A 457,504-nucleotide genomic window follows, 5' to 3' on the forward strand; every position below is an offset into this window, starting at 1 on the left:
ATGGGCCGCGACCATCTCGGCATATTCAGCTTGCCCTGCGAATGCGGCCTGCGACGACACCAGTCCGGCCGCAGCGAGAACGGCAATGCGCAAAATCTTCATTGAAATATTCCTCGGCAGAACTGAGCTGCCCCCGTGCGCGTTAGGCCGTGGGAACACGGCGATGATGTGGCGAAACGCCGCCGCCGGCGATTTTCGCCAAGCCGTCGCTTTTACGACTCAAACATGGGTTAACGTTAAAGCTGGCGGAGTGCCTTACGCGACAGCAGGTCTGTCCATTCGTGCATTCGCCCAAAAGTCGCACAACCAGCATTCGGGAGGACGTCCATGACCCGAGCAGACATCAGCGACATCCCCACGCAGAATCCGTGTGCACAATGCGGGACACCGATCCCGTTCCCGGACTGGATTGAGCCGGGCGAGGGACGCGTCTCCTATCTCTGGAAGTGCCAGGCTTGTGGCTATCACTTCGAGGCAATCGCGATCTTCGACGAGGTCGCGGTCGAGCATCCGCCGCTCGCAGCCTGAGGCGAAGGCCTCAGGCCGCCAGCTTCGGCTGCTGCCACACCGGCAGCTGCATCCGAACGATCAGCCCGTGCGGCTGGCGGTCGTGCAACGACAGCTCGCCGCCATGCGCGATCGCGATCGCGCGCGCGATCGACAGGCCAAGGCCAAAGCCGGTGGAATCGTCCATGGTGCGCGCGTCGTCGCCGCGCACGAACGGCTCCAGCATGTCCTGCTTGCGCGCATCCGAAATGCCGGGGCCGTCGTCCTCGACGTCGATGACGAGCTTGGTGCCTGAGACATCGAGGCGGATCGTCACCTCGGCGCCGAAGCGCACCGCGTTCTCGACGAGGTTGGTGACGCCGCGATGCAAATCGTCGGGACGTGCCGCGGCGGTTGCAGAGAGCGGGCCGTCGTAATGCACGACATGGCCCATGTCGCCGAACTGGTCGGCGATGAGCTGCAGCGTACTGGCGATGTCGACCAGCGTCACCGCCTCGATCTTGCGGTCGTTGCGCAAGAGCGACAGCACGCTTTCCAGCATCGAGCGCATCTGGTCGAGGTCGATCAGCATGCGCTTGCGGTTGCCCTCGTCCTCGATGAATTCGGCGCGCAGGCGCAGCCGCGTGATCGGGGTGCGCAGGTCGTGGCTGATCGCCGCCAGCATCTTGGTGCGATCCGACATCAGCCGCGCGATCCGCTCATGCATGCGATTGAGCGCCCGGGCCACCGAGCGGATCTCCTCGGGGCCGCGCTCGGGCAGCGGCTCTGCCTCGCCATCCAGGCTGAAATTCTCGGCGGCCTTGGCAAAGGAGGACAGCGGCGCCGCCAGCGCGCGCGCCGCCCACAGGCCGAGCACGGTGATGCAGATGAAGGCGGTCATCAGCGCCACCAGCCACGGTGCGCCCCAGAACCACGGCCGCGGGCCGCTCTCGACATGGCCCGTGATCATGGTGCCGTCAGGTAATTGCACGCCGATGCGATGGAGGCCGTCTTTTGGTGCGAGCTGCAGCACCTTGTAGCCGCGGCCGAGATGGCGGCGGACCCCGTGCAAATGCTGGCTCTCGTCGTCCTCGACCACATCAGCCGTGCCGGGCGCTGATATCTCGATGTTGAGCTTGGGGAAGGCGCGCGCGAGATCTGCGATCAGGCGCGGCCGGTCATCGGGCCTCGCCGAGCCGAGCAGCAGCGCCGCATCGGTCAGTTGATGGGCGCCGTCCGGCGGCGTCTCCGGACGGTCGGGCCTGCCCATCAGGAAGGCGGTGGTGACGACGAGATGCAGCGCGATCGTCGAGGCCAGCACCAGTGCGGCGATCTGCCCGCCGATGCCCTTCAGGTGGAAGAACCCGAACGGTCTCATCGTCCAAAAGCCCCCTCAATTGCTCAGGGGCGTCGTAACCGCTTCCGTTCTGGGCGTAAACAGGTAACCGCCGGAGCGGACCGTCTTGATGATGGTGGGATCGGCCGGATTGGGTTCGATCTTGCGGCGGATGCGGCTGACGAGCACGTCGATGGAGCGCTCGAACGAGCCGGTGTTGCGCCCCTGCGTGAGGTCGAGCAGGCTGTCGCGCGACAGCACGCGGCCGGGACGCTCGCAGAACGTCCTGAGCAGGTCAAACTCGGCGCTGGTGACCGCGACGCGCGCGCCTTCCGGATTGCGCAGCTCGCGCAGCCGCAGGTCGATGCGCCAGCCTTCGAAGGCGAGGGTGGAAGCGCCCTCGGTCGAGCTCGCGGCCTGGGCCGAGGCCTGGCGCCGCAGCACCGCGTTGATGCGGGCAAGCAGCTCGCGCGGGTTGAACGGTTTCGGCAGATAATCGTCCGCGCCCATCTCGAGGCCGACGATACGGTCGACGTCCTCGCCGCGCGCGGTCAGCATGATGATCGGCGTCTGCGCCTCGGAGCGCACCTTGCGGCACAGGCTGAGGCCGTCCTCGCCCGGCAGCATGACGTCGAGGATGATGAGATCAACGCGGTGGTCGGCCATGGCACGCGACATCTCGCGGCCGTCGCTCACGGCGGTGACGTTGCAGGAGTTGCTGCGCAAATATTTCGCAATCAACGTCCGCGTTTCGCGGTCGTCCTCAACGACCAGAATGTTGGGAGAGGGAATGGCCATGAGCTTTGTTTGTCCAAGATTCGGGCCAAAAGGCGAAGTTTTTTGTTTCAATTTGTTTCCGAGCGTATTTTCGCAACACAGGGCAACGACTGCGTCGCGGTCCGGCAAGGTCTCGTTAAGCGCGCAAACCATAGCGTGGCGCAGTTGCGTACGAAACCCCCGCAAAAAACCACGGTGCCATTCATGACCTCGATTTCGGCGGCCTCGGCCGGCCAATACCAGTCGCCGCTCCAGCGGCTGCAGCAGGAGCTGCAATCGGAAGTTTCCGACGGCACGATCTCGTCGTCGGACCAGTCTGCGCTCACGACTGCTCTGCAGGACATCGACACCGCGCTCCAGCAGAGCCGCTCCAGCGACCAGTCCAGCGGCAGCAGGCCGTCCAGGGATGGACTGAAATCCAAGATCGACGATCTCATTTCAGGCGAGGTCTCGAACGGGACGCTGACGTCGGATCAGGCCGACGAACTGAAGGGCGTGTTTCAGTCCGCTTTCGCCAAGGGTCCCGGCGGTCCCGGCGGTGCGGGCGGTCCGCCTCCTGGTCCGCCGCCCTCCGATGACGGCTCTTCGGATTCATCGTCGACGGATCCGACGAATGACAGCTCGACGGGGTCCAGCACCGCCAAGCTCCTCGAGCAGTTTCTCCAGGCGCTGCAGCAATCGCAGTCCTCGAGTTCGTCCTACGGTGCCAATGGTGCGACGAGCTCATCGAGCAATTCGGATTTTTCTGCGCTCTTGATCGACTACAAGAGCTGACCTGAAGCGACGCAGGTCGGCGCGTTCCTCGCCGCGATCGTGCTTCATCCCAGGGCGCATGATCGTCGGTGGGGAACCGCACCCCGTTCCTGCGTGCCGCAGGAACCCTTCCGTGCAATGCAGCGCGATCGCGCGACGAAATTGCCGCAGCACAGGAACTGCTGCTGTTCGTCGCTGTTTTCTCCGCACGAGTTTTCTGCTGAAGGAGAGGACACGATGTTGATGAAATCGATCGCGGCCGGCTTGGCCGGCACCGCTTTGCTTGCGACCGTTGCGTTTGCGCAAAATCCGACCACTACCACCGACAAGTCGCCCACCGCGGCCACCGCGACGACGACAACCACGAGTGCGTCGGGTGAATGGCGCGCCTCGAAGATGGCGGGCGTGAAGGTGTACAACGATGCCAATGAGAATATCGGCTCGATCAACGATCTGCTGATGGACAAGAGCGGCGCCGTCAAGATCGCCGTGATCGGCGTCGGTGGCTTCCTCGGCATGGGCGAGCATCTCGTTGCCATTCCGTACGAGAAGCTGAAATTCGTCAATGAGGCCGTGGCCTATACCGGCACCGGCACGAACCCGGCAAATCCGAACGCCAAGCCGGCGGCAACCACGACGACGGGCGCTGCGACCGGCACCGACAAGACCGCGACGACCACCACATCGTCCAGCTCGAAGTGGTATCCGGACCATGCCGTGTTCAATGCCAGCAAGGATGAGCTGAAGAACATGCCCGAGTTCAAGTATTCGGAGTAATGCGGATCGCGTGAGTGCCTATAAGCGAAGCGCGCCCGGTTTTCACCGGGCGCGCTGTCGTGCCGTTTCACCTCTCCCGGCGAGCGGGGAGAGCGAGAGAATGCTCAATTCCCCTTCACCAGCGGGCAACCGCCCTTGTCGAGCGGACGGAAGGCGTCGTCGCCGGACACTGTGGCGATCAGCTTGTAGAGGTCCCACTCGCCCTTGGACTCCTCGGGCTTCTTGACCTCGAACAGATTCATGTCGTGGACCATGCGGCCGTCGATGCGGATCTTGCCATTCTTGGCGAAGAAGTCGTTGATCGGCGTCTTGCGCATCTGCTCCATCACCTTAGGCGCCTCGTCAGTCTTGATGGCCTCGATCGCCTTCAGATAATGCATGGTCGCCGAATAGAGGCCGGCCTGGATCATGGTCGGCATGTGGCCGACCTTGTCGTTGAAGCGCTTGGAGAAGGCGCGCGTCTCGTCATTCGTGTCCCAGTAGAACGCATCGGTGATGATCAGTCCTTGTGTCGCCTTGATGCCGAGCGAGTGAACGTCGGTGATCTCCATCAAGAGGGCGATCATCTTCTGGCCGCCTTGCGTGATGCCGAACTCGGCCGCCTGCTTCAGCGCATTGGTGGTGTCGCCGCCGGCGTTCGCCAGCGCGACCACCTTGGCCTTGGAGGCCTGGGCCTGGAGCAGGAAGGAGGAGAAGTCCGACGAGTTGAGCGGATGGCGGACGTCGCCGAGCACCTTGCCGCCGCTCTCCTTGACGACATTGGCAGCGTCGCGCTCGAGCGCCATGCCGAAGGCGTAGTCGGCGGTGACGAAGAACCAGGTGTCCTCGCCGCGCTTGACCATCGCCTTGCCGGCGACGTTCGACAGCGCGTAGGTGTCGTAAGTCCAGTGCACCGTGTTGGGCGAGCAGGCGACGCCCGTGATGTCGGAGGAGCCGCCGCCCGAATTGATGTTGATCTTGTTCTTCTCGCGCGTAAGCGCCGAGATCGGCAGCGCGACCGAGGAGGTCGGCACGTCCATGATCGCATCGACCTTGTCGTTGTCATACCAGTTGCGGGCGATATTGACGCCGACGTCGGGCTTGTTCTGGTGGTCGGCGGACACGACCTGGATCGGCACCCCTGCGACCTTGCCGCCGTAATCGGCGACGGCCATCTCGACCGCGGCGAGCGAGCCCTTGCCGGTCGCGTCGGCATAGAGGCTCGACATGTCCGTGAGCACGCCGAGCTTGACGACATTGTCGGAAATCTGCGCCTGCGCCGTGCCGCAGCTTGCAGCGACGGCGAAGCTGGCCGCGACGGCGGCGATGAGTTTATGCATGGAGTTTCTCCCTCAGCGTTGTTGTTTGGGGCATTGTTGCGGGGACTGTTGTAGCGACAAACCGTCGCGGGGGCAAAGGCGGGGAGGCATGCGGCTGGCTGGGAAATAATTAGGGGGCGACGGTGTTTTTCCTTCTCCCACAACAAGGGGAGAAGGAAAAAGGGCGACGCCAATTACGTGACGCCGCCCTTGAGCCGTTCGTTGCGCCGGCGCAAACCTTCCAGTGTTGCAAGCAGGATCACCGAGACCGTGGTCAGGATCACCGCCGCTGCCGTGATAGTCGGGCTGATGTTCTCGCGGATGCCGCTGAACATTTCGCGCGGAAGGGTACGCTGCTCCGGCCCTGCCATGAACAGCACGATCACCACCTCGTCGAAGCTGGTCGCGAAGGCGAACAGCGCGCCTGAGGCGAGACCAGGCAGGATCAGCGGCAGGATCACGCGGCGGAACGCTTCAAGCGGCGAGGCGCCGAGCGAGGCGGCAGCGCGGGCCAAATTGGTGTCGAAGCTTTGCAGAGTCGCGCCGACCGTGATGACCACGAACGGCGTTGCCAGCGCGGTGTGAGCTAGGATCAGGCCGAGATAGCTGCCGGTGAGGCCGATCGGCGCGAAGAAGAAATAAAGACCCACTGCGGTGATGACGCCGGGCACGACGACCGGCGACAGCACGAAAGCCAGCACCAGCGGCTTGAACCGGCTCTTCCACTGCGCCAGCCCCAGCGCTGCCAGCGTGCCGAGCACCATCGACAGCAGCGTCGAGGCGACGCCGATGATCATGCTGTTCTTCAGCGAATTCATCCAGCGCGGCGAATTGATGAAGTCGTCGTACCAGCGCAAGGAGAAGCCCGGCAGCGGATAGGTGAGGTAGGAGCCGGAGCTGAAGGACAGCGGCATGATCGCGAGAATCGGCGCGATCAGGAAGATGAACACCAGCGTGGAGACGAGGATGGTCGCGGCCCAGGCGATGCGCTGGCTCGACGTGCGGATGGAAGGCGCGTCGCTCAATTCTTCATCCCTCCCGTGACCTGCTGGCCCTGCACCAGCTTGCCGTAGACGAGCGCGAGCAGAACGGTTGCGAGCAGCAGCACCGCTCCGAGCGCGGAAGCAAGGCCCCAATTGGCAGTTTCGGTGGTGTAGAGCGCGATGAAGTAGCTGATCATCTGGTCGGCGGCGCCGCCGACCAGCGCGGGCGTGATGTAGTAGCCGAGCGCCAGGATGAAGACGAGCAGGCTTCCCGCGCCGATGCCGGGCAGCGTCTGCGGCAAATAGATGCGCAGAAAGGCGGTGAGGGGCGGCGCGCCGAGCGAGGCGGCGGCCCGCATATAGGCCGGCGAGATCGCCTTCATGCTGCTGTACAGCGGCAGGATCATGAACGGCAGCAGCACGTGGGTCATGGCGACGCAAACGCCGAAGCGGTTGTAGATCAGGCGCAGCGGCTCGTCGATGATGCCGAGCCAGTGCAGGCTGTCGTTGACGACGCCCTTGCTCTGCAACAGCACGATCCAGGCGCAGGTGCGGACCAGCAGCGAGGTCCAGAACGGCAGCAGCACGAAGATCATCAGGAGGTTCGACCGGCCCGCCGGGAGCGTCGCCAGCAAATAGGCGACAGGAAAGCCAAGCATCAGGCACAGGGCCGTGACACCGAGGCTGATGAGGAAGGTGCGGGCGAAAACCTCGCGGTAGATGGCCTGATCCGGCGGCGCCGCGACGATCGCACCGTCCGCGTTCCTGACGAGGTCGAGCGCTCCCAGCAGGTAGAAGCTGGTGATCGGACCACTGGCGCCCTTGATCGTCGTCCAGGTGCTGCGCTCGCGCCAGGCCGGGTTGATCTTGCCCAGCGTTTCCTTTGCCGTGCCTGCTTCCGGCGCTGCCTTCAGATTGCGTGCGGTGCTGAAGAGGATCGTGCGAAAGCCGTTTTGGGCGTAATTGAGCCGCTTGGCGGCGATGGCGATGGTGCCGGCGGCGCGTGCTGCCTGGAGATCGCTTGCCAGCGCCGCGTAGGCCTTCTCGTCCGGCAGGTCCTTGCCGTCCCAACCAGCGAGGGCCGCGACGGTTTGCGGCAGAACCTGGCGCACCTCGCGGTCATCGACCGCGTGCCACAGCATGCCGGCGATGGGCCCGGCGAAGGTGAAGAGGAGGAACAGCAGCAGCGGCCCGACAAGCGCAAACGCCTTGAGCTGGCGCGCGCGCTCTGCCCGCTTCAGGCGGCGCTTGAGCGGCACGTTCGTCGTGGCATCCGCGCCGGTCAGGGACGCTGTTGTCATCGGGAGGGCCTTTTGGAGCGGTCTGAGCGCACGCCTCGTCCTTCGAGACGACCGCTTCGCGGTCTTCTCAGGATGAGGCTCATCGACAGCCGGGCTCGTGAAATAGCCGCCACGCACTCCGCCCTCATCCTGAGGAGCCCGCCAAAGGCGGGCGTCTCGAAGGATGGCCGCAACGGAATTGCTCTCAATGCGCGCCGCACTTCGGCGCGCGCTATTTTGCGGCCCATTTGTTGAAGCGCTCGGTCAGCTTGTCGATGTTCTCGAGCCAGAACGCCACGTTGATCTCGATCGCGTTCTTGATGTTGTCAGGCGCGGTTGGCAGATCCTTCAGCACGGCGGGCTGTAACAGGCCGGCGGCGTCCTTGTTCGAGGTGCCGTAGGCGATGTTCTCCGACAGTTTCGACTGGTTTTCCGCCTTGCCGGCGAAGTCGAGGAATTTGTAGGCGGCGTCCTTGTTCGGGCTGCCCTTCAGGATGACCCAGCTGTCGAGTGTGAACAGCGCGCCGTCCCACACCATGCCGAAATTCTTCTTCTCGTTCTTGTTCGCGGTGTCGATGCGGCCATTGTAGACCGAGGTCATCACCACCTCGCCGGAGGCGAGCAGTTGCGGCGGCTGGGCGCCCGCCTTCCACCAGACGAGGTCGCCCTTGATGGTGTCGAGCTTCTTGAAGGCGCGCTCGACGCCTTCGTCGGTCGCCAGCACCTTGTAGACGTCCTTCGGCGGCACGCCGTCGGCCATCAGCGCGATCTCGAGCGTGGTCTTCGGGCCCTGACGCAGCGCGCGCTTGCCCGGGATCTTCTTGGTGTCGAAGAAGTCGGCCCAGCCTTTCGGTGCGTCCTTCAGCTTGTCCTTGTCGTAGCCGAGCACGAAATCGTAGAGGATGGCGCCGACGCCGCAAGGGTTGACGGACGGCTTGATGTAGGCGGCCTCGCCGCCGATCTTGGTATAGTCCATCTTCTCGAACAGGCCTTCGTCACAGCCGACGGCGAGCTCGTCGCTCTCGACCTGGACGACGTCCCAGGTGGCGGCGCCCCCCTGCACCTTGGCGCGCAACACGCCGATGCCGCCGTCCCAGGACTCGTCGTTCATGGCAACGCCGGATGCCTTCTTGAACGGCTCGAAATAGACCTTCTTCTGGGCATCCTGATACGCGCCGCCCCACGACACGACAGTGAGGTCACGCGCCTGCGCGACCGTCGCCAGCGCAGCGCTGGCGGTGAACGCCGCGGCGAAACCCAGAGCAATGTTGCGTTTCATCATGGTCCTTGTTCCTTCTTCGTGTGCATTGGGTTGAAGTCGATAGCTGGATCAAACCGGATCGAGGGCGAGGCAGTCCTCGGGGCGGAAGCTGATGAACACCCTCTCGCCGTGTTTCAGGCCGTCATGCGCTCCCGGCTGAAGCTTGACCATGAATTCGGCATTTCCTGCGACATCGAGCACGGCGAGTGCGTGGTCGCCGAGATAGATGGTGCTCTGCACCTTGGCCGGCAGAAGGTTCGGTCCGTCGCTGGAGGTGCCGTCCGGGATGATGGCGATCCGCTCGGGCCTGACCGACAGCGACGTCGCTGCGCCCGCGCCTGACACATTGATCGCCCGTGCGGTCACGGCGCCGCCGGCCGCCAGCGCGACGCGGCAAGTGTCCTTGTCGATCGTCTCGACCGTGCCCGAGAGCACGTTGTTCTCGCCGACGAAGTTGGCAACGAAGCTGTTGACGGGGCGCTCGTAGAGCGCATCGGGCCTGTCGATCTGCTGCACGATGCCGTCGTTGAACACGGCGATGCGGTCCGACATGGTGAGCGCTTCGCTCTGGTCATGGGTGACGTAGACGATGGTGATGCCCATGGTCTCGTGCAGCTGCTTGATCTCCAGTTGCATCTGCTCGCGCAGGCGCTTGTCCAGCGCACCGAGCGGCTCGTCCATCAGCACGAGCTGCGGATTGAAGACCAGCGCGCGGGCCAGCGCCACGCGCTGCTGCTGCCCGCCGGAGAGTTGCCCGGGCCGTCGCTGCGCCATTGTCTCCATCTTGATCATGCGCAGCGCTGCCTTGACGCGCGCCTGGGTTTCCGCCTTGCTCGTCTTGCGGACGGAGAGCGGGAAGGCGACGTTCTCCTCGATCGTCAGGTGCGGAAACAGCGCATAGTTCTGGAATACCATGCCGATGTCGCGCTTGTGCGGGGGCATGTTTTTGATGGGACGGTCCGCGAGGTAGATCTCGCCCTGGGTCGGAACCTCGAAGCCGGCCAGCATCATCAGCGTCGTTGTCTTGCCCGAGCCCGACGGGCCGAGCAGCGTGATGAACTCGCCCTTCCTGATGTCGAGGTCGAGGTTCTTCACCACGAGATGCTCGCCATCATAGGTCTTCTGAATGCCGGAAAAGCGCACCAATGCCGGCGCAGGCGTGACCATGCCGGCTTCCATGTTGTCCTCGCGTTGTCCCCTAAAGGTGCTGTCAGCACCTCGTTCGAGCTTCCGAGCAGCAGCTTAGCATCCCCGGGCGAGAATGCCAGCGGCGCGGGAGGACATGATGAGCGCGCTACATCCCCGACAGTCTGGTCACGGACACGTTCAATGAGCCGCCGGCTTCCGCGACCACGCGCAGCGTCTTGGAATCGAAGGCGATGTCGGCGAGGGTGAGACTGCTGATGACGGCCTCGACCTTGAGGCCATCCTCGTTCTTCTGATAGTCGGCGATTGCGGCTGCGATCTTCTCGCGCGCGTTGGCGGCGATCGGCTTCAGATCGAGCGTCGCCTTTTGCACCAGAGCCTGCTGCAGGTGCGGCACCACCGTGCGGGCGGCCGCGCCGAGCAGGCCGAAGGCCGCCTCGGATTCCACCGCGAGCTGGATGTCGGCGAGCCGCAACGTCTGCTGTTCCTGGTCCAGCATCGGCCGGCCCCAGATGTGCACGGTCGCCTCGGCGCCCAAGCCGAGCCAGCTCTTCTTCTCCTTGGCGCGGACCAGCAGCGAGATCAGGAGCCGCTCGCCCGAGGGGACGACGTTGACGTTCTTTACCGTGACCTCGACCGGACCGGAGCCGTCCTCGGGATAGGTGTGGCCGACCATCTGGCTCGCGATCAGCTTGTTGATCTCGGTGAAGGGCACGTCGATGGGAACGCCGATATTCACGCCGGTACCGGTCGGCGGCACGATCGAGATCTTGTCCGGGAATGGGCAGTCCGGTTTGGTCTGCGTCGTGGTCACGCGCGTCTCGGCCTCCAGGCCAAGCAGCAGCGTCACGGCCTGCGCATCGACGCGCGGCTGCGCGGCGATGGCGCGGGTCGGCTTCATCTCCAGCCAGAGCGGCGGCAGTGATGCCGAGGAACCGCTGCCTTGCAGGGGGATCGAGCGGCAGGCCTTGGCCCATTGCACCTTCGCGTTCTCGCGCAGGCTGGGGTCGTTGCGGATGCGCTCGGCGACGACGTTGAGCTGATCGCCGACCGTCTTGTCGATCAGCGGCTTGACCTGCGCCGGCACGTTGACCTTGGCACCGGCGACGTTGAGGTTGGTATCGCCGAGATTGACCTGCGCGCCGAGATTGGGTTCGAGATGCCAGGCGGCGGCGAGCTTCGGGCGTGAGGTGACGACCACATTGCCCTTGATCTCCGCGCTGGCGTTCAAATTCTTGATGTTGACCGCGCCGATCCGCTTCGCCGCATCGCCGCCGAGCACGCTGCCCAAGGCATCGCCGAGCGCGCCGGTGGCCTTCGCCGACAGCGATCCTGTGACGTTCAGCTTGCCGGTGATCGGCGTCGACAGCGTCAGCACGTCCTTGTCGCCGGTCGCCGACATCGGCCCGCGGGCGGCGGTCCAGCCGATATCGGCGTTTTCCAGGATCTGCGAGATCGGGTTGTCGGCCTTGCCGGCGAAGTTGCGCGGCGAGGCCTTCTCGGCCTGGTCGCGGATCGCCGACAGCGCGATCGCGACCGGCGCTACCACGATCGAACTGCGCGAGGTCGGCGGCAGCGGCGGCAGTTGTGCGACCGGCGGCGCCGAATTGGTCGCGCTCGGCGCGAGCCAGTCCATCGCCTTCAGGCTGATGAAGAACGACGCCGCGAGCACCGCGACGCCGATCAGGATCGTCTTCAAGTTCAACGTCAGTCGCATCAATCCCCCAAGCCGCGCCCCAAGGAGGATTTTACAGGGCGGGCGAGGAGGGCGCTAGAGCGCACCGATGGGGTGGAATTGGGGCGAACGGGTTAACGGAAGCGCTCCAAAGCGCGATGAGATTAGGGTGAACCGTCATCGCGCTTTAGGTTATTGTTTGAGCATGATCTTTTCGGAAAACCGCTTCGCACTTTTCCGGATCATGCTTTAGCCACGCTTCGGACGCCGAATCGCTCTCACCTTGCCGGAGGCGCCGCCGCCGCAGAACAGGCGATCGCCGCCGTCGGATTCCAGCCCCGAGACCATTGTCCCCTCGGGCATATCGAGCTGCTCGAGCACCTTGCCCGTGTCAGGGTCGATCCGCCTGACGTCGCTGTCCTCGCCCTCCCAGGTGCCGTGCCAGAGCTCGCCATCGACCCAGGTGACGCCGGTCACGAAGCGATTGCTTTCGATGGTGCGAACGACCGTCCCCGTATCGGGGTCGACCTGATGGATTTTCCGCTCGCGATATTGCCCGACCCAGAGCGAGCCCTCGGCCCAGGCCAATCCGGAATCGCCGCCGCCACCGGGCGCGGGAATCGTGGTGAGCACCTGGCCGGTCGCGGCGTCGATCTTCTGGATGCGGTCTTCCGCGATCTGGAACAGGTGCCGTCCGTCGAACGCCGTTCCCGCATGCGCGGCGACATCGATGGAGCGCGCGATCTTGCCGCTATCGGGATCGAGCTCATTCAATTTGTCGCCGGACGCGAACCAGACATGGGCGCCATCATAGGAGACGCCATGCACGGCTTCGACGCCCGGAAAGGGCCCGTACTCCCTGACGATCTCGGCGGTTGAACGTTTCATGTGCTTCATCCCTGTGAGGTGATCGACTTTACGTCTTCAGGGGCAATCCGGGGAGTAACAAGCCTGTCGGGAAACCGGGGACTGGCGGGGTCATCCAGCGCCGCGCGCGGCCGTGCCCGAACGATTGCACCTTGTTCGATCGCGCCAGCTCGTCGAGCGCCCGTTGCACCGTGCGCGGGCTCGTTCCCAGCGCCAGCGCAAGCGCCGAGCTCGACCACGGCTCGCCATCGGACAGGAAGGCGAGGACAGTGGCGTGCTTCTCCTCGACCGGCCGCGCCAGCACGAGGACATCGCGCGTCTTCCGCGGCGCCAGCACGAAACCCTGCTTCGTCGCGCTGATGTCGGCGAGCGGCTTGAGGTGGGTGCGGAGCCGCCCGATCTCGACCCGCAGCCGCGCGCGGTGCGATTCATCGGCGTGCTTCGCGCGGAACGCGCCGGCGATCAAGATCTCTCGCGACACATCCGCAGGCCAGGCTTGCGCCAGAGTGCGGGCGAGCGCGAACAGCACCGGCCGCGTTCCCAGCGATACGGCCGTGCCCTGCCTGCGCACGACGTGATGAAAGGTGTCGACGACGAGTGCCGTCGAGGTCGCGAGGCGCTCGACCTCGCCGAGCAACAAGGGGTGCTCGTCGCCGCGCACGATCAGGCGCGCGGCCGGCGTGTTCAGAATGAGGTTCGCGCTGTCGACCTCGGCGAGGAGCGTCGGGATTTTCGCCAGCCGGGCTGCCTTCGCCGCGCGCGCGAGCGCGTCGCGCGCATCCTTCGTTCTGACCCGCCTGATGGCGATGCCGGCGACGATGAGTTCGCGGACGACCTGTGAAGCAGGCGGAAGCGGGCTGGCGGCAAGCTCGGCCAATGTGCGTTCGGCCTCGTCGATGCGGCCGAGGAGGAGAAGGCGCCGCGCCTCGATGTGACCCGCATGGGCGGCATTGGCGAGATCGCCGTGCTTCTCGAGCGTCGCGCGCGCCGCCGCGAGCGCCTTCACGGGCCAGTTCAGATCGCGCAAGACCAGCGCGATCTCGGCCTCGGCCACCACGCACCTTGCGCGCGCGACGGCTTCCCTCGGACCGAAGGCGCGGGCGGCGCTTCGCAGCAGTGCCTTGGCCTTGGCGAGATCGCCGAGCTGCGCCATCGCGATGCCGCGTAGCGCCAGCGACGGCGCATCGTTGCGCAGCGCGACGCGGTTCAGGGCGCCGAGCGGATCGCCGGCTTCGAGCGCGCGGGCGGCGGCCGTGATCAGCGACTCCATGGAAATCCCGCCACACTTGTTACTCCCACTGCGCAACCGTCTGGTGCCAGAAATCGTGGACGGCCGACGATGTGCGGCGAGGGGCGAGCGGTTCCGCGAGAGGCGGGATGGCTGCCCGAGCGAGACGTCACGCAAGAGGTTTGGAGAGCTATCATGACATCAGCAGGCAAAGCAGCGACTAACGGACAGACCGCCATGCAGACACCGCCGGTCGTGTCGCCGCAGGAGTGGGAGGCAGCCCGACAGCAACTGCTGGTGAAGGAGAAGGCACACACCCGCGCCCGCGACGCACTCGCCGCCGAACGCCGGCGCATGCCGTGGATGGAGGTGACCAAAGCCTACGCATTCGAGACGCCCTCAGGCAAGGCCAGTCTGCTCGATCTGTTCCAGGGCCGGCACCAGCTGATCCTGTATCGGGCCTTCTTCGAGCCGGGCGTGTTCGGCTGGCCCGACCATGCCTGCCGCGGCTGCTCCATGGTGGCTGACCAGGTCGCCCATGTCTCCCACCTGAACGCCCGTGACACCACGCTGGTGTTCGCCTCGCGCGCCCCGCAGGCCGACATCGCAAGGCTGAAGGCGCGGATGGGCTGGAACATCCCCTGGGTCACCATCACCGACAGCTTTGATGCCGATTTCGGCGTCGACGAGTGGCACGGCACCAACGTGTTCTTCCGCGACGGGACGCGCATCTTCCGCACCTATCTGATCAAGAGCCGCGGCGACGAGCAGATGGGCGGCACCTGGAACTATCTCGACATCACCCCGCTCGGCCGGCAAGAAGTCTGGGAGGATTCGCCGAAAGGTTATCCGCAGACGCCGACCTACAAATGGTGGAACTGGCACGACAGCTACGAGGCGGGTGCGGAGCCCGACAAGAAGTGGGTCGAGATCACGGACGCTGGTGAGATCGCGCTCCGTGCTCCGGGCGCGCAATGAGCGACGTCCATTGCGCCAGCGCCAGACGTGACGGCAGCGAGGCCGCATCCCAGCTTGCCCGATGGCTGGGTCTTGCGGCCACGCCGACCTTCGCGGTCATGGCCGTACTGACGGCCGTGCTCGGCGGCTCGGCGGACATGTGCTCCGCAGGCCACGGCCTGTCGCTGGGCGGGATGGTACCGATGTATCTCCTGATGAGTGCGTTTCATTCGGCGGCCTGGCTGCGGCTGCTGTCGGGACGGCGAGCATAAGCCGATCATCGGCGTAAAATCGCAGACGGCCCCGGTCTCACCAGGGCCGTCTTTGTCATTGACCGCTTCCGTCGACGAACAATTCCATCAGCACTTCATCAAAATACCGGCCATTCTGCTTGAAGGCCTTCACCTCGCGGCTGTATTCGACGAAGCCGGCGGCCCTGTAAAGGCGCAGCGCCGCCTCATTCTTGCTCATCACGCTCAGCTGGAGCTTTTCGACGTGCTTTGCGGCATGAGCAACGATCGTGTCGACGAGGCGCCGGCCGACGCCGGCTCGCCCTGCCTGATGTCGCACATACATGCCCCAGAGATCGGCCTTGTGCAGGGTCTGAGGACCATCCTGCCGGCGGAAGCCGGCCACGCCAACGATCTCGCCGTCGATGAACGCGCCGAACACGTCCGAGGTGGTGAGGCGCTCCTCGAACCAGGCGAGGGGCTTATCCTGCTCGCGCGCGAAGGTGCTGGCGAAAGCCTCGGGATGCGCCGACAGCGCTTCCAGCCTGATCGCACGATAGAGCGCGGCATCTGCGGGTGTGAGCAGTCTGATCATCCGGGGCACGATATCCTACGACGGACCATGTGGCCCCAACAAAAACGGCCCCGACATCGCCGGGGCCGTTCGCATTTCGAAGTCTTCCGCGCGCCGCGTTACCGAAGCTCGGCGCGCCGCTCCGTCATCGGCAGCACGACCACCTTGGTGCCGACGCTGACGCGGGAGTAGAGGTCGGTGACGTCGTCATTGGTCAGGCGAATGCAGCCGGAGGAGACGTGCTTGCCGATGGTTTCGGGGGCGTTGGTGCCGTGGATGCGGTAGACGGTGCCGCCGAGATACATGGCGCGGGCCCCTAACGGGTTGCCGGGGCCGCCGGCCATGTGGCGCGGCAGATAGGGCTGGCGCTGGATCATTTCCGGCGGCGGGGTCCAGTCCGGCCACTCGGCCTTCTTGGTCACCGACTGGGTGCCGGACCAGGTGAAGCCGTCGCGGCCGACGCCGATGCCGTAGCGGATCGCCTGGCCGTTACCGAGCACGTAGTAGAGATAAGTGTTGGGCGTATCGATGATGATCGTGCCTGGCGCTTCGCGCGTGGCATAGGAAACGGTCTGGCGGCGGAAGCGGGCCGGCGTCTCGACGGCATCCTGATCCTCGGACGGAGCGGTCTGATAGGTCGGCGCAGAATAGGGCTGGTACGGCTGAAGCGGCTGCGGCGCGGTCATCGCAGGCAGTGGCTGGAAGAACGGGAAGAGCTGCACGGGTGCGGCTTTGGCCGGGCCGGCGAACGCGATTGCGGTAACGGCCACTGCACTGCAAGCAACGGCGCGCGAATACGTCTTGAACGTGTCCAGATTGAACATTGGTCGCCCCTGTTTGTGCGGGTTTTCTTGGTCACCCCGGCACCGTTGCGGTGCTCCGTTGCCTAAATCACTAACGGAAAGAAGTTTCGGGACGTTTGCGCGAAAAACCGAAAACGGTTTCATCGCGGCAAGGATTGTTTCATGACAGTTTCGTGGCCGGGCGGCGCCGTTAACGAACAAAACAACGCGCCGACACTTATGTGACGTCACACGCCTGAAATATCCTTCGTTGATGGTCGATGCCTGAGAATCATCAAACTCTCGGGATTTTCCCATGCGGGTATTAATCGCGACCGACGCCTGGCATCCGCAGGTCAACGGTGTGGTCCGGACCCTGACCTCGCTGGCCGCCGCCGCCAAGGCCCTCGATGTCGAGATCGACTTCCTGACGCCTGACGGCTTCAGGTCGTGGCCGCTGCCGACCTATCCGGGCATTCGCATTGCGCTGCCTTCGGCTAAGGAGATCGCACGGCGGATCGAGAAGGCCGCCCCCGAAGCCCTGCATATCGCCACCGAAGGCCCGATCGGCTGGGCGGCGCGGGCCTATTGCCGCCGCAACCGCCTGGCCTTCACCACCTCCTATACGACGCGCTTCCCGGAATACGTCTCGGTACGAACAGGCATCCCCGATGCCGTCGGCTATGCGGTGCTGCGCCACTTCCACGAAGCCGCCGCCATGACCATGGTGGCGACGCCGTCGCTAAGGCAGGAGCTGTCGGCGCGCGGCTTCAAGCGGCTCGGCTTCTGGGGGCGCGGTGTCAACACCGAGCTGTTCCACCCAGATTCCCCCGCCGAACTGGATCTTCCGCGGCCGATCTTCATGACCATGGGCCGCGTCGCGGTGGAGAAGAATCTCGAGGCGTTCCTGTCGCTCGATCTGCCCGGCACCAAGGTCGTCGTCGGCGATGGTCCGCAGAAGGCGGCGCTCGAGAAGAAATATCCTGATGTCGCCTTCCTCGGCGAGAAGAAGGGCGCGGATCTTACCGCTCATCTCGCCGCCGCCGACGTCTTCGTGTTTCCGAGCCTCACCGATACGTTCGGCGTCGTGCAACTCGAAGCGCTCGCCTGCGGCACGCCGGTTGCGGCGTTTCCGGTGACGGGCCCGAAGGACGTCATCGCTGATCATCCGATCGGCGCGATCGACGATGATCTGCGCGCCGCCTGCCTGCGCGCGCTCACCATGTCGCGCGAGACCTGCCGCAACTTCGCGCTGGAGCGCTCCTGGGAGAACAGCGCGCGCCAGTTCGTCGGAAACCTCACGTCACTTCAGCCCAGCCGCATCCTTCGCGCTTCGCCTCGCATGGCGCGGTGGCCGGTGCGCGGTTGATTCATACTTTGACCCACAGCGAGAACCTCATCGATGGCTAAGATCATGAACCTTGACGGCACCCAGCAGCTCGACCTCACCCGTGGCTCGGTCGAGCAGGCCTATGACCGCTGGGCGCCGGTCTACGATCTCGTGTTCGGCGGTGTGTTTGCCAAGGGCCGTCAGGCCGCGATCGCAGCCACCAACAAGATCGGTGGTCGCGTGCTCGAGGTTGGTGTCGGCACCGGCATCTCGCTGCCGCTCTATGCTCCGCATCTGCGCATCTTCGGCACCGACATTTCGGACGCGATGCTCGACAAGGCCCGCCGCCGCGTTCGCGAAGGCAACCTCAAGAACGTCGAGGGCCTCGCAGTGATGGATGCCGAGAAGCTCGAATTCCCCGACAATTCTTTCGACGTCGTGATGGCGCAATATGTCGTCACCGCTGTGCCAAACCCGGAGAAGGCGCTGGACGAATTCGCCCGCGTGCTGCGTCCGGGCGGCGAGCTGATCATCCTCACCCGCGTCAGCGCCGACACCGGCATGCGCCGCTTCATCGAGCAGAAGCTCCAGCCGGTGGTGCGTCCGCTCGGCTTCCGTACTGCCGAATTCGCCTGGTCGCGCTACGCCAAATGGCTCGCCGGCGCCAAGGGCATGGAGCTCGCCGAACGCCGCCTGATTCCGCCGCTTGGTCATTTCTCGCTGGTGCGCTTCCGCAAGGTCGACATCGCCAAGGCGGCGTAACGGCTGCTCCTCATGGTGAGGAGGCGCGCGAGCGCCGTCTCGAACCATGCAGGCCCGGCTGATGCAGAACGGGCCTCGCCCTTCGAGACGCATGCTTCGCAAGCTTCTCAAGGTGAGGGGAGAGAGTAACCCGTGCGTCACCGCGTCGCTGCACATCGTCATATGACAAATTGATGATGTCACACGCCGTACATCGAATCTCTGTAAATCCTGAACCCGAAAGCATTTTGGGGGAGAGCATGATCAAGAACTACCTCGAGCAGCTGCGGATCCAGCGCTGGGACGACCATCGCTACTATCACCACAGCCGCATCAATCAGAGCCTGCACTTCGTCAGCGCGCTGAGCTTCCTCTTTGCTTATGTCTGGCTGTTCGTCGATCCCATGATCTCGGCGCTGGTCGGCTGGCTGGTCTCGATGACCTCGCGCCAGGCCGGTCACTTCTTCTTCGAGCCGCATGATTACGACCACATCAACCAGGCGACGCACGAGTACAAGGAAGAGATCAAGGTCGGCTACAACCTTCAGCGCAAGGTGGTGCTGATGGCGATCTGGGCGCTCTCGCCGCTGGTGCTGGTCGTCGATCCGACGCTGTTCGGCCTGTTCACGCCCTGGGCGAATGCGACCGACTTCGTGCGGCAGGTTGCCAAGATCTGGCTCGCGGTCGGCGGCGGCGGCCTTCTGTTCCGCACCGTGCACCTGTTCTTCATCCGCGACGTCGAGACCGGCCTCGTCTGGATGACCAAGATCCTGACCGACCCCTTCCATGACCTGATGCTGTATCGCAGCGCTCCGCTCGCTTTGATGCGCGGCGAGCTGATGGATCCCGGCCTGCACCTCAATCCCGAGCACACGCTGGGCCTTATCTCCGAGCCCGCGCTCGAAGAGCAGCACGCCTGATACGGCCGTCGTCTAGATCGCGAATGTCTATGGTTTACGTCATGCCCGGGCTTGTCCCGGGCATCCACGTCTCGGGAAGGTCCTCGCCTCGGCCCGCTTGCGGCAGCGCCATCGCATTTGCACTCCGTCATTGCGAGCGCAGCGAAGCAATCCAGACCGCCTCCATGGAAGCATTCTGGATTGCTTCGTCGCAAGGGCTCCTCGCAATGACGATGCGGGTGGAGCGAGGACTCGCCACAAGCGCCGCCATTTCGGGGCGATGCGAAGCATCGAACCCGGAATCTGGAGATTCCGGGTTCGGTCCTGCGGACCGCCCCGGAATGACAGTGGTTGTGTGGAAAGAGCCGGCCTCAGCGCCCAAAACGCTTGGCCAGCATCTCTTTCAGGATCTGCCGCTTGATCTGCTTGTTGGTGAGCACGCCGTCGTGCCACCAGAAGCCGTCGGCCTTCATCTTCTCGGCGGCGCGGACGAAGCGGTCGGCGATCTCCGCGAAGTCGGCGTCGGTGTAGTTGAGGCTAAAGATCAGCCGGCCGGTGCCGACCCAGCTCAGCGCCAGGCCCTCGGCGCGAAGGTAGTATTGCAGCATCCAATTGTAGCGGGACGGGATGGTGTATTTCACCGTCCAGATCGACGAGAAGTTGGCGAACTGCACGGGCAGCTTGGCGTCGGTCATCATCTTGTTGAGCTTCTCGACGCGGCCGTTCCAGGTCGTATCCAGCCCGTCATAGATGGCGCGGAAGTTCGGGCTGGCGAGCCGGCTCAGGAACTCGTCCATCGCCGTCATGACGTAGGGGTGCGAGTTGAAGGTGCCGCGGGCGAAACAGATGTCGGCGGGACGATCGTCGCGGAAGCGGCGCATCAAGTCGCGCTTGCCGCAGACGACACCAATCGGCAGGCCGCCGGCGAGACTCTTGCCGTAGGTGACCATGTCGGCCTTGACGCCGAAATATTCCTGGGCGCCGCCGGCGGCGAGGCGGAAGCCGACGAAGACTTCGTCGAAGATCAGCACGATGCCGCGCTCGGTGCATATCTCGCGCAGCTTCTTCAGCCATTCGGTGTAGGCGACACGATCGAAGTTACCGCCGCGCGAGGAATCGACCAACGAGGAATCGCCGGGCGCGTTGACGTTCGGATGCAGGCCCTGCAGCGGATTGACCAGCACGCAGGCGATGTCCTTGCGCGTCCTCAGCACGTGCAGCGTCTTCTCGGATATCTCGGACAGGGTGTAGGTCTCGTGCGCGGCGATCGGGTTGCCGACGCCGGGCTGCACGTCGCCCCACCAGCCGTGATAGGCGCCGGCGAAACGAACCAGATGCGTGCGCTTGGTGTGGTAGCGCGCAAGGCGCACCGCCTGCATCACGGCTTCGGTGCCGGACATGTGGAACGAGACTTCGTCGAGGCCCGAGATCTGGCAAAGCCGCTGCACGTTCTCGAGGATGACGGGGTGGTAGGGACCGAGCACCGGGCCGAGTGCGTGCGCGCGCTTCTCGGAGCCCTCGATGCATTCCTTGTAGAAGTCGTTGCCGAAGATGTTGACGCCGTAGGAGCCGGTGAGATCGTACGACGTATTGCCGTCGACATCAGTGACAGTGACGCCGCTCGAGGACTCCATGAAGGTCGAGGTGCCCAGATGCTCGCGGACGAGACGCGAGAACTGGAACGGCACGCGGTAGCTTTCGGTGAAGTTGAGGTCGGAGATCGTCTCCGCCGCCTCCTTCGTCATCGCGCGACCCCGGGGGTAGCGATCGGCGTAGAGGCGCGCCAGACGAAAGAAGGCGTCCTTGCGCTGCATCACCACATTGGCTGGCGCGCCGTCGCAGCCGAAATATTTGTCACCCTCGAACTCGTAGAACGGCAGCAGCTTTGCCACCCGGCGCGACATCTTGGAGTGGCCGGCGAGCGAGCGGTGCTTGGCGCGGGACAATTCGACCCGCGCCTTGATCTTCGGGAGGACGGCGGCAGCGGAGGCTGCGGCGGCCACGGACATCGAGAGAATCGGGAGTGTCGTTTCCATGACAACAAGCGCTAATACTGTGAGCTGACAGATTCATGACAGTCAAAGCCCTCATCGCCTCTTTCACCCAGCAGGAAGACCTCAACTTCCTGTTGACCAACCGCATCCCCCGCGCGGCCCTGACCCGCTTCATGGGCTGGTTCTCCAAGATCGAAAATCCGCTGGTGCGGGACTTTTCCATCGCGCTGTGGAAGCTGTTCTCCGACCTCGATTTGTCGGAGGCGCGCAAGACCCATTTCACCAGCCTGCACGATTGCTTTACGCGTGAGTTGAAGCCGGGCCTGCGTCCGTTTGATCCCGATCCTTCCGTCGTCGCCAGTCCCTCCGACGGCATCGCCGGCGCGCATGGCCGGATCGCCGACACCGAGCTGTTCCAGGTCAAGGGCGCGCCCTATTCGCTGCTCGACCTGCTCGGCGATCCCGCGCTGGTCGAGCAGCACCGCAACGGCAGCTTCGTCACGCTGCGACTGACGTCGAGCATGTATCACCGCTTCCATGCGCCGTTTGACGCGCATATCGAGCGCGTGACGCTGATCCATGGCGATGTCTGGAACGTCAACCCGATCGCGCTGAAGCGGGTCGAGCGGCTGTTCTGCAAGAACGAGCGCGCGGTAATCCGCACGCATCTGTCGACCGGTGAGGCAGTGACGCTGGTGCCGGTGGCGGCGATCCTGGTTGCCAGCATCCGGCTGCACTTCCTCGACATGGTGCTGAACGCGCAGAGCAGGGGACCGGTCAATTTCCCCTGCGACGTCAACGTCACCAAGGGCGAGGAGCTCGGCTGGTTCGAGCACGGCTCGACCATCATCATCCTCGCGCCCGGTGACTTTTCGTTCTGCGACGGCATTACCGACGGGACGCGCATTCGTGCCGGTCAAGCGTTACTTCGCCGGAACTAGTCTTCATTCCGCCGTGTCCTGCCTCTATATCGTTCATGGGGACGTATAGACGACACGACAGGATTGGTGATGGCGCGGGCGCCGGTGATGGCGGCGGGTGGGATTGTGCTGCGGCGTGGCGATGCGCCGCTGATCGCCATCGTGCGCCAGCGCAAACGCAATGAATGGGTTCTGCCCAAGGGTAAACTCGATGACGGCGAGACGCCGAAAGAGGCCGCGCACCGCGAGGTGCTGGAGGAGACCGGCCACGACGTCGCGATGCACGAATTCCTCGGCACGCTCGTGTACCAGTCGGGTGGGCGCTCGAAGGTGGTGCATTTCTGGCGGATGGAGGCCGACGGCGGTCCTGTCCGCAAGCTGATGAACGACATCAAGGCCGTCGACTGGCTGACTTTGGACGACGCGCTCGCGCGCCTGTCGCGTGAATATGAGCGCGCGTTCCTCACCCAGGTCGGTCCGATCGCGATCGCCGCCGCCGGGCTCATGCCTGTGGCTGCGACAGAGCCGACACCAACGCTGGCGGCCGATGATATCGATGCCGCCTTGCAGACGCTGACACCGGCCGAGGCTGCCACCGTCGACGAATTGCGGCATGGCCTTTTGCAAAAGGTGCGCGCCTGGCTGCGCGGCGAGGCGTGAGTTTGCTCTTTCACCTCTCCCCGCCCTTCTGCGGGGAGAGGTCGGATCGCGCGAGCGATCCGGGTGAGGGGCATGGCGCTCGGTTGCAAGAGTGGAAGTCCATCCGACTCGTACGATAAGTGCGGGGTTGTCCTTCGATCCACAATCCAGATCGAATTCGCGGTGGGAGCCCCTCACCGCAACCCTCTCCCCGCAAGCGCGGAGCGAGGGAGCGCACCGAGCACTTCGGCGCACGCTAGACCCTACCGCTTCTCTAGACTCTACCGCTTCTTCTTGTCCTTCTCCTTCGGTGCCGGCGCGAGCGCAGGCCTGCGCGGCGCGGCGGGGCGTTGCGCGCCGGGCAGGCGCTGCTGCAAGCCGGGCTGGCGCTGCACGCCGCCTTGTTGCGGCGGGAGGGCCGGCTGCGTGCCGGGCTGACCGGGCTGCAATCCGGTGCGCGGCGATTGCGGCTGCGGTGTCGAGCCGGGCTGAGGCGTGAGCGCTCCTGGCGCTTGCGGAGATTGTCCGCTGCGCCGTGGCTGGGTTTGCGGCGCGGCGCCGGGCTGCGTGCCTTGTCCGGTACGCGGCTGGGCAGCCGGCTGTCCCTGACCCTGCTGGCCCGGCCGCTGCGGACCACTCTGCTTTGGACCTTGGCCCGCACGCGGCGTGCCCGGTTGAGTGCCGCCGCCCTGGCCTTGCCGTTGCGGCGTCTGCGCGCCCGGCGGCTGCTGACCCGGACGGTTGTTCTGACCCGGCTGACCGTTCGGCCGCTGCGGCTGCTGCTGGTTCGGCGCCGGATTCGGACGCAATTGCTGTTGCTGCGGCACCTGAGTCGGCCGCGGAATGCGGCTGACCGCAGTCGGATTGGCGCGGCGGAAGTCACGCTGCTCGGTGACGATCTGGCGGCCGGCGGTCTGCGCCGCATGCACCTGGCTGACGAAGCCGCGGTCGCGCGCGATCTGCTGCGGCGGGATCGTGATCGGCACCGCGGCAAAGCGCATGCCGCCAGCGCCGCCCGCACCCGGCCGGATCGCAAAGCCGCTCGCGGCTTGCGTGAGTGAACCGAGCCGCGTTCCGCTGGTGCGGTCGTTGACGTCGATATGGCCGACCCTTCCGTCGGCGTCGGGGTAGAGCTTGATGTTCACGTTGTTGGCGCTGGTTGCAGCCGCGTTCTCGGGCACGTCGACCACGCCGGTGGTACCGCGAATGCCGAGCGTTGCCGTCGGAGTTGCAATCTTCATGTCGCCGGTCTTCGCCACGGCTGCGGCAACGAAGGCGACCGTGCCCTTGCCGATATCGAAGATCGCCGAATTCTGCTGGCCGCCGTCCTCATAGACGTAGTTGTCGATGGTGATCTTGGAGCTGGCGGAGAGATTGAACGTGGTGGCATCGTTGAAGGTGATGCCGAGCGAGGAGTTCGATGACGTCTGCACGACGTCGTTGAGATAGATGTCGTCACGCACCTTCAGCGGATACGAGTTCCTGTCGCGGATCACTGTCGCGATTCCCGTGACGGTCGCAACGTTGCCGATCGGCTCCACTGTGGTCGCTTGCGCATCGGCAGCCGGTGCGGGCGAGGCTGATGGCGCGGGGGACGCCGACGGCGTGGCAGAGGGGGCGGGCGTCGGCTGCGTTTGCGGCTGCGCCTGTGTTTGGGCTTGCGCGAGTTCGATTGCGTCGGATGCGCGTGCATGGTCCGCGCCGGCCAGCGGCAGCGCCAGCAGCGGTAAAGCGAACGCGAAGCGGCGCCAAGCCACCATCAATGCCACGAATGAGGTCCCGGTGAGAATGCGAGGCGAGATCGGCCGATATCAGCCGGAGATTGCTGAATGGCGGATGAACGTCTGTCACACGGAACGGGCGAACGTTGAAAAGGTGGTGTTAGCTTCGGGCTAAACCTATCCACATCGTCATGGCCGGGCTTGTCCCGGCCATCCACGTCTTGCTTTGTTGCACCAAGAACGTGGATGCCCGGGACAAGCCCGGGCATGACGAAGAGGTGTGTATGCCGTTGCGACCGCGGCGATGTCAGCTGACACGCTTCCAGGTCTGTCCGCCGCAGAACAAGCCGCCGAAGGCACAGCCCTGCACGCGCATCGCATTGGGACCCTTCATCGCGATCGTCGAGTCGTAGTTGCGACCGGAGTTGGGATCGTGGATGCGGCCGCTCCATTTGGCGCCGTCGGGCTTCATGTTGATCAGGATCCGCTCATTGGTCTTCTCGGCATAGCCGCACAGATTGGTGCCGCATTGTTCGACGCGAACATTGCCCTTGTTCTCTTCGGTCGCCCACACGCCGATCGGCGTGTTCGCGGCCTGCACGGGCGCAGGAGCGGGAGCTGGCGCCGGCGGTGGCGTATAAGTGGGAGCTGCGGCGACCGGCGCGGGCGCTGTAACCGGGGGAGCGACTGCAACCGGCGCGGCCGGCGTGGTCGTGTCGACGGACGACACGGCGGCAACGGGCGCCGGCGCGGCGGGGGCGGCAACCGTCGGGGCGGCCGGAGCGGGCGGAGGCACAGGTGCCTGCGCGACTGGCTGCTGCTGCACCGGAGCCGGCGCGGGCTGTGCGGTCGTCGCCGGCGGCGTGGTGTCGTCGTTCTTGGAGCCGCCAAGGCCGTTGAGATTGATGTCGTTCAGCCTGATCGGCTTGTTCGATAGGCCCGGCGCCACAATGGTGACGCAATCGAGCGAGGCGCAGTTGCGCGGCGTCTCGATGCGGATGCGCTGGCCTTCGATCTGGAACGACAGCGAATTGCCGGCATGCGCGGCGGCGGTCGAAGCCAGCAAGAGGGCGATGGCGGCGATGGTGAGCTTGTTCATGACAACCTCCGAAACGGCGTGGGTCCCAAGATGGACTGAAGTCGGTCGTGGACCGGATGTGGTTCGACCCTATGCCGACGCCGAGCAGCCTTCTGTGATGGACCTCACAACGGCTGGCTGGGTGAGCCAGCGCACATTCAGCCGGTCTTGCCCCGCGTAACATTCTCGCGACTGGGAGGGAGACGTCGATGAAGCGGCTTGCGATTTCGCTCGGTACATTGATCGCATGGACAGCGATCGCGCCCGCGGCGCAGGCCGGTTCCTACGCCTTCACGATCGGCGGCCATCGTTTTCATGTCGAAGCCGCGCGCAACTGCCGATCCACCGCGTGCATTTCGATTTCCACCGATCGCAGCCTCCGGCCGAGCGAGGACGTTGCCATCGCACCGCCGCCGCCAGCGGTGACCCAGGCGCCGCAGCCGGTCGCTTCCATCGCCCCGACCAGTCCGCCGCAAGTGATGGTGGTCGCGCCGCCGCCGGCGCCGACGGTCCCGGTTCTCGCCGCGACGAGTTCGCAGGTCGTTGTGTTGCCGCCCGCGCCAAGGCCTGCGCCACCAAGGTTCGAGGCTCCGAGCCCCAACCCGCCGCGCGACGAGCCGGTCCTCGCCGCGCGGCCGGAGATCAAGCAGGCGGCAAACCTCGCGCCGCGCAGCGACGACGAGGCGGCCTATATGCCGCTCGGCGAATGGGAGAGCGACGGCGCCAAGGGCACGGTCCGCATCGAACGCTGCGGACCCGCGCTGTGCGGTTTCGCGTTGACCGAGGCATCGACCCGGGGCGAAAGCGTGCTCGTCAACATGAAGCCGAAAGCGCACGACGTCTGGACCGGCAGTATCTACAGCCGCTCCAGCGGCAACACCTATTATGCGACGATGACGCTGAAGGGCCCCGGCAGGCTCTACGTCGAAGCCTGCGCGCTCGGCCGCTTCTGGTGCTCCGGCAATGACTGGAGGCGGATCGAGGCGCGGCCGGAGCCGCTGATCACGACGTCGCGGCAGTGGGGCGGTTCGAGATCGTAGCTCGCGCGCTATATGCCGCAATTTTTTCAACGCCGGCGGCATCACCAGATCCGACCGCTAGAATTTGCCTGGTGGCCGGTATGGTTAAAGAAGACTGAAAACAACGTGTTGAAGAGTCTTTAAGTAAATTCACCGAACCTGCCGCGCATGACGCGCGGAGTTCGTTTGTATCTCGTCGGCTCCATCGTCCTTGTTTCGCTCGCGGGTTGCGGACGCGGCTTTTTCCAGGCCGAACGCGAACCGTGGCGGGCCGAGGCCGAAGCGGCGTGCCTGAAATCTGGCGCCGTGAAAGAGAGTGCCGACATCGTCCGGATCGAGCCGATCTCCGGCCCCGGCATGTGCGGCGCCGAGTTTCCACTGAAGGTCGCCGCCATCGGGGAACCCTCATCGAGCTACGGCTTTGCCGACGAGGAACTGCGTCCCCCCGGCAGCGTCGGCAATCAGCCGCGCTGGCCGGTGAGCCAGCCGCAATCGAATTATCCGGCATCCGGTTATCCGCAGCGCTCGAATTACCCTGAAAGCGCGGTGCGCCAGCCTGCCGGCTATGGCACGTCTGGGGGGCCCGTGTCGCTCAGCGCGCCCGGCGTGGCGCCGCAGGACGACGAGATCGATTTGCCGCCCGACGGCACCGATGCCGCAGGCGCAGCGCGCTATATGAATGCGCCGAGCTATCCGGCGCGTCAGCCCGGTCCGGCGCCGTATTCGCAGGCGCCTGCACAACCAGCGCTGCCGCGGCTCGGTCCTGCGCAGGGCAATCCTGTCACCGCCGTCGGCCCCGTCGCGATCAAGCCGACGGCGACGCTCGCCTGTCCGATCGTCTCCGAACTCGACCGCTGGCTGGCCGACACCGTGCAGCCCTCGGCCACGCGCTGGTTCGGTGCCCGCGTGGTCGAGATCAAGCAGATCTCCGCCTATTCCTGTCGCGGCATGAACGGCAATCCGCACGCCCATATCTCCGAGCACGCTTTCGGCAACGCGCTCGACGTCGCCGCCTTCGTGCTTGCCGACGGCCGCCGCATCACCGTGAAGGACGGCTGGCACGGCATGCCGGAAGAGCAGGGATTCTTGCGCGACGTCCAGTCGGGCGCGTGCGCGCATTTCACCACGGTGCTGGCGCCGGGCTCCAACGTCTATCACTACGATCACATCCACGTCGATTTGATGCGCCGTGCCAGCCGCCGCCTGATCTGCCAGCCGGCCGCAGTCTCCGGCGAAGAGGTTGCCGCGCGTGTGCAGCGGCGGAACCCTTACGCGAACTCGCGCGATCCCTACGTGACCGGCGCGCTTGGTGCGCACAAGAGCAAACACGAGAAGATCAACGAGGAAGACGAGTTCTCGGACGAGTAGCCTGCCGCGATCCGAATCCTCCGCTCTCCATGTTTGGCGCCTGCACGGGCGATCCCGACCTGCCGCCCGCACGCTGAGGCCAGTCTGTTCAGCCGGCGCTGCGTCTTCGGCAAAGCGCATCTGGCGCGCAAAAATTTGCGCAATCGAATTTTCCGTCCAAATCATTGAACTGCAATCACTAATCACGCCCTGACGGGTATTCCGGGCGGTTGGCACAGTCGCTGCAATGAAGGTGCTGCAACGAAGCGGCGCAGCCGGCGCCGTGAGCCAACGGAACCGTCATGCAGATGCCTGTCACCCCGCCTTATTCCGATCTCGAGCAGCGCGTGCTGTCGCGCATCACGGAGCAGCGCTGGCTTGAACTGGCATCGGAGCTGATCCGCACCGGCCAGCCGCGCTCCGGCAATCCGCTCGATCCCGACCTGCCGCCGGCGGAGGAAGAGGCGATCTCGATGCTGGTCGCGGGCAAGCTCGAAGCCCTCGGCATGGAGGTCACCAAGCACAGCGCGCAGCCGCACCGGCCGAACGTGCTCGGTGTGTTGAAGGGACGCGACGGCGCGCCGTCGTTGATCCTCAACGATCACCTCGACACCTATCCGGTGGTCGAGCCGGAGAAATGGCACATGACGGATTTCGATCCGTTCAAGGCCACGCGTCATGGCGACCTGCTCTATGCCCGCGGCACATCCGACACGCGCGGCAATCTCGCTGCATCGCTGCTGGCGGTGCAGGCGCTGATCGAGGAGGGCGTGAAGTTCGATGGCACCCTGATGTGCTGCTACACCGTCGACGAGGAGCGCAACGGCACCGAGGGCTCCATCTACATGCTGGGCAAGGTCGGCCTGACCGCCGACTACGAGATCACTGCTGAGCCGACCGCCTGGGGCGACGTCTCCGGCGATTGGGGCATGAACCTCTCGGTCGCCAATTCCGGTCATTGCCTGATCGAGGTGACGGTCGAGGGGATCAAGTCGCATATCTGGCGGCCCGACATCAGCGTCAATGCCATCATGGAGGCGGCCAAGCTGCTGCCGAAGCTGAAGGAGATGGCCTTCACGCATATCCCCAGCAAGTTCATGGGCCATACGCCGCCATGTTGCTCGGTGGTGCGCATCCGCGGCGGCTTGCCGGGCGAGATGCAGTTCTCTCCTGATGCCTGCACCATCACGCTTGCGGTGGTCGGCATCGTGCCGGGCATGACGCTGGACAGCGTCATCTCCGACATCGAGCGCGTCGGCCGGGAAACATTTGCGGGCGTCAACGACGTCAAGGTCGCAGTGCGCCAGGTGCCCGGCTCGCTATTCGTCAACGCAACCGAGCCGGTGCCGGTGGAGGAGGAGCCTTGCCGCTCCTTGCGCGCGGTGTACCGGAGCCTGATGGGCCGCGAGCCCGGGGTCAACCGCAAGAACGCCTTCAACGACACCATTCGCTTTCGCGAGGCCGGCATCAACGCGGTGACCTTCGGTCCCGGTGAGGACGGCTGGGCCGTCGACAACGAGAACATCTCGATCACCAAGTCGGTGATGGCGACGCGGATCTATGCGCTGACCATCATGCAGATCCTGGGAGTTCGCACATGAGCATCGAGGCTAGCCCCATGGCCATTCCGATCTCGGCCGATCGCACGCGGCGAGGCAGCCTGAGGCTCCCGAAGGTCTCGCGGTCTGTCCTGCTCTCGACGCTCACCATCGCCGTGCTGCTGGCGACATGGGCGGTCGTCACGGAAATGGGCTGGGCCAACGAGCTCTTCCTGCCGAAGCCGCAGGCGGTGTGGGCTGCATTCATCAAGACCATGACCAAGGGCTACCAGGGCGCAACGCTGCTTCAACATCTCGGCGCCAGCCTTTATCGTATTCTCGTCGCTTTCACCCTAGCCTGCCTGATCGGCATTCCGCTCGGCGTCCTCATGGGCGTCTCGCGCAATGCGCGCGCGCTGCTCAATCCGCTGATCGAGTTCTACCGGCCGCTGCCGCCGCTCGGGCTCTATACGCTGCTGGTGATGTGGCTCGGCATCGGCGAGAGCTCAAAATTGTCGCTGCTGTTCCTCGCCGGTCTGCCGGGCATCGTCATCTCGACGATCCAGGCCGTCACCAGCGTCGATCCCGTCTATGTGCGTGCCGCGCAATCGCTGGGCGCGACCCGGCGCGACCTGCTGTTTCACGTCTATTTGCCCGCAGCCGGCCCGCTGATCCTTGCCGGCATGCGGATCTCGCTTGGCTTCACCTACACCGTTCTCGTCGCCGCCGAGATCGTTGCGGCATCCGCCGGCATCGGCTGGATGATCTGGGACGCCGCAAAGTTCCTGCTGTCCGACGTCGTGATCATGGGCCTGATCGTGCTGGGCCTCACCGGCGTCGTGCTCGACCTCATGATGCGCGGCATCGCGAAACTATTGATGCCATGGGCCTGATTCCAACCCGAGGGGAGACCAGTATGATGAAGAGACTTGTTGCCGCGCTTGCTGTCGCCACGCTTGCACTCATGTCCACCGCGCGCGCCGAGGACAAGCCGGCCAAGATCACGGTCGGCTATCTGAACCTGGTGAACGCGCAGCTCGTGACGAAGCATCTCGGCCTGCTGGCCAAGGAGATGCCTGATGTCGACATCAAATACGTCAAGGTCGGCGGCGGCGGCGACATGCTGCGCGCGATCGCCGGCAACGACGTCGACTTTGGCGGTCTCGGCAATCCGCCGACCGCGATCGGCGTGACACGCGCGCTGCCGATCAAGGGTATCTTCGTCGTCAACATGCTCGACTATGTCGAGGCGATGGTGGTCCGCACCGACAAGAACATCACCTCGCTCAAGGACCTCAAGGGCAAGTCCGTCGCCGCGCCGTTCGGCTCGACCACGCACTATCTGCTGCTCCAGGCGTTGAAGGACGAGGGCGTCGATCCCGCGTCCATGAAGATCCTGGATCTCGCGCCGTCGGACATCGCAGCGGCCTGGCTTCGCGGCGACATCGATGCCGCCTGGTTCTGGGAACCGAACCTCGACAAGGCCGTGAAGAACGGCGGCAAGATCCTCGTCACCTCGGGCGAGATGGCCAAGCGCGGTTACCCGACCTGGGACATCGGCGTCGTCATGAATGCGTTCGCGGAAAAATACCCGTCCTATGTCGAGAAGTTCGTCAAGGCCGAGTGCGAGGGGATCGATTTCTGGCTGAAGAACCCGGAGAAGACGGCCGAGATCATCGCGGAGGAGCTGTCGCTGCCGCTCGAAGATGCAACGCGCATGATGAAGGGCACCGGCATGGTCCCCTGCGACAAGCAGCTCACCGGGGAGTATCTCGGCTCGACCGCGAAGAAGGGCAAGTTCGTCGATACGCTGGTATCGACCGCCGACTTCCTGGTGAAGCAGGAGCGCCTGCCGAAGCTGCTGCCGCGCACCGACTTCGAAGCGTTCATCCAGCCGGCCTATCTTGAGAAGACGATCGGCCATTGAAGTCCGGAGCCGGCGAGCTCGTCTCGCCGGCATAGTCCCCTTCCTTCACGCGCGTGACCGACATGGATATTTCCCCCCGTCATCTCCGCGCCGCCTATCGCAGCGGCGCGCTCAAGCCGTCCGATGTCGCCGCCCATGTGCTGTCGCGCCTGTCGGATGCCGACCAGAGCGGCGTCTGGATATCGAAAGCCAAGCCCGAGAATGTCATGGCCACCGCGCGTGCGCTCGATGCGCGCGCAAATGAAATCGACAAGCTGCCGCTCTACGGGCTGATCGTCTCGGTCAAGGACTGTATCGATGTCGCGGGCGAGCAGACCACCTCGGCCTGCCCGGAATTCGCGTATGTCGCGAAAGATACGAGCCCGGTTGTCGCTGACGCCATCGCCGCCGGAGCCATCTATATCGGCAAGACGAACATGGATCAGTTCGCGACCGGCCTCGTCGGTGTGCGCTCGCCCTACGGCATCGCGCGCAACCCGCACAATGCGGACTACATTCCCGGCGGGTCCAGCTCGGGCGCGGCGGTGTCGGTCGCATCAGGCACGTCGTCCTTTGCCTTCGGCACCGATACCGGCGGGTCGGGCAGGGTGCCGGCGTCCTATTGCGGTGTCACCGGCTTCAAGCCTGCACCGGGTGCGTTCAGCCAGCGCGGCATGGTCTATGCCTGCCGGAGCTTCGATACCATCTCGCTCTACACGCGGGAGCCGGGCGACGGCTACGACGTCTATCGCGTGCTGGCGCGACGCGATCCCGCGGATTGTTTTTCGCCGACCGATTTTGCCGGCTGGACGGAGCAGGCCTCTCCGGCGCGGCCATTGCGGATTGCGACACCTCGCCCGGACCAGCTCAGGTTCTTCGGTAACGAGGAGACGGAGAGGCTGTTCGGCAGCGGGCTTCGCAAGTTGCGGCGGCTCGACATGTCGGTCGTTTCCGCCGATTTCTCGCCGTTCACGTCGATCAACGATCTGATGTTCTTCGGGCCGTTCCTCGCCGAGCGGGATGTTTCGGTCGGCGCGTTCCTCGACGCCAATCCGGACGCCGGCGTCAGGATCGTGCGCGATCTCGTCGTCGGCAGCCGGAAGTTCACCGCGGCCGACACCTATCGCGCGCTCTATCAGGTCAAGGAGATCCAGCGCGTGCTCCGCGATTTCTGGCACGCCCACGACGCGTTGGTCGTGCCCACGGTCGGAACCGTCCTCAGGATTGACGACGTCGCGCGCGATCCGCTGACGGCAAATTTCAACAATGGCTACTACACAAACTACGCCAATCCGCTTGGGCTTGCCGCGATCGCGGTGCCGAATGCGGTGACGGGGGCGGGCGTGCCCTATGGCGTCACCTTTCTGGCGCCGGCGGGGCGGGAGCGCCTGCTCACCGACCTCGCCTGTGCATTCACGGGAGCGGAAGCCCAGGCTTGAGCATTTTCACCCGCGTTGCAATCCGATCGGAGACCTCCTAGCCTTCGAGCCGTCACTCGAAGGGAGACCGATTGTGGGGCGCAGCCATGCGCATGAGGTGGCCGATCCGGGTGAGCCTTCAAGTGGGCCTTGCGCCGAGGTGCAAAGGGCCGGGACCGGACGTTATGTGCTGAAGGCGCTCGACAAAGCCGATCTCGACCTGGTGATGCGGACAGGCAGGCTCGCGGCCTACCAGAACCGCGAATATCTGCTGCGGGAAGGGGAGCCCGCGAACGGCATCCACATCATCCTGAACGGGATCGTGGAAAGCACCCATGCCGGTACCCAGGGGCGCGAGTTGATGCTGGCGACGTGGGAGGCCGGCGACTTCGTCGGTGCGCCCTACATTCTCGGTGATCACCGGCATAGCTGGTCGGCCCGCGCGCTCGGCCGGGTCGAGGCGTTGCATCTCGACCAGGACGCGATCCGCACGCTGATCGCACAATCGCCGTCGTTTGCAGTGGCGCTGATCGAGTGCCTCGGCTTCAAGGGCGAGACCTATTCGATGCTGGCGCAGACGCTGGCAGGACAGAAGGCGGCGGAGCGGCTGGTGCTGCTGCTGGTGAAGCTGTGCGAAAACGCTGCTCAGGACGAGAGTGGCCCGATTTCGCTCGGCCGCATCACGCAGGCCAATCTGGCGCGCATGATCGGTGCGACACGGCAGTCGATCAGCCTGATCCTCAGCCGCCTGCAGGACGACGGCATCATCTCGACCGGTCCGACCAAAATGGTCGTCAACGATCTCGCGGCGTTGAGGAAGCAGGTGACCGACTAGCGGACGCTGCCGCAACCGGTCATTTCGACGTCGGCTTCGACGGCGGTAGTGCCAGCCCCATGCAGCGCTGCACCTCGGCCGGGACGTTGTAGGTCCGCATGATATGGCGGCTGTCGCGCAAGCCCGTCGCCTCGCGCTGCACGACGAACATCCAGAGCGCCTGGCCAGCCTCCATCACCAGCTTGCGCCTCGCCGGCAGCATCGCGGCCGGCGTCTCCAAGCGAGCGTGCGCAGCGTCGAAATCGCGCAATTGGGCGAGCGCCTGTTCGAGCGTGCGGCCCATCCGTCCAAGCGCTGAGGCCTGTTCCTGGACGATCTCATAATGGAGGATATCGACCGGCGGGCGAAGGTCACGAGACATGGCGCTTACTATAGTGCCGTGCGCCCTACGCGCGCAACGCGTGGCCAGCCGTCGCTACTTCGCCTTGTATGCGCCGAGGAACATGCGCGTCGCGCTGTCGATCACTTCCGTCATGCGCGCTTCCGACGGCGGCGGTGCGGCCTGGAAGACGAACGGCAGGAACAGGGAAGCCTTGCACAGTTCCATGAACTGCGATGCTGCGAGATCGCAGTCGTCGATCTCAAGATCGCCGGAAGCGACATGGGCTTTGAGATAGTCGGACAGCCGGTTGATGGTCTTGTCCAGCACGCGCAAATAATAACGGCGGCCGACATCGGGCATGCGCTCTGCGATCGCCATCACGGTGCGGATCGCCGATCCGCCGCCGGGCCGGCAGAGCAGGTGGATGTAGGCCTGGCCAAAGTCCTTCAGCGTGGTCTCGGCATCGCGGGCGGGATCGAAATTGAACACGACCTGGCCATGAAACAGCGCCTCCTCCTCGAGGATCGCTTCGAACAGGGCGCTCTTGTCGGCGAAGTAGACGTAGAGCGTGCCTTTGGAAACGCCGGCCGCACGCGCGATCTCGCCCATGCTGGACCCGTCAAAACCCAGATCCATGAACACTTTACGGGCGCCCGCCAGGATCTGGCGGCGCTTGGAGCTGTCCTCCTCCTGGAGGATTTGCAGATGTTCGCGACCGGCTACAACCATTGGTTCAGCGTCCCGGAAGGTTTTCGGATCGAGGTCGAAGCATGAAACCCAAATAAAGGATTCGGACCAATAGGGTCCGGCCGGGAATGCTAAGTATATTGACCGAACCGTTCGGTCAATGGTATTTGACGTGGGCGGGTGGGACTGCGGCTGCGCGACGGCTGCCCCGAATCGCATTTTTATTGGGGAGGCCTTTATGGCCACATCGAGAGACCAGGCTGCGCGCGTCCTTCGCCAGGAAGCGGTGGAGATCACGTCGGCGAACGGTGATGCTGCGACCGGGACATCCGCAGCCCTCGCCGAGCAGCTGCGCTCTCATGTGGCCGAAGAGACCAAGCGCCGCACCAGCGAGGCGCCGGAGAAGCCCGTGCCCGACCAGGCGGCCCCGACTGCACCCGCACCTGCCGCGCCAAAATCCGGCAAGCGCAAATTCGTCATGATGGGAATCGGCCTCGTGCTGGCGCTCGCGGCGGCAAGCTATGCCGGCTACTACACGCTGGTCGGCCGCTTCTACGTCTCCACCGACGACGCCTATGTCCGCGCCAACAACACCATGCTGGGCGCGCGCGTGGCCGGCCACATCTCCTCGATCCTCGCCGGAGACAACACGCTGGTGCACGCCGGCGACACCATCCTGCGCATCGACGACGGCGACTACAAGATCGCGGTCGACGCGGCCGCAACCCGGATCGGGACCCAGCAGGCCACCATCGATCGCATCGGCCGCCAGATCGCGGCGCTCGACAGCCAGGTCGTGCAGGCCAAGGCGCAGCTCGTCTCCGCGGAAGCGGGCCTCAAGCGTGCCGATCTCGATTATGAGCGCCAGCAGGCGCTGAGCAGCAAGGGCTTTGCCTCGCGCGCCACGTTCGAAACCTCGGAAGCCGGCCGCGACCAGGGCGCTGCCGCGGTGAAGGCCGCGCAAGCCGCCTATGACGTTGCGGTGAGCAATGTCGATGTCGCCAAGGCCCAGCAGGCCGAAGCGAAGGCGCAGCTCGCCGAGCTCAAGACCACGCTCGCCAAGGCCGAGCGCGACCTCGCCTTTACCGCGGTGCGCGCGCCGGTCGACGGCATCTTCTCCAACCGCCTCGTCAACGCCGGGGACTTCATCGCGGTCGGCCAGCGGCTCGGCAATGTCGTGCCGCTCGACGACGTCTATATCGACGCCAATTTCAAGGAAACCCAGCTCAAGCGCATCCGTCCCGGCCAGCCGGTGACGATCAAGGTCGACGCCTACGGCATGCGCAAGTTCTCCGGCGTGGTCGACAGCATCGCGGCGGGCGCGGGCTCGGTGTTCACGCTGCTGCCGCCCGACAACGCCACCGGCAACTTCACCAAGATCGTGCAGCGTGTGCCGGTTCGCATTCGCGTGCCGAAGGCGGTTGCGCGGCAGAACCTGCTCCGTGCCGGCATGTCGGTCTACGCCACCGTCGACACCAACAAGGGTGCGGCCGACGCCGACAGCGAGACCGATCTCGACGATCCCACCATGATCCATCCGCAGTAAGCGCCACTGAGCGCTGCGAGGTCAGACCATGGCGACCGCCACGACTGCTTCACCTGCCATGATGGCATCAGCCGCCTCGGAGCGCATCGCACCGAAGCGGCTGTTCGCCTTCATCATCATGGTGTTCGGGATGTTCATGTCGATCCTGGACATCCAGATCGTCTCGGCATCTCTGAGCGAGATCCAGGCCGGCCTGTCGGCGAGCTCGAGCGAAGTCTCCTGGGTCCAGACCGCCTATCTGATCGCCGAAGTGATCGCGATCCCGCTATCAGGATTTTTGTCGCGCGCCTTCGGCACGCGGCTCTTGTTCGCGATCTCGGCCGCCGGCTTCACGATGTCGAGCCTGCTTTGCGGCTTTGCCACGACCATCGAGGAGATGATCCTTTGGCGCGCCCTCCAGGGTTTTCTCGGCGCCGGCATGATCCCGACGGTGTTTGCCTCGGCCTACACCGTGTTCCCGCGCACGAAATTCCACATCGTCGGTCCTATCATCGGACTTGTCGCGACCTTGGCTCCCACGATCGGCCCGACGGTCGGCGGCTACATCACCGATTTGATGTCGTGGAACTGGCTGTTCTTCATCAACGTCGTGCCCGGCATCGGCATCACCCTCGGCGTGTGGGCGCTGGTCGATTTCGACGAGCCGCATTTCGAGCTGCTGGACCGCTTCGACTGGTGGGGCCTGATCTTCATGGCCGGCTTCCTCGGCACGCTGGAATATGTGCTGGAAGAGGGCCCGCAATATGAATGGCTGCAGGACACCTCGGTGGCGATCTGTGCCTGGATCTGCGTCGTCTCGGCGATCGCCTTCTTCGTGCGTGTCTTCACGGCGGCCGAGCCGATCGTCAATTTGCGCACCTTCACCAACCGCAATTTCGCTGTCGGCTGCACGCTGCAATTCTGCATCGGCATTGGTCTCTACGGCCTGACCTATATCTATCCGCGCTATCTCGCCGAGGTGCGCGGCTACAGCGCGCTGATGATCGGCGAGACCATGTTCGTCTCGGGCATCACCATGTTCCTGGTGGCGCCGCTGGTCGGCCGGCTGATGGCAAGCCTCGACATGCGCTACATGATCGCGTTCGGCCTGATCGTGTTCGCGATCGGCTCCTACCAGATGACCTGGATCACGCGTGACTACGATTTCTACGAGCTCCTGATCCCGCAGATCCTGCGCGGCATCGGCATGATGTTCGCGATGGTGCCGACCAACAACATTGCGCTCGGCACGCTGCCGCCGGAGCGGGTGAAGAATGCCTCGGGCCTGTTCAACCTGATGCGCAATCTCGGCGGCGCGGTCGGCCTCGCCGTCATCAACACGGTGCTCAACGACCGCACCGACCTGCACATCACGCGCCTGCAGGAGCGCGTGACCTGGGGCAATGCGACTGCGACCGAAACCCTGACCATGCTCCAGCAGAAGTTTCAGGGGCTCGGCGACTCCACGCTGATGGCGATGAAGCAGCTCAGCCAGATCGTGCACCGTCAGGCCACGGTGTTGAGCTTCGGCGACGCGTTCTTCGTGCTGACGCTGTTCTATCTCGCCCTCAGCGTGCTGGTGACGCTGCTGAACAAGCCGGCCTCGCCGTTCGGCGGTGGCGGCGACGCGCATTGATGCGAACGCGCCCAGGCGCGCTACGAGCTCGGTATCATCGCCGCCTTGTGCGCAATTGCGCAGAGGCCGCTGTTGGAGAGCGAGCTCTCGCCATATCCGCCGCGGCTTACTGGATCCCCCGCCTTCGCGGGGGATGACAGTGGAGTTTGAGGCGGTGGTCGAGCGCGCCAACGCCCACGCACCAAAATGCAACACTCGTGCGTGATCTCGCGCGGAGCCCGTTGCAAAGCGCGAATCATACATCTATAAAGCGCACCTCATTCAATCGAACCGGGGAGGGATTTGCATGATTTCGTCGCATTCGCAGATCGTACGCCCGCGCTCGATGGTGTTCTGGCTCGGTATGTACGCGGCCTGCTAGAGGCCTCTTCCGCCAGCTTCGATCGGATTTTCTGCCCCGATCGCCCCGCTTCCCAACTGTAAGTCAATTCCAAGTGACGCTGCTTCGGCCCTCGCGGCCGGTTTGCGTCCATCGATGGAGCCGGCCCGCGCCAAGAGCGGCCGGATGATGCCATGACCGCTCTTTCAAAGAAGCCCGCGGCGATCCGCGTGGTTCTGCCCTTCGTGTTCCGGCACTGGCTGCAGCAGCCGGGGCGCACGCTTGCCATCGCCTTCGGCCTGCTCGGTGCGACGGTTGCCGACCTGTTCATGCCGGTGTTTTCGGGGCATCTGGTCGATGCGCTGACGCGTGGCCCGTCCGAGCCCGACGCCCGCTACGCCGCGCTGGTGGCGCTGGGCGGCATCGTGGTGCTGGGCGCGGCGTCGATGGTGCTGCGCCTGAGCGGCTTGCAAGTGATCGTGCCGTTCACCCTGAAGATCATGTCCGACGTCGCGCAAGACGCGTTCCTGCGCGTGCAGCGCTTCTCGACCGATTGGCACGCCAACTCCTTCGCCGGCTCGACCGTGCGCAAGATCACGCGCGGCATGTGGGCGCTCGACCTGCTCAACGACACCATCCTGCTGGCGCTGCTGCCCTCGCTGGCCGTTCTGATCGGATCGATGATCCTGCTCGGCGTGCACTGGGCTTCGCTCGGCGCGGTGATCGCGCTCGGCGCGGCTGTCTATGTCACGATGACGGTGCTGTTCTCGACGCGTTACATCGCGCCGGCCGCGCGTGTCTCCAATGCCTGGGACACCAAGGTCGGCGGCACGCTGGCGGATGCGCTGACATGCAATGCGGTCGTGAAGTCCTTCGGCGCCGAGGCGCGCGAGGATGCGCGACTGGCCCGCGTCATCAAACGCTGGCGCGTGCGGGTGCGGCGGACCTGGTTCCGCTACAATTACACCGCCATGGCGCAGCTCTCGCTGCTGCTATGCCTGCGGGGGTCCGTGATCGGCGGCTCGGTGCTGCTGTGGATGTACGGGCATGCCTCGCCCGGCGACGTCACCTACGTGCTGACGAGCTACTACGTCATCCACGCCTATTTGCGCGACGTCGGCATGCACATCAACAACCTTCAGCGCTCGGTCAACGACATGGAGGAGCTGGTGGCGATCCATGACGAGCCGATCGGCATCGCTGATGCCGAAGGCGCGCGGCCGATCGCAATCGAGGGCGGCGAGATCGTGTTCGACGACGTCACGTTCCATTACGGCGGCCATCGCGCGCCGCTGTATGACGGGCTGTCGGTCAGGATCCGCGCCGGCGAACGTGTCGGCCTGGTCGGCCGCTCCGGCTCCGGCAAGACGACCTTCGTCAAGCTGGTGCAGCGGCTCTACGACGTCACCGGCGGTCGTGTGCTGATCGACGGCCAGGATATCGCGCTGGCGACGCAGCAATCGCTGCGCAGCCAAATCGCGATCGTGCAGCAGGAGCCGATCCTGTTTCACCGCACGCTTGCGGAGAACATCGCCTATGGCCGGCCCGGCGCCAGCCTCGAGGCAATCAAGCAGGCGGCGCGGCTGGCGAATGCGCACGACTTCATCCTGCGCCTGCCGAAGGGCTACGGCACCCTGGTCGGCGAGCGCGGCGTGAAGCTGTCGGGCGGCGAGCGGCAGCGCGTGGCGCTGGCACGCGCCTTCCTGGCGGATGCGCCGGTGCTGATCCTGGACGAGGCGACCTCGAGCCTCGATTCGGAATCGGAGGCGCTGATCCAGCAGGCGATGGAGCGGCTGATGAAAGGCCGCACTTCGATCGTGATCGCGCACCGGCTGTCGACGGTGAGGAGCCTCGATCGCATCCTGGTGTTCGACCGCGGCGAGATCGTCGAGCAGGGCACGCATGCCCTGCTCGCGAGCAAGCCAGGTGGCATCTATCGCAGCCTGTTCGAGCGCCAGGTGGTGGAGCTCGGGCATATCGCGGCAGCGGAATGAGGCGCGGCGGCAGGGCGCAAATCCTGCCGTCACGCCGGCAAAGGTGGAATGAGATGAAGGACCTGACAAACGGCTCCATCGTGAGACACATCCTGGCCATGGCACCTCCGATCATGGTCGGCATGGTCACGATCATGATCTGCCAATTGGTCGATCTCTATTTCGTTTCGGGATTGGGCGATGCCGCGGTGGCTGGCGTCGCCGCGGCCGGCAATGCCGGCTTCCTGATCAACGCGCTGATGCAGGTGCTGGGTGTCGGCACGGTGTCGCTGATCGCGCATGCCGTGGGCCGCAAGGACAGGTCGGACGCCAACCTGGTGTTCAACCAGGCGATCGCTTTGTCGGTGCTGTTCGGCCTGTTGACGCTGGTCATGGGCGCGGCGCTGTCGCGTCCTTACATGCGCTCGATCGCGGCGGACCAGGCGACGATCGAGGCGGGGACCGTTTATCTGTTGTGGTTCATGCCGGCGCTCGCGCTGCAGTTCGCCACGCAGGTGATGGCATCGGCGTTGCGCGCGACCGGCATCGTGCGTCCCACCATGCTGGTGCAGGCGCTTGCGGTGGTCATCAACATCGCGCTGGCGCCGGTGCTGATCGCGGGCTGGGGCACCGGCCATGCGCTCGGCGTTGCCGGCGCAGGACTGGCGAGCTCGATCGCGGTCGCCGTCGGCGTTCTGATGCTGCTCGCCTATTTTCGCAAGGTCGAGCGCTATGTCGCCTTCAACGCGGCCGAGTGGCATCCGCAGCCGCGTCATCTGAAGCGCATCCTCAACGTTGGCCTGCCGGCCGGCGGCGAGTTCGCGATGATGTTCATCTTCATGGCGGTGGTCTATTACGTGCTGCGCGATTTCGGCGCGGCGGCGCAGGCGGGATTCGGGATCGGACAGCGGATGCTCGGCCTGATCCAGATGCCGGCGCTTGCGGTGGCGCTCGCAGCGGGGCCGATCGCCGGACAGAACGTCGGCGCTGCCAACGCAGCCCGCGTGCGCGAGACCTTCGTCAAGGCGGCCCTGATCACCTCGGCCGTGATGATCGGATTCATGACCCTCGCGCAAGCGAAGCCGGAGTTCCTGCTCGGCGGATTCTCCAACGATCCGGAGACGATGGCGATCGCCTATTTGTTCCTGCGGATCATCTCGCTCAACATGGTGGCGCAGGGCCTGATCTTCACCTGCTCCAGCATGTTCCAGGCCCTCGGCAACACCAAGCCGGTGCTGCTGAGCTCGGCGACGCGCGTGTTCACCTATTCGCTGCCGGCAATCTGGCTGTCGACGCGGCCCGGCTTCCGCATGGAATACGTGTGGTACCTGTCCCTTGCTGCGACCACGTTCCAGGCGATGCTGAGCCTGTGGCTGTTGCGCCGCGAGTTCGGAAAACGCCTGACGACGCGTCGGCGGGCGGATGCTCCAAGGCAGGCGACGCCCGAACCCGTCGCGCCGCCGGTGCGTGAGCCTGCCTAGCCGGGACGACGCTTGTCCCCCGCCTGCGGCTCCGGCTAGGTTGCCGCATCATGGATGGGGCGAACCTGCTGGGATACTCGGATGAGCGACGTGTTGAACGGGCAGAGGCCGGCGTCGGTGCTCTCCGCGATCTGGGCGGCACGCTATCGCACGCCGGCCCGATTCGTCGCACTGGTTGCGCTGTTGCTGCCGTGGACGACGACCGGCGTGACCTTCGCGTTGATACCCTGGCTGATCACCTTCGCCTTCGTCGATTTGCGCGAGTTCCCGCGTTCGCTGCTGCGACCGGTCTGCCTGTTGCCGATCGCGCTGGTCGTCCTCGCACTTCTCGGCACGCTCTGGTCGGACGCCCCGTGGCCCGAGAGGCTGCATGCGATCGGTCCACCGGCCAAGCTGCTGGTGATCCCGCTCCTGATCTACCAGTTCGAGCGCTGGCCTCACGGCAACTGGGTGTTTTCGGCGTTTTTGGCGTCCTGCGCATTGCTCATGCTGTACTCCTTCGTTGTCGCGATCGATCCCGCTCTGTCGCTGAAGCTCTATCTGTCGCGCGGACCCTACAAGGTCGAGAGCGGGGTCGCGGTGCGCAACTATATCGACCAGAGCCAGGAGTTCGGGCTCTGTGCGATCGCGTTGATCTATCCGATCGTGGCGTTGTTCCGTGAAGGCCGTGTCCGCATCGCGATGTTGCTCGCGGCAATCGCGATCGGCTTCCTCGTCAATATGGTGTTTGTCGTGGTCTCGCGCACGGCATTGGTGACGCTGCCGATCCTGTTCGTGGTCCTTGCCCTCCTGCACCTGCGCTGGCGGGCGGCGCTCGCGGCCGTCGGCGCGATGGCGCTCCTGGCCGTGTCGCTCTGGCTGGTCTCACCGCATCTTCGCGCGACGGTCGCGAAGTTCGGCGGTGACTACAAGAGCAGCATGGAGGGCCGCAGCAACTCGATTAGCGGCATGGGCTCGCGCCTGGAATATTGGCGGAAGTCATTGGGGTTCATTGCCGATGCGCCGATGATCGGTCACGGCACGGGCTCGATCCGCGGTCTGTTCGCGAGCGTGGCCGCCGATGCCGAGATTGATCCGTTGCGCGGTGAGATCGTCAGCAATCCGCACAATCAGACGCTGAGCGTTGCCGTGCAATGGGGCGCGGTGGGCGTGCTGGTTCTCTACGGGCTGTGGTTTGCGCATCTGGCGATGTTCCGCGGCGAGGGGCTGGCCTGCTGGATCGGCCTGCTGGTCGTGGTGCAGAACATGCTGTCCTCGCTGCTCAACACCCATCTGTTCGATTTTGCGCCGGGCTGGATTTACGTACTCGGCGTCGGGGTTGCTGGCGGAATGGCGCTTGCCGCGAAGAGAGCCCCGAACTAGAGCGCGCCGACGCTGTTCCAGACCAGCGTGGCGCCCGACACAAACAGCAGGCCGAGCACGACGTCGCCAAAGTGCTTGTCGCTGAGCGCGTGATAAACGCGCGCGCCTAGCCAAGCACCGATCAATGTGCCTGGGAATGCGACCATCGCGAGCCAGACTACCTTGAACGCAACGAGGCCCGATGTCGTCTGCAGGACCAGCGCGGTCGCAAGCACCGTGAAATTGAACAGCTGGAAGATGCCGCGCCGCTCGTGCTTGTTCCAGCCGCGGATGTTGGCCCACAAGATCGGCAGCGGCCCGGACAATCCGGCGAGTCCCCCCAAGATGCCGCCGGCAAAGCCGATGGCGCCGTCGGCAATGCGGCCGCCGAAGGTGATGGCGAGCGCCTTCTTGTTCAGATACAGCGCGCTCGAGAAGATCAGGATCAGCACGCCGACGCTCAGCTTGAACACTTTTGGGTCAGCGGAAGCGATCAATTTGGTGCCGATCGGCACGCCGATCAGCCCTCCGATCAGGAACGGCCACACCAGCGACAGGTCAAAGCTCTTCCACATCGACGGCAGCGTCGAGGTCTGCGCGATCACCGAGCAGATCAGCACCAGAGGTACCGCGAGCGAGGGCGGCAGCACATAGAGCCAGATGCCGAGCGCCATCAGCGCCGTGCCGAATCCGGCCAGCCCCGAGACAAATCCGCCGGCCAGCGCGCCGAACAGGAGCAGCGCGTAAGTGAGCATTTCCACTGATGAATTCCTGTCGTTGCCGGCGATCTCGAAGCCGTGATCGCCTCATGGCGCATAGCACAGATGCGGCATCGAAGGTCAATTCCAAAACCGCACGCAAGCGTGATTCCGAATGGCGGGCATTCCGGGAAGGCGTGCCTAGATGATGTTCGTACGGAAATTTGGCAGCGGCCGCAGGCCATACAGCGCTTCGATCGGCCCGGCCCCGCGAGATGATGGAGATGATCATGACCCGCGCGCGTATTGCCGTTGTGGCCACGCTGTTGTCGGCAGCGTCGCTGATGCCGACATTGGCGCAGGCGTTTTCCGAGCCCGCCGCCTTTCAGGCTGCATATCCCGATCGCGATGTGCTGAACGGTGGGCAGCTCACGCCGGCCGGTCGCGCGGCTCGCGGCGAGCCAGCAGTGTCGAGCGATGCCTATGCGGCCTATCCGTCGCGCGGGGCGCCGGTCGTCCGCCCCCGCCATCGCCGTCAGCATCAATAGGAATTTGCTAGACAATCTGCCTGACGTCGGCGGGCTTGCGCAGCGCGCCGACCAGGATGCGCAGCGCTTCGGCCAGTTCCGACCTGTTGCGTGCCGCGCCGAGCGAGACCCGCGCTGCGTGCGGCGGTGTTCTATCGACAGCGAAGGCGTCGCCGGCAACGATCGCCAGACCGTTGCGCAGCAGATGCGCCGCGACATCAGGTCGCTCCTCCGGCAAGTGCAGCCATAGGTGATGCGCAGCGGGCTTCGCCTGGAACCGAAATCCCTTCAATGCGCGCTGCGCCAATTGCTGGCGTCCGACAGCCTCGTTGCGGATCGCGGTGATGATGCGGTCGGCGATGCCGCTTTCGAGCCAATGCGTCACCAGCGCGACCATCAGCGGGGCCGGCATCTGCACGGTGGCTTGCAGATGGCTGCGCATCTGAAGCTGCGCATAGCTATCGGGCGCCAGCAAATAGGCGACGCGTAGCGCCGGCGCGATGCATTTCGACAGCGTCGTCGCCAGATACGTCCGCTCCGGGATCAGGTTTGCGATCGGCGATGCCGAACGGTCGAGCAGCCCGTAGGCATCGTCTTCGATCAGCATCGTATCGGCATCGCGCACGATCTTGGCGATGGCGCTACGCCGCTCGGGGGCGAGCGTCGCCGTGGTCGGATTGTGCAGCGTCGGAATGAGATAGACGGCCTTCGGCTTGTAGCTGCGGCAGGCCTTCGCCAGCGCATCGGGCAAGATGCCGCCGTCATCCATGGCGACGCCGACGAGCTTGACGCCGAGTTGCGCGGCAGCGGCCTTGATGCCGGGGAAGGTGACGGCTTCCGTGAGCACGATATCGCCGGGCCGTGCCAGATAGGCAAGCAGGTTGAACAGGATGGTCTGCGCGCCGGGAAAGATCACGAGCTTGTCGGCATGGGCGTGCGGAACGCGTGCTCGCATCCATCGTGCGGCGACCTCGCGCTCATGTGCGCTGCCGCCGGGCGGCTGGTAGTTGAGATGCGCGGTCAGGCCCGATTGCGCGCGAATGGCCTCAAAGCCGGCGATGATGCGCTCGTCGAGCTGCGCCTCGAGCGGATGCGGCGGAACGTTCATCGAGAGGTCGATCGTAACAGGATGCGGCAGGTCGACCGCGCGGCGCGCGCTGGTCTCCGACACGAACGATCCCTGGCCGACGCGGGCCTCCATGATGCCGCGGCGCCGCGCCTCGGTGTAGGCGCGCGTCACCGTGGTGAGGTCGATCCCCAGCGCTTTGGCGAGGGCGCGCTGCGTCGGCAATTGTTGTCCCCGCACCAGCCGGCCGGCGGCAATGTCGGCTTCCATGGCCTCGACGATGCGCTGGTAGCGCGGCCCTGACAGCTCCGAGATTGTAGGGGTCCAGTCCATGCAATTTAGATCCATATCTTTGAATGTATGGATACAAGATATTATTGTATGGATCAGCAAAACGGAAGAGGTGTGGTCATGACGACCGGTTCAGTCTCCCTGGCAAAGGCGATGTGGCGCGGCTTTCGCGGCAAGTGCCCGAATTGCGGCGAAGGGCATATGTTCGGCCGTTTCCTGAAAGTGGCCCACACTTGCGATCATTGCGGCGAGGAACTGTTCCACCAGCGCGCCGACGATTTTCCCGCCTATCTGGTGATGGTCGTGGTCGGCCACCTCGTGGTTCCGGCGATCCTCGCGATCGAGACCGCCTATGCGCCGCCGGTCTGGCTGCAACTCGCGGTGTGGCTGCCGGTGACGCTGTTTGCTTCGCTGGCGCTGCTGCAACCGACCAAGGGCGCCATCGTCGGTCTGCAATGGCAGATCGGCATGCATGGATTTGAGGCGAGCAAGCTGCGGCGCGAAGCCGCCGAGCTTGCGCCGGTGCTGGTGAAGGCACAGCGCGCGGCCTGAGGCAGCACGCGGCGTTTACATCGCACAGGTCGTCGCTACACTCCATCGCATCAAAACAAGAACGATGGAAACGCCGATGGCCACACGCGCAAGAACCTTCCTGCTTTGTCATGGCGCGTGGTCCGGTGGATGGGCCTGGAAGAAGATGCATCCGCTGATGGCGCAGGCCGGCCACCGCCTGGTCGCGCCCACCTACACCGGGCTCGGCGAGCGCGCGCATCTCGCCAGTCCCGCGGTCGATCTCGATACGCACATCCAGGACATTCTCAACGTCATCAAGTTCGAGGATCTCGACGACATCGTGCTGCTCGGCCACAGCTATGGCGGCATGGTCGCCACCGGCGTCGCCGATCGCGCGCGTGAGCGCGTGACGCAATTGATCTATCTCGACGCTTTCGTGCCGCGCGACGGCCATTCGCTGTTCGATCTCAACGAGGGCGGGCGCGAGCCGATGCGCAAGGCCGCAAGCGCCGGCGATGGTTACCGTATCCCGCCAAATCCGCCGCCATCAGATACGCCGCAGGCCGATCTCGACTGGCTCAACGCGCGCCGCATCAACATGCCGATCAAATGCTTCGAGACGAAGCTGAAGCTTCAGCACGCCGAGCCGGCGATGCCGCGCAGCTACATCTATTGCAAGCGCATTCCGCCGGGCGATGTGTTCGGGCAATTCGCAAGGCGCGCGAAGAGCGAGGAGGGCTGGCGCTATTTCGAGCTCGACGCCAGCCACGCGCCGAACGTCACGGCGCCGGAAGCGTTGATGGGCGTGCTGAACGAGATCGTCGTCTAGTTTCTCCGCCGTCATTTCGGGGCTCGCGAAGCGAGAACCCGGAATCCATCAGGCGGCAGAGTCGGTGGATGAATGGATTCCGGGTTCGTGCTGCGCACGCCCCGGAATGACAGCATTTGAATGGTAGGCGCCCGGCCCAAATAAATTGGTGAGGGGTCCGATGCGTTGGCATCGAACCCCTCGTTGCAAGATATCAGCCGGCCTGTAAGCCGGGTTCTGTAGGGCACCGCCCGCTTGCGCGAGCGATACGTGACGGCCATTCCTCTGGGGCCATGTTTGCACATGGCCTCGAGCAACCTACCCGGACGGCGGGCCTGACATCGCCCCGCGGCGTTATCGCTTTCGCGAATAGCCCGCTTAAGCCGTCCCTATTCGGTTTTGCTCCCGGTGGGGTTTACCATGCCGGCTCCGTTGCCGGAGCCGCGGTGCGCTCTTACCGCACCTTTTCACCCTTACTTCCTCCGAGGAGGGAGCGGTTCGTTCTCTGTGGCACTTTCCCTGGGGTCGCCCCCGCCGGACGTTATCCGGCACCGCATGTCAAGGGAGCCCGGACTTTCCTCCCCGGCGGCCTTTCGGCACATGCCGGAGCGGCCGTCCGGCCGACTGACTGACAAGGCAATGGGCATTTGTGACGGTTTCGTCAAGCCAAGATCGCCGCGCACACAGTGCCTGAAATAATTTATCCTGAAGATGTCGTTTGGAGCGGGCCCCGTTCGACTGGATGTCGGCGACCCAGCCGAACAACAGGAGTTGAGCGATGCAATATTTGCTGCTGATCTATGGGAACGAGGCGGAAAAGATGAAGATGGACCCGACCGAGCGCAAGAAGCTGTCGGCGGAGTACGGCGCCTATACGCAGTCCATCGTCCAGAGCGGCAACTTCAAGGCCGGCGACGGGCTTCAGCCGACCACGACCGCGACCACCGTGCGGGTTCGTGACGGCAAGATCATGACCACCGATGGTCCGTTCGCAGAGACCCGTGAGCAACTCGCCGGCTACTATCTGGTCGAGGCCAAGGATCTTGATGCCGCCATCGGGATGGCAGCGGGGATTCCCGGCGCCAAGGACGGGTCGATCGAAGTCCGGCCGGTCATGATCTACGACAACAAGTGATCTCGCAGGCCGACATCGGCGGCATATTTCGCGACGAGGCGGGGCGGGCACTCGCTACGCTGATCCGCCTCGTCGGCGATTTCGATCTGGCCGAGGACGCGCTCCAGGACGCTTTTGCCGTCGCACTGGAGCGCTGGTCGGCCGCCGATTTGCCCGAAAATCCGCGCGCCTGGCTGGTCAATGTCGCGCGCAACAAGGCGATCGATCGTGTCCGCCGCCAGGCCGCCTTTCGCGGCAAGCAGCAGGCGCTCCTGCATGAGCTCGAGCTGAACGCAGAGGTGCCGGCCGAGCCGCCGGCGATGCTCGATGACGACATGCTGCGGCTGATCTTCACCTGCTGCCATCCGGCGTTCGCAGCCGAGGTTCAGGTCGCGCTGACGCTGCGCACGGTCTGCGGCCTCTCCACCGCGCAGATCGCGCGCGCCTTTCTCGTCGGTGAGGATGCGATGGCGCAGCGTCTCGTCCGCGCCAAGCAGAAGATCAGGCTCGCCGGCATTCCCTACGAGGTGCCCGAGCGCGACGCGCTGGCCCCGCGGCTCGATGGTGTGCTTACGGTGATCTATCTCGTCTTCACCGAAGGCTATGCCGCGACCTCGGGCGCGGACCTGATGCGGCCCGATCTTGCGGCCGAAGCCATCAGGCTCTGCCGTCTGCTCGGCGGACTGATGCCCGATCGCGCGGCGATCAAGGGCCTGCTGGCGTTGATGCTGCTGCACGATGCGCGGCGCGCCGGGCGCGAGACGGCGGCCGGCGACGTGGTCCTGCTGGAAGAGCAGGATCGCTCGCTCTGGAATCGCGCGCAGATCGAGGAAGGCCTGCGGCTCGTCGATGACGCGCTACGCCTCGCGGGCCGGCCGCACCCTTATGCGGTGCAGGCTGCGATTGCCGCGCTGCATGCCCGCGCACCAAGCTTCGAGGAGACTGATTGGCCGCAGATCGCCGGGCTCTACGAAGTGCTCCTGCGCATCAATCCGTCGCCGGTGATCGAACTGAACCACGCCGCCGCGATCTCGATGGTCGACGGCCCGGCGCGCGCGCTCGATCTCGTCGACGCGATTACCGCGCGTGGCGGCCTCGATGGTTACGAGCTGCTGCCGGCCGTGCGCGCCGATCTGTTGCGGCGGCTCGGCCGCAAGGATGACGCGCGCGAGGCTTATCGTGTGACGAGCGCGGCGACGCAGCTGGAGCCGTTACGACGGCTGTATGCGCGGCGGGTGAGGGAGATGGATTGAGTTCGTCATGGCCGGGCTTGTCCCGGCCATCCACGTGTTTCCGCGTCGTGATCAAGACGTGGATGCCCGGGACAAGCCCGGGCATGACGGAGCAAGAGGCTACGCTCGCAAGATGGCTATTATTTCGACCCGACGGTCGTCCCATCCGCGGGCAGGCTCGCCAGCAGCGCCTGCAAGGTCGACAGCGTCGAGTGATCGGCAACACCGTCGAGGCGCGCGGGACGGAAGTGGCGCTGGAAGGCGGTGATGACTTCCATGGTCGAGGCGTCGTATTTGCCCGATAGCGGCACGCCATAGCCATAGCGCGCGAGCGCCTGCTGAAGGCTCAGCACCTCGTCGCTGATGGTGCCGAGCATCAGGGTTTCGCCGCGCACGATTGGCGTCGGCGTCACCCAGTGACCGACGCCGGAATTGGCCAGGGAATGCCAGGGAAATTTCTCGCCGGGATCCTTCTTGCGCGCGGGCGCGACGTCGGAATGGCCGAGCACCCGTTGCGGTGCGATCTTGCGGCGGAGGATGATGCCGCGGCACAGCGCGATCACGGCGGCGATCTGGCGCAGCGGATATTCCGGATAGCCCCAATCATGGCCGCGATTGATGATCTCGATCCCGATGGAGCAGGAATTGATGTCATCCTCGCCGGCCCAGGACGAGACGCCGGCGTGCCAGGCGCGCCTGGCCTCGGGCACGCATTGCACGATGCGGCCGTCCTCCAGCACCACATAATGGGCCGACACCTCGGTGCCGGCCGTGCACAGCCGCGCCAGCGCGCCCTCGACGTCGGGCATGCCGGTGTAATGCAGCACGATCATGTCGGGCTGCCGCCCCCTGTTGCGCTCGCCGTGATTGGGTGAGGGGATGACGTCGGAGACGATCGACGAATCCGGGTCGAACGTCCGCATGTTCGCCGCGGCCTTGGGAACCGGGAGTACGCGCTGACGCTTCGAATCAGTACCAGACGGCGTGGACGGACCGGACGACATAAACAACTCGGGATAGGACGAGAATGGGCCAAGCCCTTCTCTTTACTATTCCTTTACCCTTCGCTCCGCGCAATCGCGCAGGTCGGTTAACGCGCGCATTTTCGGCCCAGTGTGTGGATGACGCATCACCGCCTGAGGACCTTTTCGAGATGTAACGAGCCGATCAACGCTTTCTTAACGCTAAGCGCCGTTACTGAGAGGTGAAGAGCCGACCCGCGTCCGGAGGCGGCCAAAAGCGTTTTTGGCTCGAAATCCCATGGTTGCCCGACATATTCCACTGGGAACACCGGGTTTGCCGCCTGGGACGACCGGGTTCGGCGTGCTTGCTGGACTGGGGCTTTGTCGTGGAACCGCCGCGACGCGGAGTTATTCGAGGCGTGATGGGCTGCTTCGCCCCCAAATTCACCTGCGCACCCGGCAGGGGCGACGCATGAGCGACGCGCCGCACATTCCCGTGCTTGGCCGTGAGGCGATCGAGCATCTCGCGCCGCGCCAGGGCGGCGTTTATGTCGATGCCACCTTCGGAGCCGGCGGCTATACTCGCGTCATCCTCGATGTGCCGGGAACCCGCGTCATCGCGATTGATCGCGACCGTACCGCGATCGCCGGCGGCGCCGGGCTGGTCGCGAGCGCTTCGGGCCGGCTGACGCTGGTCGAGGATCGTTTCTCGAATCTCGCCGAGGTCTGCGCCGCACAAGGCGTCGATGCGGTCGACGGCATCGTGATGGATGTCGGGGTGTCCTCGATGCAGCTCGACCAGGCTGGCCGCGGCTTCTCGTTCCGCCTCGACGGTCCGCTCGACATGCGGATGGGGCAGTCCGGGCCGACGGCCGCCGATGTCGTCGCGCGCGCCTCGGAAAGCGACCTCGCCGACATCATCTACCTCTTTGGCGAGGAGCGGCATTCGCGCCGCATCGCCCGCGCCATCGTGGCTGACCGGCAGGAGACGCCATTCACCACCACGCGCGCACTCGCCGATCTGGTCGGCCGGGTGGTGCGTTCCAAGCCCGGCGACATTCATCCGGCGACACGGACCTTCCAGGCCCTGCGCATCTTCGTCAACGAAGAGCTCGAGGAACTTCAGACCGCACTTGCATCGGCCGAGCGGGTGCTCAAGCCCGGCGGCCGTCTCGTCGTGGTCTCGTTTCACTCGCTGGAAGACCGCATCGTCAAGAATTTCCTCTCCGAGCGCTCCAAGACCGGTGGCGGCTCGCGGCATCTGCCGGAGGTGGCGCAAACGACGCCGAGCTTCCAGTTGCTGACGCGGCGGCCCGTGATCGCCGGCGAGGCTGAGCTTGCGCACAATCCGCGCGCCCGGTCCGCGAAGCTGCGCGCCGCCGAGCGCACCACGGCGCCGGCGCATGCCGATGACGAACCGTCGTCCTGGCCAAAACTCGCCGACGTGATGAGGGGCGGTTAGCACATGCGCTTCATCCACCTTCTCGTCATCGGCGCGCTGGTCTTCGCGGCCGCCTATGTCTACCGGATCAAGATGGAGTCCACCGCTCGCGTCGAGAAGGTGCTGCGACTGCACGCCGAGATCCGCGAGCAGCGCGACGCGATCGCACAGCTGCGCTCCGAGTGGGCCAAGCTCGATGCGCCCCTGCGCCTGCAGGGCCTCGTCGAGCGGCATCTGCCGCTCAAGCCAGTCAACGGCACGCAATATGATTCGCTCAAGAACCTGCCGGACCGTCCGCCGCGGATGTTCAGGCCGGGCGAGCCTGATCCGATCGGGTCCATGATCAACACCATCGAAGCCGCCAGCGATCCGGATAGCGTGACAGGCTCCGTGCCTCAGTCCGAGGACAAGCAATGACCACGGCTGCGCCTGCGAAACCGACCGGACGACCAGCTGAACCCTGGCGGCAGCGCCTGATCCGCAGCCTGCTTTACGGGCGCAACGTCGATCGCGCCGCCAAGGCGCGCGCGCGCGTTGGCCTGGCCATGCTGGCCTTTGCCACCATCTACGCCCTGATCGGGGGCCGGCTCGTGATGTTCGCGGTCGGCGCCGACGCCCACAGCGCGCGGCGCGCTGCGGCGCAGGAGGTGGTCGCGACTGCGCGGCCCGACATCATCGACCGCAACGGCGAGGTCCTTGCGACCGACGTCAAGGCGGCGAGCCTGTTCGGCGAGCCACGCCGCATCATCGACAAGGACGAGGCCATCGAGCTTCTGACCGCGACCGTGCCCGACCTCGACGAAGCCGAGGTGCGCGAGCGCCTGAAGACGCGCAAGGGTTTCGTCTGGCTGAAGCGCGAGATCACGGCGAAGCAGCAGCAGGACATCCACAAGCTCGGCATTCCCGGCATCGGCTTCCTGCGCGAGAACAAGCGCGTCTATCCGACCGGCAACGAGGTCGCCCACCTCATCGGTCTCGTCAATATCGACAACCAGGGCATCGCCGGCATGGAGAAGTGGCTCGACAATCAGGGCCTCGCCGATCTCCACCGTGCCGGTTTTGCGACCGATCGCCTGCAAAAGCCGATCGAATTGTCGGTCGATCTGCGCGTCGAGCACGCCTTGCGCGACGAACTGTTGAAGGCCAAGGAAAAGTTCCACACCAAGGCGGCCTCCGGTCTCGTCACCAATGTCAACACCGGCGAAATCATCGCCATGGTGTCGGTGCCGGATTTCGACCCGAATAATCCCAAGGAAGCCCACGATCCCGATCGCATCAATCGTCTGACCACGGGCGTGTACGAGATGGGCTCGACCTTCAAGGCCTTCACGCTCGCGATGGCGCTCGACAGCGGCAAGTACGGCCTCGATTCGATGTGGGATGCGCGCGGGCCGCTGCACTACGGCAAGTTCGCGATCCACGACGACGAGCCGAAGGGGCGCTTCCTCTCCATGAAGGAGGTGTTCACCTTTTCCTCCAACGTCGGCGCGGCGCGCATCGCGCTGTCGCAGGGCGTAGAGGCCCACAAGGCCTTCCTGCGCAAGATGGGCCAGCTCGACCGCTTGCGAACCGAGCTGCCGGAAAGCGCCTCGCCGATCGTGCCGAAACGCTGGGGCGATCTGAACACCATCACCATCTCCTTTGGTCACGGCATGGCCGTGGCGCCGCTGCAGGCCGTGATGGGCGTCAGCGCACTCGCCAATGGCGGCCTGTTGATTCCGCCGACCTTCCTCAAGCGCACCGAAGAGGAGGCGCGGGCGATCGCAAAACGCGTGATCAAGCCCGAGACCTCGGACAAGATGCGGTTCCTGATGCGGCTGAACGCGGAGATCGGCACCGCCAAGAAGGCCAACGTTCCCGGTTACTATATCGGCGGCAAGACCGGCACCGCCGAAAAGGTGGTCAACGGCCGCTATGCCAAGAAGAAGGTGCTGACCGCGTTCACCGCGATCCTGCCGGCGGACAAACCGAAATACCAGCTCCTGATCATGCTGGACGAACCGCAGCCGCTGAAGGAAACCTACGGCTTCATCACCTCGGGCTGGAACGCCGTTCCGACCGCCGGCAACGTCATTACCCGTATCGGGCCGCTGCTCGGCATCGAGCCCCGCTACGACCTGCCGCCTGCGGACCGCCTTATTCTTGCGACATCCAGGACAACCCAGTAATCAATCGGGTAGGCCGTAGCCGCTGCTGAGTCGGGGATTTTCCCTCAAGATTCGGCTTTTCCGGCGCGGCAACTGGAAGACCATGAAGCTGCGTGACCTCTTAGGCAATGATGCCGCCATCGAGCCCGCTATTGCCGCGCTCGATGCGGCGGGCATTGCGCTCGACAGCCGCGTGGTCAAGCCGGGCGATCTCTTCTTTGCGCTCGCCGGAGCCAAGACCGACGGCGCGCGTTTCATCGATGCCGCGATTGCCGCCGGTGCCGTGGCCGTGGTCGGCGATCACGCGCTTGATGGCTGCAAGGTGCCGTTCGTCACCGTTGCCAACCCGCGCCGCGCGCTGGCGCTGGCTGCCGCGAGATTCTTCCCGGCGCAGCCCGCGACCATCGCGGCGGTCACCGGAACCAGCGGCAAGACCTCGGTTGCCGCGTTCACGCGTCAGATCTGGGAGCGGCTCGGCCATGTCTCCGCCAGCATCGGCACGATTGGCCTCGTCTCGCCCAAGCGTACCGTCTATGGCTCGCTGACGACGCCCGATCCGATCGCGCTGCACCGGCAGATGGATGAGATCGCGCGCGAGGGCGTGACGCACCTTGCGTTCGAGGCATCGTCGCATGGCCTCGATCAATACCGCCTCGATGGCGTGCGGGTTTCCGCAGGCGGCTTCACCAATCTCTCGCGCGACCACATGGATTACCATCCGACCGTCGCGCATTATCTCGCGGCAAAGCTCAGGCTGTTCCGCGAACTCGTGCTGCCTGGCGGCGCCGCAGTAGTCTCGGCCGATCACGATTGCTCGGCGGAGGCGATCGATGCCGCGAAGGTGCGTGGTCTGCGCGTGATGACGGTGGGGCGCAACGGCGATGGGGCCGGCGAGGGCATCCGCCTCGTCGAGGCCGTGGTCGAGGGCTTTTCGCAAAAGCTTACGCTCGAACATCGCGGCAAGCATTATGCGGTGCGGCTGCCGCTGGTCGGTCAATTCCAGATCGAGAACGCGCTGGTGTCGGCCGGCCTTGCCATCGGCACCGGCAGCGATGCGGCCAATGTGTTTGCGAGCCTCGAGCATCTCAAGGGCGCCAAGGGCCGGCTCGAGCGTGTCGGCGAGCGCAACGGCGCGCCTGTTTTCGTCGACTATGCGCACAAGCCCGATGCGCTGGCGAAGGCGTTGCAGGCGCTGCGGCCTTACGCGAAGCGCAGGCTTGTCGTCGTGTTCGGCGCCGGCGGTGATCGCGACGCCGGCAAGCGTCCGATCATGGGGCAGATCGCGGCCGAGAATGCCGATCGCGTCATCATCACCGACGACAATCCGCGCAGCGAGAAGCCGGAAGCCATTCGCGCCGCGATCCTCGCCACCGCCAAGGGCGCGCGCGAAATCGGCGACCGCGCGGCCGCGATCCGCGCCGCGATCGAGGAGCTGGAAGATGGCGATGCGCTGCTCGTCGCCGGCAAGGGTCACGAGACCGGGCAGATCGTCGGCGGCGAGGTGCTGCCGTTCAGCGATCACGAGGCGGTTGCCGCCGCATTAGCAACGAGGGTCGCATGAGCGGGCCATTATGGACGGTTGCCGAAGTGGCGCGCGCGCTGGGCGCGACCGGATCATTCCCTGCTACCCCGATCGACTTCGTTACCCAGGACAGCCGGCTGGTGAAGCCGGGCAGCCTGTTCGTCGCGCTATCGGGCACGCCGAGCGGCGGCTTCATCTCGGCCTTCGCCAGCGCGCGCGACGGCTGGGAGTTCGCGGACAAGGCGGAAGCCTCAGGCGCGGTCGCGATGATCGTGCCGCACGAGATCGCGGGCATCAAGATTCCCCAGATCGTCGTGAAGGACACGCTCATCGACGGCCTCTGGGGCCTCGCACGCGCTGCGCGCGCACGCTTCCACGGGCCGGTGATCGGGCTGACCGGCAGCGCCGGCAAGACCAGCACGAAGGAATTCCTGGCCGCCTATCCCAATGCTTATGCGAGCCCCTCGAGCTTCAACAATTTCTGGGGCGTGCCGCTGACGCTGTGCAACGCCCGGCCCGATGCCAGCCTCTGGGTCGTCGAGATGGGCATGAACCAGACGGGCGAGATCGCGCGGCTCAGCGAATTGACGCGGCCGACGGTCGCACTCGTCGTCAACGTCCAGCCGGTGCATCTGGAGAAGCTCGGCTCGCTCGATGCGATCAGGCGCGAGAAAGTATCGATCGCGCTCGGTCTGCCCGAGGACGGCGTGTTGGTGCTGCCATCAGGAATCAAGGCGCCGGACTGGAAGGGCAAGGTGGTGCGCTTCGGCGACAAGGCCGGAGTGCACGAGGTCGCGCACGCCCCGCATGGCGAGAGCTGGCAGGTCGTGGCTGCAATCGGCAAGAAGGAGATCGCCTTCAGCCTGACACCGGGCGCGCCGCACCGGGTGCAGAATGCGCTCGCCGCGCTTGCGTCGATCCATGCCGCGCATCTCGATGTGGCGACGCTCGCCATCAAGCTCGACCGCGTCGGCATCATGACCGGCCGGGGCGTCGAGCAGGCGGTCGGCGGCATCACCGTGATCGACGACAGCTTCAACGGCAATCCGGCGAGCGTGGCCGCCGCGCTGCAAAGTCTCCAGGCGCGCAACATGGCCGGCGGCCGCCGTATTGCGGTGCTCGGCGACATGCTGGAACTGGGCGATGACGCACCGAGCTACCACACCGCCCTGACTGCGCATCTCGACGGCATCGACGGCATCTATTGCGTCGGGCCACTGATGCGCCACCTCTATGACGCGCTGCCATCAGGCAAAGGGCTCGGCTGGCACGACGATCCGGCCACGCTGAAGCCGGGTGAAGTCGCGGGCCTGCTGAAGGCAGGCGACGTCGTGGTTGTCAAGGGCAGCAAGAAGATGTTCTGGGTCAACAAGTTTGTGCCGGGCCTAGTGGCCGCCTTGCAGGCAAAGGCGTAAACTGCTTGGAAGGCGCAGTTCCCGAATCCCACCCTTTGCGGCGCGCCGTCCGGTTTCTTTGAGGTCGCCCGACCCATGATGAAGACCAGCGAATGCGTGTGAGACACGTTGAGGCCACCCGCGAAGGCCGCGTGCGAAAGGCGCCATAGGACCGACTGAATGTTTTACTGGCTGATCGATCTCTCCAATACATTTCCGGGCTTCGGTGCAGTGCGCACCGTCTTGAACGTCTTCCGCTACATCACCTTCCGCACCGGCGGCGCCATCGTCACGGGCGCGTTGTTCGTGTTCCTGTTCGGGCCCTGGATCATCGATCACTTGCGCATTCGCCAGGGCAAGGGCCAGCCGATCCGCACCGACGGTCCGCAATCGCATCTGGCCAAGAAGGGCACGCCCACCATGGGCGGGCTGATGATCCTGTCCGGCCTCACGGTCGGCACGGTGCTGTGGGCCAATCCGCTCAGCCCTTACGTCTGGATCGTGCTGGCGGTGACGCTCGGCTTCGGCTTCGTCGGCTTCTACGACGATTACCTCAAGGTGACCAAGCAGACCACGAGCGGCTTCGGCGGCAAGCTGCGCCTGCTTATTGAAGCAATCATCGCGCTGGTCGCCTGCTATGCGCTGGTGCGGCTGAACCGCGATCCCGCCTCGACCGCGCTGACCATACCCTTCCTGAAGGACACGGTGCTGCATTTCGGCTGGTTCTTCGTGGTATTCGGCGCCTTCGTGATCGTCGGCGCCGGCAACGCGGTGAACCTCACCGACGGTCTCGATGGCCTCGCCATCGTGCCTGTCATGATCGCGACCGCGAGCTTTGCGATGATCGCCTATCTCGCTGGCAACGCTGTCTTCGCCGACTATCTCCAGATCAAATATGTCGCCGGCACCGGTGAGCTTGCCGTGCTCTGCGGCGCGCTGTTAGGGGCCGGCCTCGGTTTTCTCTGGTTCAATGCCCCACCAGCTTCGATCTTCATGGGCGACACCGGCTCGCTCGCGCTCGGCGGCATGCTGGGCGCGATCGCGGTCGCGGTGAAGCACGAGATCGTGCTGGCGGTGATCGGCGGCCTGTTCGTGCTCGAGGCGGTCTCGGTCATCGTGCAGGTGGTGTCGTTCAAGCTCACGGGCAAACGCATCTTCCGGATGGCGCCGATCCACCACCATTTCGAGCAGCTCGGCTGGACCGAGCCGCAGATCGTGATCCGCTTCTGGATCATCTCGGTGATGCTGGCGCTCGCCGGCCTCTCCACGCTGAAGCTGCGCTGACGGTCGCACGATGATCCCCGCTACATCCTTTGCCGGCAAGACGGTCGCGGTGTTCGGCCTCGGCGGCTCGGGGCTGGCCTCCTGTCACGCGCTCAAGGCCGGCGGCGCCGATGTGGTCGCGGCCGACGACAATACCGACAACGTCGCCAAGGCGGCACAGGCCGGTTTCGTCACAGTGGATCTGCGCAGCGTCTCCTGGTCGAATTTCGCCGCGCTCGTCCTCGCGCCCGGTGTTCCGCTCACGCATCCCGTGCCGCACTGGAGCGTGCTGAAAGCGCGCGAGGCCGGCGTCGAGGTGATCGGCGACATCGAGCTGTTCTGCCGCGAGCGGCGCCGCCACGCGCCGGACGCGCCGTTCGTCGCCATCACCGGCACCAACGGCAAGTCGACCACGACGGCCTTGATTGCTCACTTAACGAAAGTCGCCGGCTACGATACCCAGATGGGCGGCAATATCGGCACTGCGATCCTGTCGCTGGAGCCGCCGCGCATGGGGCGCGTCCACGTCATCGAAATGTCGTCCTATCAGATCGACCTCACGCCTTCGCTCGATCCCTCCGTCGGCATCCTGCTCAATGTCAGCGAGGATCACATCGATCGTCACGGCACGATCGCGCATTACGCTGAAGTGAAGGAACGCCTCGTTGCCAACGTGCAGGCAGGCGGCACCTCGATCGTCGGCGTCGATGACGGCTATTGCCGCGACATCGCCGACCGGCTCGACCGCGCCGGCAAGAATGTGGTGCGCATTTCCGTCAAGAACCCGCTCGCGACCGGTGTTCATGTCGAGCACGGCAGCATCGTGCGGACCGCGGGCGGCGCCCGCAGCGAGATCGCGACGCTCGGCGGCATCGGTTCGCTGCGCGGCCTGCACAATGCGCAGAACGCGGCCTGCGCGGCGGCAGCTGCGCTTGCAATGGGCATCAGCCTCGACGTGTTGCAGAACGGTTTGCGCAGCTTTCCGGGCCTGGCGCACCGCATGGAGCAGGTCGGCCGCCGCGGCAACGTGCTGTTCGTCAACGATTCCAAGGGCACCAACGCCGACGCCACGGCGCACGCGCTGTCGTCCTTTGCCGACATCTTCTGGATCGCCGGCGGCAAGCCGAAGGCCGGCGGCATCACCAGTTTGACCGGCTTCTTCCCGCGCATCCGCAAGGCCTATCTGATCGGCGAAGCCGCGCCGGAGTTTTCCGGCACTCTCGGCACGGTCGCGCACGAGATCAGCCAGACGCTCGATGTTGCCGTCGCGCACGCCGCGCGCGATGCGGAAGCCTCCGGTCTCGTCGATGCTGTCGTGCTGCTGTCACCGGCCTGCGCGTCGTTCGATCAGTATCGCAACTTCGAGATCCGCGGCACCAGGTTCCGCGAGCTGGTGCAGGCACTGCCGGGTGTGAAGCCGGTGGTGTGAGAATGTCGCGGCGACGCTGGATCGGAATCGTCGCTTCTCTTGCCGTTCCGGTCGGTTTCCTCTGTGTTGTCCTCATTGACAACGTCATGAGCGGCTTCGGTGCATGCCGCGTCGTTCGCCAGCGGGCCTTTGCCTCCCCGAGCGGCGGTCAGCTGGTTGTCGTGGTCTGGAAGTCGTGCGGAGCGACGGCGCCCGACAGCACGCAAGCCAGCATAATAGCTCGCGGCCGCACGTTCTCGCCCGAGAGCACGCCGACCTTTGTCAGCGTCCGCGGGCATCTCGAGGTGGTCGTCGCCTGGAGCAGCGAGCGGGCGGTGAGGGTGGGTTTCATTCCCGAGCCAGGAGAGGTCTACAAGCGCGATCAGCGCGCGGGGGATGTCGCGATTGTCTACGAGTAGGTCTCTCGTGTCCCGGACGCGGTGCGGCACGAAGTGACGCTCCGCAGAGCCGGGACCCGCAATGGGCCCCGGCTCTGCAGCGCACCGCAAGAGCGCTGCGCTGCGTCCGGGGCACGAGACTCTTCAAAACGTGAACGATCTATTAACCCCCCGGTAACCAACCTCGGCGACCAATGGACGGACCTCTGTCCGAAAGCGGCCGCCCATGCTCTCCCGTGAAGAACGCACCCCCTTTTCCGAGTGGTGGTGGACCGTCGACAAGCCGTTGATGGGTGCCATCCTGGCGCTGATGCTAACCGGAGTCATCCTGTCGCTGGCGGCGAGCCCGCCGGTCGCGACCCGCATCGGGCTCGATCCCTTTCATTTCTTCAATCGTCACGTGATGTTCCTGGCGCCGTCCTTCATGGTGCTGATCGGGGTGTCCTTCCTGTCGCCGCGCTCGATCCGGCGCTCGGCGCTGATCATCTTCACCATCAGCATCATCCTGATCGTGGTGACGCTCGCCGTCGGCCCCGAGGTGAAGGGCTCGCGGCGCTGGATCACGCTCGTCGGCGTCAACATCCAGGCCTCCGAGATCGCAAAGCCATCCTTCGTCGTCATCGCGGCCTGGCTGTTTGCGGAATCCACCAAGCGGCCCGAGATGCCGGCGACTTCGATGGCTCTGGTGCTGCTGCTGATGCTGGTCTCGCTGCTGGTGATGGAGCCTGACTTCGGCCAGACCATGCTGATCCTGATGGTATGGGGCTCGCTGTTCTTCATTGCGGGCATGCGGATGATCTGGGTGTTTGGCCTGGCAGGCCTCGGCGCCGCCGGCCTGTTCAGCGCCTATCTCTTCGTTCCGCACGTTGCCGGCCGCATCAAGCGCTTCATGAACCCGGCCTCGGGCGACACCTTCCAGGTCGATACCGCAATGGAGGCCTTCTACAACGGAGGCTGGTTCGGCCTCGGGCCGGGCGAGGGCATCGCCAAGCGCAGCCTGCCTGATAGTCACACCGACTTCGTGTTTGCGGTTGCCGCCGAAGAGTTCGGCATCATCCTGTGCCTTGCCATGCTGGCGCTGTTCGCCTTCGTCGTGATCCGCACGCTGTCGCGCGCCTATGCCAATGAGGACATGTTCTCGCGCTTTGCGGCCTCCGGCCTTGCCATCCTGTTCGGCGTGCAGGCGGCGATCAACATGTCGGTCAACCTCCAGCTCATCCCCGCCAAGGGCATGACGCTGCCATTCATCTCCTATGGCGGTTCATCGATCGTGTCGCTGGCCTATGGCGTCGGCATGATGCTGGCCCTGACGCGGCTGCGCCCACGCACGGAGGTCGAGGCGAGCGGCCACGCCGAGGCGATGCGAAGTTACGCTTAACCGCTCTCGTGTCCCGGACAAGCGAAGCGCAGAGCCGGGATCCAGATCGCCGCAACCATGGGCCCCGGTTCAGCAGCGCACCACGCCGTGCGGCGCGCTGCGCTGCGCCCGGGGCACGAGCCTCTGGTAGCTGGCTCGCAATGATCACCCTTTCCCTGTAAATACGGCCTCCATGGACAATTCCCCCTTGATTCTTCTCGCCGCGGGCGGCACCGGCGGCCATCTGTTTCCGGCCGAGGCGCTCGGTGTCGAACTGATCCGGCGCGGCTTTCGCGTCCGCCTCGTTACCGACGAGCGCGCGCTGCGCTATAGCGGGCTGTTCAGCAAGGACATGATCGACGTCGTCGCGAGCGAGACCGCGCGCGGACGCAATCCGCTTCAGATCGCTTATGCCGGCCTCACGCTCGCCACCGGCACACTCTCGGCGTACCGTCTGATCAAGCGATTGAAGCCTGCCGCCGTCGTCGGCTTCGGCGGCTATCCGACATTGCCGCCGCTGGTCGCCGCGAAATTCGCAGGCGTGCCCGGGATTATCCACGAGGCCAATGCCGTGCTCGGCCGCGCCAACCGCTTCCTGTCGGGCCGTGTCCGCGCTATCGCAACGTCGCTGCCGGGCGTGCTCGACCGCGATCCCGCGCTGTCGGCAAAGACCACGACAGTCGGCACGCCGATGCGGCCGGCGGTTCTTGCGGCAGCGGCGGTGCCATATTCCGCACCCGAAGTGAACGGACCGTTGCGCCTGCTCGTGGTCGGCGGCAGCCAGGGCGCGCGCATCATGGCCGATATCGTGCCTGACGCGATCGAACGGCTCGAGCCCGCGCTGTGGGGACGGCTGATCCTGACCCAGCAGGTGCGCGACGAGGACATGAGCCGCGTGCGCGCGGTCTACGACAAGCTCAAGATCAATGTTGAGCTCGCGCCGTTCTTCACGGATCTGCCGGCGCGGCTGGCGTCCAATCATCTCGTGGTATCGCGCTCCGGCGCCGGCACGGTGGCCGAGCTCGCCGCGATCGGCCGGCCCTCGATCCTGGTGCCGCTGCCGGGCTCGATCGACCAGGACCAGTTCGCCAATGCCGGCGTGCTGGCCAAGGTCGACGGCGCCATCCGCATCCCGCAAACCGAGTTCACGCCCGACCGTCTCGCCGCCGAGATCTCTGCCTTTGCCGCCGAGCCGGCGCGCCTCGCCGCCATGGCTTCGGCGGCGAAGGCGGCAGGCCGGCTCGATGCCGCCGAGCGGCTGGCCGATCTGGTGGTGAAGGTCGCGGGAATCTGACGCGAAAAAGCCCTTGTCTTCGTCTTCCAAAGCGGGGCATCCAGTAGGGACGGCGCGACTGATTTGGCCGTGATGTCAGCCGGACGCCGCCGTTTTCGGCGGCAAGGTCAGGGAACAGAGCATGAGACTGCCGCGCGAGATCGGACCCATCCACTTCGTCGGGATCGGCGGGATCGGCATGAGCGGTATCGCCGAGGTGCTGGTCAATCTCGGCTATGCCGTGCAGGGCTCGGACGCCTCCGACAATTACAATCTCGACCGTCTGCGCAAGAAGGGCGCGAAGGTCTCGGTCGGCCACAAGGCGGAGAATGTCGACGGCGCCGACGTCGTTGTCGTGTCCTCCGCGATCAAGCGCGACAATCCGGAATTGATGGCGGCGCGCGAGCGTCGCATTCCCGTGGTGCGGCGCGCCGAGATGCTGGCCGAACTGATGCGGCTGAAGAGCTGTGTCGCGATTGCCGGCACTCACGGCAAGACCACCACGACCACCATGGTCGCGACGCTTCTCGATGCCGGCGGGCTTGATCCGACCGTGATCAACGGCGGCATCATCAATGCCTATGGCTCCAACGCACGTCTCGGCGCCGGCGACTGGATGGTGGTCGAGGCCGACGAGAGCGACGGCACGTTCCTCAAGCTGCCGACCGATGTCGCGATCGTCACCAATGTCGATCCCGAGCATCTCGATCACTTCAAGACGTTCGAGGCCGTGCAGGACGCATTCCGGCATTTCGTCGAGAACCTGCCGTTCTACGGCTTTGCCGTGATGTGCATCGATCATCCCGTGGTGCAGAGCCTCGTCGGCAAGATCGAGGATCGCCGCATCATCACCTACGGCGAGAACCCGCAGGCTGACGCGCGATTGCTCGACCTGACGCCCATGGGTGGCGGATCAAAATTCAAGGTCGCGTTCCGCGATCGCAAGACCGGCGCCGTGCACGAGATTGCTGATTTGATGCTGCCGATGCCGGGCCGCCACAACGCCTCCAACGCGACGGCCGCGATCGCGGTGGCGCGCGAGCTCGGCGTCTCGGACGAGGCGATCCGCAAGGCGATCGCGGGCTTCGGCGGCGTCAAGCGCCGCTTCACCAAGACAGGCGAATGGAACGGCGTCACCGTGATCGACGATTACGGCCATCACCCCGTCGAGATCGCGGCAGTGCTGAAGGCGGCGCGGGAATCCACCAACGGCAAGATCATCGCCGTGGTGCAGCCGCATCGCTACACCCGCCTGCAATCGCTGTTCGAGGAATTTTGCACCTGCTTCAACGACGCGGATGCGGTGGTCGTCGCCGATGTCTATGCGGCCGGCGAGACGCCGATCGACGGTGTCGATCGCGACCATTTCGTCGCAGGCCTGCGCGCCCATGGTCATCGCGAGGTGATCCCGCTGCCGGCGGCGACGGAGCTTCCGGGCATCGTCAAGGGACTGGCGAAGTCGGGCGATCTCGTCGTGTGCCTCGGCGCCGGCAACATCACGCAATGGGCCTATGCACTGCCGGACCAGTTGAAGGCGCTGGGGTAGCGCGGTGAGCTTTCCCGACATCACCCCCTCGCTGAAAGCCGCAATGCCTGACCTCCGCGGCCGGCTGCTCGCGAACCAGTCGCTGGCCGAGCTCACCTGGTTTCGCGTCGGCGGGCCGGCGCAGGTGCTGTTCACACCGGCGGACGAGGACGATCTCGCTTATTTCCTCGCGCACCTCGCAAGTGACATTCCGGTCTATGTGGTCGGCGTCGGCTCCAACCTGATCGTGCGCGATGGCGGCATTGCGGGCGTGGTGATCCGCCTCGCGCCGCGTGCGTTTGGTGAAGCTACCGCGAGCGGCGATGTCGTCACCGCCGGGGCGGCTGCGCTCGACAAGCGCGTGGCGGAGGTCGCCGTTGGCGCCAATATCGGCGGGCTCGAATTCTTCTTCGGCATTCCCGGCACCATCGGCGGCGCGCTGCGCATGAATGCGGGTGCCAATGGCGGCGAGACCAAGGACGTGCTGATCGAGGCGCGCGGGGTCGGGCGCGACGGCACCAAGCACCTCTTCTCCAACGCCGACATGAAGTTCGTTTACCGCAATAGCGGCGTCGATCCATCCATCATCTTCACGTCCGCGCGCTTTCGCGGCGAGATCAGGGATGCGGAGGCGATCCGTGCAAGGATGGCGGAGGTGCAGAGCCACCGCGAGACCGCGCAGCCGATCCGCGAAAAGACCGGCGGCTCGACCTTCAAGAATCCGCCCGGCCATTCTGCCTGGAAGCTCGTCGATGCGGCCGGCTGCCGCGGCCTCCGCGTCGGTGGTGCGCAGGTCTCGGAGATGCACTGCAATTTCCTGATCAACACCGGCGATGCCACCGCGCACGACATCGAGACGCTGGGCGAGACCGTGCGCGAACGCGTGAAGGCGAATTCCGGGATTGAACTGCACTGGGAAATCAAGCGGATTGGGGTTTCATGATCACCGTCATTCCGGGATGCGCCGTTAGGCGCAGGCCCGGAATCCATAATACCAGGCTGTGGTTATGGATTCCGGGCTCGCGACTTCGTCGCGCCCCGGAATGACGAACTGGAGATATTTCAGGCTATGAACATGCGCATCACCATCCTCTTCGGCGGCTCCAATCGCGAACGCCTGGTCTCTGTCGCGTCGGCTCAAGCGCTGCACCAGGCGCTGCCCGAGGCTGAGCTCTGGTTCTGGGACGTCGAGGACAAGGTGCATGTCGTGCAGTCGAAGCAGTTGCTCGAACATGCCCGTCCCTTCGAGGACGAATTCAAGCCAGGCACGTCAGGCATTCCGCTGGCGCAGGCGCTGGACAAGGCCAAGGCGGAAGATCGCGTCCTCGTGCTCAGCCTGCATGGGGGCAGCGCGGAGAACGGCGAATTGCAGGTGATGTGCGAAGCGCGCGGCGTGCCGTTCACCGGCTCCGGCTCGGCTTCCTCGCATCTCGCCTTCGACAAGATCGCAGCCAAGCGCTTTGCCACGCTCGGCGGCGTGACGCCGCCCGCGGGCATCGCGCTCGAAAATATCGATGAGGCCTTCGCCGAATACGGCCGGCTGATCGCAAAGCCGGCGCGCGACGGTTCGAGCTATGGCCTGATCTTCGTCAACGCGAAGCAGGATCTCGTTGCCGTCCGCAATGCGGCCGAGCACGAAGAATATGTGATCGAACCCTACATCGCGGGCATCGAGGCGACCTGCGGCGTGCTGGAGCGGCTGGATGGATCGATCATCTCGCTGCCGCCGATCGAGATCGTTCCGGGCGAGGGCAGTTTCGACTACGCCGCAAAATATCTGCTGTCGACGACCCAGGAGATCTGCCCCGGCCGGTTTTCGCCCGAGGTCACCGCCGCGCTGAAAGAGCAGGCGATGCTGGCGCACCGGGCAATGTCCTGCGCCGGCTATTCCCGCTCCGACTTCATCGTCTCGGACAAGGGGCTGGTCTATCTCGAAACCAACACGCTCCCCGGGCTGACCAAGTCCTCGCTCTACCCCAAGGCGCTGAAAGCCGAAGGCATCGCATTCGTCGATTTCCTCCGCGACCTGATCGAGCTCGCCGTGCGGCGGGTGCGGAAATAGTTAGGATTGGTTAACGGCTGGACCGGCCAAAACGCCCGGTTTGGTAGCAAGAACCGGTAAAATGCCGGATATCGTGGCGCAACTGCCTCACTTGCCTTGGCAAAAAGCATCCCGCGTTAACGAATTTTACCTTTTGTTTACCAGGACGTCCGAAGGTTAACGCTGGCGGCGCATATGGCGTTTTGGCTGTCGGCGCGTGAGCCGTTTCGGGTTGTTCCCGACCGGCGAACGCTTTGAAGGGGAGCGGTTTCTTCACCCGAAGACCATCACCCGGCCCGGCACGACCGAGACGTCATGTTCGCCAGGACCCGCGCAGTGTCGTGGGCAAACTGTTGATGAGCTCGTGCAATGGATGGTGCAGGAAGCCTCACCCGGTCGTTTGTGAGATCGCTGAGGCCCCAAGCTGACCTGAAGGCGGCCGCTATCGGAGCGGTCGTGCTTCTGCGCGAGTGGGTGCAGGACAAGCGCCAGGAAAGACTTCAAGAGAAGCGCGCCGCTGCCAAGCAGAAAATGAAGGCCAAGGCCGTCGTCGAGCGTGAGCCGCCGCCGCGCGTGGTGGCGCTGGTCGAGCGCTATCTGCCGCGCCGGGTCGGGATCACCATGACCGTGCTGCTCCTGGTCGGCAGCTGCGGCCTCGGCATCGTCAAGGGCGGCCATCTGCAGGATTTCATCACCGCGGTCAGCGACGCGCGCAACGCCATGGCCAATTCGGCCGGCTTCCGCATCACCTCGGTTGTGATCAACGGCCGCAAGCAGCTCACCCAGGACGAGATTCTGGCAACCGGCGGCGTCAGTGGCCGCTCGTCGCTGCTGTTCCTCGATGCCGACGACGTCCGTGACAAGCTCAAGGCCAATCCCTGGATCGCGGACGCGACCGTGCTGAAGCTCTATCCGGGCCAGCTCATGATCGAGATCACCGAGCGCAAGGCGTTCGCGCTGTGGCAGGAGGCCGGCCGGCTCTCGGTCATCGCCGACGACGGCGCCGTGCTCGAACCCTATGTCTCGCGCCGGTTCCTGTCGCTGCCGCTCGTGGTCGGCAAGGGCGCCGACACGCAGGCCCGCGACTTCCTGGCGCTGCTGGCGCGCTATCCGCAGGTCAATTCGGTGACCAAGGCCGCGATCTATGTCGGTGAGCGGCGCTGGAACCTGAGGCTGAAGGATGGCCTCGACATCCGCCTGCCCGAGCAGGACGTCGGCAATGCACTCGCCGCGCTCTCCAAATTCGACAAGGACGACAGGCTGTTCTCGAAGGACATCGTCGCGGTCGATATGCGCCTGCCTGACCGCCTGGTGGTGCAGCTGTCCGACGACGCCGCCAAGGCGCGCGACGACCTGTTCAAAGACAAGAAGAAAAAGAAGGCCGATCCCGTATGACCGGTCTTGACCGCACCCAGACGCCGAAGACGCGCCCGATGCCGCACAAGCGCGGCGGCCTCGTTGCCTGCCTCGACATCGGCACCAGCAAGATCGCCTGCATGATCGCGCGGCTGAAGCCGTCGGCGCCGAGCGAAGCCTTGCGCGGCCGCACCCATGCGGTGGAATTGATCGGTTACAGCCAGATCCAGTCGCGCGGCATGAAGGCCGGCGCGGTGATCGATCTCGCCGAATGCGAGCAGGCGGTGCGCCAGGCCGTCGGGCTCGCCGAGAAAATGGCCAAGGTGCGGGTCGAGTCGGTGCTGCTGTCGGTCTCCGGCGGACGGCTCGCGGGCCAGTTGGTTGAAGCCGCTGCCGACATTCGCGGCGGCGCGGTGACGCCGGCCGATGTCAGCCGCGTCACTTCCACCGGCATGCGCCACGCCACCGGCGAGGGCCGCACCGTGCTGCATGCGCTGCCGGTTGGCTACACGCTCGACGGCGTCAAGGGCATTCGTGATCCCCGCGGCATGGTCGCGCATCAGTTCGGTGTCGACATGAACGTCGTCACCTGTGATGCCACGGTGGCGCGGAACCTGATGCTGGCGGTCGAGCGCTGCCACATCAATGTCGAAGCCATGGCAGCGAGCCCCTATGTGGCCGGGCTGTCGGTGCTGACCGACGACGAGGCCGATCTCGGCGCTGCCGTGGTCGAGATGGGCGCGGGCACCACCACGATCGCGGTCTATTCCGGCGGCCGCTTCGTGCACGCGGCCGGATTTGCGGTCGGCGGGCAACACATCACGATGGATCTTGCGCGCGGACTCTCGGCGACCATTGCCGATGCCGAGCGAATCAAGACCTTATACGGCACCGTCATCACCGGCGGATCGGACTCGCGTGAGCTGATGTCTGTACCGACGGCCGGTGACGACCAGGATCTGCCGCAGATCGTTTCGCGCGCCACCATCGCCACCATCGTCAAGCATCGTGCCGAGGAAGTCTTCGAAATGGTTCGGGACAAGCTGAAGGATTCGCCCTTCGCGGCAGAGCCCAAAGGCCGCGTCGTGCTCTCCGGCGGCGCTTCGCAGCTCACCGGCCTCGTCGAACTCGGAACACAGATTCTCGGCCGGCCCGTGCGGGTCGGTCGTCCGCTCGGATTTGGCCGGCTGCCCAACGAGGCGAAGAACGCCGCGTTCGCGGTGCCGGCCGGACTTCTCGTCTACCCGCAATATGTTCACCTCGAACATGTCGAACCGCGGCATACGCGGCAGCAGGTCAAGACAGGGACCGGCGGTTATTTCGGAAAGGTCGGACGATGGCTACGCGAGGGCTTTTGATGACCGCTTTCCACAAATGTCTGATTTCACCAACTCCCGCGGCCGCAGGCCGGGGCGAACCCACGCGCGCGTGATCGAGAGGCAAACATGACCATCAGCATCAACGTTCCTGATATTCACGAGTTGAAGCCCCGGATCACCGTGTTCGGCGTCGGCGGCGCTGGTGGCAACGCCGTCAACAACATGATCACGGCGGGCCTGCAGGGCGTCGACTTCGTGGTCGCCAACACCGACGCGCAGGCGCTGACGATGTCGAAGGCGCAGCGCATCGTGCAGATGGGCACCGCGGTGACGCAAGGGCTGGGCGCCGGTTCGCAGCCGAATGTCGGCGCGGCCGCCGCTGAAGAGGTCATCGACGAATTGCGCGACCATCTCTCGGGCGCAAACATGGTGTTCGTCACCGCCGGCATGGGCGGCGGTACCGGCACCGGCGCTGCTCCCGTCATCGCCAAGACCGCGCGCGACATGGGCATCCTCACCGTCGGCGTCGTGACCAAGCCCTTCCACTTCGAGGGCGGCCGCCGCATGCGCACCGCGGAAGCCGGCATCAACGAGCTGCACAAAGTCGTCGACACCCTGCTGATCATCCCGAACCAGAACCTGTTCCGGGTCGCCAACGAGAAGACCACCTTCGCCGACGCCTTCGCGATGGCCGACCAGGTGCTCTACTCGGGCGTCGCCTGCATCACCGACCTGATGGTCAAGGAAGGCCTGATCAACCTCGACTTCGCTGACGTGAGAGCGGTGATGAGGGAAATGGGCAAGGCGATGATGGGCACGGGCGAAGCCTCCGGCGACAAGCGTGCGCTGACCGCCGCTGAAGCCGCGATCGCCAACCCGCTGATCGATGACAGCTCGATGAAGGGTGCCAAGGGCCTCCTGATCTCGATCACCGGCGGCAAGGACCTGACCCTGTTCGAGGTCGACGAAGCCGCGACCCGCATCCGCGAGGAAGTCGATCAGGACGCCAACATCATCGTCGGCGCGACCTTCGACGAAGCGCTCGACGGCCTGATCCGCGTCTCGGTCGTCGCCACCGGCATCGAGCAGGCGGCAATCGCCCGTAACAGCCAGGCCACTTCCGCTCCGGTCGCGAATGCCGCGCCGCAGCAGCTGCAGCAGGCCCCCGCGGCTCCCGCAGCGGCTGCCGAGAGCCGTCTCGCCGATCTGACCGCGCGCCTCCGCGCCGACAACCAGCGCCTGGCCGAACGCGCCCAGAAGCTGGAAGCGCAGACCCCGGCCGCCGCGCCCGTCGCGCCGCGTCCCAATGTCGAGCGTGCCGCCCTTGCGGCCATCGCGGCTGCCGTTGCCGAAGTTCCGCAGGCGCCCGCGCCGCAGACCTATGGCGACGTCACCGTTCGCCCGATCGCGCAGAAGCCGACGCTGTTTCCGGAGCCCGAGCAGGCATCGATGACCATGCAGGAGCCGATGACGCCCGAGACCTTCATCCCGCCGCAGGCCGAGCGTGCACCGCCGCGCGCGCCGCGCATGCCGCGCCTCGATGAGCTGCCGATGCCGGCCCAGGCCGAGATTCGTCAGGCCCGTGGCGAGGTCGAGGACGAGACCCCGCAGAAGACCCGCCTGTCGCTGCTCCAGCGCCTCGCCAATGTCGGCCTTGGCCGTCGGGACGAGGAGACCGAGGCACCGATCGCCGCGCGGACCGCTGGTCCCGCAATGCCGCCGCTGCCGGACCGCAAGCCGCAGAAGACGGTGCAGCAGCAGATCGCAGCAAGCGAGCCGGTATCGGAGTATGCTCGTCGTCCTGCGCCGCAGGGTCTCGACGCCCATGGCCGCCCCGCACCTGTTGCGCCGGCGCCACAGGGAGACGACCATCTTGATATCCCGGCCTTCCTGCGGCGGCAGGCGACCTGAGAATTGTTACAATAAGGCAGACGCAAAAAGGCCCCGGCGGGAAGCTTGCCGGGGCCTTTCCTTATTCTCCGTGCATATCCGGATTGCACGTTCAAGCAACTGATTTTAAATCATTAATTACCTGTTCGGTGGTTCAGTAAAGCTGCCGATAACGGCCCCGAACCTCGGCGCAATTTGGTTAAGCCTTGGCGCGAATACGGCGGGTTTGGGGTAACAATCGGTAAAAAAGCGTGAGTTGGCGCTGTTTGGGGCAGTGACTATGGTTTGCCGTGACTTGGGGATACGGAGATTCGGACGGTCGATCTCGATCGGTCAGTCGGGTCTCGTATAAGTCGCAGTGGGTCGTAGTGGGGCGGTTCCTGATGAAATTTAGCCGGCAAACAACGCTTCGTGCGCAAGCCACCGTGGCCGGCGTTGGCGTTCATTCCGGTCTTCCCGTGACCCTTACGCTCGGACCTGCCCCTGTCGATGCAGGTTTTATCTTTGTCCGCACCGGACTTGAGGGAAGCGACCGCGAGATCCAGGCGACCGCGGAGCAGGTCGTCGCAACCGATTTCGCCACCGTCCTCGGCGATCGCACCGGTCCGCTGATTTCGACTGCCGAGCATGTGCTTGCTGCGCTGCGGGGCATGGGTGTCGACAACGCCATCATCGAAGTCGACGGCCCGGAAGTGCCGATCATGGACGGCAGCGCCGCGGCTTTCATTGCGGCGATCGATCAGGCCGGCGTCGTGAGCCAGCCGGCACAGCGCCGCTTCATCCAGGTTTTGAAGCCCATCTCGGTCAAGATGGGTGACTCCTTCGGCGAGCTCAGGCCCTACGCCAACGGCTTCCGCGCCGAGGTCGAGATCGATTTCACCAACCCCGTCATTGGCCAGCAAAGCTATGGCTTCGACGTGAGCCCCGAGCGTTTCCGCCGCGAAGTCGGCCGCGCCCGGACCTTCGGTCTGATGGGCGATGTCGCCAAGCTGTGGGGCGCAGGCTATGCGCTCGGCGCCTCCTTCGAAAATACCGTCGTGTTCGACGAGGAGCGGCTGCTCAACACCGAGGGCCTGCGCTACGCCGACGAATGCGCCCGCCACAAGGTTCTGGACGCGATCGGCGATCTGGCGCTGGCCGGCCTGCCGCTGCTCGGCGCCTATCGCTCGGTCCGTGGCGGCCACAAGCTCAACCATGCCGTCCTGACCGCGATGCTCGCCGACCGTACCGCTTGGCGGGTGGTCGAGGGTGAGGCAGCCCGCCGCACCAGCCGTCCCGTTGTCGAGGTTGGCAGTGGTATTGTTGGTGGCCGGATTGCCGCGGCCTACGGGCCGGACGTGTCCTGACCGCCTGCCGCGGTTTGATGGCGAGGCGTCTTTATCCGGGAAACTCCTGGTAACCATGATCCTCTAAGATTGCGGCAAGTTCGCCTTAATCCGGGCGGAATGCCTGCCTATCCGGTAGGTTAACGATCGTTTTTCGGTTACACCGGCGTGGTCGCATGGCAGGCGCACCACGGTCACATTTCGCGCCCGTGACGGGGATCATGGGCCGGCGGGCACCGCATCACAGGGCGTCAGGTCTTGAATTCATGTCGGCACAGCGTATGACGCGCGGATATCTCTTGGTTTCTCCAAAAGCTCCGGTCGGGACCCGTCGGCTGCTTCAGGCTGCGACTCTTTTCGTCCTGGCCTTGCCGCTGGCCGGCTGCGGCACCGGCGCGCTGTGGGACAAGTTCACCCAGAAGGACGACACCTTCGTCGAGGAGCCCGCCGACAAGATCTACAATGAGGGCTTGTACCTCATGAATGAAAAGAAGGACATGAAGGCGGCGAACAAGAAGTTCGAGGAGGTCGACCGCCAGCATCCCTATTCCGACTGGGCGCGCAAATCGCTGCTGATGTCGGCCTATGCGTCCTACCAGGGCGGCGACTATGACAGCTGCATCGGCGCTGCGACCCGCTACGTCACCCTGCATCCCGGCAGCCCGGACGCCGCCTACGCGCAGTACCTGATCGCCGCCTCGCACTACGACCAGATTCCGGATATCAGCCGTGACCAGGCCCGCACCGAGAAGGCGATCGCCTCGCTGGAAGAGGTGGTGCGCAAGTATCCGACCTCCGAATATGCGACCTCCGCCAAGGCCAAGATCGAGGGCGCGCGCGACCAGCTTGCCGGCAAGGAGATGAATGTCGGCCGCTACTACATGGAGAAGCGCGACTACACCGCCGCGATCAACCGCTACAAGACCGTGGTGACGCAGTATCAGACCACGCGCCACGTCGAGGAGGCGCTCTACCGCCTCACCGAGGCCTATATGTCGATCGGCATCGTCGGCGAAGCCCAGACCGCCGCCGCCGTGCTCGGCCACAATTTTCCTGACAGCCGCTGGTACAAGGACGCCTATAATCTTGTAAAATCCGGTGGTCTCGAACCGAGCGAGAATCAGGGGTCCTGGATCAGCCGGACCTTCAAGAAAATAGGTCTGTAGGACTCGGCTAGGAAATCTGGTTCCATGCTGGCGCGTCTGTCGATCCGTGACATCGTCCTGATCGAACGGCTCGATATCGAATTCGCCACCGGACTTGCGGTTTTGACCGGCGAGACCGGTGCGGGCAAATCCATCCTGCTCGATGCCTTTGCGCTGGCGCTCGGTGGCCGCGGCGATGCCGGCCTCGTGCGCCATGGGGCGGAGCAGGGGCAGGTCACCGCCGTCTTCGATGTCCCGAAGAATCACCCCGCGACGAAAATTCTGGCCGAGAACGGGCTCGACGATACCGGGGAGATGATTCTCCGCCGGGTCCAGCTCGCCGATGGCCGCACCCGCGCTTTCATCAACGACCAGTCGATCAGCGTGCAGACGCTGAAGGCGGTCGGCACCGCGCTGGTCGAGATCCACGGCCAGCATGACGAGCGTGCGCTGGTCGATGCCGCCACCCATCGCCGCCTGCTCGATGCCTTTGCAGGCCTCGAGAAGGACGTCGCGGCCGTCGAATCACTCTGGGATGCGCGCCGCAGCGCGAATACCGAGCTGGAAGAGCATCGCGCCGGGATGGAGCGTGCCGCGCGGGAGGCGGATTATTTGCGGCATGCCTCCGACGAGCTGAAGCAGCTCGCGCCCAAGGACGGCGAGGAGACCTCGCTGGCCCATCGTCGCACCACCATGATGCAGGGCGAGAAGATCGCCTCCGATCTGCGCGAGGCGCAGGAGGTCGTTGGCGGGCACAATTCGCCGGTTGCGGCGCTGTCGGCCGCCGTGCGCCGGCTGGAGCGCCGCGGCGTCAATTCGCCGGCACTGGTCGAGCCGGCGGTGAAGGCGATCGACATCGCCATCAACGCACTGGAAGAGGCCGACCAGCATCTGCTGGCGGCGCTTGCCGCAACCGATTTCGACCCGGCCGAGCTCGAACGTATCGAGGAGCGGCTATTCGCCTTGCGCGCCGCCTCGCGCAAATATTCGACACCGGTCGATGGTCTCGCCGCGCTTGCGGCCAAATACGCCGCCGACGTCGTGCTGATCGACGCCGGTGCTTCGCGCCTGAAGAAGCTGGAGCAGGCCGCGATCGAGGCAGATAGCCGCTATGCGGCTGCTGCGAAGAAGCTCTCGGCGGCGCGGCAGAAATCGGCCGAGAAGCTCAACAAGGCGGTCAATGGCGAGCTCGCGCCGCTCAAGCTCGAACGCGCCAAATTCATGACCCAGGTCGCGACCGACGAGGCCGCGCCGGGTCCGCAGGGCTTCGATCGCGTCGAGTTCTGGGTGCAGACCAATCCGGGCACCAAGCCGGGGCCGATGATGAAGGTCGCCTCCGGCGGTGAGCTCTCGCGTTTCTTGCTGGCGCTCAAGGTGGTGCTGTCGGACCGCGGTTCGGCGCCGACCCTGGTGTTCGACGAAATCGACACCGGCGTGGGCGGCGCCGTCGCGGACGCGATTGGCGCGCGGCTCGCACGCCTCGCCGGCAAGGTGCAGGTGATGGCGGTCACACATGCCCCGCAGGTCGCCGCTCGTGCCGACCAGCATCTGCTGATCTCCAAGGATGCGCTGGACAAGGGCAAGCGCGTTGCGACCCGCGTCAACGCGCTCGCCGCCGACCATCGTCGCGAGGAAATCGCCCGCATGCTCGCCGGGGCCGAGATCACGGCCGAGGCGAGGGCGGCCGCGGACCGCCTGCTCAAGGCGGCGACGGCTTGATTTTGTGTCCCGGACGCGCGTAGCGCGAGCCGGGACCCAGAATGCCGCCTCATGGGCCCCGGCTCTGCAGCGCACCGCTGAAGCAGCGCTGCGCTGCGTCCGGGGCACGAGCCTTTTACCGCCTTTACCGTCCCGCCCGCCCCGTCGTATCCAAGCACCATGGCCAGAGCAGCAAAAACAAAACCGCTTCGTGACGTCGCCGATCTCACCAAGGCCCAGGCCAAGGTCGAGCACATGCGGTTGTCGCTCGAGATCGAGGGACACAACGAGCGCTACTATCAGGAGGACGCGCCCACCGTTACCGACGCCGAATACGATTCCCTGCGTCAGCGCCTCAACGCGATCGAAAAACGCTTCCCCGAATTCGTCAGCGCGGAATCCCCGTCGCAAAAGGTCGGTGCGGCACCTTCTGGCCGCTTCAAGAAGGTCCGGCACTCCGTTCCGATGCTCTCGCTCGACAACGCCTTTGCCGAGGAGGACGTGCGCGACTTCGTCGGCCGCATCGTGCGCTTCCTCAAGCTCGACGACGACAAGATCAACTTCTCGGCCGAGCCGAAGATCGACGGCCTGTCGATGTCGCTGCGCTATGAGGGCGGCGAGCTCGTGACCGCGGCGACGCGCGGCGACGGTGCGGTCGGCGAAGACGTCACCGCCAATATCCGCACGCTCGAAGACGTGCCGCAGAAGCTGAAGGGCCGCAACATTCCCGACATCTGCGAGGTGCGCGGCGAGGTCTACATGACCAAGAAGGCGTTCCTCGCGCTCAATGAGCGGCAGAAGGCCGCCGGCGACACCGTCTTCGCCAACCCGCGCAACTCGGCCGCGGGCTCGTTGCGGCAGAAGGACCCGACCATCACCGCCTCGCGTCCGCTGGGCTTCTTCGCCTATGCCTGGGGCGAGATGAGCGCGATGCCCGAGGATACGCAGAGCAGCATGATCCACTGGTTCGAGCGCTGCGGCTTCAAGACCAATCCGCTGACCAAGCTGTGCCGCTCCGTCGAGGAGTTGATCGCGTTCCACCAGAGCATCGAGGAAGAGCGCGCCGAGCTCGACTATGATATCGACGGCGTCGTCTACAAGGTCGACCGCATCGACTGGCAGGAGCGCCTCGGCTTCGTCTCGCGCACGCCGCGCTGGGGCATCGCGCACAAATTCCCGGCCGAGCGGGCCATGACGGTGCTGCGCGACATCGAGATCCAGGTCGGTCGCACCGGCTCGTTCACGCCGGTCGGCAAGCTCGAGCCGGTCGGGGTCGGCGGCGTGATCGTGCAGAACGTCACGCTGCACAACGAGGACTACATCAAGGGCATCGGCAACAAGGGCGAGGTCCTGCGCGAGGGGCGCGATATCAGGATCGGCGACACCGTCGTGATCCAGCGCGCCGGCGACGTCATCCCGCAGGTGGTCGACGTCGTCATCGACAAGCGGCCTCGAGGCGCGAAGGAATTCCAGTTCCCGAAGAAGTGCCCGTGCCCGCTGCACACCGACGTCACGCGCGAGGAGACCGCGACGGGCGAAGAGGGGTCGCGCGCGCGCTGCACCGGCGAGTTCGCCTGCCCCTATCAGAAGATCGAGCACCTCAAGCTGTTCGTGTCGCGACGCGCCTTCGACATCGACGGTCTTGGCGAGAAGCAGCTCCAGTATTTCTTCGACGAAGGATGGGTCAAGGAGCCCGCCGACATCTTCACGCTGGAGAAGCGCAATTCGAAGCTGAAGCTCGAGGAGATCGAGGGCTACGGCGCGACCTCGGTGCGCAATCTGTTCGGCGCCATCGAGAGCCGGCGCAGAATCGCGCTGGAGCGCTTCATCTACGCGCTTGGCATGCGTCATGTCGGCGAGACCACGGCGCTGGCACTGGCGCGCGGCTACGGCTCCTGGGACGCCTTCCATGACGCCTGCCTCAAGGTCACCAAGGGCGACGAGGAGGCAATGGCCGAGATGGACGCGCTCGACCAGATCGGCGACACCGTGATCAAGAGCATCGCCGATTATTTCGGCGAGAGCCACAATCGCGGCATCGTCGAGCGGCTGACCAGGGAGGTCGAGATCGTCGACGCCGAGAAGCCGAAGAGCAATTCGGCGGTCGCCGGCAAGACGGTGGTGTTCACGGGCTCGCTGGAGAAGATGACGCGCGACGAGGCCAAGGCGACCGCGGAGCGGCTGGGCGCCAAGGTCTCAGGCTCGGTGTCGAAGAAGACCGACCTCGTCGTCGCCGGCCCCGGCGCGGGCTCGAAGCTCGCGGAGGCCAACAAGCACGGCGTCAAGGTGCTGACTGAGGACGAGTGGATGAAGCTGATCGGGGAGTGAACCTCTCCCGTCATTGCGAGGAGCTCTTGCGACGAAGCAATCCAGACTGTTACCGCAGAGGCAGTCTGGATTGCTTCGCTGCGCTCGCAATGACCGGCGGTGGACGCACCGCGCTTCCTCACATCATTCCACCCTCTTCCTCCTCCGCCTGTTCGATCAATTCCTCGCTCACCACGACCTCGCGGCGTGGCACCACAAAGATCATCATGCAGGCGCAGAGCAGCGAAATGGTGAGAACGGCCGAGGTCAGCGGCAGCGTCGTGGCGGAATGGCCGCCGAGATAGGCGCCGAATTGCGACATCAACGCGCCGATGCCCTGCTGGAGAAAGCCCATCGCGCCCGACGCGGTGCCGGCGGCCTCGGGGCGGATGCTGATGGCGCCGGCGGCGGAATTCGCCATCACAAAGGCGTTGCCGACCATCACGATCATCTGCGTGCCGAACAGCCAGCCAGGCGCCTCGTTCCAGCCGGTCAAACTCCACAGCAGGTTCAACAGGCTGCCGCCGAGCTGCAAGGCGAGCCCGAACCAGATCAATTTCTCCAGCGAGTGCCGCGGCGCAAAACGCACGCAGAGCAGATTGCCGACCAGATACGCAAATCCCGTCGTCGCGAACCATGCGCCGTATTCGGCGCTGGTCCGTCCCATTTGCGTCACCACGATGTAGGGGCCACCGCCGGCGAAGGTGAAGATGATCTGGGACGCCAGCACCTGGCACATCACGTAGCCGACGAAAGCGCGGCTCTTGATCAGGGTGCCGACGTCGCTGCGAAAGCCGCCGCTGCCAACCGCGCGATCGCGGCGCGTCTCGGGCAACGCGATCGCGATGCCGACGGCCACCGCGAGCGCGCCGATCGTGACGGCGTAGAAGATCGCGCGCCAGCCGAACGCGGTCTCGATCAGGCCGCCGGTGAGCGGCGAGACCATCTGTCCGATCATCAAGGCTGCGATGACGAGGCTGATCATGGAGGCGACACGGTCGCGCGGATAGATATCGCGGATGATGGCGCGGCTGATCACCATCCCGGAGGCGCCGCCCAGCGCTTGGAAGAAACGTGCCGCGATCAGTTGCGGCAGGGTCTCGGCGAAGATGCAGGCGAGGCTCGCCGCGACCATCAGCGCGAGGCCACCAAGCAGCACCGGGCGCCGGCCAAATCTGTCCGACAACGGCCCCATGATCAGCTGCGACAGTGCGATGCCGACCATGTAGAGCGACACGGTCATCTGCGCGATCGAGATGTCGCGGCCGAACGTCGTCGCCAGCACAGGCAGCGCCGGAACCAGGATGTAGAGCGAGATCGGCGCGATCCCGGTCATGACGACCAGCAGTAATAACACCACGCGCGAAGTCGCGATGTTTGTCTTCGCCGCGTCCGGCGGCCTGCTGATCATGCCGTGCATGCGTGTCCGTCTTTCGAATTCGAATCGGACTGTAGCGTGCACGCACAAGACGGCCATCGGCGTTTCGGAATGCGGCTATACCGATTCCGGGATGGCTGTGATGAGGGCACGATGGCAGCCGATTGCGCGCGCTGTTTGTGCCAGATCACAGGTGTCATTCCCCGCGCACGCGGGGAATCCAGTATTCCCGAGGCAGTCGTTTTTTACGGAGAGGCCTCGGCGTACTGGATGCCCCGCCTTCGCGGGGCATGACGGTCATGTTGGAGTAGCAGCCCTGCGCCACTCGCGTAGCGCCATGCGCGGCGTTACGCCAGCTCCGCCGTGGCCTTGTCGAGCCAGGCCTTCGTCGCCTCGTCCAGCGCCGGCGCCACTTCAGCGCGGACGCGGGCGTGGTAGGCATTGAGCCAAGTGAGCTCGTCGCGGCTCAGCATCGCGGTGTCGATGAGCCGGCGGTCGATCGGCGCCAGCGTCAGCGTCTCGAACGCGTTCATCGCTTTCTCGGCGCCCTTGATGCTGGCTTCGACCACCAGCTCGAGGTTCTCGATGCGGATGCCGAAGCCGTCGGCCTTGTAATAGCCGGGCTCGTTAGAGAGGATCATGCCGCGCTTCAGCGGCGTGGTGCCGAGCTTCGAGATCCGAGCGGGTCCTTCGTGCACCGACAAATAGCTGCCGACGCCGTGGCCGGTGCCGTGCTCGAAATCGACACCGGCGGCCCAGAGATATTGCCGCGCCAGCGAGTCGAGCTGTGCGCCGGTGGTGCCATCAGGGAAGACCGCGCGCGCGATTGCGATATGGCCGCGCAGCACGCGGGTGAAGCGGTCGCGCATCTCGTCGGTCGGCTCGCCCACCGCCATGGTGCGGGTGACGTCGGTGGTGCCGTCTTCGTATTGCGCGCCGGAATCGATCAGCAGGAGGTCGCCCGGCACGATCCGCCGGTTGCTCTTGCGGGTGACGCGATAGTGCACGATGGCGCCGTTCGGCCCCGTTCCTGATATGGTCGGGAACGACACGTCCTTCAGCGCGCCGGTGTCGCGTCGGAACGTTTCCAACGCTTCGACCGCGTCGATCTCGGTAAGCTTGCCGCTTCCTGCCTCGCGATCGATGAAGGCGAGGAAGCGCGCCAGCGCGATGGCGTCGCGTCGGTGTGCGGTCTGCGTGCCCTTGATCTCGGTCGGGTTCTTCACGGCCTTGAGCAGCGCGATCGGATCGCTGCCGCGTAGCGGCTTGCCGCCGCCGCCCGCAATCAAGCGGCTCAGCGCGTCGGCCGCGGTGGCACCGTCGAGCGCGATTGCAGCACCGCTCTTGGCGAGCGCCATCAGCGTCGGCGTCAGCGCATCGGGCTCGCGCACGTCAGCGGATTGCTCGAGATGATCGCGCGTCAGGTTCGAGAGCTTGCGATGATCGATGAAAACAGTGGGGCGGCCGACCTTGGGCACCAGCGCGTAGGACAGCGGCAGCGGCGTATGGGCGACGTCGGCGCCGCGGATATTGAAGGTCCAGGCAACCGCATGGCTGTCCGACAGCACCAGCGCGTCGGCGCCGAGCTTCTCGATCTCGCGTCTGATCTGCGCCACCTTCTCGGCCTCGGCGACGCCGGCATATTGCAGGCCGTGGATCGCGACAGGCGCGACCGGCGGCTGCGGCCGGTCCTGCCAGACCGTGTCGATCGGATTGCTGTCCACCGCCACCAGTTCGGCGCCGGCCTTGGCGCAGGCGGCGGAGAGGCGCTCGGCTGCCGCAAAAGTATGCAGCCACGGATCAAATCCTAGGCGATCACCGGACTTGAGATGCGCCGAGACCCAGCTCTCCGGCGGCGGATCGATCAGCGATTCCACCGCCCATGCCTTGGCGTCGACCTGCTTGGCCGCCTGGATCGTGTAACGGCCGTCGACGAACAAGGCCGCTTCCTGGGCCAGCACCACCGCAATTCCGGCCGAGCCGGTGAAACCGGTCAGCCACGCCAGCCGCTCTTCGGAGGGTGCAACATATTCATTCTGCTGCTGATCGGCGCGCGGAACGACGAAGCCGGTCAGCTTGCGGCGGGCGAGTTCTTCACGGAGTGCAGCGAGGCGCGCCGTCAATGCGACGCCGGCCTCGGGCTCCTCGAATGTCTGGAAGTGTGCTTCGAACATGGCTCAGTTTAGGATCATGGGGGGCAGTCCGCAATGTAGACGCAATTGCCCTCTCATCTGGCATGGACTGTGCTTGAAAATATCCCATTCGAATTGAGTGGAGTAATGGATGCGGCAGTTGCGCTTCGTCCGGATAACAGGGAAGTTCGAGCAAGTGGTTCATCTCAACGGCGAGGGGACACACGATGCCAGCGTTCACCTTTGAGAAGATTTCGCCGCCGGTGCGCCGCGCGCCCGCGGCAACGAGCCCGAAGAAGCCGCGCGGCCTCATCAGCCAGATGATCGATCGCGTCGCCGAGCGCCGCGCCAAGCGGGCCTTGCAGGGCGAGCGTGCGACGCGCCGGGACGACAAGCCGGCGGAGTAAGGGCGGCGTCGATGATGCCGTAGGGTGGGCAAAGGCGCGAAGCGCCGTGCCCACGATCTATCTCGCATTCACGGATGAAAATGGTGGGCACGCTCTCGGTTTGCCCACCCTACGAGATCCCGCTCAATCCACCTTCCGCAACAACAGACTGCTCCATCCCTCGATCCGCAGATGCCGCAGCGGCACCAGGCCGCGCGCCCGGTAAGCGGCAATCACGGCGGGAGCCTGGTGGGTTAACAGGCCGGAGAGAATGACCCGGGCGCCGGGCGCAAGATGGCGGACTATCGGACCCGCCAATTGCCGCAGCGGATTGGCAAGGATGTTGGCCAGCACCAGGTCGAATGGTCCGCTTTTGGCGAAATCCGGTGCGGCAAACCCGGTGGCGCGGATCACCCGCACGTATGGCCTGGCTTCATTCAGGGCCGCGTTCTCGGCCGCGACCCGCACCGAAGGCGGATCGATGTCGGAGGCCAGCACGGCGCGATGCAGCGCCTTGGCGGCGGCGATGCCCAGCACGCCGGTGCCGGTGCCGAGGTCGAGCACGCGCTTTGGCCGCGCATGTTTCAGGACATGGTCAAGCAGAAGTAAACAGCCGCGCGTGGTGCCGTGGTGTCCGGTGCCGAAGGCGAGCGCCGCCTCGATCTCGATGGCGAGCTTGTTTGGCGCCACCCGATCGCGGTCGTGACTGCCGTGGACGACGAAGCGTCCGGCCGGCACCGGGACGAGGTCTTCCAGGCTCGCCTTGACCCAGTCCTTGGCCTCGACCGTGTCGAAGGCCAGTGTGGCGGCGATGTCATTTCCTGCTGAAGTTGCAACGAGTTCGCGCAGCAATTCCTGGTCCGGCGCCTCGGCAAAATGCAGCGTGACGTCCCATTCTCTGTCCGGCCGTTCGAAGGCGGCAACCGCGGTGTCGCCCTCGAAAAACACCTCCGTGAGCACATCGACGACACGCCTGGCAGCCGCCTCGTTGCCGATTGAAAAGCTGGCGCGGTGGGTAGGAGATGGCTGCATTATGGGGTTCCGTTGAGCTCAATTTCTGGAACTTTTGTTCCCAATTTTTCGGATAACTTACGATTTACGGGTTAACTTGGCCGTAGCTTGTGCTCCGTACATTCCCGGGCTGTTGGAACCAACCAGGACACCCTGGAATGGAGATGGAGGCGAGTCTTGAAGCACATGGTTTCGAAATTCTGGTCCGATGAATCGGGCGCAACCGCGATCGAATACGGCCTGATCGCGGCGGGTATCGCGCTGGCGATCATCACCGTGGTGAACAATCTGGGCTCCACGATGAACGACAAGTTCGGTTCAGTTAGCAGCTCCTTGAAGTAATTTCTGCCTCCCATTTCCTGGCGGGGGCGACCTTCTTCATAGACGATATTTTCGACGACGCCCGCTGGGAATAGCTCCTTTGCGGGCGAAGTCGTTTTGGGGACGACCGAGATGGCCATCGCTGCCTATGACCGGTCGTCGTCTACCCATGATCCCGGGGCCATCCACCGGCCTATACCCGGGCTATCCAGCCGCTTCTCCACAGTCTGGTTCGTGCTTGCTAATGCTTAGCGCTAAGCTTCGCAAGGGAGGGGCAACATGAAAGGATTGCTAAGAGCAATTCTCTTCGGAGGTGGCTGGTCGTTCGGCCTATTTGCAATCGGTTTGCTGGTGGGACTGCCGGAAGCCGCTTTCAAAGATCGCGAGTCAGTCGTCATCGGTGCCTGCTCGGCGATAGCATCGGCGCTGGTCTTTTGGACCGCAACTCGGCTGCCCGCGACCCTATCATGGCCCATCGCCATAATCGGCTGGATCGTTGGCTTCTTTCTGCTTCCCGGCGCAGTCCGCGTTCTGGTTGAAATCGCCGACCGAATGTTCCGATGAATTTCAAACTGAGACACTACCGTCTGGTTCGTGCTTGTCCCCAAACAGTCGAACCAGGCTTCCACCACTTCACCACAGCTCTGCCAGCAGCCCTATCCACAGCCCATCCACAGAGCTATCCACGGCTTGCGAACAGCGAGCGATGATCCCGCAAGATCACCTGCGCCGCGTTGTGGCCGGGCGCGCCGGTGACGCCACCGCCGGGATGCGCGCCAGAGCCGCAATGGTAGAGGCCCTTCAGAGGCCCACGATAATCGGCATGGCCCAGCATCGGTCGCGCCGAGAACAACTGGTTCAGCGTCAGCGCGCCGTGGAAGATATCGCCGCCGAGCAGGCCAAACTGCCGCTCGAGATCGAGCGGTGAGAGGATCTGGCGTCCGAGCACGCTTGTGCCAAAGCCCGGCGCGTACCTGTCGACCGTCGCGATCATGAGATCGGCGACCTCGTCGCGATGGTCATCCCAGGACTTGCCGTCGGGCAATTCGGGCGCGACGTGCTGGCAGAACAGGCTCGCCACGTGCTTGCCGGCAGGTGCGAGCGTATCGTCGAGCGTCGAGGGGATCAGCATCTCGACGATCGGCTGGCGGCTCCAGCCCTGCGCGCGCGCATCGAGATACGCGCGGTCCATGTAGCCAAGGCTCGGCGCCAGGATGATGCCGGAGGTGAGATGGTCGCCATGCCCGGGCAGGGCCGTAAAGGAGGGCAGGCGGTCCAGCGCGACGTTCATGCGGAAGGTGCCGGAGCCATTCTTCCAGTGGCGGATACGGGCGAGGAAATCGGCCGGCAGCGCGTCGGCGGTGATCAGCTGCGTATAGAGCAGCTTTGGGTTGACGTTGGCGGCGACATATTTTGCGCGGATGGTTTTGCCGTTCTCCAGCACCACGCCGACGGCGCGGTCGCGCTCGACGATGACCTCGCGCACGCCGGCATCAAGGTCGATCGTGACGCCGCGGTCGCTTGCGGCGCGCGCCATCGCCTGCGTGATCGCACCCATGCCGCCGATGGCGTGGCCCCAGACGCCCTTCTTGCCGTTCACCTCGCCGAAGGCGTGGTGCAGCATCACATAGGCCGACCCGGCGGCATAAGGGCTCGCATAATTGCCGACGATGGCATCGAAGCCGAACAGCGCCTTGACCAGATCGTGCTCGAACCGTTCGTCCAGCATCTCGCCGGCCGAGCGGGTGAAGAGATCGAGCAGGCTGCGGCTTTGCTCCAGCGTCAGGCCGCGCAGGATGTTGGCGCTCTGGATCGCATTCATCGCCTCGCGGAGCGCACCGACACCAAAACCGTCGATCAGGTTCGGCGGCGCGCGCAGCACGAATTGCCGCAGCACGTCCGCGATGTCCTCGAGCTCGCGCGAAAACCCGTCGAGTGCAGCGGCATCATGCGCGCTGAGCCGCGCAACGGACGCCTTCGTTCGTCCCTCGCCGGTGAGGAGATAGCTGCCGTCGGGCGCGGGCAGGAAATTCTGCGCGCGCCGCTCGACGACGCGCAGGCCCTGCTCGGCGAGCTTGAGGTCACGGATCACCTGCGGATTGAGCAGGCTCACGGTGTAGGCTGCGACCGAATTGCGGAAGCCCGGATGAAATTCCTCCGTGACCGCGGCCCCGCCAACCACCTTGCGGCGCTCGACGATTTGCACGCGCAATCCCGCCATCGCAAGATAGGTCGCGCAAGTGAGGCCGTTATGGCCAGCGCCGATGATGACGACGTCGGTTTCGGTCATTGAGGATTCAAGGCTCAGGCTATCGTCATTCCAGGGCTCGCGAAGCGAGAACCCGGAATCTCGGGCTTCCGGGTTCGATGCTTTGCATCGCCCCGGAACGACATCTGTATATCAAGCAATCGTCCATGCAACATCACGAGACCATTTATTGCTCGTTCAGGCACCTTGTGCTCCATTGCGCGCGCGCCCGGCGCCTGCCGGAGGAAAGCCGGAGCTCCCATGGATTCGATCGTGCAACCCGCCGCCACGGAGCAGCCGTCTTCTTTACGCAACCGACTGCTGCTGACGATCTACACGGCCGCGATCTTCGTCAGCGCGCTGTTGCTGTTCTCGGTGCAGCCGCTGTTCACGAAAATGGTGCTGCCGCGGCTCGGCGGTTCGCCGGCAGTGTGGTCGGTGGCGATGGTTTTCTTCCAGTCGTTGCTGCTGGCGGGCTACGCCTATGCGCATCTGCTCATGCAGATCAAGAACCGCGTGGTGCCGGTCGTGGTGCATCTGGTGCTGCTGACCGCGGCCTTCATCACGCTGCCGCTCGGCATCGCCAGCGCCTATGGCGAGCCGCCCGCGTCCGGCTACGCATTCTGGCTGCTCAGCCTGTTCGTGATGTCGATCGGGCTGCCGTTCTTCGCGCTCGCCGCCAACAATCCACTGCTGCAGGCCTGGTTCGTCCGCACCGGTCACCCTGACGGTCAGGATCCGTACTTCCTCTATGCCTCCTCCAACATCGGCAGCTTCCTTGCGCTGCTGTCCTATCCGTTCCTGCTGGAACCGATGTTCACGCTGCACGCGCAGAACCGGCTCTGGACCGGCGGCTATGGTCTTCTGATTCTGCTGATTGCAGGCTGCGGCATGCTGTTGCTCCGCTCGTCGAAGACTGCGGTGGGCGATGCGCGGACCGAAGACGCAAGCGCGCCGGCTCCAGGCATCTTGACGCGGCTGCGCTGGATCTTCCTCGCCGCGGTGCCGTCGGGCCTGCTCATCGCGGTCACCGCACACATCTCGACCGACGTCGCGGCCGCACCGCTGCTGTGGGTGCTGCCGCTGTCGCTCTATCTGCTGACCTGGGTTCTGGTGTTCCAGTCGCGGCCGCTGCTGCCGCACAAATGGATGCTGATGCTGCAGCCGGTGGCGATCGCTGGCGTCATCTTCCTACTGGCGTTCGGCGGTGAGCAGAATCTGCTGCTCACGCTCGGCGGTCATCAATTGTGCTTCTTCGTCATCGCCATGGCCTGCCACGGCGAATTGGCACGGACGCGCCCCGCAGCCAGATATCTCACCGGCTTCTATGTCGCGCTGTCGTTCGGCGGCATGGTCGGTGGCCTGTTTGCCGGCCTGGTCGCGCCCTTCACCTTCTCCTGGATCGCCGAATACCCGATCCTGGTCGCGCTCGCCGCGCTGTGCCGGCCGTCGGCAAACGAGCGTCTTGCGGGCATCGTGAGGTGGTACTGGCTGGCGCTTGCCGCGCTCGCCGCGGCGCTCGTTGCGCCGTCCTACATGACGGGCGATCTCTCGACCTGGTTCGAGGATCACCGCGTCTGGGTCGCCGGCGCCGTCGGCGTGCTCGCAGCGCTGCTGGCGCTGGCACTCAATGCCGGCCGCTGGAAGATCTTTGCCACCGTCGCGCTCGCACTGGTGTTGACGCGGGTCTATCCGGCTGACGAGGGCCGCGTCACCACCGTGCGCAGCTTCTTCGGCGTCCACAAGATCGTGGTGACGCCGGGTGGCTATTTCCACGTGCTGATGCACGGCACCACGATTCACGGTGCCGAGCGCTTCCGCAACAACGACGGCACGCCGGTCACCGGCCGTCCCGAGCCGATCACCTATTATCACAAGGATGGCGGCATCGGTCAGGCCATCACCGCGATCCGCGAACGCAAGGGCGCGCCGCTGAAGGTCGCGGCGATCGGCGTCGGCTCGGGCACGCTCGCCTGCGCCGCCGAGCCGGGCGAGGACTGGAAATTCTTCGAGATCGACCAGTCCATGGTCGATGCCGCGCGCGACCCCAAGAATTTCCGCTACATCTCGAGCTGTATGCCGGACCTGAAGCCGGTGATCGGCGACGCGCGTCTCACCTTCGCCAGGGAGCCTGACGGCGTCTACGACCTCATCATCGTCGACGCCTATTCGTCGGATGCGATCCCGATACATCTGGCCACCCAGGAGGCGATGAAGATCTACAAGGACAAGCTTGCCCCGCACGGCGCCGTGGTGATGCACGTCTCCAACCGGCATCTCGATCTCGAGCCCGTGGTGGTGGGAATCGCCGATGCCAACGATTTGAAGAGTTGGGTCTATGACGAGGATTCGGGCCGCGACGCCGACTACATCTTCTCGACCGACGTCGTCATCTCCGCGCGTGAGGCGGAAGACGTCGGCAAGCTGGCATCGTCCAAGCGGTGGGAGGAGACCGACGCCGACGAGAAGGTACGGGTCTGGACCGACGACTATTCCAACATCCTCGGCGCACTGTACCGGCGCCTGCGGTACGGCGAGCAGTAGCTCGCTTGTTACGGCTGGACCGGCGTCCCCGCCGGCAGCGCGATTCCCTTCTCGCCGGCGACCTGCCGCAACAGGTCCGGCCTGTCGGAGATGATGCCGTCGACGCCGAACTCGATCATCCGCGCCATGTCGTCGGGCTTGTTGACGGTCCAGACCACGACGCGCAACGCGAGCGTATGGGCCTCCGTAACAAGTGCCGCCGTCACATCGCCGAAATAGGGCGACCACACCGCACCGCCCGCGGCCTTGATGGTGCGCGGCAGCGAGCCACCGTGATCGGCCGGGTTGAAACCCGCCGTCCAGCTGGTGGCCTTGTCGAGGGCGTTCGTCGGTGCCGAGCCGCGCTGCAACGTCAGGTACACGGTTGGAATTTTCGGGGCCTGCTGCTGGACGAGGAGCAGCGTCCGCCAGTCGAACGACTGGATCATGACGCGGTCGGAGAGTTTTTCGTCCTCGATCACCCCGAGCAGCTTCGTGACGAAGGCTTGCGGCCCCAGCGATTCATCGGGACGATCCGGATCGATCTTGGTCTCGATATTGAAGCGCACGCGCTCGTTGCCGGATTTGCGCACCAGCGCGAACAGCTCCTTCAGCGTGGGAATGCGTGTCCCCGGCACGGCGCGCTGCTCGGGAAACTGCTTGGCGTAGGCGCTGTCCGGCCGGATCTGGCCGACGTCATAGGTCCTGACATCGGCGAACCGGAGCTTGACGAAGGGCGTGCCTGGTGCCGCGACATAGGCGCCGTTCGCATCCCGCGCGAGATCGGGATTGAGCCCGCGCTCATGCGACACGACGACTTCGCCGTCGGCGGTCACGCCCACGTCGAGCTCCAGCGTGTCGACGCCCATCGTCAGCGCATTGGCAAAGGCCGGCAGGGTATTTTCCGGCATCAGCGCCCGTCCGCCGCGGTGCGCCTCGAGATCGAAAGCCATCGCTGTGCCAGTCATGGCTTGTCCTGTCGTGAGAACCGAAAGCGCGGTCAGAATTGTCGCAACACGTAACAGCATCACATGCAGCCCAAGTGAAAGGACGAGCATATGAAATCTTGGCTCATGTCGTCCAGTGGTGCAGTTGACGGCGGCTGCGGAAAGCCAAAACTGGCTTGCAAAAGGGATCGGGAGCGATTCACATGCGGCTCGTGCTCATTGCAACGATGGCGGCTCTGATGGTTGGACAGGCGGCAGCCAGGGATGTGTTGTCGGGGGCGAGCCTTTACGCCGATGTGGCGCGCTACGCCTCCTTCGGCTTGCACCGCTTCGGCTCATCAGGCGATCGCGCCACGGCCGACTGGATCGCGGGCGAGCTCTCTGAGGCCGGCTACGCCATCAAGTTCCAGCCGGTGGTGCTGGGCCGGCAATATGTCGTCGAGCGGGCCAGCGCGGAAGCGGCCGGCACGTCGGTCGAGGCGACGCCGTTCTGGTGGCCGCCGGAGGACAAGGCCAGCTTCCATCTCTCTGCGCCACTCGCCCGCGATGGCGATGTTGCCGGGAAAATTCTCTGGGTCGATCTGCCGTTCGATCGCGGCGCTTATCTCGGACCTGCTCATCGTGCCGCGATCAGCGAGGCCGCCGCAAAGAAACCCGCCGCCATCCTGCTGATGATTGGCAATCCCGCCGACGATCGCTTCGCCTACAATGTCAGGCAGGAGGATGCGCCCTGGCCGGTGCCTGTCATCGTCGTCGGTGCAAAGGCGCGGGCGACGTTCGAACGCGCGCTGACATCGGGGGCGCCGGTGACGCTCGACGTTTCAGGTCATTACGAGCACGACGTCGCCAGTCGCAACGTCATCGCCGAAACCGGCATCGGTCGCGGGCCGACCATTGTCGTCTCCACGCCGATGACGGGCTGGTACTCCTGCGTCTGCGAGCGCGGTCCCGGCATCGCCAATTTCCTCGCGCTGGCGCGCACCGCGGCTGCGGAAAAGTGGCCGGCGCATTTCGTCTTCATCGCCACCGCCGGGCACGAAATCGGCCATGGCGGCATGGAGCTGTTCTTGAAGGATGGCGCGCCTGCGCCAAAGGAGACGCTGGCCTGGATCCATTTCGGCTCGTCGAATGCCTGCTACGCCTATGCGGAGGGCGCGTGCACCAATCGGGTCGACGAGGGACGCGCCCTCGTGCTGAGCAAGTCTGCGGTGCCGCTGACCGACGAGGCCTTTGCGGGAGTGGCGGCAAAACGTCTGGTGACCGAGAAGCAGGCTGTCGGCGAGCTGCGCGACGTGCATGCGGCGGGCTACGCCAATTTCCTCGGCTTGGCCGGCCTTCATCACACCTTCCACACACCGTCTGACGATCTCGGCGCGACCGGGCCTGAGATCCTCGAGCCGGTCGCCCGCGCCTCTGTCGACGCTGTGCGGAAGATCGTCGAACGCGGCGATGCCGCGTTCAAGTGAGCATGATCCGGAAAAGTGTGCAGCGGTTTTCCGAAAGGATCATGCTCAAACAGGAACCTCAGTTCTGGTAGTCGTAGTTGCGCGGCTGATAATACTGGCGAGGCTGCTGCTGATAATAGTAGCCTTGCTGGCCATAGCCCTGGTCGTAATAGGGCTGCGGTTGCGGCAGCTGCTGATAGACTTGGGTGCCGTAGGGGCGGTTGATCGGACGCGGTGCCGGGTAGCGCGCTCCGGTGTCGCTGCCGTCGGCCGGATAGATGTAATTGTCATCCTGCGGCATGTAGCGGCGGGCGGGCTGCGCCGGTGGCGTCAGATTCACGGGATCGCCTGTCGTCGCATACTGCTCCTCGCCCGGCTGCCCGGCGCGAGCCACTGCATTGCGACCGCGCGGATTGCGCGCCAGCGCCACCTGCGCCGAGCCGGTCAACGTCACCGTGGTGTTGAGGACGCCCTGCTCCTGCACCAGCGCGTAAAGCGTCGAGGCATTCTGGCGCGAGAGCCGCACGCAGCCATGGGACGCCGGCGTGCCGAGACGGCCGACCGAGTCGGTGCCATGGATGGCGTGCCCGATCTTGGTGAAGAAGATCGAGTGCGGCATCGGCGCGTCGTCGAATTCCTTGGAGTAGTGATCCTCTTCCATGCGGAAGGCGCGGAAGGCGCCGTTCGGCGTTTCGCGCGAGGGGATGCCGGTCGAGACCGGCCAGTGGTAGCGCGTGACGCCGTCGACCACGACGGTCATCTGCTGATTGTCCTTGTCGATGGTGATGTCGACCTTGGCCTGCGCGGTGCCCGCGCTCACAAGTATCAGCGAAGTGAAAGCAATAAAAAATGAACGCATCTGACGTCTGGCCTCCGGCCTGTTCACGCTGGAGCATGATCTGCAAAACGTTGTTTCTGTTTTCCGAAAAGATCGTGCTCAAACTATAACACCGCGGCTCTCCGTCCCCGGCATGCACTATGCCTGCAATCCGGCTTTCGTTCCAGCGGCGTGCAAAGCTAACCTTCCTGCCATCGTTAACGTGATGCGGGGCGTAAGCAAGGCCGCTTTGTGCCGCGTATGTCCCGAGGGTGCTGACATTTTCGCGAGCGAAAGATGCGTTCACATCGCCGACAATTCGTCACAAAGCCGCAACCATTTGGCCGCTTCGGGCGTTGATCGTGGCCTACCAGACGGGTGGCTTTCGCCGCCGTTATTCCCGCCGCTATTCCCTTGGGATCGAAGATGAACAAAGCCCGTATCGCAGCCTTGCCGGCCGGCCTGCCCGTCCGCCTGCTGTTCGCCGCCGCTGCCGTCCTGTTGGCGCTGTTGTCGCTGCCGCACTCTGGCCGTGCCCAGGGCATCGTGCGCGGCGCCCAGGAAGGCTCCTATGAAGGTAACAGGATCGCCGGGCCTGTGGGCGGTGCGGTCGGCGGCGTCGTCGGGGCCGGCGTCGGCGGCGCCGTTGGCGCGGTCGAAGGCGTGTTCGGGATTCCCCACCATCGTTACTATCGCCACTGCCACGGCTACTACGACGGCTATCACCGCTTCCACTGCTATCGGTAAATCCACCGCCGTCATTTCCGGGGCGTGCGGAGCACGAACCCGGAAATGACAATCGGATCAGTTCTTCAGCCGGTACCCGGTCCGGAAGATCCACCAGATCACGGCGAGGCAAATCACCAGAAACGCCGCCGTCATGCCGATGCTGACGGCCACGCTGACATCGGCGATCTCGTAGAAGCTCCAGCGGAAGCCCGAGATCAGATAGACGACCGGGTTGAGCAGCGCCACCGTACGCCAGGTCGGCGGCAGCATGTCGATGGAATAGAAGCTGCCGCCGAGGAAGGTCAGCGGCGTCACCACCAGCATCGGGATCATCTGCAGCTTTTCGAACCCGTCGGCCCAAATGCCGATGATGAAGCCGAACAGGCTGAACGTCACCGCCGTCAGCACCAGGAAGGCCAGCATCCAGACCGGATGATGGATATGCAATGGAACGAAGAGCCCGGCGGTGGCCAGAATGATCAGGCCCAGGATGATCGACTTGGTCGCGGCGGCGCCGACATAGCCGAGCACGATCTCGAAATAGGAGATCGGCGCCGACAGGATCTCGTAGATCGTGCCGGTGAATTTCGGGAAGTAGATGCCGAACGAGGCGTTGGAGATGCTTTGCGTCAGCACCGAGAGCATGATCAGGCCCGGCACGATGAAGGTGCCGTAGCTGACGCCTTCGACCTGGCTGATGCGCGAGCCGATCGCCGCGCCGAACACCACGAAATAGAGCGAGGTCGATACCACCGGCGAGACGATGCTTTGCAGCAGTGTGCGCCAGGTGCGCGCCATTTCGAACAGATAGATGGCGCGGATGGCCCGGTGGTTCATGACGCCCTCACGAGGTCGACGAAGATGTCCTCGAGCGACGATTGGGTCGTGTCGAGATCGCTGAAACGGATGCCGGCGGTGCGGAGGTCGCTGAGCAGGCTGGTGATGCCGGTGCGGTCGCCCTTGGTGTCGTAGTCGTAGACCAGCGTCGCGCCGCTGTCGCAGAGATCGAGCTTGTAGTGGGCAAGGCTCTCGGGCAGGGCGCCGAGCTTGCCCTGCAAATGCAGCGTCAGCCGCTTCTTGCCGAGCTTCTGCATCAAGGTCGCCTTGTCCTCGACCAGAACGATCTCTCCCTTGTTGATGACGCCGATGCGGTCGGCCATCTCCTCGGCTTCCTCGATGTAATGCGTGGTGAGGATGATGGTGACGCCGGATTGCTGCAGCGTGCGCACGACCTCCCACATGCCCTTGCGCAGTTCGACGTCGACACCGGCGGTCGGCTCGTCCAGGAACAGGACTTGGGGCTCGTGCGACAGCGCTTTTGCGATCATCACGCGGCGCTTCATGCCGCCTGAGAGCGTGATGATCTTGTTGTCCTTCTTGTCCCAGAGCGAGAGGTCCTTCAGCACCTTCTCGATATGGGCAGGATTCTTCGGCTTGCCGAACAGGCCCCGGGAGAAGCTCACGGTCGCCCACACGCTCTCGAAGGCGTCGGTGTGCAATTCCTGAGGCACGAGGCCGATCAGCGAACGCGCCTTGCGGTAGGAGGTCTGGATGTCCTCGCCGCCGACCAGGATCCGTCCCTCGCTCGGATTGGCGATGCCGCAGATGATCGAGATCAGCGTGGTCTTGCCCGCGCCGTTGGGGCCGAGCAGCGCAAAGATTTCGCCGCGCTTGATGTCGAGATTGACGTTCTTGAGCGCCTTGAAGCCGGACCCATAGGTCTTCGACAGATTGGCGACGGAAATGATGGAGGACATGGTGGCCGGTGGGGATGGGGAAGGGGGGCGCGAGAATCCGCCCTGTGGCGGGCGGAGACTAGCGGAGCCCTGAAATAGGAATGGCGTTGCCTGCCCGCAATTGCCCGGAGAAAAATGGTCTCAAAACAGGCCCTTCAGGGGCAGGTTTCAGGCAAGTGTTGCGCGATGGCCACGGATTGCGGCGAAGATCGCCGTTCACGCTGCTCTTTGTTGCGTCTGCGAGCAGGCCGTGGCTACGATTCCGGCCAATCGCGAAGCGTATGTCCCCAGGGAAACAATCGATGAGACCGAACGGCCGTCACACCGCCGCCGCCAGCCAATTGCCCACCATCCGCGCGTGGGCGATCTGCCTGCTGTTGCTGTCAGCTGTTGCCATGAGCCCGACCACCGCCAAGGCGGCGCCGAGCCAGGCCGTTGCGACGACGCATGTCTATCTGCTCCGCGGCGTGCTCAACATCTTCTCGCTCGGGCTCGACACCATCGGCGCAAGGCTGCAGGCCCAGGGCATCCCGGTGACGGTTGCCAATTTCGTGTCCTGGTCCTCGCTCGCCGACGAGGCCGCCGCGAACTACAAGGCCGGCCGGCTCAAGACCATCGTGCTGGTCGGGCACTCCTCCGGCGCAACCGCGCTGCCCGACATGATCGCCAAGCTGAACCAGCTCGGCGTGCCCGTGAAGCTCGCGATCGGCCTCGACTCCGTGTTCAAGACCAAGCTCTCGACCGGCGCCGAGCGCTACATCAACATCTATATCGGCGACGGTCCGGGCGAGCCGGTGCGCGCCGCCGCCGGCCTCCGTGGCAAGCTCGACAATGTCGACGTACGCGGCAGCGGCGTCGGCCACATCACCATCGACAAGAACGAGGCCATCCAGCGCCGCGTCATCGCCGAGATCGACGCGGCGATCGCCCGCTCGCGCGGTCCGGCTGGACCGGTCGCCGAACCCCGCGCGGCCCCACGGTCTGCGCGCGCAGCAGCAGCTGTGGCGCCGGCGAGGAACTGAAGCCTAACGCGTCAAATGCTGATCTGATTGTGCCGCCGCCGACTTGGTTGTCGACGGCGGCATTGTCTTGTCCGCGCTGACGGCATGCCGTAGCTGACCGCTCTCGCTAGGTTAGGAAGGCACGCATGGCATCCGCGATCTCGGTTGCGTGGGTCTCCAGCGCGAAATGGCCGGTGTCGAGGAATTTCACCACGGCGTTCGGATTGTCGCGCCTGTAGGCTTCTGCGCCGGGCGGGATGAAGAACGGATCGTTCTTGCCCCAAATCGCAAGGAGATGCGGCTTGTGCTTGCGGAAATAGTCCTGGAAGGCAGGATAGAGCGCGACATTGCTCTTGTAGTCGCCGAACAGGTCGAGCTGCACATCGCCCGAGCCACGGCGTGCCAAGTAGAAATTGTCGAGGTTCTGGCCGTCAGGCGATACGGCCGTCGGATCTGGAACGCCATGCGTATACTGCCAGCGTGTCGTATCCGGTGTGAGGAAGCCGCGTAGCGCCTCGCGATTGGCGGGCGAGGGGTCCTGCCAGTAGGCCTTGATCGGAGTCCAGCCGTCGCTGAGGCCGTCCTCGTAGGCGTTGCCGTTCTGCGAGATGATGGCGGTGATCCTTTCAGGGTGGTTGAGCGCGAGCCGGAAGCCGGTCGGCGCGCCGTAGTCGAAAACGTAGACGGCGAAGCGATCGAAGCCGATCACCTCGGTGAAGCGCTCGATCACGCGCGCGATGTTGTCGAACGTGTAGCGGAAGGTTTCGCGCGACGGCATGTCGGACTGGCCGAAGCCGGGAAGGTCGGGCGCGACGATGTGAAACTTGTCCGCCAGCAGCGGGATCAGGTCGCGGAACATGTGACCTGCGCTCGGGAAGCCGTGCAGCAGCAGAAGCTTCGGCGCGCCGGCGCGGCCGGCTTCGCGATAGAACACCTTGAAGCCGTCGACGTCGGCCGTGCGATATCTGGTGGAGGTCATGATAGTCTCCATTACTGGTGCCTTGACGAGATGAGATCCGATGCTCGTGCGGTGGCGCGCTACTTGCCGCTCACCGCGTACACTGCGTCGCGAACGATGTCGGCGACCGCCCCGGGCGCGGTGACGCCAGGGGTGTGATCAACGGCGAGGGCACGGATATTCGCCTTCATGCGCTCCGCCATGAAGCGCTGCGTCTCCGGAACGATCATGCGGTCCTGCTCGGCAATCAAGAACCAGCTCGGAACGTTCCTCCAGAGCGGGCGTCCCGCCGGGACGGTGATGCAATTCAACGAGATCGGCCGCTGCACGGCAGCCAGCACAGCATGATCTTCCGCGGCGGCGTTCTGCGCGAAGGCTGCGGCGAATGCGTCCTCGGGCAGCCAGATCAGGCCGTCGCCGTCAGGCGCAAGCTTGGGGGCCTGTGGGTGCGGCGGCAGGCGATAGAACACGTCCGCAACCTTCTCACCTTCGTCAGGCGCCAGCGCCGCCACATAGACGAGGGCCTTCACGCGCTCAGGCCGTGCGAGGGCGATCACGGCACCGGCATAGGCGTGCCCCGCGAGCACGATCGGACCATCGGTGCGATCCAAACTGCGGTTGAGGGCGGCGACATCGTCCGCGAGCGAGGTCAGCGGCAGCGGTGCCGCCTGCGCCTTGATGTCCTCGGCAGCGAGCGCGGTAACGACCCGCGCCCAACTCGACCCGTCCGCCCACGCGCCGTGGGTCAGGACCACCGTGATGTCGCTCTTGGCCATCGCTGCCTCCATGTAACCTGTTTACTAGCTTCATTAGGGTTATTATCGGGGCATGGTAACTTGTCAATAGGTATTTTACAGGTTACATTCGGATTAATTCCGGCTGGGGAGCCAAAGGTGCAAAACAGACCGCCTGCCATGTTTATTGCCGACTCGCTCGGTCTCGATTTCCTCAATTCGATCGCGACACCGGTCGATACGCCCGTCGACTGGATCGACGATGGCGACGGGCTGATCGATTGGCTCGCGCAGGCGAAGCTGGCGCCTGCGGACGAACTGGAGGCGCTCAGCGCGCAAGCCAGTCCTGACGAGTTGGACGAGGTCGCGGATCAGGCGCGGGCCTTGCGCGAATGGTTCAGGGGATTTGTCCGCACGCATGCGGGTCGGCCGCTCGCCGCGACGGCGCTCCAGGAACTCGGTCCACTGAACAGTCTCCTGGAACAGGACGAGGTCTTCCGCCGGATCGAACCGCGACACGACGACAGCCATCATGGCCTCGCGCTGCGGACGGCGCGGCGGTGGCGATCACCGCAGTCGCTGCTGTTGCCGATCGGTGAGGCGATGGCGAAGTTCGTCTGTGACGAAGACTTTTCCGACGTGAAAGCGTGCGAGGGCCATAACTGCACGTTGATGTTCGCCGACCACACCCGTCGCCGTGCGCGGCGATGGTGCATCATGGCGGTCTGCGGCAACCGAGCCAAGCAGGCGGCGCATCGGAGCAGGCTCAAGAGCCGTCAGTAGTCGGGCCGGGGGCAAGAAACGGACCGGACAAGGAGTCCAACACCATGGCTGATCTTCCCCTGATCGTCTTCGACGTCAACGAGACGCTGCTCGACCTGCAGACGATGGAGCCGACCTTCGCGCGTATCTTTGGTGACAAGGACGCGATGCGCCTGTGGTTCGCCAATTTCATCCTGTATTCCTCGGCGCTCACGGTCGCCGGCTGCTACGTTCCCTTCACCGACATCGGTGCGGCCGTGATGAAGATGCTGGCGGATACCAAGGGCATCACGATCGACGAGCGTGACAAGAAGGAACTGACCGAGCGGTTCTCGACGATGCCGCCGCACGCCGAAGTGCCTGCGGCGCTGCGCAAGCTGCGCGCCGCCGGCTTCCGCCTGTTCACGCTCACTGACAATCTGCTCGAGGTGCAGACGCGCCAGCTCACGCATGGCGGCATCGTCGATCTGTTCGAGCGGCGCTTCAGCGCCGACGGCGTCAAGCACCACAAGCCATCGCGCCAAGCCTACGCCTACGTCGAACGTGAACTCGGCGCCAGTCCTTCGCAGTTCTGTCTGATCGCATGCCACACCTGGGATACGCTCGGTGCTGTTGCCGCGGGCTGGGAGGCGGCCCTGATCAAACGCGTAGGCAATGACCTGCTCGGTGTCGGTCCGCAGCCGCAGATCGTTGGCGACGATCTCAACGATGTCGCCGACCAGCTGATCGCGCGCCACAGAGCCGGTTGACCCGGCGGGCTTCGTGCCCCAAAAACCACCCAATCGGCGGTCACTAACCGCCGCGGGGAGGCCCTTGCCTCCTGTGGTAGGACTGCGGGACTTGATGATCAATCCAAGGCGATTTGTGGTGTTGGCGGCCGTTGCGCTGCTCGCCTTGACCCCCGTGTTGGCCGCGGCCTCGCCCGCCAAGCCGAAGCCGGCTGCAAGCCCTGTGGTCGCGCCGCCGCCTCCTGCTCCGCCAGCCGAGCCGCTGCCGCCGCCAAAGATCTACCTTTTTCGGGGCGCCATGGGGCCGTTCTTCTCGACCGGCATGGACCGGCTCGACGAGAAGCTGACGGCGGCCGGCTTCTCGGCCGACGTCTATGAATTCACCTTGTGCCGGCTGATCGGCAGCCGCGCCATCTCCAGCTACAAGGAGAGCCCGGCGCCGATCGTGCTGATCGGTCATTCCATGGGCGGGCTGTGCTCGGTGCTGATCTCCGAGATGGCGGCCAAGGAGAACATCCCGATCAGTCTCGTCATCACCATCGATCCTGCGCATGCGACCGACGACGTGCCGCTCAATGTCGAACGCTTCATCAACATCTTCCTGTCCGACAGCGTGCTTGGTGGCGGCGACGTGGTGGCGGTGCCCGGCTTTCGCGGCCACTATGCGAGCTACGATTTGAAGCTGAACAGCCGCGTCTCGCACATAAACATCGAGAAGTCGGACGACATCCACCGTCAGATTCTGGAGATGGTGACGCAGTTGCCGCGTATCCAGGCCCAGACGCAGGCCGATGCCGTGCCGCTGCGTTATCAGGTCCCCGGAGATACGCTGGTCGAATTGTGGGACAGCGGCGTGCGCATCCCGGTCCGTGCCGGCGACACCATGGAGAGCATCGCGGCGACCCATCGCGTGCCGGTCTGGGCCATCGCGCAGGGCAACTCGCTTGCCGAGACTGCGACGCTCACGCCGGGCCAGTCGATCATCGTTCCCAGGCATCTGACACCGCCGGATGCCACGGCCGCGATGGCGATGCCGCCGCCGGCGCCGGCCAGGCGGAAGTAGAGCCATGGCGATTTGTTGCGGCCAACGGGGGTGGGTTCCCCCTCCAACTGGCAGGTAGCCTCACGCAAACGGCCCGTGATAGGTGGACAGCATGCGCATGTTCAGCAGACCGAGGTCACACCAGGAGATCATGCGGTGCGTGAGACGCGGCCAAACCGGCCGGGACGTGCGCGCCGTCGTCCAGCTGTGGAATCTCGCCGGCTGTCGGGGCGCCACCGTGACCGTCGGCATGTGCCGCGTGTTCATGATGATCGGGTTGTGTCGGGAGATCGTCTAGGAATGCGACGCCCGACTTCTCGATCGCCGGATTCAGGAAGTTGAAGGAATCGCCGGGTCCGGACGGATGTGCCGGCGCGTTTCCGTGGGAGTGCTGCGCGTCGTCTGCCGCAGAATGCAGTTTGTCATTGGACTTGTCGGACGCCTCCATCGAAGCGCGATTGTACTCGTCAGCTTGAGATGGAATCGTATGAGCGTTTCCGCTGTTCACGAGGCCTTTCTGAGAAGCGACGTCAGGAGCGTTGCTCGTATCGGCGGAGCTCGCACGGCCATGAGACTCCGCGGACCTGCCGTCGCCGAGATGCTGGTCGATGGCAGGGAGCGCATCGGGCGCGCCGGAAGCTGCGGCATGATCTTGCTCCAACATGCCGGTCTTGCCAACTCCCTTCGCTTCGACGCTGTCGTCGCTCTGCGATGGTTCGAAGACAAACTTGAAGGGCTCGGCCGATAGCGAATGGATTGCTGCTTCGGAGAGGCCGGGCGGTATCGCCGTCTCGCTGGTGGCGGAAGAGGCGATGTCGTTGCTCCACCAATCGATATCTCGACCGGTATCGAAAGAATAGCCCACATCGATTGCGGTCGAACTTGCGTCCAATGAAACAGAGCCGTCACTGTTCGTCGCCTCGATGGGGGCGACGGTGGTGCTTGATGTCATGACCACGGCGTCGCCTTGCGTTGCGACGGTCGGATCGGTTGCAACGGTCGGAGCGAGCGTGTCGCTCGCCGCCAGCACCGGTGCCGCGGTTTGATCCACGATGAAGTCCGACGCTTCGATGGTCGCGATACCCTGCAGATGAACTTCCAGCAGGCTGGAATCGCCGATCTGGAGGGTTTGATCGGTCGGGTTGACATAGACGACGGTTTCGTTGGCTGAGCTGTCGTAGATCCAGGCGATAGTGTGCGCCGGCACGAACGAGCTTGTGGAGCTCAAGGCCAGGATCGCGAATCCGAGCGCGCCGAACGCCGTCAAGTCGATCTTGTCGGTCCCCGATACGAAATCGGTGATCGTATCGAATCGGCCGGCTCTGGAATCCGCCACCGACAGATAGACGAAGGTATCATCGCCGTTACCACCCGTGAGCTTGTCCGCGCCGAACCCGCCGATGATGGTGTCGTTCCCGTTGCTGCCGTCGATAGTGTCCTGTCCGGAGCCGCCATAGAGCACGTCATCGCCGTTGTTGCCCTTGATCGTATCGTTGCCCGATCCGCCAAAGATGGTATCGCTCACGCCGGTGCCGTTGATGGTGTCATCACCGGCGCCCCCGTAGACGGTCTGGGAAACGTTGCCGCCGCCGGCGATGCTGTCGCCTTCGGGAGTACCATAGACGAACGGCGGGTTGGATACGACGGTGCTTCCCATTGCCAGATTGTCGAAGTCGTTGGGATCTGCGTCGCTGGCACCATGAATGGTGATCGTCACCTCTTGCGTGGTGCCGTCGATGGCCGTCACCGTGAAATGGTCGGTGAGCGTATCGCCGACGTTGAGTGCGTCCACCACGCTATTGTTGTTGTCCAGCGTATAGGTCCATACGCCTGACGCGGTCATGGTGAAGGTGCCGTAGCCGCCATCACTTGCAGTGGGCGAGATCACCTCCGTGAAGGTGTTGGCGAGATTGTCGACGTCGATATCAGTGAGCGTACCGGTCGCGATCGGCGTGCCCGGAGCGATGCCGCCGGCTTCGAGCACCGAGCCTGTCGTGCTCCCGGAAATGATGGCGGCGTCATTCGCGCCGGCGATCGTGATCGTCACCAGTTGCGGCGTGCCGTCGGCCGTGGTCACGGTGAACTGGTCGGTCAGCGTGTCGCCGACATTGAGTGCCTGGACCGTGCTGTTGCTGTTGTCGAGCGTGTAGGTCCAGGTGCCAAGCGCCGTCATCGTGAATGTGCCGAAACCGCCCGCGCTGGTTCTTGCCGTGATCACTGGCGTGAAGGTGTTGGACGGGTTGTCGGGATCGACGTCGGTCAGTGTCCCGGTTGTAGTCGGCACGCCAGGTGTACCATTGGCGACGCCTCCGGCCTCGGTCACCGAGCCGGTCGTCGCTCCGAAGAGGGTCGCCGCATCGTTGCTGCCGTTGATCGTGATCGTCACCGTCTGCGCCGTGCCGTCGGCCGTGGTCACCATGAAGCTGTCGGTCAGCGTGTCACCGTTGTTGAGCGCCTGCACCGCGCTGCTGGTGTTGTCGAGCGTGTAGGTCCACACGCCAGTCGCGGTCATCGTGAAGCTGCCGTAGCCATGCGCGCTCGCCATCGACGTGCCGACCGGCATGAAGGTGTTGGCGAGGTTGTCGACGTCGGTATCAGTGAGCGCGCCGGTCGCAACCGGCGTGCCAGGAGCCATGCCGCCGGCTTCGAGCACCGAGCCTGTCGTGGTCCCGGAAATGATGGCGGCGTCATTCGTGCCGTTGATCGTGATTGTCACCAGCTGCGGCGTGCCGTCGGCCGTGGTCACGGTGAACTGGTCCGTCAGCGTGTCGCCGACGTTGAGTGCCTGGACCATGCTGTTGCTGTTGTCGAGCGTGTAGGTCCAGGTGCCAAGCGCCGTCATCGTGAAGGTGCCGAAGCCGCCCGCGCTGGTTTTTGCCGTGATCACTGGCGTGAAGGTGTTGGACGGGTTGTCGGGATCGATGTCGGTCAGCGTCCCGGTTGCAGTCGGCACGCCAGGCGTCCCATTGGCGATACCTCCGGCCTCGATCACCGAGCCGGTCGTCGCTCCGGAGAGGATCGCCGCATCGTTGCTGCCGTTGATGGTGATCGTCACAGTCTGAGCCGTGCCGTCGGCCGTGGTCACCATGAAGCTGTCGGTCAGCGTGTCACCGTTGTTGAGTGCCTGCACCGCGCTGCTGGTGTTGTCGAGCGTGTAGGTCCACACGCCGGCCGCGGTGATGGTGAAGCTGCCATAGTTCTGCGCGCTTGCTGTCGGTGCGTCGACCGGCACGAAGGTATTGGCCGGGCCGTCGACATCCGCAACGACAAGCGTGCCTGTCGCGATCGGCGTGCCGGGCGAGGTTCCGTTCGCCTCGACGACCGAGCCGGTCGCGGTCCCGGAGATGATCGCGGCGTCGTTGCTGCCCTGGATCGTGATCGTCACGACCTGGGGAGTGCCATCGATACTCGTCACGGTGAACTGATCGATCAGCGTGTCGCCGACATTCAGGGCCTGTACCTTGCTGTTGCTATTGTCGAGCGTGTAGGTCCACACACCACTGGTCGTCATCGTGAAGGTGCCGTAGCCGCCGGCGCTCCTGACCGGCGAGCTTACAGACGTGAAGGTGTTGGGCGGATTATCGACATCCGTGTCCGTGAGCGTGCCGGTTGCCGTTGGCATGCCGGGCACAGCGTTGGCGACTCCGCCGGCCTCTACCACCGCGCCGCTGGCGTTGCCCGAGATGAGGGCCGTGTCATTGACGCCGTCAATGGTGACGACGAAGGTTTGGCTCGTCGTGACTTGGCCGTCCGAGACCGTGATCACGAAGTCCGTGGTTGTCGGCGACGACAGGGCATTGATGGCATCCGCGTTCGGAACGAACGCGTAGGCGCCGGATGCGCTGTTGAGATAGAGGGTGCCATAAGGTCCGACCTGCGAGAAATCGTATGCCTGTCCATTCAGGACAGTCGTGCCGGCCGTCCCGCCGCTGAGACCGTAGGTGAGCACGACATGGAGCTGGCTGCTGGCGTTGAAAGCGCCGGTTGTCGTGGCGAAGGTGTCGTTGAATTTGAACGTGTCGATTTCGGTTGGGCCGGTCGGCACGTTCAGTACCGGCAGCGGGTACTGGATTAGGGTGGCTTCTACCGGCACCAGTGCCGGAACAAGGTTCGGCAGAACGATCGAGTGATCCGAATTGAAGTTGATTGGCTGTAGCTGGAGCGTGTCGACGGCAGGCGGCGTACTGGATCCGGTCGGACCTCGCGTGAGATTGGCGAGCACGTCCTGTTGGGCTGCGTGCAGCTCTTCCATGCGAGCAGCGTTGTTGGCAACTTGGTTGACGCTGATCGAGGAGCCGATCCTGTTCAGGACGACGGTTTCTCCTGGGTCATCGACAATGATGTGGCGCGGCACCCGTTCCTTGGTGATGAGTTCGAAGACGCCGTGCTGAAGGTCCTTGTAAGTGATCGTATCGTTATCCAGAGACGCGCCGTCAGGGTCCGCGCCTCGCGCTTCCTCTATTGTCGAGAAGATCAACGCCGCCATCGTCAGGATGCCGAAGCCGGTGCCATGGGAGCGGCCACGAACGCAACCAAACGGCGTGTCGACCGTCAGCGTGCCGCCGTTTGCCAACTGGCCGACCCTAAACGCAAAACTTCCGCCGGCGACTGCAACGATTGTCGAGCGCGATGCGGAATTGGACGCGTATTCGCGCAGCTCGACGCGAGATCCGCTGGCGACGTTGAATACGGTGTCGTCGAGAAGCCGGATCCCGATTTGCGCATCCGCAGCCGTCTCGATTACGTCATGGCACCAGACAAGGTCACCAATGCTGACCTGAACGACCGGGCTGTCGTTGCGCGCGAGGGTGACGTATCCCGACGCGCTGTGAACGATGCCAATGATCTGGTGGGGGAGAGGTCTGAGGTCCCCATTCTGGGGTCCGACGCCAAAAGCAACTGACATGGCTGTGGCCTCGCGTGCCGAATAATTCGGGCTTGGCGCGGGCCGCGCTGTTCTTATCGATTTTGCTACGCCACGGGCGAAATGAAGCGTTTTATGGCGTTAGCAACCCCAGGCCTGCACGCCGAAGACGTTTGATAAAAATCGCAATTCTATTGGTCTTGCCAGGATGATCGCCGGTTCAACGGAGATGCCTCTCCGCTATCGCAATTTGGGCTCTCGGGAAATTGACGGTCGAGCTTTTAAAAAGCTAGCTTATTTTTGCTGGTCCGGCAAACGGCTTGAGCCTAAAGTCAAGATCGGAAGACATACTTTTGTCTGGAGCAAAGTCCCGGTAAGGACCGGTCCAGGTTGTAGATACTGGCGATGCACGAATTGCGAGCTTGGCGGAGGTTCTCATCGCTCCATCAAGCGGATCGCAAAAGAGCTCTTCTCGGAAAGGGCGGGTCATGTGCAGGCTTACGATTGCGGTATTAGTGATTGGTCTCATTTGGGCATCCGCGGATGTCTCTGCTGCGCAGGCGCAGGTTCAAGTCAACCCCGTGACGCGCGGTCCCGATGATGTCGCGTCAAAACCCATTGGCAAGGTCGTAGCCGTTACAGGTTCGGTCTCGATCGAGCACGCAGGTGCGGTCGTCGTCCAGGCGAAGCTTGGCGAGCCCGCCGCTCAGGCCAGGACCGGCGATGTCGTGTATCTGCGCGACGTGGTGCTAACCGGTGCGGACAGCCGGGTCAGCATCAATTTCAGCGATGGCTCGTCGTTCAATCTCTCGAGCAACGCTCGCATGGCCCTGGATGAGTATGTGTACGAGCCGGACGGCAGGTCGAATGCAACGTTCTTCAATCTGGCCAGAGGCACGGCGACCTTTGTCGCCGGCAAGATCGCGAAGACCGGCGATATGAAGGTCGATACGCCCGTTGCAACGATGGGGATCCGAGGCACTACGCCGCACATCGAAATTTCCGATGACGGTGAGGTCAAGTTTTCGACTCTCATCGAAGAGGGCAAGGGCAAATTGGCGAAAAAGCGCGTGACTTCTGCAATGCCCGAGCAGGGGAGTGGTCCCAGGCCGAGCATTTGCCGAGGATGCTAAAGCGGCACGGCGATGACCATCAGGGCCAACATCGCCAGCGTGGCGCCCGTCCTCGTGCTGCTGTCGCTCGGTTTGCAGGCAGCGGCGCAGCAGCCGCAGAAAAGTAGCGTCCTCAACAGCATTGAGCAGTGCAACGGTACGGATCGCATTCCGACCCAAGCTCGGGTCGCCGCCTGCACGGCGCTCATCAATTCGGGGGATGCCAAGCCGGAGGCGCTGGCTGTGGCTTACAACAACCGCGGCAATGCCTATGCCGCAGCGGCGGAGTACGACCGTGCAATCAGCGATTTCGATCGAGCGATCGAACTCGCCTCGGGCTATGTCAAGCCGGTGAACAATCGCGGCGTCGCCTATTTGAGGAAGGGAGCTTATGAGGACGCGATCAAGTCTTTCGACGAGGCGATCAGACTCAACCCTGCCTATGGCAGTGCCTTTGCCAACCGCGCGGAAGCGCACCTGAAGCTGAACCGGTATGATCGGGCCGCGCTGGATTTCGACGAGGCTATCCGCCTCGATCCGAACTTGACGTGGGCGAGAAGCGGGCGCTGCTGGGCCCGAGCAGTCATCGGCGATCTGGAGGCTGGGCTCGACGACTGCGACAGGGCAATCCAGTCAGGATCGAAAGATGCCGCCACATATGATTCACGCGCGCTGATCCACCTGAAAATGGGCCAGCTCGCCGCCGCTGTCGACGACTACAGTGCGGCGCTGCGCCTGGCGCCCAACCTGGCAAGCGCTCTGTATGGACGCGGACTTGCCAGGATCAGGCAGGGCGACGCCGCCGGCGGCGACCGTGACGTCTCGGCGGCAAAGCTCATCGACCTCAACATCACCGACGCCTTCGCCCGCTACGGCGTGCAGTGACGCCTGAATTGGCTCACCGGAGCCGGCGTCGGCCGGCTAGACGTTCGAACCGTGGATCGCGTCGATCACGGCGTCCGTGACTTCCTTTGTCGTGGCCTTGCCGCCGACGTCAGGCGTCAGCACGCCGGCCGCGCAGACCTGCTCGACCGCCTTCATCAGCCGCGCGGCCGCGTCCTTCTCGCCGAGATGCTCCAGCATCTGCGCGCCGGTCCAGAACGTCGCGACCGGATTGGCGATGCCCTTGCCGGTGATGTCAAAGGCCGAGCCGTGGATCGGCTCGAACATCGAGGGGAAGCGGCGCTGAGGATCGATGTTGCCGGTCGGCGCCACGCCGAGGCTGCCGGCCAGCGCGCCGGCGAGGTCGGAGAGGATGTCGGCGTGGAGGTTGGTCGCAACGATGGTGTCGAGGCTCTTCGGATGCAGCGTCATGCGCACGGTCATGGCGTCCACCAGCATCTTGTCCCAGGTGACATCAGGGAATTCGGTCGCAACTTCGGCGGCGATCTCGTCCCACATCACCATGCCATGGCGCTGCGCGTTCGACTTGGTCACGACGGTCAGGAATTTGCGCGGCCGCGACTGCGCGAGCTGGAACGCATAGCGCATGATGCGCGTGACGCCGACGCGGGTGAAGACTGCAACCTCGGTGCCGACCTCTTCCGGCAGGCCCTTGTGGGCGCGGCCGCCCATCCCGGCATATTCGCCTTCCGAGTTCTCGCGCACGATCACCCAGTCGAGATCGCCGACGCCGACGTTGCGCAGCGGCGAGGCCACGCCCGGCAGGATCTTGGTCGGCCGTACATTGGCGTATTGGTCAAAGCCCTGGCAGATCGGCAGCCGCAAACCCCACAGCGTGATGTGGTCGGGCACGTCAGGGGCGCCGACTGCGCCGAAATAGATCGCGTCGAACTTCTTCAACTCACTGAGGCCGTCCGCCGGCATCATCACGCCGTGCTTCTTGTAATGATCCGAGCCCCAATCGAACGTCCTCACGTTGAAGGCGATGTCGCCGCTGCGCTTGGCCAGCGCCTCCAGCACGCGGACACCGGCGGAGATCACCTCGGGGCCGATGCCGTCGGCGGGGATTGCTGCGATCGAATGGGTGCGCATGGATGTGCTCCGTTTGAGAGATCAGTGGGATTGCGGGATGGCTTCGACGGGGGCGGTTTTCGCGCGCGACAATAGCAGAGTGAGGACCGCGGAGAGAACGAGCAGGCCGCTGACGAAGTAAAGGCCGCCGACGAAACTGCCGGTCTGGTCCTTGGTCCAGCCGATCATGGCGGGCCCGACGAAGCCGCCGAGATTGCCGATCGAGTTGATGGTGGCGATGCCGGCTGCGGCCGCGGGGCCGGACAGGAACAGCGTCGGCATGCTCCACAGCGGCGGCTTTGCGGAAGAGATGCCGATATTGACGAGCGACAGCGCGATCAGCACGGCGATGACGCCGCCGGCAAGGCCGGCGTAGGCAAGGCCCGCAGCCGCGATCAGGCAGGCGATCACGACGTGCCAGGTGCGCTCGCCGGTGCGGTCCGAATGCCGCGCCCACAGCACCATGGCGACGACGGCGGCGGTGGCCGGCAGCGCGTTGAGGAAGCCGACCTGGAGCGAGGACAGGCCGAACTGCTTGATGATCTGCGGCGCCCAGACGCCGAGCGTGTAGAGGCCGGCCGAGGTGCCGAAATAGATCAGCGACAGCGCCAGCACCCGCGGATCGGCAAGGCCCCGCCAGATGCTGTGGCTCGCGGTCGCCGCCTTGCGCGTGGTCTCCTCGTTCATGGTCTCGACCAGCCAGCGGCGCTCGTCTTCAGCCAGCCATTTGGCCTTTTCGGGTCGGTCGGTGAGGAACACGAGCACGACGAAGCCGAGCAGCACGGCCGGCAGCGCCTCCAGCACGAATAGCCATTGCCAGCCCTTGAAGCCGAAGAGGCCGTCCATCTCCAGCAGCGCACCGGAGACCGGAGAGCCCAGCACTGTCGAGAGCGGCGCGGCCGCCATGAACAGCGCGGTTACCGCGGCGCGCTGGCGTGCCGGAAACCAGTAGGAGAGATAAAGGATGATGCCGGGAAAGAAGCCGGCCTCGGCGACGCCGAGCAGGAAGCGCAGGATGTAGAAGCTGGTCGGTCCCTGCACCAGCGCCATTGCCGCCGACACCAGGCCCCAGGTGATCATCACCCGCGCGATCCAGATTCGCGCGCCGACCTTGTGCAGGATGATGTTGGAGGGCACCTCGAACAGGAAGTAGCCCCAGAAGAAGATGCCGGAGCCCAGGCCGTACACGGTCGACGACAGGCCGATGTCCTTGTTCATCGTCAGCGAGGCAAAGCCGATGTTGACGCGGTCGATGAAGGCCACGAAGTACAGCAGCATGATGAAGGGAACGATGCGCCAGCTGATCTTGCGCAGCACGCGCGTCTGAATCTCGCTCGCCACCCTGGCCTCCCTCAGGTTCCGGTTCTGGTTGTGTGGCAGTGAGCCTAGTTGGAGGCGGGAGGTGCACTCAATCGGCGCTGGTTTATACAAAAAAATGATATAATCCTCGTAAGGCCGCCACGTCGTCATGGCCGGGCTTGGCCCGGCCATCCACGCCTTTGGCGGCTGCACCAAAGAACGTGGATGCCCGGGACAGGCCCGGGCATGACGATGAGGATGGCAGATGGAATTGCATCAGCTCCGATGCTTCGTGGCGGCAGCCGAGCAGCTGCATTTCGGCCACGCCGCGCAGCATCTGCAGATGCTGCCGTCTGCGCTCGGCCGTCAGATCAGGCTGCTGGAAGAGGATCTGGGCACGCGGCTGTTTGCGCGCACCACCCGCGCGGTCTCGCTCACCGAGGACGGCACCACGCTGCTGCGCGATGCACGCGCGATCCTGGCCAAGGTCGAGGCCGTCGAGAGCAACTTACGCAACCGCTCGCGCGCAGGTGCCGCGCGGCGGCTGCGGATCGGCGCCATCGATAGCGCCGCGGCGGGACTATTGCCGCCGCTGCTGCGTGACTTCCGGAGCAAGCATCCCGAGGTTTCGGTCCAGCTTCTGGAGGACAAGACCATCCGGCTCTTGCCAAAGATCCTGACCGGCGCGCTCGATCTCGCCTTTGCCCGTCCGCCCGACCGGCCGGACAAGCGGCTGGAATTCCGTTCTCTGCTCCAGGAGACCGCCATCGTGGCCTTTCCGCAGCGCCACCGGCTCGCCACACGGAAATCGATCACGCTGGCCGACATCGCCGACGAGGGGATGCTGGTGCCGGATCGCCGCTCGCGGCCGCACAGCCACGACCTCACCATCAAGCTGTTCGAGCAGGCCGGGCTGACGCCGCGCGTTGTACAGGTTGCCGACGAGAAGCAGACGATCATCAACCTGGTCGCAACCAGGCTCGGCGTTGCAATCGTGCCGCGCTGGACCGCGCGGATGGCGGTGACGGGCGTGCGCTTCGTGCCGCTGCGGCCGAAGCAGAGCGGTCCGATCGGCCGGCTACCGCTGGCCGCCGCGTGGCTGCGCGGCTCGCGCGATCCGGCTCGCGATGCGATGCTGGCCGTGCTGGAGGCACGCCTGCGCTTCTATGCGCGGGAGGCGTGAAGCGCTATGACATTGGCCTGGACAAACGGTGGGATGCGATGACGGATCAGAAAGTTTCGAACGAATTGCGCGTGGCCATCGCAGGGCTGGGCTCGATCGGCACCAAGGTCGCGGCTGCGCTCGACCAGGGCATCGAGGGATTGGCGCTGTCGGCCGTCGCGGTGCGCGATCCCGCCAAGCATCACGCTTTCCTCAACGCCCTGCGCCATCAGCCGCAAATCCTGCCCATCGACCAGCTTGGCGAGGCCGCCGACATCGTGGTCGAATGCGCGCCGAGCAGCCAGTTGCGGGCGATCGTCGAGCCTGCGGTGAAGCGTGGCAAGTCCGCAGTCGTGGTCAGTGTCGGCGGGCTGCTCGACAATTTTGATCTCGTCGATCTCGCGCGGGCCAATGGTGGTCGGATCCTCGTTCCGACCGGCGCGCTGATCGGCCTCGACGCGGTCAATGCGGCTGCGGTCGGGACCATCCATTCGGTGAAAATGGTGACACGCAAGCCGATCGACGGGCTGAAGGGCGCACCGTTCATCGTCGAGAACAACATCGACATCGACAATCTGCGCGAGCCGCTCAAGCTGTTCGAGGGCAGCGCGCGCGAAGCGGCAAAGGGCTTTCCGGCCAACGTCAATGTCGCCGTTGCACTGTCGCTGGCGGGCATCGGGCCCGATCGCACCCTGATCCAGGTGTGGGCCGACCCGACCGTGACGCGCAACGTTCATCGCATCGAGGTGGAAGCGGATTCGGCGCGGTTCTCGATGGGCATCGAGAACATTCCGTCCGAAAATCCCAAGACCGGGTTGATCACCGCGATGTCGGTGATCGCGCTGCTGCGCAAGCAGCGCGCCACGCTGTGCGTGGGGACGTGACTCTTAAGCGCCCGTCACCCGCCAGATCACGTTGCCGACGTCGTCGGCCATCAGCAGCGACTTTTTGTCGGGGCCGATCACGACGCCAACCGGGCGGCCGTAGGATTCCTTCTCGTCCGGGGACAGGAAGCCCGACAGGATGTCGCGCGAGGGGCCGGAGGGCTTTCCGTTCGCGAACGGGATGAACACCAGCTTGTAGCCGGACAGCTTGCTGCGATTCCACGAGCCGTGCTGGCCGATCACCATGCCGTCTCCGAAGCCGGGCAAGGTCCCTGCGGGCATCCAGCACAGGCCGAGCGACGCGGTATGGCCGCCGAGCGCGTAATCGGGTTGCAGCGCCTTGGCGACCATCGCCGGATCCTGCGGCACGCGGTCGTCCACCGTCTTGCCCCAGTAGCAATAGGGCCAGCCATAGAAGCCGCCGTCGCGCACCGAGGTGAGATAGTCAGGCGGCGTCTCGTCGCCGAGACCGTCGCGTTCGTTGACGACGGTCCAGAGCACGTTCGTATTTGGCTCCCAGGCGAGCCCAACGGGATTGCGCAGGCCCGCGCCAAAGATGCGATGCGTGCCGGCGACAAGATCGAGTTCGTACACGGCAGCGCGGCCTTCCTCGACCTCCATGCCCATCTCGGCGATGTTGCTGAGCGAGCCGACGCCGGCATAAAGTTTCTTGCCGTCGGGGCTGGCGAGCAGGCTGCGCGTCCAGTGGCCGCTCGGCTTGAACGTGGTGAGCCGCTTGCCTGATGCGCTGATGCTGTCGGCGTTGGCGACGTAGGGAAAGGCCATCACGCCGTCGGTGTTGCCGACATAGAATGTGTCGCCGACCAGCGCCATGCCGAATGGCTGGTTCAGGTTCTCCATGAACGCGCCGCGAACTTCGGCGACGCCGTCACCGTCCTTGTCGCGCAGCAGCGTGATGCGGTTGGCGGATACACCGAGCGCCGCGGCACGCCGCATCGTCGCCTGCATGGCGTAGTGGAACACGCTGCGCGGAGGACCTGCGATCTGCGTTGCTTCCGCGATCAGCACGTCGCCATTGGGCAGCACCTCGATCCAGCGCGGATGGTCGAGGTCGGTCGCGAACGCGTTGACCTTGAGCCCGGCTGCCACCGTCGGCTTCTGGCCTGCGCTCCAGCCGCGCGCGGTCGGCATCTTCAAGGTCGGGATCGCCCCCTGCGGCTTGGCCTCGGGAATGGAAGGCGTCTGGCCCCAGGCCGGCGCGGCCTCGGTGCCGGTCAGCTTCCGCCATTGCAGCGCGATGCCGCCGAGCACGGCGACGAACTGCGCGAAGATACTGGAAAAACTCATGAGAAGCCCCTGTCGAACCCTGCGGCACAGTCCGGATCGCACCAAGCCCCGTGCGGGCTTAAGGCTGATCGTTGATCTCTCCAGATCGACGATGGAATGTCGTCGTGCCCTGTTGCGCGCGCATCCAACTGGGTGGCGGTAAAAAGGTCAACCGGGCCGGAACTCCAGTGGTGCCTATTCCCGTGGAATGGCTGCTGATCGAATTTGCATAGGGGCGCGATCAGTGGCGAATCTGCCGCTCCAGCCGCCGCGCGGTCCTGAAATCATCGAGATGGTGGACGTTCGGGGCAAGCGCGGCCTCCCTGGAGAGGAGATGATAGACGCGCGCGACGATGCGCTGCTTCAGCTTCGACCGCCCCGGCGGCAGCGTCCGCGCCTTGCGGACAGCCGCAACCGCGTGCGCGCGAAAATAATCATAGGCATCCGACATAGCTCGATGCTCTGCGTCTGCTGCAGGTGTCGAGGGGCTAACGGGTGAGTGCAGGGGCGGTTCCTTGGCGCTCGGATTGCGCGCTCGTGCCCCGGACACAGCGCAGCGCGTCTTCGTGGTGCGCTGCAGAGCCGGGGCCCATCTCATGGCCAGGCGTAACGTTGCTATCTGGGTCCGGCTCTGCGCAGCAGCGTTGCACGCTGCAGCGCGTCCGGGACACGAGAGGAGCGTGAGCTGCTACGCTCTCACCGCGGCGACAGGAACGGGATGATCATAGGCACGCGGCGGCAATAGGCGCCGTAGGCGTCCTCGCCGAGCTCCTTCGACAGGAACACCTCTTCCATCCGGCCCTTCTGCCACATGCCGAGCGAGATCAGGATCGCGCCGAGGATCGTCGTCACCAGGCCGATCGCAACGCCTGTTACCAGCATGCCGAAGATCAACCCGGTGTAGATGGGGTGACGCACGATGCCGTAGGGGCCGGTGTCGATGACGCGATGGTCTTCCTTGTGGGTGATGGTGTTGGACCAGAACTTTCCGAGATGCAGCCGTCCCCACCAGGCGAAGGCGATGCCGGCGACCGAGAGGATCGCGGCGATGGTGATGCCGGTGTTGCCGAGCACCCAGAGCGGCTTCCAGTCCATGACCTCCGCAATGAACGGCGTGTACAGGATGCCGCCGACCAGGATCGGCAGGCGATAGCGCTGCGACTCCAGCGTCATGACCTGCTTCTTGGTCCGCCCCTGCCAGAACGAGGCGCCGACCCAGCTGGCGAGAAAGCCGAGCCAGATCAGGGCCAGGAGTTCGGTCGGCCAGGTCGTGGTCCAGCCACCCCAGGCGACGGACAGAAGCTTGCTGAAATCGAAGGACATAAGGGAAGGTTCTTTGGGTTCGGGAGCAGATCAGCTCGCGCGCGAGGAGAGCGCGTGATGCTTGATGGCATTGGACGCGGCCTGGCCGCCGCGGGCGAGCAGATGGGTGATGGTTTCGCGCAGCACCGGCTCGATCGGACGCGGCGCATAGCCGAGCTCGGTGCGCGCCTTGCCGATCGAAAGGTCGCTCGCGGCGAGCGCGATGCGTACGCCCTCGGCGGTGCCGTTGGGCGGACGACGCGTGATGTGATCGGAGATCTTCTCGAGCATGATGGCGGAGAGCTCGGCGATCTTGCCGGGAACGACGACCGGATATTGCCGCCGTCCGCTCATCGCCGACATCATCCGCAGGATCTGCCCGAGCCGGACGCAATCGCCACCGAGGATGTAGCGCTGGCCGATGCGGCCGCGCTCCATCGTCAGCATGAGGCCCATGGCGACGTCGCGAACGTCGACGAGGTTGACCAGGAAGTTGAGATGCGGCTGCACCTTCTTCTGCAGGAAGTACCACAGCATCGCGGTCGGCGGCGTCAGATTGTGGTCGGCGGCGCCGATCGGCATGGTCGGCGTGCCGATCACGAGCGGGAAGCCGCTCGCTGCCGCCTTGGCGGCGTGATGTTCGGCGAGCGATTTCGAGCGGGTATAGGCACCCGGCATCGCGTCGACCGGCTGCAGCGCTTCCTCGGCGGCAACGCCGTTGAGATTGGCATAGGGGAACAGGATCGATTCCGTCGAACAGTGCAGGAAGCGCGCGACGCCGCGCTTCATCGCAGCCGCGAGCACGATCTCGGTGCCTCGGAAATTGACGTCGTGGAAGTCCTGCTTGTTGGCGACCCACATGCCGGGCAGGCCGGCAAGGTGATAGACCTGATCGACTCCGGAAAGCGCAGCATCGACCGCGGCGCCATCAAGCACCGAGCCGTGAACATATTCAACGTCTGCATTGGCGGTGGCGGGGGGGCGGACATCAAGAACGCGTACCCGCTGCCCACGGGCGCGGAGCGCTTCGACAAGATGCTGTCCGATGAAACCGCTGCCACCGGTAACCAGTACGAGAGCCATGAAGTAGGTTTTGCTGTTCCGCTTCGAGAAAGCTATCGGGTTGAAAGGGAGTTGGTCGGAAGAGGCGCGAGAATCGCGGCGAGGTCGCGACGAAAACCCAGTGCAATGAATAATTTTGCCATGACGAACATCGGTCCAAGCAGGAAATGCGTGGGGTGGTCGACCATCGACGGCTGCCGCTCCTCAAAAACCTTGTGACCGACAATCTGCGCGGTGACGCCAAACCCGATCAGCACCGCAAAAATCGACCACATCATGGCGACGGAAACATGATTGCCGATCGCGGTTGCGACCGAAAGCAGCACGATCATCGACGCGAGGATGCCGAGCCCCACCCCGGCGTCCAGCATCAGCCAGTATACCAGCACCGGCAGGGCCAAAATCACCGCCAGGCTCACCTCGATCCCGAACACGGGGAAATGGACCAGCGTCAGCGGCAGCGTCGCGCCGGTGAACAGCAGCAGAATGCCGACCACATGCATCGCGCAATTCCAGGGATCGCGATGGTATTCGACATAATCGGTCAGTTGGCGTTGAAAATAGCCAGCCATCTCGGTCTCGTGCGGCGTAGGGGGCGGGAAGGGGCGAAAACAGCCTATAGCATCTGAGAGGGCAGTGCACAAACCGGCGCTAGTGTCGCGCAAGGCCGTGATGTCGCGCTGTGAGACAGGTCACAAAATAGACAAAACTTCAAAGGGTTCCGCCAAGCGCGCCAGGGCGCGCTCAATGCTTCCTGGCGGGCTTTTTTGCAGCAGGCGCAGGGGCCGTTGCGGGATGCGCAGGCGTCTCTTCGGGCAGCTTGGCAAAGGTCAGGATTTGCAACTGGCCGTTGACGGCCGAGGTCGGCTTGGCGCGGTCGAGGAACTGCTCCTCGCCGAGGCCGATCGGCTGGAGCCGCTTGGTCGAAATCTTGAACGTGTTGACCAGAACGTCACGGATCGCATCCGCCCGGCGCTGGCTCAGGATCGCGTTGGCCTCCCGCGTCTTCGAATTGGATTCGACGTGGCCGACGATCAGGAACGTGTAGGGCAGCAGCGAGGCGTGAACCAGTGCGTCGGCAATCCGGCCGACGGTCTGGTAGGACTCCGGCTGGATGATCGGCGTGTCGGCGTCGAACTGGATCTGGGCGTTGAAGGCGGGCAGCTTGGCGAGGTCAGGCGCGATCAGTGGCCGGTTCATCGGGCCGGGATCGTTCTTGATCCTGGCCTTGGCCCGCTCCATCACCTGCTGCTTCAGCGCGGGCAGGTCGACCTCGCCGGCCTCCTCGAAATGATTGAGCTTGCCGACGATGTCGTCGCGGGTCGGTGCCGTCTGCGCAGCCGCTGCGCCCGCCAGCAAAGCGAGCCCGAGCGTGATACCGAGTCCGGCAATGGAGGGCCTGATCGCGCGCATCATCGATACCCCGCGTCGTCGACGGCCTTCAGGCAGTTGTTGCTGATGCCCTTGGGCGTCGAGATCAGGCAGGGGATCGACTTGCTGGTCTCCTTGGTCGAGCCGCCGCAGACCTTGACAATCTCGCGCTGGCAGGCGTTCGCCACGGTGACGCGCGCGGCGATGCGCTTCTGGATGGCGTCGAACGCGGTGAGGTAGTCGCTCAGGCACTGCTGGGACAGCACGTCCCTGTTGCGGGAGAGACACTCCTTCAGGCGCGTGGAGTCCGGATTGACGCCGCGGCAATTGGCGACGATTTCCGCACCGCAGCTTTTCGCCAGCAGCCCGAGCGAATCGCCAAAGCTCATGGTCTCCGCCGCGCTGAGCGACGGCATCCCCAATGCAAGCACGATCAACGTAATGGAGCCCCGGACCATGGCTGCATCTGATACGGGGAAGTTCGCCATGGTCAAGGGCTGATCGCCCCGAACAGTCGAGAGTTCGGCGAGTGCGGCGAACAGTCCTCACTCCTCGGCGAGGGGTGGCCACTCGATCAGGACGGCGGTGTGGTTCCGGATCGCGTCGGCAAATTCCGGATCAGCCTTGAGTTCGTCCAGCGTTCTCGGCGGCGGAAGCTGGCGGCCCTCCTCGGTCAGCTCCTCCGCATAGAACCCGATCGCCTCGGGTGCATTCTCCAGGGCCTCGTCGACATCGTCGCCGCCGGACATGCAGCCGGGCAGGTCCGGAAACCACAGGCTGACGTCGTCAGGGCCATTGTCTTCGATGATAGCAACGTAGTGAGGCATGTCAGGCTCACGCCCGCTGCACAAAACTGTCCACGACCTTCTTCTCGCCGGCCTTGTCGAAGGCGATGGTGAGCTTGTTGCCGTCGATCTTGGTGACGCGGCCGTAGCCGAATTTCTGGTGGAAGACGCGGTCGGAGAGCGCGAATTCCGACGTCGTGCCGGTCGATTTGGCGACCAGCTCGCCCTCGATCGTCAGGGGGCCGCGGCGGCGCGAGGAGAAGCTGCCGAAATCGGGACCCGAAGACGAAGATGAAGACGAAGAGAACGTCGCGGCTTCTTCCTCGAAGCCGCCGCGCCCGCCGCCGCCGTTGCGACCGCCGCTCCGGTTGCGATTGGCCTGAGCGCGTTGCCAGCCCGGCGTCGAATAGGTCGAACCGAAGGCTTCCATGTCGTCGAAGCGCGAGGCGCCGTAGCCGCCGGTGCCGCCCCAGGCCGAGCCGCCCTTGGATTCGGTGATCTCGACATTGGCCGCCGGCAATTCGTCGAGGAAGCGCGACGGGATCGTGGTCGACCAGGTGCCATGGATCCGGCGGTTGGTCGCAAAATAGATCATGGCGCGGCGGCGGGCGCGGGTCAGGCCGACATGGCCGAGACGACGCTCTTCCTCGAGGCCCGCGCGGCCCTGTTCGTCCAAGGTGCGCTGGCTCGGGAACAGGCCTTCCTCCCAGCCGGGCAGGAACACGTTGTCGAATTCGAGGCCCTTGGCCGAGTGCAGCGTCATCAGCGACACCGCGTCGTCCTCGGCGCCGCCCTCGCGGTCCATCACAAGCGAGATGTGCTCGAGGAATCCTTGCAGGTTCTCGAATTCCTCCATCGAGCGCACGAGCTCTTTCAGGTTCTCCAGCCGGCCCGCTGCATCCGCCGAACGGTCCTTCTGCCACATCTCGGTGTAGCCGCTCTCGTCGAGCACGATCTGGGCGAGATCAGTGTGTGCGGTGACCTCGCGCTGGGCGCGCCAGCGGTCGAACTGGGCGACGACGTCGCGAAGCGAGCCGCGCGCCTTCGGCTTCAGCTCGTCGGTCTCGACCACCGCGCGCGCCGCCTCGAACAGCGGAATACGGCGCTTGCGGGCGTGGTCGTGCAGCAACTGGATGGTGGCATCGCCAAGCCCGCGCTTGGGGACGTTGACGATGCGCTCGAAGGCGAGATCGTCGGCCGGCGAATTGATGACGCGCAAATACGCCAGCGCATCGCGGATTTCAGCGCGTTCATAGAAGCGCGGTCCGCCGATGACGCGGTAGGGCAGGCCGAGCGTGACGAAACGGTCTTCGAACTCGCGCATCTGGTAGGAGGCGCGTACCAGGATCGCGATCTCGTTGAGCTTCTCGCCCTGGCGCTGCAGCTGCTCGATCTCCTCGCCGATGCCGCGGGCTTCCTCTTCCGAATCCCACGAGCCAGTCACCGTGACCTTCTCGCCCTCGACGTCCTCGGTGCGCAGCGTCTTGCCGAGCCGGCCTTCATTGTGCGCGATCAAATGCGAGGCAGCGGCGAGGATATGGCCGGTCGAGCGGTAATTGCGCTCAAGGCGGATGACCTTGGCGCCGGGAAAATCGTGCTCGAAGCGCAGGATGTTGTCGACCTCGGCGCCGCGCCAGCCATAGATCGACTGGTCGTCGTCGCCGACGCAGCAGATGTTTTTGACGTGGTTCTTCTCCCTCTCCCCGTCCTTCACGGGGGAGCGACGAGCTTCGCTCGCGCTGAGAGCGTCGGGGTGAGGGGCTGTCTCCACGAGCTCGGTCAGTGGAGAGTCCCCCTCACCCACATCGCTTTGCGATGCGACCTCTCCCCGCACGCGGGGAGAGGTAAGAGATGACGGCGCCTGCGACAGCAGCCGCAGCCAGAGATATTGCGCGACGTTGGTGTCCTGATATTCGTCGACCAGGATGAATTTGAAGCGCTGCTGGTACTGCCGGAGAATGTCCGGGTGCTCGCGGAAGATGCGGATGTTTTCCAGCAAGAGATCGCCGAAATCGGCGGCGTTCAAAATCTTCAGCCGCTCCTGGTAGCTCGCATAGAGCTTGCCGCCCTTGCCGTTGGCGAACATCGCAGCTTCGCCGGAGGGTACCTGCGACGGCGTCAGGCCGCGGTTCTTCCAGCCGTCGATCAGGCCGGCCAGCATCCGCGCCGGCCAGCGCTTGTCGTCGATATTCTCGGCCTGCAGGAGCTGCTTGAGCAGCCGGACCTGGTCGTCGACATCGAGCACGGTGAAATTCGACTTGAGCTGCGCCAGCTCGGCATGGAAACGCAGGATGCGGCCGCCGATGGAGTGGAAGGTGCCGAGCCACGGCATGCCTTCCACGGCGTGGCCGAGCATCTGGCCGAGCCGGTGCTTCATCTCGCGCGCGGCCTTGTTGGTGAAGGTCACCGACAGGATCTCAGCCGGGCGGGCGCGGCCCTGGCTCAGGATATGGGCGATGCGCGTGGTCAGCACGCGCGTCTTGCCGGTGCCGGCGCCGGCCAGCACCAGGACCGGGCCGTCCAGCGTCTCCACCGCCTCGCGCTGCTCCGGATTGAGCCCGGTCAGATATTTCGGGCCCACCGAGGCGCGCGCACGCGCGGCAATGCCGCCGGCGGCAGGCTGGTGGTCGGGAACGCTGGTGATCTTGCTCGGCTCGGTCATGCGAATCATTTGGCCCCACGATGGCACCGCGGGGTGACGGGAGGGAGCCTTCTTAACAGGGATTAGCGCCTATATGGGGCGGCGGGGAGGGGTTTTCCACGTGCGTGGCACCCCGATTTGTTCCAGTCGCAGAGGCGAATTTCGCCGTTATGCGTGCCGGAACCATCGTTCCCACGTCGAGATTGTCTGGGCAGGTGGCGCGTCCAGTCGCGCCGATCGCAGAGAGACATCAAGACGAGGGTATCGCTATGCTGAGCTGGGTTGTGACGTTCCTGATTATCGCACTGATCGCCGGTATCCTGGGCTTTGGCGGCCTCGCTGGCGCTTCGATCGAAATCGCCAAGATCATCTTCTTCGTCGCGGTCGTCCTGTTCCTGGTCTCGGCCGTGGTCGGATTGGCGCGCGGCCGCAGGATATAGCGCGCCGGATACCATGCACTACCGCTTCGAGGGCATCGCCACGTTTCGGCCGATGCCCTCGGGCCGCGGCACGGTGCTATGAGCCGTGACGACAGCCGCAATACGCTCGCGAATGTCGGGCGGAAACGCCGCCACCTTGCGCGAGCCCATGTCGATGTGCAGCGACATGTTCTCGGACGTCGCCGACAGCCAGCCTTCGGTTGCGTGCCGCAGCTCTTCGAAGGTGTGCAGGCGCTTATCGTCGGCCTCCAGCAGCCAGACCGAGACCTGTACCGGATCTCCAAGATGGATTTCACGCAAGTACCGCACATGGCATTCGGCCGTGAAGGTCGAGCCGCTGCGCTCCTTCATGTAGGTTGGCCCGATCCCGAGCTGCAGCCACATCTGGTCGATCGCCCGGTCGAACATCACGTTGTAATAGGCCATGTTGAGGTGGCCGTTATAGTCGATCCATTGCGGCTCGATCTGCATGATCGATGAGCGGAACGGCTCGGCAGGCTTCGAAGCGGCACTCTCCGGCATGGTTCATTCCCTGGCTATGCATCCGGTCCCTTGACTTGACCGGCTTTATGTCCTTTGCCACGGTTCATTCTGTCGGGAGGAATGTCCGTGGGTACGACCATCACCAATAATCCGCCGCGGGTCGAGCCGAAAGCCCTTGCAAGCGCGCTGGAGCAGCTTGCCGCCCGCTTCGGCAACCGCCTCATCACCTCGCAGGCCGTTCGCGAGCAGCACGGCCACACCACGACGTGGATTCCGAACCAGCCACCTGACGGCGTGGTGATGGCGCAGGAGACGGCCGACATCCAGGACGTGGTGCGGATCTGCGCGAGGAACGGCGTGCCCGTCATTCCCTTCGGCACCGGCACCTCGCTCGAGGGCCAGGTCAACGCGCCCGCGGGCGGCATCTCGATCGATCTGCGCGACATGAACAAGGTGCTGGCGGTGCATGCCGAAGACCTCGACTGCGTGATCCAGCCCGGCGTGACCCGCAAGGCGCTGAACGAGCATCTGCGCGACCAGGGTCTGTTCTTCCCGATCGATCCCGGCGCGGACGCCTCGCTCGGCGGCATGGCCTCGACCCGCGCCTCCGGCACCAACGCGGTGCGCTACGGCACCATGCGCGAGAGCGTTCTCGCATTGAAGGTGGTGCGCGGCGACGGCGAGATCATCACCACGGGGACGCGCGCCAAGAAATCCTCGGCCGGCTACGACCTGACGCATCTGTTCGTCGGTGCCGAAGGCACGCTCGGTATCATCTCCGAGCTGACCATCCGCCTGCGCGGCATCCCCGAGACGATCGCGGCCGGCGCGGTGTCGTTCGCGTCAGTGCACGGCGCGTGTCAGGCCGTGATCCTGGCGATCCAGACCGGCATTCCCGTCGCGCGCATCGAGCTGCTCAACGCTGCGCAGGTCAAGGCCTGCAACGCCTATTCGAAGCTGACGCTGCCGGAGACCCCGCTGCTGCTGATGGAATTCCACGGCAGCGAGATCGAGGTCGCCGAACAGTCCAAGGCGTTCGGCGAGATCGCGAAAGACTGCGGCGGCGGCGATTTTTCCTGGACCACCAAGCCGGAGGACCGCACCAAACTGTGGCAGGCCCGGCACGACGCCTATTGGTCCGTGAAGGCGCTGCGGCCCGGTGACAGCATCGGCGTGGTCGCGACCGACGTCTGCGTGCCGATCTCGCGGCTTGCCGACTGCGTCAGCGAGACCGAGGAAGACCTCAAGCGTCTCAATTTGCTGTCGCCGATCGTCGGCCATGTCGGCGACGGCAATTTCCACTGCTCGTTGGTGTGCGACACCAATGACGCGGCCGAGATGGCGCGCGGCGAGGAGTTCATGCATCGCCTGGTCGAGCGCGCGCAGGCGATGGATGGCACCTGCACCGGCGAGCACGGCATCGGCCAGGGCAAGCAGAAATATCTCAAGGCCGAGCTTGGTCCCGAGGCGCTCGATGCAATGCGGGCGCTGAAAAAGGCGCTCGATCCGCAGAACATCTTCAACCCCGGCAAGATCGTGCCGGAGGCATAGAGCATGATCCGGAAAAGTGCGCTGCGGTTTTCCGAAAAGATCATGTTCAAACTATAATCTAGCGCGGCCTGCCGCGTCGCGGTCGCGGGAACTTTCGGCAGCCAAGCCGGTTCCAATTCCCGACAAGTTCCGATGCCTCAATGGCGCGGCTTTGCGGGAGGATGCGATGTTGCGACCGGTCATTGGAATTGCCGTGATGGCGTTGGCCTGCATGCTGGCGGGCGCGGCTCTGGGCAAGGGCGGTGGTGGCCATGGTGGCGGGGGTCACGGTGGCGGCGGTCACGGTGGCGGGCACGGCGGTGGCCATCATGGTGGTGGTGGACATTTTGGCGGGCATGGTGGGGGACATGTGCATGCCGGCGGGCATCATGGCGGGCCTCGCTTTGCGGCAGGCCCTCGACATGGCGGTCCGAACTTCGGCCAGATCCGCAATGCGGCCGTCCGCCCGGCGAATTTCCACAACGCGCTCAATCTGCATTCCAGCGCCTTCCGCAACGGTCGCCTGATCAGCAATCCCGCGGCGCGTGCCCAGATCGCAGCGGCGGCGGCGCTCGCCGGCTGGCATGGTGCGAGCAGCGGATGGTGGCAACATGCAGGAGGCGGTTACGGCTGGGTCGGACCGCTGTTCTGGCCGTTCGCCTACAATGATCTCTACGACTACACGATCTGGGGCGACGGTCTCGGTTTCTGGGGCTACGGCTATCCGGACATCTATGCCGGCCTGTTCGGCCCCTATGGCTATGACGGTTTGTCGGCCTATCTGCCGTCGCGACCGCAGGGACGCAGGCACGCGCGTGGTGTTGCGCTGGATCAGCTTTGCGGCAGCGACCGCCGCGAGATCGTCGGTCTGCCGATCGACCAGATTGCGGCCGCGGTGCAGCCGACCGAAGCGCAAGATGCAAGCCTCGACGAGCTTGGCAATGCCTCGATGGATGCGGCCGGAATGATCCGTGCCTCCTGCCCGACGCAGGTCGCGGCGACGGCGCCCGGCCGGCTAGCGGCGATGCAACAGCGCATCGAGGCGATGGAGAAAGCCGTCGATCTGGTGCAACCCGCCCTCGAGAAATTCTATGGCTCGCTCACCGACGAACAGAAGGCGCGCTTCAACGCGCTCGCCGACGACCAGCGGCGTGCGACAGCCTCCGGCAACGCAGGGACATCGCTGGTCCAGAATTGCAGTGCGCCCGCTGCGCTCGACTGGCCCGGCGCCGACATCGAGGCTAGGCTTCATCCGAACGACACCCAGCGCGCCGCGCTGCAAGTGCTTCAGGATACCAGCGCCAAGGTCAGCGCATCGCTGAAGGAGGCGTGCCAGCCGGGCGACGTCGTGACGCCCCCGGCGCGCATGGCCGCGGTCCGCAAGCGGCTCGAAATCATGCTCGATGGCGTCAAGTCGGTTCGCGCGGCGCTGGAGGATTTCTACGGCACGCTCAATGACGAGCAGAAGGCGCAGTTCGAGGCCATCGGACCACGTCGAAGTTCCTGAATGCACTTGCGAAAGACTGTGACGTAAAAATCGTCTCGCCGATCTCGATCGGTCTCTCTATGCTGAGTGCGCCTGAAGTGCGGCAATATCGGCGGCTGGAAGACCGCTTGTGGTGGGACGATGACGTGGTTCGCGAAGCCGAAGCCGGCAGACATCTGGGACGAAGCGATCGCCTCGCCGCTCGGTGACATCGAAGCTGCGGCGCGCATCCGCGCCATCTGTGAAGCTGCGGCCCAGAGCGCCATCGCCACTGCGCGAAACGACAAGGACGAGAGCGCTCGTTATGAACGCGCGGCGAAAGTCGCGATGGAGATCGCGATGAAGATCTCCGACGGCCTGATGCGCGACGACGCGGTGCATCGCATCGTCGATCTCTGCATGACGGCCAACGATCTCAAGACCGCACAGATCCTGTTCCGCGCGATCCAGGCCAGCTGGATCCGCGAAACGGTGCAACGGGATCATCCGGCGCTGGTGCAGTGATCGTTCGTTGCTGTCGCATTGGGACGACATGCTTATCTATGACCGTCGTCCTTCGAGGCTCCGCTTGCGCCGCGTTCGCGTCTCAAGCGGAGGCCTCAGGATGACGGAGTGAACATTTGATCGCCCTTCGCCAGCCTGTGCACCGCCTCGTCCACGCTGTGGAAGACGTGCTCCTTCGGCAGGACTTCGAACAGGCGGAAGCGCTCGAAGGCGTCCTGCGCGCGCACCGATTCCAGCCGCGCCAGCGCAACCGTGACGCCTTGCGCGTTGCACACCTTGAAGACGTCAAGCAGGATCTGCGCGGCGGTGAAGTCGATCTCGACCATGCCGCTCGCCTCCAGCACCAGCAATTGCGGTGTCGCAGTGCCCAGAACCTTCGTCACGTCGCTGCGAAAACCCGGCGCGTTGAGAAAGGACAGCGGCGCCTGGAGCCCGATCACGGCGACCCCCGCGACGCGCTCGCCGGTGATGTGCGGATGCGCGGGCCACCAGATCGTGGTGCCCGGCACGCGCTCGAACTCGACGAGCCGTGCGCGCGTCGTGCTCCAGATACCGTGCAGCAGCGACAGCACGATGCCGAGGAAGGCGCCTTGTTGGATCGGCAGCACGATGATCAGCGCGGCGGTGGCGACGATGAGTAGGAATTCGCTGAACGACTGGCGATAGATCGTCACGATCTGTTGCACACGGATGATCCGCAGCGCCACGAACAGCAAGATGCCGCCAAGCGCGGCGTCCGGAACGTGGTGCAGCAATCCGGTGCCGAATGCGAGCAGCGCCAGCACGATCATGGCTGCGGCAAGGCCTGCGAGTTGCGACTGTCCGCCGGTCTCGGCGACGATGCCCGTGCGCGGTGGGCTGGCATTGACCGGAAACGCGCCGAACAGGCCTGACAGCACGCTGCCGGCGCCGGCGCCGAGAAAGTCGCGGTCGACGTCGGCGGGCTTGTCGGCATCCGACGGGAAGGATCGCGTTGTGGCCGCGGTCTGCACCATTACCACAACGGTGATCACGAAAGCGAGCGGCACCAGCCGCACCCAGAGCTCCGGCGCCAGATCAGGCAAGGTCGGTCGTGGCAGCGTGCCCGGCACTGTGCCGACCACGTTGACGCCCTTGCTCTCGAGACCTAGCGCGATGGTGGCCAGCGTCGCGCCGACGAGGCCGATCAGCGCACCGGGAATTTTTGCGCTGATGTTCTCGGAGATGAAGACCACGGCCAGCACGCCGAAGCCGATGCAGAGCGTGATGGGATTGGTGCGCCCGATCTCGCCCGCGAGCACTCCGATACGGTCGAGCGTCGGACCGCCAGGCGATTCCAGTCCCAATACTCCCGGCAGTTGCGACACGATGATGTGGACCGAGATGCCGGCGAGAAAGCCGACCATGACCGGCATCGACAGGAGGTTGGCGATTCCGCCGAGACGGAACGCACCGCCGGCGAGCATCATCGCGCCGACCATCAGGGCCAGCGCGATCGCAAGGCCCTGATATTCAGGCGAACCTGTGGTGGCGAGCGCAGCGAGCCCGCCGGCGAAGATCGGGGTGATCGTGGAATCGGCGCCGCAGGACAGGAAGCGGTTGCCGCCGAGCAGCGCAAAGCCGAGTGAGCCCGCCATGAAGGCGAAGAAGCCGATCTGCGGCGTGAAGCCGCCGAGCCGCGCGGTCGCCATCTGCTCGGGGATGGCGATCGCCGCGAGCGTCAGCCCGGCCATGAGATCGCCGGGCAGGGAATAGGACGCGAGCGATCGAAACAGCGGCCATGCGTGCTTGGCGTGAGCGTCTTGCGGCATCGATGTGGTGTCCCCGGACAGGCTGGTGTCGATTATTCAGACTACAACGATTCCGGGTTGGAGAGTGGCAGTTGGTGAATATTCGCCAACTACGTGTCCCGGACAAGCAGCAACGCGGAGCGTTGCTGCGCAGAGCCGGGGCACGAGAGACGCCTCTCCTCCACCATCAACGAAAGAGTCCGCGGACACCATGCCTGCGGACCTCTGTTCGTCGTCGGCGATCTCAGTACCTGCGGCTGTAGTCGCCGCGATTCATGCCCCCGCCCTGACCGCCCATGCCCATGCCGATGCCAATCCCGATGCCGATGCCCTGCATCACGGCGCCGGGCGGCGGGCCGGGAGGCGGCGCACGCTCGACGACGACCTCGTCAGGCGGCGGCCGCCGCTTCGGCGGCGTGTCGGCGACCTTGCGCTTTGGCGGCGTGTCGTCGACGCGCTTCTTGATGATGGGCGCAACCGTCGGGTTGATCGGAGTCGATGCCGGCGGCGTCGGTGTCGAGCACGGACAGGTCGGCGCCATGGCGACGGCGACCGGCGTCGCTGCGGCCGCAACCGGCAAGCCATAGTCGCGGTTCTGCACGCGGAGCAGGAGACGGCGCGCGGTCGCGGCGAGATCGCTGTTGTCCCAGCTCGCAAGATAGGCCTCGTAGGAGGCGCGGGTATTGATCGCCACCGCGCGATCCCATGCCAGCATCTGGCGCCGGCGCTCCAGCACCGTGCGCAGGCGTGGCGTGTAGACGGCCTGCGTGTAGAGCTCGATATAGGCCTGATAGGCTTCCACCGTGTCGTCGGCGATCACGAGGTCATAGGCGACCTTGGCGTCCTTGCCTTGCAAATCCTTGCGCCAGTCCGCGACGCTGCGCGTGGCGCTTGCGAGCGCCATCGAATTTGCGCCCGGAGCAGGCGGCTGACCGCTGCTCTCGCCGAAAAATTTGAAGTCGGTCGTCAGCGACGAGCTTTCCCAGGGGATCTGGCGTCCGTCGGTCGATTGCGCCACCGCAACGCGGATGCGTTTGAACACTTCCTCGATCGGCAGGTTCGGCTGCTTGGCAACGGTCAGCGCCGCCGTGGTGTAGGGACTGTCGGCGCCATTGCCGTCCTCGGCTTCGGCACCGGGCGAGGTCGAGTACGAAATGAAGGAGCCGGGCGCGCCCGCCTTGGTATCGACGATGGCGAGCCCATGGCCTGCGCCTGACAGCGCCGGGAACGGATTGTTGCGACAGGCATCGAGCATGAAGATGCGCGCCCGGGTCGGCAGCGCACCGAGTGTGTTGAGCAGATCATTCAGCCGCACGCCCTGCAGCGGGATGTCGGCCTCGCGCTTGGGATCGAGATCGACAGGGACGAGGTAGTTCTCGCCATCGATCTGCAGGCCGTGACCGGCATAAAACACCAGCGCGACGGTGTCGGCACCGCTGGCGCCGACCTTTCCGGCGAAATTCGAGATCGCCTGGCGCATTTCGTTCTGTGCGAGGTTCGGCGCCGCGGTGACGTCGAAGCCGGCATTGCCGAGCAGCTCGGCCATGCCCTTGGCGTCGTTGGCGGCATTGGGCAGCTCCGGCACCGTGCGATAGGCGGACTGGCCGATCACCAGCGCAAGCCGGGCTTCGGCCGCGGCTTCCGTCGGCGTCACCAATTGAGTAAGGGCAAGCAGGGCAGAGACAAGAATTAAATTGCAAAGGACTGGAAGGCGCATGGGGTCACCTCCATCGGCAATGGCGCGAGGATGTCACCTTTTCTAATAGTCCGCCACGACCCCGTCTGTGCGCTAGCTCACGTTCAAGCCTGATCCGGACCCGGAGGGCTGCACTAGAGCAAAGTGTGCAGCGGTCTTCCCAAAAGATCATTCAGGCGTATGGCAAATGGGGCAGGAGGTCTGCCGGAGCCGGCACGTTGCGTCGTGCGATGTCAGAACAGCCCGCGATCCCATGGCGCAACAGGTGCAAAGCGCGCGGCAAGGAAATCGATGAAGGCGCGCACCTTCGCAGGCGGTCGGCGATCGGGCAGGTAGACGGCATGCACCGCGGAGGACTGGATCTCCGGCTGGTCGAGTGGCAGCGCGACCAGCGTGCCGGCGCGCAAATCGTCGGCGATGATGAAGGTCGGCTGGCGGGCGAGGCCGAGGCCGGCCAGCGCCGCCGCCCGCAGTGCATCGCCATTGTTGGCGCGCAGGTTTCCCGACACCTGGACGCGGATTTCGCCATCCGCGCCGAACAGCCATTCCGCCGCACTGGCCTGCTGCGACAGCGTGTAGCCGAGACAATTATGTGCGGCGAGGTCGGCCACGCTGCGCGGCGTGCCGTGCTTGGCGAGATAAGAAGGCGTAGCGCAGACCACCAGGCGGTTCGGCGCCAGCTTTCGCGCCACCATGCTGGAGTCGCGGAGTTTGCCGATACGGATCGCGAGGTCCCAGCCTTCCTCGGCGAGGTCGACGAGGCGATCGTTGAGGCCGAGCTCGAGCGTGACCTCGGGATGGCGTTCCGAAAATTCGGCCATCAGCGGCGCGATCTGCCGTGTGCCGAACACGACGGGCACGTTGACCCGCAACAATCCGCGCGGCTCGACGCGCTCGCGCGCGACCGCGGCGTCGGCTGTCTCCATATCGGCGAGGATCCGCTCGGAGGATTCCAGATAGAGCCGGCCGGCCTCGGTGATCGAGAGCCGCCGCGTGGTGCGATGGAATAGTTTTGTGCCAAGCCGCGCCTCCAGCGAGGCGACGTGCTTGGTCACCATGGTCTGGGACAGGCCCATTGCGCGCGCCGCGCCGGACAGGCTGCCGTTGGCCGCCACCTTGGCGAAGACTTCCAGGCTGGTCAGGCGGTCGAGCATCTATCTCACTCTATTGGTGTGAAGTATTTTTCCAAATTAGCAGATTATCATTCTCGTGAGAATAGATCATAGGTCCCGCAACCATGGAGACCGCTATGATCGATTCCCGTACCGCTCCCTACGCCGCGCTGGTGCTGCGCGTGACCCTGGGTGCGCTGTTCCTGGCCCATGCCAGCCTGAAACTGTTCGTTTTCACTCCCGCCGGCACCGCAAAGTTCTTCGGCAGCCTCGGCTTCCCGCCCGAGCTCGCCTATCTCGTGATGACGGTGGAAGTTCTCAGCGGCATTGCCCTGATTCTTGGCATCTGGACCCGCTACGCGGCGTTGGCCGGCATTCCGGTCCTGCTTGGCGCGATCTTCACCGTGCACGGTGCGGCCGGCTTCTTCTTCACCAATCCGAAGGGCGGCTGGGAATTTCCCGCGTTCTGGGCGATCGCGCTGGCTGCGCAGGCCCTGCTTGGCGATGGCGCCTTCGCGCTGCGGCCCTTGCGCGCTATCGAGGCGACGAACGGACAGTTGAGCGTCGCGCCGTCGCGCTAAGTTCATCGATCGCTGGAATACGAAAGCTGCGGGATTCCGGTCCCGCAGCTTTTTGCTGCGTGCTCATCAATCTGCGTTCGGCATTGATCCATACCTGAATTGGATCGATCTGCGGCAATCTTGCATGGAAGCCGTTCGGCCGCGATGCGGCACGATCGAAAACATCGGCAAATATAGGCGTTGCGCTGCAATCCATGGCGGCGCGCCTGCCGCTCGCGAGCGTATCGCACTTGGCGGCAAGCCTTGCCTGCTCCGTTGCTTTGGCCGTACTCTCCGCGCAAGAGGCCGTGGCAACGACTGCGGCCGCCAAACAAAAAATATTGGGGAGAGACACCATGACCCTCGTGCCCGTCAGCCGTCGCACGTTCCTCAAGTCGTCGACGGCGGTGACCGCCGGCCTCGTGCTCTCTCCCGCCATCATCGGTCGCGCTGAAGCCGCGACGCTGAAGCTGAAATGCTCGTCCTCGCTGCCGAACGATCCCAAATTCGCCAACGGCCGCGTCTACTACGACAATCTCGTCAAGAATCTGAAAGGCAACGGGCTCGGCGAGCAGGTCGAGGTCGCCTTCTTCCCTGACAACCAGCTCGGCCAGGAAATCGACGTCATCAATTCCGTGAAGCTCGGCGTCATCGACCTGATGGTGTCGGGCTCGTCGATCTCGGCCAATCTGGTGCCGCTGGTCGGGACCTACGATCTCGGCTTCCTGTTCTCGAGCTTCCCGCAGCAGACCAAGGCATTCGACGCCGGCGCCGCCAAGCCGATCGAGGACGCGCTGCTCAAGGGCAGCAACATCCGCATCATCGCCTGGGCCTATAATTTCGGCTCGCGCAGCGTGCTCGCGAAGAAGCCGGTGAAGACGCCGGAGGATCTCGCCGGCCTCAAGATCCGCACCTTGCCCAATCCCGTCATCACCGAATGCCTCCGCCTGATGGGCGCTGCCGCGACGCCGCTGGCATTCGGCGAAATCTACACGGCGCTGCAGGCCGGCGTGCTCGACGGGCTTGAGCACGATCCGCCGACCATCCTCGCCAGCAAGTTCTATGAGACGGCAAAGTTCTACGCGCTGACGCAGCACAATTTCTCGCCGCTTGCGATCTATTTCAGCGACATGACCTTCAATCGCATGGATCCGAAGCTGCGCGAGGGTTTTCTCGATGCTGCCAAGAAGGCGGCGATCGACACGCGCGCGCACGGGCTCGCGGTCGAGAAGGAAGCGCTGGCGGCGCTGACCGAGAAGGGCGTGACGGTGGCCGAATGCGACCGCGAGGCCTTCAAGAAGCGCGTGGCGCCGCAGATCGACAACTTCATCAAGGCGCGGCCGGAGTCCAAGGCCGTCATCGATATCATTCGCTCGACGCAAGCCTGAGATGGCCAGATCCGAGGTGGCGATGACCGGCGCCTTGTCCGCCTCGGGCGGCCGCCATGGCAGCATCGCGCTGCTGCTTCGCTGCAGCGACGCGATCGCAGCCATCCTGCTGGCTGCCGATCTTGCCGTCGTCTGCGGTTCGGTGCTGCTGCGTTTCTTCTTCAACGCGCCGGTCGAATGGTCTGACGACGTCGCGCGCGGATTGATGGTCGGATCGGCCTTCTTCGGCGCGGCGAGTGCGCTCGCGCGCGGCGAGAATGTCGGCGTGTCCTTCTTCCGTGATTTGCTGCCGCCGCCGCTTCGTACGCTGGTCGACGCCGCAAGCGCCGTGCTTGTCGTGCTGATCTCCGGCTACGTCGCCTACAACGCGATCAAGCTGGGTTCGCTGACATCGGGACAGACCACCGGCTCGGGCCTGCCGCTCGAGCTCACCTTCTACCCGATGGGGATCGGTGCGCTGTTCATGACGGTGTTCGCCGTCGACCAGCTCTGCGCCAGGCCGCTTCCTGATATCGCCAGGGGCCTCGTTGCCGTCGCCGTCGCGACCGGCCTTTATCTCGCCTGGGATTATCTGTCGCCGTCCTCGGTGCCGTCGGCGGGAGCGCTGATGCTGATCGGCTTCTTCGCCACCCTGTTCGGCGGCTTGCCGATCGGCTTTGCGCTGGCGCTGGCCGCGCTGATCTTCATCTGGGTCGAGGGCGCGCTGCCGGGCGTGATCTTCGCCCAGCAGATGGCGCGCGGCATCGACAATTTCGTGCTGCTGGCAATCCCGTTCTTCATCCTCGTCGGCTATCTTATGGAAGCCAACGGCATGTCGGTGCGCCTGATCGAGCTGCTGCAGCGTGCGGTCGGCCGCATGCGCGGCGGCTTGAACGTCGTGATGGTGGCCTCGATGGTGTTGTTCTCGGGCATATCAGGCTCGAAGATGGCGGACGTCGCCGCGGTCGGCTCCGTGCTGATCCCGGCGGCGCGCCGCTCCAGGCAGAATCCCGGCAGCGCGGTGGCGCTGCTGGCGGCGTCCGCGGTGATGGCGGAGACCATTCCACCCTGCATCAACCTGATCATCCTGGGCTTTGTCGCGAACCTGTCGATCGGCGGCCTGTTCATGGCGGGACTGCTGCCGGCGGCGCTGATGGCGGCGGTGCTGATTGCTTTCTCCATCATCTTCGGCAAGACGCCTGATAACGCCGAGGCGGTCGAGCCACAGATGCCGGTCTCGGGTCTGTGGAGCGGCGCGATCGCCTCGCTCGGCCTGATCTTCATGATCTTCTTCGGCTTCAAGAGCGGCTTTGCCACCGCAACCGAGATCTCGGCCTTTGCCGTGGCTTATGCGCTCGTGGTCGGCAGCGTGGTGTTCCGCGAGCTCAGCTTCAAATCGGCCGCGCAAAGCTTCGTCCAGGCGGCGACGCGCGCCGGGCTGGTGCTGTTCATCGTCGCCGCCGCGCAATCGCTGGCGTTCACGCTGACCTTGCAGCAGGTGCCGCATGCGGTCGGCGACTTCATGCTGGGCCTGTCCAGGACCTCAGGCGTCTGGCTGTTCATCCTGCTCGCGATTGTCGTGCTGATCGTGATGGGCTCGGTGCTGGAAGGCGCGGCAGCGCTCATCATCTTCGGGCCGCTGCTGCTGCCGGTCGCGGTGCAGCTTGGCATCGATCCCCTGCATTTCGGCGTCGTGCTCGTGATCGCGATGGGCATCGGCCTGTTCGCGCCGCCGCTGGGGCTTGGGCTCTACGGCGCCTGCCTGATCGGCAATGTGCCGATCGAGCAGACGGTGAAGCCGATCCTGGGCTATCTCGGCCTGTTGTTGCTCTGCCTGCTCGTCATCGCCTTCGTGCCGTGGCTGAGCACTGCCTTGCCGCGCGCGTTCGGTTACTGAAGGAGTCTTGCCGTGAAAGTCCTGCTGGCCCACACGCCGGAGATGCGCCGCAACTATTACGGCGATCGCAGCCTGAATGGCCTGCGCGCCATTGCCGATGTGATCCTGCACGAGGGCGAGCAGGCACTCGACGCAGGCGCCCTCGTCAATGCGGCGAAGGAGGCCGACATCATCGTCGCCGATCGCATGACCGAAGGCCGCGGCGAGATCTTTGGGCAACTGCCGCGCCTGCGTGCTTTCGTCCGCTGCGCCGTCGATATCAGGAACGTCGACGTGGACGCCGCCTCGCAGGCCGGCGTGCTGGTGACCCGTGCCGGTCCCGGCTTCGTCCAGGCGGTCGCCGAGCTTGCCGTCGGCTTCATGGTCGATCTGTCGCGCGGCGTGTCGCGGACCACTGCGGACTACCAGGCCGGCCGCAAGCCGGAGGCGCGGATGGGCCGCCAGCTCGCCGGCAGCACGATCGGCATCATCGGCTATGGCAGCATCGGCCGCTACCTCGCAGAGATCGCCAAGGTGCTGCGCATGAACGTGCTGGTCGCCGATCCCTTCGCTGATGTCAGCGGCAGCGCGATCCGACATGTCGCGCTCGACGAGCTGCTCGCGGCGTCCGACTACGTCGTCTGCCTCGCCATCGCCAGCGAGCAGACCGAGAAGCTGATCGGGGAGGCGGCGCTGGCGCGCATGCAGAAGCACGCCGTCTTCATCAATCTGTCGCGCGGCAACCTCGTCGACGAAGCGGCGCTCGCCAAGGCGCTGCTGGAGAATCGCATCGGCGGCGCGGCGATGGATGTCGGGCGCGCGCCCGACCAGATGCCGACGCCGGAACTGGCAAGGCTTCCCAACGTCATCGCCACGCCGCATGTCGGCGGGCTGACACCGCAGGCGATCGAATACCAGTCGCTGGAAACGGTGCGGCAGGTCGAGGCGATCATCAAGGGCGAGGCCCCGGTCGGCGCGGTCAACGCCGAGCGCTGGACGCGGCGGCCCTGAATAGCCCTACAGCCGATCGATCGCCTTGAACGTTCCGTCCTTCTGGATCACCGTCAGGAACACCTTTGGTGGCGTGTCGACGGCGCGCGCACCGACGGTGACGATGGTCCCGCTGATGTCGAAGCGGCCGATATCGTTGATCGTGCGCAGCAGGCTGGCGCGGGTCGGGTTCGGTCCGGCTTTTTCCAGCGCCGCCGCCACGAGGCGGCCGGAGAGGTAACCTTCGAGCGACACGAAGTCCGGCGTCAGCGTCGGATCGAACGCCGCCTGTGCCGCCTGGTAGTCGGCGACGAGCTTGATCGAGCGATCCCAGGGAAACGGCACGACCTGCGCGACGACGACGCCATCGCCATCAGGACCGAGCTCTTTGGCGAGCGCGGTGGCGCCGACGAAGGAGATGTTGACGAAGGTCGGATAGGCGCCGTTGCGGTGCGCGAGCTTGATGAACTCGGCGCTCGGACCGTAAGTGCCGACCATGACGATCGCCTCGGGCTCGGCGCGCTTGATGGTGCGCCAGGCCGCGCTAACCGCGCGGGTGTTGCGCTCGAAAGTGCCTTCCGCGGCGAGTTCGAGCCCGCGCCTGGCAAGGGCGCCCTTCACGCCGGCGAGGCCATCGCGGCCGAAGGCATCGTCCTGGTAGAAGATGCCGATCCGGGTGAAATGGCGGTCCTCGGTGAGATGCTTGATCAGGGTCTCGGATTCCGCGCGGTAGCTCGCGCGGATGTTCACGACGTTCGGCAGTTCGAGGTCGCGCAGGAATTCGGCGCCGCTGAACGGCCCGATGAAGGGGATGTTGCGGGCGCTGGTCACGGGGATGGTCGCGATGGCAGTCGGCGTGCCGACTGCGCCGATCAATGCGAACACCTTGTCGTCCTCGATCAGCCGCAGGGTCTGCGACACCGAGCGGTCGGGATCGTAGCCGTCATCGCGGCTGATGAGCTGGAGCTTGCGGCCATGGACGCCACCTTTGGCGTTGATCTCGGTGAAGGCCGCGACGATTCCGCGCCGCATGTGTTGTCCGAGCACGGAGGAGGGACCCTCGAGCGCCGCAGCCTGGCCGAACAGGATCGCGTCCCCGCTGACGCCGACCTCGTCGCCTCTTGCCGTCAGCGTTGCCGTCGCCAGCAACGCGGCGGCAAGCGCTATGCCTATCGCTGAGCGCGATCGTTTCATGAGAGAGCTCGCCGAATGCAGGAAAAGTCGCAGCAACGATAGGTGCGCAGGCTGAACAGGGCGCTAACCGGCGCCGCGAGAGCGATCCGTAGGAGTCCGGGTAAAGGCGGCAATACACTACCGGATTCCGGCAATGTGCAGGGTCAATCGTTAACTACGCCTCCTGATGCGCGGCCGGCTGGTTCCAACATTGTGCAGTTCTTAACCCCGATCCTTGTCCGATAGTCACCACGGCGGCTCAACCCTAAGTTCGGCTGCCGCGCCGAGGGGACGTGCGGAAATAAAGATGGGCGATCGCGATCAGAATGATCTGGATCGAAGGCGTATGGCTGGACGGCGGCGGATTGCGCCGTTGCTCAGGCTGTATCGTCCTGCGCTGGTGGCGGCTGCCGTCGGCCTGCTGTTCTCGCTCGCTGGCGCAGCTGCGGTCGCGCGCTGGGAAGACCGCGTCAACAAGATCGAATTCGAGAACGCGGCCGAAACGCAATCCATCGTCATGCAGAACGGCATGAACGAATATATCAGCCGGCTCGTGGCGCTGCGAACCCTGTTCGAATCCTCCAACGAAGGGGTCACGCGCAGCGAGTTCGAGACGTTCAGCGGCAAGCTGTTCGAGCGCTATCCCGGCTTGCTGCGCATCGGCTGGCTGCCGCGGATCGCCCGCAAGGAGCGGGCCGAATATGAGGCTGCCGCGATTGCCGACGGCGTCTCCGGCTATCGCGTCAAGGCACTCGAGGGCGAGGGCTTCGTCACCGCGCCGCAGGGCGAGGAATATTACCCCGTCTTCTATTCAACGCAGCCGAAGACGTCGGCCGTCTACGGCATGGACTATATGAGCGTGCCGAAACGCAAGCCGGTGCTTGCGCGCGCCCGCGACAACGACCAGATCGCCGCGATCCGCACCGAGCTCTACGAGCGGAATGGCGCCGGCCAGCTGCCGAACGTGTTCGTGATCGTTCCCGTCTACGCCAAGGGCACCTCGCGCGACACCGTCGCCGATCGTCGCCGCAACATCTCGGGCTTCGTCGTCGGCATCTTCGATCTGCCTTTGCTGATGCAGGCCATCCGCGTCAGGACCGGGGCGAGCCCCGCAGTCAGCGTCAACGTCTATCAGCCCTTCAGCGCGCGCATCGTCAGCCTTGAGGGCATGCTGCCCGATTACGCCTCCGCATCGGGTGCACCGCAATCGATGCGCGATGTCGCGCGTAACAGGCACTGGTCGGGCGTCCTCAAGATCGGCGATACCGACTGGCAGGTGCGGGCGGTTCCGACCGCCGGCGGCCCGCTGGAGACGAGCTATGACCGCGCCGGCGCCGTGTTGATCGTCGGCATGCTGCTGACGCTGTCGCTGGCGACCTATCTGATGCTGGCAAGCCGCAATTCGCGGCGGCTGTCGCTGGCCAACCGGCGCGTGCTCGAGCTTGCGCAGACCGACGTCCTGACCGGATTGCCGAACCGCGCCTTCTTCCTGACCCGGCTCGACGAGCTCAACGGCCGGCTGATGGACGGCGGTTCGACCTTCTCGATCCTGATGCTCGATCTCGACCGCTTCAAGAACGTCAACGATTCCCTGGGTCATGGCGCAGGCGACGCGCTGCTGCGCCTCGTGGCGCAGCGGCTGAAATCCGCAGTCCGCGGGACCGACGTGCTCGCGCGACTGGGCGGCGACGAATTCGCCATCATCCAGGAAGGCTGTGAGGACCAGCGCGTCTCCTCGACCGAGCTGGCGACGCGGATCGCCAGGCTCATAGCCGAGCCGTTCCCGTTGCCGGGTCATCGTGTCGAGATCGGCACCAGCATCGGCATTGCGATCGCGCCGGATCACGGCTACGACCAGGAACAGCTGCTGAAGAAGGCCGATCTCGCGCTCTATCGTTCGAAATCGGCCGGCCGCAACTGCTTCACCATCTACGACGAGGCGATGTCGGCCGAGCTCGAGGCGCGCAACACGCTGGAAGGTGATCTGCGCGATGCCATCGCGCGCTGCCAGCTCGAGGTGCACTATCAGCCCTTCATGGATGCCGGCACCGGCGCGCGGCGCGGCTTCGAGGCGCTGGTGCGCTGGCGGCATCCGGCGCGCGGGCTGATCCCGCCGGATCAGTTCATCGCGCTCGCCGAGGAGACCGGGCTGATCGTGCCGCTCGGCGAATTCGTGCTGCGCCGCGCCTGCGCCGATGCTGCAAACTGGCCATCCGACCTGGTGGTCGCGGTCAATCTGTCGCCGATCCAGTTCAAGGAAGCCGATCTGTTCGAGGTCATCTGCGCGGCATTGCGCGATTCCGGCCTGTCGCCCCAGCGGCTCGAAATCGAGATTACCGAGTCTGTCCTGCTGGAGCGCGGCGCCGAGAACCACGCATTCATGGAGCGGCTCAAGAACATCGGCATCGAGCTCGCGCTCGACGATTTCGGCACCGGCTATTCCTCGCTGAGCTATCTCACGGCGTTTCCGTTCGACAAGATCAAGATCGACAAATCCTTCATCCGCAACCTCACGCACCAGCCGCGCTCTTCCGCCATCATCTCCTCGATCGTGACGTTGGCGCGCGGGCTCGATATGTCGGTGACGGCCGAAGGCGTCGAGATATCAGAGGAGTTCGAACGGCTGCGGGCGCTCGGCGTCAATTTCGCACAAGGCTATCTGTTCGGCCGCCCACGGCCGATCGGCGAGATCGAGCTGGATGCACCCGCGGAGCCTTCACGGCTCGACGCGGCCTGAGCGCGCGCCTCGAAGGATGGCCGCGACTTAGCTCTCTGCAACGTTGGCATTCGTTAAAATCGCTTGACCCCGCCGCCCCCGGATGGTCCGAAGGATCGTCCAGGGATGAAACAAGAAATGCGCCTTCCGTTCTTCTACGGCTGGGTCGTGGTTGCCGTGACGTTCGTCACCATGGCCATCGGCGTCAACGCACGCACCTCCTTCTCGCTGTTCTTTCCGCCGATCCTCTCCGAATTCGGCTGGGAGCGCGGCGTCACCGCGGGCGCCTTCTCCTTTGGTTTCGTCGCTTCGGGCATCGCCAGTCCGCTGATCGGCCGGCTGATGGATCGCGCAGGCCCGCGCGCGGTGATGGAGCTCGGTGTCGCGCTGATGGCCGGCGGATTGCTGCTCGCGCCGCTCACCAGCCAGCCCTGGCATCTCTATCTGACGATCGGCGTCATGGTCGGCGCCGGTTCCGTCTGCCTCGGCTATTCCGGCCAGTCGCTATTCCTGCCGAACTGGTTCATCCGCAAGCGCGGCTTTGCCATCGGCATCGCCTTTGCCGGCGTCGGCATCGGTTCGATGACGCTGCTGCCTTGGGTGCAGCACCTGATCGAGCAGGCCGGCTGGCGCACCGCCTGCACCGCGATGGGGTTGATGATCCTGATCGTGCTGGCGCCGATCAACCTGCTGCTGCGCACGCGCCCCGAAGACATCGGTCTGCAGCCGGACGGCGACGCTGCGCCGCCGGCGGGCGGCGCAAAACCGGTCTCCAACATTGTCGATCCCGCCTGGGCCTCCACCGACTGGACGCTGCGGCGGGCGGTTGCGACCGCGCGTTTCTGGTGGATCGCGCTCGGCTATTTCTGCGCCTTGTACATCTGGTACGCGGTGCAGGTGCACCAGACCAAATTCCTGCTCGACATCGGCTTCAGTCCGAGCGTAGCGGTGTGGGCACTTGGCGTCGTCAGCGGGCTCGGCATTCCCGGCCAGATCTTTCTTGGTCATATCTCCGACCGGATCGGGCGGGAATGGGTCTGGGCGATCAGCAGCGCCGGTTTTGCGATCTGTTTTTCGGCGCTGATCGCGCTGAAGTACCAGCCCTCGATCTGGCTGGTCTGGCTGATGGTGTTCACGCAAGGCGCGCTCGGCTACGGCCTCACCTCGATCATGGGCGCAGTGGTGTTCGAGATTTTTGGGGGCCGCCACCAGGGCAGCATTTTTGGCATGATCATGCTCGCGGCGCTGGCGGGCGGGGCGGCCGGCCCGTGGCTGACGGGCCTGCTCTACGATCGCGCCGGCGACTACACGCTTGCCTTTGCCATCGCCATCGTCGTCAGCGGCCTTTCGGCGCTGTCGGTCTGGCGGGCCTCGCCCGGCAAGGTGCGGGCCGTGGCCGGCCGGCTTCACAGGCTCCAAAGGACACAATAGGTTCCGTCTGCACTGGATTCCCCTCATTGTCTTTCGCAGACTGTTAAGCATGTCGCGGCTTGGCGGGGCGCAAGAACGTCTTGGACACCATCGACGCGTTAGCTTCGGGCCGATTGCCCTGTCTTCCCGATGCTACCGGGTCCAACGATGTCTGCCTCCGATGCCCCAGTGACCGAAATGCCTGATGTGCTGCGCGCGGCGCTCGAATGCGCCGACGATGGCATCGTCATTGTCGATGCTGCGCATCGCATTACGCATTTCAACGCTGGCGCGGAGCGGATCTGGAAACTCGCGCGTGCCGACGTGCTCGGTCGCAACGCTGCTAGTCTCACCCTCAAATGCCTTCAGGCCGATCCGGTCGCGGATTTTCGTGACGAGATCAGCCTGGTGCGGCACGACGGCAGCCGGATCAAGGCGCAGATCGGGTTGTCGTCGGCGACCATTGACGGCGCGACCCATCGCATCGTGTTCGCGCGCGACGTCACTGCGGACGCCGAGCGCCGCGTCAGAATTGGGCTGCTCAACGCGGTCTCGGACCAGACCAATCGCGCGGTGATCATCACCGACGTCGAGCAGAACATCCGCTACGTCAATTCGGCCTTCACGGCGTTGTTCGGTTACACCAGCGAGGAAGCCGAGGGGCGAGCCGCGGCAGATCTCATCGCCGGTTGCCACACCAACCGCAGGGCGATTGCGAAGCTGGTCCGGCGCTTGATGATCGGTGGTCGCCGCGGCGAGGTCGAGACGCTGGTCTACGGCAAGAACGGGGAGGAGATCTGGGTCTGTGCGCGGCTCGACGCCTTCCGCGACCAGAAAGGCCGGCTCAAGCACATCTTCGCGCTGGTCGAGGACATTACCGAGACGAAGCAGCTGCGCTCGCTCCAGCAGCTCATCATGAGCGCGCTCGCCGACGAGGTCCCGATCACCGAGATCGCCGACCGGCTCTGCCGCCGCGTCGAGGAGATCGCGCCCGACGTCGTCTGCTCGCTGCTGCATGTCGATGCCGCCGGCCTGATTCACCCGCTCGGCGGCCCGAGCCTGCCCGAGGACTATTCCAGCGCGCTGGACGGCATCGCGATCGGACCTGACGTCGGCTCCTGCGGCACCGCCGCTTTCTATGGCGAGCCGGTGCTGGCTGAAGATCTCGACACTGATCCTCGCTGGCAGCCTTACAAGGCCATGCCACTGGCGGTCGGCCTTCGCGCCTGCTGGTCGACCCCGGTCAAGGCCAAGGACGGCCGGGTCATCGCGACGTTTGCCTTTTACTATCGTGAACCGCGCGCGCCGAGCAACTGGCACCGGCGCATCGTCGAGGCCTGTGTCGATCTCGGCGCCTTCGCGATCGAGCGCAAGGAAGCGCGGGCCGAGATCGCGCGGCTCGCCTATCACGACATCCTCACGGGGCTGCCCAACCGCGCGCAGCTGCGGCACCTGATCACGACCGCGATCGATGCCTGTCCGACCGGTGGCCATGTCGCGCTCGCCTTTCTCGACGTCGACCATTTCAAGGACGTCAACGACACGCTCGGCCACGCCGCCGGCGACGAGCTGCTGATCCAATTGGCGCAGCGGCTGCGCGAGCAGATCGGACCCGGGGATATGCTGGGCCGGCTCGGTGGCGACGAGTTCGTCATCCTGCTGCCGCATCGCAATGCCGAAAGCGCCGACCGCGTCGCGGCCGGAATCACCGAAGCGCTGGCCGCGCCCTTGCGGCTCGGATCGAAGCTGATGCCGATGTCGGCCAGCATCGGCATCAGCCTCTATCCCGACCACGCCACCGACATCGACACGCTGATGCAGCAGGCCGATGCCGCCATGTACATGGCCAAGCAGGCGGGCCGATCGACTCATCGCATGTTCAGCGCCGAGATGAACGGGCTTGCCGAGCAGCGGCTGGCGATGATTGCGGCACTCCGCCGCGCCATTGCCGACAACGCGCTGAGCCTGTTCTATCAGCCGCAGATTCGCAGCGGCGATGGCGCCGTTCATGGCGTCGAGGCGCTGGCGCGCTGGCACGATGCCGCGCTCGGCGACGTCTCGCCGGCAAAGTTCATCCCGCTCGCCGAGGAATGCGGCCTGATCGAGCAGATCGGCCTTTGGTCGGTGCGCGAGGCCTGCCGGCAGATGGCGACTTGGCGCCGCGCCGGGCTCAACATTCCCAGCGTGTCGGTGAATTTGTCGCCGCTCAACTTCCGCAACGTCGCGCTGGCTGCGCGGCTGAAGGACATCCTCACCGAATACGCGCTGCCGCCGGACGCGCTGATGCTGGAGATCACCGAGGGCACGTTCATGCAGGACGGTGCGGCGGCGCTGGAGACAATGCATGCGATCCGCGAGCTCGGTATCGGGCTGTCCGTGGACGATTTCGGCACCGGCTATTCCAGTCTCAGCCGGCTCGCGCATCTGCCGATCCGCGAGCTGAAGATCGACCGCAGCTTCATGCGCGACATCGAACGTGACGCGGGCGCGCTCGCGGTCGCCACGGCCGTGGTGCGCGTCGGCCAGGGTCTCAGGCTGACCGTTGTCGCCGAAGGTGTCGAGACCGAAGGCCAGCGCAAGATGCTGGCGGAGCTCGGCTGCGACGTCGTGCAGGGCTTCCTCTACGCCCCCGCGCTCGCGCCCGTCGCCTTCGAGCGCTGGCTGATCGAGCATTGCGCCGAGCAGGCGAGGGCGATGCTCGGCCGGCTCGACGTTGCGCGGGTCGAGCGCGACGTGGTGAAGAGGTCGGCTTAGAGCACGAGGCCGGAGAACGGCTCAGGCATTCGGCTGCAGGAATGTTCCGTATTGCTTGCTCGCGGCGACCCCGGCGGCAGCCTGTCCGATGAGGCGCATCGCCGCCATCATCGGCCATGGCCCGAGGCTCACCCGCCGAACGCCGACGCGAGCGAGATCGCGAATTTCCGGAATCCCCTGCGTCACCATGATATTGATCGGCAGGGGCGTTAGCTGGACCAGTCTCTCGATCAACGCGAGATCGGTGAGGCCGGGTACGAAGAGTCCATCGGCGCCGGCGTCGGCGTAGACCTTCGCGCGCCGCGCCACTTCATTCAGGCATTCCTCCGGCGAACCGAATTTCAGCAGGAACGGATCGGTTCTCGCATTGATGAACAGATGAACTCCGGGCCTTTGCGCGGTATCTCGCACGGCCCTGATCTTCGCGGCATGCTGCAAGGCACCGGCGAGTTGCCGCTTTCCTCCGGACAGTCCGTCTTCGATATTGATGCCGACCGCGCCGGCTTGCAGAATCCTGGCCGCCGATGCGGCTGCGGCGTCCGGCGTGTCGCCATATCCTGCCTCCAGATCGACCGATACAGGAACTGACACCGCGGCGGTGATCCGCGATACCAGACCCACCACGAGGTCGAGCGGGACATTTTCTCCGTCCGCGTAGCCGAGGGCAGACGCGACCGCTCCGCTGCTGGTTGCGATGGCCGGCGACGTCTTCGCAATCGCCTTGGCGGTGGCGGCGTCCCAGGAGTTGAACAGAACAAGCGGATCTGCCGTCCCGTGAAGGGCAAGAAACGTCTCGGCATATTGCTGCTGTGTCTTGGCGTCCATCGCGCACTCTCCTCGTCAAGGAACCTGGAAGATAAGTTGGCCGGCGCCGCCAGCGCCGGCGGCGCTCTTCGGCGTTCGCAACTGACGTTCACTCAGGCGCGTGCGCCTTGAACCAGTCCATAATCAGGGCGGTGACTTCGGCTTCACGCTCGAGGTGCGGAAAGTGTCCGACATCGGGCAGGACAATGCGCTGATGAGGCCCCTTGAAGAGCGGCTCTTCCTTCACCGAATATTTCGCCGTCGGATCGTTGCTGCCATAAATGGTCAGTGTCGGCGTGTGCATGTCGTTGATCGGTAGCCGGCCCAGGCGTCCCGCATCGGTCAGGCCTCCATAATATTTGAGCGCCGCGGCCATGGTGCCGGGAGAGCTGAGCGTCTGCTTGATCGAACGCAGATGCCCGGGATCGTCGAATGTCGGTGACCACAGCTTCCAGAGATAGTCGACGAAGGGAAGTCCCTCGATATTGACCGAAGACTCGGCGTAGGCCATCTGGAAGAAATAGACATGGAAGATGGATCGGATGATGTCCGGATCCCGCCTGATGCTTGAGAACGTGATCGGATGCGCCGTGTTCATCACCACTGCAGCCTTGATCGCCGACGGTGCCGTGGCCAGTACCTGAAAGGTCGACGTTCCGCCCCAATCCATGCCGACGACGCACGCTTGCCCGTCCTCGCTCAGCGCGGCGATCAGCGCTTCGAGATCCTTGCCCAGTGCGATGGGATCAAAAATGCCGTCCGCCGGAATCTCGGTCGGCGCATAGCCGCGCAGGAACGGCGACACCGCGCGGTATCCGGCGTCCGCAAAGACTTGCAGTTGCTTGCGATATGACCAGGCGTTGTCGGGAAAGCCGTGCAGGAACATCACCAGCGGGCCGCTCCCTTGTTCGAGATAGGCGAACCGCACGCCGTTGGCCTGCACGTATTTGAGGATGGGTTCATTGCGAGTGGCATCCGCCGTCGATCGCGCAGCGCTTGTTGGATTCATCGTCTCTCTCCATGCCTTCGTTGTGCGATGAAATATGTGCGTAGCACACATATTTGGTCAAGTTGTTTTTTGTGCGTAGCGCACATATTGTGGTGGCATGGAAACTGGAATCGCGAATTTGCTGGGAGCGCTCTCGCTCGCAGTCATGGATCGTATCGAGCAGGGCGCGCGCGAGGTCATCGGCCGCGGCGGCGAGACGCCTGCAGCCCTGGTTGTCATCGGCTATGGCCAGGGCATGACCAACGACAAGCTGCGGCGGATCCTCGGCCTGTCGCATTCCGGGACGGTCCGGCTGGTGGATCGTCTGGTTTCGGATCGGCTTGTCGAGCGCCGGGCAGGGAAAGACGGCCGGGAGGTCGCCTTGCATCTGACCGCCGCAGGCGCGGCGACGCGGAACGAATTGATGAGTTCCCGGATTTCAGCCGTCGCGTCGCTTCTGGACGTGTTGTCGCCGGCAGAAACCAAGCGGCTTGAAACGCTGATCCACGAACTTCTTGCTCGGCAGGACACGTCCGAGATGGATCGCTACACGATCTGCCGAATGTGCGACGATAGTGTCTGTACGAACTGTCCGTTGCCGACGAACAAGGGCAAGCGCGTTCGCTAGTAGCAGTTCCCGCCTTATTCCGACGCCAATCCCGTCCGTCGCCGCAACTCCGTGATCGCGCGCAAGAAGCCGTCGGCCGGCGTCGTTTCCGGATCGATCAGACGGTGCAGGCGAATGCCGTCTTCGCGGGCCAGCACGACCGAGGCCATCCACGGCGGGTTCAGCCTTTCGCCATTCGCGTTGTCCATCAATGTCGCCTCAATGATATCGGTAACCGATTGCGGTGAAGCGGTCGGCTTAGTGCGCGTTTTCCTGAATGACACCGGCGACCGCAAGATCGCCGGTGTGTTCGTTGAGGTCTCTGCGCCTGGCACAGGGCTCAGGCAGCGCGGATGAGACCGAGCTGCTGCAAAGCAGTGACCCCGTCGTCGAGACCGATTTCCTCGAGGATCTTTCCGCCCTTGAGTTTCAACACGGTCGTGCCGGTGAACTTCATCTTGCGGCCGGTGTTGGCCGGCAGCGACCCCGCCAGGAAATCGGCGAATGCCGGCCCGGTATGCGTGCCTCCGCCTTCCCATCGGCCGACGACGTAGTCGCCTTCGGCGATGAGATCGGCAGCGCCCCAGAAATTGAGATCGGGGAACGCTTTCCGAAAGTCCGTCATGAACGCCTTGATGTCGTCGCGCCCACGGCGCGGCTCGTGCAGCGAATATTGCAACAGCATATCGGGTGCGGCGAGTTCATCGACAATTCCGAGGTCGCAGGTCTTGCCCCAGAAATTCGTGAACCACTGGCCGACGATGGCTTTGTTGTCTTGTTCAATCGTCACGATCACTTCTCCTGTGTGCTTTGGTGCCCACCATGAGAAGCTATGACGATCACACCGCTGCTCTCCCACCCGATTCCCGACGACGCCGCTACGTTGCTGCTTCCCGGCATCGCAGTGTCGAGCGCGTCGCTGGTGCGCCCTAATCCGTCGCCAATCCCGTCCGGCGCCGCAAATCCGTGATCGCGCGCAGAAAACTGTCGGCCGGCGTCGTTTCCGGATCGATCAGCCGGTGCAGGCGAAAGCCGTCCTCCAGCGCCAGCACGACCGAGGCCATCCAGGGCGGGTTCAGCCTCTCGCCATTGGCTTTATCCTTCAACGTCGCCTCGACGATGTCGGCGATCAGCTTGCGCCGCGCGCGCAGCCGCTTGGCGAGCTCGGGCCGGCGCTTCTCGGCGCGCGCCACGAACAGGATCATCTCGATATGCAGCAGCGGCGAGCGGGTGAGGGGATCCTGCTGGCCGCGATCCGTCGTCTTCACGGCGGCGATGAAGTCATCGAGGTTCCTGTGCTCCGCCAGGATCTCCATGTTGCGACGGATCGATCGCTCGACATGGTCCTCGAGCATGGCGAAGATGAGTTCGTCCTTGCTCCTGAAATTCGAATAGAACGCGCCGCGGGTGAAGCCGGCCTCCGCCGCGATCGCCTCGATGCTGGCGCCGCCGATTCCGTCCTGCTCGAACACGCGCGCGGCCGCCTCGAACAGCTTATCGCGCGTGTCGTCCCTGGTCGGCCTGGTTCTTACCCTTGACATCGTACCAGTTTAGGGCAGAATGCAACTCGATACAACAATGTATCGAGTTGATAATTCATCAGGGATGGTTACGCCGGCTTTCGGGGCTGCAATCGGCGTATCGTGTCATGCGGCAACCGACGTGAGGTCACCATGAACGAGCAAGTGCAGAGCGTCGTCAGCGATCCGCTGTTCAATCCGCTCGCGCCGGACTTCATCCGCAATCCCTATCCGCATTACGACCGGCTGCGCACGATCGATCCAATCCACGTCACGCCGTTCGGCCAGTTCGTCGCCAGCCGTCACGCCGATGTCAGCCTGGTGATGCGCGACAAGCGTTTCGGCAAGGATTTCGTCGAGCGCACGACGCGCCGCTATGGCCCCGACATCATGAAAGAGCCGGTGTTCCGCAGCATGGCGCACTGGATGCTGCAGGCCGATCCGCCCGATCACACCCGCCTGCGCGGCCTCGTCGTGAAGGCGTTTACCGCTCGCCGCGTCGAGGACATGCGGCCGCGCATCCAGGAGATCGTCGACCAGACCATCGATGCCGTGATCGACCGCGGCCAGATGGACCTGATCGAGGATTTCGCCTTCCGCCTGCCTGTCACCATCATCTGCGAGATGCTCGGAATCCCCGAGGACCATCGCGAGGTCTTCTACAAGAGCTCGCGCGATGGCGGGCGGCTGCTCGACCCGGTGCCGATGACGCCGGAGGAGATCGCGAAGGGCAACGCCGCCACGACAATGGCGCAGATGTATTTCCAGCAGCTGTTCGAGCTGCGCCGCAAGTCTCCCGGCGACGACCTCATCACCTTGCTGGTGCAGGCCGAGGAGGACGGCAACAAGCTCACCAATGAGGAGCTGACGGCCAACATCATTCTGTTGTTCGGTGCCGGCCACGAGACGACGGTCAATCTGATTGGCAACGGCCTTTTGGCGCTCCACCGCAACCCGGACCAGCTGGCGCTGTTGAAGGCGCGGCCGGACCTGATCACCAACGCGATCGAGGAGTTCCTGCGCTACGATTCGTCAGTGCAGATGACCGGGCGCGTCACGCTGGAGGAGATCGACGACCTCGGCGGCAAGAGGATCCCGAAGGGTGAAACCGTGCTCTGCCTGCTCGGCTCGGCCAATCACGATCCGGCTGTTTATCCCGATCATCCTGACAGGCTCGACATCACCAGGCCGAATGTCCGGCCGCTGTCGTTCGGCGGCGGCATTCATTTCTGCCTGGGCGCTCAATTGGCGCGCATCGAGGCCGAAATCGCCATCGCCACGCTTCTGCGGCGACTGCCCGACTTGCGCATCGACGACGTCGAGAACCCGCAATGGCGGCCGACCTTCGTGCTCCGCGGCTTGAAGCAGCTTCCGGCGAGCTGGTGAGGTCGGGCACATTAACCTCCGCGCGCAACAGTCGCTGTGACTTCGCCACACTTCCCCCTATATAAGGGGCAGTTCCGGCGCGCCTGAAGCTTGGTTTGTCAGCTTGGGTTTGACCCGGGTGCCGGCTTGGCCGAGGGGAGACCCGTGCAGACGACACTGCTCGGATTGGCGATTGCCTTTATCTTAGCGCTGCTGGCCGCGCTGATCGGGCCTTACTTCGTCGACTGGAACCAGTTTCGGCCCCAGTTCGAGGCGGAGGCGACCCGAATTATCGGGGTGCCGGTGCGCGTCGCGGGCGAGCTCGATGCGCGGCTCCTGCCGACGCCGACGCTGCGGCTGCGCTCGGTTACCTTCGGCGGCAACAACGATCTCGGACGGCTGCGCGCCGACAAGCTCGACGTCGAGTTCAGCCTGGGCTCCCTAATGCGGGGCGAATGGCGCGCCACCGAGCTTTCGGTCGGCGGCATGGCGGTGGATCTCGGCCTCGACGCCAGGGGCAGGGTCGACCTGCCATCCACCGCGAGCGGCACCTTCAACCTGGCTTCGCTCGCCATCGAGCGGCTGAACCTCGCCGGCCGCATCGCCCTGCATGACGCGGCCAGCCGCTCGACGCTGGAGCTTAACGACATCGTCTTCTCCGGCGACGTCCGCTCGCTGGCGGGCTCGGTGCGGGGCGACGGCAATTTCACCGCCAATGGGGTGCGCTACCCGTTCCGCGTCTCCTCCGGCCCGAGCCCCGACGGCAGCGCCACCCGTCTGCACCTCAACATCGATCCCGGCGAGCGGGCGATCCTCGCCGATCTCGAGGGCATCCTCGCCTTCGACAATCGCCAGCCGAAATTCGACGGCGCGCTGACGCTGGCTGTGCCGCCACCGAAGAAAGCAGGCGAGGCGGGGCCGACGCCGTGGAAGCTCACCGCAAAACTCAAGGCCGATCCGGCCGGCGCCAAATTCGACCAGATTGATGCGAATTTCGGCCCCGAAGACGGCGCGCTGAAGGTCGGCGGCGTCGGCGATCTCAGGTTTGGCGCCGCGCCGCTGCTGCGCGCGGTGCTGTCGGCGCGGCAGGTCGATGCCGACAGGCTCGCCGGCCGCGACGATGCCGAGCCGCTCCGCATCCTGCCGGCGCTGCGCGCAGGCCTTGCCGCGATCCCGCAGGCGCCGATCCCGGCACAGATCGAGTTCAATTCCGATCAGATCATGCTGGGCGGCCGTCCGCTCCAGAACATCACGACCGAGCTTCAGACCGACGGCCGGTCCTGGACCTTCCACCGGCTCGAGCTGCGCGCCCCCGGCATGACGCAACTGTCGCTCAACGGGGCCACGCCCGGCGCCGACAGCTTCAGCGGCCGCCTCAGCGTCGAGTCCTCCGATCCCGATACGCTGGTGGCCTGGCTGCAGGGCCGCAACGAAACTGTCAGGCGCAGCACACAGCCGCTGCGCCTTGCCGGCGACGTGACGATCGCTGCCAATCATCTCGCCATCGACAGGTTAAAAGCCGACATCGAGGGCGGCGCGGTCGAGGGCCGCATCGCCTTCGTGCAGTCGGGCGCAAGCAAAGGTTCGCGGATCGATGCCGAGCTCAAGGCCGACCGTCTCGATCTCGACGCTGCCGCGAGCTTTGTCCGTGCGCTCGCAGGTCCGCAAGGCGAATGGCCGGAGGAGGCGAAGCTCTCGCTCGACATCGGCCGGGCGATCTCGGCCGGCCAGGAGCTGCGGCCGTTCGCGGCCAGGCTCGGCTACGGTCCGACCTCGCTGTCGCTGGAGCAGCTGCGGTTCGGCCAGGCCAGCGGCGTGACCACGGAGGCATCAGGCAGTTTCGATCGCACCCGGGCCACCGGCAAGCTCGCGCTGAAATCCTCGGCCAATTCGCTGCGAGATCTCACGGCGCTGCTCGAGCCGCTTGCACCTGCGGTGCGCGCACGCTTCGATGCGATCGCGCCGGCATCCGGCGCGACGCACCTTTCGCTCAATGTCAGCCTCGACAAGAACGCCGAACATGCCGATCGCAGCGACGCGCGCGCCGCGTTCGAGCTCGATGCGCCGCAGCTCAAGGCGAGTGCGACGCTTACCGCGCAGGCGCCGATGGCCGCGGTCAACGGCATCGACATCGATAAACTGCGCGGCAGCGACTTCACGCTGGAATCGAAACTGTCGACGCCGCAAGCCACCTCGCTGACGGCACTGCTCGGCCTCGACCGCATGGTCGCAGCCGGCGAGGGGGCCTCGCAGATCGAGGGCAGACTGAGCGGCGCATGGCGAAAGCCGATGCAGCTGAACGCAAAGCTCGGCGGCGGCGGGCTCGATGCGGATGCGCAAGGCAGCGTCGACTTGTCGGCATCGGAGCCGAAGGCCAACGTGAATCTCCACGTGCGCAACGTCAATCTGGCGCCGCTGTTCGGGACTGGCCCGGCCGACAAATCGGCGCAGAATGTCAGCCTGTCCTCCCGTCTCACGCTGTCAGGCAACCGCCTGACGCTCGACGATCTCGACAGCACTGCCTCCGGTTCGCATCTGCGCGGCCATCTCGCGGTGACGCTCGATCAGGAGAAGAGCGTCGACGGCGAGGTCGGGCTCGACAGGCTCGATCTGATGCCGGCGCTCGCGCTTGCCGTTGGCGCCGCCGGGCATGACAGCGGCGAGCCGCTGAGCGCCGGGCTCATCAGCGGTTGGCGCGGCCGCGTCGCTTTCCAGGCCTTGCGCGGCAACCTGCCCAGTGGAATCGAGTTGCGTCCCTTCAGCGGCACGCTCAGGAGCGACGGCCAGTCGCTCGCGCTCGATGCGCTCAAGGGCGGCCTCGGCGGCGGCGAGATGACGGCGAGCTTGGACGCGCGCAACGGCGCCAACGGTCTGGCGCTGAGCGCGCATCTCGATCTCACCAGTGTCGATGCGACGTCGCTGCGCTATCGCGATCTCGCGCTGTCCAAGGGACGCATCTCGCTGCAGATGGCGCTGACGAGCCAGGGCCGCAGCGTCTCGGCGCTGACAGGCGCGCTCGCCGGCAACGGCACGGTGACATTGGATTCGGCCGAGATCAGCGGCCTCAATCCGCGCGCCTTCGAGATCGCCATCCGTGCCAGCGACGGCGGGCAGGTCTCCGACGATGTCAGGCTGCGGCAGCTGGTCGAGCCTGCGCTGTCTGCGGCTCCCATTGCGGTCGCCTCGGCGCAGATCCCGTTCACGATCCGCGATGGCCGCCTGCGCGTCGGCGCGACGCCGCTCGAGGCGAAGAACGCCCGCGCCATCGTCTCCGGCGGTTACGACATTCCCGCCGACCAGGCCGACATCCGTGCCAGCCTCACGCCGATCATGACCGGCCTCTCCGGCGCGCCGCCGGAGATCCAGCTGTTTGCGGCAGGTCCCCCCGACAGGCTCAGCCGCACCGTCGATCTGACGCCGCTGTCGTCCTGGCTTGCGGTGCGCACCATCGACCGCGAGACGCGCCGGCTGGATGCGATCGAGCGCGGCGAGCCGCCGCCGGCGACCGCGGCGCTGCCGACGCTGGTTTCGCCCGAGCCCGGATCCGAGCCGTCGCTGACCGACGTGCCGATGCCCGGCCGCGATCCGCGCCGCGCGCCCGTCAAGCCAAAGGCGGCACCGACGCCGAAGGCGCCGCTCGCCGCGCCGGCCGCGCCGAACCCGCCGCTGGCAAGTCAGCAGGCCGCGCCCTTGCCGCCGCCGATCGAGGTGAGACCGGCCCCCGGCCTGCCGCCCGCAAAGCCCCGGCCGAAGCCGCCGCTGGTCCTGACGCCGCAGAATCCGTAGGGCGTGAGGTCGTCATGCCCGGGCTTGTCCCGGGCATCCACGTTCCTTCGTGCCGTGCTGCGAGGCGTGGATGGCCGGAACAAGTCCGGCCATGACGACTGGGGACGCATCCTCGTGTCAAACGCCGGCCTTGCGCATCGGTAACCAGATTCGCTCGCATTTGAACGAATTTTCGTCAGCAAAACTGAACTGCCGGTTTTACTGGATTCTCGCGTTTGTTCCCTAGCGTTGGTCCCAGAGGAATCCGAAGTCCTGCCCGCACAAGCAGGATGGCGCCAAAGAACTTCCAAGAACTGGGGTTAGCGAGATGGATGGGGCGAAAACGCTTCTACAGGATCTGGACGACGCAATCGCGCGCGGCACCGACGAGAGCCGGGCGAAGGCGTTGTGGCATGCGACAGACCTTTTGATCACAGGCCGCTACGTCGACGACGAGATCAGCATGTTCGGCGAGGTCATCGGCCGGCTTGCCGACGAGATCGAGGTCGCCGCGCGGGCGCAGCTCTCCGAATTGATGGCAGGCTGCGATCACGCGCCGCTCAACGTCATCGAGAAGCTCGCGCTCGACGACGAGATCGAGGTCGCGGGCCCCGTGCTGCGCGACTCCAACCGGATCGACGAGAAGGTGCTGGTCGAGAGCGCCATGACCAAGGGCCAGGCACATCTGCTCGCGATCTCGCAGCGTGAGGTGATCGGCGAAGCCGTCACCGACGTTCTCGTCAAGCGTGGTAACCAGGAGGTTGTGACCTCGGTCGCCAAGAACGAGGGTGCGCGCTTCTCCGGCTCGGGCCTGCTGCACATGGTCCGCCGCGCCGAGGGCGACTCGATCCTCGCCGAGCAGCTTGGCCTGCGCAAGGACGTGCCGCGCCACATCTTCCAGCAGCTCATCTCCAAGGCGTCTGAGGACGTCCGCCGCCGGCTCGAGACCGAACGCCCCGAGATGATGGCGCAGATCCAGAGCTCGGTGACCGACGTCACCGGCGATCTGCAGTCCAAGTTCGGTCCGTCCTCGCGCAGCTATTTCGTCGCCAAGCGCGTGGTGACGACGCAGTACCGCCAGGGCAATCTCAACCAGGTCTCGATCTCGAACTATGCGCGCCAGCACCGCTTCGACGAGGTGCAGATCGGCCTGTCGCTATTGTCGGCGCTGCCGGTCGACGTGATCGAGCGCGCGCTGATGGACCGCAACCGCGAGATGCTGCTGGTGCTGTGCAAGGCGCTCGACTTCTCCTGGGACACGACGATGTCGTTGTTGTTCCTCGGCGCCAAGGATCATCTGATCACCGCGCGCGAGCTCCACGACAACGAGCGCGACTTCGGCCGGCTCAAGATCGAGACCTCACGCAGCATTCTGAAGTTCTACCAGTCGCGCAAGAACAGCGCCGGCACCGATCCCGCGACGGGTCGTCAGCCTGAGCTCCAGGTTCACTGAACGGGACATCGAGGGAGTATTTGCAATGTTGCCTCAATTCGGTACCGCAGTCCGCAAGAACAAGGGCCTCAACGGGAGCCTTATCGCCGAGACCGTCGGAACGGCTCCGGAGAAGGCCACGGTCGACGCCGCCTGGCTTGTGCTGGAAGCCGCCAACGATCTCGGCGACCACGCCGCGATCGAAGCCTGCCGCCGCGTCATCGACGCCGAACTGAACGGCACGGTGGCGGCCAGCGCGGACACGGATCTTGTTCTCGGATATTTCCGGTAAAGCCGCAGCTCCTGGGATGGGTACCCATCCCAGGAACTTGCCAGCGCCGCCGGCCTTATCGCACATCCCGGCAGCCGTGTGTTGTTGTTCAATCTCTACCTTTGCGCTCATGTCTGACATGATGTAGCCTCCGCGTGCGGCCGCTGACAGGCGGTCGCGGGCAATGGGGTTCGGAGCGGTCGCTATGGGGCGGCGTGGCTTCTTGCTGTGGGTTTGGCGCGAGCGCGTGGGCGAGTCGCGCATTGTCCTTTGCATGAAAATTTCCAGAAGGCCTCCGGTGCTGCACGCAGCGCCACCGGCGGCGCACGATTGCTGATTGCCAGGTAGCGACGGCACTGACGCCGTCGTGATTGAGAGCTTCACATTAATTGGAGCCGATATGAAATTTGATGTGCGCGTAGCATTGATCGCAGTTGCAGCCCTTCTTGCCACCGTCATTGTCGCATCGGCTGAAGACAAGCCAGCACCGAACAGTCCCGTCCATCTGCCACAAGGCTGGAGCGACGAGACCGCCGATCGCTGGCACTTCATCTCGCAGGGCACGGCGCTGATCCCCTACGAATGGTTTGTCGCGCTGGAGCAGCCCGGCCAGCCGGGCGGGCAAACCGCACTGATCAAGGCGCCCGAGAATTTGCAGCGACTGGGCTTTCTGACCGAGCCCGTCAGCGCGGCCAATCCGGATGGTCTGGCGATCGGCCTCTACAGCACCCCGGTCGACCTTCCCGACGGCAGGCACGCCTGCTGGAAGGGTAACTGGCTCGGCCTCGGCTGCGCCGGCTGTCATACCGGGCAGGTCAGCTACCGCGGCCAGCAGATCCGCATCGAGGGCGGTCCTGCCCATATCGATATCGATGCGTTCGTCGGGCAACTGGTCGGGTCCATCACCGCGGTCCTCCAGAACCAGGACGGGGCCGCACAGCGCTTTATGGCGCGGGTGAAGGCGCCGCCGGCCGACGTGCAGAGCGGATTGCAATGCTTCGGCAGCGTCTTGCAGGCGGCCGCAAAGTTCAACCAGGTCGTCGGCGGAAATTCCGGCGATACGGCAGGCGGGGCGGGCAGGCTGGATGCGCATGGCGCCGGCCTGAACCAGCTTCTGGCCGGACCCTTCAGGCTGATGACCGATCCGGCGGACTTCGGCGAGACCAGGAACTACGCGCATTTGACCGCGCCGGTGCGATATCCGGCGCTGTGGGATACGCCGCGCTTCAGCTGGGTGCTGTACAACGCCTCGATCCGTCAGCCGCTGACGCGCAACATCGTCGAGGCGCTCGGCGTGCTGGCGCCGATCAAGCATGACGCGACGATGATCACGCCCGACGTGATGCATGGCATTCAGATGGAGAATGTGGTCTGGGGACAGCGCCGGTTGATGGATCTGCGCTCGCCGCGCTGGCCGGAAGCCATTCTCGGCGGGCTGGACCCGAAGCGGGCGCTGCGCGGCCAGTTCGTCTATCTGAGCGCGTGCGCCAACTGCCACGAGGCTGCACCGAGCGAGGCGGCCTCGGGCGCCTGCAGCGAGATCCAGATCCCGCTGGTCGATCTGCGCAAGGTCGGCACCGACCCCGAGCAGGCGACGACGTTCAACCGCCGCAAGATCGCGCTGTCGAAGATCGGCGGCCCCGATGCGATGTCCAACTACAAGGCCGCCGAGGCGCTCACCGGAAACATCGCCGCGCAGTGGATCGCCCGCTCCAAGGACAACGCGGCAAGCGCTGCCGAGATCAATTGCGGTCGTCCAAACCAGTTCAGGGCGCCGCTGGCGTACCGGGCAAGGCCGCTCAACGGCATCTGGGCGATGGGGCCGTACTTGCACAACGGCTCGGTGCCGTCGCTGCACGATCTGTTGCTGCCGCCGGGCCAGCGGCCGAAGACCTTCTATGTCGGCAATTGGGAGTTCAACCCTGACATCGTGGGATATGACATGAAGGCCCAGACGCCGGGTGCGTTCCTGTTCGACACCACCATCCGCGGCAATTCGAATGCCGGACACGTTTACGGAACCGACATGACCGAGGACGATCGCAACGCGCTGATCGAATATCTCAAGACGCTGTGAGCGGCTGCTTCAGTCCTTGCGGCAGGTGAAGCAGTAATAGGGACAGGTGCCGTCAGCGAAGGACGCATGCAGCTGCGTGCCCGGGATGCCCGCGAATTCGTGCGACATGCCGAGCAGCATCTTTGGCACGATCTCGTCCGCCAGCGCCGTTCGCCGTGCGCCGTCGAGTTCCAGCGCGCGCGCAACGTTGGCGGTGATGTCGTCCTCGTGCACGAGGCGCAGGGGCGACTTCGCCAGGGACTGGCGCGGATAGACGTCCTTTGACGGATCCTCGAAGCACGCCATCAGGAGAGCGCCGCCCGGCCTGAGCACGCGATGGACCTCCTGCAGAAAGCGTCCCATGTCGCCGTAATGCTGCGCGCTCTCGATGTTGACCACGAGATCGAAGCTCTCGTCCGCGAACGGCAAGCTGAGCGCATTGCCCACCCGGAATGCCAGGTTGCCCTGGTCGGCATAGCGCGCCTTGTTGAAGCGGATCGCCGGCTTGCAGATGTCGACCCCGGTGTAGCTCTTCGGGTGGAGGTAGCGCGCGATGTAGGACGCGCCGCCGCCGCGGCCGCATCCGACCTCGAGCACATCCTTGCCCTGGATCGCAGTTCCCGACACCGTGTGGTGGTAGAGCTGGATCGCGTAGCGATCGGGCTCGTCGGCGGCTTGCAGCGCGACCTGCTCGCCATCAAGCGAGGCATAGCCGTAATTGAGGAATCGGATCGCCGCATCCCGGTCGAGGTTGCTCAGCAGGGAGTACCAGGCATTGGTGAAAAGATTGCGCGCGGCGCGCGAATAAAACAGTTTTACGACGGCCTGATGTATCGGGCTTGCTGTCGTCGGATACGGATCCTGCTTCACGGATGGGTACTCTCACGCGAAATTGGGGAACGCTTCCACCGTGAAGCATGATCCAGCGGTTTTGATGCGTCAACAATGCCGACGCTTGCCTGCCACGATTGACTTCAATTCGAGGGGGAATATACTTTAGGTTTAGTACAGATAATGCTGGACCCGCGTGATGACTGGGCAGGTTGCTGCCTGGTTGGAGAAGGTCGGCCTCCCTCAATACCTGAAGTCCTTTTCCGACCACGGCATTGATTTCGACATTCTTTCCGAGATTACGGATCGCGATCTCGCGACCATGGGTGTTGTGCTCGGGCACCGGCGCAGACTGCTCCGTTCGATTGCCGAGCTGGATGTCCCGAAAGCGCGTCCGCTTGCACCCAAGGTCGAGGCGGGCGCCGAGCGCCGCCATCTCACGATCATGTTCTGCGACCTCGTCGGCTCGACCGCACTGTCGCAGCAATTCGATCCCGAGGAGATGCGCGAGATCCTGCAAGCCTATCGCGAGGCTGCGACTGCGATCATCGCCGGCTATGACGGCATCGTCTCGCGATTGGTCGGCGATGGCATCCTGTCGTATTTCGGCTATCCGTCCGCACACGAGGACGATGCCGAGCGCGCGGTCCGCGCCGGCCTCGAGATCACCGCCGCGGTCCAGGCCATCGACATCCGGCCGGGCCTGCGGCTGGAGGTCCGCATCGGCATCGCCACCGGACTCGTCGTTGTCGGTGATCTCATCGCAAAGGGGGCGTCGAGCCGGCTCGAGGTGATCGGCGAGACGCCCAACCTTGCGGCGCGGATGCAGGCCTTTGCCGATCCCGGCTCCGTCATCATCGCGGCCTCGACGCGCCGGCTGCTAGGCAATCTGTTCCAGCTGCGCGAGCTCGGCGCGCGCGCGATCAAGGGACTTGGCGAGCCGGTCGAAGTCTGGGCAGTGGAGCGTCCGTCGCCGCTGGCGAGCCGCTTCGAGGCCCATCGCGCCGTGCGCCTCGCCGGTTTCGTCGGCCGCGAGCAGGAGCTCGAGCGCCTCGCCGAATGCAAGCAGCGGGCCTGGCGCGGCCACGGTCAGGTCGTGCTGATCTCCGGCGAGCCCGGCATCGGCAAGTCGCGGCTGGCAGAGCATTTCCTCAACGGGCGGATCGGCGCGGAGCCGCACATCCGCTTGCGCTACCAATGTTCACCGCATCATCGCGCCAGCGCGCTCTATCCCGTCATCACGCAGCTCCAGCGGGCGGCGAAGATCGGTGCCGGTGATGGCAGCGCGCAGCGGCTGCGCAAGCTCGAAGCGCTGCTCGGGCGCAGCGACTTGAAGACGCCGATGCTGGTGCCGCTGTTTGCGGATCTGCTGTCGATCGCCACCGACGGACGCTATCCGCCGCTGGACTGGACGCCGCAACAGCTGCGGCGCAACACGCTGGCCGCGCTGGTCCAGCGCCTGCAGTCCTTGTGCACCGAAGCGCCGGTCGTCTGCATCGTCGAGGACCTGCACTGGGCGGATGCGAGCTCGCTCGAACTGCTTGGGCTTGTGGTCAGGCTGGCTGACCAGCTTCGGCTGCTGCTCGTCCTGACGTTCCGCGACGAGTTCAAGCTGCCATGGATGGGGCCGGCGAACCTGACGACACTGGAGCTCGGACGGCTCAAGGAGACCGACGTCCAGCGCATGATCGCGGACGTGATCGGAAGCCACGCGGTTCCGTCCGAGCTGGTCACGCAGATCGCGGCGCGGACCGACGGCGTCCCTCTCTTCGTCGAGGAGCTGACGCGCACCGTGCTCGAGCTGGGGGTCCTCGAAAAGGGAGCTGGCGGCCGCTACAGGATTGCCGGCAGCCTGCCGCGGCTGTCGATTCCCACGACGCTTCAGGATTCGCTGATGGCGCGGCTCGACCGGCTCGGGCCTGCCAAGGAGGTCGCGCAAATCTGCGCCGTCATCGGCCGCGAGTTCTCCGACGTGCTGCTGCGCGCCATCGCCGACAAGGACGATGCGGAGCTCGACGCCCGGCTTGCCCAGCTCGAAGCTGCCGAGCTGATCTTCCGCAACAGGTCGGCAGGCGAGGGCGTCTATACGTTCAAGCATGCGCTGGTGCAGGACACCGCCTATGAGAGCCTGCTCCGGAGCAGCCGGCGGCGCTTGCACGAGCGGATCGCTGCCGTGCTGCAGGAGACCTTCAAGGACATCGTCGCCGTGGCGCCGGAAATCGCCGCGCATCATTTCACGCAGGCAGGCCTCGTCGAGGACGCCGTGGAGTGGTGGGGCAAGGCCGGCGACCGATCCTTGCGCAGCTCGGCCTATTCCGAGGCGATCGCACATCTGACCAAGGCCATCGGCCTTGCGGAAGGGTTGAGCGAGAGCCCGGCGGGGCAGAGCCGCCGGCTGCAATTGCAGATCGCCTATGGCAACGCGCTGATCGCCACGCGCGGCTATGGTGCGCCGGAGACCTCGGTAGCGTTCGCCCGTGCGCGCGAGCTTGCCTCCGGGCTCAAGGGCGCGCCCGAACGGTTCGCCGCCACCTACGGCCTGTGGGTCGGAAGCCTGGTGCGCAGCGAGCTCGGATCGATGCAGGAGCTGGCGCAGGCTTTCCTCGACGATACTGCCGACCGGCCCGATGCGCCGGAGGCGGGCATCGCCCATCGCGTCTGCGGCATGACCCGCTGGTTCGAAGGCAATTTCGTCGAGGCCAGGCAGCATCTCGAGCAGGCGCTCGCGATCTACCGTGACGAGCACGATCGCAATCTCGCTTTCCTCTATGGCCACGACTACGGCATCGCGGCGGCGATCTACCTCGCGCTGGTGTTGTGGCCGCTCGGCGAGGTCGATCGCGCCGAGCAGCTGGCGCAGGAGGCGATCCGCCGCGCCACCGACAGCGGCCACATCGCCACGATGGTCTACGCGCATTTCCACAAGATCGTGCTCGACGCAGTGCGGGGCGATCCCGAGGGTGCGCGGCCCCATGTCGATGCCGTGATCGAGCTCAGCCGCGAGCACGGCCTGCTGCTTTACACGCGGGCCGGCAAATTCTGGAACGGCTGGATTCGTTGCCATCTCGGCGAGCCGGCGGCCGGGCTTCAGGAAATGGAGGATTCCATCGCGCTGCCGCTGGTCGGAAAGATGGCGACCGGGCTCTACGTGCCCTTGACCTGGACGCTGCTGGCGGAAGCCAAGGTCGGCGAGGGGCAGTTCGTTGAGGCGCTCGCGATCCTCGACGAGCAGCTGGTCGAGGTAGAGCGGACCGGGCAGGAGTGGTTCACCCCGGAGATTCAGCGCCGGCGCGGTGAGCTGCTTCTGCGCAAGGATCCCATCGATATCGTCGCCGCGGAGACGGCCTTCACCCGTGCCATGGAGACTGCACGGGCGCAGCGGACCGCCACGTTCGAGCTGCGCGCCGCGCTCTCGCTTGCCAGACTTTATCAGGCGAGCGGAACGGAGGCGCAGGCGCAGAGCGTGCTCGCTCCGGTGCTCGGGAAGTTCACGGGCGCACAGGAGTTGCCGGAGATTTTCGAAGCACGGGCGGCCATGGCGCGGTCCAGCAAGACAGGCCCATGCGCAAATCCATGCGATTGAAGAAGTTCTTGTACTTCGCCGATTTCGTCTTCTATCCCCTGGCAAGCGCTGCGCTGGTGGCGGTCGCGTTGCTGCTGAAGGAGCCGTTGCGCTGGGACGAGGCGGCGATCGGCTTTGCCTGCGGGCTGCTGCTCTGGAGCCTCGCCGAATACGTCATTCACCGCTTCGCCCTGCATGGTCCGGCCTATCTCGCCGCCCTGCACGACATGCACCATTCCGATCCGCGCGCGCTGGTCGGCTCACCGCTCTGGTTGAGCCTCGGCTCGATCTGCCTGGGATCGCTGCTGCCGGTGTGGTTGCTGGTCGGGTTCGGCAGCGCCTGCACCGTCACGGCGGGATTGATGCTGGGCTACATCTATTTCGGTGCGCTCCATCACATCATTCATCATCATCGCCTGAAGCGCGGCGGCTATCTCTGGCGCCTGAAGCGCCGCCATACCCGCCATCACTACGGCAAGAGGCCGTGCAATTTCGGCGTGGTCACCAGCATGTGGGATCGCGTGTTTGGAACGTTTTGTTCCGAATATGACGATTGGCCGCAGCTATCGTAGGGTGGGCAAAGCGGAGCGTGCCCACGACTTTCTATCGCAGCGCCGGATTCGTGGGCACGGCGCAAGCGCGCCTTTGCCCACCCTACGATCTCAGACTCGCGGAGATTCGTCGCTCAATCAGCCGCAATTCCAGATCGCGCCGATCGGCGTCCGTGTCCAGCACGGACCGAAGCTGCCGCCATTGTAGCGAGGGCCACCGAAGCCGGGCCGGCCGAAATAATGCCATTCGCCATCGAAGAAGCGGTAATAGCTCGGCACGGGATCGATATACCAGGGGCGCTGGTTTTCGCGCGCGTAGCGACGAAAGCCGTTCTTTTGCATGAAGATCGGCTGGCTGTTGCTCAGCGGCTGGCGATAGCCGGGCAGGAAGCCATAGCCGTGCCAGGCTTGCTTGGGCTTTTTGGCGACGGCTTCAGCAGGCGCAACGCCCGGCAGCAGCGACAGGATGATAGCAACGAATAGACATAGATGGCGCGACATGATCCGACCATAGACAGCCGATGGCGCGAAAGCCATTCAAATCCGAGTAGGATTTTCGCAGGCTTGTGCGAATGAAATGCGGCCGGGCCGAATCGCGGCCCGGCCGTCATGGTCTTGTCGCTCAGGCGTTCGCGCCACCGTCGACGGTGAGTGTCGAACCGGTGATGTACTTCGCCTTCTCGCTCGCCAGGAACGTTACCGCATTGGCGATGTCGTCCACCGCGCCGTAGCGGCCCAGGGCCATGAACTGCTTCAGCGTGTCCGCGGTCGGGCCGTGGGCCGGGTTCATGTCGGTGTCGATCGAGCCCGGCTGCACCAGATTGACCGTGACATCCCTGGGGCCGAGTTCGCGCGCCAGGCCCTTCGTGAACGCTGATAGCGCCGACTTCGAGGCCGAATAGATGCCAAGGACCGGCGCGGGCACGCGGTCGGCAAAATAGCTGCCGATGGTGATGATGCGCCCGCCTTTGCCGAGATGCGGCAGCGCGGCCTTGCTCGCGACGATCGGCGAACGAACATTGACATTCAGCAGTGCGTCGATGTCCGCGAGCGACATGTCGTTGAGGCCGCCGAGGCGCAGAATGCCGGCATTGTTGACCAGGATGTCGAGACCGCCGAGCGCTGCGACGGTCTTCTCGACCGAGGCCTGGACGGCGGCGGCATCGGCGCTGTCGGCCTGGATTGCTATGGCCTTCCGCCCCGCGTCCTTGATGGCGGCAACGACCTTCGCGGCGCTGTCCGCGGACTTTTGGTAAGTGATTGCAACGTCGGCGCCTTCTGCGGCAAGCGCCTTTGTAATGGCCGCGCCGATACCCCTGCTTGCGCCCGTCACCAGGGCCCGTTTTCCTGCCAGCGTCATCGTGATCTCCTATTCTATAACGATCGACACAGAATATCTGGGATCTTGATCGCCACCGTCAAGTGAATTATGTGTCGATCATTACAGAAGGGGACGTCATGGCGGGACGGCCACGGGAATTTGATCGCGAGGCGGCGCTGGAGGCCGCCATGCTGCTGTTCTGGCGCAAGGGATTTGCCAGCGCCTCGATGAACGATCTGTGCGAGGCGATGGGCGTGCGCTCGCCGAGCCTCTATGCCGCCTTCGAAAGCAAGGAGGCGCTCTACCTCGCGGCGATCGAACACTACGTTCTGACCAAGGGCCCTCCGGTGTGGGACAGGCTCGGGGAGGGCGCAACTGCGCGCGAGGGCATTGCCAATCTGCTGCACGCAGCTGCCGACATCCTCCCCAAGTCGCGTTCAGCACCGGCCGGGTGCATGGTCGTGCTCGGCGCTGTCAGCGACGAATGGCCGGCCTCGATCGCCCGTGCCGTCAAGAAAGTCCGGCTCGACATGCTCGGCAATTTGCGCGCGCGGCTGCAGGCCGCGGTCGTCAATGGCGAATTGTCCGCCGCAACCGACATCGACGCTCTCAGCCGATTCTACCTCAGCGTCTATCAGGGCATGGCTATTCAGGCCAGGGACGGCGCCGCGCAGGCGGAGTTGAAGGGCGCCGCCGATGCGGCGATGGCGGCGTGGCCGGGTCGCACCTTGGAGGGGTAGAGTTCGGTAGGATGGGGTGAGCCCTTGCGAAACCCATTATTGCATCCGAGTGTGTTGCAGCGTGATGGGTTTCGGTCCGCTCGGTCCCACCTACACGCTTCATTCGACACAAAAAGGCCTCGCCGAAGCGAGGCCTCCTTGTTCGCTTTCACTGGCACGAACTAATCGTCGTCCCAGTAATGACGGCGGATCACGACGCCGCGGTCGTAATCGCGGTCGTGATGGTACCAGCCATGATGCCAGCCGCGGTCATGCTCGTAGATGCGGGCACGCGGGCCATAATAATCATCGCGGTCGCCGCCGACATAGACACCGAAGCCGGCCGCATTGGCGATGGTGGGGGCACCGATTGCGAGCGTCGCTACCGCTGCAAGAGCGTAAGTCAACTTCCTCATCTGTTCCTCCTCCTTCTGGATGGTCCGGGGGGCAACTTCTGTCGCCGCGGCCTGTTGCAGGAACTGGCGAGAAACTTTCTTGAATGGTTGTTCAGGTTTCCCGTGTTCACCGTGAGAAAGCCAAAAATGCGTGCTGAACTCGGTGTTCATCGGAACATGCATTGCGTCGGATCGCTGGCCAGCCAAATGACAAATATGTCGGAACCGTCTTCGATCCTGATCGTGGAAGATGAATATCCGCTCCAGGGCGTGCTCGAAATGGTCCTCGCCGAGGCGGGCTTCATGTCCGACATCCTTGCATCCGGCGAGGAGGCGATCACGGTGTTCGTCGCACGCGGGAAGAAGCACAAGGCGCTGGTGACCGATGTCAATCTCAGCGGCAGGCTGAACGGCTGGGATCTCGCCCGGCGCATGAGGGAGAAGGATCCGGCTCTTCCGGTCGTGTACATCACGGGCAGTGCCGGCGCCGCATTGTGGAAATCACAGGGCGTGCCCAACAGCATGCTTCTCGAAAAGCCGTTTCACCCCGATCGGCTGGTCGCGGCGCTTATGCAGCTGTGAACTGCCGGCATGTCATGCTTCACCGCCTGATGCGGTAGATCACCACGGCCTCGCCGTGATGCGTCGTGGTCTTCTCGAGGACGTAGCTCGATTTCTCCAGCACACGGCGGGATGCGCCGTGTCGGACGGAGACCAGGCCGATGAGGGACGGCAGCTCGAAGCGTGACAGTCCGATGTCCGTCAGCGCCGTTGCGATCTCGCTGGCAAGTCCCTGGCCCCAAAGACTGCGCTTGAACGTGTAGGCGACCTCGATCTCGTCGATGTCGTCGACGAGGATGTGCCGGATGCCCGCCCGTCCGGCGAACGCGCCGTCGCCGGTTCGGAGCACCCAGAGCCCGAAGCCGTGTCGGTCCCAATGCGCCATGTTGGTGGCGAGATAGGCCCTGGTCGCTTCGGCGGGGCGCACGCCGCCGAGAAAGCGCGACACTTCGGGATCGAGGTGCAGTTCGACCAGGTCGGCGAGATGATCTTCGCGCAAACGCTCGGCGGTCAGTCTTTTTGTGCTGAAGTCGTCCATGAGCAGATCACCGCTTCCGCGACATCTTGTCGGTCATGCTATCGATGGAGGCTGATGATGGCATCATGCCAGTGTTTTGCCCGACGCGTCAACGGATTTTCCGAAGTTCATGGCCCGCATGATTTTCTGTATGCCAAACCGTTGATTTCACAACCCCCGTCTACTGTGCATGGGGTTGTTTTCGAGTTTTGGTTTTGCGGACGCTAACCTGCGCCCAGTGCGACCGCGACGTTGTAGGTCAGGAGGCTCGCGGCATAGGCCAGCACGAGCATGTAGGTGAAGGTCACGGCCATCCAGGTCCAGCTTCCGGTCTCGCGCCTGATGACGGCGAGCGTCGAGGCGCATTGCGGGGCGAAGATGTACCAGGCGAGCAGCGACAGGGCGGTGGCGAGCGACCATTTCGTCGCCAGCACCTGGCCGATCTGCTCGGCCGCCTCCTTGCCGCCTTCGATCGCATAGACGGTGCCGAGCGCGGCGACCGCGACCTCGCGCGCCGCCATGCCCGGGATCAGCGCGACCGCGATCTGCCAGTTGAAGCCGACCGGCGCGAGCAGCGGCGCAATCGCCTTGCCGATGATGGCGGCGAGGCTGAAATCGATGGCCGGCTCGGTGGCACCCGCAGGCGGCTGCGGGAACGAGGCCAGGAACCAGATCAGCACCATCATCGAGAAGATCGTGGTGCCGGCGCGCTGCAGGAACATCTTTGCGCGGGTGTAGATGCCGATCGCGATCGATTTCAGCCTCGGCATCTTGTAGTCGGGCAGTTCCAGCATGAACGGCGCCGGCGCATAGTCGCGCAGCATGAAGAATTTGATCAGGAACGAGACGGCAAGCGCGCTGGTGATGCCGGCGGCGTAGAGGCCGAACATCACGAGGCCCTGCAGGTTGATGAAGCCCCAGACGTCCCTGGCCGGAATGAAGGCGGAGATGATCAGCGTGTAGACCGGAATGCGCGCCGAGCAGGTCATCAGCGGTGCGATCAGGATGGTGGTCAGCCGGTCGCGCTTGTTGTCGATGACGCGCGTCGCCATGATGCCGGGAATGGCGCAGGCAAAGCTCGACAGCAGCGGGATGAAGGCGCGGCCGTGCAGCCCCGCGCCGCCCATGATGCGGTCCATCAGGAAGGCGGCGCGCGCCATGTAGCCGAAATCTTCCAGCAGCAGGATGAACAGGAAGATGATGATGATCTGCGGCAGGAACACGACGACACTGCCGACGCCTGATATCACGCCGTTCTGCAGGAAGCTCTGCAGCAGGCCGGCGGGCAGGGTGGCGTGCACGAAGTCGCCGAGCGCATCGAAGCCCGATTGCAGCAGTTCCATCAGCGGCTGCGCCCAGGCGAACACCGCCTGGAACATCACGAACAGGATCGCCGCCAGCACGATCAGCCCGCCGACGGGATGCAGCACGATCGCGTCGATCCGCGCAGTCCAGGTGTCGGGTCTCGCAGGCAGGCTGACGCAGTCGGCGATGATGCGGTCGGCCTCGCGCTGGCTGGCTCGCAGCTCGGAGACGCTGAGCGCGCGCCAATTGTTCTCGGCCGGTTCGGCGGCGAGCTTGGCTGAGATCTCGTCGGTCAGCGCCAGCAGGTCGGCCGTGCCGCCCTTGCGCACCGCGATCGAGGTGACCACGGGCACGCCAAGCTCGTTGGCAAGCCTGTTGACGTCGACCGTGATGCCGCGGCGGCTTGCGATGTCGAACATGTTGAGCACCAGCACCAGCGGCCGGCCGGTGCGCTTGAGCTCGAGCAGCAGGCGGATGGTCAGGCGCAGATTGGTGGAGTCGGCCACGCACAGCACGAGGTCGGGCAAGGTCTCGCCGGAGGCCTTGCCGAGCACGAAGTCGCGGGTGATCTCCTCGTCCGGGCTGCGGCCGCGCAGCGAATAGGTGCCGGGTAGGTCGACGACCGAGACCTGGCGGCCCAAGGGGGTGACGAAAAAACCTTCCTTGCGCTCGACGGTGACGCCCGGATAGTTCGCGACCTTCTGCCGGCTGCCGGTCAGGGCATTGAACAGCGACGTCTTGCCGCTGTTCGGCGTGCCCACCAGGGCGAGATGCAGAAGAGGTAATTCCATGGATCAGATATCCGGTCGCGATCTAGGCGACGACGATGGCCATGGCCTCGCGGCGGCGCACCGCGATGGTGATGTTGTCGACCCGCACGGCGATCGGGTCGCGGCCGACCAGTCCCTCGTGCAGGATCTCGACCCGGGCGCCCTCGACGAAGCCGAGTTCGATCAGCCGGCTCTCGAGCTCGATGTCCGAGAGCGCCGATCCCGCATCCTTGGCGGACAGGTGCTGAATGACGCCGGTGTAGCCGCGCTGGGCCAGGCCCAGCGGCATCTTGCGGCGCGTATCATGAGTGTCGGTCATGCCCTGTATTTTCAACGCGGGGCATGGAGGTCAAGCGCGCGCGCCCATGGAAACTGCACCTTAGAGCGATTTTAAAGTGCAGATCACGAAGCCGTGCCCAGGCGCCGGCGCTATTGCGCCGGGACCTTGTCCGGCTGCATGGCGGCCAGGGCGCGGCTCTTGAAGTAGTCGAGCACGAACAGGCGGATCGCCGAGGACAAATTGCCCTGCTGGCGGGCGCCGTCGATTTCGCCGACGAGCTCGGACAGCGTCATGTTGCGCAGGCCCGAGATCTCCTTCATGCCGTTCCAGAACGCCTCTTCCAGGCTGACGCTGGTCTTGTGGCCGGCGACCACGATCGAGCGCTTCACGACGGGCGACTTCATGGCTGGTCCTCGCGATCGATCTGGTGCTGGTCCAGATGTGCCTTCGCCTGGTCCGCCTGCTTTTTCTCCGCCGATCGCTCGGCCTTCGTGCGGCCGAACTTCGTTCGGTTGGCGTCCGCCTGCTTCGCCGAGGCTTCCCGTTCGGCGCGCTTCCTGAAACGATTCAGGTTGATGACGTTCCCCATGCTGCGTCTCCATCATCCGATCCTTTCCAGGCTGGATGAAACGTTCAGAAACGGGGTGCCGCGTTGCGCCCCAAAAGACTTGATCTTCATTCGTTCGTCCTCGTCAATCGGCCTCAGGGCCATTAAACGATGAATTTTGCCCATCAAGGGCTGTAAGGGCTTGCGTAGCATCCGCTCCCGCCGCCACATTGACGGTAATCAAATCCCGTCCTTTAAGCCCTATATTTGTGAGCCCCTGGGGCTCCGTATCATTACGGATGGCTATCGGAATTCGGAATTCATCCGGGTCGCGTCATCTTTTCCGGCTGCACCAGGCGGTCGAATTCGTCGCCAGAGACGAAGCCTAATCGCAGCGCCTCCTCCTTCAGCGTGGTGCCGTTGGCATGCGCGGTCTTGGCGACCTTGGCGGCGTTGTCGTAGCCGATCTTCGGCGCCAGCGCGGTCACCAGCATCAGCGAACGCTCCATCAGCTCCTTGATGTGCTTCTGGTCCGCTCGGATACCGCTGACGCAATGCTCGGTGAAGGAGCGCGCGGCATCCGCCATCAGGCGGATCGAGTGCAGCATGTTGTAGGCGAGCACGGGCTTGTAGACATTGAGCTCGAAATGGCCCTGGCTGCCGGCGACCGTGATGGCGGTGTGATTGCCGAACACCTGGCAGCACACCATGGTCATCGCCTCGCATTGCGTCGGATTGACCTTGCCCGGCATGATCGACGAGCCCGGCTCGTTCTCCGGCAGGATCAATTCGCCGAGGCCCGAGCGCGGGCCCGATCCGAGCAGGCGGATGTCGTTGGCGATCTTGAACAGGCCTGTGGCGACGGAATTGATGGCGCCGTGCGCCAGCACATAGGCGTCGTTCGAGGCCAGTGCCTCGAATTTGTTGGCGGCGCTGGTAAAGGGCAGTTTGGTGATCTTGGCGACGTTCCTTGCGAACAGCTTTGCAAAGCGCGGCTTGGAGTTGAGGCCGGTGCCGACCGCGGTGCCGCCCTGCGCCAATGGATAGAGATCCTTCACCGCGACCTTGAGCCGCGCGATGCCGCTCTCGACCTGCGCGGCATAGCCTGAAAATTCCTGACCGAGCGTCAGCGGCGTCGCATCCTGGGTATGGGTGCGGCCGATCTTCACGATCTTTGCGAACTCCTTCTCCTTCTTCCGCAGCGCGCGGTGCAGCTCACCGAGCGCCGGGACCAGATCGGCGGTGATGCGACTCGCAGCCGCGACGTGCATCGCGGTCGGGAAACTATCGTTCGACGACTGGCTCATGTTGACGTGGTCGTTGGGATGTACCGGCTTCTTGGCACCGAGCTCGCCGCCGAGCAGCTCGTTGGCGCGGTTGGCGATGACCTCGTTGAGGTTCATGTTGCTCTGCGTGCCCGAACCGGTCTGCCATACGACCAGCGGGAAATGATCATCGAGCTTGCCCTCGATCACCTCGTGCGCGGCGCGGATGATCGCGCCGGCTCTGCGCTTGTCGAGCAGGCCGAGCTCGAGGTTGGACTGCGCGGCCGCAAGCTTGACGATGCCGAGCGCATGCACCAGCGAGATCGGCATGCGATCGATGCCGATGCGGAAATTCTGGCGCGAGCGTTCGGTCTGCGCGCCCCAATAGCGGTCGGCGGGGACCTCGATGGGACCGAAGCTGTCGGTCTCGGTGCGGGTTGCGGAGCGGGCAGTCTTCGCAGTCTTGGCCATGAGCACATCCATTCTGCCGCACGAAACGCCGCGCGGCCTCTTCATGTGCTTCTATATAGGGAGTTTGGCCGGGCGCGACGGTCTCGCGACCAAGCTAGATCATTTCTTGCGGAAACGATCGAGCCGCACGACTTCGGCGCCGCCTTGGTTTGGCGGGGTCGGCTCCTCGGCACCTGCCGCAGTCTCGGCGGCAGGCGCGGGCACCGACACGGCCGACGGCGCGGGGGCGGCCGGCAGGTTCTCCGGAGCGACCTCGGCGACGTCGGACGTGTCGAACTGGAGGCCGAATTTCACGGACGGGTCGAGGAAGCTCTTGATGGCACTGAATGGCACCACCAGCCGCTCAGGAATGCCGCCGAAGGACAGGCCGACCTCGAAACGGTCCTCGAGCACGGTCAGGTCCCAGAACTGATGCTGGAGGATGATCGTCATCTCTTCCGGATATTGAGCGAGCAGTCGCGACGACAGCTTCACGCCCTCGGCCTTCGATACGAAGGTGATGAAGAAATGATGCTCGCCCGGCAGGCCATGGGCTGCGGCATCGGTCAGCACCTTGCGCAGCACGCCGCGCAGCGCGTCGCGGGCCAGCACATCGTATCGGATATGATCGGTCGCCATGGTGGTCCTGTTGCATTCCTGGGGCCAGACCCTGCCGGCCCGACTCGCCAAGCCGCAATAGTACCGCGCCTGACGGGTCAGCAGGAGTCCCCGCCGGGAAGGAAATCAGAGGTAAGTGGAGGCTTCTGTTGCCAGGTGCCTCCGAACCCCGCCTAGCGGAGCTTAACCCGCTAGGACTTTAAGATGGTCTTTCAAACTGCGTTACGCAGCCTGAGCAACCGGAGCAAAGTTGTCGTTGGCAACTATTGCAGTAGCCCGATAACGGCGGAACAATACCGGGAAAAAGCACGCCCTTTACGCCCTCGTCGATCCTATTTCGCCCCCGCCAAAGCCCAGCTCCGGGTAGCCCCGCTGGTGGGCTTTGGTGGAGGCGCCGGGTACCGCCCCCGGGTCCGAATGGTTTATTGCGACGACCGTTTATTTCCATAGCCGGCGAACCGGCACCCCCAATATAGGGGGCAAAGGTTTCAAAAAACAGAGGTTTCGAGCCAAGAAGGGACGGTTCCTTTGGATAGGTCCGAGTTGGTCGTCAGCCTGATCTTGGCCGCGTCGTGGGTCCCATTCTAAGCTCCTGACATGTCCACGGATTCAGCACCGGCCGCCCAAGAGCCGGATCTCTCCGCCGCCAATGCCCCTCCGCCCGGCCTCGGCGCGTTGTTCCTGGCCTTTGCCCGGATGTCGCTGGCCGGTTTTGGCGGCGTCCTGGTATTTGCCAGGCATGCCATCGTCGACCAGCACCGCTGGATGACAGCGGACGAGTTCAACGAGACCTTCGCGCTCTGCCATTTCCTGCCCGGGCCCAACATCGTCAATCTGTCGATGGTGTTCGGCTCGCGGTTGCGCGGCATCGCCGGCGGCGTTGCCGCCTTCACCGGGCTGTTGCTGCCGCCGACGCTAATCATGACCGTGCTCGCGATCATCTACGCCCGGTTTGGCGACGTGGAGGTGCTACGTCGTAGTCTCGCAGGAATCTCATGCGCGGCGGTCGGTCTGTTGATCGCCGTGGTGTTCCGGATGATGACGCCGCTGCTCAAGCGGATGGACATCGTCGTGCTCATCCTGATGCTCGGCGTGTTCCTCGCCATCGGCGTGCTTCGTTTGCCGCTTCAAGCGGTGCTGCTGGTCGCGATCCCTCTCAGCATCGGCGTCACATGTCTGATGCGGCGGAAGGTAACAACATGAGCAGCGAGAACCCGATCTGGGCGCTGATCTCCACCTTTGGTCTAATGTCCCTGTTTGCCGTCGGCGGCGCAGCGGCCGCAGTGCCCGAGATGCACCGCATCGCCGTCGAGGTGCATCACTGGATGACCGACAAGCAGTTTGCGGATGCCTACGCGATCGCACAGCTTTCTCCGGGTCCAAACGTGCTCATCGTGACGTTAATCGGCTATGCCGTGGCCGGCATTCCTGGCGCGCTGGCGGCAACGCTCGCGATGTGCCTGCCAACAGCACTGCTTGCCTATTATGTCAGCCGGCTCCTGAACCGGCCGAGCCAATCGCGCTGGCCCGGCCTGATCCAGGCTGCACTGGTTCCACTCTCGATCGGATTGATGGCAGCGAGTGCGCTGATCCTGGCCCAATCGACCGATCGCAATCTTGCTGCGCTGCTTCTGACCGCGACGGTTGCGGTGATCGCGTCCGTCTCGCGCGTCAATCCGCTATGGCTTCTGCTCACAGGTGGTCTGTTGGGTTTTGCTGGCATTGTTTGATGAAAATCGCTAGGCAATGCTGCGGGCCGGGGATCCCTTCCAGCCGATTAGAAAAACAGTGCTCGTGACTTACGGGTCGCGGAGGAGACATGCATGGCCGATACAATGGGCCACTCGGCAGCGACAGCCTCAAGAAACACATCGGTGGCGCTCGGCTTCTGCCTGCTGGCCATTGCGCCGCAGATTTTCGAATTCATCTGGTCGATCGGGACGATCTTTGGCTGGGGCGCCGGGCGCGGTCCGGCAACGGTTCTGGTCAGCCACGCCTTAGCGTTGGTCGCCGGCGCTCCCGCTGCGCTGCTCGGCGCGGTCAGCGGTGACACCAAGAAGGCATCGTCGGATGTATTGCTGGCACTAATCTATTCCTATCCGCTGTTTGCAGTGGCGATCGTCACGCTGTTCATGACGATCAAGTCGGCGCAGGACTATATCGGCGGCGTCATTCTGATGGCGGTTGCATTGTTCGCGCTGTGGGCCTCGAGCGATCTGCAGGGCATGCGCGGCTTCTCCTTCGGCGCAGGCACCGCGCCACGGATGTTCGGCGGATTGCTGGTGGCTCTGTCCGCCGCGATCGCCCTGACGGGCCTTTTGAACGAGGGGCCGGCACTCGCCCATTATTCCTGGCGCGGGCCGCTGTTCGTGATGTGCGCGATCCTGTTCTTCGCCCTGGCGATCCGGCCGCTTGGCCTCGTGGTCTCGGCGTTCGTGAGCTTCATGATCGCCGCGCTCGGATCGCATGAGACGCGCTGGGGGGAGGCCGCCATCGTCGGCGCCTGCCTGACGATCGGCTGCGCGCTGCTGTTCCCGTACGTGCTCGGCCTGCCCATGCCGATGTTCCCGCGTTTCCTGGTTCAGTGAGGCTGTCATGGAGCTTTTCGCCAACCTCGCTCACGGTTTCGTCGTCGCGTTCTCTCCGATCAACCTTCTGATGTGCCTGATCGGCGCGCTCGTCGGCACGCTGGTCGGCGTGTTGCCGGGCATCGGCACCATCGCCACCGTCGCGATGCTGCTGCCGATCACCTTCGGACTGCCGCCGGTCGGTGCGCTGATCATGCTCGCCGGCATCTATTACGGCGCGCAGTATGGCGGCTCGACCACCTCGATCCTGGTCAACATACCAGGCGAGGCGACCTCGGTCGTCACCGCCATCGACGGCCACGCCATGGCCAAGCAGGGCCGTGCCGGTCCGGCGCTGGCGATCGCCGCGATCGGCTCGTTCTTCGCCGGCTGCGTTGCGACCGTGCTCATCGCCGTGCTTGGCGCGCCGCTGACAAAACTCGCGCTCGCGTTCGGGCCGGCGGAGTATTTCTCGCTGATGGTGCTCGGCCTGATCTTCGCGGTCGTGCTCGCCAAGGGCTCGGTGCTGAAGGCGATCGCGATGATCGTGTTTGGCCTCTTGCTGTCGATGGTCGGCTCTGACATCGAGACCGGTGCCTCGCGCATGGCCTTCAACATTCCCGAGCTTGCCGACGGCCTCGGCTTTGCAACGGTGGCGATGGGCGTGTTCGGCTTTGCCGAGATCATCCGCAATCTCGACCATGGCGCCGAGATGAACCGCGATCTCGTGCAGCAGAAGATCACCGGCCTGATGCCGACCAGGAAGGACCTGATCGACTCGACGCCCGCGATCCTGCGCGGCACCGTGCTCGGCTCCATCCTCGGCATCCTGCCGGGGGGCGGCGCCGTTATCGCCTCATTCGCGGCCTACACGCTCGAGAAGAAGCTCGCCAGGAACCCGTCGCGGTTCGGCCGCGGTGCGATCGAGGGCGTGGCGGCACCGGAAAGCGCCAACAACGCCGCGGCGCAGACCTCCTTCATCCCGCTGCTCACCCTCGGCATCCCGCCGAATGCGGTGATGGCGCTGATGGTGGGCGCGATGACCATTCACGGCATCGTGCCGGGTCCGCAGGTGATGCAGAAGCAGCCGGACCTCGTCTGGGGCATGATCGCCTCGATGTGGATCGGCAATTTGATGCTGATCATCATCAACCTGCCGCTGGTCGGCATCTGGGTGCGCCTCTTGCGCGTGCCCTACCGGCTGATGTTCCCCTCGATCGTGATCTTCTGCGCGATCGGCATCTACTCGGTCAACAACGCGCCGGTCGATGTCATCCTCGCAGGCGTGTTCGGTCTCGTCGGCTACTGGCTGATCAAGCACGATTTCGAGCCGGCACCGCTGCTGCTCGGCATGGTGCTCGGGCCGCTGATGGAAGAGAACCTTCGCCGCGCGCTCTTGATCTCGCGTGGCGACTGGAGCGTCTTCCTGACGCGTCCGCTCTCGGCCGTGCTCCTCGCGATTGCGGCCTTCCTGCTGGTGCTCACGCTGCTGCCCATGCTGCGTGCCAAGCGCGACGAGGTGTTCACCGAATCCGAGAACTGATCGCGCCTTGCTCCACCGTGGTCCACGGCAACTTGGGCAGCACTTTCAAAGCGATAGGCAAGGGCGGGACGCGAGTTCCGCTCCCTGTCATTTGCGGCGGGAACGCTCACCTTTTCAGGGTATAATCTGTGGGCGCAGCGAATCGCCGCTGTCTCAGCGGGGGGCTGGCCGTTAAGTTCGCCGCTTCCCCAAAGGCTCATTGGCACATGCACCAGTATCAGGACCTGCTCGAGCGGATTCTTTCAGACGGCGCCGAGAAGACCGACCGGACCGGCACCGGCACGCTGTCGGTGTTCGGCCATCAGATGCGCTTCAATCTGTCAGCCGGCTTTCCGATGCTGACCACCAAGCGCCTGCCGCTGAAGGCGATCGTGCATGAGCTGCTGTGGTTCCTGAAGGGCGACACCAACATCAAATATCTCAGGGACAACGGCGTCACCATCTGGGACGAGTGGGCCGATGCGAACGGTGATCTCGGCCCGGTCTACGGGCACCAGTGGCGCTCCTGGCCCGCGCCGGACGGACGCAGCATCGACCAGATCGCAGGCGTCGTCGACATGATCAAGCGTAACCCGGACTCGCGCCGGTTGATCGTCTCGGCGTGGAATCCGGCCGAGGTCGACAAGATGGCGCTGCCGCCGTGCCACTGCCTGTTCCAATTCTATGTCGCAGGCGGCAAGCTGTCCTGCCAGCTCTATCAGCGCTCGGCCGACGTGTTCCTCGGCGTGCCCTTCAACATCGCATCTTACGCGCTGCTCACGATGATGGTGGCGCAAGTCACCGGTCTGAAGCCCGGCGACTTCGTGCATTCGTTCGGCGACACCCATCTCTATTCCAACCACCTCGAGCAGGCGCGGCTTCAGCTCACGCGCGCGCCGCGCGCGCTGCCGGTGATGCGGATCAATCCCGACGTGAAGGACATCTTCTCCTTCCGCTACGAGGATTTCGAGCTCGTCGGCTACGATCCGCATCCGCACATCAAGGCGGAAGTCGCGGTCTAGCGCCGATGCCGCTCAGCATTCGCCGCGCGCGTCCTGGCGAAGCCGGGCTCGTCCTCGATTTCGTCCGGGAGCTTGCCGCGTACGAAAAGCTTTCGCATGAGGTCGAGGCGACCGAGGCTGACATTGCGGACGCACTGTTCGGTGACGATCCGCGGTTGTTCTGTGCGATTGCCGAGTGGAACGGCGAGCCGGTCGGCTTCGCGGTCTGGTTCCTCAACTTCTCCACCTTCAGCGGGCGCCACGGCGTCTATCTCGAAGATCTCTATGTGCGGCCGTCGCATCGGGGCAAAGGTCTCGGCAAGGCGCTGCTGGTCTATCTGGCGAAGGAATGCGTCGACAATGGCTGGTCGCGCCTGCAATGGGCGGTGCTCGACTGGAATGCGCCGTCGATCGCCTTCTACAAATCGCTTGGCGCCGCGATGCTGGACGATTGGACGTTGTGTCGCGTCTCCGGTCCTGCGTTGACGCGGCTTGCGGGGAGTGCGTCTTGATGGAGATCGTCTTTGTGGTCGCGGTTGCGGAGAACGGCGTCATCGGCGCCGGCAATGCGATCCCGTGGCGGTTGAAATCCGACATGGCAAGGTTCAAGGCGCTCACGATCGGCAGGCCCGTCATCATGGGCCGCAAGACCTTCGAGTCTTTGCCGCGCCGGCCGCTGCCTGGCCGCACCAATATCGTGATCACGCGCGATGCGGACTATCGCGCCACGGGCGCCATCGTCGCCACATCGGCAGCGGATGCCGGCACGGTCGCGCTTGGCGATGCCCTGCGGCGTTCGGCCGCTGAAATCGCGGTGATCGGCGGCGCGGAAATCTATCGGCAATGGCTCGATCGCGCCGATCGTCTGGAAATCACCGAAGTGCATGCGCGCCCCGAGGGCGACACGCATTTTACGATCGACAAGGCGCAATGGAACGAAATAGGCCGCGTCCGTCATCCGGCCGGACCCGACGATAGCGCCGACTACTCCTATGTGACATATCGCCGGCGGCCGTCCCATTAACCGCATTCGCCAATGTTAACATTGACTTTTCTGCCCCCGAGCTTAGCTCGGAGGACGGTCATGGCTGCGTTGTAAGGGACCTGCCGGTCCCCTATAAAGCCGGACCGGACAATGCGGGCCGGCTTAAGTTCTAGTCCCGGTCTGCCGAGGAGAGCGTCGAATGCCGTGGAAGAATCAGGGCGGTGGCCCGTGGGGCTCGGGTCCGAAAGGACCCTGGGGCACAGGTCCGCAACCGGTGGGACCGAGGCCGCCGGATCTGGAAGACCTTCTGCGGCGTGGCCAGGACCGGCTACAGCAGATCATGCCGGGCGGCTATTTCTCCGGTATGGGCATCACGCTGATCCTGCTTATCGTCGTCGCGCTTTGGCTGCTGTCGGGGTTCTTCCGCGTACAGTCAGAAGAGCAGGGCGTCGTGCTGCGCTTTGGCAAGCATGTGCGCACCGTTGACCCCGGCCTGAACTATCATCTGCCCTATCCGATCGAGACCGTGTTGCTGCCGAAGGCGTTGCGCGTGTCGACCATTTCCATCGGCATGACGCTGATCGACGATCCGGCGCGGCGTGGCCGTTCGATCCGTGACGTGCCGGAAGAGAGCCTGATGCTGACCGGCGACGAGAACATCGTCGATGTCGACTTCACCGTGCTGTGGCGTATCAAGCCCAACGGCGTCGGCGACTTCCTGTTCAACATCCAGAACCCCGAAGGCACGGTGAAGGCAGTTGCCGAAAGCGCGATGCGCGAGGTGATCGGCCGCTCGCAGATCCAGCCGATCTTGACTGGCGCACGAAATGTCACCGAGCAGAACGTTCACGAACTGATGCAGAAGACGCTGGACAACTACGGTGCCGGGATTTCGATTTCCCAGGTCCAGATGCAGAAGGTGAGCCCGCCTGCGCAAGTGATCGAAGCGTTCAATGATGTGCAGAACGCGAAGATCGACTTCGAGCGTTTGCAGAACGAGGCGCAGACCTATGCCAATCGCGTCGTGCCGGAGGCACGCGGACGAGCGGCGCAGATCGTACAGGCCGCCGAAGGCTACAAGGAGCAGGCGGTTGCCGAGGCCAAGGGCCAGAGCTCGCGCTTCCTGAAAGTGTATGAGGAATACAAGAAGGCCCCTGACGTGACGCGTGAACGGATCTATCTGGAGACGATGGAGCGCGTGCTCGGCGGCTCGGACAAGCTGATTTATGACGGTGGTTCGTCTGGCCAGGGCGTCGTGCCCTATCTGCCGCTCAGTGAATTGTCGGCCAAGAAGCCCACGACGCCGGGCCCGCAGCCGAGCGGAGGCACGCGATGAGGTCTCCGGTTACAGGTATCGTCGCGCTGCTCGCAGCGCTTCTGGTCGTCATTGTCGCCTACATGTCGCTGTTCACGGTGCAGCAGACCGAGCAGACCATCGTGCTGCAATTCGGCAAGCCCGTGGACGTCGTCACCGACCCGGGGCTGCACTTCAAGGCGCCCTGGAATTCCGTGATCAACATCGACAAGCGGATCCTCGACCTCGAGAACCCAGCGCAGGAGGTCATTGCCTCCGACCAGAAGCGGCTCGTGGTCGACGCCTTTGCGCGCTACCGCATCAAGGATGCCTTGCGGTTCTATCAGAGCGTCGGCTCCATCCAGGCCGCGAACCTCCAGCTCACCTCGCTCTTGAACGCGGCGCTACGCCGCGTCCTCGGCGAGGTTGCCCTTATCACCGTGGTGCGCGACGAGCGCGAGAAGCTGATGGGGCGCATCCGCCAACAGCTCGACCATGAAACCGACGGCTATGGCATTGAGGTGATCGATGTCCGGATCCGTCGCGCCGATCTGCCGGAGCAGAATAGCCAGGCGGTCTACCAGCGCATGCAAACTGAGCGTCAGCGCGAAGCGGCCGAGTTCCGCGCACAGGGCGGCCAGAAGGCGCAGGAGATCAAGTCGAAGGCCGATCGCGAGGCGACGGTGATCAAGGCCGAGGCCGAGTCTCAGGCCGAACAGACGCGCGGCGTCGGCGACGCCGAGCGCAACCGCCTGTTCGCCGAAGCCTATGGCAAGGATGCTGACTTCTTCGCCTTCTACCGGTCGATGACGGCCTATGAGAACGGGCTGAAGAAGGACGACACCCGCTATCTGCTGCGGCCGGACTCGGATTTCTTCCGGTATTTTGGTAACCCGTCCGGCAAGACGGCAGCCGAGACACCGGCGAAACCGTAAGCTAGACAAGGGCGGCAGGTTTGGCCGCCCTTCGTCCAGACAAAAATAGCACTCCGGGAGGTTCCAATCCGATGAGGTCCATTGCGTTCGCCGACTTCCTCATCGGCTTAGGCATCCTGTTCGTGCTGGAAGGCTTGATGTTCGCGGCAAGTCCGGCCTGGATGCGCAAGGCCATGAAAAGCGCCATCGCTACGCCGGATAACATCCTGCGGGCGGTCGGAATCGGCTCGGCCGTGGCCGGCCTGATCCTGATCTGGGTGATGCGACGTCCGATCTAGCCGCGCCAACGCCAAAGTGAAGGCGCAAGGCGGGTTTTCGCCGTATTATCGCGATCCTGAGGCCCGTTAAGCTCCGCGCTTGCGCCGTGCCCACGTTCGAGCGCAGTCTGGCGCCGAATCCTTTTCTCTGGAGATCACAATGATCGCTGCCACCATTGTCCCGACCCGATTGCGCCAACATGCGCGATGGGGGCTGGCCGCGCTCGCGCTCGGTGCTTTCAGTGTGCTCAGCTCACCGGTGCAGGCGCGCGGACCTGAGGGCATCGCCGACGTCGCCGAGAAGGTGATCGACGCGGTCGTCAACATCTCGACCTCGCAGACGGTCGAGGCCAAGGGCGGCAGCAACACCATGCCGCAACTGCCCCCCGGCTCGCCGTTCGAGGAGTTCTTCGACGACTTCTTCAAGAATCGAAAGGGTCCCGGCGGCGGCAGCAAGGGCGGCGACAACGGGCCGCCGCGCAAGACCAACTCGCTCGGGTCCGGATTCATCATCGACACCTCGGGTGTCGTCGTGACCAACAACCACGTCATCGCGGATGCCGACGAGATCAATGTCATCCTCAACGACGGCACCAAGATCAAGGCCGACCTCGTCGGCGTCGACAAGAAGACCGACCTCGCCGTGCTGAAGTTCAAGCCGCCGAAGCCGCTGATTGCGGTGAAGTTCGGCGACTCCGACAAGCTGCGCCTGGGTGACTGGGTGGTCGCGATCGGCAACCCCTTCAGCCTTGGCGGCACGGTGACCGCGGGCATCGTCTCGGCCAAGAACCGCGACATCTCGTCGGGTCCCTATGACAGCTACATCCAGACCGACGCCGCCATCAATCGGGGCAATTCGGGCGGCCCGCTGTTCAACCTCGAAGGCGACGTCATCGGCGTCAATACGCTGATCATCTCGCCCTCGGGTGGCTCGATCGGCATCGGCTTCGCTGTGCCGTCGAAGACGGTCGCGGGCGTGGTCGACCAGCTCCGTCAGTTTGGCGAGCTGCGTCGCGGCTGGCTCGGCGTGCGCATCCAGAGCGTCACCGACGAGATTGCCGAGAGCCTGAACATCAAGCCGCCGCGTGGCGCGCTGGTTGCCGGCGTCGACGACAAGGGCCCGGCCAAGCCTGCCGGCATCGAACCTGGCGACGTCGTCGTCAAGTTCGACGGCAAGGACGTCAAGGACCCGAAGGATCTGTCGCGCGTCGTCGCCGACACCGCGGTCGGCAAGGAGGTCGACGTCGTCATCATCCGCAAAGGCGAGGAGCAGACCAAGAAGGTCACGCTCGGCCGCCTGCAGGATCCGGACAAGGTGCAGGCCGCGGTGAAGGCCGACGAGCCTCCGCCCGAGAAGCCGGTGACGCAGAAAGCGCTCGGCCTCGATCTCGCCGTGCTGAACAAGGATCTGCGCGCGCGCTACAAGATCAAGGACAGCGTCAAGGGCGTGGTCGTCACCAATGTGGACGCCAATTCGGATGCGGCCGAGAAGCGGCTCTCCGCCGGCGACGTCATCGTCGAGGTCGCGCAGGAAGCGGTCTCCAGCGGCGCCGACGTCCAGAAGCGCGTCGACCAGATCAAGAAGGACGGCAAGAAGTCCGCGCTGCTGCTGGTGTCGAACGGTGACGGCGAGCTACGCTTCGTAGCGCTGAGCGTGCAGTAACGGGCGCTCTTACTTTTTCGTCATGGCCGGGCTTGACCCGGCCATGACGCTACACGTACGCAGCGTAACGTGGATGCCCGGGACAAGCTTGGGCATGACGGGGAGCGGGCGCTAGGCCTCCACGAACTCGTCCCGCCGATACCCCTGTGCGTACAGCAGCGCGGTGAGATCGCCGTGATCGATCCGTGCCGCCGCGGCAGCGGCGACCGCCGGTTTGGCGTGATACGCCACGCCCAGCCCTGCCGCCTGGATCATCGCCAGATCATTCGCGCCATCGCCGACGACGACCGAGTCGACGTCGTCGAGATCGAACGATTCCATCAGATCCACCAGCGTCGCCAGCTTGGCCGCGCGCCCCAGGATCGGCTCCTTCACCTCGCCGGTGAACTTGCCGTCGCGCACGACGAGCTCGTTGGCGCGGTTCTCCTGAAAGCCGATTCTGGCGGCGACCGCGCTCGTGAACAGCGTGAAGCCGCCGGAGACGAGGCAGGTATAGGCGCCGTGCGCGCGCATGGTCGCGACCAATTCGCGGCCGCCCGGGGTCAGCGTGATGCGCTTGGCCAGCACCTCGTCGACCACGCTGGCGGGAAGGTCCTTCAGCAGCGCGACGCGCTCGCGCAGCGCCGGCTCGAACTCGATCTCGCCACGCATCGCGCGTTCGGTGATAGCCGCGACGTGGGTCTTCATCCCGACCAGATCGGCGAGTTCGTCGATGCATTCCTGGCCGATCATGGTGGAATCCATGTCGGCGAGAAAAAGCTTCTTGCGCCGGAAGCCGGCAGGCTGCACCACGATGTCGACGGGCAGATCGCCGCGAACCTCGCGCAGCCGCTGCTCGATGGCGTGACGGTCGCCTCCGAGGTTATCCTGCGCACCGAAGGGAATATCGACCGCAACCCCGCCGAACAGCCAGTGTGCCGGTTGCGCCTTCGGCAGCACGGCGCGGACGCCGTCGACGATGGTGGAGTCGAGCGCGGGATTATTGGGGTTGCAGATCAGCGTGGCGACGAGCGACATTTGAGGTTTTCGTGAGCGAGGGGTATCCGATCAAGGCCGTGCTTATCGCAGGCCCGACCGCCAGCGGCAAGTCGGCGCTGGCGCTGGAGCTTGCTCGCAGCGCGGGCGGCAACGTCATCAATGCCGATTCCATGCAGGTCTATCGCGACCTCCGCGTCATCACGGCACGTCCCACGCAGGATGAAGAGGCGCGTGTTCCGCATCGCCTCTATGGCCATGTCGATGCGGCCGTGAATTTCTCGGCCGGCGCCTGGGTGGCCGATGCTGCGAAGGCGCTGGAAGAGGCGCGAGCCGAATACCGTTTGCCGATCTTCATCGGCGGCACCGGGCTGTATTTCAAGGCGCTGACGGCGGGTCTTTCGGTGGTGCCACCGGTCCCGGCCGAAGTGCGCGAGGACGTGCGCGCGCGGCTGGAGCGGAACGGCGTCGAGGCGCTGCACGCCGAATTGGCGCGGCGCGATCCGCGCGCTGCCGAACGATTGAACCTGCGCGACCGCACCCGGATCGCGCGCGCTCTCGAAGTCATCGAGGCGACCGGCCGCTCGCTGCTGGACTGGCATCACGAGGGCCAACCGCCGCTCCTGCCGAAAGACAGTTTTCGCGCCGTGTTTCTCGCCCCCGAGCGTGACGAGCTCTATGCACGCATCGATGCCCGCTTCGACGCCATGTTGGGGGCTGGCGCGCTAGACGAGGTCGAGCGCCTCGCCGCCAGACAGCTTGATCCGCTGCTGCCGGCCATGAAAGCCCATGGCGTGCCGGCCCTAATCCGGCATTTGCGCGGTGAGCTCAGCCTTGAGGAAGCCGCCACGATCGGCCGGGCGGACACCCGCCACTATGCCAAGCGGCAATTCACCTGGTTCCGGCACCAATTGCCGCAGTTCGAATGGGTCAAGCCGGAGGAGGCGAGGGCATGGCTCGCGGCGGCAGTCAGGGGGGCGCCACACCCCGGCTAACGCGCTTTTGTGCCCGGGTTCCCGATTTTACCTCTCGCCGAACCCTGGGAACACCGCTACACTGCCAAAATCGCGCGGGAACGGCCGCACTGCCTTGACATCCGGGCTTTGGCCGCTATGTTTCGCGCAACCTTTGGGAAGCCGAGCGCCTGCCATGCGTAACATTATTACCAAACTCCTTATCGCCGTCGTACCCAGGCACACCGCCGGGGGTGGCTAGCTGCCATCCACACGACAGGCGGTGTGCAGGGTCCCTCTTCGGGGCCTTTTTTATTTCCCGAAACCGACACGAACGAAGCCGCTGGCAACAGCGCATCCGGAGCAAGCCAATGAGCGACAAGAGCCACGATCCGAACCAGATGACCGGCGCCGCAATGATCGTCCGCGCGCTCATCGACCACGGCGTGACCGACATTTTCGGCTATCCCGGCGGCGCGGTGCTTCCGATCTATGACGAGATCTTCCAGCAGAGCCAGGTCCAGCACATCCTGGTCCGCCACGAGCAGGGCGCAGGCCACGCCGCCGAAGGCTATGCGCGCTCGACCGGAAAGCCGGGCGTTGCGCTGGTGACCTCCGGCCCCGGCGCCACCAACATGGTGACGCCGCTGACCGACGCGCTGATGGACTCGATCCCGCTGGTCTGCATCTCCGGCCAGGTACCGACGCATCTGATCGGCAACGACGCATTCCAGGAATGCGACACCGTCGGCATCACGCGTCCCTGCACCAAGCACAATTGGCTGGTGCGCGACGTCAATGATCTCGCAAAGGTCCTGCACGAGGCCTTCTACGTTGCGACCACGGGCCGACCGGGGCCGGTGCTCGTCGACGTTCCCAAGGACGTGCAGTTCGCGACCGGCACCTATCATCCGCCGCGCAAGTCCGACGTGCACCGCTCCTACGCGCCGCGCGTCAAGGGCGATGCGACGCAGATCCGCAAGGCCGTCTCGCTGCTGGCGGGCGCCAAGCGCCCCGTGATCTACAGCGGCGGTGGCGTCATTAATTCCGGCCCCGAAGCCACCAAGCTGCTGCGTGAACTGGTCGAGGCTACCGGTTTCCCGATCACCTCCACGCTGATGGGCCTGGGTGCATACCCGGCGTCGGGCAAGAACTGGCTCGGCATGCTCGGCATGCACGGCACCTACGAAGCGAACATGACCATGCATGATTGCGACGTCATGCTGTGCGTCGGCGCGCGCTTCGACGACCGCATCACCGGCCGTGTCGATGCGTTCTCGCCGGGCTCGAAGAAGATCCACATCGACATCGATCCGTCCTCGATCAACAAGAACATCCGGGTCGACGTGCCGATCATCGGCGACTGCGGCAACATCCTCGGCGACATCCTCCAGGTGTTCAAGGCGGAGGCGAAGAAGCCCGACATCAAGGCATGGTGGCAGCAGATCGCTCAGTGGCGTGCGCGCAACTCGCTCTATTTCAAGAAGAGCAACGACATCATCCTGCCGCAGCACGCGATCCAGAGCCTGTTCGAGGCGACGCGCGGCAGGGACACCTACATCACGACCGAAGTTGGCCAGCACCAGATGTGGGCGGCGCAATTCTACGGCTTCGAGGAGCCGCATCGCTGGATGACCTCGGGCGGTCTCGGTACCATGGGCTACGGCCTGCCGGCCGCGGTCGGCGTGCAGGTGGCGCATCCGGACAGCCTCGTCATCGACATCGCGGGCGACGCCTCGGTGCAGATGACGATCCAGGAGATGTCGACGGCGGTTCAGTACGAGCTGCCGATCAAGATCTTCATCCTGAACAACCAGTACATGGGTATGGTGCGGCAGTGGCAGCAGCTGCTCCACGGCAACCGCCTGTCGCATTCCTACTCCGAGGCGCTGCCGGATTTCGTCAAGCTTGCGGAAGCCTATGGTGCTGTCGGTCTCCAGGTCACCAAACCTGCCGATCTCGACGGTGCCATCAAGGAGATGATCGAGGTCAGGCGCCCGGTGCTGTTCGACTGCCGCGTCGCCGCGCTCGAAAACTGCTTCCCGATGATCCCGTCCGGCAAGGCGCATAACGAGATGTTGTTGCCCGAGCAGGCCAATGACGAAGCGACAGCCAAGGCATTCGCCGGCGGCAAGGCGCTGGTGTGAGCACGAGATACTGTTGAGGGGACGACAATGAACCAGCCCGCATCCGCCTACTTCATCGAAGACCGCCACGATCCCAACGAGACGCACACGCTTGCCGTGCTCGTGCAGAACGAGCCCGGCGTGCTCGCGCGCGTCATCGGCCTGTTCTCGGGCCGCGGCTACAACATCGAGAGCCTCACGGTCTCGGAGACCGAGGCCCAGAAGCATCTGTCGCGCATCACCATCGTCACCACGGGCACGCCGATGGTGATCGCGCAGATCAAGCATCAGCTCGATCGCATGGTCCCGGTCTACCAGGTCGTCGACATGACCCAGACCCGCCGCTCGATCGAGCGCGAACTGGCGATGGTCAAGGTGCGCGGGGAGGGCGAGCATCGCGTCGAGGCACTGCGGCTTGCCGATGCGTTCCGCGCCCGCGTGATCGACGCGACCACCGAGAGCTTTGTGTTCGAGATCACAGGCAATACGGACAAGATCAACCAGTTTATCGACCTGATGCGTCCGCTCGGCCTTGTCGAGGTGTCGCGCACCGGCGTCGCCGCGATCGGTCGCGGGCCTGAAGGGATGTGAACCATGCTGGCGCGCGACTGGTATTATAACGAGCGGAACCGGATGGGCATCGAGCCCGCGGTGGCGTCGATCTATGATGCCCACGACGATGCCGATCTGCGGGCGCGCGCCGCGCTAAAAATGCTGGGAGTCCAGCGCGGCTGGCGCATCGCCGACATCGGCTGCGGCAACGGCGTGCTGGCGACGGAAGCCGCGCTGATGGGGGCCGAGGTCGATGCCATCGACATCTCGCCGGCGATGCTGGCACTCGCCGAGATCTATGCCCGCGACCGCAAGGCGCCCGTGCGCACGCAGTCTGCCGGGCTGCTCTCATTCGCCTACCGGCCCGAGTCGTATGATTTGATCGTCAGCGAATTCACGCTGCACCATCTGCCTGACTTCTGGAAGGTCGTGGCGATGTCGCGGATCTTTCGTGCCCTGAAGCCAGGCGCAAGCTTTTACCTGCGCGACATCGTCTATGCCTCGATGCCGGATGCGATCGAGCGCGATGTCGAGCAATGGGCCGACTACCAGATCAAGAACCACGATTTCTCGCGCGAGAGCGTCGTCACGCACATGCGCGACGAATATTCCACCTTCGGCTGGGTGATGGAGCGGATGCTGACCGATGTCGGCTTCACGCTGGTCTCGGCTGACTACCACGCACCGATGCACGGCACTTATCTCCTCCGCAAACCGAAAGCCGGCGAGCAAGGCTAGACAAAGAACAAGCAGGGCTGCACGACAGGGCAGAACCGGAAAAAACAATGAAGCCGGCCGACATCCTCATCGCCCTCATGGTGGCGATCATCTGGGGGCTTGCCTTTGTGGCGAGCCGGATCGCGCTCGACGAGCTTTCGCCGGAGCTGATGACGGCGATGCGCTTTTCCATTGCCGCGCTGCCGTGTCTGTTCGTTCCCAAGCCGAAAGTCGCCTGGTCGCTCCTGATCGCGATCAGCGTCACGCTGTTTCTCGGCCAGTTCCTGTCGCAGGCCTACGGCATCGCCCATGGCGTTCCGGTAGGGCTGACCTCCGTCGTCGTGCAGAGTCAGGCGCTGTTCACCATCGGATTTGCCGCGCTCGCGTTCGGCGAGCGGCCGACGCCGGTGCAGACGCTGGGCATCGTCGTTGCGGCCGTCGGACTGCTGATGATCTGCGGCACGGTTGGTTATGATTTCAGCGTTGCTGCCTTTGCTGTACTGATGATCTCACCGATCAGCTTTGCCGTCGGCAATCTGCTGCTGCGCGGCGCCCGCGGCGTGCCGATGTTCGATCTGTTCGCGTGGTTGTGCCTCGCCGCGGCGGTGCCGCTGTTCGTGCTGGCGCTGATCGCCAACGGGCCGGCGCCGACTTGGACGTCGCTGACGCACATGTCGCTTACATCGGCGCTTTGCATGCTGATGCTCGGCGCCGTCTCCACCAGCATTGCCTATTGGCTCTGGGGCCGGCTGCTGCGCGACTATCCGGCGGCGCAGGTGGTGCCGTTCGCGTTGCTTGTGCCGTTCGTCGGCTCCGCTGCCTCCAGCATCGTGTTCGGCGAACGGTTCGGGCCGCTCCGCCTTGTCGGCATGCTGACCGTGATCGGCGGCATCGCGGTGATGGTGCTGGCGAAGCGTCCGCAAATCCTGCCGAAGACCGCGTGAGGTGACGATGGCCTATTCACTGTTCTATGCCTTCCTCGCCTTCATGGTAGTGATGTATTTCACGCCGGGGCCGAACAACATCATGCTGTTGTCCTCGGGCCTGACTTACGGCTTCCGCCGCACCATTCCGCACATCGTCGGGATCGTCCTCGGCTTTGCTTTCATGGTCGCGACCGTCGGCCTCGGGCTCGGCACCGTTTTCCTGGCCTATCCGATCCTCCAGACCATCCTGAAATATGCCGGCGCGGCCTACCTGATCTATCTTGCCGCCGTGATCGCCATGTCCGGTCCGGCCAAGCCGGGCGAGGCGGACGGCCGTGGGCCGATGACCTTCTGGGGCGCCGCCATGTTCCAGTGGATCAACGCCAAGGGCTGGGTGATCGTGATCGGTACCATCACGGCCTATGCGGCGATTGCCCAGTTCCCGATCAACATCGCGATCCAGACCCTGATCAGCCTCCTGGTCGGCACGGTCTCGACCGTGGTCTGGGCGTTCTTTGGCACTGCACTACGACCGGTGCTGACCTCGGAGCGGCTGGTCCGCGCCTTCAATATCCTGATGGCCCTCCTGCTGCTCGCCTCCCTTTACCCCGTTTTCATGGATGCATGATGTCGCGGATTTCCATGCAGAAACGGGTTTCCCTCAGGGGCCGAAATGCTCTAGACAGCCCCCGAAATCCGCAAATTCCACCCTTCGGACACTGACCATCGGCCGATTTCGGCCCTCAACGAGGAAACGACTATGCGTGTTTATTACGATCGCGACGCCGACCTGAACCTGATCAAGGGGAAGAAGGTCGCCATCGTCGGCTATGGCAGCCAGGGCCACGCCCATGCGCTCAACCTGAAGGACTCCGGCGTCAAGGAAGTCGCCATTGCACTCCGCAAGGACTCGAGCTCGGTCAAGAAGGCGGAAGCCGCTGGCTTCAAGGTGATGGAAGTTGCCGAAGCCGCCAAATGGGCCGACCTCGTCATGATGTTGACCCCGGACGAGCTGCAGGGCGACATCTATCGCGAGCACCTGCACGACAACATGAAGAAGGGCGCGGCCCTCGTGTTCGCGCACGGCCTCAACGTTCACTTCAACCTGCTCGATCCGCGCGCCGACCTCGACGTGCTGATGATCGCGCCGAAGGGCCCCGGCCACACCGTGCGCTCGGAATATCAGCGCGGCGGCGGCGTGCCCTGCCTGATCGCGATCGCCAAGGACGTCTCGGGTAACGCCCATGACCTCGGCCTGTCCTACGCCTCCGCTGTCGGCGGCGGCCGCGCCGGCATCATCGAGACCACCTTCAAGGAAGAGTGCGAGACCGACCTGTTCGGCGAGCAGGTCGTGCTCTGCGGCGGCCTGGTCGAGCTGATCAAGGGCGGCTACGAGACCCTGGTCGAAGCCGGCTACGCCCCGGAGATGGCCTATTTCGAGTGCCTGCACGAAGTGAAGCTGATCGTCGACCTGATCTATGAAGGCGGCATCGCCAACATGAACTACTCGATCTCCAACACCGCCGAGTACGGCGAGTACGTCACCGGTCCGCGCATCGTGACCGCCGAGACCAAGGCCGAGATGAAGCGCGTTCTCGCCGACATCCAGGGCGGCAAGTTCGCCCGCGACTGGATGCTCGAGAACAAGGTCAACCAGACCTCGTTCAAGGCGACCCGCGCCAAGCTCGCCGCGCACCCGATCGAGGAAGTCGGCGCCAAGCTGCGCGACATGATGCCCTGGATCAAGAAGGGCGCGCTGGTCGACAAGTCCAAGAACTAAGGCTTGCGTGCCCCGGATGCAGCGCAGCGCTCAAGCGGTGCGCTGCTGATCCGGGGCCCATTGCTGGTCCGGCTCTGCGCTTCGCTTCGATGCGCGCTTGTCCGCGACAGGAGCGAAAACAAAAAGATCGCTCGCAAAACCAAATCTTAAATCTTCGCGCTTACATCTGAGCGAGATCGCAGGCTGCGGTCTCGCTCTCTTCATCTCGCGCGAAGTATTGCTGCTTCATTCAAATTCTTCGCGAGATAAAGTGCTTTCAGAGAGCCAAGAACTGACACTTAAATCACATTCTTGAGTTCGTGTCGTTTTTCAGAATTTTTCCGGGTGGCGCTATCGCCAAAATCCCTGTGTCCTCAGAGTCTAGAAATCGGTTCTTCATCCGGGCTTTCAAGGTGTGATCCATCGCATTTTGCGACGTTTGCGAGCCACTTCACCTTGAGATCTCACCCGATATCTCGTCTTGCGGCACAACGCAGTCCGCGAAAAAGATCGTCCGTGCGCGGGTTGAGAACCAGGCGGCATTGCGGGGCCGCAGCCTCCTCCTACATGATCGCCGGGGCATTGAAGGGGGAATGATTATGCGATCTGTCGTCGTTACCGGCGCCTCTACCGGCATTGGCTGGGCCATTGCAAAATTTCTGATTGGACGCGGCTATCGCGTTTTCGGCAGCGTCCGCAGGCAGGCGGATGCCGACCGGCTGACGGGTGAGTTCGGCACGAACTTCACGCCGCTGCTGTTCGATGTCACCGATGAGGCTGCCGTGCTGGCCGCCGCGCGCCAGGTGCGCGAGGCGCTTGCCGGCGAAACGCTGGCGGGCCTCGTCAACAATGCCGGCATCGCGGTTGCCGGCCCCGTGCTCGAACTGTCGGCCGACGATTTCCGTCGGCAGATGGATATCAACGTCATCGGGCCTGTCATCGCGACGCAGGCGTTCGGGCCGCTGCTCGGGGCTGACCCATCGCTGAAGGGACCGAAGGGCCGGATCGTGATGATCAGCTCGGTTGCGGGCAAGAACGGCAATCCGCTCTCGGCGCCATACTGCACCTCCAAGCACGCGATCGAGGGCCTGTCGGAGAGCCTGCGCCGCGAGCTCATGCTGTTCGGCATCGACGTCATCATCGTCGCCCCCGGTGCGGTGAAGACGCCGATCTGGAGCAAGGCTGAGGAGATCGATCTCTCGGTCTACAAGAACTCGCCCTATCTGCCGGCCCTCAACAAGGTCATGGCCTTCATGATGGAGCTCGGCGCCAACGGGCTGCCCGCCGAGCGGATTGCCCAGATCGTGTTCGAGGCGCTGACCGCCGCAAGCCCCAAGGTGCGCTACCAGATCACGCCGAACCGCCTGCGCCATGTGATCGCCGCCGTGTTGCCGAAGCGGACCTTCGATCGCATCATCGCCAAGCGGCTCGGGCTGCTGCCGCAGAGCTGATTGAAGTTCAGCTCGCTTCGGCCATCCGTCCGCGCGGGCGGGCGGCCATCGCGATCATCCGCAGCGCCAGCACCGCGAGCAGCGGAATGAGGAATGCGGCATAGGCCGGCATGGCCGGCACGCGCTTGCCGAACGACACCATGAACTGGAACCAGAGGTAATAGCCGCCGACGAGGTGCAGCATGCGCCAGGCGCGGGGGCCCATCAGTGCCGCCGTGCGGTCGAACGAGGTCGCGCTCATGGCCATGATGACGGCATAGCCGATGCCGCCGAAGATGTAGGAGGCCGGCGAGGTCGCCTGGGCAAAGCCCGCCGGGTCCATATTTGCAAAGACGACGATCGCGACCGCGTGGATGGCGTGGGATGCCGCAAAGCTCAAGCCCAGAGAGCGGCGGTTGCGACGCTGCCAGCGCGTCCAGGCGTTGGGCCAGAGCCGCGCCAGCGCCGCGGCACTGAAGGCGAGGCAAAACAGTAGCAGCGAGCTGCGCGCCGTGAAGCGGATCACCATGCGCACGCCCTCGTCCTCGAACTGTCGCATCGAGGCGATCCAGAGGCTCAGGCTGATCAGACTGAGGATAAGGACGGCGAGCAGGCGGCAGCCTTCGAACCAGTTTTGACGCTGCGACATCGCGGCTCCTCCAACATGTAATCATCGATTACATTTCGGGCAGAGCGATCGTCAATGGTGTAATCGCTGCTTACATTCACGTTCGGGTGATGCTAGGAAGCTGTATGCCCGCCCGTCAGACCTCCAAGCCCCGGCTTTCCAAGCCTCGCGCGCCGCGCCAGATGGCCGAAGCCAGGCCTTATCATCACGGCGACCTCCGTCGCGTGCTGATCGATGCTGCGTTGCAACTGGCGGCCGACGGCGCCGAGGTCTCCGTGCGCGAGGCGGCGCGCCGCGCCGCGGTGTCGCCGGGAGCGCCATTCCGTCACTTTCCCAACCGCGACGCCTTGATGGCTGCAGTGGCTGAGGAGGCGCAGCGGCGCTTTCGCGCCGAGATTGAGGCCGCGCTGGCGGAAGCGAGCTCCACTGACCCCTTGGTGCGTTTCCGCTCCTTCGGCATCGCCTATGTCCGCTGGGCGATGCGCAACCCCGCCCATTTCGAGATCATCTCCACGGGCCGTTATTTCGCCCATGGCAGCTCAGCCGAGCTGACCCGCGACAATGCCGAGCTCGTCGCGTTGACCGAACGGATGCTGGCTGAGGCGGCTGCGCAGGGCCTGCTGCGATCGACCGATCTCAAGCGCATCCTGATCGCCGGCCGCGCCCTGATCTACGGCTTCGCCCGCATGAACCTCGACGGCCATTTCCCGCGCTGGGGCGTCGAGGAGGGCGAGATCGGGCGGATGGCGGAGGAGGTGATCGATCTGTTCATCGCGGGGATCGCGAAGCCCTAGGGTCGGGTCAAATGCGGCGCTTCGCTGCTCGCTAAGATTAAGCGAAGGTCGGATGGCGGATCGCGTTGCCTGCCCGTGACTGTTCCATTACAGTTTTGTGACACGGTGCAGCCGGCTGCGCCGGACGCCTTGGCCGTCCCGACGTCGGCCAGACGGCTTGGCATCACCGCGCCGGAGCCTAAGTTCAGCGTGTGGTCGATGGCGTCCGCGCCCAATCCAGGTCCTTCCGCTACCACCGCCGTTCTGGCGAGCGTTGCTGCGCTCGGCATCTGGCGGCTGCTCGCGGTGGCGGCGCCGCATCTGGCGGCGCTCGCCCTGATGTACGAGACCGAGACCGATTTCGGCTCGCGACTGTCCTTCCTGCTCGCGTGGGGCATCCTCAACTTCTTCTGGATCACGCTGCTGCGTCGGCCTGCGCTGTCGAGCGCGCTCTCATTGACCATGGTCGTGGTGCTGGTGCTGCTGTCGCGGCTCAAGCACGATGTCGTGCAGATGACGGTCAACTTCATCGACCTGATGATGATCGACCGCGACACGGTCGCGTTCCTGTTCACGATCTTCCCGAACCTGCGCTGGTCGGTGATCGGGGCCGGTCTCGTCACGCTGCCGCTGATGTACGCGCTGTGGTGGCTCGATCCGTTTCGCATCCGCCGCCTGCCGGCGCTCGCCTGCAAGCTTGCCTGCCTCGCGGCCCTGGTCTTCTATTCCGCCTATCATCCGGACGAGGCCTGGCGCGGTTATTACGACGACGGCTATCTCTCGAAATTCTTCCGCTCCGGCGTCACGGCGGTCTCCGACTTCGTGCAATACGGCTTCATGGAGTCGGCCGCCTCGACCGACGAGCGGCTCAACATGCCGCTGATCGACGCCTGTCACCCCGCCGGCCGTCGGCCGAATATCGTCATGATCCATGATGAATCGAGCTTCGACATCCGCGCCGCACAGGGCATCAAGGTGCCGCCGGGCTACGGCAGTCACTTCAAGTCCTGGGACGGCAAGGAGCGCACGTTCATGGCCGAGAGCAATGGCGGGCCGAGCTGGTTCACCGAGTACAACGTGCTAGCCGGTCTCTCCTCGCGCTCGTTCGGCCGCTTTGCCTATTTCGTGACGCGCATTGCGTCGGGGCGGGTCGAGCGCGGCCTGCCGCTGGCGCTGCGCCGTTGCGGCTACGACACGATGTCGCTCTATCCCGCTTTTGGCGGCTTCATGGGCGCGCGCAGCTTCCAGATGACGACCGGCATCGAGCGTTTCTTCGACTCTCATGACCTCGGTGCGAAGGACGTCGAACCCGACAGCTTCTTCTACGACAAGGCGCTGCGGCTGATGGGCGAGCGGGTGCCGAACAAGCCGCTCTTCGCCTTCATCTATCTCGGCGCCAATCACTTCCCCTGGGAGACGCGCTTCCGCCCCGATCTGCTGCCGAACTGGCGCGCGCCGGGCAACGTGCCGTCCATCGACGAATATCTGCGCCGCCAGGCGATGAGCGCCGAGCAATACAAGGGCTTCATCGCGGGCTTAAAGAAGAGCTTTCCGGGCGAGCCTTTCCTGATCGTGCGCTATGGCGATCACCAGCCCGAGTTCGCGCCCAACATCCTCGAGCCCGGGCTAGACGAAGGCGCGATCGGCAAGAAGCTCGACGCCTACGATCCGCGGCTCTATGCGACGTACTACGCGATCGATGCCTTCAATTTCGAGCCGGTGAAAAGCGATGCCGTGATGGACACGATCGACGGTCCGTATCTGCCGCTCGTGATCCAGGAGGCTGCCGGCATTCCGCTCGATCCGTCCTTTGCCGAGCAGAAGCAGATCATGCTTCGCTGCAAGGGCGTGTTCTACGGTTGCAAGGACGGGGCGGAAGCGCGGCGGTTGAACCGGTTGTTGATCAATGCCGGAATGATCCACGGGCTTTAGCGATCGGGCTTCACCACTCTCGACATTATATCGCATTACGATCTCTTAATCTTCGAGCGCGCAGACCGAATTTCAAACTAAAGTCTGAGCCGAAGGCGGCCGAAATCACCGACTTGTAATTGGTGCGGCGCTTCGCTTCCCAAACTTTGTCACGATTTCTCCCATCATCCGGCGTGCTACCGCCACCGTGTCTTCGGCGGCGCGTTGTCCGTCTCTGGCTCATTTTCCTTGCAGGAGTATCTTCCATGCGAGCGCTTGATGCTGCGCGTGTTGCATTTGCCCTCATGTTGCTCAGTCCCGCTGCTTATGCGGCCGAACCGGCGCACGACATCAAGGGCCTCTATCTCATGACCGACTATCCGGCGGTCACGGTGCGGCCTGGCACGACCAGCAACGTCTCCCTGCGTCTGCAGAACTACGATCTGTCGCCACAGCGCTACCAGCTATCGGTGACGGGCGTGCCGAGCGGCTGGACCGCGACGCTGCTCGGTGGCGGGCAGCCGGTCGCCGCGGCAATGCCGGCGCCCGACGGCAGCGTCGCGCTCCAGCTGAGGCTCGACGTTCCGGCCGGCAGCGATCTCAGCGCGCATACGCTCACCGTGAAGGCCGAGGGGCAGGGCAGCAGCGCGGAACTCCCCATCGTCGTGTCGCTCGCTAAGGAGCTGCCGGCGAAGCTCACGGTGAAATCGAGCCTGCCGTCGCTGCGCGGCAGCCCGAAATCCAATTTCGATTATACGCTCTCGATCAAGAACGACTCGGGCCGCAATCTCATTGCGAGCTTTGCCGCCGAAGCGCCGGCCAATTTCGAGACCTCGTTCACCGAGGCCTATGGCACGCAGGAGCTGTCCTCGATCCCGATCGACGCCGGTCAATCCAAGGACGTCAAGCTGAAGGTGCGTCCGCCCACCACGGTCGATGCCGGACACTTCCCGGTGAAGGTCACGGTGAAGGCGGAGGACGCTTCGGCTTCCACCGTGCTCGCGCTTGACGTCGTCGGGCAGCCGCAGTTCCAGATCTCCGGACGCGACGGCCTGCTGAGCGCGCGTGCGGTTGCGGGCAAGCAAAGCTCGATTCCGATCGTCGTGACCAACACCGGTACGGCGCCCGCCGAAAACATCGCGCTGGCGGGCACCGCGCCGAACGGGTGGAAGGTGACGTTCGAGCCGGCCATGATCGACCGGCTCGTGCCGGGCAAGGACAGCGAGGTTCAGGCGCTGGTCACGCCCAGCGATAAATCGCTCGCCGGCGACTACCAGGCCACCATGCGCGCCTCCTCGCGGGGCGAGAGCGCTTCCAGCCAGTTCCGTATCACCGTTGCGACTTCAACGGTATGGGGCGTGGCAGGCGCGGGCGTCATCGGCGTCGCACTGCTGCTGATGCTTGGTGCAGTTGTGAGGTTCGGACGGCGATGAGCGAGCAACAGACCGGAGCCAACAGTGCGGCACGTGATCTCGTCATCAGTGCGCGCGGCCTCACCAGGCACTATGGAAAATCGGTTGCCGTCGATTCCATCGACTTCGGCATCGCCCGCGGCGAGGTGTTCGGTCTGCTCGGGCCCAACGGCGCCGGCAAGACCACCACCATCCTGATGATGCTCGGCCTGACCGAGATTTCGTCCGGTGAGGTCAGCGTGCTCGGCTTCAATCCGGCGCGCGAGCCGCTGAAGGTCAAGCGTCGGGTCGGTTACCTGCCCGATGCGGTCGGCTTCTACGACCAGCTGACGGCCGCGGAGAATCTCGCCTACACCGCCAAGCTGATGGGGCTTGCCCGCGCCGAGCGGACCGCGCGGATAGAAGCCGCGCTCGTCCGCGTTGGCCTTGCCGAGGTTGCCGAGAAGCGCGTGGCGACCTTCTCGCGCGGCATGCGGCAGCGGCTGGGTCTGGCCGAGATCATCATGAAGCGCGCCGAGATCGCAATCCTCGACGAGCCGACATCCGGCCTTGATCCGCAAGCGACGCAGGAATTCCTCGGATTGATCGGGGAACTGAAAGCTGAAGGCGTCACCGTGCTGCTGTCGTCTCATATGCTCGACCAGGTGCAGCGCGTCTGTGACCGGGTCGCGCTGTTCCGGGGCGGCCGGATCGTCCTGATGGGCGCCGTGCCGGAGCTTGCCGTCAAGGTGCTTGGCGCGGGCTTCGTCGTGGAGGTCGAGGCCGAAGGACCGGGCATCGCCCGGCGGCTGGCGATGATCCCGGGAGTGACCCAGGTGGAGACCCTTGCTGCCGATCGTTTTCGCATGACGGCCGAGCGCGATGTGAGGCCGGATGCGGCGCGTGCCGTCGTCGCAGGGGACGGGACGCTGCGGAGATTGTCGGTCGATGAGCCGAGCCTCGAATCGATCTATGCGCGCTATTTCCAGGCGCAGTCCGCGGGAGACGTTCGCCATGCGGCGTGAGGGATCCCCATTCCAGGGCTTGTCGACCGTGTTCGTCAAGGAGCTCTCCGACCACGTCTCCAGCATCCGGATGCTGATGCTGGAGCTGCTGGTCGTCTCCACGGCGCTGGCCGCGCTCTACGAAGCGATCAACAGCCTCCGGCAGAATACGGCCGAAGACCCGTTTCTCCTGCTGCGGCTGTTCACGATCGACCAGGCGCCCTTGCCGTCCTTTGTCGCGATCCTCGGCTTTCTCATTCCGTTGATGGCGATCGGGCTCGGCTTTGACGCCGTGAACAGCGAGCATAACAGGCGGACGATGTCGCGGATTTTGGCACAGCCGATCTATCGCGACGCGCTGCTGATGGGCAAGTTCCTCGCCGCCCTTGCCACCATCGGCATCTGCCTTGTCGCCCTGTGGCTGCTGGTGATTGGTCTCGGACTGATCTTCCTCGGCGTGCCGCCCGGCGGCGAGGAGATCGCGCGATCGGCGGTGTTCCTGATCGTTGCGATCTTCTACGCCGGCGTCTGGCTGTCGCTTGCGATGCTGCTGTCGATCATATTCCGCTCGCCTGCCACTGCCGCTCTGGTTTCGCTCGGGCTCTGGCTGTTCCTGACCGTGCTCTGGCCGATGCTGGCGCCGGCCATTGCACAGGCAGTCGCACCGGCCGATCCACGCTATGCGCTGCTCGGCCTCAATGACCCCGCCACCGCGGTCTGGACGCAGGAATTGCTTCGCCTCTCGCCCAACGATCTGTTCGAAGAGGCGATGCTCGCCGTGCTGTCACCGACGACGCGTGCGCTCGGTCCGGTCTTCCTCGACCAGCTCCGCGGGGCCGTCATGGGCGCACCGCTTCCCTTCGGCGAGAGCGTCATGATCGCCTGGCCGCAGACCGTAGGGCTCGTTGCGGGCACAATCGTGCTGTTCGCTTTCGGCTATGTGCTCTTTCAACGGCAGGAGGTGAGAGCGTGAGTTGATTGTGCTTTGCCCTCTCGTCCTCCAGAGAGGGCAGGAGGGGGTGGCCGGACGTCCCCTGCGGCTGCCCCCTCAACGCTACCTGTCGGCGTCCGACCTTGTCCCGGAGCCGCCGCTATCGTATCCATCGGTACGTTCCTCGTCCTCCGAACGAGGGGCGCGACGAAAGGTGAAACTGGCTAATTGGAGCGCTCGACAACCGCAGACCACAGGAGCAGCCATTGACAATTTCCGTGAAGCAGATGCTGGAGGCCGCCAACGCCGCCGTGCCGAAGATCACGCCGGCCGAAGCCAAGGAGATGATCGGCAAGGGCAACGTGCTCGTGCTCGACGTGCGCGATGCGCCGGAGATCGAAAAGAGCGGAAAAATTCATGGCGCGGTGAACGTCTCCCGCGGCATGCTGGAGTTTCGTGCCGATCCGGACTCGCCTTATCACGATAAGGTGTTTGCCAGGGACAAGCCCGTGATCCTTTATTGCGCCTCAGGGGGTCGCTCGGCCTTGGCCGGCAAGGTGTTGAAGGATATGGGCTACAGCCACGTCTACAATGTCGGTGGTTTCAAGGATTGGGTCGACGCCGGCGGCGCGACCGAGAAGCCGGCCATGTAGCAGCGGCGGCTGTGATGGGAGAGCGCGGGCCGCGAGATCACAATTCCTAACGCCCGCCGACCTTTCCCCACAGCCACCTCGCCACCGCATCCGGTGACGAGTTCGCATCATTGCCGCTGGCGCGCAAATTGGCCTCGCGCATGGTGCTGATGTCGATCCTGCCGAGCAGTGGGCTCAACGCCGCCTTGAGCCGCTCGTCGCTGGCGCGCTTCGGCGCCAGCAGCAGGATGGCGTCATAGGGCGGGATCGCCTGCTTGGGATCGTCGAGGGCCACCAGATCGTATTTCGCGATCAGGCCGTCGCTGGTGTAGCCTGCGATCACGTCGACCTCGCCGCTCGCCGCTGCCGCATACATGAAGTCGGGCTGCATCTGCCTCTGCGCGCGGAACTGAAGGCCATAGGCCTTTTGCAGCGCCGCCCATTCCGGCCGCGAGAAGAACTCGTAGTCGCCGGCAATCGACATTGTCGACGTATGCGCCGCGAGGTCGGCAATGCTGTGGATGCCAAGCGCGTCGGCACGCTTTTTCGGCATCACCAGGGCATAGGCGTTTTCGAAGCCGAGCTCGCCGAGCAAGGTGATGTTGTCCTTGGCGAGGGACGTCTTCAGCTCCGCCACGAGCTCCCCGCGCGGCTTGATGTCCGTGCGATGCAGCTGGTTGGCCCAGAGCGTGCCGGAATAGTCGACATAGAGATCGATGTCGCCAGCCTTCAGCGCCTCGAAGATGACGCTCGAACCGAGACCCGATCGTGCGGTTGCGGAAAGGCCGGCCGCCTCGAGGCGGTCTCGCAGCAGGGCCGAGAGCACGTATTGCTCGGCAAAGGTCTTTGCGCCGACCACGTAGCCGGACGACGAACGTCCTATCGTCGGAACCAGTGTCGCAGCGACCAGCGCCGCAATCCCCACCGCGCCGAGCCCCGCGCGCAGGCGACCGCGGCGGCGCAGTCCGCTCTCGATCAACCCAAGCAGCTGATCGACGGCGAGCGCGAGCAGGGCTGAGGCGAAACAGCCGAACAACACGAACACCCAGTTCTGGGTCTGGAGCCCGGCAAAGATATAGTTACCGAGGCTGGTCTGCCCGATCGGCGTCGACAGCGTCGCGGTACCGATCACCCACACCGCGGCGGTGCGGATGCCGGCCATCATGACCGGCAGCGCCAGTGGCAGCTCGACCAGGAGAAGCGACTGCCGCGGCGTCATGCCGACGCCCTTGGCGGCTTCGAGCAGCGCCGGGTCGATGCCGTTCAGCCCGGTGATGCCGTTACGCAGCACCGGCAGCATCGAATAGAGCGCCAGCGCAAGCATCGCCGGCAGGAAGCCGAACGCGGAGAACGAAACGCCGAACCAGGCAAGCGTCACGGACGCCGCGAGCAACAGCAGCGGATAGAACAGCGCGAGCAGCGCCAGCCCCGGCACGGTCTGCACGATGCTGGCGAGCGCGAGCAGGATGGCGCGCGGCGCCGGGCGGTTGCGCGTGAGGATTGCGAGCGGCAGGCTGACAACGAGGCCAAGCGCGAGCGCGGCGAGGCTCACCCGCACATGATTGCCGAGATAGTCGGACAAGTGCGACAGCGCTTCGCCCCAGCGTGGATCGTTGAAAAGGCTCATGCCGCGCCACTCTGCGGTAGCAGCGCGTTCAGTCGCTCGACCTGGCGCCGTGGCGTGCGCAGCAACTCCAGCACATAGTCATCGCCGCTGGCTGAAAGCTCCGCCGGCGTGCCCTGCGCCAGCAATTGTCCGCCGCGCATTACCGCGATGCGGTCGGCGAGCAAGATCGCCTCGGTCATGTCATGCGTGATCATCACGGTGGTCAGGCGGAGCTTGCGGTGCAACTCGCGAAAATCCTCGCCGAGCGCGTCGCGGGTGAGGGGATCGAGCGCGCCGAACGGCTCGTCCATCAGCACGATGCGGGGCTTGGCCGCCAGCGCCCGCGCCACGCCGACGCGCTGGCGCTGCCCGCCCGAGAGCGCCTCCGGCAGCCGGTCGCGATGGGCGGCGCGGTCGAGCTGCACGAGCGCGATCAGCTCGTCGACGCGTGCCGCGATCTCGGCCGGGCTCGCGCCGAGCAGCTTCGGTGTGATCCCGATATTGTCCGCAACGCTCAAGTGCGGAAACAGTCCGCCGCTCTGGAAGACGTAGCCGATCCGGCGCCGCAGCGCGACCGGGTCGATGCTTTGGACGTCCTCGCCTTCGACCGTGATGGTGCCGCCGTCGGCTTCAATCAGCCGGTTGGCGAGCCGCAGCAGGGTGGTCTTCCCCGACCCCGAGCCGCCGACGATGGCCAGAAACTCGCCCTCAGCGATGTCGAGCGACACATCGTCGACGGCCCTGAGCGCGCCGAAGCTCTTGGTGACATTTCGGTAGCTGATCGCCGGTTTGGAAAGCATCACAGATGGGCTCGCTGTTCGCTTACCCTCCCCTGGAGGGGGAGGGTCGATCGCGCGTAGCGCGAGCGGGGTGGGGTGATCTCTCCACGCGGGCACCGTTTCTGTTGAGAGACTGTCACCCCAACCCGGCTCACATTTCGCTGTGCTCATTTGAGCCGACCCTCCCCCTCCAGGGGAGGGTAAGAGCACGGCCAGCCCCATGCGTAGCACGCTTGGCCGGTTGATTGAACTTGGCCGCGCGAGCGGCTAAGGCATCAGACGAGGTTGGGAGGATACACATGACGACGCCCACGGCAGTGGCGCTGGAAGATGCCAAGGTTGCGTTCCGGCTGGGGGACGGGCGGGTCTACACGGCGGTGGAAAAGGCCCATCTTTCGGTCGCGCAGGGCGAATTCGTCGCCATCGTCGGGCCAACCGGCTGCGGAAAGTCCACGCTGCTCAACGTCGCCGCTGGGTTGCTCAAGCCGGCCGCCGGCAGCGTCAAGATCTTCGACCGGCCGCTTGCCGGGCTGAACCGGGACGCCGGCTACCTGTTCCAGGCCGACGCGCTGTTCCCCTGGAAGACTGCGCTCGACAATGTCGCGATCGGGCTCGAGATCAAGGGCACGCCGCGCACTGATGCGCTGCCGCGGGCGCAGAAATGGCTGACCTCCGTCGGCCTCGGCGCCTTTGCGGGCCGCTATCCGCACATGCTCTCCGGCGGCCAGCGCAAGCGCGTGGCGCTGGCGCAGGTCCTGATCCGCGATCCCAAGATCCTGCTGATGGACGAGCCGTTCGGGCCGCTCGATGCGCAGACCCGCCAGGTGATGGGCAATCTGCTGCTCGACCTCTGGAACGCCGATCGGAAGGCCGTGCTGTTCGTGACTCATGATCTGGAAGAGGCGATAGCGCTCGCCGACCGCGTCGTGATCATGTCGGCCGGACCGTCCTCGCGCATCATCGGCGACTGGCGCGTGACACTGCCGCGCCCGCGCGACATCTTCGAGGTGCGGCTGGACAAGGATTTCCATGCGCTCCACCGCGAGATCTGGAGCGTGCTTAAGGACGAGGTGATGAAGGGCTACGCGCAATCCACCCATGCGGCGGAGGCAGTCTGATGTCGCGCGTGACGCTGTTTGCGCTTCAAGTCCTGGTCGCGGTCGTCTGCATCGCGTTGTGGCAGCTGCTGTCGACCGTACCGGTGTTCGGCAAGATCCTGCTGCCGCCGTTCTTCTTCTCCAATCCGATCGACGTGTTCAGCCAGATTGTGAAGTGGTTCGCGAGCGGCGTGATCTGGAAGCATCTGGCCATCACGTTATGGGAATCGATCCTCGCCTTCGTGATTGGTTCGGTCGGCGGCGTCCTGGTCGGCTTCTGGTTCGCGCGGCAACCGCTCGTTGCCGCGGTGTTCGACCCCTATGTGAAGATGGCCAACGCGCTGCCGCGCGTCGTGCTGGCACCGATCTTCGCGCTGTGGCTTGGTCTCGGCATCTGGTCCAAGGTCGCGCTCGGCGTGACGCTGGTGTTCTTCATCGTGTTCTTCAACGTCTATCAAGGCGTCAAGGAGGTCAGCCGCACCGTGCTGGACAACGGCCGTATGCTCGGCATGAGCGAGCGGCAATTGATGCAGCACGTCTATTGGCCGTCGGCGCTGTCGTGGATGTTCTCCTCTCTGCACACCTCGGTCGGCTTCGCCGTGGTCGGCGCCGTCGTCGGCGAATATCTGGGCTCGGCCGCAGGCCTCGGTTACCTCATTCAGCAGGCCGAAGGTGTGTTCGACGTTGCCGGTGTGTTTGCCGGCATGTTCGTGCTGTCGGCCTTCGTCATCCTGATCGACTTTGGGGTGACGCTGGTGGAGCGACGGCTGTTGGTCTGGCGGCCGACCGTGGACGGCCGCGCCTGAGCTTGACCGCTGACATTTACGTGATTGACGGGCCGGAATAGAACGCGCGACCACGCGTCATACCCCCATGCAACCACCTGCATGGGAGTCCAGGATGCACCGGTTACCGTTTCGCCGCGTCGTTGCGGCGCTTGCAAGCAGATGCCGATGGCCAAGGCCCGGCCTCGGCACGGCGCTCTTCGCCGCGCGCGTGCTCCTCGCCCTTGCGGTACCTCCGATCGTATTCGCGCATGAAGCGCACCCTGCCGCTCCGCAGGCTGCCCTCAGCGTCGAGGAGACCGCTTTCCTGCAAGAGAACGACGCTGCCATGACCAAAATGATGAACGACATGGCGGCCAAGCCGACCGGTGACGTCGATCGCGATTTCGTCGCGATGATGAACCCGCATCATCAGGGCGCAATTGACATGGCGATCATCGAATTGCGCTACGGCCGAAACGAGCAGTTGCGGCGCATCGCCCAGGAAATCATCGTCGACCAGATGCAGGAGATCGCGGCCATGAAGCTCGCGATCGGCGAACCGGTGAGCGACATCGCGCCTGCCCCCACCCAGTCGCAACCCGCCCCCGTTGCCAACGTTCATCGTCATTCGAGTATGCAGATGGAGATGTCTGCTGGAATGAAGAAATAGGAGCCACGCATGACAATTTCGAGAAACACGATCGGGAAGAGCGCCCTCCTCGCGGCCGCAGCGCTTGTCACCAGCTCCATCGCGTGGGCAGGGCAGGCACCGGGCGCGCTGTCCTCTCCCGACATTCCAATCAGCCACCACGACCGCGTCTACGCGGCAGAACAGTTCTCGAATACGGTCTCGGTCACGGACCCAGTCGACAACAAGCTGCTTGGCGTGATCCGGTTAGGCGATCCGCAGCCGGGCAATTTCAGCCCGTTGTACAAGGGGCAGGTGCTCGTTCACGGCATGGGTTTTTCGCCCGATCACAAGACGCTCGCTGTGGTGTCGATCGGCTCGAATTCGGTGACGTTCATCGACACCGCGACCAACGCGGTCAAGCATGTGACCTATGTCGGGCGGTCACCGCACGAGGCGTTCTTCACGCCTGACGGCAAGGAAGTCTGGGTCACCGTGCGTGGTGAGAACTACATCTCAGTCATCGATCCCATGAGCTTTGCAGAGAAAACACGCATCACGACCCCGAACGGACCGGGCATGCAGATTTTCTCGCCCGACGGCAAATACGGCTATATCTGCTCGTCCTTCAATCCGGAGACCGACGTCGTATCGGTCGCCGAGCACAAGATCATTGCAACGGTGAAGCAGGAGAGCCCGTTCTGCCCGAACATCGCAGCGACGCCGGACGGCAGCCAGGTCTGGTTCACGCTGAAGGATGTCGGCCGGACCCAGGTGTTCAACGCCAAGCCGCCGTTCAATGCGATCAAGACGATCGACACCGGGCCGATCACCAATCACGTCAACTTCGCACACACCGCCAAGGGTACGTTCGCCTACGTGACAATCGGCGGCCTTAACGAAGTGAAAGTCTATCGCACCGATGATTTCTCGCAGGTCGCGACGATCCCGGTCGGCAATCTGCCGCACGGCATCTGGCCGTCGGGCGACGGCACGCGGATCTATGTCGGATTGGAGAACGCCGACGCGCTTGTGGCCATCGACACGACGACCAACAAGGTGGTCGCGAACATTCCGATCGGCCAGGCGCCGCAAGCGATCGCCTATGTTCCGAACGCGGCGCCGAACCCCGATGACCGCCAGAATCTTCAGGCGCTCGGCGTTGCCGGCCAGGTCGCGCACCTCGCGTTGACGCCGAAAGATGGTGCCAAGGGCGGCAGGACGCCAACCAACGTGTCGCTGTTCGATCAGGGCCTGATTCAGGTTCTGCAGGCTTCAGTGACGGGACTTCAGCCCCGGCAGAAATACGTGCTTGCGCTGGCGGATCATCTCGACGGAAGCGGCGCACTGCAGCCACTGGCGGCGTTCATGACCAATCCGGCTGGATCTGCTATCGTCAATGCGGCTGGCCCGATCCGTCAGATCGTCGACCGGTCTGCTGCCGCCACCAGGCGGTACCTGGTGATCGCCTCCGGCGACGCGGCCACGCCCGGCGAGGCAGTCCAGATCGAGGTGCAATGACGTCCGGCCGAACGGCAAGGCAGAACAGGCGAGGCGCCTCATGAAGGATATGCTGGTTCAGGTCGAACCGCTGATCCCCGCGCTCCGCCGCTATGCGCGCGCCTTGATGCGAGATCGAGCGGCGGCCGATGATCTGGTCCAGGATTGTCTCGAGCGCGCCGTCAGCCGTTGGCATCAACGGCGCGACGGCGGCGTGCGCGCGTGGCTCTTCACCATCCTCCACAATCTGGCGGTCACGCAATTTCGCCAGGCGACAGCGCGGGGCAGGCATATGCCGATCGACGATGCAGGCGAGCAGGAACTCGTCAGCGCGGCAGCGCAGGAGCAAAGGCTGATCTATCAGGACGTCCTGAGCAAGCTTGCCAAGCTCCCGGAAGAGCAACGGGCAGTGTTACTGCTCGTTGCCGTCGAGGATCTCTCTTACGCAGATGCCGCAGCAATCCTCAACATTCCCGTTGGCACTGTCATGTCGCGCCTGTCGCGCGCGCGGGAGAGACTACAGCAGGAGATGGATGGCGTTGCGCCGGGAAATGTCGTGGCATTGCGGAGCGTGAAATGAACCAGCGGCCGATCACCGAAGACGATCTCCATGCCTATGTGGATCAGGCGCTCGCGTCTGAACGGCGTGCGGAGGTCGCGTCTTATCTGGACGATCATCCGGATGTGGCGACGCGCGTCGCGGCCTATGCCACTCACCGCGAACAGCTGCGTGGTGCGCTTGCGTCAATTGCGGACGAGCCGTTACCAGCCGAGCTGAATCTGTCGCACATTATCGAGAACAGGAAGCGACGGCCTCTGCGGGCGTGGGGCGCGATCGCGGCAGTCTTGCTTCTCGGCATCGGCGCTGTTGGCGGCTGGTCCATGCGCAGCCTGCTCCAGGAGGGATCGAACGGACTGTCGTCGTTGGCCCAGGAGGCTGCTTATTCCTATAACGTCTATGCGCCTGACCGCGTTCGGCCGGTCGAGATAAGGGCCTCCGACAGCGCGGAACTCACCCAATGGGTCTCCAACCGGCTCAAGCAGCCGGTCAAGGTGCCGGATCTTTCGGTGTCAGGCTATCGCCTGATGGGGGGGCGCCTGGTTGCGACGTCGCATGGCCCGGCCGCGATGTTCATGTACGATGATGATCACGGCGACCGTCTCGTTGTGCTGACGCGTCCGATGAGCGACCGCAATCTGGCTACGCCGATGATGCCGCAATCGACCGGCGACGTGGCAGGCTTCGTGTGGGCGGACGGCGGCATGGGCTACACGCTGGTCGGCCAGCTTCCGGGTGACACCCTCAAGCCGATCGCGAACGAGATCAGGAAGCAGGCTCGCCCGATCTAGCGGGCCCGCGCGCAGGCGCGGGCCCGGATCGCGCATCCTCAATCCAGCAGCTTGACGTCGTCGGGCGCCTGCGGCGGCGTCTTGATCGCGATTGCCTTGACCTGGCCGCTGATCGGCTTGGTGCCGCCATGCGGTGTACCCTTGGGGATGATGACGAGGTCGCCGGGCTTCACCGTGACCTCCTTGTCGCCGAGCCAGATCGTTCCGGTCCCATCCAGGATGTACTGGATCTCGTTGGTGTTGGGGTGCAGGTGTTTGGGCACATTGCCGACCTGGATCGAAACGGTGGCGCCGTCGGCGGTCATGAAGGTCTTGGAGCGGTAGCCGACCTTGTTGGCGGGGCCGAGCGCGTCGCCCTCCATCTCGCCGGTATGGATGATCTGCGCGGTAATGCTTTCGGCGGCCAGCGCCGGCCCGAGCCAATAGGTTGCGCCGCATCCGGCGGCAAAGCCGGCGGCGATCGACAGCCCGGCTGCAAGGCGATTCATGGATGATCCTCCCCATCAGGAATGGTTGTTATGCACGCAGGCTATTGCGCCGAAAGGCCAATGGCCAGTGCCGCTTAGCGGTGCTTCTCAAGCCCGTCATGCTGCTCTATGGTGCCGCCAGCCGAACGGAGGAAACCAATGAAGAACACGATTGCCAGGCTCGCCGGTGCGCTGCTGGCGCTGACGCTGACGTCAGGTCTTGCCGCAGCGCAAAGCAAGGTGACCATCGCGGTCGGTGGCGGCGCCTGCCTGTGCTATTTGCCGACGGTGCTGGCCAAACAGCTCGGCGAGTATGAGAAGGCCGGCCTGAACGTCGATCTGGTCGACCTCAAGGGCGGCTCTGACGCGCTCAAGGCCGTGCTCGGCGGCAGCGCCGACGTCGTCTCCGGCTATTTCGACCATTGCGTCAACCTGGCGGCCAAGAAGCAGGAGCTTCAGGCTTTCGTGGTCTATGACCGCTATCCCGGCCTCGTGCTGGTGGTCGCGCCCTCGCATACGGGCGACATCAAGTCGATCAAGGACCTCGCCGGCAAGAAGGTCGGCGTCAGCGCGCCCGGCTCCTCCACCGACTTCTTCCTGAAGTACCTCCTGAAGAAGAACGGGCTCGATCCCGCCGGCACCGCCGTGATCGGTGTCGGCCTCGGAGCCACGGCCGTGGCTGCGATGGAGCAGGGGCAGATCGACGCCGCGGTGATGCTCGATCCTTCCGTTACCGTGCTGCAGGGCAGCCACAAGGATCTGCGCATCCTCAGCGATACCCGCACGCAAAAGGACACGCTCGAGACCTTTGGCGGCGAATATCCGGGTGGTGCGCTGTACTCGACCGTGGCCTGGATCAATGGACACGAGAAGGAAACGCAGGCGCTGACGAGCGCAATGCTGGCCACGATCGCCTGGATCCACTCGCATTCGCCCGAGGAGATCATGGCCAAGATGCCGGACGAGATGGTCGGCAAGAACAAGGACCTCTATCTTGCTGCGCTCAAGAACACGATCCCGATGTTCTCAGAGACCGGCAAGATGGATCCAAAGGGGGCGGACGCCGTGCTCGCGGTGTTCAGCCTCGGTTCGCCCGAGGTAGCCAACGCCAAGGTCGACGTCAGCAAGACTTTCACCAACAAGTTCGTCGACCAGGCCAAGAAGACCACGGGGAGCGCCAAATAACTGACGCGAAGGCTCGGTAAATCAGACGTCATGACGTCACCGACCATTCATCGCGTTACGACGCTTGATCTTGCCGTGCGGCCCGTCGTCTGGCCGTTCGCGGAGGAGCGGCGCGCCGAGATCGAGGCGCATTTCGCCGAGCAGCAGCGCGCGCGGCCGAAGATATTCAACGGCCGGGTGCTGCTCGGGCGCGATCCCGTCTTCACCGACGGTCATCTCGCCGCGACCTATTTCGAGACGGACTTTGCGAGTTTCCTGGCTTGGCGCGACTGGGGCTTTCCCGACCCAGACGTGTTCAACGGTTTCGGCATGGGCGCGCTGCGCGCCTCCGACGGGGCTTTCGTGATGGGCGAGATGGCGCATCACACAGCCAATTCAGGGCGCATCTATTTCCCGTCCGGCACACCCGACCTCGATGACGTCAGGGGCGGCACGCTCGATATTCCCGGCAGCGTCGTCCGCGAGATCGAGGAGGAGACCGGCCTGCGGCCCGCCGATTATGCGGCTGAGGCGGATTGGCACTGTGTTGTCACCGGTCACTCGATTGCAATGATGCAGATCCTCAACCTGGATATGCCGGGGGATGCGGCTCGCTCGCGGATCGAGGCCAATCTGGCTGATCAGGACGAACCAGAGCTTTCGGCCATCCATCTCGTGCGCAGCATGAACGATCTTACGCCGACCATGCCACGGTTCGTCACGGCCTTCGTGGCGCAGCAGTTCGCCGCGCGCTGACGCGCGAGGCTTGACATCGCGCGGCCGAGCCCATGTGATGGGCGAAAAGCAAAAACAAGAACTTGCAATGCACAATCGTCCAGGGAGGTTTAGATGCGCCTGCGCATGGCTGCCCGCTTGGTACGTGGGCTGTTGATCGCGATTGCAGCGATGGGCTTGGTGGCATCGGCCCAAGCTCAAGACAAGAAGATCAAGATCGGCGTGATTTTCGACCTGACCGGCCCGCTCGCGGGTGGCGGCTCCGAGCTCGAATATCTCGGCACCAAGATCATCCTCGACCATTTCATCAAGACCGGCGTCGAGGGCTACAAGGTCGAGGCTGTCTACGCCGACGCGCAGAGCAAGCCCGACGTCGCCATCAACGAATCCGTCCGCCTGCTCGAGCAGGAGAAGGTCGACATGGTGCTCGGCTTCTTCTCGTCGGCGCAATGCGTGCCGGTCGCCGCCCGGGTCGAGCAACTCAAGAAGTTCATGTGGATCACGACCTGCATCTCGTCTGCCGTGCTCGCCGACAAGAACTACAAATACGTCTTCCGCCCGCAAGCGAGCGGCGACCAGTTCGGCACGATGACGATGGACTTCATCGCGCAGAACGCCAGGGAGAAATTCGGCAAGGAGCCGAAGGACCTGCGTGTCGCCATCATCCACGAGGACGGCGCCTACGGCGTCGACGTCGCCAAGGGCAACGAGGCCGGTGCGAAGAAGGCGGGATTCAATGTCGTCTTGAAGGAAGGTTATTCCGCCACCGCGCCCGATCTGTCCGCGCTCGTGACGAAACTGAAACGCGCCAAGCCTGATGTCGTTTTCCACACGGGCTATAATCCCGACATTACGCTCTTGCTGCGACAGGCGCGCGAACAGGGTCTGAAATTCGCGGCTCTGGTTGGTCATGGTGCGGGCTATGGCGTTTATGAGAAGCTCAAGGAAGGCCTCGGTACCGACGCCAACTATCTCTTCAACACCGATCCGATCTCGATCTGGCTCACCAACCAGAAGACCATGGATCCGAAGCTTGCGCCTGTCATCAAGATGGTCGGCGATGAGTTCGACAAGATCAGGCCCGGCGTCGCCATCCGCTCGGCTCATGTGGGCATCGGCGCCTCCAACACCTACGTCTTCATGAACGACGTCCTGCCGCGGGCGATCAAGAAGTACGGCGGCGTCGATCCCGAGGCGCTGCGCAAGGCGGCGCTCGATACCGACATCCCCGAGGGCGGCACCATGCTCGGCTTCGGCGTCAAGTTCCACGGCGAAGGCACGCCAATGGCCGGCCAGAACGAGCGCTCGTTCCCGGTCGTGATCCAGTATATCGACGACAAGTCCTCGGTGGTGTGGCCCAAGAGCCAGGCGCAGCGCGAAGCCGTGCTGCCACTGCCGAAGGGCACCACCTACAGCAACCAGTAGCAGCGGAGCGGAGGCGGTGCTGGAGGTCAGCGGGCTGGTGAAGCGGTTTGGCGGCTTCACCGCCGTCAACAACGTGTCGTTCAAGGTCGACCAGGGCGAGATCCTCGGCCTGATCGGCCCCAACGGCTCGGGCAAGAGCACGATCTTCAACATGCTGTCGGGTACGTTGGCGCCCAGCGCCGGATCGATCCGGTTCGATGGCTCCGAGATCGCGGGTCTGGCGCCGCACCGGATCATCAATCGCGGCATCGGCCGCACCTTCCAGATTCCGCGGCCGTTCCGTCGCCTCTCCATCTTCGAGAATGTCGCGCTTGCCGGCTTCTATGGCCAGGGCCGTCACAGCCGCGTCAAGGCCGAGGAAGCGGCGGGTCGCGCGCTCGCCATGGTGGGCCTGCCGACCGATCGCCACGCCAGCGTCGATGGTCTCGGCGCGGCCGGCTTGAAGAAGCTCGAGCTTGCGAAGGCGCTCGCCACCGCGCCCAAGCTGCTGCTCGCGGACGAAAGCCTCGGCGGCCTCGACGAGGCCGAGATGGATCAGGCCGCCGACATGCTGCGCAACATCCGCGACGAGCTCGGCATCACCATCATCTGGGTCGAGCACATCATGGGCGTGTTGATGCGCGTCGTCGATCGCGTCATGGTGCTCGATCATGGCGAGAAGATCTCGGAAGGTCTGCCGAGCGCGGTTGCCGGCGATCCGCGCGTCATCGAGGTCTATCTCGGCACCGATGCCGAGACCACGCAGGCTGCGGCCGCCGAAGCGCGCCGCCGCGCGGGAGGCCAATGATGCTGGAGCTTCGCGGCGTCAACGCCGGCTATGGCACGTTCCAGGCGCTGTTCGACGTCAATCTCGACGTCAAGGCTGGTGAAGCTGTCGGCGTGATCGGGCCGAACGGGGCCGGCAAGACCACCTTGATGCGCGTCATCTCCGGCCTGATCCGCCCCTCGCACGGGTCGATCGCGATGGAGAGCGTCGACGTGCTGGCGACGGCGCCGCACAAGATCGTCAGCCTCGGGATCGCGCATGTGCCGGAGAACCGGCGGCTGTTTCCGCAACTCACGGTCGACGACAATCTCAAGATGGGGGCCTTCATGAAGGAGGCACGCGGCCATTATGCCGAACGGCTGGAGGTCGTGTTCGACCTGTTTCCGCGGCTGAAGGAGCGCCGCCATCAAATGGCCGGCACCATGTCCGGCGGCGAGCAGCAGATGTGCGCGATCGGCCGCGCGATGATGTCCAATCCGAAGCTGCTGCTGCTCGACGAGCCGTCGGCGGGGCTCGCGCCGGTCGTGGTGCAGCAGGTGTTCGAGCTGGTGAAGCGGATCCGCGCCAGCGGGCTGACGGTGCTGATCGTCGAGCAGAACGTGCAGCAGGTGCTGCGCGTGGTCGATCGCGCCTATCTGATCGAGGCCGGCACGATCCGCGCCTCAGGCACGTCGGCCGAGATGCTGGCGAGCGACACGGTCAAGGAAGCTTATCTGGGGGTGTGAGGTTCATGCAGGCGTTCCTGGACATATTCGACATCTACCTTCTGGAGGCCATCATCAACGGCATCCTGCTCGGCGGCGTGTTGGCACTGCTCGCGCTCGGGCTGAACCTGATCTTCGGCGTCATCGACGTGACCTGGATCTGCTACGCCGAGCTCGTAATGATCGGCATGTACGCGATGTACTTCATGGTGCAGTATTACGGCATCAGCTATTTCATCGCCGCACCACTCACCATACTGCTGGTCGCGATCCTCGGCGCGCTCCTGCATTATCTCGTAATCGCGCCGCTGCTGACCGCGCCGCCGATCAACCAGCTGCTCGCGACCGGCGGCGTGCTGTTCGTGCTGCAGAGCTTTGCCACCGTCGCCTTCGGTATCGACTTTCGCAACCTCGGCATCCGCCTGCCGGTGCTCGCCTTCGGCGACATGAATTTCAGCTATGCGCGGCTGCTGTCGTTCCTGGCGGCGCTGGTCGGCATGGTCGCGGTCTATCTGTTCATGACCCGCACCTTCACCGGCACTGCGATCCGCGCCATCTCGCAGGACCGCCAGATCATGGCGCTGATGGGGGTCGACACCAAGCGCATCTATCTCATCACGTCAGCCATCGGCGGCGGGCTGGCCGGGCTCGCCGCGTGCCTCTTGGTGCTGCAATATGACGTGCATCCCTTCGTTGGTCTCTCCTTCGGTCCGATTACCTTCCTGATCTGCGTGCTGGGCGGCCTCGGCAATTTCATCGGCGGCTTCATCGCGGCCTTCGTGTTCGCCGAGATCATCTCGCTCGGCGGTCTGTTCTCCGATCTGGAATGGGGCTATGTGCTGGCCTTCGCCTTCTTCATCGTCATGATGTTCATCCGGCCCGCGGGCCTGCTCGCGAGGCGCCGATGACGGGGCAGGTGCGGCTTGCGGCCTGGGGGATTGGCCTTGCGGCGCTGGTTGCGCTGCCGTTCGTCTATCGCGATCCCTATCATCTGCACATTCTGGTGCTGATCCTGATCTGGTCGTTCGCTTACACATCGTGGTCGATGATGGGACGGTTCGGCCTGGTCTCGCTCGGCCATGGCGGCTTCATGGGGATCGGCGCCTATGTCACCGCGCTGCTCTGGAACCATCTCGGCCTGTCGCCCTGGATCGGCATTCCCATCAGCATGGTCGCGGCAGGCATCCTGGCGCTGGTGGTCGGCTATCCCTGTTTCCGCTTCCGTATCACCGGGCACTATTTCGTGCTGGTGACGCTGGCGCTGTCTGGCATCGTGCTCCAGGTCATCACGGCGACGCGCGACTATACCGGCGGCTCGCTCGGCTACACGCCGAACCGCGCCGCGGGCAACAAGCTGCTGGCGCTGCAATTCGATGACAAGACGACGTGGTATCTTGTTGCGCTCGGGGTCTGGTTGTTCGGCATCGTCGTCTGGCACTGGGTCGACCGCAGCATGGCGCGCTATGCGCTCGAGGCCATCTCGGAGGACGAGGACGCCGCGGCCGCCGCCGGCGTCGACGTCACGGCGGAGAAGCTGAAGATCACGCTGCTCAGCGCGCTGATGACGGCGCTGGCCGGCGCGATCTATTGCCAGTACCAGATGTTCATCACGCCCGATACGGTCAGCGGCATCGCGGTGTCGCTGCAGATGGTGTTCGCGGCCATCGTCGGCGGCCTGTTCGTCTCGCTCGGCCCGACCGTCGGCGCCGTCATCACCATCCTGCTCGCGGAGACCTTGCGCATCGGATTCGGCACCAAGGCGGTCGGCTGGGACAACCTTGTCTACGGCGTGCTGCTGGTGCTTTTCATCATATTCCTTCCCAAGGGCATCCTTGGTAGCCTGCTCGATCGATTGAAGTCGCAACGCAAGGTGCCCCGCGCCCATGAGCAAAAAGCCGTCCAAATCGCTCGCCCAGGAACTTGACCGCTACATCACGCCGTTCCGGCACGACGGGTCCGGCAAGTTTCACCTGAAGGACTACAAGACCAACGCGAAGGGCGATCTGGACAAGGAGGCGGCGCAGGAGATTCTCGACGCCAACAAGAAGCGGCTGATCGCGTTCCAGGAGAAGCTCTACGCCCAGGACCGCTGGTCGCTGCTGATCGTGTTCCAGGCCATGGACGCCGCCGGCAAGGACAGCGCGATCAAGGCGATCTTCGAGGGCATCAACCCGCAGGGCTGCGAGGTCACGGCCTTCAAGGCGCCGAGCAGCAAGGAGCTCGACCACGATTTCCTCTGGCGCCACGTGGTCGCGTTGCCGGAGCGCGGCCGTATCGGCATCTTCAACCGCTCCCATTACGAGGAATGCCTGGTGACGCGCGTGCACCCGGAGATCCTGGCCAAGGAGAAGCTGCCGTCGAGGCTGGTCACCAAGACCATCTGGAAGGAGCGCTTCGAGGACATTGCCGCCTGGGAGCGCTACCTGATGCGCAACGGCACCGTGGTGCTGAAATTCTTCCTCAACGTCTCCAAGGAGGAGCAGCGCCAGCGCTTCCTCGATCGGTTGGAGGAGCCGGCCAAGCAGTGGAAATTCTCGATGGACGACATCAAGGAGCGCGCGCTGTGGCCGCGCTACCAGGCGGTCTATCAGGACATCCTGCGCCACACCGCGACGCCCCATGCGCCCTGGTATGTGGTGCCCGCCGACCACAAATGGTTTGCCCGTGTCGTGATCGGCTCGGTGATCAATGCCGCGCTCGAAAAGCTCGACCTGCGGTTTCCCCGTGCCGACAAGGCTTCGCTCGCGGAGTTCGACCAGGTGCGCACGGCGCTGGAGAGGGAGAAGAAGGCAGGCAAGAAGCGGGCGAAAGGCAAAACACCAAAACAACCCCATGCACAGTAGCCGGGTGCTGTGAAATCAACGGCTTGCCGGCGGACGTGTCGATATTCGGGTTTTTAGAAAATTTGGTTGAGCCGTCGGGCAAAACAGGAGTATAGTGGCATCATCCCGACGTGCCTCAGGATGCATCGATGACAGCCGCACGACCGGTCCCGTAGGGTGGGCAAAGCGGAGCGTGCCCACCAATCTTCATTTGCGAGAGAGGTCGTGGGCACGGCGCAAGTGCGCCTTTGCCCACCCTACGGCTTCTGCGCAAGCCGCTAATACCCCCGCCCCCACCAATAGCAGAAGCGCTCGACGTTGGCCGGCAGGCTCGCCTCGTAATTCGCCCACTTCTCGTATTTCGGCAGCTTCACCTCCTTCATCGCGGTGTCGAAGCACTTGCCGGCGTCGGCGGCCTTCTTCACTTCCGCCGAAAGATCTTCCATGTAGGCGATGTCGTCCTCGACGTCCTTCTTGGTGCCGAGCCGGCCGCCGGCATAGGGATGGCCCGGAATCATGCGTTCCCAGTCGAGCGAAGCCAGCTTCTTCAGCGAGGCGATATATTCCAGCGGCGAGGCGTTGTCGGGGATGTTGCGGAACTGGACGGATTCGATCGGCGCGAAGTCGACCACGAAGACCAGCTTCTCCTTCGGCAGCCGCATCACCAGCGAATTGTCGGAATGGTTGCGGCCGACATAGTCGAGCTCCAGCGTGGTGCCGCCGAGCTTGATGATCTTCTGGTCGTCGACCACCTGGTCCGGCATGACGATATCGGCCAGCAGCGCATTCTGCTTCTTGAGCTCGAGCAGTCGCTCCTTGGTCCGCCGATGCGCGATGAATGTCGCGCCGAGATCCTTGAACGGCTGGCCGCCGGCGATGTGGTCGTAATGGTGATGACTGTAGATGACGTATTTGATCGGCTTGTCGGTGACCGCCTTGATCGCGTCGATATAGGGTTTTGCCGGGCGCAAATACGAGATCGGATCGGTCGCGATCACGCCCTGAGGCGTCACCACGAACATCGACTGATGGCCGCCATAGCGGAAGATGTAGACGTTGTCGGTGCCGTCGACCTTCTTGGTCGAGGTCTGCGGCGGGGTCTGCGCGAGCGCGGATCCGGTGACAAGGGCTGCGAGCACGGCGATGCAAAATGATGCTTTCATCTCTGGCCTTCTGAAATGAGGACGAGGGTATGCTCCCTCACACAAACGCTGCCGAGAGGCATTTATTCCACACTGTCACGTCGTCAGTCTGTCGCGGAACAGGCGTGCAAATGTGATCCTCGGGTCCTTGATCCCGCTTGACAGTTTTATGTCGGGGGAGGACCATACATTCGGTCGCACACAAGCGACGCGTAACGTCCACCTCATGAGCAAGGGGAGGTCTATGACTCCACCTCCGCAAATCCAGCCGCGTTAAGTGCGATGGAGCTCGTTCGGACTATCGCATAGCGGCGGAAACCGCGAACGGCACGCCGGGTCTAGGTCTAGAGGGCTGCATCAGTGAGGCAGAGCCCCTACCTGCCCGGCGCTGTGCGTTTTGGCGCGTCCCTGCCGAGGACAGTGCCGGCGGGAAACGCCAAGAGGAAGTGCCAAGGGGAAATGCCAAGAGATTGTCGTCTCATCGGCAAACTTCCGACACAGGATACGGGCGAATAGCGGCATCCGACATGACGCAGTGCTAGGCGCGGGCACGATTCCGCCGGCACGTTTCATTTATCTGGGAATCCCGCGTGTCGCACAGGCTTGTTCCGGCGCTCCTCGCCATCCTCTTCCTCGCAATCCCCTCTCTCTCCAGTGCTCGCGCGCAGGCGCCTGCGCCGCCCCCCGCCAATGCGTTATCGCCTGATCAAGCCAGACGGGCGCTGGAGACACTCCAGGACGACCAGAAGCGCGCGCAAATGATCGACACGCTGCGCGCGATTGCGAATGCGCCGGGTCAGCAGCAGCCGGCGGCGCCGCCGGCGGAACACAAATCGCCGATCCCGCTTTCGGCCGACGGCCTCGGCGCACAGCTCCTGCTCACGGTGTCCGAGGAGATCGGCGAGATCTCGCGCGACGTCGCCGACATGGCGCGGACGCTCACGAATTTCCCGGCATTCTACTACTGGATCATGCGTACCGCGAACGATCCTGCCGCCTACAATCTTCTGATCGAGATCGCCTGGAAGCTGGCACTGGTGTTCGGTTCTGCACTCGCGGCCGAATGGGTGATCGTCCGCCTGATCCGGCGTCCCGTTGCCTTCCTCGAAGGACGCGTGCCGCAGACCACACGCCTGTCGGCCCAGGCGCTGCCCATTGCCGATCCGCCGTCATCGGTGGCCGACGTCACGCCCGCGGCCGAACTGCACAAGCACCGTCACAGCCTCGCGCGCGTCTGGCAATTGCTGCTGCGGCTGCCCTTCGTGGTCGGACGGCTCGTGCTCGAACTGCTGCCGGTTTTCATTTTCGTCGGTCTGGCGACTGCGCTGCTCGGAACGGAGATCGGCGAACCCGCCACGGTCCGCCTCGTCATCCTCGCGGTCGTCAACGCCTATGCGTTCTCGCGCGGGCTCATCTGCCTCGTTCGTGTCCTGGCGGGACCGTTCGGCCTGTTTCCGGCCCGTGCCGAGACCGCGGCCTATGTCGAGATCTGGGCCCGCCGCATCGTTGGCGTCGGCGTGTCCGGCATTGCCTTTGCCAATGTCGCCCTCCTGCTCGGCTTGCCCAGCACCGGCTATGCCGCGCTGCTCCGCATGGTGATGCTGGTCGTCCATCTCTTCGTCGTCGTCATCATCCTGCAATGCCGCCGCCAGGTGGCGGACGCCATTCGCGCGCCCGCCGAACGGCAGGGTATTGCGGCACGTCTGCGCAATCGCATCGCCGGCGGCTGGCATTATCTTGCAATCGCGCTCGACCTCGCGCTGTGGGCGGTCTGGGCGCTCAACATCCGCAACGGCTATTCGCTGCTGCTGCAATATTTCGTCGGGACCGTCGTGGTGGCGCTGATGACGCGCGTCGCCATCATGGTGACCCTGAGCCTGATCGACCGCGGCTTCCGCATCCAGCCGGACATCCTCCATCGATTTCCCGGCCTGGAGGTCCGCGCCAATCGCTATCTGCCGCTGCTACGCAAGATCGTCTCCGGCGTGATCGCCTTCATCGGCTTCGTCGCCGTGCTCGAGGTCTGGGGCGTCGACGCCATCGTCTGGTTCTATGGCGGCCAGATCGGCAGCCAGTTGATTTCCGCCGTGGCGACGATCGGCGTCGCTGTCTTCATCGCTGCGGTGATCTGGGAGGCCAGCAATGCACTGCTGGATCGCCAGATCAATACGCTGTCGCGCGACGGACATTACGCCCGCGCGGCGCGCCTGCGCACCTTCCAGCCGATGCTGCGCACGGCGCTGCTGTGCGTGATCGCCACGGTCGTCGGCCTCACGGCGCTCAGCGAGATCGGCGTCAATGTCGCGCCGCTACTCGCCGGCGCCGGCATCGTCGGCATTGCCATCGGCTTCGGCTCGCAGAAGCTGGTGCAGGATCTCATCACCGGTCTGTTCCTGTTGCTGGAGAACACGGTGCAGGTCGGCGACACCGTCAGCGTGTCCGGCCTCACAGGCGTGGTCGAGAATGTCTCGATCCGCACCATCCGCCTGCGCGCCGGCGACGGCGCCGTGCACATCGTGCCGTTCAGCGCGGTGACCACCATCACCAACGCCAGCCGCGGCGCCGGCAATGCCTCCGTCAGCGTCAACGTCGCCTACAAGGAAGATACCGACCGCGCCGGCCAGATCCTCAAGGACATCGTCGAGGAGATGCGCCGCGAGGCGGAATTCCGCCCGTTGATCCGCGGCGACCTCGAACTCTGGGGCATCGACAAGGTGGATGGCGCGATGGTGTCGATCGTCGGTCAGATCCGCTGCACCGAGGCCGGCCGCTGGCCGGTCCAGCGCGAGTTCAACCGTCGCATGAAGCAGCGCTTCCAGCAGCAGGATATCGAGGTGGCCTCCGCCACCCAGACGATCTTGATGCATGTCGCGCCGCCGGCCGACGTCGCCGCCAACCTCACGGCGCGGCGGGCTGCCGGTTAGCGGCACCGCGCGGATTTTCCGAATAGCCTCCGCTCATCTGGCAGCGTTCTCTCGCCCTGCAGCCCGCTGATGACATGCGGACGACGAGAAGTTCGAGCGACTTGCGCGCACGCCTCGTCCTTCGAGACGACCGCTTCCGGCGGTCTCCTCAGAGCCTGACCGAAAATGAAGTCGAGTCATTTCAACATCTTGCGGCGGTGGTCGTTAGCTTCGAAAACCAGGTTCGCTGTAACGAACGTGCTCAATGCATAGGGATTTCCGATCAGGAGGAATCGACTACCTCCCAGAAACACCAACTCTGCCTTCCTTGGTTTTCAAGGACTTATTTTGAGTCAGGCTCTCAGGATGAGGCTAAACGGCATCAGCGCCCGCTGTTGCTGCTGCACGCACTCCGCCCTGATCCCGAGGGTCCGCCAGAGGCGGGCGACTCGAAGGATGCGCCGCGGGCGAAATCGAGGGGCTGCATGGTTCGAGACGCGCGTTTCGCGCTCCTCACCATGAGGGGTGAGAGTCTTGTCGCGTTAACTTTTGTGCCGCGTGCGACTGCGGATCGTTCGCGGAAATCTCGCTGCGGTGCGAGATCACAATCGACGCGCCCAGCGCTACGTCCTTGATCTCGATGAAGCGCTGGCCGACAATATCTGCCGTTCAATATGAAGCTTTTTGGGGGAATTCGTGAATAGACCTGCCCGGGTCGTTGCCCAACCGACATCATCCGATTCAACGCATGGCATGACGCTGCTGCGCGATCCCCTGCTCAACAAGGGCACGGCCTTCACGGAAGCCGAACGCGCCGCTCTCGGACTGCGCGGCCTGTTGCCGCCTTGCGTGCTGACGATCGAGGCGCAGGTCGAGCGCGTGCTGATCAACCTGCGCTCGCTGCCGACGGACCTGGAAAAATATGTCGCGCTGAATGCGCTGCATGACCGCAACGAGGCGCTGTTCTTCCGCGTCGTGGTCGACAATATCGACGAGATCCAGCCGATCATCTACACGCCGACGGTCGGGCTTGCCTGCCAGAAATACGGCCTGATCTTCCAGCGGCCGCGCGGCATGTTCATCTCCTCGCGCGATCGCGGCCAGATCGCCGAGATCCTGAAGAACTGGCCCTATCCCGCCAAGCTGATCGTCGTCACCGACGGCGAGCGCATTTTGGGACTTGGCGATCTCGGCGCCAACGGCATGGGCATCCCCGTGGGCAAGCTGTCGCTTTATTCGGCCTGCGCCGGCGTGCATCCCGAGCATTGCCTGCCCATCGTGCTCGACGTCGGCACCAACAACGAGGAGCTGCTGAGCGATCCCTATTATCTCGGCCTGCGCGAGCGGCGGCTTAAGGGCGAAGCCTATGACAGCTTCGTCGACGAGTTCATGACGGCCGCGCGAAAGACCTTTCCCGGCGTGCTGATCCAGTTCGAGGACTTCGCCAATCATTCGGCGTTCAAGCTGCTGCACAAATACCGCGATGAAACCTGCGTCTTCAACGACGACATCCAGGGCACCGCAGCGGTGGCGCTCGCCGGCCTGTTCTCGGCGCTCAAGGTGAACGGCGGCAAGCTGCGGGACCAGCGCATCCTGTTCCTCGGCGCAGGCGAGGCCGCAACCGGCATCGCCGATCTCGTCGTTTCCGCCATGATGGCGGAGGGTGCAACGGAAGCCGAGGCGCTCCGACGCAACTGGCTGGTGGATTCCCGCGGCCTCGTCGTCAGTGGCCGCGACGGCCTTCACGGCCACAAGCTCCGCTACGCGCATACGGATCAAGCGCCGATCGCCGATTTCCTCACCGCGATCAAGACGCTGAAGCCGACGGCGATCATCGGCGTCGCCGCGGTCGGCGGCGCCTTCACCCCTGATGTGCTCAAGACGATGGCCGAGCTCAACGAGCAGCCGATCGTGTTCGCGCTGTCCAACCCGACCTCGAAGGCCGAGTGCTCGGCGGAGGACGCCTATCGCTACACCGACGGCCGCGCGCTGTTCGCCTGCGGCAGCCCCTATGATCCGGTCAAGCTCAATGGCCGCACCTTCGTGCCGCGCCAGGGCAACAACTCCTACATCTTCCCCGGCGTCGGCCTCGGCGTCATCGCCAGCCGCTCGCGGCTCGTGACCGACGAGATGTTCATGGCCGCCGCCCACACGCTCGCCGATTGCGTCGGCAAGGAGGATCTCGCCCAGGGCAGCCTCTATCCGGCACTGCCCCGCATCCGCGAGGTCTCGGCCCGCATCGCGGCGGCGGTCGCCGACGTCGCCTTCCAGCGCGGCCTCGCCGACGGACCCGCGCCCAACGACGCGAAGGCCCTGGTCCAGTCGCAGATGTACGAGCCGAAATACTAGGCCAGGGACGGCTGGAGACTGCCGGGAAAGCTCGGCCTGCATGGTTCGAGACGCCCGCTTTGGCGGGCTCCTCACCATGAGGGTCTGATATCTGGCCACGAAGCATGTCCTCTAAGGGCCCGCCGCAGGCGGCGTCTCGAAGGATGGTCAAGCAAGGTGCCTGGCACGGCCGGAATCGCAATTGTCGGCCCGGCGAGGCCCGGCCGGAGCCGCGCCCGATCGTCTGGCGCGTCGTATCGGGCTGATTTTTTCCCCTTCTGTGCCGATTCAGGACAGGTGACTGTGGTGGATTCATCACAGCCGGCGCGAAACGATGGCGGCCCCAAGGCCGCTTTTGTTCAGCCAAGGTTCTGCCCTCATTGCCCACCGAAACTTGGGCGTGTTCGGAGGGCGCATCATGTCTCGCATTGCACGTGCCGAAACGACCCCGACTTCGCCGGCAGCCTCGTCACGGTTGCTGCTTGCCATCATCGGCGCCGCATCGCTTGCTGCCTGCGCGCAATCACCGGTTGGACGTCAGAGGGCCGATCTCGCTCCGACCACAAAGCAGGTTGCGATCGAGCGGCCGCACCGCGTGGCGGCGCTGCATCCGCGTCCGATCCACAGGCCACGTCCCTACGTCGACACAGCGAGCGCCAAACCGACGGGGTCGCAGGGCCTCGCCAGCTTCTATTCGGATACGGAGACCGCGAGCGGCGAGAAGTTCGACAAGAACGAGCTGACCGCGGCGCATCCGACGCTGCCCTTCGGCACCAAGCTGCGTGTCACCGATGTCTCCTCCGGTCGCTTCGTCACCGTCCGGGTCAATGATCGCGGGCCCTTCGTTCGCGGCCGCGTGGTCGACATCTCGCCGTCCGCGGCCGAGGCGCTCGGCATGGTCGACAAGGGCCTCGCCAATGTCCGGCTCGACGTCGTGCAATAGAGCGCTTACGTCTCGATCGGCGCTGCGCTTAACCGGCTGTTAGCGGCTCTCACGCACGATGGCTGCCCGGCAAGTCGGGGCTTTGCAAGTCGGGGTTTTGGGGGAGACGGCGCTTGAACACGATCCAGCATCTGGAAGATCAGGCGGCGCGCGCCGAGCGACTTGCCAAACGGATCACGGATACGCCGACGATCGAAAAGCTGCTGACCTTCGCCGGCGAACGCCGCCGCGAGATCGAACTCATCGCCGGCCGGCGGCGCAACTGACGCCTGCCATCCATGCTCTGAACGCATTTGCCCTCTCCGTAAAGCGCGGAACTTCCTCTCCTTTCCAGCGTCATGTCTGACATGAACATGGAGGAGGAAGCCATGGGTTTTGGAAGAGGTGCTTTGCTCTGGTTGCTAGGCGTGCCGCTGCCGGTCATCCTGCTGCTGGCGATTTTCTGGCACCACTGAGATCATCGTGATGTCGACACAGGAAAAGCGCCGCGGAAGCGGCGTTTTTTCTTGCTCGTTTTCTTGCTCGCGATCTGGCGCTTGTGGCGCGGAGGTGCGGGATCAGCTGTGGCTCTCGACGAAATCGCTGAGATAGTCGGGCAGCGTCACGCCGTCGATGTCGCAGCGCGCCTGGATCTCGTCGGCAACGTCGTTCGAGATGTCCTTCATCCAGTGCTCGAGCGTGTTGAACGAAATCACCTTGATGGGGTCGCTGAAGCAGCCGGCGACGAGCTCGCTGATCGCGGTGTCGAGATCGCTTCGCTCGACGCGGATTTCGGTTGCCTCGTCGAGGCGATCGATCACCACGAACAAGGTCTGGTCGGCGCCGTAGGGCACGGCCGGAGATGGTGTGCCAGGATCAAGCATGTGAGAGACTCACGCCTTCGCTTTCCGATCCCTGTTAACGGGAAAAACCGGAAGAAGGTTCCTGGCAAAATCGGACGGGGCAGGTCGGACGTCTGTCCTGCGCGTACAGCCGCGCCATCCGCGCGCGCAATCAGAGAAATTCCCTCAGCCGCGACAGCTCGGCGACGTGTTCGGGCGAGAGGATGTCCGTCACCAGCGGCGGTTGCGCCGCCGTGCGGATCTCGTAGAGATGTCTTGATGGCGCAGGCTTCTCCATGAAAGCCGAGATGCAGGCATCCAGCGTGCCTTCGCTCACCTGATAGGGCGAGCGGTCGGGCCGGCGCTGATTTCCGAGTGATGGCCATTTCTGCAGCACCGCATAGGCGCCGAAATCGACCTTTGTATCCGTAACAGTTGCGTCCCCCATCATCCCCGCCTCACGCAAAAAGAACCCCGGCACGCTAGCCTTGCGTGCCAGGGCCCATACCCATCGCTGCATCTCAATGCCACGCCTCGATAACGCGGCGGCCGGGCAAAGGTTCCCGGCCGATGTCGGCTTAACTCGCCGCCGCTGCGATTTTATGTGCGGGGCTGGCATGGCCGTGGCCGGCCTCGTCGCCGCTTCTGACCTCCGGCGGAAGCCCAGCGAAGCGCCGCAGGGCCTGCGCCATCTGCACCCGGCCCTGGACGCTGGTGATCACCACGTCGACCATCGTAAAGGACGAATGGAAATGACCGTGCGCCTTGAGCTGCTCGACCGGGACGCCGGCGGCCGCCATCGCCTCGGCATAGGCGATGCCTTCGTCGCGCAGCGGATCGAACTCGCAGGTGGCGACGAAGGCCGGCGGCAGGCCGGCGACCTTGCCGCGCAGCGGCGAGACGCGCGGATCGGTGCGATCGGCTGGCGAGCAGTAGAGGTCCCAGAACCAGTACATCAGTGAACGCGTCAGGAAGTAACCGATCGCATTGTCGTTGTAGGAGGGCCGGTCGAAGCTGCAGTCGGTGACCGGGCACACCAGCAGCTGGCCTGATATCTCGGGCCCGCCGCGATCGCGCGCGAGCTGACAGGTGACCGCGGCGATGTTGCCGCCGGCGCTCCAGCCGGCGACCAGCACCGGTCCCTGCATGCCGCCGAGCTCGGCGAGATGCTCGGAGATCCAGCGTGTCGCCGCATAGCCGTCCTCGGCCGCCGCCGGGAAGCGATGCTCCGGCGCGTGGCGATAGCCGACGCTGACGAACATCATGCCGGTCCGCCGCACCATGTCGCGGCAGAACGGCTCGTCGGACTGCTCGTCGCCGAGCACCCAGCCGCCGCCGTGGAAATAGACCACGACCGGATGCGGCCCCGGCGTTGCCGGCTTGTAGACGCGGTAAGGCAGCGGGCCGTCGGCGCCGGGCAGCGTGCCGTCGACGATCTCGCCGATCGGCCGCCCCGCGGGCCGGCTTTTGTTGAACTCGTTGACGAAGGCGCGCGCGCCTGCCGCACCCATCGACTCGATCGGCGGCAGGTTCAGCGACGCCAGCAGGTTCAGCACCAGCCGCACGTCGGGCTGCAGCCGCACCACCTCGCCGTCATTGCATTGCGCGGCGACGTTGGGACCTGTCAGCTTGAAACCGAGCATGCCGCGGCTGACGACATCGTCGCAGATGCTGCGATAGGGGCCGACGCCGCCGGTATAGGGCATCAGGGCCTGAACCTTGCCGGGCACGTTGGCGCCCGTGTACCAAGTGTTGGCGAGCCGGTGCAGCGTCAGCATCGCGCAGTCGGCCATATGCCTGTTCCAGCCGGCCTGCGCCGTCTCGGTCGGCTCGATCGTGGTGAAGCCGGCATCGCGCAAGGCTGCGAGGCGATCGACGACCCAGTCGACATGCTGCTCGATCGACACCGCCATGTTCGACAGCACCGACGGGCTGCCGGGGCCGGTGATCATGAAGAAGTTCGGGAAGCCTTCGACCGTGAGCCCGAGATAGCTCTGCGGCCCATGCGCCCAGACATCGGAGAGCGACTTGCCGCCACGTCCGGTGATCGGATGCACGGCGCGGATCGCGCCGGTCATGGCGTCGAAGCCGGTCGCGAACACGATGACGTCGACATCGACATCGCGCCTGGACGTGGTGATGCCGCTTGCGGTGATCGCCTTGATCGGCTCCTGGCGCAGATTGACCAACGTGACGTTGGGCCGGTTGTAGGTTGCGTAGTAATTGGTGTCGAGGCAGGGACGCTTTGCGCCGAACGGATGATCGTCCGGCATGAGCGCCGCGGCCGTTTCGGGATCCCTGACGGTGGCGCGGATCTTCTCGCGGATCAGATCCTGGACGATCTTGTTGCCGTCGACGTCGACGGCCTGGTCGGCCCAGAGCTGCGTCAGGATGTGGACGAGGTCGCCGGCCGCCCAGGCGCGTTCGAACCGCTCGCGACGCTCGGCATCGCTCAATTGCCAGCTGACGGCCGTCTGCTGCGGATAGGGCACGCCCGCCATCGACTGGCGTGCCTGCTGGCGATACGCCGCGCGATCTTCGCGCAGCAGGTTCATGCGGTCGTCCGGCGCCGGGCCGTTGTGGGCAGGCAGCGCGAAATTCGGCGTGCGCTGGAACACGGTCAGATGCGCGGCCTGTTCGGCGATCAACGGGATCGATTGAATGCCTGACGAACCCGTGCCGATCACGGCGACGCGCTTTCCGGCGAGGTTGACGCCGCTATGCGGCCAGCGCCCGGTGAAATAGATCTCGCCCCCGAAATCCTTGACGCCTTCGATCTCCGGCGGCTTTGGCGCGGAAAGGCAGCCGGTGGCCATGATGTAATGGCGACAGGAGACCGGCGCGCCATTGTCGGTGGTGATGAGCCAGCGCTCGGCCGCTTCGTCCCATCTGGCTTCGGTGACCTTGGTCTTGAAGCGGATGTCGCGCCTGAGATCATAGCGGTCGGCGACGAAGCCGAGATAGCGCAGGATCTCGGGCTGGGTCGCGTATTTCTCCGACCAGGTCCAGGAGTCCTCGAGTTCCGGATCGAAGGTGTAGCTGTAATCGATGGTCTGGATATCGCAGCGCGCGCCGGGATAGCGGTTCCAGTACCAGGTGCCGCCGACGTCGCCTGCTTCTTCGAGCGCGACGGCCGACAGGCCGGCCTTGCGCAGGCGATGGAGCAGATAAAGACCGGCAAATCCCGCGCCGACCACGGCAACATCGACCTGCTGGGGCGTTCCACCCGCCCTGGACTCACGTGTGGCGACCATCGCTTCAGGCATGGCATTCCTCCCGCTTATTTTGTTTTGCCGGCAGGCTAGCTCTGCAGGCTCGGCTTGTCATCAAAGCAAGTGCAATCTTCGGTGGTCCCGTTTGCGGCATCATCGTGGCGGCGCGAACGTTGCCTCAATGCACGCATCGCGATGCACAATGGCCGTGATTGCCCGGGGTAATCATGGCCGATCCGTCTGTGTATGCTTGCGGCTACAAGCCACGCTTATCCAGGGCGTCATGACAGAGTTGAGTGAGCGGACCAAAGCGAACATGGACGTCGTCCTGGAGGAGACGTGCCGGCAATTGCCGCATGGCGGCGATCACGACAGCCGCAGGTTCATCGCCGAGCGCCTGATCGAGGCTGCAAAATCCGGTCATTCGACGCTTGGCGAACTCGGCATCATCGCCCGGCGCGCGCTGGCGGAGATTCTCGCCAAGGGCGGCTAGCTGTCCAAGGGCGGCTAGCTGTCGCCACAACGCTTGCCTCTTCGCCGGACACCGACGTAACCTGCAGGCCAACATATCCGCGCATCGAGATGCCCTGAAGATGCGGTGCCTGTTTGCGCTCATTGCGGCCTTTGCATTGCTTTGCACCGGTCGGGCCCTGGCCCAGCCGGTTGGACAATTTCCATTTGCATTGACCCGCGAAGGCCAGATGCTTGGCGCCGTCGAGGGCGAAGTGGCCTCGTTCAAGGGGCTTGCCTATGCAGCGCCGCCGGTCGGCAGCCTGCGCTGGCGTTCGCCGCAGGCCTTGCCCGAGAGTTCGGAGATGAGCATGGCCTACGACTATGCCGCGCCTTGTCTCCAGCCGTCGATACCGGTCGCGCGCGAGGATTGCCTCACACTCAACGTGTTTCGCCCCTTCGGCGTCGACGGCCCGCTCCCGGTGATGGTGTTCATCCATGGCGGCGGCTTCGTCGCCGGCACCGCCAACGATCCGTTGTTCGACGGCGCAAGGCTTGCGCAGGCCGGACTCATCGTGGTCACCGTGAATTATCGCCTGGGGGCGCTCGGCTGGCTCAGGCTTCCCGCACTGTCGGAAGACGGCTCGGGCAATTTCGGCCTGATGGACCAGATCACGGCGCTGCGCTGGGTGCACGACAACGTCGCGGCCTTCGGCGGCGATGCGAACAACGTGACGCTGTTCGGCAACGGCGCCGGCGCGACATCGATCGCGCTCCTGATGCTGTGTGCGCAATCGCGCGATCTGTTCCAGAAGGCCATTCTGCAATCCATCCCCGCCCGCGCGCGCCTGCCGTCGTCACAGGAAGCGGAGGCCGCGGGCCTGAAATTTGCTGCCGCGCTCGGCCGGCAAGTGGATTTGCGCTCGGTCGAACCGGCGCGGCTGCTTGCTGCTGAACGGCGACTTCTGGACAAATCGCCGCGCAGCTTTGCGCCGGCGATGGATGAAAGCCTGGTGAAGGAAGAGATCGCCGCGGGATTCGCGGCAGGGCATGAGAGCCGCATTCCCCTGATCATCGGCTCGAACGACGACGAGACCCGCTTCGATAGCGAGCTCGAGGTCAAGGAGGCGCTATCGTCTTCCGGCGACAGCGTCGAGGCGTTGCGCAAGCTCTATCCCGACGCCACCAGGGCTTCAGACATTGCGGCCAGCTTCTACACCGACAAGGCTTTCTCCGAGCCGGTGCGATTGCTCGCCCGGCTTCATGCCGCGACCGGTGCGCCGACTTTCCGCTATCGCTTTGCCTATGTGCCGGAAGGGCGGCGCGGCAATGCTGACGAAGGCCACGGGCGCGAGTTGCAGTTCATCTTCGGCGCAGAGGGTGTCCCCGGCGCGGGCATCTTCTCGCGGCGCGATCGCGAGGTCGCAAACCGCCTGCGGGCCTACTGGATCAACTTCGCCAGGAGCGGCGATCCCAACGGCGCCGAGCTGCCGCATTGGGATGCGGTCGCAGACCGCGACCATCTGCTGCTGGTCACGAATGATCGCATCGCGAGCGGTGACGATCCATGGATAGAGCGTCTGGACCGGCTCGCAGGCGAGAACAAGAAATGAGGTGAGCTTAGGCGGCGAGCTCGACGCGCGGCGCGGGCGTGAGCCGATCTTCTTCGAGATAGTCCATCGTGCCGTCCTTCTCGACGGCGTAGAACTGCTGGCCTTCCTTCGACCGGTAGGCGGCGCGGACGACGCCGCGACGGCCCTTGTCACTGTTGACGACGTCCCCCAGCGCAAACTTCTTCATCTTACGTCTCGCTTGTCTTCTGGCCGCTTCCTTCGGCCACATCAGGATTGTGGGCGGTAAATCGTTAACGACTTGCTAACCATGCCGGTTTGCCTATGCTCGCGGCGGAGCGCGCAGGCAGTTCGCAAGCGCGTGGTGTCAACGAGACGAGCCGGCCCAGATGACGCGATTTCCGACCTTGTTTCTGTCCCATGGCGGCGGCCCCTGGCCCTTCATGGAGGACAGGCGGGTGCAATATGCCAAAACCGCAGCGGAATTCGGCCGGCTGCCGCAGCTTCTGCCTGAAAGGCCGAAGGCCGTGCTTGTTATCACCGGCCATTGGGAGGCCGAGGCCTTCACCGTGTCGACCTCGGCGCATCCGCCGATGGTGTACGACTATTACGGTTTCCCCGAGCATACCTATCACATCAAATATCCCGCACCGGGCCAGCCCGCGCTCGCGGCGGAGGTGAAAGCGCTGCTCGATCGTGCCGGCCTCGGGTGCCGGGAGGATGCCAATCAGGGTTTTGACCACGGCACCTTCGTGCCGCTCGGCCTGATGTATCCGAACGCCGACATGCCGATCGTGCTGCTGTCGCTAAAGTCGAGCTACGACGCGGCCGAGCATATCAAGGTCGGGCAGGCGATTGCATCGCTGCGCGACGAAGGCATCCTGATCGTCGGCAGCGGGCTCACCTATCACAACATGCGCGGCTTCGGGCGGGCGGAGTCGAAGCCCGTCTCGTATGATTTCGAAGCCTATCTGAACGAGGCGATCAGCAATCCGGATGCGGCGCGCCGTAACGCGATGTTGGTCGACTGGGAGAATGCGCCGAGCGCGCGGCTTGCCCATCCGCGCGAGGACCATCTGTTGCCGCTGATGGTCGCGGCAGGCGCCGCCGGCAGCGATGTCGGCAAACGCGTCTTCGTCGACGAGGTCGCAAGCGTCGCGATGGCGTCGTACGTGTTTGGGTGATGGTCTCTTCTTCCTCTCCTCGCTCGCGGAGAGAGGCGAAGAAAGCCTTACCCATACCTCAGCTTCATCACCAGAATGCCGCCGGCGAGCAGCATGGTCACGGCGTTCGAGGCGATCAGCGGGCCATCGCCCGAAAGCAGGCCGTAGATGAGCCAGAGTAAGAGGCCCAGCACCATGACCAGGAACATGCCGAGCGAGATGTCTCCGGTGGAGCGCGTCTTCCAGACCTTGATGGCTTGCGGCGCGTAGGCCACGGTGGTGCAGGTCGCGGCGGCAAAGCCGATCAGCTTGATCACGAGGGGTTCCATGGCCGCTCTATAGCATGGATTCGATTGTGGTCATGCTTCACGCGCGGCGGGATTCCATCAGGCCGCGATACAGCGCGGCGTATTCGCCCGCGCGGTTGCGCCAGGACACGTCGGTGGCAAGGCCGCTTCTTTGCAGTTGCCGCCAGGTCGGCTTGTCATGGAAGGCGGCATTCGCCCTGCGCAGCGTGCCCGCGAGGGCGTCGGCCGTCACAGGACCGAATTTGAAGCCCGTCGCATCATGTCCGGTCTCGCCGATATCGACGATGGTGTCCTCGAGGCCGCCGACGCGGGAGACGATGGGGATCGCGCCGTAGCGCAGGGCGCAGAGCTGAGTGAGGCCGCACGGTTCGAACCTGGAGGGCACCAGCAGCGCGTCGGAGCCGGCCTGGATCAGATGCGCCAGCACCTCGTCGTATCCGATCATGACGCCGATCCGGCCCGGATTGGCGCGCGCGGCGGCCTGATAGCGGTCCTGGAGATCGCGGTCGCCGCTGCCAAGCAGGGCAAGCTGCATGCCCTGGTCCAGGATCGTGGGAATGGCCTCGAGCAGGAGGTCGAGCCCTTTCTGCCAGGACAGCCGGCTGATGACGCCGAGCAGCGGCGCTTCGTCGGACGAATCGAGATTGAACTGCTGCTGCAGCACCGCCTTGTTCGCGGCCCGGAAAACCAGCTCTTCCGGGCTGAACCGATAGGCGATATGCGGATCGGTCTGCGGATTCCACACCTCGACATCGATGCCGTTGAGGATGCCGCTGAGCACGCTTGCGCGCTCGCGCAACAGGCCGCCGAGCCCCATGCCGCCTTCATCGCTCTGGATTTCATGCGCGTAGGTCGGCGACACCGTGGTGATGCGATCGGCGAGTTGCAGGCCGGCTTTGAGGAAGCTGATGCCCCCGAAATATTCGAGACCGTGGACATCGAACGTGGCGTCGTGAGGCAAGCCGATCGAGCCGGCCAGCTCACGCGCGAATTTGCCCTGATAGGCCATGTTGTGAATGGTCATCACCGTGGCAGGCCGCGCCCCGCCGTCATAGTGCAGATAGGCCGGTGCCAGCCCGGCCTGCCAGTCATGGGCATGGACGACGTCTGGCACGAAGGCAGGAACGAGACCGTGGCCGATATCGGCCGCCACGCGCGACAGCGCCGCGAAACGCACGCCATTGTCCGGCCAGTCGACGCCTTCGGCGGTGATGTAAGGGTTGCCGGGCCGCGCATACAGATGCGGCACGTCGAGCACGAACAGGTCGAGCCCGTCGCGCGAGCCGGCGAGCAGGCGTCCGGGGCCGCCGAAATAGTCAGGCCAGCGCCGGATCTCGTCGGCACCGGAAAGCAGCCGCATCACGTCCGGGTAGCCCGGCATCAAGGTGCGCATCTCGACGCCGTGCCCCTTCAGCGCAATCGGCAGCGCACCGGCGACATCAGCGAGGCCGCCGGTCTTGACGATGGGGTAGACTTCAGAGGCGACCGCGAGGACGCGAACAGGCGTCATGTATTGAGCCTGTCGAGCATCGGCTGGGTGATCAGCGCGATACCCTGTTCGGTGGTGCGGAATCGCTTGGCGTCGAGCTCGGGATCCTCGCCGACCACGAGCCCCTCGGGAATCTCGACGCCGCGATCGATCACGACGTTCTTCAGCCGTGCGCCGCGTCCGACATTGACGTAAGGCATGATCACCGCGTTCTCGACATTGGCATAGGAGTTGATGCGCACGCCGGTGAACAGCAGCGAGCGGCGCAGCGACGCACCGGAAATGATGCAGCCGCCCGAGACCAGCGAGCTCACCGCCTGGCCGCGCCTGCTCTCCTCGTCGTGGACGAACTTGGCGGGCGGCGTGATTTCCGCATAGGACCAGATCGGCCAGGCCCGGTCGAACAGATCGAGCTCCGGCACCACGTCGGTGAGGTCGATATTGGCTGCCCAATAGGCATCCACCGTGCCGGCATCGCGCCAGTAGGAGCGGGGGTCGCTGCCCGAGCGGACGCAGGAGGTCGAGAACTGATGTGCGATCGCGCGGCCGTTCTTGACGATATAGGGGATGATGTCCTTGCCGAAATCGTGGTTGGAGTTCGGATCCTCGGCGTCGCGCTTGAGCTCGTCGAACAGGAATTTCGCGTTGAACACATAGATGCCCATGCTGGCGAGCGAGACATCGGGCTTGCCCGGCATCGGCGGCGGATCCTTGGGCTTCTCGAGGAACTGCTGGATCCAGCCATTCTCGTCGACATGCATGATGCCGAAGCCCGAAGACTCCGCGCGCGGCATTTCGAGACAGCCGACCGTGACGTCGGCGCCGCTGTCGACGTGCTGCCGCAGCATCACCTCGTAGTCCATTTTGTAGATGTGGTCGCCGGCGAGCACGACGATGAAGCTGCAGGCGTGGGATTCGATGATGTCGATATTCTGGTAGATCGCATCCGCCGTGCCGACATACCACATGTTCTCCGAGACGCGCTGGCTCGCGGGCAGGATGTCAAAGCTCTCGTTACGTTCAGGGCGGAAGAAGTTCCAGCCCATCTGGAGATGCCGGATCAGGCTGTGCGCCTTGTATTGGGTGGCGACCGCGATGCGGCGGATGCCGGAGTTCACGGCATTCGACAAGGCGAAATCGATGATGCGGGATTTGCCGCCGAAATAGACCGCGGGCTTGGCGCGCCGGTCGGTCAATTCCAGCAGCCGGCTGCCGCGACCGCCGGCCAGGACGAATGCCAATGCCTGGCGGGCGAGCGGTTCATTTCCGGCGGCACTCATGTCTTCCTCCCACTCATCTGGCGCAAGCCAAGGCCTTTGCGAGACGACCCCTCGGTCGCGCCTTGTTGGAACCGATAGTAACGGTACGAATAGTAAATCGGGAAGGTGCTTGTTGGTTGCGACACACGGGAAGCTTAACGCTTTGCCGCGACGCGCAGGTGGTGCCGCCTCACGGGGTCACAGCGGTTCGGGCGAGGCGTCGTCCGCTGATCACAATTGAGGCATGCGGGATGTCTTGTGCGCTGCACGCTGATTCGAGCCTTTGACTTGGCGCAAGGATGCCCGATCATACGCCTGCGATGCTGTTTGGAGCGAAATGTCAGACAGGGAGTGACACGATGAGTATCTGGAAAATGGCAATTGCCTGCTCGCTGACGGTCGGCGTCATGGCCGGCCAGATCGGACAGGTGACAGCGGCGCCGATGCCGACCAACGTCGCCACCATGAAGACCGCAGCCGGCGATGACGTCACACAGGTGCATTGGCGCGGCGGTTGGGGATGGGGGCTTGGTGGTTTTGCGGCCGGAGCCATTATCGGCAGCGCAATTGCTGGCGCGCCGTACGGCTACTATGGCGGACCGTATTACGGCTACGGCTATCCGGGCTACGGCTATGGCTATGCGCCGGCCTATTACGGTTACGGCTACGGGCCCGCCTACCCTCGCTACTACCGGCCCTATCGTCCATATTACGGCTATGGCTACGGCTACAGGCCGTACTACCGTCACTACTATCGCCGCTATTGGTGACCGCGAAGGCGGACGAGGTCGTCGATCGCTGGTCCGCGTGATTGCAGCCACGCCCGGGCTCAGCAGCGCACTACCATGGCGCGTCGAACAGGCGTCGACGCGCTTACGGTGATGCGCGGCGTCCGCATGAGGCCTCACGAGGCTCTCAAGCGTCCGTGAAGTGCACGGCGCCTATTCCAACCCAATCAGCTTCCTCGACACTTTCGTTCTGCATTTCACACTGAGAACGGCAGCCCCATTGCTATTTGCGCTGCTCACTTGCGCCGCGTCCTGCGCCCTCAAAAATCATCCCGACGACCACATCGGGAGACCAACCATGGGCCTGCAAGAAACAAAAATCGAAACACTTCCCTTCGTCACCGCCGAACTCAACTATCTCGCGCCGACGTCAGGCAAGCCGCGAACCTATGCTTTCGATCCGCCGCCGGGCGAGCCGAAGAGCACCGCGCTGCCGGAGCCGCACCTTGTGCCGATCTTCGACGCGCGGCTGCTCGCGGACAACTTCTCGTTCGATCGCGAAGGCTTTGCGCTGGTGCGTCATCCCGTCAGGGTGAAGGATTTCTACAACGACCAAGAAATCCGCACGGTCTACTATCCCGCCGTCGAGGCGTTTCTGCGCGCGACGCTGAAGGCCGATCGTGTTGTCATCTTCGACCACACCGTGCGCAAGCGCATCGACGGTGCTGCCGACATTCGCGGCGCCGGTCCGCGTCAGCCGGCAACGCGCGTCCATGTCGACCAGACAGCGGTCTCCGGTGCCAACCGCGTGCGCGAGCATCTGCCCGACGAAGCCGATGAGCTGCTCAAGTGTCGCGTGCAGGTGATCAATTTGTGGCGGCCGATCCGCGGCCCCTTGCGCGATTCACCGCTGGCGATGGCCGACGGCATGACGGTCGCGGCCGAGGACCTCGTCGCTTCCGACCTGATCTATCCCAACCGTCGCGGCGAGACCTATTCGGTGAAATACAATCCGGATCATCGCTGGTTCTATTTCCCCGAGATGACGCCGGACGAGGCGCTGCTGCTCAAGTGCTACGACTCCGCAACCGACGGCCGGACGCGCTTCGCGCCGCATACCGCTTTCGTCGATCCGACCACGCCCGATGATGCCGCCCCGCGCGAGAGCATCGAAGTGCGCACGCTGGTCTTTCACAAACAGTAACAATGTGTGATGGCCCCGCCAGCCTCGCCTGGTGGGGTTCCAGGAACCAGCGGGAACCGGCGACGTTGCAGCGCGGGGCAGGGCCAACCGGGGAGCGGTGCCGTGCGAGCGCAGCGGACACTCTTGTTTTGTCTGACCACTTTCTCGCTTTCTGCATTTTCCGTCGCCCACGCCGAAAGCGGACTTGCCTCATATTACGGATACGGCAAGGCCGGCAGGAGCGGCGAACTGACCTGCGCGCATCGGACGCGTCCGTTCGGCAGCGTGCTCAAAGTGTCCTATAGCGGGCGGACGATCCAATGCCGCGTCAATGATCGTGGCCCCTTCATCCGTGGCCGCATCGTCGATCTCTCGGTGCCAGCCGCCCGCGCGCTCGGCATGATGAGCGCCGGTGTGGTGCGGGTCTCGGTGGAATAGAACAACCGTCAGGCTATAGTGCCGCCCAAAGCAAGGGGAGGGGCGCCATGGCCAGGATCAAGGTCGGACTCGTCGGCTGCGGCTTCGTGTCGGAGCTGCACATGTATGCGTTCCGGCGCGTCTATGGCGTCGACGTCGAGATTGCGGCGGTCGCCGCGCGCGGCGACCATGTCGTCGGGTTCGCCTCCCGTCACAACATTCCGCGGGTCTATCGCAGCTTTGCAGAATTGATCGCGGACGCCGATCTCGACGTCATCGACATCTGCACGCCGCCCAATCTGCATGCCGAGATGATCGTCGCCAGCATGCAGGCCGGCAGGCACGTGATCTGCGAAAAGCCCTTTGCCGGCTATTTCGGCCGTGAGGGCGACGCGCGGCCGATCGGCAGGCACGTGCCGAAGGCGCTGATGTATGAGCGCGTGCTGGAGGAGATGGACCGGACCCGTGGCGCGGTCGAGCGGACCGGAAAGCTCTTCATGTATGCCGAGGACTGGATCTACGCGCCGGCGGTGACCAAGATCGCGGAGATCCTCAAGGCGACAAAAGACAAGATCCTGTTCATGAAGGGCGAGGAGAGCCATTCCGGCTCGCACGCGGCGCATGCCGCGCAATGGGCGATGACCGGCGGCGGCTCGCTGATCCGCATGGGCTGCCATCCGCTCTCGGCCGTGCTCTATCTGAAGCAGGTCGAGGCGCGCGCGCGAGGGGAGAAAATCCACGTCGCCAGCGTCACCGGCGATGTCGGCAACGTCACGGCCGGCCTCAAGCCGGAGGAGCGCACCTACATCAAGGCCAATCCTGATGATGTCGAGGATTGGGGCACGCTGACCGCGACCTTCTCCGACGGCACCAAGGCCACCGTGTTCTCCGGCGACATGATCATGGGCGGCGTGCGCAACCTGATCGAGACCTACACGTCAGGCGGCTCGCTGTTTGCCAACATCACGCCGAACACGCATCTGATGAGCTACCAGACATCAGAGCAAAAACTCGCAAGCGTCTACATCACCGAAAAGGTCGACCGCAAAACCGGCTGGCAATATGTCTGCCTCGAGGAGGAGTGGACGCGCGGCTATTTGCAGGAGATCCAGGATTTCATGGAATGCGCCGCGACCGGACGGCAACCGCTGTCGGATCTCGCGCTGGCCTACGAGACCATCAAGGTGAACTATGCGGGATACTGGGCGGCGGAGGAGGGAAGAAGAGTGGTGTTGTAGCGGCTCGGCGCGCTTACCCTCCCCTGGAGGGTCCCTGGAGGGGGAGGGTCGATCGCGCGAAGCGCGAGCGGGGTGGGGTGATCTCTCCAATCGGACAATGCCCGTGAGGTGAGATCACCCCACCCCGCCACGCATTCCGCTTCGATGTAAGCGTTGCGTAGCGCCCCCCTCCAGGCAGGGGAATCGCATATGGATTTGCGGCCTCTATTGCATTGTTTGACAAGGTGGATTCTGAGAACGACTCCCACAACGCGGAGGGAGTCGGATGGGGAAGTTCAAGAAGGCTTTTCGGCGGTTGTCGGACCCGCGCGCGGCGAACGCACGGCACGATCTGCTGGAGGTGCTGGTTATCGCCTTGGCTGCGGTGCTGTGCGGAGCAGAGACCTGCTCGGACATGGCGGAGTTTGGAGAGGCCAAGGAAGACCTGCTGCGACTGTTTCTGCGCCTGACGCACGGGATTCCCAGTCACGACACCTTCAGCCGCGTGTTCCGTTTGCTCGAGCCGGAAGCGTTCGAAGCTGCGTTCCGGCGTTTCATGGCGGCGTTTGCCAAGGCTAACCGGCTCAATCTCACCGGAGTGGTCGCGGTCGACGGCAAGGCGCTGCGGGGCGCCTTCGAGCGTGGTTCGCGCTACGAGCCTCTGCACCTGGTCAACGTCTTTGCGGTGGAGGCGCGAATGTCTCTTGCCCAGCAGAAGGCCCCCGGCCGCAACGAGACCAAGGGGGCATTGGAGGTATTGGCGCTGCTGTCTCTTGAAGGCTGCATCGTCACGGCCGATGCGCTGCATTGCCATCGCGCGATGGCAAAGACGGTGCTCGATCGCGGCGGCGACTATGTGCTGGCAATCAAGGCCAACCGTGGACCGCTGTTCAAGGCCGTGGTCGGGCAGTTTGCTCGGTCCGGCGAGCGTAGGGCCACCAAAACGGTCGAACCCTCCACCCACGACCGGCGCGAAGCGCGCCGGGCAACCATCATGCGCAATACCAGTCTGGCTGCCGTCCACAGCTTCCCTGGCGTCGTTGCGATCGGCCGCGTCACCTCGCGCAGGCAATTGCAGGGCAATCGCGCCGAGCCGCCGGTCGTGCGCTATTACCTGCTCTCCAAGCCCATGTCCGCCAGGCGGCTGCTGTCGGTCACGCGCAGTCATTGGACGATCGAGAACCAGTTGCATTGGGTGCTCGACGTCCACTTCGACGAAGACGGCAACCGGGCGAGAATGGATCATGCTCCCGAGAACCTCGCCATCCTGCGCAGACTCGCGCTCAACATCCTTCGATCTTGTCCTGGTCCCACCTCCATACGCCGGAAAATCAAGCGCGCCGGCTGGGACGACACCTTCCTCCTCGCCCTGTTCGGCCATATGCGATAGCCCTGCCCCTCCAGGGGAGGGTGGGAACAGCCCGTCGCTGCGCCCTACGCCCCGTAGGTCGAGCCCTTCGGCAGCGGAAACACAGGGTCTTGTGTCCTGATATTGGTCGGCCACACCACCGAGATGTGCTCACCGGCGTTCTGCATCACCACCGGCGTCGAACGTTCGTTCTGGCCGGAGAGCGGTGTGCCCGGCGGGAAGAATTTCACGCCGTAGCCCTGGATGGTGCCGCCGGGCGGGATGTCGACGTCGAGCGCGGCCTTGCGAATGGCGTCCGGCTCGAAGCTGCCGTATTTCTCCTTGGCCACCGGCAGCACGTTGTCGAGCAACACCCAGGTCTGGTTGAACCCCATCGAGCAGTGCGGCGGCACGTCGGTGGCGCCGGTCTTGGCCTGGTAGCGCGTCACCATGGTCTTGATCAGATCGCCCATGCCGGGCGCAAGCTTCGACGGGTCGAGCAATTGCGCCGGCACCGGATCGATGTTGCAGAAATTGTCGATGTCGGCGCCGAAGGTCGCGCGCAGCTTGTCGAGCTGGCTGTAGCCGGCGCCGGCCCCGAACAGCATCTTGAACCGAAGGCCGCTCTCGCGCGCCTGGCGCAGGAACAGCGTGATGTCGGGGTTGTAGCCGGCATGCGAGATCACATCGACCTTGGCGCGCTTGAGCTTGGTCACGAGCACCGAGAGATCGGGCGCGGAGGCCGAATAGCCCTCGCGCAGCACCACCTGGATGCCGGCCTCCTTGGCATAGGCTTCGTCGGCCGCGGCGACGCCGACGCCGTAGGGGCCGTCCTCATGGATCAGTGCGACCTTGATGTCCTTCGGCTCCATGCCGAGCTTGGCCTTGGCGTGCTCGGTGAGGAAGCCGGCAAATGCCTGGCCGTACTGGTCGGAATGGATCTGCGCGCGAAACACATATTGCAGGTTCTTGTCCTTGAACACGGCGGTCGACACCGCGGTCGTGATCCAGAGGATCTTCTTCTGCTGCTCGACCTTGGCCGCCATCGGCACCGCATGCGCGCTGGAATAGACGCCGTTGATGATGTCGATCTTCTCCTGGCTGATCAGGCGCTCGGCCTCGTTGATGGCGACGTCGGCCTTGCTCTGGGAATCGGCAGCGACAGGCACGATCTTGGTCTTGCCGCCGATGCCGCCCTTCTCGTTGACGAGATCGATGGCAATCTGCGCGCCGACCGAGGAGGCGACCGAGCCGCCAGCGGCGAAGGGTCCGGTGAGATCGTAGATCAGGCCGATGCGCAAATTCTCGGCTTGCGCCTGGGCTCTCGTCCAATCGAGGCTGAGTGTGGCGGCGGCAGCCGCCGTACCCTTCAGCAGCTGCCTGCGTGAAGTCGGCATCCTATCCCTCCCTCAAAGCCGTTATGTCCGACTGGTTTTATATTTTTCCGCAAGTATTTGGAGCGCGTGGACGAAAGTCAACATGCGCCGCACTAGGCAATTCGGATGCCCGGTCGCTTCGGCATTTTTCCCTGAGTCTCATTCTTTTTGCGCGGTGCCGTCCTTTGGTTCGCAATCATTCGATGGCTGCATCAGGATGGAGGCGAACATCTGCTTGTCACGCGTGTATTTTCAGCTTCGTCGCGACGCCACATCGTCTCCCGCAGATGTGATTGCGCGGCTCCACGCGTTCGCGGCAAGGCAGGGCCCGTGAGCGGCATTCGGCTTGTGCGCCTCGGAGGTTGCGTGTCATCCTAGCCGGGCAAACTGCACGGGAAGCCCAATTCCCGGCTTGGCCATCGCGCCACGTTAGGGTGGAACACAAAAGCTTAGGGAGAAGAGAAATGGTGTGGACGCTTCGTTGTGCGGGGCTGGCTTGCGCTGGCCTGTTGCTGTCCGCGGTCAGTGCCTTGGCAGGGCCCAAGGTCGTGTCCGGGCCGGGCGCCGATCCCGCATGTTTCAAGCCCTGGTCTGCTCAAACCAAGTTCTTCCAGTGGGCCAAGAAGCCCGGCCCCTACAAGATCGCCCTCGTCAACGGCTTCGTCGGCAATACCTGGCGCATCCAGATGGTGAAGACCGCAAAGGCCTTTGCCGCGCAGCCGGGCATCAAGGAGAACATCAACGAGTTCAAGGTCGTTTCGACCGGCACCGATGTTGCAGCGCAACTCGGCGCGATGGAGGACTTCATCAATCAAGGCTTTGACGCCATCGTCACCATCGCGGTGGCCCCTGATGGCTTCGACCGTATCATCCGCCTCGCCGACAAGAACAACGTGGTCGTGGTGCCCTTCGACAACGTCCTCGACACCGACAAGGTGATGATGGTCAACGAGGACCAGAAGGAAATGGGCCGCATGTCGGCGAAGTGGCTGATGGATGAGAGCGGCAAGAAGAGCGGCGACATCCTCGAGGTCCGCGGCCTGCCGGGCAATTCGGTCGACCGTGACCGCCATCTCGGCTTCCGCGAGGTCATGGAAGCGCCGGGCAACAGCTTCAAGATCACCGAAGTGGTCGGCAATTGGGACACCGGCACCTCGCAGAAGGTGACGGCGGATGCGCTCGCCGTGCACGGCCATTTCGACGGCGTGTTCACGCAAGGCGGCTCCGACGGCACCGTGCAGGCGATGATGGCGGCCAAGCACCCGTTCGTGCCGATGTCAGGCGAGGGCGAGAACGAGTACCGCAAGCAGATCGCCGATCACGCCAAGGACGGGCTCAAGGGCATGTCCTACGGCCAGTCCCCGGCGCTGGTCGCCATCGCCACCAAGGCGGCGATCTCGGCGCTGCAGGGCAACGTGATGCCGCAGCTGATCTCGATCCCGATCCCGGTTGCGACCTACAAGGATTTGAAGCCCGGCACCAATTACTGGCCGGACCTCAACGCAAACTTCTTCGCGCCGAACCAGTTCACGCCCTGCGGCGTCAACTTCACGGCGCCGGAGATCATGTCGCAGAGCGAAAAGAACACCCAGTGAGCCTACTGGAGACGTTACGGTTGCGGCCCGGCCTTTGCCGGGCCGCCGCTGCGTGAGCCCCGACATGTCTGATGCCGTCCTGACCCAACCTGCCTTCCTCGCGCTATCAGGAATTTCCAAGCGCTACGCCGGCGTGCGTGCGCTCGAAGGCGTCGACTTCGCCTGCGAGCGCGGCAAGATCCATGCGGTGCTGGGCGAGAACGGCGCCGGCAAGTCGACGCTGATCAAGATCATCTCAGGCGTGGTCCAGCCCGATAGCGGCACCATGCGGCTCGGCGGACACGATGTCAGCTTCGCGACGCCGTCGGCGGCCAATGCAGCCGGCGTCGTCTGCATCTTCCAGGAGCTGTCGCTGATGCCCGACCTCTCGGTCGCGGACAACATCTCGATCGCCTCGCCGCCGCGGCGCTTCGGGTTGATCGACGCGCGGGCGCAGCGCCGCCGCGCCGAAGAGCTGCTGGCCGAGATCGGCTGCGAGGACGTCAATCCCCTGATGCGCGTGCGCGATCTGCCGCTGTCGCGCCGCCAGGTGGTCGAGATCGCCAAGGCACTGGGCAAGAAGCCGCAGCTCCTGATTCTGGATGAGGCCACATCGGCCCTCACCAGCGCCGACGTCGAGAAGGTCTACGCGATGCTGGCGCGGCTCAAGGCCGAGGGCGTCGCCATTCTCTACATCTCGCACCGGATGCACGAGGTCGAGGCGCTGGCCGACCGTGCCTCGGTGTTCCGCAACGGCCGCCATATCGAGACCTTCGACAAGGGCAAGCGCTCGACCGCCGATATCGTTCAGCTCATGATCGGGCGCGATATCGCCGCGCAGTATCCGCCCAAGCCCGCGCATGGTTCGCCGAAGCCGATGCTCGATATCGACAATCTGAGCTGGGACAGGCGACTTGATCGCATCTCGCTGCGCGTCGGCGCCGGTGAGATCGTCGGCCTCGGCGGGCTTGACGGCCAGGGCCAGAAATCCCTGCTGCTGGCGCTGTTCGGCGTGCTGCGCGGCGTCACCGGGCAGGTCACCGTCGAGGGCCGCGAGGTGCGGCCATCTTCTCCGGCGGCGGCGAAGTCGGTCGGCATCGCGCTGGTGCCGGAGGATCGCAAGACCGAAGGCCTGATGCTGCCGATGTCGATCGCGGACAATCTGGTGATCGCCTCGCTCGATGCGATCTCGACTGGCCCTCTGGTCGACCGCGCGCGCGAGAACGAGGCGATCAAGCGCGCCATCGCGCGGCTGCAGATCAAGATCGGCGCCCCTGGCGATGCCGTCTCCACGCTGTCAGGCGGCAACCAGCAGAAGGTCGTTCTCGCCAAATGGCTGATGACCGATCCCAAGCTCATCCTGCTCAACGATCCCACGCGCGGCATCGATGTCGGGACCAAGCAGGAACTGTACCGCCTGATGCGCGAACTCGCCGACCAGGGCGCAGCCATCCTGTTCTACTCGACCGACTATGACGAGCTGATCGGCTGCTGCGACCGCGTGGCGATCATGTATGACGGGCGCATCGTGCGCGAGCTTGAAGGTGAGGCGCTCACCGAGACCAACATCATCGCGAGCGCGCTGAACATCGATGCCGCGGCGCCGGATGCTGCCGGAGCCACCCATGCTTGACGATATCGTCATCAGGGTCCGCCAGAACGTCGGCATCGTCACCGCCGTCCTGTTGTTCTCCATTCTTTATCTGCTCTACAATTTTGCGCATCCCAAGGGCTTTTCTTCGGCGGTTCTGGTGCAGAATGGCGACGAGATCTTCGCGCTTGCCATGCTGGCGATGGCCCAGACCGTGCCGGTGCTGGCGTCGGGACTGGATCTCTCCGTGGGCGCGGTCATGACCATGGTGGGCTGTTTCGCAAGCTATTTGCTCACGGGGGCGCCGGACGGCACGCCGCTGCATCTCGACATCTTCGGCCTGCAGCTCGGCCTCGGCACCTTTCCCGGCGGGGTGAGCGGCATCCTGCTCGGCATCGTCGTGTGCCTTGCGACCGGCGCGCTGGCCGGCTTCATCAACGGCTGCGTCGTCGTCTATGGACGCATACAGCCGATCATCGCGACGCTCGCGACCGGCGCGGTCTATATCGGAATCGCGCTGTTCCTGCGGCCGACGCCGGGCGGCAAGATCGACGAGGATCTCAACTGGGCGATGACCAACTCGCTCGGCGATTTCGCCTCCACCGTTCACATTTTTGACGACGGCGCCGCGAGCTGGTTTGCGCCGGTGGCCTGGATTCCGGTGCCGTTCGTGCTGCTGATCCTGATCGCACTTCTGGTCTGGGTGCCGTTCCGCCGCTCCGTGCTCGGCCGCGCCGTCTATGCGGTCGGCTCGGCCGAGGGCGCCGCCTACATGTCCGGCCTGCCGATCGACCGCGCCAAGATCGCGGCCTTCACGCTCGCCGGCTTCTTTGCCGGCTGCGGCGGCCTGTTTCTCGCAATCCAGACGTCATCAGGCAATGCCGACATCCCGCAGGCCGGCGCCTACACGCTGAATTCGATCGCCTCCGTCGTGATCGGCGGCACGTCGCTGCTCGGGGGCACCGGCAGCGCGATCGGCTCGATCTTCGGAGCCATGGTGCTGCGTGTCATCTCGTTCTTCTTCCGCATCTTCGATATCGCGCCGCTGCTGCAGCCGCTGTTCGAGGGCCTGATCCTGCTCGCGGCCGTCAGCATCGGCGCGCTCGGCGTGCTGCGCGTCAAGAATACGCTGGAGCTGTTTCGATGACGACTGCGTCCCTCGGGCTCTCCCGCGACGACCGCCCGATCCTGATCGCGGCCCTGTTCATCCTCGTCATCCTGGTCGCCGGCACGGTCTATACCTTTGCTCGCTTCGGCAGCGCGCCTTTGTTGTCGCCGACCTATTTGCTGCAGCAGCTCCAGATCGGCGCCTTCCTCGGCATCGTCGCCGCCGGGATGATGATGGTAATCCTGATCGCGCAGATCGACCTGTCGGTGCCGTGGACGCTCGCCGCCGCTGCCATGATGGCGACCTCGATCGGCGGGCCGCTCGCGATTCCGGTCGGGCTCGGCGTTGGGCTCGTGGTCGGTCTCATCAACGGCATCGGGGTTGCTTACTTGCGCGTGCCTTCGATGATCTTCACCCTCGGCGTCAACGCGGTGATGCGCGGCCTGATGGTGGCGCATACCGGCGGCTACGCCCCGCAGACGGCCGCCACCGACCTGATGCGAATGCTCGCCGGTGATCGCACGCTCGGCATCCCCAATGCGCTGTTCGTCTGGGCCGCGGTGTCGGTGCTCGTCGCGATCATCCTCCAGCGCACCGCGCTCGGCCGTTACGTCTACGCCATCGGCAACAAGGAGGCGGCCGCGTATCTCGCCGGCGTCGACACCCGGCGCATCACCGTGATCTGCTTCGTGCTCTGCGGCCTCGCTGCAGCGCTCGCCGGCGTCCTGCTCGCCGGCTATTCCACCAAGGCCTATCAGGGCATGGGAGATGCCTATCTGCTGCCGTCGATCGCGGCGGTGGTGATCGGCGGCACCAACATCCTCGGCGGCCGCGGCCGCTATCTCGGCACCCTGATCGGTGTCGTCCTGATCGTGCTGCTCAACAGCGTGCTGTCGATCATGGACATGCCCGAGGCCGGCCGCCAGGTGATCTACGGCCTCGTCATCATCTTCATGCTGCTGGTCTACGGCCGCGGTGAGCGTGTCACGAGCTAAACCGCCGCGCGCGTGTTGAGGTAGATCGAATACAGCGAGGTCTGTCCGCAGATATAGAGGCGGTTGCGGCGCGGGCCGCCGAAGCAGACATTGGCGACGATCTCGCCGATCGGGACCGTGCCGATGTGGGCGCCGTCAGGGGCGTAGCAGAACACGCTGCGGCCCGCCGAGGTCCAGATGTTGCCATGGATGTCGACGCGGAAACCGTCATAGAGCCCGTCCGGGCAGGTCGCGAACAGCGAGACTTCTCCGAGCGTCTGTCCCTTGACCTGATAGGACCAGATCGTTGGCGGCAGCCCGCGGACATGGGTCGCGCCGGTGTCGGCGACATAGAGCCTGGTTTCGTCGGGCGAGAAGGCCAGTCCATTCGGCTGCACCCGGTCGGACACGACGCGGGTGATCGCCTTGGTGCTGCCGTCGATCCGGTAGACGTTGGAGGCGCCGATCTCGGACGGGCTTTGCTGCCCCTCATAGTCGCTGTCGATGCCGTAGGTCGGATCGGAGAACCAGATCGAATCGTCAGATTTGACGACGACATCGTTGGGCGAATTCAGCCGGCGGCCTTCGAATGCGTCGGCCAGCACGGTGATCGAGCCGTCGTGCTCGGTCCGGGTGACGCGCCGCATGAAATGCTCGCAAGTGACCAGCCGGCCCTGGCGGTCGGTCGTGTTGCCGTTGGAATTGAAGCTCGGAGAGCGGAACACCGACACCGATCCGTCGGTCTCGTCAAAGCGCATCATCCGGTTGTTCGGAATGTCGGACCAGATCAGGTAGCGCCCGGCCGGAAAATAGGCGGGCCCTTCGGCCCAACGGCAACCGCTGGTGAGTTTCTCGAGATTGACGTGGCCGATGACCAGCCGATCGAAGCGAGGATCGTGGGCGACATAGGGGAGCATGCGTCCTCCTTGATGAGCCGCAGATTCTTGAGGGGGCCTGCGTGCTCGCCCTACTTTGATCGACCCTGCCGAATTTGCAAGCGTGCTCCGTTCAAGGACGCATCGAACCGGGAACGACAATACCCGGGACGTCCAGCGCGAAGACGCGCTTCGCGCTTTGGTCCGGGCATTGTGCGTTTGCGGAGCCGCCCTTCCGATAGACTACTGCGACAGCTTCACGAAGTTCGGAAACTTCAGCTTGCCTTCGGCGATCTTCTCCGGCCAGACCACGACCTGCTTCTCGTCCTGCCACTGGAAGACGAGGCCGGTCACGAAGCCGGGTCCGGACTTGATGCCATGGGTGAACTCGTCGTCCTTGCCGTAGAACTGGATCTTGCCGATCGTGCCCTCGTAGTCGGTCTTCTCGAGTTCGGTGACCATCTTGTCGGGGTCGGTCGAGCCGGCGCGCTTGATCGCATCGGTGATCATGTAGACCTCGTCATAGGCGGTGTAGCCGGTATAGGCCGGCGGCGCACCGAATTTGGCCTTGAAGGCGGCGGCGAACGGCTTTGTCTTCGAGGTCACCGCGACGTCGGGCGTCGCGACGGCGAGCGACGGGATGCCGTCGGCGGCACCGTTGGTGTCCTTCCAGAAGGTCGGGCTCAGCGCCTGCGCGCTGATGCCGAACATCGGCACCGGCACCTGCTGGTTCTTCCACTGCACGGTCGGCTGCACGCCGACATGGGAGATGCCGGTAACGATCACGTCGGGCTTCTTGGCCTCGATGTTGTTGAAGATCGGCGTGAAGTCGGTGGTGTCAGGCGAGAAGCGGACGTGCTCGACGACCTTCAGGCCCGCCTTGGGCAGGCAGGCTTCGTAGCCGACGTCGAGCGGCTTGGTCCAGGCAGCGTCCTCGCTCATGATCGCGACGGTCTTCATGTGCATCTTGTCGACCAGCAGATCCTTGGCAGCGTCGCAGACGAGCTGCGCCTGCGCGGCCGAGGTCAGGTAGCCGTGGAACGTGTACTTGTTCTTCTCATAGTCGTTGTGGATCGCCTTGGTGATCTCGTTCGACGCGGCGCCCGGGGTGATCAGCGGCATCTTCAGCCGCGCCGCCCAGGGCTCGAGCGCCAGCACGACCTCGCTGATATAGCTAGCGATCACCGCGGAGACCTTGTCCTCGCTCACCGCGCGCTGGAACGCGCGCACGGAATCGGCCGAGGAGCTCTTGTTGTCATAGGTGACGATCTCGACCTTGCGGCCGAGGATGCCGCCCTTGGCGTTGATCTCGTCGGCGGCGATCTGCGCGCCGCCGGGCGTTGCAGCCCCCGCGATCGCCTGCACCTCGGCGATGACGCCGATCTTGATCGGGTCGTTCGACTGCGCATAGGCGGGCGCTGCGAGGCAGAGCGCCAGCGCGGAGGTGAGGAGGGCGGAGCCCAAAACCGTCGATGATCGCATGGTCGTTTCCCTTTCGTTTTTTGTTGGTACGCGAACTCAAAGAAAATCGGCGCCGGCCTCGCTGGCGAATCGGCCGGGATCGCCCTCCCAGACGATCCGTGCGTGCTCCAGCACATAGACGCGGTCGGCATGGGGTAGTGCGAAGGTGACGTTCTGCTCGCCGAGCAGCACCGTGATCGAGGTGGTCTGCCGCAGCTTCTCCAGCGCCTTGGAGAGCAGCTCGAGGATGACGGGGGCCAAGCCCAGTGTCGGCTCGTCCAGGATCAGGATCTGCGGCTGCATCATCAGCGCGCGGCCGATCGCCAGCATCTGCTGCTCGCCGCCTGACAGCGTTTGGGCCATCTGGCCCTGGCGCTCTTTCAGGATCGGGAACAGCTCGAACAGCCAGGCAAGTTGCGCGGCGCGCTTGTCGTCGGTCAGGTGCTGGCCGCCGAGATCGAGGTTTTCCCGCACCGTCATCTCGCCGAACAGCTCGCGCGACTCTGGGCATTGCACGAGGCCGCTGCGGGCGATCTTCGCTGGGCTCGTGCCGCGCAGCTTCTCGCCGCCGCGGATGATCTCGCCGGTGTAGGGCAGGAAGCCGGAAATGATGTTGAACAGCGTGGTCTTGCCGGCGCCGTTGAGGCCGACGATCGAGACGAACTCGCCTTCGTGGATGTGGATCGAGACGTTCTCCAGCGCCTGCGCCTTGCCGTAATGGACGCTGACATTCTCGACCTGGAGCAGCGGCACCTTGTCCTTGAAGCTGGTTTCGGGGCGCGCATGCGTCTCGATCGCGCCGCCGAGATAGACCCGCCGCACCGTCTCGTTTCGCATGACGTCATCGGCCTTGCCGGTGACGATCTCCTCGCCGAGATACATCGCCAGCACGCGGTCGACCAGCGCGGCGACGCTCTTGACGTTGTGGTCGACCAGCATCACCGCGCGGCCCTCGTCGCGGAAGCTGCGGATCAGGTCGGAGAACACGTCGACCTCGGCGCGGGTGAGGCCGGCGAAGGGCTCGTCGACCAGCACCACTTTCGGGTCGCGCGCGATCGCTTTCGCAAGCTCGAGCCGACGCAAATCGGCGAAGGGCAGCGTCGGCGGGCGACGGTTCATCACGGAGCCCAGGCCGACGCGGTCGGCGATCCACTTGGCGCGCTCGACCAGCGCCTTGTCCGGAAACAGCATGAACAGGCTGTCCGGCAGCAGCGCCACCATGATATTCTCCAGCACCGTCTGCCGGTTCAGCGGCCGCGAGTGCTGGAACACCATGCCAAAGCCCTTGCGCGCGATCTTGTGCGCGGGAAGGCCGGCAACGTTCTCACCTTCGAAGATCACGTCGCCAGCGGTCGGGCGCTCGATGCCCATCACGCTTTTCATTGCGGTGGATTTGCCCGAGCCATTCGGCCCGATCAGGCCAAAGATCTCGCCGCTGTTGACATCGAAGCCGAGGTTCTTCACCGCGGTCAATCCGCCAAAGCGTTTGGTGAGGCCGCGGACTTCGAGCACGGGCCGGTTTGAAAGCCTTTGATCCATTACGAGCGAGCCTCGCGCGAGAGGGCCGCCCCTAAGAAGCCGCCGGGGAAGAACAGGACGACGAGCAGGGCGACCGCCGAAACGATGAAGGTCGCAAGCTCGCCGGTCGGGCGCAGGAATTCGCCCGCGACGATCAGGAAGATCGCGCCCAGCGCCGCGCCGAGCACGGTGCGCCGACCGCCGAGCACGGCCGAGACGATCACGTTGACGCCGACAGCGACGTCGACGACGGTGCCGACCGAAGCGGTGCCGAAATAGAACACCAGCAGCGCGCCCGATAATCCAGAGAAGAACGCGCTGACGATGAAGGCGGCGAGCTTGTGCTTGACGATGTTGAAGCCGAGCGCGCCGGCCTGCACCGGGTCCTGGCCGCTGGCTTGCAGCACGAGGCCGACAGGGGATTGCGACAGGCCGTACAGGATCGCCGCCGAGATCGTCATGAACGCGAGCGCGATCCAGTAATTGGCGCCGGCATTGATGGTGATGACGTCGGGGATGGTGAGGCCGATCTCGCCGCCGGTCAGGTCGGCGAACACCACGACGAAGTTTTGCAGCATCAACACCGCGACCAGCGTGGTCAGGCCGAAGTAGGGCCCGCGCACGCGCAGCGCGGGCAGCGCCAGCACGAGCCCGGCGATGACGGAAGCGAGCGCGCCCAGCACGATGCAGAGATAGACCGACCAGCCGAACTGCGCATTCAAAATGCCGGCGGTGTAGGCGCCGACGCCGATCAGGAAGGTCGGGCCGAAATTGACCTCGCCTGCGAAGCCGAACAAGAGGTCCCAGGCCATCGCGAACACGCCGAAATAGAACGCGACGGTGAGGAGGCCGAGCACATAGCCAGAGACATAGAGCGGCAGCGTCGCCGCGATGATGACGAGCGCCAGGGAGACGAAGAACAGGCGCGAGGTAAAGAAACCAGCCATCTCAGCGCCTCCCCAGAAGGCCCTGGGGCCGGATGTACATGACAAAGACGAGCAGCAGCAGCGCCGGAATGGTGCGGTAGGCCGGCGAGACCAGATAGGCCGTCAGCGTCTCCAAATAGCCGACGACGAAGGCCGCGATCAGTGAGCCGGAGACGCTGCCGAGGCCGCCGAGCACCACGATCGAGAACGCGCTCGCGGTCAGCGGTCCCACGCTGTAGGAGCTGACGCCCAGGAACATGCCGAGCAGCACGCCGGCGATGCCGGCGAGGATGCCGTAGATCGCCCACACCACGATATAGATGTTGGTGAGCTCGAGCCCGAGCAGCGTCACGCCGCGCGGGTTCATCGAAGCCGCCAGCACCGCCTTGCCGGTGCGGGTGCGGTTGACCAGCAGCCACAGCAGCGCGATGACGAGGCAGCACACGATCGCGGTGAAGATCTCGTTCGTCGGCGTGCGCACGCCGAGGATATCGACCACGCCCTCGACGATCGGCAGCACGGTCTTGGCGTTGTTGGTGAAGAAATAGGCGATCAGCTCCTGGATCATGATGCCCCAGAGCAGCGTTCCCGTCAGGACGAAGATCTCCTTCTCCTCATTCGGGATGCGCCGGGAATCCTGGATCGGCTTCACGACCGCGAAGTAAGTGAGGAAAGCCGTGAGGAGCGCGACGCCGACGCCAATCAGTGCGCCGGCATAGGTGCCGACACCCAGAATGCTGGCCGCGGCCCAGGCCGCCACCGCTGCCGCCACCATGATGGCGCCGTGGGAGAGGTTGAGCACGCCGGAGACGCCGAAGATCAGTGTGAAGCCGGTGGCACCGAGAGCGTAGAGAGCGCTGATGGCAAAGCCATCGATCAGAATCTGGAAAGCTCGCATTGATGATTGGCAATCCGGTCTATGAGCTGGCAGTCAGGCTGCCGCTTTGAGGAAAGGTGCTGCTGATGTCGCAAGTGGAAGCTCCCGGGAGGTCGTCCCGGGAGCAATTCCGATCAGTTGCTGAGCTTGATGAAGCTCGGGAACTTGATGTCGACCTTGGCGACGTCCTTGGGCCAGACCGCGCTCTGCTTGCCGTCCTGCCATTGCAGCATCAGGCCGGTGATCAGGCCCTTGCCGTATTTGATCGAGTGCGTGAACGGATCGTCCTTGCCGTAGAACTGGACGCGGCCGATCGTGCCTTCCCAGTCGGTCTTCTCCAGCGCATCGACCAGCTTATCGGCGTCAGTCGAGCCGGCGCGCTTGACGGCGTCCGCGATGTAATAGACCTCGTCATAGGCGGTGTAGCCGGCATAGGAGGGGTAATTGCCGTACTTCTTCTTGAAGTTTTCCGCGAACGGCACCGACTTCGGCGTCACCGCGACGCCAGGACCGGAGACGCCCTGATACAGCACGCCTTCGGCCGCCTGGTTGGTGTCCTTGCCGAAGGTCTCGTTGGTCGCCTGCGAGGAGATGCCGAACATCGGGATCGGCACCTGCTGGTTCTTCCACTGCACCGTCGGCTGCACGCCGACATGGGAGATGCCGGTGATGATCACGTCGGGCTTGGCGCCCTCGATCTTGTTGAAGATCGGGGTGAAGTCGGTCGTATCCGGCGAGAAGCGGATGTGGTCGAGCACCTTCAGCCCGATCTTCGGCAGGCACTCCTCGTAGCCGACATCGAGCGGCTTGGTCCAGGCGGCGTCCTCGCTCATGATGACTGCCGTCTTCATGTGCATCTTGTCGACGAGCAAGTCCTTGGCGCCGTCGCAGACCGAGAGCGCCAATGCCGCCGAGGTCAGATAGCCGTGGAAGGTGTACTTGTTCTTCTCGTATTCGGCGTGAACGCTCTTGCTGATCTCGTTGGAGGCCGCTCCCGGCGTCACGAACGGCGTCTTCAGACGCGAGGCCCAGGGCTCCAGTGCCAGCACGACTTCGCTGATGTAGCTGGCGATGACGATATTGACCTTGTCCTCATTCACCGCCCGCTGGAAGGCGCGCACTGAGTCTGCCGAGGAGGAGTGGTTGTCGTAGCCGATGATTTCGATCTTGCGGCCATCGACGCCGCCGCTGGCGTTGATCTCGTCGGCGGCCAGCTGCGCCGCCTGAGGGATCGATGCGCCGGCGATTGCCTGCGCTTCCGCGATCACGCCGATCCGAAGCGGATCGGCCGCAAAGGCCGTACCTGAGGCTGCCAGCAATGCGGCCCCCGCGGCCGCACCAAACGCACTTCGCAATGCACCAGAGAGTGCTTTATTCATTTTGTTCTCTCCCTTTGAACCAAGCTTCTTTGAGCTATTGGGCGGCGACTATAACGGCGAGGGAATCCTCGGCAAGTAAAACTGTATTCAGGATTGTACGATGGGGACTAAAGTCTAGCGCTTGCGCAAAGATCGGGCAGGCGCAGCGTTATTCCGCGCGCAGGCATGCAGATTTCGACGAGGGGCATGCGATCGCATGGCCAGCGTACGAGCTTGTTATGGCAATCGTCGCCGCGGCAGATCGAGTGGCTTGAGGCGGGCAGGATCGAACGGCGTGAGGTCGACGCTGCGTGTTGCGCCTTCGACGATCAACTCCGCCAGCGCTTCTCCGGTCGCAGGGGCATTGAGGATACCCCAGGGGCCATGTCCGGTCGCAACATAGAGCCCGTCATCCTGCGGCACGCGGCCGATCAACGGCAAGCCGTCCTTGGTCACCGGTCGAAAGCAGGCCTGTGTCGCGATGATCTTGTCCGGCCGGAACAGCGGCGACAGCCGCTCCGACATTCGGTGCAACCAGTCCAAACTGTTGGGCTCCGGTGTCACATCGGCCGGATCGGTGGGGAAAGCCGTGGTGTCGGGGAACGCGGTTACGTAGGTGCTGCCGTCCGGGCGAGGGAACACCTCGATGGTGGTGGCGTAGCCGTAGATCTCCGCATCCAGAAACAGCGCGTCTGCTGAAATATGCGGGCCCGTGTCGAATAAAATGCTCGGGCTGCCTTGAGCATAGAGAGCGGGCAGACTCATCCAGCTCGCAGCGAGAAGCGACCATGGTCCCATTGCGATCACGACAGCATCCGCTTCGATGACATCGTCTTCCACCCCGACGCCCTTGACGATGTTGCGACCTGCGTCGCGCGCGATGCCCGTGAAGCGGCCGAGGCGAAGCTCGGCGCCTTGCGCGAGCGCCGCGTTCATCATCGCCGACGTGAACTTTTTGGGATGAACGATCGCTGTCGTCTCGGTCGTGCCGATGCGCTGGGCGATGACGACGCCGTCGTTGAGCCAGTCGAGTGTGGACGGTGCATTCCGGCGCGGATCGTCGTCGGGCGCGACATAGCCGCTATAGGCACTCATCGGGCGGTGGCCCCAATCGCCCGCGATCTTTCCTGGGAGCTGCGCGTGAAGTGCAAAGCTGCGCCGCGCCAGCGCGTCGAGCGGCGTGCCCGCACACCAGTCGCGTGCCAGGAAGCCGCCGGCCTTGCCGGAAGCCGCGGCTGCTACCTCGGTTCGTTCGACGACGATGACGTCGACGCCCAGGCGGCGGAGGAAGTAAGCGGCGCAGGCCCCGATCACGCCGCCGCCACAGATCACAACGCGCATGGCTTGTTTCCCGACGTAAGCCTACAACCTAACCCGAATAGCCGCGTTTCAGTGCATGACGCTGCCGATGGCTGCTCGGCGCTAGATGGGCGAAGCGCGTCAGCAGCTCTCGACTATTATCACCCGCGGCGTTCAGAAGTCACGTGCGGCCTGCTGAGCGAAGGTGCGTACGCATGAAGTCGCCGACGTAGGCGCTGCAATGCCATCAACCTCTATCGATCACCCAGCGATTGACGGCTTGGTGAAAGTTGAGAGGACCGGGCACGGTCATGTACGTCTTGACGTATTTGAAGCCCGCCTTCTGCAGTGTGCGGTTCGGCGCCGCATTGAACGCGTTGGGCTCGCAGAAGAGCTGCTTCAGATGGAGAGCCTGGAAATAGAGCTCGACGGTCTGCCTGACACACTCTGCGCCGATGCCTTGCTTGCGTTCCGAGGCATGGACGATGTGAAGATGCATGTTCGCCTGCTGACCAATGCGGATCTTGTCAGCGGTCGAGAACCCCAGGAACCGATCATCGTAAAGCCAACTCACCAGGAGGCTGCTCCTTTGTTCGACCGGCTGGTCGAACATCTGCTCGTAGAGTCGCTGCCATTGCGTTGCCTGCGGCAGCCGCGTCGGATCGACGCCGAGTATTTCCAGATGCTCCGGCGTCGCTGTGTGGAAATACGCGATGATCTGCGAAGTTTCCGGCAAGGTCATTGGACGGACGGTGATGGTCATTTGGATGTCCTCGCCCTGGCTGCCAGGAGTTCACGGGCGCGCTCGAGATCGGCCAGTGTGTCCACACCTAACGGCTCGGTCCGGATCACCTTGGCATCCATTCGCATGCCATGCTCGATCGCTCGGAGCTGCTCGAGGCTTTCGCGCTGCTCGAGGACGCCGCGCGGCAGGCCGACATATCTTGCCAGCGCCTCGCGGCGATAAGTGTACATGCCGACGTGATGATAGTGCTTGCCGGCGCCTGACGGGATCACGGCCCGGCTGAAATAGACCGCGCGACCGATGGTCTCTCCCGGCTGGATCGCGAGGGCGATCTTCACGACGCTCGGTGCCTGAAGCTCGATCGGATCCTCGATCTCGGTGGCGAGCGTGGCGATCGCGCAATCGGCATGGCGGGACAACGGCTCCATGGTCGCCCGCACCGTCGCCGGGTCAATGGTCGGCAGGTCACCCTGAAGCACCACGACGACATCGAAAACCGCGTCCGCGTCGATCAACTGCAACGCCGCGTGCGCGCGATCCGAACCGGTCGGAAGAGCCGGATCCGTCAAGGCTGCCCGGCCGCCCAGGCCGTGGATGACATCCGCGATGGCTTGATCTCCGCAGGCAACGATCACGGGGCCGATATCGGCCTCGAGGCCCCGTCGCCAGACGTGGCCGATCATCGGTTCACCGTTGATATCGGTCAGCGCCTTGCCTGGGAGCCTGGTTGAACCTAGCCGGGTCGGTATGATCACAATCGGACGCATCGAAACCTTCACCTTCCAGCGCCACCGAAGTCGCGCGAACTATTTAACGGGAGAGTGCGGCAGGCGTCGCCTCCGCAGATCGTGTTCGGGTCATTTGAGGATATCATAGGCAGACGGCGAATGGACCAGCGGCGCCAACGGGACGCTTTGGCGTCTCATCGCAAATCCGGCTGACTCGCGGCCTGGACCAAGCGTTTCAAAATATTTCACGCGGACGTCACAACCGCTGGATACGTTCACTGCGGCAATTTGAAGCCACGGGCGGGGCTTCTTCTCATTTCGTAACGGACTTGGCGCAGGGCAACTCAACGTAGGTGCCCGCGGTGAACCGTCCTTTGTCTAACGCTGCACTGGGGAGTGATCACGATGAGACTCGAAGGGAAGTTGGATGCCATCCGCGGCAAGCTGCGCTGGACGGGCTTGCTCGTGCTTGCAGCTTGCTTCGCAATTTGCTCGATCGTCAGCGCGCAGGCCGATGATGACGATCGCGACAGGGGAGGGGAGAGTCGGGCTTACGCCATCGGGCTCTGGGGCGATTTGCCGTATTCCGACCTGCAGGCGCAGGTCGGTGTGCCCAACTTGATTGCCGATATGAACTCGCAGAAGCTGGCCTTTGTGGTCCATGATGGCGACTTGAAGGCTGGCAACGGTACGGCCGGATCGGTGACGCCGACCACGTGCAGCGACGCTTTGTATCAGCAGGGGCTCGGCTATTTCAACGCGCTGAATTCGGCCGCGATGTTCACGACCGGCGACAATGACTGGACCGACTGCGATCGCGCATCGAACGGTTCGTTCTCCTCGCGCGAAAGGCTCGACTACGAGCGGAAGACATTCTTCAGCACCGATTTCTCACTTGGCCAGCGGCCCATCAAGCAGCAGGTGCAGCACGACAAGCTCTGCCTCGACCACAACAATCAGTTGACCGGTTGCGTCGAAAACCGTCGCTGGATCATGAAGGGCGTCGTTTATGCGACGCTCAACATTCAGGGATCGTGCAACAATCGTTGCGATACGCTACCCGACGACGCCGAATGGGCTGCGCGCAACAACGCGAACATTCTCTGGATGCAGCAGACCTTCGATGTTGCGAGAACATACCGTGCCGCGGCTGTCATGTTCATCTCGCAGGCCGATCCGGGTTGGGACCAGTCGGACGGAACGCGCGCTCCGTTGCGTGACCCGAAGACGCTCGCGGAAACCGATGCCAATCCCGACGGTTTCCAGGCCTTTCTCGTCGCGCTGCGCGATGAAGTTGTCGCCTTCGGCAGGCCCGTCGCTTACGTTCATGGTGACTCCCACTACTTCCGGATCGACCGGCCATTCCTCGATGCCAAGGGGCGGCGGCTCGAAAACTTCGTCCGCGTTGAGACGTTCGGTGACAATCAGACGAACGGCAACAACGACGTGCACTGGCTGAAGGTGTTCGTGGACGACCGCAACCGCGAAGTGTTCGCATTCCAGCCGCAGATCGTGCCCACCAATCGGACCGCCGTGCCCGCGCCTCCGAAGCGTGGCGACGATTGACAAGCGGTGCCGAGCCCCGCTTCGGCTTCAGTCGAAGCCGGGTTGGGATCGACCCAATCTTCGGGGAAATCTGGCGCCGGCGGATTGCGCCGGCACCATCTTGCGATGCCGTCCGGCTCAGCCGGGCCCTGCGCCTTGCGTCGCCGTGTACACTGCGTAGAGCGACTGGCTCGCGGCCATGAACAGGCGGTTGCGCTTCGGTCCGCCGAAGGTGATGTTGCCGCAGACTTCGGGCAGGCGAATGCGGCCGAGCAGCTTGCCGTCCGGCGACCATACCGTGACGCCGTTGTAGCCGACAGCCCGACCGGCATTGCTGGAGGCCCAGACATTGCCGTTGACGTCGCAGCGCACGCCGTCGGGTCCGCACTTCACTCCGTCGATCATGAAGTCGCTGAACCTCTTCTGATTCGACAGCTTGTTATCGCTGCCGACATCGAACACGAAGACCTCGCCCTTGCCGCCGGGGCCGGTGTCGCCGGGGCCCTTACCGGTCGAGACGACGTAGAGCTTCTTGTAATCGGGCGAGAAGCACAGACCGTTCGGATCGGGCACCTGGTCCTCGGTGACGACGAGATCGACGCGGCCTGAAGGGTCGATGCGATAGCAATTGGTCGGCAGTTCGCGCTTTTTCGGCATGAAGTCGGCCGGTTGCCCGATCCTGGGATTGAGCTTGCCGCCTGAATCGGGCTCGCCCTCGTAGAGCTGGCCGCCATAGGGCGGATCGGTGAACCAGTAGCTGCCGTCGGGATGCGCGACGACGTCGTTCGGCGAGTTCAGCTTCTTGCCATTGTAGTTGTCGCAGAGGATCGTGGCGGTGCCGTCGTTCTCGTAGCGCGTCACCCGCCGCGTCAGATGCTCGCAGGAGAGCTGGCGGCCCTGGAAGTCGAACGAGTTGCCGTTGCTGTAATTCGATGGCGTGCGGAACACGCTGACATGGCCGTCGTCCTCGCTCCAGCGCATCTGCCGGTTGTTGGGAATATCGCTCCAGAGCAGATAACGGCCTTGCGCGCTCCACGCCGGACCTTCCGCCCACAACACGCCGGTGTAGAGCCGCTTGATCGCGGTGTTGGGCTGCGCGAGGTCGTTGAAGGATGGATCGACCGCGATTATGTCCGGGTCCCAGAAATAGGTGGTTGGCGCGCCGCGCGGGCTGAAGTCGCGTGGCGGTGTGGTGATGGTTGTCGGCGGGGCGGCAGGACCGGCCTGGGCGAGCGCCGTGCCGGTTCCGGCCAGCGTGGCCGCGGCCCCGAGCGCAAGCCCCTGCACCAGCGTCCGTCGTGAAAGCGCAAGCTCCTGCTCACGCTGCTGTTGGCGTGTCATTGGCGTCCTCCCATTTCATATTCGGCTGGCCGGTTGATCCGGCCGAGCGCGTGCAAGGTTAGTCCGGGCCGCGCCTGCTTGCGAGAGGCAGCTACGCGCTCTCCGCGAGATAAGTTGACGCGCGAGGGCTGAAAGGCGGCCGCATTGCGGCTGCTTGTTGGCAACGCGACAATTCTTCTGCCCTTGGAGTCAACCGACGCTGGCTTTGGGCATGTCAAGCCTTGATCTCGCCTCAGATGCTTCGCAAAAATCGTCCGGGGCGAAAAGCCGGAGTTGGTAGTGGGTGTCGTCGTACTGATCATCTTGCTCGCGATTGCGTTTGCGGCTGGCTATTTCCTGCGCGATCTGATGTCCCGCAAACGCCGTGCGGACGCCCGCCGCTGGCGGGGTTACGTGCAGCCGGACTGGCTCAACGCGCAGCCGCCTGCCAACACCAACGAAATCACCGCCACCAACAAGATGGCGCCTCCGGCTCCGGCCACCGGCGAGCTCGGCCAGATGCTGGATCGCTGGGAGAACAGGGCCCGTATGCGCCGGGCCGGATAGGCTAGAGGCCACAAGCTCAACCGTCGCCTTGCGGACAGCACGGCACCTCGCGGTGCCTGACGGCAAAACACGCCATCGCTGGGCCAATAAGAGTGGCGCAAAATATTCCGATTTACCGAACTTCGGATTTGTCGTAGGCGTCGCCCCGTCCTATGCCGTCCGTTGGGGTCCCCGCTCTGCGCTGGCGTGGCACGCTGCAGCGCGTCCGGGACACGGACAGGGGGACAATCAGGTCAGGCCCTCTGACCATCTTTTGGCGTTGCAGTTGCTGCCATTTCTCGTCTAGAAACGATGCATCGAGCCTCGCCGGCAACCAACCGTCAACGGTTTTGACCGAGGATTTGGGGCTCAAAAGGGTCTGGCAATGCTGATTCGCGGCCAAATTGATGGGATTTCGGGGGAGGTGGCTCTGGCCGCCGCCACGATCCCGGCCGCGCTGCTGCCCACCCTCCTTCTTGGCGGGCTTCTTCTTACTTGCCCCTGAGGGCCGGCTGGGCGCTGCGCGCCTGGGCACTCAGGGGTTGGTCGAGATCATCGGACACCTCAAGCGCCCAGCAGATTGACGGCGCGAAAGCTCAAAAGGAAATTTGAAATGGCTCCCGCGAACAAGTCCGACAAGGACCGCGTCATCATTTTCGACACCACGCTGCGCGACGGCGAGCAGTGCCCCGGCGCCACCATGACCTTCGAGGAGAAGCTCGAGGTCGCCGAGTTGCTCGACGATATGGGCGTCGACGTCATCGAGGCCGGCTTCCCCATCACCTCCGAAGGCGACTTCCAGGCGGTGAGCGAGATCGCCCGCCGCTCCAAGAATGCCGTCATCGCCGGCCTGTCGCGCGCCCATCCCGCCGACATCGACCGCTGCGCGGAGGCCGTGAAGTTCGCCAAGCGTGGTCGCGTCCACACCGTGATCGCGACCTCGCCGCTGCACATGCGGGTGAAGCTGAACAAGACCCCGGAGCAGGTGATCGAGACCTCGGTTGCGATGGTCGCGCGCGCTCGCAACCAGATCGACGACGTCGAATGGTCGGCCGAGGACGGCACCCGCAGCGAGATGGACTTCCTGTGCCGCATCGTCGAGGCCGTCATCAAGGCCGGCGCGACCACGGTGAACATCCCCGATACCGTCGGCTACACGGTGCCGGAGGAATACACCCACTTCATGAAGACGCTGATCGAGCGCGTGCCGAACTCGGACAAGGCCGTGTTCTCCGTGCACTGCCATAACGATCTCGGCATGGCGGTCGCGAACTCGCTGGCCGGCATCGTCGGCGGCGCGCGCCAGGTCGAGTGCACCATCAACGGCATCGGCGAGCGCGCCGGCAACGCCGCGCTCGAAGAGATCGTGATGGCGATCAACGTCCGCAACGACAAATTCCCGTACTGGAACAAGATCGACACCACGCAGCTCACCCGCGCCTCGAAGGTGGTGTCGGCGGCGACCTCGTTTCCCGTCCAGTACAACAAGGCCATCGTCGGCCGGAACGCGTTCGCGCATGAGAGCGGCATCCATCAGGACGGCGTGCTGAAGGATGCCTCCACCTACGAGATCATGCGCCCCGAAATGGTGGGCCTGAAGCAGTCCTCGCTGGTGCTCGGCAAGCATTCCGGCCGCCACGCCTTCGTGCACAAGCTGGAGGAGATGGGCTACAAGCTCGGCCCCAACCAGCTGGAAGATGCATTCACGCGGATGAAGGCGCTCGCCGACCGCAAGAAGGACATCTACGACGAGGACATCGAGGCGCTGGTCGACGAGGAGATGGCGGCCTCGCACGACCGCATCAAGCTGACCTCGCTGACCGTGATCGCCGGCACCCATGGCCCGCAGCGCGCGACCATGAAGCTCGACGTCGACGGCCAGATCAAGATCGAGGAAGCCGAGGGCAACGGTCCGGTGGACGCGGTGTTCAACTGCATCAAGCGCCTGGTGCCGCACGAGGCCAAGCTCGAGCTGTATCAGGTCCACGCCGTGACCGAAGGTACCGATGCGCAGGCCGAAGTGTCGGTGCGGTTGTCGCAGGACGGACGTTCGATGACAGCCCGCGCGGCGGATCCGGATACGCTGGTGGCGTCCGCGAAGGCCTATCTCGGCGCGCTCAACAAGATCGTCATGAAGCGCCAGCGCGACACAGTGACGACGGCTGCGGCGAGCTGACGCTCGCGCTCCGGATGGATCGGCTGAAACGCGGCGCCCTCGGCGCCGCGTTTTTCGTTGGTTGCCTGTGTGGGGCGTCTCCTCCCGGATACCGCATTTTTGCAAGGAGACCCCTGCTAAGAGGCAATGGCGCCTCAGACTGCTTCCCTATAAAGCTGCCCCCAAGAATTTAAGGATGGGGCCGGCGGTCCGCGCCCCGCAAAAACGTACTGGAGGAAGCATGCGGAAACTCATTTGGGCTGCGGCATCGATTGCTGCTTTGGCGCTGACCGTGCCGGCATCGGCCCAATCGCCTGTTATCATCAAGTTCAGCCACGTGGTCGCGACCGACACGCCGAAGGGCAAGGCGTCCGAAAAATTCAAGGAGCTCGCCGAGAAGTACACCGACGGCAAGGTCAAGGTCGAGGTCTATCCGAACTCGACGCTCTACAAGGACAAGGAAGAGCTCGAGGCGCTGCAGCTCGGCAGCGTGCAGATGCTGGCGCCGTCCAACTCGAAATTCGGTCCGCTCGGCATCCGCGAATTCGAAGTGTTCGATCTGCCCTACATCCTCCCTGATCTGAAGACGCTGCGGAAGGTGACGGAAGGCCCGCTCGGGGCCAGGCTGCTCAAGCTGCTCGAGCCGAAGGGCATCACCGGCCTTGCCTATTGGGACAACGGCTTCAAGCAGATGAGCGCCAACAAGAAGTTGATTACGCCGGCCGACTATCAGGGCGTCAAATTCCGCATCCAGTCCTCGCGCGTGCTGCAGGCCCAGTTCAAGGCGCTCGGCTCGCTGCCGCAGGTGATGGCGTTCTCGGAAGTCTACCAGGCGCTGCAGACCGGCGTGGTCGACGGCCAGGAGAACACCTGGTCGAACATCTATACCCAGAAGATGCACGAGGTGCAGAAGTACATCACCGAGACCAATCACGGTTACATCGGCTACGTCGTGATCGTGAACAAGAAGTTCTGGGACGGTCTGCCGGCCGACATCCGCGACCAGCTGTCGAAGGCGATGAAGGAGGCCACCGACTTCAACAACGCGCAGTCGCAGAAGGAAAACGACGACGCGATGGCCGAGATCAAGAAGAGCGGCAAGAGCGAGATCATCAAGCTCACGAGCGAGCAGGACGAGGCGATGCGCAAGGCGATGGAGCCGGTCTACAAGGACGCCGCAAGCCGCGTCGGCCAGCCGCTGATCGACGAATTCCAGAAGGAAGCCAAGAGCACGACCAACTAATCCAAGCACGCGATGAACGAAGGGCTTCCGTGCCGCGGTGCGGAAGCCCTTTGTTGCAAATGATTTCCAGGTAGCGACTTGATCCAGATCAAGGTGTTACATCTTCGTAAGAGTGCCCTCTCTGTCCAAGTTGTAAGTTGCGGACGGGCCTTGCGACGCTCATCTTCAGGACACCCTTCCAGAGGAGGTTCGGATGAGGAAATTCACCATCGCCGCCATCGCCGTGCTCAGCATCGCCGGCTCGGGCGCGGTTTATGCCCAATATCATCGCCCGTGGATGGAGCACTTCCGCCACATGCGCATGAACCCGGAAGACCGCGCCGCCATGGTCGACGCGCGGATCGCCGCCGTCCATGCCGGGCTGAAGCTCAACGCCGATCAAGAGAAGCTGTGGCCTCCGGTCGAGGCCGCCGTGCGCGACTTCGCCAAGCTGCGCATTGACCGCGCCAATGCGCGGATGAACGCCGGCCCCGGAGACTCGAACAGGGATGCCGACAATCCGGAGGATCCGGTCGCCCGTCTGCGCCAGCGCGCCGACGACATGGGCGCAACCTCCGAGGCACTCAGGAAGATCGCGGACGCCGCCGACCCGCTCTACAAGACCCTTGATGACGGCCAGAAACGGCGCCTTGCCCTGCTGACCCACCACCGCGGCCCGTTCGGCGGCGGCGAGGACGGCCCGCGCCACCACTTCATGGAGCGCGGCATGGACCGCATGATGGAGCATGGCATGGACCGCTCCCGGGGCGGTGACCGCGACGGCGGCCCGGACCGGGAAGGGCATCTTTGAGCCCACCGGGATTGCCCTGATATTAACCTTGGAGAAGCCGCTGGAATCCAGCGGCTTTTCGCGTTTCCGGGGCTGTGGAAGAACCTTGGAAAACATGCGTCACATCGCTTGCCAGACCCGGATCGCTTTGCTAAACGACCGGCCTCGCAAGGCATTGACCGCCTTTCGGGCGCATAGCTCAGTTGGTAGAGCAGCTGACTCTTAATCAGCGGGTCCCAGGTTCGAGCCCTGGTGCGCCCACCATCCCAAGGCCCTGCCAGCGCAGGGCTTTTTAAATTCCGCGTGCGGAACAAAGCGCGTCTCATGCGACGCTTTTTGTGGTCGGACGTCACATCGCCGGATCGCTGTTCATATCCTGCATGGCAGGCGTGGTTGCGGGAGCGTAAGCCGGCGACCTTGGTGGTCTGGGAACGGAACGATCCCTCGTTCACCGCTCCCGGGCAGAGGCGTTCAGGCGCGATCCACCGGACGCTGAAGTGCATTTGCTCGATGCCGGCCATTTCGCGCTCGACGAGAGGAACGATGAGATCGCCGGTCTCATTCTCGCATTCCTGGCCAAACTCCCCACCTGACAGAGCGCTACCTATACTGCGCTCTTAAATCTCCTGCCCGATCGTCGGGAAGGTGCTGCGGGTCTCGCAGCAGTGGAGAAGATGCGACCTCACTCGCTTTGCACAATCCGATCTTCCTGGCCTTTCGAAATTCATCTTTGAGAGCGTAAGGCTGGCTCGCTTAGCGGCTCATCCGATTTCATCGTCGAAGGGGATCGTGTCGTCAGCCTCGGTGCCTATTCCGGGGTCAACAAGGCGACGGGCAGAATAGGATAATTGAGCGAGCAAACGGGATAATCCGTCTATTTCTGCCCGTCGCTGCGGGGGGCTCATGCTGTGCAATTGTAATTCCGGCGCCCAAGCCCTTTCGAGGCACCCAGCGCCGCAACCTCACTGATTTGCCCCGGTGTTCTCGGCTTGATCCTGTTGCCACGGCCAGCGACCCTCGATCTCCAGTGTCAGTGTCCAGCTCAGGAAGGTGCGGACCACGACCAGTCCGGCCAGCAGGCCAAGGCTCACGAAGGTCAGCTCGATCGCAATCGTCTTCACGATGTCTGCCGCCACCAGCACCTCGAGGCCGAGCAACAGCGATCGACCGATGCTGATCTTGTAGCTGTCGTAGCGGGACGCGACGTCTCGCCCAAAGATGTAGCGGGCCGACCAGATGATCCCGACGACGATGATGAATACGCCGAAGATCTCGATGCCGATGCCGACGAGGTGAATCCACTGGCTGGTGGCGGTCTCGAACGAAGGCGCGTGATCGGCGGTGGAATTCATGATTCAGAGCCTTCGTTGTGCGCGGCGCGCCGCGCGACGAACGTGGCGCCGGGCCAATAGACCATCATTGATCTACGCGCGCGGTACGCACCCTTGATCAAGATCAACGAACCGCTCGCAAGCGCGAGGATGCTGTGATTTCCCGAGCAGACCGGGGAGTTCGGGCATTGCGAAAGGAAGCGGCATGCAGCTTTGGCTGATACCCACGCTCTATGCGATTGCGAGCGTCGCGGCCGGCTTTCTGGTGCCGCGCCTGGAATCGACGTTCCTGGCCGTCAGCCTCAATCTTTCGACGTCTTCGGCCCAGGCTTATCTGTCGGCGGTTGCCTCGGGCATGATGGCGCTGACCGGCATCGTGTTCTCGATCGCTTTCGTGCTCGTCCAGTTCAACGCCGTGGTCTATTCGCCGCGCCTTGTTGTCTGGTTTGCGCGCGACCGGTTGTTGTTTCACTCGCTGGGCATGTTCGTCGCGACCTTCATGTACAGTCTCGCCACGCTGGCCTGGGTCGACCGCCAGGGTGTCCAAGGCGTCCCGTTTCTGTCCGCGGCGATCGTGGCAGCCATGCTGGTCGTTAGCGTCTTGATGCTCGCGCAACTGGTCCAGCGTTTGAACAATCTGCAGATCATACGGGTGCTGCAGGCGCTGGGCGATATAGGCCGGCAGGTCATCGTCGACACGTATCGGTCCAACCCGTGGCGGACGTCGGGCAATGCAGCGCGGGCGCAAGAGCGCGGCGATAGGACGGAGCTTACCGTCAAACATGTCGGAAATCCGCGGTCGGTGGCATCGATCGATATCGCCAAGCTGGTCGGCCATGCCCGCCGAATGGACGGTCTCATCACGATCGAATGTGGCGTCGGAGACACGCTGCTCGAAGATAGTGTGATCATGCACGTCCAGGGTACCGGCACTCTGGCGCCTGAAAAAGAATTGAGCGCCTGCGCTCATCTCGACGAGCAGCGGACGTTCGAGCAAGATCCGAAATATGCAATGCGGCTACTCGTCGATGTCGCGATCAAGGCGTTGTCTCCCGCCATCAACGACCCTACGACCGCCGTGCAGGCCATCGACCAGATCGAGGATCTGCTGCGCCGGCTGGCCAAGTGTGACCTGGAGGCCTGTCGGGCCTTCGACGATAGCGGTATCCTGAGGGTGATTTACCGGATGCCGAGCTGGGAGGATTACCTCTCGCTTGCCTTCGACGAAATCCGGCAGTTCGGATCGACATCAATCCAGGTGATGCGTCGCCTGCGCGCCGCTCTCGTTGAACTGGGCGAGTGCGTCGACGGGGAGCGGGCGAAACTCGTCTGCGACTATCTCGGTCATCTCGATTCGGGGATTGAGCGGTCGAGTTTCGATCCGCAGGACCGAGATGCCGCCCGTATCGAGGACCGCCAGGGTCTCGGCTTGTCGTACCATCACGCATTGGCGAGCCCGGCGGCCTCTGAAGAGAAGGGGCGGGCGGTCTCGTGATCACGCAAGCAACCGGATTGACGCGGGCAAAACTGCGAGCCCCGCGCGTGGCGGCCGCGGCGGGGATCCTGTTTTCGGTGCTGCTGCTCGCAGTGTTCTGGCTGATGCGGCGATCGGTACCGGCCGATCCGCTCGAACCGGGTGCATGGCTTCACGGCGGAACCAGAAACGTCGCCTTGGCGCTCAACCTCGTGCCCTTTGCAGGCGTTGCATTCCTGTGGTTCGTCGGCTTTCTGCGCGACCGGCTCGGCTCGCGCGAGGATCAGTTTTTTGCGACGATCTTCTTCGGTAGCGCGGTGCTGCTGCTCGCAATGTTGTTTGCCGCCGCCGCCGTCATAGGCGCCGTTATTCTAGCCTTCCATGCTGCGCCGAACGTGCTGATCAATTCCGCGACGTTTCATTTCGGCCGCGGCCTGGCCTACGGAATGGTCAACATCTATCTCGTCAAGACCGCTTCCGTGTTCATGATGACCACCTCGACGATCGCCCTCTATACGGGGCTCACGCCGCGTTGGCTCGCTTATGGCGGCTATGCAGTTGCCGCCATCCTTCTCGTCGGAAGTTACTACATCGACTGGAGCCTCGTCGTCTTTCCTTTCTGGGTGCTCCTGGTGAGCATCAATATCTGGCTCAAGAAGGACGAGAGCGAGGTGCGCTCGTGAGGACGCTCCGTCAGATACTCACGGGAGAAGAGTTGATACGGCTGGTGATCCGCATCGGATTGCTCGGTCTATTGATCATCTGGGCGCTTGTCCTGATCCGTCCGTTCGGGACGATCCTTGTCTGGGCGTTGGTGCTTGCCGTCGCGTTCAACCCCGTCTTCATCAGGCTGGCAAAGATTCTGGGAGGCCGGCCGAAGCTCGCGGCCGGCCTTCTCACTGTGATCAATCTTCTCATTCTTATCGGACCGGCGGCGTGGCTCGGTATCGGCGCGGTGGAGGGACTCAAGGATTTTGCCGGAGAACTGATGGCTGGCGAGCTCAAGATCCCGTCTGCGCCAGAGGCGATCAAGAGCTGGCCGCTCATCGGATCGCAGCTTTATGAGCTCTGGGACCAGGCATCGTCGAACATTCGCGCGGTTCTGCGCACGGTCGCCCCTTACCTGAAGCCGTTCGCCGGAACGCTTCTCGGGCTTGTCGGCGATGCCGGCGTTGGCGCGGTCAAGTTTCTGCTGTCGGTGGCAGTGGCTGGATTCATCCTGCCGTATGGCCAGCTGTTCGTGGCGGCGGGAAGGGGATTTCTGTCGCGGATCGTCCCCGAACAGAGCGAGCACTTCCTGGACTTGGCGGGTGCGACGATCCGCGCGGTATCCCAAGGTGTGATCGGTATTGCGGTCGTCCAGGCCTTGCTTGCGGGGATTGGTTTCAACCTGGCAGGCATTCCGATCGCCGGCCTGCTCGCATTCATGGTGCTGCTGCTTTCAATCGTGCAGATCGGAGCGGTGGTCGTCATGCTGCCCGTGATCATCTGGATCTGGACCTGCAAAGACGTCACCACGGCAGTTCTGCTGACGCTGTTTCTGGTGATCGTCGGTCTCCTCGACAACATCTTGAAGCCTTTGTTGATGGGCCGTGGCCTCACCACGCCGACCCTGCTGATCCTGCTTGGGGTGATCGGTGGGACCCTCGCGCATGGCATTGTCGGTCTCTTTATCGGACCCATCGTTTTGTCGCTCGTCTGGGAATTATCGGTAGCGTGGATCGCCATCGACCGTTCTGCAGCGGCTCGCAGTTCGGTCGACCGTTGACCTAGGTCAACGTATCTCCTCGCGCGCGGGCTCTCTATGAAGCGGCGGACAAGAGAGGTCGGAACATGTCGATGGAAACTCCAAATCTCCCTGATGGTCCCATGTCCGGGCTCGTTGCCTCGGCAGTGGAATATCTGGTGGACGCAGGACAGCGAAGCGTGTTGTTCCTGGACATCATGCGCCGGCGCGGCGACCAATATCGCGAGCACGTCGCGCAGACGGCCCCCCACGTCCTGCAATATGCCGCCGAACTGATCATCGACGGCCGCAAGCTCGACGAGCCGGTCAATTATGCGCTGGTCCGTATCATTCCGCCCGAGGGCGTCGAAATCGATCTCGAGCGGCGCCCGTTCATCGTCGTCGATCCACGCGCGGGACACGGCCCCGGCATCGGCGGCTTCAAGGCCGACAGCGAGATCGGCGTCGCGATGAAGGCGGGTCATCCCTGCTATTTCGTCGGCTTCCTGCCGGAGCCGATGCCGGGACAGACCATCGAGCGCATTGCCCGCGCCGAGGCGCTGTTCATCGAGAAAGTCATCAGCCTGCATCCGAAAGCCGACGGTAAACCCTGTGTGATCGGCAACTGCCAGGCCGGCTGGGCTGTGATGATCCTGGCCTCGTTGCGGCCGGAACTGTTCGGACCGTTGATCATCGCGGGCGCGCCGCTGGCCTATTGGGCGGGCGTGCACGGCAAATATCCGATGCGCTACTCGGGCGGATTGCTGGGCGGAAGCTGGCTGACGGCGCTCGCCAGCGATCTCGGCGCCGGCAAGTTCGACGGCGCGTGGCTCGTGCAGAACTTCGAGAACCAGAATCCGTCCAACACGCTCTGGACCAAGCAGTACAACGTCTATTCCAAGGTCGACACCGAGGCGGACCGCTATCTCGAATTCGAACGCTGGTGGGGCGGGCACGTCAATCTGAACGCCGAGGAGATTCAGTTCATCGTCGATGAGCTCTTCATCGGCAACAATCTCGCTGCCGGCAGGATCGAGATGTCGGATGGCCAGAAGGTCGATCTCCGCAACATCCGATCGCCCATATTGGTGTTCTGTTCCGAGGGCGACAACGTGACGCCGCCCCAGCAGGCGCTCGACTGGATCCTCGATTGCTACGCGGACGTCGATGAGATCAGAGCCTATGGGCAGACCATCGTCTACACGGTTCACAAGAGCATCGGCCATCTCGGCATTTTCGTCTCCGGCGGCGTCGCCAAGAAGGAGCATGCGGAATTCTCCGAGAACATCGATTTGATCGACGTGCTGCCGCCCGGGCTCTACGAGGCAACGTTCGAAGCCAAAGACGAGGAGACGACGAGTTCGGACCTCGTCGTCGGAAAATGGGTGATGCGCTGCGAGGCGCGGACGCTCGATGACATCAGGGCCATGGGCGGAAATTCGCCGGAGGACGAGCGACGTTTCGCCGCCGCCAAGCGCGTCTCGGAAATCAACCTGGCTGCCTACCGGAAGTTTGTTCAGCCCTGGATCAAGAAGGTCGCGAATCCGCAATTGGCGGAGGCGATGCGCAATTTGCATCCGCTGCGACTGCAGTACGAGGCATTCAGCAGCCGTAACCCGTTGATGGCGACGATTCAGTCGGCGGCGGACCAGATCGAGGACAATCGCAAGCCGGTTTCGAAAGACAATCCCTTCCTGGCATTTCAGGAGCAGATGTCCAAGCAGATCGTCCACGCGCTCGATAGCTGGCGCGACGCAACCGAGGCGCTGAGCGAAACGGTCTTCCTGAACCTGTACGGATCGCCGGCCCTGCAGGCTGCGCTGGGGATCGATCCAAAATCGGAGCCGTCGCGTCGTCGGGAAATGTCCGCGGAGCACCAGGCGATGCTCGAAGAGCGGATTGCTCAACTGAAATCAAAGATCGGCGAGGGAGGGCCCCGTGAGGCGGCCATTCGTAGCCTGCTCTATATCGGCTCGGCGCGCGGAATGGTCGACGAGCGCAGCATCGAGGCGCTGCGCCGCGTGCGGCGGGACTATGGTGGAGTTCGTCTGTCGCTCTCCGAGTTCAAGAGCCTGGTTCGAGAGCAGTTCTTCATGCTGCTGCTGGATCGGGAGGGTGCCCTCGCTGCCATTCCGAAGCTGTTGCCCGACGACATCAATCAGCGGCGGGCGTTGATTGCGTCGATGCGCGAGGTGCTGTCCGCCAGTGGCAAGATCGCCGGAGAGAGCGCAAGCCGCCTGCAGCGGATTGCCGCACTTCTCGGAGTCGATGCGGAAGAGGGGAGTGCGACCAACGTGGCCCCTTTCGACCAGGCGAAGGCATCGTAGCGGCCGTCAAGCGGATGGGGAGCAACATCATGTCAGCCGATACCGTGCAAGCGCAGTCTTCCAGCAAATATGATCGGCTGATCGCGGCCGCCAAGGCCGTTTCTCCGCTCCCGACCGTCGTCGTGCATCCCTGCGACGAGACGTCGCTGCGCGGAGCATTCGATAGCGCACAAGCGGGCATCATCCGGCCGATCCTGGTGGGCCCCGAAGCCAAGGTCAGGGACACCGCCAGAAAGTTTGGTCTCGACATTTCGGGCTTCGAGGTCGTCGACGCCGCGCATAGCGAGGACGCTGCCACCAAAGGAGTCGAGCTGATCCATGCTGCCAAGGGCGAGATGCTGATGAAGGGCAGCCTGCACACCGATGAGCTGATGCGGGCCGTCACGGCCAAGGCGGGAGGCCTGCGCACCGATCGCCGGATCAGCCATGTGTTCGTCATGGATGTGCCGGCCTATGCCGAGACCCTGTTCGTGACGGACGCAGCCATCAACATCTTCCCCGACCTGGACGCCAAGCGCGATATCATACAGAACGCGATCGATCTCTACACGCAGGCCGGCTTCGGCAAGGCGCCGCGCGTTGCCATCCTGTCGGCGGTCGAAACCGTCACCTCCAAAATTCCCTCGACGATTGAGGCGGCCGCACTCTGCAAGATGGCGGATCGCGGCCAGATTACGGGCGGCGTGCTCGACGGGCCGCTAGCATTCGACAATGCGATCGACCTTGAGGCGGCGCGCATCAAGGGCATCAAGTCCGAGGTCGCCGGCCGGGCGCAAATTCTTGTCGTTCCCGATCTTGAGGCGGGGAACATGCTGGCAAAGAATCTCGCGTACTTTGCCAAGGCCGACGGGGCCGGCATCGTGCTGGGCGCGCGCGTGCCGGTCGTGTTGACCTCGCGGGCGGATACGCCGCGTGCGCGGATGGCGTCCTGCGCGGTGGCCTCGCTCTATGCCAACGCACGTCGCCAGCACGCCCCCACAGTAGCTGCGTGATTGCCATGGATACGATCCTCGTCGTCAACGCCGGTTCCTCCAGCGTCAAGTTCCAGATCTTCTCGGTTGAGGGCGATGGGCGGCTCCGGCGGCAGATCAAGGGGCAGATGGACGGCATTGGCGCTCGTCCGCGGCTGAAGGCGAGCGGCGCGGGGGGCGATTCCCTGGCCGATCGGGCCTACCCGATCGAGGCGGTGCCGGACGTTTCAACTGCAATGGGTGTGGCGGGTGAGTGGCTACGCGAGGAGCTTCGCATTCACCCGATCGCGATCGGGCATCGGGTAGTGCATGGCGGCCCGGACTACGACAAGCCTGTTCTGATCGACCATGGCGTGGTGGGCCGGCTGGAGCGCCTCATCAATCTCGCGCCGCTCCACCAACCCCATAACCTGTCGCCGATCCGTTCGATCCTGACGAACTTCCCGACGCTGCCGCAGGTCGCGTGCTTCGACACCGCATTTCACCGCACGCATGGTGCGCTGGCGGACTACTACGCGATTCCGCATCGGCTTCATGCCGAGGGCGTGCGACGCTATGGCTTTCACGGCCTGTCCTACGAGTACATCGCCAGGACTCTGCCGAGCGTCGCCCCCGAAATCGCAAAGCGTCGGGTGATCGTCGCTCACCTCGGCAGCGGCGCCTCCATGTGCGCGATCAAGGATGGCCGAAGCGTCGAGAGCACGATGGGTTTCACCGCGCTGGACGGTCTGCCCATGGGAACGCGGCCGGGCCAGCTCGATCCGGGCGTTGTGCTCTACCTGATTACCGAGAAGGGCATGTCGGCTGCGAGCGTGCAGGACTTTCTTTACCGCGAATGCGGTCTGAAGGGCCTTTCCGGTGTCAGCAACGATATGCGTGAGCTCGAGAAGAGTGCCGATGCCAAGGCAAAGCTTGCGATCGACTATTTCGCTTATCGGATCGGCCTTAATGCCGGCATGTTGGCAGCAGCCTTGCAAGGTTTGGACGCCTTTGTCTTCACGGCCGGCATTGGTGAGAATTCCGCAACTATTCGTGCCCGCGTGGCGGAGCAGCTGGGTTGGCTCGGGGTCGCGCTCGACCCACTCGAAAATTCGCGCCATGCCCAGCTGATCTCGCGCTCCGGAAGTCTCATCCCTGTTTACGTAGTGCCGACCGATGAAGAGTTGATGATCGCACAGCATACGCTGTCGCTGCTGATGAACACACCATCGAGCAACCCCAGACAAGAGAGGGTGTCATGATTCCCGTGTATCCTGAGACCAAGGTTGCGCTGAAGGGCAAGAAGGGAGTGGTCGTCGGCATCGCCAACGATCAATCCATCGCATGGGGTTGCGCAAGGGCGTTCCGTGCGCTCGGTGCCGAGCTTGCGGTCACCTACCTGAACGACCGTGCAAAGAAGCACGTCGAGCCGCTCGCCCAGGCGCTGGAGGCGCCGATCTTCATGCCGCTCGACGTGATGGCCGAAGGCCAGACCGAGCAGGTTTTCGAGCACATCGCGAAGGAGTGGGGGCAGCTCGATTTCCTGCTGCACTCGATTGCCTTTTCGCCCAAGGAAGCCTTGCACGGCCGGGTCGTGGATGTCGGCCGCGAGGGCTTCCTCAAGACCATGGAGGTCTCGTGCTGGTCGTTCCTGCGGATGGCTCATCTGGCTGAGCCGCTCATGAAGAACGGCGGCACGATGTTTACGATGACCTATTACGGCAGTCAGATGGTGGTCGAGAACTACAACATCATGGGTGTGGCGAAAGCCGCGCTGGAATCGGCGGTTCGCTATGCCGCGGCCGAACTGGGCCCAAAAGGCATCCGGGTGCATGCGATCTCGCCTGGCCCGCTCGCCACTCGCGCGGCCTCGGGCATCCCGGAATTCGACGAATTGATGGACAAGGCACAATCGAAGGCGCCGGCGCGGAGCCTGGTGAGCATCGACGATGTCGGCAATGCCACTGCATTCCTGGCGCTCGATGGCGCCAAGCTCATGACTGGCGGGGTGCTCTACATCGACGGCGGCTATCACATCATCGATTGAGTGCGGGCTCGGCAGAGTGCCGGAGATAGGAACTGGAGATAGGATGCGCATCGCCCTACTGAGCTTGGTGTTGCTGGTCATCGGCTCTTTGTCAGGGCACGCTCAGACCTATGACCCTCGGTATCCAGTCTGCATGAAACTATACGAGGGGTCTCTGGATGGCGGGGAGTGGATTGATTGCAGCTACACATCGATGCCGGAATGTCGCGCGTCAGCATCCGGCCGTCCGGCCATGTGTGAGGTAAACCCGTACTTCACCCCGGCGCAAAGGCGTCCCTTCGGCAGCAATGACGGCAACAGACGCCATTACTGACTGGCCTGTGGCGCAGGCTCTGACGCCCACGTCGTCTCAGCGATAATGCAGCGCGATCAGCTCGGCGACACAGGCGGGCTTCGTACCGCCTTCGATCTCGATCACGAGATGATAGTTCACACGCAGGCCGTCGGGAGGTACATCCTCCGCTTCCGCAATGGTGACCCGTCCCCGTAGCCTGGATCCCGCCGGCACGGGCGCCAGGTAGCGAATCCGGTCGGCGCCGTAGTTCAGGGTATTGCGCAGACCTTTCAGGCCGATCACGGATCGAATGAACAGCGGCGCGAGAGCCAGCGACAGCAGCCCGTGGGCGATGGTCTTGCCGCCGGGCATTTCCGTCTTGGCGCGCTCCTGATCGACGTGAATCCATTGTTCGTCGCAGGTCGCTTCCGCGAACTGGTTGATGCGTTCCTGCGTGATCTCGACCCAATCGCTCACCCCGATCTCGGTGCCGACGGCCGCTTTGATCTCATTGAAATCGCTGAATATCCGCATATCGGTTCGCCCGCTCAAATCTTCATTTCCGGAACGGTGTCGCCAATGGCGAGTTCGGCTTCCGTGACCGCCATGACCTCGCCGACGCTGACGCCGGGCGCAGTCTCGAGCAGGGTGGCCTTGCCGCCTGGAAATCCGATCACCGCGAGGTCGGTGACCACGAGGCTCACCGGCCGATCCGATGTCAGCGGCAGGTTACACTGCTTGACGATCTTCGATTTGCCCTTCGCCGCATGCTGCATGGCCACGATGACCCGTTTGGCGCCGCTGACCAGATCCATGGCTCCGCCCATGCCCGGCACCATCTTGCCGGGGATCATCCAGTTGGCGAGGTGGCCGTGCGCGTCGACCTGCAGGCCGCCAAGCACAGTCACGTCGACATGGCCGCCGCGGATCAGACCGAAGGACATTGCGCTGTCAAACGTGCTTGCGCCTGGCAGCGCGCTGATGGGCCGCCCGCCTGCGTCAGTGAGTAGCGGATGCTCCATCCCTTGCTCGGGGATTGGTCCGGTGCCGATCAGCCCGTTTTCCGACTGGAAGAACACTTTCAACTCGGGTGAGACGTAATTGGCCACCAGGGTCGGGATGCCGATGCCGAGATTGACGAGGTTGCCCGGCTTGAGCTCTTTCGCGACGCGCCGGGCGATGATCTCCTGTGCGTCCATGAGTTCACCCGTTTGCGTTGGTGATGAGGTAGTCGACAAGCGGGGCCGGCGTCATGACGTGATCGGGTGCGATGACGCCGACCGGCACGATGTGCTCCGCGGTCACGATCACGGTGTCGGCGGCCATCGCCATGACCGGATTGAAATTGCGGGAGGTGAGCGCATAGGCGAGGTTGCCGAGGTAGTCGGCAAGAAAGGTATGAACCAGCGCGAACTGCGCCCGCAGCGCCGTTTCGAGCAGATACGGCCGGCCGTCGACCTCGATCTGGCGCTTGCCTTCGGCGACGAGAGTGCCGACGCCGGTCGGCGTGAGCACGCCTCCCAGCCCGCACCCGCCCGCACGAATGCGCTCGGCAAAGGTGCCCTGCGGGATCAGATCGACGGCAACCTGATTGGCCAGCATCTGCTGCTGCGCCTTCGGATTGAGGCCGATATGGGTTGCCGTCAGCCGGGAGACGAGCATCGCATCGAATAGTTTGCCGACTCCCTTGCCTGGCGTTGCCGCGTCGTTGCTGATGACGCTCAGGTTGCTCTTCTTCTGTCGGACCAGTTCGTCGAGCAGGCGCTCCGGGGTCCCGACTCCCATAAAGCCGCCGATCATGATGCTGGCGCCGGCGGGGATCATCGCAACGGCTTCTTCGACGGAAACGGCCCTCATGGTCGGAGCTCCAGTCAATTCGTCGGTGGGATGTTCGCGCGCGTGCGGTGCGGGCCTTTGATCTGCGTCAACGCTTCCTGTCATTCTCGTCGTCGGGCGAAATGCCGATGCTCTGCAGCATCTCGTGCCATAACTTGCGCACTTCGGCATGGCGCCGCTCGAGCGCGGCGCTCACCGCTTCACGAAGGGGCAATAGACTCTCGCCCTTCAGGAACAGGATCTGGGCCTGTAGCAGCCGGCCGCTCTCGAACTCGACGCGCCGCAGCGCCATGACGAAGGGATCGCTGGCATTGGCTTCCAGGGGGAGCAGCGCCGCTGGCCGGATGCCGGCATGAATGGCGTGCGCCAGCGCCGCAAAATCGACGGCGAGCGCAAGTGAGTGATCGGGAATCCCTTGCGACGGCGCCGGAAACCATGCCGTCTCCCAGGCGACAGCGAGATAGGCGAGTGCGGGGTCCGGCGTCCAACTGGTCGCGCGCACCAGCAAAGAGACGATCTCGGACTCATTGTAGAATTGCGCGTTCAGTTCGGTCTGCCAGGCGGACTCCATCCTGAGCGGCAAGGCAAACGCCAATCGACGCGCGAGGGCACCGTGGCCGGAGACGATGAACGCCGCAACGCGGGTCTGCTGCCGTGGCGGCACGCGTCCCTCAGAATCCAGGGGGCCAAAAAGTTGGCTCATGTACGCACTCTCTGCACCGGGATGGCGCGCAAATGATCGTATCCGGCAGGAAACGGGATCAGGTCGCCGCCGGCGTCGTCGGGCGCGATCCAGACGGCCTGGTTGCCCTGCCAGTGGCCGGCCAACACATCGTCCGCGAAACGCGCGAGCAGGTCGGCCGTTAACGCCGGCTTCTCCAGCGTAAAGGCGTGATAGGCCCGTGGAATAATCACCAGTGAGCTGTTAGGGATCTGAACGCGGAGGGTTTCGTGAAGCGCGCGCGGCGTGAGGAAGTCGAACTCGCCGTTCAGGATCATCGTCGGCATGCCGATCGACGGCAGTTGCGCCGTTAGCGGCTCGAAATCGAGGAAGGATTCCATCAGGTTCTGCAGCGCGTAAACATCGTTCACCAGCCAACCCTGCCGTTTCACGCTGTCGAGCTTATCCAGGACAGGCGCGAGCCATTGATCCGAGACGTTCATCGGCAGCAGCAGATCCTGAAGATAGCTGGTCCCGCCGAGGATCAGGCCGGTGCGCAGTGCGTTGCCGAGCAGGAATAGTTGCGGCGGCAGCTCGGCAAAGCAACTCATCGGTACCAGTCCGGCCAATCGGTCGCCATGAGCAATGGCGTAGCGCAACGCGATCAGGCCGCCGAAGCTGATGCCGCTCAGGAACACAGGGCCGTCGCCCAACTCCTCGATCAGCAGGCGAAGCGCCGCGACCTGATCGTCCTGGCTGATGAAGAGAGCGGGCTTGTCGGACTCGCCTTGGCCGAGCAGGTCGAACGTGGCGACGCGGAAGTGGCGCGCGACGAGCGCGTCGCGATAAGCCGCCCACAGCTCGGCATACTGCGTGAGGCCGTTGACCAACACGTAGGCCGGCGCGCCAGCGGGACCGTCAAGCTCGTACCGGATCCGGTACGAACCGTGGGCAAGAAAGGGCATTGCGGCGATCCCGCAGGTAATTTGGTGTAGCAATATCCTCGATGAAAACGTCGCCCTTCCATTGAGTTAAATCAAAGGATGCGTCCTCTCCGCACCTAGCGTCCGATCAGAACAATCGCTGGAGGAATTCGCCATGATCGGGAGGCACATCGTGCGCCGTTATGTCCTCAGCTTTTTACTGTTATTGATCGGTACTTCGCTCGCGATCGCGCAACCATTTACGCGTCGCTCGTCGCAGATGCAGCACGACGAGTTGAAGAAGACGTATGAGATCGAGAATTTCCGTCTCGGCGGCAAGTACGATCTCAATGATCCTTCGAAATGGGAGAACGGCGGCGAGGGCGGTGTCACGCTGGAATCGCTCGGCGCCGGCAAGCTGCGCAGTGCCTATATCGCCGTCGGCACGCCGCGGCGTAACGCAGCGGGCGAGATTACGAACGCTGTGATCATCAATTCCTACTATTCGGGCGACTCCACTGACATGTATGAGCAGTGGGTCAAGGGGGCTGCCCTCTCCGGAGGCGTGCCGATCATCGGTCCGGGCCGGCCGATTGATACCGATCGCTATTATGTCGTTATGGTCGATCCGCTTGGCACCTGGGGTGCAAGCAAGCCATCCGACGGCCTCGGAATCAAATTCCCGCAATACAGCTACTATGACATGGTGCAGGTGAATTATCGCATGCTGCACGACGGCCTGAATATCGCCCACGCGGCGCTAGTGACCGGTGTCTCCATGGGCGGCACCCAGACATATGTCTGGGGCGTCATGCATCCGGAGTTTGTCAGCGCGCTGATGCCGATCGGCGGCACCACGCAGTCCGATGCCGAGGACCCGGTCGGCAACTGGACCTTTCAGCTGATGACAGCGGCGATCGAGTCCGATCCGGTGTGGCAGTCCACGAAGGGCGACTACTACAAGCTGCCCAAGGAGAAGCATCCGATGCCCGGCGTGGCCTTTGGATGGTCCGTGCTCGGCCTGACCGGTTATGATTTCGCGTTCCGCACCAGCCAGAGTTTCGCTGCGGTCCAGCCGGAGGTCTTTTACTGGGATCCGCCGAATGAGAAAGCCGGCAGCAGCGTGACCAATCGCGCCAAGCTGTATGACGCCGTCGATCTCGTCTGGCGCAACCGAGTCGGCGAGAACCACAACGTCAACCCGTATCTCGGCCGCATCCAGGCCCGCACGATGGTGATGCATATCACCAACGACCAGTGGCTGAATTACAAGCTGGCCGAACGGGCTGTCGACCGCATCCCTGGCGCGGACTTGATCGCCGAGGAGAGCCCCGTCGCCCACTACGGCGTGTTCTCGATCGTCAACCACCGGAAGAACGATCCGAAGTTCGTCGCTTTCATGGATGATGTCGCGAGCCTCGATCGCGCGCAGAAGTTCGTGGACAAGAACTATCGCGTGCCGGGGGTTGCGGAAAACATCGATCCCGCGAAGTCGTTCTGGAAGGACTACGTGACCTATCCCTATCCGGTCAAATACGCCAACGCGAAGGACAGGAGCGGCAACTCTTGGCAGATCGGCTACATGGACGAATATGCTGGCACCGACAGGGATCCGAAGGTGCTGGTCATCATCCACGGCAAAGGCGCCTTCGCCGGTCACTACGGCAACGTCATGCAGTACGCGTTGCGCAGCGGACTGCGCGTGATCGCGCCCGATCTGCCGCATTACGGCATGTCCGGGCCCGGCAATCTCGACAAGAGCCCGGCACGCACGATGCAGGACATGCGCGAGGTCATCTATGACCTCGTTGTCAGGCAGCTCGGCGTCAAGAAAGCCTATTATCTCGGTCACTCGCTCGGTGGTCAGTTCGTGATGGGCTATGCCCTGACCTGGCCGGACGCGGTGCAGGGCCTCGCGCTCGAAGCGCCCTCGGGGCTCGAGGAATACCCGCGCGACATCACGATCGCCAAGGACAAGAAGGCGAGGCTGTTCGACCAGGCCTTCGACCACGATTTCGACAAGTGGAAGGCGACCTGGGGCCCGACCGGCGTTCTCGATTCCGAAATCAAACGTTCGGAGCAGAACATCCGCGACTTCTTCTACTTCAAGAAGCGCGATCCGGAGTCCAACGTGGTGTCGGCGGCCAAGGCGGGTTACTTCTTTAACGACAGCGAGTATGCCCGCTTGCATACGGAGCAGCGTGTCGGGCTGACCAAGGGCAACCCCAAGGAGCTCGAACAGTGGTGCAACGTCTTCATCTACGACATCTATACGATCGGTGCGGAGCTGCAGCAGGACGATCCGAAGAATCTCTACGAGCGCCTCACCCAGATCAAGCAGCCGATCTTCCTGTCGTTCGGCGACAAGGAGCCGTTCATCCCGACGCCGGCCTTCAATGGCCTCACCGACCTCGGGCGCGACGTCATCTCGCCCTTCATGACGCGGATGACCAATGCGGGCAATCGGCCGATCCTGAAGATCTATCCGGAGACTGGTCACTTCATCCACACCGACAATCCGGTCGAGTTCCCGGTTGACGTGGTGGACTTTGTGACCAAGGGAAGCGTCGATACCTCGTCGCCCCTGGGCATCGATCGCATGATCAAGGGTGCGGTGGTCTCCGCCTTGCCGGTGGCGCCGACGCCGCCCGGCGCAGCGCCCACGGCCGGCCTCAACAAATAGGCGGGCTCATGCAAAGGGTGCAGGCGGGCGAAATCCGGCTTGGCTGGCGCGAGTGGGGGAAGGGCGACGTCACCGTCGTCTTCATCCACGGCAATCTCGCCAGCAAGGACTGGATCGAGCTCGCCGCGCCGCTGTTTCCGTCGGGCCTGCGGGTCATCGGGCTCGATTGGCGGGGCTGCGGTGACAGCGATCGACCGCAGCCAGCCACAGACTATTCCAACTACAACATGCAGCAGCATGCGGGCGACATGCTGGCTGCGCTCGACGCGCTCGGCGTCGGATATTGCCACCTCGCTACCCATTCCACCGGCGGCATCATTGCGGCACGGATGCTCCTGATGCAGCCGGAGCGTTTCGGACGGGTGTTCGCGCTCGATCCGGTCACTCCGCTCGGCATGGCCTTCAATGCCGACCAGATCGACGTGTTCCGCGCGATGATGGCAAGCAGGGAGGTGACACGCGCAGTGATGGCGACGGCGGCATCCTCATTGTTCGTTCCTGACAGTTTTGCGCCAAACACGGTGCCGCGGTTCAGAGAGGGGCTTGGAGATATCCAGCGCTTGTTCGAGCGCATTCTCGAGCAAACCTTCAGCGTCTCCGAAGGAATCTGGATCGGGACGCCGGTCAATCTCAACCGCGAGTGGGAGAGCAAGGAGCTGCAACGCCGGATGGCGGAGATCAGACACCCGCATCTCGTGCTGTGGGGCGAGCGGGACGGCTGGATCCCACCGGCGGATCTGAGGACGATGGTGGCGGCGATGCCGGACTGCCGGCTGGTCATCGTGCCGGGAGTTGGCCATTCGATGAATCTGGAAAACCCGGCGCTCTATGCCGGCTATTTCGGGGCCTGGTTCGGAGGACTGGCGAGATAGTCGATCGCTATCCGCAGAAACTGTGTGAGGACGGTATCATGGCCGGCACTGACAAGCTCTCGGTTGAGAAGGCGCTCGAAAAGTTGCGCAAGGACGAGCTGCCGAAATCCAGGACAGAACAGCAGGACGAGAAGACCGAAGCACTCAAAAAAGAGATAAAGCGCTTGAGAGGACAGAGGCTGCGTCTCGACCCGGCCTCACGCGAGCGCGGTTGAACTCCGATTTGTTGCGATGGCCCTTCAATTCCTGACTGGCGCTCTCGTCAGCGCGATTAACATCATGGTCCACGCGATCGTGACGGTGGGCGCTATCGGCATCGCCCGGGCCGCTGGCTTGAGGCACACCACGCGGCCGAGACTGCATTTGATGGCCGTCATGGTTGCAACGGCAGCGACGTTGATGCTTGCACACACGCTTGAGATTCTCGTGTGGACCGCGGCCTACCTGATCGTCGGTGCGGCACCGGCCGGATCTGATCTGCTCTATTTTACCTTTGTCAATTACACCACGCTGGGCTACGGCGATATCACGCCTCTTGCGTCTTGGCGTTTGATCGGGCCGATGACCGCCATGAACGGCATCCTTCTGTTCGGCTGGTCGACCGCAGTTCTGTTCGAAGTCCTGCGCAAGACGCTGGATCACCTCGCCGCGATCGGGGCTGCCGGATTCAGCCCTGTAGATCGATAGTGGCGAGCTTCTGGCGGTCCGACAAAACGATCTGGCGTTGCGTATTGCCGAGAAAGGCAATGATGCCAAGCTCGTGCAGCCGTGACAATGCGCGCGACACGGTTTCGAGCGTCAGGCCGAGATAGTCGGCGATATCGCGACGCGACATCGGCAGCGCAATCACGCCGGCTCCGGTCAGTCGCTGGTCCATCTCGAGCACGAAGGCGGCAACGCGCTCCAGCGATGTCTTGCGTCCCAGCAGCAGCATATGATCCTCGGCGTGCTGAAGGTTGTTCGTCGTCATGCTGAGCAGGTTGTTGGCAACGACTGGATCACTGTCGGCCACCAGTTCAAGAGTCTGCCTGCGAATCAATCGGACGGTGGTATCAACGATCGCTTCCGCCGTGAAGCGGTGCGAACTGCCGTTTTCGAGCCCGAAGATATCGCCGGAAAGGTGAAACGCGCCGATTTGACGCCGTCCGTCCGACAAGAGCTTGTAGCTTCGTACCGCCCCCGTCTTGACTTGATAGACGTACTCGGCCGGCTCCTTCTCTCCGTAAATCTCCGTTCCCTTCTTGTAGTTGAATTCGCTCAAGCTGACCGCGGGGTTTAGATCGCTGGTCACTCCGAGGTCACGAAGGGAATTGGAGCGGGAGGTCACGTCGCTAGTGCGCACGAACATGGGCCAACTCCTCAAAACGAATCGCTGAATTGGTTCAAACAGAATTCCATCGCGAGAAATGCGCCGCGCTATCCCACTCCCGCCGAGGTTGATTTACGACTAAAGAGGATATTCCTGTCCATTGTCTCTAGGGACAATGTACCTTCGCACGGGGGCGAAGCTTCGTGCGCGGAATGAGAAGACCGAGAGCAACATGCATGATTTGAAGCAATGTTTCGATTGAACGGTTTTGCTAAGCACGACGTCATTCACATAGATGGAATTGCCTTCAGATCTGAACGCCTTGGGCTGGTGTCCCGCTCAAGCGGGGCGCCGCAAAGGCATCAGCGGCTAAGAGGTAGAATTGCCCGGCCTGGTTCATGTGGTAGACGATGACGCTTCGTTTCGCACCGCGATAGAGCGGCGGCTGCGACTGGCAGGTTACGACGTCGTCGTACATTCCTCGGCGGAGGAGCTGCTCGATCACCTTCCAGGCGGTGAAAGACCTGCGTGCGTGCTGCTCGACGTGAAGATACCAGGCCTCAGCGGTCCTGATCTGCAAAGCCGGCTGAACGAACTTGGCTCGACATTGCCGATCATCTTTGTCACCGGGTACGCTGACACGGCAACGACCGTGCGCACGATCAAGGCCGGTGCAGAGGATTTCCTGACGAAGCCGGTGTCGTCAGAACAGTTGATCGACGCCATAGAGCGCGCCTTGGCGCGTCACAATGCCGCACAAGGCCAGCGAAGCAAGCTCGGTACGTTTCGCGCCCTGCTGTCGTCGCTGACGCCGCGCGAGCGGCAAGTCTTGGACCTCATCGTACGTGGCAAGATCAACAAGCAGATCGCTTACGAGCTCGGAACGACGGAGCGGACGATCAAGGCGCATCGTCACCAGGTCATGGAGAAGATGCGGGTGAGCTCGTTCGCAGAACTGGTTTCGATCGCGGAACGGCTCGGCCTGCTTGGTCCGGATGACGGATCACAGCGCTAGACGGGTTTCGCGTCCACTCGCCGCTTCGACGCGCCGACCTGTACCAAGGGGCAATATCACATGTTATTGACGGCACGGGCCTCAGCGCGCGCAATGCATAATCAAGGCAACTCCGATACTGCGCCGGCATGCCGGGACACAGCCAGTTTGGAGCTCTCAAGCCCAGAAGGCCGATCATGCCCGAAGCGAAGTCCATCTACGTCGTTGACGATGATCAGTCGATGCGCACGAGCATCGGGCGGCTACTCCGTGAGTACGGCTACGCAGCAAAATTGTTCGACTCTGCGCGGGCGCTACTCAGCCACGGAAGATTCGACCAAGCCATTTGCATGATCATCGATATCAACCTCGAGAATGGATCCGGGATCGACCTTCGGCAACAGCTCCTGAGGCAGGGCATCACCGCGCCGATCGTCTTCATCACAGGTAATGACAGCGAGGCCCACCGCGCTGAGGCGACGAAGGTGGGATGCGCCGCTTACTTGACGAAGCCGTTCTCGGCAAAGTCGCTGATCGCGTCCATGGCAAGGGCGCGCGGACCGACCGCTTAGCTGGGCCGAGCTGCCGACGAAACATACCTGCCGGTTCGATGCGCAACTCAGCTCATTTTATTGATTTCGATCAACGGTCAGCCCGGGCCGGGAGTCACGTTCTGTCTGATTTCCACCCTTGAGGGAGAGACGGACATGACGAGAAATGCCAAGTTCTTTGGAATGGCGGTGATTGTTGCGCTCGCGACCGCGGCTCCGCTATCGCCCCACTATTCACCCGCGAGCTTGCTATCCGTGTCGCTGGATCGTGCCCAGGCGAGAGTTGGGCGGCCGCTTACACCGATGAGTGTCGCGGGCGTCAATCGCCGCGTGCATCGCCGCGCGTACTATGGTGCCGCAGCAGCGGGAGCGGCGGCTTACGGTGGGTACCGCTACGCCTATCCGCGGGCATGCGGGTACGCTCCATATCCGCCTTGCTATTGAACCTCTCTTGATAACGAAGCCATCGGAAGGTTCTCGTGCAATTGCTCCGCTCAATCACATCGATGACCCTTGGCGGGTTGGTCATGAGTGCGTCATTGGCTGTCGTGGGCACGACCGTGAGTGGCGGCCCGGCAGCCGCGGCCGTGTATTGCCAATACATTGACTATCCGCCGAGCTGCATCGCCAGAGCCGGCGTCATGCTGAGACCGCGGCCCGTCGCCCGCGCTGCCGCTCGCGAGGCGGTGCGGCCGGGAACGCCGATGAATCGCGGCGGTCCTGTCAATCGCGTCGGGCGTCGCTGAATGACAGCGTTCGAAGCCTTCTTCACTACGAAGCCCCGGTCTCACGCCGGGGCTTTGCCTATTTGAAAGCCCGTCGAGAGCGCCAGTTTCAAGCCCGGCTAGGGACGCGGTGGCTACGGATGCTTACTTAGGCTGCGCCGAGTTTGCGCCAGATCAAGCCGGCGTTTGGGCCTCGATCTAGCGTCGATCAATTCTTGCGGCGATGCCCGGGTACGGGCTCAGGTGGAATGAGCAGCATCATGCTTTTCAAGACACTCACGTTGCATTCACTCATCTACATCGCGGGCATGACCACGGCGATGGCCGTTTACCAAGCCATTCCACTGCCTGCCCTTTCTGCGGGACCTCAGTCCTCGCTCGAACAAGCCGCAAATCGCTCGCGGAAAGGCGACAGGCTGCCAACGGTGCAATTGAAGCGGAGAGCACTGGACAAATTGCCGCTGCGTCTGCAACCGCGAGACCTGCTCAAATCGGGCAAAGCGGTCTGCAAGCCTCCCATCGACGTGCCGGGCCGGTGCTTTGCGGAGGCCACGTCGGTCCAGAGGCTCGGTTAGGATCGTTAGCGGCCGCCGAGATGGCGCGCTCAGGGTGAGATTTCAATCGTTGTATCCTGAGATCCCTGAGCCTGGATCAATTCGAATAGCGATCGCGCCTGTTCCGGCGCCAACCGGATGCAGCCGTGGGACACGGCACGCCCAAGATTGCGGACCTCAAACGTCCCATGAATTGCGTATCCGCCCAGGAAGAAGATCGAATAGGGCATCGGTGTGAAGTCGTAGAGCTTCGAGTAATGCATGCGCTGGAGAGAATAAGGCCGGTAGGTACCGGTCGGAGTACGGTATCCACGCCGCGCCGTCGAGACTGGCCAGGCCGCAAAATCCGCTCCATCGACGGCGACGAGCATCGTCTGGGTGGAAAGCTGCACCCGGATCGTGATTGATGCGTGCGCATTTTGACCGCCGAGGCCGAGGAGCAGCAATACGGCCAAGATCAGGGTCGAAGGCAGTCGTGCAGGCATTTCGTTTCTTCCAAGTGCTGCTTCAACAGAGAAGCTTGGCCCGATGAGATCAGGCTGGCCGCCTTCCAGCGTCCAGCACATGATGGCAGGGAGCATTCCCAAAGTTGCTGCAAGTTAGGTGAGTTTCGACGTGCATCGTTGATCCGACGCAAGTCCACGCCTTTGTAGTTCCTGTCGGTTTTCGGCAATCAGACGCTTCTGCGGTGCTTTGAATGCCGGCTTCGCAAGCGCATGCGGCCGGGCCGCTTCCGGTCAAATACGTAGGCGGGACTTAAGTTGCTGCAGATCAAATTCGCTCTGACGCAGCCTGCCTAGCATTCATGCATCGTTAATTCGGTCGGAGTGTCCTACGATGCTGGTCAGGACCAATGTCTCCAGCAGCCGTCCGGTGGACGGGCATCTCGCAGCACTCGCCGGCGAGCGCGTGTTCTGCAGTGAATTCAAATATCGTAGAGGAACGGAGATCTTCGGCGAAGGCGAGGAGACGGAGTACGTCTACCAGATCATCTCAGGGGCCGTGCGGACCTACAAGCTGATCTCTGATGGCCGTCGCCAGATCAATTCGTTTCACCTACCGGGCGATATGTTTGGCTTGGAGAATGGCGCAACGCACCGTTTCACTGCGGAAGCGGTTGTTGAGACCAGTGTTCGCATCACCAAACGGCGGAGCCTCCTCGATGCGATGCAAAGTCGGGAATCGGGCGCTTCGAGCCTTCTCGGCCTGGTGACGCGAAATCTCCAGCACGCGGAGAACCACATGCTTCTGCTCGGTCGGAAGACGGCATTGGAGCGCGTAGCCGCGTTTCTGCTTGAAATCGACGAGCGGATCGGCCATCCGAGGACCATTGTGCTGCCCATGAGCCGGCGCGACATCGCCGACTATCTCGGATTGACGCTCGAAACGGTGTCGCGCGCGTGCTCCACGCTGCGTGACCAGAAGATGCTGAAGTTCGAAGGGGCAACACAGCGGCAGATCGTGCTGCTGGACCGCAAGGGGCTTGCCGAATACGATGCCTGAGATGGGCGCGGCTCGTCATTCCTCTATGTCTTGCTCAAGCGTCTGCGCCGGTGGTCCATCGTGAGCGGTGCTGAACTGAGCGAGTGGCAGGGACGTCGTCAGCGACAGCAGATTGGAATCGACGACTTCCAGCGTCAGTGTCTTTCCTGATTCCATCTCCTTGACCAGTTTGGAATTCGCCACGTCGCCTGCGATGCAGCCGTTGCTGACGCACCAACTATAGGGGATTGGGTGATACGCGCCGGTGTCGACCTTCAGCTTGGCGGGTATTCGCAGGTACATGCCGACGGGGACGAAGACCTGCATTCGCGCGTTGCCGCTTTTCTCTCGCTCGATCAGGTCGATCCGAACCGCCATCTGTCCGGTTTCATAAATTCCCGAGATCGAGGTCCTGCAAAGAAGCGGGGGTCCGGCAGCCTTGAAGCAGAGCTTCTTCCATTCACCGTACTTGATATCAACCGTGGAACGCTGCCCGCGTGGCGCGATCTCCGCGAAGACAGGCGCCGTCAAAGCGCTGGCCGCCAGCCAAGCGCTGCAAACCCACCTGCAAGCGGAGTTATGATCGCTAAGATGCATATCTTGGCCCTCCTGATGCAAGCACAACCATCACTTCAGCGCGTTGAGAAATTTGGTGACAAGCGGCGACCAAATCGGAACCGCATCGGGCGAACCGACGAAATAATGTCCCTCGTTGCCGAAGGGCGGCATGAGGTGATATTCGGCTTGGCCGCCGCCAGCGGCAAAGGCCTGATGCATCCGCTTCGACAATGCCGGGCCAAAGAACGTGTCGTTCTCGATGTAGATCCACAGCATCGGCACTCGCGAGGTGCGGCCGAATTCGCCCGTGGTCTCGACCAGCTTGTCGGGCGCACAATTATTGTTCGGCTTGCCGTCGACCCGGCCGCCGCGGCCCGCGGCGAAGGTGATGATCGCCTTGACCTGCGGCGGATTCAGGCTCGACAGGGCGAGTGCGGCCCAACCGCCGGCGGATTGTCCGACCACGATCACGCCGTCAGGCAGGACGCGCTTCTCGGCAACCATGTACTCGATGATCCAGAGGTCAGCCTGGGCGACGGCAAGGCCCGCATCGCGGAAGTTCGGATTGGTGCATTTTCCGACCTTCGAGAAGAATGGTCCGTAGATCCCGCGCTCGGGAATATCGATGGCGGAGGCGCCATATCCGGTGCCGACCGGCGCCACCACGAGGTAGCCTTGCCGGGCAAACCATTTGGCGGCGTCGCGGAACTCCACCAGCGGAAAGAAGCTGCGATCGGTCGGGTTGAGGGAGACGCCATGGTTCATGATCACCAGCGGGAAGGGACCATCGCCTACCGGACGCACGAGATACGCAAACATCGGGAGCGGCAATGGCAGAGCCCAGATCTCCTCCTGAATGCGTCGAGGGGTGGCTTGATCATCAGCATGGGCCATGCCGATCCAGAAGGCCGGCAACAGCAGGACCGTCCGCAATAGCCGCTGGATCGAGGAATACCACCGCATTCCGTCCTCCTCATCCGGCAAATGTCGCCGCCACGATGATGGGGCCAAGCACTGTCAGGACAACGTTCCCAACTGCATAGGGCACTGCGACGCCGAGCACGGGAGTCTGGCTTTCTGCGACCTCGCAGGCACCTGTTACGGCGGCATCAACAGTCATCGCACCGGCGAGCGCACCGCAGGTGACGACGGGGTTCATGCGCAGCACGTGGTAGGCGAACAGCGTCGCCACGATCAGCGGCACCAGCGTAACGACGAGGCCCATGCCGACCAGTAGCAACCCATGTGCCTGGATCGCGATCCAGGCCGCATGGCCGTTGCCGAGGCCAACGGCGGCAATGAAGGCGCCCAGGCCCAGGTCGCTCAGCGTCTGCTGCGCAGCCGGCGGCATCGCGCCCATGGTCGGCCGGCGCGAGCGCAACCAACCGCAGACAAGGCCCGCGATCAAGGCTCCACCTCCGCCGCCGAGCGTCAGCGCGATGCCCGCGACCTTGAAACTGATCAGACCCGCCAATAATCCGACCGCGATACCGACCGCGAGAAAGGCAATGTCGGTGCGGTCGCCCGCACGCAGGATTTGTCCGACATGCCCGGCTGCGCGTTCGATGTTGCGACTGGTGCCGACCAGCGTCATGACGTCGCCAACATAGATGCGCGTGTCCGCGCTGAGCGGCACCTCGCGTCCCATCCGCGTCAGGGTCCGCAGGAACACGCCGCGCGCATTGCTGCCGACGCGATCGGCGACGTCCTGGACCGAGCGGCCATGGAGCTTGCGGTTGTCGACCAGCACGTCGACCACATTGCCCGGCATGGCCTTCAGGATCTCGTCGGCGTCAATCTCGGTGCCGAGCACGGGCCGCGCGGCGACGATCACCGCCGTCCGTCCGGCGATCACGATGTCGTCGCCGGCCTCGAGGATCGTGTCGAGATGCGGCTCGATGTCGGCGCCTTGACGCACGATGCGCTCGATCACTGTCCGGCTGCCGATCTCGTCCTCGATCGCCTTCAAAGTCCGTCCGGCGGCGGCAGAAACGCGGTAGGCGCGGGCCTGGAATTTCCGATAGTGCAGGTTCTCGGACTTGGGAGGCTCGCCGCCGGACAGCTCGATCTCGAGTTTCTTGGCCTCGTCCTTGAGATTGACCCCCATCAGCTTGGGCGCGACGAACGGGACATAGATCAGCGTCAGGATATACCCGAGCACATAGGTGACGGCATAGCCCGCCGCGATGTTCGCCTCCTGCTGCTCGAGCAAAGTCTTCGGCAGACCAAGCTGCGCGAGCGCTCCCGAGGCGGTGCCGATGACGGAGGATTGCGTCAGGGCACCGGCGGCAAGGCCGGAGGCGGTGCCTGGATCGAGTCCCAAAGCGAAAGCAAAGGTGAGGACGATGAGGAGGCCCGTGCCGCCAAGCACGAGCGCCATGGCAACCTGGGCGAGGGTACGGATGCTCAGGGAAGCAAAGAACTCGGGACCGGATTTGTAGCCGATCGTGAACACGAACAGGCTGAACAGAATGACTCTCAGCACCGACGGAAACGCGAAGCTGCCCAGTTGGCCGATGAGCACGGCCACGATGAGCGTGCATGCGGTGGTGCCGACCGAAAAGCCCCTGATCTTGACCCGCCCCAGCACAGTCCCAAGAGCGACGGCAAGCAGCAAAAAGATTTCCGGAGCGGTGGAGATGATCCACCTGACGGTGTCCATGAGCGTTATTCCCCAGCGCATTGTTCCGGACGGAGTTGAATCCTCAAAGCCGCTGGGAGGTTTGATTCAGGTCAAGCCTTTGCTTCGCCGGCGCGGCGTCAATGGACCGCTGCCGGATCGACGACACGCGCGTATCGGATATGGCTTCATTGAATATCACCGCTACTCCATTGCTGCGTCGCGACGAGACGATCGCCGTCGCACTGCTGCTGGCGTTCGCTGGCGGGTGTCTCGACGCCTATACGTGGATCATCCATGGCGTGATGGCAAACGCGCAGACGGCGAATCTCGTCCTTCTCTGGGTCAACGGAATGGAAGGCGACTGGATGAGAGCGCTGCAATTTGGCCCTCCGATGCTTGCATTCGCGGCTGGTATTGTGATCGCTGCCTGGCTGCGTCGCGCAACGGGAGAGAAGGCGAGCGTCATTAGTACGTTGCTCGAGATTCTCCTCCTGATCACCATCGGCATTTTTCATAATCGAATGCCCGAGATTGCCGGCACACTGGGAATTTCGCTCGTTGCGGCGATCCAGGCAGCAGTCTTCATCAAGGTCGAAGGCGCGACTTACAGCACGGTGATGATCACCGGTAACATGCGCCAGGCGATCGAGGGCATTTTCGCAGTGGCCTCCGGCGGTGTCGGCGTCGAGACATTGCGGCGATCTGGCATTTTTGCGGCCGTATGCTGCGCCTTCGGCCTTGGCGCGGCCCTTGGCGCTCTGATGACCAAAGCCGTCCCGGACCTCGCATTGGGACTTCCCGTCGTCGCGCTGCTGATCGTGCTGCTCCGATGCGAAGCCGTGAACTCAGAGGCGAACTCATGAAGCCGATGTTCGAACAATGGGGCGGCTGGAGCCGTTTCCTTCCGCCGTTCAGCTGGATCTCGGGTTATCGGATCGCGTGGCTGCCTTCCGACACGGTCGCGGGCGTGACGCTGGCCGCGTATGCGATTCCGGTATCGCTCGCGTATGCGGCGCTGGCGGGGTTGCCGCCGCAAATCGGCGTCTACGGCTATATTCTTGGCGGCATCGGATATGCGCTGCTCGGATCGTCGCGCCAACTTGCCGTTGGCCCGACCTCGGCCATTTCACTGATGATCGCCGGCACCGTCGGCTCGCTCGCGGCGGGGGATCCGGCTCGCTACGCGCAAATTGCAAGCCTTGTCGCCTGCGCGGTGGCGCTGCTTTGCCTGATCGCCTGGCTGTTCAAGCTATCGAGTCTCGTTCGCCTGGTCAGCGACAGCATTCTCGTCGGCTTCAAGGCCGGCGCCGGGCTCACCATCATCATGAGCCAGCTGCCGGCTCTGTTCGGTGTTCCCGGTGGCGGCCGCAATTTCTTCGATCGGGCCGTCCACATCGCAGGCCAGCTCGGTGATACAAACCTCCTCGTATTCATTGTCGGCGCCGTTGCGCTCTTGCTGTTGCTGCTCGGCGAGCGGCGCCTGCCTGGCCGGCCCGTCGGTATTACCATTGTCGGACTCTCGATCCTGGCCGCTACGTTGCTTGGATTGCCTGCCATGGGGGTGCCCGTCACCGGCAAGATCCCCCAGGGCCTGCCGACTCTCGCAGTTCCGACCTTCGGGCTGGTTGAGCCCGAAGAACTGTTTCCCATTGCCGCCGGTTGCCTGCTTCTTGCCTATATTGAAGGGGTATCCGCCGCGCGCAGCTTCGCTGCCAAGCATGGATATGCGCTCGACGTCCGGCAGGAGTTTCTCGGCTTGGGTGCCGCCAATCTCGCCGCGGCATTTGGCCACGGCTATCCAGTCGCCGGCGGGTTGTCCCAATCAGCCGTGAACGATAACGCCGGCGCACGGACACCACTGGCACTCCTGATCTGCTCAATCACCCTGGCACTATGTCTGTTGTTCTTCACTGGCCTGCTGACCAACCTGCCAAAAGCAGTGCTGGCTGCTATCGTTTTTACCGCGGTCTACCGGCTGGTGGACGTCCTCGCGCTGGTGCGCATGTGGAAAGTCAGCCGGATCGACTTCTACGCCGCTGCCATTGCGCTGACTTCGGTGCTGCTCCTTGGCATCCTCCAAGGCGTGCTGCTCGCTGCGATTGCGTCAATCTTCCTGTTGCTGGCGCGGGCATCGCAGCCAAACATCGCGTTTCTCGGACGCTTGCCGGGAACCGGCCGCTATTCCGACAGCGCCCGACATGATGGCGTGGAGCCCCTGGTCGGCGTGATCGCATTCCGCCCCGAGGCCTCGCTGCTCTACATCAACGCCGAGACGATCCTGTCGTCCGTGCTGAACGCACTACAAAAAGCGGCCGACATCCGGCTGGTCGTCTGCGATCTCTCGGCATCGCCTTATATCGATCTCGCCGGCGCGAGCATGCTCCACGCTCTTTACGACGAACTCGCGTCCCGGCGCATCGCGCTTTGCATTGTCGGCGCGCACGCGCAGCTGCGCGACCTTCTGCGGGCGGAAGGACTGGCCGAGAAGACCGACAGCGCGCAGTGGCTGCGGACGCTCGACAGCGTTCTGAGCAGTCCCGACGCAAGAGGCGCGTGATCGCGCATTTTGCGCTGCGATATGCGCGCTCTGCCGCGGCTGACGAGATGCCCCGGACCGTTGACTTGAATCAACGAAGCCCACGGGCACGCGGCCACGATCCCGCATCATTTGCCGATGGATCGGGAGAGCGACATGGCCAAGGAATCCAAGCCCACACACAAGCGTATCGATCAGTTCTTCTCCGGTCCCGGGGGACGGGCGGACGCTTGGCGCGATCTCGTGGAGGCAGCGAAAATCTGGGCGCGGGTCGGCAATCGCGCGGCCTACGATGCGGCGCTGGCCGAGCTCTCGATCACCGAAGAGTTCCATGGCTATCCCGGTCTGCACCTGATGTCAGAGCTGCGGGAAGCGGCCGCAGCGGGCGACGGATCCACATCGTTTGCGCTTGCAACGAAGATCGCCCAGGCGCTGGCGACGCGCTCTTTCCGCCAGCATGCCGGCGACTGGAGCCCCAAGGATGAGAGTAATGGCGACGTGCCCGAGCTGGTACCGCCGTCGTTCGGCGCGCATACGTTGCGCCGGCCCTATTTCGAAACCTTGATCGTCACGGGCGTGCCGTCCAGCCACTGGCCGGCGCTCGCCGCGGAATGGCGCAAGCTGCGCCGCCCGGTCGATGGCTTCATCTATGAGCCTGTCATCGTCGGTAGCCTTGAAGACGCGTTCTGCGCGACCATGCTCAACCCCGACATCGCCGCCGTTATTATCAACGAGGGCTTCGGACTGCGCTCGCGGCACGATGCACCGGTGCTCCGCTCGATCATGGCCACGGCGGCTCTGAATGACGAATCCGACGCGTCCGCGCTGCGGCTTGCTCAGATCATCAAGAAGGTTCGCCCCGAACTCGACCTCTACATGATCTCGAACCGCGACGTCGAGGAATTGGCTGGCAATCCCGACGCCAGCGTCGTGCGCCGCATCTTCTATTCGGTGGAAGAGCTGTTGGAGCTTCATCTGTCGATCCTCGAAGGCATCCAGGACCGCTACGACACGCCGTTCTTCGACAATCTGAAGAGATATGCCCAGCGTCCGATTGGAACCTTCCATGCGCTGCCGATCGCGCGAGGCAAATCGATCTTCAAGTCGGACTGGATTCGCGACATGGGCGAGTTCTATGGCCCGAATCTGTTCCTGGCCGAGAGCAGTGCCACGACCGGAGGCCTCGACAGCCTGTTGGAGCCGACGGGCAACATCAAGAAGGCGCAGGACAAGGCGGCGCGCGCTTTCGGGGCTGATCGCGTGTTCTTCGTCACCAACGGCACCTCGACCTCGAACAAGATGGCGGTCCAGGCGCTGCTCTCGCCGGGCGACATCGCGATCGTGGACCGTAATTGCCACAAATCGCATCACTACGGGATGGTGCTGGCCGGTGCCCAGCCGCTCTACGTCGAAGCCTTTCCGATGACGGAATACTCGATGTACGGCGCGGTGCCGCTGAAGACCATCAAACAGGCGCTGCTCAACGCCAAGGCCGACGGTCGGCTCGACCGGGTCAAGATGGTGGACCTGACCAACTGTACCTTCGACGGCCACATCTACAACACGCGCCGGGTGATGGAGGAATGCCTCGCGATCAAGCCGGATCTGATCTTTCTCTGGGACGAGGCCTGGTTTGGCTTCGCGCGCTTCTCGCCGTTCCTGCGGCCGCGCACCGCGATGGGCGCAGCCAACGATATCGAGGCGTGGATGCATGACCCGAAATCTGTCGCGGCCTATGAGAAGCAGCAGACCGAGCTCGGCAAGAATCCGTCCGATGAAGTCCTGCTCAAGACTCGGCTCGTTCCGGATCCGCGCCAGATCCGCTTGCGCGTGTACCAGACCAACTCGACCCACAAGTCGATGTCCGCGATCCGGCAGGGCTCGATGCTGTTCGTCAAGGACGTCGAATTCCACACCGTCGAGCAGCAGTTCAAGGAGGCGGTCTTCACCCACGCCTCGACCAGTCCGAACCAGCAGCTGATCGCGAGCCTCGACGTGGCGCGGCGCCAGATGGAGCTGGAGGGCTATGGCCTTGTCGCCAATGCGATGGAGATCGCGCTTGCGATTCGGCAAGCGGTCAACAACAACCCGCTGATCTCGAAATACTTCCGCATCCTCGATGCCTCCAGCATGGTGCCGGCGGCCTTCCGGCAGACCGGCTTCGTCGACTATCTCGCGCCTGGCACCAATTGGGCCACCGCGCTGAAGAGCCTGCAGGACGACGAGTTCTGTCTCGATCCGACCCGCATGACGCTGGTCTGCGGCACGGCTGGCTTCGATGGCACGCAGTTCAAGGGCATCCTGGCGAGCGAGTACGGCATCCAGGTCAACAAGACCTCGCGCAACTCGGTGCTGTTGCAGTCGAACATCAACAACACCCGCAGCGATGTCGCGCATCTGGTCCGCGTACTGGCGGAGATCGCGGCCGAGGTCGACCGCGGGTTGGCGCAAGGCGGCGCGAATGCGAAGAAGACGTTCGAGGCGCGGGTCACGAGCTTGATGAAGGACGTGCCGGACCTGCCGAACTTCTCGCATTTCCATGCGAGCTTCCGGGGCGACGCGGGGGCCAAGACCAACGAGGGCGATATCCGCAGCGGCTTTTATTCGGCCTACGACGCCGCCGGTTGCGAGTTCATCCGCCTCAACGATTCCGAGATCGACCGCCGGCTGAAGGCTGGACCCGACCTCGTCTCGGCCAGTTTCGTGATCCCGTATCCGCCGGGCTTCCCGATCATGGTGCCGGGCCAGGTCATCACGCAGGAAACCATCGATTTCATGCGCAAGCTCGATGTGAAGGAAATCCATGGTTACGACGCCAAGGAAGGCCTGAAACTCGTACGCACCGAGGCTCTGGCGAAGATCGGCAGGCCCAAGCCTGCCGCGGCGCCGAAGCTCAAGGCTGCATCTTAGAGGGGACCGAACATGCAGAGCTTTTTCGCATTCCTTCAACAGTATCCATATTTGTTGCTGTTCTTCGTCGTCGGGCTCGCTGTCTATATCGGCCGGGCCAACATCAAGGGCTACGGTCTCGGCATGGTCGCCGGTGCCATCGTGGTGGGCGCGGGCCTATCGGTGTGGGCCTCGACCTACGGCGTGAAACTCGAGCTGAACAACTTCGCCAAGAGCCTCTTCTACTATCTCTTCATGTACGGTGTGGGCTTGCGGGTCGGCCCGTCCTTCATCAACAGCCTGAAGGGTGACGGCCTCAAGTTCTGCATTCTCGCCGTCGTCTCGAGCGTGCTCGGCCTTGCGCTGGTGGTCATCGGTGCCAAGCTGTTCGCGCTGCCAACCGGCGCGGCCGGCGGCATGCTGGCGGGGTCGCAGACCATGTCCGCCGCTATCGGCTCGGCCGAGCAGGCCGTCACGTCCGGTGTGGTCAAGCTGCCTGCGGGCATGAAGCCCGAGGACGCGTCCGGCATGATCGCGCTCTCCTACGGCATCACCTACATCTGGGGCACCGTTGGCATCATCCTGATCTGCAAATATCTGCCGCGCTGGTGGGGCGTCGATGCCAAGGCCGCCGCGAAGCAGTATGAGCTGGAGTTCGGCGTCAAGGATCTCGAAGGCGGCGGCCTCACCGGCTATCGCCAGTTCGGACTCCGGGCCTATCGGCTGGAGAATCCGGCAACCGCCGGTATGAGCATTGCAAAATTCCGCGCCATGAATCCGGAGTACCGGATCGTCAACGTGGGGCGGAACGGCGAACCGCAGGGTGCCGATGCCGAGCTTGTGCTGCAAAAGGGGGACATCGTCGCACTGGGCGGCTCGACAGAGCATCTCACCGACAAGATGGGTCTGATCGGTCCCGAGGTCGCCGACGCCAAGACGCTCGGCATTCCGATGGACCAGGCGGACATCCTCGTCACCAACAAGGACATGGTGGGACGCACGTTCGAGTCCTTCCGTGACACCGCAATCGCCGGCCAGCTGCAGGTGACCAAGGTCGAGCGGGGCGGCGTGCAGATCCCGGCTGGCTTGAAGACCAAGCTGGAGCGGATGGACATTGTCTCGGTGGTCGGCTTGAAGTCCGCCGTGAACGAACTCGGCGACATGTGGGGCCGTATCGCCCGCACCAATACCTCGACCGACCTGCTGACCCTGTCGGTCGGCATGATCATCGGCTTCCTGATCGGGATGGTCGAATTCCCGGCATTCGGCGCCAAGGTTGGCCTTGGCAATGCCGGCGGGCTTTTGCTGTCGGGCGTGATCGTCTCCTCGATCGTGTCCCGCCTGCGCTTTTTCGGCAATACGCCGAACGCGGCACGCAACGTGCTCGAGGATCTCGGCCTCGTCGTCTTTGTCGCCATCGTTGGCGTCAATGCCGGGGCGGGTCTCCTGTCCCAGCTAACTGGTGCGATCGCACTGAAGATCTTCATCGTCGGCTTCATCGCTTGCACGATCCCGCCGTTCATCGTCTGGGCGATCGGCTACCACGTGTTCAAGATCAATCCAGCCGTTCTGATGGGCGGGGTCGCCGGCGCGCGCTCGCATTCCGGTCCTTGCCGCGAGGCCGCGGTGGAGATCCAGAGCTCCGTGCCCTGGATCGGCTTCCCGGTCGGTTATGCCGTCTCGGGCATCCTGCTCACGATCTTCGGCTACTTCGCAATGCTTCTGGCTCAATAGACGGGCCAAACTCAGGGGAAAGTAAAGTCATGAAGAAAGTTGTTGCTATTGCTACTCTGCTCCTCGGTGTCGCCGGCTCAAGCGCGCCCGCGCGCGCCGAAACCGGCAGCGTCGCCGTGGTCTTCACCAAGGGCGGCTTCATCGTCGGTGTCGGAGGCGGCGAGGGCGTGCTGCACCTGCGTGGCAAGAATTATCCGTTCACCGTCTCCGGCATGAGCGTCGGTTTGACCGTGGGGGCCTCAACGACCAAGTTTGTCGGTCGTGCGTTGAACTTGCGAGGCCCGGCATCGATCGAAGGTTCTTACGCTGTGGGCGGAGCCGGCGGCGCCGTTGCGGCCGGTGCTGGGGCAGTTCAACTGCAAAACGCGAACGGCGTGATCCTGCAGCTCAGCGGGCCGAAGGTGGGCGCCGAAGTGTCGGCAGCCGTCGGCGGAGTTACGATCAAACTAAAATAGATTGTATCGTGAACGAGATAGGCCGCGCCCAGCGCGGCCTATTCTTCATGGAGCTTGACCCGTTGGTCAGTAGCGCTCTTCGACGAACCTCATTCCACGCAGGCTCGCTTGGTCATTGTAGCGCCCCTTCTCGGAGCGCGGCGGCAGCTTGACCTTGTCCTTTCTGATCCGCTTGTAGGGGATCGAATCCAGGAGATGCGCGATGCAGTTGAGCCGCGCCTGTCGCTTGTCGTCGGACCGGACGATCACCCAAGGGGCATGCTTGGAGCTGGTCGCCTTGAACATAATGTCCCGCGCCTTGGAATAATCGTACCAGCGCCGGTAGGACTCGGTGTCCATCGGGCTCAGCTTCCATTGCCGGAGCGGATCGTCGATCCTGGCCTTGAAGCGTCGCTCCTGTTCTTCCATCCCGACTTCGAGCCAGATCTTGACCAGAATGATGCCACTCTCGATCAGATGTCTCTCCATATTCGGGCAGAGCTCAAGAAAGCGCTGGTGCTGGGCGGGCGAGCAGAAACCCATGACGTATTCCACGCCGGCGCGATTGTACCAGCTGCGGTCGAAGATCACGACCTCGCCGCCGGCGGGGAAATGCTGCATGTAGCGCTGGATGTAGAGCTGCGACTTTTCACGGTCGGACGGCGCGGGAAGGGCGACCACGCGGAACACGCGTGGGCTCACCTTCTCGGTGATCGCCTTGATCGTGCCGCCCTTGCCCGCGGCATCCCGGCCTTCGAAGAACACCACGACGCGCAGCTTTTTCTCCTTCACCCATTCCTGAAGATGGCAGAGCTGGACTTGGAGCTTGTCCAGCTCCTTTTCATAGGTCTTGCGCTTCATCCGCGCCGCGGCCTCGTCCTTTGCCATGCTCCGCCTTTCGCTTGTCGGATCGGATTCTGACGGTGCCGATCAGTCGCCCCAGGAGATCGTGATGCCGATATCGCCGGGCATGCCGCCGGGGAAATCGATGATCTGGTAGCCGATGCGATAGCCGCGCGGCTTCAGATAATCGGTCCAGAGCTGGAAGATTTCCTTCGGGATACCCGTTAGCGTCTTCTCCCAGCCTGCTTCCTGCTGATTGATGGCACGGCCCTTATCGGTGCACAGCGTGTTCGGAAAGCGATAGACCAGCACCTCGGTCAGGCCGTTGCGCACCGCTCGCTGGATGATGCTCGCGGCAAGCTTGATTTTCTCTTCCTCCGTCTTGCCAGATGGCTTGCTCAGCCGCTCGATCAAGGCGCGCTTTTCGTCCTCCGCGGCAGCGGCGAGCTTCGCATATTCTTCCGCCTTCTCGGCTTCCTTGAGGGCCGCTTCCTTGCGGATCTGCGTGGCGTTGGGGATCAGGGTGTCGAGATTGGCGGACATTGCCGATGCCTCCTGCTGCTCTGTTCAAGCAAAAAGGCTAGGCGAGGCAGGCGCCATTCTGTTGATTCAAATCAAGCAAAGCAGCCCCCTAGGGCAGCAAAGTAAGACCAATTCCGTGACAGCTGGGTCCCCGACCAGGAGAGCGCGTTGAGCGAGCAGCTTCATCCAATGGCACCGCATCATTTGCCATTCTACATCACCTCGCCGGGCGAGACGGATTCGCTGATGATCGTGACGGGCATCATCCTGGTCGTGGCCGTCTTCGCGGTAGGGCTGTTGTATTGGCACTTGCACAGCCTGCCCGAACGCATGGCACATAAGACTCAGAAATTGCAGTTCGAGATTGTCGCCGTCTTGGGGCTTATCGCTCTGTTCACGCACGAGCATCTGTACTGGATCGCGGCCTTGGTGCTTGCGCTGATCGAGCTGCCGGACTTCGGCACGCCGATACGCAGTATTGCCGAATCGGTGGAGAAGATCGCAGACGGCGTGCCACCAAAGAGTGCGGACGAATTATCGCAACCAAATGCGGTCCCGGCCTCAGTGGCGGTCGGTCGGAACGAACAGGATCTGGACGCGGACCAGAAGGTGCGTAGCCATGCTTGAGCTTATCATCTGCTCGCTTCTGACGATTCTTCCCGACTACCTCTATCGGCGCTTTGCTCAGGGCAAGCGGTTCGGCAAGGAGATCACGCTCTTCTCTGTCTGGTACGAACTGCGCTGGGGCATCACCGGCTGCCTGATGCTGACCATGGCGCTGATCACCAGCGTGTTCTTCTTCCATCCGGCGACCTCGAACGCAGCACTGCTGTTTCGGACCGTCCCGATCCTGCCCGAAGGATCGGGCCGTGTCGCGGAGGTCAATGTCGACTACAGCCAGGCCGTGAAGAAGGGCGACGTCCTGTTCAGGCTGGACAATTCAAGGCAGACGGCAGCGCTGGAAACGGCCAAGCGCAAGGTCGCCGAGGTGGATGCGTCCATGGCGTCCGCCAAAGCCGACGTCGTCAAGGCCGAGGCGCAGATCCAGGAGGCGAGGGCCAACTATCAGCAGGCCAAGGACGAGCTGGACGTCAAAACCGAATTGCAGCGACGCAACCCCGGGATCGTGCCGCAGCGTGACATCGAGAAGCTTCAGGTCCTCGTCGACCAGCGTCAGGCCGGGATCGACGCCGCGACCGCTGCGAAGGAATCGGCGACCTTGCAGGTGTCGACGCTGCTGCCGGCCCAGAAGGCGAGCGCGGAGGCCTCACTGGCCGAAGCGCAGGTCGAACTCGACAAGACCTTCGTTCGTGCCGGCGTCGACGGACGTGTCGAACAATTTCTCGTTCGAACCGGCGATGTCGTCAATCAGCTGATCCGGCCCGCGGGAATTTTGATTCCTGAAGGTGCCGGCCGCGAGCGGCTGCAGGCCGGCTTCGGTCAGATCGAAGCAGGCGTGATGAAAGAGGGCATGGTTGCCGAGGCGACCTGCGTCTCCAAGCCATGGGCCGTGATTCCCCTGGTCGTCACTGCCGTGCAGGACTACATCGCGGCGGGCCAGTTTCGGACCGGCGAACAGCTCATTGAGGCGCAGAACCTGGCGAAGCCGGGAACGATTCTCGTGTTCCTCGAGCCGCTCTATAAGGGCGGTCTCGACGGCGTCACGGCCGGCAGCACCTGCATCGTGAACGCCTACACCAGCAATCACGATGAGATCGTCGATCCCAAGACGTCGACCGGCCGGCGGATCGTCCTTCATGCCGTCGACGCGATCGGATTCGTCCACGCGCTGTTGCTGCGGATTCAGGCTCTGTTGCTGCCGTTCAAGACGCTGATCTTCAGCGGCGGCCACTAATCAAAACTGATTTGAAGGAAATCTGGGGATGTCTATATTTGGGAAGATTGTTGCGGTCGCGCTGTCATTTTCCGCAATCGTTGCGTTGACCGGACGCGCCGGTGCCGTCGACCTGAACGGTGCCTGGGCCACGAGCGCCGATCAGTGCGAGAAGGTGTTCAGCCGGGAAGGGGGCAAGCTCGGATTCACCGAGATGTCCGAGGTCTATGGTGGCGGTTTCATCGTTGACGGCGATCAGCTCATCGGCAAGTTCGCGCACTGCAAGATCAGGGCGAGAAAAGATAGTGGCACCAGCGTCAACCTGATCGCGGCCTGCGCCACCGACATCATGTTGTCCAGCGTTCAGTTCAACGTAAAGGCCTTGGATGCAGACAACATCGCTCGGCTCTTTCCAGGTATGGAAGACATGGAGATCAGGTATCGCCGCTGCCCGACGCGATAGGCGTTTTAGAACGGCGCCGGTGCAACAGGCACTGGTGCAGCTGCGCCTAAATGTGCTGTGATGGCGCCGTCCGCAGGACGCCGCTGGAGTGAAACATGAGCAGGCGCAATTCCATTGCGTCGACCAAGCGACGAGTTGCCGGGGTTGCGCTGTTGTGTCTCGGCTTGACGCTTTGGTTGAACCCTGGAGTGGGGCCAGTTGATGCTGCCGGGGAGGGCCGCGTACCTAAGCGCGTGCTGCTGCTGCACTCCTTCGGACGGGACTTCCTGCCCTGGAGCGAATACGCGCGCAGCATCAAGACAAATCTTGAGCAGCGCTCGCCTTGGCCGCTCGATATTCAGGAACATACGCTGCTCACCGCGCGGTTCACCGAGCCAGGTCCTGAAGGCCCCTTCGTCGAATATATTCGCTCGATCTACCAGGGGCGTCCGCCCGACATCGTGATGAGCATCGGGGGACCTGCTGCTGGGTTCGTGCAGAGGCATCGAGCGGAGCTGTTTCCGAAGGCGCCGATGGTTCTCACAACGGTCGAAGAGCGGCTGATCGACCGAGCGAGCCTGACCGAGCAGGACACGGTTGTGTCGGTTCGCAACGACTTTGTCGCGGCATTCCGCAACGCTCTTCAGGTGCTGCCGGATACGCGGACAATCGCTCTCGTCATCGGTGCGTCTGCGCTGGAGAAATTCTGGCTTGATGAGGTCAAGAGGGATGTCGCGCCGCTCAAAGATCGTGTTTCCTTCGTTTGGTACGGTGATCTGCCGTTCGAGGAGATCCTCAAGCAGGCCTCTGCGCTTCCCCCGCATACGGTATTGTTTTGGGGCTTGATGTCCGTCGATGCGGCCGGCGTCGTTCATGACGGTGATCGCGCGCTGCATCGCCTCCGTGCCGTCGCCAATGCTCCCATCTTCTGCTTCGAGGAGTCGTTCTTCGGACGTAATATCGTCGGCGGCCCCATGCATTCCATCTCCGAGCTGGGCGAAAAGACCGCCGATGCGGCCCTCCGGATCCTCGGTGGTGAGAAGCCTGCAGACGTCAAGATCGAGCCGATCGCCTATGCCGTACCGAAGTACGACTGGCGCGAATTGCAGCGATGGGGAATCAATGAGAGCAACCTGCCTGAAGGCAGCGAGGTCCTGTTCCGGGAGCCCGGCATTTGGGAAGAATACCGCTGGCAGCTGGCCTTGATCGCAGCGGTGATCCTGATCCAGGCAGGACTCATCAGCGGTTTGCTTCATGAACGCCGGGGACGACGTCTCGCCGAGGTCGAGTCCCGGCAGCGCCTGGCCGAGCTCGCGCATGTCAACCGTTACGCAGCGGTCGGAGAGCTAACTGCGTCGATCGCCCACGAGCTGAACCAGCCACTCGGTTCGATTCTGACCAACGCGGAGACGGCAGAGTTGATGCTGAAGGGCACGGCGCCAGATCTTGCGGAAATCGGCGAAATTCTTGCCGACATCAGGCGTGACGACCAGCGCGCCGGCGAGGTGATCCGCCGGTTGCGCAGCGTGCTCAAGAAGGCGCCGTTCGAGATCAAGGATATCGAACTGAATGAAACGGTGCGGGAAGCGATCGGTCTGGTCGGTGACGTGGCCGCGGGCCGCAATATCGCGTTGGGGTTCTATGCTCCGCCCGAGATGGAGCTGCACGTCAAGGGCGATCCTGTCCAACTGCAGCAGGTCGTGCTGAATTTGATCCTCAATGCGTTGGAGGCGATATCGGAAAGCCCGGCAGGCAAACGCGAGGTCAGCGTCACAATGGGGCGCTCGGCTGAGTTCGCCGAAATCCGCGTGGGCGACACTGGACCAGGCATCGCGGGCGGCGACCTCAAAACCATCTTCGAGCCTTTCTTCACCACCAAGCTGGAGGGCATGGGCATGGGGCTGGCGATCGTGCGAACGATCGTCGAAGCGCACCATGGCACGATTTCCGCGGAGAACCAGCCGTTCGGTGGTGCGCTGTTCACGGTTCGCCTCCCGATCGCGAGCTGGCGTCCCGCATTGCAGTAGTCGACGCTCCCGTTTCGTTGATTTTTGTCAATGAACGTCCCTCTGTCGGTCTCATCCTTGTTGGCAAGACTGACATGGAGGATGCGATGTTCCGCTGCGGCAAGACGTTGCTTGCGCTTGCGCTGGTGCTGGCTACGCCAGTTTGCGTGTCGGCCCAGACAGCCGACAAGCCGCTCGGAGCCACCCCGCAGGTGCAGCCCGCCAATCTCCCTGCGCCGGCGGCCGAGCTTCTCAAGCCCGAACAATTGGAGGCTCTGGTCGCGCCGATTGCGCTCTATCCTGACGAATTGCTTGCCAACGTGCTGGCCGCCTCGACCTATCCGCTGGAGGTGGTTCAGGCTGACCGCTGGCTCAAGGAGCGCAAGAACCTCAAAGGCGACGCGCTGAAAACGGAGGTGGACAAGCAGGGCTGGGACGACAGCGTCAAGGCGCTGGCCAGCACCGCAGATGTCCTGGCCATGATGAGCGACCAGCTCGACTGGACCAAGAAGCTCGGCGATGCCTTTCTCGCCCAGCAGCCTGATGTGATGGACGCGATCCAGCGTCTGCGCACCAAGGCCTATGACAACAAGAAATTGGTCACCACCAAGCAGCAGAAGGTCAGCGTCCAGTCTCAGGAAGGCAAGCAGGTCGTCGTGATCCAGCAGGCTGACCCATCAGCGATCTACGTGCCGTACTACGATCCGGCCACCGTCTACGGCAGCTGGCCCTATGCAGAGTATCCGCCATACTACTGGGGCTATCCGTCCTATATCGGTGCAGGAGTGGTCGCGGCCGGCATCGCGTTCGGCACGGCCTGGGCGATCGGACGTTGGGGCAATTACTGGGGCGGTGGCTGCAATTGGGGCAACCGCAACGTCTACGTCAATCATCGCACCACGAACATCGGCAATGGCTGGCAGCACAATCCTGCGCATCGGCAGGGCGTGCGCTACAGCAACACGAATGTTCAGCAGAAATTCGGCAACAATAATCTAAAGGCCAGTGCGTCGGATCGGATGGACTTCCGTGGTCGTGACGGCAACCAGGTGCTGCGCCCCAATCAGGGGACGGGAGACCGAGCCGGCGACCGCGCCGGTGATCGGAATGCACCAGGCGACCGTGCTGGCGATCGCGCAGGTGATCGCACCGGCAATCGCGGTGATCGGCCCGGCGGCGCCGATCGTGCCGGTGCCGGGAATCGCGCCAAAGGCGGCGGTGATCGCGCCAAGGCCGCTTCCAAAGGAGGCGGCGATCGCGCGAAAGCCGCGAACCGCTCGGGTGGCGGTGGCAATCGCGGCGGCGCGATGAACGTGTCGTCCGGTCGCTCGGCGGCCGCGGCATCGGCGCGCGGGAGGTCAAGCATGGCAAGCATGCCGCGAGGTGGCGGCGGACCGAGCATGGCCGGCCGAGGCGGCGGAGGCGGGATGGCGATGCGCGGCGGTGGAGGCGGCGGTGGTCGTGGAGGCGGTGGCGGCCGGCGCTCCGATATCGCGCTGAAGCACGACATCGTCCTACTCGGGCACCTCGGCAACGGCCTCGGCTATTATCGCTTCAGCTACATCGGCAGCGACAAAGCCTATGTCGGCGTGATGGCGCAGGAGGTCGAGCAGGTGATGCCGGCGGCTGTCACCGGCGGCAGCGACGGCTATCTGCGCGTCTACTACGAGAAGCTCGGACTGACATTCCGCACCTACCGCGACTGGCTTGCTCACGGTGCGAAGCTTCCCGCGGAGGTGATGCCATGACGGGTCTGAAATCGTTCCGTCGCTCGGTGTTGCCGGGCATCATGGCGCTGGCGCTTCTCGGTTCAGCATCCCACGCGCAGCAATCCTACAAGACGCCGGAGGATGCGGCCGCTGCGCTCGCGGCCGCGGTCAAGAGCGGACCGGCCGGCATCCTGAACGTGCTCGGCAGGTCGGCAGAGGACATCGTTTCCTCCGGCGACGAGGTCGCAGATAATGATATCCGCCAGCGCTTCAGCTCGATGTATGACGCCAAGCACGGCATCAAGGCGGAAGGCAACAAAACTGCGACCTTACTCCTGGGAGCGGATGATTTTCCGTTCCCGATTCCGCTGGTCAATACCAAGGCCGGATGGGAATTCGACACCGACGAGGGGCGCGTCGAAGTGCTTCGCCGTCGCATCGGGCGCAATGAGCTCGACGCGATCCAGACCGCGCTCGCTTACGTCGATGCGCAGAACGAATATGCCGACAAGGACCGCGGCGAGGGTGCCGGCGTCTACGCGCAGCACATCGTCTCCTCGCCCGGCAAGAAGGACGGCCTGTTCTGGCGTGACGACAGCGATCCGAGCCCACTCGGGCCGCTTGCGGCGCAAGCCTCAAGCGAGGGCTACAAGGCCGGGGACGGTATGACGCCCTATCACGGCTATTACTTCCGGATCCTGAAGGGACAGGGACCGGATGCTCCCGGCGGCGCGATGAACTACGTCGTCAAGGGCAAGATGCTCGGCGGTTTTGCACTGATCGCCTGGCCGGCTGAGTACGGCAATTCCGGCGTGATGACCTTCCTGGTCAATCATGCCGGGGTCGTCTACCAGAAGGATCTCGGCAAGCGCACCGACTTTGTGGCTAAGCGCCTTACGCTGTTTGATCCCGACCAGACCTGGAAGAAGGTCGATGCCGCGAAACCCTGAGATGACCAGCGCCATGCTTCGTTCCATCAGCCGCCTTGTCGCGATCGTGCTGCTCGCGGTCACCGTTCCGGCCGCTCCCTCGCTCGCGCAAGCTGCCGGACACGTCCGGGTCAAGATCGTGAAGGCGGGCCTGCTGGTCGGCGGCGGAGCCGGCAGTGGTATATTGAGCTATCGCGGCCGCAGCTATCCCTTTCGCATCACAGGAATAAGCCTCGGCATCACGGCCGGTGCCACAGCGGGCCGCCTGGAAGGCTGGGCCTCCGGCATCAGAGATGTCCGCGACTTCGCGGGCACCTACAGTTCGGTTGGCGGCGGTGGTGCTCTCGTCGGCGGTGTGGGTGGTGTCCACCTAAGGAACGACAACGGCGTCGTGATGGTCTTGCAAGGCCCCAAGGCGGGATTGGAGATGGCCGCCAACCTCGGTGCGATTACAATTTCGTTAAAGTGAGTAACTCCTTGCGAGACGTTGTGCTACCCGGCGCGCTGACCAAGTATTTACAGCTGGCGCCGTGTCAACCTGTCAACCGCGTCAACCCAAGGTCGGCCTTGTGCGGCTAGCGATTTTCTGGGGCATCGCGCATCGCCCATTGCAACCGCTTCTCAACGTCGATTTTCGTTTTCATCTCGACCAGTCCCCGCCTACTGTGGCCCGTGACGGTCGCCGACAACGAAAAGCGGCCGATGGATAACGTGCTCGCCGAGCTATGGGAGGAACGCGCCGGCATTCTCAATTGGCTCGTCGCCGGCGCGCTCGAATATCTCAACGCCGGCGGGTTGACGTCGCACGATTATCGATTTTCTGTGGCCCCCATGATGGATTGGCGCGAGACCTCAAGTTTTTCAAGTGGTTAGGTGGCCGCGTGTGCGCGACGTGTGCACCGGGAGATCAACAAAGATCCTGTTACGGCCAGCGTGAGCAGACATTTGAAATGGAAGAGAAGTCGCCGTGTGGCTTGCAGCTAGCTAGTGGCCTGCGGTTCCGACGCGCGCAGCGTGGGATAGCGTGCCGCCAATTCCGCGAAGAGCTCCTGCACTAGCCCCGCGTCGTCTTCGTGCCGATCGGCCTTGAGCCGGGCGTCGAGGGCATCGAACAGCTGATGCTTGACGAAGAACCGCCACGCCACCGGCAAGCGCGCCAGGATGGCGGTGAGCTCGCGATAGCGGGCCTCGGTCCAGCGGCTCTCGAAGGTGGAACGATAGGAGCCGAAGTCAAACACGTCGCTCCGTTCCGGCCGCGCCTTCCGCATCTCGTCGCGCAGCCTGCGCGTGCCGTCCTCGTCAATGCGGTTGCGGTCGATGACGACGCCATACTGCGCCCGCGCGGCCTCGAGCGAGACATAGCCGGAGAGAACGTCGATCAAGACCCGGCGCGGCTCACGCAACAGAGGATCGCCGAATCCGCCGGCGCCGGCGCCGACGAGACGAATCCGGTCGCCGGGCTTGCAGGGCACCACGTCGGTGTTGCCGAGCGCCTCGGTGACTGGTCCGTCGGGATTTCTGGTGAAGATTGCGTTGGCGCCGGCGCCGCCGCCGAGGACGCCCCACGAGGCGAAATAGGTGCGATCGCGATTGCGCGCGGTGACAGTGGTGCCCGGCGTGAACACCTCGAACTCCATGGTGAGGCCGAGCCCGCCGCGATAGGTTCCGGCACCGCCAGAGTCGGGTGCGAGGCAATAGCGCCGCATGCGGATCGGCACCTCCAGTTCGTTGATCTCGACCGGCGTGTTGCGCAGGAAGGCGTTGTTGGCGCCCGAGCCGTCGCTGCCGTCGCCGGTAGCCATTCCGCCCGCGCCGCCGCCGACCGGTCCGAGCGAGGCCATGACGCCGCGTCCGGCCTGATCCATCGTCTTGACCGTGACGATCGCCATGCCGCCGGCGGAGCAGGCCGGCATGCGCTCGGGAATCGCGCGGGAGAATACGCCGAAGGTCAGCATGTGCGTGATCTTGCAAGTCAGGCTGCGCATGCCGACCGCCGCCGGTGCCGTCGCATTCATGACGGTGCCTTCCGGGAGGACGCAGCGAACCACACGATCGAGCCCGGAATTGAGCAGGATGTCGCTGTTCAGCGTGTAGAGCACGTAGTGGAATCCGACCAGCGCCAGCGCATGGCGCGGCATGCCGCCGGTCGGCATGTTCAGCGAGGAGGCGAGCTGAGGGTCGCTGCCGGTATAGTCCATGACCGCGCGGCCGTTGTCGATCGTCAGCGTCAGCGCGAGCCGCATCGGCTTGCCGTTCTCACTGTCCTCGTCGGCATATTCCGCGAAGAAATATTCTCCGTCCGGAATTGTCTTCAGGACGGCTTCAGCCTGTTTCTCGGCGTAGTCCATCACCTGGTACATGCCGGCTTTGAAATCGTCGATGCCGAAGCGCTCGATGATCTCGAGCACGCGCTTCTCGCCGTTCACCAGCATGGCGATCTGCGCCTGCAGATCGCCGCGATTTTGCGACGGCGCGCGCACGTTCAGGGTCATGATGTCGAGCAGGCCTTCGTCGAGCTCGCCCTGGTCGACGATCTTGCAGGGCGGAAAGCGGATGCCTTCCTGCTCGATCTCGGTCAGCCTGCGCGAGAGCGACGCCGGGACCGCGCCGCCCATGTCGGTGTTGTGGATGTGGCCGCCGACATAGCAGACGATCTCGCCGCGGTAGAACACCGGCTTCCACATCAGGATATCGGGCGTATGCGTCGCCACGCTGCCGCTATAGGCATCGTTGGTCATGCAGATGTCGCCAGGGTGATACTCCCTGATCAATCCCAGCACTGGCCCGTAGTCGAGGCCGATATACCAGGTCGCTCCCAGCGTCTTCGGGGAGGCGAAGGCGAGCCCTTCCGGCGTGATCAGGGCGCAGGAGAAATCCTCGGTCTCCTTCACAAAGGTCGAATGCGCCGTGCGGATCAGCGTGTAGGCCATGCTTTCCGCAGCAGCCACGCAGTAATTGGCGAAGATCTGAAGAGCGGAACCACTGAGTGCCATAATCCGAATCCTTTAGATCGCCGCGGCAAGATTGATGATGTGAAGATTGCCCCAGCGGTCGACGTTCACCTCGAAGTCGGGGAGCACGCAGGTGGTGGTGTCGTCCTGTGCGATGATCGCAGGGCCGACGATGTGGTCGCCGGCGCGCAATGCTTCGCGCCGATAGAGCGGCATCTGCCGCATCGCGCCGTCCATCCAGCACGGCACGATGGCGGCGGGCTTCGCGGGCGCGGTCGCATCCGGGACCGGCGTCAGCACCGGGCGCGGCGTGCGGACCTTGGCCACGACGCGCAGCGCCACCACCTGGATCACGGCCTTCTCGTCGCGATAGCGGTAAAGGCGCTCATGGGCCTGATGGAAGGCTTCGCGCAGCGCGGCGAGGTTCTTCGTGCGCATGGCCTCGGCGTCGAACGCGGTCTCGATCTCGAAGGACTGGCCTTGGTAGCGCATCTCGGCGGTGTAGGTCAGTTCGGGCCGCGCGCTGGCGCCGACCTCGGCGCGGACCCAGCCGAGTGCTTCCTGCTCCAGCGCCTGCCGAGCGCGCTCGAGCGCATCCCATTCCTCGTCACCGAGCGCACACCAGGCAACCGCGACGAAATCGTTGCGCGTGTCGGCGATCAGGCCGCCAAGGGCGCTGAGCACGCCGGGCGTCAGGGGCACGGTAATCCGCTCCATGTTGAGGGCGCGCGCCAGATGGCAGGCGAGCATCGGACCTGCGCCGCCGAAGGCCATCAGCGCGAATTCCCGGGGATCGATCCCGAACCGCGAGATCAGCCGGCTGACGCCCGAATACATCCCGGACATCGAGACATTGATGATCGCTTCGGCAACCGCTTCGATGGACTCGCCGAGTCGTGCGGCGAGGGGCGCAATCGCCTCGCGCGCGGCTGCAACATCGAGCCGGACCGAATCATAGCCGAGCGCCGTCTGGCCGAGCACGCCGATCGCGGCGAAGGCATCGGTGATGGTGGGCTCGCGGCCGCCGCGCCCGTAGCAGACCGGACCCGGCGTCGAGCCTGCGCTCTCCGGTCCGACCTTGAGCACGCCGAACGGATCCACGCGCGCGATCGAGCCCCCACCGTCACCGATCGAGGTGACGGAGACCGAGGGAATGTGGATCTGATGGTCGCCGATATATTCGCCGGTGGCATATTGCGGCTCGCCGCCGACAATCAGTGCGACGTCGGCGGTCGTGCCGCCGATGTCGAGGCTCATGACGTTCTTCAGCTCGCAGAGCTGTGCGACCCACGCGGCGCCGATCACGCCGGAGGCCGTGCCTGATAGTACGATCTGGACGCAATCGGTCTTGCCGCGCTCGGCGCTCATCACGCCGCCGTTCGATTTGGTGACCTTGAGATCGGCGGTGACGCCGGAGCTGCGCAATGCCGCCTGCAGCGAGGTCAAATAGTTCGAGACCACCGGCTGCACATAGCCGCCGATCACGGCCGTGTTGGTGCGTTCGTATTCGCGGATGATCGGCCACACCTCGCTGGCGCAGGAGACGAACAGTTCCGGCGCCGTCTCGGCGATGATCGCCCGGACCTGCCGCTCGTGCTCTGGATTGCGGTAGGCATGGAGCAGCGAGATCACGACGCCCTCGCAGCCGGTGCGCTTCAGCCCGGCCACGGCTTCGCGCACGCTCGCGGCGTCGACCGGTTCGAGCTCTTTGCCCTCGGCGTCCAGCCGTCCGTCGATGCCGAAGGTGCGATAGCGCGGCACCAGCGGCTCCGGCCGCGCCGACATCAGATGATACATGTCGGGAGTCTTCAGACGCGCCAGCACCAGGACGTCCTCGAAATAGCGGTTGGTGATCAAACCGAGGCGAATGCCCTTGCGCTGCACCACCGCGTTGACGCCGACCGTGGTGCCGTGGGTGAAGTGCACAACCTCGGCCGGGTCGATCCCGTAGCGCTCGCCGAGCATGCGCATGCCGTCGGCGACCTCGCGGCCCGGCGCGTCCGGGCGCGAGAACACCTTGAGGCTGCGCACGGTGCCGTCGCTTTCGTCGAGGACCGCGAAGTCGGTGAAGGATCCGCCGATATCGACGCCGATTCTCAAACCCATAGTGCAGGTCTCTCCGTTAGAGTGTTGTCGAACCATGTCCGCGGGCGGGCGGGGCTTAGCGGCGCTTTTCCATGTGGTCGCGCAGCTGGAAATAACTGCCGAGGATCGGCATGAACCATGTCTGGCCGTGATAGAGCGGATGGGACGGCAGCGGCGTGCCGAAGGCGTCGGATGCAAGATCGTGCTCGCCCAGCAGGTGACGTCCCAGCCGATGGCCGAGCCAGGTCATCGTCGTGACGCCGCTGCCGTTGCAGCCGGCCGCGTAGTAGCAGCCTTGCGGATCGCGCCCGAGATGCGGCAGGGCATCCAGCGTCACGGCCACCTTGCCGCCCCAGCTATGGCTGACCTTGACGTCGCGCAGTTGCGGAAAGCGCTCCGTCATCTGTGCGAACAGGATCTTCGCGCTGGCTTTGCGGTCGAGCGGATAGAAACGCGCGCGACCGCCGAACAGAAAGCGTTGTCCGTCGGGGGAGTAACGGTAGTAGGCTGTCACCCGGTTGGCCTCGGCGACGCCGCGATCCCCGGAGATGAGCGTGCCGCGCAGCTCCGCAGGCACGACGTCGGTCGCGATCTGATGCGAGGTGACCGGGACCAGGCGTCGCTTGAGCCAGGGCGTCGCCGCGCCGGTGTAGCCGTTGGTTGCGATCACCACGCGCCTCGCGGAAATCTCGCCTTGGCCGGTCGTGATCCGGTAGCCGGCACCCGTGCGCGCGATCGACGAGACCGGCGCATGGCAGACGAGTTTTGCGCCGGCGGCAAGCGCGGCCGCCAGCAGCCCGCCGAAGAATTTCGCCGGATGCAGATGTCCCGCGCCGTTGATCAGCGCGCCGCCGACATAGACCTCGCTCGCCAGCTCCCGGCGCAGCGCATCGCGGTCCAGCATGCGCACGTCGCTGTCGGTATGCGCGTTGAGCCTCGCAATCCGTCCTTCCCAGCTGCGAACCTGCGCCGCGGTCCAGGCCGCGGCGATGCGGCCGTTGCGGCGATAGTCGCAATCTATGCCGTGGCGCGTGATCAACGTCTCGAGGAAGCGGTAGCCGGCCGCCGCCTCGCGCAGCCTGTCCTCGATCGCCGTGTTGCCGGCCGCCGCGCTGACGCGCTTGGACATGCTCTTGCCGACATTGACGCCGCCTGTGACCTGGCCGCCGCTGAGCGTGCTGGCGCCGATGCCGGGAAGCTCGGCTTCCAGCACCACGACCTTGGTGCCGTGCGCGGCGAGTTCGAGCGCGCAGGATAGGCCGGCATAGCCGGCGCCGATGATCGCGACATCGGTCTCGCGGGGCAGGCTGCCGGCGCCGGAATCGTTCGGACGCCAGCCGTCCCACCAATAGGGGGTCTCGGAGAAATCCGGTGCGAAGATGGAGGACTTGCTCATCGCTTACACCACCGGATCGGCAACGGCAGTTGCCGGGACGACGTAAGGCGCGGAGCGACGCTGATCGTAATAGAGGAATACGCTGACGAAGGAGAGGGTCGCGATGACCGCAACGTAGCAGGGGACCGCGTAGGGCGTGCCGGTCCGTTCGATCAAGAATGCCGCAACCAGCGGCGCGGTCCCGCCGAACAGGGCGGTGCCGGTATTGTAGGCGATGCCGCTCGCCGTCACGCGCATCTCGCGCGGGAACATGTCGACGAGTCCGATCGTCATGCCGCTGGTGATCAGTGGATAGACCAGCACCGGAATGACCGCGGCGGCGATCGCGCTCGCTGGCGTCGCAAAACTTGCGACATAGAAGGAGAGGAACATCGCGGGGATCACGAGGATGCAGCCGGCGAGCAGGGTCGGCCGCCGCCCCACGGTGTCGTTGACCCAGCCGTAGGTGACGGTGGTCGCCATCAGCACCATCTGGGCGATGAAGATCGCCAGCGATGCCTGCGTCTCGCCGATCTTCACGAAATTGGTGAGATAGGTCGCCAGGAAGCCGAGCACAAGATAGTTCGACAGCGTGTGGCTCATCAGGATGCTGATGAAGAACAGCATCCGGCGCCACTGGCTGCGGAACACGGCCGAGAGCGGCGGTGCTTCCGTCCGCAGGCGGCGGCGCTCTTCCTCGATGGCGAGAAACTCAGGCGATTCATCGATCTGGGTACGGATCCAAAGACCGAGAAGCCCGAGTGGCACACCAAGCCCAAACATCAGCCGCCAGCCCCAGCTTGCCATGCTCTCCGCGCCGATGATGGCCGAGACCAGTGTGAAGATGCCGACCGCGATCGCCGTGCCGGCATAGGCGGCGACCGGTGAGAAGGAGGCCCTGAGCGCGCGGTGCTTGCTGTCTCCCTGCTCGACGATATAGGCGGTCGCAGCGGTGTACTCGCCGCCAGCGAAGAAGCCCTGTGCCAGACGACAGAACACCAGAGAGGCCGTCGCGAAGCTGCCGGCGATGGCGTAGCTCGGCAGGAATGCCGTGATCGCAGTGACCACGCACATGCCGCTCACCGAGACGAAGAGCGCCGAGCGTCGCCCCAGGCGATCACCAACGCGTCCCATGACGATGCCGCCGAGCGGTCGGATCAGGAAGCTCGACGCATAGATCATCATCGTCTGCAGCAGCGCCACGGTCGGATTGCCGGGCGGGAAGAACGTCGTCGAGATGATCTTCGCAAGCAGGCCGAAGATCGCGAAATCCAGGAAGTCGATGAGATTGCCGGCCACGGCGCCGGAGATCGCCTTCAGTTGGAGGCGGCGGGTCATTGGGCCGGGGGGAGTCGCTCCATCTCGGGTCAAGCCAAGTTCTCCTGTTGTTGGACCATCCGCTCGCGCGGACCGTCGGGAATGAGCGCCGCATGTTTCTGTTGCCCCGGCCAGGCAACTGTGCCACTATACGGAACGTCGTTCCATTTTTAAGTTAGCAAGGAAGCGGGTGGATGGCAAGCGCTGTCGGGAAAAGCCGGCCTTGTGCTATGGGCGGCGCTCGTGCCCTCTGCCAAGGGACGCTGCTGCGCGGGAATCGCGGTCGGGGTGATGAAGAGTCTGCTGAAGAGCCTGGAAGTTCTGGAAGCCGTCGCGGAGATGCAGCCGGTCGGCGTGAGCGAGCTTGCGCGCCGGCTCGATCTGCCCAAATCCACCACGCAACGGATTCTGCAGACATTCGCGACGACCGGCTGGCTGCGTCCGGTCGGCGGCGAGGCCACGCGCTGGCAGATCGGTCATCGCGTGCTGCATCTCCAGGTGCCGGAGCTGCAAGCCGGCCAGCTCTACGTCGCGGCGCGCAAGCCGATGCAGGAGCTGCGCGATCAGGTGAACGAGACCGTACACCTGTCGATTCTGGACGGGCTCGACGCCATGCTCCTGATCGATCGCGTGGACTGTACGCAGAATGTCAGGACCTTCAGTCCGATCGGCGATCGATCGCCGATTCACGCCACGGCTATCGGCACGGCAGTGATGGCGCACCTCGCGCCCGACCAGATCGATGCCGTCATCAATCGCGGCCTGACGCGCTATACCGAGAGCACCATCACGGACCCGCAGGAGTTGCGCGCGGAGCTCGCTCGTGTGCGCGAGCGCGGCTATTCGCTGAACCTTTGCTGCTACCGTCCGGCCGTCTGCGCCATTGGCGCCGCCATTCTCGATCCCCAGGGCCGGCCCGTCGGCGGCCTCTGCATCTCGATGCCTGCTTCCCGTTACGTCGAACGCAACGAGAAGATCTGGGGCGGCATGGTCAATGCGACCGCGCGCAAGATCAGCGTCGGCTAAGAGCGCGGTCAGCCTCGTGGCAATGCGCCACGCAGTCCAGCTTGCTAGAAATCCGAGACCTTTCCAACCGCAAGTCCGGCGAAGCGCTCAGGCCGGTAGGGTACCGGATCGACGATCGGTGCGGCGCCCGTGACGAGATCCGCGATGAGATGGCCCGCCCCTGGGCCGATGCCGAAGCCGTGGCCGCTGAAGCCCGCGGCCAATATCAATCCGGGCCGGCCGGACGCCTCGCCGATGACAGGCACGCCGTCGGGCGTCGAATCGATATAGCCGCCCCATGCAGCGGTGATCTTCGCGTCTGTCAGGGCCGGCAACAATTCGAGCGCGCGCCGATGCGTGAGCTCGATCGTGTTCCGGTCGGGCGCAGGATCGAGAATGCGCATCCGCTCCATCGGCGTCGGTTCGTCCATGCGCCAACGCCGGAGTGTTTCGTGTCCGGACCGCACGCCTTCAAGGCCGCCGGGGAGCAGGCTGCGCCACCGGCGCAGGAACATCGGCAGGAATTGCGGGGCAAAGCGCAGCTGTTGCGGCGTCGGATCGACGCGGCCTCGGCCGCTGATGGCGAGCGTGTAGCCGCCGCCTCCGCGCTTCGTCACCGAAACGGCGGAGGTGTGAAGCGCGTCGGGCAGGCCCTTCGCGGCTTCAGAGACGGACAGAATCGACGACCGGATCGAGGCGAGCGGAAGGCGGATGCCGGCCTGATGGCAGAAGGACGAGGACCACGCGCCGCCGGCCACGATGGCGATCCGCGTGCGAATGGTGCCATGCTCCGTCACGACCGCACTCATGCGGCCGGCCTCGGTCTCCAGCCCGCGCGCCGCGCACATCTGGTGCACGGTGCTGCCGCGCTTGAGAATCGCCCGCGCGACCGCCGGCGCAGCGCTGGCGGGATCGGCGGTGCCGTCGCTTGGCGAGAAGACACCGCCCTTCCAGGCGCGTCCCGTCGCGGTGCCGCGCTGCGTGGCCGTGGTCGCATCGAGCATGTGTGTGGTGACGCCCACCGTTCGCGCGAAGTCGCGCCAGCGTGCCCAGCCCGCGAGCTCAGCCTCGTCGTTGCTGAGATAGAGGAGGCCGCAGCGGGAGAAGCCGGTGCTCTCGCCGCTCTCCGCGCCAAAGCTCTCCCACAGCTCCAGGCTCCTGGTCGCCATCGGCAATTCGCGAGCATCGCGGTTCTGCTGGCGGCACCAGCCCCAGTTTCGGCTGGACTGCTCGGCGCCGATCCGTCCCTTCTCCACCAGCGCGACGCTGAGGCCTCGCAGGGTGAGATAGTAGGCGGCGAACACCCCGACGATGCCACCTCCGATCACCACGGCATCGGCGCTGCCGGGAAGATCCGGCGTGGTCTCGATATGGCTGAGTGGAGCGGGCATCCTGGTTTCCTAGATTTCGGTCGTCACAGCGTAAGGCGCGCATCGGCGCCAGCGGCGCCGGATTTGATGGTGTCTCAGCATTTTATGCTGTATCGTCTCGTCGCCGCAAAACTGCGTTTTTCTCGGACGATATGACCTCGATGAGAAACGACGCTTGCGGACTGGGTGAGCTTTCGGCTCATTGTGCAAAATTTTCTGTTGTGCCTTCTGGCGCCTGCTCGATGGAGAGTCTCCCATGAAGCTGGATCGGATCGACATCAAGATCCTCCACGAACTCCAGAAGAACGGCCGCATTACCAATGTGGAGCTCGCCGAGCTGGTGAACCTGTCGCCCAGCCCGTGTCTCATGCGCGTGAAGAGACTGCAGGCCGAGGGCTATATCGAGGGTTACGCCGCGCAGATCAACGTGCGCGAGCTCGGGCAGACGCTGACCGTGTTCACCGAGGTGACGTTGAAGAACCACAGGCAGATCGACTTTGCCCGTTTCCTGTCGGCGGTCGACAAGGTCGACCAGCTGATCGAGTGCCATCTGGTCTCCGGAGGCTACGACTACATGCTGAAATTCGTCACCGCCAGCATCGGCGAGTACCAGACGATCATGGAGCGTCTGACCGACATGGATATCGGCATCGACAAATATTTCAGCTTCGTCGTTCTCAAGTCGCCGATCGTGCGCTCGCAGATGCCGCTGACCAGCCTGTTTCCGGCCTGATTGGCCGCAGCGCGGGCCACTGCTACTGGTGGCCATAGGCACGCAATTCGTCGGCTTCCTGCTTCAAATTGTCGAGCCAGTCCGGATCGAGCTTAGGGACGGAAGAGAACAGCAGCCGCGTATAAGGGTGCTGTGGCGCCGCGAGCCGGGTCGACGTGATCTGCTCGACCTTCTTACCGCGATACATCACTATGATTTCGTCGCAGATCGCCTCGACGACCGACAGGTCGTGGCTGATGAAGATATAGGAGATGCCGAGTTCGCGCTGCAGCTCCTTGAGAAGCTCGATCACCGCGGCTGCGACGACGGTATCGAGAGCCGACGTGATCTCGTCGCACAGGATGAGCGTAGGCTCGGCGGCGAGTGCCCGGGCAAAATTCACCCGCTGCTTTTGGCCGCCCGACAGCTCTCCCGGCAATCGATGGCGCACCGATTTGGGCAGGTGGACGAGATCGAGAAGTTCGCTGACGCGCGCGTCGCGCGCCTTGCCCCTCATGCCGTGATAGAAGGTGAGTGGACGCCTCAGAATGTCCTCCACCGACTTCGCCGGATTGAGCGCGGTGTCCGCGTGCTGGAACACGATCTGGATGTCGCGGAGGTCATTGCGGGTGCGATTGCGGCCCGCCTTGCCCAATTCGCGGCCGTTGAAGATGATGTCGCCCGCATGAGCGGGCAGAATGCCGGCGATCGCCCTGGCAAGGGTCGACTTGCCGCAGCCGGATTCGCCGATGATGCCGAGATTTTGCCCGCGATCCAGTTTGAGGCTGACGGCCTGGACCGCACGGACCAGCGGCTGCCCGTCGCGCGCGCGAGGGCCATAGCCCACCGTCAGATTGTCGACCTCAAGCAAGGGCCGCTTTGTCGCGTCGTCGTCGGCCGTCGCCCGCTGCTGGGTCTTCGGCCTGAATGCGGCCAGCAGCTGTCTTGTATAGGGGTGCTGGGCATCGTCGAGGATTTGATCTGTCGTCCCGGTTTCCTGGACCGTGCCGTCCTTGAGGACCACGATCCGGTCGGCGATCTGGGCGACCACGGCCAGATCGTGCGAGACGTAGACGCCTGCGATGTTGTGCTGCGCCGTGACGGACTTGAACGCGCGCAGCACCTCGACCTGCGTCGTGACGTCGAGTGCCGTGGTGGGCTCGTCGAAGATGACGACCTTCGGCTGGCCGATCAGGGCCATCGCGGCGGCGAGCCGCTGCAACTGCCCTCCCGAGACCTGGTGCGGATAGCGGTTGCCGATCGTCTCCGGCTCCGGCAACGACAGCGCCTTGAACAGCGAGAGGGCCTTCGCCTGCGCTTCGGCGGCCGGCATCAGCCTGTGGATCCGGGCCACCTCGGTGACCTGGTCCATGATGGTGAGTGCAGGGTTGAAGGCGGCCGCAGCGCTCTGCGGCACGTAGGCGACGCTCGTTCCGCGAATCCTGGTGCGCTCGGCTTCCGACAAAGACACCATGTCAATGCCGGCTACGCGCACCTCGCCACTGGAGATCGCGCAGCCTTGCCGGGCATAGCCCATCAGTGTCATGGCGATCGTGGTCTTGCCAGAGCCGCTCTCGCCGATCAGGGCGAGGATCTCGCCTCTGGCGATGTCGAGGCTGACACCCTTGATGATCTCGACCCGCCTGCCGGCGTCGGTCGTTGCCTCGACCCTGAGGTCGCGGATCTCGACGAGGTTTCCGGTCATTCGGAGCTCCTGTCGCGAATCCTGCGCGGCAGGTTGTCGATCAGAAGGTTGACGCTGATGGTGAGGCTCGCGATGGCGAGCGAGGGAAAGATCACCGCCGGTGCGCCAAAGGGCAGACCGGCGATGTTCTCGCGAACCAGCGCACCCCAGTCGGCGTAAGGCGGCTGCACGCCGAGCCCGAGAAAGGACAGGCCGGAGAGCAGCAGTACGATGAAGACGAAGCGCAGGCCGAGATCGGCAAGCACGGGACCGAGGATGTTGGGAAGAATCTCAGAGGCGATGAGATAAGGCAGGCGCTCGCCCCTGATACGGGCGACGACGATGAAGTCCATCGTATTGACGTTGACGGCAAGCGCGCGGGCGAAGCGATAGGCGCCCGGCGTGTAGATCACCGACAGCGTCCCTATCAGCGCCGGGATCGACGAGCCGACCGCGGCGACCACGACGAGGCCAAACAGCTTGCTGGGGATCGAGTTGAGCGCATCGAGAAAGCGGCTCAGCGTGCTGTCGAACCAGCCCCCGGCGACTGCGGCGGTCATGCCGAGCGCGACGCCGCAGAAGCAGGCGATGGTGACGGCGGCGAGCGAGATGCCGAGCGTGTAGCGGGCGCCCATCAGGATGCGCGAGAAGATGTCGCGACCGAGATAGTCCGAGCCGAACCAGAGCTCTCGGCTCATGGGGCCGAAATAATCGGAATCGACGATCTCTCCGACGGAATGCGGGATGATTTGCGGGGCGAAAAGCGCGACGGCGGCCCAGAGAAGAATGATGCCAAGGGCAGTCATGCCGACCAGATTGAAGCGATAGCCCAATCGCATGCCTAGCCGGCCCGATGAGGTCGAATTCGTCATCGGAGCCTCGGATTGGACAAGACGGCGATGATATCGGCAGCCGTGATCAATGCCAGATAACCGAGGCAGAAGATCATCGCGCAGGTCTGGATCAGCGGCAGGTCGCGGGTCGAAACGGCATCGACCATCAGCTTCGCAACTCCAGGATAATTGAAGATGGTCTCCACGATGATGACGCCGCCGAGCAGATAAGACAGCGAGAGCGCGACCGCGTTGACGATCGGGCCGAGCGCATTGGGCAGTGCGTGTCGCAGCACGAGCCGGGGCCGCGAGGCGCCCTTGAGGAGCGCCATCTCGACATAGGGTGTGTTCAATGTCTCGACCACAGCGGCGCGGGTCATGCGGATCATCTGCGCCGAAACGCCGAATGTGAGGGTCATGACCGGCATCGCGTAGATCCTCAGGAGGTCATGGAGCGACTTGACCTCGTTGGTGAGGGAAAGGGCCGGCAGCCATTTAAGGTAGACCGCGAACAGCAGCACCGCTAGCGTTGCGATCATGAATTCCGGCACCGAGATGATGCCGATGGTCGCGATGGTCACGGTGCGGTCGTACAGCGTGCCGCGCCACATCGCAGCGGTAATGCCGAGCGTCAATGCGAATGGCACGGCGATCGCTGCGGTCAGTCCTGCGAGTTTCATCGTGTTGACGAATCGCCCGCTGATCAGACTCGCAACCGGGACATTGTTTGCATAAGACTTGCCGAAATCGCCTTGGAAGAGACCGGCGATCCATCGCAGGAAGCGAATGATCGCGGGATCGTTGAGATGCATCGCCTTGCGTAGGCCCTCGACGGCCTCGGGCGTCGCGGACTGCCCGAGCAGGATGGTGGCCGTGTCGCCTGGTAGGAGCGCGGTGGCAAAGAAGACCGCGAAGGAAACGATCACGAGCGTGATCAAGGCGATGAGAAGTCGCTTGGCCACAAGCAACGACACTTGCTTTTTCACATTCGCGCTCCCGCGGCACAACGGTCATTCAGGCCGGCTTGGGTTCCGATCTCAGGATCCCAGGCCGTGACCTCGCCTTGCGCGGTCAGGCGGTCAGCCAGACGTATTCGGCGAAGGCGTAGCCCATCATGCCGCCGAGCGGATTGGGCTCAAGTCCCTTTAGTTTGGCGGTGATGGCATCCACGTTGGAAATGTAGGCCGGAATGATGGTGGCGGCCTGTTCCGAAACCATCACCTGCATCTCATTGTAGATCTCGTGACGCTTGGCCTGGTCGAGCGAACCGCGGGCTTCGATCAGCAGCTTGTCGAATTTCTCCGAGGCGAAGCGGCTCTCGTTCCACGGCGCGTCCGACTTGTAGAGCAGGGAGAACAGGATGTCCGGCGTCGGGCGCGGGTTGATGTTGCCGAAATGGATCGGTGACTTCAGCCAGTAATTGCTCCAGTAGCCGTCGGAAGGCACGCGCTTCACGTCGAGCTTCATGCCGATCTGGGCTGCGCTGGCCTGGACGATCATGGCCATGTCGACTGCCGAACTCGGCGCATCAGAGGTAATGACCTCGACCGTCTGACCGAGCACGCCGGCCTTCTGAAAATGGAATTTGGCCTTGTCCAAATCGAACGCTTTGGGCTTGAGGGCTGCGTTGTGGTAGGCGTTGACGGGCGAGACGGGCTGGTCGTTGCCGACCACGCCGAAGCCGCGCAGCGCCGATTTGACGATCTGCTCGCGGTTGACGACGTATTTCATGCCCTCGACGAAGTCCCTGTTGTTGCCGGGCGTCATGTCCATGCGGATGTTCAGGTCGGTGTAGGTGCCCGATGTGGTCGTTGACAGCGCGAAGCCGTCCTTGCCGTCGAGCAGGCGCACCGAGCGCGGGTTGATCGAGGCGCCGAGATGAATGTCCCCGGACAGCAGGGCGTTGATTCGGGCGCTCTCGTCCGGGATGGCGAAGAACTCGAAGGAGTCGACGTTCGGACCGCTCTTGAAGTAGTTGGTGTTCCGCGCCCCGATCGAGCGTTCGCCGGGCGTGAACTGTTTGCAGGTGAAGGCGCCGGTGCCGTTGCCCGAGGAGAAATCGGTGGTGCCGTCGGCCACGATCATGAAGTGATGCATGGACAGGATCGTCGGCAGGTCCGCGTTGGGGCTCGCCAGCGTGACCTCGACGGTCGTCTTGTCCACGGCCTTGAATTCAGTCATCTGGGACGCGATCGCGGCTACCTTCGATCCGGTCGCCTTGTCCAGATGGCGCTTCAGCGAAAAGATGACGTCGTCGGCACCGAGATTCTTGCCGTTGTGGAAGGTGACCCCCTTCTTCAGCTTGATCGTCCAGGTCTTGGCATCGTTGCTTTCGATGGACTCGGCGAGCTCCATCTGGGGTACGCCGCTCTGGTCGAGAAATGTCAGGCGATTGTAGAAGGAGCAGCAGCGAACATAATCGGTCGAGAGCGAGGCTTTGGCCGGGTCCAGGGTGTCGGCGGTGGACGAGGACCAGGCCGCGGCTTTCAGGGCGCCGCCTTTCACGGGTGTCGCCGCCACCGCTTCCGACGCACGGCCGAAGACCGTGCTGGTCGCGGCCATCGCCACGCCGTTCGCAAGCATCAGCTTCAGCAGGTCGCGACGCGAAGCCCCGCGCCGGATTGCGTTCTCGATCGTGGCATCGTCCGAAGAAGACCAGTTCGTCGTGTCGCTCATGTCAATCCCTCGCTGGCTAAAGCTTACGGCTCGTGTTGCGGGGAGCGGCAGATTGTTCTGCCGCGCCGTTGTGGTGGAAGCTTGCGCGGTCCGTCACAACGACGTTTGCCGCGTCTCCTACCCAGGACTGCATTCTTTCCCGCGATCGAAGTCTCGCAGGATAGTCCCGCGGCTTTGGCCGAAAAAACCGCGAGCCGCGGCACAAAATTGCGAAGATGTCTCTGTTTCTAGTATTTCGGACCTGCGTCCAGCCGGCTCATTGTGCATGCCTACTAATGTTGCAGCGCGGCGCGAACTTCGGCATCGGCCAAGGTATCGTCGAGAGTCCTGGTGGTGCGCTCGATGATGGCGTCGATGTCGGATTCGGTGCAGCAGAGCGGCGGCGCATAGCCCAAGACGCCGGTCGGAAAGGCCCTGATGACCAGACCGTTCTTCCAGGCGCGTTCGAAGATGCGCTTCGCCGGCTCGGCCGCAGCGGGGAGTGGTGTCTTGCGGTCCTTGTCTGTGACGAGCTCGATCGCGGCCAGCATGCCGCGGCCGCGCACGTCTCCGACGAGGGGATGATCCTTCAACGCCCGAAGGCCCGCCATGAGACGTGCACCCGCCTTTAAACCATTCGCAAGCAGCCCACTCTCGTAGAGGCGCAGTACTTCCAGAGCCACGGCGGCACTGACCGGATGCGCGGAGTAGGTGTAGCCATGACCGACCGCGCTCGCACCCGCCGCTTCGGCGATCGTGTCGTAGACGTGATCCGACATGAAGACCGCGCCCATCGGAACGTACCCGGAGGTCAATCCCTTGGCGACAGTCATGAGGTCGGGGATGATGTCGTCCTCGCTGCATGCGAACAACGGTCCGGTCCGGCCAAACCCGGTGATGACCTCGTCCGCAACGAAGAGAATGCCATAGGTCTGGCACCGCGCGCGCATGGCTTTCATCCAACCTTTCGGCGGCACGAGCACGCCACCCGAGCCCTGGATCGGCTCGGCGTAAAATGCGGCCACGCGCTGCGGGCCGCCGATCTCCTCGATTTTCGCATCGAGCGCGGCGAGCGAGGCTGCGATGACGGCATCGTCGTCCGCGCCGGCCGGATTGCGATAGACATAGTGCGACGGAATTTTGTGCTGCCAGCTCAGCGGCACACCGAATCCCGCGTGGAAGGCGGGCAGGGCTGTCAGGCCGGCGCCGACGGTCGAAGACCCGTGATAGCCCTGTTCGACCGAGATGAAATGCTCGCGCTGTGGCTCACCCCGTGCGTGCCAATAATAGCGGATGAAACGGACCGTGCTGTCGACGGCATCCGAACCGCCGAGCGTGAAATAGACATGGTCGAGGTCGCCGGGCGCACGCTCCGCCAGCTCGGCCGCAAGCCGGATTGCAGGCTCCGATCCGAGGCTGAAATAGCCCGTGGCGTAGGGAAGCTCTTGCATCTGCTTTGTCGCGGCGGCAACGATGCTGTCATGACCATAACCGGCATTGACGCACCAGAGCCCGGCGAAGCCGTCGACAAGCTGATGCCCGGAGGCATCAGTCACGGTGGCTCCCTTGGCTGATCTCAGCACCTTGACGCCGGCTGCTTCGTGACCCCGATAGGAGGCGACCGGGTGGATGAGATGGGCCCGATCGAGTTCAACGAGCGAATTGCTGAGCATCAAGATCTCCGCTTATCCAAAAGCCTGGCTGGCGAGGGCAAAAGTGGTGAATGGCCCAAGGCAGGACCGTGCAGTGTTGGGACGCTGCATGGCGATGCCTTCGTCAACCCGGGGCAGTCCATGGTTCGCGACCCAGGCGCTCAATTGGGAGCCTTCGGCCGTATCGAGGCGGACGAAGCGTCCCTCGCTTCGGGCCACGAAGAATTCAATCAATGCTTTGCCGTCGTCGACGTTTGCGGCGACCACGGGGCCGATCACCTCACCTCTGCCGAAGGTACGTAACCCCGCAAATCCGGTGATTCCCTGGCCGCGATCGAGCACGGCCAGTTGGCCGACCTTCGCAAGCGTACGCAGCAGATCTCGTCGGTCTGCGCCGCAGGCGCTTTTGTCCAGCTCGATGATCCCGAAGATATCGTGCGCCTCGGCCGGCCGGACTTTGGCGGGCGGCGCAACATGCCGGGCCAGACCCTGATGCTGGACAATCGTGCCGGTCTGCCCAAAACCCAGCTTCTGATAGAGCGGAGCGCCATCACGCGTTGCGATCAGCCTCAGCGTGCGCGGCCCCGCGAACGCGATGACCGCTTCCATGAGTTGGCGCCCCAATCCGCGCCCGCGGGCAGCTTCATCGACGATGACCATGTTGATGGTCGCGACGTCCTGCTCGTAGGGCGTCATCAGCACGGTCCCGAGCACGGTTGCAGCATCGGTGTCCAGCGCCACAAATCCCGTGCTTAGATCCAGCGCCAGTTGCCAGTCGTCGAGGCGATGAGGCCACCCGGCTTGACGTGAGAGGCGTAACGCGCCTTCGAGATGCTCATGGCGCAATGTCGTGAGCGAGATCGTGCTCTGGGTCATAGACTGGCTTTCCTGTCCGCCTCCAGTCTCGTACGTCGGTGACATGCAGATCGTCTGAAGGGCATTGCGGGAACGACATCTTTCACCGCAGGCGGCGGAAAAGCCGCATCTTATGCCGCGTCGACGCTCTATTGTTGCGGCCCTGACATTGTGCGAGTGCACCAGGATAGGGATGATGAGCCAGTTTCGCCCGAAATACGTGACCTTCGACTGCTACGGCACGCTGACGAATTTCCAGATGGCCGAAGCCGCGCAGGATCTCTATCGTGCACACCTGCCCGAAGCGCAGATGGCGGCGCTCGTGCGCGATTTTGCAGCGTATCGGCTTGACGAGATTCTCGGCGACTGGAAACCCTATGCGGACGTCGTCCACAATGCGCTGGAACGCGCCTGCAAGCGCAACGCCGTTGCCTTCAAGTCCGAGCATGGGCAGATGGTTTATGACCGCGTGCCGAGCTGGGGGCCGCATCCCGACGTTCCTGCCGGACTTGCCAAGGTCGCCAAGGAGATTCCGCTCGTCATCCTCTCCAACGCCATGAATGCGCAGCTGCCGTCCAACGTGGCCAAGCTCGGGGCGCCGTTTCATGCCGCGCTCACGGCCGAACAGGCTCAGTCCTACAAGCCGCGCATGAAGGGCTTCGAGTTCATGTTCGATACGCTGGGCTGTGGACCCGAGGACGTGGTGCACTGCTCCTCGTCCTTCCGCTACGACCTGATGACAGCGCACGACCTCGGCATCAAGAACAAGGTGTGGGTCAATCGGGGTCACGAGCCCGCCAACCCGTATTACGGCTATGTCGAGATCAAGGACATCGGCGGCCTGCCTGCGGTGTTCGGGCTCTGAGCCGGCGGGATCTGCGGTGAAATACGTTCCTTACTGGCATGATACCGCACCGCGCTTTTCCGGCGGTGCCGACGGTCCCGTCGAGGGGCACTATGACGTTGCGGTGATCGGGGGCGGCTTCACGGGTCTTGGAGCTGCGCGGCAGCTTGCGAAGGCGGGCACGAAGGTCGTTGTCCTCGAAGCAGACCGGGTGGTCGGCGGCGCATCGGGACGTAACGGCGGCCATCTCAACAATGGTCTCGCCCACAGCTATCTCGCCGCCAAAGCCGAGCTCGGCAAGGAGCGAGCCGTCGCGCTCTACCGCGCGCTCGATTCCTCGATCGACACGCTCGAGGCGCTGATCGCGGAGGAAGGCATCGCGTGCGACTTCCGCCGCGCTGGCAAGCTCAAGCTCGCCTCCAAGCCGAAACATCTCGACGCCATCGCTCGCAATTTCGAGGCGGTTCATCGCGAAGTGGATCCGGACACCGCGTTGCTGTCAGCTCAGGATCTCGGTGCGGAAATTGGCTCGCCCTTCTTCGGTGCGATGCTCTCGAAGAAGAGCGCGATGATGCATATGGGACGCTATGGCGTCGGACTTGCCGAGGCCGCCAAGCGCGGCGGCGCCACCATCTTCGAGCAGGCACTGGTGACCGCGCAGACGCGCGAAGGGGCGCGCCATCGGCTGACGACGCCGCGCGGCAGCGTCACGGCCGACCAGGTGATGCTGGCGACGGGCGCCTATACCACCTCGAACTTCGGTTACTTCCGCCGACGCCTCGTCGCCGTCGGCAGCTTCATCGTTGCGACCCGGCCGCTGACGACGGCTGAAATTGCGGCCACCATGCCGGGCAATCGCACGTGCGTCACGTCGATGAACGTCGGCAATTATTTTCGTCTCGCTCCGGACAACCGTCTGATCTTCGGCGGCCGCGCGCGCTTCTCGGCGACCTCGGACCAGCGGTCCGACGCCAAGAGCGGCGCTATCCTGGTGGAGGGGCTCACACGGGTCTTCCCGCAACTGGCCGGTATCGAGATCGACTATTGCTGGGGCGGCCTCGTCGACATGACAAGCGACCGCTTTCCGCGCGCCGGCTATCAGGACGGGCTGTGGTATGCGATGGGCTATGCCGGTCACGGCGCACAGCTGTCGACCCATCTCGGCATGATCATCGCAGATGCGATGCTCGGGCGCGAAGACCGCAACCCGATGAAGGACCTCGACTGGCCCGCGGTGCCCGGACATTTCGGTAAGCCGTGGTTCCTGCCGCTGGTGGGAATGTATTACAAGATGCTCGATCGCATTCAGTAGTCTGAAGACGATCGAGCCTCTTGCTCGTCGCGGCCTAGCCCAGCCCTCCGATGTGAAAGGCCTTGGTCTCGAGGTATTCCTCGATCCCGACCTGTGCCCCTTCGCGTCCCAGTCCTGATTGCTTGATGCCGCCGAACGGAGCTACCTCCGTCGACACCATCCCGGTGTTGAGGCCCACCATGCCGGCTTCGAGTGCTTCGGCAACGCGCCAGGATCGCTTGAGGTCGCGCGTATAGAAGTAGGCGGCAAGTCCGAACGGTGTCGCGTTTGCAATGGTAATCGCCTCTTCGTCGGTCTCGAAGCGGAACAGCGGTGCGACAGGGCCAAACGTTTCCTCATGCGCCAGCACCATGTCGGTGGTTGCCTCGGTGAGGACGATCGGCGCGGTGAATTGCGGGCCCTTGGGCAGGGTTGCCGGTCGAGCAGCGATACGGGCACCCTTGGATAGCGCATCGGCGACATGGCGGTTGATCTTGCTGATCGCCGTTTCGTTGATCATCGGCCCGATCGCCACGCCGGGTTCGAGACCCGATCCCACTTTCATTCTCTCGACGCGGGCGACAAGCTTTGCGGCGAAGGCATCGTAGACGCCGGCCTGGACGAGGATCCTGTTGGCGCAAACGCAGGTCTGCCCGCCATTGCGGAACTTCGACATGATTGCACCCTCGACCGCAAGGTCCAGATCGGCATCGTCAAAGACGATGAAGGGCGCATTGCCGCCGAGCTCGAGGCTCACGCGCTTGACGCTATCAGCGGCACCGCGCATCAACAGCGAGCCGACGCGGGTCGAGCCGGTGAACGAAATCTTGCGCACCGTCTCGTTGGCCATGATCTCCGCGCCGATCTCGCTCGGCAGGCCGGTGACGACGTTGATGACGCCCGCGGGAATTCCGGCGCGCTCAGCCAGCACGGCGAGAGCCAGCGCCGAATGGGGCGTGAATTCCGATGGCTTGATCACAACGGTGCATCCAGCCGCGAGCGCGGGAGCCACCTTGCGCGTTATCATGGCGTTGGGGAAATTCCAGGGCGTGATGATCGCGCATACCCCAACAGGCTCCTTGAGGATGACGATGCGCCGGTCGGGTGTGGGCGAGGGGATCGTGGAGCCGCCGATCCGCCGGGCCTCCTCCGCGAACCATTTGACGAAGGAGGCGCCGTAGCGGATCTCGCCCTTGGACTCTTCTAATGGCTTGCCCTGCTCGAGCGTCAGGATACGCGCGAGATCGTCGAGATGCGCGATCATGAGGCCGTGCCAGGCCTCCAGAAGCGCGGCGCGCCCCGCATTGGTTTTCGCGCGCCAGCTCCCGTAAGCCTTCGCGGCCGCGGCAATGGCGGCGCTTGTGTCGTCCCGTCCCATGGCCGGAACGGTTCCGAGAACAGTCTGCGTCGCCGGGTCGATCACGTCGATGGTCGCGCCCGAGAGCGCGCCTTGCCACTGGCCGCAGATCAGGCCCTGCTGGCGGAAGAGCTGCTTGTCGCTGAGGTTCTTCATCTGTTGCGCCTTGTCGATCAGGAGAGACGGGAAAGCACGGCTGCGGTGATGGCCTCGGTGCGCTCCTTGCCGGGAACCGTGCCGATGCCATGTGAGGTGACGGCCGCCAGCGCCGTCATGATCCGCGCGGCGGCCTTTGCCTCGCCGAGATGCTCGAGCATCATCGCCCCGGACCAGATGGCTGCGATCGGATTGGCCGTGCCGAGATGGGCGATGTCGGGTGCCGAGCGGTGGACGGGCTCGAACATCGAGGGCGCGTTACGCTCCGGATTGATATTGGCCGAGGCGGCAAAGCCGAGCCCGCCCTGGATGGCGGCGCCGAGATCGGTCAGAATGTCGCCGAACAGGTTGGAGGCGACGACGACGTCGAGGCTCTCCGGCGCCATCACCATGCGCGCGGCGAGCGCGTCGACGTGATAGCTCGTGCATTCGACGTCGGGATAGTCGGCGGCAACCAGCCGCGTCACCTCGTCCCAGAACACCATCGAGTATTTTTGTGCATTCGACTTGGTGACCGAGGCGAGCTTCTTGCGCCGCTTGCGCGCCTGCTCGAACCCGAACCGCAGGATCCGTTCGACGCCGGCGCGCGTGAACACGGAGGTCTCGACCGCGATCTCGGCGGAGGTGCCCTGATGCACGCGCCCGCCGGCGCCTGAATATTCGCCTTCGGTATTCTCGCGGATGCAGAGGATGTCGAATGTGGTCGTCTTCAGCGGACCGTTGACGCCCGGCAGCAGACGATGCGGCCGGACGTTGGCATATTGGGTGAACCCTTTGCGGATAGGCAGCAGCAGCCCATGCAGCGATACGGCATCGGGCACCTCCGCCGGCCAGCCGACCGCGCCGAGCAGAATCGCATCGAATCGTTGCAGCGTCTCGATGCCGTCGGCCGGCATCATTGTGCCCGTGTCCTTGTAAAAGGCACAGGACCACGGAAATGTCGTTCCATTCAGCGCAAAGCCCGAATGACCGGCGGCTGCTTCGAGTACAGCCCATGCGGCCTCGGTCACGTCGCGGCCAATACCGTCACCGGGGATGAGTGCGATCGCGTAGGTCTTCATGAGGACTCCTCGACTCGGCGTCATGACACCGTGACGTAGATCTTGCGAACGGTCTCGATCGTCTTCCACACGCCCGTAAATCCGGGTTTCATGATGAAGCTGTCGCCGGCCTTGAATGTCATCGGGACGCCGCCATCAGGCGTGATCTCGATCGTGCCGGCGAGGATGTGACAGAACTCGAAGGTCTCGCCCTTGATCGAGCGCGTCTCGCCTGGCGTTGCTTCCCACACGCCGGTGTGCACGAGTTCGCCCTTGGCCTCGTCCTGGACCCAGGTCTTGAAGTGCGGTGCGCCGGCAATGAGCCGCTCCGGTATCGGGCCGGATTCCTTCGGGGCAAAAGTCGGGCTGGGTTCGATCCGTTTCAGCAGCAAGTTGGGCTCCTCTCAGTAACCGCGGGTCCGATCGACGAGCCCGACGAGGTCGAGGCCCGCTTCATACCGCTTGATGTTGTCGATGACCGCGCGAGCGGCGGTGCCCGCCTGGGTGACGCTTGCCACATGCGGGGTCAGCAGCACTTTCGGGTGGATCCACAAGGCGTGATCGGAGGGCAGCGGCTCCGGTTCGGTCACGTCGATGACCGCGCTGGCGAGTTGGCCCGTATCGAGAGCCGCGAGGAGTGCGCGGGAATCGAGCTGCGCGCCGCGCCCGGCGTGGACGAGGGCCGCGCCTTTCGGCAATTGCGCAAAGAGTTCTTGATTCAGAATCCCTCGCGTGGCCCCGGTGAGCGGCAGCAGACAAATGAGGATGTCGATTTCGCCGAGCATCCGGCTGAGGCCGGCATCGCCGCTATAGGTCGCAACGCCTGCGATCGTTTTGTCCGACCGGCTCCAGCCGCTCAAGCGGAAGCCGAAGGGCTTCAGGCTCTCTAGTACGGCGCGGCCGAGCACGCCAAGTCCGAGGACTCCGACCCGCTGGTCGGGGGCCTGCTTCTGCGGCAGAGCCCGCCATTCGCGGCGTCGCTGCAAATCGAGATAGGTCGGGATGTTGCGGTGAAGCGCCAGCACCGCGAGGGTGACATATTCCTGCATCATCCGGATGATGCCGTCTTCCACCATCCGGACCACCTTCACCCCAGGTGGAATCCCCGCCAGCCGCAACTGATCGATGCCCGCGCCGACCGAAAACATGATCTCGAGGTTACGGTATTGTTCCAGCGCCTCCGGCACGGACCAGGTGATGACATATCGTATATCGGCAGGAGAGACCGCGGCCGGTCCGATGGCGAAGGGCAGGTGTGGGAGCTCGCGCGCGAAGGCCGCGCGAAAGACGGCCCCGCGCTGTGCGTCGGAATTGAAGAGAAATGTCATTGTCGAATTCGAAGCGCGCAGGGAATGGCGAACTTGCCGGATTGAACCAGACTATCGGGCCCGTCATGTCAATCGGTGCCGAATGCGGTTGCGATTTGGTGGAATGTTTCGTTGGACGGCGGTTCCGGAACGCAATCTGCGGCGGGGCCCGGTGTAAGCTGAGCCTGACCAGCTCGCAGCCGCCGATTTCGACCGATGGCGAGCCGATCAGGGGGCGACATGAAATCCCGCACGACCAGTTCGCTGACGATCGACGCATTCGACGCGCGCGCGGTCGACATCGACACGGTGGAGCTCGATCAGCTCTATACGCTCTCGATCGGCGTTGGCTGGCCGCACCGTCCGGAGGACTGGCAGTTTCTGCGTGATGCGGGCCACGGCATCGTCGTTCACGACGAAATCGGGCGGGTGCTGGGCTCCGCCATGTGGTTTCCCCATGGAGCGGATTTTGCCACTGTCGGCATGGTGATCACCTCGCCCCGTCTTCAGGCCCTCGGCACGGCTCAGTGGCTCATGAAGCGCGTTCTGACTGAATCCAAGGGGCGCAACCTCCGTCTCAATGCGACGCACGCAGCGCGCAAGCTCTATTTGTCGCTCGGCTTTCGCCGCGAACGAACGGTGTTCCAGCGCCAGGCGGAATTGCCGCGCTTCGGTGAGATACCGCGGCTTCCCGAAGGAGCCGAGCTGCGCGAGCTGAATCGCGAGGACCTGCCGGCGATCGCTCAACTCGATGCGCAGGCGTTTGGCGCCTCGCGTCTCGATTTACTCACGGCCCTGATGGAGCAATCCACCGGGTTCGGACTCTATCGGCAGGGGCGTCTCGTCGCGTTCGCGTTGTGCCGCCCATTTGGGCGAGGCCATGTCGTGGGTCCTGTGGTCGCGTCAAGCGACGAGGACGCGATCGTTGTGGTTGCCCCGCAAGTCGCGGCCCATGAAGGACGGTTCCTAAGGGTCGACACGCACCTCGCCGACGGTGAGTTCTGCGCCTTCCTGGCCCGGTCCGGCCTTGCTTTTTTCGACACGGTCACGACGATGTCGCTGGGAGGGGAGTTTCGTGATCCCAACGATCGCTCTGGGAAGTCGCCCGTGACTTACGCGCTCGCAAGTCAAGCGCTCGGTTAAGCCCAAATCTTTGGGCATCCGCCCGCGCGGGCCTTTTTGCAGCTAAAATTCCTTAAGCCGATCGAAGCCGCAGCTGGAAGGATCGTCCATTCCAGACGGAAGCGAAGTCAACGCATACATCAGATTCTAGCGCAAAGTGTACCTTCTTTGCTGAATGTCGCTCTTCCTTTTCAGTTGGCTCAAAATGGCCCATGATGGATTGGAGCGGTGCGCCGGGAGACCGGCAGGAGACAGAATGCAAGTCCTTCACGGTGAAGGAGTAGCGATCCACACCGGCCCCGAGTCATGCGCGGGTCGTCGCGAGGCGACGCGTGAAGCGTTGACAGGGGAACGCATAGGCCAGCCATTGAGCGGCGAAATTCCAATCATTCGGAGTGCCGATGCCCTCGTTCCGGCAGAAGGCAATATGGTCGGGCACGTGATCGCGAGTGCCCGGTCGGCTCCGCGCCGTCTGAGACCCTGGCATGTGCGCACATCTTCTGCGCAGGAACCGGGAGGTCTCCGCATTGCCCTGGGCTGCCGCGCCTGGGGCCGCACGGGGGAGGCCGGAGGCCGCAGCCCGTGATGCACGATGCGGAGAAGTCGGACTCGCCCAGAGTACCGAGGAAGTCGGCGAACAACGCGGCCTGTGCTGCGGCGGAGCCGATGGAGGGAAGGGGTGGGACCAAGGGGAATGCGGACCCGCAAAGCACGGTCCGGACGCAGAGCCGGAGAGCCGTGTCCCAGGCGCAGGCCCGCATACGAGAAGCCGTCAACAGGAACAGCAAGGAGAAGCTGACGGCGCTCCTGCACCACGTCTGTGTCGACTGCCTGCGTGCGGCATTCTTCGCGTTGAAGAAGCGCGCCGCAGCCGGCATCGATCAGGTCACGTGGGACCACTACGCGGAGAACCTCGAAGACAACCTGAGAGGCCTTCACCGCCGGGTTCAGACAGGAGCGTATCGAGCGCTGCCGTCACGTCGGACCTACATTCCGAATGCGGACGGCAAGCAACGGCCGCTCGGCATCGCCGCGATCGAGGACAAGATCGTCCAGGCGGCGTTGGTCATGATCCTCACGCCAATCTACGAAGCGGAGTTCCTGGGCTTCAGCTACGGGTTCCGTCCGGGGCGGAGCCGGCACAAAGCGCTGGACGCGCTCGCGTACGGGATCAAAGGACGCAACGTCCGATGGATTCTCGACGCCGACATCCGGTCGTTCTTCGACACGATCAGTCATGCATGGCTGGTCCGCTTCATCGAACATCGGATCGAAGACAAGAGGATCGTCCGCCTGATCCGCAAATGGCTGAAGGCGGGCGTACTGGAAGACGGACACTTGGCCGAGACGGAGGAGGGGACGCCACAGGGGGCGGTGATCTCGCCGCTGCTTGCGAACATCTACCTCCACTATGTTTACGACCTGTGGGTCCACGCATGGCGCACGCGCCACGCGACCGGCAACATGATCGTCGTGCGCTATGCGGACGACACCATCGTCGGCTTCCAGCATCGGGCGGACGCGGAACGCTTCCTCCACGACCTGACGGAGAGGCTCGCCAAGTTTGCACTAAATCTGCACCCTGAGAAGACGCGTCTGATCGAGTTCGGCCGCTTTGCAGCCGGCGATCGGATCCGACGCGGCGAGGGTAAGCCGGAAACGTTCGACTTCCTTGGGTTCACGCACATCTGCGGGACCATGCGGGATGGCCGACGATTCCAGCTCGAGCGCAAGACGAAGCGCAAACGGAAACGGGCAACACTGCAGAGGATCGTGGATGAGCTCCGTCGCATCCGGCATTCGCCGATCGACGGGCAGGGGCGTTGGCTGGCAACCGTGCTGAGGGGGCACTATGCCTACTTCGCGGTGCCGACCAACCTTCCGGCGGTGCGCGCGCTGCGCAATCAGGTCAAGATGTACTGGTTCCTGAGCCTGCGGCGACGAAGCCAGAGGCATCGACTGACCTGGTCGCGCATGAACGTCATTGCCGCGAAGCACCTGCCGCTCCCGCGTGTCCTGCACCTATGGCCGGAGCAACGCTTCCTCGTCACCCACCCGAGGTAGGAGCCGTATGCGTGAATTGCGCACGTACGGATCTGCGCGGGGGGCGCTCAGCAATGGGCGTCCCTACCGCGACAGAGTGCAAGTTTTTCAATCGGTTAGAGGGCCGCGTGTGCATGACGTGTGCACCGGAAGATCAAGAACAGTCTATCGTCGGCAAGCGTGGGCGGTTGCTCTTTGGAGATGCGGGCGTTTGATTAGAGCAGGGCGCTTGCGCGAGTCTAAGACTAATGATGTTCGTCACCAACGAGATCTCTGTTCGGCTTAGCCCGATGTCGCGGCTATTTGCGGTGAAGGCAAAGAATGGCGGTCGGGGTTTCGAGTCGCTCCCCCGCTACCAGCCGTGGTCCTCAGAACGCTACGCCAAAGCGACACCTGACTAGCTCCGTCTCCGCATCGCCCTTGCGAGACAGCATCGCTGCGCCTGCCGCTTACGCCACAAAAACGCTTGCGCCGCGGTCTGCGCAGCTGACGCGCTCGCGGAAGAAGCCGAAGAGCTCGCGGCCGATCCCGACATGTGCCGCGGAGAGATCGGCTTGCGCGCAGGTTCGCGCGGCCCACTCGCTCGGGGTGACGAGCACGTCAAGCCGCCCGGTTTCGGCGTCGAGCCTGATGACGTCGCCATCGCGAATCCGCGCAATCTCACCGCCGTCAGCCGCTTCAGGCGTGACGTGAATGGCCGTGGGAACCTTACCCGAGGCGCCCGAAAGCCGCCCATCAGTCACAAGTGCCACTCTCAGCCCGCGATCCTGAAGGACGCCAAGGAGCGGCATCAGCTTGTGCAGCTCCGGCATTCCGTTTGCCTTCGGACCCTGGAAGCGCACCACCGCAACCATATCATCCGTGAGCTCGCCCGCAGCGAAGCTCCGTTGCAGATCCTCCTGGGAATGGAAAACGCGAGCCGGCGCTTCGATCACATGGCGCTGCGACGCGACCGCAGATGTCTTGACGACGGCGCGCCCGAGATTGCCGTTCAGAACCCGAAGGCCGCCTGTTGCCTGGAACGGATCAGCGATCCGCCGAAGCACGGCAGAATCGCCGCTTGCCGCCGGCCCATCGTGCCACGTCAGCACTCCCTCGGTATCGAGCCGCGGCTCTTGCATGTACGCGTCGAGCCCGGCACCGCAGACGGTCAGGGCGTCGCGGTGCAGGAGCCCGGCAGCAAGCAATTCCCGGATCAGGACGCTCATCCCACCGGCGGCATGAAAATGGTTCACATCTGCGGAGCCGTTGGGATAGATGCGCGCGATAAGCGGCGTCACCTCCGCGAGGTCGGCGAAATCGTCCCAGGTCAAAGTGAGACCGGCCGCCGCAGCCATGGCAACCAGATGCAGCGTCAGATTGGTCGACCCGCCGGTGGCATGCAGTCCGACGATGCCGTTGACGAAGGCGCGCTCGTCGAGCACGCGACCGATCGGGATGTACTGATTGCCGAGTGAAGTGATGTGCAATGCGCGCTCGGTCGCGGCACAGGTGAGGGCATCGCGCAAGGGCGTATTCGGGTTCACGAAGGATGAGCCCGGCAGCTGCAGCCCCATGATCTCCATCAGCATCTGGTTGGTATTGGCGGTACCGTAAAAGGTACAGGTCCCCGCGCCGTGATAGGCCTGCGCCTCGGCTTGCAGCAATGCGTCGCGTCCGACCTTTCCTTCTGCGTAAGCCTGCCGGATTTTCGCTTTTGCGTCGTTGGCCAGGCCCGAGGTCATCGGACCGGATGGAATGAAGACCGCAGGCAGGTGCCCGAACGACAGCGCGCCGATCACGAGACCTGGCACGATCTTGTCGCAAATGCCGAGAAATACCGCGGCGTCGAACGTTTGATGTGACAGCGCGATCGCGGTGGACAAGGCGATGACCTCCCGCGAGAACAGCGAGAGCTCCATTCCCGCTTCGCCCTGGGTGATGCCGTCGCACATCGCGGGAACGCCGCCTGCGACCTGGGCAACGCCGCCGGCTGCGCGGGCGCTGCGTCGGATGAGCTCAGGGAAACACTCGTAGGGCTGATGCGCCGAAAGCATATCGTTGTAGGCCGTGACAATTCCCAGGCTGGGGACGCGACCATCCTGCATCAGAGTTTTGTCGTGCGCGCCGCAAGCCGCAAAAGCATGAGCCTGGTTGGCACATCCCAGCCGCCGGCGTACCGGCGTGCTCGCCGCGTTCGCAATGCGGTCGAGATAGCGTTGTCGGCTGTCGTGACTGCGCCGAGCGATGCGATCCGTCACCTCGCCGACCCGCGCATTGATCTTTGCTGCGATCGTCATACTGGCCTCCTGTTTGCGGGTTGGGCATCGGCGATGCGCTGCTCCGCGGTCACGGAGCGTCCTCCATCCATGTTCGGCCGTCGCGTTCGATCAGTGCGACGGCGGCGGAGGGGCCCCAGCTGCCGGCAACGTAGGGACGCGGGATTTCATTCAGCTGGCTCCACGCCTGACGGATCGGATCGATCCAGCGCCATGCGGCTTCCACTTCGTCCCGACGCATGAATAAGGTCGCATCTCCGCGGACCACGTCCATCAACAGCCGCTCGTAAGCGTCAGGCACGGAGACGTCGAATGCTTCGGCGAAGCTCATGTCGAGAGGGATATATTGCAACCGCATGCCGCCCGGTCCGGGCTCCTTGATCATCAGCCAGAGCTTGATTCCCTCGTCGGGCTGCAAACGGATCACCAGCCGCGTCTGCAAAGCCTTTCCCGAATTCGAATTGAAGATCGAGTGCGGCACTTTCCTGAAAGTCACGACGATCTCGGAGCTGCGCTGTTGCAGTCGCTTTCCGGTGCGCAGATAGAAGGGAACGCCGGTCCAGCGCCAATTCGCAACGGCCGCCTTGAGTGCGACGAAAGTCTCGGTCGCGCTTTGGCGATCATCGATCTCTTCCGCGTAACCGGGGACGGCGATGCCGTTGCATGCGCCTGGGCGGTATTGGCCCGGCACGGTCAGCGATGCCGCGTTCGCCTCGTCGATCCGCTCAAGCGATTTCAGGATCTTGAGCTTCTCATCACGTACGGCGTCGGCTTCGAGCGAATGTGGCGGCTCCATCGCCACCAGGCAGAGTAGCTGCAGAAGGTGGTTTTGAACCATGTCGCGTAGCGCGCCGGATTTGTCGTAGTAGGGGCCGCGTTCCTCCACGCCGATGGACTCCGCGACCGTGATCTGCACATGGTCAATGTGGGCGGCATTCCAAAGAGGTTCGAACAGCGCGTTGGCAAAGCGCAGCGCCATCAGGTTCTGCACGGTCTCCTTGCCGAGATAGTGATCGATCCGGTAGACGCGCTCCTCCGGGAAAATCATCCCGATGGCTTGGTTGAGCCGGATTGCGGATTCGAGATCCTTGCCGATCGGCTTCTCGATGACGATGCGGGAATCGCCTTCTGAAAGACCGTACTGACCCAGTCTTTCGCAGATCGGTCCGAACAGATGCGGCGCCGTCGCCAGATAGTGGACCTGGATGCGATCGGCATAGGCTAATAGCGCGCCGGCGAGTTCGGTCCAGCCATTCTCACCTTCCGCATCGGCAGCCAAATAGGAGATTCGGGCAAGGAAGCGATCGAGTTCGGGTCCCGTCGTCTCTGATGCCGGCACATGTTTGACGATCGCCTCGCGCACCATCGCGAGGAAGTCATCTTGCGACATTGCACCGCGCGCGACGCCGAGAATGGTTGCTTCATCCGGCAACTGGCCCGCAAAATCGCGGCGAAACAGCGCCGGCAACAGCTTGCGGCGAGCAAGATCACCTGTCACCCCGAAAACGGTCAGGACGAAGGGTGCCACCGGGATGACGCGGCTTGTCATGCCCGCCGCCTTTTCAATTCGAGCCCCTTTGATGTGCCCCGTTGTGTCCGTCACTCTGTCAAGCATGGCATGGCTCCGTACTCGCATCGATGTCGGCGGCGGTCGGCAGGTCGGCTCCATCGCGGGACACCGTGATGGCAGCGGCAGCCGTCGCGTAAGCGAGCAACTCGCGGATTGCAGGCAGGTCGAGCGCCGCGATGGCGTCAGGACGGAGCCGGCCGGTTTTCGCAAGCTGCGCAAGCAGCGCGGCGTGAAACGTGTCGCCGGCGCCTACGGTGTCGCGCACGATCGCGGAACGACCGGGCACCGAAACGCTGCCAGCGGTCGAAAAGGCGGTTGCTCCCTTTGCTCCCTCGGTCACGACGACCAGGTGCGCGCCGCACGCGAGCCAGTAGGCGGCCGCATCGGCAATTGAGGCGCGACCACCCCAGGCAATGCGGACATCCTCGTCGCTCGCTTTGATTATCGTGGCGGTCCGATAGAAGCGTTCCGCGGCGACGGCCCAGCTTTTCATGTCGCCGATGACGGTCGGCCGCACGTTCGGATCGACGCTGATGACGCGGCGGCCCTGCTCGCGCTCGGCGAGCGCGGCGAATGTGGTGCCGACCGGCTCGACAGCCATGGAATAGGAGCCAAAGCTCAGAGCCTGAATATCGTCCGGCAGCTCGCGGGGCAGGTGGACAAGCTGAAGCGAGCGATCTGCTGCGCCTTCGCCGTGGAAAGTGTAGTTCGGCTGGCCGTCATCGGTCATCGCCACGATCGAAATCGGGGACGGCCGATCGGCGCGCATAACAAAACGACCATCGACGCCCTCGCGAGCGAGCCTGTCTGCGAGGAACGTGCCGAAGTGATCGCGCGAGATCCCACTCAGGAAGGCCGTTCGAACCCCAAGCCGAGCGAGGCCAACAGCAACATTGAAGGGAGAGCCGCCGGCAACGGCATGGGTCGACATGTCGGACCCGCCGTGTGCCCTCACAAATAGGTCGATCAACGCTTCGCCGCAGACAAGAATCATGATGCGCAACCCTCGTTCATCAGGACGACCATGCTCAATCCTTGAAGAGCACGTCGTGGTCGCGAGCGAACGCCGCGAGCAACGGCAGCGCCGCGCCGCCGATCGCGCGCGCATCGCGCCCGATCGAGCCTTCGACCACCACAGCGTCGGTGAGGCCCTGCCGGTCCATACGGGCCCATTCGTCGTTCGTTCGCTCGACGAGGCGACGGCGCACATCGACCGGAAAGGCCCCGTCAATGATGACGGCTTCAAAGTCGATCACTGCGAGTAGGGCGGTGATCGCCTGCGCCAACGCCGCGGCCGCCTCGGAAAGCCACGCTTCCAGTGGTTCCTCGAAGCTCGACCAGTCGTTGGGCGAGAGCCAGATATCGGTGCCTGGCCGGCCCGCGGCGATCAGTCGGCGCTCGAGCTGATAGATGGAAGCGGTGCGGATCAACTGCTCAAGGCTTGCCTCACCGTTTTCCTCCCGTCGCATGATCGGCATGGAGCCGAGCGCGCCGGCATTGCTGCTGCGGCCCGGGAAGAGGCTGCCGTTCAGAACGATGCCGCCGCCGATGAAGGTGCCAATGTACAAATAGGCGAAATCCCGATACGCCGCGCCGGCACCGAAGGTGAGTTCGGCTGCACATGCCGAAGTCGCGTCGTTGCAGACGCGCACCGGCCAAGGAGCGAAACGGCGCGACAGTTCTGCGGCGACGTTGAAGTCACGCCATTTGCCGAGCGCGCCGGGTGGTGTCTGCAGATCAGCTTCCCAGTTCCACAACTCGAATGGCATTGCGACGCCGATGCCGCTGATCCTGCCACGCTGGGCGTCGGGCAATTCGGCGAGAAGGCCCGGCATCTCGCGTTCGGCAAAGGCCATGATCTCGTCGGGCGCGGGGAAGGAATAGATCATGCGTCGCCTGGCACGGATGCCGGCCGCGAAGTCCATCAACACCAGATCCGAACTGCGCCGGCCGATCATGAGCCCCAATCCAAATGCGCCGTCCGGATTGAGCGAATAGGGGACCGAAGGCTGGCCGATGCGGCCTCGCTGTGGTTCGCCCGGTAGGAGCAGTCCATCGGCTTCCAGCCGATTGATGATTACGGTCGTGGTTTGAGTTGAAAGGCCAGTGAGGCGCGCAATCTCGACCTTGGCGAGACTGCGATGGCGCCGAATGAGGGAGAGGATCAGGCGTTCGTTGTACAGTCTCACGCCGGTTTGGGTGGTGCCGCGGCTGTCGCCGGGGAAGGCCACCGTAGCGCCAGCAACCGGTGCTATTTCTTCCATCCTCGGCTCCTCACAATCGGGAATCTGTCCTCGCGACAGGTCGATTGGTCCCATTTTCGGCAGTCGGCCGCCACAATGGACGCAGATGGCCACGCGTGTCAATTAATAAATCGGGATGATTTATTTATTGACAAGGTCGTTTGGCGCTCTCTAGGATGCCCCAACACGCGGTCGAAACCGTGCAGGCAACAAGACGTCCAACGAGGAGGGAATAAATGCGTCAATCACTCGGACTAATCGCAGCGTTCGCGCTGGCTCTGGGCAGCACCAGCAGTTTCGCGGCCGACAAGTCGATCGTGGGCCTCATCACCAAGACCAACACCAATCCGTTCTTCGTGAAGATGAAGGCCGGCGCCGACGAGGCTGCGAAGGCGAACGATGTCGAGCTGCGCTCGTTTGCCGGAAAGGTCGACGGCGACAACGAGAGCCAGGTTGCGGCCATCGAGGACCTCATCGCCGCCGGTGCCAAGGGCATCCTGATCACACCAAACGACTCCCGCGCGATCGTCCCGGCTGTCGAGAAGGCGCGGGCGGCGGGCATTCTGGTCATCGCCCTCGACACCCCGCTCGATCCGCCGAACGCGGCGGATGCAACGTTTGCCACCGATAATTTTCTGGCAGGTGAAATGATCGGCCAATGGGCCGCCAAGACGCTGGGTGCGAAGGCGGCATCGGCGAAGATCGCGCTGCTCGACCTCAACGTGAACCAGATCTCGGTTGATGTCGCCCGCGATCAGGGCTTTCTGAAAGGTTTTGGCATCGATCTCGGCAACCCCGCCAAGATCGGTGACGAGAAGGATGCGCGTATCGTCGGTCACGATGTGACGCTCGGCAGCGAGGAGGGCGGCCGCAAGGCGATGGAGAACCTGCTCCAGAAGAATCCCGACATCTCGCTCGTCTATACCATCAACGAGCCGGCGGCGGCGGGAGCCTACGAGGCCTTGCGCTCCGTCGGCCGCGACAAGGATGTGCTGATCGTTTCCGTCGATGGCGGTTGCCCCGGCGTGCGCAACGTGAAGGACAGCGTCATCGGCGCCACCTCCATGCAGTTCCCGCTGCTGATGGCGGCGAAGGGCGTCGAGGCGGTGAAGACTTTTGCCTCCGGCGGCGGCAAGCCGAAGTCCTCGCCCGGTCTCGACTTCGTCAATACCGGCGTCGAACTCGTCACTGACAAGCCTGTTGGCGAAATGCCGTCGATCGACAGCGCTGCCGCCTTGAAGAAGTGCTGGGGCTGATCGCAGCTCCGACTTGTACCCAACGGCAAGAACTGGCGCCCGCGAGCCGGGCGCCAAGAGCCGGAAACCCTTCCGCGATTGGACGGGCAGATCTCCGCATCAACGAGGAAAATGGCCATGACCGATATCGGCAGTAGCCGCCCGGCCGCCCAGGCCTTCGAGCTCGTGCTCGACAAGGGCGAGAGTCGCGTCGCCGAATTCGAGGTTCGCGCGAGATCGCCGCTGCAGAAGCTTCAGCACTTTCTGCACGCCAATCCGACGGCGGTGCCGGCAATCGTGCTCCTGCTCAGCGTTGCGGCGTTCGGCTTCACCGTCGGCCCGCGTTTTCTGTCGATGTTCAACCTGTCGCTGATCATCCAGCAGGTCACGATCATCGGCGTGATCGGAGCGGCACAGACGTTGATCGTGATCACCGCCGGCATCGATCTGTCGGTCGGAGCCATCATGGTGCTGTGCTCCGTCATCATGGGCAAGCTCGCGGTCACCATAGGACTGCCAGCTCCAATCGCGCTCGTTGTCGGCGTTGCCGCGGGTGCCGGCTGCGGCGTGCTCAACGGTACGCTGGTGACCCGGCTCAAGCTGCCGCCGTTCATCGTCACGCTCGGGACGTGGTCGATCTTTTTTGCTCTCAACCTTTGGTATTCGGCGTCCGAGACCATCCGCTCGCAGGAGGTCGCGAAAATCGCCCCGTTGCTGCAGGCATTGGGAACGCCGGTGAACGTCCTTGGCGCGCGTTTCACCTACGGCTCGTTCTTCATGCTCGGCCTCGTGGCGTCGATCTGGTTCGCGCTGAATCGCACGGCCTTCGGGCGCCATCTCTATGCGGTGGGCGACGATCCCGACGCGGCGCGGCTTTCCGGCATCCGAACGGACCGCATTCTCTTTAGTGTCTATGTGATCGCCGGCGTGATTTGCGCGCTTGGTGCGTGGACCCTGATCGGGCGCATTGGTTCGATCAGCCCGCAGGCCGGCCAGACGGCTAATCTGGATAGCATCACCGCGGTGGTCGTCGGCGGCGCCAGCCTATTCGGCGGGCGTGGTTCGATTATCGGTACGCTGATCGGCGCTCTTATTGTCGGCGTCTTTCGCAACGGCCTCGCGTTGTCCGATGTCGATGTGCTCTGGCAGGAGTTCGCCGTCGGCTGGCTGATCATCATCGCTGTGGCGCTCGATCAATGGATTCGCAAGGTGTCGGCATGAGCACAGGACCGAATGTTCCCGGGGCAACACCGCTGCTTCAGGCACGCGGCCTCAACAAGCGCTATGGCCGCGTGACGGCGCTCGATCACGCCGACTTCGATCTCTATCAGGGCGAGATCTTGGCCGTGATCGGAGACAATGGCGCCGGAAAATCGTCGCTGATCCGCGCGCTCTCGGGCGCGCTCGTTCCGGATGCCGGCGAGATCAGGCTCGACGGCCGGCCAGTCGCGTTCCGCTCGCCACTCGACGCTCAGGCGGCCGGCATCGAGACGGTCTATCAAACGCTGGCACTGTCTCCGAGCCTGTCGATCGCCGACAACATGTTTCTCGGCCGCGAATTGCGCCGTCCCGGTGCGCTCGGCACGTTCTGCCGCATGCTCGATCGCAAGGCCATGCAACGCATTGCCCGCGAAAAGCTTACCGAGCTTGGCCTCATGACCGTGCAGAGCATCAATCAGCGCGTCGAGACGTTATCGGGCGGTCAGCGCCAGGGTGTGGCGGTAGCAAGGGCCGCAGCCTTCGGCTCGCGCGTCGTCATCATGGACGAGCCGACTGCGGCGCTCGGTGTCAAGGAATCGCGTCGCGTGCTGGACTTGATCCTCGACGTGCGACGACGAGGCGTCTCAGTGGTCCTGATCAGCCACAACATGCCGCACGTGTTCGAGATAGCCGATCGCATCCATATTCATCGGCTCGGTCGGCGGCTCACGGTGATCGATCCCAAGGCCTACACGATGTCGGATGCGGTTGCCTTCATGACCGGGGCTCGGGCGCCGATTGAAGTCGCAGCGTGACAGGACTCGAAAGCTTCGTCTTTCTTGGGGACGTAAGCGCGTCGATGCTCTCTCAGTTTTCGGAAACCCTCGCCGGCGTGGGGGCAGGGTCGTGGAGAGCCTTTCTCTGATTGGCTCCAATCGGACATCATTTGCTGGAGCTAGATCAAACTTACCCATGATGGATTGGACCGATTCACGAGCTTCGGATTGTCCAAGGAGCTGAGCCTCAGATTGATCTTTGCTCAGTTTGGACAACGAGTGGGACCACACCCTGCTTGCCAGCTGAAACTCGATCGCATGCCGGTATGCGCCTCTTCCGAGCCAACCCCGTAGGGCATGATCTTGGGCAATCGATGTGCTCAAACACCGCGCAGCTGATCGCCTGTTGCCGGCTGCGCAAATGATCTTCGAGAAGCTTGTGTCGCGTAATATAGCCTCCGTTTACTCCGGGAATGGCATGGTTCATCAGGAGCTTGGCGTCGATTTCCGGGACACCTGCTGCCGTTGCAATCGTACGGAAGGTTTGACGAAGGTCGTTGCCCCACTTCGGTAGCATTTCCCGGTCCTCTTTCGTTTCCGCTAGATGCCCTGACGTGCTGTCAGCCGGAAAGACCCACTCTTGTGCTTGCGCGGGATACATCTGCCTGCCGAACCGGGTTGTGCGGACGAGGCAAATGACCATCTGTCGCGACAACGGAATATCGAAGGCCTTCTTCTTGCCTCCCTTTGGTTTAGGGATGTGCAGCGTGCGGCGCCGGAAATCTATGTGCTTCGGCTTGGCTTCCTGGAGCGCAGTAGGTCTAGAACCGCAAAGGAGAGTGAAGAGGTGGAACTCTCTGCGAACGGGGTTGTCTAGAGCGGCGAGCTGCGCGAACCAACCCCTCAGGTCAGCCGATCCCATCCCGGTATTGCGGCGCTCCTCCTCATTCCAGTATCGGCTGGATTATCTGGCGGCAACGACCTGTTCGTCTTTCGAGCATGATTGTAGATGGCTCGCAGAGTCCGCATGCTGCCATTGGCCATGTACGGTCCATTTTCCCTTGTGACCTCGTCGTGCTTCTTGGCCACTCGAGCCGGATCGGTTGCGAGCTCATGGAGTGTCTCGTCGAGCCATTCCGCAAAAATTCGTTCGATGTGGTCGCGGTAGCCCTCGATCGTCTTCTCGCTGCGGTTCTTCCGGACCAGATGCGCATCGAGATACCCTTCCCAGGCCTGCCTCAGAGTGATGCTCGCGACCCTCCCGCCAATTGCGATCGCAGGAACGGGATGCGGTTCTTCGGCTTGTTTATCGTCTTTTGGGTGCCGTCCGCGGCTAATCTGGGCCAAGTACTCATTGGCAGTGGCGCGCGCAGCGCGGGTCGACATCTCATTAGCATCGCCAATGGAAACCCCAATGGATGAAGCCCGCTTGCCACCGCGCCTCAGGTCACCCTGGACAGTAAAGGTAGGTACCAGCCTTCTTTCGGAGCGGGTAATTGAGCGATTGCCTTGTCGGTGAGAGAAATTTGAATATCGGTCATTACAAGAGTCCACGGCCGCCAAAACGGTTTTCAAACGGTGATGGCGGATTGAGCAGTTGGAAGGTTTGAGTTCGATGGAGCGCGAAACTATGCGAGAAACACCTACAAACAAAGGGCTTCTCCAATACTCATCTTAGCGCGGCGTGCATCTAGAAACTGTGGCGAAGGGATAGTACTGAACTCTTAATCAGTGGGTCCGAGGTTCGAGCCATGGTGCGCCCACCAAATAAAATCTATTGCTTGCAGCGATTGAGTATCAGAACGAGCTTTTCAGTTGGACGATTTCAACGTCCAACTGCACCGGAAGTTTTCTCGATCTTGGCAAGCACGTCGAGCCATCGCGGATCAGCTTTTCGCGCCGGCAGTTCGGCATTGTTCGGCAGCATGAGTGCGGTTTCCACCAAGCGGACGATGTTGCCAGGATGGCTCATCTCATGGCGGGGAATTTCGTCGTCATTCAACGTCATGTCGGTGGCCACATAGCTCGCACAGGTCGAAATCGCTCTCGCCCCTCGTCGAACAGGCGAACATTTCGGATTGATTCCGGCTGCGTTGACGATGGCGTCTACGTCTTCCACCGTGGTACCCATCCGATAGTGGTGCTCGACCGCGACTGCAATTTCTTGCGGAACTGGGGGCGAAGGTCGATCCTCGCGCGCACGGTCTGCATATGGATGCCGACGATAATCCCTACGCAGATGACGGCGACCATAGTGGGTCTGCCGCGCCATCCTGATGTAGTCGTATTCGCCCTTGATCGACCAGTTGCCGCCGAGCCGTATTCGGCGCCGACGCCGGCAACGAGGCCGGTGTGCACCACGTGGCTGTCGACGCCTTCGAACAGGGGGCTGCCGCCGATGGTCCACGTGTCGTCGCCGAGTGGTTCTCGCTGGCGATTGCGACGCCGCCCTTGCCGTACTCCATGAGTCGGTCCCCGACGGCGAAGCCGGCTCGCGCGCTCGCGACCGCGAGTCAGTCGACGGGTCCTATAACCAGAGGATCTGCTTGCGATAATTGACGTCAGTCAAGAGCGGCGCAGCCGGTCCTTGGTGAAACACCGCGCCGCGCTCCAGCGCGAAGACGCGGTCGGCGAGTGCAAGCACGAGATCGAGATTATGCTCGACGATCACGATCGACATGTGTCGCCGGAGCTGGTCGAAAACGCGAAACAGCTCCAGCGTCACCGCTGGCGCGAGGCCTTCGAATGGTTCGTCGAGCAGCAAGAGGCGCACATTGCCGGACATCGCACGAGCCACCGCCACCATCTGCTGCTCACCGCCGGAGAGATAGTCGGCCGCGATGTGCATGCGCTCCTTCAGCCGCGGGAAGTGGTGGAGGATCTGCTCCTCGTCCCAGACCACGCCGTCGCTGCCGTCGGTCTGGCGGGCGAGGCGGCCGAGTGCGAGATTTTCCCGCACGGTCATGCCGGCGAACAGGCCGCGGCCCTGCGGCACATAGCCGATGCCGTGACGGGCGATGTCGGGCGCGGCAAGGCGTGAGATATCGCGGTCGCGATAGGCGATACTGCCGGTGGCCGGCGGCACAAGGCCCGCGATGGTCTTGAGCAGCGTCGACTTGCCGGCGCCGTTGCGCCCCAGAAGCGCGACGATCTCACCCTCGCGCACGTCGAGCGCGGCGTCGTTGAGGATGTGGCTCTTGCCGTAAAACGTGTTGACGCGGTCGAGCCGCAACACGGTCTCGCGCTCGCCGGCCCTCTCATCGCTGCGCCGGTGCTCGACGGCGGGAATGCCCTTGCCGGTATAAATCTCCTGCACCCGCAGATCAGACCGCACCGCCCCGGGGCAGTCGGACATCAGCACCTCGCCCTGGTTCATGACGGTCACGACCTGCGAGAAGCCCAGCACGCGGTCGATGTCGTGCTCGACGATCAGCACGGGGATGTTGACCGCGATGTTCTTGACGAGATTGGAGACGCGCTCGCGCTCGGCGGCGGCGAGCCCCGCTAGCGGCTCGTCGAGAAGCAGCACCTGCGGCTTGGAGCCCAGGGCGATGCCGAGATCGACCAGCCGCTGCCCGCCATAGGAGAGTTCGCCGCCCTCGATCTCCTCGATGCCTTGGAGGCCCAGGAACTTCACAAGCGCGGCGGTCTCGGCGTGGATGTCTTCGTAGGCGTCGATGTCATTCCAGACGTTGAAGCGCATGGTGCGCTGCGCCTGCAGCGACAGGCGCAGGTTCTCGTAGATCGAGAGTCCGCGGAACAGATTGGTGATCTGGAACGAGCGTGCCAGCCCTTGATGGCAGATCAGGTTCGCCGGCACCCCGGCGACGTCGCGGCCCCGCAGGCGGATGGTCCCGTTGTCCGGCGCGTAGAGGCCCGAGACGAGATTGAACAACGTGGTCTTGCCGGCGCCGTTCGGTCCGATCAGCGCATGGATCTCGCCGGCGGCGACTTTGAGGCTCGCATTCTCGACCGCGCGGATGCCGCCGAACTTCCGGCAGACGCCGCTGACCTCCAGCACAGTACCCTTCAATGCCTCCGGCCGCAGGAAATCGGGTAGCGGCAGACCATCATAAATCTTGCGCCGGCTCATCGCCGCCGTCTCTTCCGCGGGCGGATGGAAGCGGCGCATTACCAGCGCGCCGACCCCGACGAGGCCGCCGGGCGAATACATCACGAAGGCGACGAAGGTGAGGCCGAACCAGAACAGCCAGTCCGACGTCCAGATCGAGAACAGCTCCCGGAATAGAATGAAGAACAGCGCGCCAAGCGCAGGACCGAGCAGGCTGCGCATGCCGCCGATCACGACCATCGCCAGCAGTTCGCCGGCGAACGGCACCGAGACGGCGTCGGCGGAGACGAGATAGTTCAGGAACGCGATCAGCGCCCCGGCGAGACCCGTGACGACCGCGGAGATCACGAACACCGCGAGCTTGTAGCGCTCGACTGGATAGCCCTGAAAGCTCGCGCGCAGCTGGTTCTCGCGGATCGCCACCAGCACATGTCCGAACGGCGAGCGCACCAGCCGCATCAGCACAAAGAGTGTCATGAGCCCGATGACCGCGACCATGATGTAATAGTTGAGCGCACTGTCGAAGCTGATCGACCCAACGCCGCCGCGGGTCAGTCCGCCAAGCCCGTCCTCACCGCCGGTGAGGCTCGTCCAGCGGAACGCGGTGGTATAGACCAGCGCCGCCAGCGCCAGCGTCAGCAGCGAGAAGTAAACGCCACGCCGGCGGAGGATCAGGAGGCCTGTCACGGTCGAGCCGATGGCGACCACGGCCATCGATCCCAGCAGCGGCAGCCAGATCTCGCCGGGGAAGAAGTGCAGCTGGATCAGGCCGGCTGCATAGGCGCCGACGCCAAACCACGTGCTGTGGCCGAACGAGACAAGGCCGGTATAACCGATGCAAAGGTTGAGCCCCATGGCCGCGATGGCAAGGCCGAGCATCCAGGTGCCAGTGTTAAGCGACAGGCCCAGCGCGCGCAGCAGTAACGGTAGCAAGATGATCGCAACGATTGCGATCAGCAGCGGCCTCAGCCGCTCGATGGTCGAGACATTCTTCATTCGAACTTCTCGATGCGTTCGCCGAGCAGGCCGCGCGGACGTATCAGCAGTACCAGGAACATCAGGATGTAGATCGAGGCCTCGCCGGCGGCGGGCTCGAAATGAATCGCGATACCGCGCACGACCCCGACGAGAAGGGCAGCGATGACGACGCCCCAGAAACTGCCGAGCCCGCCGATCACCACCACGACAAATGCGATGGTCATGATCTCGGCGCCCATCGCGGGGTGGACCGTCGTGATCGGCGCGAAGAAGGCACCACCGAGGGCGGCGAGGCCGACGCCGAGCATGACGATCGCGGTCATGTAAGGCTGCAGGCGAATGCCGAGCGCCGCGACCATGTCGGGCCGCTGGATGCCGGCGCGCACCACGCGTCCGAACGAGGTCTTTTGCAGGAGCCACCAGATGCCGAGCAGGATCGCCGCGACAACGCCAAGGATCAGCAGGCGATAGCGCGAGAACAGGAAGTCGCCGACGATGACCGAGCCGCGAAAGCTTTGCGGGATCTCGGTCGTAATGGGCGCTGCGCCCCAGATCATGCGGATAGCCTGCTCTGCGACCATCGCAAGCCCAAAGGTCACGAGCAGGCTGAGAATCGGATCGGCGGTGTAGAAACGGCGCAGGATGAAGCGCTCGAACGGGATGCCGAGCAGCGCCACAGCAAGCGGCGAGACCACGACGGAAGCACCGAAGCCGAGGCGGCTGGCCAGCTCGACGCAGAGATAGGCGCCGAGCGCATAGAACGCGCCATGCGCGAGGTTGACGATGCCGCCGACGGAGAAGATCAGCGACAGCCCGAGCGCGATGAGCAAATAGTAGCCTCCGAGCACGAGGCCATTCACCACCTGTTCAAGCAAGAACTCGAACTGCATGTTGCGTCCTTGCCGCGTGGGCGCGCGTCAGGCCTTCATCTCGCAGGGATTCTGCTCTTTGGTCGGATAGATCGTCTCCAGGGGATCGTTCGCCGCCGGCACCACATCGCCCAGCACCAGCATGTCCCACTGGTCCTTCATCTGGTCTTTCGGCTTGACCGTGAACGGATAGGCCTCCTGCACCAGCTGATGATCCCAGGCGCGGAAATACGCCTTGCGCGCCTTGCCGATGTCGAACTGCGCCTGCTTCTCGAAATAGACGATCAGTTCATGGCTGTCGGTCGACTTCATCGAATTGATCGCTTCCGCCAGGAGTTTCAGCGTGACATAGTCGATCCAGGCATGGTTCTCCGGTGGTTTGCCGTATTTCTTGCTAAAGGCGGCGACGAAGCTCTTAGATGTTGGATTGTCCAGCGTGTGATACCAGACGGTTGGCCAGGTGCCGCTGAGATTTCCCGGGCCCGCGGCCCAGGCATCACCGGTGTTGAGGTTGAATCCGACCAGCGGGTAGGGGAAGCCGAACTCGGCATATTGCTTGACGAGGTTCGTCACCTGGTTGCCGGCGAGATTGCAGCAGACCACGTCGGGCTTCGCCTGCCGCACCTTCAACAGATACGGGCTGAAGTCGGTGACATCGGTCGCGATCAGCTCGTCGCCAATCAGGTTCGCATCATGCGCGCTAAAGAAGGTCTTTGCGGCTTTCAGGAGGTCGTGACCGAAAATGTAGTCGGCCGTCAGCGTGAAGAACTTCTTGCCCTTCACCATTCCCTTCTGGGACAGCGCGGTACCGACCGCGTTCACCATGACGGTGTTCGGGATGTCGCAGTGGAACGCGTACCTGTTGCAGTTCTTGCCGCGTAGCGCGTCCGAGCGGGCGCCGGTCGAGAAGAATACCTTTTTGTTGCGCTCGGCCACCTGCATGATGGTGAGCGAGGAGGCCGACGAGATCTCGCCCAGCAGCACCACCGCGCCGTCCTGCTCCAGCATGCGCTGCGCCTTGGTCGCCGCGGTCGCCGGGTTGATCGAGTCTTCAGACAGCAAGTCGATCTGCTTGCCAAGGATGCCGCCGGCGGCATTGATCTCTTCGGCGGCGAGTTTCACCCCCAACTGTGCGTAGCTGCCGATCACGCCGAGAAAGCCGGTCAGGGGCGTCAGATGCCCGATCCGGATCTTCTCGGCCTGTGCCCTGACGATCGCGGGAAACCCCAGCGCGGCTGCGCCGGCAAAGGCCGCGCCCGCCCGTAGCAACGTCCGTCGTGGATAGCGGATCATCTCTGTCTCCTCCCGGGTTCATCGCCCGCCTCTCTTCAAAACCGAGCATCCTGGATTGTGAGAGAGCGTTTATTAATGCCGGAGGATAATCCCGAACGCCATTGCCGGTGTCAACCGGCAAAATCGCGGTCTGGACTGCGGCCTAGACTTTCTGCGTGAACGCCTTGTGCGGCCGGTCCTTGGCGCCGAACTCGGCAGACAGGCGGTCGGCGGCGGCCTGCACGACTTGTGCGCCGGCGTGCAGCGCCTGGTTGGACAGACGCCAGATCGGGCCGGAAATGCCGAGCGCGCCGATCACCTGACCGGTGAAATCGGTCACGGGCACGGCGACGCAGCGTACTTCCGGATTGAACTCGCCGTCGTCGAAGGCAACGCCGGTGCGCTGCACTTCGGCAATCTCGCGCATCAGCGTGCCGACGTCGCTGATGGATTTCGGCGTGGACGGTTTCAGCTCCACGCGATCGATGAAGCGCTTGAGTTGCTCGGGACGAAGCGAGGCCAGGATGATCTTGCCGAGCGCGGTGCAATGGGCGGGCCGCACCACGCCGACACGATCGGCGAGCTGGAAGGCGCCGGGGCCGCTGGTGCGCGCGATAACGACCACCGCATCGCCCATTCGCACGGCAAAATGGCCACTTTCGCCGGTCTGGCGAGACAGCTCCTCCAGCACGGGTGTCGCGACATTGACCATCTCGATCTCGTCGAGCGCGGATGCTGCGAGCGCAAACAAGGGACGGCCGATCCGATACCGCTTGTTGTCCTTCTCCTGGCGAAGGTAGCCGAGCGAGACCAGCGTCTTTGCGAGATGAAACGTGGTGGAGTTGTGCAGGCCGACTAACTTGCTCAGTTCCGCAAGCCCAATGCCCTCACGATGCCGCGCCACCTCTTCAAGGATCGAGAAGGCGCGCCCGAGCGACTGAACCCCGCCGCCGCGTTGCTTGTCGTCGGTCTCATCCTCACCAGTAGCCTGCGCTGCGGGAACCAGTTTGGCAATCGCGGCCTTGCGTGGGCTTGCAGGCTTCTCGCTGGTTGTAGGCTTGGTACGCGATCTCAAGGACAAGGCCCTCTCTGGTGAGTCGTTATGGCTCCATTCTTGCGACAGTAGCACGCAACGAGCGCAGCCGTTGGCGCGGAGTTTCGCGTTTCCTTTGGCGGGAACATATCACAATATAGTTTGACGTACAGCATTATGAGAAATAGGCTGCTTGCGGCCCCATGATGACCGGCCGCGTTTCCGCATCGGTACACAAGAAGTCGACGGGCCGAGAGGGAGACCGGTTAATGTCGCAAAACATGCTCAATGGCGCGCAGGTCATTGTCGATTATCTGATCCAGGAGAAGGTGCCGCAGGTGTTCGGGCTGTGCGGCCACGGCAACATTCAGTTCATCGACGCGCTCTACGAGCGCTCCTCCGACATCAAGACGATCTCGGTGCATCATGAGAGCGTCGCCGGCTTCATGGCGGACGTCTATTACCGTGTCTCCGGCAGGCCGACCGCGACCTTCACATCCTGTGGGCCAGGTTCGGCGAATTTGCCGATCTCTCTTGCGAACGCCTTTCTCGATTCCGTGCCGTTCATGGCGATTACCGGCAATGTGCCGACCAGCCAGTTCAATCGCGGCGCGTTTCAGGAGATGTACCGGCACTATCAGGCCGACTTCCCGTCCACCGTGCGCACTATCTGCAAGAAGGTGTTCCAGCCGACGCGTGGCGAGATGGTGCCGCTCGCGGTGCGCCAAGCCTGGAAAACCATGGTGACGGGAAGGCCCGGGCCTGTTGTGGTCGACGTACCCTTTGACGTCTTCATGGAATCGGCCGCCGAAGAGGCGCCAAAGGCGACCGAGTGGAGTGCCAACATCTCAAGCCGCTGCGGCGCCGATCCGGAGGGCGTCGAGAAGGCGGTCGACATGCTGCTTGCGGCCGAGCGACCGGTGATGCTGGTCGGGCAGGGCGTGCGCTATGGCGGCGCGGCGGAGGAGCTGCGCAAGCTTGCCGAGCGGCTTCAGATTCCCGTAGCAGCGTCCGCGAGCGGCCTCGGCGCGCTCGACGTCAATCATCCGCTCGCGCTCGGCCTCGTCGCGCGCGCCGGCCATTACCAGGCCAACCACGCGGCGCGTCAGGCCGACGTACTGCTCGCACTCGGTGTTCGCTTCGACGACCGCACTTCGAGCTCGTGGATTCCCGGCTATTCCTTCACGATCCCGCCGACGAGATTGATCCACGTCGACATCGATCCTGAAGAGATAGGCCGCAACTATCCGGTCGCGCTCGGATTGATGGCTGATGTTCGCACCTTCCTGCGGCAAGTACATGCCGAGCTTGATCGCCGCGACAATCTGTTCAGGAAATCGGATGCGCGCAAAAAATGGCTGGCGCAGATCGACGGCTATCGCAAGGAGTGGGACAAGTTCGTCGCGCCCGGCTTCTCTGACGACACCGTCCCGATCAATCCGCAGCGCGCAGCCGCCGAGATCGACAAGGCGCTGCCTGAGGATGCGATCCTGGTCTCCGACATCGGGGTGCACCACAACTGGCTGCTCGGCTTCTGCAAGCCGAAGCGGCCGGATTCGCTGATCGGCTCGATGGGCTTTGGCCCGATGGGTTTTGGCGTCGCCGGCGTGATGGGCGCGAAGTTCGCGGCGCCTGATCGGCCCTGCGTGTCGGTCTGCGGCGACGGCGCCTTCTTCATGCATGCCAACGTGCTTGGCACCGCGGTCGAGTACAATTTGCCCGTGGTCTGGGTGGTCTGGAACAATTACGCCTATGCCTCGATCCGCGGCCTCCAGCGCGGCTATCTCGGCGGGCGCGAGCTTGCCACCGATTTCAGGCATCCCGAGACGGGGGAGCGCTACAATCCGGATTTCGCGGCGATGGCGCGGTCCTGCGGCGTCGAAGGCGTGCGGGTCGATCGTGCCGCTGACATCGGCGAGGCCATCCGCAAGGGCATCGCCGCCAACAAGCCGTACCTGATCGACGTCGATATCGCCGCCGACGTCAATCCATCCGGCGCCGGCATTTGGGAACTACCTGGCCTCGGCCAGAGCAAGGCCGGAATCGGCACGCGCTTCCAGCCAGGCTGATCTCGGTTCGCGACAGCAATCAACAACAATAACAGGAGATGGGAATGACGCTCGCAGGCAAGAAGGTCATGGTGGTCGGCGGCTCCTCAGGCATCGGCCTCGCCACGGCCGAACTTGCAAAAAGAGCAGGCGCGGATGTCATCATCGCCTCGCGCAGCGCTGCAAAACTCGATCCAATCGCCGAGCGGCTGAAGGTGACGGCAATTCCCACCGACGTCACCAGCGACCAGAGCGTCGCGGAGCTGTTCCGCCATACCGGCGCTGTCGATCACGTCGTGCTGACGGCGGCGCAGCTTCGCACCGGACCGTTCAAGACGGTCGCAATGGAGGATGTGCGCGCCACGATGGAGGGCAAGTTCTGGGGTGCCTGGCGCGTGGCGCGCAAGGCCGAGATTTTGCCAGGCGGCTCCTTGACACTGGTCACGGGCTTCCTCAGCGTCCGGCCGCGGCCGAACTCGGCGATCATCAGCGCTGCGAATGGTGCGCTGGAATCGCTCGCGCGCGCACTTGCGCTCGAGCTCGCGCCAGTGCGGGTGAATGCGGTCTCGCCGGGCGTGATTGACACGCCGATCCGTGAGGCAATGCCGGAAGCGGCGCGGCAGGAGATGCTCGCCAAGACCGCGGCCGCGCTGCCGGTCGGCCGCGTCGGCATGGCCGGCGACATCGCGCAGCAGATCGCGAGCCTCATGATCAACGGCTTCGCCACCGGATCGATCGTCTATATCGATGGCGGCGCGCTAGTGAACTGAACGCACGGGAAAAGGAATGCGATCATGGCCTCAGAGAACAGCGGCGCCTTCATCCGCAACATCGCCGAGGTGCCCTGGCGCGAATTTCCCAATCACTTTGGCGGCGCGCTGTCGAAGCCCCTGGTGATGCCGGAGACGACCGGCTCACGCCACATAGACTATCGCATCTCGATGTACCAGCCGATGGCCCATGTCGCGCGGCACCATCACAAGGTGCAGGAACAAGTCTATCATGTGCTCGAAGGCGAGGGGTTGATGGAGATCGCGGGCAAGAGCCAGGTCGTGCGTAAGCATGACGTGATCTTCCTGCCGCCCGGCGTCGAACACGCGATCTCCAATTCAGGCCTCACCGATCTCGTTTTTCTGGTGCTGACCTCGCCGGCGACGGACGAAGGGAGTGCTACCTAGCCGTCGCCCCGCAGGCTCAGTTGATGCCATGGTCGCAGCCTCCCTATATTGTCTCTTCACCGTTCGCGATCCACGGCGACATGTCACATGACTAATATCAATATCAGTGGATTGACCCCACGTCCGAGCCGGAATGGACCGGCTTCGACCGGCAGTCAGCCGACCATCTGGTGAAGGTCTCGAACGCTTCGATCGCACTGAGCTAGGCCCTGGCAATTCGCAATGGGCGGCCGGTCGATACCTCGTTTAGATCTCAGTCTGTAAGCCATTGATCTGAAATGATCCGATTTTGGCCCGGTTGGAAAAATAAACTAGAGAAATCAACGGCCACAGCGTGTCTCTTAATCAGCGGGTCCCAGGTTCGAGCCCTGGTGCGCCCGCCATTTGAAATCAATTGCTTGCAGCGATTGAGTATCAAAACGGGCTCCTTTAGTTGGGGGTCGGTGGTACTTTCCTTTTTCGATCTCATTGCCAGCCCGCGATTTTGTGCGATTCCGGTACTCGGTGGCTACGCCCGAGCCCCCTTTTGGGTCGGCCATATGAGGAGCGGCTTTCGGTCCTGATGGCCAAGCGCCGCCATCGATGCCTGCGCGGCAAGATCAGCCTGAAGGTCATAGCCAATATGACTAGAAACGCCGTGGTGCTATTGGCCGCGATGATCGTCAGCGGAGCTGCCGGCGCATGCGGCCCCAGCGAGACCAACTCGACGAAGGCGCTCGCGGCCTCGAACAAGAAGCCCGGCATCATTGTTCGGCGGCGACCACCATTCGCTCCGTCGTCTGCCCTCCGGCGAACAGAACCGTTGCCGCCAGCACGCCGGAGCATTGTCGTCGAATCGTTGAAACGCCATCGTGAGTTCGCCTCGCAAATCGAAAAGTCCAGCGCGCGCCAACCACGCGCTCGATACGATATCTCGCCTATTGACCGGCGCTTTGCCCGCCGTCGACATGCAGGATCTCTCCGGTAACGAAGCTGGCACCCTCGAGGTACAGCACGGCATCGACGATATCGCGCACCTCACCGATTCGTCCGACTGGATGCAGTGTGGCCAGGAAATCGTACGTTTCGGGTCTATGCATCGGTGTCTTGATCGCTCCCGGCGCCACGGCGTTGACGCGGACGCCCTTGCTTGCGTATTCGATTGCGAGCGATCTCGTCGCCGCGTTCAAGCCGCCCTTCGTGAGGGCTGCCAGTACCGAAGGCACCCGGCTTGTCACGTTTTCGTCGAGACTGCTCGTGATTTGCACAATGTGCCCGGCGCCGCGCTTCAGCATCTCCCGCGCCGCACGTCGCGTGATGTGGAAGAAGCCGTCGAGATTGATGCCGAGTATGTTGGTGTAGTCCTCGTCGGTATAGTCCGTGAACCGCTTTGCGATGAAGATGCCGGCGTTGTTGACCAGAGTGTCGAGGCGGCCGAAGCGTTCGATCGCCTGCGACACGATGCGTTCCGCGGTCGCGGGGTCGGTGATGTCGCCGGCGACCGCCAGGATATTCGGATCGGACGACGACCTGATCGACCGGGAATTTGCGACGACGCGGAAACCACGATCGCGAAATCCACGGACCAAGGCGTCGCCGATACCCTGCGAGGCGCCGGTGACGATGGCGACTTTCTGTTCTGTATCCATGATGGATCTCCATGAAGTTTGTTGAATGGCGGCCAATGCCGTATCTGCTACTGCGCGGTCCAGCCACCATCGACGGAGATCGCCGTACCCGTGATCTGATCCGCCGCCGGCGAGCACAGGAAGGCTACGGTGCCGCCGAGTTGCGCCGGCGAAACGAAATCGAGCGACGGCTGCTTCTCCGCCAGTAGCGTCCTCATCGCATCCTTCTGGCTGATGTGCCGCTCGGTGGCGATGTTGCCGATCTGCTTTTCGACCAGGGGCGTCAGCACCCAGCCGGGACAAACGGCATTGCAGGTGACACCGCTACCGGCGGTCTCAAGGCCGACCACCTTCGTCAATCCTACGAGCCCGTGCTTGGCCGCGACATAAGCCGCCTTATGCGTCGACGCGACCAGGCCGTGCGTGGAGGCAATGTTGACGATCCGGCCCCAGCGCCGTTTCCGCATGTGAGGGACCGCTGCCGCGATGCCGTGGAACGCCGCCGACAGATTGATCGCAAGGATTGCGTCCCACTTGGCGGCCGGGAATTCTTCCACCGGCGCGGTGAATTGGATGCCGGCGTTGTTCACGAGAATGTCGAGATGTCCGAACTCGCGGACCGTCGTGTCGATCAATCCCTTCACGGCTTCAGCGCCCGACATATCGGCCGCGTTGTAGACGACGCGCACGCCGTGATCGCGCTCGATCCCTTTTCGGATCGACTCGATCTCGCCGGCATCGCCAAACCCGTTCAGCACGAGATCGGCGCCTTGCCTGGCCAGTTCCCTGGCGATGCCGAGCCCGATGCCGCTGGTCGATCCGGTGACGATTGCAACCTTGTTCTTCAACATGGCAGTTCCTTTCAATGCTGGGTGGTCGTTCTGGGGTGAAGTGCTCAGTGTCCGCCGCCGGCCTCGAGATGCCCGGGTTTGGTCAGCATCAGTGCGGCGATCAGGGCGACGATCTGCGAGATGCCGAGCAGGTAAAAGGTATCGCTGAAGGCGAAAATGAAGGCCTGCTTCTGCACGATCTTGCCGACCGCGACATAGGCCCGGTGGACGGCGTCAACGCGATCGATCACACCATGGCTGATGAAGTACTGGGTGAGCTGATCGAGCCGTGTTCGGGTCGCCTGCTCGAACAGTGTGACTTGCTGGGAAAGCACGTTGGAGTGATATTGCTCGCGCTTGGTGAGCAGCGTCTGGAGGGCAGCGATGCCGATCGCGCCGCCGAGATTGCGCATCATGTTGAACAGTGCAGATGCGGATCCGGCGTTCTCCTGCTCGATTCCGGAGGTTGCGACCGCCGACAGCGGCGCGAAGCACAGCGCCTGGCCAAACGCGCGGACGACGTTCGGCCAAAACAGTTGGTCGGCCGCGTAGTCGTTGGTCATGTAGATATTCATGAAGTTCGAGGTCGCGAACAGCGCAAAGCCGATGCCGATCACAAGGCGCGGGTCCAGCCGCTGCATCAGGCGCGGCACGAGCGGGATCAGCAGCAACTGCGGCAGGCCGGTCCAGGCGAGCACCATGCCGATCTGCTCCGAATTGTAGCCCTGTATGCGCGACAGATAGACCGGAAGGACATAGACCGAGCCATACAGCGCTATGCCGAGCAGGAAGTTTGCGAGCACGCCGAAGCCGAAGTTGCGACGAAACAGGATGCGCAAATTGAGCAGCGGCTTGATTGTCGTCAGTTCGATAGCGAGGAACAGCGTCAAGGCAATCGCCGCGACCACAGCCAGCTTGACGATGAAAGGTGAGCCGAACCAGTCGTCCTTGTTGCCTTCCTCGAGCACGGTCTGGAGCGCGGCGAGCCCGATCGCCATGGTCACGATGCCGGCCCAGTCGCCTTCGCGCAGCAGCGACAGCTTCATCGGCGACGGTTCCAGCGAAACGTACAGCATGGAGATCAAGACGGCGCCGGGCACGATGTTGACATAGAAGACGTATTCCCAGCCGAGATTTTCGGTGAGATAGCCGCCGATCGTCGGACCGATCGCCGGTGCGAACGTCGCCGAAATCGCAAACATCGCCAGCCCGATCGGCTGCTTGGCCTTTGGCAAGAGCGTGATGATGAGCGTGAACGCCATGGGGATCAGCACGCCGCCCGTGAAGCCTTGCACGGCGCGCAGCACGATCATCTGCGGCAGGTTCTGCGCGAGCGCGCAGGCCGCCGAGAACACCAGGAAGAGGAAGGCATTGGTGAGCAGATAGATGCGGACAGAGAATACCTGCGCAAGCCACCCGCTCAAGGGAATCACGACGATCTCGGCGATCAGGTAGGAGGTCGAGATCCAGCCGCCGTCGTCGATGCCTGCGCCGATGCCGCCCTGAATGTTGGCAAGGGAGGCATTGACAATCTGGATATTGAGGACCGCCATGAAGGCGCCGAGCGTGGCTCCGACCACCGCAAGCCAGGTTTTCGCGGAGATGCGCGGATCGGCAGCCGACGACAGGGCCTCGGTCGCGGGAGCGGCACCGATGGTCGTCTGCAGCGTGGTCATGGTTGTCTCCCTGTCTTGAAAGGAGGATGCGAGTTCAGCTACGCGGTGCCCCGCGACCGGAGGCGAGTCGCTTATTGGCCTCGCGTTCGGCGATCGCTGCCGACTTCGTGTCGACGGTCGGCTCCGCCGACATGCCGGGGCGGAGCAGGCCGTTCAGGCTTTGGTCGTCGAGCACGATCTTGACCGGAACGCGCTGCACGATCTTGGTGAAGTTGCCGGTGGCATTGTCGGGAGGCAGCAGCGCGAACTCGAGGCCACTGGCCGGCGACAGGCTGTCGACGTGACCCTTCAGTCGGGTCGAATGAAAGCCGTCGACCCGCAGATCGACCGGCTGGCCGTTGCGCACATGAGTCAGCTGGGTCTCCTTGAAATTTGCGACCACATAAACAGCATCGAGCGGCACGACCGCCATCAGCTGCGTTCCGGCCTGCACGTACTGGCCCACGCGGAGCGTGCGGGCGCCGACGGTGCCGTCGACCGGCGCGGTAATCCGCGTGTAGGAGAGGTTCAGCGCAGCCTGCTGCTCGACCGCGCGAGCGCGGTCGAGCTGGGCGATCGCCTGGGCGCGCTGGGTGGCGAGAACCTCGATCTTCTTGTTGGCGGCGATCAATCCTGCCTTGCTCTGCTCGAGTTGGGCAGTCTGCGAGCGCAGTGCCGCGTCAGTCTGCTGGGCGCGCTGTATGGTCCCTGAACCCGACTTCATGAGCTCGTCGTAGCGGGCGCGCTCCTGCTGGGCGAACTTCAGATTGGCTTCTGTGGCGTCGATCTCGGCGGCCTGCTGCTGAATCAGCGGCTGCTGCAATTCGATCTGTGCGTCGAGGTTCTTCACCGCGGCCTTGGAGGCGGCGACGTCGGCGCTGGCCTGGTTCAGCGCAGTCCTGAAGTCGCTGTCGTCGATTCGTGCCAGCAGCTGACCGGCCTTGACCGCTTCGTTGTCCGCGACCAGCACATCAGCAATGTAGCCGGAAATCTTCGGCGCGATGATCGTGGAATCGGCTTTGACATAGGCGTCGTCGGTCGTCTCCAGGTAGCGGCCGGTCGTGAGGTAGTAGTGGCCGAAGGCGGCGGCCCCGGCAACGCCGAGCGCGGCGGCGAAGGCAAGCGCGGCGCGTCGGATCGCCTGGCGCGACGGCGAAAGACGAGTTGTGGTCTTCTGATCGGATGCGTAGGAAAGGATCGACATGTCGTTCTCCGAAACCCTAGAGGTCAAGTCTCAACCGCGGCGATGGACGTCGTGGGTGACGATGCCGAGCTCGGGTGGCGGCGGATTCAATCGTCCCGGGTCCGCCAGCGTGCGGCGGATATCGTCCAGTCCGCTCTGCCAGTGGGCGCGCATCGCGCTCAGCCCGAACTCGTAGTCCTTCGACTGGCCCTCATAGATCTTGGATTGGTAGATCAGGTGGATGATGTTGTGGGTGCGGCGGCTGGCCATGTCTGCGATGGCGAGCATCTCGGGATCCTGCATTGCGCTCTGCGGCAGCCTTTCGATCGCCCGCTGCAATGCCTGGCGCATCTTCTGCATCCGCAGCGCCTGGTCCGTAATGGCGCGCGTGCGACTCGAATATTGAATATCTTTCTGGCGGCTCTGTACCTCCATCATGTCGTGGGGAACGCGCCCTCTTGCGGACCAGAGGTCGACCTGAAATGTCAGCGTGTCACGTGACTCGCTCGACAAGATGCGTGAGAGCGGCGTGTTCCAGACGACGCCGCCGTCCCAATAATGTTCGCCCTCGATCTCGACTGCGGGAAAGCCCGGTGGCAGCGCGCCGGAAGCCATGAAATGCTTCGGTTCGAGCCGACGTTCGTCGGTGTCGAAGTAGGTGAGGTTACCGGTGCGGACATTGACCGCGCCGACACTGACGCGCGCCTCGCCCGAGTTCAGGCGATCGAAATCGACGAGCCGCTCCAACGTCTGCTTCAATGGTGTGGTGTCGTAGTAGCTCGTGGCTGAATCGCCTGAAAAGGGCGACCAGAGCGGCGAGGGGAAGCGCGGTTTGAAGAAGCCGGGCTGACCATGGAACAGGGCCCTCATGGCGGACATTGCATTGTGCATCGAGCGCAGATCGAAGGCGAAAGGCAGGGAATCGGCCAGCCCTTCGCCGGCGGGCCAGCCCGCCGGAGAGGCGCAAATCGTTTCCCAGAACTCGCGCAGCCGAGCGACCCGCTGGTCTTCGGGCGAGCCGGCAATGATGGCCGCGTTGAGCGCGCCGATCGATATGCCGGCCAACCAGTTGGGCCGAATACCTGCCTCGTGCAGCCCCTCATAGACGCCTGCCTGGTAGGCGCCGAGTGCACCGCCGCCCTGGAGAACCAGCGCGACGACGTCGTATGGCAGCGCGTCGGTTTGCTGCGGGACAGAATTGGTTTGCTCGCGTGTCATCTTCAGCATTTTCGCAACTCCCGATCAATCGGCATTCGCTTCGATGAGGGTTTCAGACCTGGATGAGTGTCGTTGGGTGGCCGCGCCCGGTGACAGGTAGTTGTGGACCACGGTGCCAAGTCCGAGCGTCAAGTCGGCGATGAGATGCTTGGCCGACAGCACCTGAAGAACGGGCAGCTCAGCGACCGGGGCGAGGGCATGCGAATAGAGGTCGAGCGCCGCCGGACCGGTCCACGCCCCCTTCACGGTGATGTCTTCGAGGTGGTATCGCACGAGCTCGCAGATCCGCGCCGAGCCGTCGACATGCGGGATGATCTTGAGCAGGAAATTCGGTGCTGCGAGCTTTCGCGCTTCCAGCTCGCTATCGAGGGCGCGGTGCTTGTAGCCCATGGTGCCGGTGGCAATACGAACCGAGCCGTAGTTCAAGGTGCCGACCAGCGTATCGATCTCGACCGCGAGCTTGGGCTGCGCGAGCTTCTTGGGAAAGCCCCACAACTCACGCCCGCCCGCAATTGGCGGGTGATCATTGAGAAACATCTGATGAGTGAAGCTGCCGGCCTGGCCCTTGTAGGACACCGGAATCACCTGGCCGCTTTCGGTGTAGTCGCCAAAGCCGGTTGAGTCCGGCATGCGAATGAACTCGTAGTTCACCACGGGTTCGGCCAGCTCGAGCGGTGCCGGCACGATCCTGCGCAAGGCCTCGGGGTCGGTCCGGTACTGGATGATGAAGTACTCGCGGTTGACGAAGCGGTAGGGGCCGGGTGGAAAGGCCGGGTTTGTCAGGGGCATGGCGAACGCGGTCGCTCGCACGGTTTCGTGTTTCATTGCTCGGCTCCAGCTGATTGACGGTGATCGGGCCGCGCTGATGCGTCGTCAGCGCGACCCTTCCTGCGCTAAGCGCCTACACTTCGCCGACGCGTTCGGGATCGGCCGAGGCCAGAGCGGCCGCTCGCTCGGCCTGCGGCGGATAGATCCACACAGTGTTGATCTGCTGCTTGGTGTGCTTCGCCTCGGCGCCGACCAGCTCGAGCTTCCGCTCCCAGCCGCGCGTGAAGATCGCGCCGGCCTCTCCGAGGTCGAGACAGGTTGCATAGGCCTTCTGGTGATACGGCCTGGTCGGCACGCCCAACAGCTCGGCGGCGGCGTTGTTACCGGCAAAAGCGCCCATCCGCGTGGCATGCTGGCATGACATCAATGCGTAGTTGCCGATATCATCGCATGCGGCCTTGGCGGCATCGCCGGTGGCAAAGACGCCGGCGACACCCGGTACGCGCAGATCGCGATCCACAAGCAGGCGGCCGAGACTGTCACGTTCGGCAGGGATCTGTGCAGTCAACGGAGCGGCGCGCATGCCGGCAGCCCAGACCACGGTCTCGGTTTCGATGTGCTCGCCGGTCGATAGCGTGACCCCGGACTTGTCGAGCGCCGCGACGCCGGCGCCCAGCCTTGTCTCCACGCCGAGCTTGCGCAGGGCATCCTCGATGGCGGGCCTCGAGCTTGGACCCATGTCGGGTGCGATTGCGCTGTTGCGATCGACGATCACGACGCGCGGCTTGGTATCCTCGCCGAAGATCGCGCGAAGCCGCGCGGGCATCTCGGTTGCGGTCTCGATGCCGGTGAAACCGCCGCCGGCAACAACGACGGTGTCGCGGCCGTTTCTCGCCGGCCGACCGGGGAGGCTGTGGAGATGCCGGTCGAGGGTGATCGCGTCGTCGAGCTGGTCGACGCTGAAGGAGTGTTCGGCGAGGCCGGGGATGTTCGGGCGGAACAGCCGGCTGCCGGTGGCAATAACCAGCCTGTCATAGGAGTGCTTGTCGCGCGATCCTTCGGAAGTCACGACATCCACCGTGCGAGCCTTGGCGTCGATCGTCTCTGCGCTGCCCTGCACGTAGACGACGTCGATGGCCTTGAGGACGTCCTGCAGAGGTGCCGCCACGGTCTCGGGTTTCGATTCGTAGAGTCTCGGGCGAACCACGAGCGTCGGCTCCGGCGCAATGAGGGCGATCTCGAGCTCCGGGGGCGAAACGCCCTGGATGTCGCGCAGGCGAGCGGCGGAAAGGGCAGCGTACATACCAGCGAAGCCGGCTCCGATGATGACTAGTCGCATGTGACTTTCTCCTGTGGTTGCATGTTTCCGGGGCATACGCGCGTCACCGCCGCCGCTCCTGCTGGGGCGGTTGTTGTCGTCGATGACGCGAAGACGTGAAGTGAGCGTAGCTCTCAGGGAGCCGAGCAGCTCGGCGTCGATCCGATCGGTCGGAACCAACGTCGACGGATCAGGATCGGCTCAGCGGCGTTGACGCTCCACTCGGCATAGGGGAGGGAAGCGCCGTCTCTCTTCATGACGGACGTTACCGAGTTTGCGCTTTGTACGGACTGCACTGGTATTTCGACTTCCTCGCCGGTTGCGGAGGTGAAGCGCACGGCCAACGATAGCCCGTATACGATAGCGCTTGCGAACATCCTTCGTCGCGGCGCGATTTTGACCAAGCTAACGAAGTTCTTCCAGATCATGGCTCGTCTCCGTTGGGTCGTGGGCACCCTGATCATCTAGCGGATCGGACCTTGAGTTGCGCCAGAGCGATTGCTCTGCCTGTCGCGTGATTGCTGATTAGCGCGTGCGTCGTCGCCAATCGCTCGGCGTTTCGCCGGTCAATTTCCTGAAGGCGGCGGCAAAGGCTGTTTGAGAGGCATAGCCAAGCTCTGCCGCCACCATGGCAATCGATGTGTCGCTGTCCCGGAGCATGTTCATGGCTTGCTCGAGCCGATGCTGGCGCAACCAGGCATGGGGTGAAAGCCCGGTGCTTTCCTTGAAAGCGCGGCAGAAATGGAAACGAGACAGGCCGGCATCCGCAGCGAGAGCCCCAAGAGAGACGTCAGCATCGCTGTCCGAACGCAGGCGTTCGATCGCGCGTCGCAGAGCATGGGGAGCCAGGCCGCCCGTGATTGGCGCGACGGCGGTTGGCGCACCGGTGTGCGCAGCGAGGATGCGCGTGGCCAGCAGATCCGTCAGTCGATGCCTGAACAGGGCATCCAGCACCGCATTGCCCTGCAGCACATCCGCCGCACTCATCAGTAGTCCTGATGTGACAGGGTCGGGATGTCCGGTGCGTTCCAGAAGATCGCCGGGAACGGGCGCATCGGCTTCGCGTGCAACGCGTTCGAGCGTTGTGTGCGGAAGATACAGCTGGATGACATCGACAAGGCCAGGAATATCCCACCTGGCGCTTGAACCCGCCGGAATGATCGTCACAACTCCGGAACGTGCCGTTCCAATCGCAACCGATTTCCCGGCGCGCCGCTCCAGGCGCTGAACGCCTGTGGGATAAGTCATGATGACGTGGTCGGTCATGGGCTCCACCACGTCGTGCAAGGCCCCATGCTTCCAATGTGCGATGCCGCCATTGGAGGGATCCGAAGCTATCTGGAGCGGTGCCGTTTTGAGAATGCGCGCCATCTCCACGTCGGCAGGACGGCGCTCGACGATCTGCGAGTCGTTGAGGTGTGCAGGGGGACCGGCAAGCAGAGCCCCCAAAGCATCGTGCTGGATCGGCTTGTTCATGGAGCTGTCCTCACGTTCGATGGAAGTTTCGCGATCGAAGCGAACGTTGCTAACGCATGCGCCGCCGCCAATCGCTCGGCGTTTCGCCGCTCAATCGCCTGAACGCTGCGGCGAAGGCCGTTTGAGAGGCATATCCAAGCTCTACCGCCACCATGGCGATCGACGTGTCGGTGTCGCGAAGCAAGTTCATGGCCTGATCGAGCCGGTGTTGGCGCAGCCAGGCGTGAGGTGAAAGACCGGTGCTCGCTTTGAATGCGCGACAGAAGTGGAAGCGCGACAGGCCAGCATCGGAAGCCAGGGCATCGAGGGAGACATCCGCATCGCTGTCCGAGCGCAAGCGTTCGATGGCACGGGTCAGGACCTTCGGCGAAAGCCCGCCGTTGGCCGGTCGGAATGTGGTCGGTGACCCGGTATGCGCAGCCAGGAGGCGCATGGCCAGGAGATCTGTCAGTTGATGCCTAAACAGCGCATCCAGGGGGCCATTATTCTCCAGCGCGCTCACCGTGCTCAGGAGCAATCGGGAAGTAATGGGATCCGGATGCGCCGTTCGCTCCAGGAGATCGGTCGTTGGACCAGTCACGGCTTCGTCGGCAACCCGCTTCAAGGTTGCGTGCGGAAGATAGAGCTGAATGACGTCTACAGGTTTCGGAATGTCCCACCGGGAGCTTGATCCTTCGGGAATGATGATCACGACGCCGCGACGAAACGTGCCGGTCGCAACCGACCTTCCTGACCGCCGCTCCATGTGCTGCGTCGTGCCGTTATAAGCCATGATGACGTGGTGGCTCATCGGCTCGACGACATCGTGCAATGGTTCATGTTTCCAGTGGGCGATCCCGGCGCCGGAGGCGTCCAAAGTCATGCGAAATGGTGCGGTGTGAAGCACGCGCGCCATCTCCGCATCAGCGGCGCGCCGCCCAGTGGTTGGCGGTTGGGCTTGGCTCGGCTCGGATACGGACGGCAAATCATCTGGAGCAGCATTCGCTATCGGCTGGCTCATGGTGGAATCCTTGCTTCTGGGCCATACGGTCGCAGCGCCGTAGCTCGATTTCGCGGCTGGCCCGAAGGCGGTTGCTTGCTGCCTGTCCTGATCGGGTGCCGGCGAGCGTCGCGGGCTGCAGGTGCGGGTTCTAAGCCCGGAGAACTACGGGGTCTTTCCCAAAGCTGTGCCGCTTTTCCCGATTCTGCTGAAAGCGCTGCTTGCGAGAACTTGTGATCGGTTGAGGCAGGCGTTCTGTCGGAACGACCGGACCGAGGAGGTCGCTGTAAAGCGCGAATGGCATTGAAATCGCTACCAAAAATCGCGTCCGCGAAACGAGCCGGTCGTTTGTCACAATCGCCCGTCTAAACGCTCGCCAACCTAGACCCCCGCACTCCGATACCGGATAATACCTGCTGTAACGGCAGCCGCGGGGATGGCTGCCTGCCCCGATTCCATGGATGTGGCCCAGCCTAATGACACCAACAAGCCTACACGGGCCTCGGCTCGGGCAACTGCTTCAGGTGAGGAATGCGCCCGCGTTGATTACGCGTTCGCTCCGCAGCGCTGAACTGGCGGTCACTGAAACACGGCAGGACAGTCCCGAGCGGACGCTTTCGGGTTCGTTTCCCTCTGATGACGCCTATTTCGTCAGCCTCAAGCTTCGCGATTACCCCGAGTGCGAATGCTGGGAACGCAGCCGGTGCGTGATCAAGGCCGATATCCGGGCCGGTGCGACTTATCTGTATGACCTCAAGCGCGATCCGCGCTATGTGATCGACAAGCCGTTCCATTCTCTGTTCTTCTATCTGCCGCGCTCTGCACTCAACGATCTCGCCAAGCAGACCGGCGCTCAAGGTTTTGGTGAACTCGCCTGTCTGCCGGGCATCGGCCATGATGACGCAGTCATCCGTCACCTTGGCGCGACGCTGCTCGAGGCGCTGCATCGATCGGACGAAGCCAACCAGCTCTTCATCGATCATATGATGCTGGCGCTCACGGCGCATGTTGCCCAGACCTATGGTGGGCTTCGGCCGGCCGCCGAACCGAGCCGTAGCGGTCTTGCCCCATGGCAGATGAACCGGGCTTGCGAGCGGCTCGAGGCTGATCTCGGTGGAAAGCTTTCGCTGCAACAGATCGCGGCCGAGTTCGACCTTTCGGTCAGTCATTTTTCTCGCGCATTTCGCATTTCCACCGGCCTGCCGCCGCATCAATGGCTGCTGCGCCAGCGCGTGAAGGCCGCCAAGCAGTTGATGACCGTGCGCGACCTACCGCTGTCCGAGATTGCGATATCGGCCGGCTTTGCCAATCAAAGTCATTTGACGAAAGTGTTCTCTGCGCAGGTTGGCGTGAGCCCGGCGGCGTGGCGCCGAGAAGCATTCGGCACAAGGGACCGCGAAACGTGATAATTCCATCAGCGCCGCTTCGCCCGTAAGGCAGCGTAAGCGACACGGCGCGCCGCGAAGATCTCATCAGGCGGATTGCCGATGCCTTCTGCGAGATTGGCTGGGTCGAAGAAGGATGCATCACACGTCTCATCCGCTTCGATCGCGGTGATCACGATCGTTCCGAGTCGTAGGGCTTCCCTTCTGTCCTCATCCGGCCATCGTATCGTGACGTCCAGCGTTGGGTCATTGGAACGACCGAGCAGCGCCATCAGGCTGAACCGGATATCACCCGTCGCGACGGTTCTTTGGAGATCGTCATATAGAGCGTCGGCCGGCTTCGTCCTGGCCTTACTCCCGGTCAGGGTAAGCTGGCTACCGACCGGGGCAACCTTGAACTTGATGAATTGCGCCTCGCCCTTCGAATTCGTCGCCGGGAAGGCGTGGACGGCCCAGTAGGTCGTGCCGGCAAAGCCTGGGGGGAGCGGATGCTTGGCGACGTAGTCCGCCTGACGGAGCGTTTCGGGATTGGAGGCGGAGAAAGCCTTGATCTTCTCCGGATCCGGCTTTCCGTCGTGTCCAGGCCTGCGCGCGAGCAGGAACGCCAGCATCTGATCGAGCGTCCGCGCATAATGAACTGGAGCGCTCTGGGTGAAAATGTCGGAGCGATGCTCGGCGTCGCCAAGCCTGAAGCTGAAGCCGCGCAGCATCAGACCGCCGGGCTCTGATCCATGGAGAGCCTCATCCACCGAGAAGCGTGCCAGCACGCGGGACGGTCTTGTGAAGCTCCTGGACATCGTGACCTCGTCGGCGCGATCCGAGGGGATGTAGGTTCCCCGGACACAGCGGCCCCTGGCGAAGCTCGATCGTGCCTTTGGCGAAACACCGGCGATCGCCTTCATGGCGTTGACGATCGACGCAGGTGTGACGGCTGGGGGCCGGGTCATTGTAATCTTCCGGCCTCTCGCTAAAGCGGCCAGGCGCGGCAGGGGCCCGGATTGCGAAAGGCGATCTGCCGGGCCGGTATCGGCCGCAATCCCTGGCAGAAGATCGGAGTGCGATCCCTGGTCACGAGCGAAACCGGCGGAGTGTGCATGTGCGCGGGGGACGCCGGAATCCTCGTTCCTCCGTCCGCGGTCGAGGTGCAGCGAATCGTCGCTGTAAGCGCGCACATGAAGGTCGTTCTGAGGACTCTCGGCCGCGATGCGAGCGTTGCAGATTGGCTGACGAAGCTCTTCCAGGCCATCACTGTCTCTCCGTCCGTTGCTGGCGTCGATACAGTGATCGTAGTGCGCCTGCGTGGGGCACTGCCCCAGAGCGATTGACCCCGTTGCAGAGCGATTGCTGCTACGTGGGGCGTGGCTGCATGGCGCCGCGCATACCGCCCGGCGCTTCGAAGGCAAAATCGTGCTGTCGGGCAATGCCAGCGGACTCGCCGTTCCAATCAGTGACAGGCGCTGCGATCGATGCGTATCCGACCAGGTCTGAGCGGACTATCGTGGCACCGGGCGGAACCCGGTTTTCATGGATAGTCGCGGAAGCTATCGTGCCGCAATTCCCGGCTAACAATCGACCGCATGTGCCGCGCAAGTTCGGCCAGCCTGCGGTCGCAACTGGCCTGGAAGAAAGCGAGCTCTCGTGCGCCGGATTGTGTGCGCCGGCTCACCCCGCAAGAAATCCTCCATCCACCGCCACGACGGTTCCGGTCGCATATTGCGAAGCCGGCATGCAAAGGAACGCGACGGCGCCCGCGATATCTTCCGGCTGCCCCCAGCGCTTGAACGCGGTGCGGTCGGCAATGCGCTGATAATGCGCCAGGTCAGTGCGCCCCGCGGCATTGATGGCGGTTTCGACATAGCCGGGCGCCACCGCGTTGACGCGGATGCCGTCCTCGGCCCACTTCAACGCCAGCGCCTTTGTCAGCATCACGACGCCGCCTTTGCTCGCGCAATAGGCGGGGATGCGCGGCAGCGCCAGCGTGGCATTCATCGAGGCGATGTTGACGATCGAGCCTCTTGTCTCTGCGAGTCGTGGCTGAAACGCCATGCAGGTCCTGAACGTGCCGGTAAGGTTGACGTCCAGCACCTTCATGAAGGTCTCGATCTCGAATTCCTTGTCGCGCGCGAGAATCCCCGCGCAGTTGATGAGGGCGTTGACGCGCTCGTGCTGCCGAGCGAACGACGTGACCGCCTCGTCATTCGTGACGTCGAGCGTCGCGAGCGCGAGCCCCGCGCGTGGTTTGAGCAGGGTGCGCGCAAGATCGGCCTCGTTGGCGCCAGTTGCCGTGACCGTCGCGCCGAGATCGCAAAACTGATTGCTGATGGCCGCGCCGATGTCGCCGGCGCCGCCGATCACGACGGCATGAAAGCCGGGTGTGAGGGAGAAATTGGAATTCATCGGGAAGGTCTCACTTCATGGATTTCGGAGGCGGAGCCGTCGACTCCCGGACCACCAACGAGAAGTCGATCTCGCGATGCATGATGGTCTGCTCGCCGGCGAGGCTCCGCACCAGATATTCTCCGGCGCGCTGCCAGGTTTCTGCGGTCGGAACGTGGATCGTGGTGAGGCTCGGCCGCAAATGGCGGCTCCAATCAAGGTCGTCGAACCCGACGACCGACAGATCGCGCGGCACGGAGAACCCGTCGCGCTCCGCCTCGAGCAGCACGCCATAGGCAATGACGTCGTTGCCGCATACCACGGCCGTGGGGCGATCCTTCAGGTTCAGGAGATAGCGCGCCGCCTCGCGCGCATCGTCGAGCGTATAGGGCACCTCGACGTGCCACTGCGCTGGAAGCTCGATGCCGTTTTCCGTCAGCGCGCGGCGAAAGCCGGCGACGCGGGCGCTGGCACGGTCGTTGTTGCGCTGAAGTGCAGAGACGATTCCGATGCGGCGGTGGCCGAGTTCGATGACATGCGCGGCCGCGCGATAGGCGGCAGCTTCGTTGTCGGTACCGACGCAGGGGTAGGGCCGATCGGGCCGGTAGATGCCGACATTGATGAACGGCACCGCATTGTCCGCCAGCAGCTTGCGCAAGCCGTCGTGATGGCAATCACCGCGCAGCACGAGGCCATCGACCCCGCGGCCGATCAGATTGCGCGCCTGCTGCAATTCGACATCGAGGTCGTAACCACTCGTGGTGAGGAACAGCATGTATCCGACCGAGGACAGATATTGCTGGAGCGAGGCGATGCCGCGCGCGAACATCGTGTTGTCAATCGTCGGCACGATCGCGCCAAGGGTGCGCGAACGCCGTGACGACAGGATGCGCGCCGGCGCATGCGGGATGTAGCCGAGCGCCTCGATGGCTTGTTCAATGCGCGCACGCAAGGAGGGGCTGACGGCATTCGGGTTGTTGAGGGCGCGCGAGACCGATGCGGTTGAAACGCCGGCCCGGGCCGCGACGGCGCGGATGCCCTGTTTCAGCGATTTGGCGTTGGTCAATCTCATGAATGTAACGTTACATGGTGCGACGCGAGCCGCGCGGTAGCCGGAATATTGTAAATTTGCCGCAGATCGCGCGCCTTGTCCATTGCTTGACTCCGCCGATGCGAGGTCTATTTTGTAACCGTTTTCAAATTGTGTTCAACCTGTTCAAAAATGGTCCGCCAGCTTAAGGCGGCCAGTCGGGAGGAGGGTTCGATGAAGGCCAGGATGCTCGCGACGCACATCGCGTTGCCCGTTTTCGCGATTGCTGCGGTTACAGCGCCTTCGCGCGCAGCCGATTTCGACTGGATGAAGTTCAAGGGCAAGACCGTCACATTTCTCGCCAACAACAATCCGGTCTCGCAGGCGCTGCTGACCTACAAGGCTGATTTCGAGAAGCTGACCGGTATGACCCTGAAGGTCGACGGCTATCAGGAACAGCAGATGCGTCAGCGTCTGGTCACGGTCATGAACGCCAGCAGCGATGAGGTCGACGTCTTCATGACGCTGCCCTCACGCGAGGGCGAGCAGTTCGCCTCCGCTGGCTGGTATGCCGATCTCACCGCGATGGCCAAGAACGAGGTGGCCAAGGACTATGACCCGAACGGACTGAGTCAGGCTCTGCTGAAGGCGGCCACCTTCGGCGGCAAGCTGACCAGCATGCCGATGAACATCGAAGGCCCAATCCTCTATTATCGCACCGACATCTTCAAGAAGTGCGGTCTCGAGGCACCGAAGACCATCAAGGATGTCGAGGCTGCCGCCACGAAGCTCAAGACCTGCGACAGCACGGTGACGCCGTTCGTCTCGCGCGGTCTCAAGCCCGCGGTCGCCTACACCTTCAGCAACATGCTGCACAACATCGGCGGCAGCTACGTCGCGAATGGCAAGTCGAACCTCTGCTCTGCCAAGGGCAAGGAAGCGCTCGATACCTATAGCCGCCTGCTGCGCGACTTCGGGCCGCCTGGCGTCGTCAACTACAGCTTCCAGCAGATTTCCGCGCTCTATCGCAGCGGCCGCGCTGCGATGGCGTTCGAATCCTCGAATGAATTGCGCACGGTGATGGAGGGCGGTGCGCGGCTGAAGGACACTGGCTTGTTGCCGTTCCCGGCGGGCGATGGCGGCCAGGTGCCGACCACGATCGGCTGGGGCATGGCGGTATCCTCGCACAGCAAGCAGCCGGATGCGGCCTGGTACTTCGTGCAGTGGGCGACCAGCCCCGAGGTGCAGAAGAAGATGGCGCTCCAGGGTATCGCTCCGCCGCGTCCCTCGGTCGCCAAGGATCCCGACTATCGCAAATGGATCGAGGAGGAGCCGGTGCGCAAGGAATGGCAGGCGGCCCTCGACGTGCTCGCGACGAAGGGCTCTTCCGAAGTCGGCTATCCCATCGTCGCCAATCCGGAATCGCGCGAGTTCATCGGCCAGGCGGTGCAGGATCTGATCTTGAAGCAGAAGCCGATCGACCAGGCCTGCGCCGATGCGGACAAGGCGCTCGATGCGCTGATCGCCCAGAAGTAGTGGCTTGACGCCGGTAGGCTCGCGGCCTGCCGGCACCCATCCTCTAGGAAACGCAACGCATGGCGGACACGGCTGCGACACTCACGCAGGACCGGCAGAAGCTGGAGATGGCGGCGCTCTCGGCGCCGGCCGTTCTCTTCACGGTCGCGATGATCGCGTTTCCGGTCGTCTACACGATCTGGCTCGGCTTCCAGACATTCTCCTCGACCGGCAAGCAGTCCTTTGCCGGCCTTTCCAATTATTCCAGGCTGATCTCCGACGTCGAATTCTGGCACGGGCTGTGGGTTACCATTGCGCTGTTCGTGCTGTCGCTGGCGCTCCAGCTCGTCTTCGGCGTCTGGCTGGCGCTGGTGCTGTTTCACGCCAAGCGCTTGCCGGGCATCGTGCGCTCGTTGTTCATCTCGCCCTTCATGATGCCGCCGGTGGTGGCGGGCATGATGTGGCTGGTGATCCTCGATCCCTCGCTGGGCGCAGCCAACTATATTCTCCAGTGGTTCGGGCTGCCGCCGTCGGACTGGCTGGCCTCGCCGATCTTGGTGATTCCCACGGTCGCGCTGATCGATAGCTGGCAGTGGACGCCTTACGTCGCGCTGATCGTGCTCGGCGGCCTGCAATCGCTGCCACCGAGCGTCTACGAGGCCGCCCAGATCGACGGCGCGTCCCCGTTCAAGACCTTCCAGCGCATCACGCTGCCGCTGCTGCTGCCGACCATCGTCACCGCGGCGATCCTGCGCAGCGTCGATCTGCTGCGCTTCTTCGACATCATCTACATCACGACCCAGGGCGGCCCGGGCAACGCCTCGAATACACTCAACATCTATGGTTTTCGGGTCGGTTTCGAATTCTTCAACATCGGCTACGCCAGTGCCCTGATGCTGACGCTGACCGCGATCGTGTTCGGGGCGGTGCTCGCCTTCAACCGCCTGCGCGGCGCAGTGGCGTGGTGATGTCATGAACGATGCCGCCAATACCGACCGCTGGATCCGCTGGCTCAACACATTGCAGCTCGTGCTCGCCGGCGTGATCATTATGGCTCCGACGGTCTGGATGGTACTGTCCTCGTTCAAGCCGTCCTTCGAGGTCACCGCCTATCCGCCGACGCTGATCTTCACGCCGACGCTGGACAACTACGTGGAGCTGACCAAGACCACGCCGTTCCTGAACTACGCGTTCAACAGTCTCGTCGTCACCGTCGGATCGACCGTCCTCGGATTGCTGTTTGGAATTCCTGCCGCCTTCGCCGTCTCGTGGACTCGAATTTCCTGGCCGGCGATCCTGACTCTTGCCGCACGCATGGCGCCTGGCACGCTGTTCCTGTTGCCCTGGTACGTGATGTTCCGGCAGATCGGCATGATCGGTTCTTATACCGCGCTGATCCTCAGCCATGCCGTCATCACGCTTCCGATCGTGATCTGGGTCCTGCTGCCGTCCTTCGACGGCATTCCGCGCAGCGTGTTCGAGGCGGCGCAGGTCGACGGATGCAGCGTCACACGTATTCTCTTGCGCATCGCGTTGCCGCTGGTCGCATCCGGCGTTGCGGTCTCGGCGATTCTCGCCTTCGTGTTCTCCTGGAACTATTTCCTGTTTGCGCTGGTGCTCTCCAATGGCGACACCAAGACGCTGATCGCGGCGGCCTTCAACTTCATCGGCGAAGGGTCGACGCAATGGGGCGCTCTCATGGCGGCTGCGACGCTGATCGCGTTGCCCCCGCTGGTGCTGGCGGCTCTCGTGCAGCGCTGGCTGGTGTCCGGGCTGACGCTCGGCGCGGTGAAAGGCTAAATCTGATGACCGTATCCTCTCGTCCGAATTCGATCATGCAGGCCGCGGTCTTCCACGGCAACGACCGCATCACCATCGAGCGCGTGGCGATGCCCGATGTCGGCACCGGCGAGGTGCTGGTGCGCGTCGCGCGCACGGCCCTATGCGGCTCCGATTTCAAGCTCTGGCACAAAGGCGCCGAATTCACCGCAGGCCACGAGATCTTTGGCGTGGTCGAGCAGCCCGGTCACCGCCTGCATGGCCGGCGTTGCACCGTCTATATTCCGTTGCACTGCGACCATTGCGCTGCCTGCAAGCGCGGCGACACCCAGATGTGCCTGGAGGTCTCCAGCCTGATCGGCTGGAACAGGCCAGGCGGCTATGCCGAATATGTGCCGGTGCCGGAAAACTGTCTGCTGCCTGTTCCCGATGACATCGAGGACAGTCTCGCGCCGCTGCTGCTCGACACCATCGGCACCTCGGGCCACGCCGTGCGTTTCGTCAGCCGCGTCGTGCCGCCGCGTGAAGCGGGGCCGGTTCTTGTGATGGGCGCAGGACCAGTCGGACTTGGCGTCGTGCTGGCGCTCCGCGCCCTCGGCTACAACGACATCCATGTCGCCGATCCCAATGCAGCGCGCCTCAACATCGCGCAATCCTTCGGGGCGAAAGCGCATCCGGTCGGCGATACCTCCAAGCGCTTTGCTCTCATCATGGAATGCTCAGGCGCGCATGCGGCGCGAAACCTCGGCATCGAGCTGGTCCTGCCGCGCGGCGCCTTGGTCCTGGTCGGCGAGAACGCCGCACCCTGGACTATCGAGGAAGGCAAGGTGTTCCGCCGCAAGGATTTCTACATGATCCGCACATTCTATTTCCCGGTTTCCGATTTCGAGCCGAACGTCGATCTGCTGCGCAAGTACAAGGACGAATACCGCGTCCTCGTCGACGGCGAGTTCGGCCTGTCGGCTCTCCCTGAGAATTTCGCCCGCTTCGCCAAGGGCGAACTGATCAAGCCGGTTCTGGCGCTGGACTGAGCGATCATGGCCTCGATTTCGATCCGCAATCTCGTCAAGCGCTACGGCAATTTCACCGTGATCCCCGATCTCAATCTGGAGATCGCGGACCATGAATTCGTCGTGTTCGTCGGCCCGTCCGGCTGCGGCAAGTCGACCTTGCTGCGGATCATTGCCGGCCTCGAGCCGATTTCGGCTGGTGATCTCTATATCGGCGACAGGCGTGTCAATGGCGTCCAGGCTGCGCAGCGCGACATCGCAATGGTATTCCAGGATTACGCGCTCTATCCGCACATGAGCGTCTACGACAACATGTCGTTTGCGTTGGAGTTGAGAGACACGCCGAAAGCAGAGATCGACGCGCGGGTGAAGCGTGCCGCCGCGCTGCTGCACATCGAGCCTTATCTGGGCCGCAAGCCGAAGGAGCTGTCCGGCGGCCAGCGCCAGCGCGTCGCCATGGGCCGGGCCATCGTGCGCAATCCCAAGGCGTTTCTGTTCGACGAGCCGCTGTCAAATCTCGATGCCAAGCTGCGCGGGCAGGTGCGGGCCGAGATCAAGGCGCTGTCGCAGGAATTGAAGACTACCATGGTCTTCGTCACCCACGACCAGATCGAGGCCATGACCATGGCGGACCGGATCGTCGTGCTGCAGAGCGGCACCATCCAGCAATACGATGCGCCGGAGACGGTCTATGAGCAGCCCGCCAACCAGTTCGTCGCCGGCTTCATCGGCTCGCCCGCCATGAACTTCTTTCCGGTCGAATGGCGCGAGCAACGTGCGATCCTCTCGGGAGATGGAACGGCGGTGCCGATCGACGGCGAGGCCGCGAACCGGCTGCGGCGCGCCGGCAACGCCGTGCTCGGCATTCGCCCCGAGCATTTCGCCGTCGCCGCTGGCGGAGCCGATGGCATCGCCATCAACGTCAAGCTGGTCGAACCGCTCGGCTCGGATACGCTGATTCACTTCGATCTCGCCGGAGGCTCGGCCATCGCGCGGATCGATCCGGCGCTGCGGCCGAAGGTCGGCGATCGCATCGCGCTGCGTCCGCAGGCGGGCAAGACGCATTTGTTCGATGCCGGCAACGGGCAGGTCTTGCGGTGAGCACGTCGGCGAACATTGGCGATCTCTCGGCGCTTGCGGATGTCGCGTCCAGGGCGAGGCCTGTGCACGTGATCTGCCTCGGCCTGTCCGCGCTCGACCAGGTCTGGCGCGTCGATCGATCTTTCTCAGGCGAAAGCGAGAAGATCAAGGCCATTGCGTACGACACGCTCGGTGGCGGCATGGCAGCGAATGCGAGCGTCGCGGTGGCAAGGCTCGGCGCGTCCGTCGCGTTCTGGGGACGTGCAGGTGACGATGCCGCAGGGCACGAGATGAACGCTGCCTTTGTGTCCGAGGGCGTCGACGTCGAGAATTTCCGGCTGTTTCCCGGTGGTCGTTCGTCGGTCTCCGGGATCATCGTCGACAGCAGCGGCGAGCGGCAGATCGTCAATTTTCGCGGTCTCTATCCAGAGGCTGCAGACTGGCTTCCACGCGAAGCCGTCGCGCGCGCATCGTCCGTGCTGGCCGATCCCCGCTGGGTCGAGGGCGCCGCGACGCTGTTCCGGGAAGCGCGGGCGCGTGGCATTCCCACGGTGCTTGACGGCGACGTGGCCGATGCCGACGTGTTCGAACGACTGCTCCCGCTGACCGACCATGCGATCTTCTCCGAGCCCGCGCTCACAGCCTTTGCCGGCTCCGTTGAAGACAAGTCCCTCGCAGCGCTCGCGCGCTTCGGTTGTCGCGTCATCGCCGTCACGCGCGGCGAGGGCGGCGTGAGCTGGTACGAGAACGGCCAGTTGCACCGGCAGGCCGCCTATGCCGTCGAGGTCGTCGACACCACAGGCGCGGGCGACGTCTTCCACGGCGCCTATGCGCTGGCGGTCGGCGTTGGCCTCGACGTACGCGCCGCCATGGCCTTTTCGGCTGCCACGGCTGCCATGAAATGCCGCCACGCCGGCGGCCGCAACGGAATCCCCGATATCAACGAGTGTCTTGAATTCATGAGGACGAAGCCATGAGAACGATTGGAAAGAACCGCGGCCTGGCACGGCTTGCTGACGCGGATGGCCACTTTCGCATGGTCGCGCTGGACCAGCGGCCGCCATTGTTCGATGCCATCGCGAAAGCTAAGGGCATCACGCGGGACCAGGTCGAGTATTCCGACGTCACGGCGGCCAAGCGGCTTCTGGTCGAGAACCTCGCGCCGCATTGCAGCTCGATGCTGTTCGATCCGAATTTCGCGGTGCCCGCCGCGATCGACCTGCTGCCGCCGCGCTGCGGCCTGATCATGACGCTGGAGGAGCATCGCGTCGAGGAGACCGCCGGCGGCCGCAAGTCGCGCGCGATCACCAACTGGAGCGTCGAGAAAATCCGTGCCATGGGCGGCGACGCGGTCAAGGTGCTGGCGTGGTACCGCCCAGACGCCGATGCCGCTGTCAACGAGCACCAGGAGAGGTTCGTGCGCGAGATCGGCGAGGACTGCGCCCGCCACGACATTCCCTACGTTCTGGAACTGCTGGTCTATCCGTTCCTCGGCAGCGCTAATCATACCGCCGACTATGTGGAATCGCCCGTAAAGTTGCCAGGCCTCGTCATCGAGAGCGTGCGTGAGTTTGCCAAGCCCGAATACGGCGTCGATCTCCTCAAACTCGAGAGCCCGCTGGCGGCCAACAGCCTGCCGGCGCGCGACGGCAGCGCCGAAGCGAAGGCAGCACAGAAGGAGTTCGACGCGATCGGCGATATCTGCCGCGAGCGGAGCATTCCCTGGGTGCTGCTATCAGGCGGCGCCGCGCCCGAAAAATTCGAGCGGGTGCTCGACTATTCCTATGCTGCTGGCGCAAGCGGATTTCTCGCCGGCCGAACCATCTGGCTCGATGCCGTGCTGAAGAACTTCCCGGACCGCGCCGCGGTCTCGGCGAGCCTGCGCAAGGACGGCCTCAACGTGCTGGAGCGGCTCAACAAGCTGACCACCGCCAAGGGCACGCCCTGGAAGGCGCGCTTTCCGGTGTTCACCGACATCAAGCAGGAAGGTGACTTCGCACGCGCCTACTGAGAATGTTAGCAGCTCAGTGTAGTCTCGCAGGACCTGCAGCATGACTGACAGCTTCACCATTCGCTCGATCGAAGCGTTCTGCTATCGCTATCCCCTGGCGACGCCGGTGGTGACGTCGTTCGGCAAGATGCTCAACCGTCCCGCCGTCTTCGTTCGCGTCGTGGATGAGGACGGCGTCGAAGGATGGGGCGAAGCGTGGTCCAACTTCCCCGCACCGGGCGCGGAGCATCGCGGCCGGCTCGTGAATGAAGTGCTTGCGCCCGGCCTTGTCGGTCGCAAGTTCGACCATCCCGCCCAGGCATTCGACATCCTGACCAAAGGCACCGAGGTGCTCGCGCTTCAATGCGGCGAGCCTGGTCCATTCGCGCAGGCGATTTCCGGTATCGATCTCGCGCTGTGGGATCTCGTTGCCCGGCGGCAGCACTTGCCGCTGTGGCGTCTGCTCGGCGGCCGGTCGAGCAGGATCAAGGTCTATGCCAGCGGCATCAATCCCGCCGGCGCCGCGCGGACGGCAGAAGCTGCGCTCGAGCGCGGCCATCGCGCGTTGAAGCTGAAGGTCGGATTCGGTGCCGAGACGGACCTTGCCAATCTCTCCGCATTGCGTGCCATCGTCGGCGCCGGCATGCTTGCCGCCGATGCCAATCAGGGATGGTCGGTGGATCAGGCTTTGGAGATGCTGCCGCGGCTCGCCGTCTTCGATCTGCGCTGGCTGGAGGAGCCCATCCGCGCCGACCGCCCGCGCGAGGAATGGCGCAGGTTGCGGTCAGCCGCGGAGATGCCGATTGCGGCGGGCGAGAACATCTCCAGCGTCGAAGCGTTCAGCACCATTCTGTCAGAAGACGTGCTCGGCGTGGTTCAACCCGATATCGCGAAATGGGGAGGTCTCAGCGTCTGTGTCGGGCTCGCCCGCGATATCCGGCAGGCAGGCAGGACATTTTGCCCGCACTATCTGGGTGGGGGTCTCGGATTAGTTGCGTCTGCGCATCTTCTCGCCGGAGTTGGAGGCGATGGCTGGCTTGAAGTCGATGCCAATGACAATCCGTTGCGCGATCTGTTCTGCGGTCCGGTCCTCGACGTGAGAGAAGGCGTGGTTGAATTGAACCAAGACCCGGGACTCGGGATCACGCCTGATTTTTCAGCGATCGAGCGCTATCGCAGCAGCTAGGTTCGAAGACCATTGCCTCCATAGAGGCTGTTCGGCAGCCATTCGGACGCGAACGTCGGAACGCAAGCCATCCGGGTGTGATGGCTGCGCGACTGCGCGGATTCGCTCAGCAGATCCAGCCTGGATTGAACTTCCTGGCGGGCTCGCTTGGCGTGTTCGAACAGGAACCTCCCCTCGGGCGTGAGCAATACCTTCTGTGGCGTTCTGCGAACAGCAGGACGCCGATCCGCTCGTCCGGCTCGCGGACCTGCATGCTGACCGCAGAAGGAGACCGGCCGGATTCTTCCGCGGCTTTCCGAAAGCTCGTGCTCGGCTGCGAGCAGAATGGTATGGAGAAGCTCGAGATTGATGTTCGATAGAACTTGATGCCTGGGGTTTGCGGACGCGAAAAGGGAACGGAAGGTCTTGGTTGGACCGCAACCTTAACAGAATGTCGATGTCGGTGGTTGGATCTCCAGGATTTTGAACCTGCTCTAGCGCTTCAGAACCGATGCGAAAAACGTGATCGCCTCCGCAGTCGAATCGCGCGCCGCGGCGGCGTTGGCCGGAACGTCCTGTCGGCTTGCGCCCGGATCGTCGAAATCATGCGTCGCGCCGGGATAGATCTTGAGGGTGACATCGGCCTGCTGGGACCGGCTCTCGTTGATGAGATCGCTGCATTCCTGCGGGGATATCTCTTCATCGGCCGTCCCGACGAAGACGCGCAGCGGAGCGTACGGGATCAGGCCGGCCTTGAAATGTCCCTTCAGGCCACAGCCGGGATAAAAGGCCAACGCGCCGCGGAAGCCGCTGGTCGGCGAGGGCGATTTGAGCGCCGGCGTAGTCGACGACATGGCGGCAAGCGTAGCGCTTGCGCCGTTGGACCAGCCCTGCAGCGCGATGCGATCCGGCACAACGTCGTTGCGGGTGCGCAGATAGGCGAGTGCGCCATAGGCATCGAATGGCCGTACGGTGACTTCGTTGACGCTTTCAGGGCGCTGGTTATAGCTTTGATGCGTGAAGCCCTGCGGATAACCACGCGGTCCGAATCCGTCCACCAGAATGGCGAGATAGCCTTGTTGAGCCCACAGATGGCCCCACTTCTGGTGCCGCTGCGAGAGCGTCGAGGCATCGTACCTGCCGTCTGCGAGCGATGAATAGGGGCCGGCGCGGCCGTGCATCATGACCACGGCGGGGCTCCGCGCGGCATGCGGGCCTTCCGGCTTGAAGACATAGCCGAACAGCGTGGTTTGACCATCGGCGCTCGGAAAGACGACACGATCGGGCAGTGGACCGATCGGAGGTGGTGTCGCCGCGACCGAAAGGACTACCGCAGCGGTGACGGCCACGAACCTGCCAAGGGAAAGCGAACGGGCTGAAATCACGGGGCACCTCAAATGATCAATCACAAACGAGGAAGAATCTAGCTGAATTGCGTGCGCGAAATCCATGCAGATTTCCCACATCGTTCCTGCTCAATCTAGTTCGACGCTGCTCCCTTGTCCCGTAAACGGGCTGTAAATCTGATGTAAACGACTGCAAACCCTTGGAGATCTCCTGAACGCAGGGCGTTGCGGCGTGACAGATGGGCATGATGTGAATGTTCACATCGCGTCCAGACGGGCCGTGAGCCATGGACGCTCAACACGACCAACCACAGGAGATAGTCATGTTACGTCTGTCAGGTTTCCTCGCCATTGCGCTCAGCGTGCTTCTTTGCGCCTCCGGCCCCGCAGCGGCGGGATTTACCAAGACGCCCCAGGTCTCCAAGGCCTACAACCCTCACATGAGGACGACGGTGGGACGCGCCATGGATCCGATGTGGCCGCGCGTGAGGCGCAATCCGTTCAATTAGACCGGTTCGTCAGTTCATGCGAAACAGCGAGAACAGCGTCGGCAGAGGTGAGCGGCTATGCGCTGCCCCTGCCGGCGCTCGAATCTCTTGCAGTCGAGAATGCTCCTGCAAAATGCGGCCACAGGCTGCCGTCGCATCCTGCATCCCTGCGACGTTGCCGGCACATCATCCTGTCGGCTTGCTCCCAAATTCATCGAAATGATGCATGGCGATTCCGGCTGGGTGGTCTCGACAGGTGTCGACCAGATCGCGCTGTTCGCCCGGCGATATTCCTTCACCGGCTGTGCCGGCGGGTACCCAAGCCGCTCCCCGATCAATCAAGCCTGACGGTGCCCGCGCGTCCCGTAAACGGGCTGTAAACTTGGTGTAAATGGTTGTAAATGCTCGCAAATCTCCTGAACGCATGGATGCGGCGGCGTGACTGATGGGCAGGTGTGAATGGTCACATCGCATCCAGACGGCCGTGAGCCCTGGGTGCTCATCAATCAAAGGAGACAGCCATGTTACGCACGTCAACCTTCCTTGCGATCGCACTCAGCGCGACCGCGATCTGCTCTGCCACCATCCCGGCGGCGGCCAATCCGCTAACGGTCTTCGGCGGCGGCAGCCGTCTGGCTCAACTTCCTTCGGCGGCACCGGTCTTGGCCAGGCCGCAGGCGAGCCTGGAGGCCAGCCATGTGCTGAACCAAAAGCCCGTCGACCTTCCGCCCAAGATCGTGACGACGGTCCCGAAGACCTCGTACGGTGGCAGCCCGATGCAGATTCCGAAGAATCACGTTATCGACCAGGTGCAGAACGCCCAAATTCCGCAGAAGGATTTGCCGCCGCCTGACATCTGCGCGACCCATCCGTATTTGCAGATGTGCCACAAGCCGCCGCCTCCACCGCCCCCGCCACCGCCCCCGCCGCCGCCCCCGCCGCCGCCTCCGCCTCCGCCGCCGCCGCCTCCTCCGCCCCCGCCTCATCACTCGGATGGCGGTGGGGTGATCATACTGGCACCGCAAGTGCCGGTTCAGGCCGCTGTTGCTGTGCCCGTCCCCTACGGCACGCCGGCACGTGTCGGCACGGGAAGCGGATCGGGGTCGGTTGCGAAGGCACCAGCGCAGCCTGTCGTGACGCCTGCCTGCACGACGGCGGCCGACATTCCGGCCCTGGGTGCGGCGATCGACCAGCTGCTTCCCACCGCCCAGCTTTCCGACGCTGACATGAGCGAGATCACCGAGCTCAGGCAGTTGATCCAGGTGCTGGCGACGGACGGCAAGGTGGCGGCCGCGCGCGATGTCGAAGAAGACGCCATGAACCGTCTCGGCTACCGGAAGGTCTGGCTCCGTTGCGGGCTTGGAACGTTCGAGTGGGAGAAGCAGACCGTAACCACGCAGGCCAGCCAGGCCAAGTGAAATGACGGTGGCAGATCCGGCGGAGGCAACGTCCATGGCGCTGCCTCCGCTTCCTTGCGCTCCCGCCGCGTTCGAATTCCCGCTGGTCTAGCCAGCCGCCTTTCGGCCCGCCACGAGGTAGTTGATCGCAGCGCCCGGGTGAGAATAGGTACGATCGGCGACAGCCTTTTCCCATCTCTCGACCCCACCCGTCACCGATGCCCAGAGCGCATCGAACCGAGCCTCGACACCACCGCCGGCCAGGAAATAGCGACGGGTATCTTCGCGACTCCAGATCCAGAAATCGCGCGCTTCGAAATCCTGGCGCTCCACCAGCAACGCGCGCTGTTCGGGCGTGCTGTAAGGCGGCAGGAAAGGGTTGGTCTTGTCGTTGAGATACACGACGACATCCGTGAGCCCCGAAGCCACGAACAGACCCGGCACAACATCGCCCACGGAGTTGTTGCCTTCGCCGAGAGCCGCCTTGCCTCGCTCGCATGTCAATTGAAGTTGGACGCCGGCCAGGATCTCTTCGACCGGATCGTTGAAAGAGATGGAGTGCCGGACGAGGCTGGTCGCGACGTTGTTCGGCTCGGACACGAGCACGAGACCGCCGGGACGCGTCACCCGCGTCATCTCCGCAATCACCGCGCCCGGGTCGGCAACATGAATCAGCAGCGTCTGGAAAGTCACGAGATCGAAGCTTGAATCCGGAAATGGCAACGTTTGCGCGTCCGACACCCGATATTGAAACCGGTGAGCCATCGCGCGTGCCGCGACGCGCTCGGTCGCCTTGTCAATCCACAACGGATCGCGATCGACGCCGATCACCTGGGCGTCGGCCGGGAGTGCGGGCGCGAGAACCTGGGTCCAGTGACCGACCCCGCAGCCGACGTCGAGCACGTCATGCACCCGATCGAAGTCAAGGCGGCGCCCGATCAGCGCGATGTAGTCCGGATTCCACCAATAGTCGCGCGTGTCGCCGAAATACTCGGCCGAGTGCGATTCAAGCGTTCGAAATTCGTTGGTCAAGAGACCTCCCAATTGCGAGTGATCACCATAGCTCGAATGCTGTCTGCCGCAATCCGAGCGCCCACTAGCGCGCCGATTGCCGAACGAAATTCGCGATCGCCTCGCTGAGGCCATCGACAAGCGGAATGTTAGGATTCGAATAGGCATCCTGCTGCCCCGCGCGATCCGCCGGCGCTAGCTTCAGCACATGATTCATGCCGGGTATGATGAGAGGGGTCGCGTCGGGACGTTCGGCGGATAGCCGCGCGACGTCAGCGGAGCCGACCTGAAGATCGTGTTCGCCGGACACGATCATCAATGGCTGGCTGAAATGTCTCAGCTCCTCCGCCGGATCGATCGCGAGCTCCGAAATCATGTAGCGCTGCACGCTGGGCCGGAACAGTGCGTGCAAGGCGGGGCTCACGCTGGGCACTGTTTCGCCCCGCTCCAGCGCGGCGAGAATGGTCGATGCTTCGGTCTGCAGCACCGGATCCATTCCGATTGCCTGCAACTGATCACGGATGACGTTGCCGAGCCTCCTGCCAGGCGTGGTGAGCAGGACGATGCCGGCAACAGGGACACGTTTAGCGGCGAGGAGGGCAATCAATCCGCCTTCGCTGTGCCCGGCAATGATGCGAGGGCCCAAATCCGGGCGTTGTTGGAGCCAATTGAGCCAGGCCACTGCATCGTCGACAAAGGAATCGAGCACGACGTCGTCCTCGCGAACGCCGGCCACGGCACTGCGGCCGACGCCGCGTTTATCGTAGCGTAGCGATGCGATGCCCTTTTCGGCGAGTTGTTCGGCGAGCTGGCGCAATTCGCCGGGGCCCGTGCCGCCTTGGTTGCCATTGCGGTCGGTCGGACCGGAGCCGCCGATGAGGAGCACGACTGGCGGACGCTCTCCTTCGGCGGGCTTGAGCAACGTCCCCGACAAGCCGGCAACGGTGACGTCGTCTCCTTTGGTTTCGGCGACCGGGAGCGGCCTGAAAACAAGTCCGGCAATTTTGCCGGCCGGGGACAAGCGGATCAGCCAATGGGTCGCGCCATTTTCGAACGTCACCTTATAGGTATCCGTGCCGCTCTCGGCGTGCGCGAATTCGATCTGCTGCAGCCTGCCAAGCGATTTGAGCAGTCCTGCGATCGCGGCGGCCTGCGCCTGCACGGCTGAGCCGAGCTCCGGCTCCATGTTGCCGGTCTCGGGCGCGCCCCGCTGGAGATCCGCGATGACTTTTCGCAGCGGGCCTTCGGTCTCGCGGGCCGTTTCATTTTGCGTAAGCACAATGCGTACTCCCTCTGGCGGGGGCGGAGTGGCCGCGCCCGACAGGATGGCGACAGCGATGATCTCGGCGAGCCGGGGCAGGTGAAGTGCATGGGTTGGGGTCATCACGCCGGTGCCGATCCTTCGCTTCGCTCTGGTCGAGCAATCTAGCCTACTCGCGGCGCCGATGTCCCGTAAACGGGCTGCAAACACGATGTAAACGACCGTAAACGCCGTCCAATGCTCTGAACTTGGGATGTGGCCGCGTGACAGACGGGCAGGTGTGAACGTTCACATTCCGTGCAAACGGGGCGCAGGTCCCCATGCTCATCCATTTCGGACCACAGGAGATCATCATGTTGCGCATTCAAGGTTTGCTGGCGATCGCACTCGGTGTTGCGTCGCTTGGCACTGTCACTCCGGCGTCGGCATTTCCGCACGCAGGCACGATGCTGCACCCGGTCGAAGTCCAGGGCGGGCAGTTGCCGCTGCCGCCGCGCCAGCCGAAAGTGGCTCCGCAGTATTGCGAGACTCACAACTGCATCATGCCGCCCCGGCCCGATCCCGACCGCAAAGTCCAAGGTGTTCGGCGATAAATGCGAAGGCTCACATCCATCATCTCAATCACCTCATACCAACAGGAGACGGTCATGTTCCGCACATCCATCTTTTTGACCATCGCACTTGCAGTTGCAGCAATGGGTTTTGCCATCACTCCGGTGTCCGCACTCTCCTCGCAAGCTTTCGGCGCTCGCAATGAACAGGTCTCTGCTCACTACCATCCGATTACATCGGTGCAGACGAGAATGTACCCTCCTCCCCCCAGAAAGAAGAAGTGACCTCTCTGACCTCGACCCGCCGGATCGTGGCTCATGGCGATCCAGTCCAGCGATCGTCTTCCATCACGATCGTACAAGGCTCGCCTTTTCGCTGACAGGCGTCCAGGGCGAGCTTGCGCGCGTCGTCGAGGGTGAGCGCGGTCTGGTAGGATGCGTTCTGCTTTCCGGCGGTTCGGGCCAAAGCCTTTTCGCCCGGAGCGGCCAGATAAGCCTGGACGAACGCGCGCTGCGATTGCGGCCATTGCAGTCTCTGTAGCACGACATCCACGTTGGATATCGGCCAGGTCGGAAGATTGTGCGCTCTCAAGAAACTGTCGAGCTCCACCAGCCACTGCGTTCGGCCGACGATCGAATACATCCCGGTGTGCCCATCCTCGCCGATCGGCTCGAACAGCACGAGCTTGAGATCGGCTCCGGCTCCGGCGAAGGCCGCGCGCATGACCTCGATCTGGTCGAGCGGGTGATTGAGATCGTTCTTCGCAAACAGCCAGAGATTGGGAATATGGCTGCGTGAGCCGAGCGTCCTGAAATCGACCGGGATGGATTCGCGTAGCGCCATGCAGCCGGTCCAATGCTCGCCGCCCGCGATATTGATGACGGCCGCGAGACCAGGAGGGTTGCGCGCGCCCAGCGCGAGCGAAGCCGCGCCGCCGGCTGATCCGCCCATCACGATCATTCTGGTTGGATCGGCATCCGGTCGCTTCGCGACGACCTCGATTGACGCCTGGATATCGTCGGCGTCCGCGTTCATCCAAGACATGGATGCATCCACCGCACATGGCGAGTCCGCCTGGGTCGGACCGTCTGACAGTCCGTACCCGCGCCGATGGATCGCCACGACAAGCCAGCCGCGGCGCGCCATGTCGGCCAGCAGATTGATGCCGGGATCGTTCGCGGTGAGGCTTTGATCCAATGTCATTTCGCGGTAAGCGGGCCTGCCGTGATTGAAGAAGGCGATCGGCAACCGCCCCCTCGCATCAGCGCGTTTGACAAACAGCGCTTCCAGGCGGACGTCCTGGCCTCCGATCTTGGCGCGCAGATATTGCCGTTCCTGGACCAGATCGCCTGATATCGCCGATGTGGTCGTCGCGATCGACATGATGAGCAGGATCGCCAGGGCAATTGCCTTGACGCGCAATGGCGCGCTCCGATCGGACTCTTCCACACCCCTCATCGTTCTCCCCCGATCCAGAGGAAATTCTCCATGACGATGATGCAATCCTGCGCGGCCTTTTGGCAAGCCGCCAAGGCGCCGGTGCGAGCATCATCCAGGCTCTTGGAGTTGGTCTGGTAGGTCACAGGCAGGTGCGGCTCGGCGACGACCTTGTTTTGGGGACGGATCCATGCCGCTTGCAAGGTCGGCGAGAAGGCGATCGCCTTTTCTCCAGGTGCCGAAAGATAAATGAGGAGCGAGCCCTGAAGATTCTCTCGTTCGATCCTGTCGCCAATTTTCAGCCTGTCGATCACACTCTTCACGTCCGGAATGCTCCAGGTCGGCAGGTTTCGTGCCCGCAGGAAACCATCCATTTGGCTGTACCAGGCGCGGGTCGCGTGGCTGAAGACGGGAGTACCCACGTCGCCGTCGTGAAAGAACGTGACGAATTTGACGTCGCCGCCGGCGTCGAGAAATGCGGTGTGTAGTCGGTTGACGAGATCGGGATCGAATACCTTGTCGCTCCTGGAATAGATCCACAGATTCGGCACCCGGCTCGTGCTTCCGAATGTCCTGTACCCGTCGACCAGAACGTCGGTCATCGGGCAATTCGATTCCGACTGCAGTCCGCCCGAGATTGAAACGACCCCCTGCAGTCCGCGCGGGTTGCGAGCGGAAAGCGCGACGGCCGCGACCCCCGCCGTTTCGGATCCGATCACAATCATTCTGCTGGCATCGGCGTCAGGGCGTTGCGAAACGGCGCTGAGGGTTGCCTGCAAGTCATCCGCGGCCGCACTCGCCCATGCCTCGAATGAAGTTGCCTGGCACGCGACCGGGGCCGGCCTCGGGCCTTCCGAGTTGCCAAAGCCGCGCCTTATCACAACGACCGCCAGCCATCCGCGCCGCGCCATGTCGCGCGCGTTATGCGCGTAGGTTGCCGTGGTCGCGCCCGCTCCGGCCGTGGCAGTCGCCGCGCCGCCATTGGTAATAAGCGCAATCGGCAGCCGGCCTTGAGCGTCGGATTTTTTGACGACGAGCGCTTCGAGGCGAACTGTCGTCCCGCCGATGGAGACTGGAAGGGACACCGGCGTCTCGATCAGTTCGTCGGACCATGCCGGCGCCGCCGCCATGCAGGTGAACGTGGCAAGCAGGATTACAAAGCGGGCCCCTGTCACTCGATTATCCCTTCAAACAAGCTTCACGTGGCAATGCCGCATTGTGCACGGGGACGCGCGCAGGCGGTAGTCACCCCGCGCAGTGGTGTTTTCGCAGATCGCGTAAATGGCCGGTGAACCGCGTGTAAACGGCGGTAAACGCTCGCGAATCTCGCGAACTTCGAAGCTCGACCCCATGACAGACGAGCATGGTGTGAATGTTCACATCCCATCCAGAAAGGCTGCGAGCCCTGGATGGTCAACCACTTCGAACCAACCAAAGGAGATCGTCATGTCGCGCAAATCAATCTTCTCGAATGCGAAGTTGCTTCTTGCCGGAAGCTGTCTCGCTCTCGCCCTCTCGACCGGAGTCGCCTCCGCATCCTCGTTCGGCGGCCTGTCGCTGTCGATTGCGTCGAACATCGTTGAGGCTGCATTGTCGTGTCCTCTCGGCACGCACGCCGGCTATGAAGGCAAATATTGCTGGCCCAATCGGCCCCGCGCGTGCCCGGCGGGCACCCACCTGGGCTACGAAGGTAAGTACTGCTGGCCGAATGGCTGACCGCCCTCGCGAGCGGGCGCGCCGCCCTCATTTGGGCATCGGACGACATCATGGGCAGAGAGCGGGCCGCCTTGCCAGGGTGGCCCGTTTGTTTTTGCGCTGCCGGTCCTGGGTGCGGACACCACGCCGATTCATTCGCAGCACGACCTCGAGGGCATTGGAAACGGCGCGCAGCGCGGGCCGCACCGCGATCGGCCCCGTGGCTGGTCACGCTCGGCACCCGGCGGCCTATCGGTGCGTAAACGGGCAGTGAACGAGCTGTAAACGACTGTAAATGCTTATGAATTCCGCGAACGCGGTGGTCTGGCGGGACTACAGATGTGCAGGTGTGAATGGTCGCATCTCATCCAGACAGGCCGTGAGCCCCGGATGTTTCAACCGCCTCGAACCAACCCAGGAGACAGTCATGTCGCGCAACTCAACCTTCATGGCGATCGCCCTCAGCGTCACCGCGATCGCTTCCGCCGCCACCCCGGCTTCGGCCCTGCCGTCGCAGGTTTTTGGTGGCATCAGTCCGCACATCGCCGGGCAATTTCACCCCGCAACCAGCGTGCAACCGAGCCTGGAGGCCAGCCACGTGTTGGCTCCTCAGAAGCCCGTCCCTCCGAAGCCGGAGATGCCGATGAAAATTCCGCCGGGACCGGCGAAGACGTCGCTCGGTACGGCCCAGATCCCGGTTTCGAAGCTTCCGGTCGGGAGCTCGACGATGAAGCAGCCGCAGATTCCGGTCTCGGAGCTGCCGTCGCCCGTCTACAAGCCCGGCCCTGGCATCGACAATGTGTGCCCGTTCAATCCGTACAAGTGCCCATCCAAGCAGCCGAACCCTGACAACGATCCGGACAAGGACAAGCATGGTCCGGTCGTGATTTTCGTGCCGCCGGCTGTGCCGGTGCAGGTCCCGGTGGCTGTCCCCGTCACCCCGCCGGTGCACGTCGCCACGGCAAGCAGCTCCGGCGGTGCGGCGCAGGCGAGGCCTGCCGTCACGGCTCCGTCCGCCGCGTCACAGTGCGGAGCTTCAGATACCATTCCGCCGCTGGCGGCAGGGATCGACGAATTGCTGCCCAATGCTCAGATCTCGAACGAGGACCGCGCAAAGGTCACCGAGTTCCGGCAGACGATTCAGGATCTGGCCACAGACGGAAAAGTGGCGGCGGCCCGTAACGTCGAGGAAGTCGCGATGTTCTATCTCGGCTACCAGAAGATCTGGCTCCAGTGCGGGCTGGGCACCTTCGCCTGGACGCCAGTTGTCTACAATGACGCCAAGACCGCGGATCAGTCGCAATGAATCAGCGGCCACTTTGCAAGCGGAGGCAGCGCGCCAAAGCGTTGCCTCCGATTTTTTTGCGGAGCGTTTCAGCGCCCCGCCAATTTGGCGAGCAGCTTGCCTTCCTGCGATTTGCCGAGCACGACTTCGTTCGGGTGCTCCGCCAGGATTTCGTGCGCTTCGTTCTCGTCGACGCCGGAAAGGATGGCCAGTCGCTCGACCGTGCGCCAATTGTACTGGTTGTCCTGCATCGCTGCGACCATGCGCTTATAGACGATGGCGCGCTGCTCGTCCCGTGCTGCGGACGATTGCGAAGTTTGGCTCGGAGGTCGCGTCTCCGGCGTGGCCGCGAGCTTCGGCGTCTCGGCCACCTGTTGCAGGGAAGCCCGGTTGGTCCACTCCTTCCAACCGACGAAGGACATGACGAGGACGACCGCGAGCGCGGCGACGCCTGCGATAACAGGCAATCTGTTCGATCGTTGTCGATCGAGAGGATGGCCAGGCGTATCAGATGTCTGGGCCGCCACCGGTTGGGCGGTTGCAGGTTGATCGGTGGCGATGACTGCCTGCGGTTTGGCTGTGAACCTGTAGCCCTCGCCGGGGACGGTTACGATGAGCCGCGGCGTCTTTGGGTCCGTCTCGATCTTGCGGCGCAGGCGCGAGATCAGCACATCGACGCTGCGATCTTCGGGCTCGGCGCCACGGCCCGTCACCACGCGCGTGAGTTCGTCGCGTGACAGCACCCGGCCCGGGTTTTGTCCGAACGCCAGCAGCAGGGAAAACTCCGCGCGGGTCAGCGTCAATTCCTGTCCCCGTGCGTCGAGGCAGGTGCGGGCACCGGCATCGAGCGTGTAGCCCTCGAAACGGAGGAGCTGAGGGCCTGATGGCGCCTGGGGGATCGCAACCGGACGCAACACGGACTTGACCTTGGCCAGCACGTCCTGCTCGCTCAACGGCAGCAAGATGCAGCGATCCGGCGAGACCGGTGGTTCACCCGCCGCCGCAGCGTCATCAGGCTTTCCGAAAAACATGACGTGCTCGACCGCGCCCTCAAGCTCCTGCGCGAGTTCGATGCCCGAGCCCTGCGGCGCCACGATCGCCAAGGCGATGGTGGCTTTGGCGACGACCTCATGCGCACGCTTTGGGCTCTCGGCGAGTTCGACGGCGTAGCCGGCCTGAATCAACCAGCGGGCAACCGTCGCGCGAAGCGAGGCATCGTGCGCGACGACAAGGATCCCCGGTTTCATCATGCGCCAGCAAGGTCCGCTGACATGGACTTGTTTCGGCGATCGGATGCCCTCTTAGGGCACCGCAGTTCAGGCGACATGCTCATTGGGCTCTCTTTCACGGGGCGACTATAGCAAAAACTCTTGAAAGTGGTTCGGCGCGGCGATCGCGCGCCGGCCGCGCGATCCTCACCTCGCACAGCGCTGGCTGAAAATCCGCCAAATCTGGATGGTGCGCGATTAACGCGCGGTGAACCGGATGTAAACGCCTGTAAATGCATCTGAATCCAAAAAACGCGCGACGTGGCTGCGGCGACTGAAAATGCAAGGTGTGAATGGTCACATCCTGTCAGAATAGGAGCCTACCATGTCTCGTCGTTCTCTGTTGCTTGCAACCACCATCTTCGTCGCTGTCAGTTCGCTGACGGCGATCGGCCCTGCGTCGGCCCACGGCTTTGGCGGATTTGGCGGCGGCGCCGCGTTTGCATCCAGATCGTCTGCGGTCGCCGCCATGCCACAGGCTCCGGGGCGATCGATGAACAGCTTCAATGGCGGCCGGTTCGATCGGGCCCCTTCGATCAGTCCGTCAACGACTGTCTCCGAACGGGCGAGAATAATGCAGGAAGGTGCGAGGACCGGGCAGAGCGTGGCGCCGGGCGGGAAAAGCTCGATCAATCCGCAACCCTTGCCGCCGAGGGTCGAGCAACAAACGACCGGTGGCGGCACCATCTTTCGGCCGGGCTCGCGGCTCACGATCAATCCGCAAACGACCGCTTCGCCCCGCACCGGCATCCAGCGTCCATTCATCGACGCCGCCGGCATAGTCAGGCCGAACGATTCCATCGCCGCGATCAAGGATGCCGAAGAACTGCGCGGCAAGCTGCCGAAGCCTGGCACGACGAACAACGTGCCCAACGTGGCCGGAGCGGATGTACTCGTCGTGGGGCAGAACCAGTCGGGCGGCATTCCGAAAGTGCCCGGCGTGACGAATCCGGGCGGACCGACCGTCAATCTTCCGGGCTCGCAATTCAACCAGCACGGGCCGCGTGAAGTGCCGGGCTTTGGCGATGGCACCGGCGGAGCCGGGCATCTGAATGTGCCGGGCTCGACGGAGCAGCATAGCGCCGATGAGGCCACCAAGAAGCTCTCCGAGTTAGAGAAAGCCGACCAGCAGTTGCTGAACCAAGCCGCCAAAGGCGGCGTCAATTCGCTGAACACCTCGGCAGGCCTTGCACCCGGTGAACGGGAGTCGGACAAGTATGGCGCCGAAGCGGGTAGCGGCGCTGCGGGGCAGAACTTTGTCAACACCGGTAGGCCGGTCGATCCTGTCGTCAACACGGGAAAGCCGATGAAGGTCTGGACGTCGAAGGGATCGGACCTGAACGGCGGCACAGTCGTCATGACGAATGTGAGCAGCGACACGCTCGACCAGACGACGATCGTCCAGACCAGCAAGGACGGAACGACCACGACCAAGGTAACCAGCTACGACCCGAAAACCATTGCGATCCTCTGGACCAAGACGACGACGACCGGAAGCGACGGCAAGAACAACACGCCCAACGACGACTCCAGCAACAGCCACGACATCGGCAGCCTTGCGCCCGGCAGCTCACTTGGCCGGATGGGCCAGGGCGGCGGCACGGACAACAACGGCACCGAATCCGCGAGCAGCCAGGCCAGCCAGCTTGCACCTGGTGCCGCGTCCGGCCGCACCGGCCATGGCGACGGCAACGACGGTCGCGGCGACAACAACCACGTCGGCAATGACGGCACGCTCGCGGCGGGATCGGCCCTTGCACGCAAGGATCAAGGTGACGGCGGCGGCTCGGACACGCGTGAGAGTGGCAGCACGATGGGTGGCGTGAAAGTCCAGCCGGGCGGCAATCCGAGCCAATCGAACCTAACGGCGGCGGCGGCGATGCGCAATTGACGCTGAACGAGATTGCCGCAACGATGCGACAAAGAATTGGCCCATCTCAGGTGGGCCTTTTCACGCCGTGCAGGCGAACTTGCCATGCCTTCTTATCGATTTATCGAACAGTTTCGTCTCACTCATATTAGAGCAACCGACCGCTGAAAGGGTTGGAAGATGCGATGGCCTCACTGGCAACCAACGCGCGCTGACATTCCCGTCATTCTATTCGCGCTAGTTTTGGTGTGCCTCTTCGCTTTCATTGCCATACGGTTTCCGTTCGTTCGCCAGTCGACCGGCTTCGGCCCCGATTGGGATTGCCGACCCATGCCCAAAGGCGATCCGGTCTGTACGAAGAGGCCGGGTCGCTGAAAGAGTCCTCAGAAGAAGAACCCGTCGTTCGGCGAGCCGCGTTTTTCCAGGCTTTCCACATTCCGTTTTTTGGGCGAGTAGGTGTCATCGCAGATCCGTCGGACCGGTTGATCTCATGCAGGAGGGCAGGAGGTCTCGAGCGTCTCGGCAAGGCGGGACTTCGCAATTCGCGTCAGCCGAGATCGTGAAGATCCTTGCCGAGCGGCTGTGTCAGGCGAAACGTCGGGAATGTGACCTTCAGGCCGGCCCGCTCGGGCGTGCAGGCCATTGGCCCCACGAGATAGGAGCGCGCCACCGGGAATGGCGCCAGCCGCATGAGCGGCCAGACCCTGCTATCGGCGGAGACCTGCAGGCGAAGGACGCCGTTCGTGACGGTTGCGCGCACCTGGAAATCGCGGGCATCGTGCTCGTAGGGTGCCGTCGCCCAGTCCGATTGCCCGTCGGTCAGCACGCTCGCGAGCATGGCACGCCCGTCCGAGAACTCGATTCCAGCCTTGACCCAACGGTGCGCATCGATGCGAACCATGATGCCCGCCTGGTCGTAGAGTGAGCTAAAGTCGGCCTGGACGTGCAACTCGGCCGTGAATGCATCGGCGGTCGGGAAGCCCAGGAAGTGCCCACTGTCGCGGCTAAAGCCGTAATGGGTTTCGCGCCAGAAATCTGTGGCTTGGTCGGTGACGATCTGAAGACCGTCATTCTGCGTCGACCATTGTTTCGGTTCGTTCAGCCACACACCATCATGTCTGCGAAAGATCGGGGCGCTCATGTCAAACCTCGGTCAGCGGTGCCCGCCGATGTCGTGCTGCGATGTGCACGCGCGAGAGAGGCGACCGGCCCAAACGAATGGTCTAGCTAGATTTGATCGAGCTAGACCATTCAGCTTCTATGACTGCCTTGATGAAGTCAAAGCAGGCCGTTCTTCTTCAGAATGTCGGAGGCGTTGTCCTTGGTAATCAGCATCGTCGGCAGCGTGATGACCGGCTGCAGCTTCTCGCCTTTCAACAGCTTGACGGCCTGCCGCAGGCCTTCGGCGCCGGGCGTTGCATAGAGGAATGTGGCCGTCAGCTGTCCCTTGCTCACCCAGGTCACGCCCTCGTTGGGCAAGCCGTCGATACCGAGAATGAACTTGATGTCCTTGTCGCGGCCGGCATCCTTGGCCGCGAGATAGGCGCCATAGGCCATCGGATCGTTGTGGCCGTAGACAAGGTCGATCTTCTCATTGTTGCGCAGCGCCGTCGTCATGATGTTGTAGGCCTTGTCCTGCTTCCAGTCGCCAGACTGGTTGTTGAGCAGATTTTTGATACCCGGCTCCTTGTCGGTGAAGGCATGGAAGCCATCGTGCCGATCGTGCGCGGGCTGGGTGCCCATGCCGCCCCAGATCTCGACCACGTTGCCGGCTGCCTTGCCCGGACCGCCGAGCAGCTTCACCGCATACTCGCCGGCCGCCTTGCCGATCGCGACATTGTCGCCGCCGATGAACTGGGTTATCCGCTTGGTGTCGACGTTGCGATCGAGCACGATGACCGGAATCTTGGCGTCGATCGCCTTCTCGACGACGCCGGTCAGTCCCGCCGATTCCTTCGGCGAGATCAGGAGCACGTTGACCTGCTGCACGATGAGGTTTTCGCAGTCGGCGACCTGCTTCTCGGTCTTGTCCTGACCGTCGGTGATGACGAGGTCGACATCCGGCTGGTTCTTGGCTTCCGCCTGGATATCCTTGTTGAACTGCACGCGCCATGGCTCGAGCGTGGTGCACTGGCTGAAGCCGACCTTCCACTTGCCGGCGGCTTTGGCCGGGCTCCACCCGGCAGGCAGATAGACGGTCATGACCGCACCGGCCATGGTGGTCGACAGTTTTAGGAATTCACGACGCTTCATCGAGATCCTCCCTTGCGAATTGCACCTTCGTGGCGCTTGGCAGCCGATGGGATTCGGCCGTTTTCGTATCGGCGCCGGCTTCCCGCGAACGGCTGAACCGCCATCGCGAGAAGAGCTGGCCGAGATTCTGTTCCTGCACCAGCACGGTGCAGACGATGATCAATCCTTTCATCAGAAGCTGGACGTTGGAATCGATGTTCTGGAGCTGAAGGATGTCCGACAGGAGCCCGAAGATCAGGACGCCGACGAAGGTGCCGGCGAGGCCGCCACGGCCCCCCATCAGGCTTGTGCCGCCGATCACGACCGCGGCAATCGCGTCGAGCTCGAGGCCTGCGCCTGCATCGGGCTTGCCTTGCCGGTATTGCGCGACGAACAGCACGCCGGCGATCCCGGCGAGCAAGCCTGACAGCAGGTAGGCGGTGAGCTGCACCTGCGCGACCTTGATGCCCGAGAGCTTGGCCGCCTCGACGTTGCCGCCGATCGCATAGGCATAGCGGCCGAATGTAGTGAAGCGCAGGATCGCGCCGAACAGGATGATCGCCGCCAGGAAGAAGACGCTGGGCACCGGCAGCACGCCCCACAGCATCGAGCGCAGCAACTCGAATGCCTCGGTTGCATTGGTGCCGGTGTAGACCGGCACCACGGCGTTGTCCTGTCCCGCTGTGAGGCGCGCGATGCCGAGCGCGCTGACCATCATCGCGAGGGTCACGATGAAGGGCTGCATCCGTCCCGTGACGATCAGCAATCCGTTGATGGCCCCGAGCACCAGGGCGAGGCAAGGTGCCACCAGGAGAACGCCGAGAACGCCGAACTTGACGGGCACCTGGCCCGCCGTCCACCACGCAACCGCGATTGCAGTGATGAGGCCTAGCAGGCCGGGAATGCCGACGCTGCGCCAGGACGAGAGCGTGATCTCCCGGCGCCGCCCGGCGGAAGCGTCGCTGCCGCGCGCGAGACCCATGAAGATGAAACGTGCAGCCAGCGCCACGGCAACACCGCATGTGAGCACCGCAGCCGGCACCCCCATTGCGGATGCCGACGTCCAGCCCGGTTTGGTCAGCAGCATTGCGCAGATCACCGTCGCGAAGCCCATAGTAGAGCCGACCGACAGATCGATGCCGCCGAGCAGGATGACCATGGTCATGCCAGTGGCGACCAATCCGGTGATCGAGACCTGACGAAGCACGTCGGTCAGGTTGGCATAGGACAGGAAGATGTTGTTGCCGGACGAAGTGTGCGGCGAGGTGAGGGTGCCGATCAGGCAGATGATCAGCAGTCCCCAATAGAGCTTGGTGCGCGAGAGAAGCCTGGCTAGCCTCATGATGCCGATTCCTGCGACCACGTCGCCATGCCCGGTGCAGCAAGGCGCATCACCGCCTCCTGTGTCGCGTTCTCGCGCGTCAGGATTCCGGTCTGCCGCCCCTCGCACATTACGAGGATGCGATCGGACAGCAGGAGAAGCTCGGGCATTTCCGAGGTGACCACGATGATGCCGAGGCCTTGCGCGGCGAGATCGAAGATCAGGCGATAGATCTCCTGCTTGGCGCCGATGTCGATGCCGCGGGTCGGCTCGTCGAGCAGGAGAATGCGCGGTTCTGTCGCGAGCCATTTGCCGATCACGACCTTCTGCTGATTGCCGCCCGACAGCGCGGCGGCCGGCTGGCCGATGCCGGTGCAGCGGACCGACAGCCGGCCGACCATCTCGGCGGCCAGCGCGCGTTCACGTCCAAAGGCGCGCAGGCCGAATTGCGACAATACGCCGATCGACGGCAGCGCGATGTTGTCGCAGATCGAGGCGGCCAGGTGCAGGCCGCGCTCCTTGCGGTCCTCGCTGACCAGTGCAAGCCCGAGGCGGTAGGCATCGGCCGGCGAGTGGATCTCGACAGTTGCGCCACCGATCGCGATTTCGCCGCCGCGCCAGCCGCGCGCGGCACCGAAGATCGATTCCAGGATCTCCGTCCGCCCGGCGCCGAGCAGCCCGCCAATCCCCAGGATCTCGCCGCGTCTGAGTTCGAAGCTGACGCCGTGCAGTGTCCGCCGCCACCCGCGCGAACTGAGCGTATCGAGCGTCAATCCCCTGATCGACAGAATGACCCCGCCATCCGCCGTCGCGGCGCCACGATCGCTCGCGGCCATGTCGCGGCCGACCATCGCCGAGATGATCGCGCCGTGCGACAAGTCACCGATCGCGGCCGTGATCACTCGTCTGCCGTCGCGCAGTATGGTCACGCGATCGGCGAGGTCGAGAACCTCTTCGATGCGGTGCGAGGTGTAGATGATCGCGACGCCTTCGCGTGCAAGCTGCCGCACGATCTTGAACAGCGTGTCGCATTCCGACGCCGACAGCGCCGAGGTCGGCTCGTCCATGATGAGGATACGGGCATTGAGCGACAGCGCCTTGGCGATTTCCACCAGCTGCTGCTCGCCGACGCGCAGGTCGGCGACCCGGCATTCGGCGTCGATATTGACGCCGAGGCGCGCCAGCAGGTGCTCGGCCGCCCTTGCCATGCGCCGGCGGTCGATGAGCAGGCCGGCGATCAGCGGCTCACGGCCAAGGAAGATGTTGTCGGCCACACTCAACTCGGGAACGAGATTGAGCTCCTGATGAATGATCGCAACGCCGGCTTCCTCGGCGTCGCGCACGCCGCTGAACGATACCGTCTGGTGTCCGATCTGAATGGAGCCGTCATAGCTCGTGTGCACGCCGGCAAGGATCTTCATCAGCGTGCTTTTGCCGGCGCCGTTTTCGCCCATCAGCGCATGCACTTCGCCGTGACATAGATTGAAGTCGACCTGGTGGAGAGCCTTTACGCCGGCGAAGGATTTCGAGATCTGTTCGGCGGAGAGAACGAGACGGTCGCCCGGCACGCCGGCATGGGCGGCAAGCTCGATCAAGCGCGAGAGATGGGCGCGTGACTCATCGTGCGCCCCGAATGCGCCGAAGCGTGCTTCCATCGTGCTGTTCCTCCCAGCCCGGGCCTTGGTCTCTGGCGAACGTTGGGCCGCGGGTGATGGTTGTTATTTTTCTGATATGCTAGTTATATCAGATGCTGTTCGTCAAGCCTTCGTCCGCGCGATCGGACTTGCAAATTGAAAAAGTGAAATCGAGTTGGGGAACCACAACATGCATTCGGTCGGCGGGTTCAGTGGAGGAACCGTTGCAACGCGAGGACGCAGGGCCGGGGGCTCGAAAGTCGACCAGGCTTACCTCGCGCTGAAGCGCGCCATCGTGTCTGGAAAACTCGCGCCTGAAACGCCGATCGACAAGAACGAGTGGTGCGCCGTCTTCGAAGTGTCCAGACTGTCGATCACCACGGCCATCAACCGGCTTGCTTTCGAGGGGCTCGTCGTGGTCGAGCCGCAGCGCGGGTCATATGTCGCGAGGATTCACCTGGAGGACGTGCGGCAATGGATGCTGATGCGCCGCGCGCTGGAGGTGGAGGTCGTCGGGAATTGCGCGGCCGAGATGTCCGACGACGCAATCGCGGCACTTGGTCAGAATCTCGCCTATCAGAAAACCGCCATTACCTCAGGCGATCTCGAAGGCTTTCACGAGCTCGACACACGATTTCACCGTCAAATGACCGAGAGCCCCGGTCTTGCACGAGTTGGCGAGGTGCTCGATCCGATCCGAACTCATCTAGAACGTGTTCGCCGGACGCTGCTGCCGGAGCCGGGACGGCCGCAAGGAACACTTCGCGAGCACGAAGCGATCTTTCGCGCGATTGCTGCACGGAAGCCGGATCAGGCGAAAGCCGAAATGGCCAACCACCTCGATCGCGTATCGCGCGAGCTGCAATCCTTCGTCGCGAGACACCCCGGCTTCTTCGAAGAGTAGCTTCTGTATTGAAACGCCAGCGCGCATCGATTCAACTTCATCGCGGTTTTAGCCTGCGAGAATTCGGCGGCAGGCATCGACGAACACGTGCGCACCGGTGACGATGTCGGCGTCCGCAGTGTTTTCGGTCCAGTGATGGCTGATGCCGCCGATCGAGGGCACGAACAGCATGCCAGCGGGCATGATGGTCGCGAGCATCTGTGCGTCGTGGCCGGCGCCGCTTGGTATGCGCAGCGATCGCCCATCGGCAAGCGCCTTGCTCGCGGCTTCGATCGCGTCCTGAAAGCCGGTGTTCATCATGGCGGGGGCCCCGGTGCGGATTTTCTCCACGGCGACGGAGCAGGGACCCTTGGCGCTCGCTTCCGCCGCCATGGCTCGCAGGAGCTCTTCCAGCCGCGCGATCACGGCCGGATTGTCGTCGCGGATCTGGAACAACATCTCCGCGCCACCCGGAATGATGCTCGGCGCGCCCGGATCGAGCGTGATGCGGCCGGTGGTCCAGACCGTTCGCGGCCCGCACGCGATCGGAAAACGTTCGTCGACCGCCACGCAGAACTTGGCCAGCGCCAGGCCCGCATCCTTGCGCACGGCCATGCGCGTGGTGCCGGCGTGGTTCTGCTCGCCGGTGAATTTGATGCGGTACTGCCAGATCCCGACGATGGAGGTCACGACGCCGATCGCGAGCTTCCCGCTTTCGAGCGTGTCGCCCTGTTCGATATGCGCCTCGAGATAGCCGACGTGCCGCCCCGGCTCGGCCGCGATGCGTGGACGTCCAGCGAGCCCCATGTCGGCCAGCGCATCGCGCATGGTTCGCCCATTGGTGCGGTCGCGTGCGGCGTCGATCTCGGCCTCGGTCACCTGACCGACATAGGAGCGCGAGCCGAGGAAGCTGCCGAAATGACCTTCCTCGTCAACCCACGCGGCGACTTCGACCGCGCCTTTCGCGGAGAGATCGGGGTTGAGCACGCGCGCGGCTTCGAGCGCGTAGACGACGCCGAGCGGGCCATCGAGCCAACCGGCGTAGTTTTGGCTTTCCAAATGCGAGCCGGCGAGTAGCTTTGGTCCAGGCTTGGCACTGGTGCCCAGGATGTTGCCGATGCCGTCGATCGCGCCGGTGAGGCCGGCCTCGGGCAGCTTTTGTATCAGCCAGTCCAGCGACTGCTTGTGCGGCTCGGAGAAGGTCGGCTTGTGTACGCCGGTCTTGTAGGCGCCGAAGGCGCGGAGCGCATGGAGGTCGGCGAGGACGCGCTCGCCATTGGCGCGCGGGTTAGTTTCAGGCATGTTCGGCAACCTTCAGCGCCTCGGTGCGGATCTCTTCCACCAGCCGTTCCTTGAGCTGGACGAATTCGGGCGTGGTCTTGATCTTGTAGGAGCGCGGATGCGGCAGATCCACCGCGATCTCGGCCTTGATGCGGCCGGGACGGGCGCTCATGACGATGACGCGGCTGCCGAGGAAGATCGCTTCCTCGATATCGTGGGTGACGAACAGCACGGTCTTCTGGTCGCGCTCCCAGATGCCGAGCAGCATCTCCTGCATCAGGGCGCGGGTCTGGTTATCCAGCGCGCCGAAGGGCTCGTCGAGCAGCAGGATCTTGGGATCATTGGCGAGTGCCCGCGCAATCGCGGTGCGCTGCTGCATGCCGCCGGAGAGTTGCTTGGGCCAGTGGTTCTCGAAGCCGGCAAGTCCAACCTGGCGGATGAAGGCGTCGGCGACCTTGTTGCGCTCGGCCTCCGGTACGCCGCGTTCGCGCAGGCCAAAGGCGATGTTGTCGCGCACGGTCAGCCATGGAAACAGCGTGTAGGACTGGAACACCATCCCGCGATCGGCGCCCGGGCCGGTCACCTCGCGGCCATCGAGCGTGACGCGCCCGTTGGTCGGCCGGTCGAGGCCGGCGACGATGCGCAGCAGCGTGGACTTGCCGCAGCCGGAAGGGCCGAGGATGGTGACGAAGTCGTTGTTCCCGATAGTGAGGTCGGTCGGCTCCAGCGCGCGGGTCGGCGCATTGCCGTGGCGCGCCGGGAAGGTGCGCGAGACCTGCTCGATCTTAAGCGTGGTCATGCGAGCCTCCACGGAAACAGCCAGGCGTTGAACGCCTTGAACATGAAGTCCGAGAGGAGGCCGATCAGGCCGATCACGATGATGCCGAAGATGATCTGGCCGGTGTTGAGCAGCGCCTGGCTATCGGTGATCATGTGGCCGATGCCGGAGGACGAGCCGATCAGCTCGGCGACGATGACGTAGGTCCAGGCCCAGCCCAGCACCAGCCGCAGAATCTCGGCGATCTCGGGCGCGGAGGAGGGCAGCAGGACGCGGCGGATGATGCCGCGATCGCTGGCCCCGAGCGTATAGGCAGCTTCCACCAGATCGCGCCGCGTCGCGCCGACAGTGACGGCGACCATCAGGATGACCTGGAACACAGAGCCGATGAAGATGACCAGCAGCTTCTGCAATTCGCCGATGCCAGCCCACAGGATCAGGAGCGGAATGAAGGCGGAGGCGGGCAGATAGCGCGCAAAGGAGACGAACGGTTCGAGAAAGGCTTCGATCGGCTTGTAGGCGCCCATCAGCACGCCGAGCGGCACCGCGATGATCGCGGCCAGCGCAAAGCCGCCGACGACGCGCCAGATCGTCATGCCGATGTCGAACACGAAGCCCTGCTTGACCAGCAGGTCATAGCCCTCCTGCACCATGGTCAGCGGGTTGGCGAGGAAGGTCTTTGAGACATGGCCGCCGAAGGTCGCCCAGGACCAGAGGGCGACGAACAGCACGAAGAACGCCAGGCCATAGGCCACGCGCTGCTTCGATGTCACGGAATCCAGGGGACGCATCGATAGGTGATCCGAATGATCGATCATGCGCCGGTCCCGCGTCTTCGCGGGACCAGCGATCGTGAGAGTCCTACTTGATGAAGCTGGCGTCGTAGAGGTCCTCGACCTTCGGCGTTGACTTGATGATGCCGATTTCGAGCAGGAGCTCGGCCGCATCCTTGTTGAAGGCGAGGAAATCGCCGGCAAAGAACTTCTGGTTCGCGGCCTTGTCCTGCCAGCGAAGGTACTTCGCCGAATTGCCGAACTGCTCGCCGGTCTGCTTCACGTCGGCGCCCATGATCTCGTAGGACTTGGCCTGGTCCTTGGCGATCATGTCGAGCGCTTCGAAATAGCTGTTGGCCAGCGCCTGCGCGGCCTTCGGGTTCTCGCTGAGGAATTTCGGCGTGCAGCCGAACGTGTCCATCACGATCGGATAGTCCAGCGTGGTCGCGATGATCTTGCCCTTGTCGGGCGCGGCGCGCACAGTCGACAGATAAGGCTCATAGGTCATCGCGGCATCGTTCTGGCCGGAGACGAAGGCCTGCGCGGCGGCAGCCGGCTCGAGGTTGACGACGGTGACGTCCTTCACCGTGAGGCCATTTTTCTTGAGCATCCAGGCCAGCGCGAAATAGGGCGAGGTGCCGGGCGCGGAGGCCGCCACCGTCTTGCCCTTCAGCTCCTTGATCGAGGTAACGTCGTTGCGCACGGCCATGCCGTCGGCGCCATAGCTCTTGTCGAGCTGGAAGATCTGCTTGGTCGCGACGCCGTTGGCGTTCCAGGAAATCCAGGTCTCGACGGTCGTCGCCGCGCACTGCACGTCGCCGGAGGCGATGGCGAGGTGGCGGTCCTTCTGCGGGATCTTCTTGATGGTGACGTCGAGGCCGTTCTTCTTGAAGATGCCCGCTTCCTTCGCCAGCGTCAGCGGCGCGAAGCCGGTCCATCCGGAGATGCCGACGCCGACCTTGACGTCGTCGGCGAGTGCGGGCGCGGTGGCCGCGAGTGCAATGATTGTCGCAAAAACTGTCGAACTACGCATGATTGTCGTCCTCTTGCCCAGATGGATTGACGTCCTGTTGATCTCTGCCGGCCCATGGGGGACCGTTTCCCGAAGCTTTGCACGATTTGTGCCGACCATCGTTCTCTCAGCCTCCCTTGAATCGCGCGACAAGGCGGTGGGAGTCACCGGGATAAAGCAGGCGCACCGCAGTGATCGTGCGCGCGCTGCGCCAGGTATAGCGGTCGATCACGAGGCATGGCGCACCGATTACGATGTCAAGCGCTTCCGCCGTGCGATCATCCGCAACGATCGCGCTGATCGTATGCTCGGCCTCCGTCCACGGGACATGATGGAGCAACCACGAGCCGGGCGGCTCGCGCGAGAAATCGGCCGTCGCGGCATCAGGCACGGACGACAGATCGATCAGCCGGTCTTCGACCGCAAACGGCACGTTGTCGGCGCTGTGACGGCAGGAGATCGCGACCACCTTGCCGGCCTTCTTGACACCTAGACGCTCGCGGTCGGCAGCGGTTGCCGCGCGCAGCTTGCGGGCGATCAGCTCGTAGCCGTAGGTGCGGCCGAGCGCGGTGATCTCGGCCCGGATGTCGGCGATCTTGAGCACCGCCGACTGATGTTGCGGCCGCCGCACGAAGGAGCCGGCGCGCCGCCGCCGCTCGATCAGGTCGGCCTGGGCGAGCTCGGACAGCGCCTTGTTGACGGTCATGCGCGAGCAGCCATAGCGCGCGACCAGCTCGTGTTCGAACGGAATGCGATGGCCCGGCGGCCATTCGCCGGTCAGGATGCGCTGCTCGATATCGGCGCGGATGCGCTTGTAGAGCGTCGGCTTGTCGGCGCTATCTGTGGCGAGGCTCATGCGACGAGCCTTCGAACTGCCGCGTTAAACCGCTCGCGTGCGGACTGGCGCAGTTCATGCTGCCCGCCCTGAACAACCTTGTTGCCGCCGGCCCAGACGCAATCGATCGCGCCGTTGCCCGCGGCAAAGATCCAGCCGTCGATCACTGCGTCGCCGTAACGTCCCGCCAGCGACGGATGCGCGGCATCGAGGCTGACGATGTCGGCGCGCGCGCCCTTGATAAGGCCGACTGTTGGCTGGGCCAGCGCCCGCGCGCCGCCCGCAAGGGCGTCGTCGAACAGCGTGCGACCGGTCGAACGGCCGGCTGTGCCGGCCAGCACGTTGCGGGCGCGATGCTTCAGCCGCTGGCCGTATTCAAGCTGACGCAGCTCATCGGCGACGCCGACCAGCACGTTGGAATCGGTGCCGACCCCAAACAGGCCGCCAGCGTCGAGGAACTCGCGCGCCGGGAAAATGCCGTCGCCGAGGCTTGCCTCGGTGACGGGACAGAGACCCGCCACGGCGCCGGTCTTTGCGAATGCGCTGACTTCTTGCTCCGTCATGTGCGTCGCATGGATGAGGCACCAGTGCTGATCGAGCGGCGCATGCTCCAGCAGCCATTGCACCGGGCGCCGGCCGGACCAAGCCAGGCAATCCTCGACTTCCTTCACCTGCTCGGCGGCATGGATGTGCACCGGCCCGCCCTCGGCAAGCGGGATGACCGCCGCGAGCTCGTCCGGCGCCACCGCGCGCAGACTGTGCGGCGCGATGCCGATATTGGCGCCTGGCAAGTTTGCGATCGCCTTGCGTGAGGCGGTCATCAGCGTAGCGAACTGATCCACCGAGTTGATGAAGCGGCGCTGGCCGTCATGTGGCGCGGCGCCGCCGAAGGAACCGTGTGCATAAAAACTCGGCAGCAGCGTCAGCGCGATGCCTGAGGCATCAGCCGCTTGCGCAATGCGCGCGGCCATCTCGGCGAGGTCGGCATAGTGCGAGCCGTCGCGGTCATGATGCAGATAATGGAATTCGCCGACACGGGTAAAGCCCTGTTCCAGCATTTCGACATAGAGCAGCGTCGCGACTGCGGCGACGTCATCAGGCGTCATCGCCAGCGCGAAGCGATACATCGTCTCGCGCCAGGTCCAGAATGTGTCGGCCCTGTCGCCGCGCAATTCCGCAAGCCCCGCCATACCGCGCTGAAAGGCGTGGCTGTGCAGGCTCGCAAGTCCCGGCAGCGCGATTTCGTGGCGCTCGTCGCCTGCGGCCGGCGTCACATCAGGCGTCACCTCGGCGATCGCGCCGGCGGTGATCACCACCTGCACGTCATTGGCCCAGCCCGAGGGCAGGAGCGCGGAGGCGAAATGCAGTCGGGTCATGATTGATTACACGCCGGCTGGACAGAACCGCCTTACGATTATATGTCTAGACATATAAGTCAAGCATCCCAGGGCGCAGGGACTTCGCGAAGGGACACTGGCATGGCAGAGCGCTTCGACCGGATCTGGCATAACGCCCGGCTCGCCACGATGCGAGCCGACCGTCCCGATCTCGGCGAGATCGAGAACGGCGTCATCGCCGCCCGCGGCGGCCATATCGTCTATGCAGGCGCCGCGGCGGATTTTCCTGTCGACGCGGATGCGATCAAACGGATCGACTGCGAGGGGCGCTGGATCACGCCGGGCCTCATCGATTGCCACACCCATCTCGTCTATGGCGGCAATCGCGCACACGAGTTCGAGCTGCGCCTGAAGGGTGCCAGCTATGAGGAGATCGCGCGTGCCGGCGGCGGCATCGTCTCGACGGTGGCGGCGACGCGCAAGGCAAGCGAAGCGGAGCTGGTCGCGAGTGCGCTGCCGCGGCTCGATGCGCTGATCGGCGAGGGCGCCACCACGGTCGAGATCAAGTCCGGATACGGCCTCGATGCCGAGACCGAGATGCGCCAGCTCGCGGCCGCGCGCAGCCTTGGCCGTCAGCGGCCGGTCGCGATCCGCACCTCCTTCCTCGGCGCACATGCGTTGCCGGTCGAGGCCGATGGCGACAAGGACCGCTACATCGATCTCGTCTGCAAGGAGGTGCTGCCGGCGGTCGCAAAGGCCGGTTTTGCCGATGCGGTCGACGCCTTCATGGAAGGCATTGCCTTCTCGGCCGAGCAGACCGCGCGGGTGTTCGAGGCGGCGAAGGCGCTGGGATTACCGGTCAAGCTTCACGCGGATCAGCTCTCGAATCTCGGCGGCGCCGCGCTTGCCGCGAAATTCTCGGCACTCTCGGCCGATCACCTCGAGCACACCGATGAAGCCGGTGCCGCGGCGATGGCGAAAGCGGGAACCGTCGCGGTGCTGCTGCCCGGGGCCTTCTACTTCATCCGCGAGACGCTGAAGCCGCCGGTCGAGGCGTTCCGCAAGCACGGCGTTGCCATGGCACTCGCGACCGACTGCAATCCCGGCAGCTCGCCCCTGACCTCGCTGCTGCTCGCCATGAACATGGGCGCGACGCTGTTCCGGATGATGGTCGCCGAATGCCTCGCCGGCGTCACCCGCGAAGGCGCGCGGGCGCTCGGGGTGCTCGATGAGACCGGTACCTTGGAGGCTGGCAAATGGTGCGATCTCGCGATCTGGGACATCGAGCGTCCCGCTGAGCTGGTTTACCGCATCGGCTTCAATCCGCTGCATCGTCGCGTCTGGAGGGGCCAGTGACGGGGCCGGGCGCAGCGATCGTCGTCAAACCGGGCGAGGTCAGCCTTGACGACCTTGCGCGCGTGCTTGGCGGCGCGTCGGTCGTGCTCGATGCCTTGTTCTGGCCGCGCGTCGAGGCGGCTGCGGAGATCGTCGCGAAGGCCGCGCAGGCGGCGGCACCGGTCTATGGCATCAACACAGGCTTCGGGAAGCTGGCGTCGAAGCGTATTCCTCCCGACCAGACCGCGCTGCTACAGCGCAACCTCATCGTCTCGCATTGTTGCGGCGTCGGCCCGGCCACGCCCGAGCCGATCGTGCGGCTGATGATCGCGCTGAAAATCGTCTCGCTCGGCCGAGGCGCCTCCGGCGTGCGCCGGGCGGTGATCGAGCAGCTGCAGGCCATGCTGGCGCGGAACGTCTATCCGCTGGTGCCGCAGCAGGGCTCGGTCGGTGCCTCCGGCGATCTCGCTCCGCTGGCGCATATGACGGCGGTGATGATCGGCGAGGGGCAGGCGATCCTCGACGGCGAGGTCGTGCCCGGCAGCGAGGCGCTTGCCACAGCCGGCATAGCGCCGCTGACGCTGGGCCCCAAGGAGGGGCTCGCCCTGATCAACGGCACGCAGTTCTCGACCGCCTATGCGATCTGCGGCGTGCTGCGCGCCTTTCGCTTGGTTCGCGCCGCACTCGTTACCGGCGCGCTGTCGGTCGATGCAGCGATGGCGTCGACCGCGCCGTTCCGGCCCGAAATCCAGGCCCTGCGTGGCCAACCCGGCCAGGTTGCCGCGGCTGCGACGCTGACCGCGTTGCTCGACGGCAGCGATATCCGCCTGTCGCATCTCGAAGGCGATGAGCGCGTGCAGGATCCCTATTGCTTGCGTTGCCAGCCACAGGTCGCGGGCGCCGCACTCGATCTGATCACGCAGGCCGCGCGCACGCTGATCGTCGAAGCCAATGCCGTCACCGACAATCCATTGGTGCTGGTCGAGACCGGCGAGATCGTCTCCGGCGGAAACTTCCATGCCGAGCCGGTCGCCTTCGCCGCCGACACGATCGCGCTGGCGCTGTCGGAGATCGGCGCGATCAGCGAGCGGCGCATCGCGACGCTGGTCGATCCCGCTCTCAATTTCGGCCTGCCGCCGTTCCTGACGCCAGATCCCGGCATCAATTCTGGTTTCATGATCGCCGAGGTGACGGCGGCCGCGCTCTATGCCGAGAACAAGCAGCGTGCCGCGGCCTGCTCGATCGACTCGACGCCGACCAGCGCGAACCAGGAAGACCACGTCTCGATGGCCGCGCACGCCGCGCGGCGCCTCCTCGACATGGCGGACAATCTCGCCTCCATCCTCGGCATTGAGCTTCTTGTCGCAGCCCAAGGCATCACGCTACGCGCGCCGCATGCGACCAGCGCGCCCCTTGTTGCCGTGATCGCTCTCCTTCGCGAGCAAGTACCTGCGCTTGGCGCTGACCGCTACATGGCCGGCGATCTCGCCAAGGCCGCGACGCTGGTCGAAGCCGATGCATTGCCGGCCGCGGCGCTCGCCGCGCTTCCAACCGACCCGTTTCCAAGACTTGCCTGAAGAGGTCCTCGCATGAACCGCCGACTGGACAACGACCGCACCATCCGCGCGCCCCGTGGCAGCGAGATCACCGCCAAGAGCTGGCTGACGGAAGCGCCCTTGCGCATGCTCATGAACAATCTCGATCCTGATGTCGCCGAGCGCCCGAGCGAGCTCGTCGTCTATGGCGGCATCGGCCGCGCCGCGCGCGACTGGGAGAGTTTTGATCGCATCACGGCCGCGCTGCGCAAGCTCGAAGCCGACCAGACGCTGCTGGTGCAATCAGGCAAGCCTGTCGGCATCTTCCGCACCCATGCCGATGCGCCGCGCGTGCTGATCGCGAACTCCAACATCGTGCCGCATTGGGCGACGCTCGATCATTTCAACGAGCTCGACCGTCAGGGTCTGATGATGTACGGCCAGATGACCGCGGGCTCCTGGATCTATATCGGCAGCCAGGGCATCGTGCAGGGCACTTACGAGACCTTTGTCGAGGTCGGCCGCCGCCATTATGGCGGTAGCCTTGCGGGCAAGTGGATTCTCACCGCCGGCCTCGGCGGCATGGGCGGCGCGCAGCCGCTGGCCGCGACCATGGCCGGCGCCTCGATGCTTGCCGTCGAATGCCAGCCGAGCCGCATCGAGATGCGCCTGCGCACCGGCTATCTCGATCGCCAGGCGGCTACGCTTGACGAAGCGCTCGCGATCATGGCGGATGCCGCGAAGACGAAGGAGGCGGTCTCGGTTGGCCTGCTCGGCAATGCCGCGGAGATTTTCCCCGAGCTGGTCCGTCGCGGCGTCAAGCCCGATATCGTCACCGACCAGACCAGCGCGCACGACCCGATCAACGGCTATTTGCCGAAGGGCTGGTCGCTGGCCGAGTGGGAGACCAAGCGCGCCTCCGATCCGAAAGCCGTCGAGCGCGCCTCGAAGACCTCGATGGTCGAGCACGTCCAGGCCATGCTGGATTTCCACGCGCAGGGCATTCCGACGCTCGACTACGGCAACAACATCCGCCAGATGGCACAGGACATGGGGCTGAAGAACGCCTTCGATTTCCCGGGCTTCGTGCCCGCCTATATCCGCCCGCTGTTCTGCCGCGGCATCGGGCCGTTCCGCTGGGCCGCGCTGTCGGGCGATCCTGAAGACATCTTCAAGACCGACGCCAAGGTCAAGGAGCTGATGCCTGACGACAAGCATCTGCACAACTGGCTCGACATGGCCAAGGAGCGCATCAAGTTCCAGGGACTGCCGGCGCGGATCTGCTGGGTCGGCCTCGGCGATCGTCATCGGCTCGGCCTTGCCTTCAACGAGATGGTGGCGCGTGGTGAGTTGAAAGCGCCCATCGTGATCGGCCGCGATCATCTCGACAGCGGTTCGGTGGCGAGCCCCAACCGCGAGACCGAGGCGATGAAGGACGGATCGGATGCGGTGTCCGACTGGCCACTGCTCAACGCGCTCTTGAATTGTGCGAGCGGCGCGACCTGGGTGTCGCTGCATCATGGCGGCGGCGTCGGCATCGGCTATTCCCAGCATGCCGGCATGGTCATCGTCGCCGATGGCACGCCTGAGGCTGCCAAACGGATCGAGCGCGTGCTCTGGAACGATCCCGCCAGCGGCGTCATGCGCCATGCGGACGCCGGCTACGATATCGCGATCGACTGCGCCCGTGACAAGGGGCTCGATCTGCCGAGCCTTTCGAAGTAACGCTGCCTCAGGCGACGACCTGGGCTGCGCCGCGGTCGAGCCGCTCGCGCTCCTTGGCGAGATAGTCCGCGATCGCCGCGCCCGGCATGGGCTTTGCGAAGTAATAGCCTTGCACGAAGTCGCAGCCGAGACGGCGCAATGCATCGAGCTGCGCGCGGGTCTCGACGCCCTCGACGCTAACCATAGGCCCGAGTGCAGCCTATTGCCGCGCTCTCCCACGGTCGAGCGTATGGCGTCGCGCAGAAAGGATCAGGCGAGGGCGGCCTGGCGTTCCCGCGCGGGCTCGCGGTTGCGATCGGCGCTGCGCGGCTCGGCGAGGCGGGTAAAGCCGCGCTGGCTCGCATGCGCGGGCGCCTCGACGATCACGCCCTCGCAGACGATCTGGCCGCCGAGCATCTTGAACTCCAGCTTGTCGTAGCGCGGCATGGTCTCGCCGGGCTCGGGCGGCAGCAGCCCGATGCGGCCCTGGATGTTCAGCGTCGCCTCGCCCGTGCCGTGAAGCCGCGGATTCCACATCCTGCTCCCGGTCTCCGCCCAGCGCTGCCGGATCAGGGTGGCGCGATCGGCGGGCTCCACGATCTTTGCGCGAGCCTTCGTTGCGGCAGGGCTCTTCGGAGCGGGAGCCTGAGCAGGCTCAACCTGCGCGGCGACGTCAGCCGCGTCGGTCGCGGTGTTCTCCGCGGCAACGGCTGGGACGGCTGGAAGATCATCGGCTACGTCGGGTACGATCTCTGCGGCAACGCTGGGAGCCGGCTCGCTGTCGATGCTGACCTCGATCGCGACAGGCGCCGTGGCCTCGGCTTCGACCACGATGACAGGCGTCTCGTCGATTGCGACCGGTTCAGGCGTCACGGTGACAGCGAGGAGAGCATCGTCGACGACGACGCGCTCGGGAGCCACGACCGGCATTGTCTCCGTCTCGGCCGCCGCGATGGAGGCTTGCTCCGCGACTTCAGGTTCGACCTCTTCAGGGAGTTCCGAGGATGCATCGCTGCCGACGGCGAGTTCGGAGGCAGCGATCGCGTCGATCTCGGCAGAAGAGGTCGGAGCTTCCTCATCGACCTCAGGCTCGACGTTCGCCAGGAGTTCTACGGGCAGACCGCTGCCGACGGCCGCCTGGGAATTGTCGACTGCTTCGACGTCGGCAGACGGAGCCGGCGGCTCGCCTGCGACCTCGGGGTCGGTGCTCGCCTGGAGTTCCGCAGGCGGATCGCTGCCGATGACTTCGGACGTATCAACCGGCTCGCTCGCGGCCTCAATCGAAGGGACTGAAATCTCATCGACGACGACAGTCTGGACCTCTGCTGACGTCTCCAGCGATGAAGCGGCGTTGATGCCGATGTCGGTCGCGGAGGCGGACGGGGTCTCTTCGATGCCGGAGACGGTGATATTGTCTTCGGCGATCGGAGGCGCGACTTCGACATCCGCATCGTGATGTGGCGGCTCTGTGCTGATGTCCGTGGTGATCGGAGCGGCTTGTGCGATCGCGACGGGCTGCTCATCCGCAGTGCTCGGCGTCATGTCGATACTGCCGCTGTGCGGCAGGGGCCGAAGCCGATTGAACGCCCATTTCACCGCAGGAATGCGGCTCAGCAACGATATCAGTCTCGAAAGCACTGGGAGTTGTCCAAGAGGTACTCAGGGCCGTAGGCAAGCGCTGATTCGCCAGCAATGTGAAAAACTGCCCGGCCGTCACGCCCCTGTCAATTGAGGGGGGACCAATTGCAGAACGTCTGCACAGCCTTGCGCTGCGGTATTCATTCGAAATGCATCGATACGAGCGCCCCTGGACGAGCGCTTCGACGCAGCGCTTGCCGACCTCGAGGCGTGCCGCGACCGCATCCACAAACCGAACGCGCCGAATGGCGGGCTTTCCAGCGTCATCCTCCCCGCGTAGTTTCAGGCACCTGTGAGTGAGGACGACGTCATGAAGAAGCTCGCCGCCATCTTAGCGGTTCTGTTCTGGTCGACATGCGCTTTCGCGCAGGACCGCAGCATCACCGTGGCCTCGACGACGTCGACGGAGCAGTCCGGCCTGTTCGGCTATTTGTTGCCGCTGTTCTCGAAGGCCGAGGGGATCGAGGTGAAGGTGGTTGCCGTCGGCACCGGCCAGGCCCTGGACATCGGACGGCGCGGCGATGCCGACGTCGTGTTCGTGCACGACAGACAGGCCGAGGACAAGTTCATGTCCGAGGGGCAGGGCGTGAAACGCTTCGACGTCATGTACAACGATTTCGTCATCGTTGGGCCGAAGAGCGACCCCGCGAAAATCGCCGGCGGCAAGGACGTCGCTGACGCCTTGCGCAAGATCGCGGCGGCAAAGACGCCGTTCATCTCGCGTGGTGACAGGTCCGGCACGCATGCCGCCGAGTTGAGATTGTGGAAGGAGGCAGGCATCGACCCTGCCGATGGCAAAGGGAGCTGGTATCGCGAGATCGGCCAGGGCATGGGGCCGGCGCTGAACATGGCGTCGTCGTCGAACGCTTACCTTTTGTCCGACCGCGGCACCTGGCTGTCGTTCAAGAACAGAGGCGAGCTTGCGATCCTGACCGAGGGCGACAAGCGATTATTCAACCAGTACGGCGTCATGCTGGTCAATCCGGACAAGCATCCGAACGTCAAGGCCAGGGACGGCCAGGCCTTCATCGACTGGCTGATCTCACGACAAGGGCAGGACGCGATTGCCGGCTACAAGGTCGGCGGCGAGCAGCTATTTTTCCCCAACGCGTCCCACTAGCAGGAAGGCGACGGTCGAGACGGCGACGCTGAGCGCGAGCAGGATCAGCCCAAGTCCCAGCGCAAGCGGCAGATCGCCCTTGCTGGTCTCCAGCGCGATCGCGGTCGTCATGGTGCGGGTGAAGCCTCTGATGTTGCCGCCGACGATGATGATGGCGCCGACCTCGGCGATGGCGCGTCCAAAGGCGGCGAGAAAGGCCGTCAGCAGCGAGGTCCGGCCGAGCGCGAACAAGAGGCCGATGCTGCGCAGCATCGACAGCCCGTCGATCCGTGCGAGGTCGCCATACTCTGCCCACAGCAGGCTCGCCGGCCGGTGCACCAGCGCGACCACGATCGGGGTGGCCAGCAGTGTCTGTGCGATCACCATGGCGGTCGGTGTGAACAGCAGGCCTGCCGTCCCGAACGGGCCAGATCGCGACAGCATGAGATAAAGCGCAAGCCCGACCACCACTGGTGGCAGGCCAAGGAGCGCGTTGGTCAGCACGATGATGACCTGCCGCCCGCGAAAGCGGGTGATCGCAAGCAAGGCCCCGAACGGCGCGCCGATCAGCAGCGCGACGATGCTGGCGGTCAGGCTCACGCGCACCGACAGCGCGACGATGCCGAGCAGCTCGGAATCGGCCGCGCCAATCAGCGTGAACGCGGCGACGATGGATCGTGCGAAGTCGTTCATCCCTGACGTTGCGATGTGGGGAGGAAATCCAGCGCCGGCACGGAGGGGTGGCAAAGCCTCACGCCTTTCGACGTGACCACGATCGGCCGGTTGATCGGGATGGGGTGGGCCATCATCGCATCGAGGGGCTGGCGTGCGACGTGCCGTATTCGGGATTGTGGGAGATGATCGCGTCCATCGGTAGCGCCTTCAGTTTTCGGGGATCATCGATTGCTCCTCGCGCCCGATGCGTCAACCCCAATTTTGGCGATCCCGATGGGCAAAACACCGGCGCTGCCGCGCCGCCACGAAAAGTCAAGGCCAGCAGGCAAAAATATTCTCCTTTACCGAAATTCGGAAATATCGTATGTGTCGTGTCGTCTCACCCGGCACGAGGGACGGATCGCGAGTCGTCCGGTACGTAGGTGAGGGGCGGTGGACGCGGGCTCGCGTTGGCACGCAAGGGTCGGGAGCAGGGCGAGCGGAGGATTGAGCCGAACCTCGTGAGCACCCGATCGCGTGTGACGAACGGCGCAAGCTGCGTACGGCAAAACCGTGTGGTCCTGACTGTCGTCGCTACAGTCAAGCCTTGCGGATGGCGGCATGAGGCCAACCGGCCCTGACCGTCAACCTTTCGCAAGGCGACGGAGGCCAAACGAATTCGGCTCCGGGGAGGGCACGGCATAAGCCGTCAAACCACTCGCGCAGGGAAGGTCGGGATGTCCTGGTTGCCCTGTACGTCGCTGTGCAGCTTCTTAACTGCGCTACACACGCACAGCGAACCGCGGGTGCCAGCCGGCGCCCGGCCTTCCCTGCGCCCTCGGCAATTCAGGGGGCGGAACGAGCCGCAAAACTCGGGCCGAACCGGCCGCGAGACCGCGAAATCATGCCCTCCGCCAGCGGAAAGGCGACTTTATTCTCGCCACGGATGCGCTAAGGAAGAACCTGGATGCGGTGCAGCACTCATGGCGGCCGCGGCTCGAATTCAGGTCAAACCGGGCATGCCGCTCAAGGCCGGGCCCGCTCAACGAGAAGGACGTCATTCCATGATCAATACCGTTGGCATCATCGGAGCAGGGACCATGGGCAACGGCATCGCCCAGATCTGCGCCGCGGCCGGTCTGTCGGTCGTGATGGTGGACATCTCCGATGCGGCGGTGAACCGCGGCATTTCGACCGTCGGCGGCAGCCTCGAGCGCCTAGTCAAGAAGGAGAAGATCTCGGCGGCTGATCGCGACGCCACACTCAAGCGCATCACCGGCACCACCGACCGCGCCAAGCTCTCCGATTGCGATCTCGTCATCGAGGCCGCGACCGAGAACGAGGAGCTTAAGGTCAAGATCCTGAAGGACCTCTGCGCCACGCTGCCGCCGCGCACGCTGGTTGCGACCAACACCTCGTCGATCTCGATCACCAAGCTGGCCGCCGCGACCGATCGGCCCGATCGCTTCATCGGCATGCACTTCTTCAATCCGGTTCCGGTCATGCAGCTGCTGGAACTGATCCGCGGCTTGCAGACCTCGGACGACACCCACGCCAAGGCGCTGGATTTCGCCCAGCGCGTCGGCAAGGTGGCGATATCAGCCAAGAACAGCCCGGGCTTCGCCGTCAACCGCATCCTGTGCCCGATGATCAACGAGGCGATCTTCGCGCTCCAGGAAGGGATTGCCACCGCCGAGGAAATTGACGCCGGCATGAAGCTCGGCTGCAACCATCCGATCGGGCCGCTGGCGCTGGCCGATCTGGTCGGCCTCGACACCATGCTGTCGGTGATGGAGGTCTTTTATAAGGGCTTCAACGACCCTAAATACCGTCCGGCGCCCCTGCTCAAGGAAATGGTCGATGCCGGCCGTCTCGGCCGCAAGACCGGGCAGGGTTTTTACAGCTACGGCGCGTGATCTGTAATCGCTACGAAGACGGCGCCGTAGGGTGGGCAAAGCGCAAGCGTGCCCACGCATTTTCGCGATCGAGAGAGGTGGTGGGCACGGCGCAAGTGCGCCTTTGCCCACCCTACGATACTGATCAAGGAGCAGACGCCGGGCTCGAAACGCCCGCCGCTCTCGCAATTTGCGCTGCGACAAAGACGTCGCGCGCAATTGGCCCGACAATGTCAAATGGGCAGATCTGCGGGAACAATGAAAACGGAAAACAAGGGATATGTCGGATCGACTGAAGGCCGAGCGCGAGGCGGCGGCCGCGCGGCGCAACTTGCTGACCCAGGATGCAATCGAGCGCACCGGGATCACCGAGGAGATGATCGGGGAACTCGTCACCCGCTTCTATGGACGCGTCCGCGAGGACGCCCTGCTCGGGCCAGTGTTCAAGATCGTGCAGAATTGGGACGAGCATCTCGCCAAGCTGAAAGACTTCTGGTCCTCGGTGGTGCTGATGAGCGGCCGCTATCACGGTTCTCCGATGCGGGCACATGTCCCGCTCAGCCTGATCGGCGATCATTTCGACCGCTGGCTCGATCTGTTCGAGCAGACTGCGCGTGAAGTCTGTCCGCCGCCGGCAGCCAGCCTCTTTATCGACAAGGCCCGTCGCATCGCTGATAGCTTCGAGATGGCATCGGCAACGATCGCTGGCCGCATCGCCGCACCGCGACACGTGCTCAGGTCCTGAACCTGCAAGGATCTGCCTGCAAAACGTGCAGCTGAATCGCGTTAGGGTTGGCGCTCGCGAACCGCCGCTGCACCAATTCCTGCATCATCGGTCTGATCTGCAAAATCATCATGCCCATCGCGCGGCATGATCTTGAAACGCGAAAACGCGTTTGAATGCATGTAGTCGCGTTCAATCAAAACGAGTAAAGCCATATTGATGCGCTGCGGTGCCAATTCTTCGCCTTCATTTCGGCAGAGTTCCAGCGCCTGCTAGTGCGCATGTCGCGCGCATCATTCAGCACCTCCTCATCATCCTCCGACAACACTGCGGAACCCGAAGCCGATGTGAGTGCAGAGCAAACGCGTCGAGAGCTGCTGCTCGGTGCGCTCGCCACCACGGCTTGCCTCGGTTGTTCCGCGCCAGTGCGCGCGGGCGAAGATCAGCCAGGTTCCGACGAGCGGCCGCAGAAGGGTGATCTGCTTGTCCTCTCCGAGGGCGATAACGAAGGTCAGCTCATCAAGCCGGATAATCTCAAGCTGGGCGGCCCTCCGGTTCGCGCCTGGCCGAAGGATCCAAAGACCTCTGTCGTTCGCAGTGGCTCGCGCCTGAACGAGATTCTTGTCGTGAAGCTCGATCCAAACGAGCTCGACGAGACCACGCGTGCGCGCGCAGCCGACGGTATTGTTGCCTATTCGGCGGTCTGCGCTCATGCCGCCTGTCCGGTTACGGAATGGGTGAAGGCGGATCAGGGAGGCGACGTGACCGTCTTCAAGTGTCCCTGCCACAACTCCGAATATGATCCCCGCCAGGGTGCACAGGTTGTGTTCGGGCCCGCTCCGCGACGCCTCGCGGCACTGCCGCTGTCGTTAAGCGAGGGTTCGGTCACCGTCGCCGGTCCCTTCATCGGAAAGGTAGGTGGCGCGCAGCCCGGATGACACGCCGCGGGTCGCGCCGCGCGCCACAAGAGGTCGCGCCCGCCAACGAGCGGGCGACGAGACGAACGACAAGAATTCAACTCACAAGAATTCAAAGGGGAAACGTCCATGACCACAAAGCAATGGTTTTTGTCCGGCTTCGTCGCCTTCACCTGCATCGTCTCGACGGCGGCGAGCGCCGGCCCGATCGAGAACTACAGCCCCGTCACCTCACAACGTCTCGAAAATCCAGAACCCGGCAACTGGATGCTCTATCGGCGCACCTATGACGGGCAGGGCTATAGCCCGCTTGACCAGATCAACACCTCCAACGTCAAGGATCTCACGCCGGTCTGGACGTTTGCCACCGGCGTGGTCGAGGGCCACGAGGCGCCGCCGATCGTCAACAACGGCGTGATGTTCGTGGCAACCCCGATGGGGCAGGTGATTGCGCTGAATGCGAAGACCGGCGACGAATATTGGCGCTACAAGCGGCAGCTCCCCGACGATCTGTTCCAACTGCATCCGACCAGCCGCGGCGTCGGCCTGTGGGAGGACAAGCTCTATCTCGCCACCACCGACGACCATGTGGTCGCGCTCGACGCCAAGACCGGCAAGGTGGTGTGGGACACCAAGGTGCAGGACTACAAGAAGGGTCAATACATGACCCTGATGCCGCTGATCGTCGACGGCAAGGTCATCGTCGGCGGCTCCGGCGGCGAGTTCGGCGTGCGCGGCTATGTCGCCGCCTTCGATGCCAAGGACGGCAAAGAGCTCTGGCGCACCTTCACCATTCCGGGCGAGGGCGAGCCGGGTCATGACACCTGGCAGGGCGACGACTGGAAGAACGGCGGCGGCTCGGCCTGGATGACCGGCACCTACGACAAGGAGACCAAGACGGTGTATTGGGGCGTCGGCAATGCTGCGCCGTGGCCCGGTGAGATGCATCCCGGCGACAATCTCTATACCTCCTCGGTGCTCGCGCTCGATCCGGGCAACGGCAAGATCAAGACCTATCACCAGTACCACCAGAACGATTCCTGGGATTGGGACGAGGTCGACGCGCCGATGCTGATCGATCTCCAGCGCGATGGCCGCAGCATCAAGAGTCTGGTCCATCCGGGGCGCGATGCGATCTTCTGGGTGCTCGAACGCACGCCGACCAAGATCAATTACGTCGCCGGCTGGCCATTCGTCTCGACCGACGTCTGGAAGGGCATCGACGAGAACGGCAAGCCGATCGTCGATCCCGATCACAAGCCTGTCGTCGGCAAGCGCGTCGAGTTCTGCCCCTCACTGTGGGGCGGCAAGGACTGGCCGTCGGCGGCCTACAGTCAGAAAACGGGCCTCGTCTACGTGCCCGCCAACGAGAACTTCTGCGGCGGTTTCACCGGCGAGAAGATCCCGCTCAAGCCCGGCGAGCTCTGGCTCGGCACCAAGCCGGAGGATATCGGCCTGAAGGCCAAGCCCGGCGCCGACCATTTCGGCGAGATCCAGGCCTGGGATCCTGCGACCGGCAAGAAGGTGTGGCAGCACAACTTCCCGAAATCGCAGATGTTCGGCTCGGTCACGGCAACCGCAGGCGATCTCGTTTTCGCCGGCGGCACCAACGACCGCAACTTCCGCGCCTTCAATGCCAAGACCGGCGAGTTGTTGTGGGAGCAGAAGACCAACTCCGGCATCATGGGCATGCCGATGTCCTATGAGATCGACGGCACGCAATACATCGCGATCCAGTCGGGCTGGGGCGTGGACGCGCAACGCATCCAGGACGCGCTCGCGACCAACAATATCGGCATCGAGTCCAATGTGCCGCAAGGCGGCGTGATCTGGGTGTTCGCGCTGAAGAAATAAGCTCCGCAGGCGGATCGAGAGAAGCGGAGCGACAGGGGGCAAATGCGGCGGACGGTAACGTCCGCCGCATCTTGCGTGCGCAGCCCACTACTTGCCCTGGCGATCGACCTTGTCCTTTTCCGCCTGATTCATCTCCCGAAGCTTGGGATCGCTCGGGCTCTGACCGGTGGTCCGGGTGGTCGAGGCGGGTGGGGCGCTGGCATTGGGAAGTGAGCTCTGGTCCGGCGCCGTGGGACGGGTTGCCGTGGTCGGGGGCGTCGTGGCGCTCTGGGCGAGCGCGGCTGCGGCAGTCAAAAGAAAGGCGCTCGACAGCAGAGAGACTGCGAGCGCCCTTGGAATGTTGGTCATCGATCTGCTCCTGTCAGATCGATGGAAACGGCGGCGGGCCGCCTGTGTTCCGCGCCTTACGCCTCCAATTGCTTGCCGATCGGGAGCGTGCGGATGCGCTTGCCGGTCGCCGCGAAGATGGCGTTCATCAGTGCCGGCGCGAAGGGCGGCACGCCGGGCTCACCGACGCCGCTCGGCGGCGTGTCTGGGCTGGGCGGAACGATGTGGACGTTGGTCACCAGCGGAGCCTCGTCGATCCTGACGACCTGGAAGTCGTCAAAATTGTTCTGCTCGACCCTGCCGTCCTTGAAGGTGACCGCGCCATATTTGGCGAGGCTCAGGCCCATGATCGCCGCGCCCTCGATCTGCGAGGCGATGCGCTCCGGGTTGACATAGGTGCCGCAGTCGATCGCGGTGTCGACCCGCGGCACCGTCAGCTTGCCCTTCTCGTCGACGGCGACCTCGACGATGGTCGCGATGTAGCTAACGAAGCTGCGGTGCACCGCGATGCCAAGGCCGTGGCCCTTCGGAACCTGACGGCCCCATTCGCCCTTCTCGGCGACCAGCTCGACCACCTTGCGCAGGCGCGCGGTGTCGATCGGGTAGCTGTCATAGGGCTCGCCGTAGTTCCACAAGTCCTTCACGGCGGGCTTGACGATGCGGGGTGTGCCGATCAGCGCGAGCAGCGTCTCTTTCTGGTCGCGCCCGGTCGCATTCGCAATCTCGCCGACCATCGACTGCACGGCGAAGGCGCGCGGGATGTTCGAGACCGAGCGGAACCAGCCGATGCGCGTGTGCGCGGCGGCTTCCGGATTCTCGCAAGAGATGTTGGCGATCTCGAAGGGCATGTCGACCAGGCCCATGCCGATCTCGAAGGACGCCTGATGGACCGTGCCGGCGGCGAAGGTCGAGGCGATGCTGGGCGCCACGCTGCGATGGCGCCAGGCGATCACCTTGCCGTCCTTGTCGAGGCCGGCTTCGATCCGCTCAACCGAGACGGTATGCAGGAAACCGTTGTGGATGTCGTCCTCGCGCGTCCATTGCACCTTGACCGGCGCTCCGAGTTCCTTTGACAGCAGGGCGGCTTCGAGCGCGTAATCGCATTTCGACTTCCGGCCGAAACCGCCGCCGAGCAGCGTCACGTTGACGGTGACATTGTCCTCGGGAATGCCGAGCGTCTTGGCGACGTCCTCACGCGTGCCGCCGGGACTCTGCACCGGCGCCCAGATCTCGGCCTTGTCGCCCTTGACGTCGGCCACCGCGACCGGCGGCTCCATGCTGACATGGGCGAGATGGGGGATGTAGTACTCGCCGACCATGACCTTGTCGGCGCTCTTCAGGGCCGCATCCGCATCGCCCTCCTTGCGCAGGACGAGTCCCGGCTTGCGCGAGGCCTCCTCGAGCTCCTTGCGATAGGCGACCGAGTCGTATTTGCCGTTGGCGCCGTCGTCCCAGACCAGCTTCAGCGCGTCGCGGCCCTTGATTGCGGCGCCGGTATTGCGCGCGATCACCGCGACGCCGCCGAGCGGCTGGAACTTCGACGGCCATGGCCAGCCGCGCACCTGCATCACCTTCTCGACGCCGGACACCTTCAGCGCCGCGTCCGGATCGAACGATGTGAGCTTGCCCCCGGTCACCGGCGGACGTGCGATCACGGCGTATTTCATTCCTGGCAGGCGCACGTCGGCGCCGTAACGGGCCTTGCCGGTGGTGATGTCGTGGAGATCGACGATGCCGACCTCACCCTTGCCGAGATAACGGAAGTCCTTGGGGTCCTTCAGCTTGAGGCCTTCGACAGCAGGCACCGGTTCCTTGGCGGCGTCCGCTGCGAGCTCGCCGAAGCCGAGCTTGCGTCCGCTCGCGTTGTGGACGACCTCGTGATTGACCGCCTTCACCTCCGTTGCCGGCACGCCCCAGCGCTTCGCTGCGGCCTGTTCCAGCATGGTGCGGGCAGAGGCGCCGATCTGGCGCATCGGCATCAGATAATGCCGCGTGCTGCGCGAGCCGTCGGTGTCCTGGTTGCCGAACTTGACCTCATCGCCATGGGCTTGCTGCACCTTGACCTTGGACCAGTCGGCCTCCATCTCCTCGGCCACGATCAGCGGCAGGCTTGTGCGCACGCCGGTGCCCATCTCGGAGCGGTGGGCGACGATGCTGACGGTGCCGTCGGGCGCAACCGCGACGAACACGCGCGGATCGACCACGACGCCATGCGGCATCTTGCCGGCGCCGGTCTCATAGGCAAAGGCCTGGCGCGTCATCACGGGGGCGGCGAGCACGAAGCCGCCGGTGACGCCGAGGCCTTTCAGGATGCTGCGGCGCGAGACCTTCTCGACCTTGATGTTCTTCTCGAAGCCACGAAGCTTTCGGGGATTGTCGATGAAATTCATGTCACACTCCCGTCGATGCGAGATGGACCGCGTTCTCGATGCGCTGGTAGCAGCCGCAGCGGCAGATGTTGCCGGACATCGCCTCGCGGATCTGGTCGTGGGATGGCTTTGGATTGTCCATCAGAAGCGCGGCGGCCTGCATGATCTGGCCCGCCTGGCAGAAGCCGCATTGGGGAACGTTGACCTGACGCCAGGCCTTCTGGACCGGATGATCGCCATCCGGATGCAGCCCCTCGATCGTGGTGACCTCGCGCCCCGCCACGTCATTGATCGACGTGATGCAGGATCGCACCGCCTCCTTGTCGACGATGACGGTGCAGGCGCCGCACAGCGCCTTGCCGCAGCCGAACTTGGTGCCGGTCAGGCCGGCTTCGTCGCGCAGGAACCAGAGTAGCGGGAGATCCGGGTCGCCGTCCCAGCTCTGTTCCTGGCCGTTGATCTTCACCTTGATCATGATCGTCCCTCGCTCTTCATAAGCTTGCTGATTTCAACATTGCCGATGTCCGTCGGCGCAATGTCCGTTGCGTCGTGTGATCGCATTCCGACCCGTTGCCCCGCACAGGCAGGTCCTGGCAGGTGGCTGGAACGCGAATCGCAATGTCCGGATGTGCTCGATACCTCCCGTTTTGTTCTTAATTGATTGAATTCGCGCGGCATCGTGACAACGCGACCGTAGCAGAGATCGCGCCGGGCCGGCATTCACAGCCGGGTGTTCTTGACGTGAATAGATTGCATCGGGGGTTTGTCAAAAGCAGGGCGCGGCAACGCGTCGCGCGCGATCGCAAAATCGGAGACGTAATGAAAAAAAGCTTCGTCCGCCAGAGGGACTGCGCGGACGAAGCAGTAGTCCTCAGTCGAGGGAGGGAGAATCGCAGGGTACGCTGACTTCAAGAAGGAAGAGGGCGGCACTGCGCAGTCATTCAGAGACCAGGACTGAGGGAGCAGAACTCACTCACATACGCAAGGTCAGAGGCGGCGAACTCGCCGCGATCGTTCAAGGACTCCCGCCCCCTCGCTGGCGACCAGCAGGGAGCGGGCAATTTCCGGCGGCCTTGCTCAGGCGGCCTTGGCTTTCGCCACGTGAGTCGCGATCGCATCCATCAGCGCCGGCGACAGGCAGTCATAGGGCTCGAGCCCGATTTCCTTCAGCCGCGCCCGAATTCCCGCCATCTGCTCGGGCTTCACGCCCGATTCAATGACCGAGGAGACGAAGGCGGCGAATTGCGGTGCCTGCGAGCCCTGCTCCTGGAACAGCTCGGGATGGATGAAGTCGAGACCGTAGAACGGATGGTTCTTGTTCTCGATACGGCCGTACATGTGGGTCCCGCAGGCCTTGCAGGCATGCCGCTGGATCACCGCGGAGGGATCGACGATCTGGAGCTTGTCGCCATTCTCGAGCACGGTGAGGTTCTGGCGCGGCACCACCGCAACGACCGAGAAAGTCGCGCCTTGCGGCTTCCAGCACTTGGTGCAGCCGCAGGCGTGGTTGTGCGCCACGTCGCCTTTGATGCCGACCTTGACTTGATGGTCCTTGCATTTGCAGGCGAGCGTGCCGCCGGCGAAGTGCCCGCTGCCCTGTTTGAGGCCGTTGTCGATCGATGGGTGGAGTGCAACAGTCATGGCCGATCCTCCTTGGGTGTGACGCTTGAGCTAGAACACGACGACGGAACGAATAGATTTACCCTCATGCATCAGGTCGAAGCCCTTGTTGATGTCTTCGAGCTTGAGCGTGTGGGTGATCATCGGGTCGATCTGGATCTTTCCGTTCATGTACCAGTCGACGATCTTCGGCACGTCGGTGCGGCCGCGGGCACCGCCGAAGGCTGTGCCGCGCCAGTTGCGGCCGGTGACGAGCTGGAACGGACGGGTGGCGATTTCCTTGCCGGCTTCGGCGACGCCGATGATGATCGAGGTGCCCCAGCCGCGATGACAGGCTTCCAGTGCCTGGCGCATCACGGTCGTGTTGCCGGTGCAGTCGAAGGTGTAGTCGGCGCCGCCATCGGTCAGGGTGACGAGATGCGGAACGATGTCGCCGGTGATCTTCTTGGGGTTGACGAAGTCGGTCATGCCGAACCGGCGGCCCCATTCCTCCTTGGAGTCGTTGATGTCGACGCCGATGATCTTGTCGGCGCCGGCCATCTTGGCGCCCTGGATCACGTTCAGCCCGATACCACCAAGCCCGAACACGACTACGTTGGAGCCGGGCGTGACCTTCGCAGTGTTGACGACGGCGCCGACGCCGGTGGTGACGCCGCAGCCGATGTAGCAACTCTTGTCGAAGGGGGCATCCTCGCGGATCTTCGCCACCGCAATCTCCGGCAGCACCGTGAAGTTGGAGAAAGTCGAGCAGCCCATATAGTGGTAGATCGGCTTGCCCTTGTAGGAGAAGCGGCTGGTCCCATCGGGCATCACGCCCTTGCCTTGCGTCGCGCGGATCGCGGTGCAGAGGTTGGTCTTCTGGCTCAGGCAGCTTTTGCACTGCCGGCATTCCGGCGTGTAGAGCGGAATGACGTGATCGCCCGGTTTCAGCGAGGTTACGCCCGCGCCGATCTCGCGGATGATGCCGGCGCCCTCATGACCGAGGATCGACGGGAAGATTCCTTCGCTGTCGAAACCGTCGAGCGTGTAGGCGTCGGTGTGGCAGATGCCCGTTGCCTTGATCTCGACCAGGACTTCACCGACCTTCGGCCCTTCCAGATCGACTTCGACGATCTCCAGCGGCTTCTTGGCTTCGAAAGCGACAGCGGCACGTGTCTTCATCGGTAACTCCTCAAATTCTCGTAAGATGCCAAGACTTAAGTCTCGGTCGGGCTGCAAACGTTCATTTTTTGCCCATGCACGAGTCTTCATTCTTGGTGTAGGCGTCGCTCTTGTCCTCATGCTTGCCTGGTCGGGCGCGGCCCCAGGCCTCGTTGGAACGGGCGCGCAGATAGACGTAAAGATCGTCCATGTAACAGGCGACGTTCGGATTATCACCGAACGCCGGCATCACGTTCTCCTGCGAAGTCGAGACGTTCTTGCGGCCGGAGGCGACGACGCCGAGGAAATCGGCATAGCTCATGGTCTTGAGCGAATCCTTCAGTGCCGGCGCGTAGGTTGAGCCCATGCCATCGGGCCCATGACACACATGGCAGTCCGAGTGATAGCGGCGGTATCCGGAATAGGTGTACCAGTCGACGGAATCGCCGTTGATCTTGTAGGTCGGGTTACCATCCTTATCGAGCCATTCTCCAGTTTCGTTTTGCTTGACGGCAGTCGGATCGCCCGAGCCGTCCGCGACAGCAATTCCTCCGGACGCTACGAAGATCATCACGGCAATGGCAGAGCAGATTTTACGCAAGAGGTGTTCCTCGAAGGCATCAGGTGGAGGCGAGCCGGCGCGTGGAGTTGATCCACGCGCCGGAGCGATACGGTATCGAGGCTAGTTCGACGGCAGCGAGAACACGGTCAGCGTACCGCCGAGCGCCGTGTAGTTGCTCAGTGCCGCATAGCCACCGACTGCACCGAGGCCTGCAGTCGGATCGGTCAGGCCCGCTGCCAGACCGATGCCGGCCCAGCCACCCACGCCGGAGAGCACGGCGACATACTGCTTGCCGTTGTTCTCATAGGTGGTGACGTTGCCGATGATGCCGGAGGGAGTCTTGAACTTGTAGAGCTCCTTGCCGGTCTTGGCGTCGACCGCCTTCAGGTAGCCTTCGAGCGTGCCGTAGAAGACCACGCCGCCAGCGGTTGCGAGCGCACCCGACCAGACCGAGAACTGCTCCTTGTTCGACCAGACGATCTTGCCGGTCTTGCCGTCCCAGGCGATGAAGTTACCCATGTTGGTATCGCCCTGCGGCGGATACATCGAGAGTGTCGCGCCCACATAGGGCTGGCCCGCGGTGTAGCTCACCTTGAACGGCTCGTAGTCCATGCAGACGTGGTTGGTCGGAACGTAGAACAGCTGCGTGTCCGGCGAGTAGGCCGCCGGCTGCTCGTCCTTGGTGCCGAGCGCGGCCGGGCAGATGCCCTTCACATTGTGATCTTCGCCGGCCTTGTCGGTCGAAGCTGCATCAAGCACCTTCGGACGGCCATAGGTGGCGGAGTTCTTGTCCATGTCGACGCCGGAGGTCCAGTTCACCTTCGGATCGTACTTTTCGGCGACCAGAAGTTCACCGGTGGCGCGATCGAGCGTGTAGCCGAGGCCGTTACGGTCGAAATGCGTCAGCAGCTTGCGGGCCTGGCCGTTGATCGACTGGTCTGACAGGATCATCTCGTTGACGCCGTCATAGTCCCATTCGTCATGGGGCGTCATCTGATAGACCCACTTGGCAACACCGGTATCCGGGTTGCGCGCCCAGATCGTCATCGACCATTTGTTGTCGCCGGGACGCTGCTTCGGATTCCAGGTCGAGGGGTTGCCCGATCCGTAGTAGATCAGGTTCAACTGCGGATCGTAGGAGATCCAGCCCCAGGTGGCGCCGCCGCCGATCTTCCACTGATCACCCTGCCAGGTCTTGAGGCTGGAATCCTTGCCGATCGGCTTGCCGAGTGCGGTGGTCTTGTCGTCGACCAGGATCTGATCATCCGGGCCTTCCGAATAACCGCGCCAGGCCAGCTTGCCGGTCTTGATGTCGTAGGCGCTCATGTGGGCCTGAACGCCGAACTCGCCGCCCGAGATGCCGATCAGCACCTTGTCCTTGACCACCATCGGCGCCGAGGTGCCGGTCTCGCCCTTGCTAGGATCGCCGTTCTTCGCGGTCCATGCGACCTGACCGGTCTTGGCGTCGAGCGCAACGAGGGTCGTGTCGGCCTGATGCAGGAAGATCTTGCCGTCGCCGTAGGCGAGGCCGCGATTGACCGTATCGCAGCACATCACCGGGATGACGTTCGGATCCTGCTTCGGCTCGTACTTCCAGACGATCTTGTTCTCGTTGGAAAGGTCAATGGCGTAGACCTTGTTCGGGAACGGCGTATGGACGTACATGATGTTGCCGATGATCAGCGGGCCGCCTTCGTGGCCACGCAGCACGCCGGTCGAGAAGGTCCAGGCCACCTGGAGCTTGCCGACATTTTGCGCGTTGATCTGGTTCAGCTTGGAATATCGGTTGTTGGAATAGTCACCCGTCGGCATCACCCAGTCTTTCGGGTTCTGCGACATTTTGTTCAGCTCGTCATTGGCTGACGCACTCCCGACGGCGAGAGCCGCCGCGGAGCCAAGAAAGGTCGCCAGTAGCACCTTGCGCATAGTCATTCCTCCGTTGGTCTCGTTTATTGTTTCCGAAGCATTGCTTAATCACCGGGCTTTTCGTCCGGCGTCTGCTCGTGCAGGGCGGTCACGATTGGGACCAGAAACGATGCTGTGCTGTTTCCTCCTCCTGATGAGAGCCACGGGTCCACGTGCAGGAGCGGCCCGTTCTTGTTGTTCCTGGCGCAATTCCTAACGACTTCGTCACCGGGAAACTTGCCCAAGAGAGAAGCTGTTTTGCTCGATAGCGCACGGAGACGAAGTTTTTGATTTTGCAGTAGCGAATTCAGCGGCTTCCGCGCAGGCCGGCGCGACGCTCGCGATTCAGGTTCCCCTTGACGGCGGTGCAACTAAGGCGGAGGATTAACTTCAAAGGGTGGCAATGGAATGATGGCGCTCGTTTCACAAGACCGCTCAAATTCGAGGTAAACGTCACGCAATCAAGGCTGAGGGCTCCAGCAAGCGCTGGCCGCGATTCGCGTCGAATCTCCGGGTATCACCAGTGGCTGGATTAATGTCCGACACAATTCACACGCTCTCGACGACGGGACTGACGCCAAAGCGACAGATCCAGAGCTGGGTCGACGGGCTGACGAGTCTGTGCGGACACTTCGATGTCGATCCGCTGGAGGCGTCGTCGCTCGAAGGGCGCATCGACTACACCACGGTCTCGCGCTTGAAGCTCTGCCAGATCGAGGTGAGCCAGCACCGCATCGCACACACGCTGGCGCGCGCCAAAGCCAACGAACATCCGTACATCAAGATCCACTTCCAGACCTACGGCGTGTCCTATTTCGAGCAGGAAGGCCGCCACATCGAATTGAACCCGGGCGACATCATCGCTTATGACGTCTCATGCCCGCATCTGATCGTCAGTCCCGCCTTCACCCGCCACGACGTGGTGATCGTGCCGAAGGCACTGCTGCGCGATCGCGGATTCCCGTCGCAGCGCATGCCGGCCTGCAAGCTGTCGGCGAAGACGGGGACAGGACGGATCGCCCATGATTTCGTCCATGCTACGTTTGATGAGGCTGCAAAACTGTCGGCCAACAGTGCGGTCGGCGTTGCTGATTCACTGATCGACCTGTTGCTGCTGCCGCTGCGCGAAGCCGACACGATGTTCGATCGCGTCGGGCCCGAGGCGATGTATGTGCGTGCCCAATTTTTCATCCGCGAGCACCTGCGCGATCCCGATCTGTGCATCGATCAGATCTCCGCGGAGCTCGGCTGCTCCAAGCGCTACCTGCACATGCTGTTCTCCGAGCGCGGCACTACGGTGAGTGACTACATCTGGCAGGCGCGCCTTCAGAACTGCCGCCAGGAGCTCGAGGCTCACGCCGGCAAGACCATCACCGATGTGGCGTTTTCCTGGGGCTTCTCGAGCTCGTCGCATTTCAGTCGCGTATTCAGGAAATATTTCGGCGTGGTGCCGTCGTCGATCCACAAGGCACAGCAGGGCGCCGTGGCCGCGGACGAGACTTGAGCCGGCCCCGCTTAAGTCGGCATGGCGACGTAGGGAATGCTGCTCACGAGCGCCGTGACCAGTGCTGCATTGCAGAGCATTCCGCTCCAATGCATTCGACGTAGTCGGCGCACGGCATCAGCATCGCCCGCATCCCGGGCGCTGAGTTCGTTATCCATCCGTTGCATGAACCGGCTGCGTCCCCAGATTGCGAGGACCGCAATCGAGCCAATCGCTATGGCAAAGAGCGGACGACCGGCGATGACGAAAGCCGCAGTCGCAAAGATGCCGGTCACGCTCATCATCCTGAACTGGATGTTGAACATCCCGCGCAGCAACTGCGTGACGGGCGGAATGTCGAGCTTCACCAGCAGGAATGCGGGCGAAGCGAGCAGAAAATAGCCCATCGGAAACAGCAGGACGACCAGGGCGGCCACCGCGACAGCATCGGGTTTCATGCGCTCGGCCTTTCTCGTTCGGAGCGGAGAGGGACGCCCGGCGACAGCGCACAATGATAGCCGGTCAAGGCGCTTGCGACACTAGGCTTTGGTCGGATGCGAAGGGGGCGAGCCACCTGGCGTCCTCAGCCGCATCCCGCGTCATTTTCGGGATGCACGTCACCGCTGAATGATCTTCGTCCAGACGTCGCCGAGAATGGCAGGTTCGCGCGGCGGCAGGTAGGTCAGGCCGGCCTGCTTGCCCAACTCAGCGATCTTGCCTTCGGCGGTGAGATCCGACAGGGCCTTGTCGACTGCCTCGATCAAGGCAGGATCGCTGCCAAGCCCGACATAGCCGCGATTGGCCCCGATCGGATAATAATAGCCGGATGCCGTGATCGCAGTCTCAGGACGCGCGGCGCGGTGCGCGTCGAAACGGGCAAGGTCGATCAAGGTCGCATCATAGTCGCCGCGATCGAGTGCGCCCAGGAGGTCGGCGCGGCCGGGGACGAGATGGGTGATGTTATCGATCAGCCGCCCCTTGTCGAAGGTCATCAGGATGGCGTCACCAAGCGATCCGCTTTCGATCGCGAGGCGAAGACCGGCGAGATCGCCGAGGTCACCGATCTTGCGGTCACGGGCCTTCGGGCCGAGCACGATGGTCATCGGCGAATAGACGTAAGGCCTGGTCGGCGCGAGCTCACCGAGCGCAACGCGGCGGCGTCGGTCGTCACGCGTGGCGCCCGCGAAGTCCGGCAGGCGCGCCGTCTTCATACCGGGCTTGACGAGCGAGTCCGTCGTCAGCGCATAGCCGCCGATCAGCGCGCAGCGCCCGTCCGAGAGCAGCGCATTGGCCTCGAGCTGCGGGCTGGAATCCTCATCCAGCTTGCTCTCGAACCACTGGATCTTGAGTGGGCGTCCCATCCGGTCCGCGATCGCCTGCGCCAGCAGGACGTCGAAACCAGAGTCCGGCTTGCCGCGATGGTGCGCCGAGAGCGGTGGTCGGTCCTCGTCGAGGCAGATGCTCAGGGGATCAGCCGCCCACGCCGCGGTCGCCGGCGCAGCGAGCATCATGGCAAGACCAAGCGCTGCGAGCCGGCGCCTCATGGCTTCCTCCGACTCGAGATGAAGGCCCAGAGATTGCCGATGTCGTCGTCGCTCAAGATGTCGCCCCAGGGCGGCATCCTGTTGTTCTTGCCGTTCTTCACGGTCGTGACGAAGCGCGCCTTGTCGTCGGGAAAGGCGCGTAAATCCGGCGTGATGGTGCCGGAATTCATCATGTTGGGGCCGTGGCAGTGCGAGCATCGTTCGGCATAGGTGGACTTGCCGTGGTCGATCTGCGTCTGCAATGGATTGCCATTCGAATCATCCGCGGCACGAACAGTCGCCGCAAGCGCGACCGTCAGCACCGCGACGGTGGCGAGGATCGCCACCGTCTTGTGAGATGTGTCTCTCAACGTCTCTTGCCGTTATTGCTTCACTGCAAAGACCCAGAGCGAGCCGCCGGGCGGCACCTTGGCCAGCCGTTCGTCGCCGGAAAACAGCGAGTAAACGCCGCCATAGCCAGAGGTGACGGCGACGTACTGCACGCCGTCCTGCTGCCATGTCACCGGCTGTCCCTCGATGCCGGAGCCGGTCTGAAACTGCCACAGCTTCTTGCCGCTGTCGGCATCGAAGGCCTCGAACTCGCCGGTCAGCGCGCCCGTGAACACGACGCCGCCCGCGGTCGACAGCACGCCGGAGAAGCGTGGAATGTCGGAGGCGGCTTCCCACTTCGCCTTGCCGGTCATCGGATCGATCGCCTTCAGATGACCGCGCGCACCGTCACCGAACTCCCAGGGATCGGTGAGGTCCATGCCGAGATACCATTCACCCTGCTTGAAGGTGACGGGCTCGGCCTTGTACTTGCCGCCGAAGGCGAGCGTGTTGGCGTAGGCGAGGCCGGTCTGCGGATTGAACGACATCGGCTCCCAGTTCTTGCCGCCGAGGATCGACGGATAGACCGTGACCTTCTTGCCCTCGCGCGCGTCCTTGGCGACGTCGGTCTCGACCGGACGGCCGGTCTTCATGTCGACGCTCGTTGCCCAGTTGACCTTCACGTAAGGATTGGCAGCGAGCAGCTTGCCGTTGGTCCGGTCGAGCACATAGAAGAAGCCGTTGCGGTTGGCGTCCATCAGCACCTTGGTCGGCTTGCCCTCGACGTTCATGTCGGCGAGGACCATCTCGGCCACGCTGTCATAGTCGAACGGGTTGTTCGGCGAGAACTGATAGTGCCACTTGATCTTGCCGGTCTTGGGATCCATCGCCAGCACTGAGCAGGTGTAGAGGTTGTCGCCGGGACGCACCGCCGAATTGAACGGTCCGGGATTGCCGATGCCCCAATAGACCGTGTTCAGCTCCGGATCGTAGGAGCCCGTGATCCAGGTCGAGCCGCCGCCGAGCTTCCAGGTATCGCCTTTCCAGGTGTCGCCGCCGGGCTCGTCCGGCGAGGGGATCGAATGGGTACGCCAGAGATGCTTGCCTGTTGCCGGATCCCAGCCGTCGATGAACCCGCGGGTGCCGAACTCGGCGCCGGAGATACCGGTGATGACGACACCGTCGGCGACCAGCGGGGCCACCGTCATCGAATAGCCTTCCTTGATGTCGGCCGCCTTCTGCCGCCAGAGCTCCTTGCCGTCCTTGGCATCAATCGCGATCACGTTGGCGTCGAGTGTGGTGCGAAACAGCTTGCCGTCATAGAGCGCCGCGCCGCGGTTGATGATGCCGCAGCAGACGATGCGCGGCGTCTCGGCGGGATATTCGATCTTGGATTTCCAGATCTGCTTGCCGGTCTTGGCGTCGACCGCCATGGTCGCATTGTGGGAGGTCACGTAGATTACGCCCTGGTACACCAGCGGCTGCGATTCCTCGCTACGATCGTCGTTGAAGGAGTAATTCCAGACCGGGACGAGGTTCTTGACGGTGTCCTTGTTGATCTGGTTCAGCGTCGAGAAACGCTGCAGATTGTAGCCCATCCCGTAATTGAGAACGTTCGACGTATCGGTTGCGCCCTTGACCAGCTGATCGGTCGTTTGTGCGCTCGCAACCGAGCATGCGAAGATGACGAGGCTCGCGGCCATCGCAAAACGTTTCATCCGTTCCTCCCAATATGCGCGCCTTTTGACGCTGCGATCGCAACACTCTGTCGGAAACCAAAACGCGTCAATACGAAAGTCGAAAGTGGCTTGCCGAATGTTGGACGTCGGAGGGCGGTCACCTGACGGAAACCTGACGATCGACTCCTTCACTTGTGCGCAGGCGCTGGAAAATTCCGCGGCATGAAGTTGTGCTCGCGTGGGTGCTGCAACCGAAGCTGTTGGGTTCCGCCAGTTGTGCAGTGCGCAGATTGCAATTCCGGGCTTGAATCGGGGCAGGCTTGTGGACTTATGTCGTTTTCGATCCCGCCCGAATCGGGACTCATGTCAGGGAGGTTTTCATGATGTCGCGTCGCTCTGTTGCGCTTGCACTCACGATCGCAATGCTGTCGGGTCCGGCCTGGTCGGCATCCGGCGGCGTCGTCAAAATGTTCGATACCGACAATGACGGCACGCTCGATCTTGCCGAGGCGAAGAAGGCGGCCGCCGCGTTGTTCGCAAAGCTCGATCCCGACCATGACGGGACGCTCGACGTGCGCGAATTGCGCGGACGGCTGACGGCAAAGGAACTCGCGGCCGCAGATCCCGATCACGATGGGACCCTCACGCTCGACGAATATCTTGCCGTGGTTGAGCAGCGCTTCAACGCAGCCAATCCCGACAAGGATGGAACGCTGGATGCGAAGGAGCTGAAATCGCGCGCCGGCCGTGCACTGCTACGCCTGCTGCGATAAGCGGACGGCCGGCAGGCCGGAATTCTGCCCTGCAATTCGGAACATCGGCCGATTCGACCTGTTCTTCTCGACATTCCGCGCGACGCTGGCGTCGTGCGGCGGGGCGAACAAGGAGATGAAGCAGATGAACACGAAACGATCCATTCTCGTTGTATGCGCGATCCTGACGCTGAGCGCCGGCTCGGCGATGGCGGGCCCCTGCAACACCGGCAGCACTGCGAGCGACAAGGACGCCGGCTCTGGTCCTGTCACGGTAGGCTCGGCGCAGTCCCATCCATCTGACGCCGCGGGCAATACCGGTCAGCACCCGCCGACCAGCACGATGAATCGCGCAAGCGGCGAAACGCCGGCGTCGTCCGAGGATGCACAGCGTCAGATGCAAGGCCAGCCGACGGCGGCTCAAAAGGCCGAAGGTGCCAAGCCGAATGCGATGGCATCAGACCAGGGCTGCTGACAGCGAAGCGTAGCTGTATCGAGACCTTCGCGGCATCGCGCAAGGCGGTCCCCAAGGGTCGCGCTTGACCACGAGAGAACTGGCTTTGCCCGAGAGAGAAATGCTGCCGCGAAGAATCGGCATGGACTCGCTTGATGCCCGAATCGAAGCTTGAACTGTCTGGGGCGCCGCCCTAGGTTTTGCCCGGCGCGATGTCGCGCTCAATAATTGGGGAGACCCGAATGGCCTGGAAAGCTCCGAAGATCGTGGAAGTGCCGGTCGGCATGGAAATCAACATGTACGCCTGCGCTGCGCGCAAGTAAGATTGACGACCTGCCGCGGCTTCGATGGCAGATGCCATCGAAGCCGTGGCAGTGTTTCGGAGATGATGTCCCGGTGCGTTCGATGTCGATGGCAGGGGCGCAGTCGATCCGGCTTCCGCGCGCCCGCGCCAAAATCCCCACCTCGCATTTCACCATTGTGTTACGCTGACGCCCGTCAGCGCTGCTTCCGCATTAAGCCGGCCGCGCCTTTGGGACTTGGGATGCGCGTCGGAGCCTGTAAATCCTGGAGATTGGTTGCGTGCCTTGTCGCCCTTGCGCCGGCATATGCGAGCGCCGAGGAGGGGTTTGATACCGAGCACATCTTCGGTTTCATGATCGGCAGCGATGTGGGCAATCCTGGCGAGCGCGAATTCCAGACCCAGACGACGGGACGGTTCGGCAAGGGCGGGAGCACCTATCGTGCCCTCGAGCACGAGGTCGAGATTGAAATCGTCCCGCTGCCGAATTTCCGCATCGAGGTCGGCGGCACGACCACGCTGCACGACATCACGGGCGTGCCTGACATCGATGATCGCCGCCAGGTCAACTTCCAGGGCGCCTCGCTCGACCTGCGTTATCGCCTGCTCGACCGTGAGAATGCTCCGTTCGGGATGACCATCGCCGCCGAAACCCACGGCGACCGCATCGACGAGGTCAGCGGTGCGAAGGGGCGGATGTACGGCACGGACTTCACGCTTGCCTTCGATCGCGAACTGATCCCGAACTTCGCGGTCGGCGCGCTCAATCTGATTTACCAACCGGAATGGGCGCGCTTCGAGGTGAGCGGGCTGTCCGAGAAAAGCTCGACCATCGGCGCGGCCTTCGCCGGCATGGTGCGCGTGCGCCCAAACGTGCTGCTCGGCGGGGAGATGCGCTACTTCCTCCGATATGAGGGCATCGGCCTCGGCGAGTTCTCGGGGCAAGCCCTGTTCGTCGGTCCAACCACCTATCTCCAGCTCTCGGAGCAATCGCGGCTCACCCTGAGCTGGAGCATGCAGGCCTGGGGCCGTCCGGCGGGATCGGGAGCCAATCTCGATCTCGTCAATTTCGAGCGCCATCAGGCGCGGCTGGTGTTCGGGATCAACTTCTAGCAAAGCGGGTTCCCCGCCCATTTCTCACGCCAGATTGAAACTTCCCGCTGCTGGAAACGTAGCCCTTTGTGCTAGTCTCAATCGCTCCCGCGAGAGGATCTCTGCATGAACCCGATCGACCTGGTGGTGACTGTTTGCGCGGTGCTCTCGCCTGCGACCTGCGAGGAGCAGCATCTGGTGTTCAACTTTGGCGGCTCGCCGGCGCAATGCTCCATGGCCGCGCCGCCCTACATCGCGCAATGGGTCGGCGAACATCCGAAATGGCAGGCGGTGCGCTGGCGCTGCGAATATCCGCACCCGAATGACAAAGCCTGACGCGTTACTCTAAGCTTCTCATGGTGAGGAGCGCGGAACGCGCGTCTCGAACCATGAAGGCCCCGCTGCGGCATCCGGGCCTTTCATCCTTCGAGACGCCTGCTCCGCAGGCTCCTCAGGATGAGGAGAGGGAGCTACTTCGTGCAGTCCTTCAGATCCTTGTCGGCGATCGAGAACACAGCATCGGCCTTGATGTCGATGTCGCGCACGACGCATTGCCGTGAGTTGGGATAGCTGACCTTGGCGTCGTAACGACCGGGCTCGATGCCGGTGATGCGCAGCCGCTCGTCGTGGTCGACCTCCTTGTCCTTGTCGTTCAGGCACTGGTTCGGTCCCCAGTCGGTCTTGCCTGATGGCGCGAGCTGGAAGCCGGAGATCGTCTCGCTCGTCAAATTCCAGAGCCGGATGCCCTTGCCCTTGGCCTGCGCGAGCGCCGCGCCCGGCATCGCAACCAACAGGATGCCGATCGCAATCAGCTGACGGCGCATGGTGACCTCCCTCGACAATCTCTGATGATGCAGTTGACCACGAGTTTTCATTTCGATTCAAGCAGCAAGGCTGCGAGCTCTGCCCTGATCCTGGCAAGATCAGCCTCGCTGCGTCCGGCGCGCGGGATGGCGATCGGCACCTCTCGCACAATGCGGGCAGGACGCGGGGACAGGAAGAACAGGCGATCGCCGAGACGGATGGCATCGTCCAGGCTGTGCGTGACGAGCAGCGTCATCACGGAGCGGCTCGCCACCAGAGTCGCGATTTCGTCGCGCAGGCGGCCGGCGAGTGCGTCGTCGAGCGAGGCGAGGGGTTCATCGAGTACGAGCAGATCGGGCTCGACCGCAAAGGCGCGGGCAAGCGCGACCCGGCGGGCAAGGCCGAGCGACAATTCGCCGGGAAAATGGCTGCGATGCGCTTCCAGCTCGAGGATCTTGAACAGCTCTGACAGCTTCGCGTCGGTGACGTCAGGCGCCGCCAGTCGCACATTCTGCTCGACCGAGCGCCACGGCAACAGCCGCGGCTCCTGGAACACCATGCCGATCCGTGCCTCCGGCGGGCGCGCGACGTGGCCGTCGAAATCGCGGTCGAGCCCGAGGATGATGCGCAGCATCGTGCTCTTGCCACAGCCGGACGGTCCGATCAGCACGCCGACCTCGCCCGATTGCAGCGCGAACTTGACCGGTGCCAGCACCTCGTGCGTCCCGCCCGAAGCGCTCCTGTAGGTCTTGCCTGTGACGTCGACCTCAAGCCGCACGGGGCCGCCACCGCGTTGCGCGGGCCTCGAACGGCTGCACCAGCGCGGTCTCGATCACGAGCACGACCGCGGCAAAGGTCAGGGAATAAGCGAGCAGGCGCGGCGTGTCGAACAGCTGGAAGGCGACGCCGATCTCGAAGCCGACGCCGTTCGGCCGTCCCAGCAGCTCGGCGACCAGCACGATCTTCCACACCAACGACAATCCTGAGCGGGCGGAGGCCGCGATATAGGGCGCGAGCTGCGGCAGCACGACGTGGCGGAACGCGCGCCAGCGCGGCATCGCAAACACCGTCGCCATCTCGTCGAGCGAGCGATCGAGCGCACGCGTGCCCTCGCGCAAGGTGACGACGGCCGTCGGCAGCTTGTTGATGGCGATCGCCGCGATCGCGGCGGCTTCGGTGAGTCCGGCCCAGATATAGGCCAGCACGATCACCACCAGCGCCGGCAGGTTCAAGAGCAGGATCAGCCAAGGATCGCCGAGCCGGTCAGCGAGCTTCACCCGGCCCATCAAATAGCCGATGGCACTGCCGACCGACATGGCCAGCACGAATGCGAGCGCGACGCGCGCCAACGTCGCGCCGAGATGCAGAAACAGCGCGCCACTCCTGGCTTCCGCGACGATGACGCTGAGCACGGCGTGCGGGGAGGGCAGCTTGGCACCGCCGACGAACAAGGCGCCGATCCACCAGATCGCGAGAAACAGGGCGAAGGAGAGAAGGCGCAGCACCTCAATCTCCGGAGATGGCGTGATAGAAGGTGCCGGGATCGAGCTGGGCCGCCGGCCCGACCAGGTCGCGCCCGCCGATTTCGGCCAGCACGCGATAGAGTACGCGCGCATCGGTCTCCTCGTCACTGATGCTCCGGCGCGGAATGCCATCGCGATAGCGGTCGCGATAGGTTTTCAGCATGGCCGGATCGGTCGCGCCGGTGAGCGGGGCGATCTTGTCCCAGGCCGCATCCGAGGTGACCAGCAACTGCTTGGCCTTGCGGGTCATGGCGATGAAGCGCGCTACGGTGTCGCGATGGCTCGCGGCCCAGCCCTCGTCGAAGACATAGCCGACCGCGGATACCGCACCCTTGGCGCCGAGCTTCGGCAAGATCTCCTCGATGCCGACAAGGCGCCTGAAGCCCTTGGCCTCGAGCTGGGCGCAGAAATTCCAGAAATTCAGGCTCGCATCCATCTCGCCGTCGAGCGCCTTGGCCGCGATCAGAGGCGGGGCGCCATAGACAATGGTCGCATCCGACTTCAGGTCGATGCCGTCCTGCTTCATCCGCGCTTGCAGCAACAGCCAGCTCTTGTCGATCGGACCACCGCCGACGGCAAGCTTGCGGCCCTTCAGATCGGCGAGTGCCTTGATTGGTGATGTGGCCGGCACCATGACCGCGCCGAGCGCGCTGGAATAGGGATAGAAGGTGAGCTTGGCGCCGAGCGCGCGCTCGCGCGACACCCACAACCAGTCCGACAGCATGATGTCGGCGTTGCCGGCGCGGAGCGCGATCTTGCCGGCCTCGGGGCTCGCAAGCTCGGTGACCTCCAGCGATAAATTGGCCTCCTTGTCGAGACCCGCCTCGCGGATCGTCGCCAGTTCCCAGGAGAATGTTCCGGTCTTCTGCACCGCCAGGCGGATGACATCGGCGGCGTGGGCCGGCGTGCCCAGCGCCAGCATCATCGCAAGCACTATTGTTCGTGCCAAAACTCTCGTCACTTGTGAGCCATTTCCTCAGATTGAGTGCTTTTCAGGACAATAGGCATAGCATAGCTTCCATCGCAACCAGTGGGAGGACACTCATGATCTTTGCGGGACACGTACGACCCATTGTCGCCGCTATGGTCGTGCTCGCGGCGACCGTCACCGTGGCGCGGGCCGAGGAGTCCAATGACTATCCCACGTCGGCGCGCGCGGAATATGTCTATGGCTGCATGAAAGCCAATGGCGAGACCAGGCAGGCGATCGAGCAATGCTCCTGCTCGATCGACGTGGTCGCCTCGATCGTGCCCTATGAAAGATATGTCACGGCTGAAACGGCACTCAGCCTGTCCCAGGTCCGCGGTAATCTCGGTACCCAGTTCAGGACGTCCGAGCAGGCGAATGCAGCGGTGAACGACCTGCGCCGGGCACAGGCCGAGGCCGAGGTGAGGTGTTTCTGATTTAGCACCGTCATTCCGGGATGGTTCGAAGGACCAGACCCGGAATCTCGAGATTCCGGGCTCGGTCTTGCGGACCGCTCCGGAATGACTGAGTGAAATAAGGACTACGTCCCCGACTTCTCCACGTCCCATTCGTTGCGGAACACGTGCCCGTCCGTATCCTTCGCCTCGGCGCGGAAGCGCTTGGCGCCGTTGGAGACATAGGTGAAGCGCAGATTGGGATCTTCCGAGATCGAGATACCGCCTTCCATCGACAACACGGGGCTGTCGTCCTGCGTCAGCTTCAGCTGGTTGATGAAGAAGGCGGGAATATACAGCTGCGTCACCTGATCCATCTGCAGGCCGGAATTGTTGGGATGGCCGATCATGATCTGTGCCTCGCGGATGCGACTGGCCGGCGCGTCCTCGCGCGCGAATTGGCGGTAGCGCATCTGACCGAGGCGATTGTTGGCCTCCTCGGCATTCTTGCCGGCCGGTGCCGAGCATCCGCCGGATGCCTTCACGTAGGTCTTGGAGACGTAGAGCTGGCCATCGCTGAGCTCGGCCACCGCATGGACGTCGGTGTAGTTGTTGACGCGCACGCGCGTGGAAATCTCGGAGACGTTGGCATCCGCGCCGAGCTCGAACTTCGCCGCCATCGGCGCCGGGTTGCGATCAATCACCAGCGTGATCGAGCGGATGCGCCGCGCATCGCCGGGTGACAGCTTGCTGCGCAGGGTCACCGGCACGATGGCCGCGTCCTCGGCGCGATAGGGCATTTCGATGGCGATGACGCCGCTGCCGTCATTCATTGCACGGTTGCTGAAAATATCCTGCACCAGGCCTGGCCAGGGATCGTAGGCGTCCTCAGCGCTAACAGGTGCGGCAAAGGCGATGCCGAGCAGCGCGGCGATCAAGGGCAGGCGGGGTGTGCATCCCATCATGGTCGTGGTCCCGTTCGGGCGACGCAATTATCAGACAAGCGTAGCGCGCCCGCTATTCCCATTCAATTTCAGAAAATGCTGCGGTTGCGTTGCGGGCGTTGTAATCGTCGAACAGTTCCCAATGCGATCGTTCGACGGCAGCTGCTTTCTCAGCGGCGGTTCGGATCGGCTCGCCCTTCTTGTTGGAGGCTCGGACGTCCGACAGCAGCGTCGAAAGATAACGCCGCTCATCGGCGACCGACGCAGGCCAGTCGCTCACAGGACCGTGACCGGGAACGACGCGGACCGCCGGAACGGCCTCCAGCTGTTTCAGCAGAGCAAGCCAGCCGCGAATGCTGCCGTCCATCACCGGAATATGGCGGAGAAAGACCAGATCGCCCGCGAACAGCGTCTTGGTGGTCTCGTCCAGCACGGTCAAATCATTGTCGCTGTGCGCTGCCGGCCAGGCCCGCAAGGTCAGCCGTCGCGATCCGAGATCGAGCGTCATCGCGTCCTTCACGAGCAAAGTGGGGGGCACGATCTTCACGGGATCGATCAGTTCCCCGCCCATGATGCGCCGGAAATTGTCGAGGTAATACGGTCCGCGGGTCGCCAGCGCCTGCGGCAGCCTGCTGTGGCCGACGAAACTGGTTCCCTCCGCGACAAAGGCTGCATTGCCGAAAACATGGTCGGGATGGCCATGGGTGTTGATGACGTAACGGATCGGTTTGCTGGTGTGGGCCCGCACTGCGGCCAGCAGCGCTTCGCCTTCACGAAGGCTGCCCCCGGTATCGATCACGGCCACCGCATCCTCGCCGACAATGAAACCGACATTGGCAATGTCGCCCTCGTTCTCGCGGGTCATCAGGGCGATGGCCCCGGAGTGCACGAAGATTCCGGGTGCGACTTCGCTCACAGGCAATTCGGCCGTCCCGGCGCGTGCTAGCGTCGCGATCCCCAGCAGGGAAAGGGCTGCGATCTTTGACGTGAGATGCGACACTTTTCCGCCTCAGTTCAGGGTTTGCCGCATTGCACTGCAATAGGATAAGCCAGCACAAAGTTGGCAAGACATGGGTGCGTCCTGCGTTGCATGGATAGCATTCGAATGAAATGAGGAGGAAGCGCGATGGAGGCCGGACGACATCGTCGCTGGTTGTTTTCACTGTGTCTGATGGTGGCGTCTTGTGCGATCGGCGACGTCGCTCGCGCGCAGACGACCGATGGTGGTGACCTCTCGTTCGAGCTGGTCGATCCCAAGGTGCTGCGGGTCTGTGCCGATCCGCGCAATCTGCCGTTCTCCAATGAGAAGGGGGAAGGGATCGAGAACAAGCTCGCCGAACTGTTCGCGGAGAAGCTCGGCAAGAAGCTCGACTACGTGTATTTCCCGCAGGCCACGGGGTTCGTGCGGATGACGCTGGGTGCGCATCGCTGCGACGTCATCATGGGCTTCCCGCAAGGCGACGATCTCGTGCAGGGCACCAATCCCTATTATCGCACGACCTACGCGCTGGTTGCGAAAGCCGGCGGCGGGCTCGAAGAGGTCGACACGCTCGAGGATTCCAGGCTGAAGGGGAAGCATATCGGCATCATTGCCGGCACGCCGCCGGCGACCAACATGGCGATCGCCGGACTCATGAGCGACGCAAAACCCTATCCGTTGATGATCGACACGCGCTACGACAATTCGGCGCAAGCCATGATCGACGATCTCACCGCGGGCAAGATCGATGCCGGGGTGCTGTGGGGGCCGATGGCCGGGTACTACGCCAAGAAAGCCGGCTCACTGCACGTGACGCCGCTGGTGAAGGAAACCACCGGGCCGAAGCTGGTCTATCGTATCGGCATGGGCGTTCGCGCCGCCGACCAGAATTGGAAGCGGCAGCTCAACAAGCTGATCCAGGAGAACCAGGGCGAAATCAACAAGATCCTGCTGGATTTCGGCGTGCCGCTGCTGGATGAGAACGACCGGCCGCTCGGCGCGGAGACGGCCAAGAAGGCGCCATGAGGCGATATCATGAGGCAACATCTTGCCGCTGCGTTCGTCGCCGCCGCCTTGATGGCGCCGGCTTTGGCGCAGCAGCAGGAGCCGTTCGAGCCTGAGGGCTATCGCACCGACAATTACCGCGCGCCGGTGCCGGCGACGCTGGAGGGCGCGCGCGTGCTCACGACGGCTGAGGTCGAGACGATCTGGCGCGCGAAGAGCGGCGCCTTCATCGATGTGTTACCGCGGGCGCCGAAGCCGAAGAACCTGCTCGCTGGCACGGTGTGGCGCGACATGCCGCGGAAAGACATTCCGGGCAGCATCTGGCTGCCGGACACCGGCTATGGTGCATTGCCGCCAGCCATGGACGATTATCTCCAGCGTGGCCTCGCGCGTGCGTCGCACGGCGACAAGGCCGCGCTGGTGGTGGTCTATTGCCTTGCCGATTGCTGGATGTCCTGGAATGCGGCCAAGCGCGCGCTAGCTTACGGCTATTCGAATGTCGCCTGGTATCCGGATGGCACCGACGGCTGGGAGCGGGCGAAGTTGCCGACAGAGGAAGCGCAGCCGGAGCCGCGACCTGAGCAGTAGGCCCCAACTCTCGCCCGTCATTGCGAGCGCACCGAAGCAATCCAGAATCTTTCCGCGGAGGGACTTTGGACTGAGTGTCGCCCTACTGCTTCTGCAACTTCGTCAGCGTGCTAGCACCATCGCTGTCGGCCGCAGAATACGTCACCCTGTCGCCGGCATGAACGGTATCCAGCATTGCGGCGTCCTTGGCCTTGTACTGCTGGAGCGCGCCGGTTGCTCCACCGGTCCCGCTGCCCACGGTGCCTTTCTGTATCTGCTGGATCGAGATGGTGTTGTTGAGCCTGTTGATGCTGGTGACCATACCGGTCATGTCGTCGGCAAAGGCACTGGATGCGAGCATGGTGACGGCTGCCGCGCCTGCGAGGATGAATCTTGTGGTTCCCATCGAGGCCTCCCGGCGTTTTGGATTCATGGGACAAGCCATCCTAGATCGATTTGGTTCCGGCAGATAGCGCGGCAAACATTAACGATCGCGTTGATATCTCCGGAACTTTATGAAGCTGTCAGCAAGCCTGACGCTATTCCATTTCCTGCTGGATCACCCGGCCGAGCGCGAACAGGCGCTGGTCGATCGTGGTCGGAACCTCGCAGACGAAGCGCACCACCTTGCGGCGGTCCTCGAAGATGCGGGTCTCCCAGATCAACTGGTTGCTCATGGCGTCGACCTTGGTGTCGTCCCGCGGCGTGGCGTCCTGGAGCGCCTGGAGCTGGATGGTCTCCTCGCGGATCTTGTCGGCGGCCTCGCGCTGCTTGCGGCTAACGCGCTCTAACCCGCTCATGACCTGGGCGCGCTGGGCGTTCAGCGTGTCGAACAGGCCGGCGAACAGCAGCTTTGCGTTGGTGCTCTTGTCGGCGGCAGAGCCGGTCAGAAACTCCTTCACCGACTTCTCGGCCTCGTCCAGCGGCGTCTTGCGTGCCGCGAGCTTGGAGACCAGCGCGCTGACCTTGCTGTCGTCCTTCCACTTGGTCTCGGCGTCACCGAGCTCCGGCCCCGCCCAGACGGCGGCCAGTGAAATCTCCGGAACCTTGGCCTGCGCACACGGCCAGTTGGGATAGCGCGGATCGGCGGCGCGCGCGGCTGTGGCTGAGGCCGCGAACGCAAGGGCCGTCAAGGCAAGTGTCCGAACCGTCATCCTTCGCCTCCCGCAGGCCCGCGCCGTGCCAGCCCGCGCGACGGATCATAGGCGAAAATCGCGCCGACCATGAAGACGATTGTGCAAGCTCCGACCACGGCGAGCGAGATCCAGTTGACCTGTCCATACAGGGCGAAGCGGATCAGCTCGACCGCATGGGTGAACGGATTGGCCTGGCAGACATAGTAGAGATAGGGACTTCCCTCCTGCACCCGCCAGAGCGGGTACAGCGCGGAGGAGGCGAAGAACATCGGAAAGATGACGAAATTCATCACACCGGCAAAGTTCTCCAGCTGCTTGATGCCAGAGGAGATCAGCATGCCGAGCGAGCCCAGCATCAGCCCTGATAGGATCAGCGCCGGCAGCACGGTGAGATAGCCTGATAGCGGCGGGGTGATGTCCCAGAACCAGGCGATGACCAGGAACGCATAGACCTGGAGCAGCGACACTGCGGTGCCCGCAAGCAGCTTGCAGAACAAGAGGAAGCCGCGCGGCAGCGGGCTCACCAGCAGCGTGCGCATATTGCCCATCTCGCGGTCGTAGACCATCGAGAGCGAGGACTGCATGCCATTGAACAGCTGGATCATCGCCATCAGCCCGGGCGCGATGAAGACCTCGTAGAGGATGTAGGTCTCGTAGGGCGGGATGATGGAGATGCCGAGCACCTGGCGGAAGCCGGCGGCGAAGATGAACAGCCACACCAGGGGGCGCACCAGCGCCGAGACGAAGCGCTCGCGCTGATGCAGGAAGCGCAGGCCCTCGCGCCAGACGATGCCGGTGAGGCAGGTCATGTATTCGCTAGCCGAGAAGCCGCGCGGAGCGTCGCGCGTGGCGATGCTGCTCATGTGCCGCCTCCCGGCATCACTTGCGCACCGGTCAGGCGCATGAAGGCGGTGTTGACGTCCTGCGCACCGGCCTCGGTGATGACACGGCTCATCGGGCCCTGCGCCAGCACCTTGCCTTGATGCAGCACCACGAGATCGTCACCAGGCATGATCTCGTCGAACAGATGCGTGGCCCAGAGCACGCCGATGCCTTGCTCGGTGACGAGCTGGCGGACATGGCTGATGATGTCGGCGCGCGCCTTGACGTCGAGGCCGACGGTCGGCTCGTCCAGCAGCAGCAGCCTCGGCCGGTGCAGCAGCGCGCGGGCGATCTCCAGTCGCCGCATCTGACCGCCGGAGAGATCGCGCACCTTGCTGCCGGCGCGATCCGAAAGGCCAATGCGCGAAAGCAGCTCGGCGCTGCGCGCGGCGGCGTCGCGGCGGCTGATGCCGTGGAGGGCGGCGTGATAGAGGAGGTTTTGCGTCAGCGACAGATCGAGATCGAGCGTGCGCGGCTGGAACACGACACCGAGCAGGCGCAGCGCCTCGCCGGGCGCGCGGCTGATGTCATGGCCGAAAATGCCGATGCGCCCGGTCTGGATGCCGAACAGCCGCGTGATCAGCGAGAACAGCGTGCTCTTGCCGGCGCCGTTGAGGCCGAGCAGGGCGGTGAAGCTTGCCGGCTGCACGTTGAAGGACACGTCCATCAGCGCGCGGCGCGGGCCGTAGGAATGGCTGACGCGGTCGATCGACAGCGCCGGCACCGCGGCTATTTCTAGCCTCGGCGTCTGCTGCGGTTCGGCGATGGGAGCAGGGCTGGTCATGGCGCGATCGTGATGCCCCAGGGCAGTTCGCCCACCTGAATGGTCTTGATGACTTTTTGCGCGGCGACGTCGATGACGGAGACGTCGTTGGAGACGCCGTTGGTCGTGAGCAGGTATTTTTCATCCGGCGTGAACGCCATGTGCCAGACGCGCTGACCGACCAAGAGGTACTTGGTCACCTTGCGTGTGGCGGTGTCGACCACGGCGACGCGGTTGGCGGGACCGAGCGCAACGAAGGCGGTCTTGTCGTCCTTGGTCATGCCGATACCGACAGGCTGGATCGCCTCTTTCCGCAGGCCCGGAATGTCGAAGGTCACCTTGCCGATCACCTCATGCTTGCCGGGATCGACGATCGAGACGGAGCCGCCGATCTCGGAGGATACCCACAATTCGGAGGCGTCGTGCCTGAACTCGGCAAAGCGCGGCCGCGCATCGACCAGCACATTCGCGACGATCTGGCGCGAGGACGTATCGATGAAATGCGCCATATTGGTCGTCTCGGAGGTGTTGATCAGAATCTTGCCGTCGGGGCTGATGGTCATGCCCTCTGGCTCGACGCCGACCTGGATGTCGCCGAGGCGGGCGCGCTTTTCCAGATCGATCACGGTGACCGTGTTGTCGTTCTCGTTGGCGACATAAAGCGTCTTGCCGGCGGCGTCCTGGGTGAACAATTCGGGGTCGGGGCCGGAAGGCAGCGTGTCGACAATGCCTTGCGTCTTGGCGTCGATCACCTGGATGGTGTCGTCGTCGCCGACCGCGACCATGACGAATTTTCCATCGCGGGTGAACTCGATGCCGCGCGGGCGCTGGCCGACCTTGATGGTCTTGGTCACGGTCCAGCTGTCGGTGTCGATCACCGAGACCGTGTTGCTCTTCTCGTTCGAGACATAGGCGATGAAGGCATGCGCGGGCGCTGCCGCCAGCATCAGTCCCGTCAGCAATCCCGCGCGCAACATCCGAACGCTCATTTCAGCTTGCATTTGCTCTCCGGGCGATCGTAGCCGAGCGTGTCGAGCTCGGAGACCTGGTGCAGAAATCCCTCCTGCGGCGACACCGACACCACCATGCGGCCATCGACGAGGAGAATCGGCTGGCGCAGCTGAAGATTCCAGTCGCGCAACGTGAGCCTTGTGCCCTTGAAGGCGGCCACCTCGAAGTTGGGGCCCTTGATGAAATCGGTGACCTTCTTGACGTCGCCGGAATTGGTGCGCGAGGTGGCCTCGCCAATCATGCGCACTGCAGTCCAGGCCTGCATGTCGAGCGCAGTCATCCGCCGTGAGTTGAGCTTGATGAAGCGGTTCTGCATCTGGATCGCGCCCCACTGGTCCTGCGCGGCATCCCAGCTGCGCGGCACCAGGCCCGCCGAGCCCGCCACAGGGCGGGGATCCCAGGTGCGGTAGGGCAGGTAGGCGGCGAAGACTTCGCTCTCGTCGGCGGCGACCAGCACGTCATAGGCGGGAGCCTGTTGCGTGAACACCGGCATCTGGTGCTGGATCAGCGTCACGCCGCTATCCGTGCGGCGCGCGCCGCCGGTATCCTCAAATGTGCGCTCCTGTACGATCTTGGCGCCGAACCGCGTCGCGGCGCGCCGGAGCGCATCGGCGTAGAGCTTGTCCTCGTCATGCGAGCCGACGACGAGCAGCCAGCGCGACCACTTCTTCCACACCAGATATTGCCCGAGCGCATCGGCCAGCATCGCGCGCGTCGGTGCGGTGTGGATGACATTGACGCGGCAATCGGCTTCGCGCAGCCGCTCGTCGATGGCGCCGGCGTTGAACAGCAGCGTGCCGCGATCGCGCAGGGCATCGGCCACTTTCAGAAGGGCGTCGGCCGGCAGATCAGCAATGATGAAGCCGTTCTTCTCGGCGAGCGCGGTCGCCGCCTGGATCGGATCTTCGCCTTCCTTGATCCGGCGCTCGTCCAGCGTGAAATGCTGGCCCGTGAATTTTCCGGTGGTGTTGTTGTCTTCGATGGCGAGCCTGGCACCGGCGACGCCATCATTCTCGGCGGGCTGCTCGACCAGCGACAGCGTTGCTCGGGTGCCGGCGACGCCGAGATAGCCGACGCCGATTGTGACCGGGTCGGCCGCGAGCGCTTGCATCGCTGCCAAACACAGGCCAATCGGGCCGAGCAACCATCGGATCATGCTTCCTCCAAAAATCCTCCCCGGCTTGACCGCCGGTTGAGAATTGTTTCTGCTGGAAGCATGACCGATTTGGCAAGGCTTGCAACCCCGCATTTCGTCCTTGCACGCACGAGCGCAGGAATCACGATCGTGCGAGCGCTGCTGTGTTTCACGGTATTGCTGTTGACGGGATCGGCCGCGTTGGCCGATCCGCCGAAACTTGCGGTGTTCGATTTTGAGCTGATCGACACCAGCCTGCCCGGCGAGTTCTACGGTTCGAAGCCGGAGGAAGCGCGCCTCGATCGCATCAGCGAGCAGTTGCGCAAGGCATTGGCTGAGTCGGGTAAGTTCCAGGTGCTCGATATCGCGCCGGTCAGGGATGCCGCCCGTCACAGCAATCTGCAGGCCTGCGGCGGCTGCGACCTCAAGCTGGCCGGGCAGCTAGGGGCGGACCTCGAGATCACCGGCCTTGTGCAAAAAGTCTCGAACCTGATCATCAATCTCAACATCTATCTGCGCGACGTGAAGACCGGCAACATGATCACGGCAGCCAGCGCCGACATGCGCGGCAACACGGATGAATCCTGGTCGCGCACGATGAGCTATCTGATCCGCAACCGTCTGCTGGCGCCGAACTACGGCAAGCCGTGAGTAGGGGACGCTCACCCTCCCCTGGAGGGTCGATCGCGCGTAGCGCGAGCGGGGTGGGGTGACAGTCTCTCCAAGGATGCGGTGCTCGAGTGGAGAGATCACCCCACCCCGCATCGCATTCCGCTGCGCTCCATGCGCTGCGACCCTCCCCCTCCAGGGGAGGGTAAGAACGAACTAGCCCTTCAATCTCTCCGCATGCCAGTGCAGATGGTCGCTCATGAAGGTCGAGATGAAGTAATAGCTGTGGTCATAGCCCGGCTGGCGCCGCAGTGTCAGCGGAATGTTGGCCTTGGTGCAGGCGGCCTGCAGCAGCTCGGGCTTGAGCTGCTCTTTCAGGAAATTGTCGGCCTCGCCGACGTCGACCAGGAAGCCGGAATATTTCGCGCCGTCCTCGATCAAGGCCACCGTGTCATGGTTGCGCCAGGCATCCTTGTTCGGACCGAGATAGCCGGTCAAGGCCTTGATGCCCCACGGCACCTGTGACGGTGCCACGATCGGGGCAAAGGCGCTGGCAGCGCGATAGCGGTGCGGGTTGCGCAGTGCCACCGTCAGCGCGCCGTGGCCGCCCATGGAATGGCCCATCACCGATTGCCGCTTGGCATCGACGGGAAAATTTCCCGATACCAGTTTGGGCAGCTCGTCGGTGACATAGCTCCACATCCGATAATTGCGCGCGAACGGCTCTTGCGTCGCATCGACATAGAACCCGGCGCCCAGACCGAAATCATAGGCATTGTTGGCGTCGCCAGGCACGTCGGGGCCGCGTGGCGAAGTGTCGGGCGCGACGAAGATCAGGCCGAGCTCGGCGCAGGCTCTGCGGAATTCGCCCTTCTCGGTGACATTGGCATGGGTGCAGGTGAGGCCGGAGAGATACCAGACCACGGGCAGCTTCGCGCCTTGGGCGTGCGGAGGAACGTAGACCGAGAACACCATGTCGGTTCCGGTCGCCTGGCTGGCATGGCGGTACACGCCCTGCACGCCGCCATAAGACATATTGGTCGAGACAGTCTGGATCGTCATGCCTGATAGCTCCGTGGCATCTCACCACATCGAGAATGTATTGCTTGTGTGACCGAAATTTGCGGCCTAGTTCTAGGCCACGCCGCTTTCGATCGCCAGCCGTACCAGCTCGACCGAGGTCTTGACGCCGAGCTTCTGACGCATGATCGAGGAGGTGTTGGCGACCGTCTTGTAGGACGATTGCACCAGCCAGGCGATCTCGGACAGGCTTTTCCCCGCGCTGAGCAGCCGCAAGATCTCCATCTCGCGCGCGTTCAGCTTCGAGAGCGGGTTCTGCGCCAGCGCAGGCCCAGCAAAGGCGATGCTGCGCGCGATCGCGCTCGGAAGATAGGTGCCGCCGCCTCCGACGGTGCGGATTGCCTCGACGAGGTCGTCAGGATCGCCGGTCTTCGACACATACCCCTTGGCGCCGCACTCGATCGCGCGTGCGGCGAAGGCGGGATCGTCGTTCATGCTGAACATGATGATGCGCGCTTCCGGTGCGCGCTCGAGGATGCGGCGCGCGAGCTCGAAGCCGGAGACGGTCGGCAGGTTGATGTCGACGACGCAGAGATCGGGGCGCTCGACGATGAAGATGCTCTCGCCATCCTCGGCGTCGGCGGCCTCCAGAATTTCGATCTCGCCTTCGTCGGCCAGCACGGCGCGGCAGCCGGAGGCGACAATGGGATGATCGTCGACGATCAAGATGCGCATAGGCGTTCCCCGTGACAGCGCCGGCCTGCATTTTCGCGTCGCATGATGCCGAACGAGACAAACGCGCCTCTTGTCGGGTCATGCAACCCGGCCGGGATTGCTGTACGTTTCCGATTAGATATCGGGCGCTTCGGCTCTGTCAACGCTGTCAGACGGGCATGAGCGATCCTTCGGGGTATGGACGAAAAGCAATGTGGCAAAATCTTTCCTTGCGCGGGCGCATCAACCTTCTGCTGGCGTTGTTGCTTGCACTTGGGCTCGCCGTCAACATCGCCCGCCAGGTCGCCGAGGCGGGGCCGCGCGTGCAGGCCGAGGACCAGAGCGTGATCCGGCTGGCGCGCGAGTTCATCGAGATGATCGTTGCCGATCTCAACGAGGCGCCGGATCCCGATGCCAGGCTGAACCAGATCGCCCATGATCTCAACCGCCTCCGCCATGTCAGCATCTCGCTGCGGGACGCGAGCGGGAACCCGCTGACACCGCCGCGCCCCGATACCGATGACGACACGGTTGGGCCGCCGGCCTGGTTCGTCAGCCTGGTTCATCCCGAGCAGACGGCGGTCAGCGTACCGGTCTCGGTGCATGACAAGCCGGGTTCGCTGGTGATTACCTCGCATCCCAATGACGAGATCGCGGAGATCTGGGACGCCATCGTCACGCAGCTCGAGGTCGGGTCAGTCATCGCGCTGGCGCTGTTCCTGGTCATGATGACAGTGGTCGGCCGGGCGCTCGCGCCGCTGGAATCGCTGGCGCAGACGATGGGCGAGCTCGAGAATGGCCGCTATGAGGCCCGCGTCGCATCCGGCGGCGCGCCCGAATTGGCTGCGATCTGCACCAGGCTCAATCACCTGGCGGCAACGCTTGGCGAGGCGGTCGAGGACAAGCGGCGCCTGGCCGAGCGCGCGGTGTCGCTCCAGGACGTCGAGCGCAAGGAGATCGCGCGCGAGCTGCACGACGAATTCGGGCCCTATCTGTTCTCGCTGCGCGCGCATGCCAGCGCGCTGGCAAAGCTCGCCGACGGACGCGCGCCGAGCGCCGAGGCGGTGCGAAAGCACGGCGGCGCTTTGCTGGAGCAGATCAACGCGCTGCAGCAGTTCACCCGCCGCGTGCTGGAGCGCCTGCGGCCCGTCGGCCTTGCCGAGCTTGGCCTCGGCAAGGCGCTGGAATCGCTGTCGCGGCTATGGCGGGAATCGCATCCTGACGTGACGATCGAGACCACGATCTCGCCGGAGCTCGGGATCACGGGCGAGACCGCCGATCTCACCATCTACCGCGTGGTGCAGGAGGCGCTCACCAACGCGTTTCGCCACGCCGGCGCGACCGCGATCGTCGTGGTGATCGAGCCGGCGGAGCAACCGGGCCGCGACGGCCGCTTCTGTGCCCGTGTCAGGGTCAGCGACAATGGCCGCGGCATGGAGCCGGGCCAGAAGCTTGGCTTCGGCCTCGTCGGCATGCGCGAGCGCATTCTGGCGCTCGGCGGCACGCTCAACGTCGCGTCGGGCGAGGGCGGCGTCACCGTCGAGGCGCTGGTTCCGACCGCAGCGGCCTGATCGCGCCAAGTTCAATCATGGAAAATTCCCGATCGGGAATAATTCCCGATTTGGTCGGGAAAACGAGTGCGAATAGCCTACGACCTTTTGTGGCTAGTGCATCAGCGAGGGCCGACTACACTTCTCCAGGCAATCGGCGACGTTCAAAACAGCCGACGTTTGGGAATGGGACGGCAGGGGATGGGCGCGCGAAAGCTTTTGATTGCCTCGATGTCGACGGGGCTGGTGCTTTGGACCGACGCAGGCATAGCCGCGCAGGATGAAGACACCAATGTCCAGAACTTGCCCGCGATCGAGGTGGTGGCGCCGCAGCCGACCGCGCGGCGCAGCGCGCCGCGAACGGCCGCACGTGTCGTGAATTCCGGCAAACCCAGGATCCACGTCTACGTCTATCCGACGGCGCCCGGCAATGCGAAGGGCCTCGACGTCGACAAGGTCCCCTCCAGCATCAGCGCGGTCGATGCCAACCAGATCAAGCGTACGGGTTCGCTGAACGTCGCCGATGCACTGCGTGACAATGTCGCTGGCGTCAACATCACCGAGGTGAGCGGTAATCCGTTCCAGCCGAATGTCGAGTTTCGCGGCTTCGTCGCCTCGCCCATAACAGGCACGCCCCAGGGGCTTGCCGTCTACCAGAATGGCGTCCGCATCAACGAAGCATTTGCCGACAGCGTCAATTGGGATCTGATCCCGACCGCCGCGATTCGGTCGGTCACGGTGGTGACCAACAATCCGGCCTTCGGCCTCAATGCGCTCGGCGGCGCCGTCAATCTGCAAATGAAGGACGGCTTCACCCACCAGGGCGCCGAGATCGACACGATGGGCGGCTCATTCGGCCGCATCCAGAGCTCGGCGCAATGGGGCAAGCAGGTCGACGCCAACTACGCCGTCTACGCCGCGCTCGAGGGCCTGCACGACAACGGCTTCCGCACCTCCTCGCAATCGGACGTGCGCCGCTTCTACGGCGATGTCGGCTACAAGGGCGGGGACAGCGAATTCCACGTCAACATGGGGCTCGCCAACAACAATTTCGGCGCATCCGCGACCGTTCCCGCCGAGCTGTTGCAGCAATATTGGGGCGCGATCTACACCAATCCGCAGACCACCAACAACCGCGTCGGCTACATCAACCTGACCGGCAAGGCCGAGGCGACGCCGACCTGGACCTTCGAGGCGACAGCGCATGCGCGTGTGTTCGAGCAGCGCGTGGTCGACGGCAACCCCACCAATGTGCAGGAATGCGCCGCGGTCGGCTTGCTCTGCTTTGACGACAACACGACGCCGGCGAACGGCCTCAATGGCGCACAGCTCACCAATCCTTTCCCGACCGGAACGCTGCTCGGCGAGCTCGACCGGACGACGACGCGATCGACCACGTTCGGCGTCTCCGGCCAGGCCACCAACACCGACAGGCTGTTCGATCACGACAACCGCTTCGTCCTCGGCGCCAGCTTCGATGCCAGCGTCACGCGATTCAATGCGTCGGCCGAACTCGGGACCATCGGTTCGGACTTCGTCGTGACCGGCAGCGGGATTCTTCTGGGCAAATCCGGCACGCCCGCGACGGGGGAGATGGGACCGGTGTCGCTGCGCACCGTCAACCAATATAGCGGTCTCTATGCGCTCGACACCTTTAACGTGACCGATGCCTTCGCCATCACGGGCGGTGGCCGCTTCAACCACGCCCGTGTCACGCTGGAGGACCAGCTCGGCATCGATCTCAATGGCGATCACACCTATGACCGCTTCAATCCTGTGATCGGCGGCACCTACAAGATCATGCCGGAGCTGACCGCCTATGCCGGCTACTCCGAGGCCAACCGCGTGCCGACCCCGCTCGAGCTCGGCTGCGCCGATCCGAACAACCCGTGCCTGATCGCATCGTTCCTGGTCTCGGATCCGCCGCTGAAGCAGGTGGTGTCCAAGACGGTCGAAGCGGGCCTGCGCGGCACGAAGGAGCTGAACATCGGCACGCTCGGTTGGAAGATCGGCGGCTTCCGCGCCACCAATCAAGACGACATCATGGGCCTGCCCGTAGCGGGGCGCCAGGGCTTTGGCTTCTTCCAGAACGTCGGCGCGACACGCCGGCAGGGCCTCGAGGCCGAGGTCAATCTGAAATCGGCAGCGCTTCAGTTTCATGCCAGCTACGCCTTCGTGGACGCGCGTTTTCTCGACGCGCTCGAACTTTCGTCCAATAGCCCGACGGCCGTACGCAATGGCGGCGTCATCCAGGTCGTGCCCGGCAACCAGATCCCGGCCGTGCCACGCCACCGCATCAAGGCCGGCGTTGAATACGCCGTCACCGAACCCTGGAAGATCGGCGGTGACGCGCTCTGGGTCTCAAGCCAGTACTATGTCGGCGACGAAGCCAACCACGAGGCCAAGCTGCCGGGCTACGCCGTGTTCAACCTGCACACGTCGTACCAGGTCGCCAAGAACGTTCAGCTCTACGGCAAGGTCGACAACGTCTTCGACAACCGCTACGCGACCTACGGCACCTTCTTCGATACCACTGCGGTGCCGAATTTCGCCAATGGCGGAGCTCCCTTCACCGACCCGCGCTCGCTGAGCCCGGCAAGGCCGCGCGCGTTCTATGCGGGGATGCGGGTGACGTTCTGAGTGCGCCGGGACGCCTTCGGCTGCCGGGGAAGAGAGGCGTATCAGGCCGTCGATCCCGGCGTGGGCACGGCGCCTGCTTTAACGGATCTGAAACCATGGAAAATGATCGAAAAATTTTAACGAAACTGTTCGGCGGTTTCCGCGTCGATGTGCCGGAGGGTCCGTCCCATGACAGAGAGCTTGAAAGAGCGGCAATTCCAGATCGCGCGCTACAGGCATCTGGAGCGCGAGGTCACCGATCCGCTTGCGGTGAGCCTGCTTCACATCATCATCGAGGATCTCGAAGCCGCCTTGCGACGAGACTCTCCGGATTCGCACGGGTCGCGTGATTAACGCTTCGTTAGTGCTCCTCATGCGGATCATTGGCGCGGGAATACCAGGGAAGGTTGCTCCCATGCTGAAGGACGGTACCTACGCGGCGTGGTACGAGACGCCGTTTGACCAGGGCACTGGCATCGTCCACGTCGCAGATGGCCAGATCTGGGGCCGCGACAGCCTGATGACGTATCATGGCGCCTGCAAGATCGACGGCGATCGCTTCACCGCAACCGTGTCGACGAAGCGTCACACCGATGGACGTGCCACGGTGTTCGGTGTCTATGACGAACTGACCCTGAACATCGAGGGGGTCTCCCACGGCAAGATCGCGACATACACGGCGACGGCCGGAGAGGCGCGGGGGATCATGCTCCGGGGAACGCTCATTCTGACGGAACGGCCGGCGGCGGCAGCTGAACGAAGCGAGCCGATCCCGGCATTCGATCCCGGCAAGCTGCCAAAGCTGTCGAAACGCTCGCGGTAATTGCCGGGACCCTGCGGCGCGCAGCATCGACATATTGCGCCTCGGGCAGCGCAATTCCGTATCCTCAAACTTTGGCGGCGGCGCTTTTCAAACTGCCTGCGTCCCGTCATTGTGCCGCGGAATCAATCATCTCGAGGCAGCATCTATGTCGGACAAGGTCTCGCGTCGCCAGTTCGCGAAAATCGCGGGGTTGTCCGCAGCCGGAATGACTGGGCCCCTTGAGGCTGCCGAGGCCAGGCCCGCGGCGGCGCCGCGCAGCGCCGATGGCTTTCCAGCAGGCTTTGTCTGGGGCACGGCGACGTCGTCCTATCAGGTCGAGGGCGCGGTCGAGGAAGACGGGCGAGGGGCCTCGATCTGGGACAAGTTCGTGCGTATTCCCGGCAAGATCGAAGATGGCACCAATGGTGACCGCGCCGTTGAGCATTACCACCGTTACAAGCAGGACATCGCGCTCATCAAGGAACTCGGCTGCAAGGCCTATCGCTTCTCGGTGGCCTGGCCAAGGGTGTTTCCGGATGGCGACAGCAAGCCCAATCCGAAAGGGCTCGACTTCTACAATCGTCTGGTCGACGAGCTCCTCAAGAACGGCATCGAGCCGTGGCTGACGCTTTATCACTGGGACCTGCCGCAAGCGCTGCAGGACCGTCTTGGCGGCTGGCGCTCGACCGAGACCTGCAAGATCTTCGGCGACTACGCGGCCTATGTCGCCGAGCATCTCACCGATCGCGTCAAAAGCGTGTTCACACTGAACGAGAGCGGCCGCTTCGTCTATTTCGGCTACGGTATCGGCATCGATGCGCCGGGCCTGACCTTGCCGCAGGCCGACGTGAACCAGATCAGGCACAACAGCGCGCTCGCGCACGGGCTTGCGGTGCAGGCGGTTCGCGCCCATGGCCGCCGCGGCACGCGCGTCGGACCTGCCGAGAACATCGATGCCTGCATTCCCGCGATTGACACGCCCGAGAACGTCCGCGCCGCCGAGATCGCGCTGCGCGAGCTGAATGCCGGCTATCTCAACGTCATCATGACCGGCGCCTACACCGACGCGTTCCTGAAATATGCCGGCGCCGCCGCGCCGAAATACACCGACGCGGAGCTGAAAATCATCGGCTCACCGATCGATTTCCTCGGCCTCAACATCTACGCACCGCAGCACTACATCGTCGCGTCCGACCAGGGCGCGGGCTTCATGCCGCTGCCGATCCCGAAAGCCTTTCCGCACATGAATTCGGATTGGCTGCGCGTCGGCCCCGAGACGATCTACTGGGTGCCGAAGCTCGCGGCCAAGATCTGGAAGACGAATGCGATCTATATCAGCGAGAACGGCACCTCCGGTGACGATCAGGTGACGCAAGACGGCAAGATCTACGACACCGATCGCATCATGTACTTGCGCAACTATCTCGCCCAGCTCCAGCGCGCCACCGCGGAAGGCGTGCCGGTACGCGGCTATTTCCTCTGGAGCCTGTTGGACAATTTCGAATGGGTGTTCGGGCTCAACAAGCGCTTCGGGCTGTATCACGTCAATTTCGACACCCAGGTGCGTACGCCAAAGCTGAGCGCAAGCTTCTACCGCAACGTGATCGCAAAGAACGCCGCGGGGGCGTAATCGCTTCAATCATGCAGAGGTCGTCATGCCCGGGCTTGTCCCGGGCATCCACGTTCTTTGTGCCGCGTTGCGAGGCGTGGATGGCCGGGACATAGGCGAGCGGAAGCGACGCCGTCCTTCGGGCGGCTATGCCCGGCCATGACGTGGCGGATGCTTTCGCGTCGCGGAAAATGCACGTGAGAGGCGTGAGCGCCGCGCATTGACTCCACTCTCCCCCTGATTCAAAACCGTCCCCAACACGCATAACAAGAGGACAACGCCCATGGCCGACGCGCTGATCATCGATGCCTGCCGAACCCCGCGTGGCATCGGCAAGGCTGGCAAGGGAGCATTGTCAGGCATTCATCCGCAGCAGCTTGGCGCCACCGTGCTGCGTGCGCTCGCCGATCGCACCGGCATCGACACCGCCGATGTCGACGACATCGTCTGGGGATGCAGCGCGCAGGTCGCAACGCAAAGCGGCGACCTCGGCCGGATGTCGGCGCTCGATGCCGGCTATGACGTGCGCGCCAGCGCCGTGACGCTGGACCGCTTCTGCGGCTCCGGGATCACCAGCGTCAACATGGCGGCCGCATCGATCATGGCGGGCGCGGAAGATCTCGTCATCGCCGGCGGCTGCGAGATGATGTCGATGGAAGGACGCCGCGGCGGCGGACCGATGATGATGGACTCCGGAAATCTGCGGCTTCGCGCGCGGCATCCGCAATCGCATCAGGGTGTCTGCGCCGATGCGATCGCGACGCTGGAAGGCATCACGCGTCGGGACGTCGACGCGCTCGGGCTGGAAAGCCAGAAGCGAGCCGCGCATGCGATTGCCGGCGGTCACTTCAAGAAGAGCCTCGTGCCCGTGCATCGCGAGGACGGCAGCCTCGCGCTCGACCATGAGGAATATCCGCGGCCGCAGACCACGATGGAGGGGCTAGCTGTGCTCAAGCCGGCATTCCCCGCGATCGCCGACTATGCGCTGGACGACAAGGGCACGACCTATCGCGGCCTGATCCTGCAAAAATATCCTGATCTTGACATCGACTTCATGCACCACGCCGGCAACTCGTCGGGCGTCGTCGATGGCGCCGCTGCGATCCTTCTCGCCTCTCCGTCTTACGCCAAGGCGCATGGCCTTAAAGCCCGCGCCCGCGTGGTCGCGATGGCCAATATGGGAGACTCGCCGACCCTGATGCTGAACGCGCCGGTGCCGGCGACGCGCAAGGTGCTGGCGAAGGCCGGGCTCACCATCGACGACATCGACCTGTTCGAGATCAACGAGGCCTTTGCGGTGGTGGCGGAAAAATATATCCGCGACCTCAAGCTCGACCGCGCCAAGGTCAACGTCAATGGCGGTTCGATCGCGCTCGGCCATCCCATCGGCGCAACCGGCTCGATTCTGATCGGCACCGTGCTCGACGAGCTCGAACGGCGCGACCTCAAGCGCGGTCTCGTCACCATGTGCGCGGCCGGCGGCATGGCTCCGGCCATCATCATCGAGCGCGTCTAGACCGCCGTCCTCATCGGCATCGGGCCAGACGACCGGGGTCGCCCGGCCGCCTGCCACGGGCGGCTGTCTTGGTCACAGCAGCGCAGCCGGGAGATGCACATCTGGATGCGACGGCCTCCGTAGAATTGCGGGAACAAGGCCGGGTTCTGTCGCATCATCCGTGACGACGAAACGCGCAGGTAACCGTGACCGACAGTCGATGGTCGTCCTCGCGCGGCCTTTAACCTGATTCGACATACTCGAAGCCCTACGGTCCGAAGGATGGGCCGTTCTGGGAGTTGTGTTTCCTGATGCTTCGGGCTGTTCGCGCGCTCAAAGGCCGATTGGCGATGTTGGTGGCGGAGGGGAGAGCCCAGCCGATCCGCCGGACCGATGCGACGCGTCCCGTTGCCCTGCTGGTGCTGTGCGGCGCGTTTCTGATCGCGCTCGTCGTGTGCACCATCGCTCTCATCCTGTCCAATCTGCGCGATCACGCGCTCGCCGCGAGCAAGCAGCAACTGCTGGCGACTGCGACGATGCTGGCCGAGCAGGCGGCACGCGATTTCGAGGCCCTCGACCTGATCGAGGCAAATCTGATCGAGCACATGCAGATTCTCGCCGTCGTCTCCGACGAGGTCTATGCACGTTCGATGGCGAGCCGCGACATCCAGCTCATGCTGGAGGACAAAATCGGGAGCTTTCCGCATATCGGGGCCGTCATGCTGGTTGGCGCCGACGGGACGGTGATCAATTGGTCCGTCGCATGGCCGACACCACCCCTCAACGTCGCCGATCAGGACTATTTCCTGGACCTGAAGGCCACACCGGCCTTGATTTCGAAGCTCGGCCGTCCGGTCAAGGATGCGCGCACCGGAGCCTGGACCGTCCCGCTTGCCCGCAAATTCATGGGGGCGGACGGCGAATTTCTCGGGCTCGTCGTCGGCATGATCAAGTCCCGGCATTTCGAGGAGCTCTATCGGACGCTGGTCCGCGGCGCGGACGAAAGCATTGCGCTGATCGGCCGTGACGGCGTAACGCTGGCGCGCTATCCGCATGTCGATCCCGTCGTTGACCGGTCCATCTCGATCGCCCGGCTGGCCGAGATCACCCGATCGGGCGGAGGTGTCGTCCGGGAATTCGACGCGCTCGATGGCACCGACCGGCTGATCGCGGCGACATCTCTCGTCAAGGTTCCCATCCTCCTGACGACCAGCACGACGGTGCCGGCGGCGCTCGCCGGCTGGCGGACGGAGGCCTGGTTTCTGATCGGCCTCACCCTGGTTCTCGTCGTCGCCATCGGCGGCACCGGGGCCGTCGTCGTGCAGCATTTCCGCAAGCAGAGCATCCGGCTCGATGCGACGCTGAACAACCAGTCGCAGGGCGTCTGCATGTACGACGCCCATCATCGCCTGATCGTCTGCAACGACCGCTACGCCAAGATGTTCAACCTTCCCAACGAGCTTATGAGACCGGGAACCGCGCTGCGCGAGGTGTTCGAGTATCGGCTTTCGCGGGGGCTGTTCCCTGCAGACGGCGCCGACGCACTGAAGGCGATCATTGCCGCCAACGAACCGGCAAGCATCGTGGCGGAGCTTCCCGACGGGCGCGCGGTGGTGATCGTCTTCCGTCCGGTGCCCGGTGGTGGCTTCGTGAAGACGGTCGAGGATATCACCGAGCAAAAGCGCACCGAGAAGCGGATCGCCCACATCGCACACCACGATGCGCTGACCGGATTGCACAACCGCGCCTCGTTTTCCGACTATCTGGCGACGACGGTCGACGAGACCATCCGCGCCGGAGGGGCCTTCGCGATTCTGTGCCTCGACCTCGACCGCTTCAAGGAGATCAACGACCTCTATGGCCATCCGGTCGGTGACGCGCTGTTGTGTGAGGTGACACGGCGTCTGAAGCAGGTTGCGGGCGATGCCTTCCTGGCGCGGGTCGGCGGCGATGAGTTCATCGCGGTGCTGCTTGGCGAGGCCCAGGCTGCGGGTGCCGGCCGGCTTGCGGAGCAGCTGCGGGCGGCCCTTGTCGGAGACATAGAGATCGCCGGCCGGCAGGTACGTATCGGCGTCAGCATTGGCATTGCATGCTCTCCGATCGACGGCGACGATCCGACGACGCTTCTGGCCAATGCAGATATCGCGCTCTATCGCGCCAAGTCTGAAGGACGCAATGCGATCCGGTTCTTCGAGGCGGACATGGCGACGCAGCTTCGTGACCAGCGCGAATTGCAGCATGATCTGCAATCCGCCGTGGCCGATGACGAGCTGCGACTCGATTTTCAGCCGCTGGCGCGGATCGGCGGCGAGATTGTGGGCTTCGAAGCGCTGGTCCGCTGGTGGCACCCGAAACGCGGCCTGATCTCGCCCGGCACATTCATTCCGCTTGCCGAGAAGAACGGGCTGATCGTCGCGATCGGCGAATGGGTTCTGCGTGCCGCGTGCCGCGAGGCCGCATCCTGGACGAACCAGCTCAAGATTTCTGTCAACCTGTCGCCGGCGCAGTTCCGCAACGACGACATCGTGCGGCTCGTCCATGGGATCCTGATCGAAACCGGATTGAGCGCCGGCCGGCTGGAGCTCGAGATCACGGAAGGTGTTCTGATCGATGATTTCTCGCGCGCGGTCTCGATCCTGCGCCGGCTCAAGGCGCTCGGAGTGCGCATCGCGCTCGATGACTTCGGCACGGGTTACTCGTCGATATCCTACCTGCACGCGTTCCCGTTCGACATGATCAAGATCGATCGCAGCTTCATTTCGAACCTGGATCACCCGCAATCGAAGGCGGTCTTGCGCGGCGTCGTCGGACTGGCACGGGGGCTCGAGCTTCCGGTCACCGCTGAGGGCGTCGAAACGAAGGTGCAGCTCGATGTTCTCACCCAGGCTGCTTGCGAATTCGCACAAGGCTTCCTGATCGGACGGCCGGGCTCGATGACCCAATATGCGGAGGTCGTGGGGCGGCCGGTTCATCGGGAGCGGCTGGCCGCCAAGATGTGAGCGGGCCGAGGACCAATCGTACTGACAGGATTTGGCGATCCCAACGAAGGAAATGGAGCGATGCGTATCAAGATCATCCTGGCCATAGCCGCGCTGAGCATTGCGAGCCGATCGGCGGTCGCCGAGGACCTGACCGGTACACTGGAGAAGATCAGGAGCACCGGGACGATCGCGATCGGACATCGTGAATCGTCGATTCCGTTCTCGTATTACGACGACAACGAGAAGGTCGTCGGCTATGCCATGGACCTCTGCTATCTGGCGGTCGACGCCGTGAAGGCGAAGCTGGGGCTGCAAAAGCTCGATGTGAAGCTCGTGCCCGTCACGCCGTCGGGGCGAATCCAGTCCGTGCTGAGCGGGGCGATCGACCTCGAATGTGGAACGACCACCAACAATCTCGAGCGCCAGAAGGTGGTGACGTTCTCGACCACGTATTTCGTTGCTGCAAACCGTATCATGGCCAAGACGGCGAGCAATGTGCGGACCCTCGATGACATCAGGGGCAAGACTGTCGTGTCCACTGTCGGGTCCACCAATCTCAAGCAGATCAGTGAGCTCAATACCCAGCGTCAGCTCGGTCTCACCATTCTGGCCGTCAAGGACAACGGGGAAGGGTTTCGGATGCTGGAATCCGATCGGGCCGCCGCGTTCGTGATGGACGACATTCTGCTCTACAGCCGGATGGCCAATTCGGAGAATCCGGGCGCCTACCTCGTTTCGGAGGAGGCGCTGTCGGTCGAGCCCTACGGCATCATGCTCCGGCGCGACGATCCGGCTTTCAAGAAGGTGGTCGACGATGCGCTGGCGGCGGTCTATCGCAGCGGGGAAATCCAGAAGATCTATGCCAGATGGTTCCTGACGCCGATTCCACCGAACAACGTCAATCTCAACGTCCCGATGAGCGCGCCGCTCAAGCTTGCGATTGAGCATCTGATCGACAACGGCGACCCGGCTGCCTATCGGACGGAAAGCCTCGCGCGGTGAGGCGGGACTGACGCATTTCGATGCTTCTCTTGCGACCGGCCTTTCACAAAGAGGCCGGTCGTCGCTTGTCGAAAGTATCGAATCAGCTTTAGCAAGTTGCTTGCGGGCCTTTGAAACAAGGCAAAAACCGCTGCGCGAGGTACCTTCCGCCCCGGAAGTCGCTAAAATGCAGGGGTTTTTGTCACAGGAGGGCCAAAAAAGCCCGTAAAACCGCGACAAAACTGTGCAGAAGGCTATAGGCCTTCGCCGGTTGGTCTAATATGCAACCGGCAACGAATCAGAGGAGACACGATGCCAACCCAAATGTCCAAATCGCAGTTGATCGAAAAGATTGCGACCGCCACCGAGCTCTCCAAGCGCGACGTCAAGAGCGTCATGGAGACGCTGACCGACGTCGGTCACAAGGAGCTCAAGAAGAACGGCCTGTTCCTGGTGCCGGGCTTCGCGAAGTTCGTGGTCATCAAGAAGCCTGCGACCAAGGCGCGCAAGGGCACCAACCCGTTCACGGGTCAGGAGATGATGTTCAAGGCCAAGCCGGCCCGGAAGATCGTCCGCGCCCGCCCGGTCAAGGCCGCCAAGGACGCCGTGGCCTGATAACGCAAAGGCCCCCTCGATGAGAGGGGGCCTTTTGTCTTGAGTGACGCAGGGGTCGATACGGAGGGGATCAGCCCTTGCGGCGCTTCACCCGAACCGGGATCGGCTGAAGCCGCGGCTCCGGTGCTGCGAGCGCATCGCGCACCCGGTCGATGGCACGACCGAGCAGCTGGCGCAGCCGCTGCGTTTTCCGCGATTTCCTGGCCTCTTCCAGCAGTTTCTTCATCGCCTTCACTCCGCCGCTTCGACCTTGGCCGCATCGGGCTCGAGCGCGGCGGCGATGGCCTCGTCGACGCGCTCCAGCCAGATGAATTCGAGGTTGTCCCGCGCGCTCTTCGGGATGTCGTCGTAGTCCCGCTTGTTGCGCGCCGGTAGCATCACCCGCTTCAGCCCGGCGGCGGCTGCGGCCACCACCTTCTCCTTGATGCCGCCGACCGGCAGCACCAGGCCGCGCAGCGAGATTTCGCCGGTCATCGCCGTGTCGCTCCTCACCGTGCGATTGGTGAGCAGTGACGTCAGCGCGGTGAACATCGCCACGCCCGCGCTCGGTCCGTCCTTCGGGGTTGCACCCGCCGGAACGTGAACGTGGATGTCGCTCTTCTCGAACACCTGGGGATCGATGCCGAGCTGGGTGGCTCTGCTCTTCACCAGAGTCAGCGCCGCCTGCACGCTTTCGCGCATGACCTCGCCGAGCTGGCCGGTCAGGATCATGCCGCCGCGGCCGGGCACGCGCGAAGCCTCGATGAACAGGATGTCGCCGCCGACTGGCGTCCAGGCAAGTCCGGTGGCCACGCCGGGGATGCTGGTGCGCTGCGCGATCTCGCCTTCGAAACGCGGCTGGCCGAGCACGGTGGCGATGTCCTTCGTCGCCACCACGACTTTGGCGGCCGTGCCCTCGGCCACCTGCACTGCGGCATGGCGAAACACCTTGCCGATCTCGCGCTCGAGGTTACGCACGCCGGCTTCGCGGGTGTAACCCTTGACGATCAGCTTCAGTGCCTCCGGCTCGATCTCGGCTTGGTCTGCCGTCAGGCCGTTGGCCTCCAGCTGCCGCCGCACCAGGTAGCGCTGCGCGATCTCCAGCTTCTCGTCCTCGGTGTAACCGGCGAGGCTGATCAGCTCCATGCGGTCCAAGAGCGGGCCCGGAATCTGGTCCAGCATGTTGGCGGTCGCGATGAACACCACGCGCGACAGGTCGAAGGGCACGCCCAGGTAATTGTCCCGGAACGTCCCGTTCTGCTCGGGGTCGAGCACCTCCAGCATCGCGGCGGAAGGGTCGCCCTGCACGCCACGGCCCATCTTGTCGATCTCGTCCAGCATCATGACGCAGTTGCGTGCGCCCGCCTTCTTGATGCCCTGGATGATGTTGCCGGGCAGCGCGCCGATATAAGTGCGGCGGTGACCGCGGATCTCGGCCTCGTCATGCACGCCGCCCAGGCTGACGCGCACGAAAGGGCGATCCATCGCACGCGCGATGGATTGGCCGAGCGAGGTCTTGCCGACGCCGGGCGGGCCGACGAAGCACAGGATCGGCGCCTTGCCCTGCGGGGCCAGCTTGCGCACCGCCAGATATTCGATGATCCGGCTTTTGATCTTCTCGAGGCCGAAGTGATCGGCATCCAGGATACGACGTGCTTCCTTGATGTCGATCGGCTTCTCCGCGGGCAGCGCCCAGGGCAGCTCGATCAGCCAGTCGAGATAGGTGCGGACCATGCCGGCTTCACCGGCAGTCTCGGGCATGCGCTCGTAGCGGCGCAGCTCCTTCTTGGCGTGCGCCTCCGCCTCCGGCGGCATGTTGGCCTTGGCGATCGCAGCCGTCAGCTCGGCGACCTCGGCAGCCTTGCCGTCGCCTTCGCCCAGTTGCCGCTGGATAGTCGCCATCTGCTCGCGCAGGATCGCCTCGCGCTGCCGCTCGTCGAAAGACGCCTTGGTCTTCTGGCCGATCTCGTTGGAGATGCGCAGCACCTCCAGCCGTTCGGCCAGGTGCTTGGACACCTTCTCGACGCGCAAGGCGAGGTCGATGGTCTCCAGGACCTCCTGCTTGTCCTGCGGCTTGATGTCCATGAACGAGGTCGCCAGATCCGCCAGCGCGCCGGGCGCACTGGTGCTCTGGAACATCGCGACCAGCTCGGGCGGCGCCTGCGGCAGCAGCTCGATCGCCTCGACGGCCTGGCGCTGCAGGTTCAAGGCGCGTGCCTCGATCTCCGGCGAATTCGTGGTCGGCTCCGGAATCTGCTGGATGCGCGCGGCCGGGAACGGCGTCCCCGGCAGGAAGTCGAGGATGCGCGCGCGCTGCACGCCCTGACAGACGATGTGATGCGTGCCGTCTGGCGCGGTGATGTAGCGCACGATGTTGGCGATGGTTGCGACCCGGTAGAGGTCGTCCGGACCGGGCTCATCGATCTCGGGGCTGCGCTGCAGGACGATGCCGATCGGCCGCTGCTCGCGCAGCGCCTGCTGCGCGGCGGCGACGGACTTGGGCCGCGCGATCGCGATTGGCGCGATGGCGCCGGGGAACAGCACCATTTCGCGCACGGGTATGATGATCAGGGCGTCTTCGGGGATATTCACGTCGGAATTCGTCTGTGGGTTATTCATCTGTTCGGTGGCCATGATCGACCTCAGGATTTGGCGAGGCGCAGTGCGACGCAGCCGTCCATCACGAAGCGGCTGATGGCGTAGCGGCCAAGCGGCAAGGCAATGCGGCGCTCAAATCGTCCTTGCGGCAGCTCGAGCCGGTGGATGCGGGCGTTGCGAAGCTCCGGCGGCAGCGTGCGCTGGCCGGAAATGACCAGCACGCCGTCATGGATGACAGTCTCGACATTGTCCGGATTGACGCCCGGAAGCGCGACCAGGATCAGGAGCTCATGCTCGGTCTCGAGCACGTCGATCGGCGGCTCCCAGCAGGTGTCCTGGCGGCCAAACTGCTGGCGCAGCCGTTCGGCGCGGGTCAGCTGGTCCAGGGCTTCGGACAGCATCCAGTCGAAGGGATTTTTGGGTTGCATGGCAAGACTCGGGGAAGACGCTGCGGTTGGAAAACGGGGATATGGTGATGGTTCCCGCAAATTCCAGCATCGCGCGTTTGCGGCATGCCTGCCTCTCGCAGCGAAGCCGACCCTTGCGCTCAGACGCATCGACGCCGCGAAAGATGTTCCGCGGCGTCGGCGGCAGCAATTGGGCGGGACTGACGGGATCAGGCGGCTTGACGGTATTCGGCCTCCGCCTCGAGGTTGATTACGGAGGTGGCGAGTTCGGACAGGGTGTGATCGGTCGCCTCTTCCTCCTCCAGCGTCTCCTGGAGCAGTCTTGCGGCATCAGCCATGCCGAGCTCCTCGGCCCAGGTGCGAAGTGTGCCGTAGCGGGAGATCTCGTAATGCTCGACGGCCTGCGCCGCGGCGAGCAGGCCGGCGTCGAGGGCAGGGGCGTTCTTGAAGTCCTTCATGATCTCGGCGCCTTCGTCGGTGATGCCGTTGATCGCCTCGCACGGCTTGCCGCGCGCCGGCTTGCCCAGCATTCCGAAGATCTGGTCCAGACGTTTGACCTGGCCCTGCGTCTCGCGCAGATGCTTGTTGAAGGCGGCGGCGAGCTCCTTGGAATGCGCGGCCTTGGCCATCTTGGGCAACGTCTTGATGATCTTGTTCTCGGCGAAATAGATGTCCTTCAGTGTTTCCAGAAACAGGTCGCTCAACATCTTGGGCGCCTGACGCGGGCGGCGCGATGCGGTCTTTTTCGCAGAGGCACGTTTCTTTGCTCGTTTAGCCATAGATCCTCCTCATGAGGCGACACGGGAAGGCATGCCCTTCCTCAATCCTCACGCGATCAAGAGTCGGGATCAGCAAATGTTCCTCGCGAAGGTCCGCGCGAGCCGCTATGGCTGGCCAGCAGAACCCCGCTCGCCCGAGACCCCTGTCCCATGCTCGACTTCGCCCTGTCCGCCTTCGTCACGCTGCTGCTGGTGGTCGATCCCGTCGGCCTTGCGCCGGCCTTCCTGGCCGCGACCGGCGGCATGCCCGACAAGATCAAGCGGACGGTCGCGCTGCGGGCGCCGTTCATCGCAGCCTCGATCCTGGTCGTGATCGCGCTGGTCGGAAACTGGCTGCTGCGCCAGCTCGGGATCGGCATCCCCGCCTTCCAGATCGCGGGTGGGCTGCTCTTGTTCGGCGTGTCCTACCAGATGATCTTCGGCGACCGGCCGCATCGCGAGGCGCGGGAGGCCGACAAGGCGACCGCCGAGCACGCCTCCGACGTCGCGGTGTTTCCGCTCGCCATCCCCATGATGGCCGGTCCCGGGGCCATTGCGACCACGCTGCTGCTGTCGGGCGGTGCCGGCTATGGGGCGAAGCTCGCGATCATCATCGTGATCGTCCTCGCGGTGTGCCTGATTTGCATGCTCTGCTTTCTCTCGGCCCACCTGATCGCACGGACGCTGGGGCGGACCGGAAATGCCGTGCTGTCGCGTGTGCTCGGCATGCTGCTCGCGGCCTATTCGGTGCAATTCGTGATCAACGGGATCGCGGCCGTTCGGGCGAGCTTGTCATAGCCCTGCGACGATCTGTTAATCTATTGATTTTACAATTTATTTTCTGTCGCTCGGGGAGTGGCGGAAAGACGGCGCCTGAACAGGTCCGCTTTCGCTTGCGCTGCCACATTGCTTTGACGTACTTCGGGTCTAACAACGCCCATAGCCAAGAAGGTGGAGATGAACTCGAGATGTCGGTGACAGCGGACGAGCTCGACAAGAGACAGGCCATCATCGACGCCTGCCGCCGCATGAACGCGCTCGGCATCAACCAGGGCACCTCGGGCAATATCAGCGTGCGGCACGGCGACGGCATCCTGGTCACGCCCACCAGCGTGCCCTATGACGCCATGACGCCGGACCAGATCGTCTTCATGGCGATGGACGGCTCGCACGCCCCGAGCCGGAAGCCCTCCAGCGAGTGGCGCTTCCACCTGGACATCCTGAAGGCGCGCACTGATGTCAACGCCGTCGTCCACGCCCATCCGACCTATTGCACCATCCTGGCGATCATGGGCATGGACATCCCGCCGGTGCATTACATGATCGCGGCCGCCGGCGGCGACAGCATCCGCTGCGCGCCCTATGCCACCTTCGGGACAGCGGAACTGTCCGCGCATGCGGTCCACGCGCTGGAGGGGCGGCAGGCCTGCCTGCTCGACCATCACGGCATGATCGCGATCGGCAAGACCCTCGACAAGGCGATGTGGCTTGCCGTCGAGGTCGAGACGCTGGCGCGGCAATATCACGGCTGCCTCCAGATCGGGAAACCGCCGCTGCTGTCGAGCGCCGAAATCGAACGGGTCCGCCAGCGCATGGCCGGCTACGGCCTGTCGGAAGGGTAGGGCTCGCAAGCGGTGTTCGCGCGGATCAGATATTTCGTCGACGGCAAGGGGACCAACCGCACCATGGTGCGGCTGCGCGCGCTATTGCGCAGCAACGAATTCTACCTGATCCCGCTGGCGCTCGTGATCGGCACGCTCGCCGGCGCGATCGTGACGCTGATGGCCGAGATCGCGCAGATCGCCCACGTCATCATCTACGGCATTCCCATCGACGTCCGCCTCTCGGCCAATACCTATATCAGTCCGTGGGCGGCGATGATGGCGCCCGCGCTGGGCGGCCTCGCGCTTGGCGTCATGGAATGGTGGCGGCGGCGGCTGAAGATTTCCAGCGCGGTCGACCCGATCGAGGCCAATGCGCTGCGCGGCGGCAATCTGTCGATGCGCGACAGCGTGGTGGTGTCCGGCCAGACGCTGATCTCGAACGGCTGCGGCGCGTCGGTCGGCCTCGAGGCCGGCTACACCCAGATCGGCTCCGGCATCGCCTCGCTGTTCGGCAAGTTCTTCAATCTCCGCCGCAACGATCTCCGCCTGGTCGTCGGCTGCGGTGCTGCGGCGGCGATCGCGGCGGCCTTCGGCGCGCCGATCACCGGCGCATTCTAC

General features: G+C 63.9%; 419 protein-coding genes, 1 tRNA gene, 2 other RNA genes and 2 pseudogenes (2 of these 424 only partly in view). 233 read left to right on the forward strand and 191 right to left on the reverse strand.

Features of this window, described 5'->3' with window-relative positions; all coding sequences use genetic code 11:
* Window positions 1–102: the beginning of a lytic transglycosylase domain-containing protein gene (locus tag XH89_RS08240; RefSeq protein ID WP_194466590.1), read on the reverse strand. 438 nt of this gene lie to the left of the window's left edge; only the first 102 of its 540 coding nucleotides appear in the window; the start codon lies at window positions 100–102; the stop codon falls past the left edge of the window.
* 225 nt (window positions 103–327) lie between these two features.
* Here XH89_RS08240 and XH89_RS08245 point away from each other — a divergent pair, with 225 nt between their 5' ends.
* The gene (locus XH89_RS08245; protein ID WP_194466591.1) at window positions 328–528 is read left to right on the forward strand and encodes a hypothetical protein; all 201 of its coding nucleotides are present in this window, start codon (window positions 328–330) and stop codon (window positions 526–528) included.
* A 10-nt stretch (window positions 529–538) separates the two neighbouring features.
* Here the strand turns inward: XH89_RS08245 and XH89_RS08250 are convergent, their stop codons facing one another.
* Both XH89_RS08250 and XH89_RS08255 read right to left on the reverse strand, forming a co-directional pair.
* Entirely contained in the window at window positions 539–1,864 is a 1,326-nt protein-coding gene (locus XH89_RS08250) for an ATP-binding protein (RefSeq protein WP_194466592.1), read from the reverse strand.
* Window positions 1,865–1,879: 15 nt separating this feature from the next.
* A complete protein-coding gene (locus XH89_RS08255; RefSeq protein WP_194466593.1) occupies window positions 1,880–2,620 on the reverse strand; it encodes a response regulator in 741 nt (246 codons plus the stop codon).
* A 183-nt stretch (window positions 2,621–2,803) separates the two neighbouring features.
* On the opposite strand from XH89_RS08255, the gene XH89_RS08260 reads away from it, so the two are divergent.
* Together XH89_RS08260 and XH89_RS08265 are read left to right on the forward strand one after the other, a co-directional pair.
* Window positions 2,804–3,373, forward strand: coding sequence for a hypothetical protein (locus XH89_RS08260; RefSeq protein ID WP_194466594.1), 570 nt, complete (start codon window positions 2,804–2,806; stop codon window positions 3,371–3,373).
* A 216-nt stretch (window positions 3,374–3,589) separates the two neighbouring features.
* On the forward strand, window positions 3,590–4,129 hold the full coding sequence (locus XH89_RS08265) for a PRC-barrel domain-containing protein (RefSeq protein ID WP_194466595.1): 540 nt from the start codon (window positions 3,590–3,592) through the stop codon (window positions 4,127–4,129).
* A 104-nt stretch (window positions 4,130–4,233) separates the two neighbouring features.
* Here XH89_RS08265 and XH89_RS08270 read toward each other — a convergent pair whose 3' ends face one another.
* The 8 genes from XH89_RS08270 to XH89_RS08305 all read right to left on the reverse strand — a co-directional run bounded on the left by XH89_RS08270 (window position 4,234) and on the right by XH89_RS08305 (window position 13,909).
* Window positions 4,234–5,448: an ABC transporter substrate-binding protein gene (locus tag XH89_RS08270; protein WP_194466596.1), complete on the reverse strand. Its 1,215-nt coding sequence runs from the start codon at window positions 5,446–5,448 to the stop codon at window positions 4,234–4,236.
* 173 nt (window positions 5,449–5,621) lie between these two features.
* Window positions 5,622–6,452 (reverse strand): ABC transporter permease, encoded by an 831-nt coding sequence (locus XH89_RS08275; protein ID WP_194466597.1) that lies wholly within the window; start codon window positions 6,450–6,452, stop codon window positions 5,622–5,624.
* Window positions 6,449–7,711, reverse strand: coding sequence for an ABC transporter permease (locus tag XH89_RS08280; RefSeq protein WP_194466598.1), 1,263 nt, complete (start codon window positions 7,709–7,711; stop codon window positions 6,449–6,451). Before XH89_RS08280 ends, XH89_RS08275 begins: the two co-directional genes overlap by 4 nt.
* A 211-nt stretch (window positions 7,712–7,922) precedes the next feature.
* On the reverse strand, window positions 7,923–8,972 hold the full coding sequence (locus XH89_RS08285) for an ABC transporter substrate-binding protein (RefSeq protein ID WP_194466599.1): 1,050 nt from the start codon (window positions 8,970–8,972) through the stop codon (window positions 7,923–7,925).
* A 48-nt stretch (window positions 8,973–9,020) separates the two neighbouring features.
* Complete coding sequence (locus tag XH89_RS08290) at window positions 9,021–10,130, reverse strand: ABC transporter ATP-binding protein (RefSeq protein ID WP_194466600.1); 1,110 nt, start codon at window positions 10,128–10,130, stop codon at window positions 9,021–9,023.
* A 115-nt stretch (window positions 10,131–10,245) separates the two neighbouring features.
* The gene (locus XH89_RS08295) at window positions 10,246–11,814 is read right to left on the reverse strand and encodes a DUF4403 family protein (RefSeq protein ID WP_194466601.1); all 1,569 of its coding nucleotides are present in this window, start codon (window positions 11,812–11,814) and stop codon (window positions 10,246–10,248) included.
* A 207-nt stretch (window positions 11,815–12,021) separates the two neighbouring features.
* Window positions 12,022–12,660 carry a glutamine cyclotransferase gene (locus XH89_RS08300; protein ID WP_194466602.1) on the reverse strand — a complete coding sequence of 213 codons (639 nt, stop codon included), beginning with the start codon at window positions 12,658–12,660 and terminating at the stop codon, window positions 12,022–12,024.
* Between the two features lie 28 nt (window positions 12,661–12,688).
* Window positions 12,689–13,909 carry a helix-turn-helix domain-containing protein gene (locus tag XH89_RS08305; protein WP_194466603.1) on the reverse strand — a complete coding sequence of 407 codons (1,221 nt, stop codon included), beginning with the start codon at window positions 13,907–13,909 and terminating at the stop codon, window positions 12,689–12,691.
* Between the two features lie 153 nt (window positions 13,910–14,062).
* Here XH89_RS08305 and XH89_RS08310 point away from each other — a divergent pair, with 153 nt between their 5' ends.
* Both XH89_RS08310 and XH89_RS08315 read left to right on the forward strand, forming a co-directional pair.
* Window positions 14,063–14,845 (forward strand): thioredoxin family protein, encoded by a 783-nt coding sequence (locus XH89_RS08310; protein ID WP_194466604.1) that lies wholly within the window; start codon window positions 14,063–14,065, stop codon window positions 14,843–14,845.
* Complete coding sequence (locus XH89_RS08315) at window positions 14,842–15,096, forward strand: hypothetical protein (protein WP_194466605.1); 255 nt, start codon at window positions 14,842–14,844, stop codon at window positions 15,094–15,096. Before XH89_RS08310 ends, XH89_RS08315 begins: the two co-directional genes overlap by 4 nt.
* Window positions 15,097–15,151: 55 nt before the next feature.
* Here the strand turns inward: XH89_RS08315 and XH89_RS08320 are convergent, their stop codons facing one another.
* Window positions 15,152–15,649, reverse strand: coding sequence for a GNAT family N-acetyltransferase (locus tag XH89_RS08320; RefSeq protein WP_194466606.1), 498 nt, complete (start codon window positions 15,647–15,649; stop codon window positions 15,152–15,154).
* Window positions 15,650–15,747: 98 nt separating this feature from the next.
* Window positions 15,748–16,452: a L,D-transpeptidase gene (locus XH89_RS08325; RefSeq protein ID WP_194466607.1), complete on the reverse strand. Its 705-nt coding sequence runs from the start codon at window positions 16,450–16,452 to the stop codon at window positions 15,748–15,750.
* A gap of 274 nt (window positions 16,453–16,726) precedes the next feature.
* On the opposite strand from XH89_RS08325, the gene XH89_RS08330 reads away from it, so the two are divergent.
* The 3 genes from XH89_RS08330 to XH89_RS08340 all read left to right on the forward strand — a co-directional run bounded on the left by XH89_RS08330 (window position 16,727) and on the right by XH89_RS08340 (window position 19,401).
* Complete coding sequence (locus XH89_RS08330) at window positions 16,727–17,779, forward strand: glycosyltransferase family 1 protein (protein WP_194466608.1); 1,053 nt, start codon at window positions 16,727–16,729, stop codon at window positions 17,777–17,779.
* 33 nt (window positions 17,780–17,812) lie between these two features.
* The gene (locus XH89_RS08335; protein WP_194466609.1) at window positions 17,813–18,502 is read left to right on the forward strand and encodes a methyltransferase domain-containing protein; all 690 of its coding nucleotides are present in this window, start codon (window positions 17,813–17,815) and stop codon (window positions 18,500–18,502) included.
* Between the two features lie 239 nt (window positions 18,503–18,741).
* Window positions 18,742–19,401 (forward strand): hypothetical protein, encoded by a 660-nt coding sequence (locus XH89_RS08340; RefSeq protein ID WP_194466610.1) that lies wholly within the window; start codon window positions 18,742–18,744, stop codon window positions 19,399–19,401.
* Between the two features lie 350 nt (window positions 19,402–19,751).
* Here XH89_RS08340 and XH89_RS08345 read toward each other — a convergent pair whose 3' ends face one another.
* The gene (locus XH89_RS08345) at window positions 19,752–21,416 is read right to left on the reverse strand and encodes an aminotransferase class III-fold pyridoxal phosphate-dependent enzyme (protein WP_194466611.1); all 1,665 of its coding nucleotides are present in this window, start codon (window positions 21,414–21,416) and stop codon (window positions 19,752–19,754) included.
* A 35-nt stretch (window positions 21,417–21,451) separates the two neighbouring features.
* On the opposite strand from XH89_RS08345, the gene asd reads away from it, so the two are divergent.
* On the forward strand, window positions 21,452–22,315 hold the full coding sequence (gene asd, locus XH89_RS08350; RefSeq protein WP_194466612.1) for an archaetidylserine decarboxylase: 864 nt from the start codon (window positions 21,452–21,454) through the stop codon (window positions 22,313–22,315).
* A 69-nt stretch (window positions 22,316–22,384) separates the two neighbouring features.
* Window positions 22,385–22,954: an NUDIX hydrolase gene (locus XH89_RS08355; protein ID WP_194466613.1), complete on the forward strand. Its 570-nt coding sequence runs from the start codon at window positions 22,385–22,387 to the stop codon at window positions 22,952–22,954.
* A gap of 260 nt (window positions 22,955–23,214) precedes the next feature.
* On the opposite strand, the gene XH89_RS08360 is transcribed toward XH89_RS08355, so the two are convergent.
* Both XH89_RS08360 and XH89_RS08365 read right to left on the reverse strand, forming a co-directional pair.
* A complete protein-coding gene (locus XH89_RS08360; RefSeq protein ID WP_194468405.1) occupies window positions 23,215–24,693 on the reverse strand; it encodes a FecR domain-containing protein in 1,479 nt (492 codons plus the stop codon).
* Window positions 24,694–24,961: 268 nt separating this feature from the next.
* Window positions 24,962–25,753 (reverse strand): DUF2147 domain-containing protein, encoded by a 792-nt coding sequence (locus XH89_RS08365; protein WP_194466614.1) that lies wholly within the window; start codon window positions 25,751–25,753, stop codon window positions 24,962–24,964.
* Window positions 25,754–25,941: 188 nt separating this feature from the next.
* Between XH89_RS08365 and XH89_RS08370 the strand changes: the two genes are divergently transcribed.
* From XH89_RS08370 to XH89_RS08400, 7 genes are all read left to right on the forward strand, one after another.
* Complete coding sequence (locus XH89_RS08370; RefSeq protein ID WP_194466615.1) at window positions 25,942–26,772, forward strand: DUF2147 domain-containing protein; 831 nt, start codon at window positions 25,942–25,944, stop codon at window positions 26,770–26,772.
* A 147-nt stretch (window positions 26,773–26,919) separates the two neighbouring features.
* Window positions 26,920–28,119 carry an extensin family protein gene (locus XH89_RS08375; protein WP_194466616.1) on the forward strand — a complete coding sequence of 400 codons (1,200 nt, stop codon included), beginning with the start codon at window positions 26,920–26,922 and terminating at the stop codon, window positions 28,117–28,119.
* Between the two features lie 281 nt (window positions 28,120–28,400).
* On the forward strand, window positions 28,401–29,699 hold the full coding sequence (locus XH89_RS08380; RefSeq protein WP_194466617.1) for a M20 family metallopeptidase: 1,299 nt from the start codon (window positions 28,401–28,403) through the stop codon (window positions 29,697–29,699).
* A complete protein-coding gene (locus XH89_RS08385) occupies window positions 29,696–30,529 on the forward strand; it encodes an ABC transporter permease (RefSeq protein ID WP_194466618.1) in 834 nt (277 codons plus the stop codon). Before XH89_RS08380 ends, XH89_RS08385 begins: the two co-directional genes overlap by 4 nt.
* 23 nt (window positions 30,530–30,552) lie before the next feature.
* Window positions 30,553–31,563, forward strand: coding sequence for an ABC transporter substrate-binding protein (locus tag XH89_RS08390; RefSeq protein ID WP_194466619.1), 1,011 nt, complete (start codon window positions 30,553–30,555; stop codon window positions 31,561–31,563).
* Window positions 31,564–31,625: 62 nt separating this feature from the next.
* Window positions 31,626–32,981, forward strand: coding sequence for an amidase family protein (locus XH89_RS08395; RefSeq protein ID WP_194466620.1), 1,356 nt, complete (start codon window positions 31,626–31,628; stop codon window positions 32,979–32,981).
* A gap of 73 nt (window positions 32,982–33,054) precedes the next feature.
* On the forward strand, window positions 33,055–33,795 hold the full coding sequence (locus tag XH89_RS08400; protein ID WP_194466621.1) for a Crp/Fnr family transcriptional regulator: 741 nt from the start codon (window positions 33,055–33,057) through the stop codon (window positions 33,793–33,795).
* A 19-nt stretch (window positions 33,796–33,814) separates the two neighbouring features.
* Here the strand turns inward: XH89_RS08400 and XH89_RS08405 are convergent, their stop codons facing one another.
* Complete coding sequence (locus XH89_RS08405; protein ID WP_194466622.1) at window positions 33,815–34,156, reverse strand: DUF6665 family protein; 342 nt, start codon at window positions 34,154–34,156, stop codon at window positions 33,815–33,817.
* A gap of 54 nt (window positions 34,157–34,210) precedes the next feature.
* On the reverse strand, window positions 34,211–34,846 hold the full coding sequence (locus XH89_RS08410; protein WP_194466623.1) for a TetR/AcrR family transcriptional regulator: 636 nt from the start codon (window positions 34,844–34,846) through the stop codon (window positions 34,211–34,213).
* Between the two features lie 196 nt (window positions 34,847–35,042).
* Here XH89_RS08410 and XH89_RS08415 point away from each other — a divergent pair, with 196 nt between their 5' ends.
* The 5 genes from XH89_RS08415 (at window position 35,043) to XH89_RS08435 (ending at window position 43,100) form a co-directional block, all read left to right on the forward strand.
* Window positions 35,043–36,350 carry an HlyD family secretion protein gene (locus XH89_RS08415; protein ID WP_194466624.1) on the forward strand — a complete coding sequence of 436 codons (1,308 nt, stop codon included), beginning with the start codon at window positions 35,043–35,045 and terminating at the stop codon, window positions 36,348–36,350.
* A 28-nt stretch (window positions 36,351–36,378) separates the two neighbouring features.
* Complete coding sequence (locus XH89_RS08420; RefSeq protein ID WP_194466625.1) at window positions 36,379–37,965, forward strand: DHA2 family efflux MFS transporter permease subunit; 1,587 nt, start codon at window positions 36,379–36,381, stop codon at window positions 37,963–37,965.
* Between the two features lie 513 nt (window positions 37,966–38,478).
* Window positions 38,479–40,278 carry an ABC transporter ATP-binding protein gene (locus tag XH89_RS08425; protein ID WP_194466626.1) on the forward strand — a complete coding sequence of 600 codons (1,800 nt, stop codon included), beginning with the start codon at window positions 38,479–38,481 and terminating at the stop codon, window positions 40,276–40,278.
* A 53-nt stretch (window positions 40,279–40,331) separates the two neighbouring features.
* On the forward strand, window positions 40,332–41,738 hold the full coding sequence (locus tag XH89_RS08430; RefSeq protein WP_194466627.1) for an MATE family efflux transporter: 1,407 nt from the start codon (window positions 40,332–40,334) through the stop codon (window positions 41,736–41,738).
* Between the two features lie 81 nt (window positions 41,739–41,819).
* Window positions 41,820–43,100, forward strand: coding sequence for an O-antigen ligase (locus XH89_RS08435; protein ID WP_194466628.1), 1,281 nt, complete (start codon window positions 41,820–41,822; stop codon window positions 43,098–43,100).
* Here the strand turns inward: XH89_RS08435 and XH89_RS08440 are convergent.
* Complete coding sequence (locus XH89_RS08440; RefSeq protein WP_194466629.1) at window positions 43,097–43,840, reverse strand: sulfite exporter TauE/SafE family protein; 744 nt, start codon at window positions 43,838–43,840, stop codon at window positions 43,097–43,099. The genes XH89_RS08435 and XH89_RS08440 overlap by 4 nt on opposite strands.
* A gap of 227 nt (window positions 43,841–44,067) precedes the next feature.
* Between XH89_RS08440 and XH89_RS08445 the strand changes: the two genes are divergently transcribed.
* The gene (locus XH89_RS08445; RefSeq protein ID WP_194468406.1) at window positions 44,068–44,325 is read left to right on the forward strand and encodes a hypothetical protein; all 258 of its coding nucleotides are present in this window, start codon (window positions 44,068–44,070) and stop codon (window positions 44,323–44,325) included.
* Window positions 44,326–44,332: 7 nt separating this feature from the next.
* Here XH89_RS08445 and XH89_RS08450 read toward each other — a convergent pair whose 3' ends face one another.
* Window positions 44,333–45,703, reverse strand: a complete 1,371-nt coding sequence (locus XH89_RS08450; RefSeq protein ID WP_194466630.1) for a PLP-dependent aminotransferase family protein — start codon at window positions 45,701–45,703, stop codon at window positions 44,333–44,335.
* Between the two features lie 78 nt (window positions 45,704–45,781).
* Between XH89_RS08450 and XH89_RS08455 the strand changes: the two genes are divergently transcribed.
* Window positions 45,782–46,213, forward strand: a complete 432-nt coding sequence (locus XH89_RS08455) for a DUF983 domain-containing protein (RefSeq protein WP_246767763.1) — start codon at window positions 45,782–45,784, stop codon at window positions 46,211–46,213.
* 76 nt (window positions 46,214–46,289) lie between these two features.
* Window positions 46,290–47,003, forward strand: a complete 714-nt coding sequence (locus tag XH89_RS08460; protein WP_194466632.1) for an alpha/beta fold hydrolase — start codon at window positions 46,290–46,292, stop codon at window positions 47,001–47,003.
* Window positions 47,004–47,192: 189 nt separating this feature from the next.
* Here XH89_RS08460 and rnpB read toward each other — a convergent pair.
* Window positions 47,193–47,610: RNase P RNA component class A (gene rnpB, locus XH89_RS08465), an RNA gene on the reverse strand.
* Window positions 47,611–47,760: 150 nt separating this feature from the next.
* Here rnpB and XH89_RS08470 point away from each other — a divergent pair.
* Together XH89_RS08470 and XH89_RS08475 are read left to right on the forward strand one after the other, a co-directional pair.
* Window positions 47,761–48,117, forward strand: coding sequence for a YciI family protein (locus XH89_RS08470; RefSeq protein ID WP_194466633.1), 357 nt, complete (start codon window positions 47,761–47,763; stop codon window positions 48,115–48,117).
* Window positions 48,114–49,349 carry an RNA polymerase sigma factor gene (locus XH89_RS08475; RefSeq protein ID WP_371825203.1) on the forward strand — a complete coding sequence of 412 codons (1,236 nt, stop codon included), beginning with the start codon at window positions 48,114–48,116 and terminating at the stop codon, window positions 49,347–49,349. The genes XH89_RS08470 and XH89_RS08475 overlap by 4 nt, the downstream gene beginning before the upstream one ends.
* Before the next feature lie 119 nt (window positions 49,350–49,468).
* Here XH89_RS08475 and XH89_RS08480 read toward each other — a convergent pair whose 3' ends face one another.
* Entirely contained in the window at window positions 49,469–50,251 is a 783-nt protein-coding gene (locus tag XH89_RS08480; protein ID WP_194466634.1) for an N-acetylmuramoyl-L-alanine amidase, read from the reverse strand.
* A 511-nt stretch (window positions 50,252–50,762) separates the two neighbouring features.
* Between XH89_RS08480 and rsmH the strand changes: the two genes are divergently transcribed.
* The 20 genes from rsmH to ligA all read left to right on the forward strand — a co-directional run bounded on the left by rsmH (window position 50,763) and on the right by ligA (window position 77,120).
* Window positions 50,763–51,752 carry a 16S rRNA (cytosine(1402)-N(4))-methyltransferase RsmH gene (gene rsmH / locus XH89_RS08485; protein WP_194466635.1) on the forward strand — a complete coding sequence of 330 codons (990 nt, stop codon included), beginning with the start codon at window positions 50,763–50,765 and terminating at the stop codon, window positions 51,750–51,752.
* 3 nt (window positions 51,753–51,755) lie between these two features.
* The gene (locus XH89_RS08490) at window positions 51,756–52,148 is read left to right on the forward strand and encodes a hypothetical protein (RefSeq protein ID WP_194466636.1); all 393 of its coding nucleotides are present in this window, start codon (window positions 51,756–51,758) and stop codon (window positions 52,146–52,148) included.
* A complete protein-coding gene (locus tag XH89_RS08495; RefSeq protein WP_194466637.1) occupies window positions 52,145–53,899 on the forward strand; it encodes a penicillin-binding protein 2 in 1,755 nt (584 codons plus the stop codon). Before XH89_RS08490 ends, XH89_RS08495 begins: the two co-directional genes overlap by 4 nt.
* Before the next feature lie 82 nt (window positions 53,900–53,981).
* Window positions 53,982–55,439, forward strand: coding sequence for a UDP-N-acetylmuramoyl-L-alanyl-D-glutamate--2,6-diaminopimelate ligase (locus XH89_RS08500; RefSeq protein ID WP_194466638.1), 1,458 nt, complete (start codon window positions 53,982–53,984; stop codon window positions 55,437–55,439).
* The gene (murF, locus tag XH89_RS08505; protein WP_194466639.1) at window positions 55,436–56,815 is read left to right on the forward strand and encodes a UDP-N-acetylmuramoyl-tripeptide--D-alanyl-D-alanine ligase; all 1,380 of its coding nucleotides are present in this window, start codon (window positions 55,436–55,438) and stop codon (window positions 56,813–56,815) included. The genes XH89_RS08500 and murF overlap by 4 nt, the downstream gene beginning before the upstream one ends.
* 159 nt (window positions 56,816–56,974) lie before the next feature.
* Entirely contained in the window at window positions 56,975–58,078 is a 1,104-nt protein-coding gene (gene mraY / locus XH89_RS08510; protein ID WP_194466640.1) for a phospho-N-acetylmuramoyl-pentapeptide-transferase, read from the forward strand.
* 10 nt (window positions 58,079–58,088) lie between these two features.
* The gene (gene murD / locus XH89_RS08515; protein WP_194466641.1) at window positions 58,089–59,486 is read left to right on the forward strand and encodes a UDP-N-acetylmuramoyl-L-alanine--D-glutamate ligase; all 1,398 of its coding nucleotides are present in this window, start codon (window positions 58,089–58,091) and stop codon (window positions 59,484–59,486) included.
* Between the two features lie 86 nt (window positions 59,487–59,572).
* A complete protein-coding gene (locus tag XH89_RS08520; RefSeq protein ID WP_194466642.1) occupies window positions 59,573–59,884 on the forward strand; it encodes a hypothetical protein in 312 nt (103 codons plus the stop codon).
* 205 nt (window positions 59,885–60,089) lie between these two features.
* Complete coding sequence (ftsW, locus tag XH89_RS08525) at window positions 60,090–61,241, forward strand: putative lipid II flippase FtsW (RefSeq protein ID WP_194466643.1); 1,152 nt, start codon at window positions 60,090–60,092, stop codon at window positions 61,239–61,241.
* A gap of 172 nt (window positions 61,242–61,413) precedes the next feature.
* Entirely contained in the window at window positions 61,414–62,514 is a 1,101-nt protein-coding gene (murG, locus tag XH89_RS08530; RefSeq protein WP_194466644.1) for an undecaprenyldiphospho-muramoylpentapeptide beta-N-acetylglucosaminyltransferase, read from the forward strand.
* 121 nt (window positions 62,515–62,635) lie between these two features.
* Complete coding sequence (gene murC / locus XH89_RS08535) at window positions 62,636–64,039, forward strand: UDP-N-acetylmuramate--L-alanine ligase (RefSeq protein ID WP_194466645.1); 1,404 nt, start codon at window positions 62,636–62,638, stop codon at window positions 64,037–64,039.
* 4 nt (window positions 64,040–64,043) lie between these two features.
* The gene (gene murB, locus XH89_RS08540) at window positions 64,044–64,961 is read left to right on the forward strand and encodes a UDP-N-acetylmuramate dehydrogenase (protein WP_194466646.1); all 918 of its coding nucleotides are present in this window, start codon (window positions 64,044–64,046) and stop codon (window positions 64,959–64,961) included.
* 132 nt (window positions 64,962–65,093) lie between these two features.
* Complete coding sequence (locus XH89_RS08545; RefSeq protein WP_194468408.1) at window positions 65,094–66,080, forward strand: D-alanine--D-alanine ligase; 987 nt, start codon at window positions 65,094–65,096, stop codon at window positions 66,078–66,080.
* 348 nt (window positions 66,081–66,428) lie between these two features.
* Window positions 66,429–67,454 carry a cell division protein FtsQ/DivIB gene (locus tag XH89_RS08550; RefSeq protein WP_194466647.1) on the forward strand — a complete coding sequence of 342 codons (1,026 nt, stop codon included), beginning with the start codon at window positions 66,429–66,431 and terminating at the stop codon, window positions 67,452–67,454.
* Window positions 67,451–68,773 carry a cell division protein FtsA gene (gene ftsA, locus XH89_RS08555; protein WP_194466648.1) on the forward strand — a complete coding sequence of 441 codons (1,323 nt, stop codon included), beginning with the start codon at window positions 67,451–67,453 and terminating at the stop codon, window positions 68,771–68,773. The genes XH89_RS08550 and ftsA overlap by 4 nt, the downstream gene beginning before the upstream one ends.
* An 87-nt stretch (window positions 68,774–68,860) precedes the next feature.
* Window positions 68,861–70,645 (forward strand): cell division protein FtsZ, encoded by a 1,785-nt coding sequence (gene ftsZ, locus XH89_RS08560; RefSeq protein ID WP_194466649.1) that lies wholly within the window; start codon window positions 68,861–68,863, stop codon window positions 70,643–70,645.
* 362 nt (window positions 70,646–71,007) lie between these two features.
* Entirely contained in the window at window positions 71,008–71,970 is a 963-nt protein-coding gene (lpxC, locus tag XH89_RS08565) for a UDP-3-O-acyl-N-acetylglucosamine deacetylase (protein ID WP_194466650.1), read from the forward strand.
* A gap of 245 nt (window positions 71,971–72,215) precedes the next feature.
* Window positions 72,216–73,115, forward strand: coding sequence for an outer membrane protein assembly factor BamD (locus XH89_RS08570; protein WP_194466651.1), 900 nt, complete (start codon window positions 72,216–72,218; stop codon window positions 73,113–73,115).
* A 24-nt stretch (window positions 73,116–73,139) separates the two neighbouring features.
* On the forward strand, window positions 73,140–74,813 hold the full coding sequence (gene recN / locus XH89_RS08575) for a DNA repair protein RecN (RefSeq protein WP_194466652.1): 1,674 nt from the start codon (window positions 73,140–73,142) through the stop codon (window positions 74,811–74,813).
* 159 nt (window positions 74,814–74,972) lie between these two features.
* Window positions 74,973–77,120, forward strand: a complete 2,148-nt coding sequence (gene ligA / locus XH89_RS08580) for an NAD-dependent DNA ligase LigA (RefSeq protein WP_194466653.1) — start codon at window positions 74,973–74,975, stop codon at window positions 77,118–77,120.
* 118 nt (window positions 77,121–77,238) lie between these two features.
* On the opposite strand, the gene XH89_RS08585 is transcribed toward ligA, so the two are convergent.
* Window positions 77,239–78,519 carry a multidrug effflux MFS transporter gene (locus XH89_RS08585; protein ID WP_194466654.1) on the reverse strand — a complete coding sequence of 427 codons (1,281 nt, stop codon included), beginning with the start codon at window positions 78,517–78,519 and terminating at the stop codon, window positions 77,239–77,241.
* Window positions 78,520–78,824: 305 nt separating this feature from the next.
* Window positions 78,825–80,651 carry an aminopeptidase P family protein gene (locus XH89_RS08590; RefSeq protein WP_194466655.1) on the reverse strand — a complete coding sequence of 609 codons (1,827 nt, stop codon included), beginning with the start codon at window positions 80,649–80,651 and terminating at the stop codon, window positions 78,825–78,827.
* 185 nt (window positions 80,652–80,836) lie between these two features.
* On the opposite strand from XH89_RS08590, the gene XH89_RS08595 reads away from it, so the two are divergent.
* Window positions 80,837–81,016, forward strand: coding sequence for a hypothetical protein (locus tag XH89_RS08595; RefSeq protein ID WP_194466656.1), 180 nt, complete (start codon window positions 80,837–80,839; stop codon window positions 81,014–81,016).
* 123 nt (window positions 81,017–81,139) lie between these two features.
* Here the strand turns inward: XH89_RS08595 and XH89_RS08600 are convergent, their stop codons facing one another.
* Window positions 81,140–82,027 (reverse strand): 50S ribosomal protein L11 methyltransferase, encoded by an 888-nt coding sequence (locus XH89_RS08600; protein ID WP_194466657.1) that lies wholly within the window; start codon window positions 82,025–82,027, stop codon window positions 81,140–81,142.
* 165 nt (window positions 82,028–82,192) lie between these two features.
* Between XH89_RS08600 and XH89_RS08605 the strand changes: the two genes are divergently transcribed.
* Window positions 82,193–82,348, forward strand: coding sequence for a Flp family type IVb pilin (locus XH89_RS08605; protein WP_371825223.1), 156 nt, complete (start codon window positions 82,193–82,195; stop codon window positions 82,346–82,348).
* 258 nt (window positions 82,349–82,606) lie between these two features.
* The gene (locus XH89_RS08610) at window positions 82,607–82,891 is read left to right on the forward strand and encodes a hypothetical protein (RefSeq protein ID WP_194466659.1); all 285 of its coding nucleotides are present in this window, start codon (window positions 82,607–82,609) and stop codon (window positions 82,889–82,891) included.
* Window positions 82,892–83,006: 115 nt separating this feature from the next.
* On the opposite strand, the gene XH89_RS08615 is transcribed toward XH89_RS08610, so the two are convergent.
* Entirely contained in the window at window positions 83,007–84,617 is a 1,611-nt protein-coding gene (locus tag XH89_RS08615; protein ID WP_194466660.1) for an NAD(P)/FAD-dependent oxidoreductase, read from the reverse strand.
* 219 nt (window positions 84,618–84,836) lie between these two features.
* Between XH89_RS08615 and XH89_RS08620 the strand changes: the two genes are divergently transcribed.
* Entirely contained in the window at window positions 84,837–87,119 is a 2,283-nt protein-coding gene (locus XH89_RS08620) for a fused MFS/spermidine synthase (protein WP_194466661.1), read from the forward strand.
* An 8-nt stretch (window positions 87,120–87,127) separates the two neighbouring features.
* Here the strand turns inward: XH89_RS08620 and XH89_RS08625 are convergent, their stop codons facing one another.
* A complete protein-coding gene (locus XH89_RS08625) occupies window positions 87,128–88,066 on the reverse strand; it encodes a glycerophosphodiester phosphodiesterase (RefSeq protein WP_246767764.1) in 939 nt (312 codons plus the stop codon).
* Between the two features lie 182 nt (window positions 88,067–88,248).
* Between XH89_RS08625 and XH89_RS08630 the strand changes: the two genes are divergently transcribed.
* Window positions 88,249–89,511, forward strand: a complete 1,263-nt coding sequence (locus tag XH89_RS08630) for a hypothetical protein (protein ID WP_194466662.1) — start codon at window positions 88,249–88,251, stop codon at window positions 89,509–89,511.
* Window positions 89,512–89,569: 58 nt separating this feature from the next.
* On the opposite strand, the gene XH89_RS08635 is transcribed toward XH89_RS08630, so the two are convergent.
* Complete coding sequence (locus XH89_RS08635) at window positions 89,570–90,349, reverse strand: L,D-transpeptidase (protein WP_194466663.1); 780 nt, start codon at window positions 90,347–90,349, stop codon at window positions 89,570–89,572.
* 384 nt (window positions 90,350–90,733) lie between these two features.
* On the opposite strand from XH89_RS08635, the gene XH89_RS08640 reads away from it, so the two are divergent.
* Window positions 90,734–91,054, forward strand: a complete 321-nt coding sequence (locus XH89_RS08640) for a hypothetical protein (RefSeq protein WP_194466664.1) — start codon at window positions 90,734–90,736, stop codon at window positions 91,052–91,054.
* A gap of 57 nt (window positions 91,055–91,111) precedes the next feature.
* On the opposite strand, the gene XH89_RS08645 is transcribed toward XH89_RS08640, so the two are convergent.
* Window positions 91,112–91,873, reverse strand: coding sequence for an ABC transporter permease (locus tag XH89_RS08645; protein ID WP_194466665.1), 762 nt, complete (start codon window positions 91,871–91,873; stop codon window positions 91,112–91,114).
* Window positions 91,870–92,793 (reverse strand): ABC transporter ATP-binding protein, encoded by a 924-nt coding sequence (locus XH89_RS08650; protein WP_194466666.1) that lies wholly within the window; start codon window positions 92,791–92,793, stop codon window positions 91,870–91,872. The genes XH89_RS08645 and XH89_RS08650 overlap by 4 nt, the downstream gene beginning before the upstream one ends.
* A 281-nt stretch (window positions 92,794–93,074) precedes the next feature.
* Between XH89_RS08650 and XH89_RS08655 the strand changes: the two genes are divergently transcribed.
* Complete coding sequence (locus XH89_RS08655) at window positions 93,075–93,794, forward strand: hypothetical protein (protein WP_194466667.1); 720 nt, start codon at window positions 93,075–93,077, stop codon at window positions 93,792–93,794.
* Window positions 93,795–93,900: 106 nt separating this feature from the next.
* Here the strand turns inward: XH89_RS08655 and XH89_RS08660 are convergent, their stop codons facing one another.
* Together XH89_RS08660 and XH89_RS08665 are read right to left on the reverse strand one after the other, a co-directional pair.
* On the reverse strand, window positions 93,901–94,752 hold the full coding sequence (locus XH89_RS08660; protein ID WP_194466668.1) for an alpha/beta fold hydrolase: 852 nt from the start codon (window positions 94,750–94,752) through the stop codon (window positions 93,901–93,903).
* Window positions 94,753–94,811: 59 nt separating this feature from the next.
* Window positions 94,812–95,507: an alpha/beta fold hydrolase gene (locus XH89_RS08665; RefSeq protein WP_194466669.1), complete on the reverse strand. Its 696-nt coding sequence runs from the start codon at window positions 95,505–95,507 to the stop codon at window positions 94,812–94,814.
* A 138-nt stretch (window positions 95,508–95,645) separates the two neighbouring features.
* On the opposite strand from XH89_RS08665, the gene XH89_RS08670 reads away from it, so the two are divergent.
* From XH89_RS08670 to XH89_RS08680, 3 genes are all read left to right on the forward strand, one after another.
* Entirely contained in the window at window positions 95,646–96,248 is a 603-nt protein-coding gene (locus XH89_RS08670) for an ABATE domain-containing protein (RefSeq protein WP_194468410.1), read from the forward strand.
* Window positions 96,249–96,292: 44 nt separating this feature from the next.
* A complete protein-coding gene (locus XH89_RS08675) occupies window positions 96,293–96,976 on the forward strand; it encodes a haloacid dehalogenase type II (protein WP_194466670.1) in 684 nt (227 codons plus the stop codon).
* 94 nt (window positions 96,977–97,070) lie between these two features.
* Window positions 97,071–98,018: a LysM peptidoglycan-binding domain-containing protein gene (locus XH89_RS08680; protein ID WP_194468411.1), complete on the forward strand. Its 948-nt coding sequence runs from the start codon at window positions 97,071–97,073 to the stop codon at window positions 98,016–98,018.
* 115 nt (window positions 98,019–98,133) lie between these two features.
* Here XH89_RS08680 and XH89_RS08685 read toward each other — a convergent pair whose 3' ends face one another.
* Window positions 98,134–102,903: a VCBS domain-containing protein gene (locus XH89_RS08685; protein ID WP_194466671.1), complete on the reverse strand. Its 4,770-nt coding sequence runs from the start codon at window positions 102,901–102,903 to the stop codon at window positions 98,134–98,136.
* Between the two features lie 380 nt (window positions 102,904–103,283).
* On the opposite strand from XH89_RS08685, the gene XH89_RS08690 reads away from it, so the two are divergent.
* Both XH89_RS08690 and XH89_RS08695 read left to right on the forward strand, forming a co-directional pair.
* Window positions 103,284–103,994 carry a FecR domain-containing protein gene (locus XH89_RS08690; RefSeq protein ID WP_371825204.1) on the forward strand — a complete coding sequence of 237 codons (711 nt, stop codon included), beginning with the start codon at window positions 103,284–103,286 and terminating at the stop codon, window positions 103,992–103,994.
* Window positions 103,995–104,006: 12 nt separating this feature from the next.
* On the forward strand, window positions 104,007–104,858 hold the full coding sequence (locus XH89_RS08695; RefSeq protein ID WP_194466672.1) for a tetratricopeptide repeat protein: 852 nt from the start codon (window positions 104,007–104,009) through the stop codon (window positions 104,856–104,858).
* 36 nt (window positions 104,859–104,894) lie between these two features.
* Here XH89_RS08695 and XH89_RS08700 read toward each other — a convergent pair whose 3' ends face one another.
* Entirely contained in the window at window positions 104,895–105,968 is a 1,074-nt protein-coding gene (locus XH89_RS08700) for a tartrate dehydrogenase (RefSeq protein WP_194466673.1), read from the reverse strand.
* 21 nt (window positions 105,969–105,989) lie between these two features.
* Window positions 105,990–107,288: an MFS transporter gene (locus XH89_RS08705; protein WP_194466674.1), complete on the reverse strand. Its 1,299-nt coding sequence runs from the start codon at window positions 107,286–107,288 to the stop codon at window positions 105,990–105,992.
* Between the two features lie 223 nt (window positions 107,289–107,511).
* On the opposite strand from XH89_RS08705, the gene XH89_RS08710 reads away from it, so the two are divergent.
* Window positions 107,512–108,429 carry a LysR family transcriptional regulator gene (locus tag XH89_RS08710; protein ID WP_194466675.1) on the forward strand — a complete coding sequence of 306 codons (918 nt, stop codon included), beginning with the start codon at window positions 107,512–107,514 and terminating at the stop codon, window positions 108,427–108,429.
* A 38-nt stretch (window positions 108,430–108,467) separates the two neighbouring features.
* Entirely contained in the window at window positions 108,468–109,292 is an 825-nt protein-coding gene (locus XH89_RS08715; RefSeq protein WP_194466676.1) for an aspartate dehydrogenase, read from the forward strand.
* 3 nt (window positions 109,293–109,295) lie between these two features.
* Here the strand turns inward: XH89_RS08715 and XH89_RS08720 are convergent, their stop codons facing one another.
* The 9 genes from XH89_RS08720 to XH89_RS08760 form a co-directional block, all read right to left on the reverse strand.
* A complete protein-coding gene (locus XH89_RS08720) occupies window positions 109,296–110,600 on the reverse strand; it encodes a sorbosone dehydrogenase family protein (RefSeq protein WP_194466677.1) in 1,305 nt (434 codons plus the stop codon).
* Window positions 110,601–110,820: 220 nt separating this feature from the next.
* Window positions 110,821–111,030 (reverse strand): hypothetical protein, encoded by a 210-nt coding sequence (locus XH89_RS08725; protein ID WP_194466678.1) that lies wholly within the window; start codon window positions 111,028–111,030, stop codon window positions 110,821–110,823.
* Window positions 111,031–111,275: 245 nt separating this feature from the next.
* Entirely contained in the window at window positions 111,276–111,902 is a 627-nt protein-coding gene (locus tag XH89_RS08730) for an isoprenylcysteine carboxylmethyltransferase family protein (RefSeq protein WP_194466679.1), read from the reverse strand.
* Window positions 111,903–111,932: 30 nt separating this feature from the next.
* Window positions 111,933–112,964, reverse strand: a complete 1,032-nt coding sequence (locus XH89_RS08735; protein ID WP_194466680.1) for an NAD-dependent epimerase/dehydratase family protein — start codon at window positions 112,962–112,964, stop codon at window positions 111,933–111,935.
* Between the two features lie 32 nt (window positions 112,965–112,996).
* Window positions 112,997–113,515, reverse strand: coding sequence for a DUF962 domain-containing protein (locus tag XH89_RS08740; protein WP_194468413.1), 519 nt, complete (start codon window positions 113,513–113,515; stop codon window positions 112,997–112,999).
* Between the two features lie 172 nt (window positions 113,516–113,687).
* Window positions 113,688–114,356, reverse strand: coding sequence for an OmpA family protein (locus XH89_RS08745; RefSeq protein ID WP_194466681.1), 669 nt, complete (start codon window positions 114,354–114,356; stop codon window positions 113,688–113,690).
* Window positions 114,356–114,772 carry a hypothetical protein gene (locus tag XH89_RS08750; RefSeq protein ID WP_194468414.1) on the reverse strand — a complete coding sequence of 139 codons (417 nt, stop codon included), beginning with the start codon at window positions 114,770–114,772 and terminating at the stop codon, window positions 114,356–114,358. The genes XH89_RS08745 and XH89_RS08750 overlap by 1 nt, the downstream gene beginning before the upstream one ends.
* Window positions 114,773–114,859: 87 nt before the next feature.
* Window positions 114,860–115,141, reverse strand: a complete 282-nt coding sequence (locus XH89_RS08755) for a type II toxin-antitoxin system HicB family antitoxin (protein ID WP_194466682.1) — start codon at window positions 115,139–115,141, stop codon at window positions 114,860–114,862.
* Between the two features lie 7 nt (window positions 115,142–115,148).
* A complete protein-coding gene (locus XH89_RS08760; RefSeq protein WP_194466683.1) occupies window positions 115,149–117,770 on the reverse strand; it encodes an ATP-dependent helicase in 2,622 nt (873 codons plus the stop codon).
* A 239-nt stretch (window positions 117,771–118,009) separates the two neighbouring features.
* Here XH89_RS08760 and XH89_RS08765 point away from each other — a divergent pair, with 239 nt between their 5' ends.
* On the forward strand, window positions 118,010–118,180 hold the full coding sequence (locus XH89_RS08765) for a DUF1328 domain-containing protein (protein ID WP_128950323.1): 171 nt from the start codon (window positions 118,010–118,012) through the stop codon (window positions 118,178–118,180).
* 18 nt (window positions 118,181–118,198) lie between these two features.
* On the opposite strand, the gene XH89_RS08770 is transcribed toward XH89_RS08765, so the two are convergent.
* Window positions 118,199–118,702: a thioesterase family protein gene (locus XH89_RS08770; RefSeq protein WP_194466684.1), complete on the reverse strand. Its 504-nt coding sequence runs from the start codon at window positions 118,700–118,702 to the stop codon at window positions 118,199–118,201.
* A gap of 87 nt (window positions 118,703–118,789) precedes the next feature.
* Between XH89_RS08770 and XH89_RS08775 the strand changes: the two genes are divergently transcribed.
* From XH89_RS08775 to XH89_RS08785, 3 genes are all read left to right on the forward strand, one after another.
* Window positions 118,790–120,214 carry an FAD-binding oxidoreductase gene (locus tag XH89_RS08775; RefSeq protein ID WP_194466685.1) on the forward strand — a complete coding sequence of 475 codons (1,425 nt, stop codon included), beginning with the start codon at window positions 118,790–118,792 and terminating at the stop codon, window positions 120,212–120,214.
* Window positions 120,215–120,380: 166 nt separating this feature from the next.
* On the forward strand, window positions 120,381–121,700 hold the full coding sequence (locus XH89_RS08780) for a Spy/CpxP family protein refolding chaperone (RefSeq protein WP_194466686.1): 1,320 nt from the start codon (window positions 120,381–120,383) through the stop codon (window positions 121,698–121,700).
* Between the two features lie 120 nt (window positions 121,701–121,820).
* Window positions 121,821–122,183, forward strand: a complete 363-nt coding sequence (locus XH89_RS08785; RefSeq protein WP_194466687.1) for a hypothetical protein — start codon at window positions 121,821–121,823, stop codon at window positions 122,181–122,183.
* A 95-nt stretch (window positions 122,184–122,278) separates the two neighbouring features.
* On the opposite strand, the gene XH89_RS08790 is transcribed toward XH89_RS08785, so the two are convergent.
* From XH89_RS08790 to XH89_RS08800, 3 genes are all read right to left on the reverse strand, one after another.
* On the reverse strand, window positions 122,279–123,973 hold the full coding sequence (locus XH89_RS08790; RefSeq protein WP_194466688.1) for a SulP family inorganic anion transporter: 1,695 nt from the start codon (window positions 123,971–123,973) through the stop codon (window positions 122,279–122,281).
* 223 nt (window positions 123,974–124,196) lie between these two features.
* Window positions 124,197–125,669, reverse strand: a complete 1,473-nt coding sequence (locus XH89_RS08795; RefSeq protein WP_194466689.1) for a caspase family protein — start codon at window positions 125,667–125,669, stop codon at window positions 124,197–124,199.
* A 212-nt stretch (window positions 125,670–125,881) separates the two neighbouring features.
* On the reverse strand, window positions 125,882–126,802 hold the full coding sequence (locus tag XH89_RS08800; protein WP_194466690.1) for a LysR family transcriptional regulator: 921 nt from the start codon (window positions 126,800–126,802) through the stop codon (window positions 125,882–125,884).
* Window positions 126,803–126,897: 95 nt separating this feature from the next.
* On the opposite strand from XH89_RS08800, the gene XH89_RS08805 reads away from it, so the two are divergent.
* The 4 genes from XH89_RS08805 (at window position 126,898) to XH89_RS08820 (ending at window position 131,574) form a co-directional block, all read left to right on the forward strand.
* Window positions 126,898–127,341 (forward strand): DoxX family protein, encoded by a 444-nt coding sequence (locus XH89_RS08805; protein WP_194466691.1) that lies wholly within the window; start codon window positions 126,898–126,900, stop codon window positions 127,339–127,341.
* 335 nt (window positions 127,342–127,676) lie between these two features.
* Complete coding sequence (gene dctP / locus XH89_RS08810; protein ID WP_194466692.1) at window positions 127,677–128,708, forward strand: TRAP transporter substrate-binding protein; 1,032 nt, start codon at window positions 127,677–127,679, stop codon at window positions 128,706–128,708.
* A gap of 22 nt (window positions 128,709–128,730) precedes the next feature.
* The gene (locus XH89_RS08815; protein ID WP_194468415.1) at window positions 128,731–130,584 is read left to right on the forward strand and encodes a TRAP transporter large permease subunit; all 1,854 of its coding nucleotides are present in this window, start codon (window positions 128,731–128,733) and stop codon (window positions 130,582–130,584) included.
* 12 nt (window positions 130,585–130,596) lie between these two features.
* Window positions 130,597–131,574, forward strand: a complete 978-nt coding sequence (locus XH89_RS08820) for an NAD(P)-dependent oxidoreductase (protein ID WP_194466693.1) — start codon at window positions 130,597–130,599, stop codon at window positions 131,572–131,574.
* Between the two features lie 6 nt (window positions 131,575–131,580).
* Here the strand turns inward: XH89_RS08820 and XH89_RS08825 are convergent, their stop codons facing one another.
* A complete protein-coding gene (locus XH89_RS08825; RefSeq protein WP_194466694.1) occupies window positions 131,581–132,747 on the reverse strand; it encodes an ABC transporter substrate-binding protein in 1,167 nt (388 codons plus the stop codon).
* A 325-nt stretch (window positions 132,748–133,072) separates the two neighbouring features.
* Between XH89_RS08825 and XH89_RS08830 the strand changes: the two genes are divergently transcribed.
* From XH89_RS08830 to XH89_RS08840, 3 genes are all read left to right on the forward strand, one after another.
* The gene (locus tag XH89_RS08830; RefSeq protein WP_246767767.1) at window positions 133,073–135,463 is read left to right on the forward strand and encodes an EAL domain-containing protein; all 2,391 of its coding nucleotides are present in this window, start codon (window positions 133,073–133,075) and stop codon (window positions 135,461–135,463) included.
* 117 nt (window positions 135,464–135,580) lie between these two features.
* Window positions 135,581–136,873: an MFS transporter gene (locus XH89_RS08835; RefSeq protein ID WP_194468416.1), complete on the forward strand. Its 1,293-nt coding sequence runs from the start codon at window positions 135,581–135,583 to the stop codon at window positions 136,871–136,873.
* A gap of 147 nt (window positions 136,874–137,020) precedes the next feature.
* Window positions 137,021–139,606, forward strand: coding sequence for an EAL domain-containing protein (locus tag XH89_RS08840; RefSeq protein WP_194466696.1), 2,586 nt, complete (start codon window positions 137,021–137,023; stop codon window positions 139,604–139,606).
* A 21-nt stretch (window positions 139,607–139,627) separates the two neighbouring features.
* On the opposite strand, the gene XH89_RS08845 is transcribed toward XH89_RS08840, so the two are convergent.
* Complete coding sequence (locus tag XH89_RS08845) at window positions 139,628–140,431, reverse strand: isocitrate lyase/phosphoenolpyruvate mutase family protein (RefSeq protein WP_194466697.1); 804 nt, start codon at window positions 140,429–140,431, stop codon at window positions 139,628–139,630.
* Window positions 140,432–140,519: 88 nt separating this feature from the next.
* Window positions 140,520–141,419 (reverse strand): alpha/beta fold hydrolase, encoded by a 900-nt coding sequence (locus tag XH89_RS08850; RefSeq protein WP_194466698.1) that lies wholly within the window; start codon window positions 141,417–141,419, stop codon window positions 140,520–140,522.
* A 118-nt stretch (window positions 141,420–141,537) separates the two neighbouring features.
* Here XH89_RS08850 and XH89_RS08855 point away from each other — a divergent pair, with 118 nt between their 5' ends.
* The gene (locus tag XH89_RS08855) at window positions 141,538–142,026 is read left to right on the forward strand and encodes a MarR family winged helix-turn-helix transcriptional regulator (protein ID WP_246767768.1); all 489 of its coding nucleotides are present in this window, start codon (window positions 141,538–141,540) and stop codon (window positions 142,024–142,026) included.
* Between the two features lie 14 nt (window positions 142,027–142,040).
* Here XH89_RS08855 and XH89_RS08860 read toward each other — a convergent pair whose 3' ends face one another.
* The 3 genes from XH89_RS08860 to XH89_RS08870 all read right to left on the reverse strand — a co-directional run bounded on the left by XH89_RS08860 (window position 142,041) and on the right by XH89_RS08870 (window position 143,546).
* Window positions 142,041–142,214 (reverse strand): hypothetical protein, encoded by a 174-nt coding sequence (locus XH89_RS08860; protein ID WP_246767769.1) that lies wholly within the window; start codon window positions 142,212–142,214, stop codon window positions 142,041–142,043.
* Window positions 142,215–142,345: 131 nt separating this feature from the next.
* Window positions 142,346–142,795: an ester cyclase gene (locus XH89_RS08865; RefSeq protein ID WP_194466700.1), complete on the reverse strand. Its 450-nt coding sequence runs from the start codon at window positions 142,793–142,795 to the stop codon at window positions 142,346–142,348.
* Between the two features lie 139 nt (window positions 142,796–142,934).
* Entirely contained in the window at window positions 142,935–143,546 is a 612-nt protein-coding gene (locus XH89_RS08870; protein ID WP_194466701.1) for a TetR/AcrR family transcriptional regulator, read from the reverse strand.
* Between the two features lie 132 nt (window positions 143,547–143,678).
* Here XH89_RS08870 and XH89_RS08875 point away from each other — a divergent pair, with 132 nt between their 5' ends.
* From XH89_RS08875 to XH89_RS08895, 5 genes are all read left to right on the forward strand, one after another.
* Window positions 143,679–144,911, forward strand: a complete 1,233-nt coding sequence (locus XH89_RS08875) for a cytochrome P450 (protein ID WP_194466702.1) — start codon at window positions 143,679–143,681, stop codon at window positions 144,909–144,911.
* A gap of 144 nt (window positions 144,912–145,055) precedes the next feature.
* Window positions 145,056–148,676 carry an AsmA family protein gene (locus XH89_RS08880; protein ID WP_194466703.1) on the forward strand — a complete coding sequence of 1,207 codons (3,621 nt, stop codon included), beginning with the start codon at window positions 145,056–145,058 and terminating at the stop codon, window positions 148,674–148,676.
* A gap of 307 nt (window positions 148,677–148,983) precedes the next feature.
* Window positions 148,984–150,108: a DUF2336 domain-containing protein gene (locus tag XH89_RS08885; protein ID WP_194466704.1), complete on the forward strand. Its 1,125-nt coding sequence runs from the start codon at window positions 148,984–148,986 to the stop codon at window positions 150,106–150,108.
* Between the two features lie 25 nt (window positions 150,109–150,133).
* On the forward strand, window positions 150,134–150,379 hold the full coding sequence (locus tag XH89_RS08890) for a hypothetical protein (protein WP_194466705.1): 246 nt from the start codon (window positions 150,134–150,136) through the stop codon (window positions 150,377–150,379).
* 379 nt (window positions 150,380–150,758) lie between these two features.
* Window positions 150,759–152,435 (forward strand): di-heme-cytochrome C peroxidase, encoded by a 1,677-nt coding sequence (locus tag XH89_RS08895; protein ID WP_194466706.1) that lies wholly within the window; start codon window positions 150,759–150,761, stop codon window positions 152,433–152,435.
* A 9-nt stretch (window positions 152,436–152,444) separates the two neighbouring features.
* Here XH89_RS08895 and XH89_RS08900 read toward each other — a convergent pair whose 3' ends face one another.
* Window positions 152,445–153,284 (reverse strand): class I SAM-dependent methyltransferase, encoded by an 840-nt coding sequence (locus tag XH89_RS08900; RefSeq protein ID WP_194466707.1) that lies wholly within the window; start codon window positions 153,282–153,284, stop codon window positions 152,445–152,447.
* 160 nt (window positions 153,285–153,444) lie between these two features.
* Between XH89_RS08900 and XH89_RS08905 the strand changes: the two genes are divergently transcribed.
* Both XH89_RS08905 and XH89_RS08910 read left to right on the forward strand, forming a co-directional pair.
* Window positions 153,445–156,828 carry an AAA family ATPase gene (locus tag XH89_RS08905; RefSeq protein ID WP_194466708.1) on the forward strand — a complete coding sequence of 1,128 codons (3,384 nt, stop codon included), beginning with the start codon at window positions 153,445–153,447 and terminating at the stop codon, window positions 156,826–156,828.
* Complete coding sequence (locus XH89_RS08910; protein WP_194466709.1) at window positions 156,807–157,379, forward strand: sterol desaturase family protein; 573 nt, start codon at window positions 156,807–156,809, stop codon at window positions 157,377–157,379. The genes XH89_RS08905 and XH89_RS08910 overlap by 22 nt, the downstream gene beginning before the upstream one ends.
* A 117-nt stretch (window positions 157,380–157,496) precedes the next feature.
* Here the strand turns inward: XH89_RS08910 and XH89_RS08915 are convergent, their stop codons facing one another.
* Entirely contained in the window at window positions 157,497–157,859 is a 363-nt protein-coding gene (locus XH89_RS08915; RefSeq protein WP_194466710.1) for a hypothetical protein, read from the reverse strand.
* A 121-nt stretch (window positions 157,860–157,980) separates the two neighbouring features.
* Window positions 157,981–158,718 carry a 3-oxoacyl-ACP reductase family protein gene (locus XH89_RS08920; protein ID WP_194466711.1) on the reverse strand — a complete coding sequence of 246 codons (738 nt, stop codon included), beginning with the start codon at window positions 158,716–158,718 and terminating at the stop codon, window positions 157,981–157,983.
* 98 nt (window positions 158,719–158,816) lie between these two features.
* Here XH89_RS08920 and XH89_RS08925 point away from each other — a divergent pair, with 98 nt between their 5' ends.
* On the forward strand, window positions 158,817–159,419 hold the full coding sequence (locus XH89_RS08925) for a TetR/AcrR family transcriptional regulator (RefSeq protein ID WP_194466712.1): 603 nt from the start codon (window positions 158,817–158,819) through the stop codon (window positions 159,417–159,419).
* 161 nt (window positions 159,420–159,580) lie between these two features.
* Here the strand turns inward: XH89_RS08925 and XH89_RS08930 are convergent, their stop codons facing one another.
* Window positions 159,581–159,814 (reverse strand): hypothetical protein, encoded by a 234-nt coding sequence (locus tag XH89_RS08930; protein ID WP_194466713.1) that lies wholly within the window; start codon window positions 159,812–159,814, stop codon window positions 159,581–159,583.
* Window positions 159,815–159,868: 54 nt separating this feature from the next.
* On the opposite strand from XH89_RS08930, the gene XH89_RS08935 reads away from it, so the two are divergent.
* Entirely contained in the window at window positions 159,869–160,375 is a 507-nt protein-coding gene (locus XH89_RS08935; protein ID WP_367400992.1) for a response regulator, read from the forward strand.
* Window positions 160,376–160,394: 19 nt separating this feature from the next.
* On the opposite strand, the gene XH89_RS08940 is transcribed toward XH89_RS08935, so the two are convergent.
* The 8 genes from XH89_RS08940 to ssrA all read right to left on the reverse strand — a co-directional run bounded on the left by XH89_RS08940 (window position 160,395) and on the right by ssrA (window position 166,608).
* The gene (locus XH89_RS08940; protein ID WP_194466714.1) at window positions 160,395–160,892 is read right to left on the reverse strand and encodes a GNAT family N-acetyltransferase; all 498 of its coding nucleotides are present in this window, start codon (window positions 160,890–160,892) and stop codon (window positions 160,395–160,397) included.
* 203 nt (window positions 160,893–161,095) lie between these two features.
* The gene (locus XH89_RS08945) at window positions 161,096–162,967 is read right to left on the reverse strand and encodes a ferrous iron transporter B (protein WP_194466715.1); all 1,872 of its coding nucleotides are present in this window, start codon (window positions 162,965–162,967) and stop codon (window positions 161,096–161,098) included.
* Between the two features lie 22 nt (window positions 162,968–162,989).
* Window positions 162,990–163,265, reverse strand: a complete 276-nt coding sequence (locus tag XH89_RS08950) for a FeoA family protein (RefSeq protein WP_194466716.1) — start codon at window positions 163,263–163,265, stop codon at window positions 162,990–162,992.
* 110 nt (window positions 163,266–163,375) lie between these two features.
* Window positions 163,376–163,630 (reverse strand): ribbon-helix-helix domain-containing protein, encoded by a 255-nt coding sequence (locus XH89_RS08955; protein WP_194466717.1) that lies wholly within the window; start codon window positions 163,628–163,630, stop codon window positions 163,376–163,378.
* Window positions 163,627–163,815: a DUF4169 family protein gene (locus tag XH89_RS08960; RefSeq protein WP_194466718.1), complete on the reverse strand. Its 189-nt coding sequence runs from the start codon at window positions 163,813–163,815 to the stop codon at window positions 163,627–163,629. The genes XH89_RS08955 and XH89_RS08960 overlap by 4 nt, the downstream gene beginning before the upstream one ends.
* A 278-nt stretch (window positions 163,816–164,093) precedes the next feature.
* On the reverse strand, window positions 164,094–165,521 hold the full coding sequence (fumC, locus tag XH89_RS08965; RefSeq protein WP_194466719.1) for a class II fumarate hydratase: 1,428 nt from the start codon (window positions 165,519–165,521) through the stop codon (window positions 164,094–164,096).
* A gap of 87 nt (window positions 165,522–165,608) precedes the next feature.
* On the reverse strand, window positions 165,609–166,127 hold the full coding sequence (locus XH89_RS08970) for an SspB family protein (RefSeq protein ID WP_194466720.1): 519 nt from the start codon (window positions 166,125–166,127) through the stop codon (window positions 165,609–165,611).
* Between the two features lie 114 nt (window positions 166,128–166,241).
* Window positions 166,242–166,608: a transfer-messenger RNA gene (ssrA, locus tag XH89_RS08975) on the reverse strand.
* A 95-nt stretch (window positions 166,609–166,703) separates the two neighbouring features.
* Here ssrA and XH89_RS08980 point away from each other — a divergent pair.
* From XH89_RS08980 to XH89_RS09030, 11 genes are all read left to right on the forward strand, one after another.
* Window positions 166,704–167,309: a chromate transporter gene (locus tag XH89_RS08980; protein ID WP_194466721.1), complete on the forward strand. Its 606-nt coding sequence runs from the start codon at window positions 166,704–166,706 to the stop codon at window positions 167,307–167,309.
* Window positions 167,306–167,836 carry a chromate transporter gene (locus XH89_RS08985; protein WP_194466722.1) on the forward strand — a complete coding sequence of 177 codons (531 nt, stop codon included), beginning with the start codon at window positions 167,306–167,308 and terminating at the stop codon, window positions 167,834–167,836. The genes XH89_RS08980 and XH89_RS08985 overlap by 4 nt, the downstream gene beginning before the upstream one ends.
* Window positions 167,837–167,929: 93 nt before the next feature.
* Window positions 167,930–168,694 (forward strand): tripartite tricarboxylate transporter TctB family protein, encoded by a 765-nt coding sequence (locus tag XH89_RS08990; RefSeq protein WP_194466723.1) that lies wholly within the window; start codon window positions 167,930–167,932, stop codon window positions 168,692–168,694.
* 7 nt (window positions 168,695–168,701) lie between these two features.
* Window positions 168,702–170,216 (forward strand): tripartite tricarboxylate transporter permease, encoded by a 1,515-nt coding sequence (locus tag XH89_RS08995; protein ID WP_057747241.1) that lies wholly within the window; start codon window positions 168,702–168,704, stop codon window positions 170,214–170,216.
* Between the two features lie 206 nt (window positions 170,217–170,422).
* A complete protein-coding gene (locus XH89_RS09000; protein ID WP_194466724.1) occupies window positions 170,423–171,217 on the forward strand; it encodes a thymidylate synthase in 795 nt (264 codons plus the stop codon).
* 5 nt (window positions 171,218–171,222) lie between these two features.
* Complete coding sequence (locus XH89_RS09005) at window positions 171,223–171,708, forward strand: GNAT family N-acetyltransferase (RefSeq protein WP_194466725.1); 486 nt, start codon at window positions 171,223–171,225, stop codon at window positions 171,706–171,708.
* A complete protein-coding gene (locus XH89_RS09010) occupies window positions 171,708–172,220 on the forward strand; it encodes a dihydrofolate reductase (RefSeq protein WP_194466726.1) in 513 nt (170 codons plus the stop codon). Before XH89_RS09005 ends, XH89_RS09010 begins: the two co-directional genes overlap by 1 nt.
* A gap of 160 nt (window positions 172,221–172,380) precedes the next feature.
* Entirely contained in the window at window positions 172,381–173,517 is a 1,137-nt protein-coding gene (gene hflK, locus XH89_RS09015) for an FtsH protease activity modulator HflK (RefSeq protein WP_194466727.1), read from the forward strand.
* Window positions 173,514–174,410 carry a protease modulator HflC gene (gene hflC, locus XH89_RS09020; protein WP_194466728.1) on the forward strand — a complete coding sequence of 299 codons (897 nt, stop codon included), beginning with the start codon at window positions 173,514–173,516 and terminating at the stop codon, window positions 174,408–174,410. The genes hflK and hflC overlap by 4 nt, the downstream gene beginning before the upstream one ends.
* Before the next feature lie 71 nt (window positions 174,411–174,481).
* Window positions 174,482–174,688 (forward strand): DUF2065 domain-containing protein, encoded by a 207-nt coding sequence (locus tag XH89_RS09025; RefSeq protein ID WP_188100998.1) that lies wholly within the window; start codon window positions 174,482–174,484, stop codon window positions 174,686–174,688.
* 139 nt (window positions 174,689–174,827) lie between these two features.
* Complete coding sequence (locus XH89_RS09030) at window positions 174,828–176,330, forward strand: Do family serine endopeptidase (RefSeq protein WP_194466729.1); 1,503 nt, start codon at window positions 174,828–174,830, stop codon at window positions 176,328–176,330.
* A gap of 111 nt (window positions 176,331–176,441) precedes the next feature.
* Here XH89_RS09030 and serB read toward each other — a convergent pair whose 3' ends face one another.
* Window positions 176,442–177,347: a phosphoserine phosphatase SerB gene (gene serB / locus XH89_RS09035; RefSeq protein WP_194466730.1), complete on the reverse strand. Its 906-nt coding sequence runs from the start codon at window positions 177,345–177,347 to the stop codon at window positions 176,442–176,444.
* An 11-nt stretch (window positions 177,348–177,358) separates the two neighbouring features.
* Here serB and miaA point away from each other — a divergent pair, with 11 nt between their 5' ends.
* From miaA to XH89_RS09075, 8 genes are all read left to right on the forward strand, one after another.
* On the forward strand, window positions 177,359–178,300 hold the full coding sequence (gene miaA, locus XH89_RS09040; protein WP_194466731.1) for a tRNA (adenosine(37)-N6)-dimethylallyltransferase MiaA: 942 nt from the start codon (window positions 177,359–177,361) through the stop codon (window positions 178,298–178,300).
* Between the two features lie 329 nt (window positions 178,301–178,629).
* Window positions 178,630–180,405, forward strand: a complete 1,776-nt coding sequence (locus XH89_RS09045) for an acetolactate synthase 3 large subunit (RefSeq protein ID WP_194466732.1) — start codon at window positions 178,630–178,632, stop codon at window positions 180,403–180,405.
* A gap of 27 nt (window positions 180,406–180,432) precedes the next feature.
* The gene (ilvN, locus tag XH89_RS09050; RefSeq protein WP_194466733.1) at window positions 180,433–180,975 is read left to right on the forward strand and encodes an acetolactate synthase small subunit; all 543 of its coding nucleotides are present in this window, start codon (window positions 180,433–180,435) and stop codon (window positions 180,973–180,975) included.
* Between the two features lie 3 nt (window positions 180,976–180,978).
* Window positions 180,979–181,674 carry a class I SAM-dependent methyltransferase gene (locus XH89_RS09055; protein ID WP_194466734.1) on the forward strand — a complete coding sequence of 232 codons (696 nt, stop codon included), beginning with the start codon at window positions 180,979–180,981 and terminating at the stop codon, window positions 181,672–181,674.
* Between the two features lie 47 nt (window positions 181,675–181,721).
* Window positions 181,722–182,597 carry an EamA family transporter gene (locus XH89_RS09060; RefSeq protein ID WP_194466735.1) on the forward strand — a complete coding sequence of 292 codons (876 nt, stop codon included), beginning with the start codon at window positions 181,722–181,724 and terminating at the stop codon, window positions 182,595–182,597.
* 7 nt (window positions 182,598–182,604) lie between these two features.
* A complete protein-coding gene (locus tag XH89_RS09065) occupies window positions 182,605–183,207 on the forward strand; it encodes a LysE family translocator (RefSeq protein ID WP_194466736.1) in 603 nt (200 codons plus the stop codon).
* Between the two features lie 132 nt (window positions 183,208–183,339).
* Window positions 183,340–184,359, forward strand: a complete 1,020-nt coding sequence (gene ilvC, locus XH89_RS09070) for a ketol-acid reductoisomerase (RefSeq protein WP_130364925.1) — start codon at window positions 183,340–183,342, stop codon at window positions 184,357–184,359.
* A gap of 578 nt (window positions 184,360–184,937) precedes the next feature.
* A complete protein-coding gene (locus tag XH89_RS09075; RefSeq protein WP_194468418.1) occupies window positions 184,938–185,789 on the forward strand; it encodes an SDR family oxidoreductase in 852 nt (283 codons plus the stop codon).
* A 7-nt stretch (window positions 185,790–185,796) separates the two neighbouring features.
* On the opposite strand, the gene XH89_RS09080 is transcribed toward XH89_RS09075, so the two are convergent.
* Window positions 185,797–186,417 (reverse strand): hypothetical protein, encoded by a 621-nt coding sequence (locus tag XH89_RS09080; protein ID WP_194466737.1) that lies wholly within the window; start codon window positions 186,415–186,417, stop codon window positions 185,797–185,799.
* 104 nt (window positions 186,418–186,521) lie between these two features.
* Between XH89_RS09080 and XH89_RS09085 the strand changes: the two genes are divergently transcribed.
* The 6 genes from XH89_RS09085 (at window position 186,522) to XH89_RS09110 (ending at window position 193,059) form a co-directional block, all read left to right on the forward strand.
* A complete protein-coding gene (locus XH89_RS09085) occupies window positions 186,522–187,190 on the forward strand; it encodes a TetR/AcrR family transcriptional regulator (protein ID WP_246767770.1) in 669 nt (222 codons plus the stop codon).
* A gap of 198 nt (window positions 187,191–187,388) precedes the next feature.
* Entirely contained in the window at window positions 187,389–189,101 is a 1,713-nt protein-coding gene (locus XH89_RS09090; RefSeq protein ID WP_194468419.1) for a sulfatase-like hydrolase/transferase, read from the forward strand.
* 245 nt (window positions 189,102–189,346) lie between these two features.
* A complete protein-coding gene (locus tag XH89_RS09095; protein WP_194466739.1) occupies window positions 189,347–190,513 on the forward strand; it encodes an NEW3 domain-containing protein in 1,167 nt (388 codons plus the stop codon).
* Window positions 190,510–191,496: an ABC transporter ATP-binding protein gene (locus tag XH89_RS09100; protein ID WP_194466740.1), complete on the forward strand. Its 987-nt coding sequence runs from the start codon at window positions 190,510–190,512 to the stop codon at window positions 191,494–191,496. Before XH89_RS09095 ends, XH89_RS09100 begins: the two co-directional genes overlap by 4 nt.
* A complete protein-coding gene (locus tag XH89_RS09105; protein ID WP_194466741.1) occupies window positions 191,486–192,448 on the forward strand; it encodes an ABC transporter permease in 963 nt (320 codons plus the stop codon). Before XH89_RS09100 ends, XH89_RS09105 begins: the two co-directional genes overlap by 11 nt.
* Before the next feature lie 224 nt (window positions 192,449–192,672).
* Complete coding sequence (locus tag XH89_RS09110; RefSeq protein WP_194466742.1) at window positions 192,673–193,059, forward strand: rhodanese-like domain-containing protein; 387 nt, start codon at window positions 192,673–192,675, stop codon at window positions 193,057–193,059.
* 46 nt (window positions 193,060–193,105) lie between these two features.
* Here the strand turns inward: XH89_RS09110 and XH89_RS09115 are convergent, their stop codons facing one another.
* Both XH89_RS09115 and XH89_RS09120 read right to left on the reverse strand, forming a co-directional pair.
* Window positions 193,106–194,665: a glycine betaine ABC transporter substrate-binding protein gene (locus tag XH89_RS09115; protein ID WP_194466743.1), complete on the reverse strand. Its 1,560-nt coding sequence runs from the start codon at window positions 194,663–194,665 to the stop codon at window positions 193,106–193,108.
* A complete protein-coding gene (locus tag XH89_RS09120; protein WP_194466744.1) occupies window positions 194,662–195,444 on the reverse strand; it encodes an ABC transporter ATP-binding protein in 783 nt (260 codons plus the stop codon). The genes XH89_RS09115 and XH89_RS09120 overlap by 4 nt, the downstream gene beginning before the upstream one ends.
* A 278-nt stretch (window positions 195,445–195,722) precedes the next feature.
* Between XH89_RS09120 and XH89_RS09125 the strand changes: the two genes are divergently transcribed.
* The 6 genes from XH89_RS09125 to XH89_RS09150 all read left to right on the forward strand — a co-directional run bounded on the left by XH89_RS09125 (window position 195,723) and on the right by XH89_RS09150 (window position 200,765).
* The gene (locus XH89_RS09125; RefSeq protein WP_194466745.1) at window positions 195,723–196,541 is read left to right on the forward strand and encodes an ABC transporter ATP-binding protein; all 819 of its coding nucleotides are present in this window, start codon (window positions 195,723–195,725) and stop codon (window positions 196,539–196,541) included.
* Window positions 196,541–197,326: an ABC transporter permease gene (locus XH89_RS09130; protein ID WP_194466746.1), complete on the forward strand. Its 786-nt coding sequence runs from the start codon at window positions 196,541–196,543 to the stop codon at window positions 197,324–197,326. The genes XH89_RS09125 and XH89_RS09130 overlap by 1 nt, the downstream gene beginning before the upstream one ends.
* A gap of 94 nt (window positions 197,327–197,420) precedes the next feature.
* Window positions 197,421–197,957, forward strand: coding sequence for a DUF305 domain-containing protein (locus XH89_RS09135; RefSeq protein ID WP_194466747.1), 537 nt, complete (start codon window positions 197,421–197,423; stop codon window positions 197,955–197,957).
* A gap of 9 nt (window positions 197,958–197,966) precedes the next feature.
* Entirely contained in the window at window positions 197,967–199,436 is a 1,470-nt protein-coding gene (locus tag XH89_RS09140; protein WP_194466748.1) for a YncE family protein, read from the forward strand.
* Between the two features lie 40 nt (window positions 199,437–199,476).
* Window positions 199,477–199,995, forward strand: a complete 519-nt coding sequence (locus tag XH89_RS09145; RefSeq protein ID WP_194466749.1) for a sigma-70 family RNA polymerase sigma factor — start codon at window positions 199,477–199,479, stop codon at window positions 199,993–199,995.
* Entirely contained in the window at window positions 199,992–200,765 is a 774-nt protein-coding gene (locus XH89_RS09150; RefSeq protein ID WP_194466750.1) for an anti-sigma factor, read from the forward strand. Before XH89_RS09145 ends, XH89_RS09150 begins: the two co-directional genes overlap by 4 nt.
* A 38-nt stretch (window positions 200,766–200,803) precedes the next feature.
* On the opposite strand, the gene XH89_RS09155 is transcribed toward XH89_RS09150, so the two are convergent.
* Window positions 200,804–201,253 (reverse strand): cupin domain-containing protein, encoded by a 450-nt coding sequence (locus tag XH89_RS09155; RefSeq protein WP_194466751.1) that lies wholly within the window; start codon window positions 201,251–201,253, stop codon window positions 200,804–200,806.
* A 138-nt stretch (window positions 201,254–201,391) separates the two neighbouring features.
* Here XH89_RS09155 and XH89_RS09160 point away from each other — a divergent pair, with 138 nt between their 5' ends.
* From XH89_RS09160 to XH89_RS09195, 8 genes are all read left to right on the forward strand, one after another.
* Window positions 201,392–202,417, forward strand: coding sequence for an ABC transporter substrate-binding protein (locus XH89_RS09160; protein WP_194466752.1), 1,026 nt, complete (start codon window positions 201,392–201,394; stop codon window positions 202,415–202,417).
* Window positions 202,418–202,447: 30 nt separating this feature from the next.
* Window positions 202,448–203,152: an NUDIX hydrolase gene (locus XH89_RS09165; protein WP_194466753.1), complete on the forward strand. Its 705-nt coding sequence runs from the start codon at window positions 202,448–202,450 to the stop codon at window positions 203,150–203,152.
* A gap of 93 nt (window positions 203,153–203,245) precedes the next feature.
* A complete protein-coding gene (locus XH89_RS09170) occupies window positions 203,246–204,556 on the forward strand; it encodes an ABC transporter substrate-binding protein (protein ID WP_194466754.1) in 1,311 nt (436 codons plus the stop codon).
* Window positions 204,557–204,572: 16 nt separating this feature from the next.
* A complete protein-coding gene (locus XH89_RS09175) occupies window positions 204,573–205,343 on the forward strand; it encodes an ABC transporter ATP-binding protein (RefSeq protein WP_194466755.1) in 771 nt (256 codons plus the stop codon).
* Window positions 205,343–206,047: an ABC transporter ATP-binding protein gene (locus XH89_RS09180; RefSeq protein WP_194466756.1), complete on the forward strand. Its 705-nt coding sequence runs from the start codon at window positions 205,343–205,345 to the stop codon at window positions 206,045–206,047. Before XH89_RS09175 ends, XH89_RS09180 begins: the two co-directional genes overlap by 1 nt.
* A 5-nt stretch (window positions 206,048–206,052) precedes the next feature.
* A complete protein-coding gene (locus tag XH89_RS09185; RefSeq protein WP_194466757.1) occupies window positions 206,053–206,934 on the forward strand; it encodes a branched-chain amino acid ABC transporter permease in 882 nt (293 codons plus the stop codon).
* Complete coding sequence (locus XH89_RS09190) at window positions 206,931–207,950, forward strand: branched-chain amino acid ABC transporter permease (RefSeq protein ID WP_194466758.1); 1,020 nt, start codon at window positions 206,931–206,933, stop codon at window positions 207,948–207,950. The genes XH89_RS09185 and XH89_RS09190 overlap by 4 nt, the downstream gene beginning before the upstream one ends.
* Complete coding sequence (locus tag XH89_RS09195; protein WP_194466759.1) at window positions 207,910–208,869, forward strand: polyphosphate kinase 2 family protein; 960 nt, start codon at window positions 207,910–207,912, stop codon at window positions 208,867–208,869. Before XH89_RS09190 ends, XH89_RS09195 begins: the two co-directional genes overlap by 41 nt.
* Window positions 208,870–209,126: 257 nt before the next feature.
* Here XH89_RS09195 and XH89_RS09200 read toward each other — a convergent pair whose 3' ends face one another.
* Entirely contained in the window at window positions 209,127–210,011 is an 885-nt protein-coding gene (locus XH89_RS09200; protein ID WP_194466760.1) for an MBL fold metallo-hydrolase, read from the reverse strand.
* A 569-nt stretch (window positions 210,012–210,580) separates the two neighbouring features.
* Between XH89_RS09200 and XH89_RS09205 the strand changes: the two genes are divergently transcribed.
* The 4 genes from XH89_RS09205 to XH89_RS09220 all read left to right on the forward strand — a co-directional run bounded on the left by XH89_RS09205 (window position 210,581) and on the right by XH89_RS09220 (window position 216,430).
* A complete protein-coding gene (locus tag XH89_RS09205) occupies window positions 210,581–212,914 on the forward strand; it encodes a mechanosensitive ion channel domain-containing protein (protein WP_194466761.1) in 2,334 nt (777 codons plus the stop codon).
* Between the two features lie 732 nt (window positions 212,915–213,646).
* Window positions 213,647–215,242 carry an NAD-dependent malic enzyme gene (locus tag XH89_RS09210; protein WP_194468420.1) on the forward strand — a complete coding sequence of 532 codons (1,596 nt, stop codon included), beginning with the start codon at window positions 213,647–213,649 and terminating at the stop codon, window positions 215,240–215,242.
* A gap of 397 nt (window positions 215,243–215,639) precedes the next feature.
* On the forward strand, window positions 215,640–216,164 hold the full coding sequence (locus XH89_RS09215) for a septal ring lytic transglycosylase RlpA family protein (protein ID WP_194466762.1): 525 nt from the start codon (window positions 215,640–215,642) through the stop codon (window positions 216,162–216,164).
* A gap of 113 nt (window positions 216,165–216,277) precedes the next feature.
* Window positions 216,278–216,430 (forward strand): hypothetical protein, encoded by a 153-nt coding sequence (locus XH89_RS09220; protein WP_194466763.1) that lies wholly within the window; start codon window positions 216,278–216,280, stop codon window positions 216,428–216,430.
* Between the two features lie 291 nt (window positions 216,431–216,721).
* On the opposite strand, the gene XH89_RS09225 is transcribed toward XH89_RS09220, so the two are convergent.
* From XH89_RS09225 to XH89_RS09235, 3 genes are all read right to left on the reverse strand, one after another.
* Window positions 216,722–217,027, reverse strand: coding sequence for a hypothetical protein (locus XH89_RS09225; protein WP_194466764.1), 306 nt, complete (start codon window positions 217,025–217,027; stop codon window positions 216,722–216,724).
* 130 nt (window positions 217,028–217,157) lie between these two features.
* Window positions 217,158–217,433 (reverse strand): hypothetical protein, encoded by a 276-nt coding sequence (locus XH89_RS09230; protein WP_194468421.1) that lies wholly within the window; start codon window positions 217,431–217,433, stop codon window positions 217,158–217,160.
* Window positions 217,434–217,563: 130 nt separating this feature from the next.
* Window positions 217,564–220,251 (reverse strand): alpha/beta hydrolase fold domain-containing protein, encoded by a 2,688-nt coding sequence (locus XH89_RS09235; RefSeq protein ID WP_194466765.1) that lies wholly within the window; start codon window positions 220,249–220,251, stop codon window positions 217,564–217,566.
* 229 nt (window positions 220,252–220,480) lie between these two features.
* Between XH89_RS09235 and XH89_RS09240 the strand changes: the two genes are divergently transcribed.
* Both XH89_RS09240 and XH89_RS09245 read left to right on the forward strand, forming a co-directional pair.
* Window positions 220,481–220,690 carry a hypothetical protein gene (locus XH89_RS09240; RefSeq protein WP_194466766.1) on the forward strand — a complete coding sequence of 70 codons (210 nt, stop codon included), beginning with the start codon at window positions 220,481–220,483 and terminating at the stop codon, window positions 220,688–220,690.
* 100 nt (window positions 220,691–220,790) lie between these two features.
* Complete coding sequence (locus tag XH89_RS09245) at window positions 220,791–222,260, forward strand: carboxylesterase/lipase family protein (RefSeq protein WP_194466767.1); 1,470 nt, start codon at window positions 220,791–220,793, stop codon at window positions 222,258–222,260.
* A gap of 7 nt (window positions 222,261–222,267) precedes the next feature.
* On the opposite strand, the gene XH89_RS09250 is transcribed toward XH89_RS09245, so the two are convergent.
* Entirely contained in the window at window positions 222,268–222,447 is a 180-nt protein-coding gene (locus XH89_RS09250; RefSeq protein WP_128950411.1) for a hypothetical protein, read from the reverse strand.
* Window positions 222,448–222,607: 160 nt separating this feature from the next.
* Between XH89_RS09250 and XH89_RS09255 the strand changes: the two genes are divergently transcribed.
* Window positions 222,608–223,402: a class III extradiol ring-cleavage dioxygenase gene (locus XH89_RS09255; RefSeq protein ID WP_194466768.1), complete on the forward strand. Its 795-nt coding sequence runs from the start codon at window positions 222,608–222,610 to the stop codon at window positions 223,400–223,402.
* A 47-nt stretch (window positions 223,403–223,449) separates the two neighbouring features.
* On the opposite strand, the gene XH89_RS09260 is transcribed toward XH89_RS09255, so the two are convergent.
* From XH89_RS09260 to glgC, 3 genes are read right to left on the reverse strand one after another with little or no spacing between them, the layout of a single operon-like run.
* On the reverse strand, window positions 223,450–223,710 hold the full coding sequence (locus tag XH89_RS09260; RefSeq protein ID WP_194466769.1) for a SemiSWEET transporter: 261 nt from the start codon (window positions 223,708–223,710) through the stop codon (window positions 223,450–223,452).
* Window positions 223,711–223,747: 37 nt separating this feature from the next.
* A complete protein-coding gene (gene glgA / locus XH89_RS09265; protein WP_194466770.1) occupies window positions 223,748–225,199 on the reverse strand; it encodes a glycogen synthase GlgA in 1,452 nt (483 codons plus the stop codon).
* On the reverse strand, window positions 225,196–226,458 hold the full coding sequence (gene glgC / locus XH89_RS09270) for a glucose-1-phosphate adenylyltransferase (protein WP_194466771.1): 1,263 nt from the start codon (window positions 226,456–226,458) through the stop codon (window positions 225,196–225,198). The genes glgA and glgC overlap by 4 nt, the downstream gene beginning before the upstream one ends.
* A 338-nt stretch (window positions 226,459–226,796) precedes the next feature.
* Between glgC and XH89_RS09275 the strand changes: the two genes are divergently transcribed.
* The 5 genes from XH89_RS09275 (at window position 226,797) to XH89_RS09295 (ending at window position 231,372) form a co-directional block, all read left to right on the forward strand.
* Window positions 226,797–227,207, forward strand: coding sequence for a hypothetical protein (locus tag XH89_RS09275; protein WP_194466772.1), 411 nt, complete (start codon window positions 226,797–226,799; stop codon window positions 227,205–227,207).
* Between the two features lie 316 nt (window positions 227,208–227,523).
* Window positions 227,524–228,369, forward strand: coding sequence for a CmcJ/NvfI family oxidoreductase (locus tag XH89_RS09280; RefSeq protein WP_194466773.1), 846 nt, complete (start codon window positions 227,524–227,526; stop codon window positions 228,367–228,369).
* 102 nt (window positions 228,370–228,471) lie between these two features.
* Window positions 228,472–228,786 (forward strand): septal ring lytic transglycosylase RlpA family protein, encoded by a 315-nt coding sequence (locus tag XH89_RS09285; protein ID WP_194466774.1) that lies wholly within the window; start codon window positions 228,472–228,474, stop codon window positions 228,784–228,786.
* Between the two features lie 47 nt (window positions 228,787–228,833).
* Complete coding sequence (locus XH89_RS09290) at window positions 228,834–230,003, forward strand: Gfo/Idh/MocA family protein (RefSeq protein WP_194466775.1); 1,170 nt, start codon at window positions 228,834–228,836, stop codon at window positions 230,001–230,003.
* A gap of 265 nt (window positions 230,004–230,268) precedes the next feature.
* Window positions 230,269–231,372, forward strand: a complete 1,104-nt coding sequence (locus XH89_RS09295) for an ISAs1 family transposase (RefSeq protein WP_194462274.1) — start codon at window positions 230,269–230,271, stop codon at window positions 231,370–231,372.
* Window positions 231,373–231,416: 44 nt separating this feature from the next.
* Here the strand turns inward: XH89_RS09295 and XH89_RS09300 are convergent, their stop codons facing one another.
* Window positions 231,417–232,727 (reverse strand): ABC transporter substrate-binding protein, encoded by a 1,311-nt coding sequence (locus XH89_RS09300; protein ID WP_194466776.1) that lies wholly within the window; start codon window positions 232,725–232,727, stop codon window positions 231,417–231,419.
* A 443-nt stretch (window positions 232,728–233,170) separates the two neighbouring features.
* Between XH89_RS09300 and XH89_RS09305 the strand changes: the two genes are divergently transcribed.
* From XH89_RS09305 to XH89_RS09320, 4 genes are all read left to right on the forward strand, one after another.
* The gene (locus tag XH89_RS09305; protein ID WP_194466777.1) at window positions 233,171–234,301 is read left to right on the forward strand and encodes a sugar ABC transporter substrate-binding protein; all 1,131 of its coding nucleotides are present in this window, start codon (window positions 233,171–233,173) and stop codon (window positions 234,299–234,301) included.
* A 64-nt stretch (window positions 234,302–234,365) separates the two neighbouring features.
* The gene (locus tag XH89_RS09310) at window positions 234,366–235,913 is read left to right on the forward strand and encodes a sugar ABC transporter ATP-binding protein (RefSeq protein WP_194466778.1); all 1,548 of its coding nucleotides are present in this window, start codon (window positions 234,366–234,368) and stop codon (window positions 235,911–235,913) included.
* On the forward strand, window positions 235,906–237,018 hold the full coding sequence (locus XH89_RS09315) for an ABC transporter permease (RefSeq protein WP_194466779.1): 1,113 nt from the start codon (window positions 235,906–235,908) through the stop codon (window positions 237,016–237,018). The genes XH89_RS09310 and XH89_RS09315 overlap by 8 nt, the downstream gene beginning before the upstream one ends.
* Window positions 237,015–237,974, forward strand: a complete 960-nt coding sequence (locus tag XH89_RS09320; protein WP_194466780.1) for an ABC transporter permease — start codon at window positions 237,015–237,017, stop codon at window positions 237,972–237,974. The genes XH89_RS09315 and XH89_RS09320 overlap by 4 nt, the downstream gene beginning before the upstream one ends.
* On the opposite strand, the gene XH89_RS09325 is transcribed toward XH89_RS09320, so the two are convergent.
* From XH89_RS09325 to XH89_RS09365, 9 genes are all read right to left on the reverse strand, one after another.
* Complete coding sequence (locus XH89_RS09325) at window positions 237,971–238,870, reverse strand: SMP-30/gluconolactonase/LRE family protein (protein ID WP_194466781.1); 900 nt, start codon at window positions 238,868–238,870, stop codon at window positions 237,971–237,973. The two genes, XH89_RS09320 and XH89_RS09325, sit on opposite strands and share 4 nt — an antisense overlap.
* A 201-nt stretch (window positions 238,871–239,071) precedes the next feature.
* Window positions 239,072–240,310: an ABC transporter substrate-binding protein gene (locus XH89_RS09330; protein ID WP_194466782.1), complete on the reverse strand. Its 1,239-nt coding sequence runs from the start codon at window positions 240,308–240,310 to the stop codon at window positions 239,072–239,074.
* A gap of 36 nt (window positions 240,311–240,346) precedes the next feature.
* Window positions 240,347–241,828, reverse strand: coding sequence for an ATP-binding cassette domain-containing protein (locus XH89_RS09335; RefSeq protein WP_194466783.1), 1,482 nt, complete (start codon window positions 241,826–241,828; stop codon window positions 240,347–240,349).
* Entirely contained in the window at window positions 241,828–242,754 is a 927-nt protein-coding gene (locus XH89_RS09340) for a branched-chain amino acid ABC transporter permease (protein ID WP_194466784.1), read from the reverse strand. Before XH89_RS09340 ends, XH89_RS09335 begins: the two co-directional genes overlap by 1 nt.
* A gap of 1 nt (window position 242,755) precedes the next feature.
* Complete coding sequence (locus XH89_RS09345) at window positions 242,756–243,631, reverse strand: branched-chain amino acid ABC transporter permease (RefSeq protein WP_057750463.1); 876 nt, start codon at window positions 243,629–243,631, stop codon at window positions 242,756–242,758.
* Window positions 243,632–243,744: 113 nt separating this feature from the next.
* On the reverse strand, window positions 243,745–244,989 hold the full coding sequence (locus XH89_RS09350; protein WP_194466785.1) for an ABC transporter substrate-binding protein: 1,245 nt from the start codon (window positions 244,987–244,989) through the stop codon (window positions 243,745–243,747).
* Window positions 244,990–245,205: 216 nt separating this feature from the next.
* Window positions 245,206–246,309, reverse strand: a complete 1,104-nt coding sequence (locus XH89_RS09355) for an FAD-binding oxidoreductase (protein WP_194466786.1) — start codon at window positions 246,307–246,309, stop codon at window positions 245,206–245,208.
* A gap of 205 nt (window positions 246,310–246,514) precedes the next feature.
* A complete protein-coding gene (locus XH89_RS09360) occupies window positions 246,515–247,030 on the reverse strand; it encodes a GNAT family N-acetyltransferase (protein WP_194466787.1) in 516 nt (171 codons plus the stop codon).
* Entirely contained in the window at window positions 247,027–247,779 is a 753-nt protein-coding gene (locus XH89_RS09365) for a 3-deoxy-manno-octulosonate cytidylyltransferase (RefSeq protein ID WP_194466788.1), read from the reverse strand. The genes XH89_RS09360 and XH89_RS09365 overlap by 4 nt, the downstream gene beginning before the upstream one ends.
* Before the next feature lie 366 nt (window positions 247,780–248,145).
* Between XH89_RS09365 and XH89_RS09370 the strand changes: the two genes are divergently transcribed.
* Window positions 248,146–249,306 carry a hypothetical protein gene (locus XH89_RS09370; RefSeq protein ID WP_246767773.1) on the forward strand — a complete coding sequence of 387 codons (1,161 nt, stop codon included), beginning with the start codon at window positions 248,146–248,148 and terminating at the stop codon, window positions 249,304–249,306.
* 117 nt (window positions 249,307–249,423) lie between these two features.
* On the opposite strand, the gene XH89_RS09375 is transcribed toward XH89_RS09370, so the two are convergent.
* The gene (locus XH89_RS09375; protein WP_194466789.1) at window positions 249,424–250,626 is read right to left on the reverse strand and encodes an SMP-30/gluconolactonase/LRE family protein; all 1,203 of its coding nucleotides are present in this window, start codon (window positions 250,624–250,626) and stop codon (window positions 249,424–249,426) included.
* Between the two features lie 273 nt (window positions 250,627–250,899).
* Between XH89_RS09375 and XH89_RS09380 the strand changes: the two genes are divergently transcribed.
* The 5 genes from XH89_RS09380 to XH89_RS09400 all read left to right on the forward strand — a co-directional run bounded on the left by XH89_RS09380 (window position 250,900) and on the right by XH89_RS09400 (window position 255,582).
* Window positions 250,900–251,172, forward strand: coding sequence for a hypothetical protein (locus XH89_RS09380; RefSeq protein WP_194466790.1), 273 nt, complete (start codon window positions 250,900–250,902; stop codon window positions 251,170–251,172).
* A 592-nt stretch (window positions 251,173–251,764) separates the two neighbouring features.
* Window positions 251,765–253,327 (forward strand): 2-isopropylmalate synthase, encoded by a 1,563-nt coding sequence (locus tag XH89_RS09385; protein WP_194466791.1) that lies wholly within the window; start codon window positions 251,765–251,767, stop codon window positions 253,325–253,327.
* A gap of 220 nt (window positions 253,328–253,547) precedes the next feature.
* Window positions 253,548–254,549, forward strand: coding sequence for a TRAP transporter substrate-binding protein (locus XH89_RS09390; RefSeq protein ID WP_194466792.1), 1,002 nt, complete (start codon window positions 253,548–253,550; stop codon window positions 254,547–254,549).
* A gap of 193 nt (window positions 254,550–254,742) precedes the next feature.
* Complete coding sequence (locus tag XH89_RS09395) at window positions 254,743–255,339, forward strand: Spy/CpxP family protein refolding chaperone (protein ID WP_194466793.1); 597 nt, start codon at window positions 254,743–254,745, stop codon at window positions 255,337–255,339.
* 167 nt (window positions 255,340–255,506) lie between these two features.
* Window positions 255,507–255,582: transfer RNA gene (locus tag XH89_RS09400), tRNA-Lys, on the forward strand.
* A 698-nt stretch (window positions 255,583–256,280) separates the two neighbouring features.
* Here XH89_RS09400 and XH89_RS09405 read toward each other — a convergent pair.
* Window positions 256,281–256,670, reverse strand: coding sequence for a DUF1622 domain-containing protein (locus tag XH89_RS09405; protein ID WP_194466794.1), 390 nt, complete (start codon window positions 256,668–256,670; stop codon window positions 256,281–256,283).
* Between the two features lie 184 nt (window positions 256,671–256,854).
* Between XH89_RS09405 and XH89_RS09410 the strand changes: the two genes are divergently transcribed.
* From XH89_RS09410 to XH89_RS09445, 8 genes are all read left to right on the forward strand, one after another.
* Entirely contained in the window at window positions 256,855–258,144 is a 1,290-nt protein-coding gene (locus tag XH89_RS09410; RefSeq protein WP_194466795.1) for a DUF2254 domain-containing protein, read from the forward strand.
* A complete protein-coding gene (locus XH89_RS09415; RefSeq protein WP_194466796.1) occupies window positions 258,141–258,806 on the forward strand; it encodes a hypothetical protein in 666 nt (221 codons plus the stop codon). Before XH89_RS09410 ends, XH89_RS09415 begins: the two co-directional genes overlap by 4 nt.
* Window positions 258,803–259,891 (forward strand): AI-2E family transporter, encoded by a 1,089-nt coding sequence (locus XH89_RS09420; protein WP_194466797.1) that lies wholly within the window; start codon window positions 258,803–258,805, stop codon window positions 259,889–259,891. The genes XH89_RS09415 and XH89_RS09420 overlap by 4 nt, the downstream gene beginning before the upstream one ends.
* A 65-nt stretch (window positions 259,892–259,956) precedes the next feature.
* Window positions 259,957–262,176: a DUF3141 domain-containing protein gene (locus XH89_RS09425; protein WP_194466798.1), complete on the forward strand. Its 2,220-nt coding sequence runs from the start codon at window positions 259,957–259,959 to the stop codon at window positions 262,174–262,176.
* 29 nt (window positions 262,177–262,205) lie between these two features.
* Window positions 262,206–263,168, forward strand: coding sequence for a phosphate acetyltransferase (locus tag XH89_RS09430; RefSeq protein WP_246767774.1), 963 nt, complete (start codon window positions 262,206–262,208; stop codon window positions 263,166–263,168).
* A gap of 5 nt (window positions 263,169–263,173) precedes the next feature.
* Window positions 263,174–264,388 (forward strand): acetate/propionate family kinase, encoded by a 1,215-nt coding sequence (locus XH89_RS09435; protein WP_194466800.1) that lies wholly within the window; start codon window positions 263,174–263,176, stop codon window positions 264,386–264,388.
* Window positions 264,385–265,173 (forward strand): enoyl-ACP reductase FabI, encoded by a 789-nt coding sequence (gene fabI, locus XH89_RS09440; protein ID WP_194466801.1) that lies wholly within the window; start codon window positions 264,385–264,387, stop codon window positions 265,171–265,173. The genes XH89_RS09435 and fabI overlap by 4 nt, the downstream gene beginning before the upstream one ends.
* A 43-nt stretch (window positions 265,174–265,216) precedes the next feature.
* Window positions 265,217–265,486, forward strand: coding sequence for a DUF3551 domain-containing protein (locus XH89_RS09445; protein ID WP_194466802.1), 270 nt, complete (start codon window positions 265,217–265,219; stop codon window positions 265,484–265,486).
* A gap of 36 nt (window positions 265,487–265,522) precedes the next feature.
* On the opposite strand, the gene XH89_RS09450 is transcribed toward XH89_RS09445, so the two are convergent.
* The 5 genes from XH89_RS09450 to XH89_RS09470 all read right to left on the reverse strand — a co-directional run bounded on the left by XH89_RS09450 (window position 265,523) and on the right by XH89_RS09470 (window position 268,909).
* Window positions 265,523–265,981, reverse strand: coding sequence for a MaoC family dehydratase (locus XH89_RS09450; protein WP_194466803.1), 459 nt, complete (start codon window positions 265,979–265,981; stop codon window positions 265,523–265,525).
* A 14-nt stretch (window positions 265,982–265,995) separates the two neighbouring features.
* Window positions 265,996–266,646, reverse strand: coding sequence for a 3-oxoacid CoA-transferase subunit B (locus XH89_RS09455; protein WP_194466804.1), 651 nt, complete (start codon window positions 266,644–266,646; stop codon window positions 265,996–265,998).
* Between the two features lie 4 nt (window positions 266,647–266,650).
* Window positions 266,651–267,304, reverse strand: coding sequence for a CoA transferase subunit A (locus tag XH89_RS09460; protein ID WP_194466805.1), 654 nt, complete (start codon window positions 267,302–267,304; stop codon window positions 266,651–266,653).
* Between the two features lie 67 nt (window positions 267,305–267,371).
* Entirely contained in the window at window positions 267,372–267,986 is a 615-nt protein-coding gene (locus XH89_RS09465) for a hypothetical protein (RefSeq protein ID WP_194466806.1), read from the reverse strand.
* Entirely contained in the window at window positions 267,983–268,909 is a 927-nt protein-coding gene (locus XH89_RS09470; RefSeq protein WP_194466807.1) for an alpha/beta fold hydrolase, read from the reverse strand. Before XH89_RS09470 ends, XH89_RS09465 begins: the two co-directional genes overlap by 4 nt.
* Before the next feature lie 133 nt (window positions 268,910–269,042).
* On the opposite strand from XH89_RS09470, the gene XH89_RS09475 reads away from it, so the two are divergent.
* Genes XH89_RS09475 through XH89_RS09490 form a run of 4 tightly spaced genes read left to right on the forward strand, consistent with a single transcriptional unit; the run spans window position 269,043 to window position 273,109 of the window.
* Window positions 269,043–271,550 (forward strand): alpha/beta hydrolase, encoded by a 2,508-nt coding sequence (locus tag XH89_RS09475; RefSeq protein WP_194466808.1) that lies wholly within the window; start codon window positions 269,043–269,045, stop codon window positions 271,548–271,550.
* An 8-nt stretch (window positions 271,551–271,558) separates the two neighbouring features.
* A complete protein-coding gene (locus XH89_RS09480; RefSeq protein ID WP_194466809.1) occupies window positions 271,559–272,422 on the forward strand; it encodes an alpha/beta fold hydrolase in 864 nt (287 codons plus the stop codon).
* Window positions 272,423–272,460: 38 nt separating this feature from the next.
* On the forward strand, window positions 272,461–272,637 hold the full coding sequence (locus tag XH89_RS09485) for a hypothetical protein (RefSeq protein WP_194466810.1): 177 nt from the start codon (window positions 272,461–272,463) through the stop codon (window positions 272,635–272,637).
* 16 nt (window positions 272,638–272,653) lie between these two features.
* Entirely contained in the window at window positions 272,654–273,109 is a 456-nt protein-coding gene (locus XH89_RS09490) for a potassium channel family protein (RefSeq protein ID WP_194466811.1), read from the forward strand.
* On the opposite strand, the gene XH89_RS09495 is transcribed toward XH89_RS09490, so the two are convergent.
* Complete coding sequence (locus XH89_RS09495; protein ID WP_194466812.1) at window positions 273,090–273,770, reverse strand: helix-turn-helix domain-containing protein; 681 nt, start codon at window positions 273,768–273,770, stop codon at window positions 273,090–273,092. The genes XH89_RS09490 and XH89_RS09495 overlap by 20 nt on opposite strands.
* A gap of 343 nt (window positions 273,771–274,113) precedes the next feature.
* Between XH89_RS09495 and XH89_RS09500 the strand changes: the two genes are divergently transcribed.
* The 3 genes from XH89_RS09500 to XH89_RS09510 all read left to right on the forward strand — a co-directional run bounded on the left by XH89_RS09500 (window position 274,114) and on the right by XH89_RS09510 (window position 276,576).
* Window positions 274,114–274,746: a response regulator transcription factor gene (locus XH89_RS09500; protein ID WP_194466813.1), complete on the forward strand. Its 633-nt coding sequence runs from the start codon at window positions 274,114–274,116 to the stop codon at window positions 274,744–274,746.
* A gap of 176 nt (window positions 274,747–274,922) precedes the next feature.
* Window positions 274,923–275,297 (forward strand): response regulator, encoded by a 375-nt coding sequence (locus tag XH89_RS09505; RefSeq protein ID WP_194466814.1) that lies wholly within the window; start codon window positions 274,923–274,925, stop codon window positions 275,295–275,297.
* A 964-nt stretch (window positions 275,298–276,261) separates the two neighbouring features.
* Complete coding sequence (locus XH89_RS09510) at window positions 276,262–276,576, forward strand: hypothetical protein (RefSeq protein ID WP_194466815.1); 315 nt, start codon at window positions 276,262–276,264, stop codon at window positions 276,574–276,576.
* Window positions 276,577–276,605: 29 nt separating this feature from the next.
* Here XH89_RS09510 and XH89_RS09515 read toward each other — a convergent pair whose 3' ends face one another.
* Window positions 276,606–277,136, reverse strand: coding sequence for a L,D-transpeptidase (locus XH89_RS09515; RefSeq protein ID WP_246767777.1), 531 nt, complete (start codon window positions 277,134–277,136; stop codon window positions 276,606–276,608).
* Between the two features lie 256 nt (window positions 277,137–277,392).
* On the opposite strand from XH89_RS09515, the gene XH89_RS09520 reads away from it, so the two are divergent.
* Entirely contained in the window at window positions 277,393–278,058 is a 666-nt protein-coding gene (locus XH89_RS09520; RefSeq protein WP_194466816.1) for a helix-turn-helix domain-containing protein, read from the forward strand.
* 15 nt (window positions 278,059–278,073) lie between these two features.
* Here the strand turns inward: XH89_RS09520 and XH89_RS09525 are convergent, their stop codons facing one another.
* Genes XH89_RS09525 through XH89_RS09535 form a run of 3 tightly spaced genes read right to left on the reverse strand, consistent with a single transcriptional unit; the run spans window position 278,074 to window position 281,257 of the window.
* Window positions 278,074–278,634 (reverse strand): invasion associated locus B family protein, encoded by a 561-nt coding sequence (locus tag XH89_RS09525; RefSeq protein ID WP_194466817.1) that lies wholly within the window; start codon window positions 278,632–278,634, stop codon window positions 278,074–278,076.
* A gap of 30 nt (window positions 278,635–278,664) precedes the next feature.
* Window positions 278,665–279,558 (reverse strand): S9 family peptidase, encoded by an 894-nt coding sequence (locus XH89_RS09530; protein ID WP_194466818.1) that lies wholly within the window; start codon window positions 279,556–279,558, stop codon window positions 278,665–278,667.
* 10 nt (window positions 279,559–279,568) lie between these two features.
* On the reverse strand, window positions 279,569–281,257 hold the full coding sequence (locus tag XH89_RS09535) for an aspartate:alanine exchanger family transporter (RefSeq protein ID WP_194466819.1): 1,689 nt from the start codon (window positions 281,255–281,257) through the stop codon (window positions 279,569–279,571).
* A gap of 140 nt (window positions 281,258–281,397) precedes the next feature.
* Here XH89_RS09535 and XH89_RS09540 point away from each other — a divergent pair, with 140 nt between their 5' ends.
* From XH89_RS09540 to XH89_RS09560, 5 genes are all read left to right on the forward strand, one after another.
* Window positions 281,398–282,081: a YoaK family protein gene (locus XH89_RS09540; protein WP_194468424.1), complete on the forward strand. Its 684-nt coding sequence runs from the start codon at window positions 281,398–281,400 to the stop codon at window positions 282,079–282,081.
* A 5-nt stretch (window positions 282,082–282,086) separates the two neighbouring features.
* Window positions 282,087–283,775 carry a SulP family inorganic anion transporter gene (locus XH89_RS09545; RefSeq protein WP_371825224.1) on the forward strand — a complete coding sequence of 563 codons (1,689 nt, stop codon included), beginning with the start codon at window positions 282,087–282,089 and terminating at the stop codon, window positions 283,773–283,775.
* Window positions 283,776–283,910: 135 nt separating this feature from the next.
* Window positions 283,911–286,664, forward strand: a complete 2,754-nt coding sequence (locus XH89_RS09550) for a beta-eliminating lyase-related protein (protein WP_194466821.1) — start codon at window positions 283,911–283,913, stop codon at window positions 286,662–286,664.
* A 12-nt stretch (window positions 286,665–286,676) separates the two neighbouring features.
* Window positions 286,677–288,377: an aspartate:alanine exchanger family transporter gene (locus tag XH89_RS09555; RefSeq protein ID WP_194466822.1), complete on the forward strand. Its 1,701-nt coding sequence runs from the start codon at window positions 286,677–286,679 to the stop codon at window positions 288,375–288,377.
* Between the two features lie 29 nt (window positions 288,378–288,406).
* The gene (locus XH89_RS09560) at window positions 288,407–288,832 is read left to right on the forward strand and encodes a hypothetical protein (protein ID WP_194466823.1); all 426 of its coding nucleotides are present in this window, start codon (window positions 288,407–288,409) and stop codon (window positions 288,830–288,832) included.
* 66 nt (window positions 288,833–288,898) lie between these two features.
* On the opposite strand, the gene ppk2 is transcribed toward XH89_RS09560, so the two are convergent.
* Complete coding sequence (gene ppk2 / locus XH89_RS09565; RefSeq protein WP_194466824.1) at window positions 288,899–289,699, reverse strand: polyphosphate kinase 2; 801 nt, start codon at window positions 289,697–289,699, stop codon at window positions 288,899–288,901.
* Window positions 289,700–289,741: 42 nt separating this feature from the next.
* Window positions 289,742–290,197 carry a hypothetical protein gene (locus XH89_RS09570; protein ID WP_194466825.1) on the reverse strand — a complete coding sequence of 152 codons (456 nt, stop codon included), beginning with the start codon at window positions 290,195–290,197 and terminating at the stop codon, window positions 289,742–289,744.
* A 147-nt stretch (window positions 290,198–290,344) separates the two neighbouring features.
* Here XH89_RS09570 and XH89_RS09575 point away from each other — a divergent pair, with 147 nt between their 5' ends.
* The 8 genes from XH89_RS09575 (at window position 290,345) to XH89_RS09610 (ending at window position 297,969) form a co-directional block, all read left to right on the forward strand.
* Window positions 290,345–290,803: a hypothetical protein gene (locus XH89_RS09575; protein WP_246767778.1), complete on the forward strand. Its 459-nt coding sequence runs from the start codon at window positions 290,345–290,347 to the stop codon at window positions 290,801–290,803.
* Window positions 290,796–292,031: an HlyD family secretion protein gene (locus tag XH89_RS09580; protein WP_194466826.1), complete on the forward strand. Its 1,236-nt coding sequence runs from the start codon at window positions 290,796–290,798 to the stop codon at window positions 292,029–292,031. Before XH89_RS09575 ends, XH89_RS09580 begins: the two co-directional genes overlap by 8 nt.
* A 28-nt stretch (window positions 292,032–292,059) precedes the next feature.
* Entirely contained in the window at window positions 292,060–292,473 is a 414-nt protein-coding gene (locus tag XH89_RS09585) for a hypothetical protein (RefSeq protein WP_194466827.1), read from the forward strand.
* Between the two features lie 95 nt (window positions 292,474–292,568).
* Entirely contained in the window at window positions 292,569–294,479 is a 1,911-nt protein-coding gene (locus XH89_RS09590) for a HAMP domain-containing sensor histidine kinase (RefSeq protein WP_194466828.1), read from the forward strand.
* 86 nt (window positions 294,480–294,565) lie between these two features.
* Window positions 294,566–296,206 (forward strand): DUF3300 domain-containing protein, encoded by a 1,641-nt coding sequence (locus XH89_RS09595; protein WP_194468425.1) that lies wholly within the window; start codon window positions 294,566–294,568, stop codon window positions 296,204–296,206.
* Entirely contained in the window at window positions 296,203–297,117 is a 915-nt protein-coding gene (locus tag XH89_RS09600) for a DUF2950 domain-containing protein (RefSeq protein ID WP_194466829.1), read from the forward strand. Before XH89_RS09595 ends, XH89_RS09600 begins: the two co-directional genes overlap by 4 nt.
* A 13-nt stretch (window positions 297,118–297,130) precedes the next feature.
* Window positions 297,131–297,565 (forward strand): hypothetical protein, encoded by a 435-nt coding sequence (locus tag XH89_RS09605; protein WP_367400991.1) that lies wholly within the window; start codon window positions 297,131–297,133, stop codon window positions 297,563–297,565.
* 233 nt (window positions 297,566–297,798) lie between these two features.
* Window positions 297,799–297,969 (forward strand): hypothetical protein, encoded by a 171-nt coding sequence (locus tag XH89_RS09610; protein WP_194466831.1) that lies wholly within the window; start codon window positions 297,799–297,801, stop codon window positions 297,967–297,969.
* A 107-nt stretch (window positions 297,970–298,076) separates the two neighbouring features.
* Here the strand turns inward: XH89_RS09610 and XH89_RS09615 are convergent, their stop codons facing one another.
* Genes XH89_RS09615 through XH89_RS09630 form a run of 4 tightly spaced genes read right to left on the reverse strand, consistent with a single transcriptional unit; the run spans window position 298,077 to window position 304,845 of the window.
* Window positions 298,077–300,089 carry a hydantoinase B/oxoprolinase family protein gene (locus XH89_RS09615; RefSeq protein WP_194466832.1) on the reverse strand — a complete coding sequence of 671 codons (2,013 nt, stop codon included), beginning with the start codon at window positions 300,087–300,089 and terminating at the stop codon, window positions 298,077–298,079.
* Between the two features lie 12 nt (window positions 300,090–300,101).
* Window positions 300,102–302,153: a hydantoinase/oxoprolinase family protein gene (locus XH89_RS09620; RefSeq protein ID WP_194466833.1), complete on the reverse strand. Its 2,052-nt coding sequence runs from the start codon at window positions 302,151–302,153 to the stop codon at window positions 300,102–300,104.
* Between the two features lie 55 nt (window positions 302,154–302,208).
* Window positions 302,209–303,528: an FAD-binding oxidoreductase gene (locus tag XH89_RS09625; protein WP_194466834.1), complete on the reverse strand. Its 1,320-nt coding sequence runs from the start codon at window positions 303,526–303,528 to the stop codon at window positions 302,209–302,211.
* Between the two features lie 3 nt (window positions 303,529–303,531).
* On the reverse strand, window positions 303,532–304,845 hold the full coding sequence (locus XH89_RS09630) for an MFS transporter (protein ID WP_194466835.1): 1,314 nt from the start codon (window positions 304,843–304,845) through the stop codon (window positions 303,532–303,534).
* Window positions 304,846–305,067: 222 nt separating this feature from the next.
* Here XH89_RS09630 and XH89_RS09635 point away from each other — a divergent pair, with 222 nt between their 5' ends.
* Entirely contained in the window at window positions 305,068–305,850 is a 783-nt protein-coding gene (locus XH89_RS09635) for an IclR family transcriptional regulator (protein ID WP_210345241.1), read from the forward strand.
* A 44-nt stretch (window positions 305,851–305,894) separates the two neighbouring features.
* Here XH89_RS09635 and XH89_RS09640 read toward each other — a convergent pair whose 3' ends face one another.
* On the reverse strand, window positions 305,895–307,220 hold the full coding sequence (locus tag XH89_RS09640; RefSeq protein WP_194466836.1) for an FAD-binding oxidoreductase: 1,326 nt from the start codon (window positions 307,218–307,220) through the stop codon (window positions 305,895–305,897).
* Between the two features lie 235 nt (window positions 307,221–307,455).
* Here XH89_RS09640 and XH89_RS09645 point away from each other — a divergent pair, with 235 nt between their 5' ends.
* On the forward strand, window positions 307,456–307,932 hold the full coding sequence (locus XH89_RS09645) for an Lrp/AsnC family transcriptional regulator (RefSeq protein WP_194466837.1): 477 nt from the start codon (window positions 307,456–307,458) through the stop codon (window positions 307,930–307,932).
* Between the two features lie 22 nt (window positions 307,933–307,954).
* Here the strand turns inward: XH89_RS09645 and XH89_RS09650 are convergent, their stop codons facing one another.
* From XH89_RS09650 to XH89_RS09675, 6 genes are all read right to left on the reverse strand, one after another.
* Window positions 307,955–309,616: an ABC transporter ATP-binding protein gene (locus XH89_RS09650; RefSeq protein ID WP_194466838.1), complete on the reverse strand. Its 1,662-nt coding sequence runs from the start codon at window positions 309,614–309,616 to the stop codon at window positions 307,955–307,957.
* Complete coding sequence (locus tag XH89_RS09655) at window positions 309,613–310,467, reverse strand: ABC transporter permease (protein WP_194466839.1); 855 nt, start codon at window positions 310,465–310,467, stop codon at window positions 309,613–309,615. Before XH89_RS09655 ends, XH89_RS09650 begins: the two co-directional genes overlap by 4 nt.
* On the reverse strand, window positions 310,464–311,414 hold the full coding sequence (locus XH89_RS09660) for an ABC transporter permease (RefSeq protein ID WP_194466840.1): 951 nt from the start codon (window positions 311,412–311,414) through the stop codon (window positions 310,464–310,466). The genes XH89_RS09655 and XH89_RS09660 overlap by 4 nt, the downstream gene beginning before the upstream one ends.
* 85 nt (window positions 311,415–311,499) lie before the next feature.
* Entirely contained in the window at window positions 311,500–313,104 is a 1,605-nt protein-coding gene (locus XH89_RS09665) for an ABC transporter substrate-binding protein (protein WP_194466841.1), read from the reverse strand.
* 272 nt (window positions 313,105–313,376) lie between these two features.
* Complete coding sequence (locus XH89_RS09670; protein WP_194466842.1) at window positions 313,377–314,756, reverse strand: aspartate aminotransferase family protein; 1,380 nt, start codon at window positions 314,754–314,756, stop codon at window positions 313,377–313,379.
* A gap of 12 nt (window positions 314,757–314,768) precedes the next feature.
* Complete coding sequence (locus XH89_RS09675) at window positions 314,769–315,611, reverse strand: GNAT family N-acetyltransferase (RefSeq protein ID WP_194466843.1); 843 nt, start codon at window positions 315,609–315,611, stop codon at window positions 314,769–314,771.
* A gap of 175 nt (window positions 315,612–315,786) precedes the next feature.
* Between XH89_RS09675 and XH89_RS09680 the strand changes: the two genes are divergently transcribed.
* A complete protein-coding gene (locus XH89_RS09680) occupies window positions 315,787–316,455 on the forward strand; it encodes a haloacid dehalogenase type II (protein ID WP_194466844.1) in 669 nt (222 codons plus the stop codon).
* Window positions 316,456–316,471: 16 nt separating this feature from the next.
* On the forward strand, window positions 316,472–317,746 hold the full coding sequence (locus tag XH89_RS09685; protein ID WP_194466845.1) for an FAD-binding oxidoreductase: 1,275 nt from the start codon (window positions 316,472–316,474) through the stop codon (window positions 317,744–317,746).
* A 34-nt stretch (window positions 317,747–317,780) separates the two neighbouring features.
* On the opposite strand, the gene XH89_RS09690 is transcribed toward XH89_RS09685, so the two are convergent.
* The 4 genes from XH89_RS09690 to XH89_RS09705 are packed head-to-tail and all read right to left on the reverse strand — an operon-like array spanning window position 317,781 to window position 321,606.
* Window positions 317,781–319,238, reverse strand: coding sequence for an NAD-dependent succinate-semialdehyde dehydrogenase (locus tag XH89_RS09690; RefSeq protein WP_194466846.1), 1,458 nt, complete (start codon window positions 319,236–319,238; stop codon window positions 317,781–317,783).
* A 17-nt stretch (window positions 319,239–319,255) separates the two neighbouring features.
* Window positions 319,256–320,299 (reverse strand): tartrate dehydrogenase, encoded by a 1,044-nt coding sequence (locus tag XH89_RS09695; protein ID WP_194466847.1) that lies wholly within the window; start codon window positions 320,297–320,299, stop codon window positions 319,256–319,258.
* A gap of 20 nt (window positions 320,300–320,319) precedes the next feature.
* Entirely contained in the window at window positions 320,320–320,670 is a 351-nt protein-coding gene (locus XH89_RS09700) for a cupin domain-containing protein (protein WP_194466848.1), read from the reverse strand.
* Between the two features lie 12 nt (window positions 320,671–320,682).
* A complete protein-coding gene (locus tag XH89_RS09705; RefSeq protein WP_194466849.1) occupies window positions 320,683–321,606 on the reverse strand; it encodes a glyoxylate/hydroxypyruvate reductase A in 924 nt (307 codons plus the stop codon).
* A 219-nt stretch (window positions 321,607–321,825) separates the two neighbouring features.
* Here XH89_RS09705 and XH89_RS09710 point away from each other — a divergent pair, with 219 nt between their 5' ends.
* Entirely contained in the window at window positions 321,826–322,728 is a 903-nt protein-coding gene (locus tag XH89_RS09710; RefSeq protein ID WP_194466850.1) for a GNAT family N-acetyltransferase, read from the forward strand.
* A gap of 564 nt (window positions 322,729–323,292) precedes the next feature.
* The gene (gene ltrA, locus XH89_RS09715) at window positions 323,293–324,771 is read left to right on the forward strand and encodes a group II intron reverse transcriptase/maturase (protein WP_210345270.1); all 1,479 of its coding nucleotides are present in this window, start codon (window positions 323,293–323,295) and stop codon (window positions 324,769–324,771) included.
* A gap of 428 nt (window positions 324,772–325,199) precedes the next feature.
* On the opposite strand, the gene edd is transcribed toward ltrA, so the two are convergent.
* Genes edd through XH89_RS09735 form a run of 4 tightly spaced genes read right to left on the reverse strand, consistent with a single transcriptional unit; the run spans window position 325,200 to window position 330,842 of the window.
* Complete coding sequence (gene edd / locus XH89_RS09720) at window positions 325,200–327,029, reverse strand: phosphogluconate dehydratase (RefSeq protein WP_194466852.1); 1,830 nt, start codon at window positions 327,027–327,029, stop codon at window positions 325,200–325,202.
* Window positions 327,030–327,078: 49 nt separating this feature from the next.
* Window positions 327,079–328,557, reverse strand: a complete 1,479-nt coding sequence (gene zwf / locus XH89_RS09725) for a glucose-6-phosphate dehydrogenase (protein ID WP_194468427.1) — start codon at window positions 328,555–328,557, stop codon at window positions 327,079–327,081.
* A 58-nt stretch (window positions 328,558–328,615) separates the two neighbouring features.
* Entirely contained in the window at window positions 328,616–329,572 is a 957-nt protein-coding gene (locus XH89_RS09730; protein ID WP_194466853.1) for a carbohydrate kinase, read from the reverse strand.
* A gap of 34 nt (window positions 329,573–329,606) precedes the next feature.
* Window positions 329,607–330,842, reverse strand: a complete 1,236-nt coding sequence (locus tag XH89_RS09735; RefSeq protein ID WP_194466854.1) for an ROK family transcriptional regulator — start codon at window positions 330,840–330,842, stop codon at window positions 329,607–329,609.
* A 215-nt stretch (window positions 330,843–331,057) separates the two neighbouring features.
* Between XH89_RS09735 and XH89_RS09740 the strand changes: the two genes are divergently transcribed.
* The 3 genes from XH89_RS09740 to XH89_RS09750 all read left to right on the forward strand — a co-directional run bounded on the left by XH89_RS09740 (window position 331,058) and on the right by XH89_RS09750 (window position 334,071).
* On the forward strand, window positions 331,058–332,077 hold the full coding sequence (locus tag XH89_RS09740; protein WP_194466855.1) for a sugar ABC transporter substrate-binding protein: 1,020 nt from the start codon (window positions 331,058–331,060) through the stop codon (window positions 332,075–332,077).
* Between the two features lie 117 nt (window positions 332,078–332,194).
* Window positions 332,195–333,277 carry an ABC transporter permease gene (locus XH89_RS09745; RefSeq protein WP_194466856.1) on the forward strand — a complete coding sequence of 361 codons (1,083 nt, stop codon included), beginning with the start codon at window positions 332,195–332,197 and terminating at the stop codon, window positions 333,275–333,277.
* The gene (locus XH89_RS09750; RefSeq protein ID WP_194466857.1) at window positions 333,253–334,071 is read left to right on the forward strand and encodes an ATP-binding cassette domain-containing protein; all 819 of its coding nucleotides are present in this window, start codon (window positions 333,253–333,255) and stop codon (window positions 334,069–334,071) included. Before XH89_RS09745 ends, XH89_RS09750 begins: the two co-directional genes overlap by 25 nt.
* Window positions 334,072–334,935: 864 nt before the next feature.
* On the opposite strand, the gene XH89_RS41215 is transcribed toward XH89_RS09750, so the two are convergent.
* From XH89_RS41215 to XH89_RS09780, 6 genes are all read right to left on the reverse strand, one after another.
* Window positions 334,936–335,418 (reverse strand): hypothetical protein, encoded by a 483-nt coding sequence (locus XH89_RS41215; protein WP_246767780.1) that lies wholly within the window; start codon window positions 335,416–335,418, stop codon window positions 334,936–334,938.
* 439 nt (window positions 335,419–335,857) lie between these two features.
* Window positions 335,858–336,304, reverse strand: a complete 447-nt coding sequence (locus XH89_RS09760; RefSeq protein WP_194466858.1) for a hypothetical protein — start codon at window positions 336,302–336,304, stop codon at window positions 335,858–335,860.
* A gap of 255 nt (window positions 336,305–336,559) precedes the next feature.
* Window positions 336,560–339,100: a branched-chain amino acid ABC transporter ATP-binding protein/permease gene (locus XH89_RS09765; protein WP_194466859.1), complete on the reverse strand. Its 2,541-nt coding sequence runs from the start codon at window positions 339,098–339,100 to the stop codon at window positions 336,560–336,562.
* Window positions 339,097–339,972 carry a branched-chain amino acid ABC transporter permease gene (locus XH89_RS09770; protein ID WP_194466860.1) on the reverse strand — a complete coding sequence of 292 codons (876 nt, stop codon included), beginning with the start codon at window positions 339,970–339,972 and terminating at the stop codon, window positions 339,097–339,099. Before XH89_RS09770 ends, XH89_RS09765 begins: the two co-directional genes overlap by 4 nt.
* Before the next feature lie 27 nt (window positions 339,973–339,999).
* Complete coding sequence (locus tag XH89_RS09775) at window positions 340,000–341,244, reverse strand: ABC transporter substrate-binding protein (protein WP_194466861.1); 1,245 nt, start codon at window positions 341,242–341,244, stop codon at window positions 340,000–340,002.
* 142 nt (window positions 341,245–341,386) lie between these two features.
* Entirely contained in the window at window positions 341,387–342,304 is a 918-nt protein-coding gene (locus tag XH89_RS09780; RefSeq protein ID WP_194466862.1) for an IclR family transcriptional regulator, read from the reverse strand.
* Window positions 342,305–342,525: 221 nt separating this feature from the next.
* On the opposite strand from XH89_RS09780, the gene XH89_RS09785 reads away from it, so the two are divergent.
* From XH89_RS09785 to XH89_RS09800, 4 genes are all read left to right on the forward strand, one after another.
* Window positions 342,526–344,325, forward strand: coding sequence for a thiamine pyrophosphate-binding protein (locus tag XH89_RS09785; RefSeq protein WP_194466863.1), 1,800 nt, complete (start codon window positions 342,526–342,528; stop codon window positions 344,323–344,325).
* Between the two features lie 44 nt (window positions 344,326–344,369).
* A complete protein-coding gene (locus tag XH89_RS09790) occupies window positions 344,370–345,074 on the forward strand; it encodes an SDR family oxidoreductase (RefSeq protein ID WP_194466864.1) in 705 nt (234 codons plus the stop codon).
* Between the two features lie 24 nt (window positions 345,075–345,098).
* Window positions 345,099–345,482 carry a cupin domain-containing protein gene (locus XH89_RS09795; RefSeq protein ID WP_194466865.1) on the forward strand — a complete coding sequence of 128 codons (384 nt, stop codon included), beginning with the start codon at window positions 345,099–345,101 and terminating at the stop codon, window positions 345,480–345,482.
* A gap of 562 nt (window positions 345,483–346,044) precedes the next feature.
* Window positions 346,045–346,449 carry a hypothetical protein gene (locus XH89_RS09800; protein WP_194466866.1) on the forward strand — a complete coding sequence of 135 codons (405 nt, stop codon included), beginning with the start codon at window positions 346,045–346,047 and terminating at the stop codon, window positions 346,447–346,449.
* Here the strand turns inward: XH89_RS09800 and XH89_RS09805 are convergent.
* From XH89_RS09805 to XH89_RS09850, 9 genes are all read right to left on the reverse strand, one after another.
* Window positions 346,400–347,110, reverse strand: a complete 711-nt coding sequence (locus XH89_RS09805) for an SDR family NAD(P)-dependent oxidoreductase (protein ID WP_194466867.1) — start codon at window positions 347,108–347,110, stop codon at window positions 346,400–346,402. The genes XH89_RS09800 and XH89_RS09805 overlap by 50 nt on opposite strands.
* 47 nt (window positions 347,111–347,157) lie before the next feature.
* The gene (locus tag XH89_RS09810) at window positions 347,158–347,940 is read right to left on the reverse strand and encodes a 3-hydroxybutyrate dehydrogenase (protein WP_194466868.1); all 783 of its coding nucleotides are present in this window, start codon (window positions 347,938–347,940) and stop codon (window positions 347,158–347,160) included.
* Between the two features lie 44 nt (window positions 347,941–347,984).
* Window positions 347,985–349,595, reverse strand: coding sequence for an MDR family MFS transporter (locus XH89_RS09815; protein WP_194466869.1), 1,611 nt, complete (start codon window positions 349,593–349,595; stop codon window positions 347,985–347,987).
* A 34-nt stretch (window positions 349,596–349,629) separates the two neighbouring features.
* Window positions 349,630–350,778 carry an HlyD family secretion protein gene (locus XH89_RS09820; protein WP_194466870.1) on the reverse strand — a complete coding sequence of 383 codons (1,149 nt, stop codon included), beginning with the start codon at window positions 350,776–350,778 and terminating at the stop codon, window positions 349,630–349,632.
* A 30-nt stretch (window positions 350,779–350,808) separates the two neighbouring features.
* Window positions 350,809–351,984: a patatin-like phospholipase family protein gene (locus tag XH89_RS09825; protein ID WP_194466871.1), complete on the reverse strand. Its 1,176-nt coding sequence runs from the start codon at window positions 351,982–351,984 to the stop codon at window positions 350,809–350,811.
* 15 nt (window positions 351,985–351,999) lie between these two features.
* Window positions 352,000–352,800 (reverse strand): acetoacetate decarboxylase, encoded by an 801-nt coding sequence (locus XH89_RS09830; RefSeq protein WP_194466872.1) that lies wholly within the window; start codon window positions 352,798–352,800, stop codon window positions 352,000–352,002.
* A 76-nt stretch (window positions 352,801–352,876) separates the two neighbouring features.
* Window positions 352,877–354,082, reverse strand: a complete 1,206-nt coding sequence (locus XH89_RS09835) for an NAD(P)/FAD-dependent oxidoreductase (RefSeq protein WP_194466873.1) — start codon at window positions 354,080–354,082, stop codon at window positions 352,877–352,879.
* A gap of 504 nt (window positions 354,083–354,586) precedes the next feature.
* Window positions 354,587–355,537: an AraC family transcriptional regulator gene (locus tag XH89_RS09845; RefSeq protein WP_194466875.1), complete on the reverse strand. Its 951-nt coding sequence runs from the start codon at window positions 355,535–355,537 to the stop codon at window positions 354,587–354,589.
* Between the two features lie 49 nt (window positions 355,538–355,586).
* Window positions 355,587–356,537 (reverse strand): AraC family transcriptional regulator, encoded by a 951-nt coding sequence (locus tag XH89_RS09850; protein WP_194466876.1) that lies wholly within the window; start codon window positions 356,535–356,537, stop codon window positions 355,587–355,589.
* A 455-nt stretch (window positions 356,538–356,992) separates the two neighbouring features.
* Between XH89_RS09850 and XH89_RS09855 the strand changes: the two genes are divergently transcribed.
* A complete protein-coding gene (locus XH89_RS09855) occupies window positions 356,993–357,922 on the forward strand; it encodes a helix-turn-helix domain-containing protein (RefSeq protein ID WP_194466877.1) in 930 nt (309 codons plus the stop codon).
* Between the two features lie 8 nt (window positions 357,923–357,930).
* On the opposite strand, the gene XH89_RS09860 is transcribed toward XH89_RS09855, so the two are convergent.
* The 3 genes from XH89_RS09860 to XH89_RS09870 all read right to left on the reverse strand — a co-directional run bounded on the left by XH89_RS09860 (window position 357,931) and on the right by XH89_RS09870 (window position 361,349).
* Window positions 357,931–358,848 (reverse strand): catalase, encoded by a 918-nt coding sequence (locus tag XH89_RS09860; protein ID WP_194468428.1) that lies wholly within the window; start codon window positions 358,846–358,848, stop codon window positions 357,931–357,933.
* 715 nt (window positions 358,849–359,563) lie between these two features.
* A complete protein-coding gene (locus XH89_RS09865; RefSeq protein ID WP_194466878.1) occupies window positions 359,564–360,298 on the reverse strand; it encodes an SDR family NAD(P)-dependent oxidoreductase in 735 nt (244 codons plus the stop codon).
* Between the two features lie 10 nt (window positions 360,299–360,308).
* Window positions 360,309–361,349 carry a LacI family DNA-binding transcriptional regulator gene (locus tag XH89_RS09870; protein ID WP_194466879.1) on the reverse strand — a complete coding sequence of 347 codons (1,041 nt, stop codon included), beginning with the start codon at window positions 361,347–361,349 and terminating at the stop codon, window positions 360,309–360,311.
* Between the two features lie 192 nt (window positions 361,350–361,541).
* Here XH89_RS09870 and XH89_RS09875 point away from each other — a divergent pair, with 192 nt between their 5' ends.
* The 8 genes from XH89_RS09875 to XH89_RS09910 are packed head-to-tail and all read left to right on the forward strand — an operon-like array spanning window position 361,542 to window position 369,867.
* Window positions 361,542–362,843, forward strand: a complete 1,302-nt coding sequence (locus XH89_RS09875) for an ABC transporter substrate-binding protein (RefSeq protein WP_194466880.1) — start codon at window positions 361,542–361,544, stop codon at window positions 362,841–362,843.
* A 59-nt stretch (window positions 362,844–362,902) separates the two neighbouring features.
* Window positions 362,903–363,790 carry a carbohydrate ABC transporter permease gene (locus tag XH89_RS09880; protein ID WP_194466881.1) on the forward strand — a complete coding sequence of 296 codons (888 nt, stop codon included), beginning with the start codon at window positions 362,903–362,905 and terminating at the stop codon, window positions 363,788–363,790.
* A gap of 4 nt (window positions 363,791–363,794) precedes the next feature.
* Complete coding sequence (locus XH89_RS09885; RefSeq protein WP_194466882.1) at window positions 363,795–364,622, forward strand: carbohydrate ABC transporter permease; 828 nt, start codon at window positions 363,795–363,797, stop codon at window positions 364,620–364,622.
* A gap of 5 nt (window positions 364,623–364,627) precedes the next feature.
* Window positions 364,628–365,632, forward strand: coding sequence for a zinc-binding dehydrogenase (locus XH89_RS09890; protein ID WP_194466883.1), 1,005 nt, complete (start codon window positions 364,628–364,630; stop codon window positions 365,630–365,632).
* A 6-nt stretch (window positions 365,633–365,638) separates the two neighbouring features.
* On the forward strand, window positions 365,639–366,712 hold the full coding sequence (locus XH89_RS09895) for an ABC transporter ATP-binding protein (RefSeq protein ID WP_194466884.1): 1,074 nt from the start codon (window positions 365,639–365,641) through the stop codon (window positions 366,710–366,712).
* Entirely contained in the window at window positions 366,709–367,668 is a 960-nt protein-coding gene (locus XH89_RS09900) for a sugar kinase (protein WP_194466885.1), read from the forward strand. The genes XH89_RS09895 and XH89_RS09900 overlap by 4 nt, the downstream gene beginning before the upstream one ends.
* Complete coding sequence (locus XH89_RS09905; RefSeq protein ID WP_194466886.1) at window positions 367,665–368,702, forward strand: tagatose 1,6-diphosphate aldolase; 1,038 nt, start codon at window positions 367,665–367,667, stop codon at window positions 368,700–368,702. Before XH89_RS09900 ends, XH89_RS09905 begins: the two co-directional genes overlap by 4 nt.
* Before the next feature lie 40 nt (window positions 368,703–368,742).
* Window positions 368,743–369,867, forward strand: coding sequence for a mandelate racemase/muconate lactonizing enzyme family protein (locus XH89_RS09910; RefSeq protein ID WP_194466887.1), 1,125 nt, complete (start codon window positions 368,743–368,745; stop codon window positions 369,865–369,867).
* Between the two features lie 106 nt (window positions 369,868–369,973).
* On the opposite strand, the gene XH89_RS42055 is transcribed toward XH89_RS09910, so the two are convergent.
* Together XH89_RS42055 and XH89_RS09920 are read right to left on the reverse strand one after the other, a co-directional pair.
* On the reverse strand, window positions 369,974–370,120 hold the full coding sequence (locus XH89_RS42055; RefSeq protein ID WP_367400989.1) for a hypothetical protein: 147 nt from the start codon (window positions 370,118–370,120) through the stop codon (window positions 369,974–369,976).
* Between the two features lie 220 nt (window positions 370,121–370,340).
* On the reverse strand, window positions 370,341–371,231 hold the full coding sequence (locus XH89_RS09920) for a dienelactone hydrolase family protein (protein WP_194466888.1): 891 nt from the start codon (window positions 371,229–371,231) through the stop codon (window positions 370,341–370,343).
* A gap of 284 nt (window positions 371,232–371,515) precedes the next feature.
* On the opposite strand from XH89_RS09920, the gene XH89_RS09925 reads away from it, so the two are divergent.
* The 3 genes from XH89_RS09925 to XH89_RS09935 all read left to right on the forward strand — a co-directional run bounded on the left by XH89_RS09925 (window position 371,516) and on the right by XH89_RS09935 (window position 373,098).
* The gene (locus XH89_RS09925; protein ID WP_194466889.1) at window positions 371,516–371,701 is read left to right on the forward strand and encodes a hypothetical protein; all 186 of its coding nucleotides are present in this window, start codon (window positions 371,516–371,518) and stop codon (window positions 371,699–371,701) included.
* Between the two features lie 99 nt (window positions 371,702–371,800).
* Window positions 371,801–372,028 (forward strand): hypothetical protein, encoded by a 228-nt coding sequence (locus XH89_RS09930; RefSeq protein ID WP_194466890.1) that lies wholly within the window; start codon window positions 371,801–371,803, stop codon window positions 372,026–372,028.
* A gap of 173 nt (window positions 372,029–372,201) precedes the next feature.
* Entirely contained in the window at window positions 372,202–373,098 is an 897-nt protein-coding gene (locus tag XH89_RS09935) for a hypothetical protein (RefSeq protein WP_194466891.1), read from the forward strand.
* Window positions 373,099–373,185: 87 nt separating this feature from the next.
* On the opposite strand, the gene XH89_RS09940 is transcribed toward XH89_RS09935, so the two are convergent.
* Both XH89_RS09940 and XH89_RS09945 read right to left on the reverse strand, forming a co-directional pair.
* On the reverse strand, window positions 373,186–373,980 hold the full coding sequence (locus XH89_RS09940; protein ID WP_246767782.1) for a class I SAM-dependent methyltransferase: 795 nt from the start codon (window positions 373,978–373,980) through the stop codon (window positions 373,186–373,188).
* A gap of 193 nt (window positions 373,981–374,173) precedes the next feature.
* A complete protein-coding gene (locus XH89_RS09945; protein ID WP_246767877.1) occupies window positions 374,174–375,472 on the reverse strand; it encodes an alpha/beta hydrolase in 1,299 nt (432 codons plus the stop codon).
* Window positions 375,473–375,669: 197 nt separating this feature from the next.
* Between XH89_RS09945 and XH89_RS09950 the strand changes: the two genes are divergently transcribed.
* Together XH89_RS09950 and XH89_RS09955 are read left to right on the forward strand one after the other, a co-directional pair.
* Complete coding sequence (locus XH89_RS09950; protein WP_194466893.1) at window positions 375,670–375,942, forward strand: hypothetical protein; 273 nt, start codon at window positions 375,670–375,672, stop codon at window positions 375,940–375,942.
* A 54-nt stretch (window positions 375,943–375,996) separates the two neighbouring features.
* Window positions 375,997–376,185: a hypothetical protein gene (locus XH89_RS09955; RefSeq protein WP_194466894.1), complete on the forward strand. Its 189-nt coding sequence runs from the start codon at window positions 375,997–375,999 to the stop codon at window positions 376,183–376,185.
* A gap of 31 nt (window positions 376,186–376,216) precedes the next feature.
* Here the strand turns inward: XH89_RS09955 and XH89_RS09960 are convergent, their stop codons facing one another.
* Complete coding sequence (locus tag XH89_RS09960; RefSeq protein WP_194466895.1) at window positions 376,217–377,323, reverse strand: S9 family peptidase; 1,107 nt, start codon at window positions 377,321–377,323, stop codon at window positions 376,217–376,219.
* A gap of 32 nt (window positions 377,324–377,355) precedes the next feature.
* A complete protein-coding gene (locus XH89_RS09965) occupies window positions 377,356–378,513 on the reverse strand; it encodes a dienelactone hydrolase family protein (protein WP_194466896.1) in 1,158 nt (385 codons plus the stop codon).
* A gap of 271 nt (window positions 378,514–378,784) precedes the next feature.
* On the opposite strand from XH89_RS09965, the gene XH89_RS09970 reads away from it, so the two are divergent.
* The gene (locus tag XH89_RS09970) at window positions 378,785–379,054 is read left to right on the forward strand and encodes a hypothetical protein (protein ID WP_194466897.1); all 270 of its coding nucleotides are present in this window, start codon (window positions 378,785–378,787) and stop codon (window positions 379,052–379,054) included.
* A 427-nt stretch (window positions 379,055–379,481) separates the two neighbouring features.
* Entirely contained in the window at window positions 379,482–380,339 is an 858-nt protein-coding gene (locus tag XH89_RS09975; protein WP_210345242.1) for a hypothetical protein, read from the forward strand.
* Window positions 380,340–380,407: 68 nt separating this feature from the next.
* Here XH89_RS09975 and XH89_RS09980 read toward each other — a convergent pair whose 3' ends face one another.
* Entirely contained in the window at window positions 380,408–381,568 is a 1,161-nt protein-coding gene (locus XH89_RS09980) for a winged helix-turn-helix domain-containing protein (protein WP_194466899.1), read from the reverse strand.
* Window positions 381,569–381,911: 343 nt separating this feature from the next.
* Here XH89_RS09980 and XH89_RS09985 point away from each other — a divergent pair, with 343 nt between their 5' ends.
* Window positions 381,912–383,477: a hypothetical protein gene (locus tag XH89_RS09985; protein WP_194466900.1), complete on the forward strand. Its 1,566-nt coding sequence runs from the start codon at window positions 381,912–381,914 to the stop codon at window positions 383,475–383,477.
* A 526-nt stretch (window positions 383,478–384,003) separates the two neighbouring features.
* On the opposite strand, the gene XH89_RS09990 is transcribed toward XH89_RS09985, so the two are convergent.
* The 4 genes from XH89_RS09990 to XH89_RS10005 form a co-directional block, all read right to left on the reverse strand.
* Window positions 384,004–384,597 (reverse strand): DUF1349 domain-containing protein, encoded by a 594-nt coding sequence (locus tag XH89_RS09990; protein ID WP_194466901.1) that lies wholly within the window; start codon window positions 384,595–384,597, stop codon window positions 384,004–384,006.
* Between the two features lie 137 nt (window positions 384,598–384,734).
* On the reverse strand, window positions 384,735–385,658 hold the full coding sequence (locus tag XH89_RS09995; RefSeq protein ID WP_371825225.1) for a substrate-binding domain-containing protein: 924 nt from the start codon (window positions 385,656–385,658) through the stop codon (window positions 384,735–384,737).
* A gap of 37 nt (window positions 385,659–385,695) precedes the next feature.
* Complete coding sequence (locus XH89_RS10000; protein ID WP_194466903.1) at window positions 385,696–387,030, reverse strand: ABC transporter permease; 1,335 nt, start codon at window positions 387,028–387,030, stop codon at window positions 385,696–385,698.
* Window positions 387,027–388,664: a sugar ABC transporter ATP-binding protein gene (locus tag XH89_RS10005; RefSeq protein ID WP_194466904.1), complete on the reverse strand. Its 1,638-nt coding sequence runs from the start codon at window positions 388,662–388,664 to the stop codon at window positions 387,027–387,029. The genes XH89_RS10000 and XH89_RS10005 overlap by 4 nt, the downstream gene beginning before the upstream one ends.
* Before the next feature lie 169 nt (window positions 388,665–388,833).
* On the opposite strand from XH89_RS10005, the gene XH89_RS10010 reads away from it, so the two are divergent.
* Complete coding sequence (locus XH89_RS10010) at window positions 388,834–389,547, forward strand: GntR family transcriptional regulator (RefSeq protein WP_194466905.1); 714 nt, start codon at window positions 388,834–388,836, stop codon at window positions 389,545–389,547.
* A gap of 48 nt (window positions 389,548–389,595) precedes the next feature.
* Here XH89_RS10010 and XH89_RS10015 read toward each other — a convergent pair whose 3' ends face one another.
* The 6 genes from XH89_RS10015 to XH89_RS10040 all read right to left on the reverse strand — a co-directional run bounded on the left by XH89_RS10015 (window position 389,596) and on the right by XH89_RS10040 (window position 395,581).
* The gene (locus XH89_RS10015) at window positions 389,596–390,828 is read right to left on the reverse strand and encodes a Zn-dependent hydrolase (protein ID WP_194466906.1); all 1,233 of its coding nucleotides are present in this window, start codon (window positions 390,826–390,828) and stop codon (window positions 389,596–389,598) included.
* A complete protein-coding gene (locus tag XH89_RS10020) occupies window positions 390,821–391,606 on the reverse strand; it encodes an ABC transporter ATP-binding protein (protein WP_194466907.1) in 786 nt (261 codons plus the stop codon). The genes XH89_RS10015 and XH89_RS10020 overlap by 8 nt, the downstream gene beginning before the upstream one ends.
* A complete protein-coding gene (locus XH89_RS10025) occupies window positions 391,603–392,376 on the reverse strand; it encodes an ABC transporter permease (protein ID WP_128950497.1) in 774 nt (257 codons plus the stop codon). Before XH89_RS10025 ends, XH89_RS10020 begins: the two co-directional genes overlap by 4 nt.
* A gap of 70 nt (window positions 392,377–392,446) precedes the next feature.
* Entirely contained in the window at window positions 392,447–393,391 is a 945-nt protein-coding gene (locus tag XH89_RS10030; RefSeq protein ID WP_194466908.1) for an ABC transporter substrate-binding protein, read from the reverse strand.
* Window positions 393,392–393,497: 106 nt separating this feature from the next.
* Window positions 393,498–394,226, reverse strand: coding sequence for a histidine utilization repressor (gene hutC, locus XH89_RS10035; protein ID WP_194466909.1), 729 nt, complete (start codon window positions 394,224–394,226; stop codon window positions 393,498–393,500).
* On the reverse strand, window positions 394,223–395,581 hold the full coding sequence (locus tag XH89_RS10040; RefSeq protein WP_194466910.1) for a formimidoylglutamate deiminase: 1,359 nt from the start codon (window positions 395,579–395,581) through the stop codon (window positions 394,223–394,225). Before XH89_RS10040 ends, hutC begins: the two co-directional genes overlap by 4 nt.
* Window positions 395,582–395,683: 102 nt before the next feature.
* On the opposite strand from XH89_RS10040, the gene hutI reads away from it, so the two are divergent.
* From hutI to hutU, 3 genes are read left to right on the forward strand one after another with little or no spacing between them, the layout of a single operon-like run.
* Complete coding sequence (gene hutI / locus XH89_RS10045; RefSeq protein ID WP_194466911.1) at window positions 395,684–396,898, forward strand: imidazolonepropionase; 1,215 nt, start codon at window positions 395,684–395,686, stop codon at window positions 396,896–396,898.
* A complete protein-coding gene (gene hutH / locus XH89_RS10050) occupies window positions 396,895–398,454 on the forward strand; it encodes a histidine ammonia-lyase (protein WP_194466912.1) in 1,560 nt (519 codons plus the stop codon). Before hutI ends, hutH begins: the two co-directional genes overlap by 4 nt.
* Before the next feature lie 12 nt (window positions 398,455–398,466).
* The gene (hutU, locus tag XH89_RS10055) at window positions 398,467–400,137 is read left to right on the forward strand and encodes a urocanate hydratase (protein ID WP_194466913.1); all 1,671 of its coding nucleotides are present in this window, start codon (window positions 398,467–398,469) and stop codon (window positions 400,135–400,137) included.
* A gap of 7 nt (window positions 400,138–400,144) precedes the next feature.
* On the opposite strand, the pseudogene XH89_RS10060 reads toward hutU, so the two are convergent.
* A pseudogene (locus tag XH89_RS10060) lies at window positions 400,145–400,312 on the reverse strand (EAL domain-containing protein); the annotation flags it as partial.
* A gap of 74 nt (window positions 400,313–400,386) precedes the next feature.
* On the reverse strand, window positions 400,387–401,658 hold the full coding sequence (locus tag XH89_RS10065) for a hypothetical protein (protein WP_246767783.1): 1,272 nt from the start codon (window positions 401,656–401,658) through the stop codon (window positions 400,387–400,389).
* A 406-nt stretch (window positions 401,659–402,064) separates the two neighbouring features.
* On the opposite strand from XH89_RS10065, the gene XH89_RS10070 reads away from it, so the two are divergent.
* Window positions 402,065–402,874 carry a substrate-binding domain-containing protein gene (locus tag XH89_RS10070; protein ID WP_194466915.1) on the forward strand — a complete coding sequence of 270 codons (810 nt, stop codon included), beginning with the start codon at window positions 402,065–402,067 and terminating at the stop codon, window positions 402,872–402,874.
* On the opposite strand, the gene XH89_RS10075 is transcribed toward XH89_RS10070, so the two are convergent.
* Both XH89_RS10075 and XH89_RS10080 read right to left on the reverse strand, forming a co-directional pair.
* Entirely contained in the window at window positions 402,848–403,546 is a 699-nt protein-coding gene (locus XH89_RS10075) for an ABC transporter permease (RefSeq protein ID WP_194466916.1), read from the reverse strand. The two genes, XH89_RS10070 and XH89_RS10075, sit on opposite strands and share 27 nt — an antisense overlap.
* Window positions 403,543–403,677: pseudogene (locus tag XH89_RS10080) on the reverse strand (arsenate reductase); the annotation flags it as partial. The pseudogene XH89_RS10080 and the gene XH89_RS10075, both read right to left, overlap by 4 nt.
* Window positions 403,678–404,571: 894 nt before the next feature.
* Between XH89_RS10080 and XH89_RS10085 the strand changes: the two are divergent.
* Both XH89_RS10085 and XH89_RS10090 read left to right on the forward strand, forming a co-directional pair.
* Window positions 404,572–405,423: a 3-hydroxybutyryl-CoA dehydrogenase gene (locus XH89_RS10085; RefSeq protein WP_194466918.1), complete on the forward strand. Its 852-nt coding sequence runs from the start codon at window positions 404,572–404,574 to the stop codon at window positions 405,421–405,423.
* A 259-nt stretch (window positions 405,424–405,682) separates the two neighbouring features.
* The gene (locus XH89_RS10090; protein WP_194466919.1) at window positions 405,683–406,147 is read left to right on the forward strand and encodes a group III truncated hemoglobin; all 465 of its coding nucleotides are present in this window, start codon (window positions 405,683–405,685) and stop codon (window positions 406,145–406,147) included.
* A 41-nt stretch (window positions 406,148–406,188) separates the two neighbouring features.
* On the opposite strand, the gene XH89_RS10095 is transcribed toward XH89_RS10090, so the two are convergent.
* The gene (locus XH89_RS10095) at window positions 406,189–406,362 is read right to left on the reverse strand and encodes a hypothetical protein (protein WP_194466920.1); all 174 of its coding nucleotides are present in this window, start codon (window positions 406,360–406,362) and stop codon (window positions 406,189–406,191) included.
* A 45-nt stretch (window positions 406,363–406,407) separates the two neighbouring features.
* Here XH89_RS10095 and XH89_RS10100 point away from each other — a divergent pair, with 45 nt between their 5' ends.
* Window positions 406,408–407,064 (forward strand): ubiquinol-cytochrome c reductase iron-sulfur subunit, encoded by a 657-nt coding sequence (locus XH89_RS10100; RefSeq protein WP_194466921.1) that lies wholly within the window; start codon window positions 406,408–406,410, stop codon window positions 407,062–407,064.
* A 108-nt stretch (window positions 407,065–407,172) separates the two neighbouring features.
* Window positions 407,173–408,897, forward strand: a complete 1,725-nt coding sequence (locus XH89_RS10105; RefSeq protein ID WP_194466922.1) for a methanol/ethanol family PQQ-dependent dehydrogenase — start codon at window positions 407,173–407,175, stop codon at window positions 408,895–408,897.
* Between the two features lie 87 nt (window positions 408,898–408,984).
* Here the strand turns inward: XH89_RS10105 and XH89_RS10110 are convergent, their stop codons facing one another.
* The 7 genes from XH89_RS10110 to xoxF5 all read right to left on the reverse strand — a co-directional run bounded on the left by XH89_RS10110 (window position 408,985) and on the right by xoxF5 (window position 416,841).
* Entirely contained in the window at window positions 408,985–409,245 is a 261-nt protein-coding gene (locus XH89_RS10110; protein WP_194466923.1) for a hypothetical protein, read from the reverse strand.
* 56 nt (window positions 409,246–409,301) lie between these two features.
* Window positions 409,302–411,614: a molybdopterin cofactor-binding domain-containing protein gene (locus tag XH89_RS10115; protein ID WP_194466924.1), complete on the reverse strand. Its 2,313-nt coding sequence runs from the start codon at window positions 411,612–411,614 to the stop codon at window positions 409,302–409,304.
* 1 nt (window position 411,615) lies between these two features.
* Window positions 411,616–412,068 carry a (2Fe-2S)-binding protein gene (locus XH89_RS10120; RefSeq protein WP_188104837.1) on the reverse strand — a complete coding sequence of 151 codons (453 nt, stop codon included), beginning with the start codon at window positions 412,066–412,068 and terminating at the stop codon, window positions 411,616–411,618.
* 602 nt (window positions 412,069–412,670) lie between these two features.
* A complete protein-coding gene (gene gfa / locus XH89_RS10125; protein WP_194466925.1) occupies window positions 412,671–413,234 on the reverse strand; it encodes an S-(hydroxymethyl)glutathione synthase in 564 nt (187 codons plus the stop codon).
* Window positions 413,235–413,264: 30 nt separating this feature from the next.
* Window positions 413,265–414,374, reverse strand: coding sequence for an S-(hydroxymethyl)glutathione dehydrogenase/class III alcohol dehydrogenase (locus XH89_RS10130; protein WP_194466926.1), 1,110 nt, complete (start codon window positions 414,372–414,374; stop codon window positions 413,265–413,267).
* Between the two features lie 61 nt (window positions 414,375–414,435).
* A complete protein-coding gene (locus XH89_RS10135) occupies window positions 414,436–414,924 on the reverse strand; it encodes a c-type cytochrome, methanol metabolism-related (protein WP_194468431.1) in 489 nt (162 codons plus the stop codon).
* 111 nt (window positions 414,925–415,035) lie between these two features.
* A complete protein-coding gene (xoxF5, locus tag XH89_RS10140) occupies window positions 415,036–416,841 on the reverse strand; it encodes a lanthanide-dependent methanol dehydrogenase XoxF5 (RefSeq protein WP_194466927.1) in 1,806 nt (601 codons plus the stop codon).
* Between the two features lie 514 nt (window positions 416,842–417,355).
* Here xoxF5 and XH89_RS10145 point away from each other — a divergent pair.
* On the forward strand, window positions 417,356–418,324 hold the full coding sequence (locus tag XH89_RS10145; protein ID WP_194466928.1) for a helix-turn-helix domain-containing protein: 969 nt from the start codon (window positions 417,356–417,358) through the stop codon (window positions 418,322–418,324).
* Window positions 418,325–418,335: 11 nt separating this feature from the next.
* Here XH89_RS10145 and XH89_RS10150 read toward each other — a convergent pair whose 3' ends face one another.
* The 4 genes from XH89_RS10150 to XH89_RS10165 all read right to left on the reverse strand — a co-directional run bounded on the left by XH89_RS10150 (window position 418,336) and on the right by XH89_RS10165 (window position 421,874).
* Window positions 418,336–418,761 carry a hypothetical protein gene (locus XH89_RS10150; protein WP_194466929.1) on the reverse strand — a complete coding sequence of 142 codons (426 nt, stop codon included), beginning with the start codon at window positions 418,759–418,761 and terminating at the stop codon, window positions 418,336–418,338.
* A 159-nt stretch (window positions 418,762–418,920) separates the two neighbouring features.
* A complete protein-coding gene (locus tag XH89_RS10155; RefSeq protein ID WP_194466930.1) occupies window positions 418,921–419,847 on the reverse strand; it encodes an ABC transporter substrate-binding protein in 927 nt (308 codons plus the stop codon).
* Window positions 419,844–420,197, reverse strand: a complete 354-nt coding sequence (locus tag XH89_RS10160; protein ID WP_194466931.1) for a cytochrome c — start codon at window positions 420,195–420,197, stop codon at window positions 419,844–419,846. The genes XH89_RS10155 and XH89_RS10160 overlap by 4 nt, the downstream gene beginning before the upstream one ends.
* Before the next feature lie 12 nt (window positions 420,198–420,209).
* Window positions 420,210–421,874 (reverse strand): methanol/ethanol family PQQ-dependent dehydrogenase, encoded by a 1,665-nt coding sequence (locus tag XH89_RS10165; RefSeq protein WP_194466932.1) that lies wholly within the window; start codon window positions 421,872–421,874, stop codon window positions 420,210–420,212.
* A 341-nt stretch (window positions 421,875–422,215) separates the two neighbouring features.
* Between XH89_RS10165 and XH89_RS10170 the strand changes: the two genes are divergently transcribed.
* From XH89_RS10170 to XH89_RS10190, 5 genes are all read left to right on the forward strand, one after another.
* Window positions 422,216–422,608 carry a calcium-binding protein gene (locus XH89_RS10170; RefSeq protein WP_194466933.1) on the forward strand — a complete coding sequence of 131 codons (393 nt, stop codon included), beginning with the start codon at window positions 422,216–422,218 and terminating at the stop codon, window positions 422,606–422,608.
* A gap of 124 nt (window positions 422,609–422,732) precedes the next feature.
* On the forward strand, window positions 422,733–423,062 hold the full coding sequence (locus XH89_RS10175; RefSeq protein WP_194466934.1) for a hypothetical protein: 330 nt from the start codon (window positions 422,733–422,735) through the stop codon (window positions 423,060–423,062).
* Window positions 423,063–423,283: 221 nt separating this feature from the next.
* Window positions 423,284–423,364: a pyrroloquinoline quinone precursor peptide PqqA gene (gene pqqA, locus XH89_RS10180; RefSeq protein WP_012029362.1), complete on the forward strand. Its 81-nt coding sequence runs from the start codon at window positions 423,284–423,286 to the stop codon at window positions 423,362–423,364.
* Window positions 423,365–423,585: 221 nt separating this feature from the next.
* Window positions 423,586–424,455: a hypothetical protein gene (locus XH89_RS10185; protein WP_194466935.1), complete on the forward strand. Its 870-nt coding sequence runs from the start codon at window positions 423,586–423,588 to the stop codon at window positions 424,453–424,455.
* 105 nt (window positions 424,456–424,560) lie between these two features.
* Complete coding sequence (locus tag XH89_RS10190) at window positions 424,561–424,770, forward strand: hypothetical protein (RefSeq protein WP_188104815.1); 210 nt, start codon at window positions 424,561–424,563, stop codon at window positions 424,768–424,770.
* A 134-nt stretch (window positions 424,771–424,904) separates the two neighbouring features.
* Here XH89_RS10190 and XH89_RS10195 read toward each other — a convergent pair whose 3' ends face one another.
* The 4 genes from XH89_RS10195 to XH89_RS10210 are packed head-to-tail and all read right to left on the reverse strand — an operon-like array spanning window position 424,905 to window position 427,686.
* Window positions 424,905–425,258: a hypothetical protein gene (locus XH89_RS10195; RefSeq protein ID WP_194466936.1), complete on the reverse strand. Its 354-nt coding sequence runs from the start codon at window positions 425,256–425,258 to the stop codon at window positions 424,905–424,907.
* A 47-nt stretch (window positions 425,259–425,305) separates the two neighbouring features.
* Window positions 425,306–426,016 carry an ABC transporter ATP-binding protein gene (locus XH89_RS10200; protein ID WP_194466937.1) on the reverse strand — a complete coding sequence of 237 codons (711 nt, stop codon included), beginning with the start codon at window positions 426,014–426,016 and terminating at the stop codon, window positions 425,306–425,308.
* Complete coding sequence (locus XH89_RS10205; RefSeq protein WP_194466938.1) at window positions 426,006–426,743, reverse strand: ABC transporter permease; 738 nt, start codon at window positions 426,741–426,743, stop codon at window positions 426,006–426,008. The genes XH89_RS10200 and XH89_RS10205 overlap by 11 nt, the downstream gene beginning before the upstream one ends.
* A 1-nt stretch (window position 426,744) precedes the next feature.
* Window positions 426,745–427,686, reverse strand: coding sequence for an ABC transporter substrate-binding protein (locus XH89_RS10210; protein ID WP_194468432.1), 942 nt, complete (start codon window positions 427,684–427,686; stop codon window positions 426,745–426,747).
* 119 nt (window positions 427,687–427,805) lie between these two features.
* On the opposite strand from XH89_RS10210, the gene XH89_RS10215 reads away from it, so the two are divergent.
* Window positions 427,806–428,165, forward strand: a complete 360-nt coding sequence (locus tag XH89_RS10215; RefSeq protein WP_194466939.1) for a hypothetical protein — start codon at window positions 427,806–427,808, stop codon at window positions 428,163–428,165.
* 104 nt (window positions 428,166–428,269) lie between these two features.
* Here XH89_RS10215 and XH89_RS10220 read toward each other — a convergent pair whose 3' ends face one another.
* Both XH89_RS10220 and XH89_RS10225 read right to left on the reverse strand, forming a co-directional pair.
* Window positions 428,270–429,088, reverse strand: a complete 819-nt coding sequence (locus XH89_RS10220) for a quinoprotein dehydrogenase-associated SoxYZ-like carrier (protein WP_194466940.1) — start codon at window positions 429,086–429,088, stop codon at window positions 428,270–428,272.
* Window positions 429,089–429,140: 52 nt separating this feature from the next.
* Window positions 429,141–429,932 (reverse strand): quinoprotein relay system zinc metallohydrolase 2, encoded by a 792-nt coding sequence (locus tag XH89_RS10225; RefSeq protein WP_371825226.1) that lies wholly within the window; start codon window positions 429,930–429,932, stop codon window positions 429,141–429,143.
* Window positions 429,933–430,238: 306 nt separating this feature from the next.
* Between XH89_RS10225 and XH89_RS10230 the strand changes: the two genes are divergently transcribed.
* Window positions 430,239–431,072 carry a substrate-binding domain-containing protein gene (locus tag XH89_RS10230; protein ID WP_246767878.1) on the forward strand — a complete coding sequence of 278 codons (834 nt, stop codon included), beginning with the start codon at window positions 430,239–430,241 and terminating at the stop codon, window positions 431,070–431,072.
* Between the two features lie 9 nt (window positions 431,073–431,081).
* On the forward strand, window positions 431,082–431,639 hold the full coding sequence (locus XH89_RS10235) for a PQQ-dependent catabolism-associated CXXCW motif protein (RefSeq protein WP_194466943.1): 558 nt from the start codon (window positions 431,082–431,084) through the stop codon (window positions 431,637–431,639).
* An 82-nt stretch (window positions 431,640–431,721) separates the two neighbouring features.
* On the opposite strand, the gene XH89_RS10240 is transcribed toward XH89_RS10235, so the two are convergent.
* From XH89_RS10240 to XH89_RS10265, 6 genes are all read right to left on the reverse strand, one after another.
* Entirely contained in the window at window positions 431,722–432,024 is a 303-nt protein-coding gene (locus XH89_RS10240) for a copper-binding protein (protein ID WP_194466944.1), read from the reverse strand.
* 133 nt (window positions 432,025–432,157) lie between these two features.
* Window positions 432,158–432,772, reverse strand: a complete 615-nt coding sequence (locus XH89_RS10245; protein WP_194466945.1) for a hypothetical protein — start codon at window positions 432,770–432,772, stop codon at window positions 432,158–432,160.
* Window positions 432,769–433,617: an ABC transporter permease gene (locus XH89_RS10250; protein ID WP_194466946.1), complete on the reverse strand. Its 849-nt coding sequence runs from the start codon at window positions 433,615–433,617 to the stop codon at window positions 432,769–432,771. Before XH89_RS10250 ends, XH89_RS10245 begins: the two co-directional genes overlap by 4 nt.
* On the reverse strand, window positions 433,614–434,420 hold the full coding sequence (locus XH89_RS10255; protein ID WP_194466947.1) for an ABC transporter ATP-binding protein: 807 nt from the start codon (window positions 434,418–434,420) through the stop codon (window positions 433,614–433,616). The genes XH89_RS10250 and XH89_RS10255 overlap by 4 nt, the downstream gene beginning before the upstream one ends.
* Window positions 434,417–435,400 carry a YVTN family beta-propeller repeat protein gene (locus tag XH89_RS10260; RefSeq protein WP_246767785.1) on the reverse strand — a complete coding sequence of 328 codons (984 nt, stop codon included), beginning with the start codon at window positions 435,398–435,400 and terminating at the stop codon, window positions 434,417–434,419. Before XH89_RS10260 ends, XH89_RS10255 begins: the two co-directional genes overlap by 4 nt.
* Window positions 435,385–436,566 (reverse strand): ABC transporter substrate-binding protein, encoded by a 1,182-nt coding sequence (locus XH89_RS10265; RefSeq protein ID WP_194466948.1) that lies wholly within the window; start codon window positions 436,564–436,566, stop codon window positions 435,385–435,387. The genes XH89_RS10260 and XH89_RS10265 overlap by 16 nt, the downstream gene beginning before the upstream one ends.
* Before the next feature lie 60 nt (window positions 436,567–436,626).
* On the opposite strand from XH89_RS10265, the gene XH89_RS10270 reads away from it, so the two are divergent.
* Complete coding sequence (locus tag XH89_RS10270; protein WP_194466949.1) at window positions 436,627–437,196, forward strand: DUF3280 domain-containing protein; 570 nt, start codon at window positions 436,627–436,629, stop codon at window positions 437,194–437,196.
* Between the two features lie 174 nt (window positions 437,197–437,370).
* On the opposite strand, the gene fghA is transcribed toward XH89_RS10270, so the two are convergent.
* Window positions 437,371–438,216, reverse strand: a complete 846-nt coding sequence (gene fghA / locus XH89_RS10275) for an S-formylglutathione hydrolase (protein ID WP_194466950.1) — start codon at window positions 438,214–438,216, stop codon at window positions 437,371–437,373.
* A gap of 72 nt (window positions 438,217–438,288) precedes the next feature.
* Window positions 438,289–438,909, reverse strand: a complete 621-nt coding sequence (locus XH89_RS10280; RefSeq protein WP_194466951.1) for a response regulator transcription factor — start codon at window positions 438,907–438,909, stop codon at window positions 438,289–438,291.
* A gap of 191 nt (window positions 438,910–439,100) precedes the next feature.
* On the opposite strand from XH89_RS10280, the gene XH89_RS10285 reads away from it, so the two are divergent.
* The 9 genes from XH89_RS10285 (at window position 439,101) to XH89_RS10325 (ending at window position 451,540) form a co-directional block, all read left to right on the forward strand.
* On the forward strand, window positions 439,101–440,459 hold the full coding sequence (locus XH89_RS10285; RefSeq protein WP_194466952.1) for a histidine kinase: 1,359 nt from the start codon (window positions 439,101–439,103) through the stop codon (window positions 440,457–440,459).
* Between the two features lie 180 nt (window positions 440,460–440,639).
* On the forward strand, window positions 440,640–443,078 hold the full coding sequence (locus XH89_RS10290) for a TonB-dependent receptor (protein WP_246767786.1): 2,439 nt from the start codon (window positions 440,640–440,642) through the stop codon (window positions 443,076–443,078).
* Window positions 443,079–443,246: 168 nt separating this feature from the next.
* Window positions 443,247–443,411: a hypothetical protein gene (locus XH89_RS10295; RefSeq protein WP_194466954.1), complete on the forward strand. Its 165-nt coding sequence runs from the start codon at window positions 443,247–443,249 to the stop codon at window positions 443,409–443,411.
* Window positions 443,412–443,472: 61 nt separating this feature from the next.
* Window positions 443,473–443,880, forward strand: coding sequence for a hypothetical protein (locus XH89_RS10300; RefSeq protein ID WP_194466955.1), 408 nt, complete (start codon window positions 443,473–443,475; stop codon window positions 443,878–443,880).
* A gap of 145 nt (window positions 443,881–444,025) precedes the next feature.
* Window positions 444,026–445,489 (forward strand): GH1 family beta-glucosidase, encoded by a 1,464-nt coding sequence (locus XH89_RS10305; protein WP_194466956.1) that lies wholly within the window; start codon window positions 444,026–444,028, stop codon window positions 445,487–445,489.
* A gap of 262 nt (window positions 445,490–445,751) precedes the next feature.
* Window positions 445,752–446,984, forward strand: a complete 1,233-nt coding sequence (locus XH89_RS10310; protein WP_194466957.1) for an acetyl-CoA C-acetyltransferase — start codon at window positions 445,752–445,754, stop codon at window positions 446,982–446,984.
* Between the two features lie 335 nt (window positions 446,985–447,319).
* The gene (locus XH89_RS10315) at window positions 447,320–449,962 is read left to right on the forward strand and encodes an EAL domain-containing protein (RefSeq protein ID WP_194466958.1); all 2,643 of its coding nucleotides are present in this window, start codon (window positions 447,320–447,322) and stop codon (window positions 449,960–449,962) included.
* Window positions 449,963–450,022: 60 nt separating this feature from the next.
* On the forward strand, window positions 450,023–450,946 hold the full coding sequence (locus tag XH89_RS10320; protein ID WP_194466959.1) for an amino acid ABC transporter substrate-binding protein: 924 nt from the start codon (window positions 450,023–450,025) through the stop codon (window positions 450,944–450,946).
* Between the two features lie 291 nt (window positions 450,947–451,237).
* Entirely contained in the window at window positions 451,238–451,540 is a 303-nt protein-coding gene (locus XH89_RS10325) for an HU family DNA-binding protein (RefSeq protein WP_194466960.1), read from the forward strand.
* Window positions 451,541–451,610: 70 nt separating this feature from the next.
* On the opposite strand, the gene XH89_RS10330 is transcribed toward XH89_RS10325, so the two are convergent.
* The 4 genes from XH89_RS10330 to XH89_RS10345 form a co-directional block, all read right to left on the reverse strand.
* Entirely contained in the window at window positions 451,611–451,766 is a 156-nt protein-coding gene (locus tag XH89_RS10330) for a hypothetical protein (protein WP_194466961.1), read from the reverse strand.
* A 5-nt stretch (window positions 451,767–451,771) separates the two neighbouring features.
* Complete coding sequence (gene lon, locus XH89_RS10335) at window positions 451,772–454,153, reverse strand: endopeptidase La (RefSeq protein WP_194466962.1); 2,382 nt, start codon at window positions 454,151–454,153, stop codon at window positions 451,772–451,774.
* 8 nt (window positions 454,154–454,161) lie between these two features.
* A complete protein-coding gene (locus XH89_RS10340) occupies window positions 454,162–454,545 on the reverse strand; it encodes an Hsp20/alpha crystallin family protein (protein WP_194466963.1) in 384 nt (127 codons plus the stop codon).
* A gap of 188 nt (window positions 454,546–454,733) precedes the next feature.
* Window positions 454,734–455,303, reverse strand: a complete 570-nt coding sequence (locus tag XH89_RS10345) for a ferritin-like domain-containing protein (RefSeq protein WP_194466964.1) — start codon at window positions 455,301–455,303, stop codon at window positions 454,734–454,736.
* Between the two features lie 150 nt (window positions 455,304–455,453).
* Between XH89_RS10345 and XH89_RS10350 the strand changes: the two genes are divergently transcribed.
* The 3 genes from XH89_RS10350 to XH89_RS10360 form a co-directional block, all read left to right on the forward strand.
* Window positions 455,454–456,080, forward strand: a complete 627-nt coding sequence (locus XH89_RS10350) for a MarC family protein (protein WP_194466965.1) — start codon at window positions 455,454–455,456, stop codon at window positions 456,078–456,080.
* 170 nt (window positions 456,081–456,250) lie between these two features.
* The gene (locus tag XH89_RS10355; RefSeq protein WP_194466966.1) at window positions 456,251–456,904 is read left to right on the forward strand and encodes an L-fuculose-phosphate aldolase; all 654 of its coding nucleotides are present in this window, start codon (window positions 456,251–456,253) and stop codon (window positions 456,902–456,904) included.
* Between the two features lie 12 nt (window positions 456,905–456,916).
* Window positions 456,917–457,504, forward strand: partial view of a chloride channel protein gene (locus XH89_RS10360; protein ID WP_194466967.1) — the 5' portion only. Its footprint extends 1,200 nt past the window's final position; the window shows 588 of its 1,788 coding nt (coding positions 1–588); it begins with the start codon at window positions 456,917–456,919; the stop codon falls past the right edge of the window.

Origin of the sequence: Bradyrhizobium sp. CCBAU 53340, assembly GCF_015291645.1 — a bacterium.
Taxonomy (GTDB): domain Bacteria; phylum Pseudomonadota; class Alphaproteobacteria; order Rhizobiales; family Xanthobacteraceae; genus Bradyrhizobium.

Coding starts and splice junctions, on each gene's coding strand:
- XH89_RS08875 (WP_194466702.1), top strand. CDS start 143,679: ATGAACGAGCAAGTGCAGAGCGTCGTCAGCGATCCGCTGTTCAATCCG.
- XH89_RS08890 (WP_194466705.1), top strand. CDS start 150,134: ATGTTGCCTCAATTCGGTACCGCAGTCCGCAAGAACAAGGGCCTCAAC.
- XH89_RS08570 (WP_194466651.1), top strand. CDS start 72,216: ATGTCGGCACAGCGTATGACGCGCGGATATCTCTTGGTTTCTCCAAAA.
- XH89_RS09025 (WP_188100998.1), top strand. CDS start 174,482: ATGAGGTCCATTGCGTTCGCCGACTTCCTCATCGGCTTAGGCATCCTG.
- XH89_RS10310 (WP_194466957.1), top strand. CDS start 445,752: ATGGCCGACGCGCTGATCATCGATGCCTGCCGAACCCCGCGTGGCATC.
- XH89_RS08915 (WP_194466710.1), bottom strand. CDS start 157,859: ATGTCGCGCCATCTATGTCTATTCGTTGCTATCATCCTGTCGCTGCTG.
- XH89_RS08770 (WP_194466684.1), bottom strand. CDS start 118,702: ATGCCGGAGAGTGCCGCTTCGAAGCCTGCCGAGCCGTTCCGCTCATCG.
- XH89_RS09475 (WP_194466808.1), top strand. CDS start 269,043: ATGATCGGGAGGCACATCGTGCGCCGTTATGTCCTCAGCTTTTTACTG.
- XH89_RS10040 (WP_194466910.1), bottom strand. CDS start 395,581: ATGACCCGACTGCATTTCGCCTCCGCGCTCCTGCCCTCGGGCTGGGCC.
- XH89_RS09645 (WP_194466837.1), top strand. CDS start 307,456: ATGAAGCTGGATCGGATCGACATCAAGATCCTCCACGAACTCCAGAAG.
- XH89_RS09655 (WP_194466839.1), bottom strand. CDS start 310,467: ATGACGAATTCGACCTCATCGGGCCGGCTAGGCATGCGATTGGGCTAT.
- XH89_RS09055 (WP_194466734.1), top strand. CDS start 180,979: ATGCTGGCGCGCGACTGGTATTATAACGAGCGGAACCGGATGGGCATC.
- XH89_RS08680 (WP_194468411.1), top strand. CDS start 97,071: ATGATCAATCCAAGGCGATTTGTGGTGTTGGCGGCCGTTGCGCTGCTC.
- XH89_RS08490 (WP_194466636.1), top strand. CDS start 51,756: ATGCGCTTCATCCACCTTCTCGTCATCGGCGCGCTGGTCTTCGCGGCC.
- XH89_RS09485 (WP_194466810.1), top strand. CDS start 272,461: ATGGCCGGCACTGACAAGCTCTCGGTTGAGAAGGCGCTCGAAAAGTTG.
- XH89_RS09870 (WP_194466879.1), bottom strand. CDS start 361,349: ATGAGATTGACCAACGCCAAATCGCTGAAACAGGGCATCCGCGCCGTC.
- XH89_RS09600 (WP_194466829.1), top strand. CDS start 296,203: ATGACGGGTCTGAAATCGTTCCGTCGCTCGGTGTTGCCGGGCATCATG.
- glgA (WP_194466770.1), bottom strand. CDS start 225,199: ATGACGCCTGTTCGCGTCCTCGCGGTCGCCTCTGAAGTCTACCCCATC.
- XH89_RS08435 (WP_194466628.1), top strand. CDS start 41,820: ATGAGCGACGTGTTGAACGGGCAGAGGCCGGCGTCGGTGCTCTCCGCG.
- XH89_RS08675 (WP_194466670.1), top strand. CDS start 96,293: ATGGCTGATCTTCCCCTGATCGTCTTCGACGTCAACGAGACGCTGCTC.
- XH89_RS10270 (WP_194466949.1), top strand. CDS start 436,627: ATGACCGATTTGGCAAGGCTTGCAACCCCGCATTTCGTCCTTGCACGC.
- XH89_RS08380 (WP_194466617.1), top strand. CDS start 28,401: ATGCAGATGCCTGTCACCCCGCCTTATTCCGATCTCGAGCAGCGCGTG.
- XH89_RS08600 (WP_194466657.1), bottom strand. CDS start 82,027: ATGCAGCCATCTCCTACCCACCGCGCCAGCTTTTCAATCGGCAACGAG.
- XH89_RS09095 (WP_194466739.1), top strand. CDS start 189,347: ATGCGAGCGCTTGATGCTGCGCGTGTTGCATTTGCCCTCATGTTGCTC.
- XH89_RS09320 (WP_194466780.1), top strand. CDS start 237,015: ATGACGACTGCGTCCCTCGGGCTCTCCCGCGACGACCGCCCGATCCTG.
- XH89_RS09185 (WP_194466757.1), top strand. CDS start 206,053: ATGCAGGCGTTCCTGGACATATTCGACATCTACCTTCTGGAGGCCATC.
- XH89_RS09975 (WP_210345242.1), top strand. CDS start 379,482: ATGGCGATCGCCCTCAGCGTCACCGCGATCGCTTCCGCCGCCACCCCG.
- XH89_RS08330 (WP_194466608.1), top strand. CDS start 16,727: ATGCGGGTATTAATCGCGACCGACGCCTGGCATCCGCAGGTCAACGGT.
- XH89_RS09525 (WP_194466817.1), bottom strand. CDS start 278,634: ATGCATCTTAGCGATCATAACTCCGCTTGCAGGTGGGTTTGCAGCGCT.
- XH89_RS08625 (WP_246767764.1), bottom strand. CDS start 88,066: ATGACTGGCACAGCGATGGCTTTCGATCTCGAGGCGCACCGCGGCGGA.
- XH89_RS10330 (WP_194466961.1), bottom strand. CDS start 451,766: ATGAAGAAACTGCTGGAAGAGGCCAGGAAATCGCGGAAAACGCAGCGG.
- XH89_RS09395 (WP_194466793.1), top strand. CDS start 254,743: ATGAGGAAATTCACCATCGCCGCCATCGCCGTGCTCAGCATCGCCGGC.
- XH89_RS08950 (WP_194466716.1), bottom strand. CDS start 163,265: ATGACCGACACTCATGATACGCGCCGCAAGATGCCGCTGGGCCTGGCC.
- XH89_RS09875 (WP_194466880.1), top strand. CDS start 361,542: ATGAAGGCCAGGATGCTCGCGACGCACATCGCGTTGCCCGTTTTCGCG.
- XH89_RS10090 (WP_194466919.1), top strand. CDS start 405,683: ATGTCGGATCGACTGAAGGCCGAGCGCGAGGCGGCGGCCGCGCGGCGC.
- XH89_RS10005 (WP_194466904.1), bottom strand. CDS start 388,664: ATGGAAGCACGCTTCGGCGCATTCGGGGCGCACGATGAGTCACGCGCC.
- XH89_RS10150 (WP_194466929.1), bottom strand. CDS start 418,761: ATGAAACCCGATGCTGTCGCGGTGGCCGCCCTGGTCGTCCTGCTGTTT.
- XH89_RS09675 (WP_194466843.1), bottom strand. CDS start 315,611: ATGACCCAGAGCACGATCTCGCTCACGACATTGCGCCATGAGCATCTC.
- edd (WP_194466852.1), bottom strand. CDS start 327,029: ATGACGATCGCAGCAAAGATCAATGCGCGGGTCGGCGAGGTGACGGAT.
- XH89_RS08415 (WP_194466624.1), top strand. CDS start 35,043: ATGGCCACATCGAGAGACCAGGCTGCGCGCGTCCTTCGCCAGGAAGCG.
- XH89_RS09955 (WP_194466894.1), top strand. CDS start 375,997: ATGTTCCGCACATCCATCTTTTTGACCATCGCACTTGCAGTTGCAGCA.
- XH89_RS09765 (WP_194466859.1), bottom strand. CDS start 339,100: ATGAAGAATGTCTCGACCATCGAGCGGCTGAGGCCGCTGCTGATCGCA.
- XH89_RS09145 (WP_194466749.1), top strand. CDS start 199,477: ATGAAGGATATGCTGGTTCAGGTCGAACCGCTGATCCCCGCGCTCCGC.
- XH89_RS09240 (WP_194466766.1), top strand. CDS start 220,481: ATGACAGAGTTGAGTGAGCGGACCAAAGCGAACATGGACGTCGTCCTG.
- XH89_RS08265 (WP_194466595.1), top strand. CDS start 3,590: ATGTTGATGAAATCGATCGCGGCCGGCTTGGCCGGCACCGCTTTGCTT.
- XH89_RS09165 (WP_194466753.1), top strand. CDS start 202,448: ATGACGTCACCGACCATTCATCGCGTTACGACGCTTGATCTTGCCGTG.
- XH89_RS10145 (WP_194466928.1), top strand. CDS start 417,356: ATGTCCGACACAATTCACACGCTCTCGACGACGGGACTGACGCCAAAG.
- XH89_RS09155 (WP_194466751.1), bottom strand. CDS start 201,253: ATGAATCGCCTTGCAGCCGGGCTGTCGATCGCCGCCGGCTTTGCCGCC.
- XH89_RS08405 (WP_194466622.1), bottom strand. CDS start 34,156: ATGTCTCGTGACCTTCGCCCGCCGGTCGATATCCTCCATTATGAGATC.
- XH89_RS09305 (WP_194466777.1), top strand. CDS start 233,171: ATGGTGTGGACGCTTCGTTGTGCGGGGCTGGCTTGCGCTGGCCTGTTG.
- XH89_RS09460 (WP_194466805.1), bottom strand. CDS start 267,304: ATGAGGGCCGTTTCCGTCGAAGAAGCCGTTGCGATGATCCCCGCCGGC.
- XH89_RS09865 (WP_194466878.1), bottom strand. CDS start 360,298: ATGAATTCCAATTTCTCCCTCACACCCGGCTTTCATGCCGTCGTGATC.
- hutU (WP_194466913.1), top strand. CDS start 398,467: ATGAACCGCCGACTGGACAACGACCGCACCATCCGCGCGCCCCGTGGC.
- XH89_RS09080 (WP_194466737.1), bottom strand. CDS start 186,417: ATGTCGCAGCGTCAAAACTGGTTCGAAGGCTGCCGCCTGCTCGCCGTC.
- murF (WP_194466639.1), top strand. CDS start 55,436: ATGAGCGGGCCATTATGGACGGTTGCCGAAGTGGCGCGCGCGCTGGGC.
- recN (WP_194466652.1), top strand. CDS start 73,140: ATGCTGGCGCGTCTGTCGATCCGTGACATCGTCCTGATCGAACGGCTC.
- XH89_RS10320 (WP_194466959.1), top strand. CDS start 450,023: ATGCGTATCAAGATCATCCTGGCCATAGCCGCGCTGAGCATTGCGAGC.
- XH89_RS09610 (WP_194466831.1), top strand. CDS start 297,799: ATGGATAACGTGCTCGCCGAGCTATGGGAGGAACGCGCCGGCATTCTC.
- XH89_RS09480 (WP_194466809.1), top strand. CDS start 271,559: ATGCAAAGGGTGCAGGCGGGCGAAATCCGGCTTGGCTGGCGCGAGTGG.
- XH89_RS08360 (WP_194468405.1), bottom strand. CDS start 24,693: ATGGTGGCTTGGCGCCGCTTCGCGTTCGCTTTACCGCTGCTGGCGCTG.
- XH89_RS09820 (WP_194466870.1), bottom strand. CDS start 350,778: ATGTCGATCCTTTCCTACGCATCCGATCAGAAGACCACAACTCGTCTT.
- XH89_RS09880 (WP_194466881.1), top strand. CDS start 362,903: ATGGCGGACACGGCTGCGACACTCACGCAGGACCGGCAGAAGCTGGAG.
- XH89_RS10065 (WP_246767783.1), bottom strand. CDS start 401,658: ATGACGCCGAGCACTGCGGATGAGCAGCCCGTCGCGATCGCACAAGCC.
- mraY (WP_194466640.1), top strand. CDS start 56,975: ATGTTTTACTGGCTGATCGATCTCTCCAATACATTTCCGGGCTTCGGT.
- XH89_RS10290 (WP_246767786.1), top strand. CDS start 440,640: ATGGGCGCGCGAAAGCTTTTGATTGCCTCGATGTCGACGGGGCTGGTG.
- XH89_RS09140 (WP_194466748.1), top strand. CDS start 197,967: ATGACAATTTCGAGAAACACGATCGGGAAGAGCGCCCTCCTCGCGGCC.
- XH89_RS08740 (WP_194468413.1), bottom strand. CDS start 113,515: ATGGCTGGCTATTTTCAACGCCAACTGACCGATTATGTCGAATACCAT.
- XH89_RS10300 (WP_194466955.1), top strand. CDS start 443,473: ATGCTGAAGGACGGTACCTACGCGGCGTGGTACGAGACGCCGTTTGAC.
- XH89_RS10000 (WP_194466903.1), bottom strand. CDS start 387,030: ATGAGGCTAGCCAGGCTTCTCTCGCGCACCAAGCTCTATTGGGGACTG.
- XH89_RS08755 (WP_194466682.1), bottom strand. CDS start 115,141: ATGCCTCACTACGTTGCTATCATCGAAGACAATGGCCCTGACGACGTC.
- XH89_RS09885 (WP_194466882.1), top strand. CDS start 363,795: ATGAACGATGCCGCCAATACCGACCGCTGGATCCGCTGGCTCAACACA.
- XH89_RS09160 (WP_194466752.1), top strand. CDS start 201,392: ATGAAGAACACGATTGCCAGGCTCGCCGGTGCGCTGCTGGCGCTGACG.
- XH89_RS08800 (WP_194466690.1), bottom strand. CDS start 126,802: ATGCTCGACCGCCTGACCAGCCTGGAAGTCTTCGCCAAGGTGGCGGCC.
- XH89_RS10235 (WP_194466943.1), top strand. CDS start 431,082: ATGAGGCAACATCTTGCCGCTGCGTTCGTCGCCGCCGCCTTGATGGCG.
- XH89_RS09580 (WP_194466826.1), top strand. CDS start 290,796: ATGCTTGAGCTTATCATCTGCTCGCTTCTGACGATTCTTCCCGACTAC.
- XH89_RS10260 (WP_246767785.1), bottom strand. CDS start 435,400: ATGCAAGCTGAAATGAGCGTTCGGATGTTGCGCGCGGGATTGCTGACG.
- XH89_RS10130 (WP_194466926.1), bottom strand. CDS start 414,374: ATGAAGACACGTGCCGCTGTCGCTTTCGAAGCCAAGAAGCCGCTGGAG.
- XH89_RS08460 (WP_194466632.1), top strand. CDS start 46,290: ATGGCCACACGCGCAAGAACCTTCCTGCTTTGTCATGGCGCGTGGTCC.
- XH89_RS09845 (WP_194466875.1), bottom strand. CDS start 355,537: ATGAACAAGCCGATCCAGCACGATGCTTTGGGGGCTCTGCTTGCCGGT.
- XH89_RS09325 (WP_194466781.1), bottom strand. CDS start 238,870: ATGCTCCCCTATGTCGCCCACGATCCTCGCTTCGATCGGCTGGTCATC.
- XH89_RS09705 (WP_194466849.1), bottom strand. CDS start 321,606: ATGACATTTCTCTTCAATTCCGACGCACAGCGCGGGGCCGTCTTTCGC.
- XH89_RS09345 (WP_057750463.1), bottom strand. CDS start 243,631: ATGCGAGCTTTCCAGATTCTGATCGATGGCTTTGCCATCAGCGCTCTC.
- XH89_RS09190 (WP_194466758.1), top strand. CDS start 206,931: ATGACGGGGCAGGTGCGGCTTGCGGCCTGGGGGATTGGCCTTGCGGCG.
- XH89_RS08710 (WP_194466675.1), top strand. CDS start 107,512: ATGGAATTGCATCAGCTCCGATGCTTCGTGGCGGCAGCCGAGCAGCTG.
- XH89_RS08920 (WP_194466711.1), bottom strand. CDS start 158,718: ATGACGCTGGCAGGAAAACGGGCCCTGGTGACGGGCGCAAGCAGGGGT.
- XH89_RS08365 (WP_194466614.1), bottom strand. CDS start 25,753: ATGAACAAGCTCACCATCGCCGCCATCGCCCTCTTGCTGGCTTCGACC.
- lpxC (WP_194466650.1), top strand. CDS start 71,008: ATGAAATTTAGCCGGCAAACAACGCTTCGTGCGCAAGCCACCGTGGCC.
- XH89_RS08830 (WP_246767767.1), top strand. CDS start 133,073: ATGGCTGGACGGCGGCGGATTGCGCCGTTGCTCAGGCTGTATCGTCCT.
- XH89_RS09350 (WP_194466785.1), bottom strand. CDS start 244,989: ATGAATAAAGCACTCTCTGGTGCATTGCGAAGTGCGTTTGGTGCGGCC.
- XH89_RS09010 (WP_194466726.1), top strand. CDS start 171,708: ATGGAGATCGTCTTTGTGGTCGCGGTTGCGGAGAACGGCGTCATCGGC.
- XH89_RS09370 (WP_246767773.1), top strand. CDS start 248,146: ATGAGACTCGAAGGGAAGTTGGATGCCATCCGCGGCAAGCTGCGCTGG.
- XH89_RS09425 (WP_194466798.1), top strand. CDS start 259,957: ATGTCGATGGAAACTCCAAATCTCCCTGATGGTCCCATGTCCGGGCTC.
- XH89_RS08780 (WP_194466686.1), top strand. CDS start 120,381: ATGTTGCGACCGGTCATTGGAATTGCCGTGATGGCGTTGGCCTGCATG.
- XH89_RS10325 (WP_194466960.1), top strand. CDS start 451,238: ATGCCAACCCAAATGTCCAAATCGCAGTTGATCGAAAAGATTGCGACC.
- XH89_RS10280 (WP_194466951.1), bottom strand. CDS start 438,909: ATGCGCATCTTGATCGTCGACGATCATCCCATTGTCGCCTCCGGCTGC.
- XH89_RS09540 (WP_194468424.1), top strand. CDS start 281,398: ATGGCTTCATTGAATATCACCGCTACTCCATTGCTGCGTCGCGACGAG.
- XH89_RS08250 (WP_194466592.1), bottom strand. CDS start 1,864: ATGAGACCGTTCGGGTTCTTCCACCTGAAGGGCATCGGCGGGCAGATC.
- XH89_RS10230 (WP_246767878.1), top strand. CDS start 430,239: ATGGTGGCGTCTTGTGCGATCGGCGACGTCGCTCGCGCGCAGACGACC.
- XH89_RS08835 (WP_194468416.1), top strand. CDS start 135,581: ATGCGCCTTCCGTTCTTCTACGGCTGGGTCGTGGTTGCCGTGACGTTC.
- XH89_RS08790 (WP_194466688.1), bottom strand. CDS start 123,973: ATGCCGCAAGACGCTCACGCCAAGCACGCATGGCCGCTGTTTCGATCG.
- XH89_RS08605 (WP_371825223.1), top strand. CDS start 82,193: ATGGTTTCGAAATTCTGGTCCGATGAATCGGGCGCAACCGCGATCGAA.
- XH89_RS08620 (WP_194466661.1), top strand. CDS start 84,837: ATGGATTCGATCGTGCAACCCGCCGCCACGGAGCAGCCGTCTTCTTTA.
- murG (WP_194466644.1), top strand. CDS start 61,414: ATGGACAATTCCCCCTTGATTCTTCTCGCCGCGGGCGGCACCGGCGGC.
- ppk2 (WP_194466824.1), bottom strand. CDS start 289,699: ATGGCAAAGGACGAGGCCGCGGCGCGGATGAAGCGCAAGACCTATGAA.
- XH89_RS09970 (WP_194466897.1), top strand. CDS start 378,785: ATGTCGCGCAAATCAATCTTCTCGAATGCGAAGTTGCTTCTTGCCGGA.
- XH89_RS09290 (WP_194466775.1), top strand. CDS start 228,834: ATGGCCAGGATCAAGGTCGGACTCGTCGGCTGCGGCTTCGTGTCGGAG.
- XH89_RS09365 (WP_194466788.1), bottom strand. CDS start 247,779: ATGCGTCCGATTGTGATCATACCGACCCGGCTAGGTTCAACCAGGCTC.
- XH89_RS08370 (WP_194466615.1), top strand. CDS start 25,942: ATGAAGCGGCTTGCGATTTCGCTCGGTACATTGATCGCATGGACAGCG.
- XH89_RS09640 (WP_194466836.1), bottom strand. CDS start 307,220: ATGCCCGCTCCACTCAGCCATATCGAGACCACGCCGGATCTTCCCGGC.
- XH89_RS08450 (WP_194466630.1), bottom strand. CDS start 45,703: ATGGACTGGACCCCTACAATCTCGGAGCTGTCAGGGCCGCGCTACCAG.
- murD (WP_194466641.1), top strand. CDS start 58,089: ATGATCCCCGCTACATCCTTTGCCGGCAAGACGGTCGCGGTGTTCGGC.
- XH89_RS08610 (WP_194466659.1), top strand. CDS start 82,607: ATGAAAGGATTGCTAAGAGCAATTCTCTTCGGAGGTGGCTGGTCGTTC.
- XH89_RS09505 (WP_194466814.1), top strand. CDS start 274,923: ATGCCCGAAGCGAAGTCCATCTACGTCGTTGACGATGATCAGTCGATG.
- XH89_RS09860 (WP_194468428.1), bottom strand. CDS start 358,848: ATGACCCGGCCCCCAGCCGTCACACCTGCGTCGATCGTCAACGCCATG.
- XH89_RS08695 (WP_194466672.1), top strand. CDS start 104,007: ATGACCATCAGGGCCAACATCGCCAGCGTGGCGCCCGTCCTCGTGCTG.
- XH89_RS10030 (WP_194466908.1), bottom strand. CDS start 393,391: ATGCGTAGTTCGACAGTTTTTGCGACAATCATTGCACTCGCGGCCACC.
- XH89_RS08280 (WP_194466598.1), bottom strand. CDS start 7,711: ATGACAACAGCGTCCCTGACCGGCGCGGATGCCACGACGAACGTGCCG.
- XH89_RS08980 (WP_194466721.1), top strand. CDS start 166,704: ATGTCCACGGATTCAGCACCGGCCGCCCAAGAGCCGGATCTCTCCGCC.
- XH89_RS09925 (WP_194466889.1), top strand. CDS start 371,516: ATGTTACGTCTGTCAGGTTTCCTCGCCATTGCGCTCAGCGTGCTTCTT.
- XH89_RS08300 (WP_194466602.1), bottom strand. CDS start 12,660: ATGAAACGTTCAACCGCCGAGATCGTCAGGGAGTACGGGCCCTTTCCG.
- XH89_RS10240 (WP_194466944.1), bottom strand. CDS start 432,024: ATGGGAACCACAAGATTCATCCTCGCAGGCGCGGCAGCCGTCACCATG.
- murC (WP_194466645.1), top strand. CDS start 62,636: ATGAGACTGCCGCGCGAGATCGGACCCATCCACTTCGTCGGGATCGGC.
- XH89_RS09800 (WP_194466866.1), top strand. CDS start 346,045: ATGGCCAAGCGCCGCCATCGATGCCTGCGCGGCAAGATCAGCCTGAAG.
- XH89_RS09835 (WP_194466873.1), bottom strand. CDS start 354,082: ATGCGACTAGTCATCATCGGAGCCGGCTTCGCTGGTATGTACGCTGCC.
- XH89_RS09985 (WP_194466900.1), top strand. CDS start 381,912: ATGTCTCGTCGTTCTCTGTTGCTTGCAACCACCATCTTCGTCGCTGTC.
- XH89_RS08870 (WP_194466701.1), bottom strand. CDS start 143,546: ATGTCAAGGGTAAGAACCAGGCCGACCAGGGACGACACGCGCGATAAG.
- XH89_RS09895 (WP_194466884.1), top strand. CDS start 365,639: ATGGCCTCGATTTCGATCCGCAATCTCGTCAAGCGCTACGGCAATTTC.
- XH89_RS10170 (WP_194466933.1), top strand. CDS start 422,216: ATGATGTCGCGTCGCTCTGTTGCGCTTGCACTCACGATCGCAATGCTG.
- XH89_RS08720 (WP_194466677.1), bottom strand. CDS start 110,600: ATGAGTTTTTCCAGTATCTTCGCGCAGTTCGTCGCCGTGCTCGGCGGC.
- lon (WP_194466962.1), bottom strand. CDS start 454,153: ATGGCCACCGAACAGATGAATAACCCACAGACGAATTCCGACGTGAAT.
- XH89_RS09470 (WP_194466807.1), bottom strand. CDS start 268,909: ATGCCCTTTCTTGCCCACGGTTCGTACCGGATCCGGTACGAGCTTGAC.
- XH89_RS08885 (WP_194466704.1), top strand. CDS start 148,984: ATGGATGGGGCGAAAACGCTTCTACAGGATCTGGACGACGCAATCGCG.
- pqqA (WP_012029362.1), top strand. CDS start 423,284: ATGGCCTGGAAAGCTCCGAAGATCGTGGAAGTGCCGGTCGGCATGGAA.
- XH89_RS09740 (WP_194466855.1), top strand. CDS start 331,058: ATGCGTCAATCACTCGGACTAATCGCAGCGTTCGCGCTGGCTCTGGGC.
- XH89_RS09995 (WP_371825225.1), bottom strand. CDS start 385,658: ATGACCGTCTATCTGCCTGCCGGGTGGAGCCCGGCCAAAGCCGCCGGC.
- XH89_RS10105 (WP_194466922.1), top strand. CDS start 407,173: ATGACCACAAAGCAATGGTTTTTGTCCGGCTTCGTCGCCTTCACCTGC.
- XH89_RS08765 (WP_128950323.1), top strand. CDS start 118,010: ATGCTGAGCTGGGTTGTGACGTTCCTGATTATCGCACTGATCGCCGGT.
- XH89_RS09910 (WP_194466887.1), top strand. CDS start 368,743: ATGACTGACAGCTTCACCATTCGCTCGATCGAAGCGTTCTGCTATCGC.
- XH89_RS09735 (WP_194466854.1), bottom strand. CDS start 330,842: ATGGAAGAAATAGCACCGGTTGCTGGCGCTACGGTGGCCTTCCCCGGC.
- XH89_RS10070 (WP_194466915.1), top strand. CDS start 402,065: ATGAAGAAGCTCGCCGCCATCTTAGCGGTTCTGTTCTGGTCGACATGC.
- XH89_RS09135 (WP_194466747.1), top strand. CDS start 197,421: ATGCACCGGTTACCGTTTCGCCGCGTCGTTGCGGCGCTTGCAAGCAGA.
- XH89_RS09360 (WP_194466787.1), bottom strand. CDS start 247,030: ATGACCATCACCGTCCGTCCAATGACCTTGCCGGAAACTTCGCAGATC.
- XH89_RS09490 (WP_194466811.1), top strand. CDS start 272,654: ATGGCCCTTCAATTCCTGACTGGCGCTCTCGTCAGCGCGATTAACATC.
- XH89_RS10305 (WP_194466956.1), top strand. CDS start 444,026: ATGTCGGACAAGGTCTCGCGTCGCCAGTTCGCGAAAATCGCGGGGTTG.
- XH89_RS09200 (WP_194466760.1), bottom strand. CDS start 210,011: ATGAAAGCATCATTTTGCATCGCCGTGCTCGCAGCCCTTGTCACCGGA.
- XH89_RS10245 (WP_194466945.1), bottom strand. CDS start 432,772: ATGACGGTTCGGACACTTGCCTTGACGGCCCTTGCGTTCGCGGCCTCA.
- XH89_RS08285 (WP_194466599.1), bottom strand. CDS start 8,972: ATGATGAAACGCAACATTGCTCTGGGTTTCGCCGCGGCGTTCACCGCC.
- XH89_RS09605 (WP_367400991.1), top strand. CDS start 297,131: ATGCTTCGTTCCATCAGCCGCCTTGTCGCGATCGTGCTGCTCGCGGTC.
- XH89_RS10135 (WP_194468431.1), bottom strand. CDS start 414,924: ATGATCTTCGTAGCGTCCGGAGGAATTGCTGTCGCGGACGGCTCGGGC.
- XH89_RS09795 (WP_194466865.1), top strand. CDS start 345,099: ATGGCCTCAGAGAACAGCGGCGCCTTCATCCGCAACATCGCCGAGGTG.
- XH89_RS09805 (WP_194466867.1), bottom strand. CDS start 347,110: ATGGATACAGAACAGAAAGTCGCCATCGTCACCGGCGCCTCGCAGGGT.
- XH89_RS09710 (WP_194466850.1), top strand. CDS start 321,826: ATGAAATCCCGCACGACCAGTTCGCTGACGATCGACGCATTCGACGCG.
- XH89_RS09595 (WP_194468425.1), top strand. CDS start 294,566: ATGTTCCGCTGCGGCAAGACGTTGCTTGCGCTTGCGCTGGTGCTGGCT.
- XH89_RS08650 (WP_194466666.1), bottom strand. CDS start 92,793: ATGTCCTCCATCATTTCCGTCGCCAATCTGTCGAAGACCTATGGGTCC.
- XH89_RS08895 (WP_194466706.1), top strand. CDS start 150,759: ATGAAATTTGATGTGCGCGTAGCATTGATCGCAGTTGCAGCCCTTCTT.
- XH89_RS09005 (WP_194466725.1), top strand. CDS start 171,223: ATGCCGCTCAGCATTCGCCGCGCGCGTCCTGGCGAAGCCGGGCTCGTC.
- XH89_RS42055 (WP_367400989.1), bottom strand. CDS start 370,120: ATGCAGGTCCGCGAGCCGGACGAGCGGATCGGCGTCCTGCTGTTCGCA.
- XH89_RS08270 (WP_194466596.1), bottom strand. CDS start 5,448: ATGCATAAACTCATCGCCGCCGTCGCGGCCAGCTTCGCCGTCGCTGCA.
- XH89_RS09850 (WP_194466876.1), bottom strand. CDS start 356,537: ATGAGCCAGCCGATAGCGAATGCTGCTCCAGATGATTTGCCGTCCGTA.
- XH89_RS09950 (WP_194466893.1), top strand. CDS start 375,670: ATGCTCATCCATTTCGGACCACAGGAGATCATCATGTTGCGCATTCAA.
- XH89_RS10115 (WP_194466924.1), bottom strand. CDS start 411,614: ATGAATTTCATCGACAATCCCCGAAAGCTTCGTGGCTTCGAGAAGAAC.
- XH89_RS08785 (WP_194466687.1), top strand. CDS start 121,821: ATGACGTGGTTCGCGAAGCCGAAGCCGGCAGACATCTGGGACGAAGCG.
- XH89_RS09775 (WP_194466861.1), bottom strand. CDS start 341,244: ATGATCCGCTATCCACGACGGACGTTGCTACGGGCGGGCGCGGCCTTT.
- XH89_RS08640 (WP_194466664.1), top strand. CDS start 90,734: ATGAACAAAGCCCGTATCGCAGCCTTGCCGGCCGGCCTGCCCGTCCGC.
- XH89_RS08345 (WP_194466611.1), bottom strand. CDS start 21,416: ATGGAAACGACACTCCCGATTCTCTCGATGTCCGTGGCCGCCGCAGCC.
- XH89_RS08715 (WP_194466676.1), top strand. CDS start 108,468: ATGACGGATCAGAAAGTTTCGAACGAATTGCGCGTGGCCATCGCAGGG.
- XH89_RS08985 (WP_194466722.1), top strand. CDS start 167,306: ATGAGCAGCGAGAACCCGATCTGGGCGCTGATCTCCACCTTTGGTCTA.
- XH89_RS08500 (WP_194466638.1), top strand. CDS start 53,982: ATGAAGCTGCGTGACCTCTTAGGCAATGATGCCGCCATCGAGCCCGCT.
- XH89_RS08315 (WP_194466605.1), top strand. CDS start 14,842: ATGAGCGACGTCCATTGCGCCAGCGCCAGACGTGACGGCAGCGAGGCC.
- XH89_RS09075 (WP_194468418.1), top strand. CDS start 184,938: ATGCGATCTGTCGTCGTTACCGGCGCCTCTACCGGCATTGGCTGGGCC.
- XH89_RS08430 (WP_194466627.1), top strand. CDS start 40,332: ATGAAGGACCTGACAAACGGCTCCATCGTGAGACACATCCTGGCCATG.
- XH89_RS09245 (WP_194466767.1), top strand. CDS start 220,791: ATGCGGTGCCTGTTTGCGCTCATTGCGGCCTTTGCATTGCTTTGCACC.
- XH89_RS10190 (WP_188104815.1), top strand. CDS start 424,561: ATGAACCCGATCGACCTGGTGGTGACTGTTTGCGCGGTGCTCTCGCCT.
- XH89_RS08685 (WP_194466671.1), bottom strand. CDS start 102,903: ATGTCAGTTGCTTTTGGCGTCGGACCCCAGAATGGGGACCTCAGACCT.
- glgC (WP_194466771.1), bottom strand. CDS start 226,458: ATGAGTGCCGCCGGAAATGAACCGCTCGCCCGCCAGGCATTGGCATTC.
- hflC (WP_194466728.1), top strand. CDS start 173,514: ATGAGGTCTCCGGTTACAGGTATCGTCGCGCTGCTCGCAGCGCTTCTG.
- XH89_RS09790 (WP_194466864.1), top strand. CDS start 344,370: ATGACGCTCGCAGGCAAGAAGGTCATGGTGGTCGGCGGCTCCTCAGGC.
- XH89_RS09310 (WP_194466778.1), top strand. CDS start 234,366: ATGTCTGATGCCGTCCTGACCCAACCTGCCTTCCTCGCGCTATCAGGA.
- XH89_RS08945 (WP_194466715.1), bottom strand. CDS start 162,967: ATGGAATTACCTCTTCTGCATCTCGCCCTGGTGGGCACGCCGAACAGC.
- XH89_RS09170 (WP_194466754.1), top strand. CDS start 203,246: ATGCGCCTGCGCATGGCTGCCCGCTTGGTACGTGGGCTGTTGATCGCG.
- XH89_RS09385 (WP_194466791.1), top strand. CDS start 251,765: ATGGCTCCCGCGAACAAGTCCGACAAGGACCGCGTCATCATTTTCGAC.
- XH89_RS08995 (WP_057747241.1), top strand. CDS start 168,702: ATGGAGCTTTTCGCCAACCTCGCTCACGGTTTCGTCGTCGCGTTCTCT.
- XH89_RS08520 (WP_194466642.1), top strand. CDS start 59,573: ATGAGCGGCTTCGGTGCATGCCGCGTCGTTCGCCAGCGGGCCTTTGCC.
- XH89_RS09785 (WP_194466863.1), top strand. CDS start 342,526: ATGTCGCAAAACATGCTCAATGGCGCGCAGGTCATTGTCGATTATCTG.
- XH89_RS08665 (WP_194466669.1), bottom strand. CDS start 95,507: ATGGCCAAGAGCGACATCACGGTGGTCCTGACCCACGGCGCGTGGGCG.
- XH89_RS08320 (WP_194466606.1), bottom strand. CDS start 15,649: ATGATCAGACTGCTCACACCCGCAGATGCCGCGCTCTATCGTGCGATC.
- XH89_RS09750 (WP_194466857.1), top strand. CDS start 333,253: ATGGATTCGCAAGGTGTCGGCATGAGCACAGGACCGAATGTTCCCGGG.
- XH89_RS10085 (WP_194466918.1), top strand. CDS start 404,572: ATGATCAATACCGTTGGCATCATCGGAGCAGGGACCATGGGCAACGGC.
- XH89_RS09625 (WP_194466834.1), bottom strand. CDS start 303,528: ATGAGCAAGTCCTCCATCTTCGCACCGGATTTCTCCGAGACCCCCTAT.
- XH89_RS08700 (WP_194466673.1), bottom strand. CDS start 105,968: ATGCGCACCCATTCGATCGCAGCAATCCCCGCCGACGGCATCGGCCCC.
- XH89_RS09935 (WP_194466891.1), top strand. CDS start 372,202: ATGTTACGCACGTCAACCTTCCTTGCGATCGCACTCAGCGCGACCGCG.
- XH89_RS08795 (WP_194466689.1), bottom strand. CDS start 125,669: ATGCGCCTTCCAGTCCTTTGCAATTTAATTCTTGTCTCTGCCCTGCTT.
- XH89_RS08670 (WP_194468410.1), top strand. CDS start 95,646: ATGTTTATTGCCGACTCGCTCGGTCTCGATTTCCTCAATTCGATCGCG.
- XH89_RS08395 (WP_194466620.1), top strand. CDS start 31,626: ATGGATATTTCCCCCCGTCATCTCCGCGCCGCCTATCGCAGCGGCGCG.
- XH89_RS08390 (WP_194466619.1), top strand. CDS start 30,553: ATGATGAAGAGACTTGTTGCCGCGCTTGCTGTCGCCACGCTTGCACTC.
- XH89_RS10350 (WP_194466965.1), top strand. CDS start 455,454: ATGCTCGACTTCGCCCTGTCCGCCTTCGTCACGCTGCTGCTGGTGGTC.
- XH89_RS10155 (WP_194466930.1), bottom strand. CDS start 419,847: ATGAGGCGCCGGCTCGCAGCGCTTGGTCTTGCCATGATGCTCGCTGCG.
- XH89_RS09590 (WP_194466828.1), top strand. CDS start 292,569: ATGAGCAGGCGCAATTCCATTGCGTCGACCAAGCGACGAGTTGCCGGG.
- xoxF5 (WP_194466927.1), bottom strand. CDS start 416,841: ATGCGCAAGGTGCTACTGGCGACCTTTCTTGGCTCCGCGGCGGCTCTC.
- XH89_RS08410 (WP_194466623.1), bottom strand. CDS start 34,846: ATGGTTGTAGCCGGTCGCGAACATCTGCAAATCCTCCAGGAGGAGGAC.
- XH89_RS09545 (WP_371825224.1), top strand. CDS start 282,087: ATGTTCGAACAATGGGGCGGCTGGAGCCGTTTCCTTCCGCCGTTCAGC.
- XH89_RS10165 (WP_194466932.1), bottom strand. CDS start 421,874: ATGAAACGTTTTGCGATGGCCGCGAGCCTCGTCATCTTCGCATGCTCG.
- XH89_RS09410 (WP_194466795.1), top strand. CDS start 256,855: ATGCAGCTTTGGCTGATACCCACGCTCTATGCGATTGCGAGCGTCGCG.
- rsmH (WP_194466635.1), top strand. CDS start 50,763: ATGAGCGACGCGCCGCACATTCCCGTGCTTGGCCGTGAGGCGATCGAG.
- XH89_RS08595 (WP_194466656.1), top strand. CDS start 80,837: ATGCCAGCGTTCACCTTTGAGAAGATTTCGCCGCCGGTGCGCCGCGCG.
- XH89_RS09295 (WP_194462274.1), top strand. CDS start 230,269: ATGGGGAAGTTCAAGAAGGCTTTTCGGCGGTTGTCGGACCCGCGCGCG.
- XH89_RS09090 (WP_194468419.1), top strand. CDS start 187,389: ATGGCGTCCGCGCCCAATCCAGGTCCTTCCGCTACCACCGCCGTTCTG.
- XH89_RS10355 (WP_194466966.1), top strand. CDS start 456,251: ATGTCGGTGACAGCGGACGAGCTCGACAAGAGACAGGCCATCATCGAC.
- XH89_RS09180 (WP_194466756.1), top strand. CDS start 205,343: ATGCTGGAGCTTCGCGGCGTCAACGCCGGCTATGGCACGTTCCAGGCG.
- fumC (WP_194466719.1), bottom strand. CDS start 165,521: ATGGATGTGCTCATGGCCAAGACTGCGAAGACTGCCCGCTCCGCAACC.
- XH89_RS08930 (WP_194466713.1), bottom strand. CDS start 159,814: ATGAGGAAGTTGACTTACGCTCTTGCAGCGGTAGCGACGCTCGCAATC.
- ftsA (WP_194466648.1), top strand. CDS start 67,451: ATGACCGGTCTTGACCGCACCCAGACGCCGAAGACGCGCCCGATGCCG.
- XH89_RS08480 (WP_194466634.1), bottom strand. CDS start 50,251: ATGCGGACGTTCGACCCGGATTCGTCGATCGTCTCCGACGTCATCCCC.
- XH89_RS09000 (WP_194466724.1), top strand. CDS start 170,423: ATGCACCAGTATCAGGACCTGCTCGAGCGGATTCTTTCAGACGGCGCC.
- XH89_RS08630 (WP_194466662.1), top strand. CDS start 88,249: ATGCGGCTCGTGCTCATTGCAACGATGGCGGCTCTGATGGTTGGACAG.
- XH89_RS08845 (WP_194466697.1), bottom strand. CDS start 140,431: ATGGACGCCAAGACACAGCAGCAATATGCCGAGACGTTTCTTGCCCTT.
- XH89_RS08470 (WP_194466633.1), top strand. CDS start 47,761: ATGCAATATTTGCTGCTGATCTATGGGAACGAGGCGGAAAAGATGAAG.
- XH89_RS09650 (WP_194466838.1), bottom strand. CDS start 309,616: ATGACCGGAAACCTCGTCGAGATCCGCGACCTCAGGGTCGAGGCAACG.
- XH89_RS09300 (WP_194466776.1), bottom strand. CDS start 232,727: ATGCCGACTTCACGCAGGCAGCTGCTGAAGGGTACGGCGGCTGCCGCC.
- XH89_RS09815 (WP_194466869.1), bottom strand. CDS start 349,595: ATGACCACGCTGCAGACGACCATCGGTGCCGCTCCCGCGACCGAGGCC.
- XH89_RS08335 (WP_194466609.1), top strand. CDS start 17,813: ATGGCTAAGATCATGAACCTTGACGGCACCCAGCAGCTCGACCTCACC.
- dctP (WP_194466692.1), top strand. CDS start 127,677: ATGACCCTCGTGCCCGTCAGCCGTCGCACGTTCCTCAAGTCGTCGACG.
- XH89_RS09515 (WP_246767777.1), bottom strand. CDS start 277,136: ATGCTCCCTGCCATCATGTGCTGGACGCTGGAAGGCGGCCAGCCTGAT.
- XH89_RS09570 (WP_194466825.1), bottom strand. CDS start 290,197: ATGTCCGCCAATCTCGACACCCTGATCCCCAACGCCACGCAGATCCGC.
- XH89_RS08635 (WP_194466663.1), bottom strand. CDS start 90,349: ATGCGTTCATTTTTTATTGCTTTCACTTCGCTGATACTTGTGAGCGCG.
- XH89_RS08385 (WP_194466618.1), top strand. CDS start 29,696: ATGAGCATCGAGGCTAGCCCCATGGCCATTCCGATCTCGGCCGATCGC.
- ilvN (WP_194466733.1), top strand. CDS start 180,433: ATGAACCAGCCCGCATCCGCCTACTTCATCGAAGACCGCCACGATCCC.
- XH89_RS10250 (WP_194466946.1), bottom strand. CDS start 433,617: ATGAGCAGCATCGCCACGCGCGACGCTCCGCGCGGCTTCTCGGCTAGC.
- XH89_RS09260 (WP_194466769.1), bottom strand. CDS start 223,710: ATGGAACCCCTCGTGATCAAGCTGATCGGCTTTGCCGCCGCGACCTGC.
- gfa (WP_194466925.1), bottom strand. CDS start 413,234: ATGACTGTTGCACTCCACCCATCGATCGACAACGGCCTCAAACAGGGC.
- XH89_RS09315 (WP_194466779.1), top strand. CDS start 235,906: ATGCTTGACGATATCGTCATCAGGGTCCGCCAGAACGTCGGCATCGTC.
- XH89_RS09770 (WP_194466860.1), bottom strand. CDS start 339,972: ATGCAGTTCGAGTTCTTGCTTGAACAGGTGGTGAATGGCCTCGTGCTC.
- XH89_RS09330 (WP_194466782.1), bottom strand. CDS start 240,310: ATGCGATCATCGACGGTTTTGGGCTCCGCCCTCCTCACCTCCGCGCTG.
- XH89_RS08550 (WP_194466647.1), top strand. CDS start 66,429: ATGGATGGTGCAGGAAGCCTCACCCGGTCGTTTGTGAGATCGCTGAGG.
- XH89_RS09060 (WP_194466735.1), top strand. CDS start 181,722: ATGAAGCCGGCCGACATCCTCATCGCCCTCATGGTGGCGATCATCTGG.
- XH89_RS08420 (WP_194466625.1), top strand. CDS start 36,379: ATGGCGACCGCCACGACTGCTTCACCTGCCATGATGGCATCAGCCGCC.
- XH89_RS10345 (WP_194466964.1), bottom strand. CDS start 455,303: ATGGCTAAACGAGCAAAGAAACGTGCCTCTGCGAAAAAGACCGCATCG.
- XH89_RS08495 (WP_194466637.1), top strand. CDS start 52,145: ATGACCACGGCTGCGCCTGCGAAACCGACCGGACGACCAGCTGAACCC.
- XH89_RS08905 (WP_194466708.1), top strand. CDS start 153,445: ATGACTGGGCAGGTTGCTGCCTGGTTGGAGAAGGTCGGCCTCCCTCAA.
- XH89_RS09255 (WP_194466768.1), top strand. CDS start 222,608: ATGACGCGATTTCCGACCTTGTTTCTGTCCCATGGCGGCGGCCCCTGG.
- XH89_RS08960 (WP_194466718.1), bottom strand. CDS start 163,815: ATGGGGAACGTCATCAACCTGAATCGTTTCAGGAAGCGCGCCGAACGG.
- XH89_RS09115 (WP_194466743.1), bottom strand. CDS start 194,665: ATGAGCCTTTTCAACGATCCACGCTGGGGCGAAGCGCTGTCGCACTTG.
- XH89_RS09250 (WP_128950411.1), bottom strand. CDS start 222,447: ATGAAGAAGTTTGCGCTGGGGGACGTCGTCAACAGTGACAAGGGCCGT.
- XH89_RS09550 (WP_194466821.1), top strand. CDS start 283,911: ATGGCCAAGGAATCCAAGCCCACACACAAGCGTATCGATCAGTTCTTC.
- XH89_RS10255 (WP_194466947.1), bottom strand. CDS start 434,420: ATGACCAGCCCTGCTCCCATCGCCGAACCGCAGCAGACGCCGAGGCTA.
- XH89_RS09225 (WP_194466764.1), bottom strand. CDS start 217,027: ATGCTTGATCCTGGCACACCATCTCCGGCCGTGCCCTACGGCGCCGAC.
- XH89_RS09235 (WP_194466765.1), bottom strand. CDS start 220,251: ATGCCTGAAGCGATGGTCGCCACACGTGAGTCCAGGGCGGGTGGAACG.
- XH89_RS10220 (WP_194466940.1), bottom strand. CDS start 429,088: ATGATGGGATGCACACCCCGCCTGCCCTTGATCGCCGCGCTGCTCGGC.
- XH89_RS10225 (WP_371825226.1), bottom strand. CDS start 429,932: ATGACCCGCGAGAACGAGGGCGACATTGCCAATGTCGGTTTCATTGTC.
- XH89_RS10185 (WP_194466935.1), top strand. CDS start 423,586: ATGCGCGTCGGAGCCTGTAAATCCTGGAGATTGGTTGCGTGCCTTGTC.
- XH89_RS08290 (WP_194466600.1), bottom strand. CDS start 10,130: ATGGAAGCCGGCATGGTCACGCCTGCGCCGGCATTGGTGCGCTTTTCC.
- XH89_RS10020 (WP_194466907.1), bottom strand. CDS start 391,606: ATGACCACGCTTAAGATCGAGCAGGTCTCGCGCACCTTCCCGGCGCGC.
- ltrA (WP_210345270.1), top strand. CDS start 323,293: ATGCACGATGCGGAGAAGTCGGACTCGCCCAGAGTACCGAGGAAGTCG.
- XH89_RS09560 (WP_194466823.1), top strand. CDS start 288,407: ATGAAGAAAGTTGTTGCTATTGCTACTCTGCTCCTCGGTGTCGCCGGC.
- XH89_RS09100 (WP_194466740.1), top strand. CDS start 190,510: ATGAGCGAGCAACAGACCGGAGCCAACAGTGCGGCACGTGATCTCGTC.
- XH89_RS08840 (WP_194466696.1), top strand. CDS start 137,021: ATGTCTGCCTCCGATGCCCCAGTGACCGAAATGCCTGATGTGCTGCGC.
- XH89_RS08340 (WP_194466610.1), top strand. CDS start 18,742: ATGATCAAGAACTACCTCGAGCAGCTGCGGATCCAGCGCTGGGACGAC.
- asd (WP_194466612.1), top strand. CDS start 21,452: ATGACAGTCAAAGCCCTCATCGCCTCTTTCACCCAGCAGGAAGACCTC.
- XH89_RS09045 (WP_194466732.1), top strand. CDS start 178,630: ATGAGCGACAAGAGCCACGATCCGAACCAGATGACCGGCGCCGCAATG.
- XH89_RS10215 (WP_194466939.1), top strand. CDS start 427,806: ATGATCTTTGCGGGACACGTACGACCCATTGTCGCCGCTATGGTCGTG.
- XH89_RS08255 (WP_194466593.1), bottom strand. CDS start 2,620: ATGGCCATTCCCTCTCCCAACATTCTGGTCGTTGAGGACGACCGCGAA.
- XH89_RS09690 (WP_194466846.1), bottom strand. CDS start 319,238: ATGAAGAACCTCAGCGACAAGCAGCTCTTCCGCCAGCAGGGCCTGATC.
- XH89_RS08750 (WP_194468414.1), bottom strand. CDS start 114,772: ATGGTCCGGGGCTCCATTACGTTGATCGTGCTTGCATTGGGGATGCCG.
- XH89_RS08940 (WP_194466714.1), bottom strand. CDS start 160,892: ATGGACGACTTCAGCACAAAAAGACTGACCGCCGAGCGTTTGCGCGAA.
- XH89_RS09905 (WP_194466886.1), top strand. CDS start 367,665: ATGAGAACGATTGGAAAGAACCGCGGCCTGGCACGGCTTGCTGACGCG.
- XH89_RS09555 (WP_194466822.1), top strand. CDS start 286,677: ATGCAGAGCTTTTTCGCATTCCTTCAACAGTATCCATATTTGTTGCTG.
- XH89_RS09215 (WP_194466762.1), top strand. CDS start 215,640: ATGTCTCGCATTGCACGTGCCGAAACGACCCCGACTTCGCCGGCAGCC.
- XH89_RS09150 (WP_194466750.1), top strand. CDS start 199,992: ATGAACCAGCGGCCGATCACCGAAGACGATCTCCATGCCTATGTGGAT.
- XH89_RS08375 (WP_194466616.1), top strand. CDS start 26,920: ATGACGCGCGGAGTTCGTTTGTATCTCGTCGGCTCCATCGTCCTTGTT.
- XH89_RS09665 (WP_194466841.1), bottom strand. CDS start 313,104: ATGAGCGACACGACGAACTGGTCTTCTTCGGACGATGCCACGATCGAG.
- fabI (WP_194466801.1), top strand. CDS start 264,385: ATGATTCCCGTGTATCCTGAGACCAAGGTTGCGCTGAAGGGCAAGAAG.
- XH89_RS09855 (WP_194466877.1), top strand. CDS start 356,993: ATGACACCAACAAGCCTACACGGGCCTCGGCTCGGGCAACTGCTTCAG.
- XH89_RS08850 (WP_194466698.1), bottom strand. CDS start 141,419: ATGAATCCAACAAGCGCTGCGCGATCGACGGCGGATGCCACTCGCAAT.
- ftsZ (WP_194466649.1), top strand. CDS start 68,861: ATGACCATCAGCATCAACGTTCCTGATATTCACGAGTTGAAGCCCCGG.
- XH89_RS09980 (WP_194466899.1), bottom strand. CDS start 381,568: ATGATGAAACCGGGGATCCTTGTCGTCGCGCACGATGCCTCGCTTCGC.
- XH89_RS10295 (WP_194466954.1), top strand. CDS start 443,247: ATGACAGAGAGCTTGAAAGAGCGGCAATTCCAGATCGCGCGCTACAGG.
- XH89_RS09695 (WP_194466847.1), bottom strand. CDS start 320,299: ATGAAGACCTACGCGATCGCACTCATCCCCGGTGACGGTATTGGCCGC.
- hflK (WP_194466727.1), top strand. CDS start 172,381: ATGCCGTGGAAGAATCAGGGCGGTGGCCCGTGGGGCTCGGGTCCGAAA.
- XH89_RS10015 (WP_194466906.1), bottom strand. CDS start 390,828: ATGCCTGAAACTAACCCGCGCGCCAATGGCGAGCGCGTCCTCGCCGAC.
- XH89_RS08910 (WP_194466709.1), top strand. CDS start 156,807: ATGCGCAAATCCATGCGATTGAAGAAGTTCTTGTACTTCGCCGATTTC.
- XH89_RS09630 (WP_194466835.1), bottom strand. CDS start 304,845: ATGACCCGCCGCCTCCAACTGAAGGCGATCTCCGGCGCCGTGGCCGGC.
- XH89_RS09280 (WP_194466773.1), top strand. CDS start 227,524: ATGGGCCTGCAAGAAACAAAAATCGAAACACTTCCCTTCGTCACCGCC.
- XH89_RS08295 (WP_194466601.1), bottom strand. CDS start 11,814: ATGCGACTGACGTTGAACTTGAAGACGATCCTGATCGGCGTCGCGGTG.
- XH89_RS09355 (WP_194466786.1), bottom strand. CDS start 246,309: ATGCGCGTTGTGATCTGTGGCGGCGGCGTGATCGGGGCCTGCGCCGCT.
- XH89_RS09730 (WP_194466853.1), bottom strand. CDS start 329,572: ATGATTCTTGTCTGCGGCGAAGCGTTGATCGACCTATTTGTGAGGGCA.
- fghA (WP_194466950.1), bottom strand. CDS start 438,216: ATGACGATCCAGACTGTCTCGACCAATATGTCTTATGGCGGCGTGCAG.
- XH89_RS10110 (WP_194466923.1), bottom strand. CDS start 409,245: ATGACCAACATTCCAAGGGCGCTCGCAGTCTCTCTGCTGTCGAGCGCC.
- XH89_RS08660 (WP_194466668.1), bottom strand. CDS start 94,752: ATGACCTCCACCAGATATCGCACGGCCGACGTCGACGGCTTCAAGGTG.
- zwf (WP_194468427.1), bottom strand. CDS start 328,557: ATGACAAGCCGCGTCATCCCGGTGGCACCCTTCGTCCTGACCGTTTTC.
- XH89_RS09105 (WP_194466741.1), top strand. CDS start 191,486: ATGCGGCGTGAGGGATCCCCATTCCAGGGCTTGTCGACCGTGTTCGTC.
- XH89_RS09990 (WP_194466901.1), bottom strand. CDS start 384,597: ATGAGCGCCCCGATCTTTCGCAGACATGATGGTGTGTGGCTGAACGAA.
- XH89_RS09085 (WP_246767770.1), top strand. CDS start 186,522: ATGCCCGCCCGTCAGACCTCCAAGCCCCGGCTTTCCAAGCCTCGCGCG.
- XH89_RS09670 (WP_194466842.1), bottom strand. CDS start 314,756: ATGCTCAGCAATTCGCTCGTTGAACTCGATCGGGCCCATCTCATCCAC.
- XH89_RS09230 (WP_194468421.1), bottom strand. CDS start 217,433: ATGGGGGACGCAACTGTTACGGATACAAAGGTCGATTTCGGCGCCTAT.
- XH89_RS08310 (WP_194466604.1), top strand. CDS start 14,063: ATGACATCAGCAGGCAAAGCAGCGACTAACGGACAGACCGCCATGCAG.
- hutC (WP_194466909.1), bottom strand. CDS start 394,226: ATGAGCCTCGCCACAGATAGCGCCGACAAGCCGACGCTCTACAAGCGC.
- XH89_RS09375 (WP_194466789.1), bottom strand. CDS start 250,626: ATGACACGCCAACAGCAGCGTGAGCAGGAGCTTGCGCTTTCACGACGG.
- XH89_RS08355 (WP_194466613.1), top strand. CDS start 22,385: ATGGCGCGGGCGCCGGTGATGGCGGCGGGTGGGATTGTGCTGCGGCGT.
- ilvC (WP_130364925.1), top strand. CDS start 183,340: ATGCGTGTTTATTACGATCGCGACGCCGACCTGAACCTGATCAAGGGG.
- XH89_RS09535 (WP_194466819.1), bottom strand. CDS start 281,257: ATGGACACCGTCAGGTGGATCATCTCCACCGCTCCGGAAATCTTTTTG.
- XH89_RS10285 (WP_194466952.1), top strand. CDS start 439,101: ATGTGGCAAAATCTTTCCTTGCGCGGGCGCATCAACCTTCTGCTGGCG.
- XH89_RS09335 (WP_194466783.1), bottom strand. CDS start 241,828: ATGGATCAAAGGCTTTCAAACCGGCCCGTGCTCGAAGTCCGCGGCCTC.
- XH89_RS10175 (WP_194466934.1), top strand. CDS start 422,733: ATGAACACGAAACGATCCATTCTCGTTGTATGCGCGATCCTGACGCTG.
- XH89_RS09510 (WP_194466815.1), top strand. CDS start 276,262: ATGCTTTTCAAGACACTCACGTTGCATTCACTCATCTACATCGCGGGC.
- XH89_RS09585 (WP_194466827.1), top strand. CDS start 292,060: ATGTCTATATTTGGGAAGATTGTTGCGGTCGCGCTGTCATTTTCCGCA.
- XH89_RS09430 (WP_246767774.1), top strand. CDS start 262,206: ATGTCAGCCGATACCGTGCAAGCGCAGTCTTCCAGCAAATATGATCGG.
- XH89_RS09065 (WP_194466736.1), top strand. CDS start 182,605: ATGGCCTATTCACTGTTCTATGCCTTCCTCGCCTTCATGGTAGTGATG.
- XH89_RS09405 (WP_194466794.1), bottom strand. CDS start 256,670: ATGAATTCCACCGCCGATCACGCGCCTTCGTTCGAGACCGCCACCAGC.
- XH89_RS09340 (WP_194466784.1), bottom strand. CDS start 242,754: ATGGCTGGTTTCTTTACCTCGCGCCTGTTCTTCGTCTCCCTGGCGCTC.
- XH89_RS09275 (WP_194466772.1), top strand. CDS start 226,797: ATGAGTATCTGGAAAATGGCAATTGCCTGCTCGCTGACGGTCGGCGTC.
- serB (WP_194466730.1), bottom strand. CDS start 177,347: ATGTCGCTCGTCGCCACGCTGATCTGCAACCCCAATAATCCCGCGCTC.
- XH89_RS10025 (WP_128950497.1), bottom strand. CDS start 392,376: ATGCGTCCCCTGGATTCCGTGACATCGAAGCAGCGCGTGGCCTATGGC.
- XH89_RS10100 (WP_194466921.1), top strand. CDS start 406,408: ATGTCGCGCGCATCATTCAGCACCTCCTCATCATCCTCCGACAACACT.
- hutI (WP_194466911.1), top strand. CDS start 395,684: ATGGCAGAGCGCTTCGACCGGATCTGGCATAACGCCCGGCTCGCCACG.
- XH89_RS08825 (WP_194466694.1), bottom strand. CDS start 132,747: ATGAAACGATCGCGCTCAGCGATAGGCATAGCGCTTGCCGCCGCGTTG.
- XH89_RS09455 (WP_194466804.1), bottom strand. CDS start 266,646: ATGGACGCACAGGAGATCATCGCCCGGCGCGTCGCGAAAGAGCTCAAG.
- XH89_RS08590 (WP_194466655.1), bottom strand. CDS start 80,651: ATGTTCGAAGCACACTTCCAGACATTCGAGGAGCCCGAGGCCGGCGTC.
- XH89_RS08585 (WP_194466654.1), bottom strand. CDS start 78,519: ATGCACGGCATGATCAGCAGGCCGCCGGACGCGGCGAAGACAAACATC.
- XH89_RS09390 (WP_194466792.1), top strand. CDS start 253,548: ATGCGGAAACTCATTTGGGCTGCGGCATCGATTGCTGCTTTGGCGCTG.
- XH89_RS08545 (WP_194468408.1), top strand. CDS start 65,094: ATGCGCATCACCATCCTCTTCGGCGGCTCCAATCGCGAACGCCTGGTC.
- XH89_RS08245 (WP_194466591.1), top strand. CDS start 328: ATGACCCGAGCAGACATCAGCGACATCCCCACGCAGAATCCGTGTGCA.
- XH89_RS08970 (WP_194466720.1), bottom strand. CDS start 166,127: ATGGCGACCGATCATATCCGATACGATGTGCTGGCCCGCGACGCGCTG.
- XH89_RS10075 (WP_194466916.1), bottom strand. CDS start 403,546: ATGAACGACTTCGCACGATCCATCGTCGCCGCGTTCACGCTGATTGGC.
- XH89_RS09825 (WP_194466871.1), bottom strand. CDS start 351,984: ATGCTGAAGATGACACGCGAGCAAACCAATTCTGTCCCGCAGCAAACC.
- XH89_RS09030 (WP_194466729.1), top strand. CDS start 174,828: ATGATCGCTGCCACCATTGTCCCGACCCGATTGCGCCAACATGCGCGA.
- XH89_RS08655 (WP_194466667.1), top strand. CDS start 93,075: ATGAGACCGAACGGCCGTCACACCGCCGCCGCCAGCCAATTGCCCACC.
- XH89_RS08955 (WP_194466717.1), bottom strand. CDS start 163,630: ATGAAGTCGCCCGTCGTGAAGCGCTCGATCGTGGTCGCCGGCCACAAG.
- XH89_RS09120 (WP_194466744.1), bottom strand. CDS start 195,444: ATGCTTTCCAAACCGGCGATCAGCTACCGAAATGTCACCAAGAGCTTC.
- XH89_RS08645 (WP_194466665.1), bottom strand. CDS start 91,873: ATGAACCACCGGGCCATCCGCGCCATCTATCTGTTCGAAATGGCGCGC.
- XH89_RS09680 (WP_194466844.1), top strand. CDS start 315,787: ATGAGCCAGTTTCGCCCGAAATACGTGACCTTCGACTGCTACGGCACG.
- XH89_RS10195 (WP_194466936.1), bottom strand. CDS start 425,258: ATGCGCCGTCAGCTGATTGCGATCGGCATCCTGTTGGTTGCGATGCCG.
- XH89_RS09745 (WP_194466856.1), top strand. CDS start 332,195: ATGACCGATATCGGCAGTAGCCGCCCGGCCGCCCAGGCCTTCGAGCTC.
- XH89_RS09125 (WP_194466745.1), top strand. CDS start 195,723: ATGACGACGCCCACGGCAGTGGCGCTGGAAGATGCCAAGGTTGCGTTC.
- XH89_RS09195 (WP_194466759.1), top strand. CDS start 207,910: ATGAGCAAAAAGCCGTCCAAATCGCTCGCCCAGGAACTTGACCGCTAC.
- XH89_RS09495 (WP_194466812.1), bottom strand. CDS start 273,770: ATGTTCGTGCGCACTAGCGACGTGACCTCCCGCTCCAATTCCCTTCGT.
- XH89_RS09445 (WP_194466802.1), top strand. CDS start 265,217: ATGCGCATCGCCCTACTGAGCTTGGTGTTGCTGGTCATCGGCTCTTTG.
- XH89_RS08425 (WP_194466626.1), top strand. CDS start 38,479: ATGACCGCTCTTTCAAAGAAGCCCGCGGCGATCCGCGTGGTTCTGCCC.
- XH89_RS09465 (WP_194466806.1), bottom strand. CDS start 267,986: ATGAGCCAACTTTTTGGCCCCCTGGATTCTGAGGGACGCGTGCCGCCA.
- XH89_RS09890 (WP_194466883.1), top strand. CDS start 364,628: ATGACCGTATCCTCTCGTCCGAATTCGATCATGCAGGCCGCGGTCTTC.
- XH89_RS09435 (WP_194466800.1), top strand. CDS start 263,174: ATGGATACGATCCTCGTCGTCAACGCCGGTTCCTCCAGCGTCAAGTTC.
- XH89_RS08745 (WP_194466681.1), bottom strand. CDS start 114,356: ATGCGCGCGATCAGGCCCTCCATTGCCGGACTCGGTATCACGCTCGGG.
- XH89_RS08925 (WP_194466712.1), top strand. CDS start 158,817: ATGGCGGGACGGCCACGGGAATTTGATCGCGAGGCGGCGCTGGAGGCC.
- XH89_RS09450 (WP_194466803.1), bottom strand. CDS start 265,981: ATGCGGATATTCAGCGATTTCAATGAGATCAAAGCGGCCGTCGGCACC.
- XH89_RS08260 (WP_194466594.1), top strand. CDS start 2,804: ATGACCTCGATTTCGGCGGCCTCGGCCGGCCAATACCAGTCGCCGCTC.
- XH89_RS41215 (WP_246767780.1), bottom strand. CDS start 335,418: ATGTCGACCCGCGCTGCGCGCGCCACTGCCAATGAGTACTTGGCCCAG.
- XH89_RS08725 (WP_194466678.1), bottom strand. CDS start 111,030: ATGTCGGATGCCTATGATTATTTTCGCGCGCACGCGGTTGCGGCTGTC.
- XH89_RS08760 (WP_194466683.1), bottom strand. CDS start 117,770: ATGATTCGCATGACCGAGCCGAGCAAGATCACCAGCGTTCCCGACCAC.
- XH89_RS09530 (WP_194466818.1), bottom strand. CDS start 279,558: ATGCGGTGGTATTCCTCGATCCAGCGGCTATTGCGGACGGTCCTGCTG.
- XH89_RS10265 (WP_194466948.1), bottom strand. CDS start 436,566: ATGATCCGATGGTTGCTCGGCCCGATTGGCCTGTGTTTGGCAGCGATG.
- XH89_RS10010 (WP_194466905.1), top strand. CDS start 388,834: ATGCATTCGGTCGGCGGGTTCAGTGGAGGAACCGTTGCAACGCGAGGA.
- XH89_RS09930 (WP_194466890.1), top strand. CDS start 371,801: ATGCTCCTGCAAAATGCGGCCACAGGCTGCCGTCGCATCCTGCATCCC.
- XH89_RS09210 (WP_194468420.1), top strand. CDS start 213,647: ATGACGCTGCTGCGCGATCCCCTGCTCAACAAGGGCACGGCCTTCACG.
- XH89_RS09615 (WP_194466832.1), bottom strand. CDS start 300,089: ATGGCACTCAGTGGTTCCGCTCTTCAGATCTTCGCCAATTACTGCGTG.
- XH89_RS08325 (WP_194466607.1), bottom strand. CDS start 16,452: ATGTTCAATCTGGACACGTTCAAGACGTATTCGCGCGCCGTTGCTTGC.
- XH89_RS09620 (WP_194466833.1), bottom strand. CDS start 302,153: ATGGGTTTGAGAATCGGCGTCGATATCGGCGGATCCTTCACCGACTTC.
- XH89_RS10210 (WP_194468432.1), bottom strand. CDS start 427,686: ATGATGCTGGCGCTGGGCACGCCGGCCCACGCCGCCGATGTCATCCGC.
- XH89_RS08735 (WP_194466680.1), bottom strand. CDS start 112,964: ATGGCTCTCGTACTGGTTACCGGTGGCAGCGGTTTCATCGGACAGCAT.
- XH89_RS09810 (WP_194466868.1), bottom strand. CDS start 347,940: ATGTTGAAGAACAAGGTTGCAATCGTCACCGGATCGACCAGCGGCATC.
- ftsW (WP_194466643.1), top strand. CDS start 60,090: ATGCTCTCCCGTGAAGAACGCACCCCCTTTTCCGAGTGGTGGTGGACC.
- XH89_RS08615 (WP_194466660.1), bottom strand. CDS start 84,617: ATGACCGAAACCGACGTCGTCATCATCGGCGCTGGCCATAACGGCCTC.
- XH89_RS09945 (WP_246767877.1), bottom strand. CDS start 375,472: ATGACCCCAACCCATGCACTTCACCTGCCCCGGCTCGCCGAGATCATC.
- XH89_RS10340 (WP_194466963.1), bottom strand. CDS start 454,545: ATGCAACCCAAAAATCCCTTCGACTGGATGCTGTCCGAAGCCCTGGAC.
- XH89_RS08815 (WP_194468415.1), top strand. CDS start 128,731: ATGACCGGCGCCTTGTCCGCCTCGGGCGGCCGCCATGGCAGCATCGCG.
- XH89_RS08805 (WP_194466691.1), top strand. CDS start 126,898: ATGATCGATTCCCGTACCGCTCCCTACGCCGCGCTGGTGCTGCGCGTG.
- XH89_RS08990 (WP_194466723.1), top strand. CDS start 167,930: ATGGCCGATACAATGGGCCACTCGGCAGCGACAGCCTCAAGAAACACA.
- XH89_RS09760 (WP_194466858.1), bottom strand. CDS start 336,304: ATGGCGCGGCAGACCCACTATGGTCGCCGTCATCTGCGTAGGGATTAT.
- XH89_RS08455 (WP_246767763.1), top strand. CDS start 45,782: ATGACGACCGGTTCAGTCTCCCTGGCAAAGGCGATGTGGCGCGGCTTT.
- XH89_RS10120 (WP_188104837.1), bottom strand. CDS start 412,068: ATGATCAAGGTGAAGATCAACGGCCAGGAACAGAGCTGGGACGGCGAC.
- XH89_RS09130 (WP_194466746.1), top strand. CDS start 196,541: ATGTCGCGCGTGACGCTGTTTGCGCTTCAAGTCCTGGTCGCGGTCGTC.
- XH89_RS09830 (WP_194466872.1), bottom strand. CDS start 352,800: ATGAAACACGAAACCGTGCGAGCGACCGCGTTCGCCATGCCCCTGACA.
- XH89_RS08860 (WP_246767769.1), bottom strand. CDS start 142,214: ATGGACAACGCGAATGGCGAAAGGCTGAACCCGCCGTGGATGGCCTCG.
- XH89_RS08445 (WP_194468406.1), top strand. CDS start 44,068: ATGACCCGCGCGCGTATTGCCGTTGTGGCCACGCTGTTGTCGGCAGCG.
- ligA (WP_194466653.1), top strand. CDS start 74,973: ATGGCCAGAGCAGCAAAAACAAAACCGCTTCGTGACGTCGCCGATCTC.
- XH89_RS09520 (WP_194466816.1), top strand. CDS start 277,393: ATGCTGGTCAGGACCAATGTCTCCAGCAGCCGTCCGGTGGACGGGCAT.
- XH89_RS08730 (WP_194466679.1), bottom strand. CDS start 111,902: ATGTCCTTCGATTTCAGCAAGCTTCTGTCCGTCGCCTGGGGTGGCTGG.
- XH89_RS08305 (WP_194466603.1), bottom strand. CDS start 13,909: ATGGAGTCGCTGATCACGGCCGCCGCCCGCGCGCTCGAAGCCGGCGAT.